The organism is Faecalibacterium sp. PGM34 (assembly GCF_054456555.1).
In genome coordinates this window covers 449,554-910,926 of record NZ_CM136898.1, presented here as the reverse complement: position 1 = coordinate 910,926, position 461,373 = coordinate 449,554, and the positions used below count along the sequence as shown (strand labels likewise).

General features: G+C 56.9%; 401 protein-coding genes, 10 tRNA genes, 6 rRNA genes and 5 pseudogenes (1 of these 422 only partly in view). 206 read left to right on the top strand and 216 right to left on the bottom strand.

Annotated elements, in window-relative coordinates; genetic code table 11:
* Positions 1 to 496: 496 nt before the first annotated feature.
* Positions 497 to 748, top strand: a complete 252-nt coding sequence (locus tag ACXPUX_RS04330) for an AbrB/MazE/SpoVT family DNA-binding domain-containing protein (protein ID WP_112090985.1) — start codon at positions 497 to 499, stop codon at positions 746 to 748.
* Positions 749 to 769: 21 nt separating this feature from the next.
* Positions 770 to 1,705 carry an alpha/beta fold hydrolase gene (locus tag ACXPUX_RS04325; RefSeq protein WP_458830297.1) on the top strand — a complete coding sequence of 312 codons (936 nt, stop codon included), beginning with the start codon at positions 770 to 772 and terminating at the stop codon, positions 1,703 to 1,705.
* Between the two features lie 79 nt (positions 1,706 to 1,784).
* Here the strand turns inward: ACXPUX_RS04325 and ACXPUX_RS04320 are convergent, their stop codons facing one another.
* The 8 genes from ACXPUX_RS04320 to ACXPUX_RS04285 all read right to left on the bottom strand — a co-directional run bounded on the left by ACXPUX_RS04320 (position 1,785) and on the right by ACXPUX_RS04285 (position 9,481).
* Positions 1,785 to 2,732, bottom strand: coding sequence for a histidine kinase dimerization/phospho-acceptor domain-containing protein (locus ACXPUX_RS04320; protein WP_458830295.1), 948 nt, complete (start codon positions 2,730 to 2,732; stop codon positions 1,785 to 1,787).
* A complete protein-coding gene (locus ACXPUX_RS04315) occupies positions 2,714 to 3,394 on the bottom strand; it encodes a response regulator transcription factor (protein WP_458830293.1) in 681 nt (226 codons plus the stop codon). Before ACXPUX_RS04315 ends, ACXPUX_RS04320 begins: the two co-directional genes overlap by 19 nt.
* A gap of 4 nt (positions 3,395 to 3,398) precedes the next feature.
* Positions 3,399 to 4,262 (bottom strand): TraX family protein, encoded by an 864-nt coding sequence (locus tag ACXPUX_RS04310; RefSeq protein ID WP_458830291.1) that lies wholly within the window; start codon positions 4,260 to 4,262, stop codon positions 3,399 to 3,401.
* Positions 4,263 to 4,401: 139 nt separating this feature from the next.
* A 5S ribosomal RNA gene (gene rrf / locus ACXPUX_RS04305) occupies positions 4,402 to 4,518 on the bottom strand.
* A 126-nt stretch (positions 4,519 to 4,644) separates the two neighbouring features.
* Positions 4,645 to 7,480 (bottom strand): 23S ribosomal RNA (locus ACXPUX_RS04300).
* A gap of 207 nt (positions 7,481 to 7,687) precedes the next feature.
* Positions 7,688 to 7,764: transfer RNA gene (locus tag ACXPUX_RS04295), tRNA-Ile, on the bottom strand.
* Between the two features lie 3 nt (positions 7,765 to 7,767).
* Positions 7,768 to 7,843: transfer RNA gene (locus ACXPUX_RS04290), tRNA-Ala, on the bottom strand.
* Positions 7,844 to 7,970: 127 nt separating this feature from the next.
* Positions 7,971 to 9,481, bottom strand: a 16S ribosomal RNA gene (locus ACXPUX_RS04285).
* The 16S, 23S and 5S rRNA genes sit together here with 2 tRNA genes alongside, the layout of an rRNA operon.
* Positions 9,482 to 10,158: 677 nt before the next feature.
* Here ACXPUX_RS04285 and aroD point away from each other — a divergent pair.
* Entirely contained in the window at positions 10,159 to 10,914 is a 756-nt protein-coding gene (gene aroD, locus ACXPUX_RS04280) for a type I 3-dehydroquinate dehydratase (RefSeq protein ID WP_458830289.1), read from the top strand.
* 47 nt (positions 10,915 to 10,961) lie between these two features.
* On the opposite strand, the gene ACXPUX_RS04275 is transcribed toward aroD, so the two are convergent.
* The 8 genes from ACXPUX_RS04275 to ACXPUX_RS04240 all read right to left on the bottom strand — a co-directional run bounded on the left by ACXPUX_RS04275 (position 10,962) and on the right by ACXPUX_RS04240 (position 19,559).
* Complete coding sequence (locus ACXPUX_RS04275; protein ID WP_005925517.1) at positions 10,962 to 12,173, bottom strand: NADP-dependent isocitrate dehydrogenase; 1,212 nt, start codon at positions 12,171 to 12,173, stop codon at positions 10,962 to 10,964.
* Positions 12,174 to 12,233: 60 nt separating this feature from the next.
* Complete coding sequence (locus tag ACXPUX_RS04270) at positions 12,234 to 13,421, bottom strand: pyridoxal phosphate-dependent aminotransferase (protein WP_097782295.1); 1,188 nt, start codon at positions 13,419 to 13,421, stop codon at positions 12,234 to 12,236.
* 55 nt (positions 13,422 to 13,476) lie between these two features.
* The gene (locus ACXPUX_RS04265) at positions 13,477 to 14,661 is read right to left on the bottom strand and encodes a cation diffusion facilitator family transporter (RefSeq protein ID WP_458830286.1); all 1,185 of its coding nucleotides are present in this window, start codon (positions 14,659 to 14,661) and stop codon (positions 13,477 to 13,479) included.
* Positions 14,662 to 15,228: 567 nt separating this feature from the next.
* Positions 15,229 to 16,125, bottom strand: coding sequence for an IS3 family transposase (locus ACXPUX_RS04260; protein ID WP_173016548.1), 897 nt, complete (start codon positions 16,123 to 16,125; stop codon positions 15,229 to 15,231).
* Complete coding sequence (locus tag ACXPUX_RS04255) at positions 16,074 to 16,430, bottom strand: helix-turn-helix domain-containing protein (RefSeq protein WP_173016547.1); 357 nt, start codon at positions 16,428 to 16,430, stop codon at positions 16,074 to 16,076. Before ACXPUX_RS04255 ends, ACXPUX_RS04260 begins: the two co-directional genes overlap by 52 nt.
* Positions 16,431 to 16,573: 143 nt before the next feature.
* The gene (locus tag ACXPUX_RS04250) at positions 16,574 to 17,770 is read right to left on the bottom strand and encodes a dicarboxylate/amino acid:cation symporter (RefSeq protein WP_458830284.1); all 1,197 of its coding nucleotides are present in this window, start codon (positions 17,768 to 17,770) and stop codon (positions 16,574 to 16,576) included.
* A 51-nt stretch (positions 17,771 to 17,821) separates the two neighbouring features.
* On the bottom strand, positions 17,822 to 19,147 hold the full coding sequence (locus ACXPUX_RS04245; RefSeq protein ID WP_458830282.1) for an L-cysteine desulfidase family protein: 1,326 nt from the start codon (positions 19,145 to 19,147) through the stop codon (positions 17,822 to 17,824).
* A 37-nt stretch (positions 19,148 to 19,184) separates the two neighbouring features.
* Complete coding sequence (locus ACXPUX_RS04240; RefSeq protein WP_458830280.1) at positions 19,185 to 19,559, bottom strand: RidA family protein; 375 nt, start codon at positions 19,557 to 19,559, stop codon at positions 19,185 to 19,187.
* Between the two features lie 277 nt (positions 19,560 to 19,836).
* On the opposite strand from ACXPUX_RS04240, the gene ACXPUX_RS04235 reads away from it, so the two are divergent.
* The 15 genes from ACXPUX_RS04235 to ACXPUX_RS04165 all read left to right on the top strand — a co-directional run bounded on the left by ACXPUX_RS04235 (position 19,837) and on the right by ACXPUX_RS04165 (position 42,162).
* Positions 19,837 to 20,472 (top strand): helix-turn-helix transcriptional regulator, encoded by a 636-nt coding sequence (locus ACXPUX_RS04235; RefSeq protein WP_458830278.1) that lies wholly within the window; start codon positions 19,837 to 19,839, stop codon positions 20,470 to 20,472.
* Positions 20,473 to 20,677: 205 nt separating this feature from the next.
* Positions 20,678 to 21,346 carry an alpha/beta hydrolase gene (locus ACXPUX_RS04230; protein ID WP_458831159.1) on the top strand — a complete coding sequence of 223 codons (669 nt, stop codon included), beginning with the start codon at positions 20,678 to 20,680 and terminating at the stop codon, positions 21,344 to 21,346.
* Positions 21,343 to 21,780 carry a YaiI/YqxD family protein gene (locus tag ACXPUX_RS04225; RefSeq protein WP_458830276.1) on the top strand — a complete coding sequence of 146 codons (438 nt, stop codon included), beginning with the start codon at positions 21,343 to 21,345 and terminating at the stop codon, positions 21,778 to 21,780. Before ACXPUX_RS04230 ends, ACXPUX_RS04225 begins: the two co-directional genes overlap by 4 nt.
* Positions 21,781 to 22,227: 447 nt before the next feature.
* Complete coding sequence (locus ACXPUX_RS04220) at positions 22,228 to 23,109, top strand: DUF6017 domain-containing protein (RefSeq protein WP_458830274.1); 882 nt, start codon at positions 22,228 to 22,230, stop codon at positions 23,107 to 23,109.
* A 55-nt stretch (positions 23,110 to 23,164) separates the two neighbouring features.
* Complete coding sequence (locus ACXPUX_RS04215; RefSeq protein ID WP_458830272.1) at positions 23,165 to 23,539, top strand: TnpV protein; 375 nt, start codon at positions 23,165 to 23,167, stop codon at positions 23,537 to 23,539.
* A 63-nt stretch (positions 23,540 to 23,602) separates the two neighbouring features.
* Positions 23,603 to 24,415, top strand: a complete 813-nt coding sequence (locus ACXPUX_RS04210) for a HipA domain-containing protein (protein WP_458830270.1) — start codon at positions 23,603 to 23,605, stop codon at positions 24,413 to 24,415.
* A 4-nt stretch (positions 24,416 to 24,419) separates the two neighbouring features.
* Positions 24,420 to 24,809, top strand: a complete 390-nt coding sequence (locus ACXPUX_RS04205; RefSeq protein ID WP_458830268.1) for a hypothetical protein — start codon at positions 24,420 to 24,422, stop codon at positions 24,807 to 24,809.
* A 270-nt stretch (positions 24,810 to 25,079) separates the two neighbouring features.
* Positions 25,080 to 26,249, top strand: coding sequence for a Fic family protein (locus tag ACXPUX_RS04200; RefSeq protein ID WP_458830266.1), 1,170 nt, complete (start codon positions 25,080 to 25,082; stop codon positions 26,247 to 26,249).
* A 226-nt stretch (positions 26,250 to 26,475) separates the two neighbouring features.
* A complete protein-coding gene (locus ACXPUX_RS04195) occupies positions 26,476 to 29,310 on the top strand; it encodes a hypothetical protein (RefSeq protein WP_458830264.1) in 2,835 nt (944 codons plus the stop codon).
* Between the two features lie 54 nt (positions 29,311 to 29,364).
* Positions 29,365 to 31,692: a phosphoadenosine phosphosulfate reductase domain-containing protein gene (locus ACXPUX_RS04190; protein ID WP_178685431.1), complete on the top strand. Its 2,328-nt coding sequence runs from the start codon at positions 29,365 to 29,367 to the stop codon at positions 31,690 to 31,692.
* Between the two features lie 23 nt (positions 31,693 to 31,715).
* Positions 31,716 to 35,912, top strand: a complete 4,197-nt coding sequence (locus ACXPUX_RS04185; RefSeq protein WP_458830262.1) for a hypothetical protein — start codon at positions 31,716 to 31,718, stop codon at positions 35,910 to 35,912.
* 16 nt (positions 35,913 to 35,928) lie between these two features.
* The gene (pglZ, locus tag ACXPUX_RS04180) at positions 35,929 to 38,301 is read left to right on the top strand and encodes a BREX-4 system phosphatase PglZ (RefSeq protein ID WP_458830260.1); all 2,373 of its coding nucleotides are present in this window, start codon (positions 35,929 to 35,931) and stop codon (positions 38,299 to 38,301) included.
* Between the two features lie 218 nt (positions 38,302 to 38,519).
* Positions 38,520 to 39,980: a BREX system Lon protease-like protein BrxL gene (gene brxL / locus ACXPUX_RS04175; RefSeq protein WP_178685420.1), complete on the top strand. Its 1,461-nt coding sequence runs from the start codon at positions 38,520 to 38,522 to the stop codon at positions 39,978 to 39,980.
* 15 nt (positions 39,981 to 39,995) lie between these two features.
* The gene (locus tag ACXPUX_RS04170; protein WP_458830258.1) at positions 39,996 to 41,111 is read left to right on the top strand and encodes a cysteine desulfurase family protein; all 1,116 of its coding nucleotides are present in this window, start codon (positions 39,996 to 39,998) and stop codon (positions 41,109 to 41,111) included.
* Positions 41,112 to 41,280: 169 nt separating this feature from the next.
* Positions 41,281 to 42,162 carry an alpha/beta hydrolase-fold protein gene (locus ACXPUX_RS04165; RefSeq protein ID WP_458830256.1) on the top strand — a complete coding sequence of 294 codons (882 nt, stop codon included), beginning with the start codon at positions 41,281 to 41,283 and terminating at the stop codon, positions 42,160 to 42,162.
* Positions 42,163 to 42,307: 145 nt separating this feature from the next.
* Here ACXPUX_RS04165 and ACXPUX_RS04160 read toward each other — a convergent pair whose 3' ends face one another.
* The 3 genes from ACXPUX_RS04160 to istA (ACXPUX_RS04150) are packed head-to-tail and all read right to left on the bottom strand — an operon-like array spanning position 42,308 to position 44,686.
* Positions 42,308 to 42,514, bottom strand: coding sequence for a hypothetical protein (locus tag ACXPUX_RS04160; RefSeq protein ID WP_458830254.1), 207 nt, complete (start codon positions 42,512 to 42,514; stop codon positions 42,308 to 42,310).
* Positions 42,507 to 43,280 carry an IS21-like element helper ATPase IstB gene (gene istB / locus ACXPUX_RS04155; RefSeq protein WP_458830252.1) on the bottom strand — a complete coding sequence of 258 codons (774 nt, stop codon included), beginning with the start codon at positions 43,278 to 43,280 and terminating at the stop codon, positions 42,507 to 42,509. Before istB (ACXPUX_RS04155) ends, ACXPUX_RS04160 begins: the two co-directional genes overlap by 8 nt.
* Positions 43,277 to 44,686 (bottom strand): IS21 family transposase, encoded by a 1,410-nt coding sequence (gene istA, locus ACXPUX_RS04150; RefSeq protein WP_458830250.1) that lies wholly within the window; start codon positions 44,684 to 44,686, stop codon positions 43,277 to 43,279. The genes istB (ACXPUX_RS04155) and istA (ACXPUX_RS04150) overlap by 4 nt, the downstream gene beginning before the upstream one ends.
* A gap of 208 nt (positions 44,687 to 44,894) precedes the next feature.
* Between istA (ACXPUX_RS04150) and ACXPUX_RS04145 the strand changes: the two genes are divergently transcribed.
* The 3 genes from ACXPUX_RS04145 to ACXPUX_RS04135 all read left to right on the top strand — a co-directional run bounded on the left by ACXPUX_RS04145 (position 44,895) and on the right by ACXPUX_RS04135 (position 48,181).
* Positions 44,895 to 45,332, top strand: a complete 438-nt coding sequence (locus tag ACXPUX_RS04145; RefSeq protein WP_458830249.1) for a YaiI/YqxD family protein — start codon at positions 44,895 to 44,897, stop codon at positions 45,330 to 45,332.
* Between the two features lie 1,308 nt (positions 45,333 to 46,640).
* The gene (locus tag ACXPUX_RS04140) at positions 46,641 to 46,916 is read left to right on the top strand and encodes a helix-turn-helix domain-containing protein (protein ID WP_458830247.1); all 276 of its coding nucleotides are present in this window, start codon (positions 46,641 to 46,643) and stop codon (positions 46,914 to 46,916) included.
* A 65-nt stretch (positions 46,917 to 46,981) separates the two neighbouring features.
* Entirely contained in the window at positions 46,982 to 48,181 is a 1,200-nt protein-coding gene (locus ACXPUX_RS04135; RefSeq protein ID WP_458830245.1) for a tyrosine-type recombinase/integrase, read from the top strand.
* Positions 48,182 to 48,289: 108 nt separating this feature from the next.
* Here ACXPUX_RS04135 and ACXPUX_RS04130 read toward each other — a convergent pair.
* The 5 genes from ACXPUX_RS04130 to ACXPUX_RS04110 form a co-directional block, all read right to left on the bottom strand.
* A tRNA-Ser gene (locus ACXPUX_RS04130) sits at positions 48,290 to 48,380 on the bottom strand.
* A 419-nt stretch (positions 48,381 to 48,799) separates the two neighbouring features.
* Positions 48,800 to 49,375, bottom strand: a complete 576-nt coding sequence (locus ACXPUX_RS04125) for a twin-arginine translocation signal domain-containing protein (RefSeq protein ID WP_458830243.1) — start codon at positions 49,373 to 49,375, stop codon at positions 48,800 to 48,802.
* 47 nt (positions 49,376 to 49,422) lie between these two features.
* Positions 49,423 to 49,950 (bottom strand): twin-arginine translocation signal domain-containing protein, encoded by a 528-nt coding sequence (locus ACXPUX_RS04120; RefSeq protein ID WP_458830241.1) that lies wholly within the window; start codon positions 49,948 to 49,950, stop codon positions 49,423 to 49,425.
* Between the two features lie 170 nt (positions 49,951 to 50,120).
* Positions 50,121 to 50,738, bottom strand: a complete 618-nt coding sequence (locus ACXPUX_RS04115) for a twin-arginine translocation signal domain-containing protein (RefSeq protein ID WP_458830239.1) — start codon at positions 50,736 to 50,738, stop codon at positions 50,121 to 50,123.
* 118 nt (positions 50,739 to 50,856) lie between these two features.
* Positions 50,857 to 51,552, bottom strand: coding sequence for a helix-turn-helix domain-containing protein (locus ACXPUX_RS04110; protein ID WP_055186477.1), 696 nt, complete (start codon positions 51,550 to 51,552; stop codon positions 50,857 to 50,859).
* A gap of 416 nt (positions 51,553 to 51,968) precedes the next feature.
* Here ACXPUX_RS04110 and ACXPUX_RS04105 point away from each other — a divergent pair, with 416 nt between their 5' ends.
* The 3 genes from ACXPUX_RS04105 to ACXPUX_RS04095 all read left to right on the top strand — a co-directional run bounded on the left by ACXPUX_RS04105 (position 51,969) and on the right by ACXPUX_RS04095 (position 53,952).
* Positions 51,969 to 52,535 (top strand): leucine-rich repeat domain-containing protein, encoded by a 567-nt coding sequence (locus ACXPUX_RS04105; RefSeq protein WP_097779428.1) that lies wholly within the window; start codon positions 51,969 to 51,971, stop codon positions 52,533 to 52,535.
* 38 nt (positions 52,536 to 52,573) lie between these two features.
* Positions 52,574 to 53,248 (top strand): histidine phosphatase family protein, encoded by a 675-nt coding sequence (locus ACXPUX_RS04100; RefSeq protein WP_112091398.1) that lies wholly within the window; start codon positions 52,574 to 52,576, stop codon positions 53,246 to 53,248.
* A gap of 98 nt (positions 53,249 to 53,346) precedes the next feature.
* Positions 53,347 to 53,952: a Tat pathway signal sequence gene (locus ACXPUX_RS04095; protein ID WP_458830236.1), complete on the top strand. Its 606-nt coding sequence runs from the start codon at positions 53,347 to 53,349 to the stop codon at positions 53,950 to 53,952.
* 577 nt (positions 53,953 to 54,529) lie between these two features.
* On the opposite strand, the gene ACXPUX_RS04090 is transcribed toward ACXPUX_RS04095, so the two are convergent.
* Positions 54,530 to 55,606, bottom strand: a complete 1,077-nt coding sequence (locus tag ACXPUX_RS04090) for a DUF3048 domain-containing protein (RefSeq protein ID WP_458830234.1) — start codon at positions 55,604 to 55,606, stop codon at positions 54,530 to 54,532.
* Between the two features lie 12 nt (positions 55,607 to 55,618).
* A complete protein-coding gene (locus tag ACXPUX_RS04085) occupies positions 55,619 to 56,842 on the bottom strand; it encodes a DUF3048 domain-containing protein (RefSeq protein WP_458830232.1) in 1,224 nt (407 codons plus the stop codon).
* Between the two features lie 452 nt (positions 56,843 to 57,294).
* On the opposite strand from ACXPUX_RS04085, the pseudogene ACXPUX_RS04080 reads away from it, so the two are divergent.
* The 4 genes and pseudogenes from ACXPUX_RS04080 to ACXPUX_RS04065 all read left to right on the top strand — a co-directional run.
* A pseudogene (locus ACXPUX_RS04080) lies at positions 57,295 to 57,441 on the top strand (transposase); the annotation flags it as partial.
* 42 nt (positions 57,442 to 57,483) lie between these two features.
* A complete protein-coding gene (locus tag ACXPUX_RS04075) occupies positions 57,484 to 57,807 on the top strand; it encodes a transposase (RefSeq protein ID WP_458831157.1) in 324 nt (107 codons plus the stop codon).
* Positions 57,808 to 57,948: 141 nt separating this feature from the next.
* Complete coding sequence (locus ACXPUX_RS04070) at positions 57,949 to 58,080, top strand: hypothetical protein (RefSeq protein WP_458830230.1); 132 nt, start codon at positions 57,949 to 57,951, stop codon at positions 58,078 to 58,080.
* A gap of 405 nt (positions 58,081 to 58,485) precedes the next feature.
* Positions 58,486 to 60,483 carry a metallophosphoesterase gene (locus ACXPUX_RS04065; protein WP_458830228.1) on the top strand — a complete coding sequence of 666 codons (1,998 nt, stop codon included), beginning with the start codon at positions 58,486 to 58,488 and terminating at the stop codon, positions 60,481 to 60,483.
* A 105-nt stretch (positions 60,484 to 60,588) separates the two neighbouring features.
* Here the strand turns inward: ACXPUX_RS04065 and ACXPUX_RS04060 are convergent, their stop codons facing one another.
* Positions 60,589 to 61,152, bottom strand: a complete 564-nt coding sequence (locus ACXPUX_RS04060) for a glycerol-3-phosphate responsive antiterminator (RefSeq protein WP_458830226.1) — start codon at positions 61,150 to 61,152, stop codon at positions 60,589 to 60,591.
* A gap of 84 nt (positions 61,153 to 61,236) precedes the next feature.
* Positions 61,237 to 63,294, bottom strand: coding sequence for an alpha/beta hydrolase family protein (locus ACXPUX_RS04055; RefSeq protein WP_458830224.1), 2,058 nt, complete (start codon positions 63,292 to 63,294; stop codon positions 61,237 to 61,239).
* A gap of 674 nt (positions 63,295 to 63,968) precedes the next feature.
* Between ACXPUX_RS04055 and ACXPUX_RS04050 the strand changes: the two genes are divergently transcribed.
* The gene (locus ACXPUX_RS04050; RefSeq protein ID WP_458830222.1) at positions 63,969 to 64,481 is read left to right on the top strand and encodes a PTS sugar transporter subunit IIA; all 513 of its coding nucleotides are present in this window, start codon (positions 63,969 to 63,971) and stop codon (positions 64,479 to 64,481) included.
* A 120-nt stretch (positions 64,482 to 64,601) separates the two neighbouring features.
* Here ACXPUX_RS04050 and nagA read toward each other — a convergent pair whose 3' ends face one another.
* From nagA to ACXPUX_RS04030, 4 genes are all read right to left on the bottom strand, one after another.
* Positions 64,602 to 65,729 carry an N-acetylglucosamine-6-phosphate deacetylase gene (gene nagA, locus ACXPUX_RS04045; RefSeq protein WP_458830220.1) on the bottom strand — a complete coding sequence of 376 codons (1,128 nt, stop codon included), beginning with the start codon at positions 65,727 to 65,729 and terminating at the stop codon, positions 64,602 to 64,604.
* 206 nt (positions 65,730 to 65,935) lie between these two features.
* Positions 65,936 to 67,402 carry a PTS transporter subunit EIIC gene (locus ACXPUX_RS04040; RefSeq protein WP_458830218.1) on the bottom strand — a complete coding sequence of 489 codons (1,467 nt, stop codon included), beginning with the start codon at positions 67,400 to 67,402 and terminating at the stop codon, positions 65,936 to 65,938.
* A 285-nt stretch (positions 67,403 to 67,687) separates the two neighbouring features.
* Positions 67,688 to 68,197 (bottom strand): NUDIX hydrolase, encoded by a 510-nt coding sequence (locus tag ACXPUX_RS04035; RefSeq protein ID WP_458830216.1) that lies wholly within the window; start codon positions 68,195 to 68,197, stop codon positions 67,688 to 67,690.
* Between the two features lie 363 nt (positions 68,198 to 68,560).
* The gene (locus ACXPUX_RS04030) at positions 68,561 to 69,151 is read right to left on the bottom strand and encodes an RICIN domain-containing protein (RefSeq protein ID WP_458830214.1); all 591 of its coding nucleotides are present in this window, start codon (positions 69,149 to 69,151) and stop codon (positions 68,561 to 68,563) included.
* A 225-nt stretch (positions 69,152 to 69,376) separates the two neighbouring features.
* Here ACXPUX_RS04030 and ACXPUX_RS04025 point away from each other — a divergent pair, with 225 nt between their 5' ends.
* From ACXPUX_RS04025 to ACXPUX_RS04000, 6 genes are all read left to right on the top strand, one after another.
* The gene (locus tag ACXPUX_RS04025; RefSeq protein ID WP_005925422.1) at positions 69,377 to 69,898 is read left to right on the top strand and encodes a nitroreductase family protein; all 522 of its coding nucleotides are present in this window, start codon (positions 69,377 to 69,379) and stop codon (positions 69,896 to 69,898) included.
* Between the two features lie 8 nt (positions 69,899 to 69,906).
* Entirely contained in the window at positions 69,907 to 70,401 is a 495-nt protein-coding gene (locus ACXPUX_RS04020; RefSeq protein WP_249240836.1) for a GNAT family N-acetyltransferase, read from the top strand.
* 163 nt (positions 70,402 to 70,564) lie between these two features.
* Positions 70,565 to 70,858 (top strand): YerC/YecD family TrpR-related protein, encoded by a 294-nt coding sequence (locus ACXPUX_RS04015; protein WP_112121429.1) that lies wholly within the window; start codon positions 70,565 to 70,567, stop codon positions 70,856 to 70,858.
* A gap of 74 nt (positions 70,859 to 70,932) precedes the next feature.
* On the top strand, positions 70,933 to 71,484 hold the full coding sequence (locus tag ACXPUX_RS04010; protein ID WP_458830211.1) for a DJ-1 family glyoxalase III: 552 nt from the start codon (positions 70,933 to 70,935) through the stop codon (positions 71,482 to 71,484).
* Between the two features lie 15 nt (positions 71,485 to 71,499).
* Positions 71,500 to 72,384, top strand: coding sequence for a fumarylacetoacetate hydrolase family protein (locus tag ACXPUX_RS04005; RefSeq protein WP_055186461.1), 885 nt, complete (start codon positions 71,500 to 71,502; stop codon positions 72,382 to 72,384).
* Positions 72,385 to 72,534: 150 nt separating this feature from the next.
* Positions 72,535 to 73,485 carry an ROK family glucokinase gene (locus tag ACXPUX_RS04000; RefSeq protein ID WP_242989756.1) on the top strand — a complete coding sequence of 317 codons (951 nt, stop codon included), beginning with the start codon at positions 72,535 to 72,537 and terminating at the stop codon, positions 73,483 to 73,485.
* 160 nt (positions 73,486 to 73,645) lie between these two features.
* Here the strand turns inward: ACXPUX_RS04000 and ACXPUX_RS03995 are convergent, their stop codons facing one another.
* Positions 73,646 to 74,299 carry an HAD family hydrolase gene (locus ACXPUX_RS03995; RefSeq protein WP_458830208.1) on the bottom strand — a complete coding sequence of 218 codons (654 nt, stop codon included), beginning with the start codon at positions 74,297 to 74,299 and terminating at the stop codon, positions 73,646 to 73,648.
* 250 nt (positions 74,300 to 74,549) lie between these two features.
* On the opposite strand from ACXPUX_RS03995, the gene ACXPUX_RS03990 reads away from it, so the two are divergent.
* The 4 genes from ACXPUX_RS03990 to ACXPUX_RS03975 all read left to right on the top strand — a co-directional run bounded on the left by ACXPUX_RS03990 (position 74,550) and on the right by ACXPUX_RS03975 (position 78,899).
* Positions 74,550 to 75,629 (top strand): branched-chain amino acid aminotransferase, encoded by a 1,080-nt coding sequence (locus ACXPUX_RS03990; protein WP_015537652.1) that lies wholly within the window; start codon positions 74,550 to 74,552, stop codon positions 75,627 to 75,629.
* A gap of 175 nt (positions 75,630 to 75,804) precedes the next feature.
* Positions 75,805 to 76,575 carry an alpha/beta hydrolase gene (locus ACXPUX_RS03985; RefSeq protein ID WP_458830206.1) on the top strand — a complete coding sequence of 257 codons (771 nt, stop codon included), beginning with the start codon at positions 75,805 to 75,807 and terminating at the stop codon, positions 76,573 to 76,575.
* Positions 76,576 to 76,705: 130 nt separating this feature from the next.
* On the top strand, positions 76,706 to 77,464 hold the full coding sequence (locus tag ACXPUX_RS03980) for an esterase family protein (protein ID WP_458830204.1): 759 nt from the start codon (positions 76,706 to 76,708) through the stop codon (positions 77,462 to 77,464).
* A gap of 163 nt (positions 77,465 to 77,627) precedes the next feature.
* Positions 77,628 to 78,899: an ATP-grasp domain-containing protein gene (locus tag ACXPUX_RS03975; protein WP_458830202.1), complete on the top strand. Its 1,272-nt coding sequence runs from the start codon at positions 77,628 to 77,630 to the stop codon at positions 78,897 to 78,899.
* 60 nt (positions 78,900 to 78,959) lie between these two features.
* On the opposite strand, the gene ACXPUX_RS03970 is transcribed toward ACXPUX_RS03975, so the two are convergent.
* Together ACXPUX_RS03970 and ACXPUX_RS03965 are read right to left on the bottom strand one after the other, a co-directional pair.
* The gene (locus ACXPUX_RS03970) at positions 78,960 to 80,327 is read right to left on the bottom strand and encodes an MATE family efflux transporter (protein ID WP_458830200.1); all 1,368 of its coding nucleotides are present in this window, start codon (positions 80,325 to 80,327) and stop codon (positions 78,960 to 78,962) included.
* 52 nt (positions 80,328 to 80,379) lie between these two features.
* Entirely contained in the window at positions 80,380 to 80,721 is a 342-nt protein-coding gene (locus tag ACXPUX_RS03965; RefSeq protein WP_458830198.1) for a hypothetical protein, read from the bottom strand.
* Here ACXPUX_RS03965 and ACXPUX_RS03960 point away from each other — a divergent pair.
* The 3 genes from ACXPUX_RS03960 (at position 80,711) to ACXPUX_RS03950 (ending at position 82,780) form a co-directional block, all read left to right on the top strand.
* Positions 80,711 to 81,346 carry a phosphoribosyltransferase gene (locus ACXPUX_RS03960; protein ID WP_458830196.1) on the top strand — a complete coding sequence of 212 codons (636 nt, stop codon included), beginning with the start codon at positions 80,711 to 80,713 and terminating at the stop codon, positions 81,344 to 81,346. The genes ACXPUX_RS03965 and ACXPUX_RS03960 overlap by 11 nt on opposite strands.
* A gap of 335 nt (positions 81,347 to 81,681) precedes the next feature.
* Positions 81,682 to 82,512, top strand: a complete 831-nt coding sequence (locus tag ACXPUX_RS03955; protein WP_005925370.1) for an MYG1 family protein — start codon at positions 81,682 to 81,684, stop codon at positions 82,510 to 82,512.
* Entirely contained in the window at positions 82,496 to 82,780 is a 285-nt protein-coding gene (locus ACXPUX_RS03950; protein WP_458830193.1) for a GIY-YIG nuclease family protein, read from the top strand. Before ACXPUX_RS03955 ends, ACXPUX_RS03950 begins: the two co-directional genes overlap by 17 nt.
* Positions 82,781 to 83,171: 391 nt before the next feature.
* On the opposite strand, the gene ACXPUX_RS03945 is transcribed toward ACXPUX_RS03950, so the two are convergent.
* The 9 genes from ACXPUX_RS03945 to ACXPUX_RS03905 all read right to left on the bottom strand — a co-directional run bounded on the left by ACXPUX_RS03945 (position 83,172) and on the right by ACXPUX_RS03905 (position 95,944).
* Positions 83,172 to 85,691, bottom strand: coding sequence for a hypothetical protein (locus tag ACXPUX_RS03945; RefSeq protein WP_458830191.1), 2,520 nt, complete (start codon positions 85,689 to 85,691; stop codon positions 83,172 to 83,174).
* A 509-nt stretch (positions 85,692 to 86,200) separates the two neighbouring features.
* Positions 86,201 to 87,115 carry an ornithine carbamoyltransferase gene (gene argF, locus ACXPUX_RS03940; protein WP_458830190.1) on the bottom strand — a complete coding sequence of 305 codons (915 nt, stop codon included), beginning with the start codon at positions 87,113 to 87,115 and terminating at the stop codon, positions 86,201 to 86,203.
* Entirely contained in the window at positions 87,112 to 88,314 is a 1,203-nt protein-coding gene (locus ACXPUX_RS03935; RefSeq protein WP_458830188.1) for an acetylornithine/succinylornithine family transaminase, read from the bottom strand. The genes argF and ACXPUX_RS03935 overlap by 4 nt, the downstream gene beginning before the upstream one ends.
* Before the next feature lie 99 nt (positions 88,315 to 88,413).
* Entirely contained in the window at positions 88,414 to 89,268 is an 855-nt protein-coding gene (gene argB / locus ACXPUX_RS03930) for an acetylglutamate kinase (protein ID WP_458830186.1), read from the bottom strand.
* 16 nt (positions 89,269 to 89,284) lie between these two features.
* Positions 89,285 to 90,514 carry a bifunctional glutamate N-acetyltransferase/amino-acid acetyltransferase ArgJ gene (gene argJ, locus ACXPUX_RS03925; RefSeq protein ID WP_097783320.1) on the bottom strand — a complete coding sequence of 410 codons (1,230 nt, stop codon included), beginning with the start codon at positions 90,512 to 90,514 and terminating at the stop codon, positions 89,285 to 89,287.
* Between the two features lie 33 nt (positions 90,515 to 90,547).
* Complete coding sequence (gene argC / locus ACXPUX_RS03920) at positions 90,548 to 91,489, bottom strand: N-acetyl-gamma-glutamyl-phosphate reductase (protein ID WP_458830184.1); 942 nt, start codon at positions 91,487 to 91,489, stop codon at positions 90,548 to 90,550.
* Positions 91,486 to 92,886, bottom strand: coding sequence for an argininosuccinate lyase (argH, locus tag ACXPUX_RS03915; protein WP_458830182.1), 1,401 nt, complete (start codon positions 92,884 to 92,886; stop codon positions 91,486 to 91,488). The genes argC and argH overlap by 4 nt, the downstream gene beginning before the upstream one ends.
* 134 nt (positions 92,887 to 93,020) lie before the next feature.
* A complete protein-coding gene (locus ACXPUX_RS03910; protein ID WP_458830180.1) occupies positions 93,021 to 94,253 on the bottom strand; it encodes an argininosuccinate synthase in 1,233 nt (410 codons plus the stop codon).
* 632 nt (positions 94,254 to 94,885) lie between these two features.
* The gene (locus ACXPUX_RS03905) at positions 94,886 to 95,944 is read right to left on the bottom strand and encodes a PTS transporter subunit IIC (RefSeq protein WP_316540086.1); all 1,059 of its coding nucleotides are present in this window, start codon (positions 95,942 to 95,944) and stop codon (positions 94,886 to 94,888) included.
* A gap of 391 nt (positions 95,945 to 96,335) precedes the next feature.
* Between ACXPUX_RS03905 and ACXPUX_RS03900 the strand changes: the two genes are divergently transcribed.
* The 4 genes and pseudogenes from ACXPUX_RS03900 (at position 96,336) to ptsP (ending at position 101,272) form a co-directional block, all read left to right on the top strand.
* Positions 96,336 to 97,757, top strand: coding sequence for a GH25 family lysozyme (locus ACXPUX_RS03900; RefSeq protein ID WP_458830177.1), 1,422 nt, complete (start codon positions 96,336 to 96,338; stop codon positions 97,755 to 97,757).
* A 554-nt stretch (positions 97,758 to 98,311) separates the two neighbouring features.
* Entirely contained in the window at positions 98,312 to 98,965 is a 654-nt protein-coding gene (locus ACXPUX_RS03895; RefSeq protein ID WP_458830175.1) for a DUF4830 domain-containing protein, read from the top strand.
* A 281-nt stretch (positions 98,966 to 99,246) separates the two neighbouring features.
* Entirely contained in the window at positions 99,247 to 99,510 is a 264-nt protein-coding gene (locus tag ACXPUX_RS03890; protein ID WP_112091379.1) for an HPr family phosphocarrier protein, read from the top strand.
* A gap of 102 nt (positions 99,511 to 99,612) precedes the next feature.
* Positions 99,613 to 101,272, top strand: a pseudogene (ptsP, locus tag ACXPUX_RS03885) (phosphoenolpyruvate--protein phosphotransferase).
* Between the two features lie 673 nt (positions 101,273 to 101,945).
* On the opposite strand, the gene ACXPUX_RS03880 reads toward ptsP, so the two are convergent.
* The 9 genes from ACXPUX_RS03880 to asnS form a co-directional block, all read right to left on the bottom strand.
* Entirely contained in the window at positions 101,946 to 102,431 is a 486-nt protein-coding gene (locus ACXPUX_RS03880; RefSeq protein WP_005925319.1) for an RNA polymerase sigma factor, read from the bottom strand.
* A gap of 2 nt (positions 102,432 to 102,433) precedes the next feature.
* On the bottom strand, positions 102,434 to 103,126 hold the full coding sequence (locus ACXPUX_RS03875) for a zf-HC2 domain-containing protein (protein WP_458830173.1): 693 nt from the start codon (positions 103,124 to 103,126) through the stop codon (positions 102,434 to 102,436).
* Between the two features lie 86 nt (positions 103,127 to 103,212).
* The gene (locus ACXPUX_RS03870; RefSeq protein ID WP_458830171.1) at positions 103,213 to 103,485 is read right to left on the bottom strand and encodes a hypothetical protein; all 273 of its coding nucleotides are present in this window, start codon (positions 103,483 to 103,485) and stop codon (positions 103,213 to 103,215) included.
* Complete coding sequence (locus tag ACXPUX_RS03865) at positions 103,476 to 104,132, bottom strand: hypothetical protein (protein ID WP_458830169.1); 657 nt, start codon at positions 104,130 to 104,132, stop codon at positions 103,476 to 103,478. The genes ACXPUX_RS03870 and ACXPUX_RS03865 overlap by 10 nt, the downstream gene beginning before the upstream one ends.
* A 25-nt stretch (positions 104,133 to 104,157) precedes the next feature.
* Positions 104,158 to 104,526 (bottom strand): murein hydrolase activator EnvC family protein, encoded by a 369-nt coding sequence (locus ACXPUX_RS03860; RefSeq protein ID WP_458831155.1) that lies wholly within the window; start codon positions 104,524 to 104,526, stop codon positions 104,158 to 104,160.
* Positions 104,527 to 104,752: 226 nt separating this feature from the next.
* On the bottom strand, positions 104,753 to 105,463 hold the full coding sequence (locus ACXPUX_RS03855; protein WP_458830167.1) for a hypothetical protein: 711 nt from the start codon (positions 105,461 to 105,463) through the stop codon (positions 104,753 to 104,755).
* Positions 105,464 to 105,574: 111 nt separating this feature from the next.
* Entirely contained in the window at positions 105,575 to 105,769 is a 195-nt protein-coding gene (locus ACXPUX_RS03850; RefSeq protein WP_249240862.1) for a phosphatase, read from the bottom strand.
* Positions 105,770 to 106,011: 242 nt separating this feature from the next.
* A complete protein-coding gene (gene mutY / locus ACXPUX_RS03845) occupies positions 106,012 to 107,055 on the bottom strand; it encodes an A/G-specific adenine glycosylase (protein ID WP_458830165.1) in 1,044 nt (347 codons plus the stop codon).
* Between the two features lie 86 nt (positions 107,056 to 107,141).
* Entirely contained in the window at positions 107,142 to 108,530 is a 1,389-nt protein-coding gene (gene asnS / locus ACXPUX_RS03840) for an asparagine--tRNA ligase (RefSeq protein WP_113992478.1), read from the bottom strand.
* A 453-nt stretch (positions 108,531 to 108,983) separates the two neighbouring features.
* On the opposite strand from asnS, the gene ACXPUX_RS03835 reads away from it, so the two are divergent.
* Positions 108,984 to 109,535 carry a hypothetical protein gene (locus ACXPUX_RS03835; RefSeq protein ID WP_458830163.1) on the top strand — a complete coding sequence of 184 codons (552 nt, stop codon included), beginning with the start codon at positions 108,984 to 108,986 and terminating at the stop codon, positions 109,533 to 109,535.
* A gap of 177 nt (positions 109,536 to 109,712) precedes the next feature.
* Here the strand turns inward: ACXPUX_RS03835 and spoIIP are convergent, their stop codons facing one another.
* Positions 109,713 to 110,840, bottom strand: coding sequence for a stage II sporulation protein P (gene spoIIP / locus ACXPUX_RS03830; protein ID WP_458830162.1), 1,128 nt, complete (start codon positions 110,838 to 110,840; stop codon positions 109,713 to 109,715).
* Between the two features lie 575 nt (positions 110,841 to 111,415).
* Entirely contained in the window at positions 111,416 to 112,201 is a 786-nt protein-coding gene (gene gpr, locus ACXPUX_RS03825; protein WP_458830160.1) for a GPR endopeptidase, read from the bottom strand.
* A 165-nt stretch (positions 112,202 to 112,366) separates the two neighbouring features.
* Here gpr and rpsT point away from each other — a divergent pair, with 165 nt between their 5' ends.
* Complete coding sequence (rpsT, locus tag ACXPUX_RS03820) at positions 112,367 to 112,627, top strand: 30S ribosomal protein S20 (protein WP_005943554.1); 261 nt, start codon at positions 112,367 to 112,369, stop codon at positions 112,625 to 112,627.
* A 72-nt stretch (positions 112,628 to 112,699) separates the two neighbouring features.
* Here the strand turns inward: rpsT and ACXPUX_RS03815 are convergent, their stop codons facing one another.
* The 4 genes from ACXPUX_RS03815 to ACXPUX_RS03800 form a co-directional block, all read right to left on the bottom strand.
* Entirely contained in the window at positions 112,700 to 112,951 is a 252-nt protein-coding gene (locus ACXPUX_RS03815; protein ID WP_458830157.1) for a peptidoglycan synthetase, read from the bottom strand.
* Positions 112,952 to 113,061: 110 nt separating this feature from the next.
* Complete coding sequence (spoVAE, locus tag ACXPUX_RS03810) at positions 113,062 to 113,418, bottom strand: stage V sporulation protein AE (protein WP_458830156.1); 357 nt, start codon at positions 113,416 to 113,418, stop codon at positions 113,062 to 113,064.
* Between the two features lies 1 nt (position 113,419).
* The gene (locus ACXPUX_RS03805; protein ID WP_458830154.1) at positions 113,420 to 114,436 is read right to left on the bottom strand and encodes a stage V sporulation protein AD; all 1,017 of its coding nucleotides are present in this window, start codon (positions 114,434 to 114,436) and stop codon (positions 113,420 to 113,422) included.
* An 88-nt stretch (positions 114,437 to 114,524) separates the two neighbouring features.
* Positions 114,525 to 114,974 carry a SpoVA/SpoVAEb family sporulation membrane protein gene (locus tag ACXPUX_RS03800; protein ID WP_112091520.1) on the bottom strand — a complete coding sequence of 150 codons (450 nt, stop codon included), beginning with the start codon at positions 114,972 to 114,974 and terminating at the stop codon, positions 114,525 to 114,527.
* A gap of 79 nt (positions 114,975 to 115,053) precedes the next feature.
* On the opposite strand from ACXPUX_RS03800, the gene ACXPUX_RS03795 reads away from it, so the two are divergent.
* The 6 genes from ACXPUX_RS03795 (at position 115,054) to ACXPUX_RS03770 (ending at position 120,343) form a co-directional block, all read left to right on the top strand.
* The gene (locus ACXPUX_RS03795; protein ID WP_458830153.1) at positions 115,054 to 115,920 is read left to right on the top strand and encodes a M15 family metallopeptidase; all 867 of its coding nucleotides are present in this window, start codon (positions 115,054 to 115,056) and stop codon (positions 115,918 to 115,920) included.
* 149 nt (positions 115,921 to 116,069) lie between these two features.
* Positions 116,070 to 116,639 (top strand): DUF4358 domain-containing protein, encoded by a 570-nt coding sequence (locus tag ACXPUX_RS03790; RefSeq protein ID WP_458830151.1) that lies wholly within the window; start codon positions 116,070 to 116,072, stop codon positions 116,637 to 116,639.
* 119 nt (positions 116,640 to 116,758) lie between these two features.
* Positions 116,759 to 118,177, top strand: coding sequence for an MBOAT family O-acyltransferase (locus tag ACXPUX_RS03785; RefSeq protein WP_458830150.1), 1,419 nt, complete (start codon positions 116,759 to 116,761; stop codon positions 118,175 to 118,177).
* 12 nt (positions 118,178 to 118,189) lie between these two features.
* The gene (locus tag ACXPUX_RS03780) at positions 118,190 to 119,362 is read left to right on the top strand and encodes a DHHW family protein (RefSeq protein ID WP_458830148.1); all 1,173 of its coding nucleotides are present in this window, start codon (positions 118,190 to 118,192) and stop codon (positions 119,360 to 119,362) included.
* A gap of 222 nt (positions 119,363 to 119,584) precedes the next feature.
* A complete protein-coding gene (locus tag ACXPUX_RS03775) occupies positions 119,585 to 119,938 on the top strand; it encodes a hypothetical protein (protein WP_458830146.1) in 354 nt (117 codons plus the stop codon).
* Between the two features lie 75 nt (positions 119,939 to 120,013).
* Positions 120,014 to 120,343, top strand: coding sequence for a hypothetical protein (locus tag ACXPUX_RS03770; RefSeq protein ID WP_458830144.1), 330 nt, complete (start codon positions 120,014 to 120,016; stop codon positions 120,341 to 120,343).
* Between the two features lie 189 nt (positions 120,344 to 120,532).
* On the opposite strand, the gene ACXPUX_RS03765 is transcribed toward ACXPUX_RS03770, so the two are convergent.
* The 7 genes from ACXPUX_RS03765 to ACXPUX_RS03735 all read right to left on the bottom strand — a co-directional run bounded on the left by ACXPUX_RS03765 (position 120,533) and on the right by ACXPUX_RS03735 (position 127,385).
* Positions 120,533 to 120,757 carry a hypothetical protein gene (locus ACXPUX_RS03765; RefSeq protein WP_147366428.1) on the bottom strand — a complete coding sequence of 75 codons (225 nt, stop codon included), beginning with the start codon at positions 120,755 to 120,757 and terminating at the stop codon, positions 120,533 to 120,535.
* A 10-nt stretch (positions 120,758 to 120,767) separates the two neighbouring features.
* Positions 120,768 to 121,286 (bottom strand): hypothetical protein, encoded by a 519-nt coding sequence (locus tag ACXPUX_RS03760; RefSeq protein ID WP_118658544.1) that lies wholly within the window; start codon positions 121,284 to 121,286, stop codon positions 120,768 to 120,770.
* A gap of 127 nt (positions 121,287 to 121,413) precedes the next feature.
* Positions 121,414 to 122,586 (bottom strand): molecular chaperone DnaJ, encoded by a 1,173-nt coding sequence (dnaJ, locus tag ACXPUX_RS03755; protein WP_458830142.1) that lies wholly within the window; start codon positions 122,584 to 122,586, stop codon positions 121,414 to 121,416.
* 159 nt (positions 122,587 to 122,745) lie between these two features.
* Positions 122,746 to 124,572 (bottom strand): molecular chaperone DnaK, encoded by a 1,827-nt coding sequence (gene dnaK, locus ACXPUX_RS03750; RefSeq protein WP_458830140.1) that lies wholly within the window; start codon positions 124,570 to 124,572, stop codon positions 122,746 to 122,748.
* Between the two features lie 101 nt (positions 124,573 to 124,673).
* Complete coding sequence (locus tag ACXPUX_RS03745) at positions 124,674 to 125,291, bottom strand: nucleotide exchange factor GrpE (protein WP_458830138.1); 618 nt, start codon at positions 125,289 to 125,291, stop codon at positions 124,674 to 124,676.
* Positions 125,288 to 126,361, bottom strand: a complete 1,074-nt coding sequence (gene hrcA / locus ACXPUX_RS03740) for a heat-inducible transcriptional repressor HrcA (protein WP_458830136.1) — start codon at positions 126,359 to 126,361, stop codon at positions 125,288 to 125,290. Before hrcA ends, ACXPUX_RS03745 begins: the two co-directional genes overlap by 4 nt.
* A 481-nt stretch (positions 126,362 to 126,842) precedes the next feature.
* On the bottom strand, positions 126,843 to 127,385 hold the full coding sequence (locus ACXPUX_RS03735) for a stage V sporulation T C-terminal domain-containing protein (protein ID WP_458830135.1): 543 nt from the start codon (positions 127,383 to 127,385) through the stop codon (positions 126,843 to 126,845).
* A 156-nt stretch (positions 127,386 to 127,541) separates the two neighbouring features.
* On the opposite strand from ACXPUX_RS03735, the gene ACXPUX_RS03730 reads away from it, so the two are divergent.
* Entirely contained in the window at positions 127,542 to 128,792 is a 1,251-nt protein-coding gene (locus ACXPUX_RS03730; RefSeq protein WP_458830133.1) for an aminoacetone oxidase family FAD-binding enzyme, read from the top strand.
* A 56-nt stretch (positions 128,793 to 128,848) separates the two neighbouring features.
* On the opposite strand, the gene ACXPUX_RS03725 is transcribed toward ACXPUX_RS03730, so the two are convergent.
* A complete protein-coding gene (locus ACXPUX_RS03725) occupies positions 128,849 to 129,508 on the bottom strand; it encodes an ECF transporter S component (RefSeq protein WP_458830131.1) in 660 nt (219 codons plus the stop codon).
* Positions 129,509 to 129,674: 166 nt separating this feature from the next.
* Here ACXPUX_RS03725 and pdxR point away from each other — a divergent pair, with 166 nt between their 5' ends.
* The gene (gene pdxR, locus ACXPUX_RS03720; protein WP_458830130.1) at positions 129,675 to 131,117 is read left to right on the top strand and encodes a MocR-like pyridoxine biosynthesis transcription factor PdxR; all 1,443 of its coding nucleotides are present in this window, start codon (positions 129,675 to 129,677) and stop codon (positions 131,115 to 131,117) included.
* Here the strand turns inward: pdxR and ACXPUX_RS03715 are convergent.
* Positions 131,024 to 131,947 (bottom strand): hypothetical protein, encoded by a 924-nt coding sequence (locus ACXPUX_RS03715; RefSeq protein ID WP_458830128.1) that lies wholly within the window; start codon positions 131,945 to 131,947, stop codon positions 131,024 to 131,026. The two genes, pdxR and ACXPUX_RS03715, sit on opposite strands and share 94 nt — an antisense overlap.
* 231 nt (positions 131,948 to 132,178) lie before the next feature.
* On the opposite strand from ACXPUX_RS03715, the gene ACXPUX_RS03710 reads away from it, so the two are divergent.
* Both ACXPUX_RS03710 and ACXPUX_RS03705 read left to right on the top strand, forming a co-directional pair.
* The gene (locus ACXPUX_RS03710; protein WP_458830126.1) at positions 132,179 to 133,618 is read left to right on the top strand and encodes an alanine/glycine:cation symporter family protein; all 1,440 of its coding nucleotides are present in this window, start codon (positions 132,179 to 132,181) and stop codon (positions 133,616 to 133,618) included.
* A gap of 579 nt (positions 133,619 to 134,197) precedes the next feature.
* Positions 134,198 to 135,553, top strand: a complete 1,356-nt coding sequence (locus tag ACXPUX_RS03705) for an MATE family efflux transporter (protein WP_458830124.1) — start codon at positions 134,198 to 134,200, stop codon at positions 135,551 to 135,553.
* Between the two features lie 80 nt (positions 135,554 to 135,633).
* On the opposite strand, the gene ACXPUX_RS03700 is transcribed toward ACXPUX_RS03705, so the two are convergent.
* From ACXPUX_RS03700 to ACXPUX_RS03650, 11 genes are all read right to left on the bottom strand, one after another.
* Positions 135,634 to 136,818 (bottom strand): alpha/beta hydrolase, encoded by a 1,185-nt coding sequence (locus tag ACXPUX_RS03700; RefSeq protein WP_458830122.1) that lies wholly within the window; start codon positions 136,816 to 136,818, stop codon positions 135,634 to 135,636.
* Between the two features lie 285 nt (positions 136,819 to 137,103).
* Positions 137,104 to 137,952 carry a putative RNA methyltransferase gene (locus ACXPUX_RS03695; protein ID WP_458830120.1) on the bottom strand — a complete coding sequence of 283 codons (849 nt, stop codon included), beginning with the start codon at positions 137,950 to 137,952 and terminating at the stop codon, positions 137,104 to 137,106.
* Complete coding sequence (locus ACXPUX_RS03690) at positions 137,949 to 139,874, bottom strand: DEAD/DEAH box helicase (protein WP_458830119.1); 1,926 nt, start codon at positions 139,872 to 139,874, stop codon at positions 137,949 to 137,951. Before ACXPUX_RS03690 ends, ACXPUX_RS03695 begins: the two co-directional genes overlap by 4 nt.
* A gap of 10 nt (positions 139,875 to 139,884) precedes the next feature.
* Positions 139,885 to 141,177, bottom strand: coding sequence for a DUF1015 domain-containing protein (locus ACXPUX_RS03685; RefSeq protein ID WP_458830118.1), 1,293 nt, complete (start codon positions 141,175 to 141,177; stop codon positions 139,885 to 139,887).
* A gap of 32 nt (positions 141,178 to 141,209) precedes the next feature.
* Positions 141,210 to 142,316, bottom strand: coding sequence for a putative glycoside hydrolase (locus tag ACXPUX_RS03680; RefSeq protein WP_458830117.1), 1,107 nt, complete (start codon positions 142,314 to 142,316; stop codon positions 141,210 to 141,212).
* Positions 142,317 to 142,340: 24 nt separating this feature from the next.
* Positions 142,341 to 142,955 carry an electron transport complex protein RnfA gene (locus ACXPUX_RS03675; protein ID WP_458830116.1) on the bottom strand — a complete coding sequence of 205 codons (615 nt, stop codon included), beginning with the start codon at positions 142,953 to 142,955 and terminating at the stop codon, positions 142,341 to 142,343.
* Entirely contained in the window at positions 142,952 to 143,677 is a 726-nt protein-coding gene (locus ACXPUX_RS03670) for an Rnf-Nqr domain containing protein (RefSeq protein ID WP_458830115.1), read from the bottom strand. Before ACXPUX_RS03670 ends, ACXPUX_RS03675 begins: the two co-directional genes overlap by 4 nt.
* Entirely contained in the window at positions 143,674 to 144,693 is a 1,020-nt protein-coding gene (locus ACXPUX_RS03665; RefSeq protein WP_458830114.1) for an RnfABCDGE type electron transport complex subunit D, read from the bottom strand. The genes ACXPUX_RS03670 and ACXPUX_RS03665 overlap by 4 nt, the downstream gene beginning before the upstream one ends.
* A 12-nt stretch (positions 144,694 to 144,705) precedes the next feature.
* Positions 144,706 to 145,356 carry a ribulose-phosphate 3-epimerase gene (gene rpe / locus ACXPUX_RS03660; protein WP_458830112.1) on the bottom strand — a complete coding sequence of 217 codons (651 nt, stop codon included), beginning with the start codon at positions 145,354 to 145,356 and terminating at the stop codon, positions 144,706 to 144,708.
* Between the two features lie 450 nt (positions 145,357 to 145,806).
* The gene (locus tag ACXPUX_RS03655) at positions 145,807 to 147,336 is read right to left on the bottom strand and encodes an ATP-binding protein (RefSeq protein ID WP_458830110.1); all 1,530 of its coding nucleotides are present in this window, start codon (positions 147,334 to 147,336) and stop codon (positions 145,807 to 145,809) included.
* Complete coding sequence (locus tag ACXPUX_RS03650) at positions 147,336 to 148,034, bottom strand: response regulator transcription factor (RefSeq protein ID WP_005921458.1); 699 nt, start codon at positions 148,032 to 148,034, stop codon at positions 147,336 to 147,338. Before ACXPUX_RS03650 ends, ACXPUX_RS03655 begins: the two co-directional genes overlap by 1 nt.
* A gap of 334 nt (positions 148,035 to 148,368) precedes the next feature.
* On the opposite strand from ACXPUX_RS03650, the gene ychF reads away from it, so the two are divergent.
* Both ychF and ACXPUX_RS03640 read left to right on the top strand, forming a co-directional pair.
* Positions 148,369 to 149,502, top strand: coding sequence for a redox-regulated ATPase YchF (gene ychF, locus ACXPUX_RS03645; RefSeq protein ID WP_458830108.1), 1,134 nt, complete (start codon positions 148,369 to 148,371; stop codon positions 149,500 to 149,502).
* 255 nt (positions 149,503 to 149,757) lie between these two features.
* Positions 149,758 to 150,441, top strand: coding sequence for a 5'-methylthioadenosine/adenosylhomocysteine nucleosidase (locus ACXPUX_RS03640; RefSeq protein WP_097779347.1), 684 nt, complete (start codon positions 149,758 to 149,760; stop codon positions 150,439 to 150,441).
* A 60-nt stretch (positions 150,442 to 150,501) separates the two neighbouring features.
* Here ACXPUX_RS03640 and ACXPUX_RS03635 read toward each other — a convergent pair whose 3' ends face one another.
* The 3 genes from ACXPUX_RS03635 to ACXPUX_RS03625 form a co-directional block, all read right to left on the bottom strand.
* Positions 150,502 to 152,385, bottom strand: coding sequence for a heavy metal translocating P-type ATPase (locus ACXPUX_RS03635; RefSeq protein WP_458830105.1), 1,884 nt, complete (start codon positions 152,383 to 152,385; stop codon positions 150,502 to 150,504).
* Between the two features lie 259 nt (positions 152,386 to 152,644).
* Complete coding sequence (locus ACXPUX_RS03630) at positions 152,645 to 152,866, bottom strand: cation transporter (protein ID WP_055186604.1); 222 nt, start codon at positions 152,864 to 152,866, stop codon at positions 152,645 to 152,647.
* A gap of 40 nt (positions 152,867 to 152,906) precedes the next feature.
* Positions 152,907 to 153,242: an ArsR/SmtB family transcription factor gene (locus ACXPUX_RS03625; RefSeq protein WP_055186601.1), complete on the bottom strand. Its 336-nt coding sequence runs from the start codon at positions 153,240 to 153,242 to the stop codon at positions 152,907 to 152,909.
* A 768-nt stretch (positions 153,243 to 154,010) separates the two neighbouring features.
* On the opposite strand from ACXPUX_RS03625, the gene ACXPUX_RS03620 reads away from it, so the two are divergent.
* Positions 154,011 to 154,400: a thioesterase family protein gene (locus tag ACXPUX_RS03620; protein ID WP_005922594.1), complete on the top strand. Its 390-nt coding sequence runs from the start codon at positions 154,011 to 154,013 to the stop codon at positions 154,398 to 154,400.
* On the opposite strand, the gene ACXPUX_RS03615 is transcribed toward ACXPUX_RS03620, so the two are convergent.
* A complete protein-coding gene (locus ACXPUX_RS03615; protein WP_458830102.1) occupies positions 154,397 to 154,552 on the bottom strand; it encodes a hypothetical protein in 156 nt (51 codons plus the stop codon). The two genes, ACXPUX_RS03620 and ACXPUX_RS03615, sit on opposite strands and share 4 nt — an antisense overlap.
* 107 nt (positions 154,553 to 154,659) lie before the next feature.
* Between ACXPUX_RS03615 and ACXPUX_RS03610 the strand changes: the two genes are divergently transcribed.
* A complete protein-coding gene (locus ACXPUX_RS03610; protein WP_458830100.1) occupies positions 154,660 to 156,333 on the top strand; it encodes a Na+/H+ antiporter NhaC family protein in 1,674 nt (557 codons plus the stop codon).
* 81 nt (positions 156,334 to 156,414) lie between these two features.
* Positions 156,415 to 156,870 (top strand): MarR family winged helix-turn-helix transcriptional regulator, encoded by a 456-nt coding sequence (locus ACXPUX_RS03605; RefSeq protein WP_458830098.1) that lies wholly within the window; start codon positions 156,415 to 156,417, stop codon positions 156,868 to 156,870.
* Positions 156,871 to 156,924: 54 nt separating this feature from the next.
* Here ACXPUX_RS03605 and ACXPUX_RS03600 read toward each other — a convergent pair whose 3' ends face one another.
* Entirely contained in the window at positions 156,925 to 157,338 is a 414-nt protein-coding gene (locus ACXPUX_RS03600) for an EamA family transporter (protein WP_458830096.1), read from the bottom strand.
* Between the two features lie 616 nt (positions 157,339 to 157,954).
* Here ACXPUX_RS03600 and hisG point away from each other — a divergent pair.
* From hisG to ACXPUX_RS03550, 10 genes are all read left to right on the top strand, one after another.
* Positions 157,955 to 159,550, top strand: coding sequence for an ATP phosphoribosyltransferase (hisG, locus tag ACXPUX_RS03595; protein ID WP_223452335.1), 1,596 nt, complete (start codon positions 157,955 to 157,957; stop codon positions 159,548 to 159,550).
* The gene (hisD, locus tag ACXPUX_RS03590) at positions 159,547 to 160,824 is read left to right on the top strand and encodes a histidinol dehydrogenase (RefSeq protein ID WP_129873104.1); all 1,278 of its coding nucleotides are present in this window, start codon (positions 159,547 to 159,549) and stop codon (positions 160,822 to 160,824) included. Before hisG ends, hisD begins: the two co-directional genes overlap by 4 nt.
* 12 nt (positions 160,825 to 160,836) lie before the next feature.
* Positions 160,837 to 161,898 carry a histidinol-phosphate transaminase gene (gene hisC, locus ACXPUX_RS03585; RefSeq protein ID WP_458830093.1) on the top strand — a complete coding sequence of 354 codons (1,062 nt, stop codon included), beginning with the start codon at positions 160,837 to 160,839 and terminating at the stop codon, positions 161,896 to 161,898.
* A gap of 2 nt (positions 161,899 to 161,900) precedes the next feature.
* Positions 161,901 to 162,497 carry an imidazoleglycerol-phosphate dehydratase HisB gene (gene hisB, locus ACXPUX_RS03580; protein WP_458830091.1) on the top strand — a complete coding sequence of 199 codons (597 nt, stop codon included), beginning with the start codon at positions 161,901 to 161,903 and terminating at the stop codon, positions 162,495 to 162,497.
* Complete coding sequence (hisH, locus tag ACXPUX_RS03575) at positions 162,494 to 163,102, top strand: imidazole glycerol phosphate synthase subunit HisH (RefSeq protein ID WP_458830090.1); 609 nt, start codon at positions 162,494 to 162,496, stop codon at positions 163,100 to 163,102. Before hisB ends, hisH begins: the two co-directional genes overlap by 4 nt.
* Positions 163,103 to 163,420: 318 nt before the next feature.
* Positions 163,421 to 164,140 (top strand): 1-(5-phosphoribosyl)-5-[(5-phosphoribosylamino)methylideneamino]imidazole-4-carboxamide isomerase, encoded by a 720-nt coding sequence (gene hisA / locus ACXPUX_RS03570; protein ID WP_458830088.1) that lies wholly within the window; start codon positions 163,421 to 163,423, stop codon positions 164,138 to 164,140.
* A gap of 15 nt (positions 164,141 to 164,155) precedes the next feature.
* On the top strand, positions 164,156 to 164,911 hold the full coding sequence (gene hisF / locus ACXPUX_RS03565) for an imidazole glycerol phosphate synthase subunit HisF (protein ID WP_458830086.1): 756 nt from the start codon (positions 164,156 to 164,158) through the stop codon (positions 164,909 to 164,911).
* Between the two features lie 78 nt (positions 164,912 to 164,989).
* On the top strand, positions 164,990 to 165,625 hold the full coding sequence (gene hisIE, locus ACXPUX_RS03560) for a bifunctional phosphoribosyl-AMP cyclohydrolase/phosphoribosyl-ATP diphosphatase HisIE (RefSeq protein WP_117553951.1): 636 nt from the start codon (positions 164,990 to 164,992) through the stop codon (positions 165,623 to 165,625).
* 7 nt (positions 165,626 to 165,632) lie between these two features.
* Positions 165,633 to 166,457 carry a histidinol-phosphatase HisJ family protein gene (locus ACXPUX_RS03555; protein WP_458830084.1) on the top strand — a complete coding sequence of 275 codons (825 nt, stop codon included), beginning with the start codon at positions 165,633 to 165,635 and terminating at the stop codon, positions 166,455 to 166,457.
* A 134-nt stretch (positions 166,458 to 166,591) separates the two neighbouring features.
* Positions 166,592 to 167,968: an MATE family efflux transporter gene (locus ACXPUX_RS03550; protein WP_458830082.1), complete on the top strand. Its 1,377-nt coding sequence runs from the start codon at positions 166,592 to 166,594 to the stop codon at positions 167,966 to 167,968.
* A 273-nt stretch (positions 167,969 to 168,241) separates the two neighbouring features.
* Here the strand turns inward: ACXPUX_RS03550 and ACXPUX_RS03545 are convergent, their stop codons facing one another.
* The 3 genes from ACXPUX_RS03545 to murQ form a co-directional block, all read right to left on the bottom strand.
* Positions 168,242 to 169,291 carry a MupG family TIM beta-alpha barrel fold protein gene (locus tag ACXPUX_RS03545; RefSeq protein WP_458830080.1) on the bottom strand — a complete coding sequence of 350 codons (1,050 nt, stop codon included), beginning with the start codon at positions 169,289 to 169,291 and terminating at the stop codon, positions 168,242 to 168,244.
* The gene (locus ACXPUX_RS03540) at positions 169,284 to 170,726 is read right to left on the bottom strand and encodes a PTS transporter subunit EIIC (protein ID WP_458830078.1); all 1,443 of its coding nucleotides are present in this window, start codon (positions 170,724 to 170,726) and stop codon (positions 169,284 to 169,286) included. The genes ACXPUX_RS03545 and ACXPUX_RS03540 overlap by 8 nt, the downstream gene beginning before the upstream one ends.
* 77 nt (positions 170,727 to 170,803) lie before the next feature.
* Positions 170,804 to 171,712, bottom strand: a complete 909-nt coding sequence (gene murQ, locus ACXPUX_RS03535; protein WP_458830076.1) for an N-acetylmuramic acid 6-phosphate etherase — start codon at positions 171,710 to 171,712, stop codon at positions 170,804 to 170,806.
* A 202-nt stretch (positions 171,713 to 171,914) separates the two neighbouring features.
* Between murQ and ACXPUX_RS03530 the strand changes: the two genes are divergently transcribed.
* The gene (locus ACXPUX_RS03530) at positions 171,915 to 172,781 is read left to right on the top strand and encodes a MurR/RpiR family transcriptional regulator (RefSeq protein ID WP_458830074.1); all 867 of its coding nucleotides are present in this window, start codon (positions 171,915 to 171,917) and stop codon (positions 172,779 to 172,781) included.
* Positions 172,782 to 172,959: 178 nt separating this feature from the next.
* Here ACXPUX_RS03530 and ACXPUX_RS03525 read toward each other — a convergent pair whose 3' ends face one another.
* The 5 genes from ACXPUX_RS03525 to ACXPUX_RS03505 all read right to left on the bottom strand — a co-directional run bounded on the left by ACXPUX_RS03525 (position 172,960) and on the right by ACXPUX_RS03505 (position 177,793).
* The gene (locus tag ACXPUX_RS03525) at positions 172,960 to 173,700 is read right to left on the bottom strand and encodes a sialate O-acetylesterase (protein ID WP_458830072.1); all 741 of its coding nucleotides are present in this window, start codon (positions 173,698 to 173,700) and stop codon (positions 172,960 to 172,962) included.
* A gap of 678 nt (positions 173,701 to 174,378) precedes the next feature.
* The gene (locus ACXPUX_RS03520; protein ID WP_458830070.1) at positions 174,379 to 175,632 is read right to left on the bottom strand and encodes a hypothetical protein; all 1,254 of its coding nucleotides are present in this window, start codon (positions 175,630 to 175,632) and stop codon (positions 174,379 to 174,381) included.
* Positions 175,629 to 176,510: an ABC transporter ATP-binding protein gene (locus tag ACXPUX_RS03515; RefSeq protein ID WP_458830068.1), complete on the bottom strand. Its 882-nt coding sequence runs from the start codon at positions 176,508 to 176,510 to the stop codon at positions 175,629 to 175,631. Before ACXPUX_RS03515 ends, ACXPUX_RS03520 begins: the two co-directional genes overlap by 4 nt.
* 12 nt (positions 176,511 to 176,522) lie before the next feature.
* Entirely contained in the window at positions 176,523 to 177,254 is a 732-nt protein-coding gene (locus ACXPUX_RS03510) for a hypothetical protein (protein ID WP_458830066.1), read from the bottom strand.
* Complete coding sequence (locus ACXPUX_RS03505) at positions 177,251 to 177,793, bottom strand: RNA polymerase sigma factor (protein ID WP_458830064.1); 543 nt, start codon at positions 177,791 to 177,793, stop codon at positions 177,251 to 177,253. Before ACXPUX_RS03505 ends, ACXPUX_RS03510 begins: the two co-directional genes overlap by 4 nt.
* Positions 177,794 to 178,023: 230 nt before the next feature.
* On the opposite strand from ACXPUX_RS03505, the gene ACXPUX_RS03500 reads away from it, so the two are divergent.
* Together ACXPUX_RS03500 and rhaD are read left to right on the top strand one after the other, a co-directional pair.
* Positions 178,024 to 179,535, top strand: a complete 1,512-nt coding sequence (locus ACXPUX_RS03500) for an arabinose isomerase (RefSeq protein WP_458830062.1) — start codon at positions 178,024 to 178,026, stop codon at positions 179,533 to 179,535.
* Positions 179,536 to 179,569: 34 nt separating this feature from the next.
* The gene (gene rhaD / locus ACXPUX_RS03495) at positions 179,570 to 180,397 is read left to right on the top strand and encodes a rhamnulose-1-phosphate aldolase (protein ID WP_458830060.1); all 828 of its coding nucleotides are present in this window, start codon (positions 179,570 to 179,572) and stop codon (positions 180,395 to 180,397) included.
* Positions 180,398 to 180,484: 87 nt separating this feature from the next.
* Here the strand turns inward: rhaD and ACXPUX_RS03490 are convergent, their stop codons facing one another.
* Positions 180,485 to 180,793, bottom strand: a complete 309-nt coding sequence (locus tag ACXPUX_RS03490) for a helix-turn-helix domain-containing protein (protein WP_458830058.1) — start codon at positions 180,791 to 180,793, stop codon at positions 180,485 to 180,487.
* A gap of 535 nt (positions 180,794 to 181,328) precedes the next feature.
* On the opposite strand from ACXPUX_RS03490, the gene ACXPUX_RS03485 reads away from it, so the two are divergent.
* From ACXPUX_RS03485 to ACXPUX_RS03465, 5 genes are all read left to right on the top strand, one after another.
* On the top strand, positions 181,329 to 181,499 hold the full coding sequence (locus tag ACXPUX_RS03485) for a hypothetical protein (RefSeq protein ID WP_458830056.1): 171 nt from the start codon (positions 181,329 to 181,331) through the stop codon (positions 181,497 to 181,499).
* 69 nt (positions 181,500 to 181,568) lie between these two features.
* On the top strand, positions 181,569 to 181,724 hold the full coding sequence (locus tag ACXPUX_RS03480) for a hypothetical protein (protein WP_458830054.1): 156 nt from the start codon (positions 181,569 to 181,571) through the stop codon (positions 181,722 to 181,724).
* 37 nt (positions 181,725 to 181,761) lie between these two features.
* Positions 181,762 to 181,932, top strand: coding sequence for a hypothetical protein (locus ACXPUX_RS03475; RefSeq protein WP_458830052.1), 171 nt, complete (start codon positions 181,762 to 181,764; stop codon positions 181,930 to 181,932).
* The gene (locus tag ACXPUX_RS03470; protein WP_458830050.1) at positions 181,929 to 183,182 is read left to right on the top strand and encodes a family 1 glycosylhydrolase; all 1,254 of its coding nucleotides are present in this window, start codon (positions 181,929 to 181,931) and stop codon (positions 183,180 to 183,182) included. The genes ACXPUX_RS03475 and ACXPUX_RS03470 overlap by 4 nt, the downstream gene beginning before the upstream one ends.
* Positions 183,183 to 183,226: 44 nt before the next feature.
* Positions 183,227 to 183,427 (top strand): hypothetical protein, encoded by a 201-nt coding sequence (locus ACXPUX_RS03465; protein WP_458830048.1) that lies wholly within the window; start codon positions 183,227 to 183,229, stop codon positions 183,425 to 183,427.
* A gap of 489 nt (positions 183,428 to 183,916) precedes the next feature.
* Here the strand turns inward: ACXPUX_RS03465 and ACXPUX_RS03460 are convergent, their stop codons facing one another.
* Positions 183,917 to 186,424, bottom strand: a complete 2,508-nt coding sequence (locus tag ACXPUX_RS03460) for an alpha-L-rhamnosidase (RefSeq protein WP_458830046.1) — start codon at positions 186,422 to 186,424, stop codon at positions 183,917 to 183,919.
* 50 nt (positions 186,425 to 186,474) lie between these two features.
* Between ACXPUX_RS03460 and ACXPUX_RS03455 the strand changes: the two genes are divergently transcribed.
* Positions 186,475 to 187,242 (top strand): hypothetical protein, encoded by a 768-nt coding sequence (locus ACXPUX_RS03455; RefSeq protein ID WP_458830044.1) that lies wholly within the window; start codon positions 186,475 to 186,477, stop codon positions 187,240 to 187,242.
* 137 nt (positions 187,243 to 187,379) lie between these two features.
* Entirely contained in the window at positions 187,380 to 187,676 is a 297-nt protein-coding gene (locus tag ACXPUX_RS03450; RefSeq protein WP_458830042.1) for a transposase, read from the top strand.
* A gap of 57 nt (positions 187,677 to 187,733) precedes the next feature.
* On the opposite strand, the gene ACXPUX_RS03445 is transcribed toward ACXPUX_RS03450, so the two are convergent.
* The 6 genes from ACXPUX_RS03445 to ACXPUX_RS03420 form a co-directional block, all read right to left on the bottom strand.
* The gene (locus tag ACXPUX_RS03445; protein ID WP_458831153.1) at positions 187,734 to 188,075 is read right to left on the bottom strand and encodes a carbohydrate kinase family protein; all 342 of its coding nucleotides are present in this window, start codon (positions 188,073 to 188,075) and stop codon (positions 187,734 to 187,736) included.
* Positions 188,076 to 188,087: 12 nt separating this feature from the next.
* Entirely contained in the window at positions 188,088 to 189,914 is a 1,827-nt protein-coding gene (locus tag ACXPUX_RS03440) for an amylosucrase (RefSeq protein ID WP_458830040.1), read from the bottom strand.
* A 6-nt stretch (positions 189,915 to 189,920) separates the two neighbouring features.
* Positions 189,921 to 192,179 carry an alpha-galactosidase gene (locus tag ACXPUX_RS03435; protein WP_458830038.1) on the bottom strand — a complete coding sequence of 753 codons (2,259 nt, stop codon included), beginning with the start codon at positions 192,177 to 192,179 and terminating at the stop codon, positions 189,921 to 189,923.
* Between the two features lie 110 nt (positions 192,180 to 192,289).
* Complete coding sequence (locus ACXPUX_RS03430) at positions 192,290 to 193,126, bottom strand: carbohydrate ABC transporter permease (protein ID WP_458830036.1); 837 nt, start codon at positions 193,124 to 193,126, stop codon at positions 192,290 to 192,292.
* Between the two features lie 3 nt (positions 193,127 to 193,129).
* Entirely contained in the window at positions 193,130 to 194,014 is an 885-nt protein-coding gene (locus tag ACXPUX_RS03425) for a carbohydrate ABC transporter permease (RefSeq protein ID WP_458830034.1), read from the bottom strand.
* Between the two features lie 23 nt (positions 194,015 to 194,037).
* Positions 194,038 to 195,312, bottom strand: a complete 1,275-nt coding sequence (locus tag ACXPUX_RS03420; protein ID WP_458830032.1) for an ABC transporter substrate-binding protein — start codon at positions 195,310 to 195,312, stop codon at positions 194,038 to 194,040.
* A 298-nt stretch (positions 195,313 to 195,610) separates the two neighbouring features.
* On the opposite strand from ACXPUX_RS03420, the gene ACXPUX_RS03415 reads away from it, so the two are divergent.
* Entirely contained in the window at positions 195,611 to 196,477 is an 867-nt protein-coding gene (locus ACXPUX_RS03415) for an AraC family transcriptional regulator (protein ID WP_458830030.1), read from the top strand.
* 132 nt (positions 196,478 to 196,609) lie between these two features.
* Here the strand turns inward: ACXPUX_RS03415 and ACXPUX_RS03410 are convergent, their stop codons facing one another.
* The 16 genes from ACXPUX_RS03410 to ACXPUX_RS03335 all read right to left on the bottom strand — a co-directional run bounded on the left by ACXPUX_RS03410 (position 196,610) and on the right by ACXPUX_RS03335 (position 213,034).
* Positions 196,610 to 196,861: a DUF6061 family protein gene (locus ACXPUX_RS03410; RefSeq protein WP_458830028.1), complete on the bottom strand. Its 252-nt coding sequence runs from the start codon at positions 196,859 to 196,861 to the stop codon at positions 196,610 to 196,612.
* 661 nt (positions 196,862 to 197,522) lie between these two features.
* Positions 197,523 to 198,962: a glycoside hydrolase family 1 protein gene (locus ACXPUX_RS03405; protein WP_249259379.1), complete on the bottom strand. Its 1,440-nt coding sequence runs from the start codon at positions 198,960 to 198,962 to the stop codon at positions 197,523 to 197,525.
* A gap of 32 nt (positions 198,963 to 198,994) precedes the next feature.
* Complete coding sequence (locus ACXPUX_RS03400) at positions 198,995 to 199,942, bottom strand: ROK family protein (RefSeq protein WP_458830025.1); 948 nt, start codon at positions 199,940 to 199,942, stop codon at positions 198,995 to 198,997.
* A 34-nt stretch (positions 199,943 to 199,976) separates the two neighbouring features.
* Positions 199,977 to 200,897 (bottom strand): AEC family transporter, encoded by a 921-nt coding sequence (locus tag ACXPUX_RS03395; protein ID WP_458830023.1) that lies wholly within the window; start codon positions 200,895 to 200,897, stop codon positions 199,977 to 199,979.
* The gene (locus ACXPUX_RS03390; RefSeq protein ID WP_458830021.1) at positions 200,894 to 201,601 is read right to left on the bottom strand and encodes a GDSL-type esterase/lipase family protein; all 708 of its coding nucleotides are present in this window, start codon (positions 201,599 to 201,601) and stop codon (positions 200,894 to 200,896) included. Before ACXPUX_RS03390 ends, ACXPUX_RS03395 begins: the two co-directional genes overlap by 4 nt.
* 18 nt (positions 201,602 to 201,619) lie before the next feature.
* Positions 201,620 to 203,320, bottom strand: coding sequence for a CocE/NonD family hydrolase (locus tag ACXPUX_RS03385; RefSeq protein ID WP_458830019.1), 1,701 nt, complete (start codon positions 203,318 to 203,320; stop codon positions 201,620 to 201,622).
* A 24-nt stretch (positions 203,321 to 203,344) separates the two neighbouring features.
* Positions 203,345 to 204,301, bottom strand: coding sequence for an ABC transporter ATP-binding protein (locus ACXPUX_RS03380; protein WP_349176352.1), 957 nt, complete (start codon positions 204,299 to 204,301; stop codon positions 203,345 to 203,347).
* Positions 204,302 to 204,318: 17 nt separating this feature from the next.
* Positions 204,319 to 205,302, bottom strand: coding sequence for an ABC transporter ATP-binding protein (locus ACXPUX_RS03375; protein ID WP_005931657.1), 984 nt, complete (start codon positions 205,300 to 205,302; stop codon positions 204,319 to 204,321).
* Position 205,303: 1 nt separating this feature from the next.
* Positions 205,304 to 206,242 (bottom strand): ABC transporter permease, encoded by a 939-nt coding sequence (locus ACXPUX_RS03370; RefSeq protein ID WP_227613186.1) that lies wholly within the window; start codon positions 206,240 to 206,242, stop codon positions 205,304 to 205,306.
* A gap of 15 nt (positions 206,243 to 206,257) precedes the next feature.
* Positions 206,258 to 207,211 carry an ABC transporter permease gene (locus tag ACXPUX_RS03365; protein ID WP_458830016.1) on the bottom strand — a complete coding sequence of 318 codons (954 nt, stop codon included), beginning with the start codon at positions 207,209 to 207,211 and terminating at the stop codon, positions 206,258 to 206,260.
* A 124-nt stretch (positions 207,212 to 207,335) separates the two neighbouring features.
* Complete coding sequence (locus tag ACXPUX_RS03360) at positions 207,336 to 208,949, bottom strand: ABC transporter substrate-binding protein (RefSeq protein ID WP_458830014.1); 1,614 nt, start codon at positions 208,947 to 208,949, stop codon at positions 207,336 to 207,338.
* A 256-nt stretch (positions 208,950 to 209,205) separates the two neighbouring features.
* Positions 209,206 to 210,570: a DUF3502 domain-containing protein gene (locus ACXPUX_RS03355; protein WP_458830012.1), complete on the bottom strand. Its 1,365-nt coding sequence runs from the start codon at positions 210,568 to 210,570 to the stop codon at positions 209,206 to 209,208.
* A gap of 11 nt (positions 210,571 to 210,581) precedes the next feature.
* Complete coding sequence (locus ACXPUX_RS03350) at positions 210,582 to 210,878, bottom strand: helix-turn-helix domain-containing protein (RefSeq protein ID WP_458830010.1); 297 nt, start codon at positions 210,876 to 210,878, stop codon at positions 210,582 to 210,584.
* Positions 210,809 to 211,354, bottom strand: a complete 546-nt coding sequence (locus ACXPUX_RS03345; protein ID WP_458830008.1) for a response regulator — start codon at positions 211,352 to 211,354, stop codon at positions 210,809 to 210,811. The genes ACXPUX_RS03350 and ACXPUX_RS03345 overlap by 70 nt, the downstream gene beginning before the upstream one ends.
* On the bottom strand, positions 211,351 to 212,619 hold the full coding sequence (locus ACXPUX_RS03340) for a sensor histidine kinase (RefSeq protein WP_458830006.1): 1,269 nt from the start codon (positions 212,617 to 212,619) through the stop codon (positions 211,351 to 211,353). Before ACXPUX_RS03340 ends, ACXPUX_RS03345 begins: the two co-directional genes overlap by 4 nt.
* 1 nt (position 212,620) lies before the next feature.
* On the bottom strand, positions 212,621 to 213,034 hold the full coding sequence (locus ACXPUX_RS03335) for a hypothetical protein (protein WP_458830004.1): 414 nt from the start codon (positions 213,032 to 213,034) through the stop codon (positions 212,621 to 212,623).
* A 144-nt stretch (positions 213,035 to 213,178) separates the two neighbouring features.
* On the opposite strand from ACXPUX_RS03335, the gene ACXPUX_RS03330 reads away from it, so the two are divergent.
* Positions 213,179 to 213,574, top strand: a complete 396-nt coding sequence (locus tag ACXPUX_RS03330) for a PaaI family thioesterase (protein WP_005931675.1) — start codon at positions 213,179 to 213,181, stop codon at positions 213,572 to 213,574.
* Positions 213,575 to 213,633: 59 nt separating this feature from the next.
* On the opposite strand, the gene ACXPUX_RS03325 is transcribed toward ACXPUX_RS03330, so the two are convergent.
* On the bottom strand, positions 213,634 to 214,674 hold the full coding sequence (locus ACXPUX_RS03325) for a LacI family DNA-binding transcriptional regulator (RefSeq protein ID WP_005931678.1): 1,041 nt from the start codon (positions 214,672 to 214,674) through the stop codon (positions 213,634 to 213,636).
* 293 nt (positions 214,675 to 214,967) lie between these two features.
* Between ACXPUX_RS03325 and ACXPUX_RS03320 the strand changes: the two genes are divergently transcribed.
* From ACXPUX_RS03320 to ACXPUX_RS03270, 11 genes are all read left to right on the top strand, one after another.
* On the top strand, positions 214,968 to 216,338 hold the full coding sequence (locus ACXPUX_RS03320; RefSeq protein WP_005931685.1) for an acyclic terpene utilization AtuA family protein: 1,371 nt from the start codon (positions 214,968 to 214,970) through the stop codon (positions 216,336 to 216,338).
* A gap of 1 nt (position 216,339) precedes the next feature.
* On the top strand, positions 216,340 to 216,669 hold the full coding sequence (locus ACXPUX_RS03315; RefSeq protein ID WP_005931688.1) for an AtuA-related protein: 330 nt from the start codon (positions 216,340 to 216,342) through the stop codon (positions 216,667 to 216,669).
* A 1-nt stretch (position 216,670) separates the two neighbouring features.
* A complete protein-coding gene (locus ACXPUX_RS03310) occupies positions 216,671 to 217,885 on the top strand; it encodes a CaiB/BaiF CoA transferase family protein (RefSeq protein WP_179859170.1) in 1,215 nt (404 codons plus the stop codon).
* A 40-nt stretch (positions 217,886 to 217,925) separates the two neighbouring features.
* Positions 217,926 to 219,359, top strand: a complete 1,434-nt coding sequence (locus ACXPUX_RS03305) for a CitMHS family transporter (RefSeq protein WP_097773474.1) — start codon at positions 217,926 to 217,928, stop codon at positions 219,357 to 219,359.
* 206 nt (positions 219,360 to 219,565) lie between these two features.
* A complete protein-coding gene (locus tag ACXPUX_RS03300; RefSeq protein ID WP_458830001.1) occupies positions 219,566 to 221,044 on the top strand; it encodes a vWA domain-containing protein in 1,479 nt (492 codons plus the stop codon).
* Entirely contained in the window at positions 221,035 to 222,510 is a 1,476-nt protein-coding gene (locus ACXPUX_RS03295) for an ATP-binding protein (RefSeq protein ID WP_458829999.1), read from the top strand. The genes ACXPUX_RS03300 and ACXPUX_RS03295 overlap by 10 nt, the downstream gene beginning before the upstream one ends.
* A gap of 1 nt (position 222,511) precedes the next feature.
* Complete coding sequence (locus tag ACXPUX_RS03290; protein ID WP_458829998.1) at positions 222,512 to 223,891, top strand: leucine-rich repeat domain-containing protein; 1,380 nt, start codon at positions 222,512 to 222,514, stop codon at positions 223,889 to 223,891.
* Positions 223,892 to 224,709: 818 nt separating this feature from the next.
* A complete protein-coding gene (locus ACXPUX_RS03285) occupies positions 224,710 to 224,886 on the top strand; it encodes a hypothetical protein (protein WP_458829996.1) in 177 nt (58 codons plus the stop codon).
* A 202-nt stretch (positions 224,887 to 225,088) separates the two neighbouring features.
* Positions 225,089 to 225,925, top strand: a complete 837-nt coding sequence (locus ACXPUX_RS03280; RefSeq protein ID WP_458831151.1) for an ATP-binding protein — start codon at positions 225,089 to 225,091, stop codon at positions 225,923 to 225,925.
* 72 nt (positions 225,926 to 225,997) lie between these two features.
* Complete coding sequence (locus ACXPUX_RS03275; protein ID WP_458829994.1) at positions 225,998 to 226,312, top strand: helix-turn-helix domain-containing protein; 315 nt, start codon at positions 225,998 to 226,000, stop codon at positions 226,310 to 226,312.
* Positions 226,313 to 226,327: 15 nt separating this feature from the next.
* Positions 226,328 to 227,716, top strand: coding sequence for a site-specific integrase (locus ACXPUX_RS03270; protein ID WP_458829992.1), 1,389 nt, complete (start codon positions 226,328 to 226,330; stop codon positions 227,714 to 227,716).
* A gap of 162 nt (positions 227,717 to 227,878) precedes the next feature.
* Here ACXPUX_RS03270 and ACXPUX_RS03265 read toward each other — a convergent pair.
* The 4 genes from ACXPUX_RS03265 to ACXPUX_RS03250 all read right to left on the bottom strand — a co-directional run bounded on the left by ACXPUX_RS03265 (position 227,879) and on the right by ACXPUX_RS03250 (position 232,852).
* Positions 227,879 to 227,954 (bottom strand) — tRNA-Lys (locus ACXPUX_RS03265).
* A gap of 39 nt (positions 227,955 to 227,993) precedes the next feature.
* Positions 227,994 to 228,110: ribosomal RNA gene (gene rrf / locus ACXPUX_RS03260) — 5S ribosomal RNA — on the bottom strand.
* Positions 228,111 to 228,235: 125 nt separating this feature from the next.
* Positions 228,236 to 231,071, bottom strand: a 23S ribosomal RNA gene (locus ACXPUX_RS03255).
* Between the two features lie 270 nt (positions 231,072 to 231,341).
* Positions 231,342 to 232,852: ribosomal RNA gene (locus ACXPUX_RS03250) — 16S ribosomal RNA — on the bottom strand.
* 623 nt (positions 232,853 to 233,475) lie between these two features.
* Between ACXPUX_RS03250 and ACXPUX_RS03245 the strand changes: the two genes are divergently transcribed.
* The 3 genes from ACXPUX_RS03245 to ACXPUX_RS03235 all read left to right on the top strand — a co-directional run bounded on the left by ACXPUX_RS03245 (position 233,476) and on the right by ACXPUX_RS03235 (position 235,911).
* Positions 233,476 to 234,252 (top strand): type III pantothenate kinase, encoded by a 777-nt coding sequence (locus tag ACXPUX_RS03245; protein WP_458829990.1) that lies wholly within the window; start codon positions 233,476 to 233,478, stop codon positions 234,250 to 234,252.
* Between the two features lie 70 nt (positions 234,253 to 234,322).
* Positions 234,323 to 234,399, top strand: a tRNA-Arg gene (locus ACXPUX_RS03240).
* Positions 234,400 to 234,549: 150 nt separating this feature from the next.
* Positions 234,550 to 235,911: an MATE family efflux transporter gene (locus tag ACXPUX_RS03235; RefSeq protein WP_458829988.1), complete on the top strand. Its 1,362-nt coding sequence runs from the start codon at positions 234,550 to 234,552 to the stop codon at positions 235,909 to 235,911.
* A gap of 200 nt (positions 235,912 to 236,111) precedes the next feature.
* Here the strand turns inward: ACXPUX_RS03235 and ACXPUX_RS03230 are convergent, their stop codons facing one another.
* From ACXPUX_RS03230 to ACXPUX_RS03215, 4 genes are all read right to left on the bottom strand, one after another.
* On the bottom strand, positions 236,112 to 237,479 hold the full coding sequence (locus tag ACXPUX_RS03230) for a prolyl oligopeptidase family serine peptidase (RefSeq protein ID WP_458829986.1): 1,368 nt from the start codon (positions 237,477 to 237,479) through the stop codon (positions 236,112 to 236,114).
* Positions 237,480 to 237,781: 302 nt separating this feature from the next.
* On the bottom strand, positions 237,782 to 238,798 hold the full coding sequence (locus ACXPUX_RS03225; RefSeq protein ID WP_458829984.1) for an ATPase P: 1,017 nt from the start codon (positions 238,796 to 238,798) through the stop codon (positions 237,782 to 237,784).
* Between the two features lie 155 nt (positions 238,799 to 238,953).
* Positions 238,954 to 240,456, bottom strand: coding sequence for a carbon starvation CstA family protein (locus tag ACXPUX_RS03220; protein WP_458829982.1), 1,503 nt, complete (start codon positions 240,454 to 240,456; stop codon positions 238,954 to 238,956).
* A 798-nt stretch (positions 240,457 to 241,254) separates the two neighbouring features.
* Positions 241,255 to 242,190 carry a LysR family transcriptional regulator gene (locus ACXPUX_RS03215; RefSeq protein ID WP_458829980.1) on the bottom strand — a complete coding sequence of 312 codons (936 nt, stop codon included), beginning with the start codon at positions 242,188 to 242,190 and terminating at the stop codon, positions 241,255 to 241,257.
* 560 nt (positions 242,191 to 242,750) lie between these two features.
* Here ACXPUX_RS03215 and ACXPUX_RS03210 point away from each other — a divergent pair.
* Positions 242,751 to 242,963, top strand: coding sequence for a hypothetical protein (locus tag ACXPUX_RS03210; RefSeq protein ID WP_458829978.1), 213 nt, complete (start codon positions 242,751 to 242,753; stop codon positions 242,961 to 242,963).
* Between the two features lie 11 nt (positions 242,964 to 242,974).
* Complete coding sequence (locus ACXPUX_RS03205; RefSeq protein WP_458829976.1) at positions 242,975 to 243,514, top strand: histidine phosphatase family protein; 540 nt, start codon at positions 242,975 to 242,977, stop codon at positions 243,512 to 243,514.
* A gap of 44 nt (positions 243,515 to 243,558) precedes the next feature.
* Here ACXPUX_RS03205 and ACXPUX_RS03200 read toward each other — a convergent pair whose 3' ends face one another.
* The 5 genes from ACXPUX_RS03200 to ACXPUX_RS03180 form a co-directional block, all read right to left on the bottom strand.
* Entirely contained in the window at positions 243,559 to 244,908 is a 1,350-nt protein-coding gene (locus tag ACXPUX_RS03200) for an MATE family efflux transporter (RefSeq protein ID WP_458829974.1), read from the bottom strand.
* Positions 244,909 to 245,125: 217 nt separating this feature from the next.
* Positions 245,126 to 248,425 carry an ATP-binding protein gene (locus ACXPUX_RS03195; protein ID WP_458829972.1) on the bottom strand — a complete coding sequence of 1,100 codons (3,300 nt, stop codon included), beginning with the start codon at positions 248,423 to 248,425 and terminating at the stop codon, positions 245,126 to 245,128.
* Positions 248,422 to 249,030, bottom strand: a complete 609-nt coding sequence (locus ACXPUX_RS03190) for a DUF4194 domain-containing protein (RefSeq protein WP_223452384.1) — start codon at positions 249,028 to 249,030, stop codon at positions 248,422 to 248,424. Before ACXPUX_RS03190 ends, ACXPUX_RS03195 begins: the two co-directional genes overlap by 4 nt.
* Complete coding sequence (locus ACXPUX_RS03185; protein WP_412312239.1) at positions 249,017 to 250,447, bottom strand: Wadjet anti-phage system protein JetA family protein; 1,431 nt, start codon at positions 250,445 to 250,447, stop codon at positions 249,017 to 249,019. The genes ACXPUX_RS03190 and ACXPUX_RS03185 overlap by 14 nt, the downstream gene beginning before the upstream one ends.
* Positions 250,448 to 250,576: 129 nt before the next feature.
* A complete protein-coding gene (locus ACXPUX_RS03180) occupies positions 250,577 to 251,092 on the bottom strand; it encodes a hypothetical protein (RefSeq protein ID WP_458829969.1) in 516 nt (171 codons plus the stop codon).
* Between the two features lie 652 nt (positions 251,093 to 251,744).
* Between ACXPUX_RS03180 and ACXPUX_RS03175 the strand changes: the two genes are divergently transcribed.
* Positions 251,745 to 252,416, top strand: coding sequence for a cysteine peptidase family C39 domain-containing protein (locus tag ACXPUX_RS03175; protein WP_458829967.1), 672 nt, complete (start codon positions 251,745 to 251,747; stop codon positions 252,414 to 252,416).
* Between the two features lie 357 nt (positions 252,417 to 252,773).
* On the opposite strand, the gene ACXPUX_RS03170 is transcribed toward ACXPUX_RS03175, so the two are convergent.
* Both ACXPUX_RS03170 and ACXPUX_RS03165 read right to left on the bottom strand, forming a co-directional pair.
* The gene (locus ACXPUX_RS03170; protein WP_458829965.1) at positions 252,774 to 253,100 is read right to left on the bottom strand and encodes an acylphosphatase; all 327 of its coding nucleotides are present in this window, start codon (positions 253,098 to 253,100) and stop codon (positions 252,774 to 252,776) included.
* A gap of 12 nt (positions 253,101 to 253,112) precedes the next feature.
* The gene (locus ACXPUX_RS03165; RefSeq protein WP_458829964.1) at positions 253,113 to 254,768 is read right to left on the bottom strand and encodes a putative manganese-dependent inorganic diphosphatase; all 1,656 of its coding nucleotides are present in this window, start codon (positions 254,766 to 254,768) and stop codon (positions 253,113 to 253,115) included.
* A gap of 239 nt (positions 254,769 to 255,007) precedes the next feature.
* Between ACXPUX_RS03165 and ACXPUX_RS03160 the strand changes: the two genes are divergently transcribed.
* Entirely contained in the window at positions 255,008 to 256,366 is a 1,359-nt protein-coding gene (locus tag ACXPUX_RS03160; RefSeq protein ID WP_458829962.1) for an MATE family efflux transporter, read from the top strand.
* 256 nt (positions 256,367 to 256,622) lie between these two features.
* On the top strand, positions 256,623 to 257,279 hold the full coding sequence (locus ACXPUX_RS03155; RefSeq protein ID WP_458829960.1) for a phosphatase PAP2 family protein: 657 nt from the start codon (positions 256,623 to 256,625) through the stop codon (positions 257,277 to 257,279).
* A 65-nt stretch (positions 257,280 to 257,344) separates the two neighbouring features.
* Here ACXPUX_RS03155 and gluQRS read toward each other — a convergent pair whose 3' ends face one another.
* The 4 genes from gluQRS to ACXPUX_RS03135 form a co-directional block, all read right to left on the bottom strand.
* A complete protein-coding gene (gluQRS, locus tag ACXPUX_RS03150; protein WP_458829958.1) occupies positions 257,345 to 258,316 on the bottom strand; it encodes a tRNA glutamyl-Q(34) synthetase GluQRS in 972 nt (323 codons plus the stop codon).
* Positions 258,317 to 258,439: 123 nt separating this feature from the next.
* The gene (locus ACXPUX_RS03145) at positions 258,440 to 259,798 is read right to left on the bottom strand and encodes a 6-phospho-alpha-glucosidase (protein WP_458829956.1); all 1,359 of its coding nucleotides are present in this window, start codon (positions 259,796 to 259,798) and stop codon (positions 258,440 to 258,442) included.
* Positions 259,799 to 259,868: 70 nt separating this feature from the next.
* Positions 259,869 to 261,428 (bottom strand): PTS transporter subunit EIIC, encoded by a 1,560-nt coding sequence (locus ACXPUX_RS03140; protein WP_458829954.1) that lies wholly within the window; start codon positions 261,426 to 261,428, stop codon positions 259,869 to 259,871.
* A 218-nt stretch (positions 261,429 to 261,646) separates the two neighbouring features.
* A complete protein-coding gene (locus ACXPUX_RS03135) occupies positions 261,647 to 261,895 on the bottom strand; it encodes a CAT RNA binding domain-containing protein (RefSeq protein WP_458829952.1) in 249 nt (82 codons plus the stop codon).
* Between the two features lie 348 nt (positions 261,896 to 262,243).
* Here ACXPUX_RS03135 and ACXPUX_RS03130 point away from each other — a divergent pair, with 348 nt between their 5' ends.
* Positions 262,244 to 262,861, top strand: a complete 618-nt coding sequence (locus ACXPUX_RS03130; RefSeq protein ID WP_458829950.1) for a hypothetical protein — start codon at positions 262,244 to 262,246, stop codon at positions 262,859 to 262,861.
* A 64-nt stretch (positions 262,862 to 262,925) separates the two neighbouring features.
* Here ACXPUX_RS03130 and ACXPUX_RS03125 read toward each other — a convergent pair whose 3' ends face one another.
* Positions 262,926 to 264,050, bottom strand: a complete 1,125-nt coding sequence (locus ACXPUX_RS03125) for a DUF362 domain-containing protein (RefSeq protein WP_458829948.1) — start codon at positions 264,048 to 264,050, stop codon at positions 262,926 to 262,928.
* Between the two features lie 208 nt (positions 264,051 to 264,258).
* On the opposite strand from ACXPUX_RS03125, the pseudogene ACXPUX_RS03120 reads away from it, so the two are divergent.
* A pseudogene (locus ACXPUX_RS03120) lies at positions 264,259 to 264,939 on the top strand (chloride channel protein); the annotation flags it as partial.
* A complete protein-coding gene (locus tag ACXPUX_RS03115; protein WP_458829946.1) occupies positions 264,905 to 265,420 on the top strand; it encodes a chloride channel protein in 516 nt (171 codons plus the stop codon). The pseudogene ACXPUX_RS03120 and the gene ACXPUX_RS03115, both read left to right, overlap by 35 nt.
* A gap of 253 nt (positions 265,421 to 265,673) precedes the next feature.
* Here the strand turns inward: ACXPUX_RS03115 and ACXPUX_RS03110 are convergent, their stop codons facing one another.
* On the bottom strand, positions 265,674 to 266,507 hold the full coding sequence (locus ACXPUX_RS03110; protein WP_458831149.1) for an undecaprenyl-diphosphate phosphatase: 834 nt from the start codon (positions 266,505 to 266,507) through the stop codon (positions 265,674 to 265,676).
* A 602-nt stretch (positions 266,508 to 267,109) separates the two neighbouring features.
* Between ACXPUX_RS03110 and ACXPUX_RS03105 the strand changes: the two genes are divergently transcribed.
* The 5 genes from ACXPUX_RS03105 to ACXPUX_RS03085 all read left to right on the top strand — a co-directional run bounded on the left by ACXPUX_RS03105 (position 267,110) and on the right by ACXPUX_RS03085 (position 270,757).
* Positions 267,110 to 267,523 (top strand): potassium channel family protein, encoded by a 414-nt coding sequence (locus ACXPUX_RS03105; RefSeq protein ID WP_005924324.1) that lies wholly within the window; start codon positions 267,110 to 267,112, stop codon positions 267,521 to 267,523.
* Positions 267,524 to 267,567: 44 nt separating this feature from the next.
* Positions 267,568 to 268,236 carry a potassium channel family protein gene (locus ACXPUX_RS03100; protein WP_458829944.1) on the top strand — a complete coding sequence of 223 codons (669 nt, stop codon included), beginning with the start codon at positions 267,568 to 267,570 and terminating at the stop codon, positions 268,234 to 268,236.
* Positions 268,233 to 268,664, top strand: a complete 432-nt coding sequence (locus ACXPUX_RS03095) for a hypothetical protein (protein WP_458829942.1) — start codon at positions 268,233 to 268,235, stop codon at positions 268,662 to 268,664. Before ACXPUX_RS03100 ends, ACXPUX_RS03095 begins: the two co-directional genes overlap by 4 nt.
* Positions 268,661 to 270,016, top strand: a complete 1,356-nt coding sequence (locus ACXPUX_RS03090; RefSeq protein WP_458829940.1) for a YdbT family protein — start codon at positions 268,661 to 268,663, stop codon at positions 270,014 to 270,016. Before ACXPUX_RS03095 ends, ACXPUX_RS03090 begins: the two co-directional genes overlap by 4 nt.
* Before the next feature lie 78 nt (positions 270,017 to 270,094).
* Positions 270,095 to 270,757, top strand: a complete 663-nt coding sequence (locus ACXPUX_RS03085; RefSeq protein ID WP_458829938.1) for an HAD family hydrolase — start codon at positions 270,095 to 270,097, stop codon at positions 270,755 to 270,757.
* A gap of 51 nt (positions 270,758 to 270,808) precedes the next feature.
* Here the strand turns inward: ACXPUX_RS03085 and ACXPUX_RS03080 are convergent, their stop codons facing one another.
* The 11 genes from ACXPUX_RS03080 to mnmE form a co-directional block, all read right to left on the bottom strand.
* On the bottom strand, positions 270,809 to 271,108 hold the full coding sequence (locus ACXPUX_RS03080; protein ID WP_458829936.1) for a DUF2442 domain-containing protein: 300 nt from the start codon (positions 271,106 to 271,108) through the stop codon (positions 270,809 to 270,811).
* Positions 271,109 to 271,124: 16 nt separating this feature from the next.
* Positions 271,125 to 271,385 carry a DUF4160 domain-containing protein gene (locus ACXPUX_RS03075; protein WP_055186396.1) on the bottom strand — a complete coding sequence of 87 codons (261 nt, stop codon included), beginning with the start codon at positions 271,383 to 271,385 and terminating at the stop codon, positions 271,125 to 271,127.
* Positions 271,386 to 271,516: 131 nt separating this feature from the next.
* Positions 271,517 to 271,588: transfer RNA gene (locus tag ACXPUX_RS03070), tRNA-Glu, on the bottom strand.
* A 91-nt stretch (positions 271,589 to 271,679) separates the two neighbouring features.
* Positions 271,680 to 271,756, bottom strand: a tRNA-Met gene (locus tag ACXPUX_RS03065).
* 505 nt (positions 271,757 to 272,261) lie between these two features.
* Positions 272,262 to 273,593: a serine--tRNA ligase gene (serS, locus tag ACXPUX_RS03060; protein ID WP_458829934.1), complete on the bottom strand. Its 1,332-nt coding sequence runs from the start codon at positions 273,591 to 273,593 to the stop codon at positions 272,262 to 272,264.
* A gap of 95 nt (positions 273,594 to 273,688) precedes the next feature.
* Positions 273,689 to 274,564: a ParB/RepB/Spo0J family partition protein gene (locus ACXPUX_RS03055; RefSeq protein ID WP_458829932.1), complete on the bottom strand. Its 876-nt coding sequence runs from the start codon at positions 274,562 to 274,564 to the stop codon at positions 273,689 to 273,691.
* A 22-nt stretch (positions 274,565 to 274,586) separates the two neighbouring features.
* Positions 274,587 to 275,420 (bottom strand): ParA family protein, encoded by an 834-nt coding sequence (locus tag ACXPUX_RS03050; protein ID WP_458829930.1) that lies wholly within the window; start codon positions 275,418 to 275,420, stop codon positions 274,587 to 274,589.
* Positions 275,421 to 276,295: 875 nt separating this feature from the next.
* Positions 276,296 to 277,090, bottom strand: coding sequence for a ParB/RepB/Spo0J family partition protein (locus ACXPUX_RS03045; RefSeq protein WP_097778935.1), 795 nt, complete (start codon positions 277,088 to 277,090; stop codon positions 276,296 to 276,298).
* Between the two features lie 154 nt (positions 277,091 to 277,244).
* Positions 277,245 to 277,952, bottom strand: a complete 708-nt coding sequence (gene rsmG / locus ACXPUX_RS03040) for a 16S rRNA (guanine(527)-N(7))-methyltransferase RsmG (protein WP_458829927.1) — start codon at positions 277,950 to 277,952, stop codon at positions 277,245 to 277,247.
* 63 nt (positions 277,953 to 278,015) lie between these two features.
* A complete protein-coding gene (mnmG, locus tag ACXPUX_RS03035) occupies positions 278,016 to 279,890 on the bottom strand; it encodes a tRNA uridine-5-carboxymethylaminomethyl(34) synthesis enzyme MnmG (RefSeq protein ID WP_458829925.1) in 1,875 nt (624 codons plus the stop codon).
* A gap of 437 nt (positions 279,891 to 280,327) precedes the next feature.
* Positions 280,328 to 281,698 carry a tRNA uridine-5-carboxymethylaminomethyl(34) synthesis GTPase MnmE gene (gene mnmE / locus ACXPUX_RS03030; RefSeq protein WP_458829923.1) on the bottom strand — a complete coding sequence of 457 codons (1,371 nt, stop codon included), beginning with the start codon at positions 281,696 to 281,698 and terminating at the stop codon, positions 280,328 to 280,330.
* Positions 281,699 to 282,437: 739 nt separating this feature from the next.
* Between mnmE and ACXPUX_RS03025 the strand changes: the two genes are divergently transcribed.
* On the top strand, positions 282,438 to 283,388 hold the full coding sequence (locus ACXPUX_RS03025) for a hypothetical protein (RefSeq protein WP_458829921.1): 951 nt from the start codon (positions 282,438 to 282,440) through the stop codon (positions 283,386 to 283,388).
* A gap of 345 nt (positions 283,389 to 283,733) precedes the next feature.
* Here ACXPUX_RS03025 and jag read toward each other — a convergent pair whose 3' ends face one another.
* From jag to rpmH, 5 genes are all read right to left on the bottom strand, one after another.
* Positions 283,734 to 284,876 carry an RNA-binding cell elongation regulator Jag/EloR gene (gene jag / locus ACXPUX_RS03020; RefSeq protein WP_458829919.1) on the bottom strand — a complete coding sequence of 381 codons (1,143 nt, stop codon included), beginning with the start codon at positions 284,874 to 284,876 and terminating at the stop codon, positions 283,734 to 283,736.
* An 18-nt stretch (positions 284,877 to 284,894) separates the two neighbouring features.
* On the bottom strand, positions 284,895 to 285,956 hold the full coding sequence (locus ACXPUX_RS03015) for a YidC/Oxa1 family membrane protein insertase (protein WP_458829917.1): 1,062 nt from the start codon (positions 285,954 to 285,956) through the stop codon (positions 284,895 to 284,897).
* Positions 285,957 to 286,055: 99 nt separating this feature from the next.
* Positions 286,056 to 286,358, bottom strand: a complete 303-nt coding sequence (gene yidD, locus ACXPUX_RS03010) for a membrane protein insertion efficiency factor YidD (RefSeq protein WP_242651874.1) — start codon at positions 286,356 to 286,358, stop codon at positions 286,056 to 286,058.
* On the bottom strand, positions 286,355 to 286,762 hold the full coding sequence (gene rnpA / locus ACXPUX_RS03005; protein WP_270565295.1) for a ribonuclease P protein component: 408 nt from the start codon (positions 286,760 to 286,762) through the stop codon (positions 286,355 to 286,357). The genes yidD and rnpA overlap by 4 nt, the downstream gene beginning before the upstream one ends.
* A gap of 206 nt (positions 286,763 to 286,968) precedes the next feature.
* Positions 286,969 to 287,103: a 50S ribosomal protein L34 gene (gene rpmH, locus ACXPUX_RS03000; RefSeq protein ID WP_005924258.1), complete on the bottom strand. Its 135-nt coding sequence runs from the start codon at positions 287,101 to 287,103 to the stop codon at positions 286,969 to 286,971.
* A 375-nt stretch (positions 287,104 to 287,478) separates the two neighbouring features.
* Here rpmH and dnaA point away from each other — a divergent pair, with 375 nt between their 5' ends.
* From dnaA to ACXPUX_RS02955, 9 genes are all read left to right on the top strand, one after another.
* Complete coding sequence (gene dnaA / locus ACXPUX_RS02995) at positions 287,479 to 288,801, top strand: chromosomal replication initiator protein DnaA (protein WP_005924255.1); 1,323 nt, start codon at positions 287,479 to 287,481, stop codon at positions 288,799 to 288,801.
* A gap of 397 nt (positions 288,802 to 289,198) precedes the next feature.
* Positions 289,199 to 290,305: a DNA polymerase III subunit beta gene (dnaN, locus tag ACXPUX_RS02990; RefSeq protein WP_458829913.1), complete on the top strand. Its 1,107-nt coding sequence runs from the start codon at positions 289,199 to 289,201 to the stop codon at positions 290,303 to 290,305.
* A 12-nt stretch (positions 290,306 to 290,317) separates the two neighbouring features.
* Complete coding sequence (locus ACXPUX_RS02985; RefSeq protein WP_005924246.1) at positions 290,318 to 290,533, top strand: RNA-binding S4 domain-containing protein; 216 nt, start codon at positions 290,318 to 290,320, stop codon at positions 290,531 to 290,533.
* A complete protein-coding gene (gene recF / locus ACXPUX_RS02980) occupies positions 290,534 to 291,655 on the top strand; it encodes a DNA replication/repair protein RecF (RefSeq protein ID WP_458829911.1) in 1,122 nt (373 codons plus the stop codon).
* A gap of 89 nt (positions 291,656 to 291,744) precedes the next feature.
* A complete protein-coding gene (gene remB / locus ACXPUX_RS02975) occupies positions 291,745 to 292,002 on the top strand; it encodes an extracellular matrix regulator RemB (protein WP_118658649.1) in 258 nt (85 codons plus the stop codon).
* A 219-nt stretch (positions 292,003 to 292,221) separates the two neighbouring features.
* The gene (gene gyrB, locus ACXPUX_RS02970; protein WP_458829908.1) at positions 292,222 to 294,216 is read left to right on the top strand and encodes a DNA topoisomerase (ATP-hydrolyzing) subunit B; all 1,995 of its coding nucleotides are present in this window, start codon (positions 292,222 to 292,224) and stop codon (positions 294,214 to 294,216) included.
* A 408-nt stretch (positions 294,217 to 294,624) separates the two neighbouring features.
* Positions 294,625 to 297,207, top strand: a complete 2,583-nt coding sequence (gene gyrA / locus ACXPUX_RS02965) for a DNA gyrase subunit A (protein ID WP_458829906.1) — start codon at positions 294,625 to 294,627, stop codon at positions 297,205 to 297,207.
* A 127-nt stretch (positions 297,208 to 297,334) separates the two neighbouring features.
* A complete protein-coding gene (locus tag ACXPUX_RS02960; RefSeq protein ID WP_458829904.1) occupies positions 297,335 to 298,297 on the top strand; it encodes a glycosyltransferase family 2 protein in 963 nt (320 codons plus the stop codon).
* Positions 298,298 to 298,753: 456 nt separating this feature from the next.
* The gene (locus ACXPUX_RS02955) at positions 298,754 to 299,335 is read left to right on the top strand and encodes a manganese efflux pump MntP (RefSeq protein WP_458829902.1); all 582 of its coding nucleotides are present in this window, start codon (positions 298,754 to 298,756) and stop codon (positions 299,333 to 299,335) included.
* A gap of 164 nt (positions 299,336 to 299,499) precedes the next feature.
* On the opposite strand, the gene ACXPUX_RS02950 is transcribed toward ACXPUX_RS02955, so the two are convergent.
* The 3 genes from ACXPUX_RS02950 to ACXPUX_RS02940 form a co-directional block, all read right to left on the bottom strand.
* Positions 299,500 to 300,186: a GntR family transcriptional regulator gene (locus ACXPUX_RS02950; protein ID WP_458829900.1), complete on the bottom strand. Its 687-nt coding sequence runs from the start codon at positions 300,184 to 300,186 to the stop codon at positions 299,500 to 299,502.
* A 439-nt stretch (positions 300,187 to 300,625) separates the two neighbouring features.
* The gene (locus ACXPUX_RS02945) at positions 300,626 to 301,312 is read right to left on the bottom strand and encodes an RluA family pseudouridine synthase (protein ID WP_458829898.1); all 687 of its coding nucleotides are present in this window, start codon (positions 301,310 to 301,312) and stop codon (positions 300,626 to 300,628) included.
* Positions 301,309 to 301,863, bottom strand: a complete 555-nt coding sequence (locus ACXPUX_RS02940; RefSeq protein WP_308563862.1) for an NUDIX hydrolase — start codon at positions 301,861 to 301,863, stop codon at positions 301,309 to 301,311. The genes ACXPUX_RS02945 and ACXPUX_RS02940 overlap by 4 nt, the downstream gene beginning before the upstream one ends.
* A 575-nt stretch (positions 301,864 to 302,438) precedes the next feature.
* Here ACXPUX_RS02940 and nifJ point away from each other — a divergent pair.
* The 4 genes from nifJ to ACXPUX_RS02920 all read left to right on the top strand — a co-directional run bounded on the left by nifJ (position 302,439) and on the right by ACXPUX_RS02920 (position 311,488).
* Positions 302,439 to 305,984 (top strand): pyruvate:ferredoxin (flavodoxin) oxidoreductase, encoded by a 3,546-nt coding sequence (nifJ, locus tag ACXPUX_RS02935; protein WP_458829896.1) that lies wholly within the window; start codon positions 302,439 to 302,441, stop codon positions 305,982 to 305,984.
* Positions 305,985 to 307,035: 1,051 nt separating this feature from the next.
* Positions 307,036 to 308,610 (top strand): magnesium transporter, encoded by a 1,575-nt coding sequence (mgtE, locus tag ACXPUX_RS02930; RefSeq protein WP_458829894.1) that lies wholly within the window; start codon positions 307,036 to 307,038, stop codon positions 308,608 to 308,610.
* A gap of 993 nt (positions 308,611 to 309,603) precedes the next feature.
* Positions 309,604 to 310,248, top strand: a complete 645-nt coding sequence (locus tag ACXPUX_RS02925; RefSeq protein WP_458829892.1) for a rhomboid family intramembrane serine protease — start codon at positions 309,604 to 309,606, stop codon at positions 310,246 to 310,248.
* 274 nt (positions 310,249 to 310,522) lie between these two features.
* Positions 310,523 to 311,488, top strand: coding sequence for a hypothetical protein (locus ACXPUX_RS02920; RefSeq protein ID WP_458829890.1), 966 nt, complete (start codon positions 310,523 to 310,525; stop codon positions 311,486 to 311,488).
* 598 nt (positions 311,489 to 312,086) lie between these two features.
* Here ACXPUX_RS02920 and ACXPUX_RS02915 read toward each other — a convergent pair.
* Complete coding sequence (locus tag ACXPUX_RS02915; RefSeq protein ID WP_458829888.1) at positions 312,087 to 312,605, bottom strand: gamma carbonic anhydrase family protein; 519 nt, start codon at positions 312,603 to 312,605, stop codon at positions 312,087 to 312,089.
* Positions 312,606 to 312,722: 117 nt separating this feature from the next.
* Between ACXPUX_RS02915 and ACXPUX_RS02910 the strand changes: the two genes are divergently transcribed.
* A complete protein-coding gene (locus tag ACXPUX_RS02910) occupies positions 312,723 to 313,622 on the top strand; it encodes a D-alanyl-D-alanine carboxypeptidase family protein (protein WP_458829886.1) in 900 nt (299 codons plus the stop codon).
* Positions 313,623 to 313,693: 71 nt separating this feature from the next.
* Positions 313,694 to 314,986 (top strand): D-alanyl-D-alanine carboxypeptidase family protein, encoded by a 1,293-nt coding sequence (locus ACXPUX_RS02905; RefSeq protein ID WP_458829884.1) that lies wholly within the window; start codon positions 313,694 to 313,696, stop codon positions 314,984 to 314,986.
* Between the two features lie 224 nt (positions 314,987 to 315,210).
* Here ACXPUX_RS02905 and ACXPUX_RS02900 read toward each other — a convergent pair whose 3' ends face one another.
* The 4 genes from ACXPUX_RS02900 to ACXPUX_RS02885 are packed head-to-tail and all read right to left on the bottom strand — an operon-like array spanning position 315,211 to position 318,027.
* On the bottom strand, positions 315,211 to 315,978 hold the full coding sequence (locus tag ACXPUX_RS02900) for a biotin--[acetyl-CoA-carboxylase] ligase (RefSeq protein WP_458829882.1): 768 nt from the start codon (positions 315,976 to 315,978) through the stop codon (positions 315,211 to 315,213).
* Positions 315,975 to 316,466, bottom strand: coding sequence for a metallophosphoesterase family protein (locus ACXPUX_RS02895; RefSeq protein WP_458829880.1), 492 nt, complete (start codon positions 316,464 to 316,466; stop codon positions 315,975 to 315,977). Before ACXPUX_RS02895 ends, ACXPUX_RS02900 begins: the two co-directional genes overlap by 4 nt.
* 22 nt (positions 316,467 to 316,488) lie before the next feature.
* Positions 316,489 to 317,337, bottom strand: a complete 849-nt coding sequence (gene rsmI, locus ACXPUX_RS02890; protein WP_458829878.1) for a 16S rRNA (cytidine(1402)-2'-O)-methyltransferase — start codon at positions 317,335 to 317,337, stop codon at positions 316,489 to 316,491.
* A 15-nt stretch (positions 317,338 to 317,352) separates the two neighbouring features.
* The gene (locus tag ACXPUX_RS02885; protein ID WP_458829876.1) at positions 317,353 to 318,027 is read right to left on the bottom strand and encodes a tRNA1(Val) (adenine(37)-N6)-methyltransferase; all 675 of its coding nucleotides are present in this window, start codon (positions 318,025 to 318,027) and stop codon (positions 317,353 to 317,355) included.
* A 58-nt stretch (positions 318,028 to 318,085) separates the two neighbouring features.
* Between ACXPUX_RS02885 and ACXPUX_RS02880 the strand changes: the two genes are divergently transcribed.
* Positions 318,086 to 318,265, top strand: a complete 180-nt coding sequence (locus ACXPUX_RS02880) for a hypothetical protein (protein ID WP_458829874.1) — start codon at positions 318,086 to 318,088, stop codon at positions 318,263 to 318,265.
* 71 nt (positions 318,266 to 318,336) lie between these two features.
* Here ACXPUX_RS02880 and ACXPUX_RS02875 read toward each other — a convergent pair whose 3' ends face one another.
* A complete protein-coding gene (locus tag ACXPUX_RS02875) occupies positions 318,337 to 318,507 on the bottom strand; it encodes a DUF362 domain-containing protein (protein ID WP_006735241.1) in 171 nt (56 codons plus the stop codon).
* A gap of 605 nt (positions 318,508 to 319,112) precedes the next feature.
* On the bottom strand, positions 319,113 to 320,054 hold the full coding sequence (locus ACXPUX_RS02870) for a PSP1 domain-containing protein (RefSeq protein WP_458829872.1): 942 nt from the start codon (positions 320,052 to 320,054) through the stop codon (positions 319,113 to 319,115).
* A gap of 625 nt (positions 320,055 to 320,679) precedes the next feature.
* Here ACXPUX_RS02870 and ACXPUX_RS02865 point away from each other — a divergent pair.
* The 5 genes from ACXPUX_RS02865 to ACXPUX_RS02845 all read left to right on the top strand — a co-directional run bounded on the left by ACXPUX_RS02865 (position 320,680) and on the right by ACXPUX_RS02845 (position 331,085).
* A complete protein-coding gene (locus ACXPUX_RS02865; RefSeq protein ID WP_458829870.1) occupies positions 320,680 to 324,624 on the top strand; it encodes an efflux RND transporter permease subunit in 3,945 nt (1,314 codons plus the stop codon).
* A 460-nt stretch (positions 324,625 to 325,084) separates the two neighbouring features.
* Complete coding sequence (locus ACXPUX_RS02860) at positions 325,085 to 326,158, top strand: aldose epimerase family protein (protein WP_249240997.1); 1,074 nt, start codon at positions 325,085 to 325,087, stop codon at positions 326,156 to 326,158.
* A gap of 323 nt (positions 326,159 to 326,481) precedes the next feature.
* Positions 326,482 to 327,507 carry a UDP-glucose 4-epimerase GalE gene (galE, locus tag ACXPUX_RS02855; RefSeq protein WP_458829868.1) on the top strand — a complete coding sequence of 342 codons (1,026 nt, stop codon included), beginning with the start codon at positions 326,482 to 326,484 and terminating at the stop codon, positions 327,505 to 327,507.
* Positions 327,508 to 327,665: 158 nt separating this feature from the next.
* A complete protein-coding gene (gene feoB / locus ACXPUX_RS02850) occupies positions 327,666 to 330,008 on the top strand; it encodes a ferrous iron transport protein B (RefSeq protein ID WP_458829867.1) in 2,343 nt (780 codons plus the stop codon).
* Between the two features lie 642 nt (positions 330,009 to 330,650).
* The gene (locus tag ACXPUX_RS02845) at positions 330,651 to 331,085 is read left to right on the top strand and encodes a MarR family winged helix-turn-helix transcriptional regulator (protein WP_458829866.1); all 435 of its coding nucleotides are present in this window, start codon (positions 330,651 to 330,653) and stop codon (positions 331,083 to 331,085) included.
* Positions 331,086 to 331,139: 54 nt separating this feature from the next.
* On the opposite strand, the gene tig is transcribed toward ACXPUX_RS02845, so the two are convergent.
* The gene (gene tig / locus ACXPUX_RS02840; RefSeq protein ID WP_458829865.1) at positions 331,140 to 332,444 is read right to left on the bottom strand and encodes a trigger factor; all 1,305 of its coding nucleotides are present in this window, start codon (positions 332,442 to 332,444) and stop codon (positions 331,140 to 331,142) included.
* Positions 332,445 to 332,699: 255 nt separating this feature from the next.
* Between tig and sdaAB the strand changes: the two genes are divergently transcribed.
* The 3 genes from sdaAB (at position 332,700) to ACXPUX_RS02825 (ending at position 334,544) form a co-directional block, all read left to right on the top strand.
* Complete coding sequence (sdaAB, locus tag ACXPUX_RS02835) at positions 332,700 to 333,380, top strand: L-serine ammonia-lyase, iron-sulfur-dependent subunit beta (RefSeq protein ID WP_112091433.1); 681 nt, start codon at positions 332,700 to 332,702, stop codon at positions 333,378 to 333,380.
* Between the two features lie 3 nt (positions 333,381 to 333,383).
* Positions 333,384 to 334,259 carry an L-serine ammonia-lyase, iron-sulfur-dependent, subunit alpha gene (gene sdaAA / locus ACXPUX_RS02830; RefSeq protein ID WP_249241005.1) on the top strand — a complete coding sequence of 292 codons (876 nt, stop codon included), beginning with the start codon at positions 333,384 to 333,386 and terminating at the stop codon, positions 334,257 to 334,259.
* A gap of 208 nt (positions 334,260 to 334,467) precedes the next feature.
* A tRNA-Arg gene (locus ACXPUX_RS02825) sits at positions 334,468 to 334,544 on the top strand.
* Positions 334,545 to 334,694: 150 nt separating this feature from the next.
* Here ACXPUX_RS02825 and ACXPUX_RS02820 read toward each other — a convergent pair.
* From ACXPUX_RS02820 to ACXPUX_RS02800, 5 genes are all read right to left on the bottom strand, one after another.
* Positions 334,695 to 336,083, bottom strand: coding sequence for a site-specific integrase (locus tag ACXPUX_RS02820; protein WP_458829863.1), 1,389 nt, complete (start codon positions 336,081 to 336,083; stop codon positions 334,695 to 334,697).
* 15 nt (positions 336,084 to 336,098) lie between these two features.
* Positions 336,099 to 336,392: a helix-turn-helix domain-containing protein gene (locus tag ACXPUX_RS02815; protein WP_458831143.1), complete on the bottom strand. Its 294-nt coding sequence runs from the start codon at positions 336,390 to 336,392 to the stop codon at positions 336,099 to 336,101.
* Between the two features lie 24 nt (positions 336,393 to 336,416).
* Positions 336,417 to 337,391, bottom strand: a complete 975-nt coding sequence (gene mobV / locus ACXPUX_RS02810) for a MobV family relaxase (RefSeq protein WP_458829861.1) — start codon at positions 337,389 to 337,391, stop codon at positions 336,417 to 336,419.
* 191 nt (positions 337,392 to 337,582) lie between these two features.
* Positions 337,583 to 338,842: a DNA primase family protein gene (locus ACXPUX_RS02805; RefSeq protein WP_458831147.1), complete on the bottom strand. Its 1,260-nt coding sequence runs from the start codon at positions 338,840 to 338,842 to the stop codon at positions 337,583 to 337,585.
* Positions 338,843 to 338,972: 130 nt separating this feature from the next.
* The gene (locus ACXPUX_RS02800; protein ID WP_458829859.1) at positions 338,973 to 339,575 is read right to left on the bottom strand and encodes a CHC2 zinc finger domain-containing protein; all 603 of its coding nucleotides are present in this window, start codon (positions 339,573 to 339,575) and stop codon (positions 338,973 to 338,975) included.
* A gap of 449 nt (positions 339,576 to 340,024) precedes the next feature.
* Here ACXPUX_RS02800 and ACXPUX_RS02795 point away from each other — a divergent pair, with 449 nt between their 5' ends.
* Complete coding sequence (locus tag ACXPUX_RS02795; RefSeq protein ID WP_117535565.1) at positions 340,025 to 340,840, top strand: helix-turn-helix domain-containing protein; 816 nt, start codon at positions 340,025 to 340,027, stop codon at positions 340,838 to 340,840.
* 273 nt (positions 340,841 to 341,113) lie between these two features.
* On the opposite strand, the pseudogene ACXPUX_RS02790 reads toward ACXPUX_RS02795, so the two are convergent.
* A pseudogene (locus ACXPUX_RS02790) lies at positions 341,114 to 341,365 on the bottom strand (DNA cytosine methyltransferase); the annotation flags it as partial.
* 163 nt (positions 341,366 to 341,528) lie between these two features.
* Between ACXPUX_RS02790 and ACXPUX_RS02785 the strand changes: the two are divergent.
* On the top strand, positions 341,529 to 342,311 hold the full coding sequence (locus ACXPUX_RS02785; RefSeq protein ID WP_458829857.1) for a FadR/GntR family transcriptional regulator: 783 nt from the start codon (positions 341,529 to 341,531) through the stop codon (positions 342,309 to 342,311).
* 101 nt (positions 342,312 to 342,412) lie between these two features.
* On the opposite strand, the gene dgoD is transcribed toward ACXPUX_RS02785, so the two are convergent.
* From dgoD to ACXPUX_RS02765, 4 genes are read right to left on the bottom strand one after another with little or no spacing between them, the layout of a single operon-like run.
* Entirely contained in the window at positions 342,413 to 343,561 is a 1,149-nt protein-coding gene (gene dgoD / locus ACXPUX_RS02780; RefSeq protein WP_458829855.1) for a galactonate dehydratase, read from the bottom strand.
* Positions 343,562 to 343,614: 53 nt separating this feature from the next.
* Complete coding sequence (locus tag ACXPUX_RS02775) at positions 343,615 to 344,241, bottom strand: bifunctional 4-hydroxy-2-oxoglutarate aldolase/2-dehydro-3-deoxy-phosphogluconate aldolase (protein ID WP_458829853.1); 627 nt, start codon at positions 344,239 to 344,241, stop codon at positions 343,615 to 343,617.
* Between the two features lie 48 nt (positions 344,242 to 344,289).
* Positions 344,290 to 345,237 (bottom strand): sugar kinase, encoded by a 948-nt coding sequence (locus tag ACXPUX_RS02770; protein WP_458829851.1) that lies wholly within the window; start codon positions 345,235 to 345,237, stop codon positions 344,290 to 344,292.
* Positions 345,238 to 345,266: 29 nt separating this feature from the next.
* A complete protein-coding gene (locus ACXPUX_RS02765) occupies positions 345,267 to 346,043 on the bottom strand; it encodes an IclR family transcriptional regulator (protein ID WP_458829849.1) in 777 nt (258 codons plus the stop codon).
* A 639-nt stretch (positions 346,044 to 346,682) separates the two neighbouring features.
* Between ACXPUX_RS02765 and ACXPUX_RS02760 the strand changes: the two genes are divergently transcribed.
* The 7 genes from ACXPUX_RS02760 to ACXPUX_RS02730 all read left to right on the top strand — a co-directional run bounded on the left by ACXPUX_RS02760 (position 346,683) and on the right by ACXPUX_RS02730 (position 354,608).
* The gene (locus tag ACXPUX_RS02760; protein WP_458829847.1) at positions 346,683 to 348,224 is read left to right on the top strand and encodes a sodium:solute symporter family protein; all 1,542 of its coding nucleotides are present in this window, start codon (positions 346,683 to 346,685) and stop codon (positions 348,222 to 348,224) included.
* A gap of 130 nt (positions 348,225 to 348,354) precedes the next feature.
* Complete coding sequence (locus ACXPUX_RS02755) at positions 348,355 to 349,956, top strand: N-acyl-D-amino-acid deacylase family protein (protein ID WP_458829845.1); 1,602 nt, start codon at positions 348,355 to 348,357, stop codon at positions 349,954 to 349,956.
* Between the two features lie 203 nt (positions 349,957 to 350,159).
* A complete protein-coding gene (locus ACXPUX_RS02750; RefSeq protein ID WP_458831145.1) occupies positions 350,160 to 350,894 on the top strand; it encodes an AEC family transporter in 735 nt (244 codons plus the stop codon).
* Positions 350,895 to 350,951: 57 nt separating this feature from the next.
* Positions 350,952 to 351,419, top strand: coding sequence for a RidA family protein (locus tag ACXPUX_RS02745; protein WP_158388994.1), 468 nt, complete (start codon positions 350,952 to 350,954; stop codon positions 351,417 to 351,419).
* Positions 351,412 to 352,521 (top strand): D-TA family PLP-dependent enzyme, encoded by a 1,110-nt coding sequence (locus tag ACXPUX_RS02740; protein WP_458829843.1) that lies wholly within the window; start codon positions 351,412 to 351,414, stop codon positions 352,519 to 352,521. Before ACXPUX_RS02745 ends, ACXPUX_RS02740 begins: the two co-directional genes overlap by 8 nt.
* 56 nt (positions 352,522 to 352,577) lie before the next feature.
* A complete protein-coding gene (locus ACXPUX_RS02735; protein ID WP_303926495.1) occupies positions 352,578 to 353,693 on the top strand; it encodes an iron-containing alcohol dehydrogenase family protein in 1,116 nt (371 codons plus the stop codon).
* A 93-nt stretch (positions 353,694 to 353,786) separates the two neighbouring features.
* A complete protein-coding gene (locus ACXPUX_RS02730; RefSeq protein ID WP_458829841.1) occupies positions 353,787 to 354,608 on the top strand; it encodes an ATP-binding protein in 822 nt (273 codons plus the stop codon).
* Between the two features lie 162 nt (positions 354,609 to 354,770).
* On the opposite strand, the gene ACXPUX_RS02725 is transcribed toward ACXPUX_RS02730, so the two are convergent.
* From ACXPUX_RS02725 to ACXPUX_RS02685, 9 genes are all read right to left on the bottom strand, one after another.
* Positions 354,771 to 355,019, bottom strand: a complete 249-nt coding sequence (locus tag ACXPUX_RS02725) for a DUF6061 family protein (RefSeq protein WP_458829839.1) — start codon at positions 355,017 to 355,019, stop codon at positions 354,771 to 354,773.
* A gap of 469 nt (positions 355,020 to 355,488) precedes the next feature.
* Positions 355,489 to 356,889 carry a site-specific integrase gene (locus ACXPUX_RS02720; RefSeq protein ID WP_227613108.1) on the bottom strand — a complete coding sequence of 467 codons (1,401 nt, stop codon included), beginning with the start codon at positions 356,887 to 356,889 and terminating at the stop codon, positions 355,489 to 355,491.
* A 14-nt stretch (positions 356,890 to 356,903) separates the two neighbouring features.
* Complete coding sequence (locus ACXPUX_RS02715; protein ID WP_308563581.1) at positions 356,904 to 357,275, bottom strand: helix-turn-helix domain-containing protein; 372 nt, start codon at positions 357,273 to 357,275, stop codon at positions 356,904 to 356,906.
* A 373-nt stretch (positions 357,276 to 357,648) separates the two neighbouring features.
* A complete protein-coding gene (locus ACXPUX_RS02710) occupies positions 357,649 to 358,545 on the bottom strand; it encodes an IS3 family transposase (RefSeq protein WP_173016548.1) in 897 nt (298 codons plus the stop codon).
* Positions 358,494 to 358,850: a helix-turn-helix domain-containing protein gene (locus ACXPUX_RS02705; protein WP_173016547.1), complete on the bottom strand. Its 357-nt coding sequence runs from the start codon at positions 358,848 to 358,850 to the stop codon at positions 358,494 to 358,496. Before ACXPUX_RS02705 ends, ACXPUX_RS02710 begins: the two co-directional genes overlap by 52 nt.
* A gap of 218 nt (positions 358,851 to 359,068) precedes the next feature.
* Positions 359,069 to 360,394, bottom strand: a complete 1,326-nt coding sequence (locus tag ACXPUX_RS02700; RefSeq protein ID WP_458829836.1) for a DNA primase family protein — start codon at positions 360,392 to 360,394, stop codon at positions 359,069 to 359,071.
* Positions 360,357 to 360,773: a CHC2 zinc finger domain-containing protein gene (locus ACXPUX_RS02695; protein ID WP_015537178.1), complete on the bottom strand. Its 417-nt coding sequence runs from the start codon at positions 360,771 to 360,773 to the stop codon at positions 360,357 to 360,359. Before ACXPUX_RS02695 ends, ACXPUX_RS02700 begins: the two co-directional genes overlap by 38 nt.
* Before the next feature lie 228 nt (positions 360,774 to 361,001).
* On the bottom strand, positions 361,002 to 362,633 hold the full coding sequence (locus ACXPUX_RS02690) for a relaxase/mobilization nuclease domain-containing protein (protein WP_458829835.1): 1,632 nt from the start codon (positions 362,631 to 362,633) through the stop codon (positions 361,002 to 361,004).
* Positions 362,596 to 363,042 carry a plasmid mobilization protein gene (locus tag ACXPUX_RS02685; RefSeq protein ID WP_458829833.1) on the bottom strand — a complete coding sequence of 149 codons (447 nt, stop codon included), beginning with the start codon at positions 363,040 to 363,042 and terminating at the stop codon, positions 362,596 to 362,598. The genes ACXPUX_RS02690 and ACXPUX_RS02685 overlap by 38 nt, the downstream gene beginning before the upstream one ends.
* Before the next feature lie 1,034 nt (positions 363,043 to 364,076).
* Between ACXPUX_RS02685 and ACXPUX_RS02680 the strand changes: the two genes are divergently transcribed.
* From ACXPUX_RS02680 to ACXPUX_RS02660, 5 genes are all read left to right on the top strand, one after another.
* Complete coding sequence (locus ACXPUX_RS02680) at positions 364,077 to 364,943, top strand: LysR family transcriptional regulator (protein WP_458829831.1); 867 nt, start codon at positions 364,077 to 364,079, stop codon at positions 364,941 to 364,943.
* Positions 364,944 to 365,130: 187 nt separating this feature from the next.
* Positions 365,131 to 366,336 carry an MFS transporter gene (locus ACXPUX_RS02675; protein ID WP_458829829.1) on the top strand — a complete coding sequence of 402 codons (1,206 nt, stop codon included), beginning with the start codon at positions 365,131 to 365,133 and terminating at the stop codon, positions 366,334 to 366,336.
* A gap of 22 nt (positions 366,337 to 366,358) precedes the next feature.
* Positions 366,359 to 367,261 carry an alpha/beta fold hydrolase gene (locus tag ACXPUX_RS02670; protein WP_458829827.1) on the top strand — a complete coding sequence of 301 codons (903 nt, stop codon included), beginning with the start codon at positions 366,359 to 366,361 and terminating at the stop codon, positions 367,259 to 367,261.
* Positions 367,262 to 367,279: 18 nt separating this feature from the next.
* Positions 367,280 to 368,614 carry an acetyl-CoA hydrolase/transferase family protein gene (locus ACXPUX_RS02665; RefSeq protein ID WP_458829825.1) on the top strand — a complete coding sequence of 445 codons (1,335 nt, stop codon included), beginning with the start codon at positions 367,280 to 367,282 and terminating at the stop codon, positions 368,612 to 368,614.
* 116 nt (positions 368,615 to 368,730) lie between these two features.
* The gene (locus ACXPUX_RS02660; RefSeq protein ID WP_458829823.1) at positions 368,731 to 369,132 is read left to right on the top strand and encodes a PaaI family thioesterase; all 402 of its coding nucleotides are present in this window, start codon (positions 368,731 to 368,733) and stop codon (positions 369,130 to 369,132) included.
* Between the two features lie 10 nt (positions 369,133 to 369,142).
* Here ACXPUX_RS02660 and ACXPUX_RS02655 read toward each other — a convergent pair whose 3' ends face one another.
* The 6 genes from ACXPUX_RS02655 to ACXPUX_RS02630 all read right to left on the bottom strand — a co-directional run bounded on the left by ACXPUX_RS02655 (position 369,143) and on the right by ACXPUX_RS02630 (position 374,817).
* Entirely contained in the window at positions 369,143 to 369,391 is a 249-nt protein-coding gene (locus tag ACXPUX_RS02655) for a DUF6061 family protein (protein ID WP_458829821.1), read from the bottom strand.
* Positions 369,392 to 369,938: 547 nt separating this feature from the next.
* Complete coding sequence (locus tag ACXPUX_RS02650; RefSeq protein WP_417949575.1) at positions 369,939 to 371,327, bottom strand: site-specific integrase; 1,389 nt, start codon at positions 371,325 to 371,327, stop codon at positions 369,939 to 369,941.
* A 15-nt stretch (positions 371,328 to 371,342) separates the two neighbouring features.
* On the bottom strand, positions 371,343 to 371,636 hold the full coding sequence (locus ACXPUX_RS02645; RefSeq protein WP_458831143.1) for a helix-turn-helix domain-containing protein: 294 nt from the start codon (positions 371,634 to 371,636) through the stop codon (positions 371,343 to 371,345).
* A 24-nt stretch (positions 371,637 to 371,660) separates the two neighbouring features.
* Positions 371,661 to 372,635, bottom strand: a complete 975-nt coding sequence (gene mobV / locus ACXPUX_RS02640; protein WP_458829819.1) for a MobV family relaxase — start codon at positions 372,633 to 372,635, stop codon at positions 371,661 to 371,663.
* A gap of 189 nt (positions 372,636 to 372,824) precedes the next feature.
* Complete coding sequence (locus tag ACXPUX_RS02635) at positions 372,825 to 374,141, bottom strand: DNA primase family protein (protein WP_458829817.1); 1,317 nt, start codon at positions 374,139 to 374,141, stop codon at positions 372,825 to 372,827.
* A 73-nt stretch (positions 374,142 to 374,214) separates the two neighbouring features.
* A complete protein-coding gene (locus ACXPUX_RS02630) occupies positions 374,215 to 374,817 on the bottom strand; it encodes a CHC2 zinc finger domain-containing protein (protein WP_458829815.1) in 603 nt (200 codons plus the stop codon).
* A gap of 416 nt (positions 374,818 to 375,233) precedes the next feature.
* Here ACXPUX_RS02630 and ACXPUX_RS02625 point away from each other — a divergent pair, with 416 nt between their 5' ends.
* Positions 375,234 to 376,049 carry a helix-turn-helix domain-containing protein gene (locus ACXPUX_RS02625; RefSeq protein ID WP_458829813.1) on the top strand — a complete coding sequence of 272 codons (816 nt, stop codon included), beginning with the start codon at positions 375,234 to 375,236 and terminating at the stop codon, positions 376,047 to 376,049.
* A gap of 343 nt (positions 376,050 to 376,392) precedes the next feature.
* Here the strand turns inward: ACXPUX_RS02625 and ACXPUX_RS02620 are convergent, their stop codons facing one another.
* The gene (locus ACXPUX_RS02620; RefSeq protein ID WP_458831141.1) at positions 376,393 to 376,626 is read right to left on the bottom strand and encodes a DNA cytosine methyltransferase; all 234 of its coding nucleotides are present in this window, start codon (positions 376,624 to 376,626) and stop codon (positions 376,393 to 376,395) included.
* A gap of 43 nt (positions 376,627 to 376,669) precedes the next feature.
* Here ACXPUX_RS02620 and ACXPUX_RS02615 point away from each other — a divergent pair, with 43 nt between their 5' ends.
* The 10 genes from ACXPUX_RS02615 to ACXPUX_RS02570 all read left to right on the top strand — a co-directional run bounded on the left by ACXPUX_RS02615 (position 376,670) and on the right by ACXPUX_RS02570 (position 388,863).
* Positions 376,670 to 377,743 carry a metallophosphoesterase family protein gene (locus ACXPUX_RS02615; protein WP_458829811.1) on the top strand — a complete coding sequence of 358 codons (1,074 nt, stop codon included), beginning with the start codon at positions 376,670 to 376,672 and terminating at the stop codon, positions 377,741 to 377,743.
* Positions 377,740 to 380,997, top strand: coding sequence for an ATP-binding protein (locus ACXPUX_RS02610; protein ID WP_458829809.1), 3,258 nt, complete (start codon positions 377,740 to 377,742; stop codon positions 380,995 to 380,997). Before ACXPUX_RS02615 ends, ACXPUX_RS02610 begins: the two co-directional genes overlap by 4 nt.
* A 316-nt stretch (positions 380,998 to 381,313) precedes the next feature.
* A complete protein-coding gene (locus ACXPUX_RS02605; protein WP_458829807.1) occupies positions 381,314 to 382,486 on the top strand; it encodes a DUF3800 domain-containing protein in 1,173 nt (390 codons plus the stop codon).
* A gap of 26 nt (positions 382,487 to 382,512) precedes the next feature.
* Complete coding sequence (locus tag ACXPUX_RS02600; protein WP_458829806.1) at positions 382,513 to 384,168, top strand: RNA-binding domain-containing protein; 1,656 nt, start codon at positions 382,513 to 382,515, stop codon at positions 384,166 to 384,168.
* A gap of 372 nt (positions 384,169 to 384,540) precedes the next feature.
* The gene (locus ACXPUX_RS02595; protein ID WP_458829804.1) at positions 384,541 to 385,110 is read left to right on the top strand and encodes an HNH endonuclease signature motif containing protein; all 570 of its coding nucleotides are present in this window, start codon (positions 384,541 to 384,543) and stop codon (positions 385,108 to 385,110) included.
* A 191-nt stretch (positions 385,111 to 385,301) separates the two neighbouring features.
* A complete protein-coding gene (gene tnpA / locus ACXPUX_RS02590) occupies positions 385,302 to 385,643 on the top strand; it encodes an IS66 family insertion sequence element accessory protein TnpA (protein ID WP_441915329.1) in 342 nt (113 codons plus the stop codon).
* Positions 385,643 to 385,999 carry an IS66 family insertion sequence element accessory protein TnpB gene (tnpB, locus tag ACXPUX_RS02585; RefSeq protein WP_441915331.1) on the top strand — a complete coding sequence of 119 codons (357 nt, stop codon included), beginning with the start codon at positions 385,643 to 385,645 and terminating at the stop codon, positions 385,997 to 385,999. Before tnpA ends, tnpB begins: the two co-directional genes overlap by 1 nt.
* A gap of 162 nt (positions 386,000 to 386,161) precedes the next feature.
* Positions 386,162 to 387,745, top strand: a complete 1,584-nt coding sequence (tnpC, locus tag ACXPUX_RS02580; RefSeq protein WP_458828701.1) for an IS66 family transposase — start codon at positions 386,162 to 386,164, stop codon at positions 387,743 to 387,745.
* 232 nt (positions 387,746 to 387,977) lie between these two features.
* Positions 387,978 to 388,580 (top strand): hypothetical protein, encoded by a 603-nt coding sequence (locus ACXPUX_RS02575; protein WP_458829802.1) that lies wholly within the window; start codon positions 387,978 to 387,980, stop codon positions 388,578 to 388,580.
* Positions 388,564 to 388,863, top strand: coding sequence for a nucleotidyltransferase domain-containing protein (locus ACXPUX_RS02570; protein WP_458829800.1), 300 nt, complete (start codon positions 388,564 to 388,566; stop codon positions 388,861 to 388,863). The genes ACXPUX_RS02575 and ACXPUX_RS02570 overlap by 17 nt, the downstream gene beginning before the upstream one ends.
* Positions 388,864 to 388,896: 33 nt before the next feature.
* Here ACXPUX_RS02570 and ACXPUX_RS02565 read toward each other — a convergent pair whose 3' ends face one another.
* From ACXPUX_RS02565 to ACXPUX_RS02520, 10 genes are all read right to left on the bottom strand, one after another.
* Positions 388,897 to 389,145, bottom strand: coding sequence for a DUF6061 family protein (locus ACXPUX_RS02565; RefSeq protein ID WP_458829799.1), 249 nt, complete (start codon positions 389,143 to 389,145; stop codon positions 388,897 to 388,899).
* A gap of 579 nt (positions 389,146 to 389,724) precedes the next feature.
* Complete coding sequence (locus tag ACXPUX_RS02560) at positions 389,725 to 389,931, bottom strand: hypothetical protein (protein WP_458827912.1); 207 nt, start codon at positions 389,929 to 389,931, stop codon at positions 389,725 to 389,727.
* Positions 389,924 to 390,697 (bottom strand): IS21-like element helper ATPase IstB, encoded by a 774-nt coding sequence (gene istB / locus ACXPUX_RS02555; protein ID WP_458827911.1) that lies wholly within the window; start codon positions 390,695 to 390,697, stop codon positions 389,924 to 389,926. Before istB (ACXPUX_RS02555) ends, ACXPUX_RS02560 begins: the two co-directional genes overlap by 8 nt.
* Positions 390,694 to 392,103 carry an IS21 family transposase gene (istA, locus tag ACXPUX_RS02550; protein ID WP_458829797.1) on the bottom strand — a complete coding sequence of 470 codons (1,410 nt, stop codon included), beginning with the start codon at positions 392,101 to 392,103 and terminating at the stop codon, positions 390,694 to 390,696. Before istA (ACXPUX_RS02550) ends, istB (ACXPUX_RS02555) begins: the two co-directional genes overlap by 4 nt.
* A 186-nt stretch (positions 392,104 to 392,289) precedes the next feature.
* On the bottom strand, positions 392,290 to 393,678 hold the full coding sequence (locus tag ACXPUX_RS02545) for a site-specific integrase (protein ID WP_458829795.1): 1,389 nt from the start codon (positions 393,676 to 393,678) through the stop codon (positions 392,290 to 392,292).
* Between the two features lie 94 nt (positions 393,679 to 393,772).
* Entirely contained in the window at positions 393,773 to 394,144 is a 372-nt protein-coding gene (locus ACXPUX_RS02540) for a helix-turn-helix domain-containing protein (protein WP_458829793.1), read from the bottom strand.
* 494 nt (positions 394,145 to 394,638) lie between these two features.
* Positions 394,639 to 395,964 carry a DNA primase family protein gene (locus ACXPUX_RS02535; protein WP_458829791.1) on the bottom strand — a complete coding sequence of 442 codons (1,326 nt, stop codon included), beginning with the start codon at positions 395,962 to 395,964 and terminating at the stop codon, positions 394,639 to 394,641.
* Complete coding sequence (locus ACXPUX_RS02530; RefSeq protein ID WP_015537178.1) at positions 395,927 to 396,343, bottom strand: CHC2 zinc finger domain-containing protein; 417 nt, start codon at positions 396,341 to 396,343, stop codon at positions 395,927 to 395,929. Before ACXPUX_RS02530 ends, ACXPUX_RS02535 begins: the two co-directional genes overlap by 38 nt.
* A 228-nt stretch (positions 396,344 to 396,571) precedes the next feature.
* Positions 396,572 to 398,134, bottom strand: a complete 1,563-nt coding sequence (locus tag ACXPUX_RS02525; RefSeq protein WP_458829789.1) for a relaxase/mobilization nuclease domain-containing protein — start codon at positions 398,132 to 398,134, stop codon at positions 396,572 to 396,574.
* Positions 398,097 to 398,543, bottom strand: a complete 447-nt coding sequence (locus tag ACXPUX_RS02520) for a plasmid mobilization protein (RefSeq protein WP_458829787.1) — start codon at positions 398,541 to 398,543, stop codon at positions 398,097 to 398,099. Before ACXPUX_RS02520 ends, ACXPUX_RS02525 begins: the two co-directional genes overlap by 38 nt.
* A gap of 136 nt (positions 398,544 to 398,679) precedes the next feature.
* Between ACXPUX_RS02520 and ACXPUX_RS02515 the strand changes: the two genes are divergently transcribed.
* From ACXPUX_RS02515 to ACXPUX_RS02495, 5 genes are all read left to right on the top strand, one after another.
* On the top strand, positions 398,680 to 399,078 hold the full coding sequence (locus ACXPUX_RS02515) for a hypothetical protein (RefSeq protein WP_458829785.1): 399 nt from the start codon (positions 398,680 to 398,682) through the stop codon (positions 399,076 to 399,078).
* A 503-nt stretch (positions 399,079 to 399,581) separates the two neighbouring features.
* Positions 399,582 to 400,412: a PRD domain-containing protein gene (locus ACXPUX_RS02510; protein WP_458829783.1), complete on the top strand. Its 831-nt coding sequence runs from the start codon at positions 399,582 to 399,584 to the stop codon at positions 400,410 to 400,412.
* Positions 400,413 to 400,604: 192 nt separating this feature from the next.
* Positions 400,605 to 402,215, top strand: a complete 1,611-nt coding sequence (locus ACXPUX_RS02505) for a PTS transporter subunit EIIC (protein ID WP_458829781.1) — start codon at positions 400,605 to 400,607, stop codon at positions 402,213 to 402,215.
* A gap of 63 nt (positions 402,216 to 402,278) precedes the next feature.
* On the top strand, positions 402,279 to 403,754 hold the full coding sequence (locus ACXPUX_RS02500; RefSeq protein WP_458829779.1) for a glycoside hydrolase family 1 protein: 1,476 nt from the start codon (positions 402,279 to 402,281) through the stop codon (positions 403,752 to 403,754).
* Between the two features lie 17 nt (positions 403,755 to 403,771).
* Positions 403,772 to 404,032 carry an HPr family phosphocarrier protein gene (locus ACXPUX_RS02495; RefSeq protein WP_371292359.1) on the top strand — a complete coding sequence of 87 codons (261 nt, stop codon included), beginning with the start codon at positions 403,772 to 403,774 and terminating at the stop codon, positions 404,030 to 404,032.
* 61 nt (positions 404,033 to 404,093) lie between these two features.
* Here the strand turns inward: ACXPUX_RS02495 and ACXPUX_RS02490 are convergent, their stop codons facing one another.
* Positions 404,094 to 404,342 (bottom strand): DUF6061 family protein, encoded by a 249-nt coding sequence (locus ACXPUX_RS02490; RefSeq protein WP_458829777.1) that lies wholly within the window; start codon positions 404,340 to 404,342, stop codon positions 404,094 to 404,096.
* A 548-nt stretch (positions 404,343 to 404,890) separates the two neighbouring features.
* The gene (locus ACXPUX_RS02485) at positions 404,891 to 405,064 is read right to left on the bottom strand and encodes a hypothetical protein (RefSeq protein WP_458829775.1); all 174 of its coding nucleotides are present in this window, start codon (positions 405,062 to 405,064) and stop codon (positions 404,891 to 404,893) included.
* A gap of 223 nt (positions 405,065 to 405,287) precedes the next feature.
* Here ACXPUX_RS02485 and ACXPUX_RS02480 point away from each other — a divergent pair, with 223 nt between their 5' ends.
* The 16 genes and pseudogenes from ACXPUX_RS02480 (at position 405,288) to ACXPUX_RS02405 (ending at position 418,827) form a co-directional block, all read left to right on the top strand.
* Positions 405,288 to 405,551 carry a hypothetical protein gene (locus ACXPUX_RS02480; protein WP_458829773.1) on the top strand — a complete coding sequence of 88 codons (264 nt, stop codon included), beginning with the start codon at positions 405,288 to 405,290 and terminating at the stop codon, positions 405,549 to 405,551.
* Between the two features lie 57 nt (positions 405,552 to 405,608).
* Positions 405,609 to 406,475: a MerR family transcriptional regulator gene (locus ACXPUX_RS02475; protein ID WP_458829771.1), complete on the top strand. Its 867-nt coding sequence runs from the start codon at positions 405,609 to 405,611 to the stop codon at positions 406,473 to 406,475.
* 406 nt (positions 406,476 to 406,881) lie between these two features.
* Positions 406,882 to 407,610, top strand: coding sequence for a GntR family transcriptional regulator (locus tag ACXPUX_RS02470; protein WP_458829769.1), 729 nt, complete (start codon positions 406,882 to 406,884; stop codon positions 407,608 to 407,610).
* A 232-nt stretch (positions 407,611 to 407,842) separates the two neighbouring features.
* Positions 407,843 to 408,298 carry a PTS sugar transporter subunit IIA gene (locus ACXPUX_RS02465; RefSeq protein ID WP_458829767.1) on the top strand — a complete coding sequence of 152 codons (456 nt, stop codon included), beginning with the start codon at positions 407,843 to 407,845 and terminating at the stop codon, positions 408,296 to 408,298.
* A gap of 65 nt (positions 408,299 to 408,363) precedes the next feature.
* Positions 408,364 to 408,762, top strand: a complete 399-nt coding sequence (locus ACXPUX_RS02460) for a PTS sugar transporter subunit IIB (protein WP_458829765.1) — start codon at positions 408,364 to 408,366, stop codon at positions 408,760 to 408,762.
* 31 nt (positions 408,763 to 408,793) lie between these two features.
* Entirely contained in the window at positions 408,794 to 409,603 is an 810-nt protein-coding gene (locus tag ACXPUX_RS02455; RefSeq protein ID WP_117476613.1) for a PTS mannose/fructose/sorbose/N-acetylgalactosamine transporter subunit IIC, read from the top strand.
* Positions 409,604 to 409,618: 15 nt separating this feature from the next.
* Positions 409,619 to 410,455: a PTS system mannose/fructose/sorbose family transporter subunit IID gene (locus tag ACXPUX_RS02450; protein WP_015565014.1), complete on the top strand. Its 837-nt coding sequence runs from the start codon at positions 409,619 to 409,621 to the stop codon at positions 410,453 to 410,455.
* 85 nt (positions 410,456 to 410,540) lie between these two features.
* Positions 410,541 to 411,524 (top strand): SIS domain-containing protein, encoded by a 984-nt coding sequence (locus ACXPUX_RS02445; RefSeq protein WP_015565013.1) that lies wholly within the window; start codon positions 410,541 to 410,543, stop codon positions 411,522 to 411,524.
* A gap of 80 nt (positions 411,525 to 411,604) precedes the next feature.
* Positions 411,605 to 412,231 carry an HAD family hydrolase gene (locus ACXPUX_RS02440; RefSeq protein WP_458829763.1) on the top strand — a complete coding sequence of 209 codons (627 nt, stop codon included), beginning with the start codon at positions 411,605 to 411,607 and terminating at the stop codon, positions 412,229 to 412,231.
* Between the two features lies 1 nt (position 412,232).
* Positions 412,233 to 413,126, top strand: coding sequence for a YitT family protein (locus tag ACXPUX_RS02435; RefSeq protein ID WP_015565011.1), 894 nt, complete (start codon positions 412,233 to 412,235; stop codon positions 413,124 to 413,126).
* A 117-nt stretch (positions 413,127 to 413,243) separates the two neighbouring features.
* Positions 413,244 to 413,464, top strand: a pseudogene (locus ACXPUX_RS02430) (DUF6061 family protein).
* Positions 413,465 to 413,632: 168 nt separating this feature from the next.
* Positions 413,633 to 414,970 (top strand): TrkH family potassium uptake protein, encoded by a 1,338-nt coding sequence (locus tag ACXPUX_RS02425; RefSeq protein WP_458829761.1) that lies wholly within the window; start codon positions 413,633 to 413,635, stop codon positions 414,968 to 414,970.
* 11 nt (positions 414,971 to 414,981) lie between these two features.
* On the top strand, positions 414,982 to 415,629 hold the full coding sequence (locus tag ACXPUX_RS02420) for a potassium channel family protein (RefSeq protein WP_458829759.1): 648 nt from the start codon (positions 414,982 to 414,984) through the stop codon (positions 415,627 to 415,629).
* Positions 415,630 to 415,909: 280 nt separating this feature from the next.
* A complete protein-coding gene (locus ACXPUX_RS02415; RefSeq protein ID WP_458831139.1) occupies positions 415,910 to 417,793 on the top strand; it encodes a DUF4118 domain-containing protein in 1,884 nt (627 codons plus the stop codon).
* Positions 417,786 to 418,496, top strand: coding sequence for a response regulator (locus ACXPUX_RS02410; protein ID WP_458829758.1), 711 nt, complete (start codon positions 417,786 to 417,788; stop codon positions 418,494 to 418,496). Before ACXPUX_RS02415 ends, ACXPUX_RS02410 begins: the two co-directional genes overlap by 8 nt.
* Complete coding sequence (locus ACXPUX_RS02405; protein ID WP_458829756.1) at positions 418,486 to 418,827, top strand: hypothetical protein; 342 nt, start codon at positions 418,486 to 418,488, stop codon at positions 418,825 to 418,827. The genes ACXPUX_RS02410 and ACXPUX_RS02405 overlap by 11 nt, the downstream gene beginning before the upstream one ends.
* Before the next feature lie 206 nt (positions 418,828 to 419,033).
* Here ACXPUX_RS02405 and ACXPUX_RS02400 read toward each other — a convergent pair whose 3' ends face one another.
* Positions 419,034 to 419,918 (bottom strand): helix-turn-helix domain-containing protein, encoded by an 885-nt coding sequence (locus ACXPUX_RS02400; RefSeq protein ID WP_458829754.1) that lies wholly within the window; start codon positions 419,916 to 419,918, stop codon positions 419,034 to 419,036.
* Between the two features lie 249 nt (positions 419,919 to 420,167).
* On the opposite strand from ACXPUX_RS02400, the gene ACXPUX_RS02395 reads away from it, so the two are divergent.
* From ACXPUX_RS02395 to ACXPUX_RS02370, 6 genes are all read left to right on the top strand, one after another.
* Entirely contained in the window at positions 420,168 to 420,743 is a 576-nt protein-coding gene (locus ACXPUX_RS02395; RefSeq protein ID WP_458829752.1) for a YcxB family protein, read from the top strand.
* A gap of 87 nt (positions 420,744 to 420,830) precedes the next feature.
* A complete protein-coding gene (dctP, locus tag ACXPUX_RS02390) occupies positions 420,831 to 421,865 on the top strand; it encodes a TRAP transporter substrate-binding protein DctP (RefSeq protein WP_458829750.1) in 1,035 nt (344 codons plus the stop codon).
* A 277-nt stretch (positions 421,866 to 422,142) separates the two neighbouring features.
* Complete coding sequence (locus tag ACXPUX_RS02385) at positions 422,143 to 422,631, top strand: TRAP transporter small permease (RefSeq protein ID WP_097771428.1); 489 nt, start codon at positions 422,143 to 422,145, stop codon at positions 422,629 to 422,631.
* A complete protein-coding gene (locus tag ACXPUX_RS02380) occupies positions 422,631 to 423,950 on the top strand; it encodes a TRAP transporter large permease (protein ID WP_458829748.1) in 1,320 nt (439 codons plus the stop codon). Before ACXPUX_RS02385 ends, ACXPUX_RS02380 begins: the two co-directional genes overlap by 1 nt.
* Positions 423,951 to 424,069: 119 nt before the next feature.
* Positions 424,070 to 426,565 (top strand): glycoside hydrolase family 31 protein, encoded by a 2,496-nt coding sequence (locus tag ACXPUX_RS02375; protein ID WP_458829746.1) that lies wholly within the window; start codon positions 424,070 to 424,072, stop codon positions 426,563 to 426,565.
* Positions 426,566 to 426,586: 21 nt separating this feature from the next.
* Complete coding sequence (locus ACXPUX_RS02370; RefSeq protein ID WP_458829744.1) at positions 426,587 to 429,103, top strand: glycoside hydrolase family 31 protein; 2,517 nt, start codon at positions 426,587 to 426,589, stop codon at positions 429,101 to 429,103.
* A gap of 89 nt (positions 429,104 to 429,192) precedes the next feature.
* Here the strand turns inward: ACXPUX_RS02370 and ACXPUX_RS02365 are convergent, their stop codons facing one another.
* Both ACXPUX_RS02365 and ACXPUX_RS02360 read right to left on the bottom strand, forming a co-directional pair.
* Entirely contained in the window at positions 429,193 to 430,569 is a 1,377-nt protein-coding gene (locus tag ACXPUX_RS02365; protein WP_458829742.1) for an MATE family efflux transporter, read from the bottom strand.
* A 167-nt stretch (positions 430,570 to 430,736) separates the two neighbouring features.
* The gene (locus tag ACXPUX_RS02360; protein ID WP_458829740.1) at positions 430,737 to 431,762 is read right to left on the bottom strand and encodes a LacI family DNA-binding transcriptional regulator; all 1,026 of its coding nucleotides are present in this window, start codon (positions 431,760 to 431,762) and stop codon (positions 430,737 to 430,739) included.
* A gap of 283 nt (positions 431,763 to 432,045) precedes the next feature.
* Between ACXPUX_RS02360 and ACXPUX_RS02355 the strand changes: the two genes are divergently transcribed.
* From ACXPUX_RS02355 to ACXPUX_RS02310, 10 genes are all read left to right on the top strand, one after another.
* Positions 432,046 to 433,728: a PTS transporter subunit IIBC gene (locus tag ACXPUX_RS02355; protein ID WP_458829738.1), complete on the top strand. Its 1,683-nt coding sequence runs from the start codon at positions 432,046 to 432,048 to the stop codon at positions 433,726 to 433,728.
* A 6-nt stretch (positions 433,729 to 433,734) separates the two neighbouring features.
* Positions 433,735 to 434,553, top strand: a complete 819-nt coding sequence (locus ACXPUX_RS02350) for an endonuclease/exonuclease/phosphatase family protein (protein WP_458829736.1) — start codon at positions 433,735 to 433,737, stop codon at positions 434,551 to 434,553.
* Between the two features lie 16 nt (positions 434,554 to 434,569).
* The gene (gene malQ, locus ACXPUX_RS02345; RefSeq protein WP_458829734.1) at positions 434,570 to 436,072 is read left to right on the top strand and encodes a 4-alpha-glucanotransferase; all 1,503 of its coding nucleotides are present in this window, start codon (positions 434,570 to 434,572) and stop codon (positions 436,070 to 436,072) included.
* Positions 436,073 to 436,217: 145 nt separating this feature from the next.
* Positions 436,218 to 436,928 carry a LytR/AlgR family response regulator transcription factor gene (locus ACXPUX_RS02340; RefSeq protein ID WP_458829732.1) on the top strand — a complete coding sequence of 237 codons (711 nt, stop codon included), beginning with the start codon at positions 436,218 to 436,220 and terminating at the stop codon, positions 436,926 to 436,928.
* The gene (locus ACXPUX_RS02335; protein ID WP_458829730.1) at positions 436,925 to 438,199 is read left to right on the top strand and encodes a GHKL domain-containing protein; all 1,275 of its coding nucleotides are present in this window, start codon (positions 436,925 to 436,927) and stop codon (positions 438,197 to 438,199) included. Before ACXPUX_RS02340 ends, ACXPUX_RS02335 begins: the two co-directional genes overlap by 4 nt.
* Positions 438,200 to 438,445: 246 nt before the next feature.
* Positions 438,446 to 441,304 (top strand): glycoside hydrolase family 3 N-terminal domain-containing protein, encoded by a 2,859-nt coding sequence (locus ACXPUX_RS02330; protein ID WP_458829728.1) that lies wholly within the window; start codon positions 438,446 to 438,448, stop codon positions 441,302 to 441,304.
* A 116-nt stretch (positions 441,305 to 441,420) separates the two neighbouring features.
* Complete coding sequence (locus tag ACXPUX_RS02325; protein ID WP_458829726.1) at positions 441,421 to 443,838, top strand: glycoside hydrolase family 3 C-terminal domain-containing protein; 2,418 nt, start codon at positions 441,421 to 441,423, stop codon at positions 443,836 to 443,838.
* A gap of 13 nt (positions 443,839 to 443,851) precedes the next feature.
* Entirely contained in the window at positions 443,852 to 444,406 is a 555-nt protein-coding gene (locus tag ACXPUX_RS02320) for a GtrA family protein (protein ID WP_316545240.1), read from the top strand.
* A 712-nt stretch (positions 444,407 to 445,118) separates the two neighbouring features.
* Positions 445,119 to 446,690 (top strand): ribonuclease Y, encoded by a 1,572-nt coding sequence (rny, locus tag ACXPUX_RS02315; RefSeq protein WP_458829724.1) that lies wholly within the window; start codon positions 445,119 to 445,121, stop codon positions 446,688 to 446,690.
* Positions 446,691 to 446,779: 89 nt separating this feature from the next.
* Positions 446,780 to 447,421, top strand: a complete 642-nt coding sequence (locus ACXPUX_RS02310) for a hypothetical protein (protein ID WP_458829722.1) — start codon at positions 446,780 to 446,782, stop codon at positions 447,419 to 447,421.
* Positions 447,422 to 447,492: 71 nt separating this feature from the next.
* Here ACXPUX_RS02310 and sstT read toward each other — a convergent pair whose 3' ends face one another.
* The 10 genes from sstT to ACXPUX_RS02260 form a co-directional block, all read right to left on the bottom strand.
* A complete protein-coding gene (gene sstT, locus ACXPUX_RS02305; protein ID WP_458831137.1) occupies positions 447,493 to 448,731 on the bottom strand; it encodes a serine/threonine transporter SstT in 1,239 nt (412 codons plus the stop codon).
* 329 nt (positions 448,732 to 449,060) lie between these two features.
* On the bottom strand, positions 449,061 to 449,567 hold the full coding sequence (locus ACXPUX_RS02300) for a GNAT family N-acetyltransferase (RefSeq protein WP_458829720.1): 507 nt from the start codon (positions 449,565 to 449,567) through the stop codon (positions 449,061 to 449,063).
* 167 nt (positions 449,568 to 449,734) lie between these two features.
* Entirely contained in the window at positions 449,735 to 450,133 is a 399-nt protein-coding gene (locus tag ACXPUX_RS02295) for a helix-turn-helix transcriptional regulator (RefSeq protein ID WP_458829718.1), read from the bottom strand.
* A 795-nt stretch (positions 450,134 to 450,928) separates the two neighbouring features.
* The gene (gene phoU / locus ACXPUX_RS02290; protein WP_458829716.1) at positions 450,929 to 451,597 is read right to left on the bottom strand and encodes a phosphate signaling complex protein PhoU; all 669 of its coding nucleotides are present in this window, start codon (positions 451,595 to 451,597) and stop codon (positions 450,929 to 450,931) included.
* A 19-nt stretch (positions 451,598 to 451,616) separates the two neighbouring features.
* Positions 451,617 to 452,384, bottom strand: coding sequence for a phosphate ABC transporter ATP-binding protein PstB (gene pstB / locus ACXPUX_RS02285; RefSeq protein WP_223473915.1), 768 nt, complete (start codon positions 452,382 to 452,384; stop codon positions 451,617 to 451,619).
* A gap of 17 nt (positions 452,385 to 452,401) precedes the next feature.
* Complete coding sequence (gene pstA / locus ACXPUX_RS02280) at positions 452,402 to 453,259, bottom strand: phosphate ABC transporter permease PstA (protein ID WP_458829714.1); 858 nt, start codon at positions 453,257 to 453,259, stop codon at positions 452,402 to 452,404.
* Positions 453,252 to 454,166, bottom strand: coding sequence for a phosphate ABC transporter permease subunit PstC (pstC, locus tag ACXPUX_RS02275; RefSeq protein ID WP_458829712.1), 915 nt, complete (start codon positions 454,164 to 454,166; stop codon positions 453,252 to 453,254). Before pstC ends, pstA begins: the two co-directional genes overlap by 8 nt.
* Positions 454,167 to 454,249: 83 nt before the next feature.
* Positions 454,250 to 455,140, bottom strand: coding sequence for a phosphate ABC transporter substrate-binding protein (locus ACXPUX_RS02270; protein WP_458829710.1), 891 nt, complete (start codon positions 455,138 to 455,140; stop codon positions 454,250 to 454,252).
* Positions 455,141 to 455,383: 243 nt separating this feature from the next.
* Positions 455,384 to 455,875, bottom strand: coding sequence for a twin-arginine translocation signal domain-containing protein (locus tag ACXPUX_RS02265; protein ID WP_458829708.1), 492 nt, complete (start codon positions 455,873 to 455,875; stop codon positions 455,384 to 455,386).
* Positions 455,876 to 455,912: 37 nt separating this feature from the next.
* A complete protein-coding gene (locus ACXPUX_RS02260; RefSeq protein ID WP_458829706.1) occupies positions 455,913 to 456,452 on the bottom strand; it encodes a hypothetical protein in 540 nt (179 codons plus the stop codon).
* A gap of 273 nt (positions 456,453 to 456,725) precedes the next feature.
* Here ACXPUX_RS02260 and ACXPUX_RS02255 point away from each other — a divergent pair.
* The 7 genes from ACXPUX_RS02255 to ACXPUX_RS02225 form a co-directional block, all read left to right on the top strand.
* Positions 456,726 to 456,800, top strand: a tRNA-Glu gene (locus ACXPUX_RS02255).
* Positions 456,801 to 456,841: 41 nt separating this feature from the next.
* Positions 456,842 to 456,918: transfer RNA gene (locus tag ACXPUX_RS02250), tRNA-Asn, on the top strand.
* A 221-nt stretch (positions 456,919 to 457,139) separates the two neighbouring features.
* The gene (gene trpS, locus ACXPUX_RS02245; protein ID WP_118658510.1) at positions 457,140 to 458,201 is read left to right on the top strand and encodes a tryptophan--tRNA ligase; all 1,062 of its coding nucleotides are present in this window, start codon (positions 457,140 to 457,142) and stop codon (positions 458,199 to 458,201) included.
* 453 nt (positions 458,202 to 458,654) lie between these two features.
* Positions 458,655 to 459,428, top strand: coding sequence for an SDR family NAD(P)-dependent oxidoreductase (locus tag ACXPUX_RS02240; RefSeq protein WP_458829704.1), 774 nt, complete (start codon positions 458,655 to 458,657; stop codon positions 459,426 to 459,428).
* A 324-nt stretch (positions 459,429 to 459,752) separates the two neighbouring features.
* Complete coding sequence (locus ACXPUX_RS02235; RefSeq protein WP_006735344.1) at positions 459,753 to 460,562, top strand: gluconate 5-dehydrogenase; 810 nt, start codon at positions 459,753 to 459,755, stop codon at positions 460,560 to 460,562.
* Between the two features lie 97 nt (positions 460,563 to 460,659).
* A complete protein-coding gene (locus tag ACXPUX_RS02230; protein WP_458829702.1) occupies positions 460,660 to 461,004 on the top strand; it encodes a cupin domain-containing protein in 345 nt (114 codons plus the stop codon).
* A 43-nt stretch (positions 461,005 to 461,047) separates the two neighbouring features.
* Positions 461,048 to 461,373 carry the 5' portion of an RpiB/LacA/LacB family sugar-phosphate isomerase gene (locus tag ACXPUX_RS02225; protein WP_458829700.1) on the top strand. Its footprint extends 310 nt past the window's final position, so the window shows 326 of its 636 coding nt (coding positions 1-326); the start codon lies at positions 461,048 to 461,050; its stop codon lies beyond the right edge, outside the window.

The window sequence follows — 461,373 nt, the reverse complement described above, 5'->3', positions numbered from 1 at the left end:
TGCCGCTCCCCCTTGGGGGAGCGGTCGCGCAGCGACTGAGGGGCTATAAATGGAGAAGCGAAAAAAGCGTTAAAGCGATAGCGCCGACTGGCGCAGCGCTAGCTTTTTTGTGCTTCGACTTCTTCTTTAGGATTGTTAAGGGCGTGCAGCCCTTGACCCGTTGCGGGGTGGGTGGAGTCCAGAGGTAGGGAGGGGGGGAATCGGAACACCCCTCCCTACCTCTGGCCCAGCGGAGCGTCCTTGCCCGCCGCTGGCAGGCAGAAACTTTCCCCGCGGAGCGCGCACTTTTCCGCTTTTCTTTTGCCACCAAAAGAGAATATCCACGGGCTACCACCTCCTGCCCCACCTTTATGTGCAAAAAGTTGTTTTTTGTCGAATCAGCACGCAATCATTGACGAAAGCTGTTATTTTTTGTATACTAAGCTTATCAGCGCTGGCACAATTTTCCTGTTGTGTCAGTGGTTGCTAAAAAGGATATGAAGGAGAATGACACATTATGAAAAGCACTGGCATCGTTCGCGGCATTGACTCGCTGGGACGGATCGTTCTGCCGAAGGAACTGCGCACCAGTATGCACCTGGACACCGACACCAAATTGGAGATCTTTGTGGATGGGGACGCCATCGTCCTGAAAAAGCACCGCCCCGCCGGCAGCTGCGATTTCTGCGGCGAGGTGGACGAGCAGGCCATCCAGTTCGGCGGCTACTGCATCTGCACCGCCTGCCGCCGCAAACTCAGCGCACTGTAACGCAGAAAGGAGGCTCCTTCCATGAGTCGGTTCATCGACTTTACCCTTCCCTCCACCGTGCCGGGGCGCACCCTGCACGGCTTTCGCTGCGTTCCGGAGGGACAGGTGCGGGCGGTGCTGCAGCTGTCCCACGGCATGGTAGAGTTCATCGACCGCTACCGCCCCTTGGCGGAATATCTGGCTGACCGGGGCATTCTGGTCACCGGCCACGACCATTTGGGGCACGGTGCGTCCATCCGCACCAAGGAGGACTACGGCTACTTTGCCGAGCCGGACGGCAACCGTGCCGTGCTGGCCGACCTGCACGCCGTGACCGTGCTGACCAAGGAGCTGTACCCGAACCTGCCCTACTTTTTGCTGGGGCACAGCATGGGCTCCTTCTACGCCCGGCAGTATCTGTGCGAGTATGGCCGGGAGCTGGACGGTGCCATCATCATGGGCACAGGTTTCCAGCCCAAGGCGCTGGTCAAGGTTGCCAAGACCCTTTGCCGGGTGCTGGCCGCCTTCCACGGCTGGCACTACCGCAGCAGCCTTGTGGCCAACCTTTCCTTTATGGGCTACAACAAGGGGCTGGAAGGCCGCACCACCCACGACTGGCTCAACCGTGACCAAGCCGAGGTGGACAAGTATCTGGCCGAGGAGCGCTGCACCTTTACCTTTACGCTGAACGCCTATTACAGTATGTTCAGCGGCATCCTGCGCCTGCACGACCCGGCTTTTCTGGCACGGATGCCCAAAGACCTGCCGCTGCTCTTTCTCTCCGGCGATGCCGACCCGGTGGGCGAGCAGGGCAAGGGCGTGCGCCGCGCCATCCAGAGCCTCAAGGACGCCGGTGTGCAGAACATTGAAAGCATCTTCTACCCCGGTGCCCGCCACGAGCTGCTGGTGGAGACCAACAAGCTGGAGGTTTTCGCGGATATCGCCGCATGGCTGGACAAACAGCTGGCAAAACAGTAAAACAAACAAAGGGCTGCTGCACAAAACGTGCAGCAGCCCTTTCGCGTTGGACGATTAGAAATATCCTCCGCTTTCGTCATCATTCCACATTCCGTTTATACCGCAGCGGGGTCTGCACCTCGGCGCGGATCTTGCCAAGATAGGTGCGGGTCTGCTCTGCGCCCTGCAAAATAGACTCCACCTGCGCTTTCTGCTCTGCGGTCAGGCCGTCATCCTCTGCCAGCAGTTCCGCGTTGCCCTCGATGATGGTCAGCGGCGTTTTGAGCTTGTGGGACAGCTGAATGATCTGCTCCCGCTGACGCTGTTCCATCGCCCACTGCTTCTGTAAGCTGCCGGTCAGTGCATCCCCCATGGTCTGCAATGCCTGCAAAGCGCTCTCGTACTCCCGCACCTTCGCACCGGAAAACACCGCGTTGTCCAGATCCTTCTGCGCCACCGCCTGCGCTGCGGCGGTCAGCTTTTCGGTTTCCCGGGTCAGAAAGCGCCCGGTTCTATGGGTGCTCCACACCACCGCCCCCACCAGCAGCAGAATGCCCAGAATGCAGTGCACGGTCTGGATATCCGGCAGCACACCCCGCAGTGCAGGGTCGGCGTAGGGCACGGCATAGTCAAATTGCAGCAGGCAAACCGTTCCGTCCTGCAATTTCGACGTCATATAATACTGCGTGTAGCCAAAATGCCAGCGGGTTTTCCCCCGCCGGTTCTCCATTGCCCGCTGCAAGTGCCCGGCACCCATGTTGGTGGCCAGCACCTCGCTGCTGTCCGGCGCGGCAAACAGGGCGTACCGGCACAAGGAGTCCAGCTGCGTCTCGTCAAAGGTGGCGGCGGTCATGCCCGGCAAAACGTCCTGTGCGGCTTTCTGGCAGGCCTGTGCAGCTTGATTCGCGGGCAGAAACAGCCCGCTGTTCTGGATCCACAGCAGCAGCACCAGCAGCCACCCCACCGCGACCAGCAGGCAGGCCAGCGCCGTGCGCACCAGATATTGCAGCAGCACGCTGCGCAGAGAAATCAGTCTTCGCTTTTCCATCGGTATCCCACGCCCCATACAGTATTGAGCAGCTTTTCCGGCTCCGGCACGCCCGCCGCCCGCAGCTTTGCCCGGATATTTTTGATGTGCTGGGTCACGGCGGTGTCGTCCGCAGTGCCGTCAATACCAAAAACCGCTTCGTAAATTTGCTCCTTGGTAAAGGTCTGCCCTGCGTGCAGCGCCAGATACTCGCAGATGGCATACTCCGAGCGGGTCAGCGGCAGCACCTTCCCCTCCACCGACGCGCTCCTGGCGGTCAGGTCAAAGGCTACGCCGCTGCGCACCATCCGGTGCGCCGGGGTGCGGCTCTGCCGCCGCAGATGTGCCGCCACCCGCGCCCGCAGCTCTGCCACCCGGAAGGGCTTGGACAAAAAGTCGTCCGCCCCGATGCCCAGCCCCTCCAACACAGCAGCCTCGTCGGTGCGGGCGCTCAGAAACAGGATGGGCACTTCGGTCAGGCTGCGGATGCGCCGGCAGACCGCAAAGCCGTCCTCTCCGGGCATCATCACATCCAGCAGGATGCAGTCTGCCCAGCGGCAGAGCGGTTCGGTCAGTGCCCCGCCTGTCTGCCGCATTTCTACCCGGTGGCCGTCTCGCTCCAAAGTGGTGCGGATCAGCTTGCAGAGCTCTAAATTGTCATCCACTGCCAGAATGTTTGCCAAAAGATCACCTCAACACGTTATAAACAAAGCAGGATGCCCCATACAGCAGATACACATGGGCGGGGTAGAACCAGTAGAACAGCCGCTTGTGTCCGCTGCCACGCTGCCCGTTGTACAGCAGCATCAGCAGCACTGCCGCTACGCCGAACCACTCGTAGTAGTCGGTGAACATCTGCGTCCACGCAAAATCCGCCTGTCTGCAAAGCATTCCAAAGATCAGCACAAAATCACACAGGAAAGTCACCAGTGCCCATACTGTCAGCTGCATTTTGCGCCGTCCGCGCAATGCATACAGCAGCACACCGCCCAGCAAAAAGCTCCATCCACCATCCGTGATGGCCGTCCACATGGGCAGCGGGCTGGTGATGACAAAGGCCACGACTGTCGAAGCAATGGGCATATCCTGCACCTGCGGGAAGAGCTGCAGAAATACTACCACCGCAAACGGCCAGCACAAGACGGCGGCAATGGCACCAATGCCCTTGGCAAATTTTTTCTCACGCAGCCAGTCAATGCCCTGCCAGACGATGCACAGCAGCACAAGATCCTGAAAAATGGCATTCAGCGGGTAGAAGCCATCCCCGCGCCGGAAAGCTTTTGCGTACATCATAAAGAATTCCAGCGCCGCCATGGCTGTACCGATAGCCCAGATGCGGATAAAATACCGCCTGCGGTCATGGGTGTGGGCAAAGCCCTCCACCGTGCAGAACAGAAACAGCGGCGCACTGAGCCGCCCCAGCATACTGAACAACGTCGGAATACAGCCGGTGAATTCAAAGAAATAATGAATGTGGTCCAGTACCATCAGCACCAGTGCGATGGTCTTGAGCTGAGTACCATCCAGCCCTTTTTTCGTCAGTTTATCCATACAGAATCTCCTTTCCTTGTGCATCCAGTGTAACAGGAAAATCTGTAGAAAGTATAAGGTTCTGCCTTTTATGATACTATTTTCTGCCCCGAAACGCAACAAAAAAGCCCTGAGACTTTCATCTCAGAGCTTTTTGTTAAGTCGGCGACTACCTATTTTCACAAGCCGTTTCCAGCTAACTATCTTCGGCACAAGTAAGCTTAACTTCTGTGTTCGGAATGGGAACAGGTGGAACCTTACCGTCATCGACACCGACCAATTTGACTGGTTTAGTATACCATAACTGGTCTACTTTGTCCAGTATTTCTTAGAAGGACGTGCCTTCAAAACTGAATAATCACTGCTAGCATTTTTTCGTTGACTTCAGAGTCTCAAGCGAATTGTGGTCAAGCCCTCGACCTATTAGTACACGCTTGCTGAATGGATCACTCCACTTACACATCGTGCCTATCAACCTTGTAGTCTTCAAGGGGTCTTACTTGTTTGAAACAATGGGATATCTTATCTTTGGGTCGGCTTCACGCTTAGATGCTTTCAGCGTTTATCCGATCCGTACATAGTTGCCCAGCTATGCCCTTGGCAGAACAACTGGTGCGCCAGAGGTACGTCCGCTCCGGTCCTCTCGTACTAGGAACAGCTCCCATCAAATATCCTGCGCCCACGACAGATAGGGACCGAACTGTCTCACGACGTTCTGAACCCAGCTCGCGTACCGCTTTAATTGGCGAACAGCCAAACCCTTGGGACCGAATACAGCCCCAGGATGCGATGAGCCGACATCGAGGTGCCAAACCTCCCCGTCGATGTGGACTCTTGGGGGAGATCAGCCTGTTATCCCCAGGGTAACTTTTATCCGTTGAGCGATGGCATTTCCACTCACATACCACCGGATCACTAACTCCAACTTTCGTTACTGCTCGACCCGTCAGTCTCGCAGTTAGGCTCGCTTCTGCGTTTGCACTCTTTTGCTTGATTTCCGTTCAAGCTGAGCGAACCTTTGAACGCCTCCGTTACTCTTTAGGAGGCGACCGCCCCAGTCAAACTGCCCACCTAACAATGTCCCCCGCCTTGATTCAAAGGCGCAGGTTAGAATTCCAATATCGCAAGGATGGTATCCCAACGGCCACTCCACAAAAGCCAAAGCTCTTGCTTCCCAGTGTCCCATCTATCCTGTGCATGCAACATCGAAACCCAATATTAGGCTACAGTAAAGCTCCATGGGGTCTTTCCGTCTTGTCGCGGGTAACCGGCATCTTCACCGGTACTACAATTTCGCCGGGCGGGCTGTTGAGACAGTGCCCAAATCATTACGCCTTTCATGCGGGTCAGAACTTACCTGACAAGGAATTTCGCTACCTTAGGACCGTTATAGTTACGGCCGCCGTTCACTGGGGCTTCGATTCAATGCTTGCACATCTCCTCTTAACCTTCCAGCACCGGGCAGGCGTCAGCTCGTATACGTCATCTTTCGATTTAGCACAAACCTGTGTTTTTGGTAAACAGTTGCTTGGGCCGATTCTCTGCGGCTCCATCTCTGGAGCACCCCTTCTCCCGAAGTTACGGGGTCAATTTGCCGAGTTCCTTAACAACCCTTCTCCCGTTGGCCTTAGAATCTTCTTCCTACCTACCTGTGTCGGTTTGCGGTACGGGCACCGCAGAAATTCACACAGCTTTTCTCGCCATCTTCCATCCCGGACTTCGGTACTAATTTCCCTCGATCGCTACCGGAACCAACACCCGGCTCCGAGACTTCAAATGTGTCCCTGTGTTTAACTCTTTTGGTGGTGACGGAATCTCTACCGTCTGTGCATCGGCTACGCCGTCAGGCCTCACCTTAGCTCCCGACTGACCTGGAGCGGACGAACCTTCCTCCAGAAACCTGAGGCTTTCGGCCATGCAGATTCTCACTGCATTCGCGCTACTCATTCCGGCATTCTCACTTCTATACACTCCACAGCCGCTTGCGCTACTGTTTCACCGCGTATACAACGCTCCCCTACCCAATGTACAAAGTACATTGCCTAAGCTTCGGTGTCAGGTTTAGCCCCGTTAAATTCTCCGCGCAAAGACGCTCGACCAGTGAGCTATTACGCACTCTTTGAATGTGTGGCTGCTTCTGAGCCAACATCCTGGTTGTCTACGTATCTTCACATCGTTTTCCACTTAACCTGACTTTGGGACCTTAGCTGTAGATCTGGGCTGTTTCCCTTTTGACAATGACATTTATCTGACACTGTCTGACTCCCAAGCATCAATACTCTGGCATTCTGAGTTTGATAAGCTTCGCTAACCTCTCGGCCGCTAGGCTATTCAGTGCTTTACCTCCAGGTATCTAACTTGAGGCTAGTCCTAAAACTATTTCGGGGAGAACCAGCTATCTCCGGGTTCGATTGGAATTTCTCCGCTACCCACAGTTCATCCGCCGCCTTTTCAACGGAGGTCGGTTCGGTCCTCCATGGAATTTTACTTCCACTTCAACCTGACCATGGGTAGGTCACCCGGTTTCGGGCCCATTATATGCAACTTAACGCCCTTTTCAAACTCGCTTTCGCTTCGGCTCCAGACCTTAAGTCCTTAACCTTGCTGCATACAATCGCTCGCCGGACCGTTCTACAAAAAGTACCCTATCACACTTTGACGTGCTCTAGGTGCTTGTAGGCACAGGGTTTCAGGTTCTCTTTCACTCCCCTCCCGGGGTGCTTTTCACCTTTCCTTCACAGTACTATACGCTATCGGTCACTGGGTAGTATTTAGGGTTGGAGGGTGGTCCCCCCGTATTCCGACCAGGTTTCACGTGTCTGGCCGTACTCTGGATCCTGCGCAGCTCTCTCCGTTTTCACCTACGTGGTTCTCACACTCTCTGACCGGCCTTCCCATGCCGTTCGGTTAACAGATTAAGTCCTAAAAGCAGTCCGTACCCCGGAAGTATTTCTACTCCCGGTTTGCCCTCTTCCGCGTTCGCTCGCCACTACTTACGGAATCTCGTTTGATGTCTCTTCCTCGCCCTACTTAGATGTTTCAGTTCAGGCGGTTCCCTCGATATACCTATTTTTAAGTTCAGTATAACGTACCTGAGTATGAACCCAGGTGAGTTTCCTCATTCAGAAATCTCCGGATCAATGCTTATTTGCAGCTCCCCGAAGCTTATCGCAGCTTATCACGTCTTTCATCGGCTCCCAGTGCCAAGGCATTCGCCCTGCGCCCTTGTTCGCTTGACCTTTCAAACGTTCTCTTGAGAACATTTGGTATCCTCTTGATTCTCTCTTGCCAACGAAGATTATTGTTACCCTTCCTTTTGAAATTGTAATATTTCTTAAAAAAGAACTTACTATAATCTTTGTTTCGCAGTTATTATTCAGTTTTCAAGGTACGTCTTGGTGATGTCCCTCAAAGCCCGGTCTCCCGGAACTTTGATTTTCATCACATGGTGGGCCAAAATGGACTCGAACCATCGACCTCACGATTATCAGTCGTGTGCTCTAGCCAGCTGAGCTATTGGCCCATGTGGTGGAGATTAAGGGAATCGAACCCTTGACCCCCTGCTTGCAAAGCAGGTGCTCTCCCAGCTGAGCTAAACCCCCACATAAGGTTTTGAGTAACCCCTTTTTCAGGGCCCTCAAAATCGAACAATATCTACTTAAACTTTAACTTGTCACCTGTTCCAATGACTGACCATCTTGGATGCTCTGTCATTGCCTGACTCCTTAGAAAGGAGGTGATCCAGCCGCAGGTTCTCCTACGGCTACCTTGTTACGACTTCACCCCAATCACCAGTTTTACCTTCGGCGGCGTCCTCCTTGCGGTTAGACTACCGACTTCGGGTCCCCCCGGCTCTCATGGTGTGACGGGCGGTGTGTACAAGGCCCGGGAACGTATTCACCGCAGCATGCTGATCTGCGATTACTAGCAATTCCGACTTCGTGCAGGCGAGTTGCAGCCTGCAGTCCGAACTGGGACGTTGTTTCTGAGTTTTGCTCCACCTCGCGGTCTTGCTTCTCTTTGTTTAACGCCATTGTAGTACGTGTGTAGCCCAAGTCATAAAGGGCATGATGATTTGACGTCATCCCCACCTTCCTCCGTTTTGTCAACGGCAGTCTGGCCAGAGTCCTCTTGCGTAGTAACTGACCATAAGGGTTGCGCTCGTTGCGGGACTTAACCCAACATCTCACGACACGAGCTGACGACAACCATGCACCACCTGTCTCTGCGTCCCGAAGGAAACACATATTTCTATGTGCGTCGCAGGATGTCAAGACTTGGTAAGGTTCTTCGCGTTGCGTCGAATTAAACCACATACTCCACTGCTTGTGCGGGCCCCCGTCAATTCCTTTGAGTTTCAACCTTGCGGTCGTACTCCCCAGGTGGATTACTTATTGTGTTAACTGCGGCACTGAAGGGGTCAATCCTCCAACACCTAGTAATCATCGTTTACAGTGTGGACTACCAGGGTATCTAATCCTGTTTGCTACCCACACTTTCGAGCCTCAGCGTCAGTTGGTGCCCAGTAGGCCGCCTTCGCCACTGGTGTTCCTCCCGATATCTACGCATTCCACCGCTACACCGGGAATTCCGCCTACCTCTGCACTACTCAAGAAAAACAGTTTTGAAAGCAGTTCATGGGTTGAGCCCATGGATTTCACTTCCAACTTGCCTTCCCGCCTGCGCTCCCTTTACACCCAGTAATTCCGGACAACGCTTGTGACCTACGTTTTACCGCGGCTGCTGGCACGTAGTTAGCCGTCACTTCCTTGTTGGGTACCGTCATTATCTTCCTCAACAACAGGAGTTTACAATCCGAAGACCTTCTTCCTCCACGCGGCGTCGCTGCATCAGGGTTTCCCCCATTGTGCAATATTCCCCACTGCTGCCTCCCGTAGGAGTCTGGGCCGTGTCTCAGTCCCAATGTGGCCGTTCAACCTCTCAGTCCGGCTACCGATCGTCGCCTTGGTGGGCCGTTACCTCACCAACTAGCTAATCGGACGCGAGGCCATCTCAAAGCGGATTGCTCCTTTTCCCTCTGCTCGATGCCGAGCTGTGGGCTTATGCGGTATTAGCAGTCGTTTCCAACTGTTGTCCCCCTCTTTGAGGCAGGTTCCTCACGCGTTACTCACCCGTTCGCCACTCGCTCGAGAAAGCAAGCTCTCTCTCGCTCGTTCGACTTGCATGTGTTAGGCGCGCCGCCAGCGTTCGTCCTGAGCCAGGATCAAACTCTTTATAAATGATATTTATCACTTAAAAGTGTTAAATCTTGTTTCGCTCAGCACGCAATCGCTTGCGTCCTGTGTGAATTACTTTTGCTTGGAATTGTTTACCGTGTTTTTCCAACACGAAAATAGGTTCCGTTACAAGTTCTTTCGATATTGTTCAATTTTCAAGGTCCTGTGCGCCTCAGCCTTGCGGCTGACGACTTTATTATTTTACCACAGAAGCGGTTTTTTGTCAAGCACTATTTTTGAGAAGCTTTTGAACTTTTTGAACTTGGAGCGCTTCGTACATCTCAGTGTCAACCGTGAGCTTGTCGGGGTGAGACCCCTCCATCTTGCTTTCGCAAGACCGCTCTGTTTGCTTGAACGCCCCACTGGGGCGATTCATTGCTTTCGCAACCGCAAAACTTTTGAACGTTCATTGGTTCTTTTCAAGGGCTTCCTGCTGAGCTTTCAGAAGTCATTCTTTTGTCTCAGCGCTTGGCGCTCAAGTATAATACCACACCCCGCTGCACTTGTCAACACTTTTTGACATCTTTTTTCCAATTTCTTTGCGGAGCAGAAAACGCCCCCGTTTTTCTCCTATTATAATAGCCGTCTTTTCTTGACAAGGCGGCGGGCAAAACGTATTATGAAGTCATCCCAGTATCCTGTATGATGTAGCTATACTTATTATATAAAGGAGAACCGCCATGTCCTGTGTCAACGTCCGCGGCTGCCGTATCGGGGAAGGCCGCCCCAAGGTCATTCTGCCCATTGTGGAGCGCACCGAAGCTGCTGTTCTGGAAAAGGCTGCGCAGTTTTCAACATTGCCAGCCGATTGTGTGGAATGGCGAGTAGACTGGTTCGAGGACTTTCAGTCCCCCGCTGCCATTGCCCGCTGCGTACAGAAGCTGCGGGTCACCCTGCGGGACAAGCTTCTGCTGGTGACCTTCCGCACCAAGGCAGAGGGCGGCGAGCAGCTGCTCTCCCATCCCGAATACCTTGCTTTTCTGCGCCTGATCCTCGACACCGACTGCGCCGACCTACTGGACATCGAATTCTTCACCGCCGGGGCAGACCTGCCCAGACTAGTGGAGCAGGCACATTCCGCCGGAGTCGCAGTGGTGTGTTCCAGCCACGATTTTACCAAGACCCCGCCCCGGGCAGAGCTCGTCTCCCGCATGGTACAGATGCAGCAGGCCGGAGCCGACCTGCCCAAGCTGGCCGTAATGCCCCGGTGCCGCACCGATGTACTGGAGCTGCTGGCCGCTACTGCCGAGATGGCAGACCTTCACCCGGAAACACCGGTCATCACCATGAGCATGGGCGCGCTGGGCGCGGTGAGCCGTCTGGCAGGTGAGGCCTTTGGCTCTGCCATGACCTTTGCAAACCCCGGGCAGGCCAGTGCACCGGGGCAGGTGTCGCTGGATGTGGTAAACGCCGTGTTGGATGCTTTGAAGATATAAAAATAAGGACCGGTCTCCCGGTCCTTATTTTTATAGTTTTTTCTCTGTTATGCCAGCTTAGCTTCCAGACGCTCACGGATGGCCTTGATAAAGCCCTCGCTGTCCACAGCGGTGGGGGTGATGCCCTCTGCCAGACCGCACAGGTCCTTGGTCATGATGCCCTCGTTCAGGGTCTGCAGGCTTGCGGCCTCCAGTGCCTCGCCAAAGTGCACCAGCTCCGGCAGGTTATCCAGTTCGCCACGCTTCTTGAAGGCGCCCGACCATGCAAAGATGGTGGCCATGGGGTTGGTGGAGGTCTTTTCGCCCTTCAGATACTTATAGTAATGGCGGGTGACGGTACCGTGGGCGGCCTCGTACTCGTACTTACCATCCGGGCTGACCAGCACACTGGTCATCATGGCCAGCGAGCCAAAGGCGGTAGAGACCATATCGCTCATCACATCTCCGTCGTAGTTCTTGCAGGCCCAGACAAAGCCGCCCTCGCTGCGGATGACGCGCGCCACGATATCGTCGATCAGGCTGTAGAAGTAGGTGATGCCGGCAGCTTCGAACTTTTCCTTGTACTCGGCGTCATAGGTCTCCTGGAAGATATCCTTGAAGGTGTGGTCGTACTTCTTGGAGATGGTATCCTTTGCGCCAAACCACAGATCCTGCTTCACGTCCAGTGCATAGTTGAAGCAGCTGCGGGCGAAGCTGCGGATGGAATCATCCTTGTTGTACTGCCCCTGCAGCACACCGGCACCCTCAAAGTCAAAGACGGTGGCGCGCTGCTGGCTGCCGTCTGCGCCGGTGAACACCAGCTCTGCCTTGCCCGCACCGGGAATACGGAACTCGGTGCACTTATACACATCGCCGTAGGCGTGGCGGGCGATGGTGATGGGCTTTTTCCAGTTCTTGACCACCGGCTGGATGCTGTCGATCATAATGGGCGCGCGGAACACGGTGCCGTCCAGCACAGCGCGGATGGTGCCGTTGGGGCTCTTCCACATCTCGTGCAGCTTGTACTCCTCCACGCGCTGTGCGTTGGGGGTAATGGTGGCGCACTTGACCGACACGCCGTACTTCTTGTTGGCGAGGGCGGCATCCATGGTCACCTGATCTGCGGTGGCATCGCGGTTGGGCAGACCCAAATCGTAGTACTCGGTCTTAAGATCCACAAAGGGGAGGATCAGCTCGTCCTTGATCATCTTCCACAAAATGCGGGTCATCTCGTCGCCGTCCATCTCCACCAGCGGGGTCGTCATCTTGATCTTTTCCATAGCAGGGTTCCCTTTCCTCTATCGGTTGTGTATTTTATGCCCCATGCAGGGGCGTTCCGGTTATTTGCGGTAGGCGGCTGCCAGCTTTTCAAAGGCGGGCAGGCTGCGCTTTACCTTTTCGGTGTCGATGCAGTAGGCAAGGCGCACATAGCCCTTTACCCCAAAGCTGTCGCTGGGCACCAGCAGCAGGTCGAATTCCCGGGCTTTCTGGCAGAAGGCGTTGGCGTCCTCCTCCAGTGCCTTGGGGAAGATATAGAAGGTGCCGCCCGGGCGCTCCACTTCAAAGCCCAGCGCGGTGAGCTTTTCGTACAGCAGCTCCATGTTGGTCTGGTAGACCGAAAGGTCACTGGTCACCTTCTGGCAGCGGCTGACCGCCCGCTGGATGATGCTGGGCGGGCAGTTGTGGCCAGTAAAGCGGGAGATCTGGCTCATCATGTCCACAAGGATGTCCTCACCCTCGCACCCCGGGCGCACCGCCACATAGCCCAGACGCTCGCCGGGCAGGCTCAGGCTCTTGGAGTAGGAGAAGCAGGTCAGGGTGTGGGGGTAGAACGCCGCCGGGTAGGGCACGGTCTTGCCGTCAAACACGATATCCCGGTAAGGCTCGTCACTGACCAGAAAAATATTGTGGCCGTACTGGGCGCTTTTTTCGGTCAGGATCGCCGCCATGCGGGTCAGGGTGTCGGCAGAGTAGACCACACCGGTGGGGTTGTTGGGGGTGTTGATGAGCACGCAGGTGACCTTTTCGGTCAGCATCTGTGCAAAGGCATCCAGATTGGGCTGGAAGGTGGGTGCCTGCGGGGGCACCACCCGCAGCACTGCGCCGGTGCCCGCCACATAGGGGCCGTACTCCGGGAAGTAGGGCGCAAAGGTCAGCACCTCGTCCCCGGGCTGGGTCACCGCCCGGATGGCATGGGCGATAGCACCCGCCGCGCCGGTGGTGGGGAAGATGTGCTTTTGCGCGTAGGGCAGACCAAAAGTCTCGGTCAGATGCGCCGCCACAGCGGTGCGGAAGCCCGGGTCGCCCTGACTGGGGCAATAGCCGTGCAGGCTTACCGGCTCTTCCTGTGCCAGCAGGGTCTGCATGGCTTCGGTGAACTCCGGCGGGCAGGGCACGCTGGGGTTGCCCAGCGAATAATCGAACACATTCTCGCTGCCGATCTGGGCAGCGCGCTGTCTGCCATACATGAAGGTCTCGCGGATGACGCTTTTGTTGTTCAGCATGGCGCGGTAGGTCTCGTTCAGCATACTACTTTCCCTCTGCTTTCCTTATATCGCAAAGCCTGTGCGGGGCGGTTCCCCCTCATTTATGAGCCGCAGCCGTATAGCTTTGTTCCAGCTTGATGATGCAGTTATAGGTGGGATCCTGCTCTTTGATGAACTGCTCCATCTGGGTCAGCAGCTCCACCTTGTCCCCGGCATAACCCGCCGGGAGTACCAGATCGAAAAGCACATTGGTGTGGGTCTTGCCCGGCACGATGCGCAGGTCGTGCAGCGAGAGCGCCGGGTTCAGCTGGCGCAGCTTTTCGGTCAGGCGGCTGCGCAGCACCCCCACGGCGGCGTCCGAGGTGACGATGGGGTCGTAGTGGATGGTCACCATCAGGTGGTCGTTTTTCATAAAGTCCCGCTCGATGTTGTCGATCAGGTCGTGCGCTTCCAGCGGGTCCTGCTCGGCGGGCAGCTCCACATGGATGGACGCAAACTGATGGCCGGGGCCGTAGTCGTGCACCATCAGGTCATGTACGCCCAGCACGCCGGGATAACCCATCACGGTCTGTTCGATATGCTCCACCAGATCCTCGCTGGGGCTTTCGCCCAGCAGCGGGCTCAGGGTATCCATCACCAGCCCCCAGCCGGAGATCAGGATGAACACCGCCACGCCCACGCCCATCAGGCCGTCCAGCACGTCCCAGCCGGTCACCCTGCAGAGGATGGCGGCCACCAGCACGGCGGCGGTGCTCAGCACGTCGTTGCGGCTGTCGGCGGCGGTGGCGATGAGGGTCTCAGAGGAAATGATACGGCCAATGGCGCGGTTGAAGCTGCTCATCCACAGCTTGACCAGAATGGACACCACCAGCACCGCCACGGTCAGCCAGCCGAACTGCACCGGGGTGGGGTGCAGCACCTTGGTGACCGACTCTTTCAGCAGAGAAAAGCCGATGCCCAGAATGGTCACGCTGACCACCAGCCCCGCCAGATACTCAAAGCGGGCGTGGCCGTAAGGGTGCTCGGCATCCGGTGCCTTGGCAGCCAGCTTGAAGCCCACCAGACTGACGATATTGGAGGAAGCATCCGAAAGGTTGTTCAGTGCATCGGCAGTGATGGCGATAGAGCCGAACAGGGTACCTACCACAAACTTGCCCAGACAGAGCAGGACGTTGCACACCATGCCCACCACACTGGCCAGATTGCCGTAGGCGGCACGGACACGGGGGTCCTGCGGAGAATTGGGACGGCGTATAAACAGACGAATCAAAAGCTGTGTCATAAAAGCTCCTTTCAGGCTGCGCATTTTCAGCGCACCCAATGTCCTTCTAGTATAGCATTTTACTTTATGGTTTTAAAGGCATTTCAGAAATTTCATCCCATTACGCCGGATATCAAACCGAGTTGCAGTGCCTGCGGCATGAGGTTCTGCTGCGTGGCAAGAGCCCCCCTTCCGTCATCGCCTGCGGCGATGCCACCTTCCCCAAGGGGACGGCTTCAGCGGTAGCGGCAAAGTTTCTCATTGCGCCTAATACTTTAGCACTGAGGGCAACGGCTTGCGCCCTCTCAGGCGCTCCCACGCCAGATTCCCCCTTTTGTCCCCTATGGTGACATCTTCCCCCGGAGCGGGGGAAGTCTTTCCTCAAAAGGAGAGCCAAGCTGTTATGTTCGTTGCTGAAGTTTTAAGTGCAATGAGGAACCTTCTGGGTGTGCTCTTGGCTCTCCCTTTGGGAGAGCTGGCAAAGCCGTCAGGCTTTGACTGAGAGGGCGCAGCCACCTTCCTTTTACCGTACAAAAAGCCCCGGCGGCCGTTGCTGAAATGAACCCCAAAAGTTAGACAAAAATTGAATTAAGCAGCTCCAACGGTCTGAATCCTGTACTGTACAGGGCTCAGACCGTTTAGTTTTAATTTGATTCGGCGATTGTTGTAATAGTCGATGTAATCGACAATAGCCTTTTCGAGCTGGTCAATGGAATCAAATTTTTCCAGATAGAACAGCTCCGTCTTGAGCAGTCCGAAGAAGTTCTCGGCAACAGCATTGTCCAGACAAGTGGCTTTCCGAGACATACTTTGCGTAATTCCTTTTGCTTTCAGTAGATTCTGGTAGGACTTCATCTGGTATTGCCAGCCCTGATCCGAATGCAGAATCAGATTGTCAACCTTGTCCGGCAGCTTTTGAAAAGCACCTTCCAGCATATCCGTGATTTGCTTAAAGTTCGGATGGCGGCTCAGATTGTAGCTAACAACTTCGCCATTGAACAAATCAAGAATTGGAGACAGGTAGAGTTTCTGGTCGTTCACTTTGAACTCGGTAACATCTGTGACCCATTTCCGATTCGGCTGGTTTGTCTTGAAATGCCGTTCCAGCAGGTTTGGAGCTACTTCTCCAACTTCGCCTTTGTAAGAACTGTACTTCCTTTTTGCACGAACCTGACAGACTAAACCAAGCTGCTTCATAAGTTTCCGAACCGTCTTGTGGTTCACACAAATATCGTTGTTATGCAGTTCTTTTGTGATTCTGCGGTATCCGTATCGTTTTTTGTTCTCGTTGAAGATTATAACAATCTGTTCCTTTACCATTTGGTATTTGGCAGGATTCTGAGACTGGTGCAGATAGTAGTAGAACGTGCTGCGAGGAAGTCCGGCAAGTTGCAGCAGTGCTTTCAGAGGGTATTTCTGCCTTAGTTCCTGAACTACTTGTGCTTTCTGTTTTGGCGTTCCTCTTCCAGCACCAAGGCATTCAATTTTTTTAAGTAGTCGATTTCCATCCGAAGTCGCTGATTTTCTGCAATAAGATCTTCTTCTACTTGCTTATCCAGCTTTGGCTTCCGACCTTTCTGCGTCCCACTGGCGGCACAGGCTCGTCCTCGACGCTCTAACAGAAGCGCTTCTTCTCCTTCCTCCCAATAAATGCGCTCCCAGTCCCTGAGTGTACGGTCCGAAATGCCATATTCTCTGGACGCTCCCTTAAAGCTCAGGTTTTCTCTGTGGATTCGTTTAATGATTTCTACCTTCTGCGTTCCGTTGTACTTTCGTTGTCCCTTTGGCATACAAAAACACCCCATTTCCTAAACAGTATACCATACTGTCTAACAAATGGGGTGCAGTTCATGCGGTCGCCGGGGCTTTTCGGAGATTTCGGGGCTGTCTGTTCACAGTCTCTTGTAATTAAGGAGGAGTGCGCAGGTTTTTATCACAGGATCGGGCTTTCGATGTCGCCGGTATCGGCGATGCCGTGCTTCTCGGCGTAGCCGGTCAGCATCAGGGTCAGTGCGCCGTCACCGGTCACGTTGCAGGCGGTGCCGAAGCTGTCCTGCAGGGCGAAGATAGCCAGCATCAGAGCCGTACCGGCGTTGTCGAACATCAGAACACCGGTGATCAGACCCAGAGAAGCCATAACAGTGCCGCCGGGCACGCCGGGTGCGCCGATAGCGAAGATGCCGAGCAGCAGGCAGAACAGGATCATGGTGCCGACGCTGGGCAGCTTGCCGTACAGGATCTTGGAAACGGTCATGCAGAAGAACACCTCGGTCAGCACAGAGCCGCACAGGTGGATGTTGGCAAACAGGGGGATGCCGAAGCTGACCATGTCCTTACGCAGGACCTTGCTCTTGCGGGCACTCTCCAGCGCCACACCCAGCGTAGCAGCACTGGACATGGTACCGACAGCGGTCAGGTAAGCAGGGCCGTAGTGGCGCAGCACTTCCCAGGGGTTCTTGCCGGAGTACGCACCGGCCAGCAGGTACAGCACAGCCAGCCAGATGTAGTGACCGGCCATGACGATGACAATGATCTGCAGGAATGCGGGCAGCTGATGGGTGATGGTGCCCTCGTAGCTCAGGCCGCAGAAGGTGGCGGCAATGTAGAAGGGCAGCACAGGGATGATGACCTTGCTCACGATGTCCAGCACGATGTTCTGGAACTCGCTCAGGAAGTCGCAGGTCAGCTTGCTGTTGGTCCAGGTGGCAGCCAGACCAACCAGAACGCTCAGCACCAGAGCGCTCATGACGCTCATGATCTGGGGAATGTTCAGCTCAAAGACAACGCCCGGCAGCTCGCGCAGACCGGCAACATTGTTGTCGATGGACAGGTGGGGGATCAGGCCGTAGCCTGCGCCCATGCTCATGAAGGCTGCGCAGACAGAGGACACATAGGCGATGACGATGGCCACTGCCAGCAGACGGGAGGCGTTTTTGCCCAGCTTCGTGATGGACGGGGCAATGAAGCCGATGATGATCAGCGGTACACAGAAGGTAATGAGCTGACCCATGATGTGCTGCAGGGTCACCACAACGCCCATGATGCTCTCGTTGAACAGCTGGCCAAGGATGATACCAACAAAAATGCCCAGCAGAAGCCGGAAGGGCAGACTATTGAATAGCTTTTTCATAACTTTAGTACCTCTTTCTTTTTGCCCCGGAAAGGGGCTGGGTGGGGAGACTTATTCCGTCTCCGGGAGGTGTTTGTTCAGCATCAGATCAAGGATCACGCTGTCGCTGGTGCCGTGGGTGCTCAAGGTGGCAAAGTTGTCCAGCGTATATTCCACATTGTGCTCCACGATGCCGTCGGTGCTCTGCACCCGCACGCCGCGCACGCCCATGGCAGCTGCCTGACAGGCGGCGTTGACGCAGGTGGAGATCTTCAGTGCACAGTCGGCCTTTGCGCCATCGCATACCATGCCGGTGATATTGCCCACCATGTTCTGGATGGTGCAGCAAACCTCGTGGTAGCCGCCGCCCAGCAGATAGGCAATGCCGCAGGCTGCACCGGTGGCGGCTACGGTTGCGCCGCAAAGGTTGCTCAGGCGGCCAAACTTGGCCTTGATGCGGATCGCGATCAGGTTAGAAAGGGTCACGGCGCGGAGCATCTTCTCCTCGTCGATGTCCAGCCAGCGGGCAGTTGCTACCACAGGCATGGTAGCCGTGATGCCCTGATTGCCACTGCCGGAGTTTGCCACCACCGAGACCGGCGCGCCTGCCATGCGGGCGTCCGCACCGGCAGAAGCGATGACCATGGCGTTGGTGGTCAGGTCGCGGGTCATCAGACCCTTGCGGCAGTTCAGCTCCAGATTGCGGCCAATGGCAAGGCCGTACTCTTTGGAAAGACCCTCGTTGCTGATAGTCGTGTTCACCTGTACGGCGCTGCGGATGATGTCGATGGGGTCGTGCAGGGGGTCCAGCTCCTCAGTGCAGTAATCCCAGATGGAGCGGACGGTCAGAAATTCTGCGATCTGCTCCGGGGTCACCACATCGCTGTCCCCGGCTGCTGCGGGGCCTGCGTGCTGCTTGTCCAGCGTAGCCACGCCGTCCTGCTCCACCAGCACCACGTTGGTGTGCAAATCGCGCACCACCGCGCGTCCGGTGTGGCCGTCAGAAGTTACAAGCACTTCAACGTAGAGCTTCTGCGGCACCTGTGCCACCTCTACCTTGACCTTGCCTGCCTTGACAAGGGCTGCGGCTTCTTCCATCTGCTCCCGGGGCACATAGTTCATGACCTCCAGCAGGTGGACAGGGTCGCCGCCTACGGCACCAATGGCGGCGGCGTAATCCATGCCCTGATACGAGGTGCCCGGAATGCCTGCCGACATAGCGTTTTTGATAATGTTGATGCTGGCACGGACGGTCACGGCTTCTACCCGTGTGCCGCCCGCCTTGCGGAGTGCTGCGCCCGCCTCTGCGGCGGTGAGAGCGACTGCGCCGGGCTCCGTACAGCCGGTGGCCAGCTCCATCTCACTGTTCAGGATGCGAACGAACATCTGTTTATCCATTTGGTTCACCGTTTCTTTTCTTCCCGTGCGGGGGAACTTACTTTACAGCAATGCACTCGATCTCCAGCGGAGCGTCCTTGGGCAGCCTGCCCACCTGCACCGCACTGCGTGCGGGGTAGGGCTGCGCAAAGTACTCGCCGTACACCTTGTTCATCTCTGCAAAATCGTTGATGTCCGCCAGAAACACCGTGGTCTTGACCACATTGGCCAGCGTCATCTCCTGCTGTGCCAGAATGGCCTGGATGTTCTTGAGGGACTGTGCAGTCTGGGCGGCGATGCCTTCCGGGATCAGGCCGGTGGCCGGATCAATGGGCAGCTGCCCGGATACATAGACGGTCTGCCCCGCAGCGATGCCCTGCGAATAGGGTCCGATGGCAGCGGGAGCATTGGGGGTAACGATCACCTGTTTCATCCGATTTTTCTCCTTTTCCATTTGTTGGGAAGGGCTGTCCTTCCCTTGCTGACACTATCCTAACGCAGTGAGAATATTTTGTCAATAATATTTTCTTATCATGAGAACAAATTGTCGCGCATGACAAAAACTTCAGAAAAATGGCATCACTTTGACGAAACAATGGATACAACGCACCTTCTTATTGTAAAAAACTGTCACTTCTGCTATGATAGCAATAGAACACGCGTGAGAATTTTTTCTCACGCGCTCCAGCAGTACAAAAGAGGTGAACGGGATGGATGCAAGACTTGAGCCTTATCGCGTAGTGGTATCTTTTCTGGGGGAGGCGCTGGCCCCGGACTACGAGGTAGTGCTGCACGACCTTACCAGTGAGGACGGCACCATTGTTGCCATCGTCAACAACCACATCAGCGGCCGCACCGAGGGTGCGCCCCTTTCCAACATGGCGCTGCGCTTCATTCAGGAGCGGATGTACGAAAAGCAGGATTATCTGGCGGGCTATCAGGGTGCTTCACAGGCCAAGGGGCGTCTGCGCTCCTCCACCATGTTCATCAAGGACAACGGCCAGCTCATCGGGATGCTCTGCATCAACTTTGATGCCGGCAAGTACAGCCGCATCGCGCAGGAGCTGCTCACCCTCTGCGGCGCGCACACCGAGCCCTCCTCCACCGGCATCGGGGTGGAAAATTTCGTCAGTTCCCTGCCGGACGCCGTGCACAGCGCCATTGCCGAGGTGACCGGCAGCGCCGGGCTGCCGCCCGACCGGCTGACCATGGAGGAAAAGATCCGCATCGTGGAGTCCTTGCACCACGCGGGCATCTTTTATATGAAAGGTGCCGTCAGCGAGGTCGCCGCTCAGCTGGGCTCCTCGGAAGCCACCATCTACCGCTACCTGAGCAAGCTGAAGTGAGCTGCGAACGAACTGTTTCCCGAAAAAGAAATCGCCCACTTAAGCGAAGAGGGGCAGTATCTTTGTGCCAACGAGGGGATTCCACAGTACGAAGACGCTGCTTGCCACGGCTATGAACGCCTTTTGAATTGCAAAATGATTTTTCAGTTGCTATACTGGGCTTATCGAAAATTTTCGGGAGGATGCCGCAGTGACTGCACAGACAATGCAAATCGGGAACCAACCTTGCCGCATTTACGGCGAGCCCCATGCAGAATACCTACTGCTCCAAATGACCGGCGAACACGAGCTGCAAAGCATGGAAAGCGAGGTTGCCGCTATTGCACAGAGTGCGCACCACTTTCTGTTTGCGGCCATCCCGGTGGAAAACTGGAACGATGCACTTTCTCCGTGGAAGTCTCCTGCCGTGTGGGGAAAGCAAGGTTTCGGCGGCAAGGCTGCGGACACTTTGCGCTTTCTGACGGAACAGGTCATGCCAACGCTGAAACAACAGTTCAATCTCCCGGAAAACGTCAAAATCATTCTGGGCGGCTATTCGCTGGCGGGATTGTTTGCATTGTGGGCATCCACCCAGACTGATCTGTTCTACGGTGTCGCTGCCGCCTCGCCCTCTGTTTGGTTTCCGGGCTGGATGGAGTTTGAACAGCGGCACCCGATACAGGCACAGCACATTTATCTGAGCCTTGGCGACAAGGAAGAGCACACGAAAAACACTGTCATGGCTGCGGTGGGGGATAGCATCCGCACCCTGCACAGCCAGCTTACAGCGCGTGGAGTAGACTGCACCCTTGAATGGAACAGCGGCGGGCATTTCAAAGACGCCGACCTGCGCACTGCGAAAGCCTTTCGGTGGACGATGGAGGAACACACATGACCATTTTGATTGATGCAGACGGCTGCCCGGTGGTGGATTTGACTTTGCAGATTGCAAAGCGGTTTTACGTTCCGGTCATCATCCTGTGCGACACCGCTCACCAAATCGAGCGGGAAGGTGCGAAGACGCTGGTGTTCGATAAAGGAGCAGACAGCGTGGACTTTGCTCTCGTCAACCGGGTAAAGCCGGGGGATATCGTCGTGACACAGGACTACGGTCTGGCGAGTATGTGCCTTGCCAAGTGCGCCCGGGTGCTGAATCAGAACGGTCTGGAATACACCGCCGACAACATAGACGCTCTCATGCTGCGGCGGTATGAAAACAAAAAGCTCCTCCGCGCAGGAAAGCACCCCAAGGGGAGCCCAAAGCGGACGAAGGAGCAGGATGTCAGGTTTACGGATACGCTTGAGAAGATCTTGAACTGCAACCATTGATACATCCTTTTGGAGGGATGGAAAAACAAAAAAGCACCAGCCTGAGCCGGTGCTTTTTATTGGCGGAGATGGTGGGATTCGAACCCACGTGCCCGGTTAAGGACAAAACGATTTCGAGTCTTTGAAATTGTTGGATGAAGCTGGTCCCTCGCGGCTGTCATTGGCAGCTGAGGGCATTTTTGTAATCTCCCAAAAGGCACGTCACACCGCAATTTGTAGGCAAAATTCGGCCACTTTTTGCGAAATGACGTTAGAAAAGCCTTTTTCACACGGGGCGTCAACGGCTGCATTTCAGGTGTAGTTGTGTTAGATGTCCGTTAGAAATATGCAGTGCTGCCGTTGCTGTGCCAGCTCACAGCAGGCTTCCCTGTCTGAACGCAGCGTTTCCCGAAAGCCGGGAAATGCTGCGTTTTCTCTTGCCCGCATTGGGCTGAAAGGGAAGCCGCCATGTCAACATTCCGCGTCAATAAAAACGTCAACTACACCGTTATGAGCAACCACCACCTGCAGGATAAGAGGCTGTCCCTGAAAGCCAAGGGACTGCTGTCCTATATGCTCTCCCTGCCGGACGATTGGGATTACAGCCTGAAGGGACTGACCGTTGGTTGCAAAGATGGTCTGGACAGTGTACGCACCGCTGTTCTGGAACTGGAAGAACGCGGCTATGTCCGCCGTCAGAAAGTCCGCAATGCCAAAGGACAGATCATCGACTACGATTATCAGGTCTACGAATCGCCTGTCGAGGACGCTCCTGCCGTTCCCGGCAAGGAAGGCGAGCCGTCGGACCCGTCCGCATCCAAAAGTCCGAAAAGCCGCATGAAGCCTTGTTCTTCACCATTTTTGGATTTTCCAAATTTGGCTGAGCCCAATTTGGAAAAGGCAACGCAACAAAATACTACTAAACAAAATACTAAAAGACAAAGTACTAATCTATCAGGGCCGACAGGCGAATCCGCGGATTTTGAGCAGATGGAAGCACAGGTGCGGGAGGAGTTTCGGGAACGGCTGGAGATCGACACCCTTGCCCAGCGGTATGACCCCGACAAGCTGGAGGAACTGCTGGACAACATTGTGGAGATGTACTGCTGTCCACAGCAGACCCAGTATGTCGGCAAGCAGCCGCAGACCACCAAAGCCATCCGGCTGCGGCTGGACAAGCTGACCAGCCAACACGTTGAGTACATCTTCGATGTGATGTCCAACACGACCCAGCCCATCAAGAACATCATGGCCTATCTGCGTACTACCATCCTGAACGCCCCCACCACGATGGAGCACTACTATCAGGCGCAGGGCAACTGGCTGACCGCACAGAGCCGGAAGAAGTGAGCGCCATTTTTCACAAAGACCACAACACACGTTGAAAATGCAAAGGAGATTCATAATGAAAGACATGAACACCGTCCGCAACGATATCCACTATGCACAGGTCGGAGATTATCAGCTGCCCCTGCTCACCCTGCCGCAGACCGACGATACCGAACCACTGGGCAAGTATGGCCGGATGCGTCTGGCCTATCTCAAAAATCAGCGTCCGGTGCTGTACAATCAGATGCTGCTGAACGGTACGCTCTGGCCGCATTTGCAGGATGTCCAGAAAACAGCCTGCGAGTGGCTGGAACGTACGATGACCACTCTGTTAGACAAGTACCCCGCGCCAGACAAAGAACGCTCACAGCTTCTCTGGGTGGCGCACATGAATGGGCTGAAAGCACAGACGGAAGAAGTGGTGGTGAGGGAAGTCCTGTATGCAGAATGAAACCACGATTCATCTTGTCTATCCATCCAAACATGGTATAATGGAACAAAGGAGCGTGATACCATGAGCCCAATCGAAGTCCCTGCAAAAATCCAGTTGGTCGAAAAGCGCGAAACACGCACAAGCCGTGGAATGCTCTCAAAGGGCTGGTATCGCGTGGATGACCAGCTTGTTATGGTCAAAGGCAACTCCATCACAGCGGCCGGAACGGCTGGATATGAGCCATATTCTGAGGTGATGGCATCGCTGATTGCGCAGGTTCTGGGTCTGCCTCATGTGGAATACGCCCTGATGCCTGCCAAACTCTTTCCCGACATTCAGACCTATTCCTGCGATGTGGTCAGCGTCTGCCCCAAGTTCACAACGGACGATGAACAGCTGTATCATTTTGCAGACTTGGCTGATGCCCATTTCCTTGCCAGCGGTCGAGCCGCTTCACCGGAAGCATTGTTCCAGTATGCGATAGAACTATATGGTAAGAAGTGGCTTTATCAAATGCTGGCATTTGACGCCTTTATCGGCAACGAAGACCGCCACGAAAACAATTTTGATGTGATCGTCCGGGATGGAAAAAATTATGCTCCGCCTATTTACGACAATGGCGGTAGTCTGCTTGCGTGGGCATCGGATGAAGAATTGACTGACACGAAGCTCCGTTATCAGTTCGACAAATCGAAGCCGTTCCGCAGCCGTCATGCCCAGCAGATCAAGCTGATCGACGAGCCGGTGTTGCCTGTGCGTGATCTGGATACGCTGTATACAGAAATCATTCAGGCTATTTCGCCTATTCTTGCATTATTGAGCGAAAAAAGAGCATCTGCGATCCGCCAGTATCTGAAATACCGTCTGCACTACCTGAAATCTGCCATGGGGTGATAAAATGGCCTACCTGAAATTGATGATGGATGAAAAGGAAATCGCTCATCTGAGCGAAGATGGGCAGTCTCTTTGCGCAAATGAGGGCGTGCCGCAGTATTATCTGCCCCTGAACCTTTTCATCGGTGACAAACGCAAAGTCCCATTGGTCGATGTGGTCGTTTGGGCAAAGAAGCGAATCTTCCCGAAAAATCGGATGGACTGTAAAGAGATTCTGAAAATGATGGGACTGCCGGACTACAATGCATGGGAAATCGTCAAGCGCACCAACGCCTGCCTGATGGAAGACCCCTATTGGCTGCAATTCAGCGAAGATGAGACCTTTGAGGACACCTCACGCGGCAGGGCAAGAAGGATCATGACCGAATGTCAGAAGCCTGCTGATACCAATTAGTATCATTTATAACAACGTTAGGGCAAAGCTCACATCCCCTTCACTTTAAGTCAGCGTTTGCCGCCGTACATACCTGCCCTTTGGGGACGTTCAAATTTTTTCAAAACAGAATCCCTTAATCGCCTTGCTTTTCTCTTAAAATGCGGCCAATTTTAAGGGAAAGCGCATTGAGTAAGGTCTGAATCAGCTTTACTTGCTTGACTTTTTTGTTGGTTGTCAGTATATTGATACCAATTGGTATCAATATGTATCAGTTATGAGGTGACAGGAATGGATGGAGCCAAATTTGCAAAAATGCTTTCAGACAAGCATCTGTTCGAGCTGGATCGGATGGAGTATAAATATTCTGTCTCTAGTGTCAAGGAGTTTATAGGGTTGCTCCGTCAGAATCTCGCTCAACCTTTGCCTTTGGCTGATTTTTCCAGTGATGAACTGTTCTATCTGCCCAATCTGGCTCAAATCTCCACCAACGGCATGAAGCAGCTTCTTTCTGTTCCCGCAAGCAATCAGTCCTTTGGGTTGCAGGCCATGACTGAGGAGATCCACGCAACCTTCCAAATCGAAAGCATTCGCTCCTCACGCAACAGCATCCGGCATATTCTGAATGGCTACGCCCCGCGTAATGAGGAAGAATCGCGTATTTATGGCATGAAGCGTGGTTTGGACTTCATTGCCGACCGCCAGAATGCGATTACGGAAGAAAACTTGCACCAACTTTACCAAATCAGCTCCGGCGACTATCTGCCGGATGAAGACCGCCTGTTGCCTGACCATTTTTACCGGAATGCTCCCGTTTATGTTATCGGCGGCGAAGAAAGTCGGGAGGGACTTCCGGTGCAGCAGCTCCCGGATGCCATGAAACGGCTGGTTGATTTCGCCAATGCCAAAGATGGCATCAACGAGTTGCACAAAGCCGCTATCCTGCATTTTGCTTTCGCCTACTATCACCCCTATTTTGATGGCAATGGCCGCACGGCTCGGCTGCTCCACCTTTGGTATCTTGTTCAGCAGGGCTATCCAGCAGCACTGTTCACGCCGTTTTCCCACTATATTGCTGAGAGCAAGTCAGCCTACTACAAAGCCTATGACCGTGTCGAAAAGAATGCTCTTATCTCCGGCTACACGGATGTAACGCCGTTCCTGTCCTACTTCTGCAACGAAGTCTATAACCGTCTGCAAGTCGATGTGATGCCGCCGCAGACAGAGCTTCAAGTATATCAGACAGCCCTTTCGGAAGGAAAAATCACCGAGAAAGAACGGCTGCTTTGGGAATATGTTCTGTCTGCCTACGGCACGGAGGAGTTCACCACCAAGCAGCTGGAAAAAGACTTCCGCAATGCTGCCTATGCCACGATCCGGACGTTCGTGATGAAGTTCCACGAGATGGGATTGCTGGCAGCAAGGAAAGCCGGAAACCGAGTATATTATAAAGTAAGATAAATTATTGATTTGAGCCGCAGGTGATATTATTTCATTCTGCGGCTTTTTTGTTGCAAATCTTCAGATTTGTGTCGAAATCACTTGTGTGTCGTCCTGCTCAATGCTATAATTACAATGTTGAAGTGTTTATATTTTGTGCATGTTGCACAATTTAAGATGTTTGTGTGATGACATTCTGTAAACACCATCTTTTTACGCCCGGATTTCCTGAAAGGCCAAAACAAAAATGATCTTTTCTGAAAAAAGCGAAACTCCAAACTTGACTGACTATCTCAAAGCAAAGCCAGACTCCGTAGTTTACTACGGCGACAAAAAATCCACCGCGAGCTGGCAGTTGCTTTACTTTATTGCGCTCAAACTGATTGCGGCAAAGCATCCGGATGAATTAATGCGCCTTGAAAGGAAAAGCATTTTAGGGGATAAGATTGAAATTGGAAGCGAAATTGAGATTCGGGAGTTTTCGCATCCACTCGGCATTATGCGGAAGCCGGATGGAAAATGGCTTTTTGCTGAAACAGACTTCAATGTGCAACAAATTCTGCTCCGCCTGAAAAAGCTGATGGAGATCTGTAAAGACCCATTGGACACAATGGTAATCTATTTCTCCGCAAATCAGTCACAAAATGCAACCTTGCGCACCGATAAATCAGATTCCCCTATGATTCGGAAATCGCTGTCTGAAATTTTCCGGCCGGAAGTTTCCAAAGTAGCACCTACTGTGACCTCGGCTGAACAGCAATATATGCAATGGCTGATTCAAAAAGGTGAGAAGCCTTCAGAAGCGCAAGCTGCTTTTTCCATGACGGAGAAAGTCATCAACCGGCTTCAGATATCTGCCAAGCGACTTTTCTCAGTGACAAGTGCCGTTGAACTCAAATACATTCTCTCTGCTCTGCGGCGTACACCGCAGTGGCACTATTTTTCGTCAAGACAGCAAAACCAAATCGTGCATACGATTGATCTGTATCGAGAATTTCGGGAAAGCTCAGCGAAAGCACTGGCAAATGCGCAAGCTGCATCAACAGTGCAGCCGCCCGATACAGCTTCGACCTCTCATCCCTCCGTGTTGCCTGCCCCTGCTTTGTCCGGTTCGCAGAAAATTTCTTCTCCGGAAAAATTCTCCTGCGCAGGAGCAAATCCTCTTGAAGTGCTGTTTGATGGCAAACACATCGAAGTGAAAACATGGAAAGATGTGTATGTCGCAGGTGTCAAGGAACTGTACAGCCGCTATCCTCAAAAGTTCATTTCGCTCATCGGCGACCCGGACAACAAAACTGGTGTCTATATTGAAACTGCCTATCGGGCCCATAAACTGAAAGGGCTGAAGGTCCTCACCAAAAACAGTGCAGGGCAGTGGCTTTATCTGGAAACCGAGAAAACCCCGGATGAAGCCATGACAAGCCTTTATAAGCTCCTGGATCATTGTGGAGTTGCGCATACTGCACTTTCGGTTCAGTGCAAAAAGGCTGAATCGGATGTACCGGTCACAGTGACCGACGTTTCGATTCCCCAAGTGGTTTCTTCTGCGCCAGCAAAACCGATTGCCAAGCCTGTTGCTGCGCCTGTTGAAAAAACAGCTGTACGGACACCGCCCAACGCAAACAGTTCCGCTTTTTATCAATGGATGCGGAACGAGATGCATCTGGCAGAATCCTCCTCACGGAGCTATGCCTCTGCGATCAACAACTGTGAACAGCTGGCTCGGCAAATCGGCTTGGACAGCACGGCTCTTTATGGCGTATCCCTTGACGTTGCAACACGCACGAAAGATCTGTTGACTGCCACAAAGGAATATACCGCAACCAACGCCAGACAGAACAATCGGCTGCGGGCCGCACTGGCAAAATACATACAGTATCTTTCTGTGCCGGAAAGCACTTCTACGAAAAAAGAGCCAATCGCTTCTAAGCCTGTTGCAACACCCATGCAAGCACCCGCAGTCATTTCTCCGGTCTCTCAGGAATTGATTCGGGATGTTGAAAAGGTCGTGCTGGATGCAGATTTGGACGGCATTGCACTGTCAGATCTCTATGGAAAAATCCATGCATCGGACTATGCCATTCGGGAGGCTGTTTCGGCATCTTCCAAAATCGTATCACTGGCAGGCAAACTCTACCACGAGGATGCCTTTGTAGATTGGGACGATGGTGCCAGTCAGATGGAGCAGCTTTTGGAAAAACTTATGGAGCGGAACAACGGCTATGTTTCGGATACGCAGCTCTATGAATATGTTCGTGCCGAAATGCAGATGTTCCTGAATGATAATGGCATCAGTAGTTCCGCAATGGTTTATGACCTCGCTCGCCACCTGTTCGAGAAGGTCGGATATCACGGAACGCATTACTCTTTTGGCAATAAGACGCATATCTCGCGTGGTGGCGACGAGCAGATTGGTTCGGTTCTCGATGTGATGCGCCGTTATGCACGGGAACAGGATGGAATGTTTGTGGAGGAGGATCTGATTCAATATCTGCAAAATGTCGGGCTGAAAACTGGCAATCTGCACGGCCAGATGAAGTTGAATGAAGAACCGATTTTCCTCTATTACCAGCCAGATGTGCTGATTACCGGGGAAAGTTTGCAACTGAATGAAGCATGGTTTGCCAAAGCGCAGCAGGCTCTGGATAAGCTGTTCTCCGATTTAGGGGATCACATTGTTCTGCGCGATATCCAGCCGTGGTGGTACAGTTTGCTCCCGGCTTTGCCCGGTGACCGACCGTGGACACCTTTACTGTTGCAAAGCATTCTGGGCTTTTACAGCAAAAAGCTGGGCAATGCTAAGACGATCTGCGGTATGGCCAGCCAATCCAAGGATACCCTGCACGCCATGCTGGTGAGCGGCTCCAGTGAAGTCCAGACTTTTTCGGATGCCGTTGCAGCGTGGTATGTCGATGACGGCATCACAGGAAAACGGTTCCAAGCAGAAGATCTGCGTGAACTTCTGGTCAAGCGTGGGCTTCTTGCTGGCAGTGAATTGTATGGCAGACTTCACAAGGCACTTGCCAACGATCCCCGTTTTGCATGGAGTGCAGACAATACCACCGTGACAATCAATTTGTAAATAGAAAACGAACGCCAGAAAATCTCTGGCGCAAGAGAGGAATGAAAAGCCGCCGTGTACGGTTATGAATGGACGGAAGAGAACGGCATCTTCCGGCTGACGATCAATGCAAAAATTCAAAAAGAAATTCGCCCGGTATTCCATGAAGAATTGGACTTCTTCGGGATGGATCAATACTGGGATTATCCCAAAGATACAACTGCCCCGCTGCTTTGGGCAGAGGGTGTTCGTCGATATGTTCTGAACGGTGTCTGCGTGGCTGAGGCGCAGGGAGGAGGTTTCTATACAAAACCGACGATCAAGCGTTTAACAGAGGAACGTCTGAAACTCGTTCCTATTGATACGGATCGGCTCTATGAAGTCAACCGGCAAATTATGCTGAGTCTGGAGCAAAAGGCAGTCCAATTTATCCAGACACAGTACGAGCACTATCTTCCGTTAGGGTTCTCATTTGTCTGTGCATTTTCGGGCGGCAAGGACTCTCTGGTTTTGCTTGACCTGATGACAAAAGCGCTTGCTCCAAAGGATTATTATGTTGTGTTCAGTAATACCGGCATGGAACTTTCCGATACGTTAAAAACTTTTGTCGATGCGCAAAAACACTGGCCTGGTGTTCGTTTCAAAGAAGCAAAGTGCCATATGGATATGGAAGAATCTTGGAATGAATTTGGACCGCCAGCCAGTAAATTGCGCTGGTGCTGTTCTGTCCGAAAGTCCGTTCCCACATTGATGCTACTGTCCGAACTAACAGGAAAAGATACAAAAGCTGTTGTATTTGATGGCGTTCGAGCAGAGGAAAGTTTACGAAGATCAAAATATACAGAGGTTGGTGAGGGCGTTAAAAATATTCAGCAAGTCAACTGTCATGCGATTTTAAAGTGGTCATCAGCCGAGATTTTTGTATATGCACTAAAGAAAAATGTATTGTTAAATAACGCCTATCGGCATGGTATCTATCGTGTCGGTTGCAAGGTATGCCCTATGTCTGCAAAATGGCAGGATTCTCTTATCTCTTTTAATTATCCTGATGAAGTCAAGAGCCAGTTGCGGATGCTCGAAGATATGACCCTTTTCGCAAAAGGAAAGATTGACAAAAAATACATTGAAGACGGCGGCTGGCAAGCGCGTGCTGGAGGAAAAATTCTCAAACAGGGCGAAAATAGAGTTTCGGAAGAAATAACAGCAACCTCCATCGTCTTCCGTATAAAGAACGCTCGTCAAAATTGGAATAGCGTTCTTCCCATTTGGGGTATTCCTGTTGATGATGACGGAAAGCGAATTACCGTTAAAACGAAACATGGTAATTTTGAAATGAACTATCGGGAAGAAAATGGGCAGCAAATTGTATCAATAAGCCCATTTTTTCAGCTGGATAGATTTGATATCTCGACATTACGCAGTATTGCCAATAAAACAGCTTACTGTGTAGGTTGCAAAGCGTGTACGCCACAGTGTCCTACTGGTGCATATCAGATTATTGATGGAAAGATTGTTATTCGCGCCAATCGCTGTGTTCACTGTTATAATTGCTGCACTTATACCGATAAAGGCTGTATGGTTGCAAAGTCGTTGTTTGTGAGAGGAGAAAACATGGAAAACCCGGATAAATACAGAAATTTTGGATTTCGACAGTCGTTTTATTCTCATTTTGTTGATACGGGAGTGGATTGCTTTGACTTGCCAGATCAAGATAAAGTTTTAGGCAAAGATCAGTATAAAGCATTAAAACAATGGGTTGCTGAATCTGGAATTTTGAAGATAGAGACGAAAGGTTCAAAGAAAGTTGTTTTGCCGGAACTGACGGTGCTTGGAAACAAGCTCATCAATATTGGCGTCTATAACCCATTTGGATGGGCGGTCATGTGGGCTAATCTTGCGTATAACTCTATTGTCGTCAATGCATTTTGTCTTAATATTGGTGTTGGAGAAACCTTCAATAAGGATGATATTGTCGGTATTTTGAAATATGATAACGCTACCGCCTGTGACCATGCAGCGAACTCTCTGCTTTCAACATTTAGAGATTCTCCTATTGGTTCTTCACTGATGCAGGGAATTCAGCTTGATAAAGACTATTACCGTGCCGGATGGGAATACCCCCATGCGGTTGCTTTGCTGTATGCACTTTATCTCTATGCTGAGCATACTGGCCGTAAGAGCTTTACTTTCTCTGAGCTGGTCAATGCACACAGCAATCCGGATGCAAAGGGAATCTCTCCTGCGGATATCTACGGCATTGATGTGAAGAAGTTCCGCGAAGATGTGCAGGGCTTGGCAATCAGTTTCCCGAAGCACATCCGGGTTTCCTTTGTGGCAAATCTGGACAACATCATTCTGGAAGATTATTCTTCCGACGATATTATTGATCTGGCCGAGGAATAAAAAATCGAGAGGAGTTTGCGGTCATGGCATATAACAAGCAGTACAAGGACTTCCTTGAAATCAGCCCCAACTTCGAGTCGGTTGTGGACATTGATGCGGATAAGCGAAATCAAAACCTGTGGCGGGAATATATTGTTGGCGACGACATGGAAAATCTGGTGGATGTTCTATGTCAGTCGCTTGGCAATGAGGCCCCGGATGCCCGGAGATCGTTTTGGGTGCATGGCTCTTACGGCACTGGTAAAAGCTATGCAGCTATTTTTGTAAAGCACCTGCTGGAAGAAAAGCCGGAAGTAATCGACGAGTTCCTGTCGAAGTCCTCTCGGCTATCCAAATATCGCAATCGCTTTATGAAGTGCCGCAACAAGGGCGATTATCTGATGATCTGGAAGACCGGCTGTACGGGCATTCGCACCGGCGACATGATGCTGGTAGAAGCAGAGCAGGCTGTCCGTGAAGCTCTGGTTGCCAAGTTTGGCGATAAGGCCGATTTGGGTGGCGCATCGTTGATCAGTGCTGTGACCGATAAGTTGAATGATGCGTCTATCAACTGGGATCATGTGATTGAGAATACGATCCTGAGTGATGATTACTCCTCGGTGGAAGAACTGCGTGCTGCAGTTTCCGCTGGCAAGTTGTCTGCCATCCAGACGACTGCTATGGTTCTGCGTGACATGAAGTTTGGCTTGATTTCCAATCTGGACACGTTTGAAAATTGGCTGACAGAAGTCATTGATGCCAACGGCCTTGCCAAGAGCGGTATCTTCTTTATCTGGGATGAGTTCACCGAGTATGTTGCACACAGCGATGACCATACCATCATGCAGCAGCTCTCTGAATTCTGCAAAGTCAAGCCGTTCTTTATGCTCTATGTTGTTCATCGTTCGGATGAGATGGTCGATAGCATGGGCAAAGACCGCTATCAGATGATCACCAACCGTTTCCACACGGTAGAATTCCACATCAGTGCATCCGCTGCGCTGGATTTGATCGCGGGGTCTATTGTTGTGCGCAACGGTATGCAAAACGCATGGGCTGATGAACGCAATCAGGTTGTCAACGATTTCAAGAAATTCCTGCCAGATCTGGTTGGTCTGGATGACAAGACCGGCGAAATGATCGACAAGCTGTGCCCCATCCACCCTATGACGATTCGGTTGCTTTCTCGTGTGGCGGAGAGCTTTGCTGCTGCGCAGCGTACCATGTTCCGCTTTATGAAGGATCAATCGAATTCTGACATTGGCTTTGTCGGATATATCAACCACTACGGCCCGGATGATGAAGCACGCTGGCTCACCCCGGAATGGCTGTGGGATTATTTCTTCACCCGCGAAAGCGACTTTAGCGATAAAGATACGAAAGTTGCACCTTATATCCAGCATTATGAGGAAAGCCTGCATCTTGTTGAAAGTGATGAGGATGCGCTGCGCCTGTTCAAAATCGTGATGCTGCTGCTTGCTGTTTCTTCCACTACTAAAGGCGCATATGGTGTGCGTCATATGCAGGGTGGCATTGCTGCAACGCTGGACTGTCTGGAAAACTGTGTAGCTGGTGTACTTAGCAAAGATAAAGTGCGTGACCTGCTTGCTACTTTGGAGGAAAGCAAGCTGGTACTTCAAGATCAGGCTGCTAATGGTACGATTCGGCTTCAACTCCCGTTCAAGGGTGGCTCTGGCGATGCATTCCGGGTCAAGTTTGAAAATAACGACCGGAAATATTCTCGGTATCAGATGTTTGCCAAGGATGGCCGCTTCTCCAACGAGCTGGAAAAGAAGGTCTGGGACGAAAACGATGCGACCTTCAAACGCATGAAGATTGCTGTTTGCTGTGCAGAAACCAATTCTATCAATAATCGTCTTGCCGAGGTAAAGGCAGAATTGGTAAAATCGCCTTACAAACTGGGTCTGCTGATTGTCACAGTAAAGGATGATCCGCAGTATAGCGCGATCCAGAATACGCTGGCTCACGCTGCCGCCGATGCAAATGAACCCCGGTTGACGATTGCTCTGCTCAAGACGCCTCTTAGTGACGAGAATCGTAAAGCATGGCTGACACAGCTTACCAAAATGGAGCTTGCTAATGAGAGTGGGCAAACTGCATCTGCAAATGGCTACAAGCTGGAAAGCGAAAAAGTGGTCAACACATGGACTGCGCAGGCTACTGGCGGCGGCAAACTCGTGGCATGGAATGGCACCAATATGTTCAATAATCTCTATGGCACGGCAAATTTGCGCCATACCATCATTACACAGGTTCTGAACAATGTTTTCCCCTACGCCCCGGAACAGATCGTCAAAATGGTTACCGCCTATAAACCTTGCAACGATGCTGCACCGGCAGCGGGTATTGCTCGTAAAGGCGCAACCACCCAGATGCAAAGCGTTTTGAACAGCATCTCTCCGGAAATTCTGCAATTTACGGAGATTGACGGAATAGCCAACGCTACGGGCGATAAAACCGTAACAGCTGTTTCTGCGCTCGCAAAGGTCATTCGTGATAAGATGGATTCCGGTCAGCGTGTGATTCTGAGCGACTTGTGGCGTGAACTGCAGGAGCCGCCATTTGGTTATTATAATACGATTGCCTGCGGCATCCTGCTTGGCCTGATCTTCTCCTGCTACAAAAACACAGCCTTCAGTTGGACGGATAGCGTCCAGAGTACGCACATTTTGAACGAACAAACTCTCAAGAGCATGATTCTGTCCATGTGCAAAGGTTCCCTCAACTCGGACTATCTATCTGCCGGCAGTATCACGTTCCAGCACTTCCGCGATTACGTTAAAGACATTATAAATTTGACCGATGCACAGGTTGCAACAGAAGCCGAATGTTGCCGTAATATGCGCGCCGCTATTACCCAGTCTGGCGCACCGTTCTGGGCATTAAAGTATCTCCCGGACGGAACGTATGGACCCAACACTGATAAAGCAAACACGATCATCAATGAAATGCAGCAGTTTATTTCGGCTGATATTGACCGTGAAGCTATTATGAACGATGTCCTTCTGAATTTCCAGAGTCGCGGAAAAGTCAAGGTTGCTATGCGAAAGGCATTTCAGGATAAGGCTGTCATGTCTACTGCATTCCGCAATTTCTTGTATTCTTCCTCCCCCGCACTGGCCGATGTTGCCACAACGCTTTCCATCCAGCCGGTGGATTTGAGCGACCGTCTGCATCTTAGCATGCAGGGTGAAATTTATACATGGACCGAGCAGCAAGTTGCGGATAAGCTGGCTGACATCGTGAATGAATATCAGTATCTGGTTGAGGTTGACCATGCATTAGGACAAAACTACCGCAATTTAGAAGATGCCCGCAAAGATTTGGCAAACCGTTTCAAGTATCAGCGTATTCCTTTCACCGCAGTTGAGGATATCCAGAAGCCCTGGTATCCTGCGTTAAAGGCTCTCCGTACACTATCTCTTGGAAAAGTCGCCCACCTGACCGCTGATGAGCGCAATGCGGATGCTGCCGCTCTGCGCAGCTATGGCAAGGCGGCAAACGACTTCCTGACCGACAGCAAACCCACACTTGCTGATATTCTGGATGCCCGTGATGTAAGTTGTACCGCTGAGGAACTGGACGCTATTTACTCCGGCCTGAAAAGCACGCCGTTTGATGCGACTCTCACCCAATTCAATCACCTGCTGGATCAGCAGGTTGCTCGTATCGGACAAGCTCGCAATCGCAGTAAGCTGAAGGCACTGTGGGAAAGCGTTACAGGGAAGGAGTCTGTCAAGGCATGGTGCGACTCTTTCTCGACACCTATTTTCTGGGTAATTCCAAAAGAACTACGCAAACCGATTCACACGGTCATTGACCTTCAGAGCGGTATAACTACTCCTCGTGATACAGAGGTCATTGCTGCAATTGATGCTTTGCAGAATGAGAAAGCTCGTGTTTTGACGGAGGCCCAAAAGGTATACGCCGCTCTTTATGAAACCGTTGGCTCTGAGTATGTTACCTATTTTAAGGTACATCGCCCAGAATTGCTTGCCAAGTTGAAGCTGTCTCACGGAAATGATATGAGTACTTGGGAAGCACCAGAACTCAGTCGGCTTCAATCTATGATGAAGTCGGCCATCCAACAGCAGGCTCGACAGGAAAAATTGCAGAATACTAAGAATGAAATTGCTGAAATGCCTGTAAGTCGTTTGCGTGAGAACATCGCCAGTTTTCTGGATAGCCACCCTGAATACTGCGATGAGTTTCTAAAATAAGGAAAGGAGCAAAACTATGACGGTAGATCAAGTCATTGATACGTTGAAATTGGAAAAGCAGCAACGTGTGCCCAGCCGTTTTCCTTGCCGTGCTATCATGGTCGGAAATATTGCTGAATATTGCGATCTTCTGGAAAAGCTGAAAACAATTCCCAATGTGGAAGTGGTTCCTTCAGACGTGCTGTTTTCCTCTGCTGATGTGCTACCTGCCTATGACAGTCTTATGGATTCCCAATATAAAGACAAATGGTTGATTCTCCCCGGCGTGAGCGAATACCTTCGGCTTTTTTCCAGAGGTGAGACTCAGCGTCAACGCTTTATAAAGCTCTGGCGTTATATGGGATATGGCTCTGATCTTGGTCGAATCATCATTCCTCTCTGGGGATGTAGGGCCCAATGGCATGATAAAGACCTTCACCTCGATGGTGATGAACGGCAGAAAGACTTTTTCTTTGACTGTACTACCGACATATCCGACCCACAAACCCTGAAAATTCTCGTTTTGTCAAAGCAATTTGACAAATATCAAAACACCCTTGTAAACGCAGCCAACAAAGTATTTTCTGGCATACGAAGCTGGTATGAATACTGGTTGAACCCGTCTGTACAGTATTCAGAGTATGTCCTAATCACCGGGAGATTGCGCGATATGCAATCTACGGCAGGAGATATCTCAGTTCATGTTTTACCAGATACATTGTCTTTTATCCGTGCTTATCTTCAGGGAGGAGAAGTATTAACTTCAGAAAACTGCCCGGATGAATCAGTCAATTTGTTATTTCCTTATGCGCTCCAAAAGAAAAGTCTTGACGAAGCTATCCTTAACTGCCTGAATCTTGTTTATTTTCAAAATACAGATGTCATGGGAAAATGGGCAACGATGAAGACCGGTCAAAAACAGCTTGTGATGCTTTGGATGCAGCTACATCAGCAAGACGACTATCTCTCTTATTGCGTCCGCAAGGCAAAAAACGAAAATGATCTAGTAGATAATATTTATCATGACATTTTCTCTCTTCGTCTCCGACATCCTGAATGGGAAAAAGAAAGTCAGGATTTGATGTCTGCACTGAATCTGTCTAAAGATCCCGCATTTTTCAAGGCATTGGATGAAATCCCTGATTACAAGCTCCGGCTTTGCTATCTGACAGGAAATACTCAGGCTGAACGCATTTATCTGATTCATATGATTGGAGAATGGCTGAGGATGGATGCTCAACAGGCTTTGTCCTGCTCGGAGGTTCAGTCTGCTTATCCTGAGCTTTATGCTTATCTACAACACACTGAACTGTTTAAGGATAGTGACTCTGAGCGGTACTTTGATTCCTACAAGTCTTATAAACTTTCAAATCGCTTGCCGCAGGATGAGGATATTTATTTTTCAAACTTTGATATAAATTCTTATCCCTATCGCTATACGTTGCTTAGCGATTCGATAACAACGGACAGCGTTATTTTATGGATTGATGCACTTGGCGCCGAATGGCTTTCCTTGCTTTGCTGGACATTGCAAAAAGACAATAATGGTCAGATAAAATCCGTTGCTCTGGCACAGAGCTGCTTGCCAACGGAAACGGAATACAATGACCAGTGGAATAAAATGGATACGCCGCATGACAAACTTGATAAGTTGGACAAGTTGGCGCACCATGGCGTAATTGATGATCCAAGTTATTATGCCTGCATTCAGGAACAGTTTGCGTTCTTTTCCAAAGTCGTCGATAAGGTTGAGGAGCTGTTTCAAAAATACCATCGGGTAATTATTACGGGAGATCACGGAAGCAGTCGCCTTGCTGCGAGGTTTTTCCATGCAAGGGAGGGCTACCCTGCGCCAGCATCTTCTCAGGTGTGCAGTCATGGTCGATTTTGTATTTTTAATGGAGCTAAAATCATTTCTAGCTCCAATCAAGTGATCGCTAAAGACTCAGATGGAAATCAATATCTGATTTTCAAAAATTACGATCATTTTAAGCAGTCTGGCTTTGCCGCCGGCGGCGATGATGAAAATGCACAATACGGCGAACTTCATGGCGGCGCTTCACCTGAAGAGTTGCTTGTTCCTGTGGTTGTATTTGACAGCATCCACGAGCTACCACTTACTGCGACATGGAAAAAAGATTCTATCAAGTTTTCTATGAAAAAAGCCAAACCAGTTATTCTGTTCAATAAACCCGTTCAAAATGTTCAAGCTAGTCTTGGAAGTGTCGATGGTATCTGCACTCCTATAGACACAGTTGGTAAGGAATGGATGATAGTTTTCTCTGAAAACAAGGCTGAAGCCACAAAGAATTTTAAATACGATCCGATTATTATAGCCGATGGAAAAGTTGTCCATGTTCCATCACTGGAAATAAATCCCGCTCTTGGGGGAGGAGATTTCGACCTTTAATGCGCGTAAAGAAAAAAGTATGTTGTGATTGTGGTAAGGTTCTAACAAAAGATGAGATTGCACTTTCTCAAAAATTGATTGACCTTGATACCGAAGTTTTTTATTGTTTGCCATGCATGGCAGAATATATCGGATGCTCCGAGGATGATCTACACATTAAAATTCGAGAATTCAAAGAACAGGGATGCACCTTGTTTCTGTGAGAGGACGGCGATTGTATGCTGGAGGATAAAGTCAGAGAAATTTTCGCTGACATGGTTGTATTAAAAGATCCCCAAAGAAGCGAATATTTTTCCAACCTGAGCATTCCTTCTTATATGCGTGATTGGCTGGTTATGAAGTTCTCAGATGACAATGGAACCATCGATTACGAAAGTGTTGGACGATATATCAAGCGTTATATTCCGAGTCGGGAAGATTTCGAGCAATACAAATTTCAAATGGTCAATGGTGACACCGTTCAATTTTTGGCTCGGGTTCGAGTCTCTGTTGATGTAAAAACAGGAAAAACAGTCTTTGAACTGCCTGATTTTGGTGGCTCTCGCGGTGGGGCAGGTGGTGTTGTAGCTTATGATGTCGCTGAGAAATGGCAAAACACCTTGCTGCGGGAAAGTGAAAATTGGGGCATCGTAACACTCTGCTGGATGATGGATGGAACTCCATCAAAACCGAAAGGTCTCATCACAATGATTGGCTACAAGCCATTCTGCCCTTACGATATAGATCTTGAGTTTTATCGTGATGCACGAAGCCAATTTTCTATTCATGAATGGATTGATGTCATTATCGAAGCGATTGACTACAATCCCGACGGGTACTTAGATGAGAATGGTGAGGTGAGCGAACGGAAAAAACTTTATTTTCTTCGTCGCCTTCTGCCATTCGTTGAAAAACGCGTTAATCTGATTGAACTTGCTCCAAAAGGCACCGGAAAAAGTTACGTGTTTGAAAAAATAAGCAAGCGTGGTTGGCTTATTAGTGGCGGTACTGTATCTCGCGCATCCTTGATTTACGACAATGCGAAAAAGACCGGTGGTCTTCTTACACGATTTGATTTTGTGGGGTTTGATGAAGTTCAGTCTATTACATTTGAACAACCCGGTCAAATTCAGCAGGCGCTCAAGCACTACATGGAATATGGCGAGATTAAAGGCTTTGATGCTTCGTTGTCTTCAGGTGCAGGTGTAATTGTTCTTGGAAATATTGATGCAGACCGATTTGACACAAATAAAAATATGGTTGCCAATATTAGTGAAGTGTTCGGGGAATCTGCAACATTGGATCGTTTCCATGGTTTTATTCCTGGATGGGAAATCCCTCGAATGACAACCGGTATGATTGCCAAGGGTTGGGCCATCAATACGGAATATTTTGCCGAAGTGATGCATGCCTTGCGAGATGATCTCACATATTCAGCTGTCGTTGATGCTATGATTGATTTTCCTTCAAATGCAGATAAACGCCATATGACCGCAATCAAGCGGTTATGTACCGCGTTTTTGAAACTTCTGTTTCCTCATGTACAAACTCCAAATGATATTGACCGTCAGGAATTTATTGACTATTGTCTAAATCCCGCTATTGAAATGCGCTCTGCGATCTATAAACAGCTCTGCATCATTGATGCCAAGGAATATGATGTTCCAAGCAAGCGCATCCCTGAGATTGTTTGCAAATAACAAAGGTGCTTACTCATGATTTATGCTGATAATGCAGCGACCACCCCGTTGGATCAGGATTCTTTTGAGGCAATGAAGCCATTTCTTCTTGAGCAGTATGGAAACGCCTCACAGCCATATTCTTTTGCCAGAGAACCACGAACTGCCTTGAAGTGGGCAAGAGAAACTATTGCTGACTGCATTGGGGCAAAACCCGAAGAAATCTATTTTACATCCGGCGGCACTGAAAGTGATAACTGGGCTATAAAAAGTAGCTCTTTAAAACGCCCTATCTTGACTAGCCAAATTGAACACCATGCCATCCTAAATGCTTGTGCGGCAATGGAGCATCTTGGTGTAAATGTTCGATATCTTCCTGTGAATTGTCATGGAACGGTTCCAACTGAAACCTTAGAGGCTGCCATGGATTGTAAGCCCCGGTTGGTTTCAATTATGCTTGTCAATAATGAAATCGGGAGCATTGAGCCCATAGCTTCTCTTGCAAACATTGCGCATAAATACGGTGCGCTGTTTCATACGGATGCAGTTCAGGCTGTTGGACACATTCCGATTGATGTAAATAGCCTAGGCATTGATATGCTGTCCGCATCTGCTCATAAATTTAATGGCCCTAAGGGAATAGGCTTTATTTTCATAAAATCCGGAACATCTCACCATCCATTTATGGATGGCGGTGCTCAAGAATCTGGGATGAGAGCCGGAACGGAAAATGTTGCCAGCATTGTTGGAATGGCTACTGCTCTAAAGAAAAACTGCCATGAAATGAAACAGAATCAAGAGAATTTGCTTCAAATTGAGCAAAAATTCTTGAATGTCCTTTCCAATTCCAAACTTGACTTTGTTCGTAACGGTGATGTTGATCATATTCCAGGAAATGTAAGTATATCATTTCGTAATGCCTCCGGCGAAATGCTGCTCCATCGACTGGATTTGATGGGAATCTGTATTTCAACTGGGTCAGCCTGCGACAGCAAGAGCATCCAGACCTCGCACGTCCTAAAGGCAATTCATCTTTCCGATGAATATGCACGTGGTACGATTCGAGTTTCCTTCGGCAAGCAAAATACACTTGATGAAGCAACAACTATTGCTAATGCCATCATCAAGATTTTGAATTCAAGAACAGTGTAATATTTTCTTTCAGCTTTTTCATTCAGTTTCTGCAAGCAGTGCCTTTGTGCGTACAAAGGCCAGAGAGCACGCACGGCATTGAAACCTTGCCGTGCGTGCTCTGCTTGTTGGGATACAATCCCAATCCCTGTGAACATCACGGCCCGTGATGGCTGCGCACTCCTGCGGAGTGCTGAAAGAGCGTTTTGAAAAAACGCGAAGCCTGCATCGGCACGATGCAGAACAACGGGTTTGGGCTGTGTCCAACAAGCTCTTGCAAGGCAAGGGTCTTTGTATATACAAAGACATTGCTTGCAAGAGAGCTTCGGCGTACCAGAAGAATGGTACCACGAAGCACTGCTTGCAGAAGCTATTGCATCCATCTGAATTGTCAATTCTGCTCGCAGCTGTTATACTGGACTCATCAAAAATTTTTCAGGAGGCAGTTGCCGTGACCGCAAAGCAAGTTCAAATCGGAGATAGACACTGCCGTATTTACGGCGCAGACTGCGCCGAATATCTTCTGCTTCAGATGACGGATGAACACGAATTGCAAAGCATGGACAGCGAGGTTGCCGCTATTGCACAGAGTGCGCACCACTTTCTGTTTGCGGCCATCCCGGTGGAAAGCTGGAACGATGCACTTTCTCCGTGGAAGTCTCCTGCCGTGTGGGGAAAACAAGGATTTGGCGGCAAGGCTGCGGACACCCTGCGCTTTCTAACGGAACAGGTCATGCCAACACTGAAACAACAGTTTGAACTCTCGGAAAACGTCAAAATCATTCTTGGCGGCTATTCGCTGGCCGGGCTGTTTGCTTTGTGGGCATCCACCCAGACTGATCTGTTCTACGGTGTCGCCGCTGCCTCGCCCTCTGTTTGGTTTCCGGATTGGAAGGAGTTTGAACAGCAGCACCCGATACAGGCACAGCGCGTTTATCTGAGCCTTGGCGACAAGGAAGAGCGCACGAAAAACATCGTCATGGCTGCAGTAGGTGATAATATCCGCACCCTGCACAGTCGGCTTACAGAGCGTAGCATAGACTGCACGCTTGAATGGTGTGAATGTCAATGAATATTTGAGCCACGTGACAGCCAATATTTGAGCCACTTTTGCTAACGAATACTTGAGCCATTTGTAGCATTTGTGACATCGAATATTTGAGCCACTGCTCGTCTGTTAATACCAGGGCCAGTAAATAGCCCTGGTGGATATGTCTTTATTCAAGTGGAGTGTCCAGTTGAATCCGTTCCTGAATGTGAACCGGAACCTCAATGGAATGCTTGCGCAAAATATCAATCAGTTCGTTTACATCGCTTTTTAGGACTCGAATCTGCTCAAGAGCGTCATCGTAATCAGCACGAAGGAAGCTAATCAGGGCTTCGTTTTCTTCCTCAACTGTAAAATTGGGCTGCATGTCAGTCATTTTCATTCTCCTTGTCAGTGTCAACTTTACTCTGAGAACTAAGCAGTCTGTAAGACGGACCATTCATATCCAGCACGGCAGATTTGTATGTCAATCGATCCACCAGAGCCGAAACCATTGTTGTGTTCTCGAATAATTCGGTCCATCTTGCAAAAGGAAGATTGGTTGTCACAATGGTGCTGGACTGCTCACTGCGGTCAGAAATGACCTTGAATAGCAAATCGGATTCGTAACGGTTAAAACTCAAATAACTGAGCTCGTCTAAAATCAGAAGATCAGCTTTTGCCAGCTGCCGTTCCAATTTGCCAAGCTGGTATGTATCTCGTGCCTCAGTAAGTTCAGTCGAGAGCGTAGATGCGTTTTTAAACAGAACATGGTACCCTTGCAAGCAAGCTTTAATTCCAAGTGCAATTGCAATATGTGTCTTTCCTCGTCCCGGATTTCCAATCATAACAATGTTTTTCTTCTGTTCAATGAACTGGCAGGATGCAAGTTCATTAAGGAACACCGGAGATACAGAGGGATTCAGCTGGCTGGTATCGAAATCGTCCAGTGATTTTTGTACAGGAAATCCGGCAGCTTTCAATCTTCTTCTGGTTTGGTTTTCCTGTCGGGCCGCTGTTTCAGATATCATAAGTGTCAGAAGCAAATCGCTGAAATCCATATCCGGCGCGCAATCGCTGAGAACATTTTTGTATTCAGCAAAAGTGGGAATCTTCAGCTGTTTTGCAAGAAGTCGAATCTGTTCTTCTTTTACGTCAATCATGAGGCCGCCCCTTTCCGCTCGTACAGCTTGTCATACTGGCTCAGATCAACGGACAAAACCGGAACATCGTTTTTTGCAATCGACATATCCGGGTTCGGCAGATCACGTTGCATAACAGCCAAGTAGCCATCTGTCAAACACTGCTCCAGCAATTCAACCATCTGCTTGGAGTTCAAATGCTGCTTTTCCATCCAATTCAGGAATTCAGCAGGCACTGCATTCAAAACCGGACGAGCGTAACGAATTGCACGCCCTTTCCTCTCTAAGATTGGCAAATAGTGCCGTAAATCCAGAGATTCTTGCTTTCGACCCATGCAGCGGTCATGGGTGGCCACCAGAAGGCCATTGATCCAAATCTCAACTCTATTGGGATAGGCCTTTACAGTGGTGCCTTTTCCCCTGTATTTGCAAGGAACAGAATAGTAATTGGTATCAAAGAGAACCGTTGAATAGCGATTGACTTTCGGGTAGGCTTTCTTTGAAATATCGAGAACATATTTGGGTAGCGGGTGGAGATGCGCCTGGTCTTCGGCCAGCATCTGTCCCACTTTCTGAGAACGTCCGTCGATTTTGTGGTTCATGTATTTGGCGCATTGCTCTAACAGCTTTGTATTGAGATCTTCCAAAGAATCCACTTGAGGCAGCGGCACACATACATTGCGCCGGATATATCCTACCAGATTCTCTACAAGACCCTTTTCATTTCCGGATGCCGGATTACAAAATACAGGCTGGAATCCGTAGTGTGCGGCCAGTTTGGAATAATCGTCCTGTGCTGCTGCATGGGCACCAAAATCACTCTTTACAGCCACACGAGCGTTGTCAAAAATCATGGATCGAGGAACGCCGCCAAAATAATTAAGCGTATGGATAATGGCATCGAGAAAGCTTTCCAAGTTTTGCCGCCAGTAAGCAATAACATAGGGCGCGCAGCTATAACTCATACGCGCACAAAACAGATTTACCTTTACTTTCTCGCCGGCCAGTTTTACCGTAGCTTCTCCCCAGTCGATTTGGAGTGCCTGACCAGGAGCAAACCTCAATGGAATAAAAACTTCATTTTCCTTGCGCTCTGCCTTGGCTTCATGAACTGCCGCTCGGATGGCAGACTCGCTGCCCGTGTAACCAAATTCTTCTACGAGCCGGTTGTAAATCCGCCGTGCTGTGTGACGCTGCTTCTTTACACCCTCCGCAGCATCTGTATCGAGGCAGTGCTCAATGAACTGCTTTACTTCTGGCGTTATGACAGAGGCTTCTCGCTGGTAGGCTTTCCGATCCCATGGAACTGCGTCGCCCATCCAATATTTCTTGACTGTGTTTCTGGAAATTCCCAGAATTTTAGCTGCTGCACGCTGACTGGTTACTCCTTCAAGTTGCAGCGCGCGGATTGATTTGTAGACATCCACCGATGTGACCACCTTTCTATCGCCTCCCGCATAGTAGTCTACATCTATTATACGGGAAGCCATTGGGTGGCTCAAATATTCGCTGTCATTTTGCTGGAAAGTGGCTCAAGTATATATTAGCATTCACAGAATGGAATAGCGGCGGACACTTTAAGGACGCTGATTTGCGTACCGCAAGAGCATTTCAGTGGGTGATGGAGGAAAGTCGATGAATATTTTGATCGATGCAGACGGCTGCCCGGTGGTCGACCTGACATTGCAGATTGCAAAACAGTTTGATGTTCCTGTTATCATCCTGTGCGACACCTCCCACCAAATCGAGCGTGAAAGTGCGCAGACGCTGGTGTTCGACAAAGGAGCGGACAGCGTGGATTTTGCTCTCGTCAACCTGGTAAAACCGGGAGATGTGGTTGTAACGCAGGACTACGGGCTGGCGAGTATGTGTCTTGCCAAGTGCGCACGAGTGCTGAACCAGAATGGTCTGGAATACACCACTGATAATATAGACGCTCTCATGCTACGGCGTTATGAAAACAAAAAGCTCCTCCGTGCCGGAAAGCACCCCAAGGGGAGCCCAAAGCGGACGAAGGAGCAGGATGCCAGGTTTGTGGACACGCTTGAGAAAATCTTGAACTACAACCATTGATACATACTTTTGGAAGGCTGGAAAAATCCGGCCTTCTTTTTTTATAAGCACCAATTGTGACTTTTTTGTTAACTTTCGGAGATGTGGTTGTATTTTGACCGTTCTCGATGGCTCGTAAGTAGAGGGACAATTTTTCGGAAGTCTTAAATTCCGAAGATTTTCTATAAAACTCCGTTCTTTGAAAACAAAATAGTTCAATCGTCCGGTACTTCACAAAAGGTACTTCTGTAATTCGCAGCCCGGTCATGACGAAGACGGGGTGGCTGAAATGCCAATGGTGCGGTGCAAGCCCGCCGCCGGACGATTCCCCACCCCTAGGGTGCCGAGGGCGAATATGGGAGACCTATATCATATTGACGCAGATGGGCTGCAAGTCTATCTGCGATGCGAGAGTTGAAACTACTGTCAGCTCTCTTTACATTGCCACCTATCCGCAGGTGACACACTTTTTGACGTTATGAAGGATTCTTCTGGCTAATATCAATTTGAATGATTACATCTTGGTTACAGATTGTAAGTTGTGGTGCAGAATAGCCCTTTTCGTGGGCTCGTATATAGAGGGGTATTTCTTCGGAGTATCTTCTTTCACGAAGGTTTGCTTGTACTCGTATGATTATTATGACAATTCCGTTTAATAGCAGACGCACGATTTGCAAATGCAAATTGTGACTTTTTTGTTAATTTTCAAAAACATTGCTACGTTTTGGCCTTTCCCGTCGGCTACCTATTGAGGGCATCTTTTTTCAAGACCACTTTCAACTTCAGGCACCGCCATTGTTGCAAAGTCTCGCCCTCCATCGGTCGCCCCGCAGACCGATGTTATTTTAAACGAATAGCCACATCAACTATATTTTCCAAGAACTTTTCAACAAATTTCTTTTTCAGGTTATATTTTGGCCTTTCTCGATGCCTACCAATTAGAGGGACAATTTTTCGGAAGCCTTAAATTCCAAAGATTTTCTATAAAACTCTGTTCTTTGAAAACAGAATAGTTCAATCGTCCGGTACTTCACAAAAGGTACTTCTGTAACTCGCAGCCCGGTCATAACGAAGACGGGGTGGCTGAAATGCCAATGAAGCGGTGCAAGCCCGCTGCTGGACGATTCCCCACTCCTAGGGTGCCGAGGGCGAATATGGGAGACCCATATCATATTGACGCAGATGGGCTGCAAGCCTATCTGCGATGCGAGAGCTGGAATTGCTGCCAGTTCTCTTTACATTGTCACCTGACCGCAGCCTTGCTGCAAAGGATATAACCGCAGGTAACACACTTTTCGACCTTAAACTACTTATGCAGAAGGAGTGCCTATGAAGTTTAACGATGCCTATTCCCAGATGTTTCCCGGTTACCCCGATGCCATCAGCCTTCAGCAGGCTGCGGAGATGCTTGGTCTGAACCGCCACACGGTCGGGGAACTGATCCGTTCCCGCCGCCTGTTTGCGCTTAAAATCGGCCGCACCTATCGTATCCCGAAGCTGAGTGTGATCGAGTTCCTGCTCACCGGACAGAGCACCTTCCCGGCTGGAAATCCGCCGCTGGATGTGGTATGCTGTGGGTGCAGCAACGGACAGCACGCCTGTTGACCCAAAGGAGGTTTATGATGAAAACTACAGGGTCTGTCCAAGATAAAAATGGACGTTTCTATTTCGTGATCAATCTTTATGATGCCAACGGCAAGCGGAAGATCAAGTGGATCTCCACAGGTCTGACCGTCCGGGGCAACAAGCGCAAGGCGGAATCCATGCTCCGGGAAGTATTGCTCCATTATGATGAGACTGGGGAGCTGCCCACGGGGCGGGGAGGCACCTACGAAAAAGTAGACGCTAAAACCGCCAAGCCCTTGCCGCAACCTCTCCAACCCCTCAACAAGTCGGAGATGCTGTTTCTGGATTATCTCAACGAGTGGGTACAAGTTCACAAGGCATCCATCCAGCCTGCAACCTTTATCAGCTATAATCAGATGATTCAAGGCCGTATCACGCAGTATTTTGAGCCGCTGGGTTTGAAGCTGTGCGAGGTCACGCCGCAGGTGCTGGATGAGTTTCAGGAGAAAATCTTGCTGGAGGGCTACACCACCAACACGGTCATTCACTACCATGCCATCTTCGGCAAGGCATTCAAGGATGCCGTCCGCAAGGACTATCTGGAAACCAACCCGATGCTGAAAGTTGACCGCCCGAAGAAGAACAGCTTCCGGCCCAACTTCTACTCCAAGGATGAAGTCCAGCAGCTGCTGGAAGTATCGCAGGATGACCCCCTGCACCTGTGCATCCTCATTACAGCCTACTACGGTCTGCGCCGCAGCGAGGTACTGGGGTTGAAGTGGTCGTCTATCGACTTTGAGCGCAAGTCCATCACCATCAATCACAAGGTAACGGAACAGTTGGTGAACGGCAAGTACGTTCCTGTGGTCAGCGATGTGATAAAGAACAAGACCAGCTGCCGTACTCTGCCGCTGATCCCGGCTGTGGAAGAAGAACTTCTGAAGCAGAAGGAAAAGCAGCAGCTTTACCGCAAGCTGTTCAAGAAGAGCTACAGCACTGAGTATCTGGATTTCGTCTGCACCGATCAGGAAGGCAAGCTGATCCGCCCGAACTTCGTGACGGAGCACTTTGATTGGCTGCTGACCAAGTACGGGCTGAAGCACATCCGTTTTCACGACCTGCGCCACAGCTGCGCCAGCCTGATGGTGATGAACGGCGTATCCATGAAGCAGGTTCAGGAATGGCTGGGGCACAGTACCTTTTCTACCACCGCTGACATCTACGCACATCTCGATTACAAAAGCAAACAGGGGTCTGCTGGGGTCATTGCGAACCTTTTGGGAGAATCCAAACTCCCCAAATAATCATGGATTTATCGTTCATGCATAAAGCATACTGTGATGAGGCAGAAGCGGTCTTTCTCTGCTTGATGTAAAAGAAAAAGTCGCAGATTCGTTTGAATCTGCGACTTCTGGCGGAGATGGTGGGATTCGAACCCACGTGCCCGATTAAGGACAAAACGATTTCGAGTCGTTCTCGTTACGACCGCTTCGATACATCTCCAAGTATATTTTCATGGCAAATTTACGATTTGTATATCGCAAATTTGCCTTGAAACTTGGAACAGTTGCTGTTAGAATATTGTTAGAAAACGCATCGTTCAGACAGGTTCTGAAGCCTATCAGGACATCGAAATTGACGTTTTCTCGTGTGATATGGAGACATTCGGCGAAGCATCCACTTGGATTTCGAGTCGTTCTCGTTACGACCACTTCGATACATCTCCATGATAAACCTTATATAGTATAGCAAAAAAGCCTGCTGCCGTCAACACTTTTCTCCATGTGCCGCGCAAAGCGCGCAGGGCAAAGGCCGGCTGCTGCGGCCTGAATCGGCAGCACGCTGTTTAAAGCAGTTTTACACACAAAAAACAGGCCGCCGCACAAAGCTTTGTGCGGCGGCCTGTTGTCGTGCTTCAAAGGTCAGGCGGTAGTGCTCGCATCGGGCTCCGGTGCCTCGCTGGAGCCGGAACCGGACGACGACTCGTTGTGCGCATCGTACACTTCCTTGGTGATCTCCCAAGTCATGGAATACTCGGCGTTTTCACGGATGGGGATGTACTTAAACACCACGGTGTCGCCATCCTGCAGCTTGGGGAAGTTGGCAGCTGCCAAGTGGATCGTGATGGGCTTCTTCTGATAGATCAGGGGGCCCTTGTCGTCCAGAATACGCACGCCGCCGTTGTTTCCGCTGAAGTAGACCGGCTCGCCCTTCACATCCTTTACGGCAACAGAGAAGCGGTAGGGGTCCAGCGGGATGGGGTTTGCACGGGCAGACTCAATGTCCACCTCCAGAGTGCAGACATCGCCCTCGATCTTCATGCTTCTCAGGCCGGCTCTCACCTGCAGATCGCTAGTGAGAGCACCGGGCAGCGTTTTGCAGACCGGGTTCTTGGGATCCTGATATTCACAGCCGCCCAGCAGACTGGCACCGGCCACAGCCACTGCGGTGGCTGCCGAATACTTCAGGAATGCGCGGCGGGAAAATGTATAAGACATGGCTTGTTCCTCCGTTTTTTACCAGTATGTTCTTCCGACCAAGGGGGTCAGGTCGTGGAGGTGCCGGGGCCCTCCGGCGCCAGAACGTCTGCGCTCAGCTCCCAGTTGGCGCTGAACTCGCTGTACTGCAAGTCGGGGTAGTAGGTAAGGGTCACCGGGCCATTCTCCCACGGGTTCAGGCCCTTTGCTTTCACATAATAGGTGAACGTCTCGCCCTGCTTGACCTGATGGCTCAGAGAATCCGGGTAAATCACCTGCAGCTTGTCGTTCTGATAGGCAAGGTAGCCCTCTGCCTTTACGGCAAAGTTTGCCTTAGTCACCTCCAGCGCGTTTTTACGGCCGTTGGTCACCACCAGCTTGAAGAGGGTGGTGGCGTTACTGCCATCGTCATCGGTATCGCATTCCACCCAGTCCAGCGTGGAGACGACCTTCAGCACCGTGTTGCTGGTGCCGGGGGCGTGCTGCACCGGATTGTAACCGTACTCACAGCCGCTCAGCAGGCTGCTGCCCGCTACGGCCACAGCGGTAAGTGCGGTATATTTCAGGAAAGAGCGGCGGGAAAATTCCCCAGTCATATTCGTTCCTCCTTTGGGACACATCAATACAGATTCTGCCATAGGGCAGTACCTATACAATAGGCGAAACAGAGAAAAATGTCAATGATTTTCCACAAAACAAATGTGAAGATTTTGTGGCAGCATCGTGCATTTTAGACGAAGCTTAAGCAGTTTTTCTGGCAATTCTGTCAGCTGCGGATCACGTCGGAAGCGTTCATCACAAAGGTCAGGCTCTTGCCCTCCAGGAAGGTGGGCACATAGGTGACTTTCAGCTGCTTCCAGTCCTTGGGCACCATGAGCATCAGCACGATATAGGCGCTGCCCTGCGGGGGCAGGCTCTCCACATCGGAAAAGCTCTGGGAATTGGCGTTGTACAGCGAGATATTGGCGCAGCAGGCTGCGGGCTGGCCATCGCAGACGGCGGTAAAATCCGGGGTAGCGGCGGCCATGGCCTGAAAGTTTGCGTCCACGTTCTCCAGCGGGGGCACGGGGTAGGCTTCGTTGATGGCATCAATGCCCTGTGCGCCGATGGCGTAGCTCTCGGTCTTGCTGCGGTTGACGGTGGTCACCCGCACGCCCAGATACTCGTAGCCTTCCGGCTGCACGGGGTCCTGCGTCAGGTGGAACACGCTGGTCAGCTGCACGCCCAAGCCGTTCCAGTTGCGGACGGTATCGCCCACCTTGACCTCCACCACGGTATCGCTGCCGTTGGACTTGCAGCCGCCCAGCAGGCTGGCTGCGCCCAGTGCAGCGGCAGATGCACCGGTGCACTTGAGGAAGCTGCGGCGAGAAATGACAGTAGACATAACGTTATATCCTCCTTGAAGGGTGATTTTCTTTTTTCTTTCTTATTTGGTTATACCGTTTCCTGCGCTCAGATGCAAGAGCCCGGGGCGATTCTTTACAACAATTTCACAAGCGAGGTTACTCCTGCGGCGAAAGCCCCTTGACGTGAGTCTCGCTGGTTTTGACCAGATTTAACAGGCTGGGCGTGTACAGCGGGAACTCCCGCGTCAGGCTCTCGGTGGTCATGGCAAGGCAGGCGGGATCCTTGACGCCCTCGCCGCCGTTCACATCCTGTCCGTCCAGCAGTGCCTCCACATTGGCTTCAGCCATCCGCATCACAGCATCGGAATAGCCGTGCCAACGGTGCGGCTCAATGCTGAACATACTGGAGGCATTGTGCGGCTCCGCGGAGTAGAGCAGCCGGAACATCTTGGCTACCGCCATCATCAGGTAAGCGCTCACCTCGGTGGTCAGTGCCTTGCTGTGGCACTGGCCGATCTTGGCGTAGAGCACGTTCAGGCTGTTAGAGATGAGTTTTTTATTCATGGTGGGCAGCACGCTGCCGTGGTAGACGTTGTCCTTCATCTTTTCGGGGTTGGGCAGATCCTCGGCAGAGAGCATCATGCCGTTGCGCTCGGCGCTGCGCCCCAGCAGGTAGTCGCAGGAAACATTATAATAGTCTGCCACCCGCACCACAAAGTCCAGGCCGCACTCGCGGATGCCTTTTTCGTAGTGGGACAGCAGCGCCTGAGAGACCCCCAGATCCTCTGCCGCCTGCTTTTGGGTGATGCCGCGCTCCTTGCGCAGCAGCTTGATGATACGATTGAACTCCATGGTGTGCTCTCCTCAATTTCCAAAGGATCTATTTTTTGGTAACATCCTTGTTTTTGGTTTACAACAGGTTGATTATACACATTGGAAAACGACTTGTAAAGCAAGAAAAATGCCGATATTTTTCGTCTTTTTTCGTCATTATTGTCAAAAGTCTTGCCGGGTGCCCCACATCTATGCTAAACTATGGGTATTAACACATAGATTTTGTGTTTCCGCTGCGGCAGAAAACCGACAGACGTTGTGAAAGCACGTCTTTTCCGAAACAAAAAATTTTCAAATGGGTGGTTCCATCTTTCCATAGTTTGTGCTATAATCTCTTCTTAGCGACTGTTCTTGACCGGCGCACAAATCTGCAAAGGACAAGCCAGACGCTATAAAAGGTAATATACCAAGAATAGGAAAGAGGAAACTTCACCATGAAACTCGAGCGCAAAGTCCGTCTGTGCAGCGCTGCCGCTGCTGTCCTGATCGCCGCCATCGCCCTGACCGGCTGCGGCGGTTCCAAGTCCACTGCTTCTTCCGCAGCCGCTTCTTCTGTGGCTGCTTCCACCGCTGCTGCCACCAACAACAGCTGCGGCGAGGGCGTGACTTGGGCACTGGCTGACGGCACCCTGACCATCAGCGGCACCGGCCGTATGACCAACTTCACCAAGGACGCTCCGGCTCCCTGGGCTGATCAGGCCGACCAGATCACCACCGTTGAGGTGGAGGGCACCGTTACCAGCGTGGGCGCTACCGCCTTCAAGGACTGCACTGCCCTGACCACCGTGAACATCGCCGACGGTGTGGAGTACATCGAGGCCGGTGCCTTCAACGGCTGCACCGCCCTGACCGAGGTCAACATCCCCCTGAGCGTGGGCTACATCAAGACCGGCGCTTTCAAGGGCTGCACCGCCCTGACCAGCGTGACCATCCGCGACAACTGCCGTCTGGACATGAATGTGTTCCCCGATACCGTGGAGGTCAACTACGCCGAGGGCTAAGCCCCATCCGTAATTTTAAACCAAAAGAGGTGTGATCCATGAAAACCTTCAAGCTTCATCTCATCCGCCACGGCATAACCGCGGGCAACCTGCAAGGCCTGTACATCGGCAGCGGCACTGACCTGCCCCTGTGCGACGAGGGACGCGCCCAGCTGGCTGACCTGAAGGAGCGGTTCGCCTACCCGCAGGTAGACACCGTTTTTTCCTCCCCCCTGCTGCGTGCGGTGGAGACCGCCAACATCCTGTTCCCCGGAGCTGCCCACCAGTTTACGGTGCATGATCTGCGGGAGGCCGGCTTTGGCAAGTTTGAGGGCAGACCTGTGAAGGAGCTCGTGCAGGACGAGGACTTCAAAAAATGGATCACCCCGGGCTCCGGCTATCTGCCGGAGGGCGCAGAGCCCACCGAGCAGTTCCACGCCCGCTGCGCCGACAGCCTGATGAAGCTGTTTGAGTACATGATCCGCATGGACGTTACCGAGGCTGCCTGTGTGACCCACGGCGGCGTGATCATGAGTATGCTCAGCCAGCGCGCCGTGCCCACCCGCCGTCCCGAGCAGTGGATGGCAGACCCGGGCTGCGGCTACACCGTGCAGACCGATGTGCAGCTGTGGATGCGGGACAAGCTGGTGGAGGCCATCGACATCGTACCCTTTGGCTACGCCGACACCCTGCAGGGGCAGGCCGAGGCCGAGGAGAACGAGGCCTACGAATAAGAAAGGGTTACAGTTTCCTGCTGCCCCTTGACAGAACGCGCAGAATCCTTTATTGTTAAAGGGTAGTGTATTGTATCGTATACAGGAGGAACGCTGTCATGTCCCAATCCATCTCCCGCCGGTCATTCCTGAAATGTGCCGGTTCCGGTGCGGTCAGCCTTGCGGCTGCGCTGCTTACCGGGGTCTGCGCTGCGGCGCAGCAGCCGTGTCTTGCGGGCGAGCCTGCCCTGCTGGACAGCAAAGCCGCTGTGGAGCTGCTGGGCTATGCCCCGGCACCGGAGCTGGGCGGTGTGCTGGTGTACCTCTCGGTGGAAAACCTTTCGGCAGCCAGCCTGCCGGTGGATACCAGCTATCTGCAAAGCCGGGGACTGCGCACCCGGGAGCAGCTGTATAGCATGGGCACCGGCGTGACCGCTGCCTGCAACGGTCAGAGCGTGCCCTGCGGCAGCTTTGCCGCCCCGCTGTACAGCGAGAACGCAGCGGACGCTTCGGTGTTCACCCTGAACCTTGCCGCCGGGCGCGGTGCGCTGCTGCACTGCTTCTGCGCCGTGCCGGAGGACTGGCAGACCCTTGCGCTGACCTGGCACCCGGACTTTGCCGCCGGGCGCAGCGCCATCTTTACGGTGCGCCGCGATGCCGATGAAGCTTCTCTGGGCCCCGTGCCTACCACCCCCGCCGAGGTCGGCAGCGTGGTGGACCTGTAACAGCATAGTAAAAGAGCCATTGCACAAGTTTGCGTGCAATGGCTCTTTTTTGCTTGGTAAGACCCCTTCCGTCCTCGCCTGCGGCGTGCCAGATTTCTCCGAGGTCGAGACGATTTGAAATGGCCTCCGCTGTGCTCTGGCCATAATCAGCGGAAGAATTATTTATAATTTCGCGTTTGTCGCGCTCTGCGGAGCGCTCCAAACGCATTTTCACGGGAGGAGTCATAGAGGGAAACGGCATTTGCAGCACCGCTTTCTGCGAAAGCGCGGCGCTGCGGGCGTGCCCGCTCCCCCTTGGGGGAGCTGTCAAGCGTAGCGAGACTGAGGGGCTTCAAATCGGCGGAGCCGGAAAAAACGGTTAAAAGATCTTCACGCCGAACAGGCGTGAATCTTCAGTTTTTTCCGGTGTAGCCCACCCCTTTGGGGTTAAAAGGGGCGAGCAGCCCCTTTTTCGTGGCTCCAGCGCGTCGAAATCGCTGGTGGTTTTCTGGTTCTCTTTTGCCACCAAAAGAGAACATCCCTCGGCAAGCAGAACCTTCCCCGCGGAGCGCATTCAAAATCGTCCCGTTGCCGGAGATCAGCCAGCGCCTACCAGCGCTTCGCCGGTGCTGCTTTGCACCAGCAGCTCCTGCCCCGTAAGGCTGGAAAGCAGGGCAATGTAGCTGCGCCCTGCCGGGAGGTTCAGCGGCTTGCCGTTGGAATCGTAGAGGGCAAGGGTGCTCTGGGTGCCCTGCGTCCATGTGATCTGCCACAGGTGCCCGCCGTTCAGCCAGACACCGCCGCCCATGGAAAGGTCGTAGTCCAGTGTGCGGCCGTCATCCCGCAGGGAGGAGCCGCTGTACAGGATGAGCAGGTTGTCAAAGGCCGCCTGTGTGCCGGTGTTGGCATCCAGCTGGGGGGTGCCGTCCGCGTGCAGCATCCCGTAGGTGGCAAGGGCGTCATCGTAGACAAAGCCGGTGGCACCGCCGGACTGGAAATTCACGGTCACTTTTACCGCATCTGCGGCGTTTGCGTCCGGCAGATGGCCGGTATCCCGCTGGGGCAGCAGGGCGGGCAGAACGCCCGGCGTTTCGCTCTCGCTGCCGGAGGCGCTCTGGTTCACGGCGGCAGAGATGCTCAAACTGTCCAGCACTGAAGCCACCGCCTTGCCGCTGGTGCGCCACAAGGGCGTGCTGTTCCAGCTGTAACCGGTGCTGACAAAAGCATTGCGCCCCACCTCCTGCGCGTCCACCGCGCGGAGGTTATAGTATTCCAGATACCGCTTGGCGTACGCACTGCTGCCGCACTGGATGGGCAGCACCTGCTGCCCGCTGAGCAGCCGCCAGTATAAGTCCTGCCCGCGCGTTACCGGCCCTACCACGGGCATAGCCTCAAGGGCGGGGTACACCAGACACAGCTCGGTAGAGCTGCCACTCTCGGTCAGGGCTTCCAGCACCACCGAGGCGCTGCCGATGCCCCATTGCGTGGTGCTGCCGGTGGTGTTCTCAACGACCACCGCCGCCGCCCGCTGCTCCGGGTACAGCAGCTGCTGCCCGGTAAGCGGTTCTGCCGGGGCGGTACTTTCTGCGGGGGCAGCGGCGGTGCTCCCGCAGCTGCCCAGCAGCACCGCGCACAGCACGGCTGCACCAAGGCGCAGGCTCCATTTGCGTTTCATGGGCTTCTCCCCTTACTGATAGTTGAAGTTTTGCCACTCGTCGTCATCCACAATGGCCAGATAGGTCTTGCCGCGGTTGAAGCAGATCTCGCTGCCATCGGCGGCATACACCTTGAGCGGGTGCTCCGGGGAAGCCTTCTGCCATGTACCGCGCTGCACTGCGCCCCGGGTGAAGAAATAAGCCTCGCCGCCGGACACATAGTCCACCTGCTGCACGCCACCGGAGTTGCCGGGGTAATCCGCGATGCCCGCAAAGCAGACCAGCAGGTTGGTAAAGCCAAGCTGCTTGCCGGTCAGCTCGTCCACAGTGTTCTCAAAAGCACCGGCGGCGCGGCTGTACATAGACATTTTATAAAGGCGTTCCCAGCGGTTGTAGCTGAAGGTGGTCTTGTAGCTGTCCGAGTGCACGATGTTGATGGTCTTGGCGGCGGCAGCGCCGGACATCTTGTTCTCTGCGCCGGTGCGGTAGTCCGCAAAGCGGAAGAAGGTGCTTTCGTAGGGGTATTGCAGCCCGATGCCCGCGTTGGCAGCGGCCTGCCGGATCTCGGCACCGGAGGTGAACTCGGTGTGCTCGTAGGCCACGTTGCGGCCGCGGCTGTCGCGGTGCGCCACATGGGGATGGGTGGGAGTGTCAAAGTAGCTCTTGCCGCCGATGTTCAGGCCGGAGTAGTTGTACACGTTGATGAACTTGGTGCAGGGGGCGCTTTCGCCGTCATGGTAGTACAGCGCCTGCCACGGCATGAGCAGCTGCAAAAACTGGTCGCGGCCGGAGCGCAGCGGCCCCACCTCCGGGATGGCATTGGCGTCATAATACACCGCGCAGAAGCGGGTAATGCCGCCCTCCACCTTGCTCTCGATGAGCAGGTCGGCAGAGCCAAGGCCGCGCTGCGGGCGGGCGTTCTGCCGCTGGGTGTTGCTGATGTTGTTCACCATCACGCCCACCATGCGGCCATTGCTGCGGCGGGGCTCGCCGGTAAGGGGGTCGGCGTTGTAGGCGGGCAGGCCGCTGTCGGCGCTCTCCGCCGGGGCTTCAGACGCCGCTCCGGCGTCCGGGGCAGCGGCTTCGGTGCTTTCTGAAGAAGCGGCGCTGCCGCTCTTCCCAAGGGTCTGCTGCAGCCAGTCGGAAAAACCGTTGCCCACACAGGCGCTGCCGGTGGATGCGCAGCCGGACAGAGCCAGCGAGGCGGCTGCCAGCCCCGAGGCGCGGAGAACGGTACGACGCGTGATCTTTTTCATGCAAAAAACCTCCTGACAAGAGCGTTTTGCGCAGCCCCGGCGCTGTCGGAACGGTTGCGCGCGGTGGATGAAAACGAACGGCCTTTCGGCATTGCTTTGATTGTAATTGTAACGGTTCTTGCGGCGTTTGTAAAGTAAAAATTATAGCAGTTTGCGTTTTTATCGCAGGTCAGAAAATCAGCGCAACCTTGAGACAGCCTATTTGCGATAACGGCCGCGCGGGAAGATCTCCGGCGGCTTTACCGACACCTCCCTGACTCCCCCCACGGCGACGGCAAGACCATCGGCTATCCCTACGTCCAGTCGCCGGTCACCGCCTTTATCTGCGATGCCTTCAACTACGCTGTCAGATCGTTCCTTGCCCAAAATAAGACCGCCCCGGGGCAACTGATATGCTACCCCTAGAGTAGACAGAGTAAAAACAAAACTCTGAATACTTTGGGGGTATTTTCATGTCAAGGAAGAATAAAAGCTATCCAGCAGAATTGAAATATCAGGCAGTAGGCGATTATCTGAGTGGAGGAGGTGCGCTACGGGAAATTTGCAGAAAATATGGAATCCGGTCAACTCGTCAGTTACGAAACTGGATAAAGTTGTATAATAGTCATAAGGAACTGAAATGTTACACAGGAGGCAGCCGTATGACCAAAGGAAGAGATACAACTTACGAGGAACGAATCGCGCTCGTTCATGAGTGCATTGAGAATGGCTACAACTACACCGGGATTGCACAGAAACACAAAGTCGGTTATCAGCAGATCTACACATGGGTGCAGAAGTACAAGAAGGATGGAGAAGAGGGGTTGAAAGACCGGCGAGGACGGCACAAGAAGGATTACAAGCCGCAGACGGAAGAAGAACGGTTACGATTGGAGAATGCAACCTTAAAGCGGCAGCTTTATCTCTCTCAGATGGAGATCGACGTGCTGAAAAAATTACAGGAGCTGGAGAGGGGGAATCGCTGAGCCTGACCAGACTGCTGCTTCGTTATCGGACGGTAAAGGAACTGCATGAGGAAAAAGGCTATACTGTCCGTGACCTCTGCCCACTGGTACATATTGCTCGTTCATCTTATTACAAATGGCTAAAGCATCCCAAAAGCAGCCATGAACTCGAAAACGAGAAGATTTCAACGGCAATTCAAAAGATTTATAAAGAGCATCCAGACAAAAGGCACCGCCGCACCGGAACAGATCGGTGCCTACGTCAAACGCATGAAGGACGCCGTGCGCGGCTAAAGCACCGGCACAAGGGAAACGTCTGTGGGCAGAAAGCTTCGTCTGTTGGAAATTGTGCCAAAGTTGTTTATGCATAGTGCAAAGAAAATATCAAAGTTGTTGACACAACCGGGAAAATTTGCTATTATATAGCATATAAGGGTTCCAGAACGGTTCTGCGCGAGATAACGAGAGACGCAAAACAGCCCCTGCGGGGGTTGCTGTGCGTCTTTTTTCTTTTGCAAAGAAAGCTGTGGGCACCAAAGCCCCGGCGGGAGAACGGCCGCTCCTGCCTTCTCGCAGGGATCGGGAAACGGTATCCATGATACGGATTTTACCCCCTGATGATCTCAGGTCTTACACGGCATCCTGTGTCCTGATATCGAATGGAACCAGAACATCACGCAGAAAAAGGAGAACCGGACCATGAAAAAGATTTCACGCAATCGCTTTCTGAAGCTGGCTGCCGCTACCACCGCAGGCATTGCCATGTCTCCTGCCCTGATGGGCTGTGCTTGGCCCGATGCGCAGGATCTGCCCCCCTATCAGGGTGACATCGTGCTCTTGCTGAGCAATGACATCCATTCCAATCTGAGCACCTCCAAGATCATGCGGGAGGACGGCTCTACTCAGATCATCGGCGGCATGGCACGAATGGCTGCAGCACAGGCCAAGGTGCGGCGCAAAGCCTTTGGCAAATCGCTGACGCTGGACGGCGGCGACTACTCGCAGGGCACCCCCTATCAGGACGGCTATCAGAAGGGCTGGGAAATCCTGGCGCTGGCAGAGCTGCAGGTGGATTTCTGCACGCTGGGCAACCACGAATTTGACGTGGGCGATCAGGCGATTGAAACCTCTTGGGTCAACGCCCGGAAAAACCGGCTGCACTATGGGGTCTACCACAAGCTGCCCCAGTTGCTTGTCTCCAATATGTTCATCAAATACGATGCCGACGGCAAGGAGATCGCTTACACCGAGGCGGACATTTGTCCCGATGACCTGAGCACCAACGCTTTTGGTGCCGGTGCATATGCTGAAACCGGTGCAAAAAACTACGCCATCCGCCGGGTGGGCGGCTACAAGGTGGGCCTGTTTGCGCTGGAAGGCGCTGAGTCCTATGGCTACTGCAAAAACTCGGATCTGACCCGGATGGACTGTGCGCAGGTGGCAAAGATATATTCCCGCTTCCTGAAGAAGGAAAAGGGCTGCGATCTGGTCATTGCGATCAGCCACTGCGGCATCGAAGAGGACCGCGCCACCGCCCGGGCACAGGAGGGCTATTTGGATGTGATCCAGAACGCCCACGATCACATTGCCTATGCAGAGCCGATGACGGAGAACGGCGTTATTATGACCTCTGCTGGCTGCTATGCGCAGAATCTTGGCGTGCTTAGCCTTCGCAAGACCTCTTCCGGCTGGACATGGCTGCCGGAAGAGACCCGCTGCTATGAGCTCACCGAGGAATACGACTATGCGGACCCGTGGGATCTGTCTGCCGAGGCGCTGGCATACCGGAATATGACGGACCTTCTGAGCCGCTACGATGCAGATCTGGTGGCACCGGGAGGCTACTTCTCCAAGCTGGGTCTGGAGGACGTGACCCCGGACAACGTCGTGATGACTGTCCCCACCGGTTATGATTACATCCAGTATGAGGACGGCAAGCCCATCGGCTATACCTACGTCCAGTCGCCGGTTACCGCCTTTATCTGCGACGCTTTCAACTACGCTGCCGGGTCGCAGGTGTCCTTTGTGTTTGGCGGCTATGTCCGCACCGCCCTGTATCAGGGAGATTTTACCGTTGCCGATGCCTTCAATGAGCAGTCTACGGGCGAATCTGCCATTGACCACAGCGCAGGCTCCAGTCTGGTGGTCTGTCCGCTGTCCGGTGCACAGCTTGCCGCCATCTGCTGCTTTGATGCCTCCTGCTCCGGCGTGACCGCCACAGGCCGCACCTACGGCGGTGCCGGCACCCTCCACACCGGCAATATGCGCTACCGTTACCGGATCTCTGATGGAACGATCCTCTGCGATGTTTCCAGCATCGAAGTCTACTTCCCGGAGACAGACAGCTGGCAGCCGCTGAACCATCACAAGGCATATTCCACCTCCTTCACCTTTGAGTCCTCACAGAATCTGGTGGGTCTGCTGCCATGGGCCAGCAAGATGGCTGTGGGGCAGAGCCTCCCCTTTGCCCCCTACGATGAAGCCACCGGAACCTATGCAGAGGTGCCTGCCGACAACAAGTCGGAGGAATACTACCGGTTCTGGGCACCCTACTGTCAAGGCAAGGGCGTGCTGGAAGGCACCAGCTATGAACTGAAATCGTGGACGGCACTGTATTACTATGCTGCCAGTATGAACGGTACCCTGTCGGATTCCTACCGTCCTGAAAATCTGGTGCAGACCCGTCTGCCGGGCTGATACGATCCGTTTCCCACCCATTGCATTTGTATCGTTCCTTTCCCAAAATAAGACCGCCCCGGGGACGGCGTGCTGTCCCCGGGGCGGTCTTATTCTTTTTTGTATTTAAGCATCCCATAGGCTTGGTGCCGAGGTGGAAACGGCGGCGGCGCCGGCTCGCATGGCGGCGATGACATCAGCCTTGTCCCGCAGCAGTCCCCCGGCGATGATGGGCACTGAGATCTGGGTGCTGATCTCGGTGATGATCCGGGGCAGGATACCCGGCAGGATCTCTACAAAGTCCGGCTTGCCCAGCTCCAGCTGGCCGGAAAGGGTGGTGAGGGAAAGGGAATCCAGAATAAACACCCGCTGGATGGTCAGCAGCCCCCGATGCCGGGCACGGCGGATAAGGGTGGGGTGGGTAGAGATGATGCCATCCGGATGGCACAAGGCGATCAGCGAATCCACAGCGATATCCCGGCCCGAAAGGCCATCCACCAGATCAATGTGCACCACGGCCAGCTTGCCAGCCTGCTGGATGCGCTGCACCATTCCTTCCACATTGACCAGCGTGCTGGCAAGCAGAAAAACGGTGCTGCATGGAGAGGCCAGAGCGGCAGTGAGGGCAGATTCGGTCTTTACGGCAGCGATCACCGGCTCACTGAGCAGAGTTTCGACATGAAAATGCATAGGCGGGGCTCCTTTTTCTGTCCGGCATCCGGCTGTGGAAAAGGGCCGCACAACGCTGTGCGGCCCTTGAGCGGAAACCGGGGGTTATGCCTGGAAATAGATGGCGGTGTTTGCCACGGTCATCATAGTCATAAGGATCGTGTTCAGGAAGGCTGCTACATACACACTGCCGGTCTTTTTGTACAGATATTTCGTAAGGCAGGAAGCAATGGCCAGAGAGGGCACCAGAGCAAACAGCAGGATGCCGCCGAGCGCCTGATTGGGGTAGAAGGCCACGCCGGTACGGAACAGAGTACCGTATTGCAGCACCAGCCAGATGAGGATGCCGCCCATGTTGGTAAGGGCTGCCAGCAGATAGCCCCAGCCGCCCTGCAGCTTTTCACTGCTGGTGTTGGAGACGGCAGCAGAACCGCTGACCAGATAGTATACAAAGAAGAAGGGCATATACTTCACGGCCGCGGAGATAGCACTGGTCTCAAAGGTCTTGAAGGCGAAGGTCCAGATACGGAAGTCGGTCTTGAAGATGGCATCCACTGCAAAGAGGCAGAGGTAACCGATGACGGTGACCAGCAGCGCCACGCAGAAGGCGGCAGCTACGGACACGGGCTTTGCAGCCAGACCGTAGTGCTCCAGCGTGATGCCCTGCTGCTTGCGGCCGCCAAAGAGATAGACGCAGACCATCGTCACTGCTGCGATGAATGCACAGATGAGAGCCCAAGTGACGATGCTGTTGACAGTGGGACACTGCCATGTGGCATTCGTAGAGAATACGCTCTTGCTTACCAGATGCCGCATCGCAAAGGAAGCCAGCAGGATGCAAACGGAACCGGAAAGCCAGGTTTTGCGGTTGCTTTCCGTACTGCGGGCGGCAAGGATGATGCCCACTGCCGACAGCACCAGAGCGATGTCGCAGCCGTAACGCAGCCAGCGCATCGGTTCTGCCGCTGTGTTGGCATCGTACACAGCAGGGAAGATGATGGCAGGGATCATCATACCCACAACGAACAGGCAGACAGTACCCAGCTTGCCGGACAGAGTGGCAGCGGCAGGGGTCGGGGAAGCCACAGCCTGCTTGGCGTTCTTCAAGAAGGGCAGCTTCATAAGCATCAGAGCCAAAGGAGCCAGCATCAGCAGAAAGCCCACAAGCGCCACGAGTTCAAAGATCTCTTTCCAATACCAGATCTGACTGGTGGAGGCAATGTCCTTTACGAGCCCGGACTGGTCTGAAAAGGCCGTGGCGTAAAACTCAATAGCGTCCTTGGTGGAAGCGGTGGAGAAGTGGTTCCACGGGTGGATCTCGTTGGGCTGGTAAATAATACGCTGACCGCCATCGGCACAGGTGTACCAGGTGTTAGCCTGCGGATTTTCCTGTTCCAGCAGCGTTTTGCCAGCAGTGGTGGCTACATAATTTTTGCGGTAGACGGTTCCGCTTTTCGTGGGCGGTTCATCGGCGGCAAAGAAAAATTCATCGTACTGGCCACAAATCTTGCCAACAGTACGACCGCCAAAGGTGGCCACAGCGGCTGCCTCGTCCAGACCCAGATAGGAGGTCCAGGAGTAATCGGCACCCATGCTCAGGCCTGCCCGGATGATCCGGTAGCCGGTGGTAGCGTAGTTCGTTTCGTCCAGATACAGAGCCATCTCAGAGGAAAAGCCGCCCATGGAGTGACCGCTGACGGCAATCTGACCGTTGCCCTGAGCATCCTTGGCTACGTAGTCTTGCTGATACATATACTGCGCTGCATCCCACAGAGAGGTAGGCCAGAAGTTAAAGAAACCACCGGTATTCTCGGCATTGCCGTGGGAGTGACCGTGATCGTACATATCCAGCGCCAGAACCACATAGCCCCGGCGGGACATTTCAATGGCAGTCTCGTCCTGCATTTCGGCACTGTTCAGGTAGCCGTGCGTGGTTACTATTGCGGGGTGCGGGGTGGAGGCATCTACATTCTTGGGCAGGTACAGCAAGCCGGACAGGGTGCCGGAGTCCGTCTCGAAAGAGATGCGGGAGACCTTGACGTTGTAGAACGAGGTGTTGAACGTCTGGGCAAGGATGCTGCCCAGCAGGATCAGCGCCACAGCGATGGCTAGCACCACCACGGTGCGGGAACGCTTTGCAGCGGCGTTCGCAGATTGTTTCATGGGAATCCTCCTTTTCTGTGATAGGTTTTTGAGCGGATGGGACGGGAAACCAAAATAAAAAAGATGAGGACGCACTAAGGGCTCTTACATAGTGCATCCCCATCTCAACACTCTTGGGGTGGTTTTAGTATAACAACTTCCGACAATTTGTCAAGATGTTTTTCGCCAAAAGATTTAATTTTTGCACAGATATTACAATTTTTCGTGCTGTAACGCATCTGCTTTCCCGAAAGAGGAGCTTCGGGAACCGCTTGCACGTGCCGTACAGCTTCGCCCTGCATCTCAACGCCAACGCGATCAGGTGGTACGAGATCGGCTAAGCAGAAATAGAGCTCCCCTTTCGGGACACTGCGGCGTTTGCAGACGCTCCGGTGCCTCATTTTTGCGTAAAACAAAATGAGCTCCACCCCAGCAACAGCGCCCTCATCAGTCACCTGCGGTGACAGCCGTTCCCCTCTTTGTCACCTACGGTGACATTTCTCCCCGGCGCGGGGAGAATCTGTCCCTTCCGGGGGAAGCCTTTATTCGGAGAACCAGCTTCTATGAAAAAGTTCCCGCTTTTCTTGCATTTTGGTGTGCGGTATGGTATCTTTTATACAGGTAAACACTTCAGGGTCGGTAAACATTTTGTTACCTTTGCCGCCCCTGTATGATGACAGGAAGGAATGATACTTATGGGTTTTTTTGACAAGCTTTTTGGCGGCAAGTCCAAGGACGAAAACACCGCTAAGTTCACCAACCAGAGCAAGACTGTACTGACCCCGCTGCAGGGCAAGGTGCTGGCACAGGCCGACATCCCGGACGAAACCTTTGCACAGGGCATTCTGGGTCCCGGCTGCGGCATCGAGCCCACCGGCGACACCGTGTACGCCCCCTTTGACGGCACTGTGACCCAGATCGCCACCACCCTGCACGCTGTGGGCATTACCAGCAACGACGGCATCGAGCTGCTGATCCACGTCGGCATGGACACCGTGGACATGAAGGGTCAGGGCTTTACCGCTCTGGTCAAGGAGAACCAGAAGGTCACCGCAGGCACTCCGCTGCTGAAGGTGGATCTGGACGCCGTCCGCGCCGCAGGTCACCCCACCGCCACCGCTATCATCGTCACCGATGGTGCCGGCGATGCAGTGGAGATGCTGGCAGAGGGCGATGTTGCCCCCGGCACTCCGCTGTTCAAGGTCTGATTTTTTGCATCACAAAAGAGGCCGCTGCAATCGCGCAGCGGCCTCTTTGTTGCGGAAAATATATTTTTACAGCGTGATGTCGGGCAGCCTGCGGCTGCCGGCATCTCTTTTTTACAGAGCTCAAACGATGCGGACGCCCTTCTGGATGACCGCCTTGATGTTCAGCTCCTTGTCCGCAAGGATCACGTTGCCGTAGCGTCCGGCAGCAAGGCTGCCGTAGTCGTTATCCACGCCGATGCTCTTGGCGGGGGTCTCGCTGGCGGCGCGGACGGCGCTTTCCAGCGGCACATTCATCTCCAGCACGGCGCGCTTCATGCAGTCGTACAGGCAGGTGTTGCTGCCCGCAATGGTGTCCGGGTGCTCGGTCAGGGTGGCGCGGGGTCCCTTGACTGTGATAGCCTGTCCGCCCAGACTGTACTGACCGTCCGGCAGGCCGCAGGACATGGCACTGTCTGCGATCAGGCAGACGCGGTCGTCCCCGAAGGTGTTGAAGGTGAACCGCACCATGGCGGGGTGGATGTGCACATTATCGGTGATGAGCTCCACCTCGGCATCGTGCTCCATGGCCGCAATGATGGGACCGGGCGCACGGTGGGTGATACCGGGCATGGCGTTGTACAGGTGGGTCATGTGGGTGGCACCGGCTTCAAAAGCCTTAACGGCGGTGTCGTAGTCGGTGCAGGTGTGGGCGATGGAGATGCGCACCTCGTTATGGCAGTCCCTGATAAAGTCCAGATTGCCCGGCTCCTCGGGGGCAACATCCACCAGCTTGATCAGGCCGCCCGCGCGCTTCTGCAGGCGGCGGAACATGGCAGCGTCTGCGCCCTGCACATACTCCGGGTTCTGCGCACCCACCTTTTTGGGGCTGATGAAGGGGCCTTCCATGTTGATGCCCACAAGGTCGGCGCCCTTGCCGTTTTTATGGGCGGCAGCGGCGTCCATCACCTTGTTCAGAAACTCCTCCGGGTAGGTCATGGTGGCGGGGCAGATGGCCAGCACGCCCTTGCTGGCCTCAAAATCCGCCAGCGTCTGGATAGCCTCCTCGGTGCCGTCGCAGAAATCCTTGCCCATAGCCCCGTGGAAGTGGATATCCACAAGACCCGGCAGGGCGTACAGACCCTCGGCGTCCAGCACCTCTTCGCCCTCTTCCGGGGCGGCAAAGGGCACGATACGGCCATCGCGGATGACGATGGTGCCGCGCTCAAAGGTGTGGCGCGGGGTATAGACCAGTGCATTCTGAAGGATCATACAAAACACCTCGTTCTTTTTTTCTTTTCACCCAGTATAGCACACCGGGTGTTTTTTCAAAAGTCCTTTTGCGTAAACATTGTACCGCCGTGCAAAAAGAACGGGCCGCCGGGAGGGGGGCGCTGTGCACCCCGCCCCCGGCGGCCCGGTTCATACTGCAAAATCAACCAGACTTTTGCAGTTCATTCTTTTTCAGAAGTGCAGGATCACAGCATCTTCTTCAGCTCGTCGTACACGAACTGCACCTTGGTACCGATGATGACCTGGCAAGCGTTCTTGCTGGGACGGATAACACCGGCAGCACCGGCAGCCTTGACAGCCTTCTCATCGACCTTAGCGTTATCCTTCACCTCAAAACGCAGACGGGTGGCGCAGTAACCAACGTCCTTCACGTTCTCCTTGCCGCCGACAGCAGCCAGAACAGCAGAAGCGACTTCGGTGTAGTTGTTGTTAGCCAGAACGACCTTCTTCTCAGCTTCCTCGTCGTCATCCTCACGGCCGGGGGTCTTCAGGTCGTACTTGGTGATGGCGAAGTAGAACACTGCGTAGAACACCACGAATGCTGCGATGCCCAGAGGAATGATCATCCAAGTCTTAGCAGCTGCGGGCAGAGAAGCGGAGAACACCAGGTCGGTAGCGCCTGCGGAGAAGCAGAAGCCAGCACGGAAACCGGAGTAGTAGGTGATGATGGTGAAGATGCCGTACAGAGCGGAGTACACAACGTACAGCGGGAAGCACAGGAACATGAAGCCGAACTCGAAGGGCTCGGTAACGCCGCAGACGAATGCGCAGATTGCAGCAGACAGAACCAGACCGATGGCGGCCTTCTTGTTCTTAGCGGTCTTGACCATAGCCAGAGCAGCGCCCATGATACCGAACATCATGCAGGGGAAGAAGCCGGACATGTACATACCAAGGCTCCAGCCCACATCAGCGGAAGTCTCGCCAGCCCAGAAGTGGCTCAGGTCGCCCAGGCCGATGGTATCAAACCAGAACACGTTGTTCAGAGCGTGGTGCAGACCGGTGGGGATGAGCAGACGGTTCAGGAAGGCGTAGATGCCAGCGCCGATGCCGCCCATGCCAGCGATGCCGTTGCCGATCGCGACCAGAGCGCCGAAGATGACGGGCCAGACGAACAGCAGAACAATGGACACCAGAATGGAGATCACGCCGGTAGCGATCGCAACAAAGCGCTTGCCGGAGAAGAATGCCAGCCAGTCAGGCAGCTGGGTATTCTTGAACTTGTTGTAGCAGGCAGCACCCACAATAGCGGCCAGAATGCCGATGAAGGAGTTGCCGGCGACCTTCTGGAAGGCGATGTAGGTAGCGGTGCCCTCTTCCAGAGTGCGCACCATGCTGACCACGCCGGGGTTCAGCAGCTGCTGCATCATCAGGAAGCTGACCAGACCGGCCAGACCTGCGGTACCATCGTTGTCAGCAAGGCCGACAGCGGCACCAATGGCAAACAGCCAAGCCATGTTATCGATCAGAGCGCCGCCTGCCTTGACCAGCAGGAAGCCGACGGTGTATGCTGCGCCGGAAGTCGGTGCACCGGGAACACCCATAACGCCCGGAGCAAGGGCATAACCAAGACCCATCAGGATGCCGCAGATCGGCAGCACAGCGACGGGAAGCATCAGAGCTTTGCCCAGTTTCTGGAGATACTTCATCATAAAGCACATTCCTCCTTAAGAAATGTTTGTGTTTACAGACAGTCTCTGGTTGCAGGCTGTCCATAGTTCCGTAACAGAATAGTAACATATTTTTGCAAAAAAAGAAAGTGGTTTTTTCTTTTTTCTATCAAAATGCACCAAAAGTCCTTGTTTAACGGTACGCTTGTCAGTATTTTTTGTTTTTTCTGCACGCGTCCTGATTTAAGTGCTGAAAAAAATTTTCTTTTTATGTCTATTTTATCCAAACAGTTGCATCCCACCATAGGTCTCTGTATCCGTACATTTTTAAACGATGCGTTTTCCGTCCAGCACGGCCTGTTTGAGGGTGTCGCCGTCATACACCAGCTTCAGGGAAAAATAGGGGTGCTCTTCCTCCAGCAGACGGAAAAAGAGCTTGTCTCCCTCCCAGATGGGCAGTTTTTGCACCTCGGTCTTTTGCACCCACTGCAATTCTCCCTCGGCGCAGGCATCGCCCCTTATCATCTCACCCTCCCATCGGTCGGCGGTGTACAGGTGGATGAACTCGGTCATATTGCCCCACACAAAGGTCAGCAGTCCCCGGGCGCGGTAGCGCGTCAGGGTCAGGCCGGTCTCTTCCCGCACCTCCCGCACAAGGCAGTCCTCCGGGCTTTCAAACCGCTCAAATTTGCCGCCCACGCCCACCCATTTGTCGTGGTTGTAGTCGTCCCGCTTTTTGATGCGGTGCAGCATCAGGTAAGCGTCCTCCCGCTCCAGATAGCACAAAGTGGTGCTGAAGATGGGAAATTCCGGGTTCATAAATGCGCCTAAGTTCATGGGTGGTTCTCCTTTTTTGTGTTTTTGTCAGCGTGCACGCCCTCTCAGGCGCTCCCGCGCCAGATTCCCCCTTTTGTCACCTACGGTGACATCTTCCCCCGGAGCGGGGGAAGTCTTTCCTCTCAGGGAGAGCCAAGGTCTAAGGCTCGTTGCTGAAGTTTTAGGAGCAATAAGAAAGCTTCCGGCAGAGCTCTTGCCTCTCCCTTTGGGAGAGGTGGCATCGCGTAGCGATGACGGAGAGGGCGAGGCCGCTGACCGTATCTCTTTTCATGAAAAGGGCTGCTGCATGAAACGCCGTGCAGCAGCCCTTTGGGAAGTGCCTCCGCTGCGGATGCCCACAAAGCAGCGGAAGCGTTTTTCGATTTATGCCTTGCGTCCGGCGCGGCCCTTGCCTGCGCTGTTCAGCTTGCGCACCAAATCGTTCTGGTGCTTGCGCTGGCTGGGCGTGGGCTGGGGGTCTTTGGCTTCTCCGGCGCGCTTGCCGGTCTGGACAACATCGGGGTCGATGCGTTCCAGCGTCCACTCCTGATTGCCGCCCGCCACATAGTTCCAGATCTGCGCCTGTGCGCCGTTGGCGGTGTTCATGCCCACAAGGTCGATGTATTTATCCGACAGCACATTGCGGATGCGGGTGCGTCCGCTGCGGGTAGGCTCCAGCGCCCAGCACTGGCTCAGCCCGCTGGTACGGCTCCACTGGTGCAGCCATGTGCCCTCCACAACGCCGCCAAGCGCCAGATCGATCATCTTGCCGGTAAAGCGGTTCTGGATGCGCCAGCGTCCCTCGCCTGCGTCCACAAACTGCCACTGCTGCCACGGATGGCCCGCATAGCTCCACAGCTGGATGCCGGCACCGTTCTCCGTGTTGAAATCCTTTACTTCCAGTACCTTCCCGTTGGGGGACTTGATAATGTAGTATTCTCCCTCCATAATGACGACCTGCGATGCCTTTGCCATAGAGCACAACTCCTTTCCGCTATGGTAGCCCTATTATACCCGATTTGCCCGCTGGCAACAAGAATGCTTTTCCATAATCTTTCTTTTGTTTTTTGTGCATTCTGCCGTGTTTTTGCAGCGCAAACGTTTTCGGAAGCCAGCAATGTTTTTTACCGGCAGGCACTTTGCACTCCGGCGCAGGTTGTGGTACAATAAAGCCATCCACTATTAAGGAGGGGATCTTTCATGACTAACGAGACTTTACAAACCATTCGCAGCCGCCGCAGCTGCCGCGCCTACGAGCCCCGGCAGATCACGGATGCCGAGCTGGACGCCGTACTGGAGGCCGGCACCTACGCCGCCAGCGCTATGGGACGCCAGAGCGCTAAGATCGTGGTCGTGCAGGATGCCGCTACCCGCGCCCAGCTGACCCGGATGAATGCCGCCGTTATGGGCACCGACAGCGACCCCATGTACGGCGCACCCACCATTCTGGTGGTGCTGGCCGATGCCCACGCAAACTGCGCCGTGCAGGACGGCAGCCTTGTCATGGGCAACCTGATGCTGGCTGCTGCATCGCTGGGGCTGGGCAGCTGCTGGATCAACCGTGCCCGGGAGGAGTTCGACTCCGCCGAGGGCAAGGCACTGCTGAAAAAGTGGGGCATTGAGGGCGACTGGATCGGCGTAGGCCACTGCATTCTGGGCTACCCCGCGGCTGAGCCCAAGCCCGCCGCGCCCCGCAAGCCGGATTACATTGTAAGAGTATAAGGAGTTTTATGAAGCCTGATTACAAGCTGGTCGCAAAGGCCAAATACATCCACAACACCGCCGACCTTGCCAGCGAGCTGTGGCACGAGGTCTACAAGCGCTACTACCCCGCCAAGCAGCTGGACACCCTTGTGGAGGAGCTGCAAAGCGCCGACGCCATTGAAGAGGATATCGACAATGACGTGAACTATTTTCTGGTGTTTCTGGGGGGCAAGCTCATCGGCTACTTTGCGTGGAAGATGGAGAACACCGCCCTGCACCTGATGCACCTGTACCTCAAGCCGGAATACCGCGGCAAGGCCATCGGCCGGGATATCGTGCAGACCTGCGAGCGGCTGGCCAAGGGCGAGGGCAAAGGCCGGGTGTGGTGCACCATCCACGCCAAGGCACTGCCGGTGCAGCAGTTCTTCAAGGCGCTGCGCTACCGCGAGCTGCGCCCCGCCGAGCAGGAAAACGGCACCGTGCCCCGCAACGAGCTGGTGTATGAGCATACCCTGAGCTGAACGCACATTCAAGGCTTCCCCCGTCCGGGGGAAGCCTCGAATGGCTCCGTGATTTCAAAGAAATCACAAAATAGCCATTGAAATTTTTCCGCGTTTGTACTACACTGATGTAGTGTAATAAAGCCGCTTTCTGCGGGTATTCTGTGCAAAAAAGGAGACTATCATGGCGAAAGATCATCCCACCGGCAACTCCGGCCTGTACCGGGCTTTTCTGCAGCTCAAGACCCCGGAGGAATGCTATCGTTTTCTGCAGGACGTGTGCAGCTATTCGGAGCTCAGCGCAATGGAGCAGCGCTACAACATTGCCGAGCTGCTGGCCGACAAGTGCATCTACACCGAGATCATGGACAAGACCGGTGCGTCCAGCGCCATCATCAGCCGGGTCAGCCGGGTGCTGAGCGCGGACGACAGTGTACTGCGCGCGCTGCTGGAAGCTGAAAAAAAGTCCGCTGACTGACACAAAAGCCGCGTACCGCCCAAAGCTGCGGCACGCGGCTTTTCTTTTTAAGATTTGAACAGGAGGTTTTTCTTATGGCAAAAGCTGTTGTATTTTTTGCGGAGGGCACCGAGGAGTGCGAGGCACTGCTGGTGGTGGATCTGCTCCGCCGCGCCAAGGTGGAGGTGCTGGTGGCAAGCGCTTCCGGCAGCCGGGAGATTTTGAGCAGCCATAAGGTGCACATCACCGCCGATGCGCTGGCGGAGGAGGTCGATTATTCCGACGTAGATCTGGTGGTGCTGCCCGGCGGCATTCCCGGCACGCCGAACCTTGCCGCCAACAAGACGGTGACCGATACCTGCGTCTCCTTTGCAAAGGCAGGCAAAAAGGTAGCCGCCATCTGCGCCGCGCCCAGCGTGCTGGCAGCGCTGGGTCTGCTGGAGGGCAAAAACGCCACCGCTCACGCTGCATTTCAGGACAAGCTGGCCGGCGCCCATGTGCTGGACACAGAGGTGGTCGTGGACGGCAACATCACCACCAGCTACGGTCTGGGCGGTGCCATCCCCTTCGCACTGGAGCTGGTGCGCCAGCTGGCGGGAGAAGCCGAAGCCGACCGCATCCGCAGCGCCATCGCCTACCGGCACTGAGAGGAGGGACACTGTATGCGTTTTGTCACCTGCCGCCTGCCGGACGGTGTGGAGGACCCTGCCATCCTCTCGCAGGACGGCACACAGGTCTGGCCGCTGAGCTGGCTGGGGCTCTCCTACGAGACCCTGTCCGACGCCATCCCCTTCCTCACCCCGCAGGTGCGGTTCGGCTTGCAGCTGGCCATCAGCGGCATCCCCGCGCTGCCGGTGGAGGCCGTCACCCTGCAAAGCCCCATCCCCTGCCCCGCGCAGGACGTGGTCTGTCTGGGCATCAACTATATGGCGCACTCGGACGAAGCCGAAAAGTACTCTGCGGACGCCTTTGCAACCCAGCATCAGGACGCCATCTACTTTTCCAAGCGGGTCAGCCGTGCAGTGCCGGATGGCGGCTTCATCGAGGCCCACACCGACCTTGTGCAGAAGCTGGACTACGAGTGTGAGCTGGCCGTGGTGCTGGGCAAGGACGCCAAGGACGTGCCCGCCGGGCAGACCAAAGACTATGTGTTCGGCTACACCATCCTGAACGATGTCTCCGCCCGGGACGTGCAGACCGCCCACAAGCAGTGGTACTTCGGCAAAAGTCTGGACGGCTTCACCCCCATGGGCCCCTGCATCGTCACCGCCGACGAATTTGACACCTACCCGCCCGCACTGCCCATCCGCAGCCGGGTGAACGGCGAACTGCGGCAGGATTCCAACACCAAGCTGCAAATTTTTGATATCGACCATGTCATCCACGAGCTTTCGCAGGGCATGACCCTGAAAGCCGGTACCATCATTGCCACCGGCACCCCTGCCGGGGTGGGCATGGGCATGGACCCGCCGCAGTTTTTGCACCCGGGCGACACCGTGCAGTGCGAGATCGAAGGAATCGGCACGCTGACCAACACCGTGCGCTGAATTCCCTTGTGGAACTGCCCAAAATTTTACATAGATTTCAGTCCGATTGCACGAAATGCCGCCGCAGCACTGCTCTTTTGCGGAAAAATATGGTATACTATAAAACACTGATAAAAAATGCGGCGTATCCGCATCAAAGGGGTAAATGACATGAAGGAATACGCATTTGGCATCGATCTGGGCGGCACTACTGCCAAGGTCGGCCTGTTCACCACCAGCGGCAAGCTGCTGGAAAAGTGGGAGGTAAGCACCGATACTTCCAATAACGGTGCTCATATTCTGGAAAATCTGGCTGCTGCCGTGCAGCAGAAAATGCAGGAAAAAGGTCTGTCCGCAGACGAAGTCGAGGGCGTCGGTCTGGGCGTGCCCGGCCCGGTGCTGGATTCCAGCATCGTGCCCATCGTGTGTGCAAACCTTGGCGGCTGGGGCAACCGCAACGTTTCCATTGAGCTCAGCGAGCTGCTGGGCGGCATCCGGGTGCTGGTGGGCAACGACGCCAACGTGGCTGCGCTGGGCGAGATCTGGATGGGCACGGCACAGGGCTGCCGCAGCGCTGTCATGGTCACGCTGGGCACCGGCGTGGGCGGCGGTGTCATCGTGAACGGCAAGGTCATCGACGGCGCTCACGGTGCCGGCGGCGAGATCGGCCACATCACCGTCAACCCCCACGAGACCGCCGTCTGCGGCTGCGGCAAGCGCGGCTGCCTGGAGCAGTATTCCAGCGCCACCGGCGTTGTGCGCTGCATGAAGAAGCTTCTGGACGCAAACCCGGACACCGCCTGCACCCTGCGTGGCAAGGACTTTGAAGCCAAGGACGTGTTTGACGCTGCCCGCGCCGGGGACGCACTGGCCGCCCGCGAGGTGGACGAGATGGCCTCCACGCTGGGCATGGCACTGGCCAATATTGCCGCCACCACCGACCCCGAAATGTTCATGATCGGCGGCGGCGTGGCTCGCGCCGGGGAGGTTCTGTTCAACCCGCTGGTGCGCCACTACAAGGAGTACGCCTTCCAGTCCTGCAAGGAGACTCCCATCAAGGCCGCCAGCCTTGGCAACGACGCCGGCATCTACGGTGCCGTGCGCCTGATCGTGGGTGCCTGATCAGGGAATATTGATTGCTTTCGAACCAGCCAAGCCTGCGGGCTTGGCTGGTTTTGTTTTTGCGGGGAAAGCTTCTGCTTGCCGTCAGCGGGCAGAAACTTTCCCCACGGAGCACGCATTTTTCTGGTTTTCTTTTGCCATCAAAAGAGAACAACCCCGCTCAGAACCTCCCCTTCTGTAAGCCTTCCAGCACCTCGTACAAATCGCGGCACTCGGCGGTGTACAGGCGGCGCATCTCGTCATTGGCGGGGGCCATGTCCGGCACCATCACGGTGATAAAACGCCCGTTGGCACCGGCGCGCACGCCGTTGTAGCTGTCCTCCAGCACAAGGGTGCGGCTGGGCACAGTGCCCAGTGCTTCCGCTGCCCGCAGAAAGATCTCCGGGTTGGGCTTGGAGGCCGAGAACTGCTCGCCGGAGACGATCACCTTGAAGTAGTGGGTCAGACCCCAGCCGTCCAAATGATGCCGGATCGACGCCATCCGGCTGGAGGAAGCCACTGCCATGGGGATGTGCTGCGCGTCCAGCCATGTCAGAATTTCGTCCAGCCCGGGCTTTTTGGGCGGCGGTGCCTGAAACGCCTTTTCCGCCTGTGCGTGCAGCGCCGCGATGATGGCGTCCGTGTCGCAGTTTTCCCCGTAGAAGCGGCGCAGCACCGCCCGCATGGAATCTCCCGCCGTGCCGCGGGCGGCAACGTCCAGCCCCTCCTTATAAGAAAGCCCAAGGGTAGCCAGCGCAGGCTCCCACAGGGTGGCCCACACCCGCTCGGTGTCGAACATCAGGCCGTCCATATCAAAAATAACGCCGTCGATCATGGCAGTATCTCCTTCCATAGAAAAGCGGGGCTGTGCCCCGCAAAGCGCTCTGTGCCCCTATTGTACCATAGATTTGGCAGTTTGCACACCACTGTGCTCACAATTTGGTGCAACTTACCGGGTGGTAAGATGAAACATTTTGCGATTCCTTGCAAAACCGGCAGGGAATATTATAATAGAAACCAACATTTGTGTCATAAAGCGCCGGAAATCGTGCGCACGCGCATAAAAGGAAAGAGGGAAACTCACTATGTTGGATATCAAGATCACCCGCACGGCTACGCCCAAGGCAAAGCCCACCGATGAGACGAAGCTCGGCTTCGGCAAAAAGTTCTCCGACCACATGTTCGTCATGGATTACACCGAGGGCGAAGGCTGGCACGATGCCCGCATCGTCCCCTACGGCCCCTTTGAGCTGGACCCCGCTACCGTGGTGTTCCACTACGCACAGGAGATCTTTGAGGGCATGAAGGCCTACCGTACCGCCGATGACACCGTGCAGCTGTTCCGCCCGGATTGCAACGCCAAGCGTTTCCAGGATTCTGCCGACCGTCTGTGCATCCCCAAGATCCCGGTAGAGGACTACATTCAGGCTGTTGAGGCTCTGGTGGATGTGGACCGCGACTGGGTGCCCCACACCGACGGCGCTTCCCTGTACATCCGTCCCTTCATCTTTGCCAATGATGTGGGTCTGGGCGTGCACGCTTCCAAGCACTATATCTTCTGCATCATCTGCGCTCCCTCCGGCGCTTACTACGCCGAGGGCATCAACCCGGTGCGCATCTATGTGGAGGACGAGTACATCCGCGCCGCTCCGGGTCTGACCGGCTTTACCAAGTGCGGCGGCAACTACGCCGCTTCCATCAAGGCCGGTGAGTTGGCCGAGGAGCAGGGCTACGCACAGGTGCTGTGGCTGGACGGCGTGGAGAAGAAGTACGTTGAAGAAGTTGGCAGCATGAACATCATGTTCAAGATCGACGGCAAGGTTTACACCGCCGCTACCGTGGGTACCGTGCTGCCCGGCGTCACCCGCCGCAGCTGCATCGAGCTGCTGAAGGACTGGGGCTACGAGGTCGTTGAGGGCAAGATCGCCATTGCCGACATCATGGCTGCTGCCCGCGAAGGCAAGCTGGAAGAGGTGTTCGGCACCGGTACTGCCGCTGTCGTCTCTCCCGTCAAGGAGCTGGTCTGGAAGGGCGAGCACGCCTTCATCGGCGACGGCAAGATCGGCCCTGTCACCCAGAAGCTGTACGACACCATGACCGGTATGCAGTGGGGCAAGATCCCCGATACCAAGGGCTGGATCGTGCCTGTGGAAAAGAAATACTAAGAAGCCGCCTGTCACCCTACGGCTTTTAAAAGGACTGCTGCATACCATTTGGGGCAGCAGTCCCTTTTGCTCTATAATCATTGCAATTCCCGCCGCATGGTGCTACACTACCTATAAAGGGCGTGGGCTTGCCGCCTGTGCCCTTTGCAGGAAGATTTGAGAGGAAACAAGCACCATGATCAAAAAATGGAGCATGAGTTACCCGGCGGTCAACGGCACCGAGCAGCGCCGGGCGTATGTCTACCTGCCCACCATGTACGAGGCACAGCCGGAGCGCCGGTTCCCCGTGCTGTATATGTTCGATGGGCAGAACGTGTTTTTCGACGAGGATGCCACCTACGGCAAAAGCTGGGGCGTAGCAGATTATCTGGACTATACCGACACCCCGCTGATCGTGGCGGCCATCGAGTGCAACGCCGGGGCTAACAACGAGCGTCTGGTGGAGTATTCCCCCTACCGCTTCGATGATCCCACCTACGGCCACTTTGACGGCAAGGGACAGGCCACCATGAGCTGGTTCATCCACCGGTTCAAGCCCCTGATCGACCAGAATTTCCGCACCCTGCCGGACAGGGCGCATACCTTTATCGGCGGCAGCAGCATGGGCGGGCTGATGAGCCTGTACGCCCTGTTGCAATACAACGATACTTACAGCCGCGCAGCGGCACTGTCGCCCTCCATCTGGGTGGCGCCGGATAAGCTTTCCGGCCTTGTGGGGCGTGCAAAGCTTGCCCCCGGCACGGTGCTGTACATGGATTACGGCTCCCGGGAGATGGGCAACCACGAGGGCATCCGCCGGGAATTTTCTGCCTTGAGCGGTAAGCTGATGACCCGGGGCATCCACCTGACCAGCCGCATCGTGCCCGGCGGCACCCACAGCGAAGCCAGCTGGGAAAAACAGCTGCCCTTCGTGTTCCACACCCTGCTGTATGAGGTGGAGGAGTAAAAGAAAAGTGTAATTGCCAGCTGTAAAAGGGGCACAAAAGCCTTCACCCCTTGGGGACAGATTTCCCCCGGCCGGGGGAAGCCTTTGTCTGCCGACACCATAGCCCAACAACACTAAAGGAGGAAACACCATGGAGATGCAGTATTTCAAGGAGTACAGCCCGGAACTGGGACGGGATATGGAGTGCAAGCTTTACGGCCACGCAGGCCGCCCGATGCTGTACATTCCCTGTCAGGACGGCCGATTCTTCGATTTTGAAAACTTCCACATGACCGACACCCTTGCCCCGTGGATCGAGTCCGGGCAGATCATGGTGCTTTCCATCGACACCATGGATCAGGAAACCTGGTCGGACGCGCAGGGCAACCCCTATTGGCGCATCCGCCGCTATGAGCAGTGGCTGCGCTACATCACCCGCGAGGTCGCCCCGATGCTTCAGCATCTGGCGCAGCAGCGCAACGGCTGGAACGATCTGCCCGGCATCATCGCCTTCGGGTGCAGTCTGGGCGCCACCCATGCGGTAAACCTGTATCTGCGCCGCCCGGATATCTTCTGCGGCTGTCTGGCACTCAGCGGCATCTACACTGCTCACTACGGCTTTGGCGACTATATGGACGAGCTGGTGTACATGAACTCCCCCGTGGACTACATGAAGAACTTCCCGGAGGATCACCCCTATATGCAGCTGTTCCGCAGCCAGAAAGCTGTCATCTGCTGCGGTCAGGGCGACTGGGAACAGCCGGACACCACATGGCTGCTCAAGCGCATCTTTGAGGCAAAACATATCCCCATCTGGGTAGACCTGTGGGGTCACGATGTCAACCACGACTGGAACTGGTGGTATAAGCAGGTGGCGTATTATATGCCCTACGTTCTGGGCCAGCAGTGACCCTTGCTCCGCCGGGCACAGCTTCTGGCAAAGCTGTGGCTCTCTCGTGAAAATGGCACAACGGCGCGTCCGCAGACGCGCCGTTGTGCCCCAATTTAAAGTCTGTCCTGCCCCGCCGGGGCTTTTGCAATAGAGGTAACGGAAAGAGGGATCAACAAATACTATGCAGAACTTTATTTTTATCTCCCCCAACTTCCCCACGAACTACTGGCAGTTCTGCCGGGAACTGAAAAACAACGGCCTGAACGTGCTGGGCATCGGCGACCAGCCCTACGAGGAGCTGAAGCCCGAACTGAAGGCGAGCCTGAACGAGTACTACAAGGTGAACAGTCTGGAAAACTACGACGAGGTATACCGCGCCGTGGCGTTTTTCACCTTCAAGTATGGCCGCATCGACTGGCTGGAGTCCAACAATGAATACTGGCTGGAGCGGGATGCCGCCCTGCGTACCGATTTCCACATCACCAGCGGCTTCCAGACCTCTGATATGCCCCGCATCAAGTACAAGAGCAAGATGAAGGAATACTACCAGAAGGCCGGTATCGCCACCGCCCGCTACCACATGGTGGATGACCTTGCAGGCTGCAAGGCCTTTGTGGAACAGGTGGGCTACCCGGTGGTAGTCAAGCCGGACAACGGCGTGGGTGCTTCGGATACCCACCGCCTTTCCACCGACAAGGAACTGGAAGCATTTCTGGCCTACAGGGAGAAAGAGCACCCGGATGTTGCCTACATCATGGAGGAGTTCGTCCGCGCCGAGGTGAACAGCTACGATGCCATCATCGACGCCCACGGCAACCCCATCTTTGAGGCGGGCAACGTGAGCCCGGTGTCCATCATGGACATCGTGAACAACGACGATAACTCCATCTACTACATCATCAAGGATCTGCCGGAGGACACCCGCGCCGCAGGCCGTGCCGCCGTCAAGAGCTTTGGGGTGAAGAGCCGCTTTGTCCACTTCGAGTTCTTCCGCATGACCGAGGATCAGGCCAGCATGGGCAAAAAGGGTCAGATCGTGGCGCTGGAAGTCAACATGCGCCCCTGCGGCGGCTTTACCCCGGACATGATCGACTTTGCCCGCTCCACCAACGTATACAAGATCTGGGCAGACATGATCGCCTTCGGCGGCACCGATATGCCGGTGGGCGAGCACTACTACTGCGCCTTTGCCGGTCGCCGGGATGGCAAGAGCTTCGTTTACAGCCAGGAGCAGCTGATGCAGAAGTATCAGGACAATATGCGCATGGTGGACCGCATCCCCGAGGCGCTGTCCGGTGCCATGGGCAACCAGATGTATGTGGCCACCTTCTCCACCCGTGACGAGATGGAAAAGTTCTACTCCGATGTGCTGGCCGTCACCGACGCCACCAACGCCAAGGTGCAGGCCGAGCTGACGAAGGTTCTGGCTCTGGGCGAGCCGGAGGCCGTCTAAAATCAATTACACAGCACAAAGGCTGCTGCGCATTCTGCGCAGCAGCCTTTGTTGTTATTATTATACCTTTGCAGCGCCCCGTTCCAGAATACCGTTGAAGCGGGAGAAGAAGGTGATGGTGGTGATGGTCGCCGCCAGAATATCGCTGACCGGCTCTGCCAGAAAAACGCCGAATACCGGGTCCGGCAGCAGATGCGGCAGAATGAAGATGAGCGGGATCAGCAAAATGATCTTGCGCAGGCAGGCCAGCAGCAGGCTGACTTTGGCCTGACCCAGCGCCATAAAGCTTTGCTGGCAGGCGATCTGGAAGCCCATGGCAAAAATACCTGCCATGTAGATGCGCATGGACCATGTGGTGTAGGAAATGAGCGCCGTATCCGAGGTGAAGATGCCCGCCACAGCCCCCGGTGCCAGCATCATGAGCAGCCAGAACAGACAGGTGTAGCAGCTGCACAGCAGCAGCTGGAAGCGGAACGCCTCCTTGACGCGGGACTTTTTGTCCGCGCCGAAGTTGAAGCTCATCACCGGCTGACCGCCCTGACAGATGCCCTGAATGGGCAGGGTACACAGCTGGGAAGCGCTGGTGATGACAGTCATGGCACCCACAGCCACGTCGCCGCCGTACCGCGCCAGACTGGAGCTGAAACTGATGGACAGCAGGCTCTCGGTGGACATCATCACAAAGGTGGAGATGCCCAGCGCCATCACCGGCAGGATGACCTGCTTTTCCGGGCGCATATAGTCCTTGCGCAGGCGCAGGATGGTCTTTTTGCCGGTGAGGAAACGCAGGATCCACACCGCGCCCACCGCCTGACTGAGCACGGTGGCAATGGCAGCGCCCCGCACGCCCAGACCCAGACCAAAGATCAGGATGGGGTCGAGAATAATGTTGATGACCGCACCGATGACGGTGGTAAGCATACTGGTCTTGGCAAAGCCCTGCGTGGTGATGAAGGGGTTCATGCCCAGCACCAGCAGCACAAACACCGAGCCCAGAATATAGATGCGGCTGTATGCCAGCGCATAGGGCAGGGTGGCGTCACTGGCGCCAAAGAGCCGCAGCAGGGTGGGTGCTCCGGCGTAGAACACCACGGTCAGCACCACCGAGAAAAGCAGCAGCATGGTAAAGCTGTTGGAGATGATCTTTTCCGCCTGCTCCTTGTCGCCCTGTCCCAGCGCAATGGCGGTGCGGGGCGCGCCGCCCGCGCCCACCAGCATGGCGAACGCGTTCAGCAGCATAAGGATGGGGGTGAACAAGCCCACGCCGGTCAGCGCTGCCGCGCCGATGCCGGCAATATGTCCGATGTAAATGCGGTCCACGATGTTATACAGCAGGTTGACCACCTGTGCAACGACCGCAGGGATCATGAGCTGCAGCATCAGCTTTTTTACGCTGCCAGAGCCCATATCCTGTTTTGCCTGTGCCATGAAAGTGATTCTCCTTTTACTTCAAATTTGAACTATCTCTTCTATATTATACTCAAAACCCGCAAAAATACCAGCCCCTTTTTGCAAAATTTTCCGTGCTGCGCAAAAAAGTGCGCTCCCCCCTGCCGCAGCGCCGGTGTTGCCGTTGCGCACCCTTTGCGGTGCGGTTTTCCGGGCGGCAGCAGCCTTTGCATCCAAGTTTTCGGCGATATGTCTGTAAAAAAACAAAGTTTTTCGTTAGGTTTATATCTTGTGCACAGCGGCATTTTTCAGTACAATAAAGGAACAGAGAAGAAAAATAAGCGCTGCAACCGGAATGCGTTGCCGCGCTGTTTTGTATTTTGCGGCGCAGCTGCGCCCGGTGAAAAAAGGAGTGCTGTACAATGATCAACATGGTCAAGCTTCCCACCAGCAAAAGCGAACTGTTCCTGCGGGTGGCCAAGGGACATTTTGCCACCAGCCACAGCCACATCAACTATTACATCGACGTGACCACCCAAAAGACCCGCCTTTCCGAGGCCAAGGCCGTGGCAAAGGAGCTGGTCAGCGCTTACCAGCACAGCACCATCGTGGATACCGTGCTCTGTCTGGACGGCACACAGGTCATCGGCACCTGCGTTGCCAACGAGCTGACCAAGGACGGCTTTACCAATATGAACGCCCACAAGACCATCTATATCGTCACGCCGGAATACACCTCCGGCAGCCAGATCATTCTGCGGGATAATCTTGCCCCCATGGTCAAGGGCAAGCACGTCCTTATTCTGGCGGCATCCATCACCACCGGCTACACCATTCAGGCAGCTGTGGAAGCCGTGAACTACTACGGCGGCATCGTGGCCGGACTTTCGGCGATTTTCGCCACCACCCACGAGTGCCTGGGCTACCCGGTCACCTCCATTTTCGACCCCACCAGTCTGCCGGATTACGCCAGCTTCGACTCCCGCGACTGCCCCCTGTGCAAGGCCGGGCAGCACATTGATGCGCTGGTGAACAGCTTCGGCTATTCGGCGCTGTAACGCAAAGCTTTTATAGGCTGCTGCACAAACCGCTGTGCAGCAGCCTTTTTGTTGCAGAACGATTGAAAATGGCTTCCGCTTTGCTCTAGCCATGTTTAGCGGAAATACGATTTAAAGATTCGCGTTTGTCGCGCTCTGCGGAGCGCTCCAAACGCATTTTCACAGAAGGGGTCGTAAAGGCAAACGGCATCTACAACGCCACTTCCGGTGGAAACGCATTCCAAATCATCCCGCGCAAAAGGAACGGCTGAGCTGTCGTTCCTTTTTGTTGTCCCACGGGCGGGATTGTGCTATACTGGTACAAGACGAAACTAGGAGAACGAGGTATCAAGTCCATGAAAATTCCCGCAAACGGTTTTACCCACGCCGGCAAGTTCCATGCCGATGACGTGTTTGCTACGGCGCTGCTGCAAATTCTGCGCCCGGATATCAAGATCACCCGCGGCTTTACCGTGCCTGACGATTTTGACGGCATCGTGTACGACATCGGCTTCGGGATGTTCGACCACCATCAGGAGCCACGGGAGTACCGCGCCAACGGCGTGCCCTACGCGGCCTTTGGTCTGCTGTGGCGGGTGCTGGGCCCGGGTCTTGTGGGCGAGCGGCAGGCGCGGCTCATTGACGAAAACTTCATCCAGCCGCTGGACCTGAACGACAATACCGGCGAGCAGAACAGCCTGTGCGATGCCATCGGCTTTTTCAACCCGGTGTGGGACTCCAAGGAAGATCAGGACAGCTGCTTTTTCAAGGCGGTGGCCGTGGCAAAGCAGATCCTGGAAAACCAGATCGACAGCGCCAACGCCGTGAACCGCGCGGACGAAAAGGTGCAGCAGGCCTACCGCAACTCCCGCGACGGCATCGTGGTGCTGCCCTGCTATCTGCCGTGGAAAAACGGCCTGTACAAGACCGACGCCCTGTTTGTGGTGTACCCCAGCCAGCGCGGCGGGTGGAGCGCCCAGTGTGTCACCGACCACAAGACCAAAAAGTCCAAACTGCCCTTCCCGCAATCGTGGGCAGGGCAGCCGCAGGAGGTCATCGAGCAGAAGAGCGGCATCCCGGGCATCAGCTTCTGTCATGCCAGCCGCTTCCTCATCACCGCCAAGGACAAGGAGACCGCCCTTGCCGCCTGCCGTCAGGTGCTGAAAAACAATGGACGTCTTGCCTGACGCCGCCTACGTCTACATGGTGCGCTGCACCGGCGGGCAGCTGTACACCGGTTGGACGAATCACCCCGCCGCCCGGCTGAAAGCGCACCAGAGCGGCAAAGGGGCCCGCTACACCCGCGCCCACGGGGCGGTTGGCTTTGCCTATATAGAGCGCTGCGCGGACAAACGCGCCGCTCTGCGCCGGGAAGCCGCCCTGAAAAAGCTCTCCAAACCGGAAAAAGAGGTGCTGTGCGCCGCATGGCGCGCCGCCGGGTGCCCCGGGGTGTAGACGATTGGAAACGCCCTCCGGGGGAAGGTGGCGCGTAGTGCCGGATGAGGGGCAACACCCGTTAGCCTTACACGCCCTCTCAGGCGCTCCCGCGACAGCTCTCCCAAGGGGAGAGCCAAGCCGTTAGCCTCGATGCTAAAGTGTTAGATGTAATGAGGAAGTTTCCGGCAGTGCTCTTGCCTCTCCCTTTGAGGAAAGACTTCCCCCGCTCCGGGGGAAGATGTCGCGCAGCGACAAAAGGGGGAGTGTGGATGCGAACGCAGTGAGCAGACGGAGAGGGCGCACGCCGTTAGCCCTATTTTAAAGTATCTAAAAGCAGCAAGGCCGCCCGGCATTCGCCGGGCGGCCTTGCTGCGCTTATTGGAAAGGATCGATCGGGAGATGGCAATTGTTATTTCGCCAGACCCAGCTTTTTCAGCTGGTTCCATGCGCGGATGACCTGTACCTTGGTCACACGCTTGCCGGGCGTAAAGACGCCCTCGCCCATGTCGGGCAGCAGCCCGGCCTCCACAGCCCAGCGGGCTGCCTTGGCGGTGTCGGGCTCAGCTACATCGCTGTAAACAGCGGGTGCAGCGGGTTCGGGTTTGCCTGCGGTGCTCCACAGCAGCACGGCCAGCTGTTCCCGGGTGCGTGGGATGGGCGTGCCCTTGGGCAGCAGGTCTGCAAGGATGCTGTAAGTAACAGCCTCATAGCCCATTACTGCGCTGCCTGCAAACCATGCCGTTGTACCGACTACGATGGCCACTGTTTGCAGCGTGCTGTACTCGGTGCTGTCCTCCTGCGGCGGCTGCTCCGGCGGCTCTGCCGCGCCCTCATCGGTGGCGCTCAGGTTAAGGATATGGGTCTGCGGGATACCATACTTGCTCAGGTCGATGGGACTGGAGTAGTGCGTTCCCTCAGGCACAGAGCCGCTATAAGCTACGCCGTTCACGCTCGTGATGCGGTCGCAGGTCAGGGCCGAAATGCTGTCATCGATCGTCGCAACGTAGAGGGTGGTAAGGTTGTCACGCCAAATGCCCGTAAGCGTCCCATTGAGTCCGCTGATGTATTTTGCATCGAAGCGGGCATTTTCCGGCGGGGTGTACTTCATGGTGTAGCAGGTGGCTCCGGGCAGGACATTTGCGTCCTTCTCTTCTTTTGCCGCCATCACATGGATGATGGGATCATTCAAGTATCTGCCGTTCTTGTTATAGACAAAGGTATACTCGCCGCCGTCAATGATGGGCTGGTTGTATTTTGCGTTACCGTCATAGCCATCCGTATTTTCCACTGCCAGCTTCAGGGTACTTCTGCCATCTTTGATCGTGCCGCCGTTGTCGATAGAGCCGTTGCCGGTATAATCATCGCTGTTATAGCAATCTTCCAGCACAGCTTGGTAGGTAGAGCTGTTAGCCACACTCCCGCTGACGTCCAGCGCAGAGCCGAGGATGATAACAGACTGTGCAGGGTCGCGCCAGCCGTTGCCGATGTAATAAAAGCGCAGCACCGAGTTCTCTACGCGGCCATCATTGTAAAAGCGATTATCCGGGCTGTACAGCGTGGCATCCTTGATCGTGCCGGTTTTCTTATTGTACACATACTGGGTGGAGTTCAGGGCGCCGGTAAGGGTGCCGTTGTTTTCAACCGCAAATTTTACTGTACCGGCGTTGTTTTTCACCTCATCAAAGTCCAGCACAGCGTCCTTCTCGATGATCAGGGTGGGGACAGTTTTTGAAAACAGTTCTGCGTGCTTGTGGTTCGGGTCAAAGGACCAGCCCTTGCCCTTGGCACCATAGACGCCGCCGTCTGTGCCCTCGGGGAAGCCGTCCGCTTCAATGACCAGTTCTTCCAAAATGACACTGTTGAGCTGGACAGCTTCGGTTCCCACAGTAAAGCTGACCGCGCCGTCCTTGGCAGTATAGTTCAGCTCGTCGTCGCCGCTGGAAACACTTTCCAGCTTGCGGGTGGGCTTCAGGGCGACCTTTGCTCCGGGAGCGACATAGAGGGTACTATAAGTGTCTGCCGACCACTCGGTCACCGTGCCGTCCGCTGTCACCGCGACAGGGGCGTACACCGGAGCATTGGTTGCATCGATGGCTACAAGGCCAGCGCGTTCTGCCACAAAGTAGCCGCCATTGACGGTTGCTTCCGGGGACAGAGGGGTGTCTTCAGCGGTGAACAGACCGCCGTTGACGGTGCAAAGCTCGGCTATCACGTTGATCTTGAACAGGCCGCTGTTGATGGTGATCGTTGCCGCAGTGTTATGATCCTCGATCACGCTTTCAAAGCTGCCGCCGTTGATGACGACCTTTGCAGTCGCATCGTTGATCTCCATGGAGCGGCCCGTACCGCCCGTAAAGGTACCGCCATTGATGGTAAAGGTATCCACCGCATTGGCGAACACGGTATATTCAAACGTACTGCCGTCAATGGTGACCTTGCCGCCCGCGGCGTCCACGGTAACGTCTTTCTTAAAGGTGCCGCCGCTGACGACAGCCCCGGCTGCACAGGTCACCGTAGCGTAGAAGGTGCCGCCGGAAATGGTGCCCGCGTTGGTCACGGTGTACTTGTCATCGTAATTCGAGCCGATTTGTGCCTCCTGCAGGGTGGCACCGGCTTCGATCTTCAGGTTCCATTTGATGTAATTATTGTAGCTGTCATAATTGTAGTTGTGGAGCTGGAAAGCGCCGTTTTTCAGGGTGAGCGTATTGCTGGCCTCATCGTAGGACCAGCTGTCTCCCTTATCGCCCAGATCGCCGATGGGCTTGCCGGAGGAATCGCTTGTATAGATATTGGTGATCTCGCCGTTTTCCTCTGCCAGTGCCGCGGCGCTGGCGGTGTCGGGCGGGTCGCTCTGGGCAAGGGCGGGCAGCGGCATTGCGGACAGTGCCATGCTCAGCGCCAGAACCATGCTGACGAGCCGTTTTTGCATAAGCTCCTCTCCTTTTCAAGCGCCCTTCCAAGCCGGGCGCTTTTTGTTGTACCCAGTGTACCACGTTTTGCCCTCTTTGGACGGTTTTGGGTACGAATCGCCCCGCAAATGCGCTGAAACGCCCCGGCGCGCCGGATGCACCTGCAAAAAACAGAAAACCGCCCGGTTTGCGGTTACCGGACGGTTTTCTGCTCTATAGGAATTATGGGAATGGCATATTAGACAGAGCACTGCTCTGTGCCCGTAGTATACCACAAACGGCGGCAAAAGTGGAGCATTTCTGCATGAATGACCCCTGAAATGCATCGAATCGCCCTGAAAAGCCCTAAAAAAGCCCTTGCGCACCCCTTTGGGGCACAAAAAAGGGACTGCTGCACAGTGCTGTGCAGCAGTCCCTGCGGGGTTATAAGGGGTTACGGGGCAGCGGCCAGCAAGACGCGAGTGCCGCCCAAGGCACGATGCGGATGCTGGGTGCCGCAACCCGATAGCGGCGGGCATTCCAAATCGTTTTACTTGTCCGCCAGCAGCACCGCCAGCACGGCTTTCTGGACGTGCAGACGGTTCTCCGCTTCGTCAAAGATCTCGTCCGCGTGCTGCTCGAACAGGGCGGTGGAGATCTCCTCGCCGCGGTGGGCGGGCAGACAGTGCAGCACCAGCGCGTCCGGCTTGGCGTTTTCCAGCAGACGGCCGGTCAGCTGGAAGCCCACAAAATCCCGCAGACGCTGCTCGCTTTCGGCCGTGCCGGGGGCGGTGGTGTTCCACGCGGCGGTAGCCACGATGTCTGCATCCCGCAAGCCCTCGGCGGGGTCGGTGGTCAGGTGGAAGGCATTGCCGTATTTGTGGGCAAACATCAGCACATCCGCTGCCGGGCGGTAGCCCGGGGGACAGACGCAGGATATCTGCATTCCCGCCAAAAGGCCGCCCACGATCAGGCTGTTGGCCATGTTGCTGCCATCGCCCACAAAGCAGAGCTTCAGCCCTGCCAGCGTGCCCCGGCGCTCCCGGATGGTCATCAGGTCTGCCAGCACCTGACAGGGGTGGGCGTAGTCGGTCAGGCCGTTGATCACCGGAATGCCGGAAAGCTCCGCCAGTTCCTCCAAGTCCCGCTGGCGGTAGGTGCGCCAGACGGCGCAGTCGTAGTAGCGCCCCAGCACCCGGGCGGTGTCCCGCAAAGGCTCGCCGCGCCCGGCCTGCAGCTCGGCGGTGTTCATGTAGTTGCCAAGACCGCCCATCTGGTACACGCCCACCTCAAAACTGGTGCGGGTGCGGGTGGACGCCTTGGAAAACAGCAGCGCCACGCTTTTGCCCGCCAGCAGCGGCTCGGTGCGGCCCGCCTTGCAGTCCGCTTTCAGCTGGTCTGCCACATCCAGAATGTGGGTCAGCTCAGCCGGGGAAAGGTCGCTCATTTTCAGCAGATTTTTCATACCTGCTCCTTCGAAGCCGTCGGCTCCATCGCGCCCAGCACATCGGCCAGCACATCCAGCGCCATGTCTACCTCGTGCTCGGAGACGGTCAGCGGCGGCAGCAGACGCAGCCGGGTCTTGGCGGTAAGCACCAGCAAGCCCTTTTCGCGGCAGGCGGCCAGCACATCCGCAGCCTGCACGTCAAAGAATTCGATGCCCACCATCAGGCCGATGCCGGAAATGTTCTTGACGTGGGGCAGCTTTGCCAGACCGGTGCGCAGCTGTACGGCGCGCTCGCTGACCTGTGCAAGGAAGCTCTGGTCCAGACGATCCACCACCACATTGGCACCGGCGCATACCACCGGGTTGCCGCCAAAGGTGGAGCCGTGGGTGCCGGGGGTCATACCCTCGGCTACCTTTTCATTCATCAGCACTGCGCCGATGGGCAGACCGCCGCCCAGCCCCTTGGCAAGGGTGACGATATCCGGCTTGAGGTTATAGTGCTCACAGCACAGGAAGGTGCCGGTACGGCCTACGCCGGTCTGCACCTCGTCCACGATGAGCACAAGGTCTTTTTCGTCGCACAGGGCACGCACGGCCTGCACATAGTCCGGGTCCAGCGCCATCACACCGCCCTCACCCTGAATGAGCTCCATCATCACGGCGCAGGTGTGGCGGTCTACCAGCTCCCGCAGGGCTTCGATATCCCCCGCTGGGACGTACTGGAAGCCCTCGTTGAAGGGGCCGAAGTAGTTGTGGAACACCCCCTGCCCGGTGGCGGTCAGGGTGGCAAGGGTGCGGCCATGGAAGCTGTTGACCAGCGTGATAACGTTGTAGCGGTCCTTACCGTAATGGTCTACGCTGTACTTGCGGGCGGCCTTGATGGCGCCCTCGTTGGCTTCGGCACCGGAATTGCCGAAGAAAACCTTGCTCATGCCGGTGCGCTTGCACAGCTTTTTTGCCAGCTTGCCGCAGGGTGCGGTATAGTAGAGGTTGGAGGTGTGCTGCAATTTGTGCGCCTGCTGGGACACAGCTTCTGCCCAAGCAAGGTCGCAGTAGCCAAGGCTGTTCACCCCGATGCCGCTGGTGAAGTCCAGATACTTCTGCCCCTCCGGGCCTTCGGCATACAGCCCGTGCCCCTTTTCCAGCACGATGGGGCTGCGGTTATAGGTGTGCAGGACGTACTCGTTGTCCCGCTTGATGACTTTTTCAGAATCCATAGGTGTACCTCCTGTGAATAGAAGTTCCGCGCATGCGCTGCTCCCCCGGAGGGAGCGTTTTTTCTATTATAATACTGCTTTTTCGCTTGCGCAATCTTTTTATTCGCGGTGGCTGCGGCGGTAAAAGCGGGTACCGGAGCCGCGGTCGGAGAACAGTTCCAGCAGGATGGAGTGCGGCACGCGGCCATCAATGATAACCGCCTCGTGCACGCCCTGATAGATGGCATCCGCCATGCCGCCGATCTTGGGGATCATGCCGCCCGCAATGATACCGGCAGACTTGTAGCCCTCGATCTCGGTCACCTCCACCTCGGGGATGAGGGTAGTCTCGTCCTCCTTATCCCGCAGCAGACCCGCGATATCGGTCATGGACACCAGCTTTTCCGCCTTGAGAGCAATGGCGATCTGTGCAGCGGCAGTATCCGCGTTGACGTTGTACGCCTGCCCAAGGTCGTCCATGCCCACGGTGGCGATGACCGGGATAAAGCCGCCGTCCAGCAGGCTTTCGATCAGGGTGGCGTCCACATGGACGATCTCGCCCACATGCCCCAGCTGGGGGTCCAGCTCGGTGCAGCGGAGCATCTGTCCGTCCATGCCGCACAGACCCACGCCGCGTCCGCGCAGCTTTGCCACAAGGTCTTTGTTCACCTTACCGGCCAGCACCTGCTGCACGATCTCCATGGTGGCATCGTCCGTCACCCGCAGACCATTGGCAAAGTGGCTCTCCACGCCCACCTTCTTGAGCATCTCGTTGATGGCGGTGCCGCCGCCGTGCACCAGCACCACCCGCACGCCCAGCAGCGTCAGGGTGACAAGGTCGTTCATCACGGCGTTTTTCAAGCTCTCGTTGATCATGGCGTTGCCGCCGTATTTGATGACCATGGTCCTGCCATGGTATTTCTGGATATAAGGGGTGGCCTCCGAAAAAAGCCGCGCCATTTCTTCGTTTTTCATCTGTTCTGCGCTCCTGTCAGGTTCTGTAATCGCCGTTGATCTTCACATAGTCGTAGGTCAGGTCACAGCCCCATGCCTTGGCGCTTGCCTCGCCGGTGCCCATATCCACCTTGACCAGAATATCGTGCTCTGCCAGCACCTTGGCGGCTTCGTCCTCGCTGTACGGATGATAAGCAGCGTTCTCGCATACATACACCTCGCCCGCCTTGCTGGAAAGCCAGACGCAGACCTTGTCAATGGAAAAGTCCCCGGGGGTGTAGCCGATGGCGCACAGGATGCGTCCCCAGTTGGCATCGCGGCCAAAGACCGCCGCTTTGAACAGGTTGGAGCAGACCACGCTGCGGCTGACGGCGCGGGCGGTTTTCAGGTCGGGCGCGTGGGTCACCTCGCAGGTAATGAGGTGGGTAGCGCCCTCGCCGTCTCCGGCGTGCTCGGCGCACATGTGCTCTGCAATGGCGGTCAGCGCTGCCACAAAGGCGGCGTAGTCCGCGTTCTCCTCGCAGATCTCCGGGTTGCCCGCAAGACCGGACGCCATAATGATAAGGGTATCGTTGGTGGAGGTATCCAGATCCACGCTCATCTGGTTATAGGTGCCGGGTACCACGGTCTTGAGCGCCTTTTCCAGCAGCGCGGGCGAGACGGCGGCATCGGTGGTGTAGAACGCCAGCATGGTAGCCATGTTGGGGGCGATCATGCCGCTGCCCTTGCCGATTGCACCCACGGTGCACACCTTGCCGCCCAGCTCGAACTGGATGGCGTACTCCTTTTTATGGGTGTCGGTGGTCATGATGGCGGTGGCAGCGTCCGTGCTGCCCTGCGCGGTGGCAGCCAGCTTTTCCGCTGCCGCCGGGATGCCCCGGGCAAAGGGGTCGATGACCATGGGCTGACCGATGACGCCGGTGGAGGCGGGCAGAACGTCCTTTTCGTCCATGTTCAGCGCCTTGCCCACCAGCGCGCAGCACTCCTCAGCCAGCGCCACGCCGTTGGCGGCGCAGGTGTTGGCGTTGCCGCTGTTGACCACAATGGCCTGTGCATAGCCATCGGCCAGATGGGCGCGGTCCACCTTGATGGGCGCACCGCAGACCTTGTTGGTGGTGTACACGCCCGCAGCAGCGCAGCGCACCTCGGCCTTGATGAGCGCCAGATCGTATTTTTCGCTGTGATTTGCCCGGATGCCGCAATGGACACCGGCGGCGGCAAAGCCCTTGGGCGCGCAGATGCCGCCCGCAACTTCCTTATACTGCATAACGATTTTCCTTTCCCACAAAGAAAAACAAGTTTATTCCAACCCTTTGGTCTCTTCCAGACCCAGCATCAGGTTCATGCACTGGACGGCGGCGCCGGAGGAGCCTTTGCCCAGATTATCAAACAACGAGACCAGCATCATCTGCTCTCCGGCGGCGTTCACGGTCAGGTACAGCTCCATGCGGTCGGTGCCCGCCATGGCATTGGAGTACAGGCCGTTTTCCGGCAGTGGCTCGTTCAGGCCGTGCACCTTGACGGTGGCGGCGTCCTTGTAGTAGTCCGCAAGGGCGGCAGCCACGGCCTCGGCAGTGGTGCCCGCAAGGCCAAGATCCAGCGGCACCAGCACCTGCATCCCGCAGTAGTAGTCGCACACCACCGGCACGAACATCGGCGTGTGCGCAAGACCGCTGATCTTCTGCATCTCCGGCAGGTGCTTGTGGCCAAGGCTCAGGCCGTAGCTTTTGGGCGCATCCAGCTTGCTGTGCGCCGGGCGGTCGGGGCTTTCGTAGTCCGCGATCATCTTTTTGCCGCCGCCGGAGTAGCCGGAGATACCGGTGCAGCTGAAGGGGTACTCCTTTGCCACCAGCCCCAGCTCCACCAGCGGGCGGGCAATGCTGATAAAGCCGCTGGCATAGCAGCCGGGCACTGCCACGCGGTAAGAGTTCTGAATTTTTGCCTTCTGTCCCTTCAGCTCCGGGAAACCGTAGTCCCATGCGGCATCGGTGCGGAAGGCGGTGGAGGTATCCAGCACCTTCACGTCCGGGCGCAGCAGGGGAATGACTTCTTTAGAAGCCGCATCCGGCAGGCAGAGGAAGGCAAGGTCGGCAGAATTGATGACCTTTGCCCGCTCGTGCACGTCCTTGCGCCCTTCGGCAGAGATGGACAGCAGCTCGATCTCCGGGCGCTCGGCCAGACGGTCGGCGATGCGCAGGCCGGTGGTGCCGGAAGAGCCATCAATAAACACCTTTACCTTCATGCGTTTTCCTCCTCCCATGCGTCCAGCCGCGCCGTTGCCAGCGCGATCTGCACGCTGGACACTGGCGGCGCTGCGCCGCCGTAGCTGGTGCGACCCTCGCAGCAGTGCACAAGGTCGATGGCATCATAGATATCGGCTTCAAACAGCGGGCTGTAGCTCTGGAACTGGGTCAGGGTCAGCTCCTCCAGCGTTTTGTCGGCGGCAATGCAGTCCGACACCATGCAGCCGGTCAGCTTGTAGGCATCCCGGAAGGGCATTCCCTTCTTGGTCAGGTAGTCGGCACAGTCGGTGGCGTTGATAAAGCCCTTTGCGGCGGCGCGGCGCATATTGGCGGGCAGGGTCTTCATGGTGTCCAGCATGGGGGTGATGGTCTTGAGACAGAGCTCCAAGGTGTCCACTGCATCAAAGATGGCTTCCTTGTCCTCCTGCATATCCTTGTTGTAGGCCAGCGGCAGACCCTTCATCATCACCAGCAGGGTGTTCAGGTCGCCGTACACCCGGCCGGTCTTGCCGCGGATGAGCTCGGTAACGTCGGGGTTCTTCTTCTGGGGCATGATGGACGAGCCGGTGGTAAAGGCATCGTCCAGCTCGATGAACTTGAACTCCCAGCTGCACCACAGGATGATCTCCTCGGAAAGCCGGGACAGGTGCATCATGCAGATGGAAATGGCGCTTGCAAGCTCGATGCAGAAATCACGGTCGGACACGCCGTCCAGACTGTTGGCGCAGGGGGCGGCGAAGCCCAGCTTTTCGGCGGTGAAATCCCGGTCCAGCGGGTAAGTAGTGCCTGCCAACGCACCCGAGCCCAGCGGGCACTGGCTGTCCATGCGGGCGGTGGCGTCCGCAAAGCGGTCGAGGTCGCGCAGCAGCATGGAAGCGTAGGCCATCAGCGCGTGGCCGAAGGTGATGGGCTGGGCACGCTGCAGATGGGTGTAGCCGGGCATGACGGAGGCGGTGTTCTCCGCCGCCTTTTTGCACAGCACCCGCACCAGCTCCACGATGTAGGCCTGCAAGGTCTTGCTGTAATCCCGCAAAGTCAGGCGGATATCCAGCGCCACCTGATCGTTGCGGCTGCGGCCGGTGTGCAGCCGCTTGCCCGCATCCCCGATACGGGCGGTCAGGGTCTGCTCCACAAAGGTGTGCACGTCCTCGGCGGCGGGGTCGATGGTCAGCGCACCGCTGGACAGGTCGTCCGCGATGGAAGCCAGACCGCTGAGGATATCCGCACAGTCCTGCTCCGAGATGATGCCCTGCCGTGCCAGCATGGCGGCATGGACGCCGCTGCCGCGCATATCCTGCGCGATCATCCGCTGGTCGAAGCGGATGGAGGAGTTGAAGTCGTTGACGCGGCTGTCCACCGCCTTGGAAAACCGACCTTTCCAGAGTTGTTCTGCCATAATATAAACTCCTTATAAAAACGGCAAAGCCGCCGCAGGGGAAAACGCTCCTGCGGCGGTGCCGCCGGCAACGATGCCGGTGTGAGAACCCGCGTGTGAAAGTGTGAAAACACACGCAGTCGAAAATGTTGCGGTTACTTGACCTCCGGCCAGTTCTTGGACAGCTTTGCACGCTCCTTGATGGACAGGCCGAACAGGTTGATGAAGCCTGCGGCATCGGCCTGATTGTAGTCCTCGTCCTCACCGAAGGAAGCGGTCTGCTCGTCGTACAGGGTGTACGGAGAGGTGACACCGGCGTTGATCATGTTGCCCTTGTAGAGCTTCAGCTTCACATCGCCGGTAACAGTCTTTTCCAGACTGTCGGCAAAGGCATCCAGTGCCTCGCGCAGCGGGGTGAACCACTGGCCGTTGTACACGATATCGGCGTACTTCTGTGCCAGCTGTGCCTTGAAGTGAGAGCTTTCCTTGTCCAGCGTGATGGTCTCCAGCACGTCAATGGCCTTGTACAGGATGGCGCCGCCGGGGGTCTCGTACACGCCGCGGCTCTTCATGCCCACCAGACGGTTCTCCACGATGTCCAGCAGACCGATGCCGTTTGCGCCGCCCAGCTTATTCAGGTACTCCACCAGCTCCACAGCGCCCATCTCCTTGCCGTCCACAGCGGTGGGAACACCCTTTTCAAAGTGGATGGTCACATAGGTGGGCACATCGGGTGCCTGCTCGGGGCTGACACCCAGCTCCAGAAAGCCGGGCTTATTGTACTGGGGCTCGTTGGCGGGGCACTCCAGATCCAGACCCTCGTGGCTCAGGTGCCACAGGTTCTTGTCCTTGGAGTAGTTGGTCTCGCGGTTGATCTTCAGGGGGATGTGGTGCGCCTCGGCGTAGTCGATCTCCTCGTCACGGCTCTTGATGTCCCACTCACGCCACGGAGCGATGATGGCCATATCCGGGCAAAGTGCCTTGAGGGTCAGCTCAAAACGCACCTGATCGTTGCCCTTGCCGGTGCAGCCGTGGCAGATGGCGTCTGCGCCTTCCTTGATGGCGATATCCGCCAGAGCCTTGGCGATGCAGGGACGTGCAAAGCTGGTGCCCAGCAGGTAGTCCTCGTACTTCGCGCCGAACTTCAGGGTGGGGAAGATGTAGTTCTCCACAAAGTCCTTCTTCAGGTCCAGCACGTACAGCTTGGAAGCGCCGGTAGCCTTGGCCTTTTCTTCCAGACCGTCCAGCTCCGTGCCCTGACCCACGTCACCGGAGACAGCGACGACCTCGCAGTTATTGTAGTTTTCCTTCAGCCAGGGAATGATGATGGAGGTATCCAGACCGCCGGAGTATGCCAGCACAACTTTTTTGATGTTTTCCTTTTTCATGATAAACGCGCTCCTTTAATAAAAATACACTTTTGTTCTCTGATGCGCATTTCCCTTCGCATCCTCTGTCTTTCGTTTGCGGTTGATGCTTTTATTATACGCAGCGCGGGTTTTCCGTCAATGCTAAAAACTGCCAAACATAGCACCCGTTTCGCTTTTCTTTTGGTTCAATCTGTATCTTTATACAGATATTATTAAATATATGCATATTTTATGCATTTTGAGTGTATTTTTTCATGGGATTTGGGGGAACTCCCTCAGTCAAAGCCTGACGGCTTTGACAGCTCCCTCGGGGAGGGAGCCTCTGGCGCAATGGCAAAGTTTCTTATTGCGTCCGAAACTTTAGCGATGATGTTAACGGCGTGCGCCCTCTCAGTCACCTGCGGTGACAGCTCTCCCAAGGGGAGAGCCAAGAACACTGCCGGAAACTTTCTCATTACTTCTAAAGCTTTAGCAACGAGCCTTAGACCTTGGCTCTCCCTTTGAGGAAAGACTTCCCCCGCTCCGGGGGAAGATGTCACCGTAGGTGACAAAAGGGGGAATCTGGCGCGGGAGCGCCTGAGAGGGCGTCCCCTTACAAACAAAACCACCGGAGCATCCGCAGACGCTCCGGTGGTTTCACTTATAACTATTTAGTTCAGCTTCAAATCGCCTTCCTTGATCCAGCCCAGCTTGCGCTCCACCTCGCAGAACACTACGCTGAGCACAGCGGGCAGCACAAAGCACAGCAGCACCATCGCAGCCCAATCCATGGGAGTGATGGCAGCCTTGGTACCGGCGGCAATATCGCTGACCCAGCCGGTGTAGACGCCGATCTGACCCACCAGACCGCAGGTGCCCATGCCGGAGGACACCGCCGCGCCGTTCATCTCAAAGTGGAACAGGCAGGTAGCCAGCGGGCCGGTGATGGCACTGGCCAGCGTAGGAGCGATCCAGATGCGGGGGTTCTTGATGATGTTGCCCATCTGCAGCATACTGGTGCCCAGACCCTGACTGACAAGGCCGCCTACACCGTTCTCCTTGTAGCTCATCACGGCAAAGCCCACCATCTGGGCGCAGCAGCCTGCCACGGCAGCGCCGCCGGCAAGGCCGGTCAGACCCAGTGCGGCGCAGATGGCGGCGGAGGAGATGGGCAGGGTCAGTGCCACGCCCACGATGACCGACACCAGAATGCCCATGACCAGCGGAGCCTGCTCGGTGGCCCACATGATCAGGGTGCCCACCTGACTTGCGGCTGCGCCGATAGGTGCGGCGATGAGCATGGAAAGCCCGACGCCCGCAAAGATGGTCACCAGCGGGGTGACAAGGATATCCACCTTGGTCTCCTTGCTCACTGCCTTGCCCAGCTCTGCTGCCACAATGGCAATGATGAGCACGGCCAGCGGGCCACCTGCACCGCCCAGCGCATTGGCCGAGTAACCCACGGTGATCAGGCTGAACAGCACCAGCGGCGGGCAGTGCAGTGCCCAACCGATGGCGCAGGCCATGGCGGGGCCGCTCATAGCAGTGGCGTAGCCGCCCAGATCCACCAGCAGTGCAAGACCGGTCTGCTGACCCACCGTCTTGATGATGGTGCCGATGAGCAGACTGGCAAACAGGCCCTGCGCCATTGCGCCCAGCGCGTCAATGAGGTAACGCTGCGGAGAGATGACGATATCCTTCCGCGCCAAAAATTCTTTCAGCTTCGACATAAAACTTGCCTCTCTATCCAAAACAGATCGTTAAGGTTACGAACGTATGCCCTGTATCATACCATACACCTGTCAAGACAGCAAGGGGTTGCTGGAAAAATTGTGAAATTTCGGCTTTGTGCAATGTTCTGCCCCGCCGGAACGTATTCCATTTGGAACATTTTCCGACACACTGCCCCGGTGGAGAATTTGTGTAGAAGCCCGCTGTGCCGTTGACTGCTCCCCGCGTGCGGGTGTATACTAGAGGAAAAGTAAAGTTATTATCCGCCGTCCTTTTTATCCTGAGCGCATGGGCGGCGTGGAATAAAAGCGGGCCCGCCCCGGGCAAGGGGCAAAGACCCGGTGCAGCGCAGCGCTGCACCACCGGGAGATTCGGAGGCAGAGACGACAGATGAAAAAACGATTTGACCGATCCGGCACAGCCCGCCGCAAGGCGGCGGCAGCCGTTGCAGCGCTGACCATGGCGCTGGTTCTGGCTGTGGGCGGCACAGGGGCAGCGACCCTGCTGTCTGCACAGCCGGAAACTTTGACCGTGGGTGCGGTCGTGCCCCATATTACCGCCGAAACGCCGCAGGCAAGCAGCCCGGCAGCGGCTGACCCTGCACCGGCCACCGAGAGCACAGCGGCCACCGCCCCGGAGCAGGAAGCGGAAAGCACCGCGCAGCCGCAGCAGACTGACCCCGCCCCGGTGCAGACAGAAAAACCGGAAACCGCCGAAGCCGAAACTACCGCACCGGAAGAGACCGTAGAAGCACCGGAAGCACCGGCACAGCCCGCCGAGGATGCCGCCCTGGAAGAGGAGAACTCCCCTGCCATACTGCTGGAGGAGACCCCGGAGCTGGCCGCACAGGACCCGCAGGCTCCCGCAGCGGACGGCACCGCCCAGAACGACACCGCCAGCCAGCACACCCCGGAGGACAGCGTACTGCTGACCCCGGAGCAGATCCAGCAGGCGCTGGATTCCGGCGCGCTGGAGGATGCCGAAGCGCAGTGCATCGACCTGACCGATGAAAACGGCTTTTTCCGTTGGCTGTTCAACTGGCTGTTCGGCATTAAGGAGGAGGAGCCCGCCTACTCCGGCTGGCGCACCGAGAACGGCAAGACCTACTACTACGCGCAGGACACCAACAAAAAGGTCACCGGTCTGCGCTCCATTGACGGCAAGCTGTATTATTTCGACGCTAACGGCGTTAAACAGGACAATGTAACTTTTGGCATCGACGTGTCCAAGTATCAGTCCGGGCTGGACTGGAACAAGATCAAAAAATCCGGCGTGAGCTTCGTCATCATCCGCATCGGCTACCGGGGCTACGGCGCTGCGGGAAACCTGGTCAAGGACCCCATGTTCGAGGAGCACTTCACCAACGCCCGCAATGCGGGGTTGAAGGTGGGCGTGTATTTCTTTACGCAGGCCGTGAACGAAGCCGAGGCGCAGGAGGAGGCCGAGGGCTGCAACTGGGCACTGAACGGCCGGATGCTGGACTACCCCATCTTCTACGACACCGAGGCTTCCACCGCCCCGGGCGGCACCGGCCGCGCCGACGGTCTGGGCGCTGAGGACCGCACCAAGTGCGCCATCGCCTTCTGTGAGCGGGTAAAGGAGCTGGGCTACAAGCCCGGCGTGTACGCCTCCACCACATGGTACCGCAAGCGGGTGGATTACAACACCCTGCGCAGCCGCTACACCATCTGGAACGCCCACTACGGCGTCTCCTCCAGCCCCATCGGCTGTGACCTGTGGCAGGGCACCGAGAAGGCCCGCATCAACGGTTACAGCGGTGAGCTGGACGCCAATATCAGCTATATCGGGTAACCTAAAAAGGCTGCTGCACACGCCCTGTGCAGCGGCCTTTTTCCTGCCGTGGGACGATTGGGAATGCGCTCCGCAGGGGATACCCTCTCAGTCATCGCTGCGCGATGCCAGCTCCCCCGAAGGGGGAGCTTTTTGAGGTGGCGGGAAAGTTTCTTGTTGCGCTTGACGATTTAGCACTGAGGGCAACGGCGTGCGCCCTCTCAGTCAAAGCCTACGGCTTTGCCAGCTCTCCCAAAGGGAGAGCCAAGAGCATTGCCGAAAGCTTCCTCATTATATCCTAATGCTTTAGCAACGAACGTAACGGCTTGGCTCTCCCTTTGAGGAAAGACTTCCCCCGCTCCGGGGGAAGATGTCACCGCAGGTGACAAAAGGGGGAATCTGGCGCGGGAGCGCCTGAGAGGGTTCAGCCCGCTGAAAGCCCGCAAAAGCCTTTCCCGCAGCGGAGCACATTTTAAATCATCCCCCCTGCCGCAAAAACAGGGCATACTTCCCTGTTTTTGTGCATAAGCTGGTGGCAGAGTATGCAAGCGCAAATGGCGGGGAGGCATGGGGATATGTTTGTGGTAACACTGAGCAAGACGAGCCTGAAAAAGCTGGGAGCAGGGGCAGCGTGCTGCGCGCTGGTGGTGTTCAGCGCCATGCTGGGGCGGTTCATCAGTACCCGGACGGTGGCGGTGGCTGCCCCGGTGAACCGTATCGAGAGCGCACAGGACATCCAGACATGGTTCACCGGCTACGGGCTGGAGGTGGATGGCGCATCCATCACGGCGGATAAGGTCAAGATCCCCCGCAAGTGGGACGACAGCTTTTCCGCTTTCAACGGGGTGGTGCAGCAAAGCGGCATGGATCTTGCCCGCTACAAGGGCAAAACGGTGGAAAAATGGTCGGCGCTGCTCCCGGCGGCAAGCAACGGCGAGACCAGCCGCTACGGCGTGCTGCTGGTGTACAAAAAGAAGGCCGTGGGCGCATATCTGCTGGAAAAGCCCTCCGGCACGGTGCTGGGGCTGCAGGACGCCCAGAACGAGCTGGCAAAGCAGACCTCCGGCGAGGATTACAGCGGCGACTGGGGCGAGCGGCACGATGAGCAGCTGACCGACGACACCGCGCAGCAGACCTCCGGTGAACCGGAGACAGAGCCCGAAGCCGCCCCGCAGGCAGCGCCCTACACCGAGCTGCCGCTGGACGCGGAGGGCTACCCTGTGGAATAGGGACAGCATTCGGGGAAAAACGACCTTTTTTAAGCTCTTGTCCGGCAGTTGCACAAACTGCCTAGTTTTTACAAACGATTCGACAAAAATTAGACAAAACACGGATTTTTGTCGCATCCGTATGTTTAAATGTAACAAAAAATTCTTGTAAAAATCGGCAATATGAAACGGTGCAAAAAAACCGGTACGGGTTTATAATAGTAGTATACCGATCCCCGTTGGCAAAGCCATGTTCCGGGGCTGAATGTGCAGCCCGGGCAGAGGGATCCAGTAAGGAGAAAATGATTATGAAGGAATTTCAGTACACTGTTAAGGATGCCTGCGGCATCCACGCCCGTCCCGCCGGTCTGCTGGTCAAGACCGTGAAGGGTTTTGCAAGCACCGCTACCCTCGAGAAGGACGGCAAGAGCTGCGATATGCGCAAGCTGATGGCCCTGATGGGCATGGGCGTCAAGCAGGGCGAGACCGTGACCATCAAGGTCGAAGGCGATGATGAAGAAGCAGCCGCAGAGGCCATCCAGAAGTTCCTGAGCGAGAACGTCTGAGCCGCGGCTTGAAAGCCGAGCCCTCGCGGGAAAACTGCGGGGGCTTTTTTGACAAAACGCCGGGCGCTGCACGTCCGGCTGTAAGTGGAAGGAGAACGTGCTATGCAGGTAGGCACCGGCAAAAGCGTGCTCAATGGCATCGCCATTGGCAAGCTGAAGATCTATAAGAAAGAAGATCTATAAGAAAAAAGATACCGCGATTTCCACCGCTCCTGTGGCAGATACCGCCGCAGAACTGGAGCGCTTTGAAGCTGCCCGCCAGAAGGCCATTGAGCAGCAGACCGCCCTGTACGAAAAGGCACTGGCAGAAGCCGGTGAGGACATCGCCGAGGTGTTCAACATCCACGCCATGATGCTGGATGATGACGACTTTGTGGATGCCATCAAGGAGATCATCAACGGGCAGAAGATGTGCGCCGAGTACGCCGTCAAGACCGCCGGCAACAATCAGGCTGCGGTGTTCTCTGCCATGGATGACCCGTATCTGCAGGCCCGCAGCGCCGATGTGCTGGACATTGCACAGGCCATGCTGGACATTCTGCAGGGGGTGGACAACGCTTCTCTGCAGGGCACCGAGCCCAGCATTCTGGTAGCCGAGGATCTGGCTCCCTCCGAGACCGTGCGCATGGACAAGAGCCTGCTGCTGGGTTTTATCACCCGCGAGGGCAGCTCCAACAGCCACACCGCCATTCTGGCACGCAGCATGAACATCCCCGCCCTGATCCAGTGCAAGGCCATTCAGGACGACTGGGACGGCAAGATGGCTGTGGTGGACGGCTACAACGCCTGTGTGTATGTGGACCCCACCCCCGACCTGCTCAAGAGCCTGAAAAAGCGCCAGCAGGAGGACCAGAAAAAGCAGGCCCTGCTGCAGGAGCTGAAGGGCAAGCCCAACACCACGCTGGACGGCAAGACCATCAACGTGTTTGCCAACATCGGCGGCATGGGCGATGTGGGTGCTGTGCAGCAGAACGACGCCGGCGGCGTGGGTCTGTTCCGCACCGAGTTCGTTTACCTGAACTGCAAGGACTTCCCCACCGAGGACTACCAGTTCGAGGCTTACAAGCAGGTGGTGGAAAGCCTTGCACCCCGCAAGGTGGTCGTGCGCACCTGTGATATCGGCGCAGATAAGACCGTGGATTATATGAAGCTGGATCACGAGGATAACCCCGCGCTGGGCTACCGCGCCATCCGCATCTGCCTGACCCGCAAGGACTTCTTCAAGACCCAGCTGCGCGCGCTGCTGCGGGCTTCTGCCTACGGCAACATGAGCATCATGTTCCCCATGATCACCAGCCTGCGGGAGCTGCAGGACGCCAAGGCTGTTCTGGAAGAGTGCCGCGCCGAGCTGACCGCCGAGGGCGTCAAGATGGGGCAGAACGTTGAAGTTGGCACCATGATCGAGACCCCCGCCGCCGTGCTCATCGCGGACGAGCTGGCCGCCGAGTGCGACTTCTTCTCCATCGGCACCAACGACCTGACCCAGTACACCTGCGCACTGGACCGTCAGAACGCAAAGCTGGAGCCCTTCTTCAACCCGCACCACCCCGCCGTGCTACGCGCCATCAAGATGACCATTGAAGCCGGTCACCGTCACGGCATCTGGGTAGGCATCTGCGGCGAGCTGGGCGCCGACACCGCCCTGACCGAGACCTTCCTGCGCATGGGCGTGGACGAGCTGTCCATGAACGCCAAGAGCATCCTGCCGGTGCGCAAGATCATCCGCAGCGTAGACCTGAGCAAGCCCTCTGAGAAGGCCTGACCCGGAGCAGGACGATTTAAAATGGCTTCCGCTTGCGCTCTAGCCATTTTCAGCGGAAAAATATTATTATAATTTGTGGCTCAGAAACGCCTGCGGGCGTTTCTGAGCCACTTTTTTACAGAGGGGGTCGTAACGGCAAACAGCATTTGCAGCGCCGCTTTCTGCGAAAGCGCGGCGCTGCGGGGACGAACCCTTTCAGGCGCTCCCGCGCCAGATTCCCCCTTTTGTCCCCTGCGGTGACATCTTCCCCCGGAGCGGGGGAAGTCTTTCCTCTCAGGGGGAGCCAAGCCGTAAAGTTCATCACTAAAGTTTTAGGTGCAATGAGAAAGCTTCCGGCGGTGTTCTTGCCTCTCCCTTTGGGAGAGGTGGATTTGCGAAGCAAAGACGGAGAGGGCGCACGCCGTCAGCCCTGTTTTAAAGTATCAAGCGCAATAAGAAACTTTCCCGCCATGCCAGAGGCTCCCTCCCTGAGGGAGCTGTCAAAACCGTCAGGTTTTGACTGAGGGAGTTAGGCGTCCCCTTGGGGGAGCTGGCTTTGCGTAGCAAAGACTGAGGGGGTAAACCCCACCTGTGAAAATGGAAACCCGGAGCGTCCGCAGACGCTCCGGGTTTCCGAAATTATAAATAATTTTTCCTTAGCTTATGCCCAGAGCGCAGCGGAGGGCATTCCCGATCATTTCCGCTGTTCCAGCATGGTCTGGATGCGGGTCTTGGCGCGGTAATAGGTCACCCGCGCCCATGCGGCATTATGACCAAAAATCGCCCCGATGCGGTCAAAGGGCAGCTCGCCGAACACCCGCAGGCTGAAAACCTCCTTGTAGGGTTCTTCCAGCGCGTGCAGACACTGGTGCACCGTAAAGGCGGCGTCCTTGTCCACCAAAAGCTGCGCAATGTCCGGGCTGTCGGCGGCTTTTGTTTCGGCATCTTCCAGCGGGGCGGCGTGCTTTGCGCGGCGGCAGTGGTCGTAGTAGGCGTTGCGCGCCACCGTAAACAGCCACGCCCGCACATCCTGCTTGCCGTCATAGTCCTTGAGGCCGTCCAGCGCCCGGAAAAAGGTCTCCTGCGTCAGCTCCTCGGCCAGCGCTTCGCTGCGGGTAAGCCCCTGCAAAAACAGGCAGACGTCCCGGAAATAGAGCCGGTAGATGGTTTCAATGTCCATAGTCAGCCCTTCTCAAACACGCCTTGTTCCTGTGTGACCACATCCTCAGATTCGTAAACATAGGTCTGCGTTCCATCCTCTTTTTTCAGGATGAACCGCTCCACCCGCTGACCGTCCCTGTAATAGCGGGTCTCGTCGGCGCATTGCACTGTCAGCAGCTGTGTGCCGGAGACTGTGATGCTGGTATCGGAAGCCGATGTGCCCAGCAGCCCTTCCAGCGCGGCATGGATGTGCGGGAAGGTATAGCGCACCGCCCGGACAGTAACGGATGGTTTGCCCCAGTTAAAGGAGCCTTCCAGTTCCAGCCAGACGTTTTCGCCCTGCACTTCCAGCACACAGAGGTTGGCCTCGTTTTCCTTTTTGTTGTAAGTCCAGATTTTCGCCTGTTCTGCCGTCACCGGCGTTTTTGCGCCGCCCATCCAGAACACCAGCCCAAAAGCGCACAGCACTGCCAGAACCGCTGCCGCCGCTATGCGGACGCTCTTTTTCTGCAAGGTCTTTCGGATGCTCCGCAGCGGTGCATCCGGCTGGGACTCCGGCTGCACCAGCACCGGCTTTTCCATCTGTTCCAGTTCCGCACGGCAGGCGGGGCACGCTGAAAGGTGCTGTTCCACCAGCGCACTGCTGGCGGGGCTGGCAAGCTTTTCGGCGTACAGGGGCAACAAATCGCGGATCACGTCACATTCCAGTTTCATGGTCATTTCCTCCTTTGCGGGCTTTCGTGTGCCCTTTCACCCCAATAACGCACAAGGAGGAAAAACGTTACAGAAAAACCGCAAATTCACCTGACCGCGGTCTTTTCCCGCAGTTTTTTCGTTCCTTTGAGGAAGAGCCACACCAGCACCCCCAAAAGCAGGCAGATGCCAACGTGCATGGCGGCCATCATGTAGTAGCCCTGAAAATCGAACCGCACCGTTCCGGCCATCAGGTAGGGCTGATGCCCTGCCTTATACAGGGTGACAAAGCAGGAGATGGCGTTGTACAGGCCGTACAGCCCCGCCGCTGCGCACACGATGACCCGCAGCAGCCTGCTTGTGATGAATCTTATGAACATAATTGCAGCTCCGTTCTCTCTCCGTCCTTGTAGCAGTAGATGCCCCCTGCGCGGGAGAAGTCCTTGTCCACCTCCACGCAGTCAAAGGCGCTGAAGGCCTGTTCAATTTTTTCGGGCGTGCAGACAAAGCCCCGGATCTTCAGGGCTGCCTCCTCGTCCACCACTGCGTTCCACAGATGGATCGACCAGTAGCTGCAATTCTTGTCCACCGTCCATTTATCGTGCTGTTCCATGTAGTCCTCGATGACCTTCAGCTGCTCCTCCCCGATATTGGTGCTCAGGGACAATCTGCCGGAGTAGCGTCCGTAATTGGCGATATAGCACGGTTCCAGATCGAACAGCAGCCCCGAAAGCCCCGACACCGCCCAGACCGAGAAGGTGACCATCTCGCCGTCCGGGATGGCGCGATCCTTCAGGTAGACCGTGTGCCCGGTGCGGTTGTCCAGCCCGATCCATGTATGCCCGAAACACTTGAGGAAGGGTTTGGATTCGCTCTTGCCGTCAAAGGTGGTGATGGAAAGGATAAGCCCCTCCTCTTCACAGGGCAGGGTGCGGGCAGTTTTGCCGGCGGCGGCACTGCACCACAGTCCAAGGGCTGCTGCGCATACCGAGAGCAGCACCGCCCATGCAATGATCCTCTTTTTCAATGCAATTCCTCCTATATGTTGCAGCTCAGCCATTTTCCTTCCAGAACAGCCCGCCGGAAGTCTGGAACAGCAGACGCGGGTTCACGCTCTTGCTGCCCAGCTTGAAGTCCATGGTCAGCTCTTCTCCCAGTGCACCCACAGCCTGTCCCTTTTCCACGGTCTGTCCCTTGCTGACCGAAAGCTCCTGCAAGCCGTACAGATAGCTGCGCAGCCCGCAGCCGTGGTCGATGACCACCGTGTTGCCGGTAAGTTCCAGATTTCCCGCAAACACCACCGTGCCGTTGGCTGCGGCGCGGCAGGGCGCACCGGGGATGGTGTACAGCTTTGTGGAATTGGAGCGGCTGCCCCGCTGGCCGTTCGTTACTTTAATTTGCCCGTAGTCCACCAAGGTCATGGAGTCCTCAGCAGGGGACACAAAGCCGCCCTGCCACTGCTTGGCGGTGGCGGCAGCTTCGTACAGCGGCCAGATGGCGCTGCGGAACTGGGCGTTGGCGCTCTCCGGGGCGGGCTCTTCGGCCTCTACCTCTGCCGTGCCAAAGTCCTTCGGCAGCACGGTCAGGGTGCGGGTGATGGTCTCGCCGTTCACCGTGATGTTTACCTCATGCCCGCCGGAGGAGGCGTTATACGCCGCCGGGATATAGGCGCGCCAGCCCTCGGCGGCGCGCACGCACTGCACGCTGCCAAGGTCGGTCTCGATGGTGGGCACGGCGTCCCCGGTCATGCCGGAGATGCGCACGCCCACCGTGCCGCCCTGCTCCACCCGCTCGGCGGAAAGCTCCACCTCCGCGCTGGCCTGCAAGGTAAAGCGAAAGCTGTACCGGTACCAGCCGGTGGGCTTTGCGGGCCGCTCCAGCCCCAGATTTTTGCGCAGCTGCCCGGTGCTGCCGCCCTCGAACTGGCCCGATGGTGCCGCCCTTGGACACGCGCCATGCGGTCAGCTCCGCCTTATACTCGCCGTTCGCGGGGAAAAGGAAGTTCTGGTACTCCCCCGCGCTGCCCGCAAACAGCACATCCCCCGCCGTATTCTGGATGGTCAGGGCGGTGTAGCCCGTCCAGTCCGGCAACGTCAGCTCCGGGTGGGCGGTGTACAGCACCCCCAGCTTCTGCACGCTCAGGGTGGCGGGGCTGGCAAACACCTTATCCAGCTTGCCGCCCAGCAGCGGCACCTGCCAGCAGGAGCCGTTGGCTTCCAGCGCCTGCCCGCCGAACTGCGCCGCGTCGTCCGGGCAGCCGCCCTCGGTGGTAAAGGCATAGCTTACCCCCATCACAGCCGCCAGCAGCACCACCACGCCCAGCGCCACACTGATGAGCCAAAGCAAAAAACGCTTCATGTTCCTTCTCCTTATGTACAAAAAGGGCGCACCGGGGCAAGTCCGTTCAGACAGACTGCTCCGTGCGCCCCGCTGCGCTTATCTTCCCGGCAGTTTCCGGTATTCAGGGGATTACTCTGCCTCGGTCTCGTCCTCAGCAGCGGCTTCCTCCGGCTCTACGGTGGTTGCGTCATCCTCGCCGAACAGCAGGCGCTCGTATTCGTCCAGCTCCTTCTCGCGGCGGTTCAGGTAAAGTGCCACAGCAGCCAGCGCACCAGCCACAGCAGCCAGAACAGCGATCACAGCGACCAAGCAAGATTTTTTCATAGATTCAGTACACTCCTTTTTGCAGTTGAAACGTTGTTTCAGCTTGATTTTTCCAGCGGGCGTCCCGCAAAAGGATCTTGATTCAAACGGCGATCACGCGCCGTCTTGTAGCTTTTATTATACCCGTTCGCGTCCAAAATTACAACCGTTGCGCCCCAATTTTCACGCCCCGAGGGTGCTGCGGGGCACACTTTGGGCAGTGTGCCGGTTTTGGCGCGGCGCATTACAGCAAATTGCCAAAATCACAGCAGCAGCGGCTTGTACGCCCGGAACGCCCCGGGCAGGGCGTAGGTGGTGCGCAGCTGCTCCCGGCTTGCCCAGACATATCCCGCCGGGGCACTCTGCGCCGGAACGTGCAGCTGCACGCCGGACATGAGCCATTCGATATGGGTAAAAATATGCTTTGCGGCGGGCAGGGCAGCGGGGGCTGCCGCGCCGATGTCCAGCCCCAGTGCCGCAAGCCGCGCCAGCACCTCGGCCTGCAAAAGATGTTCGCCCTCCCACAAAACCGGCTGCCACAGCCCGGCCAGCAGGCCTTTTTCCGGCCGCTGCTGCACCAGAAAGCCCGCCGGGCTTTCCACCAGCGCCAGCGTTACCGGCACCAGCTTGCGGGGCTTGGGCTTTGCCTTCTGGGGCAGCTGGGCGGTGGTGCCCGCCGCCCGGGCAAGGCAGAGCTCTGCCAGCGGGCACTGCCCGCACAAAGGCGCACCGTTGGGCACGCAGACCAGCGCCCCCAGCTCCATCAGCGCCTGATTGTAATCCCCGGCCTTTTCCGGCGGCTGATGCTCCATGACCCGGGCGGTAAAGGCCTTTTTTACCGCCGGTTCTGTAATCACGCCCGGGTCATTATACAGACGGGAAAACACCCGCAGCACATTGCCATCCACGGCGGGCACGGGAAGGCCGAAGCTGATGGACGCAATGGCTCCGGCGGTGTACTCCCCGATGCCGGGCAGCGCACGCAGGGCGGCGTAGTCGGCGGGCAGCTGCCCGCCGTACTGCGCACAGACGAGCTTTGCGGCCTTTTGCAGGTTGCGCACCCGGCTGTAATAGCCCAGCCCCTCCCACAGCTTATGCAGTTTTTCCTCCTCGCAGGCGGCAAGCGCAGGAATATCCGGCAGTTCCTCCAGAAAGCGGTAGTAATACGGCAGCACCGCCGACACCCGGGTCTGCTGCAGCATCACCTCGCTGAGCCACACATGGTAGGGGGTGGGGTCTTCCCGGAAGGGCAGGCTGCGGCGGTTCTTATAAAACCAGTCCAGCAGGGCAGGCGAAATGTTTTCCACTTGTTTTGTACTCCTTGTTGAAAAATGAGGAACAAGAAAGCCGCCGCAGAAGCGGCGGCTTTCTTGAGTTACAGTATTCGCGCTTCTCAGAAGCCGTATGCGGTGCGGGGGAAGGGCAGCACGTCACGGATATTCTGGATGCCGGTGAGGTACATGATCATGCGTTCAAAGCCCAAGCCATAGCCTGCGTGCTCCACGCCGCCGAACTTGCGCAGGTTCAGGTACCACTCGTAGTTGGTCTTGTCCATGCCCAGCTCGTCCATGCGGGCCACCAGCTTGCCGTAGTCCTCTTCACGCTGGCTGCCGCCGATCAGCTCGCCGATGCCGGGCACCAGCATATCTGCTGCCGCCACGGTCTTGCCGTCGGCGTTCTGCTTCATGTAGAAGCTCTTGATCTCCTTGGGGTAGTCGGTGACAAAGACCGGCTTCTTGAACACCACCTCGGTCAGGTAGCGCTCGTGCTCGGTCTGGATATCCACACCCCACTCCACGGGGTACTGGAACTTCTTGTTGTTCTTTTCCAGGATCTCAATGGCTTCGGTGTAGCTGATACGGCCGAACTCGCTGTTTGCCACCAGTTCCAGACGCTCGACAAGACCCTTATCAATGAACTGGTTGAAGAAGGCCATCTCGTCCGGGCAGTTGTCCAGCACATAGCGGATGACGTACTTGATCATAGCCTCGGCGTTGTCCATGTAGCCGTTCAGGTCGCAGAAGGCCATCTCCGGCTCGATCATCCAGAACTCCGCAGCGTGGCGGGTGGTAAAGCTCTTCTCGGCGCGGAAGGTGGGGCCAAAGGTGTACACCTTGCCGAATGCCATCGCCATGGCCTCGGCTTCCAGCTGACCGGAAACGGTCAGGTTGACCGGCTTTTCAAAGAAGTCCTTGCTGTAATCCACAGCGCCGTCCTCGGTCTTGGGCACATTGTCCAGATCCAGTGTGGTCACGCGGAACATCTCGCCTGCACCCTCGCAGTCGGAAGCGGTGATCAGCGGAGAGTGGGCGTAGACAAAGCCGTTCTCCTGAAAGAACTTGTGGATGGCGTAGGCTGCCACGCTGCGCACGCGGAAAGCGGCGTTGAAGGTGTTGGTGCGGGGACGCAGGGTGGGCATGGTGCGCAGATACTCCATGCTCATCTTCTTTTTCTGCAGGGGATACTCGTCGGCGGGGCAGTCGCCCAGAATCTCCACGCTCTCGGCGTTCAGCTCAAAGGGCTGCTTTGCCTGCGGGGTGAGCACCAGCTTGCCCTTGATGCGCAGGCTGCTGTACAGACCGGTGTGGATGACTTCATCGTAGTTTGCCAGCTTTCCGGCTTCCAGCACGACCTGCAAGGTCTTGAAGCAGCCGCCGTCCGACAGGGCGATGAAGCCGATGTTCTTGGAGTCGCGGATGTTCTTGGCCCAGCCGCAGACGGTGATCTCGGTGCCGTCCGCCGGGGTGTTCTTGAACAGCGAAAGGATCTCGGTACGTTCCATAGTAGTTCTCCTTTACAAAGAAAAAAGACAGCTTTTGCCCTGAAAGTTCAGGGCGAACAAGCTGTCTTGTAATGTCCGCGGTGCCACCTGAATTACCGGATGTGTCCGGTCGCTCACGCGCTCTTTGTTTAAGCGCTGTCCCTGTAACGCTGGACCTGCGGCGCACCTACTTTGCGGCAGACGCGCTGCCGTGTTCAGTTTGCTGCTCCCGGGTGTTCGTTCACGCGGCGCACGGGCGCGGCTCTCAGCTGTGCCGCACTCTCTGGGCCGGACGGCCCGCGCTACTTTTCCCGTTCCTTGCATTTGCTGTTTTAAAATAGCACGTTGGCGGCATTTTGTCAACCTTACTGCGCGGCATCGGGGAAAATTCTGTGTTTTTTCTTGTCAGGATGCGCATTCTTTGATAAAATGGAAAAAAGCGCTATTCCGCAAAAACAGATACTGGAGGAGATCATGAAACACGCACACCGCGCCATCCGTCTTTTGACCCTCGCCGTGGTCAGCTGCGCACTGGCAGCCCTGCTGAGCGGCTGCACCAAGGAGGAATTCATTGCCGGGTACAACGAGTTTCTGTTCGGCGACTGGTTCCCCTCTCCCCCAAGCGCCGGGGAAAGCACTTACGAAGGAGGTTCTGCATCAGTGGAGGACAGCGGTCATGTCTACGACCCGCCAAACCCGGAGTGCGACGCCAAGATCTCGTCGCTGATGAGCGAGCTGTACTCGCTGGAGTCCTCTGCACGGTCGGATGTCAGCAGTGCCATCCAGAGCGCAAAGGATGAATACCACGCTCTGCCCGCCGAAGAGCGGACCTTTGCCAATAAGGTCAGCATCGCCTACAAGCATCTTTCCTCTGTGGAGAGCACCTACGACAGTGCCGTCTCCTCGGTGGTCAGCGAGATGCGCAGCGTGCTGCGGCAGTATAACCAGCCCGAGACCGTAGCCGATCAGGCATGGAGCTACTATCAGTCTGCCAAGAGCAGCATGATCTCCAGCCTTGGCGGCTGATTCAGGGCAATACCGCATAATTCTAAGTGCCGATACGGCGAGTGAGGTGCGGCAGATGCTAAGCCAAAAGCGCAGATAATACTTTGTGTATTATCGAGCATTTTGGCACCGCAGATGCCGTGCCGCAGCCGCCGGAGTGGTGCTTAAGCCGTAAGGCGGGAATTGTGCGGTGTTGCCTCAGCTTAATAATGCATCCGCGAGGCCCTGTGCTGCCAGATATCCGGCGTACAGGGCCTCATTTAAGTTGTTGCCGTGCCCGCCGATCTCGATCAGCAAGCTGCCGGTGGTCAGGTCCTGATTATAGAACCGGTAGCTGAACAGCACCGGACGGGTAAAGCCGGGGTATTTTGCCTCCATGCTGCGCTCCCACGCGGCGGCAAAGCGCAGGTTCTGCCGCCATGCGGGCAGCTGCACGCTGGTGCCGTTGTCGCACCCGCAGATGATCATCACCTGCGCCGCCTGCCGCCCATCTATGCTGCACACCGGGGCGCAGCGGGTGCCGTTTTCCCGCTCGATGGCGTCGCGGTGGACGTCCAGCACCACCTTGATGCTGGGGTACTGCGCCAGATACTGCTGCACCACCGCCCGGCTGTTGGCATAGCTGCCGGTGTAGCTGGGGTAGTCGTTCAGGGTCTCGTCGTGCAGGGTGCAGATGCCCGCCGCGTTGAGGGTATCCGCCATCACCCGCCCCACCGCGCACATATTGATTCTGCGGTCGGTGCTGCGCGCCCCGTCCCCGGGGGTGAACCACAGCCCGGCAGAAAGGCGGTAGTCCTCGGTGGCGTGGGTGTGCATGATGAGCACCTGCGGTGCGGCGCTGTCCTTTTCGATGGCAAAGGGCAGGGGCTGCGCCGCCTCGGCGGCGATGTCTGCCGCCGATTGCCGGGTGTTATTTTTGATGCTGCCCGCGCCGCAGGGGATGTACTTTTCGCCGCTGCCCTGCCCGAACTGCTGCTCTGTCACCGTGCCCGCATCGGCAGGGCGGGCTTCGTCCGGCTGCAGCGCCACAAAATACTGCTCCACCCCGGTCTGCACCGGGGCGGCAGTCTCCTGCGCCGGAGAGGGGGCGGACACGGCTTCCGGCACGCTTTCCGCAGACGCCGCCGCAGCCCGGCTCTCCACCGCCTGCTGTCCCAGATGCAGCAAAGTCTGCGCGGCGGGCACCGGCGCTGCCAGAAAGGCCGCCAGCACCAGCGCGGCGCTGCGGGCAAAGATGCACAGGGCTGCAAACAGCACCGCAGCCTGCAAAAAGGGCACTGCCCTGCTCTGCCCCGCAGGCAGACGCCAAGGCTCTCTGCTGCGCATGGCAAGACCTCCTTTCCGGCGGTGGGACAATTTAAAATGCCCTCCGCTTCCGCTCTGGGCATAATTCAAGGAAAAATTATTTTATATTTCGCAATTCTGGAAAATCTGCGGATTTTCCAGAATTGCCTTTTCACGAGAGGGGTCGTGACCGGAAACAGCATTTGCAGCACCGCTGGTCTGCGCCCTCTCAGGCGCTCCCGCGCCAGATTCCCCTTTTTGTCACCTATGGTGACATCTTCCCCCGGAGCGGGGGAAGTCTTTCCTCTCAGGGAGAGCCAAGCCGTTAACCTCGATGCTAAAGCATTAGGTACAAAGAGGAGGTTTCCGGCAGTGCTCTTGCCTCTCCCTTTGGGAGAGGTGGATTTGCGAAGCAAAGACGGAGAGGGCGCAGATTAGCAGTGCTTTCCCGCAGCGCCGCGCTTGCACAGCAAGCGGCGCTGCAAATGCCGTTTTCCTCCACGACCCCTCTCGTGAAAATGCGTTTGGAGCGCTCCGCAGAGCGCGACAAACGCGAAATTATAAATATTCTTTCCGCTGAATATGTGCAGAGCGCAGCGGAGCACATTCTAAATCGTCTACCCCGTCAGCCAGCACAGCTGCTGCACGGTAAGGCGGGGCTGCAAGGCGCGGTTGACGCTGCCCGCCAGCAAAGCCGCACCGTGGGCAATGACGCTGTCCAGCGCGCGGGGCGTGACCACAAGGTCTGCGCCCTCCTGCGCCTGCATCAGGGTGGGGATGCCCGCCGCCACCACCGGCACGCCTAAGGTGTCCCGGGTCAGGTGGCGGGTGTGGTCGGCCTGCGCCGGGTAAAGCCCCGAGTCCGAAAACTGCACCGTGCGCCCCAGCCGCTGCCCCTCGGCGGAGCAGAGACTGTCCACACAGACCACCACCGCCGGGCGCAGCTGCCCCACCAGCGCCGCCGCCAGCTGCTGAAGCGAAAGCCCGGTGGCTGCCGCCACCCCGGGCGCAACGGCCGCTACCGGGCGCAAGCCCCGCACCGGCGGGGCAGCGCCCGCGCCCATGGTAACAAGGATGCGCTGCACCGTGCGCGGGCCAAGGGCGTCAGCGGTGATGCGGCGATTGCCCACCCCCAGCACCAGCACTGGGCCTTCCGGCGGCAAAAGGGCCCGCAGCTCCCGGGCGCATACCTCGATGACAGCGGCGTCCCGCTCGTCCAGCACGCTGACGCTGGGCATTTCCAGCGTGACATACCTGCCCCGGGGGCGGCTGAGCCCCTCGCGGGCAATTTCTACCCTTGTCACCGTCACCCCGCCATGGCGGGCGGTGGCCAGCCGCACCCCTGCGGGCAGGGGCTGCGCCGCGCCCGAAAACAGCTCGTCGGCCATATCCGTAGTACGCATTTTCCACACTCTCCGTTCCTTTTGGGGGCAAAGGCCCGCTTTCTTGCCAGAAAGTATGGGAAAAACAAAACTTTTCCAAACAAAAATCAAAAAAACGCTTGCGCTGGTACGCGAAATATGGTATCATAGGGTGCGCTGTTATAGGTAGCCAAGGAGGTGGAACGAATGCCTAACATCAAATCTCAGAAGGACCGCGTCGTGCAGGCTGCTGCAGAGCAGGCTCACAACAAGGCCATTAAGACCAACCTGAAAACAGTCGTCAAGAAGGCAGACGCTGCCATCGATGCGAATGCCGCTGACAAGGACGCAACCGTCCTGGCTGCTGTTTCCGCGATCGACAAGGCTCGCGCTAAGGGTGTCATCAAGAAGAACACCGCCAGCCGCAAGATCAGCCGTATGGCAAAGCGTGCTAACAAGAACGCTTGATCGCGCAGTTTGATTGACGAACAAAACCTCTGTACCGGGTACCCGGCACAGGGGTTTTTGTTTTTTCCGCCGTTATGTCCCGCACAGCGCGGCAAGGCTCTGCCGCTGCACCGGCTCCATCAGCTGCTCCGGCGGCAACGGCTGCGGCGGCACAGTCATCCACCACACCACCCACGCGGCGGGCACGACTGCCGCCAGCGAAAGCCCCGGGTACAAAAGCGCCGGCTCGTGCAGCCACGGGCTGCCGGGCGGCAGCACCAGCGCCGTGCACAGGCACAGCGCCGCCCACAGCTCCCACAATACGGTCTGTCCGCTGCGTTTCATGCGCCTCACCTCCGTTTTGCTCCCAGTTTACCAGCCGCCGGGCGCAAAATATAGCGAAGCAGCGCAGACAACGCAGCACTTTCCCGCAAGCCGCAAATGCATTCCATTATTCAGTTCTGGTCGTGGCTTTTACCCACAAGGCTGCACACCACGCCGCAGACAAGGCTTGCGGTGATGCCCGCAGAGGCTGCGGTCAGCCCGCCGGTCAGAATGCCGATGGCTCCCTTTTCCGCCACGGCGGTGCGCACTCCCTTTGCCAGCAGATGCCCAAAGCCCAGCAGGGGCACGCTCGCCCCCGCACCGGCAAACTCTGCCAGCGGCGCGTACAGCCCCACCGCCGAGAGCACCACCCCCGCCACCACATAGCCGGTCAGGATGCGTGCCGGGGTCAGCTTTGTCAGGTCGATGAGCAGCTGCCCCACCGCGCAGATGGCGCCGCCCACTAAAAACGCCCACAGATAGTTCATTTCAGCTCTCCTTTTCCGGTGCGGTCAGCTCTACCAAGTGCGCCACCGCCGGGATGCTCTCCTTCTGCAAAAAGGTAGTCTGGCTCATCAGCGCTCCGGTGGCGAGGAACAGCACCCGGCGGCTGCCGCGGCGCAGCAGCTTTGGCAGGATATGCCCGCAGAGCACAGCGGCGCAGCAGCCCGCGCCCGAGCCGCCGCTTTTCACCCGCTGCTCCCCGGCATCGTAGAGCAGACAGCCGCAGTCCACGTGGTTTTTCAGCAGCAGACCCTCTGCCGCCAACAGCTCCCGCAGCATCTGACTGCCCACCAGCCCAAGGTCGCCGGTATAGATGCAGTCAAAATCCCGCAGTTCGGCGCGGGTATCGGCAAGATACTGTAACAAGGTAGCGGCTGCTGCCGGTGCCATGGCTGCGCCCATGTTGTTGATATCTTTAATATTATAATCCTGCACCCTGCCAAGGGTTGCGGCGGCAATGCCCACCCCCTGCCCTGCCGGACGCAGCAGGCAGCACCCGGCGGCGGTAGCCGTCCACTGGGCGGTAGGGGTGCGCACCGCGCCGTAACTCAGCGGGGTGCGGAACTGACGTTCTGCCGCGCAGAAATGGCTGGAGGTCATAGCCAGCAGGTTCTGCGCCGCCCCGCTGCTGCACAGTGCCGCGCCCAGCGCCAGCGCCTCCGCCATGGTGCTGCACGCCCCGAACAGCCCCGCAAAGGGCACGCCCAGCTCCCGCAGCGCGTAGCCGGAGGCGGTGCACTGCGCCTGCAAGTCCCCCGCCAGCGCAAGGTCTATCCGCTCGGCGGGCAGAGACGCTTTTTGCAGGCAGAGCCGTGCCGCCCGCAGCTGCAACTGCTTTTCGGCGGCCTCCCAGCTGCACTGTCCCAGCCGGTTGTCGGTGGTCAGTTCGTCAAAGCCCGCTGCCAGCGGGCCTTCGCTCTCTTTTTTGCCGCCCACCGCCGCCTGTGCGGCGATGACCGGCGGGGTATGAAACAACAGGGTATCGCCCCGGCGCTCTGTCATAAAAAATTTCTCCCTTTCTGCAAAAAATGCCCCGGAACGTGCTATACTGGTGCTGTGGCACTGCAATATCCGGCGGGGCTGTTCCGTATTATAAGGCAGAAGCCCCCAGCAGCCACAGCACCACACCGTACACCACCGCCGCCAGCGTGCCGTACACGATGACCGGCCCGGCGATGAGGAACATCTTGGCTCCGGTGCCCGGCACACGCCCCTCGGCTTTGAACTCGATGGCCGCGCTGACCACCGCGTTGGCAAAGCCGGTAATGGGCACCAGCGACCCCGCCCCGGCCTTTGCCGCCAGCTTCTGGTACCAGCCCAGCGTGGTCAGCACCGCCGAGAGCAAAATCAAGGTGCAGCTGGTCAGGGTGCCCGCCGCTTCAGCGTCCGCGCCCTGCCGCAGAAACAACTGCCGCAGCCCTTCGCCCAGCAGGCAGATGCCGCCGCCCACACAGAACGCCCACAGGCAGTCTGCCAAAAGCGGCGAGTGCGGCCCGGCCTTCTGTACCCGGCGTGCATATTCCTGCGCTGTCATCTTCATCTTCCCGCGCCCCCTTTTGCGGATAGTCTGCCCGGGGCGGCGGGTGCTTATCCTTTTTTTGTGAAAGAAGGTATGATCTATGCAATCTTCCCATCACCGTAACCATCATGCCCGCCGTCTGCTCTGCCTGACGGCGCTGGCCTGCTTTGTGGCGGGCGGCACCGCCTACGCCTGTACCCGCAAGGCCGCTGTGCCGCAGCTGCCGGAGCTGCCCGCCGAGAGCCTTGAACAGCCCGCTGAAAGCCTTGTGCAGGCCGCAAGCACCCTGCCCGACGCCCCGGTGCAGCAGCCCGCCGATAACGGCGCGCAGCAGAGCACCCTTACCGCCGCACAGGCGCAGGCGCTGCTGGATGATCCCCGCATGATCCTTGTCAACCGCGCCCACCCGATAACGGAGGACTACCCCGTCGGGACCAAGGAGTGCGGCTCGGCCACCGCCATCAACAAGACCTTGCAGACCGAAGCCGCCGAGGCTTTTCTCTCCATGCAGGCCGCTGCCGCCAAGGACGGCGTAGATGTGCGGATGCAGAGCGGCTACCGCAGCGTCAGCTACCAGAAAAAGCTGTACAATGACAAGACCCAGTACTACCGCAATAAGGGCCTGAGCGAAGCCGCCGCCCGGGAAAAGGCCGCCGCCATCGTCAACCCGCCGGGCTGCTCCGAGCACAACTGCGGTCTTGCCGCCGACCTGAACAGCCCGGAGCACACCACCCTTGACACCGGCTTTGCCGACACCGCCGCCTTCCGCTGGCTGTGCGAGAACGCGGAGCAGTACGGCTTTATCCTGCGCTACCCCAAGGAGGCCGAAAGCGTGACCGGCATCACCTACGAGCCGTGGCACTGGCGCTATGTGGCCCGGAAAACGCCGCCCTGCTCAACCGGAGCGGCCTGTGTCTGGAGGACGCGGTCGCCGTTTTGCAGCGCATTGCCGCCGGGGAGACCGTGACCGGTTAAAATCCAATGAAAACTGCCGGAAAACCCTGCGGGGTGCGTTGCAATTTACCTGCTGTTATGGTAAGATAAATACAGTCTGCCCGTGTGCGCGGCACAGCCCCGCACCCCGACAAATGAATTCAACAAAAGAAGGAATATTTTATGATAAACCGCACAAAACTCTCTGTGATCGCCGTCAGCGCCGTGCTGGCTGTTGCCCTGACCGGCTGCGGCGGCAGCGCTTCTTCCGCGCCGTCCTCCGTGTCCAGCGCCTCCGCCTCTGCACCGGCTTCCAGCACTGCCGCCCCGGCAGCGGATGCCACCGAAAACGGCACCGCCGATCTGGACAGCGCCGTGGAGACCCTGCTGGCTGCCAACCCCATCTCCAACCAGTTCGAGATCGCCGCCATGAACATCGAGTACGACTTCGGCCTGAAGGCGGAGGACGTGGCCAGCTACAAGGGCGTGAAGAGCAACGACAACGGCGACGCCGGCCTTGTGCTGGTGGTGGAAGCCGCTTCCGGCAAGGCACAGGACGTGGTGACCGCGCTGGAAAGCTACAAGCAGGATCAGGTGGCTTTCTACGGTAACTACGCCGAGTTCGCGCAGGCACAGAGCAACGTAGAAAACGCCATCATCTCCTCCAAGGGCGACCGTGTGGTCATGGTGATCGCCTCCAACGCGTGCACCGCAGACCTGAACAGTGCTGTGGACAGCGCCCTGAACAGCTGAATCTGACCTTCTGAGCCGGTGCCATCTGCGGCATCGGCTTTTTTCAGTAGAGCCCTCCCGCACCCGGGATGGAAAAACCGTTATTGCCCGCAAAACTTGTAAAAAAGGAGGCTGACCCCTTGGTTTTCAGCACCATCATCTTCCTGTTTCGTTTTCTGCCCATCACGCTGGCGCTGTATTATCTTGCCCCCGCAAAACTGAAAAACACCGTGCTGTTTTTGTGCAGTCTGGTGTTCTACTGCTGGGGCGAGGTGCGCTTTTTTCCGGTCATGGTGGCGCTTATCCTCATCAACTACCTCAGCGGCCTTGCCATCGAGCATTTTGATGCAAAGCCTGCCCTGCGCCGTTTCTTTCTGCTGGTGGCGCTCGTTGGCAGTTTGGGGATGCTGTTCTACTTCAAGTACGCAAACTTTATGCTGCGCAGCGCAAACGCTCTGCTGGGCACCGCCTTTGCCGAGATACAGGGCATCGGTACCCTGCCGCTGGGCATCAGCTTCTACACCTTCCAGACCCTTTCCTACTCCATCGACGTCTACCGCCGGGATGTAAAGGCCGAGCGCAACATCATTGATTTCGGCGCTTATGTGGTCATGTTCCCGCAGCTCATCGCGGGGCCTATCGTCAAGTACCGGGACGTCTCCGACCAGCTGCACGTCTACAAGCACCGCTATAACCTCAAACAAATTGAAGAGGGCATGACCCTGTTCACCTTCGGTCTTGCCAAAAAGGTGCTGCTGGCGGACGCCGTGGGCGCGCTGTGGACGGATATCATCGGGGTGGCCGACAGCCCCTCCACCACCTTTGTGGGTCTGGCAAACGCTTCCACCCCGCTGGTGTGGCTGGGCATCATCGCATACAGCTTACAGCTGTACTTCGATTTTTCCGGCTACTCCCTGATGGGCATCGGCATGGGCAGGATGCTGGGCTTCGATTTCCCCGCAAACTTCAACTACCCCTATATCTCCGCTTCCATCACCGAGTTCTGGCGGCGCTGGCACATGACCCTGTCCGGCTGGTTTAGGGAGTATGTGTATATCCCGCTGGGCGGCAACCGCAAGGGGCTCAAGCGGCAGATTTTGAACCTGTTCATCGTGGAGCTGCTCACCGGCATCTGGCACGGCGCAAACTGGAACTTTATCTGCTGGGGTCTTTACTACTTTGTGCTGCTGGCGGCTGAAAAGCTGTTTTTGCTGCCCTACCTGAAAAAAGGCAGGGTGTGGCCGCATTTCTACACCCTGTTCCTTGTGGTGGTGGGCTGGGCGATGTTCGTGGGCAACGACACCGGCGTGTCCTTCGGGCTGCTGTTCCAGAAGCTCTTTATCCCCTCCGGCGGGGTGTCGCCGCTGTATTTCCTGCGGAATTACGGCGTGCTGCTGGCGGTAAGCGTGGTGTGCTGCACCCCGCTGATCGAAAAGCTGTGGGATGTGCTGCGCAAGAACGTGGTCACCCGCTGCGCCGCCATCCTGACGCTGCTGGTGGTCTCCACCGCCTATGTGGTGGGCAGCACCAACAGCCCGTTCCTGTACTTTAACTTTTAAGGAGGCGGGAAGATGTCTAAACACGAGAAAAAGACCTCCTCCCTTTTGCACTACCCGGTGCTGGTGGTGTTCAGCCTGTTTTTCATCGGGCTGTTCGCGCTGGATATGGTCACCCCGGACCGCAGTTACAGCGAGCTGGAGAACACCACCCTGAGCCAGCGCCCGGCGCTGACCCAGTTCACCGCCAAGGGGCTGAACAGCTACTTTACCGCCTACACCAAATACGTCAAGGATCAGGTGGCGGGGCGCGATGCGTGGATCAGCCTGCAGAGCGTGGTGGAGACCACCCTGCTGCAAAAGCAGCAGAACGGCGGCATCCTGCTGGGCAAGGAGCACATGATGTTCCCCCGCACCTACGGGCTGCTTTCCAGCGAGGAGCGCACCCTGCCCAAAAACACCGCAGCGCTCACCAGCCTGTGCCAGCGCTACCCGGGCAAGGTGAATGTGCTGCTGGCACCCGCTGCCAGCGATATCTACAAGGAGAACGTGCCCGCAAACGCTCCTTTGCTGGACGAGGACGGCTACCTTGACCAGCTTTCCGCTGCGGTGCAGGCAGCGGGCGGGAATTTTGTGGACGTGCGCCAGACCCTTACCGCCCACAAGAGCGAGTATATTTATTACCGCACCGACCACCACTGGACGAGCCTTGGCGCCTACTACGCGTACAGCCAGCTGTGCCAGACCCTTGGCCTTACCCCCTTTGACACCGCCGCACACACCGCGCTGACCGCCGATAACTTTTACGGCACCCACTACGCCAAGGCGCGCACATGGAACGCCGTGCCGGACGTGATCACCTACTACGACCTTGACAACGCCCTGACGGTATGGAACGTGACGGCGGCAGGCCAGCCCACCGAGGGGCAGACCACCGGCCTGTACGACACGGAGAAGCTTTCCGTCTACGACAAATACGCCATGTTCCTGCACGGCAACAATGGTTTAAGCCGGGTGCAGGGCAACGGCAGCGGGCGCATCCTTGTCATCAAGGACAGCTACGCCAACTGCTTTGTGCCCTACCTGACCGCCAACTACGCCGACATTGACGTGGTGGATTTCCGCAACTACAACTACGGCTTGGACAAGCTGATCGCCGATAACAGCTACGACCAGATCCTTGTGCTGTACAATTTTGACAGCTTCAAGAGCGACCCCTACCTCTACCGCGCCGGGGTAACAGGCTAAACAGCCAAAAGCCCAAATTATTGCAGTCTATTTTCACAAATTTATAGCTGCAATTTCATGCGTCCCGCCAGTTTTTGCACAGATGTACCAAAACCCCTTGATAAAACCCGACCACTGTTGTAGAATGGCCATATAGAGAACAATGCTCTATCGGCCTTGGGTATGGACGCCGGGGAATCGGGATGCAATGCGGCATTTCCCCTTGACAAAGGAGTATTGATGATGAAAAAGATGAATTATCCCGCAGATTATGCGGTACTTTCCAACGAAGAAATGACCTATACCACCGGCGGCGGCGCAGTGGATGATGCTGCCGGGATCGCCACCACTGCCGCAACGGTGGTAGGTGCTGTGGTGCTGGCTTCCAGCTATATCTGGGGCATCAAGCAGGCACGCACTTGGCTGCAGCAGGACGGCAACAAGGACGGCAACTTCTTTACCGTGCTGGGCCGCGCCACCGATGCCCTTGCCGCTGATATGGGCAAATCCGCCAGCAACTTTGTGCGGGATGCGGTCTCCACCACCATGGTGGTGGCACTGGCTCCCCTGAGCGCCGTTCTGCTGATCGTGCGCTGACCTTTTTAATCAGATAAAACGGTGCGTTTTTGGGTGCACCGTTTTGGATAGCTTTGTTTCAAAAGGAGTGTTATTATGGAAAAAATGATGATGCCCGCGTACTACAATGTCCTGTCCACTGAGGAAATGACCTACACCGAAGGCGGCGCCAATGCTACCATGTCTGAGGCTCTGCTGTGCTGGCTGATTCCCCCGTACGGCTGGTTCAAGGGTCTGACCGCTGTCCGCGATTACCGCCGTAAGAACCCCAACACCTGGATTGAGACCGGTCTGGACGCTCTGTCTGCCGATATGGAGAAGAGCACTGCCAACGCCATCCGTGACATCGCCTGCACCGCTTACATGATCAGCTCCACCGCTACCGGTGTCGGCCTGATCATCAATGCAGCAGTCATCCTGCTCTGATCCATCTTATCTCATAAGACCGGCTCGGAGTACACCAAAGAACAAAGCAGGCGGAGGCGCTGCCCGAAAGGGCAGCGCCTCCGCTGTTTTTGTAGGGTTCACACGCAAAAAACGGCGGCACGCTCCGATGGAACGTACCGCCGTTTGGCTTTTTTATAATACAATCAACCCGGATATCGTGCCTGTTTTTCAGCAAGCGGTGTCTCCAAAAAATGGTTTTACTGTATTGGGCGAAAGACCGCTGCGCTGTGCTTTCTCCTGTTCGTAGGTCACACGGGTCGCTTCCTCCACAAAGGCTCTGACCTCCGGCGTTGCCGTAGACCATGTAACATTGAAGCGGCGACAAATCTGATAAAACGTGCGATAAAACGCCTCCCGTTCCGGGTCACGCTGGAAATACTCTTTTGCATCCATCGAAAACACCTCACTTCAAATACGTCACAAAGATATTCATAGCCGCCTCGCCAGACAGTTCATAACGCGGCGCTCCGCCAAAACTCGGCAGTGGGCACGCGCCATAATCCCGGATATAGTGTTCTGCCAATTCCGGAACCTTTGCTTCAAATGTGACCGTCCCGCCACATCCATGATCGATCGACAGCTTGATGCCGTAGGCAATCAAGACCCGTCCGATTCCCTGATATCTTTTGGAATGACCAACAATTGTCGGGTTGCTTTCCGGCTGGCTTTCAATATAGGTGATGTGCACCATCACATCATTTTCCAGTATTTCATACGCTGCCAGTGCAACCAATTCGCCATCCGTTGTTTTTAACGCATACTTTTCAAAAGCATCCTTCTGGATATAGGCAGACATCCAACTCGTCTGCCATACAGGCTCTTTTTCCGTCTGTGCCGCATCTGCTTTTTTCATGCGTGTGATCCTCACACCTATTTTCTGTTCATCATCTGTTTTCAGAATAAACGGTATAAACCTTGCCATATAAACCTCTTTTCCAAATGCGACGTCCCGAATCATCAGTTATATTATACTCGATTCTGTGTTGATTTTCAACAAAAACAAAAATCCCCTGAACTGCTGTTCCCGGCAGCTCAGGGGATTTCATACCTTATGCGTTGAACATATCCTTCAGCTTTTTGAAGAAGCCCTTACGCTTTTCGTAGTTTTCTTCCTTCAAAGTGCCCTCGAATTTCTTCAGGGCATCGCGCTGCGCCTTGTTCAGCTTTTTGGGGATCTCCACCTCGCACTTGACGTACATATCGCCGCGGCCGCGGCCATTCAGGTACTGGATGCCCTTGCCGCGCAGGCGGAAGGTGGTGCCGCTCTGGGTGCCCTCGGGCACGGTGTACTCCACCTTGCCGTCAATGGAGGGTACAGTGACGCTGTCGCCCAGCACAGCCTGACTGTAAGTGATGGGCACAGTGACCCACACATCGTAGCCATCGCGCTGGAACACCTCGCTGGGACGCACAGTGACCATGACGATCACATCACCGGCGGGGCCGCCGTTGGTACCGGCATCGCCCATGCCGCGCAGTGCAAAGCTCTGGTCGTCGTCGATGCCCATGGGGATGGACACCTCCAGCGTCTTTTTGGTAGCCACCTTGCCGCTGCCGTGGCAGACCTTGCAGGGGTTCTTTACCAGCTTGCCCTTGCCGCCGCAGCGGGAGCAGGGCTGCTGGGTCTGCATCACGCCAAAGGGGGTGCGCTGCTGGCGGATGACAAAGCCGCGGCCGCCGCAGTCCGGGCAGGTCTCGGGGCTGCTGCCGGCGGCACAGCCGCTGCCGTGGCACTCGGTGCACTCCTGCTGGCGGGTGATGGTAATGTTCTTCTTGCAGCCGTGCACGGCCTCGTCAAAGCTCAGGGTGATGCGCACCCGGATGTCCTGACCCTTGCGGGGGGCGTTGGGGTTTGCCTGACGGGACGAGCCGCCGAAGCCGCCAAAGCCACCGCCGAAGATATCGCCAAAGATGTCGCCCAAGTCCACACCGTCGCCGCCAAAACCGCCAAAGCCGCCGGGGCCGCCGCCGTTCTGTGCTGCGTAGGTGGGGTCAACACCGGCAAAGCCGTACTGGTCGTACAGCTGGCGCTTTTTCGGGTCCGAAAGCACCTCGTTTGCCTCGTTGATCTCCTTGAACTTTGCCTCGGCGTCCTTATCGCCGGGGTTATAGTCCGGGTGGTACTTCATGGCAAGCTTGCGGTATGCCTTTTTGATCTCGGCATCGCTTGCGCCCTTGGATACCCCCAGCACTTCGTAATAATCACGCTTTTCCTGTGCCATATCCACTCACCTCTCCGGGAACGCCCTCCCCGGGTAACGCCCCGGTCGGTTCCTCACTCTATAAACCAGCAAGAGCCGCCCCGGCCTAAACCGGAGCGGCTTTTGCTCTATTGCGCGTGTGCCCGCCGGTTTGGCCGGACGCAGCGCTTTGTGTCAGACTTAGACTTCCTTGAAGTCGGCATCCACAACGCCGTCATCGTTGGGCTTTTCATTGGCTGCGCCTGCGTCAGCACCGGGCTGTGCACCGGCGGCCTGCTGTGCGGCAGCGGCTGCCTGATACATCTTCTCGAACACCTGGCTCAGGGCTTCCTGCTTTGCCTTGATGTCGTCCACGTTGCCGGACTGGACAGCGGTCTTGAGGTCAGCAAGCTTTGCCTCGGCATCGCTCTTCACGTCTGCGGGCAGCTTGTCGCCGTTCTCCTTCAGCATCTTCTCGGTCTGGAACACCATCTGGTCGGCACCGTTGCGGATATCGACCTCTTCACGCTTCTTCTTATCGTCGGCAGCAAACTGCTCAGCTTCCTTCACAGCCTTGTCGATGTCCTCCTTGGACATATTGGTAGAAGCAGTGATGGTGATGTTCTGCTCCTTGCCGGTGCCCAGATCCTTAGCGCTGACCTTCACGATGCCGTTGGCATCGATATCGAAGGTAACTTCGATCTGAGGCACGCCACGGGGAGCCGGAGCAATGCCGTCCAGATGGAACACACCCAGACTCTTGTTGTCGCGGGCAAACTCACGCTCGCCCTGCAGCACGTTGACCTCAACAGAGGGCTGGTTGTCGGCTGCGGTGGAGAACACCTGGCTCTTGTGGGTGGGGATGGTGGTGTTGCGGTCGATGATCTTGGTGCACACGCCGCCCAGCGTCTCAATGCCGAGGCTCAGCGGGGTGACATCCAGCAGCAGCAGACCCTTCTTCTCGCCGTTCAGAACGCCGCCCTGAATAGCAGCACCGACAGCCACGCACTCATCGGGGTTGATGCCCTTGAAGGGCTCGCAGTTCAGTTCCTTCTTCACTGCATCGTAGACAGCGGGGATACGGGTGGAACCACCGACCATCAGGACCTTCTTCAGGTCGGAAGCGCGCAGACCTGCATCCTGCAGAGCCTTGCGCACGGGGGTCATGGTACGATCCACCAGATCAGCGGTCAGCTCGTTGAACTTTGCGCGGGTCAGGGTCATATCCAGGTGCTTGGGGCCGGTAGCATCGGCGGTGATGAAGGGCAGGTTGATCTGGCTGCTCATTGCGCTGGACAGCTCGATCTTAGCCTTCTCGGCAGCTTCCTTCAAGCGCTGTGCAGCCATCTTGTCCTTGCGCAGGTCGATGCCGTTCTCGGTCTGGAAGGCGTCTGCCATCCAGTCGATGATGCGCTGGTCGAAGTCATCGCCGCCCAGATGGGTATCGCCGTTGGTGGCCAGAACCTCGGTAACGCCGTCGCCCATCTCAATGATGGACACATCGAAGGTGCCGCCGCCCAGATCGTAGACCATGACCTTCTGGTCGTCCTCTTTATCCACACCGTAAGCCAAAGCAGCTGCGGTGGGCTCGTTGATGATACGGCGGACGTTCAGGCCGGCAATGGTGCCTGCGTCCTTGGTGGCCTGACGCTGGCTGTCGTTGAAGTAGGCAGGCACAGTGATGACAGCCTCGGTGACGGTCTCGCCCAGATAAGCCTCGGCGTCAGCCTTCAGCTTCTGCAGGATCATAGCGCTGACCTGCTGGGGAGTGTACTCCTTGCCGTTCAGGGTCACCTTGTGGTCGGTGCCCATCTGACGCTTGATGGAAGAAACGGTGTTGTCGGGGTTGGTGATAGCCTGACGCTTTGCAACCTGACCTACCAGACGGTCGCCGGTCTTGGTGAAGCCGACAACGGACGGGGTGGTGCGGGCGCCCTCAGAGTTGGCGATAACAACAGGCTCGCCGCCCTCCATAACAGCTACGCAGCTGTTGGTAGTACCAAGGTCGATACCAATAATCTTACTCATAATGAAGTCTCCTCTCGAAAAAACAAATCTTGTTTATATGATGCTTATGATGATGTCAAGCGGATGTTATTGCAAACTCCCTTGCGGGAGGTTCGGCTTGTTTATTCGGCCACCACAACGGTTGCATGGCGGATGATCTTGTCACCCAGCTTGTAACCCTTCTGGAAAACGGTGACCACCGTGCCGCTCTCCTGCCCGTCCGGGGCGGGGATCTGCTGCACAGCACTCATAAGGTTGGGGTCAAAGGGCTTGCCCAGCACCTCGATCTCCTCCACATGGAGGGCTTCCAGTGCCTTTGCCGCCTTATCCAGCGTCATGACCACGCCCTTTTTGTAATTCTCATCGGTGGTGGGGGCGTTGGCTGCCATGTCCAGCGTATCCAGAATGGGGATGATCTTTTCCACTGCGTGGGAAACACCGTCGCCAAACTTCTGGTCGGCCTCGCGGGTGGAGCGCTTGCGGTAGTTGTCGTACTCGGCAGCCATGCGCAGCAGCTGATCCTTGGCCTGTGCGGCGTTCTTTTCCGCTGCATCCAGCTTTGCCTTAACGGCTTCCATCTCCCGGGCCTTCTTGTTGAACCAGCCGCCGTCCTTCTTCTTGTCCTCTTCGGTGTCAGCTTCGGCAGCAGCCTGTTCGGGCGCTGCGGCAGCGGTCTTTTCCTCGGGGGCAGTTTCCGGCTGCTCGGTCTCGGGCACCGTGTTCTTTGCTTCTTCGCTCATTCCAGATCCTCCTTATAGATCACAGTCCGCCGTGGTACGGCAGCCTGCGGGGTGTCTTTTCGTTTGCCGCTCATGCCCTCGCCCAGCTGGTCTGCAAACTCGTGCAGCAGGGGCATCAGCTTCTGGAAGGGCATCCGGGTGGGGCCGATCAGGGCAATGGAGCCCCACAGCCCGCCGCCTACCAGATACCGGTCGCTCACGATGCACAGCCCGGGGATCTGCGGTTCCAGATCCTCGCCCAGCAGCACGCTTTCGCTGCGGTTTTCCGGGGGTGCGATCAGGCTTGCGGCCTGTTCCTCGTCATTCAGCAGGGTAAGGATATCACCCACCCGGCCATCCAGCTGCGGCCAGTCCAGCAGGTGCTGCTCGCCGCCCAGAAATACATGGGGCTTTACGCTGTCCTGCAAAATTGCGGCTGCGGCGCTGACCACCGGCACAAGCTCCGGTGCGATCTGGCTGCACAGCTCGCTGAGCATCCGGGTGGAAAGATCCACCGGTGCCACAAAGGTAAGGTTGCGGTTGAGCAGCGCCGCAAGGGCAGCTGCATTTTCCCGGGAAAGCCCGGTGCGTACCCGCGCCACCCGGGTGCGGACGTAACCGGCGGTGGTCACAGCCAGCACAGCAGCTGCGCTGCGGCCCACCTGCACCACCTCGTAATGGGCGATGCACAGATCCTCGGCGCAGGGGGTGCTGACGGCGGCGGTGCAGCCGCTGATGGCGGCCAGCGCCTTGGCAGCGCCCTGTGCCAGCTTTTCCGGCTCGTGGTCAAGGCTGGCGAACACCGCATCCACCCGGGCGCGGGTAACGCGGTCCAGCGGCTGATCATCGGTCAGCAGATTATCCAGATAATACCGGTAGCCCTTGGCGCTGGGCACACGCCCTGCGCTGGTGTGGGGCTGCTCCAGCAGGCCCAGCTTTGTCAGCGCCGCCATCTCGTTGCGCAGCGTTGCGCTGGACACTGCCATATCAAAGTAGTTTGCCAGCACGCTGCTGCCCACCGGCTCGCCCTCAAGGCCATACAGCGCCACGATCGCCTGCAAGACCCGTTGCTTGCGTGCATCCATCGTCATAGCGCCTGCCTCCTTTTTGTATCGCTTTTGTTTGTTTAGCACTCCTTGTTCCTGAGTGCTAAGACCATTATAATCGTTTTTGCCCTGCTGTCAAGTGCTTTGCAAAAATGTTTATAAAGATTCATAATTCTGTCATAAAGGGGGGTGTGCGCCCTCTCAGGCGCTCCCGCGCCAGCTCTCCCAAAGGGAGAGCCAAGCCGTAAGGTTCGACACTAAAGTATTAGGCATAATGAAAAAGTTTCCGGCAGTGCTCTTGCCTCTCCCTTTGAGGAAAGTCTTCCCCCGCTCCGGGGGAAGATGTCGCGCAGCGACAAAAGGGGGAGTGTGGATGCGACCAGCGGGAGCAGACGGAGAGGGCGAGCCCCCTTCCGTGAAAAAGTAGTTCCGAAACGCCCGCAGGCGTTTCGGAACTACCAATAAAAATATTCTTTCCGCTTTTTATGCGCAAAGCAGCGCGGTGCGCATTCCAGATCGTCCCGCCTTATTCCTCCATCTGCTTTGCCAGAAAGGCCGCTGCCACCGCCACCGCCTTGCACTGGGCGTCCTCCGGGCAGGCGGTGCGGTCCTCGGTCAGTAAGCCCACCGCGCCGGTCACGTCCCCGCCCGTCAGCACCGGTGCGGCGCATAGCAGCACCCGGGGTGTACCCTCACAGGGCAGCAGGGTCTTTTCCGGTGCGCCGGGGCTCTGGTAGGGCTTGCGGGCTTCCATCAGCTTTTCCAGCGGCTGGCTGATGCTGCGGTCGGTCAGCTCCCGCCGCCCGCTGCCGCTGACCGCCAGAATGCGGTCCCTGTCGCACACAAAGGCGGTCAGCGCAAACTGGCGGCTGAGCACCTCGGCCAGCTGGGCGGCAAGGGCGTTCACCTCGCCCATGGGCGAATACTTTTTAAAGATCACCTCCCCGTCGCCGGTGGTAAAGATCTCCAGCGGGTCGCCCCGCCGGATGCGCTGGGTGCGGCGGATCTCCTTGGGGATCACCACCCTGCCAAGCTCGTCGATGCGGCGCACGATACCGGTTGCTTTCATTATTTTGCCCTCCTTGCAGTTTCCTTTGTATGTAGTATCTGTCAGCGGCGGCAAATTATACCGGCAGCGGATTTTTTGCTTTGCCCGCCGCATTGCGTTCCGGGCGGGGTTCTGCTACAATAAATAGGAATAAACCCAAAGAAAGCAGGTGTCCGCATGGCACACATCCTTATTCTGGGCGGCGGTGCCGCCGGACTGGCCGCTGCGCTGGCGGCTGCACAGGCCGCGCCCGCTGCCCGCGTCACAGTGCTGGAGCGCAACCCCAAGGCGGGCAAAAAGCTGCTGGCTACCGGCAACGGCCGCTGCAATCTGGACAACACCGCCATCGCGCCGGAAAAGTACTTCACCGCCGACCCCGCCGCGCTGCGGCCCTTGCTGGTGGCGGTGGATGCCGCCGCGCCGCTGGCGTGGTTTGAGCAGCTGGGGCTGTACACCCGCACCGATGAAGCCGGGCGGGTGTACCCCTATTCCAATCAGGCGGCAGACGTGCTGGCGCTGCTGGAGCTGCATTTGCAGCGGCATAACGTACAGCTGCGCACCGGCTGCACGGTATGCACCCTGCGGCAGAGCAAGGGCGGCTACGCCGTGCAGTTTACGAACGCCGAGGGCGGCACCGAAAGCCTGCGGGCAGATGCCGTTATCTGCGCCATGGGCGGCGCCGCCGGGCCGCAGTTCGGCACGGACGGCTTCGGCACCCGCTTTGCCGCCGACTGCGGCGGGCAGATGCGCCCGCTCTACCCCTGCCTGACCGCCCTGCAATGCGCAAAGCCGAACAAGAGCCTTGCGGGTATCCGCGCCAAGGCCGCTGCCCGGCTGCTGGACGGCGACCGGGTATTGGCTGAAGAAATGGGCGAAGTGCAGTTTACCGACTACGGGCTTTCCGGCATCTGCATCATGCAGCTGTCCGGCCTGCTTGCCCCCGGGCGCAGCCCGAAGCACCCGGCGGTGGAACTTGATTTGTTCCCCGCTGTGCCGGAGACAGAGCTTGCCGCCCTGTTTGCGGCGCGTGCGCCGCTGCTTGCCGAGGACACGGCGGCAGCGTTCTGGCTGGGGCTTTTGCACGGCAAGCTGGGCCGCGCCCTCTGGGCTGCCGCCGCCCTGCCGGACGCCGCCCCCCGCGCCCTGCCCGCAGGCAGCTGGCAGAAGCTTGCCCACACCGCCAAGCACTGGCGGTTCGAGGGGCTTACCCCCTGCGGCTGGCGGCAGGCGCAGACCACCGGCGGCGGGCTTGCCCTGACCGAGGTGGAACCGACCTTCCAGTTCAAGGGCTGTCCGGGGCTGTACTTTGTGGGCGAAACGCTGGACTGCGCCGGCAGCTGCGGCGGCTTCAACCTGCACTGGGCGTTCGGCAGCGGCCTTGCCGCCGGGCGGGACGCCGCAAAGCACCTTTGCAGCCGAAAACGGTAATAAAAAAGGGACGAGGAAAAGCCCGCGGGCTTTTCCTCGTCCCTTTTTTATCTAAATCAGGCGGCCTTATTCTCGCCCTTGGAAAGCAGCTTTGCACGCTCCAGTGCAGGGCGCAGTGCCAGATACAGCACCACGGCGCAGGCAGTGGAAGCCACACTATTCACAAAGGTCACGCCGCCGGCGATCTTGGTCAGCGCCTGTGCCACGGTGTAGTCCTGACCAAAGATGTACACGTTGCGGAAGTAGCCAAGGAAGGGGTCGGTGAACACGTTCAGCAACAGGCCGGAACCCGCAGAAACGATCACCTTGACCAGATACCCGGCGCTGTGACGATCCTGATCCCGCAGCTTGAACACCTTATGTGCCACGGCACCGCAGGTGATGCCGATGATGAACTTGAGCACGAAGGTGGTAATGGCGTAGCCCGGGTCACCGGCAAGGATATCTGCCAGTGCCAGACCGATGGCACCCGCCAGACCGCCGGACACGCCGTCCAGCAGCAGCGCCGTCAGGGCGGTAAAGGTGTTGCCCAGATGGAACGAGGAGCCGCCGTAGAACGGGATGCGGAAGAACAGGTAGGCCACTAAGCTCAGCGCAGCCATCACGCCGGTAAGCGCCAGCTCGTGCACCGTAAAGCGGCGCTTGTACAGCACACTGAAAAACAGGATCAGGATGACGACGACTGCCAGCAGCAGCCACATTGCAGTAGTAGACATGATACTTTCCCTCCAATCACGCCGATAACCCCACAAAACTACTTGACATTTGGGTGTCCGGCGGGTATGCTCCTATTATACGCAGAACTGACCCTATGAAAATACCCAGAATAAAGTTTTTTTATGGGGTCAGTTTGACAAAATGCCCAGATGGGAGGGACATTCTATGGTACATCTGACCACGGCACTGGACCCGGCCTCGGCGGTGCCGCTGTACGAGCAGCTCTACCGCAGCCTTGCCGCCGAGATGCGGGCAGGCACTCTGACGGCGGGCACCCGGATGCCCGGCAAGCGGCGGCTGGCGGCAGAGCTGTCGGTCTCGGTGAACACGGTGGACACCGCCTACCAGATGCTGGCGGCAGAGGGCTACCTGACCGCCCGGGAGCGCAGCGGCTTCACGGTGCAGGAGTATCTTGCCCTGCCGCAGGGGGTGCAGCCGCCCGCCGCGCCCTCTGCGCCGGCGGCAGCGCCCCCCGCCGCTGCTGCCCCGCCGGTGCAGTTCGACCTGTCCACCCGGGGCGTGGACCCGGGGCTGTTCCCCTTCCGCACATGGGCGCGGCTGCAAAAGGAACTGCTCTACTCCGCGCCGGAGCTGCTCACCCCCGGGGATGCCCGGGGCGATGCCGCCCTGCGGCAGGCGCTGGCAGGGTATCTGGCCGAGTACCGGGGCGTGCAGTGCGACCCGGAGCAGCTGGTGGTGGGTGCAGGGCTGGAATATCTGCTGGGGCTGCTGGCACCGCTGCTGCCCGGCCCTGCTGCCGTGGAGACCCCCGGCTACCCCCGCGCCCGGCAGGTACTGGAAAACAACGGCGTGCCCTGCCGCTGCCTGCCGGTGGACGCGGACGGGCTGTCGCTGACGGCTCTTTCTGCCAGCGATGCGGCGGTGTGCTACGTTACCCCCAGCCACCAGTTCCCCACCGGGGTCACCATGCCCGCCGGACGCCGGGCCGAGCTGCTGCACTGGGCAGCCCGCGCCCCGGGGCGGCGGTACATCATAGAGGACGACTACGACTCCGAGTTCCGCTTTGATACCCGCCCGCTGCCCAGTTTGCAGGGCATGGCGGGCGCAGACGGCCCGGTGGTGTACCTGTCCACCTGCTCCCGCAGCCTTGCCCCGGGCATCCGCATTGCCTATATGGTGCTGCCCCGGCAGCTGCTGGGCGCGTGGCAGGAAAAATACCGGCTCTATTCCGGCACGGTGGGGCGGTTTGAGCAGCAGACGCTGGCGCGCTTTATCACCGGGGGGTATTTTACCCGGCACTTAGCGCGGGAGCGCACCGCCTACAAAGCCCGCCGGGATGCACTGGCGGCGGCGCTGCGCGCCTCCTTTGCGCCGGAGGAGCTGACCCTTGCGGGGCTGCACACCGGCCTGCACCTGTTGGCACAGCTGAAAGACCCGCCGCCGGACGCTGCCCTGCGGGCAGCTGCCCGGCAGTACGGGGTGCGCTGTTCCCTGCTGAGCGACTACGACCTGACCGGCACGGCGCACTCTGCCGCCGGGACGCTGGTGCTGGGTTACGGCTCGCTGCCGGACGCGGACTGCCCCGCCGCCGGGGAGAGGTTGAAAAAGCTCTGCACCGCCGCCCGGGAGGCATCAGACACCGTATAATGCCCGCCCGACCAGTCCCCGGGCAGGGCGTCGGCGGTGATATCCACCGGCTCGGCGCTGGTGGCTAAAAATTCCAGCGTGCGCTCCAGTGTAGCAAGGTCCACGGCGGTCAGGCTGGTCAGCAGACTGCTGCTCACCTCCCGCAGACCCTGCGGCAGGGTGGTGGGCAGCAGCTCCAGTGCCTGCCGGAAAAAGGCATCCCACACCGCCGCCCGGGCGGCGGCGCTGCGCCGGGGCGAAAGAGCAGTGTCGGCATCCAGCGCCGCCAAAAAGCTGTGGGCGTCGGCGGCAGAGATGCCCTGCACCCCGGTGCCTTTGCCGTACCGCGCCAGCTGCTCCGGGGTGAGCGCCCCGGTAAAGCCCACCCGCACTGCGCCGTACCGCGCCGCCAGCTTTGTCAGCACTGCCGGGGCGATGGCAAGATAGTCGGTATCCTCCGGCAGGGCGAACACCTCGCCCAGTGCCTCCCGGCAGCGGGCGGGACCTGCGGCGGCGTAGCAGTCCGCAAGGGGGACAGTTTTGCCCCCAAAGGGCACTTCCAGCGCGGCGGGCACCGCCAGCAGATGAATGCAGTTCTGCCCGGCGTTCAGGTAGGCCAGCACAAAGCCCGGGGTCTCGTCTGCCACGCACAGCAGCACGGTGCACCGGTCGGCAGCCTTGGGCAGACGGATGGGCACCCCGCTCTGGCTTTTTGCAGCCTGCCGCAGGCTGCTGCGCAGCTGGGCGCGGCTGAGCAGCACTGTGCCGCCCACCAGCGGCAGCAGCACCAGCAGGGCGGCGCACAGCGCCGCCCAGAAGGGACGCCAGCCGCTGCGTTTTGCGTGTTTCATGGCTCTGCCTCCTTTTTGTGCATAAAGCATGACCCAACGGGCGACCCTTTATGCAGAAAGGCAGGGATGCTGCATGGATAAAACAAATACCCCCAACGAAAAAGACCACGAGGAGCAGGAGGATTTCTGGCTGACGCTGGAACCCCTTCCCGTCCCCGATCCCGAAAAGCCCTCCGCACCGCATGAGGAGTAATGGCGCTGCATAGGATACGGTAAAGGGGGGGGGATGAGATGCCAGAACGGTTCATGCGGGGAATCGAGGCTTTGAACGGCATCGTGTGGGGGCCGGTAGGGCTGGGGCTGCTCTTCGGCACCGGGCTGCTGCTGACGGTGCGCACCGGGGGCTTTCAGCTGCGGCGGTGGGGCTACTGGATGCGGCACACCCTTGGTGCGATCCTGACCGACCAGAGCGTCACCGCCCATACCGCCCGCGAGGAACAGGCCATCAGCCAGTTCCAAAGCCTGTGCACCGCGCTGGCTTCCACCATTGGCACCGGCAACCTTGTGGGGGTGGCCACCGCCATCCTTTCCGGCGGGGCGGGCGCGGTGTTCTGGATGTGGGTCATGGCGCTGCTGGGCATGATGACCAGCTACGCGGAGAACGTGCTGGGCATCTACTACCGCCGCAAAGACCCGGCGGGCGGCTGGCGCGGCGGGCCAATGTACTACCTGCGGGACGGCCTTGGCGGCAAGCCGGGGCGGGTGCTGGCGGTGCTGTTTGCTGCGTTTTGTGCGCTGGCAAGCTTTGGCATCGGCAACCTGAGCCAGCTCAATTCCATCGCGGGCAATCTGCGGGCGGCTTTCGATGTGCCGGAAGCTGCCACCGGCGCGGTGCTGGCGGCAGTGTCGGCGGTGATTTTGCTGGGCGGGCTCAAGCGGGTGGCTGCTGTGGCGGAAAGGCTTGTCCCGGCCATGGCGCTGCTGTACATCGTGGGTGCGCTCACCGTGGTGGGGGTGCACATCACCGCCGTCCCGGCGGCGCTTGCCGCTATCGTGAAGGGGGCATTCGGGCTGCGTGCCGCCGGTGGGGGCATCGTAGGCTATGGGCTGTCCCGGGCGGTCACTTGGGGCTTCAAGCGGGGCGCTTTTTCCAACGAAGCGGGGCTTGGCTCCTCAGTGATGGTGCACGCGGCTTCCAACGTAAAAGAGCCGGTACAGCAGGGCATGTGGGGCATTTTTGAAGTGTTTGCGGACACCATGGTGGTGTGCACCCTGACGGCGCTGGTGGTGCTGACCTCCGGCTTTGTGGATCTGGACACTGGGCGCATCGCCGCCGGGTCGGCGGGCAGTGCGCTGGTAGGGCAGGCCTTTGACGCCGTTTTCGGCACGCTGGGGTCAAAGCTCATTGCGGTGTGTGTGCTGCTGTTCGCCTACTCCACCACCCTTGGCTGGAGCTGCTACGGCTGCAAGGCCGTGGAATATCTCTTCGGCGCGGGAGCAGGGGCATTTTACCGGGTGCTGTTCGTGGCGCTGATGCCGGTGGGCGCGGTGATGCGGCTGGACCTTGCATGGATGCTTTCCGACACCTTCAACGGCCTGATGATGCTGCCGAACCTCATCGGCGTAATAGCGCTGTCCGGTACGGTGGTGCGCATCACCCAGAACTACCTTGCCCGCAAGCTGCACGGCATCCCCGCGCCGCCGCTGTTGTCGGCGAGTGAGACGATTTAGAATGGCTTCCGCTGCGCTCTAGCCATATTCAGCGGAAAAATTATTTATAATTTCGCAAATCTGGAAAATCTGCGGATTTTCCAGATTTGCCTTTTCACGGGCGGGGTTTGGAACGAACTCCCTCAGTCAAAACCTGACGGTTTTGACAGCTCCCTCTGGGAGGGAGCCTTTGGCATGACGGGAAAGTTTCCGGCTCAAGCACAAAGTTTGTGGGCGTGCCTGCTCCCCCTTGGGGGAGCTGTCGCGCAGCGACTGAGGGGCTTTGAATCGGCGGAGCCGGAAAAAACGGTTAAAAGATCTTCACGCCGAACAGGCGTGAATCTTCAGTTTTTTCCGGTGTAGCCCACCCCTTTGGGGTTAAAAGGGGCGAGCAGCCCCTTTTTCGTGGCTCCAGCGCGTCGAAATCGCTGGCACTTTTCTGGTTCTCTTTTGGTGTCAAAAGAGAACATCCCTCGGCTAGCAGAATCTTTCCCTGCGGAGCGCACACTCTCAATCGTCAGCCCCGCCCCTTGTCCCGGGGCAGGGTTTGTGCTATGCTAAGGGGCACAAGCGATTTTTTGCGCTGAGAGGAGGAACCCCATGGCCGCCGTAAAAACACGGAATACCGCTGCCCTTATGACCGAGGGCAGCATTGTAAAAAGCCTGCTGCTGTTTGCCCTGCCGCTGATCTTCGGCAATCTGCTGCAGCAGATGTACAACACCGCCGACAGTATCATCGTGGGCAATTTTGTGGGCAGCAACGCCCTTGCCGCCGTGGGCTCCAGCGGGTCACCCATCTACCTGCTCATCGGCTTCAGTCAGGGGCTTGCCGTGGGTGCGGGGGTGGTGGTGTCGCAGTATCTGGGCGCGGGCGACCACAAGGAGACCCGCGAGGCGGTGCATACCGCCCTTGCCATTGCGGTGGTCATGGGGCTTTTGCTGACGGTGGGCGGCGTTGCCTGCGGGCGCGCTTTGCTGGTGGCCATGAACACCCCCGCCGAGGTGCTGGCGGACGCTGTGACCTATATCCGCATCTACTTCGGCGGGGTGCTGTTCAGCGTGGTGTATAATATGACCGCCGGCATCCTGAACGCCGCCGGAAACTCCCGGCGCTCGCTGGTGTATCTGGCATGGGCGTCGGTGACCAACATCGTGCTGGACCTTGTGTTCATCGTAGGGCTGCGGATGGGGGTAGCGGGCGCTGCCATCGCCACCGATTTGAGCCAGCTGGTGTCCTGTGTGCTGAGCCTGCGCTTTCTGATGAAAAGCGAGGACGCCTGCCGGGTGGAACTTTCCGCCATCCGGCTGCACCGCAAAATGGCAGGCCGCATCATCCGGGTGGGTCTGCCCACCGGCATCCAGAACATGGTCATCTCCTTTTCCAACGTGCTGGTGCAGGCCAGCGTGAACAGCTACGGAGCCGCCGCCATGGCGGGCTTTGCGGCCTACATGAAGATCGACGGCTTCAACATTCTGCCCGTCAGCAGCATCAGCATGGCTGCCACCACCTTTGTGGGGCAGAACTACGGCGCAGGGCGTCTGGACCGGGTAAAGCGCTCGGTGTGGGTCACCCTTGCCATCGGGGTCCTCTACACCCTTTGCACCGGCGCGGCGCTATTGGCCGGACAGGACGCCATTCTGCACCTGTTCACCGCCGACGAGGCCGTGGTCACCTACGGCAAGCTGGCCATGCGGTGGTTCTGCCCGTTCTACTTCCTGCTCAGCATCCTGCACGGCCTTGCCGGTGCCGTGCGCGGCACGGGTGCCAGCATCCCGCCCATGGTGGTGCTGCTGGTCTCGCTGTGCCTGTTCCGGGTAGTGTGGATCCAGTTTCTGCTGCCCTTCTTCTCCGGCATCGAGGGCGTGTTCATCCTCTACCCCGTCAGCTGGGGGCTGGGCGCAGTGCTCATGATCCTGTATGCGTGGAAGGGTAAATGGATGGAGTATCATACATAACCATTTTTATAAACAACGACCCGCCGCACTGAAGGAGGTGCGGCGGGTCGTTGTTTTTCAGGTACTCCTGTCGGGGCAGCTTACCATGCAAAGCCCACGGAGTCCATGTCGATCTTCTTTTCCATCAGCCCCAGACGGCTCTCGATAAAGTTGACAGCCATATCCGGCCACTGGGCGATCTGGGTGTAGTAGTCCACATAGCCCTTGGTGCCAGTGCCCAAGCCCACACCGTGGGGCGCATCGGGTGCCAGATAGAAGCTGAAATCCTTGAAGGTATTCGCGCACTCCGGCAGAGAGGGCAGCATCATCGCACTCAGGCCATCTTTCTGACCCACAACACCAAAGACCGGGGGCAGGTTGGGGTTCTTCGTGAAGTCCAGACCAGTGACGAACAGGCCGTAGATGGGAATCGCCACGTTCAGGTCGGCACTCTCATAGTCCACAGCATCGCAGACGTAGCTGGGGTAGACCTTATCCGGGGTATTCGTAGTGCCGAACTGGTCGGCCACCACCTGCATCACATTCATGCCGCCGGCAGAGAAGCCCACAGCGATCATGATATCGGTCTTGCCGATGTGTTTTTCAGAGGCGTTGTGGCGGATGTAGCGGATAGCGCGTGCCAGATCCAGCCGCTGATCCACAGCGGCGTAGGGTTTGACGCGGCGCTGCAGCACAAAGGCGTTGTAGCCGTTCTTGTTGAAGAACTCGGCCACAGGGTAGCCTTCCACCACGTTGTTGCGGTGGGTGCTGCCGCCGCCTGCAATAATGATCACGTTGCCCTTCACCTTGCCCTGATCTCGCAGCAGGTACGGGTTCAGGAAGGGACGGAAGCCCTCGTTATCGTAGCAATTTTCCCAGTTAGTGGGCAGCGGAGATTCCACGGCCATCTGATCTCCCCAAATTTCCCAAACGGTGCTCTTGGGGTCCTTGATCTGGCGCAGCGCCTTGCGGGCATTGGTCAGAGCAACACACATCTCGTAGTGAGAAGCATTGATGCCGGGCGCAGGTGCACCGTCCACCTTCTCGTACTGAGCACGGGACAGCTTGTGGAACAGCACATAGAACTTGTCAAAATCACCCCGGAAAGCAGCCGGATAAAAGGCCACCTCGCGGGAGAGACGGAGTTCCTCTGCCACCATGGCCTGCACCTCAGCATCGGTGTGCACGCCAGCGTTTTCAGCAAAGGATGCGGGCGCCATGCCAGCCACTGCGCCCATGGTCACGGCAGAAGCGGCGGAAAGCTTCATAAAGTCTCTTCTGTTCATCATCATTTCTCCTTTTAAATGCAGACGGCACATTTGTGCAGAACAAAGCCGCCCGAAACTGTACAGCAAACGCCCTGCTGCCGGGTCCGATAGACATTCCAGTTGTATCATGCCATCGAAATCTGCACAAATCGTACCACAATATAACGAACTTGTAAATAGATTTTGTTGTTTTTGTGCGAAATTGATATATTAGTATGTCAGTTCTTGTGAAAATCAACAAGCATGAGAATGGGCACAAAAAAGGACTGCCATGCACCTGCACGGCAGTCCTTTTGTATCTTATTACAGCTTTTCAAACACCAGAAAGCGGAAGGCGATGGTGGTGGTCAGCTGCGGCAGAGCCGCAAGGCGGGCGGCACCGTCGCGGGGTGTTTTCCAGTAGTAGGGGGTCATGGCGAACAGCGCTTCCAGCTGGGCGGCGGGCACGGTGATGGTGCCCTGCACCTCACGCTCGTCGATGGCGCAAAAGCCCGGGTACTCCACCTGCTGCACCGGGTTTTTGTAGGGCTTTTCGTAGAGCACAGCCTTCATCTGGTACAGATGCTCTGCCCCCGGCACAACGTAGATCATGCGCCCGCCCGGGCGCAGCACCCGGCTGAACTCCTCCTGCGCAAAAGGTGAAAAGCAGTTCAGCAGCACATCTGCCCAGCCGGTGCGCACCGGCTGGCTGAAGCTGGACGCCACCGCGTACTGCGCAGTGGGCAGCGCCTTTGCGGCCAAGCGCACGGCGGGCTTTGCGATATCGAACCCGGCCAGCTGCAGCGGCTTTTCTGCCGCCGTGAACTGCTGCGCGATGCAGCGGTCATACCAGCCCTCGCCGCAGCCTGCGTCCAGCAGGTGCAGCGGGGCGTCCTTCGCGGCGGGCACACCGTGGGCAAGGCACAGCTCCCCCAGCGCCTGCCCGAAGATGCCGTAGTATCCGGCGTTCAGGAAGGCGCGGCGGGCGGCTACCATCTCCTTGCTGTCCCCGGGGGCTTTGGTGCGCATACTCTGCACCGGCAAAAGATGCCAGTAGCCCTCCCGGGCGCGGTCAAAGCAGTGGCCTTTTTCACATTTCAGGTCATTCTCCCCTTGCAGCGCACCGCCGCACAGGGGGCACTGCCACGGGGTAAAGGCTTCGTTCCGGCTCATACTTCTTCGCTGTGATCCTCAATGGGTGCAGTGGCACCGCCGTGGGCGTCCATATACTCCTCAAAGCTGGTGTACTTCTGCTGGGGCGGACGGCGGCTGATGAGCATCAGCCCCGGGTCCTCGTCCCGGGCAGCGGCATTGCGGCCGCGGCGGGCAGGCTCGGCCTTGGGAGCGCGGGGTGCGCTGCCGGTGCGGTTCTGGTTCCCGGCATTGCCGCGCTCGCTGTGGGCAGGGCGGGCGTTATTGCTCTGGGCAGCGAGGCGGGCATTGCGCTGTTCACCCCGGTCGCTGCGGTCGTTGCGGCGGCTGCCGCTGCGGTTTGCGTTCTGGTTGTTCTGGGGCTCCTGTGCGCTGCGGATGGCAGGTGCTGCCGGGGCGGCAGGGGTCTTGCGTGCCGGGCGCAGCGGGGTAGCCTCCGGGGCGCTGACAAAATGGGGGTCAAACTTGGGCTGGGCGTTGCTGCCCCGGACGGGGGCGGCATTTTCGCGGCGGGCGCGGGGCGCTGCCGCTTCCTTGGGGGCGCTTGCGCCCCGGTTGTTGGCGCGGCGGTCGTTGCGGGGGCCGCGCTTTGCGTTGCTGTCTTGCATCAGTGTTTCCTCTTTTTTCGGTTTTGCAGGCACCGCGTTCTTTGCAGCCTTCGGCTCCTGCTTCGGCGCGGGCGCAGCTGCCTTTGCAGCCTTTGCGGGCGCAGTTTCGGCCTGTTTTTTCGGCGCTTCGGCCGGTTTTTCTGCTTCGAGGCGGGGCTTTTTGCCGCGCACAGGCAGCACCGGGCGCACCGGGGCGGGCACGCCGTCCCACGGATGACCGGACACCACCGGGATCTTGCGGCGGTTCAGCTTTTCGATGCCTGCCAGATACTCCTGCTCCTCCGGGGCGCAGAAGCTGACGGCGGTGCCGTCCGCACCGGCGCGGGCGGTACGCCCGATGCGGTGCACGTAGGTCTCCGGCACCTCGGGCAGGTCGTAGTTGAACACATGGGAAAGCTCGCTGATATCAATGCCGCGGGCGGCGATATCGGTGGCCACCAGCACCCGGGTCTTGCCGGACTTGAAATCCTCCAGCGCGGTCACGCGGGCAGTCTGGCTCTTGTTGCCGTGGATGGCGGCGGCGGGGATGCCCTGCTTTGTCAGGTCCTTTGCGATCTTATCCGCGCCGTGCTTGGTGCGGCTGAACACCAGCGCGTTGACCACCGGCGGCTGCAAATTTTTGATGAGCCACGGCAGCAAAAGCTTTTTGTTGCCCTTTTCCACATAGTAAAGGCTCTGCTGGATGCGGTCCACGGTGCTGGACACCGGGTCCACCTTGACAAAGGCGGGGTCATGCAGGATGCCGGCAGCCAGCTGCTCGATCTCAGTGGGCATGGTGGCGCTGAACATCAGGTTCTGGCGCTGGGCGGGCAGCTTTGCAATGACCTTTTTCACGTCATGGACAAAGCCCATGTCCAGCATCCGGTCGGCCTCGTCCAGCACAAAAATCTCCAAAGCGGACAGGTCGATAAAGCCCTGCCCGATCAAATCGTTCAGCCGTCCCGGGCAGGCGATGAGGATGTCCACGCCCTTTTTCAGCGCTTCCACCTGCGGTGCCTGTCCCACGCCGCCAAAGATGACGGTGCTGCGCAGCTTCAGGTACTTGCCGTAGGCTTCAAAGCTTTCGCCGATCTGCAAAGCCAGCTCCCGGGTGGGGGTCAGGATCAGCGCACGGATGGTACCCTTGCGGCGGGGCGCATTGGCGGTGAGCCGGTCCAGCATGGGCAGCGCAAAAGCCGCCGTCTTGCCGGTGCCGGTCTGGGCGCAGCCCATCAGATCCCGGCCTGCCAGCACCGGCGGGATGGCCGCCGCCTGAATGGGCGAGGGAGTCTCGTAGCCCGCTTCCTGCACAGCACGCAGCAGCGGGGCGGACAGATTCAGTTCTTTAAATGTCATGGTTCTCCTATTATTCTGTGATCTTCCGGCACTCGATGTAATAGCGCTTTTCCTCCGCGTGTCCCATGCTGAAGGTCTTGCGGGGCAGCACGCCGCCCATCACAACGCCGCGGAACAGGTCGCTCTTGGCGAAGGGCGGCATCAAAAACGCCACTGCGCCCTGCTTGCACAGCGCACGCACAGCCGGCTCGTCATGCACATAGTCCACCTTTGCCTCCGGGTGGCGCTCGATATAATCCGAAATAAAATCATCGATGGTGCCCACGGTCAGCGGCTCGGTGGGGTCCTCAAAGCTGAGCACATTGGCCATGTGGGGGCCTGCCAGCGTAAAGGGCTGCTTTTTGCTGCCGCCAAAGCAGCAGCCTGCCATATTGGCATCGCTCCATGTGATCAGGCTCAGCAGCACGGTGGCGCAGTCCACGTTGAACAGTACCCGGTGGATGGGCTCGATCTCGATGGCCGGGGAGTGCACGTTGCACACCTCTGCCAGACACCAGCGGGCGGGGTGATTTTCTGCCTGCTCCGGGGTCAGGGTCTTTTTCAGCTCCTCCCAGCAGGCCTTTGCGGTAGCCAGCGAGTGGTTGCCGTCGCCCACCGCCAGCGTCAGCGGATCGCGGCGGGTGGCATCGGGGTATTTCTTGTCAAATTCTTCCTGACTGCCCAGCACGGTCAGTGCGTTTTCGATCTGCGCGATGAGGGCGGGGTCCTCCACCGCCCAGCCTGCCACATGACCGCCGCCCAGCATCAGCTCGCCCTCGTACACCTTGGGCAGGCTGTCCTTGTGGGCGGCAATGGGCTCGATGAGGGTGCAGTCCGGGTCATCCGCCAGCATCATGATGTGGGGCGTTTCCAGCGCAGCGCCGGTGCGCACCTTCATGCGGGGCGGGATGCGGCTTTCCACGGTGCACTCGCTGGGACGCACGGTGCATTTTTCGCCACGGCGGTAGCTGTAAGCCTCCAGGTCCACACGCCCCACAAGACCCTGCCGCACCCGGCCGCTCTGCTCGGTGCGTTCTACATAGATAAAGCCGTCCACCGCCCGGGTGAGCACGTTCTGGGCATAATCCTGCATGGTTTCGTGGATCTTTTCCACCCGTGCGTCGGCGTCTCCGTCCTCCAGATACACCTCCGGCAGGATCAGGTTCAGGGTGCTGGGCGCACCGGCAGCAGTCTCTTCTGCCCGCTGCCAGTAGCTGCGGTCGCTGGTAAACTGGTCACAGGCAATGCAGCCCCACTGTTCCAGCGGCACCTGCTCCGAAGGCAGCAGGATGTGTGCGGGTGCAAAACAGGTAGTCGGTTTCATAATGGTTTCCTCCCCTCTCTAAAAGCCGCTTTTCAGCGGAATGCTGCGGTGTCGTGCACCACAACGTGCTGCACACCGGCGTTGGCAGCGGCCTGCTCCAGCGCAGCGCGGCTGTCCGCATCCAGTGCGGTGCTGCTGGTGACCAGCAGATTTTCCATACCAAGGGACACGCCGGTGGTGCCAAGGGCATCGGTGGCGGCGGTGCAAAGTGCGTCCGGGTAGCTGACCCACAGGGTCACGCTGCCCGCAAAACGGGTCTGCCATGCGGCGATATCGGCCGTCAGCTGGGCGGCGCGTCCCTCCCGGCTCTTGCCGCCGGAAGCGCCGAAGTCCTGCTTGCGGGTGATGATGTTGGGGAACTGCACCCCGGTAAGCACCACCTGCTCGTAGCCCATGCCCTGCACCTCTTCAATGAGGTCGCCGACATACTGCACCGCGCTTGCGGCAAAGGGGTTCATCCACGCCTTGCCGCCCTTGGCTGCGCTGACATTGTCCAGCCAAAGGCTGTTGCCGTCGTAGTGCACGCCCATGCTGCGGTCGGTGTACACCGACACCGGGTCGGTAAAGGCGGCAAGCTGTGCCGCCGGGATGATGCCCTCCTCCCGCAGGATGGCGGCGATGCTTGCCGCATCCACCGGGCTTTCGGTGATGCTCTGGGCGGCATTTGCCACCCCGGAAGCGTAGTACACCGTGCCAGCGGCGTCCTTCAGGGTGACAAGGGCGTAGTCTGCGCCCTGCTGCTTCAGCTGCCGGGCGGCGGCGCGGATGGCGGCTTCATCGGTCAGGGCTGTCACGTCCAGCTCTGCCCAGCTGCCGCCGGTGATGTCCTTGCCGTCCAGCGGCTTTTCCTCTTCCGGCTCCGGCTCAGACGCTGCCTGCGAAGCGGCGGCGCTGCTTGCCGCCGCAGAGGAAGCGGCTGCCTCGGCGCGGGAAGCGCTTTCGGCCTCGAGGTCCCGGTCCTTGACCACGGTATACCATGTGTGGGTGGCCCAATCCAGCACATGGGGTGCGGCAAACCATGCTGCTGCCAGCACTGCCACTACCAGCACCGCAATGCCGATGCCGCGCTTGACGCGCATTTCCCGGCTGTAAAAGCTGCGGTGATAATGCTTGACCTTCTGACGTTTATACTTAGCCATGGTATCCTTTCCTCCCTGTCTGCATCACAGGATAACGGAATGTCCGGTAAAGCCATAGATCGCCAGCGCCAGCACGCCGATATACACCAGCGTGATGGGCAGGCCGCGGAATGCTTTGGGGATGGCTTTGCTGCGCAGGCGGTGGCGCGCCTCGGTGACCAGCAGCACCGCCAGCACATAGCCGATGCCGCTGCCAAGGCCAAAGCCAAGGCTCTGACCAAGGGTAAAGGTCTGGGTGCGCTCCACCAGCACCGTGCCCAGCACGCCGCTGTTCAGCGCGGCCAGCGGCACGATGCGCAGCAGCTGGCTGCGGCGGGGCAGGCTGCGCAGCAGCCACAGCACCAGATGCTCTGCCAGACACACCACGGCGATGCTGGCGATATACACCAGCGGGCGCAGCTGTGCGCGGTTATCCAGCGGGGCAATGAACCACCGCCCTGCAAAGAAAGCCGCCGGTGCCACCAGCACCTGCGTGATGCACAGCATCATGCCGAACAAAGCGCTGCTGGTGCGGTCGTCCCCCACCAGCTGCACCATGCGGGACACGCCCAGTGCACGGGTAAAGACAGCGTTCTGTGCAAAAATAGCCAGCAGTGCGTAGCTGAAAAACACTGCCGAGCTGCTTACAACTTCCTTCACGGTTCGCGGTTCGCCTCCTTCTGGTAGTGCACGGTCAGGGTATCCCGCGCTTCCTTTTTCAGATATTCCTTGCGCTTTGCAGCCGCAGCGCGCCAGATGGCGCACAGGATGCCCAGCACGATAAAGCCGCCCGCCGGCATCTTAGCCAGCGGCAGCAGCGCCCAGCGTCCCACCGGGGCACCGAACACGGTGCCAAGGCTGAGCCACTCGCGCACGATGCCCACCACGAGCAGCAGCAGCGCATAACCCACGGTGATGCGCACGCCCTTGGAAACGGCCTTGTGCACCGTCTCCTGCACGCGGCCGAAGCGGTAGGTCAGAAGCGGCTCCACCACCAGCATGGGCAGGTAGATGCCAAGGTTCAAAAGACCCGTGCCGAACACGAGGTTCAAAATGGGGTACGCCGCCAAGTACACCACAGCGGCGCTGGCTGCGTACAGAATCGCACGGGGCAGCAGCTTTTTTTGCAGCTGCTCCGGGGTAGGCTCCTCGTCCCGCAGGGGCACAAGGCGGCTGAGCAGGCAGGCCAGCACGCGGGAGGGCACCAGCAGCAGCGCCACCGCCGCCGCCAGCATCAGGCCGTTCTGGCCGGTGGTGGCCACGACCACCAGCGGTGCCAGACCCATGCCCTGCATGACCACCGGGTTATTCAGGAACACGCGGTCATGATGGGCAAACTTTTCGGGGTCCTGCAAAATCAGTTCCGCAGTACGCTTTTTCATTCCGCAGCCTCCTTTCGTTCGGATGGCAGACGGTGCAGCAGACGGTACAGCCGCTCCTCGGTGCGGTCAATAAGCGCAGACACGCTGTTGACCGCCAGCAGCGCAAAGCAGACGCCGGTCTCGTACACGCCGAAATAGCGGAAGCCCATGGTGGCTGCGCCCACCAGTGCGCCGTACAGGATGCGCCCGAGCCGGTGGTGGGCGCAGGTGTAGGGCTCGTTGAGCAGGAACACCGCACAGAACAGCACCGCACCAGTGTGCAGCTCGTCCCGGACGCCCTGCAGGCGGGGCAGCAGGCTGCTGAAGAGGGTGCTGTCTGCCAGACCTACCTGCCGCGGGAAGAAGAAGGCGATGAGCCCGCAGGTGACCAGAAAGCTTACGGATGCGGCGATATGCACGTCCTTTTGGGTCCACAGCACAAGGCCGCAGGCCAGAATGACCAGCGCTGCGCCGGTGCCCATGGGGGCGGCAAACTCGCCCAGCACAACGGCGAGGGCGTTCAGGTTCAGGATGCCGCCGCTGCGCAGGGTATCCTCGATGGTGCTGCTTACCGGCACGGCAGAGGCATTCCACAGGGGCAGCGGCGTGTAGGGCTGCGGATAGCGCACCACCTGCTCCGGCCACGATACCGCCGCCACGGCGTAGCCCACGGCAGCGGGGTTGAAGGGATAGCTGCCGTAGCCGCCAAAGACCTCCTTGCCGATGAGGACACCCGCCAGCACCGCCACCACCAGCACATAGATGTCCACGGTGGCGGGCATGAGCAGGGCGATGATCAGGCTGAAACTTTCGTTGGAGAGATCTTTGTTTGTGTACTCCCGATGGCGCAGCAGCGCCACCAGACGGTCGCACAGGTTGCCGGTAAGCAGGGCGACGCCGCACAGCAGCAGCGGGCGCGCGCCGTAGAAATAGCAGGCCATGCACAGCAGCGGCACACACAGCCAGAAAACATGCTTATAGTACCGGCCGGTCTTTTGCAGCTGCCGCTCCTGCTCCTGGATCAAAGCTTCATCCATATACAGGCCTCCTTACAGGCTGGCCAGCGCGCCCACAGCCGCAGCGGGGTCGGCAGCGCCAAACACGGCGCTGCCTGCCACCAGCACGTCGGCACCGGCTTCCACGCACAGGGGTGCGGTGGCGGCGTCCACGCCGCCGTCCACCTCCAGCAGGTAGGAAAGGCCGCGTGCTTCCCGCTCCGCCTTGAGCCAGCGCAGCTTGTCCAGCGCCGAGGGCATGAACTTCTGCCCGCCGAAGCCGGGCTCCACGCTCATCACCAGCACCAGATCCAGCTGCTCCAGCCACGGTGCCAGCGCATCGGCCGGGGTGCCGGGCTTGATGGTCAGACCCACCTTGCAGCCCAGCGCACGCACGGCATCAATGGTGGCCTGAATATCATCTTCGCACTCCAGATGGAAATTATACAGGGTCGCACCGGCCTTGATGAAAGGCTCGGCGTATTGCAGCGGGTGGCTGATCATCAGATGCACGTCATAAAAGGCATCCGGCAGCGCCTTGTGCAGGCTTTTGAGCACCGGCACGCCAAAGCTGATGTTGGGCACAAAATGCCCGTCCATCACGTCATAGTGCAGCATCTGCGCACCGGCGTCCAGCACCATGCGGCAGTCTGCACCCAGCTTGCCAAAATCAGCAGAAAGAATCGAAGGACTTACGATGGCCATAATATTTCATTACGCTCCGTTATTTTTAGCAATTTTTATCCCATGCGTTGCGCATTTTGCGGGCTTTTCCCGCCCGGAAAACACGCGGGCATGGTTATTTTTTAGTTTACATGAAAACGGCCAAAAAATCAAACCCGCAGCCGTTTTTTTCACTGAAAAGTCGTAAATGGCGCAAAAAGTCCATAAGGCGGGCTCGCCCTCTCAGTCACCTTCGGTGACAGCTCTCCCAAAGGGAGAGCCAAGAGCACACCCAGAAGCTTCCTCATTATGCCTAATACTTTAGCAACGAACGTAACGGCTTGGCTCTCCCTTTGAGGAAAGACTTCCCCCGCTCCGGGGGAAAATGTCACCGTAGGTGACAAAAGGGGGAATCTGGCGCGGGAGCGCCTGAGAGGGCGACAACGCCAAAGCAGCCAGACCGCCCGGGCGGGGCAGTCTGGCTGCGGGGTCTTATTCTACCGGCTTCATGCTGGCGGGGTCCTCTACTGCGCCGGGCTGACCGGCGGCGTCCGGCAGGCGCTTCATGCCGCCGGGATTAGGGGAACAGATGGGCAGGGTGAACACAAAGCGGCACCACTCGCCCTGCTGGCTCTCCACGCGGATCTGCCCGCCGGACAGATTGACCAGCACCTTGCAGATGTTCAGCCCAAGGCCGGAGCCGCGGGCGTGCAGGCCGCGGGAGCGGTCCTCCTTGTAGAACCGCTCGAACACATAGGGCAGCGCCTCCGGGCTGATGCCCTGCCCGGAGTTCCAGATGGAGATCTCGGCCTCGGGGCCAAGCTTTTCCACGCTGAAGCGGATGGTGCCGCCCGCCGGGGTGAACTTGATGGCGTTGTCCAGCAGATTATACGCCACCTGATGGATCAGGTCGGGGTCGGCGTAGACCAGCACTTTTTCGTCCATGGTCAGGCCTTCCAGCTCGATCATGCCGTCGTTGATGCGCTGCTCTGCGGCCAGCGCCACGCCGGTCAGGGTCTCCCAGATATTGAACATCCGGGCGTTCACCTGATACTCTCCGCTTTCCAGCTTGGAGAGATCCAGCATATTCTGGATGAGCCGTGCAAGACGGCCGGTCTCCTCGCTGACCAGCTGCAAATAGTGGTTCTGCATCTCGGGCGGGATGGTGCCATCCAGAATGCCGTCCACAAAGCCCTTGATGGTGGTCATGGGGGTGCGCAGCTCGTGGGCGATGTTGCCCATGAACTGACCCCGGGAGTTATCGTTGGACTGGATATTCTCCGCCATCTGGTTGAAGGTGCGGGCAAGGTCTGCCACCTCGCCGTCGCCCTCCACGCCCTCCACGCGGACGGAGAGGTCGCCGCCGCCAAAGCGCTGGGCGGCATCGGTCACTTTTTGCAGCGGGTCGGTGAGCTGACGCATCAACAGGCGGGTCAGCACACTGGCGCACAGCAGCATCACGCAGGCAGACAGGAGGAAGTTGGACCAGAACTGCTGCTTGAAATCGGTGAGCTGCGCACCGGAGGAGCACAAAAACAGCCAGCCGCTGAACAGGCTCTGGTCATCGATGGTCTCCACCGCCGCGATATAGCTTTTTTCGGTCAGGGCACCGCCCAAATCGCCGAAGGCGTGGTAGTGCCGGGCGTCCGGGTCTGCCACTGCGTTGGCGCGCTGGCAGATATCCAGCGGCACGGTGTCGGTGGTAAGCTTTGCCGGGTCGGAGGCAATGAGCACATTGCCCTGTCCGTCCGTGAAAAACAGATAGGCCTCGGCGCTCTCGCCGATGATCTCCAGCTTGGTGTTCAAAGCGTCCAGCTCTGCGCCCTGCGGCATGGTCTCGCTGTTTACCAGATATTCTGCGGTGCGCTTGGCAACGCTTACCACCTGATCCAGCGTTTCGTAGCGTTCCTTCGCAAAATAGCTTTTGAACAATACCCACTCCGAGCAGCCCATCAGCACGATGCCCAGCACCATCAGGGTGGACACCATGGAGAAAAAGGCTGTGGAGATACTTTTACGCATTACTGACGCACCTCGAACTTATAACCCACGCCCCAGACAGTTTTCAGCTCCCACTTATCGGAAGCACCGGCCAGCTTTTCGCGCAGGCGCTTGACGTGGACATCAATGGTGCGGCTGTCGCCGTAGTACTCAAAGCCCCACACCTCGTCCAGCAGCTGGTCGCGGGTGTACACGCGGTTGGGGTGGGAGGCCAGACAGTTCAGCAGCTCCAGCTCCTTGGGGGGAGCCTCCACCACCTTGCCCTTGACCCGCAGCTCGTAGCTGTTCATATCCAGACGCAGGTTGTCGAACTCAATGACGCCCTCGGTGCTCTCGGCGGCAGCGGAAGTAGTCTGGCAGCGGCGCAGCACCGCCTTGATGCGTGCCACCACCTCTTTTGCGTCAAAGGGCTTTACCATGTAATCGTCTGCGCCCAGCTCCAAGCCCAGCACCTTGTCAAAGGTCTCGCCCTTGGCGGTAAGCATCATCACGGGGGTGTTGCCCGCCTTGCGGATGCGGCGGCAGACCTCAAGGCCGTCCATGCGGGGCATCATCACGTCCAGCAGCACCATGTCCGGCTTGACCGCGTTGAACTTTTCCAGTCCTTCTTCGCCATCGTTTGCCACCGTGACCTGATAGCCCTCCTTGGTCAGGTACAGCCGCAGCAGCTCGCAGATGTTGGCGTCGTCGTCCACCACAAGGATCTTTTCGTTTGCCATAAGTGTTTTCCTCCCCTTTTATGCAGGTTTTTGCTGTATCTTCAGCCCTTCCGGGCGTTTTGACAGGCTCTTTCCTTTCTATTATACGGGACAGTTATGACAAAATAAAGAAGGAAGTGTAGTTTTTTTCACATTTCTGCCTGCGCAGCCGCTCTATCGGCAAGAAATGTTCACGCCGCAGTCCTTAAAATTCGATTTCTTGCCGATAAACCATCCTGGATTATTTCAGGATTCCTTATTCAAGATAGCCCCGCCCCCTTGCGCTGGCGGGGTTCATCGCGTATAATGATAGATGTATCGTTATGCCAAAAAACGTGTAAGGAGCGTATTTTATATGAAGTTAGGTATCGTCGGCCTGCCCAACGTGGGCAAGTCCACTCTGTTCAACGCCATCACCTCCACCAAAAACGCGGAGGCTGCAAACTATCCCTTCTGCACCATCGAGCCGAACTCCGGCATCGTGGCTGTGCCGGACAAGCGGCTGGATAAGCTGGCCGAGATCTGGCAGACCAACAAAAAGACCCCCGCCATCGTGGAGTTTGTGGACATTGCAGGTCTGGTAAAGGGTGCAAGTCAGGGCGCCGGCCTTGGCAACAAGTTCCTTGGCCATATCCGCGAGTGCGATGCCATCGTGCATGTGGTGCGCTGCTTTGACGATGACAACATCATCCATGTGGTGGAGGATGTGACCAAGGCTGAGGCTGTGGACCCCATTGCCGACATTGAGGCCATCGACTACGAGCTGATCCTCTCCGACCTTGAGGTGGTGCAGAACCGCGCAGGCCGCATGGCAAAGGCTGCCAAGAGCGGCAACAATAAGGGCGCTGCCGCCGAGGCCGCATGGCTGCAAAAGCTTGCCGACCACCTGAGCACCGGCAAGCCCGCCCGCAGCTTCGATTTTGACCCCGCCGACACCGAGCAGCAGACCGTGCTGCACGAGATGGGTCTGCTGAGCGCAAAGCCGGTGCTGTACGCCTGCAACGTGGGTGAGGACGACCTGATGGAGGGCATCGAGAACAACAAGTACGTCCCGCTGGTGGCTGCCCGCGCCAAGGAGGAGGGCGCCCGCTACATTCCCATCTGCGCCAAGACCGAGGAGGACATTGCGGATTACAGCCCCGAGGAGAAGAAGGCGTTTCTGGCTGAGATGGGCATCGAAGCCAGCGGTCTGGACAACCTCATCACCGCCAGCTACGATCTGCTGGGTCTGATTTCCTTCCTGACCGACGGCAAGAAGGAGTGCCGCGCATGGACCATCCGCAAGGGCACCAAGGCTCCGCAGGCTGCCGGTAAGATCCACAGTGACTTCGAGCGCGGCTTCATCCGTGCCAGCGTCATCGGCTACAACGATCTGGAAGCCAACAACTTCGACTACGCCGCCGTCAAGGCCAAGGGCCTGCAGCGCACCGAGGGCAAGGAGTATGTTGTGCACGATGGCGATGTCATCGAGTTCCTGTTTAATGTTTAAAGAAATTCGCCCTCTCAGGCGCTCCCGCGCCAGCTCTCCCAAAGGGAGAGCCAAGCCGTCAACCTCGATGCTAAAGCATTAGGTACAAAAAGGACGCTTTCGGCAGTGCTCTTGCCTCTCTCTTTGAGGAAAGACTTCCCCCGCTCCGGGGGAAGATGTCGCGCAGCGACAAAAGGGGGAGTGTGGCATCGCGCAGCGATGACGGAGAGGGCGAGGCCGCCGAAAAAAGCATACTCACTATAAAAGGAGTCCACCATGATCTTGGGTATTATGGGCGCTATGCCCGATGAAGTAGACCAGCTGTGTGCAAAGCTGGAAAATGTCACCGTTGAGCCCTACGGCGGCGTGGAGTACCACAAGGGTACGCTGGCCGGCAAGCAGGTGGTGGTGTGCTGCGCCGGTATGGGCAAGGCCAACGCCGCCGCTACCACGCAGGTGCTCATCACCAAGTTCGGCGCGGAGAAGATCATCTTCTCCGGCATTGCGGGCAACATGACCAGCAAGATCGGCATCGGCGATGTGGTCATCGGCAAAACGGTGCTGTACCACGACGCCCAGCTGGATATGATCTGCCAGAACCCGCCGTTCCTGAAGGAGTACACCGGCGACCCGGAACTGATCGCCGCCGCCGAAGCCGCCTGCGCCGAAGCCGGGGTAAAGGCACTGGTGGGCAAGATCGCCACCGGCGATTTGTTCGTGGGCGACAGCGAAACGAAAGCCGCCATTGAAGCCAAGTGCGCCCCGGACTGCGTGGAGATGGAGGGCGCCGCAGTAAGTCAGATCGCCGCCAAGAACGGCGTGCCCTGCGTCATCCTGCGCGCCATGAGCGACAACGCCGACGAGGACGGCCACGAGGTACTGGTGGTGAAGAAGTTCAGCATCAGCGAGTATGTCGCCACCGCCACCAAGATCGTGGCAGCGATGGTGGAAAAGCTGTAAGCTTCCTGAAACAACAACAGCCAGACCGGCAGTGCCGGTCTGGCTGTTTTGCGTTTATAGTCAGTTTTTGGTCAGGTCTTTGGTATACAGGGCGCGGGTGGCGTTGAGCACAGCAATGACCATCACGCCCACGTCCGCAAAGATGGCTGCCCACATTCCGGCAATACCCAGTGCACCCAGCAGCAGGCACAGCGCCTTGATGCCCAGCGCGAACACGATGTTCTGGTGCACGATGCGCAGGGTGCGGCGGGCGATGCGCATAGCCAGCGCAATTTTGGCGGGGTCATCATCCATCAGCACCACGTCTGCCGCCTCGATGGCGGCGTCCGATCCCAGCGCACCCATGGCGATGCCCACGTCTGCGCGGGACAGCACCGGCGCGTCGTTGATGCCGTCACCCACAAAGGCAAGGTTTTCTTTGGGCTGCTTTGCGGCAAGCAGCTTTTCGATCTGGTCTACCTTGTCGCCGGGCAAAAGACCGGCGTGGTACTCGTCCAGACCCAGCTGCTGCGCCACCGCCTGTGCCACCGGCTGTGCATCGCCGGTCAGCATGACTGTCTTGCGCACGCCGGAGGCCTTCAAAGCGCGGATGGCATCGGCGCTGTGGGGCTTTACCACGTCCGCGATGAGCAGATAGCCCGCGTAGCTGCCCTCTACGGCAACGTGCACGATAGTGCCCACGCCCTCCACGGCGGGCACGGCGATGCCCAGCTTTTCCATCAGGCGGGCGTTACCGGCGGCAACGGTCTTGCCGTCCACCTTCGCGGTCACGCCATGGCCGCCCAGCTCCTGCACGTCCGTGACCCGGGCGGCATCGATGGGCTTACCGTAGGCAGCTTTGATGCTCAGAGAGATGGGGTGCTTCGACCAGCTTTCCGCCAGCGCAGCGGCTTCCACCAGTGCGGCGTCGGTCACGCCCTCGGCGGGGTGGATGCCGGTCACTTTAAAGGTGCCCTGCGTCAGGGTGCCGGTCTTATCGAACACCACAACGCCGGTGCTTGCCAGCTCTTCCAGATAGGTAGAGCCCTTGATGAGGATGCCGCAGGAGGAAGCACCGCCGATGCCGCCGAAAAAGCTCAGCGGGATGGAGATGACCAGCGCACAGGGGCAGCTGATGACAAGGAAGGTCAAAGCGCGGTAGACCCAATCGCCAAAGCGGGCGGGCTGTCCCATAAGCAGCAGCACCACCGGCGGCAGGAAAGCCAGCGCCAGTGCGCCGTAACAGACAGCCGGGGTGTACACCCGGGCAAAGCGGGTGATAAAGTTTTCTGCCCGCGCCTTTTTCATGCTGGAATTTTCCACCAGATCGAGAATTTTAGAGACGGTGGATTCGCCAAATTCCTTGGTGGTGCGCACCTTCAGCAGGCCGGTCATGTTCACGCAGCCGCTGATAACCTCGTCCCCGGCGTTCACGTCCCGGGGCAGGCTTTCGCCGGTCAGGGCGGCGGTGTTCAGGGCAGAAGCGCCCTCCACGATGACGCCGTCAATGGGCACCCGCTCGCCGGGCTGCACCACGATGACGGTGCCCACCTCGACCTCATCCGGGTCCACCTGTTCCAGCTTGCCGTCCTCGCCCTCGATGTTGGCGTAGTCCGGGCGGATATCCATCAGGCTGGCAATGCTCTGGCGGCTCTTGCCCACGGCGACGCTCTGGAACAACTCGCCGATCTGGTAAAAGATGATAACGGCACAGCCCTCTACATAGTCGCCCAGCGCAAACGCACCCACGGTGGCTACCGCCATCAGGAAGCACTCGTCAAAGGGCTGGCGGTTCTTGATGCCCTTCAGCGCCTTGCGCAGCACGTCCCAGCCCACCACAAGGTAGGGGATGCAGTAGAGCGCCAGCTCCACCGGCATGGGCAAAGGGGGCAAAAGCTTGAGCACGATCACCAGCGCCACGGCGATCAGGATGCGCTCAAGGGTCTTTTTTTGTTTCTTGTTCATAAGCAACGCTCCTCAGTTTGCGGTGCAGCGGATGAAAAACGGGTGGTTTTCCACAAGTTTTTCGGCAAAAAAATGGTTATTCCACAGTTTTACCCGCGTTTTCCACACAGTTTTCCGGCAAAAAAGCGCTTTTCCACGCTTCTTTTTCGGTTTTTCCGCAAAGGCTGTTGAAAACCCGGTGGAAATTGTTGAAAAGTGGTGGATTTTTCCACAGAAAAACTCCCCCAGTCAGCACCGACCGGGAGAGCTTTGCCGTACATCAGATATCAAAGATCTCGCAGTCGTCCTCTACCTTCTTGCAGGCAGACAGCACATTCTCCATGGTGGCGTGGGGGTCGGCACCCTCGGCGAACTCCACCTTCATCTTCTGGGTCATAAAGCTGACGGTCGCCTTTTCCACACCAGAAACGGTGTTGGCGGCATCCTCCATCTTCTGGGCGCAGTTGGCGCAGTCCACTTCGATTTTGTAGGTCTTTTTCATAATAAGTACCAGCCTTTCTTTTCTGCGGGCGTGTGCCCGGTCATTCTTCGATATGATCCATCCCCATGGAGAGGATGCTGCGCACATGGTCATCGTCCAGTGCGTAGAAAACAGTTTTGCCCTCCCGCCGGAAGCGCACAAGCTTGGAGTCCTTGAGCACCCGCAGCTGGTGGCTGACGGCAGACTGGCTCAGCTGCACGGCGTCCGCGATATCCTGCACGCAAAGTTCGCTGTCGTGTAAGGCGTACAGAATTTTGATGCGGGTGGAATCGCCGAACACGCGGAACAGGTCTGCCAGTTCGTACAGCACCTCATCATCCGGCATCTCTACCGGCTGCTTTTCCTTTTCCGGCGCGGTCTGTTCAAGCCCGGTCATGCTGTCCTCCCCTTTCGTTTCGATATATGAGCATCTGTTCATGTGTTCATGATAACACGCAGACAGCCCCCTGTCAAGCAAAATCCGCAAAGTTTTTTACATTGCCGCAAAATTGCTGAAAATCGCCGTAAAACGCAAAAAAGATGCAAATTTAATTTGCAAGCAGGGTGCGGGGTTTACCTCCTCAGTCGCCTGCGGCGACAGCTCCCTCTGGGAGGGAGCCTTTGGCATGGCGGGAAGGTTTCTTGTTGCGTTTGATACTTTAAAACAGGGCTGACGGCGTGCGCCCTCTCCGTCTTTGCTTCGCAAATCCACCTCTCCCAAAGGGAGAGGCAAGAGCACTGCCGGAAGCGTCCTCATTATGCTTAAAGCTTTAGTAACGGGCTTTAAATCTTGGCTCTCCCCCTTTGAGGAAAGACTTCCCCCGCTCCGGGGGAAGATGTCACCGTAGGTGACAAAAGGGGGAATCTGGCGCGGGAGCGCCTGAGAGGGCGAACAAGGCTAACGGGTGCTGCCCCTCATCCGGCGCTGCGCGCCACCTTCCCCCGGCGGGTGAAGGCTTCAGCGGTGGCGGGAACGTCTCCGGTTTCGCCAGAGGCTCCCTCCCAGAGGGAGCTGGCGCGGCGCAAGCCGCGACTGAGGGAGTTTTCCCCCCTGAAAAATTATGCAAAAAATAGTGCATTCCGGCGCGTTTTGTGATATCTTATAAAGGCGTATGAGCACAAATCACACAACTGCGTCCAAAGGACGCATAAGGAGGAACTGTATATGAAGCTGGAAACCGGGATCTGCGGCGAGCAGAGCGTGCGCGTGAGCGCAGAGAACACCGCAAAGACCATGGGCAGCGGCACGCTGGACGTGTTTGCTACCCCTGCACTGGTGGCACTGGCCGAAAAGACCTGCTGGCAGAGCGTTGCCCCTGCGCTGGAAGCGGGCAGCGGCACAGTGGGCACCAAACTGGAGCTGGAGCACACCGCACCCACCCCTGTGGGCATGACCGTGACCTGCCACAGTGAGCTGGTGGCCGTAGAGGGCCGCAAGCTGACCTTTAAGGTGACGCTTGCGGACGAGAAGGGTCCTGTGGGCGGCGGCACCCACGAGCGCTTTATCATCTTTGAGGAAAAGTTTGCCGCTAAGGCAGAAGCCAAAAAGGGCTAAGAGTCGCTTTTGTCTGTTTCGTCCAGCCGCAGCGGCGGCAAGTCTGCAGCCAGCAGCTGCTGCTCGGCGCGGGCCTGCGCATCCTGCAAAAGCTGCACGGCCTGCACACTGGCGCGGAACAGCTCAAAGTACATGGCCTTGTAATCCGGCACGGTGCACACCCCCCTTGCGTTTCTGTGGGTAGTCTGCCCCGCAGCCTGCGCCCCGATACGCCGGAGCTTTTTCGCAGACAATGATTGACACCTGATATGAGGAGCTTATGAAAAACAAAAACTTATCCTGGGCGGGGGCGCTGTTCGTCTTTGCCCTGCTGCTGTGGTGCACGGCGGTGACCCCCGGCAAGGTCGCCGACCCCGCCACCTACACCTGTGCGGTGTACAGCACCTTCTTTTCCCTGCTGCCGCCGGTCATTGCCATCGTGCTGGCGCTGAACACCAAGGAGGTGTACACCTCGCTGCTGGTGGGCATTGCCTCCGGTGCGCTGCTGTACGCCAACGGCAACCTTGAACTGGCACTGAACACCCTGTTCTTCAACGAGGACGGCGGCATGATCACCAAGCTGTCGGACTCCGGCAACGTGGGCATTCTGGCCTTTCTGGTCATGCTGGGCATTCTGGTGGCGCTGATGAACAAGGCGGGCGGCTCGGCGGCCTTTGGCCGCTGGGCATCCACCCACATCCACAGCCGCGCGGGCGCACAGTTTGCCACCCTGCTGCTGGGCGTGATGATCTTTGTGGACGACTACTTCAACTGCCTGACCGTGGGCTCTGTGATGCGCCCGGTGACCGACCGGCAGAAGGTGTCCCGCGCAAAGCTGGCCTACCTGATCGATTCCACCGCCGCGCCCATCTGCATCATTGCGCCGGTGTCCAGCTGGGCGGCTGCCGTCACCTCCAGCGTCCCGGCGGGCTCCGGCATCAACGGCTTCACCATGTTCCTGCGCACCATTCCTTATAACTATTACGCCGTCATGACCGTGGTGATGAGCCTGTTCCTCATCTTTACCGGGGCGGAGTTCGGCCCCATGAAGCTGAACGAGGACAACGCCAAGAACGGCGACCTGTTCACCACCGCCGACCGTCCCTACGGCGACGACGTGGACGACGGCAATGATACCAACGGCCATGTCATCGACCTGATTGCGCCGGTGCTGGTGCTGATTGCGGCCTGCATCTTCGGCATGGTGTACACCGGCGGCTTCTTTGAGGGCGTGGACTTCATTACCGCCTTTGCGGACTGCAACGCCTCGGCGGGTCTGGTGCTGGGCAGCAGCATCGCCCTGCTGTTCACCTTCGTATTTTACCGGGTGCGCGGCATGATGACCTTTCAGGACTTTGCCGCCTGCATCCCCGAGGGCTTCAAGGCCATGGTCAGTCCCATGCTGATTTTGTCCCTTGCATGGACGCTGTCCGGCATGACCGGCCTGCTGGGCGCAAAGTATTATGTGGCAAACCTGCTGGGCAGCTCTGCGGCGGCGCTGCAGTATCTGCTGCCGTTCATCATCTTCCTTGTGGCAGTGTTCCTTGCCTTTGCCACCGGCACTTCCTGGGGCACCTTCTCCATCCTGATCCCCATCGTCTGTCAGGCCTTCCCGGACGGCGAGATGCTGGTGGTGTCCATTGCCGCCTGCCTGTCCGGCGCGGTGTGCGGCGACCACTGCTCCCCCATCTCGGATACCACCATCATGGCTTCGGCGGGCGCACATTGCAGCCATGTGAACCACGTTTCCACCCAGCTGCCCTACGCCATTACGGCGGCGGCCTGCTCGGCGGTGTGCTACATCATCACCGGCCTTGCACAGGCAGTGCTGGGCAGCCGCGCAAGCCTTGTCACCTCGCTGGTGCTGCTGGTGGTAGCCATCGTGCTGGAACTGGCGGTGCTCAGCGTCATCCGCGCCCGCACCCGGGCGAAAACTTCCGGGGATGCTGCGTAAAAATTCCGCTATGCAGCGGGGCATTTTCGTGGTATACTGAACGTATAGTAAAAAAGTTGAACCATTGGAGGCGCATGACCCATGCTGGAAAAAGCTTTTCAGGACGTCTACACCAAATTCAAGCTGCATTTTTACCAGAACGTATTCCAGCGTTTTGCCACCCGTGAGGCTACCCTGACCACGGTGGAGTCCTTCTGCATGGAGGGCATCATGGCGATGGGCGAGCCCACCATTGCGGAGTTTTCCCGCATGATGCAGATCTCCACCCCCAATGCGGCGTATAAGATCGGCAGTCTGGTGAAAAAGGGCTATGTGGAAAAGATCCAGTCCACCACCGACCGGCGGGAGTATCACCTGCGCCCCACCCAGAAGTATATCGACTACTACAACATCAGCTACTCTTACCTGCACACCGTAGTGGAGCGTGCCCGCCAGCGCTTTACCCCCGAGGAATGCGCCAAGCTGGAGCAGATGCTTACCATCGTGAGCACCGAGCTGATGCCGGAACTGGACCTGCTGAAAAAAGGCGAGGAATAAAAACGATAAAACGGCTGCTGCACAAAAAGTGCAGCAGCCGTTTTGCGTATCTCGTCACAGCACCATAAACAGCGTACCGGCGGTAATGAGGGCGCAGCCGATGAGGCTTTTGGCGGTAAAGGGCTCGTGCAGCACCAAAAAGGCCAGCGCAAGGGTGATGACCACGCTCAGCTTATCAATGGGCACTACCTTGGACGCTGCACCGATCTGCAAGGCGTGGTAGTAGCACAGCCAGCTTGCGCCGGTGGCAAGGCCGGACAGCACCAGAAACAGCCAGCTGCGGCGGGAGATGTCCGCAATGCCGGTCTGGGTGCCGGTGAGGAACACCATGCCCCAGCTCATCAGCAGCACCACCGCTGTGCGGATGGCGGTGGCAAGGGTGGAGTTGACCCCCTCGATGCCGATCTTCGCCAGAATCGAGGTAAGGGCGGCGAACACCGCAGACCCCAGCGCGTAAACGAACCACATGGCAAACGCCTCCTTTTTGCCCCAGTATACACCTTTATATGGCAGAATGCAAGGCTGCCGGAGGGAGGAAGAACCCTCTCAGGCGCTCCCGCGCCAGCTCTCCCGAAGGGAGAGCCAAGCCGTAAAGCTCATTGCTAAAGTATTAAGTGCCATGAGAAAGCTCCCGGCAGTGGACTTGGCTCTCCCTTTGGGAGAGCTGTCAAAGCCGCAAGGCTTTGACTGAGAGGGCGTACACCGTTACGCCTGTGCCAACGTATCAGGTGCAATAAGAAAGTGCCCGCCGCCGCGTAAACCTCCCCCCTTCGGGGGAGGTGGCATCGCGCAGCGATGACGGAGAGGGTTCATCCCCGCTCTGTTTTTTCCTTCCATCATCTGTGCGTATGGTGGGGTGAAAAAATTTCGTCTTTCTGTACAAACGCACTGAAAAATTGTAGGATAAGAATAGAAAAGACGTCGCTTTCATGCTTTACAACTTTACCTAGATAAAGTAAAATAAGAACAGAAGCCTTTCATTCTATGGTGCGGAGGATGCCGCGCCGGATGTTTTTGTGTATAGAGACGCCGGAATTGTGCCGGTGCAGGGAAAGAAACAAGGGAAAGGAAACGAGGGAGCGAAATGGAGTTCAGTCTGGAGCATTTGCAGCCAAAGGAGCGCGCCTCCTTTGCGCTGCGCAGCCTGTACGAGACGGCAGGCTGCCGCAAGTACCACATGGGGCGGTTCGAGGAGTACAGCCTGTATCAGGAGAACCGCAGCTTTCTGTCGTCGGAGCAGGTCATCACCTTTACCGACTTGGATGGCCGTCTGCTGGCGCTCAAGCCGGATGTGACCCTGTCCATCGCCAAGACGGCGCAGCCCGCGCCGGGCGAGACGCTGCGGTACTACTACCACGAGAACGTCTACCGTCCCTCCGCCGAAAGCCACACCTTTAAAGAGATCTCCCAGATGGGTCTGGAGCTGCTGGGCGCTGTGGGCGAGGCCGAGGTGCAGCAGGCGGTATGTCTGGCGGCGCAGTCGCTGGCGGCGCTGGGCGCAGAGTGGGTGCTGGAGGTCAGCCACATGGGCTACCTGTTCGGCCTGTTCGATGCGCTGGGCGTACCGGAAGCCGCCCGGGCGCAGCTGCTGGAAAAGCTGCGGCAGAAAAACGCCCACGAACTGCGCGCCGCCGCGCTGGCTGCGGGGCTTTCCGAAACGGCGGCAGACGCCTTGTGCGGGGTGCTGGAGCTTTCCGGCGGCTACGCCGCTACCCTTTCCAAGGCGGCAGCGCTCTGCCGCAACCCCGCCATGACCGCCGCTGTGGCAGAACTGACCGCCTTAGCCCCCACGCTGGGACAGGCGGGCGGCAGCATCCGGCTGGACTTGACCTTGGCCGGTGAGATGGAATACTACAACGGCCTTGTGTTTCAGGGCTATCTCAAGGCTTTGCCCCGCCCGCTGCTGAAGGGCGGACGGTACGACCTGCTGCTGCAAAAGTTCACCCCCGGGGCGGGTGCTATCGGCTTTGCGGTGTATCTGGACGAGCTGGACCGGCTGAACGCGATGCCGCCGGTGCAGCATCAGGACACCGGCAAGGTGATGCTGAACGTGGCGCTGCCCAAGGGGCGGCTGGGCGACAAGGTGTACAACTTACTGGCGGGCATCGGCTACGGCTGCCCGGAGGACTACAACGCCACCCGCAAGCTGGTGGTGGAGAACCCGGCGGCGGGCATCCGGTATTTTCTGGTCAAGCCCAGCGATGTGGCCATCTATGTGGAGCACGGCGCGGCCGATGTGGGCATCGTGGGCAAGGATATCCTGACCGAGGCCGCCGCCGATGTGTACGAGCTGCTGGATACCGGCCTTGGCCGCTGCCGGATGTGCGTAGCCGCCCCGGCGGGCTACCGGGACGACCCCAGCCGCCCGGTGCGGGTGGCCACCAAGTTCGTCAACATTGCAAAGCGCTACTACGCCTCCATGGGGCGGGATATCGATATCATCAAGCTGAACGGCTCCATTGAGCTGGCACCCATCCTTGGGCTTTCGGATGTCATTGTGGACATCGTGGAGACCGGCACCACCCTGCGGGAGAACGGCTTACAGGTGGTCACCGAGTTCATGCCCATCTCGGCGCGGTTCATCGCCAACAAGGCCAGCTACCAGTTCAAGCACCGGCAGATGGACACCATGCTGGAAAAGCTGCGCGACACCTTGCACAAGCAGGAGGAAGAAAAATGATCAAGCTGTATAATTTTGACGAGCTGAAGCCGGAAGAGATCCTGAACCGGGACATCCGCGCCGAAAAGAACGTAGAGGACGTGGTGGACGCCATCATTGCGGACGTGCGCGCCCGGGGCGACGACGCCCTGAAGGACTATGCCCTGAAATTTGACGGCGCAGCAATCGAAAATTTACAGGTGACGCAGGCCGAGATCGACGAAGCCTTTGCGGGCATGGACCCGTATTTCCTCGAGACGCTGCGGCAGGCGGCGGAGAACATCGAGCAGTTTCACCGCCAGCAGGTGCACAAGAATTTTGTGATGAACGACCGTCCCGGCATTGTACTGGGGCAGAAATATACCCCCATTGAAAAAGCGGGCGTCTATGTGCCCGGCGGCACGGCGGCGTACCCCTCCACCGTGCTCATGGACGTCATCCCCGCCAAGGTGGCAGGGGTGTCCGAGATCGTCATGACCACCCCCGCCGGGAAGGACGGCAAGGTGAACCCGGTCATTCTGGCCGCTGCCGCCACCGCCGGGGTGACTAAAATTTTCAAGACCGGCGGCGCACAGGCTGTGGCGGCGCTGGCCTACGGTACCCAGAGCATCCCGGCGGTGGATAAGATCGTGGGCCCCGGCAACATCTACGTTGCCACCGCTAAGCGCAAGGTGTTCGGCAAGGTGGGCATTGATATGATCGCAGGCCCCAGCGAAATTCTGGTGCTGGCAGACGGCAGCTGCAATCCCGCGTGGGTGGCGGCAGACCTGTTGAGTCAGGCCGAGCACGACAGGCTGGCAAGCCCGGTGCTTGTCACCGACAGCGCAGACCTTGCCAAGGCGGTACAGGCGGAGCTGGAGGTACAGATCCCGCAGCTGCCCCGCGCCGCCATTGCCCGCGCCAGCGTGGACGACAACGGCAAGATCATCCTCTGCACCGACCTACACAAGGCCATCGAGGCCTGCAACATCATCGCGCCGGAGCACTTGGAGGTCTGCGTGGAGGACCCCTTCGGCGTGCTGAACGAGATCCGCAACGCGGGCAGCATCTTCCTTGGCCGCAACGTGCCGGAGGCGCTGGGCGATTATTTTGCCGGCCCCAACCACACCCTGCCCACCAGCGGCACCGCACGCTTTTCCAGCCCGCTGGGCGTGGACGATTTCGTCAAGAAGTCCAGCTTCATCTACTACACCCGGGACGCGCTGGAAGCCGTTGCGCCCCGCATTGCAGACTTTGCCGAGCGCGAGGGTCTGCACGCCCACGCCCGCAGCGTGACCATCCGGTATGAGAAGTAAGAGGAAACCATTATGAGCCGTTTTCTTTCCCCTGCCCTGTCCGCTGTCACCCCCTACACACCCGGGGAGCAGCCGCAGGATCAGCAGTACATCAAACTGAACACCAACGAAAGCCCCTATCTGCCGTCGCCCCGGGTGGTGGCAGCCGTGAGCGAAACCGAGGTGGAAAAGCTGCGCCTTTACTCCGACCCCGCCTGTGCCCAGCTGCTGCGCACGGCGGCGGCGCATTTCGGCTTGCAGCCGTCACAGGTCATGCCCGGCAACGGCAGCGACGAGAACCTGTTCTTTGCGCTGCGGGCTTTCTGTGACGAGAGCCACCCGCTGGCTTTTGCGGATATCACCTACGGCTGCTACGGCGTGTGGTGCGGCCTGTTGCACATCCCCACCCATATCATTCCGTTAAAAGAGGACTTCACCCTTGACCCCGCCGATTACCACGGCCTGCACGAGACCATCGTCATCGCAAACCCCAACGCTCCCACCGGGCTGTGCCTGCCCCGGGAGGCCATCGAGGGCATTTTGCAATCGAACCCGGACAGCGTGGTCATTGTGGACGAGGCCTATGTGGACTTTGGCGGCGAGAGCTGCGTGCCCCTCATCGACCAATACGACAACCTGCTGGTGGTGCAGACCTTCTCCAAATCCCGGCAGCTGGCGGGTGCGCGGCTGGGGCTTGCCATGGGCAACGCGGCGCTGATCGCTGACCTGAACCGGGTCAAGTTCAGCCTGAACCCCTACAACATCAACCGCCTGACCCTGAAAGCCGGGCAGGCTGCGCTGGAGGATACCGCCTACTTTGAAAAGACCCGCGCCGCCATTATGGACACCCGCACATGGACGATGCAGCAGCTGACTGACCGGGGCTTTACCGTACTGGACAGCCGCGCAAACTTTGTGTTTGCAAGCACAGAACGGATAAACGGTGGAGAGCTATACAAAGAGTTAAAGAAAAACGGCATTCTGGTGCGGCATTTTGATGCGCCGCGCATTGAAAACTGGCTGCGCATCACCATCGGCACGCCGGAGCAGATGCAGGCGCTGATGGACGCCGTGGACAAAATACTGGAGGTGTGACAATGGCAGAGCGCATGGTAACGCTGGAACGCAACACCAACGAGACCCAGATCGAGCTGACCCTTGATCTGGACGGCACTGGCCGCTACGAGATCGACACCGGATGCGGCTTTCTGAACCACATGCTGGAGCTGTTTGCCCGGCACGGACGGTTTGATCTGGTGCTCACCTGCCACGGTGATGTGCAGGTGGACTACCACCACACCACCGAGGACGTGGGCATTGCGCTGGGACAGGCCTTTGCCCGGGCGCTGGGCGAGATGCGCGGCATCTGCCGCTACGGCAGCTTCCATCTGCCCATGGACGAAGCGCTGGTGCTGTGCGCGGTGGATCTTTCCGGCCGGTGCACCCTGAACTGGGACATCCGCTGCCAGACCGAAAAGGTGGGCGATTTTGACGTGGAGTGCGCCAAGGAGTTCTGGTACGGCTTTGCCCGCAGCGTGCCCGCCACCGTCCACTTTGTGCAGTTTGCGGGCGAGAACACTCACCACATTCTGGAAGCCTGCTTCAAGGGCGCAGGGCACGCGCTGGCCGAGGCCGTGCGCATCGACGCGGCACACCGGGACGAGATTCCCTCCACGAAAGGACTGCTGGTATGATCGCCATTCTTGATTACGGGGTGGGCAACCTGTTCAGCCTGCGTTCCAGCTTACAGCAGCTGGGGCTGCAGGCGGTGGTCACTGCCGACGCCGATGTCATCCGCGCCGCCGACCGGCTCATCCTGCCGGGGGTGGGCGCATTCGGGGATGCCATGGCAAAGCTTACTGCCACCGGCCTTGTGCCGGTGCTGAAGGAGCAGGCGGAAGAAAAGCCGTTGCTCGGCATCTGCCTTGGGATGCAGCTGCTGTTTGAAAAAAGCTACGAGTACGGCGCGCACGCCGGGCTGGGCTTTATCAAAGGCGAGGTCTGCCCGCTGGCGCCCGACCTCGCGGACAAAAGTCTGAAAGTACCGCAGATGGGCTGGAACGCCTTGCACATCGTAAAGGATGATGCGCTGTTCCGCTACATCCGCGAGGGCGAGTATGTGTACTACGTCCACAGCTACTACGGCAAAAACTGCGCCGAAAGCACCCTTGCCGTCAGCGATTATTCCATCCCGGTCACCGGCGCGGTGCGGGCGGGGCGGGTGTACGGCACCCAGTTCCACCCGGAAAAAAGCGGCGACACCGGGCTGCGGATCCTCAAGGCGTTCAGCGAATTGTGAGAGGGTACGCCCTCTCAGGCGCTCCCGCGCCAGATTCCCCCAAAGGGGGGGGAGCTTTCAGGACACTGCCGGAAACTTTTTCATTGCACTCGACACTATAACACTGAGGGTAACGGCGTGCGCCCTCTCAGTCAAACCCTGCGGGTTTGCCAGCTCTCCCAAAGGGAGAGCCAAGAGCACTCCCGATAGCTTTCTCATAGCGCTTAATACTTTAGTGCTGAGGCTAACGGCTTGGCTCTCCCTTCGGGAGAGCTGGCGCGGGAGCGCCTGAGAGGGTTCGTTTCTATGAGAGGGTTCGTTTCTAAAGGAGAAACAACTATGCAGCTATTTCCAGCCATTGACCTGCGCGGCGGGCAGGTGGTGCGCCTGACACAGGGCGACTACGACCGCATGACCGTTTACGGGCAGGACCCCTGCGCACAGGCACGCAGCTTTGTGGCCGCCGGGGCAAAAAATCTTCATGTAGTGGACTTGGACGGTGCCAAGGACGGCACTCTTTCCAACTACGACACCATTGCCGCGCTGGCAAAGCAGGGCGGCTTGTACATCGAGGTAGGCGGCGGCATCCGCACCGAGGAGCGCATTGAAAAATACCTCTCCCTCGGGGTGGGGCGCTGCATTCTGGGCAGCGTGGCGGTGACGGATTTTGCCTTTACCGCCCGGATGCTGCAAAAATACGGCGACAAAATTGCCGTGGGCGTGGACGCCAAGGACGGCTATGTGGCCATCCACGGCTGGAAGGAGGTCAGCACCGAGCCGGGCGTGGCCTTCTGCAAGCGGCTGGCAGAAGCCGGCTGCACCGCCATCATCTACACCGACATTGCCTGTGACGGCGCGATGCAGGGCACAAACCTGAGCCTTTACCGGCAATTAGCAGCAGAAGTGCCCGGGGTGGCCTTTACCGCCAGCGGCGGCATCTCCTCCGAGGCGGAGCTGCTGGAATTGCAGCAGATGGGCACGGCAGCGGCCATTCTGGGCAAAAGCCTGTACACCGGCGCGCTGGACCTTGCCCGCTGCGTGCAGCTGGTGCAGGACTGAGAAAGAGGGAGCTTTATGATAACCAAACGCATCATCCCCTGTCTGGACGTGCGCGACGGCCGGGTGGTCAAGGGCACGAACTTTGAGGGCATCCGGGACGTGGCCGACCCGGTGGAGATGGCACGGCTGTACAACGCCGCCGGGGCGGACGAACTGGTGTTTTACGATATCACCGCCAGCTTTGAGGGACGCGCCCTCTTTACCGACATCCTGACCCGGGTGGCGGGAGAAATTTTTATCCCCCTGACCGTGGGCGGCGGCATCAACACACTGGAAGATTTTGATCGGGTGCTGAAATGCGGCGCGGATAAGGTAAGCGTCAACTCCGGCGCGCTGAAGGACCCCGGGCTGATCCCCGCCGCCGCGCAGCGCTACGGCGACCAGTGCGTGGTGCTTTCCGCAGACGTGAAGCGGGTAAACGGACAGTTCCGGGTGTTCGCCAAGGGCGGGCGCGAGGATACCGGCCGGGATGCGCTGGACTGGATCCGCTGGTGCGCCGCCTACGGCGCGGGCGAAATATGCCTGAACAGCATCGACACCGACGGCGTGCGCAACGGCTTCGACCTTGAAATGCTGGACGCAGTGGCTGCCCGGGTGAACATTCCCATCATTGCCAGCGGCGGCGCGGGCAAAAAAGAGGATTTTCTGGAGCTGTTCCACCACAAGGGTATCGACGCCGGGCTGGCGGCGGGCATCTTCCACCAAAAGCTGCTGGGCATCCGGAAGCTAAAGGAATACCTGAACGCCAACGGCGTGGAGATGCGGCTGTAAAAACGCATAAAGCCCTTGCATTTTTATCTTGAATACGATAAAATACACAATATCCCCATCCGGGGAGGGAGAACCGTTATGGAGCTGAAATTTGATGAAAAAGGCCTGATCCCCGCCATCGTGCAGGATCACTACACAAAGCAGGTGCTCACCCTTGCCTACATGAACGCCGAAACGCTGGCGCTGACCATTGCCGAGGGGCGCACCGTGTTCTGGAGCCGCAGCCGTCAGGAGATCTGGCGCAAGGGCGAGACCAGCGGCAACGTGCAGCGGGTGGTGTCCATTACCGCCGACTGCGACGCCGATGCACTGGTGGTAGAGGTCGTAAAGGACGGCCCCGCCTGTCACACCGGGGCGGAAAGCTGCTTTTTCAATGAAGTATACGTCTCCCCGGAGCTGAAGCAGTTCAGCTGGCAGGGGCTGTATAACCTCATCAAGGGCCGCAAGGATACCCCCACCGCGGGCAGCTACACCACCTACCTGTTTGAAAAGGGCAAGGAGAAGATCCTGAAAAAGGTGGGCGAGGAGTGCACCGAGGTCATCATTGCGGGCGAAAAAGAGGACAAGGCCGAGACGGTCTACGAGATCAGCGACCTTGCCTATCATGTGCTGGTGCTGATGGTCAGCGCGGGCATCACCGTAGAGGATGTGACCCGGGAGCTGGAAAAGCGCCACGTCATCGACCACAAGGTCAAGCAGGAAAGGATGCAGTGAGAAGCCTATGGCAGATTACAGAAAATCCAGCGTACATTGCCACTCTACCCTGTGTGACGGCAAGAACACCCTGCAGCAGATGGCGGGTGCCGCCTGTGCGCAAGGGCTGACCACCCTTGGCTTCAGCGGCCACAGTTACACAAAGCCTGACCGCGAATACTGCATGACCCCCGGCCGCACCGCGCAGTACCGCGCCACCATTGCCAAGCTGAAAAACGAGTACCGGGGCAAGGTGGATATCCTGTGCGGCATCGAGTGGGACCTGCTGAGCGAGGGCACGCCCAAAGGCTTTGATTACTGGATCGGCAGCGCACACCACCTGTACGGCAAAAACACCGGCAAATACTACGAGATCGATTTCCGCCCCGAGGATCTGCGGGACTGCATCAACAACGATTTTGATGGCGACCCGCTGGCAGCGGTGGAAGCCTATTTTGCCGAGGTGGAGAAGATCGCCGCCAAAAAGCCGGACATTCTGGGGCACATCGACCTGATCAAAAAGCTGAACGCGGACGGCAGCTTCTTTGACGAGGAGTCTCCCCGCTACAAGGCCGCAGCGCTCAAGGCGCTGCAAGCCGCCCGGGAGAACGACTGCATTCTGGAAGTGAACACCGGCGGCGTATACCGGGGCTACCGCAAGGACTTCTACCCCGGCGCATGGCTGCTGGGCGAGTGGAACAAGCTGGGCGGCAGGGTGATCATCACCGCCGACGCCCACGACACCGCCGCGCTGACCTTCGGCTTTGACGAAGCCGCCGCCGCCATCAAGGCCGCAGGCTTTACCGCCGTGACTGTGCTGACCGTCAACGGGTTTGAGCAGCAGGAGTTATAAAAAAGCAGTTGCGAAACACCTACGGTGTTTCGCAACTGCACAAATAAAATTTTATAAATCGTTTAACCGCAAAAGAGGCCACTGCACACAAAAAATGTGCAACGGCCTCCTTTTTGCGCGAAGAAAGGAACCCTATGACCCAGACGCGACCCCTGAAAACAAACCTCTTTAACCGGAATGCAGACCTGCTGCACGGGCCTATTTTCAAGAACCTTTTGCTGTTCATGCTGCCCATTCTGGTTTCCAACCTGTTCCAGCAGCTGTATAATACCATGGATACCATGATCGTGGGCAACGTGCTGGGCGATACCGCACTTGCTGCCATCGGCTCCTGCGGGTCCATCTACGAGCTGCTGGTGGGCTTTGGCATCGGTATCGGCAACGGGCTTTCCATCGTGGCTGCGCGCTCCTACGGGGCACAGGACGAGGATCTGCTCAAAAGGACGGTGGCCGGTTCGCTGGTCATCGGGCTTTGCGCAAGCTTTGTCATTACCACGGCGGGCTTTTTCGGTCTGCGGCCGCTTTTGCAACTGCTGGACACCCCCGCAGAGATTTTAGAGGACGCCTACCGCTACATCATCGTCATCGACTTGGGCGTGCTGGTGATGTTCCTTTATAACCTGTGCGCCGGACTGCTGCGCGCCATCGGCAACAGCGTGATGCCGCTGGTATTTTTGCTTATCAGCTCCGGGCTGAACGTGGCGCTGGATCTGTGGTTCATTGCCGGGCTTGGCATGGGCGTACAGGGCGCGGCGGTGGCTACCGTCATCGCGCAGGGCATCTCGGTGGTGCTGTGCATCCTGTATGTGATGCGCCGCGTGCCGCTGCTGCTGCCCGCCCGCAAGCACTGGGCAGTGGGGCAGCACTTGTACTGGGAGCTGTTCAGCCAGAGCATCTCCATGGGGCTGATGAGCAGCATCGTGTCGGCGGGGTCGGTGGTGCTGCAATACGGCATCAACGGGCTGGGCACGCTGACCATTGCAGGGCACACCGCCGCGCGCAAGCTGTTCTCCTTTACCAGCATGCCGCTGATCTCCATGGCAAACGCCGGCTCTACCTTTGTCTCCCAGAACCGGGGCGCCGCCCAGCCGGAGCGGGTGCGCAAGGGAATGCGCACCATGTACCTGTGCTCGGTGGTCATCATGGCGGCAAATATGGTGCTGATGCAGCTTTTTGCCCGGCAGCTGGTGCAGCTGATCTCCGGTTCCACCGCACCGCTCGTGCTGGAAAACGGCGCACGGTATCTGATGTGGAACGCCCCGTTCTACGCGGTGCTGGGAGTGCTGCTGTGCACCCGGTACGCCTTGCAGAGCCTTGGGCAGAAGGTGCTGCCGCTGTTTTCCAGCGTCATCGAGCTGGTAGGCAAGGTGATCTTTGTGCTGGTGTTCATCCCGCGCTACGCCTACAACGCCGTCATCCTGTGCGAGCCCATCATCTGGTGCTTCATGGCGGCGTATCTTGTGGCGGTGTACCGCCGCGACGCCTTTGTGTATCCGAGGAAAGGGCAATAAAAAGAGCACTTTCGGGCAGCGGGCTCGCCCTCTCAGGCGCTTACGCGCCAGCTCTCCCAAAGGGAGAGCCCTTGGCATGGCGGCATAGTTTGCGGTTTCGCCAGAGCCTCTCCCTTTGAGGAAAGACTTCCCCCGCTCCGGGGGAAGATGTCGCACAGCGACAAAAAGGGGAGTGTGGATTTGCGGAGCAAAGACGGAGAGGGCGAGGACGCTTCCCCAAAAAGCACACCCCCGGACAGCACGCAGAGCTGTCCGGGGGTGTTGTGTTATGATTTATGATGTTTTTACCATGCGGAAGGTCTTTCCGCGGCGGATGCAGTCCAGCAGCAGGTCGTATTCTGCGGGCACCTCGCCGATGACGTTCACCTTTTCGTCTGCGGGCAGGTCGGCGCGCACAAGCTGGATCTCACCGGAGTAGCGCCCGTAGCCGATGTTATCCATGGTCACGCAGCGGCGGCGGCGCTCTGTGCAGTTATCCGGCTGCACGGTGCTGCCAAAGCAGGAGTAGAGCCGGGATTCCTGATACCGCACAAGCCCTTTGGGCGAGTCCGGGCGGCAGGTAAAGGTGCGGTCGTACAGCGTCTCGTAGCCGGGGCGCAGGGCGACCGGCAGGCAGAGCTCGCCGGTGGTGCAGAAGTGACGGATGTACTCCTGCTCCCGGGCGCTGACCTCCGGGTCGCCCGCAAAAATGCCGTCCAGCCCGTAGTTCAGCGCCAAGTCCGCAAAGGCTGCCGAGGGGGCGGCGGTGCGGTGGGCTTCCAGCGTGGGCAGACCCGCGTACAGCGGGCCGCGCAGCAGGGCGTCGCCGGGGATAAAGCCGTACACCTGCAAGCCCTCGGCCTGCAAAGCTGCGGTGCTCTCGCGCAAAAATTCCGGGTCAAGGCCGGTCTCCGGGCGGGGGTAGAAGTTGTGCATGGCGATGACCGTGCCGCCGCCTGCGGCCAGCTGCCGCGCCACCTCCGGGGTGGTGGTGGAAGCGTTGACCGCAACGGGCAGCTGCTGCGCAAGGGCGCACATCTCCTCCAGCGAGAAGCCGTAGTCCAGCCGCAGACCCCACAGGTGCAGCCGCTTTGCCAGCGCGGTCAGGTCGGCACAGCCGAACTGCCGGATGGTCTTTTCCGACACATCTGCCAGAATGCGCCAGCCCTGCGCGGAGAGAAAGTCGCACATTTCCTGCACGCGGGCGCAGTAAGCGGCATCAAATTCTTCGCTGATATGCAGTGAGATAAAAACAGGCGCGCCGCCTGCCGCAAAAGCGGAAAGCGACGCACGCTGTTCCTCAAACTGCGTCAGATACACTGACCGTCCGAGTGTTTTAAGCATTGGCAACGTCCTCAACAGAGACCATTGCGTTGGTCACGACAAAGCCCATGATGTAGCAGATGACCAGACCCACTGCGTAGCAGCCAACGGAAGCAGCCACACCGTGAGGGCCGGCGGTCATGACGAACAGAGCCAGCAGACCGGAGGGGCCCCATGCGGTAGCAGCCACCTGCATGGCCATGACGAAGGCACCGCCGAAGCCGGCGCCCAGACCGGCGCTGATGAAGGGCTTGCCCATGGGCAGGGTGACGCCGTAGATCAGCGGCTCGCCGATGCCCAGCAGACCTGCGGGCAGTGCGCCGGTGATCACGTTCTTCAGGCGGGTGTTGCCGCACTTCTTAGCCTTGAAGTAGATAGCGACAGCAGCGCCAACCTGACCTGCACCGGCCATAGCCAGAGCGGGGTACAGGGTAACGTAGCCAAAGCTCTCCAGCTGCACGGAGTACAGAGCGACCAGACCGTGGTGCATACCCATAGCGACCATGGGCAGGAACAGTGCGGTGGAAACATAACCGGCAATGATGCGCACGATCAGGATATCACTCATGCACAGCTTTTCAACCACCCAGCACAGCGCGGTGGAAACATAGCCGGTAGCGGGCATGATGACCAGGATATAGGGCACGAGGCACAGGATCATGGTGATCAGCGGGGTGAACACGATGTCCAGAGATTCGGGCATCCACTTACGCACCCAGCGCTCGATCTTGACAAGGCACCATGCGCCCAGCACAACGGCCAGCACGCCGCCGCGGCCTGCACGCAGGATGGAATCCAGCGGCACAGCCTCGTTGAAGAGACCCAGAATGGAAGAGATCTTGTTGATGCCCTCCAGACCGGTGATCATGCCCAGCATACCGCCCAGAATGGGGGTGCCGCCGAACTTTTCGGCTGCGCGGTAGCCGACCCATGCGGTCAGGTAGCCAAGGAAGCAGGTGTTCATCAGACCCAGCAGGGTGCTGATCAGAGCCAGTGCGGGGATGTCGGCGTAGTTCGGCACCACCTGACCGATCAGGGAGTTGATGCCGGCGCACAGACCGGAAGCCACAACGCCCGGGATCAGGGGAATAAAGATATCGCCAAAGGTCTTGAACAGCTCCTTGACCTTGCTCTGCTTCTGGCCGGCCTTGACTGCAGCCTTATTGGTCTGCCAGTCGTTGGCGGTGGAAGCGGCGGCGTCCGCCGGGATGCCCATATCGCGGCAGATGTCTGCGCACTTGCGGCACTTGCCGGGGCCGACCACGATCTCTACATAGCCGGTACGGTCGTGTACGATGCCCATCACGCCCTCGATGGCCTTCAGGCCCTCGTCGTCGACCTTGGCGTCATCTTTAACGCGCACCCGCAGGCGGGTCATGCAGTTGGTTGCGGTGAGAACGTTGCTCTTTCCGCCGACCTTCTCCAGCGCCGCGCGGACCAGTTCTTCATTCGTCATAAGTGGGTCCTCCTTTAAAACAGGTGTATATCCGATGCGGCCTGTGCCGCTAAGGAACTTGAGTAGAATAATGTGCCTTACAGCACTTCCAGCCGGATGGCCTCCCGCACATGGCCGCGTGCCCGTTCCAGCCGCCGGGCGGCTTCCTGTGCATCGCAGTCTGCCAGCAGCATGGTGATGGCGGTCTTTACGCTGCCGCCCGCTGCATCAATGGCGGCGCGGGCTTTCTCCCGCTCCACGCCGGTGGCGTCGATAACGATATTCTCGGCGCGGGTGTGCAGCTTTTCGTTGGTCTGCTGCACGTCCACCATCAGGTTCTGGTAGGCCTTGCCGGTGCGCACCATGGAGCCGGTGGAGATCATGTTCAGGATCAGCTTCTGTGCCGTGCCGGACTTGAGCCGGGTGGAGCCGGTCAATACCTCGGGGCCGCAATTTACCTCGATGGCAAGCTCTGCGGCCTTGCCGATGGCGCTGCCGATATTGCAGGCAATGGCGGCAGTGTGGCAACCCACGCTTTTGGCGTAGTCCAGACCGCCCAGCACATAGGGCGTGCGACCGGAAGCGGCAATGCCCACCACAAGATCGTCTGCGGTCAGGCCGTGGGCTTTCAGATCCTCAACAGCCAGCTCCCGGCTGTCCTCTGCGCCCTCCACAGCCTCGATGAAGGCCTTTTCGCCGCCGGCGATGAGCCCCACCACCATCTCCTTCGGCACACCGAAGGTGGGCGGACACTCGGCGGCGTCCAGCACGCCTAAGCGGCCGGAGGTACCGGCGCCCATATAGAACAGCCGTCCGCCCTTTTCAAAGGATTCTGCCGCCCATGTGACTGCCTGCGCGATCTGCGGCAGGCACTTGGCAATGGCCAGCGGTACCCGGGCGTCCTCCTCGTTCATGACAGTCACGATCTCCAGCGGGGACATCTGGTCCAGCTGCATCGTACGCGGGTTGCGGGTCTCGGTGGTCATCCCACTCAGATTCAAGCCCATTTCCTGCACCTCCACTTTCCGCCGCACCCCTTGCGGCATGATTGTGACCAAAGTATAAACTTTTTTAAACAAAATGTCCACAAAAAGACTATTTTGTGGTACAATGTTTTATGCAAGCATTGTTTTTGAAATTTTTGCGTTTAAATATGACTTTTTTGTGCAGCTTGTTCAATCCATCCTGAAATACAACAGAGGTATCTATATGCAGAACATTCTTTTACGCCTGCGGGAGGTGCAGCCCTCCCTCAGCAGCACCGAGCGGCAGATCGCGCAGTTCATTCTGGACAACCCGGACGAGACCACCACCCTCACCATCCGGGAGCTGGCGCGGCGCTCCTTCTCTTCCCCTTCCAGCGTGGTGCGCATCTGCCGGGTGATCGGCTTTCAGGGCTACAAGGAGCTGCGCCACGCCCTGACGCTGGAGCTTGCCACCCTTGGCGAGAACGGCAGCCACCGGGAAAAGGACATCACCCCGCAGGACAGTTTGCAGGAGATCGTGGACAAGGTGACTCACAAGAACATCCAGAGCCTGCTGGACACCCAGCGGCTGCTTTTGCTGGACGAGCTGGAGCAGTGCGTGGAGCTGATCGCCAACGCCCGCACGGTGCTGTTGTTCGGCATCGGCTCCTCGCTGTGCGTGGCAAAGGACACCTACCTGAAATTTTTGCGGCTGGACAAGCCCTGCGTGGTCAACGAGGACTCCCACTCCCAGCTTTTGCAGGCACGCAACGCCACTGCGCAGGATGTGGGCATCGTGTTCTCCTACTCCGGGCAGACCATGGAGATGATCCAGTGCATCAAGGAGATGAAGGCGGGCGGCGCACCGGTCATCGCGGTGACCCGCTACTACCCCTCCGAGGTGGCACAGCTGGCCGACCATGTGCTGTATGTAGCCGCAAACGAGAGCCTGTTCCGCAACGGTGCCATGTCCTCCCGGCTTTCCCAGCTGAACGTGGTGGATATCCTGTACACCGCCTACGCCAGCCGCAACCACGAGGACACTATGCGCCGCCTGACCAAGACCCATATCTATAAGCCCGGTGACCCGGAGGTACTGACCCAGCCGTAAACCAAAAGCCGCCCGCAGGGTACAAAAAAGGCACCTGGTGATCTTCTCACCAAGCGCCTTTGCTTCCGTTAGCGAAAGTATAACGTTTTTTACGGCTTTTTTCAATCTGAAAAGTGCAGCATAGAAAGCCCAAAAGCGGTTGCAGAAAAGCGACTGCTTTCCTGAAGAAATCCGGCATTTACACCAGACTCTTGTAGGCTTCCAGATAGCGCAGACCCAGTGTCCGCAGGCTTTCAGTCGTGAAATGCAGCCCATCCGGGCGGGCAGTAAGGTCAGCGGCGGAAACTACAGCACACTTCGGCAGCTGCGCGGCCAGTTCCGGCAGACGATGATTGAACTCCTTCAATCGTTCTGCAGGGGTTCCGTGGAAACCGTTTTCCGGGTAGCCCAGTTCCCCCACCACGATGGGCAAATCACCCAGTTCTTCCCGGAACGCCCGCATAGTGCGCAAGAACTGCTCCGGGTAGGCTTCCAGCTGCTCCGGGGCAAGACAGTCGCTCTCGCCCTGATGCCACAAGATCGCGGTCAGCGCGGAGGTGCGCATAGCCAGCTTTGCCTGAAAGACTGCATGGTCAAACAGCACCTCGCCCGGTTGCCACTGGCTGATGCGGGTACCGCCGTCTGCGCAGGGAATCAAGCCGATTTTAGCCCCGGTTTCTTTTTGCAGCTGCGCGGCAAAGCTTGCGGCAAGGTTTGCGCCGCTGCGTGGAACTGCCCCCTCTGCCACCGCGCGGTCCACATTGATGGGCTCACTCATGGGCTGCCAGCGCCCCATGCGCAGCATGAAGCAATCCGGGGCGGTAATGGTGTTCTCCGGAGTCAAATCGCCCCGTCCTGCCATGTTAGACTGTCCCACCAGTAAAAACGAGCGGATGCCCTGCGCTGCCTCGTGCAGACCATCGTTGATCCATAGTGCCATAACAAAACGCCTCCTGCGTGTTTTTTACCCCAGTATAGCACAAAAGCAGCCGACATTCACGAACGGCTGCTTCTATGCTGTGAAAATGATGAAGAAGGAGAGACCGTTTTACATACGCTGTTGATCGTGGACGATGAGGAGATCGAGCGCGAGGGTATAGCGCAGTTCATCCGCGACCGCGGCAGGTTGGAAGATCAATGACATAAAGAAAGAACGTCAAATCTTACGATTTGACGTTCAAAATTTGGTTCACCTCCAGGGACTCGAACCCTGGGCCCACTGATTAAGAGAAACCAACGTGCAACAATCGTCAGTTTTCAGAATTGCGTGAATTCGTTACTTTTATCGTTTCACCGTAAATTTGCGTTTTGCATCTGCTGCATCCTTTGCACCTGTTATTCCCTCTTGCATCCGTTATCCAGTTGTTCCGGTGTGCAAAAAGTGTGCAAAAATGTGCAGAGCCAAAATCAGCCTCTTAAAACAGGGATCGGATTTTTATGCAAAGCCGGGAAACCGGTCAGGTTCGAGCCCAAAACAGCAGCTGAAATCTTGCCTGTTTAGACCACGCATCAAATGTACATCAACAACTACGATTCATGGCAGGGAGCTTAGGACACAAAAGTTCATCCGATGCAGTTTTCTATGCATCCGATGAACTTTTTTCAGTAGCGTTTCCTTTTAAGCCGCCTTGGTCTTTCGCAGATACCCCCATGCTGCCAATCCAACGAGCAGAACGATCTTGATCGGTGCCGATGCCAGCAGTACATCTGCCTGAAAGAAGGTATGCCCGCCTGCATAGAGAAAATCAAAGCTGATCATTTTATACAGCAATGCATTGGAAAGCCCAATGCCCCCTGCCGGAATCAGGGTGGACAGCCATTCTCCAAAGGAGCCCGGCACGACCATATAAACAATCAGCGGTGCCACCACACTGATCAGCGCCACAGACAAAGCGGTCAGGTTGTTCTTGGCCCATACGGATGCCATCAGCACAAAGGCCACCTCCGCAAAGAAGATCAGGAAGTTTGCCACCAGCATGACCCACTCCATCTGGCCAACGGTATACGGCAGCAGGCTGGTCACAGAAAACAGCCATTGCACGGAAGTTTGGGTACTTTCCCAGCCAAATAGAGCATTCGTAACCAGGATCCACACCACGCCGCAGAGCAGATACGCCGCCCCTGTGATACTAAACGCCGCCGCTAGCTTTGCCGCTGCTAGCCGCAGACCGCCGTTTTTTGTGCACAGTTGGATGTCCTGCGCCCCGGTCTGTGCATCCGATGCAAACACCGGGGCCGCAATCACCGCGCACAGCAGGGTGAGCAGCAAGCTCAACAGGGTCTGGTAATCCATTGCGTCTGAACTGACCCCAAATGAATAGGTGAACGGTTTTTGTACAGCATCGAACTTTTTCTGTGCAATGGCCTGCGCCTGCTCATAGCCTGGCTTTCCGCTTTGTTCCAGCCAGATCACCGATTCCAGCCGTTTGGGAAGCTGGCTGTAAAAGTTCTGCATATCCTCTGTGGTCAGCCCCATCACGCCCGGTGCCATGCCGGTTTTCGAGTCGGCAAAGGCTTCCTTTGCGTTGTTCACAAGAGGCTGATACCGGGCAAGTTCTTTATAAAATACCTCGACCGGGATATCGTTGATGGAGCTTGCATCATACTGCCGGTACACCCGCTGATAGGCTTCCAGTGCTTCCTGCATGACATCCGGCGTGATGGTACCGGATACCTGCTGCTCCTGCCGTTTCCGGATTGCTTTCAGACCCGTGTAACGCACTTCGTTTCCGCTGGCATCCAGTTCCGTCCAGCCGATAAAGGTCACCGGCAGATATGCCATGACCACAGCCAGCACCAGCGCAATGGCCAGCAGAATAGCTGTCATACGGGTTTTGCACACACGTTTCAATTCCAAACGATACAGGTTCATTTTGCTTCCTCCATTTCCTCCGGGAACAGCCACAGATACAGATCTTCCAGCCGGGGCTGTGCCGGGACGCTGTCCGGCAGCTGCGGTGCATCCGCCAGATACCGCAATGTTACCGTTCCGTCCGGCTCGTTGCGCAGGTTCACCACCCGCAGTCGGTGTTCCCACCGGGCAAGCTGTTCCATCGGGATATTTCTCTGCCAGACTTTGGCTTCGATCTGCTTTACCAGCCCTTCGGTAGTGTCCTGTGCAATGATTTTGCCAGCCTTCATCACGGCATTTTCAGCTGCAATGTATTCCACATCCGAAACGATATGCGTTGAAATGAGAACGATCCGTTCCTGCGCAAACTCCGACAGCAGATTGCGGAAGCGCACCCGTTCTCCGGGGTCCAGCCCTGCCGTGGGCTCATCTAGAATTAAAATTTCCGGGTCGTTGAGCAGTGCCTGTGCGATGCCTACCCGGCGCTTCATACCGCCGGAAAGCTTTATGATCTTTTTGCGGCGCACCTCAGTGAGGCTTACCCGCTCCAGCAGCGCGTCGATCTGCCGGGCAGCCTCTGTGCGCGGCAGACCCTTGAGCGCCGCCATATATTCCAGATAGTCCTGCACCGTGAATTCCGGGTAAAACCCGAATTCCTGCGGCAGATACCCCAGCTTTTCCCGGTAGGCCGCACCAAGCGTCCCAATCTCCACCCCATCGCACAAAATCCGACCACTGCTGGGCCGCAGAATGCCCGCCAGCATCCGCATTAAGGTTGTTTTGCCCGCACCATTCGCCCCCAGCAGTCCCCACACACCCGGCGTGAGCGTGATGGACACATCATCCACCGCCGTTTTATCCCGGTATCGCTTTGTAATATTCTGGATTTTCAGTTCCATGACTTGTTCCTTTCAAGCTTCTGCAATATATTCTGACCGGGCGGCAAGCCGGATGCACTGCAACACCATACAGAGCACCAGCACGCCCGCCGCCAGTGGCAGACCTTTCGGCAGTTCCGATAATTGCACGAACCGCAGCAAACACAGCTGCCCTGCAAACAGTGGTACAGCCCCGGTCATCATCCATTCCGGGCGCACCCAGCGCAGCAGCAGAAGCAGCTCATTGTTTGCAGTCAGAAATGGCACGGTCAGCACCGCCAGCAGTTGCCCGATGCTCCATGGCACGGCTGCCCGCACATTGAGTACCAGCACTCCCAGCAGGATCGTTTCCCCCGCCAGCAGCAGCAAAAACCGCATCACCAGCGGACGACCGATTCCTGCATATGTGGCATGTTCCAGTTCAAGCATCTTATATTGACTTGCCCGATATAAAAACGGCAGACCGAGCATGGCTGTCAGCATGGCGAGTGTGCTCAGACCAAACAGCGCATTGCGTAATGTCCATGCCTTCTCCCACAGGGCAAGTTCCCGGCCCACACTGTACAACGCCAGTGCCGTCATTGCTTCCAGTGCCCACACCTTCCAGCCCAGCAATTTGAACTGGCAGTGCAGCAAATCACGCCAATCACTCCGTTGTTTTACGACATGTTCCGCCCGGCAGCGGCGCAGCAGCGTTTCCGGGACAGCTGTGTCCGGCTCTGCCGCAAGTGCTCTGGACAGTTCTTTTTCAAAGGCTCGATTCATCTCCAGTCCTCCTTTTCCAATTGCATTTTCAAGGTTTTCAATGCGGCACGCAGGCGGGACTGCACTGTGCGCAGGGGCAGACCTGTAATCTGCGCGATCTCCCGCAATTTAAGCTGTTGTGCGAACCGCAGCAATACCAGTTCCCGCTGTTCCGGCTCCAGCTGGGCCGTCAGCGCTCGCAGGTTTGCTTTCTCCTCTGCCGCAGCAAAGCCGCTTTCCTGATAGGCGGATTCGCCCGGCAAGCTCTCCAGCGATACCTCCGTCCGCTCCATAGTACGGTTCAGATCGATGCAAATGTTTTTTGCGATTTTGTACAGAAAGGGACGGAATGCCCCCTGAAATCCACCACAGGAATCCAGCCAGCGAACCGCTTTCAAAAAGGTTTCCTGTGCTGCATCCTGCGCCTGCTGCTCGTCCGCTGTATGCCAACGACAATAGTTCAGAATTTGTGGATAGTACGATGTAATCAGAGTGTCCAGCGCACCTGTATCTCCGCTCTGCGCTTTCCGCAGCAATAATTCTGTCTGGATACGGTTCACCCCCTTCCTGTCTATTAAAACGTTCCATATCATCAAAATGATTTCCGTTTTTTCAAAAATCTCAAATAATTGTCTTTATCCTGTTCTTATAGCTTTATTATAATAAGGACGCTCTGGAAAAGCTCGATCTCAATCAGGTCTACTACACCTTCCCGGACAGGCGTGAGGGCAGCAAGTCCTCTCTCATCCTGAAAAAGCCAAAGACCAAGAAGTCCAACCGCATCCTGTATATGACCAAACCTCTGAAAGAGGAACTTCAAGCATGGCTTGAAAAGCTCAAACAGGACGAGCAGAACGCCCCGGAAAAGTACATCAACTGCGGGCAGCTGTTCCGGCTCCCGGATGGTCTGCCCATCGCGCCGGAGCTGCTGACAAAGTGGTACCGCCTGTGGAGAGCCGAGCACCCGGAGTTTGAACAGCAGTACGCCGACTTTAAAAAGACCATCCCCAACACCGTGGAAGTCGTGGACGGCGGCATCGTCACCACCAAGGAGCTGTCTATGGCTGCTGGCAACAAGTTCCGCGCCGCAGATGTGGATCTGGTCATTTTGCAGCTGCTGACCTACGCTACCTCTTACAATATGCTGCCTGCTGTGCGCGACCTGAACGTGCCCGTTGTGCTGGTGAATGTCCAGAAGAAAAAAGCCCCAGACTACGCAAATACCGACACCCCCACTTGGCTGGGCGAGCTGTATGCCTGTGGTGCCGTGGGCGAAATGGTGGCCGACTTGGAGCGCGCCGGCAAGCGTCACGCGGTCATCACCGGTGTGGTCGAGGGCGGCGACCCGCAGGTACAGGCCGAGATCGAGGACTGGTGCCGTGCCGCACAGGTGCGCCGCCGCTTCCGCGACACCAATCTGGCACAGATCGGCCGTCCGTACCCCGGCATGATGGACTTGTACATTGACGAAACCAATCTGTACAACCGGATGTTCCTCTACACCAAACAGTTCGACTGGGAAAAGATGTGGGCGATCGCTGACAACATCACCGATGAAGCTGCCATCCGCGCCAAGGCACAGGATATTCTGGATACCTTCGACATCGAGGGCGGCGGCACCATCGAAAAGGTCTGGGACATGGCAAAGTATGTCGTGGCCTTTGAGCAGTGGGTCAAGGACGAGAAGATTGCATTCATCGCATCCCATTACGATGGTTTTGCACAGGGCAAGGCCGGTGTGCTGGACAGCATGCTGATTCCGGCTTTTTCCATGCTCATCAAGCAGGGCGTGGCCTGCGCCGTGGAAGGCGACATCAAGGTTTCCATGGCCATGAGCATCCTCAAGACCATTGCAGGCTGCGGCCAGCTGAGCGAGATGTACTCCATCGACTTCGATGAGGACATCTGCATCATCGGCCACTCCGGTTCTGGCGACGCTGACATTTCCGAGAAGAAGCCCACCATGAAGATCGTGCCTGTGTTCCACGGCAAGACCGGCGGCGGCTACCTGACCCAGTTCTACCCCCACCTTGGCCCTGTGACCTATCTGGGCATTACGCAGGACAAGGACGGTCACTTCAAGTTCGTGGTGGCCGAGGGTGTCAACGAGCCCGGCCCCATCTTCACCTTTGGTGACACCAATATGCGCACTCGCTTTACCTGCGGCGCACGGGAGTTCTGCAACCGCTGGAGTGAGGCCGGTCCCACCCACCACATGGCTGCAGCTACCGGCTGTCACATCGATACCATTCTGAAAGTGGCAAAAATCTTCGATGTTCCTGTGGACATCATTACGCGATAAAATTTGAAACAAGCGGAAAAGAGAGGTATTTATTATGGGAATTCTGGATATTAAGATTGTCAAAGGTTTTATGCGGATGTGCAACGATGGCTGGCTGCAGGGCTGGCACGAGCGCAACGGCGGTAACCTGACCTACCGCATGAAGGAAGAGGAAGTGGCACAGTGCCGCCCCTTCTTTGACCCGCAGCCCCGCGAATGGGTGAACATGGGCGTGCAGGCGGACAATCTGGCGGGCGAGTATTTCATTACCACCGGCTCCGGCAAGTTTTTCCGCAACGTGGAGCCGGACCCTGTCCACAGCATCGGCATTGTGGAGATCAACGGCAAGGGCGACAGCTGGCGCATCGTCTGGGGCTTGGAGGGCGGCGCAAAGCCCACATCCGAGTTCCCCAGCCACTTTATGAATCACAGCGTCCGCAAAGCCGCCACCAATGGCGCAAACCGTGTCATCTACCACTGCCACGCCACCAACGTCATTGCCTTGACCTACATTCTGCCCCTGACCGACCGGGACTTCACCCGTGCGCTGTGGCAGAGTGCTACCGAGTGCCCGGTGGTGTTCCCGGAGGGTGTGGGCGTCTGCCCGTGGATGGTGCCCGGCGGGGCGGACATTGCCATGGCCACCAGTGAGCTGATGAAGCACTATCAGGCAGCCATCTGGGCACAGCACGGTCTGTTTGCCTCCGGCCCGGACTTCGACATCACTTTTGGTCTTGCCCACACCATCGAAAAGAGTGCTGAGATCTACGTCAAGGTGCTCTCCATGGGCGGCGGCATCATCCGGCAGACCATCACCGACGATGACCTGCGCGCCATTGCCCGCGACTTTGGCGTGACCCTGAACGAGAAGTTCCTCAACTGAGCCATTCTCCTCCATTTTTCTTCATCATAGCAGAACAGGCATCCTGCCCGATACCGCCAAACGGTATCGCAGGATGCCTGTTCTGCTTTATGTTTCCCGGAATTCCATGGGCGTTTTTCCGGTGACCTGCTGAAAGACTGCGCTGAAATAATTGCGGGTGGCAAAGCCAAGCTGCTCGGAAATTTCCCGGACGCTGAACGGTGTACTTTTCAGCAGAACTTTCGCACGTTCGACCTTTGCAAACTTTACATAGTTCGTGACACTCAGACCCGTTTCTTCCTTGAATTTGTGGGTGAGGTAATATTCTGTGTAGCCCACCAGGGCAGCAAGGTCTTCCGCTACGATCTTTTTGTCCAGATTCATCTCGATATAATCCACACATTTCTGGATCTGCATCCTCGGCGGTGGCAATGCCGTTTTCGGTGACGATGAGGTCACCCTTGAACTCCTCTGCCACCTTGCGGATGACGTGTTCCAGTGCCTGCGGGTAGACCTCGTAATCCATCTGGGTCAGCTCTGCGCCCTCCGGTGCCGGCAGCTGCCCCTGCGGGCCATAAAGGGTGCGGGTGTAGTTCTGCACACCCAGGAAATCATCCTCTTTGATCGTCAGCAGGTTGACCGACATCTGCACATTACGGGTAACATTGAAGATAATGTATATACCACATTTTAATAATTGATGCAAGTATTTTCTGAAAATGAGTACAGAAAAAGTATCTGCTTGCAGGTTGTCTAATTATCGAGCTTTTTGTTTGGTTATATTGTTAATAGAATTTCAGAAAATGAAATTTTATTGTGTAAAGTGGAAGCATCCAAGTCTTTTCGCAATTAACCAAGCCTTTTTCTGTGTTATACTATAGACAGTCGAACAGTGGGATGCTGGCCAGCATGTTCTGTTCATATTGGAACGACAACACAGGAGGAAATTTTCATGAGCGAAAAACGCAACCCTGTAGGGGCTTTCATTGAAGAAAAGCTCGTACCACTATCTACTGGATTTGCACAGAATCCCTACATCCGCTGCATTGGCAGCGGTTCGCAGAGCCTGATGGCTATTATCATGCTGGGTGCTATCTTTAATCTGTTCAATAGCATTGCATAGGATCCCTATAAAAACCTGATTACTACCCTTGGCATCAGCGATTTTCTGACCATCGTGTACAATGCTTCCATGAACTTCATGGGTCTGTTCATGGTGTTCTGCATTGCTTATCAGGGTGCTAAAATTTGGGAGCACGAGGAGCTTTCTTTCAACAACGGTCTGCTGGCTCTGATGTGTTACCTGATTCTCATTCCTTACCACCGAAAACTTCCGCAGCATCATTGAGCCGACCGGCGCAGATTTTGTTCCGGTCAAGTCGTGGATGGCAGACAATGATAAACACAAAGAGGACAAGAAAGACGACAGCACAGAGGAGAATGTAGCTGCTGTTGTTCCGTTCCTGCTCCTGAATGAAGCAGGTGCGTATATTGATGATATTCTGGCGGTTCTTGAGAAGGATAGCCGCTTTTTTGAAACGAGGGTTATTAAATGAGTCGTAAATTTTTAATTGGCGCAGCCAGTGCCGGACATCAGGTAGAGGGTAATAATACCAACAGTGATACATGGGCACAGGAGTATATGGAAACCGGCGGTTATAAAGAAAAGTCTCTGAATGCCGCTGACCATTACCATACCTACCGGGAAGATATTTGTAAAATGGCCAAAGCCGGTCTGAACGCTTATCGTTTTTCCTTTGAGTGGGCGCGAATCGAGCCAGAAGAGGGGCGGTTTGATGAAACAGAGATGAATCATTATCTGGATATGGTTCATGCTTGTCAGGAAAGCAACATTGAGCCGGTTGTAACGCTGCTGCATTTCACCTGCCCCAAATGGCTTATCACGAAAGGCGGCTGGGAAGCAGATACTACTCCGGACTATTTTGAACGCTATGTTCGCTATGTGTGCAACCATCTGCAAGGCGAAGAACTGCACTATATCGTTACAATCAATGAAGCCAATATGGGTACATTGATTGCCGGTTATCTGGAAAAGATTCAGAAACATACAAATGGTGTTGGCTTGCAAATCGGCATGGATTTGGAAGAAATGGCTGTACAGCAGAAAAAAGCCGAGGGAGAAAATTTGAAAGTATTCGGCGTAAAGCAGGCTGCTGTGTTTACATCGCCGCGTAGCAAACACGGAGATGAGATCGTGCAGCAGGCACACAAACAGGCTGTGCAGGCAATTCACGAAATGCTGCCGGGAGTGAAAGCTGGTCTTTCCCTCAGCGTCCGCGACTTGCAGCCGCTGCCGGGTGGCGAAGAAAATGCTGCAAAAGACTGGGAAAAAGATTTCCTGCATTATCTGCCTACCATCCAGAATGACGATTTTTTTGGCGTACAGACTTACACACGCGCACTTTTTGATGCAAACGGAGAGTGTGATCCAGCACCAGATGCCGAATTGACCCAGATGGGATATGAATACTATCCAGAGTGCGTGGAGCACGTTGTCCGCAAAGTGCATGAGAGCTTCCCCGGTGAATTGCTCATCACCGAAAATGGCATTGCCACGGACGATGATGCTCGCCGATGTGATTATATTCGCACTGCTGTGGAAGGTGCTTTGCGTTGTCAGGCAGATGGTATCCCCGTTGCAGGTTATCTGTACTGGTCCATGATTGATAACTATGAATGGCAGTCCGGTTATGGTATGAAGTTCGGCCTGATGTCACTGAACCGTGAAACACAGGAACATAAGCCGAAAGAAAGTCTTCATGTTCTTGGAAAGTATGCAAAATAATTTGGAGCATCTTAGAAGCTGTTTTCGTAAGCAGGGTGCGCCGAATGACGAGGATTTTTACCGACAGACAAGGCAATTTTCCTTGCAATCCTGATGGATTGCAAGGAAAATCAACGCCGTATGCTGGCAAAAAGACCGTTCAGGCAGTGTGCAACGCTTATGAAAAAGGCTTCTTAAAAACAAAAGCCAATGATACGTCCTACTATCAACGCTTTAACACAATAAATTTTACAAAACCATCTTGACGTATCCTACATACCATGGTATTTTTCTTGTAAATCCTACTGATTTTGTAGATTGGTTTGAAACCATCCACAAGATGTGGTCGTGTTCATTTTGAACACAGCCTCGCCGTGGATTATCCCTAAAAGATCAACTGCCCCGCAACACACCCGATTCATTTTGCCGCCGATTCACCCGACAAAATCATCGCTGCGCTGCGTGGGCGGTATTTTTTTACAAATAGAACCTAAGGAAGGACCCGTTCGTTTGACGTTTCTGCCAGACGAGCGGGTCCTTTGTATATTTTGTTTATCTCAACTTTTCAATCAGCCAGATTCAAAACTCACGGTAAAAATCATTCTTGATCTCAGAAAGGAACAAATAGCATTCTTTTCCATATAAGAGATTTGCCGGAATTCGCCATGAAATACCACAATAGTATTCATCTAAAGGACGCGCCCTGATTGGAAAAGCGGTATGCCTGGCAAGGCTTGGATGCAGCTGGCAGACCGTCAAGCCATTTTCGATGGACGGTAGGTGTGGGTAAATGTGCCGGGGCCGAGCTCGCAGCTGCCGCCACAGGGCAGTGTCAGCCGGGCCGTGCAGCCAAAGGGAACGGTGCAGCGGTAGGTCACCTGGCCATCGGGCAGGATGCGCCAGGACACCTGCCAGTGCCCTGCAGCGGATTCGTAGCTTGCTTCGGCGTGGCCCAATGCCTTGCAGAAGTGAGGGGCGAGGAGCGCTCGGCGGAAACCAGGTTCTGCTGGTGCAAGGCCTGCCACGCTGGCAAACAACCAGGCCACCACTGCGCCATAAGAATAGTGGTTGAGGCTGTTCATCCCGTTTTTGGCAATGTGGCCGTCGGACTCTACGCTGTTCCAGCGCTCCCAGATGGTGGTGGCTCCGAGATTTACGGCGTACAGCCAGCCGGGATATGCCTCGTTCAGCAGCAGGCGGAAGGCTCTTTCCTCCTCGCCCAAGCTGGTCAGGGTGGGGCAGAGCAGCGGTGTTCCTACAAAGCCTGTTTGCAGCATACCGCCGCTTTCATCCAAAAGTTGCCGGAGCTGGCAGGCAACGGTGTCCCGATCAGGGGCCAGATCATCCTGCAGGGCCAGTAGCAGGGCGGTCTGGGTGTGTACCGTGCAGCGGTGGTCCGAGCCAAAGTAAAGGGCGCGCAGCTTTCTGCATAGGCGGTCAGCCTCGGCTTGCCAGCGGGCGGCATCCTGCTCTTTGTTGAGTACGGCGGCAGCTCTGGCTGTCAGTAGCAAACTGTGGCGGTAATACCACAGAGCCACAAGGCCGGTATCGGTCGCACCTACCATTCCGTTGGGGTCTTTGGAATCCAGGGCCAGCCAGTCGCCGAAGTGATGCTGGGCGGCCCAGTCGGGGGTTTCCTTCTCCTGAGCGGCTACATAGTCCAGCCAGGACGTCATGCAGGGGTAGGCGCGGGCCAGAGCCTCTTTGTCGCCGGTATACTGGTAGAGCGTCCAGGGCAGGATGCAGGCTACATCACCCCAGGCCGCTGAGGTTGCCTTGAGGCCAAAATCAGGTACGACCATGGGAACCATGCCGCCCAGAGCCTGCTGTTCGCTGCGGATATCCCACAGGTACTTGGAAAAAAAGGCGGCGCAGTCCCGCAGATAGCAGGCAGTAGGCGCAAAAACCTGGGCGTCGCCGGTCCAACCCATCCGCTCGTCCCGCTGGGGACAATCGGTGGGCAGGTCGATGAAATTGCTCTTTTGACCCCAGGAAGTGTTGGCTATCAATTGGTTGACTTTGGCGTTGCCGGTTGCAAGACGTCCAATGGCAGGCAGTTCGCTGTAGAGGGCCAGGGCGGTGAAATCACTGGGGTCGAGGTCAGGAATTCCTTCCACCTTGACATAGCGGTAGCCGTAGTAGGTAAAGTCCGGCTGCAGGACGTGGGGTTTGCCATCGGAGGTATAGCGGTATTCCGCTCTGGCGCTGCGCAGGTTGTCGCGGTAAAAGCAGCCATCCTGCAAAATTTCGCCAAATTGGAGCCGGACTCTGGCTCCCTCGGGCAGGTCTACTTTCAGGCGGAAGATGCCAGCCTGATTTTGACCGATATCCAGCACGGTTTCTCCCGCGGGCGTGTGCAGCAGGGCGGCCGACAACTCTTCCCGCACTCGGACCGGTGTGCTCAAGCGGGCGGTCAGCATTCCCTTTGGCGGCTCGACCAGGGCAGCTGGCACAGAAGGCAGAGCGGGCAGGGTGTCATCCAGCCATTCGCCATCGTAGATGTTGGAAAAAAGGATATTCGAGCCGGTTACCTGCCAGTTTTCGTCGGTGCCGATGATTTCGGCACTGCCGTCGGTGTAGTGCAGGTGCAGTTCGGCGATCAGCTTCCATTGGTGGCCGTAGTAAGGCTGGGATGTGCGCTGGTCAAAATGCAGACCAAAACGGCCTTTGTACCAGCCGTTTCCCAGCGTTACCGACAGGACGCCATCCTTTTGCACCTGCCGGGTAATGTCATAGGTTTGATACTGCACCCAGCCGTCGTAGTTTGTGCAGTAGGGGGCCAGCAGCTCATCGCCGATTTTCCTGCCGTTCCACGCAGCTTGATACAGACCAAGGCCACAGATGTACAGCCGAGCGGCGGCCACCGGCTTTGTGACCGATACTGCCCGGCAAAAAACCGGATGGCTGCCCGACTGATCCCAATCCGGACAGCCGATCCATTTACCCTGCCATGACTCGGCAAGTTTGCCTGTTTCGAACCAGTGCTCGGAGCTGACAGTTTCCTCGCCGGCGTCGGTGCGGACAGCCACTGTCCATGTATAGCGGGTACGAGGCGCAAGCGGCAGTTCCAGCGGCGTGCCAAGGCTGTCCAGCGGAGCCCACCCGGTATCCGCCACCGTCCCGCTGCCGCACCGAACCGCCAGCCGTGCCACAGTCTGCTTTGTACCTGCGGCCTCTTTCACCTTCCAGCTGAAAACAGGGGTGCCCAGCTGGTAGCCCAGAGGGGCATCCAAATGGTTTACTTTACAATCATAGATGATCATGGTATCGTTATGCCATCCTCCAGAAACACCCGGAGATTTATTTCTCCACCATGCCGCTCCGATTTGAGAACCGCGAAGAAGCCATTGCGTGGATTTGCCGGAATCAGTTGGGACGGCGAAACCTGAGTCCCGAACAGAAACGCTATCTGCTTGGGAAACAGTATGAAGCTGAAAAGAAAGCTGCAAAAATCTTTCGGGGCAATCAGTACACTTTAGCAAAGAAAAGTGGTGGTGATCACGGTGATAACCACCACTCCGGGAAGAAAACCTGCGACCGGATCGCAGAGGAAAACGGTGTCAGCCGTGCCTCCGTTCTTCGTGCCAGCCACTATACACGAGGCATCGACATCGCAGATAATCTCTCTCCCGGCATCAAGCAGAAAGTCTTTTTCGGCGAAGTGAAGTTCACCAATGAAGAAATGTCCAAGCTTGTGCAGGCAAGTGTCGAGCATCGTTCAGATGTCCTTGCTCAAATCCTGCATCCAGAGGCATTGGAAGTGTTGGAATCTGCCAGCGCAGAATTTGAACCTGAAAAAGCGGAACCCGTTCCCATGCCCACACCACAAACAGAAGAATTTCGGTGCTATCATGTACCGGACGAGTTTATGAAGGTTTACAAATCTTTGAGCCGTGCGACCGAAATGATGAAAAACTCATGGAAGAAAACGCTCAAAAACAATCCCAGCTATTTCACTGACCCGGAAAAGCAGAAGGTTCTCCGCTTCGCAATGCAGCGACCTGCTAACTACCTGACTGAAATCGAAACCTATCTGGAAAAGGATCTTGCAGAAGCCCTTGAAGAAGAAAAGACCGCATAACGACAGGCACTTGTAAGCCATCAATGAGCCACCAGCCGCAAGTGCAGGGCGGAAAACTTCCGCGCCCTTGCGCCTGATAAAAATTGGAACTTTGATTTTCTCGCCCGACTTTGCCACGGTGGGACGATCAAAGGAGCGTGCGTTTGAACAAAAAGAAAAAGTCCACAAATACTTCCCCTTATCCCGATGAAGTCATTGACCGTCTGGCGCGGGCATTCTACCCGGCCATCCTTGCCTGCTGGAACAGCGAGGAAGGCCAGAGGGAGTTTGCCGCGTGGCAGGCGGAACAGGCCCATCACACCCCCAGCAAAGAAAAACAGAGCGTTCCCGACGGGGAACGCCCTGTTGTACATATCGTTATCGTCTGTGGTCTTTGGCAGGGTGCGTCCTATTCAGAGGCGCACCCTGTTTTTGTTTTACCTTTAATCTTCTAACCCATGGTTCCCGGCCACCAGCCTGTGTCATTTGATACAGGTCGTTGGCCGGTTCTATTATTTTTCGATTTCTTCCAATGTAGGCATAGCAGGGATAGCACCGTGGCGGCTGGTGGTGATGCTGGCCGCTTCGTTGGCAAAGGCCAGAATGCTTTCCAGTTTGTCCACAGTCAGGGTGTCCAGCTCCTCCTTGCAGAGCTTGGACAGGGCAGCACCAAAGAAGGTGTCGCCTGCGCCGTTGGTGTCGCCCACCTTGCAGGGAACGCCAGCTACATGACCAGTCTTGTCCCCAAAGCGATAGAATACGCCGTTTGCACCCAAGGTGACAAAGATCAGCCGGATGCCGTTCTGTGCCAGCTGGGCTGTGCCCTCGGCACAGTCGGTGGTGCCGGTGAGCAGAGGCTGCTCCTTTCAGCGGTGCACCAGCAGCGCCTGATACGGCTCCAGCTCTACATCCGCCAGCCAGATGGAAGTGCCCTCCGGGGTGTGATACTCGCCGCCCAGAGCGTCCAGACCGGCTCCTACCGGGTACTCGGTAAAGTTGAACAGTCCCACCAGCGTTTCCTCACCGCGCTTGCGTACCAGTGCCAACACGCCGGGGTTGTGGCTATCCCATGTGGTCACCCACGCATCCGGGGCAAAGCAGGGGTCTGCCCGCATTTGGCGCAGCTGCTCCATGCCCTGCCACAGCTGGTTTTGCAGCGTGCCTTTTTGGGTGCGCTGCTTGGCATCTTCCCAGTTGAATTTACTGCGGTGCAGATTGCGGCTGTCCTCCACACGGTCGGGGTCGTTTTTGTAGTCCCAGCCGTTGCGCTGGGCAATTTCATCGCCGCAGTTCAGCATGGGGAAGCCCTGCAAGAACGCCATGGCAGTATGCAGCAGCAAGTCGCGCTTCACGGCATAATCCAGTGCGATCTTATCGTTCTTTTCCAGTGCCTGCTCCACGCCGCACAGGCTGGCGGTGGTGCCGCAGCTTCGGGCATCGCCGGTGGCAGGGTCGTAGTTGTACAGCTCGCCCTTTGCCCAGCTGCCGGGGAAGCTGCCCTCGTAGAAGTGGTACAGATATTCCTTGTGCTTCTGCGGGTCAATGCCCAGCCGGTTTTCCACTGCCTCATCCAGACCCCAGCCGATGTCATCATGGCAGCGCAGATAGTTCACGAACCAGCAGTTGTCCGGCAGGGCGTGCAGGGCATCCAGCTGTGCTTTCAGCAGCCGGGTGTCCCGGCTGGCAAGGGCACTCCACAGGTTGACCATGGTGGACACGTTGTAGAGCATGTGGCATTCCGGCTTTTCCGGGGTACCGAAATAAGCTGCCAGCTCCTTGGGAGCCATGACCACCTCGCCCTTGAGGATGACCGCCGGGCAGACGCATTCCAGCACCATGCGGAGCATCCGCACGATGGTGTGCACCTGCGGCAGATTGCGGCAGGTGGTGCCCAGCTGCTTCCAGATGTAGGGCACCGCATCAATGCGGAACACTTCCACACCGAGATTTGCAAGGTGCAGAATGCTCTTGGTCATGTCCACGAACACCGCCGGGTTTGCGTAGTTCAGGTCCCACTGGTAGTCGTGGAAGGTGGTCAGCACCCACTTGTGCATTTCCTCGCACCATGTAAAGTTGCCGGGTGCGGTGTTGGGGAACACCTGCGGCACGGTCTGCTCGTACTGGTCGGGGATGGTGCGGTCGTCATAGAGGTGGTAATACGCCTGAAACCACGGGTCGCCCGCCTTTGCCGCCATGGCCCAGCGGTGGGTGCTGGCGGTGTGGTTCATGACAAAATCCAGACACAGGCTGATGCCGGCTTTCCGCAGCTCCCGGGTCAGGTTTTCCAAATCCTTGTTGGTGCCAAGGGCAGGGTCTACAGTGTCGAAATCCTCCACCGCATAGCCGCCGTCGTTGTGGGGATGGGGCATCTGCAAAAGGGGCATCAGGTGCAGATAGGTCAGCTTCTGCTCCTTGAGGTAGGGCAGCTTCTTTGCCAGCTCTTTCAGATTTCCGGCAAAGAGGTCGGTGTACATGGTCATGCCGAACATATTGCCCCGCTTGTACCACTCCGGGTCGGCAGAGCGTGCCTTGTCCAGTGCTTTCAGCTCGGCGCTGCGGGCGTTGTAGGCTTCTGCCATCTCCCGCTCCAGAACTTCCAGCCCTTCCCGGTTGTGGTACAGTTCCATGAACAGCCATTCCAGCTCGTCCTTGTGCTTGGCAAACCGGACTGCAAAGTTATCTTGACTTGTCATCTTTCTTTATCCTTTTCGTGTAAGATGAAGCTGCACGCTGGGGTAATCGCCAAACAGCTGCGGCAGGACAAGCCCCGCATACAGCAGAGTGCTGCCGCTGAACCGCATCCCCTTGTGAATGCCGTCCTCTATGGCGTTGCCGCCGTCGTGGGCATACTGGGAGCCGAAATAGTCGATGCCATCCAGTTCATACACAGCATCTTCTTCCAGCCCACGGAAGCACAGGTGGATGGGCAAGGGATTCGCCTGCGGATGGGTCACCACCAGATTCAGCAGTGCCTCGCTGCCGTCCTCTGCGGCAAACTGCCATGCCGTGAAATATGCGTTTTCTGCCGGGTCGGTCAGTCGGTAATAATCGCCGGTACGGATCAGGTCGTTCAGCCGTTTGAACCGCTTGATCTGGTTTTTCACTGCGGTGCACTCGGCGCGCTTTAATTTGCCCAGATCCAGCTCATAGCCAAAGGTGCCGCTCATCGCCACCACAGCACGGGTGTCGATGGGCGTAGTGCGGCCGGTCTGGTGGTTGGGGCAGGCAGAAACATGAGCACCCATGGTGCAGACCGGATAGCCAAAGGAGGTGCCGTGCTGGATCGTCAACCGTTCAATGGCATCGGTATCATCACTGCACCAGATCTGGGGATAGTAGCACAGCATTCCGGCATCAAAGCGTCCGCCGCCGCCTGCGCAGCCCTCAAACAGCACCTCCGGGAAGCCCTGCGTCAGCCGCTCTGCCAGCGCATAAACGCCCAGCATATAGCGGTGCATGATCTCACCCTGCTGTTCGGCAGGGAAAGCACGGCTGTACACATCGCTCATGCTGCGGTTCATATCCCACTTGATATACTCAATGTGATGCTCCCGCAGCAGCTTGCCGATAACCCCTGCCAGATAGTCCACCACCTCCGGGCGGGAAAGATCCAGCACCAGCTGGTTACGCCCCATGGCAGGCTTGCGTCCGGGCAGGGTCAGCGCCCAGTCCGGATGGGTGCGGTACAGCTGGGAGTTCTCGTTGACCATTTCCGGCTCGATCCACAGGCCGAATTTCATGCCCAGTGCATTGATCTGCCCGATCAGCGGATCCAGTCCGCCGGGCAGCTTTTCGCAGTTCACGGTCCAGTCGCCCAGACCCTGATTGTCGTCATTCCGGGTGCCGAACCAGCCATCGTCCAGCACCATCATCTCCACGCCGAGAGAGGCCGCTTTTTCAGCGATCTTTACGATCTTTTCGGTGTTGAAATCAAAATAGGTGGCCTCCCAGTTGTTGATCAGCACCGGGCGGCGTTTGTCCTTCCACGGGCCGCGGCAGATGTTGCGCCGCAAAAAGCGGTGGTACTGCTGGGAAAGCGGGGTCAGACCCTCTGCCGCAAAGGAGAGGATCACCTCCGGGGTGTCAAAGGTCTCGCCTGGCTTCAGGTTCCACGCAAAGCGCTCCTCCTGAATGCCGCTCACTACCCGGACAAGCCCGGTCTGAGAGCGCTCCACGTCCATCTGGTAGCTGCCGGAATAGACCATCATCACCCCGTAGCAGGCACCGCTGGTCTCCGTTGCATCCTGCTGGCAGAGGATCAGGAAGGGATTATTGTGGTGGCTGGAGCTGCCCCGCACCGAAGAAATGGTCTGGATATTGGTGCCCACAGCTTCCCGCTCCAGCTGCCGTTCCATAGCGTGTCTGCCATGGAAATGCAGCAGATCCCATCTGCCAAAGGGCAGATCCAGACAGGCAGATGCCGCCTTGTCCAGCCGCAGCGGGGTATCTCCGTGGTTTGTCAGCCGCGCCGCACGGGTGATGACATCCTGCTGTGCAAACACGCCGTACAGCAGCTCCAGCGTCAGACCGGTGGCCTCGTCCTGCATTCGGACGATCAGGGTCTCGGCATCGTTTTCCTCTGCGTGGGCACAGGGCAGACCGGTCAGCTGATATTTGCCCGCCTCCACCGTGTGGCTCACATAGGTAAAGTCTGCGCCAAAGGCGCCACGGCTGTCGGCCACCGTCAGGCAGGAGAGACGGAAATCGCCCACATTGCAGCCGGTATACTCCTGCGGGAGCAGATCCGGGGAAATGCCCCGGTGGGTGCGGTAAGCGTAGTAATCCGGCGAGAATCCCCGGTCTGTGCGGGGATACAGCTGCATCAGGTCCCCGGTGCCGATGGTTTTGCCGTAGTACAGATGCAGCAGGTGCCCCAGCGCATCCACCTTCATGTGGTAGCTGGTATGGGCAGTCTCCAATACAAAAATGCGGGCCTCGGAATCAAATCGAATACTCATGGATCCTATACCTCAACGAGATTATTTTTAATAGAAATGCCGACAGACAGGCGGTCGTTTCGGAACGACTACCCGCCTGTCGGCTATGATGAAGGAGAAATGTGAATTGCTTATTTACCGCCGGTCATGGCAATGCCCTGAATAAACTGCTTCTGGAAGATCAGGTACAGGATCACCATGGGGATCATGGCCAGCAGGCTGCCTGCCATCAGCACCGGGAAGTTGGTGGTGTACTGACCGTTCAGGGTGGAAAGGCCGGCAGACAGGGTCATCATGTTCAGGTCGGTGTTGCAGATCAGCGGCCACATCAGGTCAGCATAAGCGAACACCGCCGTAAAGATGGCCAGTGCCGCCATGCTGGGGCCGGTCAGCGGCAGCATGACCTTGACGAAGGTCTGCCACTTGTTGCAGCCGTCCAGATACGCTGCCTCTGCGATCTCGTTGGGGATGCCCAGATACGCCTGCCGCAAAAAGAAGGTGCCGAAAGCGCTGACCAGACCGGGGAACACCAGCGCGAAGATGGAGTTGGTGGCCCCCATCTTTGCCAGCATCTGGTACTGCGGAATAATGAAGATCTGGCTCGGCAGCATCATCTGGACCAGCACCAGACTGAACAGCAGCTTTTTGCAGGGGAATTCCAGCTTGGCAAAGGCATAGCCCGCCATGGAGCTGAACACCACTGCAAAAATCACACGGAACAGGATCAATAGACCCGTATTGATGTAGAGGTTGGTAAAGGGCAGGCTCTGCAGTGCCTTGACAAAGCTGTCCAGATTCCAATGGGAGGGCAGGATCTGCGGCGGGATCGCCATAGACTCGGCCTGCGTCTTGAAGCTGGTGAGCACCATCCATACAAAGGGGAAGATCATGCTGATGCTGCCGAGGATCAAGACCAGATAGGTAAAGAACGTTACGACATTCTTTCTGGTTTTCAGACTGGCATTCATAGTTTACACCTCGTAATTGACCCACTTCTTCTGACCGATGAACTGCACCAGCGTGACCAGACCGATCAGCAGCACGGTCCACACCACAATGGCCGATGCGTAGCCCTTGTTGCCGGCAACAAAGCTCTCGCGGTAGAACAGATACATCAGGCTCTGTGCGCTGGTCAGCGCAGGGTTCGTCTGCTCCACCATCATGTAGATCAGATCGTAGACCTTCAGGGAAGCCATCAGGCGCATGATGAGCACCACAAACAGGGTGGGCGACACCATGGGCAGCGTAATGCTGAAGAACTGACGGATCTTGGATGCACCGTCCAGCTCGGCGGCTTCGTACAAGGACTGGGAAATGTTCTGGATGCCGGACAGCAGCAGCACGGCATCATAGCCGATGGAGCTCCAGATGGAAACGATGGCACAGGTGACCAGAACGATTTTGGGATCGGTCAGCCAGCGGATGTTCGCGCCAAGGACCTGATTCAGAATGCCGTACTCCGCATTGAAGATCCACTTCCAGACCATCGCAACGGCAGCAGGAGCCACCACCATGGGCAGGAAGAAGATGGCACGGAAGGCGGTCTTGCCCTTAATTTTTGCGTTCAGCAGTACCGCCACGATCAGCGCCAGAAAAACGCCCACCGGCACAGTGAGGATGCAGAAGTAGAGAGAGTTCCAGTTTGCCTTCCAGAATTCCACATTGCGGAACATTTCAAGGTAGTTTTCCAGACCGCAGAACTGATAGGCTCCAAAGGCTTTCGTCTTGGAAAAGCTCATGTAGATGGTCTGGAAGAACGGGATAATATTCAGGATCATCAGACCGATGATGGTGGGAGCTATCATGACCAGCCCCCAGAAACGCCCATCACGACCCAGTTTTGATGTGCTTTTCATTTGGTTCCTCCCAAGCTGCATTTTCAGCCCGCACTGGCCTGATCCACGATGTCCTGCATCTTCTGCAGGCCGGTTTCGATATCCTCGGTACCTGCGTAGATCTTCAGCAGCTCATCATTGACCTTGCTCTTCCACTCCGGGCGAGAGGCGTTGTTGACGCTCTGGACGCTGTACTCAAACATGTCGATGAAGCACTGGATATTGATGGGGTACTCTGCAAAGCAGCCTGCCCAGGTATCCTCCAGACCCTGATAGGCAGGGATGGCTGCACCGCTTTCGCCCTGAATGCGCTGGCCCTCCTCGCTGCCGAAGAACTTCAGGATGTCCTTCACGGTATCCAGATTCTTATTGCTGGCAGCAGTAGCGTAGCACAGACCGTTGGAGATGGTCGCACGTCCGTCTCCGCTTTCCGGGTCGGGGCACTTGGGCAGAACAGCCACATCCCACTTGCCCACCATTTCGGGGTAGTTCTGCAGCTCGGCAAGGATGTTCCAGTCGCCTTCCAGGAACATTGCGCCCTTCTCGGAGAAGAATGCAGTGCCGGGAGCGGTCTCGGCAAAGTAGGTCTGGTCCGGGCACCAGTCGTTCTGCTGGAGACCGATGTAGAACTTCATTGCCTTTTCGGTGGCAGGCTGGGTAAAGCCCGCCTTGGTCTTGTCCTCGTTCAGGATGTAGCCGCCAGCCTGATACACAAAGTTCCAGTAGCCAAGCTGGTCATCGGCGTATGCCATATAGCCGTACTTGCCGGTGGCAGCGTAGATCTTCTCGGATGCGCTGACCAGATCGTCCCAAGTCCAGTTCTCGTCCGGGTAAGCAACACCGGCAGCATCGAACATCTCCTTGTTATACACCAGCCCAACCGTGTCCTTGTCCTTGGGGACTGCATACAGGGTACCATTGGAGCCCATGGCGTTGGACAGCGAGACCTCCGAGAACTTGTCCTTCTCCACAATGTCGGTGCAATCTGCCAGCATCCCGTTGTCGGCATATTTCAGCAGCTCGTTGGTGTGCATCCAGAAAATATCCGGCATCTGGTTGCTGGTGGCTGCGGCCTCCAGCTTGGTCCAGTATTCGTTCCAGCTGGTGACCTGCACCTCAATGCTGACCTCCGGGTGCTGCTGGGTGTAGGCGGCACACATAGCCTCCATGCCTTCCTTCTGTGCAACGTCCCAGATCTGGAAGGTCAGTGCCTTCTTGCCGCCGGAAGAACCGTTGCTGCTGCCGCCGCAGGCTGCCAGCATGGATGCGGCGCTCATTGCTGCCATTGCCTTTACGAATTGTCTGCGAGAGATCTTCATTTTTGTTCTCCTCCAAAGTCCTTATTCCGTAGGGTTATCTTCGTACTGTTTCGCACCGGCCGGGTCGATTTTTCTTGCTTTTGTCAGCTCTTACAAAAGCAGCGAGAAAATTTTGTGCATCATCACATTGCACAGTTTCTTTTCTCTTGTTGTGCCATTATTATACTATCTGCCAGTAGTTTCGTAAATGCAAAAATGCGACTTGTTATATCTCAATTTGAAGGAATACTGCGAATTATGTTGAAGTCATAACGCATTTTGGTATATAATAAGAAAAAGCGGACAGGAGGTGTCTTGTATGCAAGAATGTACAAAAAGAAACGTATCAACGGAAACAAAATGCAGGTTCCATGTGTTTCAGGATGAGCGATTCGTCGATCTCAACTTATACCAATATGGCTGGGAGCAGACAGAGCCTCTACACTCCTATGGTCCCTATGCCCGCAACCACTATCTGTTCCACTATGTCATCTCCGGCAAAGGGCTTCTGCTTGCAAACGAACAGGAATACGCCATCGAGGGCGGGCATGGTTTTCTGATCACTCCGGGTGAGGTCACTACCTACCGTGCCGATGAACAGGATCCGTGGGAATACACATGGATCGAGTTTGACGGTCTGCGTGCCCACGAAGCCCTGAACCTTGCAGGCATCAGCGGACAGAACCCGGTGTACTCGCCTGCGAGCACCAAAGCCGGACAGCTGCTGCAAGAGCAGATGCTCTTCCTGGTAAATCACAGTCAGGACAGCCCCATGCGTCAGATCGGCTACGGCTTTCTGTTTCTGGATCAGCTTGTACAGTCCTCTGCCTCCCATCAGGCACAAAGTCCCCGCCGCCTGCGGGACTTCTATATGAAGGAGGCTCTGTCTTTCATAGAGCAGCATTACAGCGAAGATATTTCCATCGAGGACATCTCCTCCTTCTGCGGACTGAACCGCAGCTATTTCAGCAAGGTGTTCCGAGATACCATGGGCGAAAGCCCACAGGGGTTCCTGCTGCACTACCGCATGGCACGGGCGGCACAGCTGCTGGCTGAAAGCCGCCTTCCCATCAGCACCATCAGCACCATGGTCAGCTATCCTAATCAGCTTCACTTTTCCCGTGCGTTCAAAAATGTATATGGCATCAGCCCACGGGACTATCGTGCAAAGCATCTTGCACTATAAAAATTGGTCTCATTCTCCGCTATACGCCTTTCGTTTTTCCGACATATAAAAACACCCCATTTGTCAGACCGAATACTGTCGGACAAATGGGGTGCTGTTCATTCAGGGGCGCACCCTGTTTTTTGTTTGCGTTTAATCTTTTACCCCATGGCTCCCGGTTACGGTTTTCAAGTATTTCTCCGGATCGCCATTCAGAATCAAATCCGCATAGCCCAGCGGGTCATTATAGACGAGATAGCCTAACTCCGACCTCTGCGCTATGGTCACATCCAGTGCATCCTCGACCCCGGTGCAGTCAATGGAGATCATTCTCCCATCCCGGAGCAACAGCTCCACGCAGCCGGTGTCCATGTTGAATTTGCAAGCTCTTGCATCGTACTTCATGTTTGTGTCCTTTCTGCCTTACGGCACTCTTACCGTGGTCTGTCGTGCTTTTTTATGATAAGGTCTAGGACGTTTTTCGATGGAAGCAAGGGATTCGTTCTGTTTTCCAAAGAATACAAAAAATCCGAACCCTTCTCCTATTGGAAAAAAGTTCGGATTTTGTTGTTGTGGTGCACCTCCAGGGACTCGAACCCTGGGCCCACTGATTAAGAGAGCAAGCCGCCGGTTCGCCTCATTTCATGGAAGTTTCGAGTCATCGTTATTTTTAATCAAAGCAACGTGATTTTTCACCCGGCAATTTCTGCACCCTTTGTCGGATTTTGCAGCGAAAAGCACCCTCTGCACGTTTTGAAACCGTGCAAAATCCGTGCAGGAACCGTGCACTTACTCTCCGACAAATTAAAAATCGCCCTATCCTCACCGGCTTGACGGCATTGGTTTGAGTGGCCGCACACCAAAATCAAGTCTAGGAGAATACTACTATGATGAAACTGCTTTCCTGCCACTATAACATGGACACCAACCGGTGGAAGCCCGGTTCGCGAATTGCACTATGCTGCATAAAGCAATGGATGCCTAATGATTCAATTTTGTCCTAGTGTCCAATTTGTCCTAGTGTCCAAAAAAACGGGTACATATCACCACCGGAGGTCTGTTTTTGTTATCCTAAATCTTCGCCGTTGGTGGCAATGACCTTCTGATACCAGTAGAAGCTGTCCTTCTTTTCGCGGCTCAGGTCGCCGGTGCCGTCGTCAAACTTATTGACGTAGATGAAGCCGTAGCGCTTTGCCATCTCACCGGTGGAGGCACTCACCAGATCGATGCAGCCCCAGGGGGTGTAGCCCATCAGATCCACGCCGTCCTTTACAGCCTCAGCCATCTGCTCGATGTGTGCCCGCAGGTAGTCGATGCGGTAGCTGTCGTGGATCTTTCCGTCAGCATCTTTCTTGTCGTAAGCGCCCAGGCCGTTTTCCACCACCATCAGGGGAATGCGGTAGCGGTCGTAGATCTCGTTGAGGGTGTAGCGCAGACCAACGGGATCGATCTGCCAGCCCCAGTCGGAGGCTTTCAGGTAAGGATTCTTCTTACCAGCAATGATGTTGCCGCCCACATCATCGGCATCCTTGTGGGTGGTGATGCAGTTGGACATATAGTAGCTGAAGGTGTAGAAATCGACAGTACCGGCCTTCAGGATGGCAGCATCCTCCGGCTCCTGCCGGATGGTGATGTTATTCTCGGCAAAATAGCGCTTCATGTAAGAAGGATACTCGCCGCGGACATGCATATCAGAGCAGAACCAGTTGCTGATCTGCATGGCCTTCTGGTTGGCGATCTCGTCGGCCGGGTCGCAGGTCAGTGCGTAGCTGGTGATAAAGCAGATCATGCAGCCCATCTTGAACTGAGGGTAGTGGTCGTGGGCATACCGGACAGCCTCTGCACTGGCCACAAACTGGTGATGCAGCGCCTGAAAACGCTCCTGCTTGTTGTCCGGCACCTTGTCGGTAGGGCCTTCAAAGCCCCGGATGGTGCCTGTTTCCAAGATCGCGCCCATGGGCATGGTGCCGCAGTTGATCTCGTTGAAGGTCAGCCAGTACTTGACCTTATCCTTGTACCGCTCAAAAATAGCCTTGCAGTAGTTCATATAGAACTCGATGAGTTCCCGGCTGACCCAGCCGTTGTACTTTTCCACCAGCGCATAGGGCAGTTCATAGTGGCTGATGGTGACCAGCGGCTCGATGCCGTGCTTCTTGCAGCAGTCAAAGACCTTGTCATAGAATTCAAGGCCCTTCTCGTTCGGCTCGGTCTCCATGCCGGTGGGGAAAATGCGGGTCCAGTTGATGGAGGTGCGGAAGGTCTTGAAGCCCATCTCGGCGAAGAGAGCAATGTCCTCCTCGTAGTGGTGGTAGAAGTCGATGGCCTCATGGCTGGGATACAGCCGGTCGGAGCGGACAGCAGTTGTCACCCATTTCGGGCTGGTGTGAGAGCCATTGGTGCACAGGTCAGGGACACTGGGTCCTTTGCCATCCACGTCCCATGCGCCCTCGAACTGGTTGGCTGCACAGGCACCGCCCCACAGGAAATCATCACGGAAAACGCTCATAAGTTTCTACTCCTATCCTATTTTGTTCTGGTTCAGGCGGGGTTCTGTTCAAAGAACAGCTTCAGGGCACCGATCAGGTTGGCATCGTTGCCATAGCGGCAGCGCACCAGCTCCGGCTTGACCGTCGGCATGACTGTGCAGCGCTCAAACAGCCAATCCAACTCGGCCTGAATCGCAGGCAGCAGAGCCTCCGCTGCGCTGATACCGCCGCCGATGGCCACCTTTTCCACATCCAGCACATTCTGCAGGCTCAGGATGCCAACGGCCACCCGCCGGGCAAAGATCTTAAGAGCCTTCTGCGCTTCCGGCTCCCCGGCATTGTAAGCCGCAAAGATTTCTTCCCCGGTGGGCATGGGGCTGCCCGTCGGCAGATGCTTCTGCCGGGCATACTCGAAGATCAGGCCACTTGCCGAGGCCATTCCCGCCCAGAGGGGTGCTTCGGAATACCGCTCTACCGAGGTCAGTTTGAAATCATCGTCGGCCATCTTTGAAATATCCGAGACAAGGCCGCTAACCTCGCCTGCGGCAGCGTGAGCGCCCATCAGCACCTTCCCGTTCAGGATGATGCCGCCGCCGATGCCGGTGCCCAGCGCCAGCACAAGACCATTTTCCACACCGGCCAGCGCACCGGTCCAGCCCTCCGCTGCTGCGGCACACTTGCCATCGTTGGCGATGGTCACCGGCACGCCCAGCCGTGCCTCTACCTGCGCAGCAAAGGGCTGCTCCCACATAAAGGCACTGAGCATTCCACCGGTATGGGCGATGCCGTTTCTGGTATCGATGCGGCCCGGCATAGAGATGGCGCAGCCCACGAACTGTCCCTGAAGGGGAGCGGCAAAGCCCTCGATGACCGCCAGAAGGTCATCCATATTCGTCAGCGGTGTCGGAACCTTTCCACCAGAGATTTTCCGGGCCTGTTCATCGGCCAGGCTGTACTTGATGAAGGTTCCGCCGATGTCGATCAAAAGATACTGTTTCATCTTATCTCCTGCTTTCTGTTGGTTGTTTTCAGACTCATGCAAAGCCCAACGCGGCAGCCAGGCTGAGCATCACTGGCAACGTGATCAGTGACAGCAGAGTGCTCAGACAGACCATCTGCACAGCGTAGGAAGAATCCAGCCCCAGACGCTGGGCATATACCGCGATGTTGCTGCCGATGGGGGCCGCATTCACAATGATGAGCACCGTGCCGATCTGCCGCCATCCGGCTGGAAGAAGCATCAGACAGACGATCGTCAGCAGTGGGATCACCACCAGCCGTACTGCCGAAAGGGCGTAGAGCCGGGGGCGGGTAAAGATGGCTTTGAGGTCGGTCCTGGCCAGATAGACACCCAGCACGATCATGGCAAGCGGAGCGTTCATGCCTGCAATGGCCTCCATGGGGGTGCGGAGGAACTGCGGCACCGGGATACGGCAGAAGTAGATCATCACACCGCCCAGCAGGGAGAGCACCAGCGGATTTTTGAGCACTGCCCCCAGCTGGATGTACTTTTTGTCCCCGGAAAGCTTTGCCTGGCCGTAGGTCCACTGCAAAGCATTCAGCAGGGCCACAAAGCCTGCTGCGTAGAACACAGCTTCTCCACCCAGCACTGCTGTGACAAGCGGAAATCCCATGAACCCGGCGTTGGAAAAAGCCACACCGATCTGCGCCATGGGGTCTTTGCGGAAAAAGAGCCACGACACCGCCATGGAGAGCAGCAACACCCCGGCACCTGCCGCAATGCTGACAGCCAATTCCACAGCTCCCTTTGCCGAATACTCAATACAAAATGATTTTAGCACAACACAGGGCAGCACGCAACATAACAGCAGGTGAGCCAGTGCCTTGCTGCCTTCCTGGGTGATCAGTCCGGTACGATAAAGCACATAACCTATGATGAGATAGAGGAACATCAGAAGGATCTGACCCAGAACAACACCAAAGACTCCGGTCATTGCTTTCCTCCCTGTTCTTCTCCGATTTTGTGCAGCAGCGGCAGCAGAGCATCCATCACAGGGCGGTAGCCGTTGGCATACAGGTGCATTCCCTCAATGGTGTACTCCGCTTTCAGATTTCCGGCAGCATCGTACAGATCCTTGTTCAGGTCGAGGAATTCCGCCCCGTATTTCCGGGCCAGGGCCTGCACGCCCTCGCTTGCCTCCCGGATACGCTCATTGGTACGCCAGCGGAAGCATTCGATCAGGCCCGAATCTTCGGCCACGGTGGGGTTTACCGGATAATAGGCCAGCAGGTAGAGCTTTGTTTCGGGCAGTTTTTTCCGGATCTGCTGCACGATCTCCTCATACCGGCCCAGCATGGCGGCGCGGTCGTAGTCCGGGCCGTTCAGGTCATTGGTGCCGATGTTCAGGAACAGGTGCGCAGGCTGCAGTTCAAGAATGCACTCGTCCATGGCCTCCAGCAGCTCGGTGGTGGTAAAGCCGCCGATGCCCCGGTTGTACAAGGTGCAGCGCAGATCATCGTCCTGCAAAAACTCATACAGCGGAAACTGTTCCATCAGGCTGGAACCGGCAAACACCACCGCTCCTTTCTTTGCATAAGGATTCAGGCGGTGGAACCGCTCCCGCTTGATCTGCTTTTCCCGCTGGCTCTCCTGCTGCCGCAGTTCGTTCAGAAGGACATTTCGTTCCTGTTCCGTCATGGTCTTGGTTCCTTTCTCTCAGTTCTCGTGCAGGGGCAGTTCTACAAAGCTGCCCTCCCCCAGCAAGATCTTCTGGTGGGCGATGCGGGTCTTTCCCTGTTCAGACCAGACTCCTGCGTAATTGCTGTGAACGGCGTACTGCGGAAAGTCGGAAGAAGAGACATCCAGCCGCAGGCAGCTGCCGGGCTGCACTGTCCAGTTCATATCCCACATCTCCACACAGACCTTTGCTGTCTGACCGGGAGTATAGGTCTGCCCCTCCGGCAAATCTGCTGCAATGGTGGTGATGCCGCCCCGGATGTTATAGGCCCTGCCATCCGGGAACACTTCCATCAGCTTGGCAGTGAAAGCAGTATCATCCACATCGGTCGAGACATTCAGGTGCACCTTGATTTGCCCACAAATGGGCAGTGCTTTTTCCAGCGGAGCGCTGACGAAGCTGACCACATCGAGCCGATAGTCCGGCTCCGGCTGCAGCAGGCTGCCTGCCTCGGCAATAGTGGTCAGAACGCTTTCTGCACCATGGCTGGGCACGGGGGTCTCCGGGTCATATACAAAGGTGCGCTTCCCTTCTGCCGACTCGGCATTCAGAGTTGTTTCACCCAGATAAAGCTTTTCAGTCCGGCTCACAGGGGCAGGCCATGCCTCCAGCGTTTTCCAGCGGTCCTCCCGCATTACATAGGTGCGCACCCGCTTTTCCGGCTGTTTTTTCTGCTTCAGCAGCAGATCGAACCATTCCAGCATCCGGTGGATGTCACCGTTTTCCAGATTGTGCTGCTCGCCCCATGCAATGCAGGGTTGGGACATATGATTCCAGCAGCCGATATCCAGCCAGCTATGGGCCTTTGTTTCCTCGCTGAGGGAGGCATAGGTATTGATGGCACTGCCAAAATGGTGATCGTACCATGCATCGATGATATACACCGGAACCTTGGTATTCCCGGGCACATCGGCTAACAGCTTCCACCAGCCCTGCTGCCAGTAGGCATCTGTGCGGCGGGTGGCGTGGATCCAGTCCTGATACCAGTCCAGCGTTCCGCCCCACAGCGCTCCGTCCACCTTGTCGTGGGGACGGAAGCGGCAGCTTTCCAGATAGTCCGCTGTGACCGGATGGCCTGCATTCTGCATTGCCCAGCCAGTCAGCACGTCGTGACGGAACAGTCCCTTTTCATAAGCTGATTTGAAACGGTCGGTGCCATAGACCGTCAGCATCATTCCCTTGACCTTGGGTGGAACGATATCTGCAATGGCCCAGCCGGTCAGGGCCAGATAGCTGGCTCCGAAATAGCCGATGCTCTCTGCCCAGGGCTGGTCGTTGAGCCACTGCAGGGTATCGCGACCATCCGGGCGCTCATTGACGTTGGGTTCCCAATGTCCCTCGCTCTTGCCCGTACCGCGGCAGGTCTGGATCACATAGCCGTAGCCCCGGCGGGTCAGTTCTGCTCCGTTGATTTCATACAGCGGCTGCTGATTGGGATAGCAGCTGCGCTGGATCAGCACAGGGAACTGTGCAAGCCCCTCCGGTTTGAAGATCTCGGTATAGAGCTTCACTCCGTCCTGCATGGGCAGCATCAGTTCCTCCCGGCGGCAGCCATAGACCGGGCCGTCGTAGGGCATACTGGCATATTCCTGCCGGTAGCTCTCCTGCACCTGCCGCATCATCTCTTCCATCTCACGCTGCTTCTGCTCGGCAGCGGCCTTTTTTTCTTCCTCTGTCATCGATTTTCCCGCCTTTCCGTGTTCTCAAAAGCGTGTGCAGCTGACAAAGTGGCCGGGTTCCACTTCCTTCAAGGGGATATCCCTGCCGCGGCAGGCATCTGTTGCATAGGGACAGCGGGCCGCAAAACGGCAGCCGGGAGCCGGGTCCACAGGGCTTGTCAGTTCGCCGCGCATGACCTCAGTGGAAAGCTTTTTGGCCTTCAGGCTGGGGATGGGCACAGCATCCAGCAGACCCTTGGTATAGGGGTGGAGCGGATTCTTGAACAGATCCTCGGTCTTGGCATATTCCACACACTGGCCCAGATACATGACCATGATCTCGTGGCTGATGTGCTTGACCACGCTCAGATCGTGGGTGATAAAGACATAGGTCAGCTTTTTCTCATCCTGCAGATCCATCAGCAGATTCAGGATCTGTGCCTGAATGGAAACGTCCAGTGCAGAGACCGGCTCGTCGCAGATGATGAACTCCGGGTCCATGGCCAATGCGCGGCCGATGCCGATGCGCTGGCGGCGGCCGCCGTCCAGCTCGTGGCTGAAACTCTCTGCATAACGCTCATCCAGGCCGACGGTCTCCATGATCTCGGCGATGCGGGCATCGTATTCGTCACGGTTTTTGCAAGCTTTATAGATCTTCAGCGGTTCTCCGATCAGTTCCTTCACGCTCTTGCGGGGATCCAGCGAACCGGACGGATCCTGGAAGATCATCTGCATCCGGGCACGGATGGGCTTGAGTTCCTTGGCATTCAGTTTGGTGATGTCGGTGCCGTCGTAGATGATCTGACCATCGGTAACATCATAGAGCCGCAGCAGCAGGCGGCCCAGCGTGGACTTGCCGCAGCCGGACTCGCCCACCACGCCCAGTGTGGTACCGCGCTTGATCTTGAAGTTCACGCCGTCCACCGCATGGAGCTGGCTGTTTGCGCCGACTTTGAAGTATTTTTTGAGGTTCTTTGCCTCGATCAAAATCTTTTCTTCCATTGTCATTTCCTCCCGGCTCAGGTGTTGGACTGCGGCGGATCGAACCGGCAGCAGCGGATGAAGTGGCCCGGTGTGACCTCCCGCATCTTCTGGGCCTTTTTGCAGGCTGCAGTGGCATATTTGCAGCGGTCAGCAAAGCGGCAGCCCTCGATCTTCTGGGTGGGGTCAGCCATCATCCCCTCAATGGCCTCCAGACGCTTGGTGTTCTCATCCAGCTTGGGAATGGCGTTGAACAGCCCCTGGGTGTAAGGGTGGCGCTGCGTGGTCTCAAAGATATCCTCTGCTGTACCGTACTCGATGGCCTCACCGGCATACATGACCATGACCTTTTCGCAGGTCTGGGCCACAACACCCAGATCGTGGGTGATGAGGATCATGGCGGTGTTCAGCCGCTTCTGCAGCTCATTGATCAGGCCCAGCATCTGGGCCTGAATGGTCACATCCAGTGCAGTGGTGGGTTCGTCGGCAAGGATCAGCTTCGGCTCACAGGCCAGCGCAATGGCAATGACGATGCGCTGCTTCATGCCGCCGGAAAACTGATGGGGGTACTCCACCTTGCGCTTTGCAGGGATGCCCACCAACTCCATCATCTCGTCCACACGGGCTTCCAGTTGAGCAGTGCTCTGCTCCGGATGATGGATCTTCAGCACCTCCATGATCTGGGCTCCCACGGTCATCACCGGGTTCAGGGCAGACATGGGATCCTGGAAGATCATGGATACCACACTGCCGCGCATGGCACGGATCTTTTCCTCGGGAGCATTCAGCATATCCACACCGTCCAGCTTGATGGAGCCATCGGTCACAAAACCGATGCCTTCCGGCAGAAGCTGGATGACGCTCAGGGCTGTGGTGGTCTTACCGGCACCGGTCTCGCCCACCAGACCCAGCGTCTCGCCGTAGTTCAGATCCAAGTCCAGACCATTGACGGCGTAGACGGTGGAAATTTCGGTATCATATTCAACGCTCAGGTTTTTGACTTCCAGCAGCTTGTCGCTCATTTCAGGCCACCTCTTTCACATTCTTGGTGCGCTTTGCGCGCTTGGTTTTTTTGCCGCTGCCCAATGTGCCGCGCAGCTTCGGGTCGAGGGCATCGCGCAGAGCGTCGCCGCACATATTGAAGCAGAGCACCACGATGATGATCGCAATGCCGGGAGCAATGGCAATGATGGGCTGGGTGGACAGGTACTTATAGCCGCCGCTGACCATTGCGCCCCAGCTGGGAGTCGGGGGCGTGATGCCCATGCCCAGGAAGCTCAGGTTCGCTTCGGCCAGAATGGCACCGCCCAGGCTGGCGGTCATGCTGACGATGTTGACGGACAGGCAGTTGGGGAACACATGCACCAGCGTGTTGCGGATCCGGGATGCACCGCACAGGGTACCGGCGGTGACATAATCGGCATTGCGGACGCTCAGCACCTGACCGCGGGTGACACGGGCGTAGCCGGGCACCATCGAGATGCCGATGGCCAGGCAGACATTGCCCAGGCCCTGACCCAGGATCGCGCCCAGAAACATAGCCAGGATCAGCATGGGCACGGCCATCATGGCATCCATGACACGCATGATGAAGGCATCCACCACGCCACCTGCCATGCCGGCGATCAGACCCAGTGCCATGCCGATGACGCTGGAAATGACCACGGCCACGATACCGACCGTAAAGGAGATGCGGGCACCATAGATGATGCGGCTCAGAACATCACGGCCATTGGAGTCAGTGCCCAGCCAGTGCTCGGCAGAGCAGCCCTTCAGAACATTGTAAAGATCATCCTTGTTGGGATTATAGGGAGCAATCACCGGAGCAAAGATGGCGATGAGCACCATGATGAGAAGCAAAATTGCGCAGACCACGATGATCTTGCGGCTGAACATGACCCGGAACACGCGGGAGGATGTGATACGCTCCAGCAGACCCTTCTTTTTTGTCTTGTTTTCCACAGTTCATTCCTCCTTTTAGCGGGTGCGGGGATCGATGATGCCGTACAGGATATCGACCACGAGGTTGCAGATGGCAACAAAGATGGAGATGATAAGCACACCGTTCGCCACCAGCATGAAGTCACGGTTGCTGATGCCGTTCATCATCACGCTGCCAAGACCCGGGATGACGAACAGGCTCTCGATCAGGACGGTGGAGCCCACCATGGAACCCAGGCGCATTCCCATGGTGGTGACGATGGGGATCATGGAATTGCGCAACTGATGCCTGAAGGTAACATCCTTCTTGGAAACGCCTTTGGCACGGGCGGTGGTCACATAATCCTGCCGTATGACTTCCAGCATGGAGGAGCGGGTCAGACGGACAAAACCAGCGTTGACACCCAGACTCAGCACAATGATGGGCATGATCATGTGGCTGAGCCAGCCTCCAAAATCACGGGTGATGGGAACATAGCCGGAACTGGGCAGAACCCGCAGTTTGAGGGCAAACACCAGCATCCCCATCATACCCAGCCAGAACATGGGCATCGAGACACCGATGTTCGCAAAGAAGGAGATCACACTGTCAATGGCCTTGCCTCGGTTCTTGGCAGCAATGATGCCGAACAGGATACCGGTGATCGTACCAATGATAAAGGCGGGGATCACCATGGTCAGGGTTGTGCCCAGACGGGGCAGGATGATGTCAGCGATCTCAGACTGATAGCTGATGGACTGGCCCATGGTGCCCCGGAACAGGCCGCCGATCCAGCTGAGATACTGGACGATGACCGGACGATCGAAACCATAAAGGTGGCGGTAATAGGCGATCTGCTCTTCGGTGGCGGTTGCACCCAGATAGTTGGCTACGGGGTCGCCCGGAACCATCTGGATGAGGGCAAAGACGAACAGAGTGACAAGCAGGATGGTGATGCAGGATTGCACCACACGCTTGCCGATCATTTTGGCAAGGTTGTTCGATTTCATAGTTCGCTCCATTTCCTGCGGAACCTTTCTCCTTCTAAAACAAATTCCGGCGCAGTTGCCCGCGCCGGAATCTGCCGAAATAAGGAGAAACGTATTCCGGTCGTGATACACTAAGGTTGGTCTCTTACTTGTTCAGCCAGCAGGCGGACAGATCCCAGCAAGCAGTGAAGGCTTCGGTTGCGTGATCATCGATGACGTAATCGTACTTGTACATAGAGGACTTATTCACGTACAGCACGCGGCCAAACAGGCAGGAGCCATCCTCGGCATCGTAGATTGCTGCCTGTAGCTCCTTTTCCAGCTTGTGCTTCTCATCGGGATCCATGCAGCGGCGGATCTCCTCCAGCAGCTCCATTTCCTTGTCGGGATGCTGGATGCCCTTGGCGTAGTAAGCGCCGTTCTTGTCCAGATGACGACCCATGTACAGGCCCAGATCGGGAGCGATGGTTGCAAAGTGGAGCATCAGGCCCTCCCAGGTGCCATCCTTCATGTACTGGTTGTTGGTTGCGCTGTCCACCTGCTGGATGTTGCAGTGGATGCCCACCTCGTCCAGCATGTTGGCAATGGCCGTCAGCATATCGGACATGCCGCTGATGGTGATAATGTTGGTGGTAAAACCATCGGCATAACCAGCCTCTGCCAGCAGGGACTTTGCCTTCTCCGGATCATAGGTAAAATGATTCAGGCTGTCGTTGTAGGTGGCGGAACCGGGAACTGCCCACTGGTCGGTCATCTGTGCCATGCCCATCAGAAATGCTGCGTTGATGGCATCCACATCGATGGCGTAGCACAGGGCGCGGCGGACACGGGCATCGGCCCAGGGGCCGTCAACGGCACTGTTGGGGATCAGACCCAGACTCTCGACACCCATGCCGTTCTGGTTATCTTCCTTGACGTAGATGCCTGCACCGTCCAGCTGCTGCAGGATGGTGGGATTGGCCAGACCTACCCAGTACATATCATACTCGTTGGCCTGGAAAGCAGTGTTTGCGGTGCTGGACTCAGTGACAAGGGTCACCTCCACGGAATCCAGATAGGGCAGGCCCTCTTTCCAGTAATTCTCGTTCTTGGTGTAGATGGCGTAGGCGTTGTTCTCGAACTCGCTCAGCTGGAAGGGGCCGGTGCCGCAGGTGGCGGCATCCAGGCTGCTGGGGTTTTCCAGTGCCTTGGGGCTCATGTAGTAGACGAAGAAGCCCACAGATTCCAGCGTGGAGGAGTTGGGCTCTGCCATCATCATCTTGATGTGGGTGTCATCAATGACCTCACAGGAAGCGATGTTTGCGGTCTCGGTGCGGTTGTTGGCCTGATACTCCTCAATGTTGCGCTTGACGGCCTCTGCATTGAAAGGCTCACCGTCGGCGAAATTGACGCCCTCCCGCAGAGTCCAGGTAATGCTCAGCTCATCGGTGTTCACATCCCACTCTGTTGCCAGATTGGGGATCATATTGCCCTCGGCATCATAGCTGGTCAGGCTTTCATAAGAAAGCGTCAGGTAGTAAATGGCCGCATTGCCGGTGGCACGGGGGGGGGTGTAACCGGGGGTGGCAATGGGGCTGGAATAGCACAGGCGCAGGGTGCCGCCAGCCTTGGGCTCACCGGTTGCCACTGCACTGGCGGCTGTGGAGCCAGCCGTGCCGGCTGCGGTGGAACTGGAAGAGCCGCCGCACGCGGCCAGTGTCAGGGCCGTTGCAGAAATGCCCATAGCCTTGAGGAAGTTCCGACGAGAGATACGTTTCATAGTGGTTTCTCCTTCTTGTCCTTCTTATTCTTGCGTTCATCTGCACGGTTCTGTGTCTGCCGTGCTTTTGTTGTATTTAGTTTAACGCACCGGGAGCTTTTCCAACTACCAAAAAGCCGAAACTAATTTTTCATTTTCCGTGTTCCTGTTCCGAGAGCTGCAGCATTTTTTCAAGTTTCCGACCTCTGTTTTTCCTTTTCAGAGGTTTCTTTTGTCAAAAAATGAAAACAGGGCCGGTCTCCCAGCCCTGCCTGTTTCAATGCAATGCGTTCAGCCAATTATCCAATGCGCTTTGTTTTGCCTGAAGGATCTCCTGTATCCCGGCCTGTTCCAGTTTTTCCAAAAACTCCGGGAGCGCCTCCTCCGAATCCAGATAGCCGCACATCAGCCCGTTGTGATAGCTGTTCTTCAGTGCCCGGCAGGCATCCAGCTTTGCGGCAACTGCATTGTTGTTGAAGCTGAATCCATAGGCCGGAGAGACCCACTGCGGCTGCTCGTCTGTTTCCGGCATCAGTCCGCTGGCGTTGAGATACAGATTCTGCCACGGATGGAACTGTTCCTCTTTCCCATCTCCGTTCGCAAAGAGATCATAACAGGATGCATCCGTGTACAACAGTTCAAGAAGAGCCAGTGTCTCCCTGCGGTGGCTGTTGGTCACCGGCAGACACCAGCTCTCCACCGGGATGGAGCCGTTCTGAATGGTCGGCCCCAGCGGGATGGCAGTCAGCTCTGTGCCACAGGCCCGGGTGCAGCAGTCCAGCGAATCCCGGTTGAGCCGTGCAAAAAAGCCAAAGCTGTTGCCCAGCCGCATCCGATCGGTGGCCGGTTCGTCCCGCAGGCTGGCATTCCGCAGGATCAATCCTTCCTGATACCACTGATGCATAGTTCTGCAAAGCCTGCTGTAAGCATCCGCGGCATACCAGTTGACAACGGTGGTGCCGCTTTCTTCGGTCAGAACACCAAAGGTATCTCCCAGAGGATCCAGTTCCGGAAAAGGAAAAACCTGTCCATTATCCGGCAGGACCCCCTCTGCATTGGGCCGATGCTGCCTGACCTGCATCAGCAGGTCGTGCAGAGCATCCAGATCCGTGCTCTCCTCCGGCCTGGCCCCCAGCTCCCGCATCCAGTCGGCCCGGGCCAGAAAGCCGATCTGATACATCGAGACTGCCCGTGCCGGGACCGCATAGATACGGCGGTAATAGGTTCTACTCGCCCACTGCTGCTCTGAGAACAGAGCTTTCAGCCCGGGATGTTCTTCCAGAAGCGCACTCAGGGGCAGGATGCAGTTCTGATTTAGGTAAACATCCAGCGGCTGATTCTCTGTGAGGAAAAACAGATCCGGCATGGTCTGGCAGACCATCCGTTTCCACAGCTCTGCCGAGTAATTGGTGGGTGCCACCTGCTCAATGGAAACGCTGAAGCCCAGCTTCTGCTTTGTGACTTCGCTCAGCGCCGCCGAAATGCGGACACAGGCAGTTTCATCCGATTGGCCCGGCATCAGCACTGTAACCATGGGCTCTGTTCCACTTTCTGCCGCCGATTCCGCCCGCTCCCCGCAGCCAGCAAGCAGAGCTGCTCCGGCTGCAGCACCGGTCAGCTGTAAAAATGTCCTGCGAGCCATCCTTGTTTCTCTCATAATGCTGCGCTGCGCTTCTCCTGTGGGGTCTTGTGATAGAACTTCTTATAAGAAGTGGAGAAATGCCCGAAATTCGTATACCCGACCTTTGCCGCGATCAGGCTGATGGGCAGATTGGTGGTGCAGAGCAGGCTCTGTGCCTCCTGCATTTTCTGCTGAATGATATAATCCTTCAGGTTCATGCCGGTCTCTTTCTTAAAAAGCCGGGCCATGTAATCCGGATTCAGGTGGACAGCCTCGGCCAGTTCTTCCCGGCGCAGCTCATTTTCCAGATGCTCGGCAATGTAAGCCATGGGGCGTTGCCCAACAGAAAGCCCCGCAGCATAGTCTCCACGATCTCCTTTTTCTGGTCGTCAAAAACAGCGCCCCTGCTCTGCAGTTCCAGCGCCGCCCATTCCTCCTTTACATTATCCAGCGCACGGCTCACTGCATCCGCCACCTGTTCATAAGGGGCAGGCTGCATGATATAGTCAAAACCGCCCAGCCGCAGTGCCTCCTGTGCATATTTGAACTCAGCGTGGGCTGTCAGGAAGATGCAGCGGGTGGTCATCCCTCGCTGCCGGAGCCAGTCCAACAGATCCAGCCCGCTTTCCATGGGCATTTCAATATCGCAGAGCATGACCTCGGCCTCCTGCCGCAGCAGGCTGGCCTTGGCATCCACAGCGTTCAGAGCCGTATCCACCACAGTAAATCCCATTGCTGCCCAGTTGGTGCAGTGCAAAAGCCCCTGCACCACGGTGCTTTGATCGTCTACGATCAGCAGTTTCATGCTGTTTTTCCTTCCTTCTTCTGTAAGACCGGATCTATCGGCAGGAACAGCTCCACCCTGGCACCGCCGCCCCGGCGGTTATTGGTAAAGGCGATGGCTGCCTGCTCCCCATAGAGCAGCTGCAGCCGCCGTACCACGTTGAACAGCCCGACGTGCTGTCCATTTTCCTCCTGCGGGGCTGCACTGTTCAGCTGCTTCAGATCCCCTGCCGTAAAGCCTGTGCCATTGTCCGCCACCGAAAGATCCGCCATGCAGCCCTCTTCCGTTTCGAGGAGCTTTGCAGTGATCGTGATCTTCAGCGTTTTGCCGATCATCTTGCCGTGCTTGACGCTGTTCTCCACCAGCGTCAGCAGCGAGACCGGCGGCAAGGGCAATTCGCTGAGTTCCGGGTCGATCTCGCATACTACCTCCACGGGATCGTTCTGCCCCACGCTGGAAAGTTCCGCGTAATTGCAGCACTGCTCGATCTCAGTGTGCAGAGGCGTTGTGGTCGCTGTAAAAGAGAGGATATAGCGCAGATACCGGCTCAGCAGCAGGATCAGTTGCTGGGCATCCTCGCGGCTGCCAGTCTGAACCATGGCATAGACACTTTTCAGGCAGTTGAGCACAAAGTGGGGCCGGATCTGCAGCTTAAAGGCAGTCATCTCGTTGCGGCGGGCTTCCAGCTCCTTTTCGTAACCGTCGATCTTCAGCTGGGTGATCTGGTCGATCATCCGGTTGAAGGTCTCGTTCACCTGCGTAAACTCAGCGTTGCGATAATCCACACTGGAGCGCACCGAAAGTTCACCGCGGCCGATCCTGTCCATGGTGCTCACCAACGCCGTCATAGGGGCAAAGATCTCCTGCTTCATATAGAACAGGAGGAACGGGATCGCCAGCAGAACAAAAACAGCGCCCATCACCAGCAAGATCTGATACGGCGCAAAGTCCACCCCGAAATGCTGGTAGGGAACCAGATACAATACCGTCAGCGCTTTGACCTGTTTGCGCACCACCAGTCGGCTGTCCCTGCCCACCTTTGTCAGGCAATACCCTGCGCTGTTCCATTCCATCTTTGTGGGCAGAAGGTTGGCATCCCCTACCAACACATTGCCGCTGTCGTTCATCACAATGACCCGGCCGTCCAGCCCATAGTCTTTCACCAGTTCTTCAAACACCAGCCGCAGATCCACCGCAGCGGTCAGGCTGGCTTTCTGGTAGAAAACACTGCGCAGCAGGTAAAGCCGCTGGCCGATGGTGCGCAGATACCATCCCTTTGTCATCATTTTATTGGTCTGGCTGGCCGAGATAAGCTTCCAGATTCAGTTTCTGCTTGAGCTGCTGGGCAGTTGCACCGTAGCGCCCCACATATAGGTTGCCTGAGCCGCTGCGCAGCACCACACCCATCAGGGCATCGTTGGCAGCCAATACCGCCGGAAACCCCTGTGCGATCTCATAAGCATCCAGGTAGGCGCGGGTGCGGTCGGTCTGTTCGCTCAGGCTGCGAAAGGTCGCATCGTTCAGTGACAGATTGAGCAGGTAGTTTTCCACCGAACCCAGCTGATTCTCAAAATTTGTGGTAAACATATCAAGGCCGCCGGATGCCGCAGCTGCCAGCCGATTGCGGTTATAAAGCCCTGAAAAAAAGAGCAGCAGCCCCAGCAGAATACCAATGGGAATGGCGATTCCCAGAAAGATCATTACAAGCTGCCTGCGTAATGATGGCCGTTCCATTTATTTTCAAACCTCCTGCTGCTTGCATCCTGCGGAAAATGCGATTATAATAAAAACCGTCCAACTCGTTTCGTACAACGTTGTACCACAATCAAAAAGAAGAGGCTCCTTATGCAGGAACAGAACATTGCACAAATGCTTGAAAATCCATTCATGCAGTACAATCACATCGAGATCGTATCGGTAACGTCGGATAGCGCCGTCATGTCGCTGGACATCCGGCGGGACACCACCAACATCTACGGTTATGTGCACGGCGGCGCATTTTTCACCATGGCCGATTGCTGTGCCGGGCTGACTGCCCGTTCTGACGGGCGGCAGTATGTCACCCAGAATGCTTCGGTCAACTTCATCCACAACGTCAAAGCCGGTCACCTGACAGCCCGCGGCCGGACGGTCAGCCGCCGCCGGCACATCTGTGTGGTGGCTGTGGAGATCACAGACGAGACCGACACCCTGTTATTTTCCAGCACCTTTTCCATGTACTGTATCAGCGCCGAGGGCTGACTGCTCTTTCTTCCCCGCACTGCGCACGTTTTGCGTGCCGGTGCGGGGCTTTTTTATTTTTATTGTGCGGCGTATTCTGTCAGCGGTCCGCAGCTCTCCCTGGGAACATACTCGATCGGCAGCAGCCGGCTTTCCGGCGTGGCAATCCGACCGTCCAGCTGCCCCAGCACCAGCTGGATGCACTCCCGCGCCATATCCTCCATGGGCAGATAGACTACGCTCAGGCTCGGGATCGAAAACGCATCGGATTCCTCCGGGCCGTTGCCTACAGCGATCAGCCGGGGCAGCTTTTCGCCGATATATCCAGCCTCACAAAAAGCCCGCAGGGCACCATGCGCAATGGCCGAGGAACCGCAGAACACTGCGTCCGGCAGCTGCTGCTTCCACTCATGCCGCAGCCGATGCGAAACTGCCTCGTAACCGCCTCGTATGCTGTTATCACAATACCGGTTGGCCAGGATCGTCAACCCGTGTTGCTCCCCTTCCAGCCGGAACCCATGCATCCGGTTTTCCATCCCCTCAAAGACCGGGCTGCTCGTCAGAACTGCCGCCGTCTTGCATCCCTGATCGGCAAAAGCCCGCGCCGCCAGAGCCCCCATCTTCAAATCATCCACATTGACGCTGCAATACCCATTGCAAACACGGTTGTACAGCACCACCGGGATCGGCAGCTGCGTGTCCTCCAAAAACTGCAGATCCGCATAGGACGCATTGCAGATGATGGCCGCATGGCAGTTTGCGCCACTGGTCAGTGCCTCGCTTTCCTTCAGGTGGTCGTTGACATACGGATAGATGACCAGCCGCACCGGACGTGCCGTTTTTTCGATCTCGGCCCGCAGACCATCCCAGAAGCGGAGCATCATGCTGGCCCGGAAATCCTGTGCCCAGAACATAGCCACCACCAGCTCATTGGCGCCGCTGCCGCCCCGCAGACTCCGGGCAGCCATATTGGGCTGGTAGCCAAGCCGTGCCGCCGCCGCAAAAATTTTTTCCTGCGTGGCCGTGCTGATCTTCCGCTCTGCCGCCTTGCCGCCCAAAACAATGCTGACCGTACTGGACGAGATCCCGACCTCCTGCGCGATCTGCTTGATCGTAACCATGCTCTTCCCCACCTTTTTCTGATATCAGGTTTATTGTACCCGTTTCCCCGTATCTTGACAAGCCAAAAAAGCCTCTCTCATCTCAAACCAGCCGTTTATGTGCACTCTGTATATTTTTCTTTTTCCTTTTTAGCCGTTTCAACAAAGTTGTATTTCTTTTCCTCCAAACTTCGTTTTTTTCTTGACATTAGTAAATCGTCGTACTACACTCAGTATGACGATTAAGTCAAACGTTGTACTGATGTTTGGCGCTGATATCACCTTTTCATTTTCATTTATAAGGAGGCTATCGAATGAAGAAAGTTGCAATCGGCGGTGGCCAGGGCTTCTGGGGCGACAGCCCGGACGCGGCCATCCACATGATCCGCAATGCCGATATCCAGTATATGGGCTGTGATTATCTGGCAGAGCTGACCCTTTCCATCATGGCAAAGCAGCAGCTCAAGGATCCCACCAAGGGCTTTGCACCCGACTTCACCACCCGCATCCTGAAGGAAGCCGGCAAGGAAGCCTGGGACAAGCACATCAAGATCTGCACCAACGCAGGCGGCATGAACATCAATGGCTGCGTGGACGGCATCCGTCAGTGGGCAGAAGGCAACAGCATGAGCGGCTATAAGATCGGTTATGTGACCGGCGATAACATCAAGGATAAGATCCCGCAGCTGCTGAAGGATGGCTGGACCTTCCCCAACTTCGACTACGACGGCAATTTCAACGATATTCTGGACAAGATCTACAACTGCAATGTCTACATCGGCCATGAGGGCATTGAGGGATGCCTGGCAGAGGGTGCCGATGTGGTCATCACCGGCCGTGCGGCTGACAGCGCCCTGTTCCTGGCTCCGCTGAAGTACGAGTTTGGCTGGGCTGCTGACGATTGGGACAATCTGGCCCGCGGCATCATGGCAGGCCATCTGCTGGAGTGCGGCGGTCAGGGTGCCGGCGGCAACTATATGTACGACTGGCGCAATGTCCCCCGCATGGACGAACTGGGCTTCCCCATCGCAGAGCTGACCGATGATACCTTTGAAATCACCAAGGCTCCCGACTGCGGTGGCATCATCTGCGAACAGAGCTGCAAGGAGCAGTTCCTGTACGAGGTCCACGATCCTGCCAACTACCTGACCCCGGATGTCAACGTGGATATCAGCCATGCTACCATCACCCAGGTGGGTGACAACCGTGTCCGCATCGGCGGTGTCAAGGGCAAGCCCCGCCCCGACACGCTCAAGCTCTGCGTGGGTTACCACAAGGGCTGGAAGACTGTTTCCATGCTGAGCTTTGCATGGCCTGATGCCTACGAAAAGGCTCAGTACTGCGCCGAGGTCATCATGAAGAAGATGCAGCGCCGCGGCATGAAGGCCGATGACATCCACATCAGCTACATCGGCCTGAACAGCCTGCATCTGGGCGTGGCCGATATGAGCGAAGAGGCACTGAAGAACCTGAACGAGTGCGTGCTGCGCATTGCTGTGTTCAGCGAGGACAAGAGCGAGTGCGCCAAGATCATTCCCGAGATCAGCCCCCTGCAGCTGAACGGCCCTCCGGGTGCCTCCTTCTTCGGCGGCCGCGCCCGCGTGCAGGAAGTGATGGCACTGTGGCCCACCACCGTGCCCCGCGATGCCGTACAGGTCGAAAGTCACATTCTGGAGGTGAAGTAAGATGGCAGAGATCTATCTGAACGATATTGCTCACGGCCGCTCCGGCGACAAGGGCGATACCAGCAATGTCTGTGTGTATGCACGCAAACCGGAATACTATAAGATCATTGAGCGCGAGGTGACCCCCGAAAAACTCAAAGCCTACTTTGGCGACATGGTCAAGGGCGAGATTACCCGCTACGACGTGCCCAGCCTGAACGGCTTCAACTTTGTTATGAAGCACGCTCTGGGCGGCGGTGCCACCATGAGCCTGCGTCTGGACAGCCTGGGCAAATCCATGGGCAGTGCCGTGATGCGCATGAAGATCCACGTTGAGGATGGAGAGCTGTAACATGAGTGAACATATGGCATTGGAGAACCTGACGGTTCTCGACCTGACCCGTGTGCTTGCCGGCCCCTTCTGCACCATGATGCTGGCTGACATGGGCGCAAACGTCATCAAGATCGAGGTTCCCAAAGGCGGTGACGACACCCGCAGCTATCCCCCCTTCCGTGCCAAAAATCTGAATGGTGAGCGGGAAAGCGTCTATTTTGCCAACATCAACCGCAACAAAAAGGGGATCACCCTGAACCTGAAGGCCCCTGAGGGCAAGGAGATCTTCAAGGAGCTTGTCAAAAAAGCGGATATCGTGGTGGAAAACTACCGCCCCGGCGTGATGGACAAGCTGGGGCTGGGCTATGATGTTCTGAAGGAGATCAATCCCCGCATCATCTATGCGGCGGTCTCCGGCTTCGGCTGCTACGGTCCCTACCACCTGCGCCCGGGCTATGATATTCTGGCTCAGGCCATGGGCGGTATGATGTCCATCACCGGTTCCAAGGGCGGGGAGCCTACCCGTGCCGGTTCGGCGCTGGGTGATATTCTGGGCGGACTTCATGTAACCATCGGCATCCTTGCCGCAGTCAACGCCCGCACCATTACCGGCAAAGGGCAGCGGGTGGACGTGAGTCTGATGGACAGCATGATCGCTGCCACTGAGAACACTGCCCTGAAGTACATCGAGACCGGCAACATCCCGGCCCCCATGGGCAACCGTTATGCCGCTGTTTCCCCCTACGACAGCTTCACCTGCAAGGGCGGCAAGGTCATCATCGCGGCAGGCAACCAGAAGCTGTACGAAAAGCTCTGCAATGAGGTGCTGGAACGCCCGGACATGATCACCGATCCCCGGTTCGTGGATATGCCGGGCCGTCTGGCCAATCAGGATGCCATTGCCGAGGTCATTGAGGAGCGGATCAAAGATCTGACCCCCAACGAGGCCGCCGAGCTGGTACTGGCCCACGGCATCCCCGCAGGCCCCATTATGAACATCAAGGAGATCCTGGACGATCCCCATGTCAAGGAGCGCGAGATGTTCGTGGAAATGGATCATCCCACCCTGGGCAAGGTCACCGTGAACGGCTGTGCCATCAAACTGATGGACACCAAGCCCTCTGTGCGCACACCCGCTCCCCAGCTGGGGCAGAACAACCGGGACATCTTTGAGGGTGTTCTGGGCATGACCGAAGAGCAGTTCAACACTCTGCACGAGAAGCAGGTGTTCTGATCTCTGACCACCTTTACACACATTATCGAGGAGAAATCACATGCTGGCAGTATTAGGGTTCGTCACCATTCTGCTGGTGCTGGCACTGATCATGAGCAAGAAGGTCTCTACCCTTGTAGCTCTGATCTTTGTTCCCGCCATCACCGGTTTCATCGCAGCATTCATCAATGCCCCCAATGTCATCATCCAAGCCGCACAGGCTGCTGCCGAAAAGGCCGGAACTGCTTATGTTGAGCCGGTCATCACGTTCGGCACCCGCTTTACCAAGGCACTTTCCATCCTCAGCGCAGATTATATGGGCAAGGGCCTGAGCAGCATCGTTGCCACAGGTGTCATGTTCATCTTTGCCATCCTGTTTTTCAGTACCTGCTCGGATGCCGGTGTCTTTGATCCTATCATCAACCGCATCCTGAAGTTTACCGGCGAAGACCCCGTCAAGGTCTGTATCGGCACCTTCCTCATCGGCTGCATCTGCCATCTGGATGGCTCCGGTGCCACCACCTTCCTGATTGCCATCCCCGCCTGTATGCCCCTGTTCCAGAAGCTGAAAATGAACCTCTGGGTAGAGGCTACCATCGTGGCGCTGGCCGCCGGTATCATGAATGTTATGCCCTGGGGCGGCCCGACGGTCCGTGCAGCCGCAGCCATGTCCGGCCTGGGCTATGAAGTCACCGGCAGCGAGCTGTGGGTGGGCATCATGCCCGCCTGGATCGCAGGCTTGGTGACCTGTCTGCTCGTCGCGGCTTTCCTGGGCAAAAAGGAAGCCAAGCGCATTGCTGCAGGCATCCCCGCGCAGGAGGTCACCGGTCTGACCGAAGCAAAGACCACCAACACCTCCAACGAACTGGCCCGCTCCGGCTGGCGCTGGTACTTCAATGTGGCACTGATCCTGGTCATCCTGTACATCCTCGTTACCAACCGCCTCAGCCCGGCTGTCACCTTTATGATCGGCTACTGCGTCCTGCTCATCGTCAACTACCCCAGTGTGGATCTGCAGCACAAGATCATCAACAGTCATGCACAGGCCGCATTCCTGATGGTCTCCATCGTCTTTGCCGCAGGCGCATTCACCGGTGTGGTCAAAAATTCCGGTATGCTGGCTTCCATGACCGACGCTCTGGTCTCCATCATCCCCACCAGCATGGGTACCTTCATTGCCCCCATCGTCGGCCTGTTCAGCGTTCCGCTGAGCCTGCTGTTTGACCCGGACTCCTACTACTACGGTGTTATGCCGGTCATCGCCAACGCTGTTTCCGCTATGGGCGGCAACGCACTGGCTGTGGCAAAGGCTTCCATCATGGGCCAGATGACGCTGGGCTTCCCGCTCAGTCCCCTGACGGGTGCCACCTTCCTGCTGCTGGGCCTTTCCGGCCAGGACCTGGGCGACCACCAGAAGCACACCCTCCCCTACGCATGGGTTGCATCTGCCATTATGGTCGCTGTGGGCTGCGTAGCCTGTGGGCTGCTGTTCTGAGGTCTCACCAAAAGAAACACCTTCCTCCTTTTTCACCCATTTCTTCATTCTGATTCCGAAACGTATGCCGGGTGGAGTACCCGCAGCACGCCACGGAATGCGTGCAAACCAGCAGACTTCCACCCGGTGCTCCGGGTGGTGTCGGCTGGTTTTGCCGTTTTTGAAGGATACCGTCCTGCCCTTGGGGCAGAAAGGAGTTTTCTCTTATGCCCGAGCCCATCCAGACTCCTGTTCCTGCGGCGGACGAACTGGCCGCACAGGTGCTGCTGCTGGCACAGAGTCGGTTAACTGCCGACCTGCGTTTTTTATCCTCCGCCCTGGAACAGCTGAAGCCGATCCCCGTCCCTGCGCTGGACACCCTGTTTGCCGGGGATGGCCGCTGCTTATACTATTGCCCTGAAACGCTGCTCCGCACATTCCGGGCACAGCAGTCTGTGCCCACCCGTGCCCTGCTGCATGTCACCCTGCACTTTCTTCTGGGGCATCCCTTCCAACGGCAGGAAATGGATCACCGCCTATGGAGCCTTGCCTGCGACATTGCCGCAGAGGAAGTCATCCGGGAACTGGAGATCCCCTCCTGCGCCCTGCCGGATGATGCTGCACAGGACAGCTGGCGCAGCCGCCTGCGGGATGCCTGCCCTCACCTGACGGCAGAAGCCATCTATAATTTTCTGCTGGAACGGCAGTACCCCGCCGATGTTCTGGCGGAATTGACCCAGCTTTTTTCCCGGGACAGCCATGCGCTCTGGTATGCTGCGCCACGGCCCGGCTCTCGTACGACCCCCAACGGACAGCTGCTGCCCGCCGGGGAGGATGAGGATATCACCAACGAGACCGAACTGCGCAAAACCGACACCCGGGACGAAACGCTGCAGCAGATGCAGCAGCGGCAGAAGGAAGCCCTGCGCAGACAATGGAAGCAGCTGGCCCGCCAGGCCAAGACCGATCTGGAGACCTTCAGCCGCCGTCACGGCAAGCGTGCCGGAGCATTGATGGATGGGTTAGAACCTGTGACCTTTGAGGAATGCGACTATACCGACTTTCTTCGCCGGTTCGGGGCACAAAACGAGGTGCTGCAGCTTTCCGAGGACGAATTTGACCTCATCTATTACACTTACGGTCTGCGCACCTACGGCAACGTTCCCCTGGTCGAGCCGCTGGAATATCGGGACGACAAGCGCATCCGGGAATTTGTGATTGCCATCGACACCTCTGGCAGTGTTCAGGGCGATATCGTTCAGAGCTTTTTGCAGCGCACCTGCGACGTTCTGCGGCAGAGCGGTTCCTTCACCGAGCGGGTAGAGATCTATCTCATCCAATGCGATGCCGAGGTGCAGAGCGTGGAGCGGCTGACCAGTCTGGACCAGCTGCATGAGCTGATCCCCCGGCTGAAGCTCCGGGGCTTCGGCGGTACCGACTTCCGGCCGGTGTTCGCCTATGTAGACAAGCTGCTGGAAGAGAAAAAGCTGACGAACCTCAACGGCCTGCTCTATTTTACCGACGGCGTGGGCACCTACCCGGAAAAATCCCCTGCCTACAAGACTGCCTTCATCTTTAACCGTGACGACCACATCAGCCCCCACGTTCCCAGCTGGGCCATCCGAGCTGTACTTACCACTGACAACATCCACCTGCTTGAACCGCAGAAGACCCGAACCGAGGAGGACACCGAATCATGGATATAGCAAGTGCAAAGCAACAGATCAAAAATACCGTACAGATCTACCTGCAGAAGGACGCTCTGGGCCACTACCGACTTCCGCTGGTGCACCAGCGGCCCATCTTCCTGCTGGGTGCGCCAGGTCTGGGCAAGACTGCCATTATGCAGCAGGTCGCTGATGAGATGGGGCTTGGCCTTGTGAGCTATTCCATGACCCACCACACCCGCCAGAGCGCACTGGGTCTGCCTGTGATCGTAGAAAAGGAATACGACGGCAAGCACTATCAGGTCAGCGAATACACCATGAGCGAGATCATCGCCAGCGTCTACGACTGTATGCGCACCACCGGCAAAACGCAGGGCATCCTGTTTCTGGACGAGATCAACTGTGTCTCCGAGACCCTCTCCCCTGCCATGCTGCTGTTCCTGCAATACAAAGTCTTTGGTGGACATCAGATCCCCGAGGGCTGGGTGGTGGTCACCGCCGGCAACCCGCCCCGCTTCAACAAAAGCGTCCGGGAGTTCGACGCTGCCACCCGTGACCGCCTGAAGGTGATCGAAGTTGAGCCAAGTTATGAAGCATGGAAGGCCTATGCGCTGGAACACGGTGTCAGCCGCAGCGTCATCAGCTATCTGGATATCCGTCCCGAAGATTTTTACAAGGTCGAGACCACTGTGGACGGTCTGACCGTGGTAACGCCCCGCGCCTGGGAGGACCTTTCCGAGATCCTGCAGTATCACGAAGAGCTGGGCCTTGCAGTCAGCGAGGAGCTGACTACCCAGTATCTGCAAAACAAGCAGGTCGCCCGGGATTTTGCCATCTACTACGAACTCTATCAGAAATATCGTCAGGCCTACAATATTGATGCCATCCTGCAGGGTGTGTGGGATGAGGATGTCCTCACGCAGGCACGCAGCGCCAAAATGGACGAGCGGATGAGCCTGGTTAGCCTGTTGCTGGAAGCAGTGTTCCTGCAGATGGAACGCTGTACCCTGCGCCACGATGCGCTGCGTCTTATCGTGGCCGCCCTCAAAGCCCAGCGCGGGACACTGGATGTTCCCGGCGATGCCCTGACCGCCCTCGCCGGGCTGGAGGACAACTGGCGCGCCGAAGCCAACAAAGCCCCCTCTGCCCGGCAGAAGGTCTATCTCGATCTGCTGTCGCTGACTGCCCAATGGCACGGAGAGCTTTCCGGCTCTACCCCCTTTTCCGCCCTCAAGGCCTGCTATCAGCGCTCGGTCGCTGACCTGCAGGCTGAGGTCGCTGAAACGCAGAAGAAGCTTGGCAATCTTCTCCGTTTTTTGCAGGAAGCCTTCGGTAAGGGGACGGAGCTGAGCATGGCGGTAAACGATCTGACCGTAGCTCCCGTAGCCACCGCATTTCTGGGGCAGTTTCTCAGCACCGATTACTTTGCAGCCAGCTGGGATCTGCTGCTGCACCGGCAGTCGGAGCAGCTGCTGCACCAGATCGATCTGACAGGACTGGTGTAAAATGGAACTGCTGCAATTTGAAGTAACCAACGCCGGAACGCTGGGCAGCCGCTGGACACCGCCCGCCCCGGAAACAAAAAAGGCCTCCTCCCTGCCCGGAGCCGCACTGGCAGCTCTCTTGCAGGAGGACGACGAGGATGATTGGGGCGGCGATGCTCCCGATATGAGCGCAGAGTTTGCACGGCTCGGCCATCTGAACGAAGAGTCCGACACCGATGCCCTTCCCCTGACAGCCGATTTTGCCCCTCTGCCGGATGGCTCTCTGGCGCTGGTGCGCTGGCCCCGGCTGGCACGGCCCGCTGTGGTACCCGACACTGTAGAAGGCCGCACTGTCACCGCCATTGCCGCTACCGCCTTTGCTACCAGCCATCTGGATGAGAGCTGCTTTGCGCAGTTCGGGCAATCGCCTATCAGTTTCAGCATATTTTGTATGCGAATGGGCCGCGCAGTCACCACCGAAACGCTGGACGAGGGCGGGCCGACTTCCGTCACACTGCCAGACAGCATCACCCACATTGGTCCCTACGCGTTCTACCACTGCACAAACCTGACTTTCATCACCCTGCCGGATGCCATTTCCGCCCTGCCTGCCGGTGTATTCGGTGACTGCAGCCGCCTTACCAGCGTCCATCTGCCGGAGCAGCTGCAGGCTCTGGGCTATCTACCCCGCCCCACGGATCAGGTCATGCCGGATGTGGGCACGTTTGCCGGGTGTCATGCCCTGAAACAGCTGACGCTGCCTCCACAGCTTAAAATGCTGGGCGCTCACAGCTTCAACAGTTCCGGTCTGGCGACCCTGACCGCCCGGGATGCTGGGTGTGAAAATTGGAGCCGTACTGTCACTGTGGCTGTGTCTGCATTTGACCACACTGCCGCACTGCTCTGGCTGGAAAAGGCCGATGTTTCCGGCCATGTGGTGGCGCGGCTGGGTCTACCCGTGGCCCGGGATAAAATTCTGGCAGGCGATGCCAGATTCGGTGCCATCCTGCGGGTACCGGTACTGTTCTTCACCCAGCCGATTCCCTACTTTGACCAACTGGCCCGGGACGCGTTCCGGCTGGATTTCTCGGCCCGTATGGCGCTGGCTCGGCTGGAAGCCTCTGCAGGGCTTTCCCCCGCCGACCGCCAGTGGTTTTGTGCAGTTCTGGTGCAGTATTTCGACCGGGCTCCACAGTTCATGCCCTGCCCGTCTCAACAGGCTTACGCAGAGCTGTTCCGCTTCCTCTGCCGCACAGACCTGCTCACCGCATCTGATGTCAGCACTCTGCTTCGGATGGCCGGAGCACTCGCCCTTCCTGCCGAACTCATCAGCGAGATGATGGAGGTGCGCACCCGTCGGTTTGAAACAGTCACCGGCTTTGAGGATCTGGAGTTGGATTGAGCCGAATCATAAACACTGCGTAGCCTGCATCGGCACGATGCAGTTCAAGGGTTTGGGATTTCCCAACAAGTATTTTGCAACGCAAAAATGGTCTTTGTATATACGAAGACACTGCTTGCAGGTGCTATGAAGCCTCTCAACGTGCTTTCCAAATTTGAAAATCATTTTGCAAATCAGACCGTCCGTTTTCAAGTTCAACTTGAAGCGGACGGTTATTTTTCTGCTCGGAAAGTTTTTGCATTTGCAGTCGCAGCAAGCAGGGCGAGTTGGTACCAACTCACGATTTTTGAATCTGATTTTACAAATCCGACTTCAAAAACGATTGTTGGGCTTCGCCAAAACCCGATATTCAGCACAAGAATGCGCTAGTTTCGCCCCTTAACGACCGCTGAATAAGCAAATTTCTTGGAGAAAAATTTGTTTTATTAAAATCGTCGTTGATACATTTAATATCGCACAAAACCGGAACTATTACTTCCGGTTTTGAAGGCAAAAAGCGGAAGTATCACCTCCTAAAAATTTGAGTGTTATTATGATATGCTCTATCCAGAGCTGTTCACAAGAACCGGACCTCCCAAGTCCGGTTTTCTCCCTCAAAACCGGACCTGATACGTCCTAAAAACGCTTGTATAATTGTGATATGCTTTCTACAACTCTTCATCGAACCTTGAAAACCGCATGACCGTCTGCATGGGATACCCGGCGATGACCAGAAGGAGAGCCGGAAAACGCCGCCGGAAGGGGGCAGGAAATCCATGCAGAGAGAACGGCGTAAGAACAACGATATTCTATTTCATTTCAGAAAGGATGGTTTGCCTATGACAAAACTGAGCCAGCTTAAAATCGATCCGGAGTTCCAGAATCAAATCAACCCTCCGTCGTTTGAGGAAACCCACCAACTGGAAATGAACATCCTAAAAGAAGAACGTGTACTGAATCCGATCATCACGTGGAACGGCTATATTGTGGATGGACATATTAAAATGTCTTTTTAACAGCAAAGGAGTACAGGCGACTCAAAGCTGATTTCTCCGGGCTGGATGGTCTGATTGAGCAGCTTTCAGCTTATATCCAGTCCACCGGCAGAAAGTACGCCGACCATGCCGCCACTCTGCGCATCTGGGCAAAGCAGCAGAAAACAGAACAAAAATCGACACCGGGCATCCCGGACTACACATTCAAAGAAGGAGAAAGCCTATAAAGACGATTGAAAAAATTTTGGAACATTCCGTTTCCAGTATTCCCAAAAATACCGAGGATTATTATGGCAAGGACGGTCTGCTTTACTGCGGAAAATGTCATACGCCAAGGGAAGCGTTCTTCGCAAAAGGCGTCGCTCTGATGGGCAAGAACAAACACCCTGTCGAATGCAGCTGCCAGCGCACGGAAAGAAAAAAGCAGGAAGCCCTTATCAACCAGCAAAAGCACAGCGACCTTGTGCGGCGGCTGAAAGCCGAGGGATTTTCTGACCCGGCAATGCTGGACTGGAAGTTTGAAAACGACAATGGCCGCAGCCCGCAGATGTGTCATGCACACCGTTATGTAGAGCAATGGCAGACCATGCGTGCAGAGAACCTAGGACTGTTCCTCTGGGGCGGTGTGGGCACCGGCAAGAGTTTCCTTGCCGGGTGTATTGCAAACGCTCTGATGGAGCAGGAGGTGCCTGTGCGCATGACAAACTTTGCACGAATCCTGAACGAGTTGAACGGCAGCTTTTCCGGGCGAAATGATATTGTGGACAAGCTCTGTCGCTATCCCCTGCTTATCATTGACGACTTCGGCATGGAGCGTGGCACCAAATACGCACTGGAACAGATCTACAGCATCGTGGACAGCAGATACCGCAGCCGGAAGCCGCTGATCGTCACCACCAACCTGACGCTGGACGAGATACGGCACCCACAGGATACCACCCATGCCCGCATCTATGACCGCCTGTTGGAAATGTGCATTCCTGTTTCCTGCATCGGTGTGAGTTTCCGCAAAGAGAACGCGCAGGAGAAGCTGAAACGCATGAAACTTTTGATTGGATAAACCGAAAACATCGGAAAGCAAAAATTGCCGGGTGTAATAGTCACCCGACTACAAGGAATTGGAGGTTTGCCTATGAATTTGAATCGGCCTGACATGACCGAAACTGTGAAATCTGAAAATTATACGAATAATCCCTTGCAAAAGGACTCAAATCCCACTACAATAGAAGCGGTCACTCAAACCAATGCCGTCAAGTCTCCGACTGACAGCCCGGCAACCACGAAGCTGGTGTACACGGTGGAAGAGATCGCACGAATGCTGGCCATCAGCCTGCGCTCTGCTTACAACCTGTGCAACAGCACCACCGAATTCCGTGTCCTGCGGGTAGGCGGAAGCATCCGCATCCCGAAAGACGGTTTCGATGCGTGGCTCAACCGGGCAGCTTGATAAGGAGGCAACAGTATGGCATATATTACGAAGCGAGGCAACTCTTACAGCGTCCGCTACACTTACGAAGATGAACACGGCAAGATCTGCGACAAATGGGAGAGCTTTCCCACAAAAGAGGAGGCAACGAACCGAAAAAAGCAGATCGAACATGAACTGGCTGCCGGAACCTTCCTGATCCCGTCCTCGGTGACGGTGGCAGAGTTCCTCATGGATTGGCTGCCCAAGCAGTGCAGCAAGCACAAGTGGGCACCCAAAACCTACGAATCCAACCTTTCCACCATCCAGAACCTGATTATCCCCTATATCGGCGGCATGGAGATGCAGAAGCTCAAGCCCTACCACATGGAAAACCTCTACACGACCCTGAGCAAAACGCCCTGCGGTTCGTATATCGAGGGAAAGAAGCAGGAACTGACCGAAAAGCAGAAGCAACGGTTTCTTTCCGGCACCACCATCCATGAGGTGCATCGGCTGCTGGGTACTGCGTTCCAGTATGCCGTAGAGTGGGGCATCCTTGTCAAAAGCCCTGTTCCCGTGGACAGCCCCAAGAAGTCCACGCAGGAGCGTACCATCTGGACGGTAGAGGAGATGCGGGCGGCTCTGGACAGTATGGAGGATCCCATCCTGCATCTGGCAGTCCACCTAACGCTGGTGGGCGCACTGCGAGAGGGCGAGATCGTAGGTCTGACCCCGGAAGATCTTGATTTTGACGCAGCAGATGGCATCGGAACCTTCCGTATCAACAAATCCATGCAGCGGGTGCGAAAAGAAGCCCTGAACCAAGTGGACGATGGCTGCATCATCAAGGTATTCCCGGATAAGTTGGAACGCAGCACCACTTCCCTCATCCTGAAAAGCACTAAAACGGCATCCTCCTGCCGCACCATCTTCATGACCTCTGCACTGAAAGAGGAATTGAAGAAGTGGCTGAATCAGCTGGCAGCAGACGAGATGAAAAACCCGACACGCTACCATGACAGCGGAATGCTGTTCCGTCTGCCTAACGGTCTGGCGGTGGAGCCGGTGCTGATCCGCAAGAAGTTCCTCAAGTGGCAGGATGCCCACCCGGAATTCCCCCGCATCGTCTTTCACGGTCTGCGCCATTCCAGTGCCACCTATCAGCTGATGATCTCCGGCGGCGATGTGAAGGCCGTTCAGGGCACCACAGGACACGCTACGGCAGATATGCTGGTGAACACCTACGCCCACATCCAGCAGTCCTCCCGTGTGGAACTGGGCAAGAAGTTTGAAAGCGGCTTCTATGCTAAGTCCGAAAGCCCCAGCCCGCAGGCTGTACCCGCCGCAGGCGAACCGACCATTTCTATGACTGCTCTGCTGGAACTGCTGAAGAATGCAGACCCCGAAGTAAAGGCGCAGCTCCGTCTGGCTCTGTTGACTTGATGCAAAATTTACCACGCATTTCAAAGTAATTCCAGCCCCTGCAAAGGATTCCTACGAAAAAGCTGACCGTGCAAAAACCGTGCATTGACCGTGCAGACCCCGATTTTTCGGGGTTACATAACAAAAAAGAACGTCAAATCTTACGATTTGACGTTCAATATCTGGTGCACCTCCAGGGACTCGAACCCTGGGCCCACTGATTAAGAGTCAGTTGCTCTACCAACTGAGCTAGAGGTGCATATTATCAGAATGTGGTTTCTTCATTCTGATAATCTCAAGTCGGCGACTACCTATTTTCACAAGCCGTTTCCAGCTAACTATCTTCGGCACAAGTAAGCTTAACTTCTGTGTTCGGAATGGGAACAGGTGGAACCTTACCGTCATCGACACCGACCGATCTGACTGGATCAGTATATCACATTTCTGCTTTACTGTCCAGTATTTTTAGAAGGACGTGCCTTCAAAACTGAATAATCACTGCTGACATTTTTTCGTTGACTTAAAAGTCTCAAGCGAATTGTGGTCAAGCCCTCGACCTATTAGTACACGCTTGCTGAATGGATCGCTCCACTTACACATCGTGCCTATCAACCTTGTAGTCTTCAAGGGGTCTTACTTGTTTGAAACAATGGGATATCTTATCTTTGGGTCGGCTTCACGCTTAGATGCTTTCAGCGTTTATCCGATCCGTACATAGTTGCCCAGCTATGCCCTTGGCAGAACAACTGGTGCGCCAGAGGTACGTCCGCTCCGGTCCTCTCGTACTAGGAACAGCTCCCATCAAATATCCTGCGCCCACGACAGATAGGGACCGAACTGTCTCACGACGTTCTGAACCCAGCTCGCGTACCGCTTTAATTGGCGAACAGCCAAACCCTTGGGACCGAATACAGCCCCAGGATGCGATGAGCCGACATCGAGGTGCCAAACCTCCCCGTCGATGTGGACTCTTGGGGGAGATCAGCCTGTTATCCCCAGGGTAACTTTTATCCGTTGAGCGATGGCATTTCCACTCACATACCACCGGATCACTAACTCCAACTTTCGTTACTGCTCGACCCGTCAGTCTCGCAGTTAGGCTCGCTTCTGCGTTTGCACTCTTTTGCTTGATTTCCGTTCAAGCTGAGCGAACCTTTGAACGCCTCCGTTACTCTTTAGGAGGCGACCGCCCCAGTCAAACTGCCCACCTAACAATGTCCCCCGCCTTGATTCAAAGGCGCAGGTTAGAATTCCAATATCGCAAGGATGGTATCCCAACGGCCACTCCACAAAAGCCAAAGCTCTTGCTTCCCAGTGTCCCATCTATCCTGTGCATGCAACATCGAAACCCAATATTAGGCTACAGTAAAGCTCCATGGGGTCTTTCCGTCTTGTCGCGGGTAACCGGCATCTTCACCGGTACTACAATTTCGCCGGGCGGGCTGTTGAGACAGTGCCCAAATCATTACGCCTTTCATGCGGGTCAGAACTTACCTGACAAGGAATTTCGCTACCTTAGGACCGTTATAGTTACGGCCGCCGTTCACTGGGGCTTCGATTCAATGCTTGCACATCTCCTCTTAACCTTCCAGCACCGGGCAGGCGTCAGCTCGTATACGTCATCTTTCGATTTAGCACAAACCTGTGTTTTTGGTAAACAGTTGCTTGGGCCGATTCTCTGCGGCTCCATCTCTGGAGCACCCCTTCTCCCGAAGTTACGGGGTCAATTTGCCGAGTTCCTTAACAACCCTTCTCCCGTTGGCCTTAGAATCTTCTTCCTACCTACCTGTGTCGGTTTGCGGTACGGGCACCGCAGAAATACACACAGCTTTTCTCGCCATCTTCCATCCCGGACTTCGGTACTAACTTCCCTCGATCGCTACCGGAACCAACACCCGGCTCCGAGACTTCAAATGTGTCCCTGTGTTTAACTCTTTTGGTGGTGACGGAATCTCTACCGTCTGTGCATCGGCTACGCCGTTAGGCCTCACCTTAGCTCCCGACTAACCTGGAGCGGACAAACCTTCCTCCAGAAACCTGAGGCTTTCGGCCATGCAGATTCTCACTGCATTCGCGCTACTCATTCCGGCATTCTCACTTCTATACACTCCACAGCCGCTTGCGCTACTGTTTCACCGCGTATACAACGCTCCCCTACCCAATGTACAAAGTACATTGCCTAAGCTTCGGTGTCAGGTTTAGCCCCGTTAAATTCTCCGCGCAAAGACGCTCGACCAGTGAGCTATTACGCACTCTTTGAATGTGTGGCTGCTTCTGAGCCAACATCCTGGTTGTCTACGTATCTTCACATCGTTTTCCACTTAACCTGACTTTGGGACCTTAGCTGTAGATCTGGGCTGTTTCCCTTTTGACAATGACATTTATCTGACACTGTCTGACTCCCAAGCATCAATACTCTGGCATTCTGAGTTTGATAAGCTTCGCTAACCTCTCGGCCGCTAGGCTATTCAGTGCTTTACCTCCAGGTATCTAACTTGAGGCTAGTCCTAAAACTATTTCGGGGAGAACCAGCTATCTCCGGGTTCGATTGGAATTTCTCCGCTACCCACAGTTCATCCGCCGCCTTTTCAACGGAGGTCGGTTCGGTCCTCCATGGAATTTTACTTCCACTTCAACCTGACCATGGGTAGGTCACCCGGTTTCGGGCCCATTGTATGCAACTTAACGCCCTTTTCAAACTCGCTTTCGCTTCGGCTCCAGACCTTAAGTCCTTAACCTTGCTGCATACAATCGCTCGCCGGACCGTTCTACAAAAAGTACCCTATCACACTTTGACGTGCTCTAGGTGCTTGTAGGCACAGGGTTTCAGGTTCTTTTTCACTCCCCTCCCGGGGTGCTTTTCACCTTTCCTTCACAGTACTATACGCTATCGGTCACTGGGTAGTATTTAGGGTTGGAGGGTGGTCCCCCCGTATTCCGACCAGGTTTCACGTGTCTGGCCGTACTCTGGATCCTGCGCAGCTCTCTCCGTTTTCACCTACGTGGTTCTCACACTCTCTGACCGGCCTTCCCATGCCGTTCGGTTAACAGATTAAGTCCTAAAAGCAGTCCGTACCCCGGAAGTATTTCTACTTCCGGTTTGCCCTCTTCCGCGTTCGCTCGCCACTACTTACGGAATCTCGTTTGATGTCTCTTCCTCGCCCTACTTAGATGTTTCAGTTCAGGCGGTTCCCTCGATATACCTATTTTTAAGTTCAGTATAACGTACCTGAGTATGAACCCAGGTGAGTTTCCTCATTCAGAAATCTCCGGATCAATGCTTATTTGCAGCTCCCCGAAGCTTATCGCAGCTTATCACGTCTTTCATCGGCTCCCAGTGCCAAGGCATTCGCCCTGCGCCCTTGTTCGCTTGACCTTTCAAACGTTCTTTCAGAACATTTGGTATCCTCTTGATTCTCTCTTGCCAACGAAGATTATTGTTACCCTTCCTTTTGAAATTGTAATATTTCTTAAAAAAGAACTTACTATAATCTTTGTTTCGCAGTTATTATTCAGTTTTCAAGGTACGTCTTTGAGCGTCCTTTTCAGGGCCCTCAAAATCGAACAATATCTACTTAAACTCTTACGTATCACCTGTTCCAATGACCGGCCATCTTGGATGCTCTGTCATTGCCTGACTCCTTAGAAAGGAGGTGATCCAGCCGCAGGTTCTCCTACGGCTACCTTGTTACGACTTCACCCCAATCACCAGTTTTACCTTCGGCGGCGTCCTCCTTGCGGTTAGACTACCGACTTCGGGTCCCCCCGGCTCTCATGGTGTGACGGGCGGTGTGTACAAGGCCCGGGAACGTATTCACCGCAGCATGCTGATCTGCGATTACTAGCAATTCCGACTTCGTGCAGGCGAGTTGCAGCCTGCAGTCCGAACTGGGACGTTGTTTCTGAGTTTTGCTCCACCTCGCGGTCTTGCTTCTCTTTGTTTAACGCCATTGTAGTACGTGTGTAGCCCAAGTCATAAAGGGCATGATGATTTGACGTCATCCCCACCTTCCTCCGTTTTGTCAACGGCAGTCTGGCCAGAGTCCTCTTGCGTAGTAACTGACCATAAGGGTTGCGCTCGTTGCGGGACTTAACCCAACATCTCACGACACGAGCTGACGACAACCATGCACCACCTGTCTCTGCGTCCCGAAGGAAACACATATTTCTATGTGCGTCGCAGGATGTCAAGACTTGGTAAGGTTCTTCGCGTTGCGTCGAATTAAACCACATACTCCACTGCTTGTGCGGGCCCCCGTCAATTCCTTTGAGTTTCAACCTTGCGGTCGTACTCCCCAGGTGGATTACTTATTGTGTTAACTGCGGCACTGAAGGGGTCAATCCTCCAACACCTAGTAATCATCGTTTACAGTGTGGACTACCAGGGTATCTAATCCTGTTTGCTACCCACACTTTCGAGCCTCAGCGTCAGTTGGTGCCCAGTAGGCCGCCTTCGCCACTGGTGTTCCTCCCGATATCTACGCATTCCACCGCTACACCGGGAATTCCGCCTACCTCTGCACTACTCAAGAAAAACAGTTTTGAAAGCAGTTCATGGGTTGAGCCCATGGATTTCACTTCCAACTTGTCTTCCCGCCTGCGCTCCCTTTACACCCAGTAATTCCGGACAACGCTTGTGACCTACGTTTTACCGCGGCTGCTGGCACGTAGTTAGCCGTCACTTCCTTGTTGAGTACCGTCATTATCTTCCTCAACAACAGGAGTTTACAATCCGAAGACCTTCTTCCTCCACGCGGCGTCGCTGCATCAGGGTTTCCCCCATTGTGCAATATTCCCCACTGCTGCCTCCCGTAGGAGTCTGGGCCGTGTCTCAGTCCCAATGTGGCCGTTCAACCTCTCAGTCCGGCTACCGATCGTCGCCTTGGTGGGCCGTTACCTCACCAACTAGCTAATCGGACGCGAGGCCATCTCAAAGCGGATTGCTCCTTTTCCCTCTGCTCGATGCCGAGCTGTGGGCTTATGCGGTATTAGCAGTCGTTTCCAACTGTTGTCCCCCTCTTTGAGGCAGGTTCCTCACGCGTTACTCACCCGTTCGCCACTCGCTCGAGAAAGCAAGCTCTCTCTCGCTCGTTCGACTTGCATGTGTTAGGCGCGCCGCCAGCGTTCGTCCTGAGCCAGGATCAAACTCTTTATAAATGATATTTATCACTTAAAAGTGTTAAATCTTGTTTCGCTCAGCACGCAATCGCTTGCGTCCTGTGTGAATTACTTTTGTTTGGAATTGTTTACCGTGTTTTTCCAACACGAAAATAGGTTCCGTTACAAGTTCTTTCGATATTGTTCAATTTTCAAGGTCCTGTGCGCCGCAGCCTTGCGGCTGAAGACTTGATTATTTTACCACAGAAGCGGTTTTTTGTCAAGCACTTTTTTGAGAAGCTTTTGAACTTTTCTGAACTTGGAGCGCTTCGCACATCTCAGTGTCAACCGTGAGCTTGTCGGGGTGAGACCCCTCCATCTTGCTTTCGCAAGACCGCTCTGTTTGCTTGAACGCCCCACTGGGGCGATTCATTGCTTTCGCAACCGCAAAGCTTTTCAGCGTCTATTGGTTCTTTTCAAGGGCTTCCTGCTGGGACTTCAGAAGTCATTCTTTTGTCTCAGCGCTTGGCGCTCAAGTATAATACCACACCCCGCTGCGCTTGTCAACACTTTTTGACATCTTTTTTCCAATTTCTTTGCGGAGGCAAAAGCCTTGCGTATCGGCGGCGGGTGCGCTATTATATATTATATACATTATAGAGCGCTGCGAAAGGGCCCTGACCATGATCCTCACCGTCAATATCGGCAACACCCACATCACCGTGGGCGGCTACGAACAAGACACCCTTATCTTCTGCGGGCGGCTGCACTCCGACCCCGCTGCCACGGTGGAGGAATACGCCATCCGGCTGGTGAATCTGTTACAGCTGTACGGAGCATCTCCGGCGCAGATCGAGGGCGGCATTCTGGGCAGCGTGGTGCCCATGCTCAGCGGGCGGGTGCTGGCGGCCTTACAGCTCTTGTGCAAGGCACGCATCCTGACCGTGGGGCCGGGGCTGAAAAGCGGCATCAAGCTGCGGCTGGACAATCCCGCGCAGTTGGGCGCAGAGCTGCTGTGCGGCGCGGTGGCGGCGCTGGCAGAGTGTTCCGGGCCGCTGGTGGTCATCTCGGCAGACACGGCCATCTCCCTGATGGCGGTAAACACTAAACAAGAACTGGTGGGCGGCGTGATCCTGCCCGGGCCGCAGCTTTCCATGAATGCGCTGGTGCAAAAAACTGCCCAGCTGCCCCAGATCGACCCTGCCGCCCGCGCCTCGGACTCGGTGCTGGGCAAGAGCACCTCGGCCTGTTTGCAAAACGGCTTTGTGCTGGGCACTGCCAGCCTGCTGGACGGTCTGGCTGACCGCTTCTGCGCCGAACTGGGCGCACAGACCGCCTTTTACGCCACCGGCGACCTGCCCCGCTCCATCCGGGAGGCCTGCCGCACCCCCATCCACTACCGCGAGACCCTGATCACCGATGGCCTGCACCGCATCTGGCTGCGAAACCGGAAGGGTTGACGATTTTCGTTTGCATTTTGCATTCTGATGTGTTATACTGTGTTGTACCCACCAAAGGGGTACGGCATTTGCGATCGTAGCTCAGCTGGATAGAGCGTTCGGCTCCGACCCGGAAGGCCAGAGGTTCGAATCCTCCCGGTCGCACCAAGGACTGCTGCACAGGTTTTGTGCAGCAGTCCTTTTTATTTATTTTATCGAATCCATCTTGCAAAAGCGGCGCAGTGCCTTATAATAGAGGCTGTGCCCCGGTGTGCGCGGGCACGGTTTAGGATGTATAGGATAAAGGGAAAAAAGAGTATGGCTTCTCAAACGAATACGCTGACGGAAGGCCCTCTGGCCAAGCAGATCTTTCTGGTCAGTCTGCCGCTGGCGCTTTCCAACCTGCTGCAGGTGCTGTTCAATATGTCGGACGTGGCGGTGGTGGGGCGCTTTGCCGGGTCTACGGCGCTGGGCGCTGTGGGCTCCACAAGCACTCTGGTGACCCTGTTCACCGGCTTTCTCATTGGCCTGAGCAACGGCATCAACGTGCTGGTGGCGCGTTTTTACGGTGCACGCCACCCCAAGGACGTGGAAAAGACCGTCCACTCGGCGACCATTATCAGCGCCATTGCCGGTGTAGTGTTGCTGCTCATCGGCCTGCTGGGCTCCCCCGCCATGCTGCGGCTGCTGAACACCAAGGAGGATCTGCTGCCCGGCGCGATCTTGTATCTGCGGGTGTATTTTCTGGGTATGCCAGCGCTGGCGCTGTACAACTTCGGCAACGCAGTGTTCAGCTCCATCGGCGACACCAAAAAGCCGCTGATGTATCTGTCCATTGCCGGTGCGCTGAACATTCTGCTGAACCTGTTCTTTGTCATCGTGTGCGATTTAAGCGTGGTGGGCGTGGCGCTGGCCAGTGCCATCAGCCAGTGCGTTTCCGCGTTTCTGATCCTGCGGGCGCTGACCCGGGTGCAGGACTGCTACGCGCTGGACGTACATAAATTGCAGCTGGACCCGGTGCAGGCCAAGAGCATCCTTGCGTTGGGCGTGCCTGCTGGGTTACAGAACGCCATTTTTGCCATTGCCAACCTGTTCATTCAGGCAGGCGTCAACTCCTTTGACTCTTTGATGGTCAAGGGCAACAGCGCCGCCGCCAACGCGGATGGGCTGATCTACGACTGCATGGCGGCCTTCTACATGGCCTGTGCCAGCTTTATGAGCCAGAACTACGGCGCGGGTCGGCCTGACCGGGTGAAGAAGAGCTACTTCATCAGTCTGGGCTACTCCTTCGGCGTGGGGCTTGTGCTGGGCGCGGCGCTGTTCTTCTGCGGACCGGCCTTCCTTGCGCTGTTCACTACCGAAGCCGCCGTTATTGATGCCGGCATGAAGCGTGTGGCCGTGATGGCCTTTGCCTACTGCGTCTCCGCCTTTATGGACTGCACCATCGCCGCCTCCCGCGGGCTGGGCAAGACGGTGGTTCCCACCGTCATCGTGGTGCTGGGCTCCTGCGTGTTCCGGGTGATCTGGGTGTACACCATCTTTGCCCACTTCCACACCATCCCGGCACTGTACCTGCTGTATCCGTGCAGCTGGACGCTGACCGCGCTGGCAGAAATCGCCTATTTCGCCAGCTGCTACAAGCGCGCAATGGCCATCTTCCGCAAGCCCGCAGCGGCGTAATAAAAGGAAATATGATATAAAAATTATCCCCCGGGAAAATCTGCGGATCTTCCCGGGGGACTTTTTCACAGGAGGGGTCGTGAAGGCAAACTGCATTTGCAGCGCTTGTTTCCTACGGAAACAGCCACGCTGCGGGGAAGCTTATTCTCTCACGCAAGAGGGCTGCTGCACAAACCGTGCAGCAGCCCTCTTGTCTTTTATCACTTGCTCTGTTTGCCCAGCCAAGTCCACAGATCCTCACCGGTGATATCATCCTTGCATTCCCGGTTGAAGAAGTACAGCCAGCTCCAGTGACCCATATACTGGTAGGGTTCCCCCTCCGTACCCTTGTACAGACCGGTGGTATCATGAACATCGGCAAAAATGCTAGTGTGCACCTTGGCATCCACCGCTTTCAAACGTGCCAATGTGGGTGCCTCGTAGATCGTCGGGTCCACAGTCGTGTCGTTCTCTGCATAGACGAACCACATGGGCAGTTCCTTCAGAGTAGCCAGCTGCTCCTCGGTAATGCCGCTGTCCTTATAGGCCTCGCAGATGGGATAAGCTGCTGCAAAGTACCCGGGATACTGGATTGCCATATTCACGGTCATATAACCACCGTTGGAGCAGCCGCCAATGAGGATGCGGTTCGTGTCGATCTGGGGATGCTCTGCCACAAAGGCATCAATGAGCTCCTTCAGGGTCTGGGTGTACACCGAGGGCACGCCCGGGTTGTTGCCCCAGTCCCCGGCCTCGTTATATTGCAGCCAGAACGTGGGGGTCTGGGGCAGCAGCACATAGGCAGCCCCGCCCATGGCCTGCTGGAACTCGTCACTGAGGAGCGCAGAGGCTTTGTTGCCCAGAAAAGCAATAGAAGGATCCTTGCCGCCCTCTCCTGCACCATGGAGCCAGATGACCAGAGGCAGCTTTCGGCCCTTAGGTGCGTAGTAGCCATAAGTCAGCTCTTTGCCATCGGTGCCGCGGAACACTCCGTTGGTGACAAACTGCTTCATCTGAGGGATCAGGGCATCCTCGTGGTCCACTACCGGGTCCACAGCAGCGGTGACCTTCTGCCCCAAAATGGTAGCCAGAGCGGAGTTTTCCTTCATGTTGATCTCCAGCTCATAGGGCTTGCACCATGTATTCATGCCCACCAGAAAGTCGTAGCAGAAGGGACTGCCGGTGTTGGGGTCGCAGGACATCTCCAGACAGACATACTTGGAGGGGACCTCCAGCTTTTTACCGCTTTTAGAGCAGGTATAGGCCGCTGTTACCATGCGGGGCGCGCTGGCCACAATGTGGGGGCCGCCAACGTTGCCCCAATCCATGGACTCCTTGTGCTCCACCACCGAGTCGATATCCTCCACCCGGACGCTGCGAGGATCCAGTAAACGGTCAAAGGCAAGAATGGTCGCCTTGACGCCGGGGCCCCAATCGTAACCCTCCACCACAGCGGTCTGCGTGCAGGTAAGAGCCAACTCCGGCTTAAAACAAGCGCTGGCAGAGGTAGCGCCGCTTACCACCGCTGCACTCAGCATACCGGCAGCTGTGCCGGTGCGAAGAAACTGACGACGAGAAATTTTGTTCATGATAGTCTCCTTTTTTCGGTATTCTTCCTGCCGCGGAGCCCGAAGCTCCACATTCTGATGCTAGGATAACAGATTCCCGAGAAAAATATCATTTTTTTCACAATCTGTCGTTTTCACTGCACAATCTGCAAAAGTTTCAAAAAAGCGCAATCTTTTACTGTATATATTGCACAATATGGTTTCCCCTTTTATTGTGCAATATTCCATACCGCACTATCCGAAGGCAGGTGTGCATAACGTTCCTGTAAAAGCAGAAAGCCGGACGGCCCGCAGGCTGCCCGGCTTTGTGTTATCACAAGGTTTTACTGATAATCGTGGTTGAGGAACAGGGCCTTGATGGCTACCACCTCGTCATATTCCTCCTGCTCCACCTGCACGTCCGCGTTCAAGCTCTTCAGGCGTGCCTTGACTGCTTCCAGTGCCTCGGGCACGGTGACGGCGCGGCCCTCCTCCACGGCGTCCATCATCTGCTTGAGCACGATGGGGTGGGCGTACCAGCTTTTCACCGGGAAAGCGCCGTGGGGGTAGTGCTTGACATACTCTGCCATGGCAGCCTCGGCCTTGTCCGCACGCTTCATGATGGCGTTGTTGTTATTGTGGGCGGTGGGCAGCATATTGTAGCTGGAAAACAGGAAGATGGCGGCAAAGCCGAACAGCGCAAAGTACACGCCGTAGCTGCCGGTGTGGCTGAACACGGAATACAGACCGTAGGCCGCAGCCGCAACACCCAGCACAAAGATGGCCAGCGCCACATACCGGTACACCGGCTTACTTTGCAGCTGCGCACGCTTGCGGCGCTGGGCAGCGCTCAGCTCGGCGGAAAGCTCCGGCTTTGCGTCCAGATACTCCTTCGCCCGGCGCAGGGTGGTCATGCTGTGCTGTGCCTCGGCAGAAAGCTCCGGCAGCTTGCGGGCGGCCTTTTCGGCGGCCTTTTTCTCCAGCGCCTGCTCTCCGGCAGCGCTCAGCAGATGCAGCTGCGGCTGCTCTTTGGCAAGCACCTCCAGCAGGGCGTCCACGTCCCGCTCGTCCTTGAAGTTGCACTGCTTCTGCTTGCCGCCGTCGTACTCCACCACAAGATACGCCATGGAGACAAACACGCCCTTGCCGGAAAAGCCCCCGGAGCTCATAGCCACCCGCTTGAACACCCGGGTGATGCTGCCGTAGGGCAGATAATAGCGGCGGTCGATGTAAAAGCTGTTCAGGTACAGCGCCTTTTTGCCCACGCCGCAGGGGCCGATCTTCCGGCAGGCTTTTTTGTCTGCCTCCAGCTCCTGCGGGTCAAGCTTTGCCATGCCCAGCTGTGCGGGTTTGAAAATCATGGGTAGTTCCCTTCTTTGCTATAAATTCTACGCCCCTATTTTCCCACGGGGCGGGGGCAATTGCAAGCCTTGTTTTTAAAAAACAGCGCCCGCCGCTGTACGGTCAGGCAGCGGCGGGCGCAGGTCACTTACGGAAATATGGAGCCATCAGTTCCTTATGCCTTGGAAGCAGAGTGCTTCTTGGTAGCATGGAGGAACAGAGCCAGCATTGCGATGGCAAAGACGATGCCGATGGGGTAAGCAACGGCGGTGTTGTAAGCCACCAGCTTGCCGTCCGCATAGGTGTTGATCATCTTGCCCAGGCACTCGGGAGCCAGCACGAAGTAGGTGCAGGACACAGCGCTCATGAAGGTAGCAGGCACGGCGGTGATCCAGAAGTTCTTCTTCTCCTTGAACAGGTACATGGAAGCAGCCCACAGGACGATCATAGCCAGCGTCTGGTTGGTCCAGCTGAAGTAACGCCAGATGACAGTGTAGTTGATGAAGCCCAGTGCGTTGCCGATGCCAAGGAAAGCACCAACGCCCAGCACGGGGATGCACAGCTTCAGGCGGTTTACGTAGCTGTCCTGATCGATCTTGAGCCAGTCGGACAGGGTCAGACGAGCGGAACGGAATGCGGTATCACCAGAGGTGATGGGGCAGATAACGACACCGATCATAGCCAGTGCCACACCGACCTTACCCATGGTCTTGAGGCAGACGTCGTAGATAGCGGCAGACTGACCGGCAGCCAGAGCCTCGGCCAGACCGACCATCTTGCCGTCGGTGATGGTGTACAGTGCGCAGCCAGCAGCAGCCCAGATCAGAGCGATGATGCCCTCGCTGATCATTGCACCGTAGAATACGAAGTGACCCTGCTTCTCACTCTTCATGCAGCGGGCCATCAAAGGCGACTGGGTGGAGTGGAAACCGGAGATAGCACCACAGGCAACGGTGATGAACATGAAGCTCCAGATGGGAGTGTTGGAGGGATGCATATTGCTGAAGTTTGCCCAGATCTCGGGGATGGTGTAGGTGGGGTTGGTGAAGATACCAAAGATAACGCCCACAGCCATGATGATCAGGCAGATGCCGAACAGGGGGTAGATCTTACCGATGATGGCATCAATGGAGATAAAGGTTGCGATGAAGTAGTAAGCCAGAATGATGATCAGCCAGAACAGAGTGGTGGTCATCACACCGGACATACCGCCGTTCTTGCACAGGGTAACGATCAGACCTGCGGGACCCACTGCGAACACGGTACCGACCATGATCAGCAGCACCACAGAGAACACACGCATGATGTTCTGCATCACAGGGCCCAGATAGCGGCCGGTGACCTCAGCGATGGAAGCGCCGTCGTTGCGCTCGCTCATCATGCCGGAGAAGTAGTCATGTACGCCGCCGGCAAAGATGGTGCCGAAGGTGATCCACAGGAACACCACGGGACCCCACAGAGCACCCTGCAGTGCACCAAAGATGGGCCCCAGACCTGCAATGTTCAGCAGCTGGACGAGGAACAGCTTCCACTGGGGCATCACAACGTAGTCAACGCCATCGTTGATGCGCACAGCAGGAGTTTCACGGTCGTCCGGTCCGAACGTGTTGTCCACGATCTTACCATAGACAAAGTAGCCTACGATCAGAAGCGCCAGACACAGTAAGAAACTAATCATACCAGAAACCTCCTTTTGAATTTCAGCCGCCGGCAGCATATGCCATACTGCGGCTATGATCGATCTCTGGCTTCATGTTAACACCTTTTTCATAATTGTGTTAATATTTTTTAGGTATAGTTCCTATATCAAAAAGTATATGGCCGCTTATTTTATTTGTTTTCGCAAACTTTCATTTTGCAGCGATGATTCGTTTTAAATTATTTTACAGTTTCTAAAATTTTTTCTCCCGGGAACGGTCAAAGCCGTCCCCGCCAAACTTTGCACCGTCTTTTTGTGCACTTTGCTTAAAGGTTTGCAATTTTCTCTCCAAAACGTGGGATTTGGGACGAAAAGAAGGGAAATCCGCCCTCTCAGGCAGGGCACCCCTTCCGTCTGCTCCCGTTGGTCGCAGCCACCTTCCCCAAGGGGACGGCTTTCAGCGTTGCCGCAAGCTTTCTCTTTGTTCTTGATACTTTAAGTACCAAGGGCAACGGCGTGCGCCCTCTCAGTCACCTTCGGTGACAGCTCTCCCAAAGGGAGAGCCAAGCCGTTAGCCTCGTTGCTAAAGTTTTAGGTGCAACGAGAAAGCTTCCGGGTGCGCTCTTGCCTCTCCCTTTGAGGAAAGACTTCCCCCGCTCCGGGGGAAGATGTCGCGCAGCGACAAAAGGGGGAGTGTGGATGCGAACGCAGTGAGCAGACGGAGAGGGCGAGGACGCTCCCCGCCGCGCGACTGTTTCCGCAGGAAACCAGCGCGGCAGCTGCCGTTTGCCTTTACGACCCCTCCCGTGAAAACGCAAAGCGCACGCGGCGCGCATTTCAAATCTTCTTCCACCCGCTGTCCTTGATGGTGGCATCTGCCTGCTTGTGCAGCAGCTGCACAAACAGCTGCTCCTCCGGCTGCAAAGGCTCCCGCTCCGGGTACACCAGCACGTCCCGCATCTGCTGCTTCTGCGCCGGGCAGCCGTGCAGCGCCAGATGGTACTGCTCCAGCGCGCGCTGCGGCATGGGGGACGACCACATATAGGCCGTGGGCAGGTTCTGCAAAATGCAGAACTGACTGCACCGCTCGTACACATGGATGCGGCGGTTGGGGTTTGCCTGCCAGTGGGAGACGGTGCTCTCCTCCCCGGGCAGATGGGCGTCGCCGTGCAGCACCTCGATGTAATCGTTCAGCTCGTCAAGCTCGCGCACCTGCCGCCGCGCCAGCGGGCTGTCCTGACTGGTGAGCAGCAGATAGGAAAATTCCATGATGGGCTCCTGCCGCAGGCCGTGGCGCTGGCAGTAGCGCAGATAGTAGTCCTCGTCCTCGGCGGCGTAGCGCAGCAGCGCCATGTGGTAGCCCTGCCGCAGCACAAAGTCCAACGCTTCGATCGCGCCGCTCTCCCGGATATGCACCCGCAGCTGCTCGCTGCGCGCCGCCTGCTGCAAAAAGTCCACCGCCGCATAGGAGGCGTAGGTGGCATGGGTCAGCACCACCCGCAGCTCGGCGCAGCTGCGCTGCTGGTGCGCCTCCTGCTCCAGCTCGTCCACCTGCTGCAGCACCCGCTGCGCCTGCCGGATGAACCGCTTGCCCTGCTCGGTGGGGATCATGCCCGTGGAGGAGCGCTCAAAAATGCGCAACCCATATTCCTCTTCCAGATTCTTCAGTGCCTTGCTGACATTGGGCTGCGCCGCGTACAGCTGCTTTGCCGCCGCCGACACCGACCCCCATTTCATGATAGCTACCAGATATCGCAGTTCCGTAATATTCATGAACCCCTCCGCGTGGTTTGCAGTCGTAACCGTATTGTAACAATTTCTCCGCGCCGCTGTCAAGCGGGGGAGTAAACTCCCCCGGCAGCGTCCTCGCCCTCTCAGTCAAATCCTACGGATTTGACAGCTCTCCCAAAGGGAGAGCCCTTGGCATAGCGGCAAAGTTTCCGGCTAAAACGCAAAGTTGCTTGCCCGGAAGGGGCAACCTCACAGCGCGGATGTTTCCGTAGGAAACAAGCGCGGCAGCTGCCGTTCATTTTTACGACCTCTCTGGTGAAAGGGTGTTCCAGAAACGCCCGCAGGCGTTTCTGGAACACAAATATAAAATCCAATTCCGCTGATTATGCGCAGCAACGACGACGACCGCCGCCAGTGGCGGAAACAGGGAGGAGTTGTTGGGGCAGCGGCCAGCAAGACGCACGTGCCGCCCAAGGCACGATGCGGATGCTGGGTGCCGCAACCCGTAAGAAGCGGAGCGCATTCCAAATCGTCCCTCTTCCCTTGCATCAAAGCCCCCGGGTGCTATATAATAAGGAAAAACAAAAAGGAGGGGCTGTACCATGCCGGAATACCGCGTGCTGCGCATTGACGAGCAGCTGTACGGCTGCGAGGAGCTGCCCGCCGGGCAGCCGGTGCTGTGCGATGTGACCCTGACCGATGCCGCCGGGGCTGCCCGCATTCTGCCCTACCCGGACAAGGAGCTGACATATCTTGGCATCGAGGAGGGAGACACCATCTGTCTGCTGCCGGACGGCACCCTGCACAAGCTGTAAGGAGTATTTTTATGCACAATATCTATTTCACCCGCCACGGCGAGACGGTATGGAACGTGGAAAATAAGATCTGCGGCATGACCGACAGCCCGCTGACCGCCCGCGGGCAGCAGCAGGCGCGGCAGCTGGGCGAGCTTGTCCGGGACAGCGGCCTGCACATCGACGAGATCCTGTACTCTCCCCTTTCCCGCGCCGCCGACACCGCAAAGGCCATTGCAGCCGCTACCGGTCTGCCCGCCCGCTGCGAGCCCCGCCTGCGGGAGCAGTGCTTTGGCAAATACGAGGGCACGCCCCGGGACGGTGCGGAGTTCCGCATCTCCAAGACCCACTTTGCCGACCGCTATGTGGGCGGCGAAAGCATGATGCAGCTGGCGCAGCGCATCTACAACCTGCTGGACGAATTGAAAGCCGACACCGGCAAGACCTATCTGCTGGTGGCACACAACGGCATCGCCCGGGTGGTGCACTCCTATTTTTACGATATGACCAACGAGGAATACGCCGCAGCGGGCATCAAAAACTGCCAGCTGGTGGAGTATACCTTTGAATAACAGGAAAGCCGCCGGAGCCCCGGCGGCTTTCCTGTTATAGCGCATCAACCATGACGGTAATGGAATTTCTGGTCCTTTGTCACGAACATATACACGCTCACCGCCAGCGCGGCAAGCTCGGCGGCGGTGACAGCCAGCCACACGCCATCAATGCCCCACAGGGCGGGCAGCAGAAGCAGCGCGGCAAGCTGGAACAGCAGGGTGCGCAGAAAAGAGATGAGAGCACTCGTCACGCCGTCCCCCAGCGCTGTGAAGAAAGAGGACGCATACACGTTGAAGCCCATGATGAGGAAGCTCAGCGCATACAGCCGGAAGGCGCGGTTTGTCAGCGCCAGCAGCTGGGCATCGTAGCCCACAAAGATGCGTGCCACATAGGGGATGATGACCATGGACGCCGCCGTCATGGTCACAGCCACCACGGCGATGAGGCGCAGGCTCTTCTGGTAGAGGTTATGCACCTCGGCGTGGTTGCGCGCGCCGTAATGGAAGCTGACGATGGGTGCGCTGCCCACCGCATAGCCCACGAACACCGCCACAAACAGGAAGGCAGCATACATGATAACGCCGTAAGCCGCCACACCGTTTTCTCCGGCAAGCCGCAGCAGCTGGAAGTTATACAGGATATTGACCAGCGACATGGAAAGGCTGGTCATCAGCTCGGAAGAGCCGTTGATACAGGCATCCCACAGCACGCGGCCGTAAAGCTGCGTTCTGCACAGGTGCAGGCGGCTGGTATTGCCGCGGTCAATAAAGTAGAACACCGGCAGCACGCCGCCCACCAATTGGCTGATGAGGGTGGCAACGGCAGCGCCCTCCACGCCCCAGTGCAGCATACCCACCATTACCACGTCCAGCACCATGTTGGTGCAGCCTGCACCAACGGTGAACCAGAAGCCCAGAAGCGGCTTTTCGGCGGTGACGAAAAAGCTTTGGAACATATTTTGCAGCGCAAAGGGCGGCAGCGCCAGCATCAGGATGCGCCCGTAGCGCACGGCGTAGTCCAGCAGCTCGCCCTTTGCGCCCAGCAGCACGGCGACCGGCCGCAGGAACAGGATGCCCAGCACGGCCAGCACACTGACCGAGATGAGCGCTGCCAGCATCAGCATGGAAAAATAGCGGTCGGCTTTTTTCTGGTCGCCCTCGCCCAGCGTGATGCCTACGATGGCGCTGCCGCCGGTGCCCAGCATAAAGCCGACCGTGCCCAGCAGCTGCGGCAGCGGCATGATGAGGTTGACCGCTGCAAAAGCCGTTTTGCCCACAAAGTTGGAAACGCACAGTCCATCCACGATGCCGTAGATGGAGGTGAACAGCATGGTGCCGATGCAGGGCAGCACGAACCGCAGCAGGCGGGAATAGTTGAAATGATCGGACAATTGGATGGTTTTCTTTGGCATAACTCCTCCTTTTTGATCTCTGCACATGCAAAAAGGCCGGATAAGAACCACCGCTCCGGTGCGTTCCCTCTTCTGCTGCGGCACTACGGTGCCCACAGCCTCCGGGAAGCACGAACGGCGACATCTTATCCGGCCTTTCAATTACGTTGAAACAGCCCTCCGATGAGCGAAAAACAGTATAGCAAAGTTTATTTTTGATGTCAAGCCCTGCTTTGCATCATTCCGCCGCAAGGCGGACAAAGGGCGCGATGGCGTTGGCGTCGCCGTGGCGGACGATGGAGTAGGTGATATCGCAGTAGGGCTGGATGGCGGTGCTCTTTTCCACGGTGGAGATGAGCAGCACCTGCAATTGCAGGCGGCGGAACAGCTCCATCATGGGGCGGATACGGTCGCTGGTCATCTTGCTGAAGGCCTCGTCCAGCAGCACCAGCCGGATGCTGTTTTCGCTCTTCTGGTAGATTTGCAAAAGGCTTGCGCAGATGGCCACATAGAAGGGTGCCTGATTCTCGCCGCCGGAGGAATCGCGGCTGACGCGGGAAAGATACGCCTGCTGCCCGGTGACCTGATTGGTCACCTTGATATCGTAGTCCAGATAGGTGCGGTAGTCCACATAGTCCGAAAGGGTGGCACCGGCGGCGGTGCGTCCCTCCTGCCGGGCGCGGGTGTTCTCGTCCACGTCCGCCATGATCTTTTCCATCAGCTCGTCCACCTGACGCTCGTAGGCGGGGTCGGCGGTAGCGGCAAGGTTGTCCAGAGAATCACCCTCGGTCATCTGCTGGTTGCCCTTATCCACGATGACCTGATAGAACGCCGCAAGCTGCGGGTCGCGGCTGGGTTCCAGCTCAAAGCGGTAGACCTCCTCGCCGTAGGTCAGCTGCTCCATGACCTTGTTCAGCTCCCGGAACTGCCGCCGGGCGTTGAAGATATCGTCCTTCATGCGGAACAGGATATCCTTGCGGAAGCGGTCCTTGCAATCCCGCTGCGCCTGCTCCAGGCGGGCGGCGTAGCGCTCCAAATCAATGCGCACAAGGCTTTCGTGCTGGGCGCGGTACTGCTCCAGCCCGGCAAGCCCCAAGGGATAATCGCAGACATAGCGCTGGTTGTAGGCTTTCTGCGCCGGTTCCAGCGTGCTGTTCAGGTAGACAGTCAGGGCATCGTCCAGCTTGGCCTGTGCCTTTTCGGCGGCCTGCGCGGCGGCGCGGGGGGATTTGTCCGGCCCGGTCAGCGCCTGCTGACGGCTGCGGGAGAGCGGCTCCACCAGCGGGTGGGCGGCAAAGAAGCTCTCTGCGGCCTGTGCGCTCTTTTCGGCGGTGTCCACCGCCTTCTGCTGCTCCGCCTCACAGGAGGTGATCTGTTTTTCGCATACGCGCAGATCGCCGCCGGTCTGCTCCACGGCAGTGCGGGCGGCTTCCCATGCGGCTTCGCGCACCTCTTCCTCCTTGTACAGCTGCTGCAAAAGCGGATTCTCGCGGCACTCCGCCAGCTTTGCCGCCTGCTCGTCCACCGCCGCGCGGGCGGCGGTCAGGGCGGCGCGGGCGTCCCACAAAGCGGCAAGCTCTTCCAGCGTGGTGCCGCGCAAAAGGGTCTGGTACTGGCTGTATGCAGCTTTCAGGTTCTGCTCTGCCTGTGCGGCGGCGCGTACCTCCTCGGCAAGGGCGTTCATCTCCCCTGCCAGTGCCCCGGCGCGGGCGCGGCGGGCTTCCAAGCCGATATAGCGCTGCGGGGTGCGCAGACGCTCCAAGCGGAAGGGGTGGTGGCGCAGAAGATCCCGGGTGGCGCTGTCGGGGTAGTTTTCCAGCGTGTCGGGGGTGTCGCAGCAGACGATGCGGCGCAGGATGGTGTCGGCGTACTGCGCGGCCAGCGGGTTTTCGCTGGTGACCTGTGCCGCCAGACTGTCGGCGGGGGCGGTGTCGGCGCGGCGGTTAGCCTTGCGCAGACCCGGGGTGTCCAGCAGGCTGATGGGGCCTACCTTATCCTTCAGCGCCACAAAAGCGCTTTTTGCGGCGGCGTAGTGGGCGGGCGGCACAAGGATATCGAACCGGCGGTCGCCCAGACAGGCTTCCACGCAGTCCTGCCAGCTTTCGTCCTCCACGTTCAGCAGCTCGCAGAAGATGCGGGCGTCCGGCTCCATGCCACGGCTTTTCAGCTCGGCATTCACGGCGTCCCGCACCCGGGTGGCGGCGTCGCCGTGGGGGTACACCCACTTGCCGCCGGATACGGCGTCCAGCTCGGCGCACTTTTCGGTCTGCTGCCGCTGCAAGGCGGCGGTGTGCTGCCGGGCGGCAAAATAGGCTTCTTCCAGCGGCTTTTCCTGTGCGGTCAGCCAGTCGGTCAGGGCGGGCAGGGTGTCGGGGGTCAGGTCGTCCAGCTTCTGCCCGGCGGCAAAGCCGCTGCGGCGCAGCACAGCCAGCAGATTGCCGGTCTTTTCGGCGGCTTTTTCGGCGGTATCGGCGCGGCGGGCAGCGGCATCCAGTGCGGTCTGCCGGTGCGCCAGCTCCTCGCTGAGGGCATCCAGTGCGCGCCCCTCGCCGCTGGCACCGGCGGCGCTGTGGGCGGTCAGGTAGGCGCGGCGGGCTTCCGCTTCGGCGGTCTTGGCCTCGGCGTAGCGGGTGCGCAGCGTTTCCTGCTGGCGGCGTCCGGCGTCCACCCGCTCCTGCCAGACGGCCTTTTCCCCGGCATCGGCAGCAGCCCGCGCCAGCAGGGCGGCGCCCCGGTTCACAAGGGCTTCGGTCTGTTTTTCGGTGGCTTCGCGGCCATAGCGCACGATCTCGTCCAGCGCATCGGCGCGGGTCTGGGCTTCCGCCAGAACAGCGTGCAGGTTTTCCAGCTCCAAGCGGTCACCCTGCAAGGCTTCCAAGTCCAGCTCCGGCTGGGGCAGGATATACTGGTACAGAAACTCCCGGAAATTCGGGATCTCGTCCATGCTGGTGCCCATCTGGAACACCTCGTTGAACTTTTTGCCCAGCGGGCTGGCTGCGCGCCCGATGCCCAGTGCGCGGCAGATGCGGTCCCGCGCTTCGCTGGGGCTGCGGGTGTAGGAAAGCCGTCCCTCGGCGGGCTTGAAGTCCTCCTTGGCGCTGGGCGCACCGGTGCGCGGGTCGAGGAAGGGCAGCTGCTCCAGCGTGATGCCGTCCTCCGAGATATACCATGTCTGGTCGCCGGGGTGCAGCTCCTGCATGGGCCCTTCGGACTCCACCCGCACCGCGATGACAAAGCTGGTGTGCTTTACGCTGTCCCAGAACTCTGCCCCGATATACGCCACGGTATGCCCCGGGCGGCGGTAGGCGTTTTCGCCGCGCTGCTTGGCGTGGACAGAGCCTTGCAGGGTGCGGCCGCTTTTCTTATTGCCCAGCGCATTGAAGTTGCGGTTGGTGGTCAGGCAGTAGCGGATGGCGTCCAGAATGGTGGTCTTACCCACAGCGTTCACGCCGATCATATAGGTCAGGCGGGCGCAGTCGAAGGTGGTATTTTCAAAGTTGTGCCAGTTGATCAGTTTCAGGCGCTTGAGTTCGATCATACTTCACCCTCCCCTGCTTCCGTGTCTGCGCCCTCCGGGCGCTCGTACAGGCCAAGCTCGGTGCGGGTGCGGGCGCTCTCGGCGGCGGCATCCGCAAGGTCGGCGTCCGGCAGCGCCAGCAGCACCGTGGGGAATACCTCAATGCGGCTGTCCAGCCCGGAAAGCCGCCCCACCGGCCGCGCCAGATTGTACCGGCGCAGGGTGCGCATAAGCTTTTCCAGCGTTTGCTGATCCAGCTTGCGGGGCAGGTTCATCTTTTGCAGCTCTGCCTGCACCTCCTCTACGGTCACCAGCACCTCGTCCGCACTGGCGGCAAGGCTTTCCCGCTTTTGCAGGTACAAAAGCCGCAGCACCAGCAGCAAAATGCTTTCATACTTGAGCAGCCGCGCCTGACTGCCCTCGTGCTCGTTGACCAGCGCCGCCGCCTGCATGGGCGCGGGGTACAAAAGCACCGCGTAGCCCAAGGGCTTGAACACCGCCCGCACCTCGTTGAGGTGATCCTGAATATACAGATATTTTGCCCGCTGTTCCTCTACGCAGCCCAGCACGAAGCAGTGGTTGAGCAGATAGTTTGCGGTCTCTTCCAGCAGATCAATGGTTGCCATCCGTGTTTACCTCCTTGCGGCGGGTCAGGACAAAATCCTGAAACCGGAAGCCGCCGCGCTCCACCCAGTTTCCGGTCAGGGTGATATCATACTCCCGGTGCGGCGACTGGGAATAGGTGTGCAGGCCGATGATGCCTGTAAAGTCGTTCGGGTATTCCTCCACAAGGGTGGAGGCGTTCACCTGCCCGCGGGCGGCCAATGCCTGCCGCGCCAGCAGCGCCACGTTTTCCTCGGTGACGGCAAGGCGGGCGTAGTCCAGCAGCAGCTGCTGCTCCTGCCGCAGCCGGTCGGGGTCAAGAGGTTCGGTGCGCACCGGGGCAAGAGGTGCTTCGGTGCGGGGCGCGGCGGGGGGATACAGCGGTTTTGCGCCGAACACTGCCGCCGGGTACAGGTGCAGCCGCGCTGCCACCGGGCCATCGTCCGGCTCGAACAGCTGCTCCGGGCTGCGGATATCCTCCGCATAGCGGCGCAGCAGCGCGGTGACGCTGCCCTGCGCCGAGCGGTCGCTCAGCAGCAAAAACTGTGCCCGCTGCACCGCCCGCTTGCGGTAGCGGATGTGGCTGGCGTCGATCTCCTTCATCAGGGTGCTCATCTCTTCCAGCGCGTCCCGCTGCTGCTGGATGAGGGCACGCACCCGGGGTGCAGCCTCGCCGGGGGCGCAGCGCTCCACCCGGGCGTAATCCAGCGCCAGACGGGGCAGCTGGTTCTGCTCACAGTCGTCCAGCTCTTCTTCCAGATAGGCGCGATAATTAAACAGGTTATCGCTGGTTTTAAAGCGATGGTACGCCGCCGCCACCACCTTTTCCTCGTACTGGTCGAACAGCTCCAGCACCTCCTGCGGGGTGCGGTTATGGGTCAGGCGGTCGATATAATGCCCAATGGAGGCGTTGAGGGCGCGCAGGGACTTGTTCAACGTCTCAAGGTCTGCCGCCACCTCCCGCAGCACGTTCTCGTAGGGGCTTTTTTCCTGCCCGATGCTGCCCAGCAGCTGCCACGCCTTGTACAGCTTGCCGGTGTAGGTGACCACCCGGGGGTTCAATATCTCTTCCAGCGCATCCAGCAGCGGGGTGACCTCCGGCATAAAGGCAAGGGTGGGCTCGGTCTCGTAGCTGCCGGGCTGCTCTTCCAGCCAGCCGGTGCGGCGCAGACGCAGCAAAAAGCCCACCGCCAGCGTGTGGGGGTCGCGGGTGGGCTGCTCGTCCTCATCGCCCGCGCCGTCGGCATCCAGCGCCAGCGGCTTTGCCAGCGCGGCAAAATAATCCTCGGCGCGGGAGACGGCTTCGGCGCGGGAAATGCTGTAATCTGCCGTATGGCGGCACTCCTCCCAGAGCAGCAGCAAAAGCTCTGCATAAAACGCCCGGTTGGGCCCCGCCAGCGGGCGGAACAGCCGTGGGCTGACCAGTTCAAACAGCTGCATGGAAACGTCCTTTCTGTGTAAGTTCGATACCCTTTTATTGTACCACAGCAGGCGGGGTTTGTCACAAAAAGGCGAAAAAAAGCCCCGGGGAGCGGGTGCTCTCCGGGGAAGAAAGGACTGACGATTCTTTTATTTGTTGTAAGCAATGTTCACAATGCGGATGGTAACAGCCATGTAGGTACGCTTTTCGTTGCTCTTAACAACGACAGCAGCGCCTGCCCACTTGTTATCCAACTTCACATTTACGTTGCCGCCAACCTGACCAACTGCCTTGCTAATCTCAGTCATCAGATTCGTCAGAATGACACCATAGTGGTAGTCCATGGTTACAGTAAAGGTAACATACTCCTTTGCGGGGTCAATACCATCGGAATGAATCTTTCCCTTGAACACAGCAGAACCATGGCTGGCTTCAATATCTGCATCCAGAAAATCCTCTGCGATCTTGTAAAGCTCGCGGTCATTCTTGACCTTGCCGTCATCGTCACACAGCTCAGTAGCCTCGGTTCTCTTACCGAGCTGCTCCCGGATTGCTTCTTCCTTCTTCGTGTCCGCAGCAGTGCCGCCGCCGGAACAGGCGGTGAGCATCACCATAGCCATCACACCTGCCAGCAGCAGGGCTACGAATTTTTTCAGGTTCTTCATAAGGGTATCCCTCCAATCAGCGTTTTTGTGGATATGTTTCTTTTTTCCCGAAAGGCTTTCGCAACCATCGTTGCCTTTCTGCCCTGATTATATCCGACACCTGACGGTTTTGTCAATCGGGAATATCGCTAAACTTCCCGAAACAGTTTCGTGAAAAAGGATGAAAACAAGGGGATTTGTTGCAGTTCTGGTATATTCTGGAATCAATTCTGTCGACAATCCACGGAATCTTCTTTTCCCTGCCCCGGCGGCGCGGTTTTGCCGGGTGCGGGGGTACTTAAATTTGGACATATGTTGTGTTGGCGGTGTTAACTTTCTTGAAAAGGGTTCGCCCTCTCAGGCGCTCCCGCGCCAGCTCTCCCAAAGGGAGAGCCAAGCCGTAAAGTTCAGCGCTAAAGTATTAGGCGCAAAGAGAAACTTCCCGGCAGTGGACTTGGCTCTCCCTTTGGGAGAGCTGGCAAAGCCGCAGGCTTTGACTGAGAGGGCGTAGGACGCGAGAACCCCCCAGTCTGCGGCTTTGACTGAGGGAGTTCCCGACAGGCAAGACTGAGAGGGCGGGCCATTTCCCCATTATTTTGCCTTTTTACACATTTTCACCACGTTTTTGTGGTAAAATCATGTCCGAATTGAAACGAACTTGGAGGAAGTACCCATGCAACACTGTCCCGCCCGCGCGGCACAGCGGCTGGCGGCGGCAGTTCTGGCGCTGGTTTTGCTGCTGTGCGCCTTTTTGCCCCGTGCCCACGCCGCCGAGCTGAAAGAGAAAAACGGCATCCGGCTGCTCAGCTTCGACACCAGCCACATCCTTTCCATCGGCAACCAGACCTCCGGCAAGTGCAGCCTGTACGCGCTGCGCTACGCCCGCACCATTCTGGACGGCAAGGTGTGCTCCGGCAGCGGGATGTGGTCGAACGGGGCGGTGTGGTTCGCCGCGGGCTACACCGGGTACTCCGGCACCCGCGCCGAGTGCCTGAAAAAGCTGTACAGCGAGCTTTCTGCCGGGCATCCGGTGATCGTGCACCTGAAGAACACCACGGTCAGCGGAGTAAAGCGCCACACGAACCGCACCTCTACTTATGAATACCACCTGACCTCCTCCGGCTGGGACGAGGTGAACTACCCCCACATTGCCACCAGCAGCACCTACGGACACTGGGTCTGCGTGGCGGGCATCTCCCCCACCGCCGACCCGGAAAACCTGACCGAGAGCGACTTCTACGCCCTCGACCCCGCCCGGGTGACCGCCAACGGCCGTCTTGCCGTCACCCGCCTGCTGGACAATACCCTGTGGGTGGAAAACTCCCCCCTCAAGGTGCTGGGGTGAAAACGGAATTACTCTTTATATAGAACAAAATCGGGCAGTCTGCGGACTGCCCGATTTGTATTTTTACGGGGGAAAGCTTTTTATTGCATTTGATACTTTAAAACAGGACTGACAGCGTGCGCCCTCTCAGTCATCGCTGCTGCCAGATTCCCCCTTTTGTCGCTGCGCGACATCTTCCCCCGGAGCGGGGGAAGTCTTTCCTCAAAGGGAGAGCCAAGAGCACTGCCAGAAACTTTCTCATTGCACCTAATACTTTAGCATCGGGGCTAACGGCTTGGCTCCCCCTTGGGGGAGCTGGCGCGGGAGCGCCTGAGAGGGCGCACGCCGGTGTCAGGCGCTCTGTTTCTATTCAGTTCCTTAATATCCCTTTACCGAGAAGCCGCGCTCCCACGGGTCGGGCGGGATATTCTTGCTGCGGATGCCGGTGATCTGGATATAGTCGCTTTTCTGGATCATGGCGAACAGGGACATGAATTTGTCCGGGTCGCCCTGCACTTCCAGCGTCACGCTGCCGTCGTCCTCGTTCTGCGCCCAGCCGGTCAGACCAAGCGCTTGCGCGGCGTACCGCGCCCGGTAGCGGAAACCCACCCCCTGCACCTGCCCGGTGATGGTGTAGCGCCGCCGCTCCGTGCCCTCCGGCAGTGCGGGCGGGGTGCGGTCTTTTTTGGAAAGAAAATCAAACACGGCAGTGTCCCTTTACAGCTTCTGATATGCGGTCATCAGGGCGGGGATGAACTGCTTTTTGCGGCTCACCACGCCCGGCAGCGTCCAGCTGGCATCGGCGGCGGGCTGGATCTCGAAGCCCTCCGTCAGCACCCCGGCGGCGTAGCGCCCATTGCAGATGACCACGCTCTCCTCCTTGGGCACATCGGTCAGCAGCATATAGATATCTTCCACGTTCTGCTTGTTGCGTGCCTCTTCCAGATACGGCTTCAGCAGTGCCTCGGCAGCGGTCAGGTTCTTGCGGGTCATGTAGCTGCCCTGCGCCACGCCAAAGCGGATATCGCCGCACATGAACACCTTGAAGTCCTGCAAGAACACTTCCTCGGCGGTCTTGCCGTCCAGCTTTTCGCCGGCTTCGAACATTTCGTTGGCAAACTCGTTGATGTCCACCCCGGCGAGCTTTGCCAGACGGTTGGCGGCGTTTACGTCGATAGGGGTGCAGGTGGGGCTGCGGAACACCAGCGTATCCGAAAGGATGGCGGCCAGCAGCAGACCGGCGGTCTTTTGCGGGATGGTCACGCCGTTTTCATCGTACATCTGGGTGACGATGGTGGCGGTGCAGCCCACCGGCTGGTTGCGGAAGTACACCGGGCCGCTGGTCTCCAGACTGCCGATGCGGTGGTGGTCGATGATCTCCAGAATCTCGGCCTGATCAAAGCCCTCCACCGCCTGCGTGGCCTCGTTGTGGTCCACCAGAATGATGCGGCGCTTGCGCAGGTTGATGATGTTGCGGCGGCTGATCATGCCGCAGTACTTGCCGTCTGCGTCCAGAATGGGGAAATACCGGTGGCGCACCTTTGCCATCACGCGGGTGACGTCTGCCACCGGGGTGACGAGGGTGAATTTCATGATATCGTCCCGGGTCATGTAATAGGAGATGGGTGCGCACTGGCTGATAAGCTTGCCCGCCGCGTAGGTATCGCAGGGGGCGCTCATGATGGCTACGCCGGTCTCGGCGGCGATATGCTGGATGGTGCGGCCTACCTTTGCGCCGTTGCAGATGATGATGAGAGAAGCTTCCTTCTCAATGGCGCAGAGCTGGCTTTCGTAGCGGTTGGTCAGGATGACGATATCACCCTTTTCCATGCTGCTTTCCAGCATTTCCGGGGTGGCGGTGCCAATGCGGATGTGACCGGTGGTGCACTCCGCGTCCTCGCTGCCCACTACCATGGTAGCACCCAGCGTTTCCAGAATATTGCGGTAGCTGGTGCGGCTCTTGGCAAGGATGCCGGTGTCGAACAGGTCCATGTTGGCGGTGGCGATATCCTTCACCGTGATGACGCCCTGCAATTCGTCATCCTCGCTGGTCACAGGAAGGGTGTCGATCTTCTGGTCGCGCATGATCTCCCACGCCTTGCGCAGGCTGGTGGAGCCGGGGATGCCGGGCACCTGCCGGTAATCCACATCCCGAATTTTAGGGTTGACATCGGTGCACATCCGGGGCGGCGTGACCCCGAACTTTTTCAGCACAAATTTCGTTTCCTGATTCATCTTGCCCGCACGCCGGGCCTCGCAGACCAGATCGCTGGTCTTGTTTTTCAGCTCTGCATAGGCAATGGCAGAGCAGATGGAGTCGGTGTCCGGGTTGCGATGCCCGATGACCACGACCTTATGCGCAGTTTGCTGCATACTGTACCCCCTTATGGGTCTTTACCTTCTTATCATTTACCAAAGCAGCGCCCCTTTCCTGCACAGCGGGGCGGGCTGCAACCTTATTTTAACACAACTGTGCCCATGGGTAAAGGGCACTGCACACGGCAGACTGTTGCTTTTTGGCCTTTTCTTGTATACAACCCCTTGCATTTCGACAGCTTCCGCTGTATGATAGAAGCATTCGAGCTTTTTTGTCATTTGCAACGGAGGACAGCATGAAATCGCCCAAATTCACATCCACTCCCCTGTTTCCACGGCAGGCGCTGGTGGCGCTGCTGCTGCCGCTGATCGCGGAGCAGGCGTTAAGCGTGACCATCGGTCTGGCGGACACATTGATGGTATCCTCGGTGGGCGAAGCCGCCGTGTCCGGCGTGAGCCTTGTGGACAGCTTCAACACCCTGATGATCCAGATCATGAGCGCGCTGGCGACCGGCGGCGCGGTGGTCACCAGCCAGTACATCGGCCATCAGGAGCCGAAAAACGCCAAGGCGGCGGCGGCGCAAATTTTATTTGTGCTGTCCAGCTTCAGTGTGCTGGTGGCGGCGGTGGTCATCGGCGGGCGGCACGCCATCCTGCGGGGCATCTTCGGCTCCATTGATGCGGACGTGATGCACTACGCCGAGACCTATTTTCTGCTTTCGGCGCTGAGCTACCCCTTCATCGGCCTGTACAACGCCGGTGCGGCGCTGTTCCGGGCGCAGGGCAACAGCAAGATCAGTATGCTGTCCAGCTTGGTGATGAACGTGGTGAACATCGGCGGCAACGCGGTGCTGATCTACGGCTTCGGCATGGGGGTCATGGGTGCGGCGCTGGCCAGCCTTGTGTCCCGCGCCATTGCCTGCGCGGTGGTGCTGTACCTGCTGCAAAAGCCGGGCTGCACGCTGCGGGTGGACAGCCTGCGGGCGATGGCACCGAATGGCGGGCTGATCCGGCGCATCCTGCGGGTGGGCATCCCCGCCGGTATCGAGAACGGCATGTTCCAGATCGGCAAGCTGTCGGTCTCCAGCCTGACCTCCACCCTTGGCACGGCAGCCATTGCCGCCAACGCAGTGGCCAATACCACCACCACCTTCCTGAACATCCCCGCCAACGCCGTGGGCATGGCTGCCCTGACCGTGGTGGGCCAGTGTCTGGGTGCGGGCGAAAAGGAACAGGCGGTGTACTACTCCCGCCGCCTGATGCTGACCGCCTACTGCGGCGCGTGGGTGATGAACCTTTCGGCCTTCTTCTTCGCCAACCGGTTCGCGGTGTCCCTGTTCAACCTCTCGCCGGAGGCACAGGCCATGGCGCTGGACATCATGGTGTGGTTCAACATCGTTTCCCTGTTCGTGTGGCCGTCCAGCTTTACCCTTCCCAACATCCTGCGCGCCGCCGGTGATGCCCGCTTTACCATGACCGTGAGTATCGTGTCCATGTGGGCGTTCCGGGTGGGCTTCTGCTATCTGGCCGTGCTCTGCTTCGGCGGCGGGCTGCTGAGCATCTGGATGGGCATGTATCTGGACTGGGTGTTCCGCTCGCTGTGCTTCTACTTGCGCTTCCGCCGTGGCAGCTGGCTGGAGCAGAGTGTGATCTGAATATTTGGCATCCACCCCTTCACCGGTCTGTGAAAGACCGGTGAAAATGGGGCGGATGCCTTTTCTTTTTGCAGGAAAACGCCGCTCTGATTCGTATTATCAACAGAAGGTTGCCGGTGTTTTTTTACAGGTTCCACAAATTATTTTTTCAGCACTTGACAAAGTTTTCACCTTTCGTTCTTGCAATCTTCATCGTTCGGGCGTATAATTTCTCAATGCTATCAAGTTCTGCTCTTCCGCAAAAGGAGGCTATTCTATGAAACGCAGCTGGCTTGCGCGCCACCCGGTCGGGTTCATGGCGCTGTATTCTATATTTTATCTTTCCGTTTTTCACTATCTGGAGGCAAACGTCCCTCTGCGCAGCATTCTGGTGCACTGCCGGTTGGACGATCTGATCCCCTTCTGCAAATATGCGGTGATCCCCTACTTTGCATGGTTCGTATGGATCCCCTTTACCCTGTTCTATCTGCTGTGGAAAGCCCCGCGGGAGGACTTCTGGCGGCTGTGCCTGCCGCTGTTCTCCGGCATGACCATTGCACTGGCGTGCTACGCGGTGCTGCCCACGGCACTGGACCTGCGCCCCTACTGGGTGCCGGGCAGCGACATCTTTGCCCGGGTGGTGCGCTTTTTGTACCGCACCGACACCGCCACCAACGTCTGCCCCTCCATCCATGTGTTCAACTCGGTGACGCTGCTGCTGGCGTATTACCGCAGCCGCATCTTTGATACGCCCCGCCGCCGCTGGATGCGTCCCGCAGCCGCTGTGCTGTGCGTTTCCATCGTCTGCTCCACCGTGCTGCTCAAGCAGCACAGCTGCATTGATGTGGCGCTGGGTGCGCTGCTGGCTCTGGCGCTGGACAGTACCTTTACCGCCGCCGAGCGCAGCCAGCTGCCGCAGGTGCGGAGAGCATAAAAAAGAAAAAGCGACCTCTGTCAGCGCCATAGGCGCAGGCAGGGGTCGTTTTTTCATTTCCTTTTTCAGAACAGCCCCTCGGGCAGGCAGATATCCTGCTTGGGGACCTTTGTCCACGCAAAGTCCGGCACAAGGCTTTCCGGGGTGCGGGGGGCAGGCTCCGGCTGCAGGCCGTAGGCATACGCCAGCTTACCGATGATCTCCGGTGCGGTGTATTTTGCCCGCAGGTTTTCAAGGCTCTGGTCGCCGTCCCGCTTGGACAGCCGCCGCCCGTCCGCTGCCAGCAGCAGCGGGCAGTGGGCAAAACGGGGCGGCTGCAAGCCCAGCAGCCGGTACAGGTACAGCTGCCGCGCCGTGGAGGACAGCAGGTCTGCCCCGCGCACCACCTCGGTGACGCCCATGCGGGCATCGTCCACCACCACCGCCAGCTGATAGGCAAACACCCCGTCTGCCCGGCGCAGATAGAAGTCGCCGCAGTCCCGCAGCAGGTTTTCGGTATGGGTGCCCATGCAGCCGTCCGTAAAGGTGATGGCCTCGTCCGGCACCATCAGACGGTAGGCAGGGGCTTTCTTTTTGCGCTTTTCCGCGATCTCTTCCGGTGTCAGCCCCCGGCAGGTGCCCGGGTAGATGACGTTGCCGTCCGAGGTGTGGGGTGCGCTGGCGGCGTGCAGCTGGGAGCGGGAGCAAAAGCAGGGGTACACCAGCCCCCTCTGCTCCAGCTTGCGGTAGCTTTGGGTATAGATGTCCCCGCACTCGCTCTGGTAATAGGGCGCGTGTGCGCCGCCGGTGCTGCCGCCCTCGTCCCATGTAAGCCCCAGCCACGCAAGGTCCTGCTCCAGCAAGTCGGCGTAGACGCGGGGACAGCGCTCGGCATCCAGATCCTCGATGCGCAGCACGATGCGCCCGCCCTGACTTTTTGCGCTGAGCCATGCCAGCAGGCTGCACGCCAGATTGCCCAGATGCAGCCGTCCGCTGGGGCTGGGCGCAAAGCGCCCGGTGACCGGGCGGCTGGTGGATACAGGGACTTGGTTTTGCATGGGTGTGCTTCCTTTCGTTTTTACTGGTTTTTTCTCATTATAAGCCCTTGCTCTGCAAAGGTCAATGCGCACAAAAAAGCCGCCGCAGGCGGCAATGCCTGCGGCGGCTGTAAGGTCGGCTGCTCAGTGCAGCTCCGGCCAGTAGCCCTTGTTGGCTTCGATCATATCGTCCAGAATGGCCTTGGCAACGTTCATGCTGGGCACAGTCTTGTTCAGGGTAAAGGCCTGCAGCACCTTCTCGTAGCTGCCTTCCACGCAGCCCTCCACCAGCAGCTTTTCGCTGTTGAGCTGCTGCATCATCAGGCCCTGCTGGAACAGCGGGATGTTGTCCCGGGCAATGACCTCCGGGCCGTTTTTACCGATGTAGGCGGGCAGCTCCACCATTGCGTCATAGGGCATATTGGGGATAGCGCCGCGGTTCTCGGTGATGATGAGGAAGCGTGCCTTGGTGTCGTTCTTCAGCGCAGCGGAAAGATCTGCGATCCAGTCGCCGTGGCTGCCGGCATAGAAGGTGTTGGCGTCCACCTCGCCGGTCTTGAGGTAGTGGTCGATGCCGTCGAACAGGTTCTTTTCGCGGGTCTCCTCCACCTCGTTGGCACGGGTGTGGTTCGGGTCCGAGTGCTCCACGAACTCCTTGGCCTGCAGATAGTAGTTCAGGTAGGTGTTGGGCAGATACTCCGGGAAGTTTTCCATGATCTCGTATTCGCCCTTCCACACATAGTACCAGCTGCCCTTGGTGTGGCGGTTCTGGCCACTGGAGGAGGTCAGCGCGCCCATGCCCTTGAGGTAGCTTTCCGGCAGAAGGATCTGGTTCTCCTTGATGTAGGCGCGCAGCTTGGGCATCAGGTCCTCGCCGTGGTACTGGATGGAGGTGAACCAGCCGAAGTGGTTCAGGCCAAAGTAATCGTAGACGATCTCCTTCTTGTTCTGGATGCCCATGGCAGCTGCCACCACGTCAATGATGGCGATGGGCATATCGCAGATGTTGATGATCCGTGCCTTCGGGCGCAGCTTGCGGCAGGCCTCGGATACGATGGCGGCGGGGTTGGAGTAGTTCAGGATCCAGTAGTCCTTCTTGGCATACTTTTCCACATCGTCGATCAGCTTGATCATGGGGAAGATGGTGCGCATTCCGTAGGCCATGCCGCCGCAGCCGCAGGTCTCCTGTCCCACGCAGCCGTGGCGCAGGGGGATCTTTTCGTCCTGCTCCCGCATGGCGTAGCCGCCCACGCGCATCTGGGCAAACACAAAAGAGGTATCGGTGTAAGCCTGCTGCACATCGGTGGTGACCACCAGCTTGATGTCGGTATTCAGCTCCTTGTGCAGGACCCAGTCCACCAAAACGGCAACCTTGTCCTGCCGCTCCTTGTTGATGTCGAACAGACGGATCTCGTCCACTTCCAGTTCTTCCCGGCGCAGGGCGATGGATTTGACGATACCGGCGGTAAACGTGCTACCGCCGCCAGCAATGGTAATGACCATAGTATAAACGCTCCTTTTTTGTATTTTTCAGGTTAGCCCGGCGCAGTCCGCCGGGACACGGTAAAGCGGTTTACTGGTTTTCCAGCTGTGCTTCCACGGCACGCTTAATATCGGCTACCTGCAGACCGTAAACGATCTGGATATCGGTACCCTTTTTCACGATGCCGCTGTTCGGCAGCCGGTTGATGGCAGCTTCGTCCAGCTTTGCGGGGTCCTTGATGTTTACCCGCAGGCGGGTGAAGCAGTTGTCCACCGACAGGATGTTCTCCTTGCCGCCCAGACCGTCGATGACGCACTGCACCTCGGCAGCGTTCTTCACGCTTGCCTTCTTGGCGGGTGCATCGCTCCCCGCGGTCTCGGTGCTCACCTCTTCCCGGCCGGGGGTGTGCAGGTTGAAGGCCTTGATCAGCAGGGTGAACACCACAAAGTACACTGCGATCTGGCACAGCGCCAGCAGGTACAGGGTGGGATAGTTGGTCTTATCTGCACCGGCGGAAAGGTTCATCAGCACCGAGCCGAGGAGGTTGGTGGTAAAGCCGGTGACATGGAAGATGTGCAGCAGCACGATGAACAGGCCGGAGATGCAGGCGTGTGCCACCCACAGGATGGGGGCAGAGAAGCAGAACATGAAGTCCAGCGGCTCGGTGATGGAGGCCAGAGAAGCGGTAAAGGCCAGCGGCACCAGAACGGCAGCGGTCTTTTTGCGGTTCTCCTTGCGGGCGCAGAAGATGAAGGCCGCCACGATGCCAAAGTAGCCGAAGGTCTTGGTGAAGCCGGTGTACATCCACACGATGCCGTCCGAGAAGGGCAGACCCATGCTGTACTCCATCATCATGACGATGTAGGAGCCGGTGTAGGTGGCATCGCCCACGGTCAGGCTGTTGCCCAGCGCAGAGAACTGGAAGGGGGTGTAGATGAGGTGGTGCAGGCCGGTGGGGATGAGGAAGCGCTCCAAAAAGCCGTACAGGAACAGGCCGAAGTTGCCGGAGGTGGCGATCAGGTCGGTCAGTGCGCTGATGACGTTCTGCACCGGCGGCCAGAAGAAGCAGGAGCCAAAGCCGAACAGGATGGAAAAGACCACCATGCAGGTAAAGGACCAGCGGTTGCCGGAGTAGATCTGGGTGATAATGCCCTTGAACTGCTTTTCACAGGTGCGGTTGTACACCCAGCCGCAGACCAAGCCCAGCAGGATGCCGCCGAACACGCCCATATCCACCGTCTGGATGCCGAACACGGTGGACTGACCGGTGCCGTACAGGCCCACCATCGGGTCAGCCTCTGCCAGCATACCCAGCTGGGTCAGGGTGACGTTGCCGGCGGTCAGGTACATAAAGTAGCTCATCAGGCCGATGATGGCAGCCTGCTGCTTGTTCTTTTTGGCCAGCGCCGCCGCAATGCCCACGCAGAACATCAGGCTGAGGTTGTTGATGATGACCATGATGCAGTTGTAGATCAGCTGTCCCAGCAGCTTGATGGGGGTCCACTGCAGAACGGGGATCATCGCACTAAGGCTTGTGCTGGTAAGCAATGCGCCCAGCACAAGGATCAGGCCTGCTGCCGAGATATACGACAGCGGTGAGAGCATGGCTTTGGAGAACTTTTCCAAGTCATTCATGACTTTTTCTTTCATCGTGTAATACTCCTCACTTTTTGACTTGACTGTTTTGGGGGATGATTTCTATTCCGCAGGGCTTCCGGACGCCCTGTTGAAACATTTTAACCAACGATCTTGGTCAGGTGGATGAGCAGATAGACCTGCTCCTGATGATCCAGCTCGTAATCAAATTCCCGCCGCAGATAGGCATTGATGCGCTGTAAGCACACCTCGTTGCGGCTGAGCAGGATGCCCTACTCCTCTGCCGCCAGCGAGATGCGCTCGGCGGCCTGCATCACCTGCGGGGTGACGTTATCCAGCATCTTGAGGAACTTGGTCTGCAGTTCGTTCTGCACATAGTACACCTTGGAAACGCGGCTTTTGTCGATCACGTCCCCCGGGCGGCGGCCAAACCCAAGCCCGTTGCCCACGAGAATGGCTTCCCTGCCGTCCGGCATGACCACCGACACCGCATTGTTATTGAATACCTTTACAGCCTGCATCGCCGCCCTCCTCCGCTTCCATGCCGCAGCTTTTATGAAAAAGAAAAGGGCACAAGAACCAAAGGGATGCCGTTGCCGCCTTCCCTCTGATGCTCATGCCTGATCGAACAGTTACACGCACTGATAAATTCACTTGTTTGCTTTTGATTATACGAGCCAGCGCAGGAAATGTCAATGCGTTGAACTGCCCGAAATTTAAGCTGTATTTTTGTATATCCTGCACAGGTCTGCTTGAAATTCGTCCTGCGCAGAACGATTGACAACGCCGTGCGCAGAACGTATACTTAGGGTGTAGATCCCGTTTTGCTCCGGCGGCTTGCCGGAGCACCGTTTACGGAGGTTTTTCTTATGAGATCGAAATATATCCGTCCCCTTGCGCTGCTGCTGTGCGCCGCTTTGCTGGGCTGCCTGCTGGCAGCCTGCGGCGGGGCTGCCGACAGCAGCCCCGCATCCAGCGCTGCGCCCGCCTCGGACAGCGCATCCGCTTCCGGCAGCAGTGAGCTGCCCTCCTCCACCACAGAGGCCAACACCGGAGAGCTGAATCCCGGCAACTTCGACGAGAACTCGGTGTTCTCCATCACCGGCACGGAAAACGCCTTTGCGCCTTGTCTGGGCTGGGGGCCCGGGGTATCCGGCTGCTCCTTGAAATCGGTCATCGCGGCGGCATCGCTGCTGCACTGGGCCGAGGACGCGCGGATGTCCAGCCGCTCCCCGGAGGCCATTCAGGAGGCCTTTTACAGCTGGTACGACGGCCTGACCGACAACCAGCAGGAGGGCTTTGCCGAGGCTTGGCCGCTGGTCAAGGACGCCGCGCTGGATCTGCTCAGCGACAAGGACAGCATGACCGGCCGCATCGCGGACGCAGGGCTGGACGCTGACACCCTGCCCGGCTGCACCCTGAAAAACTGGCAGGCGCTGCAAGCTGTGCTGGACGATATCGTGCCGGAGACAAACGGCGAAGCTTAAACGCAACCTTAAACTTTAAAGCGCAATGGGGCGCTGACCGTGTGGTCAGCGCCCCATTTTGTCTTTATACCTTTTTCAGCACATACTGGCGGGTGCCCATGCCCACCTTCTCGGCCTGTTCAAGGGTGGCCTTCCACTCGATGTTGGGGTTGGAGTCCTTGAAGTTGTCGTGGTAGCAGTTCCAGCCCGGCTTTGCAAGGTTCGTGCTCAGCTGGCTGTTGGGCAGCGGGGCGGCGTTCAGGCAGGCGTCCACGCAGGCCTGGTCCAGCGCCACCGGGTCGAAGGACGCAAAGATACCGATATCCGGCAGGATGGGTGCATCGTTCTCGCCGTGGCAGTCGCAGTTGGGGCTGATGTCCTGCACCAGAGAAATATGGAAGCAGGGGCGGTCGTGGCAGACTGCGGCGGCATACTCTGCCATCTTGCGGTCCAGCAGCTCGTTGGCGCAGTCGTTTGGAGAATAGATGGCGTCAAAGCTGCATGCGCCGATGCAGCGGCCACAGCCCTTGCACTTGTCGTAGTCGATGACCGCCTTGTTTTCGGCATTGTAAGTAATGGCGTCCGAGCCGCACTCCTTGGCGCAGCGGTGGCAGCCGCGGCACAGCCCCTCCTGCACGGCGGGCTTGCCGGCAGCGTGCTGCTCCATCTTGCCCGCGCGGGAGCCGCAGCCCATGCCGATATTCTTGAGCGCACCGCCGAAGCCGGTGGACTCATGTCCCTTGAAGTGGGTCAGGCTGATGAACACGTCCGCATCCATGATGGCGCGGCCGATTTTGGCGGTCTTGCAGTATTCGCCGTTCGGCACCGGCACTTCCACCTCATCCGTGCCGCGCAGGCCGTCACCAATGATCACCTGACAGCCGGTGGTCATGGGCCAGAAGCCGTTCAGCTGGGCGCAGTTCAAATGCTCCAGCGCATTCTTGCGGCTGCCCGGGTACAGGGTGTTGCAGTCGGTCAGGAAGGGCATACCGCCCTGCTCCTTGCACAGGTCTGCCACCACCTTGGCGTAGTTGGGGCGCAGAAAGGCCAGATTGCCCAGCTCGCCGAAGTGCATCTTGATGGCCACGAACCGGCCGTCCATGTCGATGTCCTTGATGCCGGCGGCAATGCACACCCGGCGCAGCTTTTCCAGCAGGCTGGTGCCCACCGGACAGCGGAAATCCGTATAGTAAACTTTGGATGCTTCCATGGTGTTTTTCCTCCCATATCCTTCCGGCGGCGTCTGCCGCGCGGTCTCTCTTTTGTTCAGTATAGCACACCCGGGCGAGCGATGTAAACAGAAAATGAGCAGAGCCGTTTTTCTCTGCCCATTTTGGGGTTGACAGCCCTGCCCTGCGGTGCTATTTTATATCGGTTCCGAAAAATGGAACGGATGTCAAGATACAGGAGTACTTTCTATGAACGATTTTGATACATTCCGGCGCGAAGCCGAAGCCGCCCTGCGGGTGGCGCTGCAATGGTTCTTTCTGGCGGTTCCCATGGGTCTGCTCTGTGGATTTCTGGGCACCTTGTTCCACCTTGCCGTCAAGCACGCGACAGAACTGCGCGCCGCGCAGCCCTGGCTGCTGTTCCTTTTGCCTGTGGCGGGTCTGCTCATCACTGCCCTTTATAAGGTAACAAAGTGCGAGGGTGTGGGCACCAACAATGTTCTCCGCGCCGTGCAGAGCGGCGAGCCGGTCAGCATTCTGCTGGTGCCCGCTATTTTTCTGGGTACGGTGCTCACCCACCTGTGCGGCGGCTCTGCCGGCCGCGAGGGCGCTGCGTTGCAGATGGGCGGCAGCATCGGCTGGAACCTCGGCACCCTGCTGCGGCTCAAGGACCACGACCGCCGCACCGCCACCATCAGCGGCATGGCGGCATTCTTCTCTGCCCTGTTCGGCACCCGGCTGGCGGCGGCCTGCTTTGCCATGATGGTGGAGGATGTGGGCCTGACCTTCACCTCTGCCTTTGTCCCGGCCTTTACCTCTGCCCTCCTCGCCTACGGCTGCTCGCTGGTCTTTGGCATCGCACCCACCCACTTTGCCCTCACCGCGCCGGAGCTGAATGTCCGCACCGCCCTGCTGGTCATCCTGCTGGGTGTGGCCTGCGCTGCCGTGGGATTTTCTGTGCAAGATCTTCCTCACCGCGCTGACCCTTGCCTGCGGGTTCAAGGGCGGCGAGGTGGTGCCCAGCTTTTTTGTGGGCGCTACCTTTGGCTGCGTGGTCGGCCCGCTGCTGGGTCTGCCCGCCGGGTTTGCGGCGGCAGTGGGGCTGGTGTCCATCTTCTGCGGTGCCACCAACGCCCTGATCCCCTCCATCCTGCTGGCCTTTGAGCTGTTCAGCGGCGCAGGGCTGGAGCTCATCGCGCTGGGCTGCGGCATCTGCTATATGCTCTCCGGCCACCACGGCCTGTACAGCAGCCAGACCTTTGTCACCAACAAGCTGCGCTCAGAGTATATGTCTCACAAGTGGCGCGTAAAGGTGAAAAAAGAGGAAGAGCAAGAGTTTGCGTTCGCCCTCTCAGGCGCTCCCGCGCCAGCTCTCCCAAAGGGAGAGCCAAGCCATTACGTTCGTTGCTAAAGTATTAGGTATAATGAGAAAGTTTCCGGCAGTGCTCTTGCCTCTCCCTTTGGGAGAGGTGGCACGGCGTAAGCCGTGACGGAGAGGGCGCACGTCGTTGTCCTATGGAAAGTATCAAGAGCAACGAGAAACCTTGCCGCCACCGATGACGGAGAGGGTTCAGCCCGCCCAAAAAAGAAGCACACCATACAATAAGGGGCTGCTGCACGGCATTCAGTGCAGCAGCCCCTGTTATCATTATTAACCTTTTCTCTTATGCCAGCGCGGTGATGGCCGCCACAGCCAGCACGATGGCACCCAGCACGATGCGGTAGATGCCGAAGAACTTGAAGTCGTGGCGCTTGACGTAGTCCATCAGGAAGCGGATGGCTGCAAGGCTGACCACAAAGGCCACAACGCAGCCCACCAGCAGCACAGCGACCTCGGTGCCGGTGATGGATACACCGGAAACCGCGAACTTGACCACCTTGAGCAGGGATGCACCCGCCATGACCGGGATGGCAAGATAGAAGGTGAACTCTGCCACACAGGCGCGGGAGAGCCCCAGCAGCAGGCCGCCCACGATGGTAGCGCCGGAGCGGGAGGTGCCGGGGATGATGGCAAGGCACTGCCACACGCCGATGAGCAGCGCGTCCCGGTAGCTGATCTGTTCCAGCTTTGTGACCCGGGGCGTGGTGCGGCGGTTCTCCACCACAAGGAAGAGCACGCCGTACAAAATCAGCATGGCGGCTACGGTGATGTAGTTATAGAAGTGTGCCTCCATCCAGTCGTCCAGCGGGCTGATGACCAGCACCGGCAGGGTGGCGGCTACCACCTTGAACCACAGGTTCCACACACTGGGCTTGGAGATGACCTTGCCCTGCCGCAGCCCGAAGGGCCACAGCTTATTCCAGAACAGCACCACCACAGCCAGAATGGCACCCAGCTGGATGACTACCCGGAACATGGACATGAATTCTTCACTGGCATTGAACTTGACGACCTGCTCCACCAAAATCATGTGACCGGTGGAGGAGATAGGCAGCCACTCGGTAATGCCCTCCACGATACCCATCAGGATCGCCTTGATGATCTCGAAAAACGTAATAAATCCCTCCTGCAGCACCCGTTGGGTGCGTAGTTTTTTCAAAAGCAGTTCCAGTATACCATACTATGAGCCGCCGTGCATACAGATTATAGAAATTTTACCGGAGCGAGAGCAGTTTTCTGCAGGCGGGTACGCCCTCTCAGGCGCTCCCGGGCCAGATTCCCCCTTTTGTCACCTACGGTGACATCTTCCCCCGGAGCGGGGGAAGTCTTTCCTCAAAGGGAGAGCCAAGGTCTAAGGCTCGTTGCTAAAGCTTTAGGAGAAATGAGAAAGTTTCCGGCAGTGCTCTTGGCTCTCCCTTTGGGAGAGCTGTCACCGAAGGTGACTGAGAGGGCGCACGTCGTTGGCCTTGTCGCTAAGGTTTCAGTCGCAATAAGAAACTTTCCCTCCACCGCTAAAACCGTTCCCTTTGGGAAAGGTGGTACGGCGTAAGCCGTGACGGAGAGGGCGCGGGCGCAAGCAGCCTGCGCAATTTATTTCCGCATTTCCTCCGGGCGCTGTATTTATCTACCCCGGGAAATGTGCTATACTATAAAAATAAGAAGTCTGTCCGCTTTCTGCGCCCGGCGCAAAAAGCTCTGAGAACAACGAGGTGAACCTTCATGAACATACTGGTGATCGGCTGCGATCAGGTGGGTGCGGCGCTGATCCGCGATCTGGAGCGCATCGGCCATGATATCTCGGTGGTGGAAAAAGACCCCGAGCAGCTCAAGCGTCTGGATGCCTTTGACGATTATACCTTTCACGGCACTGCCCTTGTGGGCGACCCCACCGACCCGGACACCCTGCGCCGGGGCGGCGTAGAGAACTGCGACGCCGTGGCGGCGGTGACCGAGGAGGACTCGGTGAACCTGATGGCGGCGCAGCTGGCCAAGAACATCTTCCGCCGGGATAAAGTCATCTGCCGGGTGTCCGACCCGCATCTGCAAATTTTGTACCACAAGGCCTACGAGCTGGAGACCATCTGCCCCACCGTGCTGACCGAGCAGGCGGTGTTCCGGGCTCTTTCCAAGTAAAACAGCCTGTTTTTGCTTTACAGACCGTAGAATGAGGTAACGATATGAAAGTTTGTATTGCCGGCGGCGGCCGGGTGGGCATGTATCTTGCCCAAAGCCTGCTGTCCCACCACCATAAGGTGACCATCATTGAGCCGCAGGAGGCGCTGTGCCGCACCCTTGCGGATACGCTGGATATCCCGGTCATCTGCGGCGACTCCCTGAGCTTTGACACCCTGTGCACCGCCGATGTGGCCAGCTGCGACGCCTTTGTGGCGGTGACCAACACCGACGAGACCAATCTGGTGGCGTGCCAGATCGCCAAGCGGGAGTTCGGCGTGAACCGCACCGTGGCGCGCGCCTCCAACCCCAAAAACCGGGACATCCTGCACACGCTGGGCGTGGACACCGTGGTGTGCGGCACCGACAACCTGAGCCACATTCTGGAGCGGGAGATCGAGACCGACACCATCCGGCAGCTGCTGTCCCTGGGCGGCGGCACTGCCAGCCTGAACGAGATCCTGCTGCCGGAGGACTTCCAGTTCGCGGGCAAGGAGATCAAGGAGATCCCCATCCCCGGCGACGCCATTCTGGTCAGCATCACCCGGGATACCGAGTTCATCATCCCTCACGGCAACACGGTGCTGCTGCCGTGGGATAGGCTGCTCTGCCTGACACAGGACGACACCCTGCATCTGCTGATGGATGCGTGGGGTCTTTCCTCCCACAAATGAGCGAGCAGGAGCTGCTGCGCACCGCGCTGGTGCTGCCGTCCCGCGCCCGCCGGGTGCTCTGCGTCTGGGCAGCTGTGCCCGGGCTGGTCTGCGCGCCCTTTGCCTTCTGGCAAAGCGTGTGGGCGGGCGTGGTCTTTTGCATCGTATGGGTGGCGCTGGTGGCGCTGGTCCGGGCGCGCTGCTGCAGCTTTGTCGCCGCCCTGACGGCAGACAGCGTCACGGTGCAGGCCGGAATCGCCATTCCTGTGCTGCGCCGCATCCCGCGCCGGGCGGTCACCGGGGTGCAGCTGCTGCGCACCCCGCTGCTGTGGGCGGCAGGGTGCACCGTGCTCCTTGTGCGCAGCCCGGGGCTGCAATTGGTGCTGCCCGGCATCCCCGCCGCACAGGCTACCGCGCTGGCAGCGGTGCTGATGGAGGGCAACGTATGAACCGGGAAAAGCACTTTCACCCGCTGGCGGCGCTGCATCTGCTGCGCAAGACTTTGCTGGTGTACCTTCTGCCGCTGGTACAGGTGCTTTTTGCCCGCAACTGGGACGCTTTGCGGGCGGCGCTGCGGCAGGACCTTGTGCTGCTCTTCTTTATCAGCGCCGTTTGCTGGGCGGTGTACTATGGCGGCCGCTGGCAGGTGGATGCCGAGGGCACGGTACACGTCAGCTGGCGGCTGGGGGTGCGGCTGGACCGCGCCCTGCGCGCCGAAGGTCTGGCGGCGCTGGTGCTGGAGCAGCCGCTGGTCTACCGCCTGATCGGTGCCTGCCGGGTGGTGCTGTACCCTGTTGGGCAGACAAGGACCATTATCCTGTATCTTACCCGGCAGCAGGCTGAAACGCTTGCCGACCTGCTGCTGCCGGTGACAGACCCGCTGTGGCACGCGCCCAAGGGCGGCGAAAAGCTGGCCTTTACGGTGCTGGGCGCCAACGGTCTGTCTACCCTGTTTTTGTGGTGGCTGGCCATCCGCCAGACCCAGAGCTACGCCCCGGATGCCCAGACTGCTGCCCTTGCACAGCTGGGACAGCTGGCGGCGTTTGCCGCCCGCTGGCTGCCGCTGGGCATGGCGTGGCTGCTGGTGCTGGCGGGCACCCTGTTCTGTATCAGTCTGGTGCGCAGCGCTTTGCAGGCGGTGCATTACACCGTCTGGCGCACCGACACCCAGCTGGGCAGCCGGGGCGGATTGATCCGCCGGTACGAGATGCGGCTGCGGCTCAGCCAGCTGAACTACGCCGACCTGCGCCGCTCCCCGGCCACATGGGCGCTGCATTACTGCCCGGTATTTGTCTCGGCAGGGGCGTGCCGCCCGGAGCTGCCCCTGTTCGTCTGGCGGGAGGGCACCCCGCTGCTGCGGGAGCTGCTGCCGGAGATGGCGCAGCTGCCCCCGGACACCCGCACCGACACCACCGACCGCAGCATGGTGTTCTTTTTACCGGCGGGCATCCCGCTGGCGCTCTGCCTGCTGCTGACGGCGGTATCCCGCACCACCCTGCCTGCCCTTACCCTGCCGCTGCTCATCCCCACCGGGGTGTTTGCCGCCCTGCTGGGCGCTGCCGCTGTGGGCTGGCACCGGGAGGGCGTATGGCAGCAGCAGGGACAGCTGCTGCTCTGCCGACAGCACCGGTTCCATCTGCACCAGCTGTGCGTGTTCCACCCGGACACCGGCTTTACCGCGTTGCAGTCTCCTTGGGCGGTGACGGTGCAGCGCGCCAACCTGACCCTTGTATTCCCCGGCAAAGAAAAGGTCACGGTGCGCAGCGTGCCGCTGGCGGCTCTTGATTTTCTGGGAATATAGAAGTATACTTGCGATGCCCCGCTGAACCTACGGTCGGCGGGGCATTTTTTATATCACAGACCAACGGAGACTATTTTTATGATAAAGACTGTATTATTTGACCTTGACGGCACCCTGCTGAACACCATCGACGACCTTGCCGATGCCGGGAACTGGGTGTGTGCACAAAACGGCTGGCCCACCTTTACAGTGGCGCAGTTCAAGATGATGGTGGGCAACGGCATCCCCAAGCTGGTGGAGCGGTTCTCCCCCGCAGACGCCCGCACCCCGGCGCAGCTGGCGGCGACGCTGACGCAGTTCACCGCCCGGTACGATGCCCACAAGGAGGACAAGACCGCGCCCTACCCCGGCATTCCGGCGCTGCTGGACGCACTGAAAGCCGAGGGCATCCAGTGCGCGGTGTTCTCCAACAAGGCCGATGCCCTGTGCGGCGGCATCATTGCCCACTACTTTGGCACGGAGCGCTTTGACACCGTGCGGGGCAGCCGCCCGGGCGTGCCTACCAAGCCCGACCCCACCGGGCTGTACGCCCTGATGACCGAGCTGGGCGCAGACCCCGCCGCCACCCTTTTTGTGGGCGACAGCGACGTGGACATCCTCACCGGGCACAACGCGCAGCTGCCCGCCATGGGCGCGCTGTGGGGCTTCCGCGGCCGCGCCGAGCTGACCGCCGCCGGTGCGGATGCGCTGGCAGAAGTGCCGGAGGACATTCTGCACTATGTGCAGGAGAGGAATAAATAAAAACACGGGAAGGTCTGCGGATCTTCCCGTGTTTTTGCGTATTTTTGCGGATCAGGATGCCGATTCCAGCGGGTCTACCACCACAGGACAGGTCTCGTACAACTCGATGGGGTCCAAGTCCACACAGCTGCCCGGGTCCCGGTCACCGGTCACATCCCATGCTGCGGTATCGTTCAGGACGGTCAGGCGGCTTTTGAAAAAAGCTTCATTCTGCAAGGGTGCAAAGACCCCGCCCAGTGCAAGCAGCGGCTTTGCGTCATACAGACGCACAGAGCCATCGTTGAAATAGAGGTACACCGTAAAGTCCTCGCCCGCAACAGCCTGCAAGACCTTGGGGAACAACGTATCCATAGAGATGCCTCCTTTTTTAGATCAGCGGTGCAATGTGATTGAGCGGTGCAGCAGTTCTGGCCAGCTCCCAGTTCTGCATCAGCTCATCCTTATGCAGCTCACACCATGCAAGGATCAGCTTCAGCTGCCGCCCCGGCAATGCACCACGGATCACACAGGAATTTTGAATATCGATCAACGCCTTGAATCCGCCGTATTCGGCGTGAAAATGCGGCGGATTATGGTCACTGTAAAACATTGTGACCCGTATCCCGCAAAACAAACTGATCTCCGGCATAACACATCCCACCTTTTCAACGTAAGTATATCTTATTTTTTGAAAAAAGTCTATATCCTGTATTATGTAGCTAGGCTTCCCATCCGGGACAAAGCAAAAACGCCCTTGCGCAATGCGCAAAGGCGTTTTTATGACCCGTACGGGAATCGAACCCATGTTACAGCCGTGAAAGGGCCGTGTCTTAACCGCTTGACCAACGGGCCTTACAAATACAGAGCTTCGCTAAAACCTCCGACTTTCATCGTCCACTACTGCGGACGACCGTCCCCCTTATCTTAGCGAAACTCTGTAACGTGGTAGCGGTAACTGGATTTGAACCGGTGACACTTCGGGTATGAACCGAATGCTCTAGCCAACTGAGCTATACCGCCACATATTTAACTTGCACTCGAACGGTGCTTTATTATTATATCCATAGATGCCCCTTTTGTCAACACATATTTTCAAAAAATTTTGCAGTTTTTTGATATTCTTAATTTATTTACATAGGTGCGTTGAAACATAGGTTTTCTTGTCAGTTTTGCGGGTAAAAAAGCGCTCTCAGGCGCTCCCGCGCCAGATTCCCCCTTTTGTCACCTACGGTGACATCTTCCCCCGGAGCGGGGGAAGTCTTTCCTCAAAGGGAGAGCCAAGCCGTAAAGCCCGTTGCTAAAGCATTAGGCACAATGAGAAAGTTTCCGGCAGTGCTCTTGGCTGAGAGGGCGCACGCCGTTAGCACTGTCGCTAAAGTATCAGGTGCAATGAGAAAGCTTCCGGCAGTGCTCTTGGCTGAAAGAGCGCACCCGCTTCCCACGCAAAAAGCACCGCTTCCCTGTGCGGAAAGCGGTGCTTTTTTCAACCTTTTTCTGCCCGGTTGTGGAAAACCCGGTGCAGTTCTCAGTTCTTCTTATTGGTGGGGACCATGACCTTCAACCCGCCCATGTACGGCTGCAGCACTTCGGGGATGGTCACGCTGCCGTCGGCCTGCAGATGGTTCTCCAGGAAGGCGATCAGCATACGCGGGGGTGCCACGCAGGTGTTGTTCAGGGTGTGAGCCAGATAGGTCTTGCCGTCCTTGCCCTTGATGCGGATGTGCAGGCGGCGTGCCTGTGCGTCACCCAGATTGGAGCAGGAGCAGACCTCGAAGTACTTCTGCTGGCGGGGGCTCCATGCCTCGATATCGCAGCTCTTGACCTTCAGGTCAGCCAGATCGCCGGAGCAGCAGTTCAGCTGACGCACGGGGATCTCCATGCTGCGGAACAGCTCCACGGACATCTGCCACAGCTTCTCGTACCAGTCGGCGCTCTCCTCGGGGCGGCAGACCACGATCATCTCCTGCTTCTCGAACTGGTGGATGCGGTAGATGCCGCGCTCCTCGATGCCGTGTGCGCCCTTCTCCTTGCGGAAGCAGGGGCTGTAAGAGGTCAGGGTCAGGGGCATCTTGCTCTCGTCCAGCGTCTGGTCGATGAAGCGGCCGATCATGGTGTGCTCGCTGGTGCCGATGAGGTACAGGTCCTCACCCTCGATCTTGTACATCATGGCGTCCATCTCAGGGAAGGACATGACGCCCTGCACCACGTTGCCGTGCATCATGAAGGGCGGGATGACGTAGGTAAAGCCCTTGTTGATCATAAAGTCGCGGGCGTAGGCCAGCACAGCCTCGTGCAGGCGTGCGATATTGCCCAGCAGGTAGTAGAAGCCGTTACCGGCCACGCGGCCTGCGGCGTCCATATCGATGCCGTCAAAGCTCTCCATGATCTCGGTGTGGTACGGGATGGGGAAATCCGGCACCACTGGCTCGCCGAAGCGCTGAGCCTCCACGTTATAGGTATCGTCCGGGCCGATGGGCACGCTGGGGTCGATCATCTGGGGAATGGTGTACATGATCTCCTGAATGCGGGCAGACAGTGCCTCCTCTTCCTTCTCCAGCTCTGCCATCTTGTCGGCGTCGGCCTTGACGGCGGCATTGTTGGCGTCGATCTGTGCCTGAATCTCTGCCTTCTGTGCCTCGTCGGTGCACTTCTTCAGCTGGCCGAACAGCGGGCCGTTGGCCTTGCTCAGCTTGTTGCGGGCGGCCTTCAGAGCCTCCACTTCCTTCAGGGCTGCGCGGTACTGGGCATCCTTTTCGATGACCTCGTCCACCAGCGGCAGCTTTGCATCCTGAAACTTCTTTTTGATGTTTTCCTTAACGGCGTCCGGGTTCTCGCGGACAAATTTGATATCCAGCATGATTGACTCTCCTTAACTCTATTGGGCTTGCAGCGGTGCGCCTGGGGCTTTCCGCTGCCGTTCAAAGGCGGCTGTTCCCGCCTTGGATCGCATGATTATTCGGTTTCCATCTGGTACTGTCCCAGCAGGTTTGCAAAGGCGCGCAGCTGCTCATCGGAGTAAAAATGCACCGTCAGCTTGCCCTTGCCGCCGTGGTAGGCCACGTTCACCTCGCTGCCCAGCACCTGCTTCAGGCTCTCCTCCACCTCCACCGGCAAAGTGCCGCGGGGTGCGGGTTCGCGGGGCTCCTTGGCGGGCTTTGCCATCTTTTTGCAAAGCGCCTCAGCCTGACGGACGTTCAGCTGGTTGTCCGCGATGATCTGCGCGGCTTCGGCCTGCAATTCCGGCGTGGGCAGACCCAGCACCACCTTCGCGTGGCCGGTATTGATAAAGCCGCTCTTCAGCAGCTCCAGCACCGTTGCCGGCAGATTGAGCAGACGCAGACTGTTCGCCAGTGCGCTGCGGCTCTTGCCCAGCTTGCGGGCGGCCTGCTCCTGTGTCAGGTCGCAGCGGGTCATCAGCTCCCGGATCCCGGCAGCTTCTTCCACCGGGTCCAGATCCTCCCGCTGCAAGTTTTCCACCAGCGCCAGCTCCATGGCCTGCTCGTCGGACACATCCTTGATGACCACCGGCACCTCGGTTAGACCCGCCATGCGGGAGGCGCGCCAGCGGCGCTCGCCCGCCACGATGCTGTAACCGCCCATGGGTCTTGGCCGCACCGCGATGGGCTGCAGCAAGCCGTGCTCGGCGATGCTGGCAGCCAGCTCACTGAGGGTCTCCTGCTCAAAGGTCTTGCGGGGCTGGTCGGGGTCCGGCTCGATCTCGCGCAGCGGCAGCGTTTCCACCGCTGCGTGCTCTGACTCAAAGACCGGTGCTGCGTCCTCAAACAGACTGTCCAGCCCGCGCCCGAGCCCTCCTTTTCCTCTTGCCATTGTTTACCTTGTTCCCCCTATTTTAATCTTCCAGAGCGTTTTTCGCCTGCTCTGCGGCGGGTGCAGCCTTTGCGCGGGACTTTTTAGGTTCCTGCGGACGGTTGTGCTTGATGAATTCGATGGCCAAGTCCATGTAGGCTTCGCTGCCCTTGCCCTTTGGCTCGTAGAAGTTGATAGGCTGGCCGTAGCTGGGCGCCTCCGAAATGCGGATGGAGCGCGGGATGGTGGTCTTGTACACCTTGGAGCCGAAGTACTTCTGCACCTGCTCCACCACCTGCACGGTCAGGTTGTACCGCAGCGAGAACATGGTGAACACCACGCCCTCGATATCCAGATACGGATTATACTTTTTGCGGATGGTCTTGAGGGTGCTGATGAGCTCCGACAGACCTTCCAGCGCATAGTACTCGCACTGCACCGGGATGAGCACACTGTCGCAGGCGCTCAGGCCGTTGAGGGTGAGCAGATCCAGACTGGGCGGGCAGTCGATAAAGATGAAGTCGTAATCCTTCTGCACCCCAGCCAGCGCCTTGCGCAGACGCCCCTCGCGGCCGGGCAGGTCGATCATTTCCAGGCTGGCACCCGCCAGACGGGTGTTGGAGCCGATGACATCGGTGCGGTACTCGGTATGCCGGATAGCCTGCGCCGCCGTTGCCTTGCCGATAAGCACCTCATAAGTGCCCGCTTCTACGCTGCGCTTTGGGATGCCGTATCCGGTGGTGGTGTTGCCCTGCGGGTCTAAGTCCACGATGAGCACCTTTTTGCCCAGTGCCGCTACGCAGGACGAAAGGTTGACGGCGGTGGTGGTTTTGCCCACTCCGCCCTTCTGGTTTGCGATCGCTACAATTTTTGCCACGCGCTTTTCTTCCTCCCGGGGAAAGATTTGTTCCACATGGAACACGCAGTCGTGCCCGCCGGTTTCCCCGTCCGACAGGCACCTTGGCTTCTAGTATAACACATTCAAATTGGTTTTTGAACCATCTGGAGCGTTTTTCAGCTGGATTTTTAACTTTTGAGGGGTGAAAAGCGGAAATCATCCCTTCCATCTTGCCCAAGGGGACGGCTTTTGGTGGTGGCGGGAAAGTTTCTCGTTGCCTTTGATACATTAGTGACAGAGCTAACGGCGTGCGCCCTCTCAGTCAAAGCCTACGGCTTTGCCAGCTCTCCCAAAGGGAGAGCCAAGAGCACTGCCGGAAGCTTCCTCATTATGCCTAATACTTTAGCATCGGGGCTAACGGCTTGGCTCTCCCTTTGAGGAAAGACTTCCCCCGCTCCGGGGGAAGATGTCACCGTAGGTGACAAAAGGGGGAATCTGGCGCGGGAGCGCCTGAGAGGGCGTGTAAGGCTAACGCGTGCTGCCCCTCATCCGGCGCTGCGCGCCACCGTTCCCCGGTGGGTGAAGGTTTCAGCGATGACGGTAAGGTTCTGGCTGAAGCGCAAAGTTTCCGGGTGCGCTCGCTCCCCCCGGGGAGCTGTCGCGCAGCGACTGAGGGGCTTCAAATCGGCGGAGCCGGAAAAAACGGTTAAAAGATCTTCACGCCGAACAGGCGTGAATCTTCAGTTTTTTCCGGTGTAGCCCTCCTCCTTGGGGTTAAAAGGGGCGAGCAGCCCCTTTTTCGTGGCTCCAGCGCGTCGAAATCGCTGGCACTTTTCTGGTTCTCTTTTGGTGTCAAAAGAGAACATCTCTCGGCTACATCCTCTTCCCCTCTCCCCTGTTCCACATGGAACACTTCACTTCTCCGCGGCGGCGGTTGGGATACGGACGGTGTACTCGATGTAGCCGTCCTTCTCTTCCCGGTGGGCGGTGGCGGGCACGCCGTTGTCGGTCATCAGCCGGATGGCGTGGTCGATGGTGTTGACAAAGATGCGCACGTCCCGCACCATGGAGATGCGGTGCCCGGCCTTGGGCGGGCTGTTCAGCAGCTGCTCGATGTAGCTGTCGGTCTGGCGGGCGTTCAGGCGGCGCTTGGCGATGGTGATGAGCGCTTCGCTGCGGCGGTTCTCCGGCAGGCGCAGCACCGCGCGGGCGTGGCGCTCGGTGAGGTTATTGTCCAGCACGAACTGCCGCTGGTCTGCGGTCAGCTGCAACAGCCGCAGCTTGTTGGCAAAGGTGGGCTGCGCCATGCCCAGACGCTTGGCGGCTTCGGCTTGGGTGCAGTCCCACAGCACCATCACATCCCGCAGCCCCTGCGCCTGCTCAAAGGGGTTCAGGTCGGCGCGCTGGATGTTTTCCAGCAGACCCAGCGCGGCGGTGCGGTCGTCGGCGTAGCTGCACAGGATGGCGGGGATGGTGGTCATCTTTGCCAGCTGGCAGGCGCGCAGCCGCCGCTCCCCCGCCACCAGTTCGTAGCCCTCTGCCGCTCTGCGCACCGTGACCGGCTGGAGCAGACCGTTCTCCCGGATGCTCTGCGCCAGCGCCGTCAGCTCCTGCTCGTCAAAGCTTTTCCGCGCCTGAAAGGGCGACGGGTGGATCTGGTCGATGGGCAGAGAGAGTAATTTCCCGGACGGTTTCTTGCGTTCAAACATGATGCTGCCCCTTTCCTGTGAAATAAACCTTCGGTTTTTCCACATTTCTCCGGGAAATCGTGGAAAACCTGTTCAGCTTCAGTGTAGCACATAAAGAAAGACCCCGCCAGAAATTTCGTTCGGCAGGGTCTTACAGGTTGCGTCAAATCATGCGTTATTTCAGCGGACTTTTTGCAATTTTACCGCCGTTTCTGGGGTATGCTGTCGGAGTTTGCGAAATCTTTTTGCACAAAATCAAAGTGCGGGTATCGCCGCCGGGCAGGTGCAAAGTGCGGGTCTCGCGGTACTCGCCGCCCAGCTTTTTGATAGCACCCCGGGCGGCGGTCAGCTCCTCTTCCCCGGATGCGCCCTTCATGGCAAGGAAGTTGCCGCCCACTTTTACCAGCGGCAGGCAGTATTCTGCCAGCATGGGCAGGGCTGCCACGGCACGGGCAGAGGCAAGATCAAACTGCTCCCGCCAGATCTTGCGGGCGGCTTCCTCGGCGCGCTCCTTGGCAAACTCCACCCCGGTCAGCCCCAGCTGGGCGCAGGCGTACTTCAAAAACTCCACCCGCTTGCCGGTGGGCTCCATCAGGGTCAGCTCCAGCTCCGGTTTGAAAATTTTGGTCACGATGCCCGGAAAGCCTGCACCGGCGCCCACGTCCACCATACGCCCGGCTACCTCCGGCTGGCTGGCAAACAGCAGGCTGTCGAGGAAATGCTTGTCCTCGATGCCCTCCGGGTCGGTGATGGCGGTCAGGTTGACCTTTTGGTTGTAGTCTACAAGGATCTGGGCAAAGGCATCCAGCTGATCCAGCTGGGTGCCGGTGAGGGTGATGTTCCATGTGGAACATTTTTCCTCCAGCCGCTGTTTGTCGATCATAGTGTTTTCCTTTCTGTCGGGTGGTTGGGGGTGCGCAATCGTCTATTTTATCGCAACTTCGTATTATTTTTGTTGTTTCCCTGCCAGTGCAATGCTCAGCTGCGCCACATCGGAGGGCGAAACGCCGGGGATGCGCCCCGCCTGCCCCAGATTGCGGGGACGGATGCGGGCCAGCTTTTCCCGGGCTTCCAGCGTCAGGCCGGTCAGGGCGGCGTACTCGAAATCCTCCGGGATGAGGGTCTTTTCGTGGCGTGCCACCTCCCGGATCATCCGGTCCTGCCGGGCAATGTAGCCGGCGTACTTGATCTCGGTCTCCAGCCGCTCCGCCAGCATGGGGGTGATCTCCTCTCCCCAGCCGATGATGCCCGCCACCAGCGGGTAGCTGATCTCGGGGCGGCGCAGCAGCTCCTCGGCAATGCCGCCCTCGGCGGCAGGGGCAAGACCGGCGGCTTCCATGGCGGCGCGCAGGTCTGCGGTGCGCAGATGCGCTTCGTGCAGGCGGCGGCGCTCGGCTTCCAAGATCTGCTGGGTGTGCTGGTACTTTGCCCAGCGGTCCTCCTGCACAAGGCCGTATTCCCTGCCGATGGGGGTCAGGCGCTGGTCGGCGTTGTCCTGCCGCAGGGTCAGCCGGTACTCGCTGCGGCTGGTCATCATGCGGTAGGGGTCCATGACGCCCTTGGTGACAAGGTCGTCCACCAGCGTGCCCAGATAGCTGGTGTGCCGGGGCAGCACCAGCTGCTCCTTGCCCAGCGCGTTGCGGGCGGCGTTCAATCCCGCCAGCAGACCCTGCGCGGCGGCTTCCTCGTAGCCGGAGGTGCCGTTGAACTGCCCTGCCCCGTACAGACCCCGCACCACCTTGCTTTCCAGCGTGGCTTCCAGACTGGTGGGGTCTACGCAGTCGTACTCGATGGCGTAGGCAGGGCGCATGATCTCCAGATGCTCAAAGCCTTTGATGCTGTGGTAAAAGGCGTTCTGCACGTCCTCCGGCAGACTGCTGGACGCCCCCTGCAAATACATTTCCTCGGTGTTCTCGCCGCAGGGCTCTACGAACAGCGGGTGGCGGTCTTTCCCGGAGAAGCGCACCACCTTGTCCTCGATGGAGGGGCAGTAGCGCGGGCCGACGCCCTCGATCATGCCGCCGTACAGCGGGCTGCGCTGGATATTATCCAGAATGATCCTGTGGGTCTCGGGGTTCGTGTAGGCGATCCAGCATTCCACCTTGTTGTGCATGGGTGCATCGGTCAAAAAGCTGAAGGGCTGCAATTCGCTGTCCGGGTCGCCGGGCTGGCATTCCAGCTTAGAAAAATCAATGCTGCGGCGGTGCACCCGGGCGGGGGTGCCGGTCTTGAACCGGCGCAGCGGCAGACCGGCAGCTTTCAGGCTGTCGGTCAGGGCGTTGGCGGCGTGCATGCCGTCCGGGCCGGAGGCATACCACGCATCGCCCACAAAAATTTTGCCGCCGAGGTTCGTGCCGGTGGCAAGCACCACGCACTTGGCGGTGTATTCGCCGTGCAGTTGGGTAACAACGCCCTTTACATGGCCGTTTTCCACTTCCAGTGCCACCACCTCGGCCTGATGGATAGCCAGCCCCGGGGTCTGTTCCAGCGCGTGCTTCATGTATTCGTTGTAGCGGCGGCGGTCGGTCTGCACCCGCAGTGCGTGCACGGCGGGGCCTTTGCCCTTGTTCAGCATCCGGCTTTGCAGATAGGTGGCATCTGCCGCCAGACCCATCACGCCGCCCAGTGCGTCCACCTCCCGCACCAGCGTGCCCTTGGCGGTGCCGCCGATGCTGGGGTTGCAGGGCATATTGCCGATGGCGTCCAGACTCATGGTAAAGACGGCCGTTTTTGCGCCCAGCACAGCAGCTGCATGGGCGGCTTCGATGCCCGCATGGCCGGCGCCAATGACGATGACATCATAATCTCCTAAGTGGTTCATATACTTTCGGGTTTCCTCTAATCAATGATTTAAAATGCAAATTTTACCTTGGGCTGAACCCTCTCAGTCATCGCTACGCGATGCCAGCTCCCCCGAAGGGGGAGCTTTTTGAGGTAGAGGTAAAGTTTCTTATTGCGTTTGATACTTTAGCACTAGGGCTAACAGCGTGCGCCCTCTCAGGCGCTTCCGCGCCAGCTCCCCCAAAGGGGGAGCCAAGGTCTAAGGCTCGTTGCTAAAGTATTAGGCGAAATGAGAAAGTTTCCGGCAGTGCTCTTGGCTCTCCCTTTGGGAGAGCTGTCACCGCAGGTGACTGAGAGGGCGCACGGGACTAACGGGTACTGCTCCTCATCCAGCGCTGCGCGCCACCTTCCCCCGGCGGGTGAAGGCTTCAGCGGTAGGGATAAGGTTTCCGGTATAGTGCAAAGGCATCCCCGCCCTTATTTCCCCACACAGAACCGTTCGAACACCTGCTCGATGACGGCTTCCGAGGCGTTTTCGCCGGTCAGGTCGCAGAGGGCGTCCAGTGCGTCATCCACGCAGACCGAGACGGCGTCCAGCCCAAAGCCGCCGGCAGCGGCATCCAGTGCGCCGGCTACGGCGTCCCGGGCGCGGAGGGCGGCGGAAAGCTGCCGCTGCCCGGACAGGCTGGCGGCGTGGGGATCGATGCTGCCCGTGCCCAGCAGCCGTGCCACCGCAGCGGCGATGACCTTGCGGCTCCCCTCTTCCCGGCAGCAGACCGGCAGCACCATGGCAAAATAGGGGGCGATGAGCTCTGCATCAAACCGGGTGGGCTTGTCCTCCTTGTTGACAAGGGCAATGGCGGGGCGACCCGCGCAGCGCTGTGCCAGCGCCAAGTCCTCCCGGCTGGGCGGCTCGGAGCCGTCAAAGACGGCAAGGATCAGCCCGGCCTCTTCCAGTTTTTTCCAGCTGCGGCGGATGCCCTCAGCCTCGATGGCGTCCTCGGTCTCCCGCAGACCGGCGGTGTCAAAAAGGTTCAGCCGGATATCCCCCAGCTGCACCGCCTGCTCCACCACATCGCGGGTGGTGCCCGCCACCGGGGTGACGATGGCGCGGTCGAACCCGGCCAGCAGATTGAGCAAGGTAGACTTGCCCGCGTTGGGGCGTCCCACGATGGCGCAGTCCACGCCCTCGCGCAGCACCGCACCGGCATCGTAGCTGCGGATGAGGGCGTCCAGCTCCTCCCGCACTGCGCCCAGCACGGTGCGCAGGTGGGCGGGATCCAGCTCCGGCACATCCTCCTCCGGGAAGTCCACCCAAGCAGCCAGATGCGCCTGCAGGGCGGTCAGCTGGGCTTTCTGGGCGTTGATCTTTTTCGCCAGTGCGCCGCCCAGCGCGGCATTGGCCAGCGCTGCCCCCTGCCGCCCGTCCGCTGCGATCAAATCCATGACCGCTTCGGCCTGCGTCAGGCCCAGCTTGCCGTTCAGAAAGGCGCGGCGGGTGTACTCGCCGGGGGCGGCAGGCTGCGCACCCGCTGTAAGACAGGCTTCCACCAGCCGCCGCGCCACCGCGCTGCCGCCGTGGCAGGAAAGCTCCACCACGTCCTCGCCGGTGTAGCTGTGGGGTGCACGGAAAAACAGGGCGACGCCCTCGTCAAAGGCTTCTTCCTTATCCACGAAATGCCCGAACAGTGCGGTGTAGCCCTTGGCCTGTTCCACCTTTTTTGCCGGGTTTGCCGGGCGAAACACCCGGGCAGCCACGGCGTAGCTCTCTGCGCCGGACAGGCGCACCACGGCAATGCCGCCCGCCCCGGGGGGCGTTGCGATGGCGGCAATGGTCGATCCCTGCATACTGCATCCTTTCCGCGCACCGCCCTTTGCGGGTGCGCTGCTGGTGCGCCCGCTGCGGCAGAGCCGCCGCAGCGCACACTTTCTGATTTTACAGCTTATTTTACCACGTTTTTGCGCAAAAAGATACACCCGCCGCGCGGTTTTTCCACATCTTCCAAAATGTTTGTGGAAAAAGAGATCGAAAATGGCGGGTACTTTCTCTTTGTACTTAATACTTTAGTGCTAAACTTTACGGCTTGAACCCTCTCCGTCATCGCCTACGGCGATGCCACCTCCCCCGAAAGGGGGAGGTTTTGCTCTACTTACCGCCAGATGGCGAAAAGCTCCCCCTTCGGGGGAGCTGCTGAGCGCAGCGAAGCGGAGAGGGTTTACCCCGCGAGAAACTCCCCCAGTCATCTCGCTTTGCTCGATGCCAGATTCCCCTTTTTGTCGCTGCGCGACATCTTCCCCCGCTCCGGGGGAAGTCGTCTTCGGAGATGGGGCCTTTGGCATGGCGGCGAAGTTTTTGGCTAAAGTGCAAAACGTCCGGGCGCGCCAGAGGCTCCCTCCCAGAGGGAGCTGGCAAAACCGTCAGGTTTTGACTGAGGGAGTCAAGGGGCTGTTGCAAAAAGCAGCGTCCATATTTTTAACGGTAACATGCGATAATCTTTAAGAAATTTCACAAAAAACAAATTGAAAATTAGTTTAAACAGCGGTATACTGATGGCAAGAAAGGCTTTCCATAGAAGGAGGAATCAACATGAAAAGAAAACTTTCTGCCGCATTGTTTACAATAGTGCTGCTGTGTGTGTGCTTCTGTGGCAGTGCATTTGCGACTAAAAAGCCAAGCATCGAAGTGATAACATTGCAAGTTCAATGGGGAAATAATTGTGCATGGAATCCAACATTTTATTATCGCAATAATACAAACAAAGCAATGAAGTATATTGATTTCTATACGACTGCGTACAATCGTGTCGGAGATCCTGTTCCTGCTTTTGCAACAAAAAAGTTAACTGTAGTTGGGCCTGACCAGCCTTTTCGGGTTATAAAAAATGTTGACGCGCAGTTGAATATGAATCGTCAGCTTTCAGATGATAGTCCATTTAAATATTACACAAATACGGACTATTTCGTTTCAATCGGCGATGATGATATTCTGACACCGGTTTACTGTGATTTGCATGGAAACTTCTTTGTTGTGCCGGATACAGATGACAGCGACAGTTGCACATATCTGTCTGATGATGAAGTCCAGAATGCAATGTGCAACAGAGTGGCTAGTTTTAGCGATATTTGGTGGAAGAGCAATGTAATCGACCACATCAATGTGGATTATGCTGTTATCATCTATATGGATGGAAGCACAGAAACTGTCAGAAATGTTGATAATGGTTCACATCGGGGAATACAGCTGCAGAATCCTCCGTTTGCACAGCAGCTGGCACAGTACCAGGCAGTTTACAATTACAAGAATTATCTGAAACTGAATCCTGACCTTGTAGAGGCATTTGGAACAAATCAGAAAGCACTTTTTGAGCATTTTGTTACAAATGGCATGAAAGAGGGGCGGCAGGGAAATTATCAGTTCAACCTGGCTGCCTATAAGACAAATAACCCGGATCTTGTAGCAGCGTTTGGCAATAGTAATGTGAAATACTACGAACATTATATTTCTAACGGAAAGGCAGAAGGCAGAATTGCAAGCTAAGGCAATACCGCACAATGGCAATATAACCACAGAAGTGATATAATACAGATGTGAACAAATAAATGAGTCTGTCGGCGCTGAGCGATGAGTTGTCGCAGGTGCTGACAAAGAAACGCGAATTTCTAGCAGAGATAGACCGCATCGTACCGTGCTGAGCGCAGCGAAGCTGAGAGGGTTCAGCCCGCTGAAAACCTGTGCAGACTTTTCCCGCAGCGCTGCGCTTTCGCAGAAAGCGGCGCTGCAAATGCCGTTTTACTCCACGACCCCCTCCTGTGAAACCAAAAAAGCGCCCCGCATTTCCACCGGAAATGCGGGGCGCTTCATGGTTCTGTTTCGGGTTACAGCTTACAGCTCGATCTTGCCGAAGCTGAAATCTGCAAAGTCGTCCACGCGCTCGGTGCGCTTGGGTGCTACGGGTGCTGCGCTCTCGGCGTCGCGGGGGGCGTAGGTGCGCTCCGGCACGCTGGACGGACGTGAGCCGCGGGGTGCACCGCTGCGGCTGCCACGGTAGCCGCCGTTGCGGCCGCCGTTCTCGCTGCGGCGCTCGCCGCGATAACCGCCGTTGCGGCTGCCGCCGGGACGGCGGCCATTCCGGTTGCCGCCACGGCCACGGCGCTCGCCGTAGGTGTTCTCGGTCTGGGCATCCGGTGCGGTGGAGTAGATGACCACGCGGCGGTCACGGCCTTCGCCCTTGCTCTCGCTGCGCACACCCTCCATCTTGCTGATGGCAGAGTGGATGATGCGGCGCTCGTAGGGGTTCATGGGCTCCATGGCAAAGCTGCGGCCGGTCTTGCGCACCTTGGCGCCAATGCGCTGTGCCAGTGCAGTCAGGTCGCTCTCGCGCTTATCGCGGTAGCCTGCAACGTCCAGACCCAGCTTGATGTAATCGCCTTCCAGACGGTTAGCCACAAGGCTTGCCAGATAGGACAGGCTCTCCATGGTCTCGCCGCGGCGGCCGATGAGGGCACCCAGCTTTTCACCGTCCAGACGGATGATGGTGGCTTCGCCCTTCTGCACGGCGCTGAAGGTCACATTCTCCACGCCCATCAGGGTGATGACCTCCCGCAGATAGTCCACAGCGGCCTTCACCTTGGCGTTCTCCTCGATGACGATGGGCACCTCCACCTCTTCTGCCTCCTCGGCAGTCTCGGCGGGCTGCTCGGCAGCGGGGGTCTGCTCTGCGGCGGGAGCAGCGGGAACTTCCTCTGCCACGGGGGCAGTCTCCTGCACGGGGGCGGCAGTCTCAACCGGCTGCTCCGCCACAACCTCCACCGGCTTTGCGGGCGCAGCGGCGGGGGCATCCGGCTCTTCCACGCTCACGCGCACCTTGGCGGGGGTGGTCTTTAAGCCCAGAAAACCGGTCTTCTGGGGCATTTCCAGCACTTCATAGCTGACATTCAGATCGTCGGCCTGCACGCCCAGCAGGGCACAGGCTTTGGCGCGGGCTTCGTCCACCGTCTTGCCGGTGGATTCCTGTGTACGGATCATAACCGTTTACCTCCCTTGTTACTGTTTATCCTGCTTGTCAAGCTCGCTCAGCGGCACGGTGCGCTCGTCCTTGTAGCGCTCGGCGTCCAGCTGACGGGCATACTCCAGCCGGCGCTTGTTCATCTCGCTGGCGGAAAGGTTCTTTTCCACGGTCTTGCCGGTCTTGGGGTCGGTCACCGTGATGGTGGTGTTCTTCACACCGCGCTTTTCCTGCTTGCGCTTGGCGGCGATCTCCGCTTCCACTTCCTTGCGCATCTTCTCGGGGTCGTAGAACTTGCGCATGACCTGAGTCTGTGCGGTCATAACGATGTTGGAAATGACGTAGTACAGAGAGAATGCCAGCGGGTAGGTAAAGCAGAAGAACAGGTACAGCAGCGGCATCATGTACATGGTCAGCTTCATGCTGCCCTGCATCTGCTGGCCGGAGGCCTTCATGCTGATGTGGGTGGACAGGAACATGGTGAGGACCGACAGCAGCGGCAGGACGATGTCCAGAGAAAGCCCCAGCTTCGGGATGCGGGTCAGGTCGATGCCAAAGAAGTTCATGTGCTGGCTGAACTCGGTGATGGTAGCGATCTGCTGTGCGGTAAAGCAGCCCAGCACGCCGCTGTTGCCGGCAACCACCTCGGCGATGATGTTGGTATCGCGGGTGATGGCGGTAAAGGAGATGCCGGCGGCGGTCATCGCCTCGCCTGCGCTGGCAAGTGCAGCGGCGTTGATGTGGAAAATACGCTCCAGCGGGTTATACACCACGCCGATAACACCGAACATGACAAGGAAATTCAGCAGCATGGGCATGCAGCCGGCCGTGGGCTTATAGCCAAAGTCCTGCTGCAGCTTCATCAGTTCTTCCTGCTGCTTTTCGGGCTTATCCTTGTACTTGGTCTGGATCTCCGCGATCATGGGCTGGAAGGCAGACATTTTTGCCATGCTCTTCTGCTGGCTGGTCTGCAGGGGGATCTTGACAATGTTGATGAGCAGGGTGAAGAGGATGATGTCCCAGCCGTAGTTCGGCAGCAGCTTGTAGATCCACTCCATGACATAGCCGAGAGGACCGCTCAGGATGTAAAAGAAGTTCATACCTTTGTCCATTCTGCCCCGGCTGTGGCCCGGGACGCATTATTTTTTTATCGTAGGACACGCCGCCCACAGTGCAGCGCGTCACAAGAAGCGAAAACTTTATCCCCTGTGCCGCTTTTCGAACAGCTTTGCGGGCTGTAAATTGCGGGCGGGGCTTTGCCAGCGGCCGGGCGGCGGCACGGGGTCGTAGCCCCATTTACCCAAGGGATTACACCGCGCAATGCGCCATGCGCCCAGCAGAATTCCTTTTATACAGCCGTGGGTCAGGATGGCCTGCATGGTGTAGTTGCTGCAGCTGGGCGAAAACCGGCAACTGCGGCCGATCCATGGGCTGAGGGTGTACTGGTAGATGCGGATGGGCACGCACAATGCCCTGCGGCAGAGCATTTGCAGCCGGTTCACGCGCGGGGCTCCGGCTTTTGCTTGCGGGCAGGGGGCACGGTGGCGGGCGGCTTTGCGTCCGGGCGCTTTGCCTTATCCGGCAGACCGGCCTGGGCAAACAGCTTTGCCACAACACTGCTCAGCTGCCAGCTTTTCAGTTTGGGGGTCATGCCCCGGGCCACGAAGATCAGATCGTAGCCGCCGATATTATAATCCAGATGCTCGTCAATGGCGGCCTTCATCACGCGGCGGGCGCGGTTGCGCTGCACGGCGTGGCCGATCTTTTTGGTGGCGGTCAGGCCCACCCGGGTGTTGCGGCCCCGGGTCTTGAGCACATACAGCACCAGTGCCGGGTTCACATAGGACTTGCCGCGGGCGTACACACGGCCAAACTCGCTGTTGCGGCGGATCGGACGATAACGCATAACATCGGCACCTCCTTTCGTCCGGGTGCACATAGGTGCACTCTTTAGCCAGTATATCAAAAATTTTTGCAGTTTAAAAGCCCATCCGGGCATTTTTTACGAAAAAACTTTTGACGGGTAAAAAAAAATAAGACCGCCAATGGGATATCAGCGGTCTTTTGTGCGCATATTCATTTCTGCGCCGGATCTCACCTGCAAGGCAGAGATCAGACAGTCAGGCTCTTGCGGCCCTTTGCACGGCGAGCATTGATGACCTTACGGCCGTTCTTGGTGCTCATGCGGGTCAGAAAGCCATGAACTTCCTTGCGCTGACGCTTCTTGGGCTGAAAAGTTCTCTTCATGGTTGTATCCTCCGTAAAAACTTATCCCCGGTATGGGGTCTTGATCGGTCCCAGATTGGGGACAGGCTTGCAATTCAACAGTATATCGCATAGTATGACGTTCTGTCAAGCATTTTTTGCAGTTTTCTGCAAACTTTTTTCTGATTTTTCTGTTAAAAGCTTTTCAACTTTTTCACCATTTTGCTGTGGAAAACTTTTTTCTACCAGATATTGTGGTTTTTTTGGCGTGTTTCCACAAGGGCGCTGCGGGGGCTTATCTTATGTATTATAAATTACATTATAGTAATATAGACGCAGGGAGTTTTTTGTGGTATACTAACATGGTATCAGCAGCATTGTTGAAAACTTCGACCGATTCAATGGAGTGGATGTTTTATGGATTCTTTCAAGGACGTTTTAGAAGCGGCCCAGATGTACTGCAAGGCGCAGATGGCCGAGCCAACGTACAATCTCTATATCGACGGGTTGGAGCCCATCAGCTTTGAGGACTCCAGCCATATCACCCTGTCGGTGCGCAACGATTTTATCTGCAAGATCGTCACCGACCGGTACCTCGGCCTGCTCAAGGAGGCCTTCAAGTCCGTGCTGGGCTTTGATGTGGACATCACCCTTGTGGTGCCCAGCACCCCGCCCCACGAGGTAGTGCTGGCTCAGCAGTACGAGGCAAACCCCGCCTCCCCGCAGGGCAACTACGAGTTCACCTTTGAAAATTTCATCAAGGGGCCGTCCAACCAGTTTGCGTTTGCTGCTGCGCAGGCTGTGGCGGCAAACCCCTCCGGGGCCTATAACCCCCTGTTCATCTACGGCGGCTCCGGCCTTGGCAAGACCCATCTGCTGACCGCCATTCAGACCGAGATCAAGCGCACCCACCCCGATTTCGTCATCATGTATGTCACCTGCGAGCAGTTCACCAACGAGCTGATCGCCGCCATCCGCGCCGGCAGCACCGAGGACTTCCGCATGAAGTACCGCGTGGCAGACCTTTTGCTGGTGGACGATATCCAGTTCATCGCGGGCAAGGAGTCCACGCAGGAGGAGTTCTTCCACACCTTCAACTCCCTGCATGATGCCCACAAGCAGATCGTCATCGCCTCCGACCGCCCCGCCAAGGAGATCAAGAGCCTGGAAGAGCGTCTGCGCACCCGCTTTGAGTGGGGTCTGACCGCCGATGTGCAGCCGCCGGATTTTGAGACCCGCGTCGCCATCGTGAAGCGCAAGGCAGAGCTTTTGCATCTGGACCTGCCCGAGGACGTGGCAGAGTTCATTGCCAACCACCTGAAAAATAACATCCGCCAGCTGGAAGGCGCAGTGAAAAAGCTGAACGCCTATTATATGCTGGAGGGCATCCAGCCGGTGATCAGCGTAGCGCAGAACGCCATCAAGGATATCCTCAACGAGACCCAGCCGGTACCGGTGACCATTGAAAAGATCATCGGCGAGGTGTCCCGCACCTTCAACGTGTCCCCTGCCGACATCCGGGGCACCAAGCGCAACGCCAACGTGGCTTCCGCCCGGCGCGTGGCCATCTATATCCTGCGGGAGGTCACCGGCATGAGCATGGAGGAGATCGGGCGGGAATTTTCCGGCCGCGACCACTCCACCATCGTCTACTCCCTCAAGACCATGGAGCGGGACATGAAGAACGACCAGCACCTGCGGGAGACCGTGAGCGATATCATCAAGAACGTGAAGGCCTGAACCGGGGAAAACCGGGTAAAAGTCATACTCATTTTAGGGTGTGACCCCAAAATATGGGGAGAAAACGGAACAAAAGGGGGAAAATACGCCTATATCTTGTGGCAAAAAGGCGAAGCTTTCCACACTTTCCACTTAGTTTTCAACATTCAACATCAATTGTTCACATCAGCTGTGGAAAGAACCACCGTTCCCCACCTTTCAACATTTCCTTCACGAGCCTTCCACAATCCGGTGGAAAGCCAAAGCCCCGCATCCCGGCAAGACATTTCCGGGTTTTCAACATCTTCCCCACCCCCTACTACGGTTACTACAACAAGTTCAATATATTACTGCCTTCCGGCAGCAGCCCAAAGGGCAGGGATCAAGCCGGAAGTGTGAAAAAAGGAGAGATACTGTTTTGAACATCGTCTGCGATAAAACACTGCTCAGTGCAGCCATCGACGGCGTTTCCAAAGCTGTCACCATGCGCTCATCCATCCCGGTGCTGGAGGGCATTCTGCTGAAGGCCGAGGGCTTTCAGCTCACCCTGACCGGCTACGATCTGGAAATGAGCATCGTGACCACCATCGAAGCCAACATCAAAGAACCCGGCGAGATCGTGTTGAATGCAAAGCTGCTCAGCAGCATGATCAGCCGGATGCCGGCAGGTCAGATCAGCATCGTAGCTGCGGATAACGGCAAGACCACCATCCAGAGCGGCGTGGCACAGTTCGAGATCCAGTCCATGCCCGCCACCGATTTCCCGGATCTGCCCAACACCGGCGCGGAGCAGACCTTGACCATCAAGACCGGCGTGCTGCGGGATATGATCGACCGCACCCTGTACGCCGTCAGTCAGGACGAGAAAAAACCCGCCCACACCGGCGAGCTGTTCGAGATCGAGCTGGACAAGCTGACCATCGTAGCGCTGGACGGCTACCGCCTTGCCATCGTGGAGCGGCCTATCACCGCCGTGAAGGATATCCGCATCATCGTGCCCAGCAAGACCATGACCGAAGTGTCCCACCTGCTGGCCAATGATGACGAAGAGGACGTGCACATCAGTGCCAACCGCCGCTATGTGGTGTTCACCACCGCCGGTTACACCATCATGAGCCGCCTGATCGAGGGCGAGTTCCTGAATTACCGCAACGTCATCCCCGCCGGAAGCCGCACCCGGGTGACCATCGACACCAAGGACTTCATCTCCACCATCGAGCGTGCCTCTCTGATTATTACAGAGCGTTTAAAAAATCCCCTCCGCATCTCCTTTACAGAGGGTAAAGTCGTGGTGCGCTGCCAGACAAACCTTGGCCGCGTGGTGGACGAGTTCAGCGCCGCCTGCGAGGGCGATGAGGTAGAGATCGGCTTCAATAACCGCTATCTGCTGGATGCGCTGCGCAACGCCCGCACCGAGCAGGTGCGCATGGAGATCAGCGAACCTTTGAGCCCGGTGAAGGTGCTGCCGGTGGAAGGCAACGATTTCTTGTATCTGGTACTGCCGGTACGCTTTAAAAACGACTAAGGAGCGCGTTTTATGCAGAAGATTCTCATTCATACCGAGTTTATCAAGCTGGATGCCCTGCTCAAATTTGCCGGCCTGTGCGAGACCGGCGGCGAAGCCAAGGAGCTGGTGCAGGGCGGTGCTGTGAAGGTGAACGGCGAGGTGTGCACCATGCGGGGCAAAAAGTGCCGCGCCGGGGACGTCATCGAGCTGGACGGCCAGAGCGTAGAGATCGGGCAGGGTCAGTAAATGCGTCTGCTTTCGCTGGAAGTACAGAACTATCGCAATATTTGTGCGGCACGGCTGGAACCGGGGCGGGAGCTTACCGTCATCTGCGGCAACAACGGCCAAGGCAAGACGAACCTTCTGGAGGCCATCTGGCTGCTGACCGGCGGCAAAAGCTTCCGGGGCGGCAAGGATGCCGAGCTTGTGCGCCGGGGAGAAGCATTCGCGGTGCTGGAAGCCGACACCCAGCGGGACCGGCCGGAAGGCTGCGAGCCCGCCGAGCCTGCCCACATCCGCATGACCGTGGGCACCCCGGAAGCCGCAAAGCCCGGCCGCTATGCGGCGGTGAACGGTGCAGCGCCCAAGCGGGCGGCGGCGCTGGCAGGCAGCTTTCCGGCGGTGGTGTTCGACCCCGGCCACCTGAGCCTTGTTAAGGGCGCACCGGAGGGGCGGCGTAAATTTCTGGACGCTGCGCTGTGCCAGCTGTACCCCGGGTATCTGGCCAGTTACCGCCGCTATGTGCGGGTTTTGCAGCAAAAAAATGCGCTGCTGCGCCACTCTGCAACCGGGCAGGAGCGCCCCTATGCGGAAAAGCGCACCCTGCTGGAGGTGCTCAATACCGAACTTGCCGTGCAGGGCGAAGCCTTGCAGCAGCGGCGGCGGGAGTATCTGAAGCTGCTGGCTCCCCGCGCCTGTGCCAACTACGCGGAGCTTTCCCACGGGGCGGAGCGGATGAGCATCCGCTATGCCGCCCAGTTTGCGCCGGGCGGGCTTGCCGCGCTGCTGCGTCAGCGGCAGGAGGAGGAGCTGCGCGCCGGGCAGAGCCTGTGCGGCATCCACCGCGAGGACTTGGAGCTGCTGCTGGACGACCAGCCTGCCCGGGTGTATGCCAGTCAGGGACAGCAGCGCAGCGTGGTGCTGAGCCTGAAAATGGCCGAAGCCGCTGCGGCGGCGCAGATCACCGGGGAGCACCCGGTGCTGCTGCTGGATGATGTGCTGAGCGAGCTGGACGAAGGGCGCAAGCAGTATCTGCTCACCTGCATGAAGGAAAAGCAGACCTTTGTGACCAGCTGCGATGACACGGACTTTTTAAAGACAGACGGCGAGGTGTACCGCATGGACGGCGGGGTGCTGAATCGGGTCTGACAGCATGGAAAAATGTTGTAAAGAATATTGCATAAAAACTACATTTTCGTGGGTTTTATGCAAACAAAAGGCGCGGGAGAAAATACAGTATGTATATTCATCTGGGGCGGGACTATGTCCTGAACGACCGTGATATCATCGGCATCTTTGATCTGGAGACCACCACCACCTCCCCACGGGGGCGGGAGTTTCTGAACTACGCCCAGAAGAACGGGGCGGTGGTCAGCCTTTCGGACGAGCTGCCCCAGTGCTATGTGCTGGCAGACGGAGGGCTGGTGGATACGGTGTATCTTTCGGAGCTGTCCAGCGCCGCCATGCGCCGCAGAGCGCAAAAGATGGTGGAGTGAAATTTGCGGAAAACGGGCGGAAGATCCACAGAAAAAAGAGGGATGGGAAAGCCCCGGAACTGCCCGGAAAGCCGCACCGTGCCAGCCGGAACGCCCGCTGCGGGCAGCGCGTGAAAACACAACAAAACGGCGAGAAAAAAGTACACCATAGTGTACCGGTTCCCGCTTTGCTATAATTTGAAAAAACAAACGCAAAAATGAACAAAAGGGAGAAAGGATATGGCAGAAGAAATCATTACCAGTACAAATGCCGATACCGTGACCGACCACGAGTACAACGCCAGTGAGATCCAGGTGCTGAAGGGTCTGGAGGCGGTGCGCAAGCGCCCGGGTATGTATATCGGCTCCACCGGTGAGCGCGGTCTGCATCATCTGGTGTACGAGATCGTGGACAACGCCATTGACGAGGCGCTGGCCGGTTACTGCAACCACATCGAGGTCAAGATCCTGAAGGATAATATCATTCAGGTCACCGATAACGGACGCGGCATCCCCGTGGACATTCAGGCCGACACCGGTCTGCCCGCCGTCACCGTGGTGTACACCATCCTGCACGCCGGCGGCAAATTCGGCGGCGAAAATTCCGGCTACAAGGTGGCCGGTGGTCTGCACGGCGTGGGCGCTTCGGTGGTCAACGCCTGCTCCGAGTGGCTTACCGTCAACGTGCGCCGCGACGGCAAGGAGTACGAGCAGACCTTCCGGCGCGGCGACCCGGACGGCCCGCTCAAGTGCATCGGCACGGTAGCCGAGGGCGTCACCGGCACCCGGGTCACCTTCAAGCCCGACCCGGAAATGTTCAAGGACACCACCGTCTACGACTTCGACACGCTGGAAAAGCGCCTGCGGGAGGAAAGCTTCCTGAACGCCGGTGTCAAGATCACTCTGACCGATGAGCGCCAGCTGTATACCCCCGTATTGGAGGACGGTCAGGAGGGCGACCCCTGCTACCGCTCCGAGGTGATGCGCTACGAGGGCGGCATCAAGAGCTTTGTTACCTATCTGGGCGAAAAGCGCAAGCTGGAGGTGCTGCACCCCAACGTCATCTACCTCAAGGGTCAGACCGACCGCGGCGTGGCAGAGATCGCTTTGCAGTACAATTCCAGCTACAACGAGCTGCTGCTGAGCTTTGCCAACAACGTCAACACCCCGGACGGCGGCACCCATGAAGAGGGCTTCAAGGCCAGCCTGACCCGCGTGTTCAACGACTACGGCCGCAGCCACGGCCTGCTGAAGGACAAGGATGAGAACCTGTCCGGTGCAGACGTGCGCGAGGGTCTGATCTGCGTCATCTCGGTCAAGCTGCAGGAGGCCGAATTTGAAGGCCAGACCAAGGCAAAGCTGGGCAATACGGAAATTCGCACCCTCGTTTCGAACATGGTCTACTCCAAGCTGATGGAGTTCTTTGAGGAGAACCCCGGCGTGGCAAAGGCCATTTTTGAAAAAGCCACACAGGCCGCCCGCGCCCGCGCCGCTGCCAAAAAGGCCCGCGAGCTGGTGCGCCGCAAGAGCGCGCTGGAGACCAGCCGGATGCCCGGCAAGCTGGCCGACTGCCGCGAAAAAGACCCCAGCCGCACCGAAATCTTCATCGTCGAGGGCGACTCTGCAGGCGGCTCTGCCAAGATGGGACGCGACTCTGCCATTCAGGCCATCCTGCCGCTGTGGGGCAAGATGCTGAACGTGGAAAAGGCCCGCGCCGATAAAATTTACGGCAACGACAAGCTGATGCCGGTGGTGCTGGCGCTGGGCTGCGGCATCGGTGACGAGTTCGATATCTCCAAGCTGCGGTACGACAAGGTGTTCATCATGGCCGATGCGGACGTGGACGGCTCCCACATCTGCACCCTGATGCTGACCTTCTTCTTCCGCTATATGCGCCCCCTTATCGAGCAGGGTCATGTGTATGTGGCCCAGCCGCCTCTGTTCAAGGTGCAGAAGGGCAACACCATCAAGTACGCCTACAACGATGCCGAAATGGCCGTGCTTTCGCAGGAAATGCCCGGCGCAAAGGTGAACCGCTACAAGGGCCTTGGTGAGATGAACCCCGAGCAGCTGTGGGAGACCACCATGAACCCGGACAACCGGGTCATCGTGCAGATCACCATCGAGGATGCCGAAAAGGCCGATGAAGCCTTTACCATCCTGATGGGCGATCAGGTGGAGCCCCGCCGCCGCTTTATCGAGACCAACGCCCAGTACGCAAAGCTGGACGTGTAAGAAAACCCTCTCAGGCGCTGACGCGCAGAAGATGGGTAACGCCTCTTGAAACTTTCGCCTGCGCCCTCTCAGGCGCTCCCGCGCCAGATTCCCCCTTTTGTCACCTGCGGTGACATCTTCCCCCGGAGCGGGGGAAGTCTTTCCTCAAAGGGGGAGCCAAGCCGTAAAGTTCAGCACTAAAGTATTAGGCGCAATGAGAAAGTTTCCGGCAGTGCTCTTGCCTCTCCCTTTGGGAGAGGTGGCATCGCGCAGCGATGACGGAGAGGGCGCACGCTGTTAGCCCTGCCGCTGAAGCCTTCAGGCAAAAAGATAAACTTTTCCTTCTCACGAAAAAAAGCTCCCCCTTTCGGGGGAGCTGGCAATGCCGCAAGGCATTGACTGAGAGGGTCAAACCCTACGGAGGAACAAATGGAAGAAGATTATGTGATGATACCGGGCAGCGGAACCAAAAAGATCGTCCGCGACGTCAAAAAGGAGATCGAGACGGCCTTCCTGGATTATTCCATGTCGGTCATCGTGTCCCGCGCCCTGCCCGATGTGCGGGACGGCTTGAAACCCGTTCACCGCCGCATCCTGTACACCATGCACGAGCGCGGCAACGACCCCAGCCATGCATACCGCAAGTCTGCCGATACCGTCGGTGCGGTGCTGGGCTCTTACCACCCCCACGGCGATGCATCGGTCTACGACGCCATGGTACGTCTGGCACAGGACTTCTCGCTGCGCTATCCGCTGGTGGATGGTCAGGGTAACTTTGGTTCTGTGGACGGCGACCCCCCGGCTGCTTACCGTTACACCGAGGCCCGCATGAGCCGCATGGCGGTGGAGATGCTGACCGATATCGAGAAGGACACCATCGACTGGGACCCCAACTTTGACGAGACCAAAAAGGAGCCCAGCGTGCTGCCCTGCCGCTTCCCGAACCTGCTGGTCAACGGCAGTCAGGGCATCGCAGTCGGTATGGCCACCAACATCCCGCCCCACAACCTGAGCGAGGTCATTGACGGCTGCATCGCCTATATCGATGACCCGGACATCGACCTGCCCGGCCTGATGGAGCACATCAAGGGCCCGGACTTCCCCACTGCCGGCATCATCATGGGCCGCAGCGGCATCCGTGCCGCCTACGCCACCGGCCGCGGTAAGATCACCCTGCGCGGCCGCGCCACCATTGAGGAGACCAAGAACGGCCGCACCCAGATCGTCATTACCGAGATCCCCTATATGGTCAACAAGGCGCGCCTGATCGAGCACATGGCAGACCTTGTCAAGGAAAAGCGCATCGAGGGTATCACCGGCCTGAACGATGAGACCAACCGCAAGGGTATGCGCATCGTGGTGGATGTCCGCAAGGACGCCAATGCACAGGTCATCCTGAACCAGCTGTACCAGTACACCCAGCTGCAGGACACCGTGGGCGTTATCATGCTGGCCATCGACCACAAGGTGCCCAAGGTGCTCACCCTGAAGCAGATGCTGCAGAAGTATGTGGAGTTTCAGGATGAGGTGGTGCGCCGCCGCACCCAGTACGACCTGAAAAAGGCCAAGGAGCGCGCCCACATTCTGGAAGGTCTGAAAAAGGCCACCGATATCGTGGACGAGCTCATCGCCACCATCCGCGCCTGCAAGGGCGGCATGGCAGAAGCCAAGGCTGCCATCATGGAGCAGTTCGGCTTTGATGACCCGCAGGCAGACGCCATCGTCAAGCTGCAGCTGGGTCGTCTGGCCGGTCTGGAGATCCTGAAGATCGAGGAAGAGCTGGCCGGCCTGCAGGCCAAGATCGAGGACTGGGAAGCCATTCTGGCGGATGACGCCCGGGTGCTTGCCATCGTCAAGGATGAGCTGCTGGAAATGAAGAAGCGCTTCGGTGACGAGCGCCGCACCGAGATCCAGTCTGTGACCGGCGAGGTGGATATCGAGGATCTGATCGCCGAGGAGCAGTGCGTCTACACCCTGACCGAGGCCGGTTATATCAAGCGTCAGCTCAAGGCCACCTATCAGGCACAGCGCCGCGGCGGACGCGGTATCTCCGGCATGACCCGCAAGGAAGAGGATATCGTGCAGGAGATGTTCGTAGGCTCCACCCACGATTATGTGCTCTTTGTCACCGACCGGGGCCGCCTGTTCCGCATCAAGGGCTACACCATCGCCGAGGGCAGCCGCACCAGCAAGGGCATGAACATCGTCAACCTGCTGCAGCTGGCTGAGGGCGAAAAGGTCACCAATATGATCTGCCAGAGCAAGGACGCCGAGCAGTCGGGCGGCTATGTGACCATGGTCACCAAGCAGGGTCTGATCAAGCGCACCCCGCTGGAGCAGTACGCCAACATCCGCAAGAGCGGCCTGATCGGCATTGCCCTGAACGAGGGCGACGCCTTGGCATGGACCCGCCTGACCTCCGGCCACGATATGCTCATCGTTGCCACCCGCAACGGTCAGGCTATCCGCTTCAACGAGGAGGATGCCCGCCCGATGGGCCGTAACGGCCATGGCGTGCGCGCCATCCGTCTGGCAGAGGGCGACGAGGTCATCGGCGTGTGCATCTGCCGCGAGGGCGGCACGGTGCTGACCGTGACCGAGAACGGCAAGGGACGCCGCTCGGATATCGACACCTACCGCATCACTGCCCGCGGCGGCAAGGGCATCCGCAACTACGATGTGAGCCGCGACAAGGTTGCCGCCGTGAAGATCGTGGATGACGTGGACGATGTGCTGCTGAGCAGTCAGGAGGGCATCATCATCCGTCTGCACGCCAACGAGATCCCGCTGCAGAGCCGCTACGGCTCCGGCGTGCGGGTGATGCGTCTGGGTGAGAACGACAAGGTGATGGTGCTGGCACGCACCGACCACGACGACGAAGCACAGACCGAGAAGATCGACGCTTCTGAGGCCGAGGCCGAGCCCACCGCCGAGCAGCTGGCAGAGATGGAAGCCGCCGATGCAGCCGCCGCCACCGAAGCCCCGGAGGCAGACCCCGAAGAGAAAGAATAAGAAACAGCGCAAGCTGCAAGATCCTTTCCGCTGAATCGCTGCAAAGCCCACGCAGGCCGTATGCTTGCCCGCGTGGGCTTTTTTGCAGCACCGGCACAGCGGACGAAACGAAAAGTGAGGAAGGCAGATGGCAGAGAAAAAATGCCCGGAGATCAGTGTGATCGTGCCGGTGTACAAGGTGGAAAAATACCTGAACGAGTGCATAAACTCGATCCTTGCGCAGACGTTTGCACAGTTTGAGCTGATCCTTGTGGACGATGGCTCCCCGGACGGCTGCCCTGCCCTGTGCGATGCTGCCGCTTTGCGGGACGACCGTGTGCGGGTGATCCATCAGAAGAACAAGGGACTGAGCGCGGCGCGCAATGCCGGTATGAAGATTGCCCGGGGAAACTGGGTCGCATTTGTGGATTCAGACGACCGCGTGATGCCCGGCTATCTTGAAAGGATGTATGCCGCAGCCCAAAAGGCAGAGCCGGATCTTGTGGTCTGTGATTACCTGTGCATGGACGAAAACGGCGCAGTAAAGGCAAAGTCTGAAAAGCTGGTGCGTGCAGAGCAGTTGGGGCGGGAGGAACTGATCCGCAAGATGTGCCTTACCCCCTTTGTGGTGGCGTGGACAAAGCTGTACCGCCGCGAAATTCTGGAAAAAATGCAGTTCCCGGAGGGCAAGCTCTACGAGGATGCCATGTTTGCGGCAAAGCTGTACCCGACCCTCCGCAAGGCGGTCTGCATCCCGGAGGCACTGTACTGCTACCGGTGCAATGGCGCCAGCATCATGCACAGCAAGCGCACCGTGCGGAATCTGGAAGATCAGGTAGCAGCGAACTATGCCATGTTCACCTGTGCCCGGGAGCAGGGACTGACGGACGTGCTGTGCGTATATTATTGGCTGATCGTAAAGTATTTTGCGCAGAACTGGCGCGCCATCACCCCGGCAGAGCGCAAAAGCCCGCAGGCACAAAGGGCACTGGAATGCCGCCGCACCGCATGGCAGCAGCTGAAGCAGAGCGGCGCAGTGACCCCTGCACACGTCTTTCAGGCAGCGGTGCACCGTGTCGCACCGGCGCTGTACCTCAAGTTGAAGCACTGAGGGTGCACTGAGTGGAAATTCCTCCCGTGAAAATGGGAACCCGGAACGCCCGCAGGCGTTCCGGGTTCCCGAAATATCAAATGATTTTCCGCTAAAAATGCCCAAAGCACACGCGGCGGGCATTCTAAATCGTCTCGTCCGGTGGGAAGCGCATTTTTTACGCGTCCCTGCCGTCAGGTTTGTCTGGACTTCCCCTTAAAACTGTGCTAGAATAAACGAAATCACAATACCCGTGGGGGAGTAGCAGGCGCTTTGCAGAGCGCAGCAAGTCAACATAATGACTGTTTCGGTCTGGCTTGCTTTCATTTGCGAGACTCATGTGTTTTGGTGCGTGTTTGCTGCGCCCGTGCACATGGAGTGGATCTTAAAAAATCACCCGGTCCCGGACGTACAATGCGCCCGGGGCCGGGTTTTGTTTTTGCTTGGAATACGGTCAACAAACAGGAGGCGGACAGAATGGAATGGAGTTTTGTGTTTTTTCTCAACAGCGTTTTGCTGGGCGTGGGGCTTGCGATGGATGCGTTTTCGGTGTCCATGGCAAACGGTCTGCATGACCCTAAGATGACGAAAAGCACCATGGTGAAGATCGCGGGCACTTTTGGCATTTTTCAGGCCGCGATGCCCATGATCGGCTGGGTGTGCGTGCATACCATCGTGGAGCTGTTCTCGTCCTTTGAAAGCCTGATCCCGTGGATCGCGCTGGCGCTGCTGGGCTACATCGGCGGCAAGATGCTGACAGACGGCATCCATGGCGAAGAAGCCGAAGAGGCGGCAGAGCTCAGCGCCGGGGCACTGTTCATGCAGGGCGTGGCTACCAGCATTGATGCCCTCTCGGTGGGTTTTACCATCTCGGAATACGGCTGGCTGATGGCGCTCACCGCTGCCGTTATCATTGCGGTGGTCACCTTCTTCCTCTGTATGGCGGGTCTGCGCATCGGCAAAAAGTTCGGCACACAGCTTTCCGGCAAGGCCAATATTCTGGGCGGTGTCATCCTCATCGGCATCGGGCTTGAAATCTTTATCACCGGGGTGTTCTGAATATAAAAAGCCCGGAGCGTCTGCGGATGCTCCGGGCTTTTGCCTGTGATGAATACCCCTTTATAATTACTTTCGCAAATAAAAATAATTTTTCCGCTGAAGATGCCCAAAGCAGCGCGGAGGGCATTCTAAATCGTCTTTGTTCCCCGTGGAACAATTTTGCATTATTTTACGTTTTCCGGCTCAAAAAAGTCAGCGTATTCCTCGGTCAGCTTGCTGCCAAGGCGGCGGATGCCGCCGTACAGGTGCCGCTCCACCAGCGGCTCAAAGGCGGCAAGGTCGCACCGCTCGATGGCGTTCAGCAGGTTGCGGTGGTCGGCGATCACCTCGTCCAGCCCGCCGGTGGTCATGGTGTCCAGCATACGGAACCGGCTGTAATCGGCGTGGGCGTTCTGCAGGGTGCTCCACAGGTACATCTTGTCCATGGCGGCAAACCATGTTTCGTGCAGGCGGCAGTCCATCTCGTACAGCTTGTTGAAGTCCGGGGTCTCGGCGCGCGCCAGCGCCTCGTAGGCGTCTACCCGCGCACGGATCTGCGCCCGCTGCGCCGGGGTGGCGATGGGGGCGAAGTCCCGCAGAATGCGCCCCTCCACGGCGGTGCGCTCGTAGATCAGCTCGTCCACGATGCGCCGGTTCAGCCGGGTGACGGTGGTGCCCTTGTAGGGCACGATACGCACCAGCCCGTTTTCCTGCAGCTTTTGCAGCACCACCCGGATCAGGGAGCGCGGCGCACCGAACCGGGCGCACAGCGGGTTCTCGCTCAGCGAAGAGCCGGGACGGATGGTCAGGTCGATGATCTCCCGTTCCAGCACAGCGTAAATTTCGGCATCAGTCTTGTATTGCTGTTCCATATCACTCACCTAATTGAAATGATGATTCCTTTAGCGGGCTCGCCCTCTCCACCTGTTACCGGCTCCGTTGCAATCATGGAAAGGCTTCTCGTTACACTTGACGCTTTGATGCAAAGGTCAACGGCGTGCGCCCTCTCAGTCATCGCTGCGCGATGCCAGCTCCCCCAAAGGGGGAGCCAAGAGCACTGCCGGAAACTTTCTCATTGCGCCTAATACTTTAGTGCTGGACTTTACGGCTTGGCTCCCCCTTTGAGGAAAGACTTCCCCCGCTCCGGGGGAAGATGTCACCGTAGGTGACAAAAGGGGGAATCTGGCGCGGGAGCGCCTGAGAGGGCGTGCAAGGCTAACGTGTGCTGCCCCTCATCCGGCGCTGCGCGCCACCTTCCCCCGGCGGGTGAAGGCTTCAGAGGTGACTGAGAGGGCGAAATGTGCAACAGCCTTATTCCAAAAACTCCTTCCACGGTGCGGCGGCGGGCAGGGGCAGAGAAAAGGCCATGGGCTTGCCGGTGTCCGGGTGCACAAAGCGCAGGCCGCAGCTTTGCAGGGCAATGCTGCCCTTCTGGCGGCTGCCGTATTTGCCATCGCCGTACAGCGGGTGCCTGCGGCTGGCAAACTGTACCCGGATCTGATGGGTGCGCCCGGTGTGCAGGGTGATCTCGGCAAGGCTGTTTTCCCCTGCCGTGGCAAGGATGCGGTATTCCAGCACCGCTTCCCGCACCCCCTTGCGGGGACGGCTGACCGGGAATACCCTGCCCTTGCGGCTGTCCTTGAACAGGTAGTCCCGCAGCACCCCGGCGGCGGACAGCTGCGCGTCCGGCACACCGGCAATGACCGCGCGGTACTGCTTGACGAACTGCGGCGCGGCAGCTTTGCCCTCGGCGCGGCCGTCCTGCACGGCGTAGGCGTCCTGACTTTGGGTCACCTGACGGCTCAGTGCGGCGGCAGCTGCCGGGGTGCGGGCATAGACCATCAGCCCGGACACGCCGGTGTCCAGCCGGTGTACCACCCCCACAAAGGCATCAGGTGCGTTCCAGTGGGCGCGCAGCGCGGCGGGCACGCCCTCCTCGCTGGAAAGCCCGGCGGGCTTGTCCAGCACCACAAGGGCGGCGTCCTCGTATAAGATCACAGCTTGCCCTCGGCCAGCAGAGCCTTCAGCTTCAGGATGCCCGCAATGGTCTTGCCGTCCTTGATCTCGCCGCTCATGACCATCTGATACGCCTTTTCCAGCGGCACCCGGTCGGGGGTCAGAAACTCGTCCGCATCAAGGTGCATCTTGGTCTTGTGCAGACCAGTGGCCACCCAGGTATAGATGACCTCGGTATCGTAGCCCACGGTGGGGTAGAACTCGCCCAGCGAGATGTAGTTGTCGGCGGTCAGGCCGCACTCCTCTTCCAGCTCCCGCTTGGCAGCTTCAAAGGGGTCCTCGCCCTTTTCCAGCTTGCCGGCGGGCAGCTCCCACAGCTGCTGCTGCATGGCATAGCGGAACTGCCGCACCATGCAGATGGTGCCGTCCGCAAAATAAGGCAGGATGCAGGCACCGCCGTGGTGATGCACCACCTCGCGGGTAGCGGTCTTGCCGTTTTCCAGCAGTGCGGTGTCCTTGGTCAGGGTGATGACCCGACCCTCGAACAGGGTCTCGCTGGAAAGAGTTTTTTCAAAGTGTACAGTATCGTTCATTTGTTTTACGCCCCTTTTCCGGCGCTGCGCCGGTTTTATGCTCTCAGTTTACGGCAAAGTGCGGTTTGTTGTCAATAAAGATATGATAAATACAAGAGGAGAGGAAAAATCTTTGGCGGGCTCGCCCTCTCAGTCAAAGCCTGTCGGCTTTGCCAGATTCCCCCTTTTGTCGCTGCGCGACATCTTCCCCCGGAGCGGGGGAAGTCTTTCCTCAAAGGGAGAGCCAAGAGCACTGCCGGAAACTTTCTCATTACTCCTAAAGCTTTAGCAACGAGCCTTAGACCTTGGCTCCCCCCTTGGGGGAGCTGGCGCGGGAGCGCCTGAGAGGGCTTACCCGCCCCCCAAAAAACCGAAAATCAGCATCACTGCTTGCTTTAGCGCACTAAAGAAAGTACAAAACCGCTAAAAATTTTCTTTATTTTTGGTGCGTTTGTCGGGCGGTTTGCGTTTACTTTATTGCCGGAATCTGCTATTATAGTATACAAGCAATAGTGCCTTTTATGGGGTTCTCCGGGCCCAGCGGGCATATTGCCCCGCGCAAAAGGTACTAAATTCTGAATAATGGAGGAAGAAAAATGCCTAGAGCAAAGCAAACTATGGATGGCAATACCGCTGCCGCCCATGTAGCGTATGCCTACACGGACGTGGCTGCCATCTACCCCATTACCCCGTCTTCTCCGATGGCTGACTCTGTGGACCAGCTGTCCGCAGCCGGCCAGAAGAACATCTTCGGCAATCAGGTCAAGGTCGTTGAGATGGAGTCCGAGGCCGGCGCCGCTGGTGCTGTCCACGGCTCTCTGGGTGCAGGTGCTGTTACCACCACCTTCACCGCTTCTCAGGGCCTGCTGCTGATGATCCCCAATATGTACAAGATCGCTGCTGAGCAGCTGCCCTGCGTGTTCGATGTTTCTGCACGTACCGTTGCTACCCAGTCCCTGAACATCTTCGGTGATCACAGCGACGTTATGGCTTGCCGCCAGACCGGCTTTGCAATGCTGGTCGAGAGCAGCGTGCAGGAAGTCATGGATCTGTCCCCTGTCGCACATCTGTGCGCCATCGAGGGCAAGGTTCCCTTCCTGAACTTCTTCGATGGCTTCCGTACCTCTCACGAGTACCAGAAGATCGAGAAGTGGGACTACGCTGATCTGAAGGAAATGTGCAACATGGAGGCTGTTGAGGAGTTCCGCAAGAAGGCTCTGAACCCCGAAAGCCCCAAGATGCGCGGCTCCCACGAGAACGGCGACGTGTTCTTCCAGCACCGCGAGGCCTGCAACAGCGTTTACAACGCTCTGCCGGCTGTTGTTGAGAAGTACATGGCTAAGATCAACGCAAAGCTGGGCACCAACTACGATCTGTTCAACTACTACGGCGCAGCCGATGCTGACCGTGTGATCGTGGCTATGGGCTCCATCTGCGACGTTGCTGACGAGGTCATCGACTACCTGAACGCCAAGGGCGAGAAGGTCGGTATCATCAAGGTCCGCCTGTACCGTCCCTGGGTGTCCTCCTCTCTGCTGAAGGTCCTGCCCAAGACCGCCAAGAAGGTGGCTGTGCTGGACCGCACCAAGGAGCCCGGCTCTCTGGGCGAGCCCCTGTACCTGGATGTTGCCGCTACCCTGCGTGAGGCTGGCCTGAACGATGTCGTTCTGACCGGCGGCCGCTACGGTCTGGGCAGCAAGGACACTCCCCCGTCCTCCATCTTCGCTCTGTTCAAGGAGCTGGAGAAGGATCAGCCGAAGGAGCGTTTCACTCTGGGTATCACCGATGATGTCACCTTCCTGTCCCTGCCCGAGGTCAAGCCCGCTCCCATCACCGCAGCTGCTGGCACCAAGGAGTGCAAGTTCTGGGGTCTGGGCGGCGACGGCACCGTCGGCGCAAACAAGAACTCCGTCAAGATCATTGGCGACCATACCGACAAGTATGTTCAGGCATACTTCCAGTATGACTCCAAAAAGACCGGCGGCGTGACCATCAGCCACCTGCGTTTCGGCGACAAGCCCATCCGCAGCCCCTACTACATCAACCAGGCTGACTTCGTGGCCTGCCACAACCCCGCTTACATCCACATGGGCATGAAGATGGTTCAGGATGTCAAGCCCGGCGGCGTGTTCATGATCAACTGCCAGTGGTCCGATGAGGAGCTGGGTCACCACCTGAATGCCGAGGCAAAGAAGTATATCGCTGACAACAACATCCAGCTGTATACCATCAATGCGATCGATAAGGCTATCGAGATCGGCATGGGCAAACGCACCAACACCATCCTGCAGTCTGCATTCTTCAAGCTGGCTGACGTCATGCCTATCGATGACGCCATCAACTTCATGAAGCAGGCCGCTCAGAAGAGCTACGGCAAGAAGGGCCAGGACATCGTTGAGATGAACTGGAAGGCCATTGACGCAGGCGTTGACGCCATCCACAAGGTGGACGTGCCCGCATCCTGGTCCAACCCCGAGGCTGATCCCGCACCCAAGGCTCTCACCGGCCGTCCGGAACTGGTCAAGCAGATCCGCGAGGTCATGGAGCCCATTGCCCGTATGGACGGCGACAGCCTGCCTGTCTCTTCCTTCGTGGCAAATGCAAACGGCGAGTGGGAGCAGGGCGCTTCTGCATACGAGAAGCGCGGCACCGCTGTCAACGTCCCCGAGTGGGATGCTGCAAAGTGCGTTGGCTGCAACCAGTGCGCATTCGTGTGCTCTCATGCAACCATCCGTCCCTTCCTGCTGACCGCTGACGAGCTGGCAGCTGCTCCTGCCCAGACCAAGAGCCGCGATAACAAGCTGACCCCCGAGTACAAGTTTGTTATGGCTGTTTCTCCGCTGGACTGCATGGGCTGCGGCGAGTGCGTCACCGTCTGCCCCACCAAGGCTATCACCATGGTTCCTCAGGAGAGCCAGGCTGCAGAGCAGGAAGTCTTTGACTACTGCGTGGCCAACATCTCCAAGAAGGCTACCAAGATGGCCGATGACACCGTTATGGGCTCTCAGTTCAACCAGCCCCTGCTGGAGTTCTCCGGCTCCTGCGCAGGCTGTGCCGAGACCTCTTACGCTCGCCTGATCACTCAGCTGTTCGGCGAGAAGATGTACATCTCCAACGCTACCGGCTGCTCCTCTATCTGGGGCGGCACCGCTTCCATCTCTCCGTACACCGTCAACAAGGACAGCGGCCATGGTCCTGCATGGTGCAACTCCCTGTTCGAGGATAACGCAGAGCATGGTCTGGGTCTGTACATCGGCCAGAAGACCATCCGCGAGAACCTGATCAAGGAGATCGCAGAGGTTGCTGGTTCCGACAAGGCTTCTGCTGAGCTGAAGGCTGCTTACGAGCAGTTCATCGCAACCAAGAACAACACCAAGGCCAACGACGAGCCCGCAAAGGCCCTGATCGCTGAGCTGGAGAAGGCTGCTGCTGCCGGCTGCGAGAAGTCTGCAGAGATCCTGAAGAGCAAGCAGTACATCGCCAAGAAGTCCGTCTGGATCTTCGGCGGCGACGGCTGGGCATACGACATCGGCTTCGGCGGTCTGGATCACGTTCTGGCTTCCGGCGAGGATGTCAACGTGATGGTCTTCGATACTGAGATGTACTCCAACACCGGTGGACAGGCATCCAAGGCCTCCAACATCGGCGAGGTCTGCCAGTTCGCTGCTGCAGGTAAGGAGATCAGCAAGAAGAGCCTGTCCGAGATCGCAATGACCTACGGCTACATCTATGTTGCTCAGATCGCTCTGGGCGCTAACATGAACCAGGCTGTCAAGGCGATCGCCGAGGCTGAGGCTTACCCCGGCCCGTCTCTGATCATCGGCTACGCTCCCTGCGAGCTGCACGGTGTCAAGGGCGGCATGACCAACTGCCAGAACGAGATGAAGAAGGCAGTCGAGGCTGGCTACTGGAACCTGTTCACCTTCAACCCCGCCAACAAGGCTCAGGGCAAGAACCCCTTCACCCTGACCTCCAAGGCTGTGGACAACGAGAAGTATCAGGCTCTGCTGGCAAACGAGACCCGTTACAGCCGTCTGACCCGCGCCTTCCCCGAGCGTGCTAAGGAGCTGTTCGCTCGCAACCAGGAGGTTGCAAACGACCGCTACGAGCACCTGACCCGTCTGGTCGAGCTGTACAAGTAAGCTGTTTTTAAGCAGCGGCACAGACGCCAAATGAACCAGCGGCCCCTGCTCTTTCCCGTGTGAAGAGCGGCAGCCCCGCATCGGCGGTTACTGCGCAATGCAGCGGTGCGGAACTGTGGAATTTGCCTTTGCCGTGCCAGAACAGGCTGAACGTTTTGCCCTGTACCTGACAGAACGGTCGAAAAACCTGATTTCATTCCCCTCCTTTTGCGCAGGGGCTTGAGATACCAAAGCGCCCGCGAGGACCCTTGAGAGCACACCCCGCGTGTGTCAGGAGCATAAGGTCTGCGTGCAGATACCTTGCTCCGCCTGCGGCATAAGACCTGCTGTGCAGGGATCTTGCCCCAGTGAAAAACTGCATCAGTTTTTAGCGCCCCGCTCACCGCAAGGTGACCGGGGCGTATTTTTGTGCGCGTCAACCAAAAAGCTTATCACAAAATCTTCCAGAATTTTCCGCTTCCTTTTTACAGTTTCTTCATAGCTTCTTAACGAAATGAATTGTGAAAGCTGTTATACTTTTGCCATGGGAAGCGGGGCCGCAACCACTTCCCAAGTAACATGATTCCTCCTCACACCAAGGCAATATCCAAGCAAAACACCCTTCTCTGTGTGCCGCAACACGGAGAAGGGTGTTTTGTTTCTGTAAGACGCTGCAAAAATCTTTGCAAAAGTTCGCTTTAGGGTTGACCCCATTTTTTTGCGGCGCTATAATAAAAAAGGATATAGCCAATGCAGCGCCCGGCGCGGGTGCTGCGGCTGCGGAATTTACGAAAACTGGGAGGTGAACGCAGGACAATGGACCCTGATCATAGTCGAAGTAGCTCCACCGATGCGGTAGATCGGACAACAAAAAGTACTGCGCTCGCCTTTTTGCATCCGGCGGCTTGCTGAAAAGCCCCCGGTATAGGAAAGGCGCGGCTTTGCGTGCGCGGAAATGGCTGCATTTGCGGCATTCCGGCACCGGGCGGCGCGTTTTTTGTTTCCCGACCTGCTGCATCCTCCGGCGCGGAGAAAGCCCTCCGTGCCGTATAGTACCCAGAGGAGGTAGCCCATGGATATGGAAGAAAAGAAGCTGGAAACCAACACGGAACAGAACCTGCCGGTGCAGGAGCTGCCTACCGATATCCCCGCCGAGGTGCGTCAGAAGCTGGCGGAGGATCTGAACGAGGAAGCCACCGAGGATCTGAAGCAGGATATGCGGGAAGCAGAGCGGGAGGAAGCCAATGACGAAGAGGTCAAGGCCAACCCCGAGATGCTGACCAAGAGCCGTCTGCTGAAGCTGCTGATCAAAAAGCAGTACGTCAAGCTGCGCGAGGTGACCGAGGAAGAGCAGCCCGCCGACCTTGCCGAGCTGCTGGAGGAGCTGGACGAGAACAACCGTCTGGTGGTGTTCCGCCTGCTGAAAAAGGAAGTTGCCACCGAAGCCTTTGCCTATATGTCCGATGAAGCCCGGGACGATCTGGTGAACGCTTTCTCGGACGTGGAGCTGGTGAGCGCCATCGAGGAGATGAGCCTGGACGATGCCGCCGACCTGCTGGAAGATATGCCCGCAGGCGTGGTCAAGCGGGTGCTGGAAAAATCCTCCCGGGAGACCCGCGAGAGCCTGAACAAGCTGCTGAACTACCCGGAAAGCTCTGCCGGCAGCCTGATGACCCCGGAATATGTGCGTCTGCGCATGGATATGACGGTGGAACAGGCTTTTGCCGCCATCCGCAAGCAGGGCGAGAACGCCGAGACCGTCTACACCTGCTATGTGGTGGAGAGCAACCGGCTGCAGGGCGTTGTCTCGGCCCGCAATCTGCTGCTGGCCGACCCCAAGACCCCCATCACGGAGATCATGGAGGACAATCTGGTCACCGTGAAGGTCACCGACGATCAGGAGTTTGTGGCGCGTGAGATGCAGCGCTACGACTTTACCGCCATGCCTGTTCTGGACAACGAGGGGATGTTCGTGGGTATCATCACCATTGATGACGCTATCGACGTTCTGACCGATGAGAGCACCGAGGATATGCAGAAGATGGCTGCTATTCTCCCGGATGATGACGCCACCACCTACTTTGGCACCAGCGTGTGGACCCACGCCAAGCAGCGCATCCCGTGGCTGCTGATCCTGATGCTGTCCGCTACCTTTACCGGCATGGTCACCACCCACTACGAGGAAGCCTTTGTCAGCCTGCCGCTGCTGGTCTCCTTCATGCCCATGCTGATGGATACCGCCGGTAACTGCGGCAACCAGATCAGCACCCTGATGGTGCGCGGTCTGGCACTGGGTGAGGTAGAGCCTGCCGACTTTATGCGGGTGCTGGGCAAGGAGCTGCGGGTGTCTGCCATCGTGGGCGCAGTGCTGGGTATCGTGAACGGCCTGCGCATCTACCTGATGTACACCTTCCTCTTCCCCGGCCAGTACGCCAACGTGATGGGCTACGCCATCGTGGTCAGCGTGTCGCTGTTCTTCAGCGTCATTCTGGCAAAGATGGTGGGCGGTATGCTGCCGCTTGCCGCCAAAAAGCTGGGTGCCGACCCCGCCATTATGGCTACCCCCTTCATCACCACCATTGTGGACGCCTGCAGTCTGATCCTCTATTTCCAAATCGCACAGCTGGTGTTCCGCAATATGATGTAAAGAACAAAGCAATGCCGGACGGTCTGCAAACCGCCCGGCATTTTTTATGGAGAACTCCCTCAAGGGGACGGCTTTTGGTGGTGGCGGCAAAGTTTTTTATTGCTTTTGAAACATTAGTGACAAGGTTAGCGGCGTGCGCCCTCTCAGTCAAAGCCTACGGCTTTGCCAGCTCTCCCAAAGGGAGAGCCAAGAGCACTGCCGGAAGCGTCCTCGTTATACCTAACACTTTAGTGATGAACTTTACGGCTTGGCTCTCCCTGAGAGGAAAGACTTCCCCCGCTCCGGGGGAAGATGTCACCGTAGGTGACAAAAGGGGGAATTTGGCGCGGGAGCGCCTGAGAGGGCGAGGGTGGGGGTAACTTCCCCGCCGCGCCTGCGGGATAAAAACGGTGTGGAAAACCACAGTTTGTGTCCGTTTTCCACACCGGGTTTTTCTCCCCGGCGGTTTGTGGAAAACTGCCCGGGGCAAAATTCCAGTTTGGAGAAAAGCAAACCCGTAAGCCGGAGTAAACTGTAAAAACAAAAGAAAAACCTTCGACTTTCTTTTTTATAAAAGGCAGATTGCCCACATTTTAGCCCACAAATTTCCAGAATGCGGCGGCATCCATTACGGCTTGTATAGGGCTTTCCTCCATCGGATGTGGAAAACTATGTGGAAAAGGTGGAAAACACCGTTGGAAACTGCGTCTCTTTTTCACAAAAACGGTGGAAAACCCGGTGGAAAAAGTGAAAAGTTCATTCCAGAACGGATAGTCCATACAATTTTCGGTTGTCGTTTTGGGACTTGAAACCCGCATGAATGCTGTGCTTTTCCCGCCTTTTCCACACCCCGGCGGCTTCGGTGTGAAAAAACTGCGTTTGCCGCCTGTCTGCCGGGAAAGAAAGCGCAGTTTCAACGCCTTCCGCGTGGATTTTCTTGAATGCAGGGGCCGGTCATGGTAAAATAGGGGTAACATGAAACTGGCGGGGCATCCCGCAACGGAGGCGAAACACATGAACAACTGGCTGAACAGGCTGGAGCGCAAGTATGGCCGCTACGGCATCCCGAACCTGACCAATATTCTGGTGGCGGGGCAGATTCTGGTATTGGCCATCGAGCTGTTTGTTGACCGCACCTTTCCCTTCTGGCTGGGGCTCAGCCGCAGCCTGCTGCTGCAGGGGCAGGTCTGGCGGGTGATCAGCTTTATATTCATCCCATTTTCCGGCGGCAGCATCCTCAGCGTGGTGCTGGGCATCTACTTCACATGGTTCATCGGCACGGCGCTGGAACGAGAGTGGGGCGATTTCCGCTACACGGTGTATCTGCTGTCCGGTGTACTGGGCACGGTGCTGGGCTGCCTGCTCACCGGCGTGACCGCCAGCACCTACTGCCTGTCCCTCTCGCTGCTGCTGGCTTTTGCCATGCTGTACCCGGAGGTGCAGCTGCTGCTCTTCTTCATCATCCCCATCCGGGTGAAGTATTTCGGCGTTTTCGCAGCGGTGCTGTGGGTATTCAGCTTTCTGGGCGCTTCCCTGCCCGGCAAGCTGGACTACCTGCTGTCCATGCTTAACGTCTGGCTCTTCTTTGCCCCCATGGCCTACCGCTCCCTCCGCGCATGGGTGCGCCGGGAGCAGTGGAAGCGGAAGAACAGGAGGTAAGAACCCTCTCAGGCGCTCCCGCGCCAGATTCCCCCTTTTGTCACCTACGGTGACATCTTCCCCCGGAGCGGGGGAAGTCTTTCCTCTCAGGGGGAGCCAAGCCGTGAAGCTCGTTGCTAAAGCTTTAGGAGAAACAAGAAACTGTCTGGGAGCGCACTTGGCTCTCCCTTTGGGAGAGCTGGCAAAGCCGACAGGCTTTGACTGAGAGGGCGAAACCCGATAGCGGAAGCCATTTTAAATCGTTTTACTGTCTCACAAAAGGAGTACCCCCATCATGATGCTGGACCGCATGGAAGGCAACGCAGAACTGAAAACCAGCGTGCAGCAGATGCTGGCCACCCGGCGGCTGACCCACAGTGTGCTGCTGGTGGGCGAAGCCGGTCTTGGCACCGGCTTTGCCGCCCGCTGCATCGCCGCCGACTACCTCTACCCCGCCGGCGGTGCCGCCGCCGAAGCGCTGCTGCGGGGCGAGTGCTGCCGCGCCGTGGCAAAGGCCGGTAAGCGCGACAGCGGCACGGTGGAGACCGGCATCGTGCGGGAAGCTATCTCGGTGTCCGGCATGGGCAGCGGCGGGAAGTATCTGGTGGGTCAGGTCACCGCCATGCGCAGCGAAATTTTCAACACCAGCCTTTCCGCCGAGGGGCGCGCGGTGCTTTTGTACCATGTGGAGCGCATGAACGAGGAATCCGCTAACGCCCTGCTCAAGGTCATGGAGGAGCCCCCAGAAGGGGTGCTGTTCCTGCTCACGGCGGATTCGCTGGCCAGCGTGCTGCCCACCATCCGCAGCCGCTGCGTCAGCTTTGCGGTGGCGCCGGTGTCCCCCGCCGACTGCACCCGCTACTGCGCGGCGCAGGGAGTGGACAAAAAAACAGCCGCACTGTACAGCGAGCTGTTCGATGGCCATATCGGCACGGTGCTGACGGTCGCCCGGGACGAAGCCCGCGCCGCACAGGTGGAAAAAGCGCTGGAGCTTGCCCGCGCCGCTGCCGCCCGGGATAGCTACACCGCCGCTGTGCTGCTTGCCGCCTACGAAAAGGACAAGGCGGCGGCTTCTGCCCTGCTGACCGATTTCCGCGCTGTGGCAGCGGCGGGACTGCGCAGCAGCCCCCGCGCCCCGGTGCAGGGCACACAGGCGCGGCAGGCGGTGCGTCTGGCAGATGCCGCCTTGCAGCGGCTGGGCGCACAGGTGAACCCCAAGGTGGTGCTTTCGGTGTTCGCGGCAAAGCTGCGCACCCTTTAAAAAATAACAGAACAACAAGAAACCCCTCCGGCGCTTGCGGTACACCGGAGGGGTTTCTTGTTTGGGGTATTGCTTTGGTGTGAGGAGGAATCATGTGCGGGGAAGTGGTTGCGGCCCCACTGTCCCTGCAAGATACAGTATACCCGATTTTACGAAAAAAGTCATTACATTTTTGTGAAATATCAGGAAAGTTCCTGAAACTTTGTACCGCACTGCGAAAAAAATGCAAAATGAAACGTTTAAGAAGAAAAACGAACCCCCTCAGTCTCGCTGCGCTCGCCAGCTCCCCCAAGGGGGAGCTTTTTGAGGTGGAGGTAAAGTTTCTTATTGCGTTTGATACTTTAGCAACAAGGCTGACGGCGTGCGCCCTCTCAGTCAAAGCCTACGGCTTTGCCAGCTCTCCCAAAGGGAGAGCCAAGAGCTCTGCCGGAAGCTTTCTCGTTTCTCCTAACACTTTAGCAACGAGCTTAACGGCTTGGCTCTCCCTGAGAGGAAAGACTTCCCCCGCTCCGGGGGAAGATGTCACCATAGGGGACAAAAGGGGGAATCTGGCGCGGGAGCGCCTGAGAGGGCGAGGGTGACCCCGCAGAGCGCACTCTCACCCGTTTTTCATCTGCTCTGCGTGCAGTTTTCCGTGCTCCACATAGTGCACGGCGTTGTGCAGGTTTGCTTCTATCTGCGCGGCGCTCACCTGCTTGATGACCCGGGCGGGCACGCCCACCGCCACCGAGTTGTCCGGGATGACCATGCCTTCCGGCACAAGCGCCCCTGCCCCGATGATGCAGTTTTTGCCCACCACGCAGTGGTTCAGCAGGGTGGCGTGCATCCCGATCAGACTGCCGTCCCCTACGGTGCAGCCGTGCACCAGTGCGCAGTGCCCTACCGTGACGTTTTCGCCAAGGGTCACGCAGCCGCCGATGTCGCAGTGCAGCACCGCGTTGTCCTGTACATTGCTGTTTTTGCCGATGGTCAACGTGCCGTCATCGCCGCGCAGCACTGCGCCGTACCAGACGGTGGAGCCGGGCTTTAAAACCACATCTCCCTGCACGGTAGCGCTGGGGGCTACAAAGGCTGCGCCTTCATCGCGGGGCATTTTTCCACAAAAGGATAAGAACATTGTTAAAAACCACCTTTCACTCTTTTTCTTTTGGCTGGTTTATGGTATTCTTTATAAAGACGGGTCTCGCCGTTTCTATTCTAGCAAGCTGACGCTTTATCATCAAGGGAGAAGTTCATGGATCTTCATAAAAACTGCCGCCGACTGGCGGCATGGGTGCTTACGCTGGCACTGGCTGCGGCGCTGGCGCTGCCGGGCGGGGCGGTATATGCGATGCCCATTCAGACAGCCAATGCACAGGAAAGCATTTACCTGATCAACGCCGTCAACGGTGAGGTGCTGCTGGATCAAAATTCCGGGCAGCAGCGCTGCGTAGCCAGCCTGACCAAGATGATGACCGCGCTGCTGCTGCTGGAAAGCGGCAAGAACCTTGACGAGACCATTACCGTGCCCGCCAGCCTGACGGAGGAGTTCCAAAATATCCGCGGTCAGAACGGCTGCACCATTCTGCTGACGGCGGGCGAACAGCTGCGCCGCATCGACCTGCTGTATGCGCTGCTGGTGTGCAGCGCCAACGATGCCGCCAGCGTCATCGCGTGGGACGTGGCGGGCAGCATCCCTGACTTTGTGCAGCAGATGAACGCCCGGGCGGCGCAGCTGGGCTGCACCAGTACCCAGTTCTCCTGCCCGCATGGCCTGTACGACGATGGAAATGTTTCCACCGCACAGGATATGGGAAAGATCGCGATGGCCTGTGCCCAGTACGAACTTTACCGCCAGATCGCCGATACCCTGCAATACGAGATCCCGGCAACGAATCAGCACGCGGCGCGTAGCATCCATTCCACCAACAAGATGCTGGATCCGGAAAACAGCTGCTACCGCGCCTACATTCACGGCATGAAGACCGGGTTTACCACAAAAGCCGGGCGCTGCTATGTGACCGCCGCCCAGCAGGGCGACAGCATTTACGGGCTGGTCATTCTGGGCTCGGGCCGGGAAAACATCTATGCCGAGGCCGCGGCCATTCTGGACTGGGCCTTTGCGGGCTGTCCGCAGCAGCAGGCTGCTGCCTGAAAAAAGCCGGTTTTCTTTTATCGGCATCTGTGATATGCTTTTACTGAAGAAGTTGATTAGGGGGTACCTTCATGCTTCACAACACGTTCTGCCGCCGTCTGGCGGCACTGGTGCTCACGCTGGCGGTCGCCGTCAGCGCAGTGCTGCCGGTATTTGCAGTATACCCCATGCCCGTCCAGACTGCAACAGAGACTGAGGCGGTGTATCTGTTCAACGCGGACACCGGCAAGACCATCCTGAACCAGAACGCCGACCAGCAGAAATATGTGGCCAGCCTGACCAAGCTGATGACCGCCCTGCTGCTGGTGGAAAGTGGCAAGGACCTGAACGGTGAAGTGACCGTGCCCACCGACCTGACGCAGGAGTTCAAGGATATCCAGAACGCCAACGGCACCACCATGGGGCTGCGCATCGGCGAGACCGTGCGCCGCATCGACCTGCTGAACGCGATGCTCATCGTCAGCGCCAACGACGCCGCCAGCGTCATTGCGTGGGACGTGGGGGGCAGCGTGGTGGGCTTTGTGCAGCAGATGAACGCCAAGGCGGCAGAGCTGGGCTGCACCGGCACGAACTTTACCTGTGCCCACGGCCTGTTTGACTACGGCAACGTGTCCACTGCACAAGACTTGGCAAAGATCGCCGCAGCCTGCGCGGAGAACCAGACCTTTGCACAGGTGGCGGGCACTGCCAGCTATGTGCTCCCTGCCACCAATCTGCGCAAGGCCGAGCGCACCATCAGCAGCTCCAACAGCCTGATGAACAGCGAAAGCGCCAACTACCGGGAATATGTCAAGTGGGTCAAGGGCGGCTTTACCACGCTGGCAGGACGCTGCACCGTGGCTTTTGCCCAGCAGGACGGCCACAACTACGGGCTGGTGATTCTTGGCTGCGACACGCCGGAGCATCTGTTTACCGAATGTGACGACCTGTTCGACTGGGCCTTTGCCAGCTTTGCCGACCGGCCGCTGGTGGATACCAAGACCGTGCTGACCTCGGTAGACCTGAACAAGTGCCGCACCGAGCCGTCTGTGGAGCTGTACGCCGCCGCCCCGGTCAGCGGCTACGGCCACAGCGATGATAAGGTAAGCTATTCCTTCGACCTGCCCGAGAGCGTTTCCGCCACCGTCAAGGAGGGGCAGAAGCTGGGCACTGCCACCGTCTATCTGGACGGCTACGAGGTGGGACAGGTAGACCTTGTGACCCACCGGGAGTATGTGTCGGACTTCCGCACCGACCTCAAGGCCACCCTGCTGCTGCTCTGCGCCCTGATTTTCATTCTGTGCGCGCTGGGCTTTGTCACCCTGCGCTGCGGCGGCGGGCTGACCCTCAACCAGCGCCGCCGCCAGATGAAACGGAGAAGATAAAAAATAACTCTCTCAGTCAAAACCTGCCGGTTTTGCCAGCTCCCTCGGAGAGGGAGCCTCTGGCGCGGCGGGAAAGTTTCTCATTGCGCTTGAAACTTTAGTGACAGGCTTTAAATCTTGGCTCCCCCTTCGGGGGAGCTGGCGCGGGAGCGCCTGAGAGGGCGAGCTCACTAAAAATAAGTAAAAGGGGCTGGTGCACGGTTGTGCATCTGCCCCTTTTATAATTATACTGCCCCGTAGATGCCGTGCACCGACACTTCCCCGGTGAAAACGTGCTGCTCACCGGCATCGGTGCGCACCACTAAACGCCCCTCGGCGTCTACGTCCACGGCTTCGCCTGCGCCCTGACGGCCGTCCGGCAGGTCAAAGGTGACCCGGCGGCCCAGATTGACACAGGCGGCCTTGTATTCCTCCCGGAAGGGCGCAAAGCCGTCCCGGGCAAAGGTGTACAGATTGCGGTCAAAGCCAAAGTCGGTCAGCCCTTCCGCCAGCCATGCGGGGTCGGTGGCAAGATCCACCGCGGCGCCCTGCAGCGCCAGCGAGGTGCCGTGGGGCAGGTCGGCGGCGTCAAAATAGCTCTGAGGCTGGGCAAGGTTGATGCCGATGCCGCACAGGATGCCGCGCCCCTGCTGCTGGTAGCCGTAGCTTACGCTTTCGCACAGGATACCCACGATCTTTTTGCCGTTCAGCAAAAGGTCGTTGGGCCACTTGATCTGGCAGTCCACGCCGTAGCGCAGCTGCAACTGGCGGCGCACCGCAAGGCTCGCCAGCAGCGGCAGGGTGGCGGGCTGCGCCAGCGGCTCCTTGATGGCGACCGTGTAGTACAGTGCCTTGCCCTCGGCGTTTACCCAGCTGCGGCCAAGCCGCCCGCGCCCGGCAGTCTGGTTTTCGGTATACACCGCCGCCACCGGGCCGAACTCCTCGAAATGTTCTTTCACATAGGCGTTGGTGCTGCCGCATTCCGGCAGATAGCGCACCTCGTTGATGCTCATTGCTTGGGTACCTCTTTGTGCTCATAGGCGGTCACTGCGCCTTTTTCCAGCGTCAGCAGACCGTAGGTGTCCGGGCCGGTGTAGCAGCGCCCGCAGGAGCCGGGGTTGAACAAAAATACATTGCCCCGCTGCTCCGCGTGGGGAATATGGGAGTGGCCGAACAGTGCCACCTCGGCCCCCCGGGCGGCGGCAGCATCTGCCAGCGTATCCAGATCGTATTTTACGCCGTACATATGGCCGTGCGTATAGAAAACCACCGTCTGATCAAAGCCCGCCAAGCCGTCCAGCGGCTCCAGCGCACCGTAATCACAGTTGCCAGCCACGGAATACACCCGCAGATGCGGGAAAAAGGCCAGCGCCTGCTCCAGATCCCGCAGACCGTCCCCCAAAAAGATCACGGCATCCACGTTGTTCTGCTCTTTGTTCAAAATGCGCTCAATGGCACCACGCGCACCGTGGCTGTCGCTCAGGACCAGTAGTTTTGTCACGGAAAAATATCCTCCTCTATCCTCATTCGGCAGTCTGTTGCAACAGCAGCAGCTGCTTGTACACTTCGCTCTTGGAATAGGCCGTGCCCTGCGCAGCAGCCTTGGCGGCGGCAGAGGCGCTGAAGCCCTCGCTGGTCAGCGCAAAGGCGCGCTGCGCCGCCTGTTCCAGGGTCAGCTCCTCTTCCTCGGCGGTACCGGCGGGCGCACCCGCCATCACCAGTACATACTCGCCCCGGGGCTCGGCGGTGCGGTAGTGCTCCACGGCTTCGCCCAGAGTGGTTTTCCAGATCTCCTCGTGGAGCTTGGTCAGCTCCCGGCAAAGGGTGATGCTGCGGTCTGCGCCAAAGGCGGCGGTCAAGTCGTCCAGCGTGGTGCGCAGCTTGTGGGGCGCTTCGTAAAAGATGACGGTGCGTTTTTCCTGCAAAAGCTCGGCCAGGCGCTCCTTTTTCTGCTTGCGGTTCACCGGCAGAAAGCCCTCGAACACCCAGCGGGAGGTGTCCTGCCCGGAGACTGCCAGCGCCGTGACGCAGGCAGAAGCGGCCGGGATGGGCACCACCTTGATGCCCCGCGCCAGCGCGTCCCGCACGATGACCTCGCCCGGGTCGGACACGCAGGGCATTCCGGCGTCACTGCACAAGGCGCAGCTCTCCCCTGCCTCGATGCGCTGCAAAATGGCTTCGCCCTTCTGCAAGGCGTGCTCGTAGTAGCTAACCATGGGCTTTTTCAGCCCCAGATAATTCAGCAGCTTCATGGTCACGCGGGTGTCCTCGGCGGCAATAAAGTCAGCCGCGCCAAAGGTGGCAGCCACCCGGGGCGGCATATCCTCCAGATTGCCGATGGGGGTCGCCACAATGTAGAGAGTTCCTGCCATAATTACCTCCTGAATTTATCGTCCGTACAGCGCCGCCCCGGCGCGGATGAGCACGTCCGGCTCCACCCGCAGGCCGGTCCTGCGGTTTTTCTGGGCTTCCACAAGGAACAGCCACGGGGCATTTTCCGGGGCGTTCTTCACAAAGGCCAGCCGCTTGGGCTCCAGCCGGTGGGCGCGCAGCACAGCCAGCACCTCGGCAAGCCGTTCGGGGCGGTGGCACAGCGCCAGCCGCCCGCCGTCCTTCAACAGTCGGAAGCCGCAGGCACAGACATCCTCCAAGGTGCAGGTGTTTTCGTGCCGGGCAAGGGCGTGGGCGGCGTTCTGGCTCTGCGGCCCCTCGGTAAAATAAGGGGGATTGCACGCGCACACGTCAAATTGCCCTTCGTCCTGCCGCCATGTGCGCAGGTCGGCACAGACGGGGGTGATATGCCCCAGCTGCTGCTCTTCCACCGCTGCCGCCAGCAGGGCGCTGCCCTCGGGCTGCAACTCCAGCGCGGTGCAGGGGCCGCGATGCCCCCGGTCGTGCCATTCCAGCGCCACGATGCCGCAGCCGGAGCACAGGTCTGCGGCCTTCTGGCTGTGCTTCGGCTCACAGAAACGTGCCAGCAGCAGCGCATCCGAGCCGAACCGATGCTCCGGGGTGCAGTAGACCATAGTTCTATTATACAAAACTTCCGTAGAATGTTCCATAGACAGTGTGCTGTTTCCCTTCCAAAAAATGCAGGGTATTTTCCTGCGGAATTTGTGCATGAAACAAAAAGAAGGGCGGCTGCGCAGCGTTTTGCGCAGCGCCTCTTTTAAGATGGACGATCAGGATTGGCTGCCGCGTGTGCTTTGGCCATGTGCAGCGGAAAAATATTTTTTGATTCAGCAGTTCGGCGCGTCTGCGGACGCGCCGAACTGCGTTTTTCATGAGTTTACTTTATGATACCACAAAAAAGGACTGCTGCACAGATGTGCAGCAGTCCTTTTTGATGCGTTTTCAGCAAAAACTACTGATTATTCAGCAGCGATTGCACCAGTGGGGCAAGCACCCTCGCAAGCACCGCAATCGATGCAGGAATCAGCGTTCACAACTGCAGCGCCGTTCTCGATGGTGATAGCGCCAACCGGGCAAGCGCCCTCGCAAGCGCCGCAGCCAACACATGCGTCAGAAACCTTGTGTGCCATAATAAACTCTCCTTTTTTATCCCGTGCCGATGTAATGTATGAAGAAACGTACCTTGGCACGGCCACGCACGCCCCCCGGAATTTGTATCCTTGTCTGCATTCTAACAAAGCACGCCGGAAAAGGCAAGACTAACCGTGCTGCCACAACCACAAAATAAAATATTTTGTGGGGTTGCACAAAAGCGCGGCCTAACTTATAGCCAAAATTGCCGGAGATTTTTAGCGAAAATCACGAAGCTTGGTTAGTTTTATAATACTAACTGCAAGCAAACCCTCTCAGGCGCTCCCGCGCCAGATTCCCCCTTTTGTCACCTGCGGTGACATCTTCCCCCGGAGCGGGGGAAGTCTTTCCCCTCAGGGAGAGCCAAGCCGTAAAGCTCGTTGCTAAAGCTTTAGGAGAAACGAGAAACTGTCTGGGAGTGCACTTGGCTCTCCCTTTGGGAGAGCTGGCAAAGCCGACAGGCTTTGACTGAGAGGGCGCATGCCGCTGCCCTCGTTGCTAAAGTGTTAGGTGCAATGAGAAACTTTCCGGCAGAGCTCTTGCCTCTCCCTTTGGGAGAGGTGGCATCGCGCAGCGATGACGGAGAGGGCGCACGCCATTATGCTCATTCCTTTTCGCTTGCGCGGCGGCGGGGGCAGGCGGGGCGCTTTTCGTCGTCGGAGCTTGCCACTACCGGGGCGGGGTTGCGCACGCCGGAGTAATCATCGTCCGGGTCGGGACGGCGGGGCGGGCGCTTGCCGCCGCTCACATACTCGCATACGCCCACCTTGTAGTACCGGGGGGCAAGGCTCTCGGTGCCGCAGCGCACCCGCAGGTAGCCGGATACCGGGTTCACCTCCAGCACAGTGCCCAGACCGTCCGGGGTGCGCACCGTGCTGCCCACCATGGGCATGATGCTGTTCAGGTACTCGTAGGCGCTCTCCTCGTAGGCAAGGCAGCACATCAGGCGGCCGCAGGCACCGCTGATCTTGGTGGGGTTCAGCGAAAGTCCCTGCTCCTTGGCCATCTTGATGGAAACGGGCTGGAAATCCTTCAAAAAGCGGCTGCAGCAGAAGGGCTGGCCGCAGATGCCCAGACCGCCGATCATCTTGCTCTCGTCGCGCACGCCGATCTGGCGCAGCTCGATGCGGGTGTGGAAGATGCCGGCCAGATCCTTGACCAGTTCCCGGAAGTCCACCCGTCCGTCAGCGGTAAAGTAGAACATGATCTTGGAGCGGTCCAGCGTGTACTCGACCTCCACCAGCTTCATCTCCAGCCCGTGGCGGGCGATGCACTCCTGACAGGTGTGGTAGGCGCGCTTTTCGTCCTCGCGGTTCTGGCGCATCCGGCGGATATCCACGCTGTCGGCCATGCGGGTGATGGGTTTCAGCGCCTTGGGTACGGCTGCATCCGCCAGCTCCCGCACGCCCTGCACCACCTCGCCGCACTCCACGCCGCGGGCGGTCTCCACGATCACGAACTCCCCGGTGTGGATGACGGCATCACCGGGATCAAAATAATAGCTTTTGCCGTTTTCCTTGAAACGGACCGAAATAACTTTTTTCATAGTGTTCCTCGTTTTTGTATCGGATAAGCCCCGCAAGGGGCAGCTTTTTCAGTCTGCTGTTAGTATACCATAATCAAAAGCACATTTCTATGCAAAAAGAAAAGTCTTTGAGGGGATAGGCTCGCCCTCTCAGGCGCTCCCGCGCCAGATTCCCCCTTTTGTCACCTACGGTGCCACATCTTCCCCCGGAGCGGGGGAAGTCTTTCCTCAAAGGGGGAGCCAAGCCGTAAAGTTCATCACTAAAGTTTTAGGTGCAATGAGAAAGCTTCCGGGCGTGCTCTTGGCTCTCCCTTTGGGAGAGCTGGCAAAACCGTCAGGTTTTGACTGAGGGAGTAAAATTTTCCCCTCCCCTGCAATGATCCACCCCGCTCAACCGTATGCAGTACGGAAAAGGTGTCGGAATTCTGTCCGGCGGCAGATGGGAGGAACAAAGGCAGACTGCCGGTTTTGGGGCGGCAAAGTTGTGCGTTTCGCAGATTTTGACACAACTTTCGCAAAAGATTCGCCGCCCCGCTATTGAAAGCGTACGCCTTGCGTGTATAATAGGAATGTTAGGAACCCATTGCCCCACGAAGGTGGAGGAACTGTTGCGCCGGGCGGTGCGGCAGAGAAACGGTAGGAGAAGATGGAAAAATTCAGTGTCAAAAAACCATTTACGGTGCTGGTTGCAGTCATCATGGTGCTGATGCTCGGCTTTGTGTCGATCACCAAGATGAAAACAAACCTGCTGCCGAATGTCAGCACACCGTATCTGATGGTGGTCACCGTGTATCCCGGTGCCAGCCCGGAGCGTGTGGAGAGCGAAGTCTCGGACGTGCTGCAAAACGCGCTTACAGTGCCCGGCGTGGAAAAGATCACCGCCACCTCGGCTGAGAATTACAGCCTGCTGCTGATGAAGTTCGTGGACGATACGGACATGAACAGTGCAATGGTGCAGGTGTCCAACAAGCTGGATCAGGCCAAGAGCGACCTGCCGGATACCGCCCTGACCCCTTCTGTGATACAGTACAGCATGAACATGAACGCCTTTATGACCGTGGCTGTCAGCCGCGAGGGCAGTTCGGTGTATGAGCTTTCTGATTTTATCAAGAACACCATGACCCCCTATGTCCAGCGCAAGGGCGGTGTGTCCAGCGTATCCTCCAGCGGCCTTGTGGAGCAGCTGGTACAGGTGCAGCTGAATCAGGAAAAGGTGGATGCCATCAACGAAAAGCTGATGGAGCTCATCGACACCCAGCTGGAAGCGGCGCACACCCAGCTGGAAGAAGCCGAGGCCAAGATCAAGGCCGGCCGCGCAGAATACGATAAGCAGTTCAAAAATTTTGGCAATACCGTGTCCAACTCTGTCATGGGCACTTTGTCCTCTGAGGTCGGGGACGCCGTAGAGGTGGTGCGCAAGCAGGCTGAAGCACTGCTGCAAAGCGTCAACAACCTGATCGCCGTGGTCAAGGAGCCTGAGGTGCAGCAGGCACTTATTGAGGTGCAGGCAGGCTTGCAGCGGGTGCTGGACAAGTTCAACAACACCGGTATGCGGGATATCGACTCCCTGATCGAGATCGTCTCCGAGCTGCGCGATATCACCGATAAACTCTCCTCTGCCTTGCAGACCCTGCAGAACCGCATCAATACTGAGACGGGTACGCAGGGCGAAGGCGCTGCGGATCTGGCAGACGAACTGCAATTGCAGGACAGCCTGAATGTCATCTATAGTACGCTGGAGGACACCATCAAGGCCATGGACAATGTGCCCGGCATGATGAGCGAGTTCTCCAACGCACTGGGCAGCTTTACCCAGCAGCAGCTGGCTGCTTATATGCAGTTTACCGAAGCCCGCGAGATGCTGAACGAGTATGAAAAGCAGCTCAGCGAGGCCAAGATCCAGTACGAGGCCGCCAAGGAAAAGGCGCTTGCCAGCGCGGATGTGACCAAGCAGCTGGATATCAAGACCCTTGCCACCCTCATCTACGCCCAGAACTTCTCCATGCCCGCCGGTTACGTCAAGGACGAAAGCGGCGAGTCGTGGCTGCTGAAGGTCGGCGAGGAATACGACAGCGTGGAGGATATCCGTGGCGCGCTGCTGCTCCATGTGGAGGGCTACGGCGATGTGCGTCTTTCTGATGTGGCAGACGTGGAGATCATCGACAACGCCGCTGACAGCTACACCCGCCTGAATGGCGAGCAGGCCTCGGTGCTTAAAATCTACAAGGACGACAGCTCCAGCGCAGGTGACGTTTCCGCCAACTGTCTGGAGGCTTTCAAGGAGCTGGAAGCCCAGTACGATGGTCTGCACGTTGTGGTGCTGTCCAATCAGGGCAACTACATCAGCATCCTGATCAAGAGCATCCTCACCAGTATGCTGGTGGGTGCTGTACTGGCCATCATCGTGCTGGCCATCTTCCTGAAGGACGTCAAGCCCACGCTGGTGGTCGGCGTCAGTATCCCTCTGTCGGTGCTGTTTGCCGTGGTGCTGATGTACTTCACCGGTCTGGACCTGAACGTTATGACGCTGGCCGGTCTTTCGCTGGGCATCGGCATGCTGGTGGATAACTCGGTGGTCGTCATCGAGAACATCTACCGTCTGCGCGGCCGCGGCGTGCCCGCCGCCCGCGCGGCGGTGCAGGGCGCACGTCAGGTGGGCATGTCTGTTGTGGCGTCTACCCTTACCTCGGTCTGCGTGTTCCTGCCGGCGGTGTTCTCTGCCAGCCTCATCCGCAGCCTGATGGGGCCCATGTCCCTGTGCATCGGCTACTGCCTGATGGCTTCCCTTATCGTGGCACTGACCGTGGTGCCTGCTGCCTCGGCTACCGTGCTGAAGAACGCCCAGCCCAAAAAACTGGCATGGTTCGATAAAATTCAGAGCGCCTACGGCCGCAGTCTGGAAAAGGCGCTGGAAAAGCGCTTTGTACCGCTGGCAGCCGCAGTGCTGCTGCTGGTGTTCTGCTGCTGGCGGGTGGTCTCCATGGGCATCGTGCTGCTGCCCACCAGCACCAGCAACGAGGCCATGATCACCCTTTCTACCACCGACACCCTCTCGCAGCAGGAATCCTACGATGTGGCTGGTAAGGTGGTGCAGGCCGTGATGGCCGTGGACGGCGTGGAGGAGGTAGGCATTACCCCCGACAACACCGTGTCGGGCATGGATGTCTCCAACCTTGGCCTGCCCTCCACCATCACCGACCTGCTGAACGCCGCCAACGGCTACGGCAAGTATAAGATCAACGTCAAGCTCAACGAGGAGCTCTCCTCTTCCAAGATCGACGCCGCCTGCAAGGCCATGGAGGAAGCCGTGGCCGGGGTGGCGGACTGCACCGCCACCGTCCAGCAGTACGGTATGACCGATGACCTGACCAGCCAGCTGTCCACCGGTCTGACCATCAAGATCTACGGTACCGATGCCGAGACCCTGACCGCCCTGTCCGAGAAGGTCATTGATATCGTGAACAGCACCGATGGCTTCCAGAATGCCACCAACGGTCTGGGTGCGGGCGATTCCACCATCATTTTGCAGGTGGACCGCGACAAGGTGCGCGCCTACGGCCTGACCGTTGCACAGGTGTACCAGCAGATCGCGGCAAAGCTGACCACCACCACCACGGCACAGACCCCTGTTACCGTGGACGGCACCACTATGGACGTGCAGATCAGCAACAATCTGGACCCGCTGACCAAGGAAAACATGATGGACATAACCTTTGAGACCACCGTCATGTCCGCCGACGGCACCACCGCCACCGGTAGCTGCAAGCTGTCGGATATCGCCAGCTGGACCACCGGAACCGCGCCGGATTCCATCACCAGCGAGAACCAGAACCAGTTCGTCACCGTCACCGCCGAGACTGTGTCGGGCTACAACACCACGGTGCAGGCGCGTGCCGTGAAAAAGGCGCTGGACGCCTTTGCCCTCACCGATGAGATGCCGGAAGGCTGCTCCTTCTCCATGGGCGGCGAGAGCGACAGCGTCAACTATATGACCAATGAGATGATCCAGTGGATGGCATTGGCTCTGCCCTTTGTGTACCTTGTCATGGTGGCACAGTTCCAGAGCCTGCTGTCCCCCTTCATCGTGCTGTTCACCGTGCCGCTGGCCTTTACCGGCGGTCTGCTGGGTCTGCTGCTCACCGGCCAGCAGCTGACCATGATCTCCATGATGGGCTTCATCGTGCTGATGGGTACGGTCGTCAACAACGGCATCGTGTTCGTGGACTACGCCAACCAGCTGCGCATGGGCGGCATGGAGCGCCGCGCCGCGCTGGTTGCCACCGGCAAGACCCGTATGCGCCCCATCCTGATGACCACCCTGACCACCGTGCTGGCCATGCTGCAAATGGTGTTCAGCAATGATATGGCAAGCCAGCTGATGAGCGGCATGGCCATCGTCATCATCTGCGGCCTGAGCTACGCCACCCTGATGACCCTGTATATCGTGCCCATTTTGTACGATATCCTGTTCAAGAAGCCGCCGCTCAACGTGGACATCGGCAGCGACGAGGACCTGGACGACATCCCGGACGATGCCGCCGAGTTTATTGCCGCTCAGTCCTCTGCGGCACAGCCCCAGCCGGAGGCATAAGGCACACAGCCCGTATCACCAGAGCGCCCCGCATTTCCACCGGAAATGCGGGGCGCTTTTTGACTGAAGGTGGAAAGAGGTGGTCTCGCCCTCTCCGTCACGGCTTACGCCGTGCCACCTCTCCCAAAGGGAGAGGCAAGAGCACTGCCGGAAACTTTCTCGTTTTTCCTAGCACTTTAGTGATGAACTTTATGGCTTGGCTCCCCCTTTGGGGGAGCTGGCGCGGGAGCGCCTGAGAGGGCGGGCGCTTGCTGGGTGACTTCCCTGCCGCTGAAAGCCCCATTGTTGGCACTTTTGATGATTCTAACAAAAAATCGCCGTAAAAATTGGATGGTAATTCTAAAAGGATTTCAACACAAAACCGTAAAACTGTGATATAATCATAAATACAGACAAGATGCAAAGGGGGCAGTCTGCCCCCTTTTGCATTTCCGAAAAAATCTTTAGGAGGCGAGGCCCAATGGCACAGATCCGTTCCAAGCCCTTCGGTGTGACCAAAGAGGGCGCTAATGTTACCGAGTACATCCTCTCGAACCCCGGCGGTATGTCCGTCAGTGTGCTGGATTACGGCTGCGTGATCAAGAATATCATCGTCCCGGCCAAAAACGGCCCGGTGGATGTGGTGCTGGGTCACGACACCATGGCAGATTACGAAAACGACTTCACCTCGTCCGGCAGCACCTGCTGCGGTGCTTTTGTGGGGCGCTACGCAAACCGCATCGAGAACGCCGTCTTTACCTTGGGCGGCAAGACCTACCAGCTGGAAAAAAACTGCGGCGAGCACCATCTGCACGGCTGCTTTTCCCGGAAAATCTATGAGGTGAAATACTTCGGCGATACCCTGCTGATGGAAGCTGTAAGCCCCGACGGCGAGGATGGCTTTCCCGGCACGCTGAAGATCGCGGTGCGCTATACCCTCACCGATGACAACACCTTCCGCATGGACTACCGTGTGTCCTCGGACGCCGACACCCTTGTGAACCTGACCAACCACAGCTACTTCAATCTGGACGGCGGCGGCGATGTGCTGAACCAGAAGCTGCGCATCTACGCCTCCCGCTATCTGGAGGGCAACAATACCACCTGTCCCACCGGCAACATCCTGCCCGTGGCGAACACCCCCATGGACTTTACCGCCGGTAAGACCATCGGCAAGGAGATCGACACCGGCTTCTCCCAGACCACCATGGTGGGCGGCGGCTACGACCACTGCTACGTCATCGACCGCGCACGCGGTTCCAGCCAGAGCATCTGCGCATGGGCTACCAGCGATAAGACCGGCATCAGCATGAAGCTGTACACCACCCAGCCGGGCATCCAGCTGTACACCGGCAACTTTTTGCAGGACTGCCCCGCCCCGGGCAAGGGCGGCCAGCCCTTGCGCAAGTACGGCGGCTTTGCCTTGGAGACCCAGCACTATCCGTGCAGCCCCTCCCACCCGGAGTTCCCCTCCACGGTGCTGCGGGCAGGCAAGGTGTTCCGCGCCACCACCACCCTGCGGTTCTTCACCGGCAAACAGTGCGGAAAACTTTAAAAAGGATACATCACGCAAAAAAACGTCTGCCTCGGCAGACGTTTTTTGCGTGGCAGGAGGCTGCGCCTGAGAGGGCGCAGCCTGAGGGGGTTTCCCTCTCCATTTCTATGTTTTGCACAAACGGCGCATTCTCTCCATGTGAAAAGCGCGAAAAATCTCTGTCAATCAAAAGTGTAATGCGCAAAGATGCAACAAAAATATATCTGAATAAAGAAAGCGCCCCTTGCAGTCGGCGGCAAAAAGCGGTATTCTTTAAGCAGACCGGGCAGCGCCCGGCGCAAAGAGATAAAAGTGATAATACTATGTGAGAGAGGTACTCGGCTATGGCAATTTTGGTTTCCGGCGGCGCCGGCTACATCGGCAGCCACACCTGCATCGAACTGTTGAACGCTGGCTACGATATCGTGGTGGCAGATAACTATTATAACGCTTCCCCCGTGGTTCTGGACCGGGTCAAGCAGATCACCGGCAAGGATTTCCGCTTCTATAATGCAGACATGACCCGCCGCGAGGACGTGGAGAAGATCTTCTCCGAGTGCCCGGACATCACCGCCGTCATCCAGTTTGCAGCCTACAAGGCTGTGGGCGAGAGCGTGTCCAAGCCCATCGAGTACTACTACAATAACCTCAACTGCACGCTGGTCATTCTGGACGTGATGCGCCATCATGACTGCCACAACTTCGTGTTCAGCTCCTCTGCTACCGTCTACGGCGACCCCGCCAGTGTGCCCATCACCGAGGACTTCCCCGTGGGCGCTACCACCAACCCCTACGGCACCACCAAGGCCTTTACCGAGCGCATCCTGCAGGACGTGTGCAAGGCTGACCCCAGCCTGAATGTGGCGCTGCTGCGCTACTTCAACCCCATCGGTGCCCACAAGAGCGGCCTGATCGGCGAGGACCCCAACGGCATCCCCAATAACCTGATGCCCTACATTGCCAAGGTGGCTGTGGGCAAGCTGGAAAAGGTGCACGTCTTTGGCAACGACTACCCCACCCCGGACGGCACCGGTGTGCGTGACTACATCCACGTTGTGGATCTGGCCCGGGGCCATGTGTGCGCCATCCGCAAGCTGGAGACCGGCTGCGGCCTCTTCATCTGCAATCTGGGCACCGGCAAGGGGTACAGCGTGCTGGACGTCATCCATGCCTTCTCCAAGGCCTGCGGCAAGGAGATCCCCTATGTCATCGACCCGCGCCGTCCCGGCGATATCGCCGAGTGCTACGCCGACCCCACCAAGGCCAAGAACGAGCTGGGCTGGGTGGCTGAGTACGGCATCGAGGAGATGTGCGCCGACAGCTGGAACTGGCAGAAGAACAACCCCGATGGCTACCACACCGTGAAGTAACTTTATAAAGATGGAGCACCGCATATTCTCGCCCGAGAGTGTGCGGTGCTTTTTTGTGTCTGTTTTTTCTATTGACATCCGCTGCCAGTTAGCCTATACTACATTTGTTAACACAGACTAACACACAAGAACAGTACATATAAAAGAAGGCAACGGATATGACGTTAAAAGAGTTACAGATCGGCAAAAGCGCCATTGTGGATGCTGTGGGCGGTGCAGGCGCACTGCGGCAGCATTTTCTGGATATGGGTCTGATCCCCGGGGCAGAGGTCACGCTGGTAAAGCTGGCGCCCATGGGCGACCCCATGGAGCTGCGCATCCACGGTTATGAGCTGACCCTGCGTCTGGACGATGCGGCACAGATCACCGTGACCCCCACCGAAAAGACCCCGGCGGTGCACGCCCCGGTGGACGGAAAGATGGTGGAGCACCCGGGTCTTGGCGAGGGCGGCAAGTACCACACCAAGGAGGGGGAGCATCCCCTGCCGGAGGATAAGACCCTGACCTTTGCGCTGGCGGGCAACCAGAACTGCGGCAAGACCACCCTGTTCAACCAGCTTACCGGCTCCAACCAGCATGTCGGCAACTTCCCGGGTGTGACGGTAGACCGCAAGAGCGGTGCCATCAAGGGGCACCCGGAGACCGAAGTCACCGACCTGCCGGGCATCTACTCCATGTCCCCCTATTCCAGCGAGGAGATTGTCACCCGGCAGTTCATTATCGGCGAAAAGCCCACCGGCATCATCAACATCGTGGACGCCACCAACATCGAGCGCAACCTCTACCTGACCATGCAGCTGATGGAGCTGGATATCCCCATGGTGCTGGCGCTGAACATGATGGACGAAATGCGCGGCAACGGCGGCACGGTGCGCATCAACAAGATGGAGGCGATGCTGGGCATCCCGGTCATCCCCATCTCCGCCGCCAAGAACGAGGGCGTGGACGAGCTGGTAGACCACGCCGTCCATGTGGCAAAGTATCAGGAGCGCCCCGGACGCATGGATTTTTGCAGCGAGGAGGACCACGGCGGCGCAGTGCACCGCTGCATCCACGGCATCCTGCACCTCATCGAGGATCACGCCAAGGCGGCGGGCATCCCGGTGCGTTTTGCCGCCACCAAGCTGGTGGAGGGTGACCCCCGCATTGAGGAAGCGCTGAAGCTGGACCCCAACGAAAAAGAAATGATCGAGCATATCATCGTGCAGATGGAGCAGGAGCGCGGACTGGACCGCGCTGCCGCCATTGCGGATATGCGCTTCTCCTTCATTCAGAAGCTGGTGGCGCAGACGGTGGTCAAGCCCCACGAAAGCAAGGAGCAGCTGCGCTCCAACCGCATCGACAAGTTCCTCACCGGCAAGTACACCGCCATCCCGGCGTTTATCGCCATTATGGGTCTGGTGTTCTTCCTTACCTTCAATGTCATCGGCCTGTTCTTCCAGAACCTCATGGAGATGGGCATCGATGCCCTGACCGGCGTTGTGGACACCGCCCTGACCAACTGGAACGTCAACGCGGCGGTGCACTCGCTGGTCATCGACGGCATCTTTACCGGCGTGGGCAGCGTGCTGAGCTTTCTGCCCATCATCGTGGTGCTGTTCTTCTTCCTCTCCATGCTGGAGGATACCGGCTACATGGCGCGTGTCGCCTTTGTGATGGATAAGCTGCTGCGCCGCATCGGCCTGTCCGGCCGCAGCATCGTGCCCATGCTCATCGGCTTTGGCTGCACCGTGCCCGGCGTGATGGCAAGCCGCACCCTGCCCTCGGAGCGCGACCGCAAAATGACCATCCTGCTCACCCCGTTCATGAGCTGCTCGGCAAAGCTGCCCATTTACAGCCTGTTTGCGGCGGCGTTCTTCCCCAAGTACGCGGGACTTGTGATGGTTCTGCTGTACTTCACCGGCATTCTGGTGGGCGTGCTGGCGGCGCTGCTGCTCAAGAGCACCGTGTTCAAGGGCGAGGCCGTGCCCTTTGTCATGGAGCTGCCCAACTACCGCCTGCCCGGACTGAAGAACGTGACGCAGCTGCTGTGGGAAAAGGCGCGGGACTTCTTGCAGAAGGCCTTCACGGTCATTTTTGTCGCCACCATCGTCATCTGGTTCTTGCAGAACTTTGACCTGCAGCTGCGGCTGACCGCTGACCCGCAGGCCAGCATTCTGGCGCGCATTGCGGGCGATATCGCCCCGCTGTTTGCCCCGCTGGGCTTTGCGGACTGGCGCATCTCTACCGCCCTTATCACCGGCTTTATGGCTAAGGAGAGCGTGGTGTCCTCGCTGCTCATCCTCTTCGGCTCTACCGCTGCCCTGACCGCAGCCCTCACCCCGGCACAGGCCGCACCGCTGCTGGTGTTCTGTCTGCTGTACACCCCCTGCATTGCGGCGGTGGCCTCGGTCAAGCGGGAGCTTGGCGGCAAGTGGGCTACCATCATGGTGGTCAACCAGTGCGCCGTGGCATGGCTGTGTGCCCTGCTGGTGCGTCTGGTCGCCGTAGTGGTGTTCTGAAAAACGATTTGAATGCGCGCCGCGTTCGCTTTGCGCATCATCAGCGGAAAAATTATTTATAATAGAGCAATGCCGGAGCGTCTGCGGACGCTCCGGCATTGCATTTTCACAGGAAGGAGTTGGGAACGAACCCTCTCTGTCATCGCTGTGCGATGCCAGCTCCCCCGAAGGGGGAACTTTTTTGCGGCGGCGGGAAGGTTTCTTATTGCACCTAATACTTTAGCAACGAACGTAACGGCTTGGCTCTCCCTGAGAGGAAAGACTTCCCCCGCTCCGGGGGAAGATGTCGCGCAGCGACAAAAGGGGGAATCTGGCGCGGGAGCGCCTGAGAGGGCGAGCGAGGCTAACGGCGTGCGCCCTCTCCGTCATCGCTGCGCGATGCCACCTCTCCCAAAGGGAGAGGCAAGAGCACCCCCGGAAGCTTTCTCATTACTCCTAAAACTTCAGCAATGAGCCTTACGGCTTGGCTCTCCCTGAGAGGAAAGACTTCCCCCGCTCCGGGGGAAGATGTCGCGCAGCGACAAAAGGGGGAATCTGGCGCGGGAGCGCCTGAGAGGGCTCCCCTCCCCTTGACATCTCCCCGCATCTGCACTATAATACTTCAAAAATGAACTATCTACATAAGAACAAAAGGAGCGCCCCATGAACCCTACCATAGAGATCAGCTTCAAGACTGCGCAGGCCTACAACGCCATGTGCAAGCCGCTGTGTCAGGAGCTCAAGCTGCCCCAGACCGCCTTTGATATCCTGATGTTTTTAGCCAACAACCCGGACTGCACCACTGCCCGGGATATCGTGGAGATCCGCAAGATCAAGGCAAATCTTGTGTCGGTAAACGTGGACCGTCTGGTGCAGGAGGGGTATCTGGAGCGCCGCGCCGTGGCGGGCGACCGCCGCAAGACCCAGCTGCTGTGCACCGAAAAGGCGCAGCCGGTCATCGCACGGGGGCGCGCAGTGCAGGAGCGCTTTTTTGCCCGTCTGCTGCAAAACACCGATGCCGCCACCCGGGAGGCGTTTTTCCGCACCATGGAGGTCATCGGGAAAAATCTGGATGAGATCCTGCTGCAATTCTCATGAGCTATAACAAAAAACAGCCAAGCCCACAGGCTTGGCTGTTTTTATATCTTAAGCTTACTTGCTCTCTACCTTTTCCTCGATGGTGGAGTGGTCGATGACCCAATCGGCAGCCTTGCGGATGCCCTCGTTGCGGCGCAGGGCAGCGATGTCGGTGCCAGCCTTGATCTCCTCGACCGTCTTTTTGGTCTTTTCGGCGCGCTCTGCCAGCTGCTTGTCGATCTCCTCGTCGGTGGGCAGCAGGTTCTCCTGCTGTGCGATCTGCAGCAGTGCCATGCGGGCGCGGGTGTTCTTCTCTGCGGCGGCACGCACCTTGGCAGTAAAGCTCTCGCGGGTCTCATGGATCTGGCTCAGGTAGGTATTCAGGCTCATGCGCTGCATCTGCAGCTGCTGCTGGATGCCCTGCATCTGCTGCTGGTAGGCGTTCTCCACCAGAATGCTGGGGATCTCGCCCTCGGCGGCATCAGCCAGCTGACCAAGGATCTGATCCTTGGCGTGGTTCAGCGCACCGCCGTGGCGGCCGTCGAACAGCTGCTGCTTCACGAAGGCGCGGTACTCCTCCATGGTCTCCTTGCCCATCTTCTTGGCAAAGTCGCTGTTCAGGGCAGGCAGCTGACGCACGCACACGTCATGCAGCTTGATCTTGAACACGACAGGCTTGCCCGCCAGCTCCTTGTTGGGGTAGTTCTGGGGGAAGGTGACGTTGATCTCGAACTCGTCCCCTGCCTTGTGACCCAGAATGCCGTCCTCGAAGCCGGGGATCATGCGGCCGCTGCCCAGCTGCACCGACTGGTCCTTTGCCGTGCCGCCCTTAAAGGCCACACCGTCCAGAAGACCCTCAAAGTCCATGTGCACCACATTGCCCTTTACAGCGGGGCCCTTGTGGGGCACCAGCTCTGCGGCATAGTTGCGGCGGCGCTCCAGCACCGTGTCGATCTCCTTGTCGGTCACCTCCGGGGTGACGCACTGGGAGGTAAAGCCGGTGGTCTTGGTCAGCTTCAGTTCGGGCTGCAGCGCCACGGTGGCGGTAGCCACAAAGCCCTCGTCCTTCTTCACGCTTACCAGATCGTAGCTGGGATCATCTACCGGCGCAAAGCCGTGCTCCTTCAATGCAGCCTCGTACAAAGCAGGCACATCCTGATCCATCAGATCGTTGATGGCATCGTACCAGAAGGTGTGCTCGCCGCGGTCAGCCTCGATCTGTGCGCGGTCGGCCTCGCCCTTCTGGAAGCCCTTGATGGTATAAGTGGCGCGGGTGCGCTCATAGACCGCGTTGGAGGCGGTCTCCAGTTCCTCAGCCGTAGCGCTGAAGGTCATTTTGCAGACACTCTTTTCAGGAGTTTCCACGCTTACCAGTTTCATAGGATCTACCCTCCGTGTTGTTCCCTTGGCGGCGGGGCGGCGCTGCCAAGGCAGCAGCCGGAACGCCATTTTGGGGACATTTTCAAACATTAGTAAAGTTATTATAGCACAAGTGCAGCAAAAGCGGTATAATAAACTTGATAAAAATGTGCCGTTTTGGCAATTTTAGTCCATTCAAGCAGGAAAAAGCGCGTTTTGCGGCAGCAGCTGCCGCGCAAAAGCGGGAAACCCCTCAGGAAAGGAAGGCTGTCCCCTATGCGATTATTTGATGTTCTGGGCCCGGTGATGATCGGACCCTCTTCCAGCCACACCGCCGGTGCGGCAAAGATCGGCTATACCGCACAAAAGCTTCTGGGCGAGGTTCCGGCGCAGGCAGACATCGGCCTGTACGGCAGCTTTGCCACCACCGGCAAGGGCCACGGCACCGACCGTGCGCTGGTGGCGGGGCTGCTGGGTCTGCGCCCGGACGACCCCCGCCTGCCGGACAGCTTTGCGCTGGCTGCGCAGCAGGGGATGCAGTTCAGCATCCACCCGGTAGAGCTGCGCTCTGCCCACCCTAACACCGCCGTGCTCACCCTGACCAGCCGCACCGGGCGGCAGCTTTCGCTCAAGGCGGCGTCGGTGGGCGGCGGACGCATCCGCGTGACGGAAATTGACGGCGTCCCGGCGGATTTCGGCGGGGACAGTAACACCCTCATCATTCACAACGAGGACACCCCCGGCTGCATTGCCGAGGTGACCATGGCGCTGGCGCTGCGGCGCATCAATATCGCGTCCATGCAGGTGTTCCGCGCGGCCGCGGGCGGCTATGCGGTGATGGTGCTGGAGTGCGACTCCCACATCCCCCACGCGCTGGAGCGGCAGCTGGCGGTGATGCCGGGTCTGCTGAAGGTGACCTGCCTGAACGTAGACGAGCCGGAAGAAACGGAGGAATGAGCCATGGCATTTTTGTCCTGTGAAGAGATGCTGGCCGCTGCCCGCAGCCAGAAGATCACGCTGGCAGAGGCGGTGCTGCGCAGCGATCTGGAGGAGAGCCGCCTGACCGAGGCGCACAGCCGCGCCGCCATGCGGCACCTGTGGCAGGTGATGCAGGCCACCAGTCAGGAGTATGACCCCGCGCAGCGCAGCCGCAGCGGCCTTTCCGGCGGCGATGCCGCCAAAGTGGAGCAGGCGTGGCAGCAGGGACGCCTGCTGGGCGATGATTATCTGGCCGCCGTAACAGCGGAAGCCCTGAAGACCGCCGAGTGCAACGCCTGCATGAAGCGCATTGTAGCCGCGCCCACAGCGGGCAGCTGCGGGGTGCTGCCGGCAGTACTGCTGCCGCTGGCGCGCGCCGGGCAGGCAGACGAGGATGCCGTCTGCGATGCGCTGTATGTGGCGGCAGGCTTTGGGCAGGTCATCGCCGCCCGCGCCACGCTGGCGGGCGCAGAGGGCGGCTGTCAGGCCGAGGTAGGCGCTGCAAGCGCCATGGCCGCCGCCGCTCTGTGTAACCTGAAGGGTGGCACCCCGGAGCAGTGCGCCGCTGCCGCCGCCATGGCACTGGGCAACCTGCTGGGTCTGGTCTGCGACCCCGTGGCGGGTCTGGTAGAGGTGCCCTGCATCAAGCGCAACGTGGTGGGCGCGGTGAACGCGGTCTCCTGCGCCAACATGGCGCTGGCTGGGGTGGACTACGCCATCCCCTGCGATGAGGTTATCGATGCCATGGGGCGCGTGGGCAGTTTGCTCTCCCCCGACCTGCGCGAGACCGGTCAGGGCGGCCTTGCCGCCACCCCCACCGGCGTAAAAATCGCCCGTCAGCTGGCGCAGGAGGACTGAGCGCCACGCCCGCTCTCCCCCGCCCGGCGGGCAAAAAGCGGCCACAGAAGCCGCTTTTTGCGCCGGGACGGCAGAGGATTTACAGAAAAGCCGCAGTAAAATCAAAGAAAAGACGTTCTTTTTCGGAAAATATAAAATTATTTTAAAAAAGTTGTTGACAAACCCCGCCCTTCGTGATAAAATACATCATGTTCCGAACGGAACGTATGCGTTGGTAGCTCAGCTGGATAGAGTGACTGACTACGAATCAGTAGGCCGGGGGTTCGAGTCCCTTCCATCGCACCAGAAAATGCCGTGAAATCGAAAGATTTCATGGCTTTTTTGTTTTGTAAGCTATGGCTGCACGGTTTCTGCACGGTTTTTGCACGGTCGGTGTTATCCATGTCCGATTATGTAGGGCTCTGTATTGCATTGCAATCAGTGCCCTTTTTTGCATCAGGTGAGCAGTGCCAGGCGGAGTTTTGCCTTCATTTCCGGGTCGGCATCCTTGAGCAATTCCAAAAGAGCCGTCATGGAGATGGTGGGTTCGCCTGCGGCGGGTACAGCCTGCGGGCTGAGAGCGTCGGGCTTGGCATAGAAGCCGCTTTCAAACTTCTTGCCCAGTTCCACACGGGAGGATTGCTGGATATGGGCGTAGGTGTTCACCAGCATATCCGCACTGGCGTGACCGGTAGTCCCCTGCACCGCCTTGATGTCGCCGCCGGAGATCATCAACTGGTAGGTGGCACTGGAGTGGCGCAGACCGTGAAAGACGATACGCGGGAACTCCGGGTGGGCGTCCTGCCATTTCAGGAACTTTTTGCGGATGAGCACCGGCTCCACCGCCAGACCATTGGGCAGCCGCAGCAGCATCCCGCTGTTGCGGTACCGCTCCGGGTCGAGGGCTTCTTCCCGCTTCAGCCGTTCCAGCCACTGCTTTAGCTCCTCCCGCAGGGCAGCGGTCATAAAGATGGTACGGCAGGAGGCTTCGGTCTTGGTGTCTTTCAGGATGAGGGAAGTCTTGCTGCCCTCCAGCTTGTCCGGGAAGATGCGGAGGATGCAGCCCTTGTCCACCTGTGCCAGCGTGTCCTTCTGCACCCGCTGCATGGAACGGTTGACGGTGAAGGTGCCCATGCCGTTGGCGGCATCAAAGTCGATGTCCTCCGGGGTCAGACCTGCCACCTCCCCTTCCCGCAGCGCACCCACCAGCGTCAGGTGCACCGCCAGATGCAGGATGGGGTCCTCCATGCTGTCCAGCGCTGCCCGCATCTCCTCCACTTCCCAGATGCTACGCTCTTGGGTGGTCTTTTTGGGGGCTTCCACCGGGACGGGGCTTTTAATAAGGATGCCCCACTCCACCGCCAGCAGAAAGGAATTGTGCAGAAGCTGGTGAACCTCATGGAGGGTGGTGCCGGAGAGGGTGCGCTTCTGCTGCTTGGGCGAGAGGTCTCGCCGCTTGCCGCCCACATACTGTCCGCAGGGGGTCTTGCTCAGGGTGTCGTACAGGGCTTCGATGTGGTAGGGCCGCAGCTTCTGCATCTGCATCTCCCCGATATAGGGGATGATGAGGTTCTGGATGAGCGCCAGATTGGACTGGTAGGTCTTGGGTGCCCACTTGTGCTTGCTGCACTGCTTGGGCAGCCAGTCCATCAGGAACTCTGCCACCGTCACCGTGGACGGAATCAGGAAATTGCCTGTTGCCAGCTCGTGCTCGATCTGCTTCTGGCGTTTCACCGCCTCCTCTTTTGTGGGAAAGCTCTCCCATTTGTCGCAGCTCTTGCCGTGCTCGTCCTGATAGGTGTAGCGGACACTGTAAGAGCTGCCGCGTTTCGTGATATATGCCATAGATTTGCCTCCTTATCAAGCTGCCCGGTAGAGCCACGCATCGAAGCTGTCCTTCGGGATGCGGATGCTTCCGCCTGCCCGCAGGACACGGAACTCGGTGGTACTGTTGCACAGGTTGTAGGCGGCACGCTGGCTGATGGCCAGCATCTGTGCGACCTCCTTCACCGTATACACCAGCTTTGTGGTCTCAGGGCTGTTGGTCGGAGACTTGACGGCATTGATTCGAGTGACCACCTCCATTGTAGCCGGATCAGAGTCCGACTGCAAGAGCTTTTTCGTATAATCCAAAGATTTCACATTCTCGTACATTTTATTACACATAGGCATTGCTCCTTACTTATCGTGGCGCATCGCAGGTTCCTGCGTGCGGTCTTCATAAAATCGAATGACCTCCGGCGGGATGCTGTCCAGCGTTTTCAGGGCGGCTTCATAGTCCTGCCGCAGCTTGGCATCCTCCAGACGCTTCAAGACGCTCCCTTCCTTCGCTTTGTCCAGCGAGGCGGAGAGCGTCTTGTTCTTCTCTTTCAGTTTTTCGTTTTCGGCGGCGGTCTTGGTGAAGGCTACGTTGTACTTTCGCAGCTGGTCCTTCATCCGTGCTACGTTGGGGATATAGCTGTCCAGCAGCTTGCTGATCTCCGCCGCACGGCTCTTGCCGTTGAAGGGGTTGATACCCACCAGCAGAGCATCCAGTTGCTCCTTCTGCTTGGTCAGTTGGGTCATCTCCTTGAAGATGCGGGGCGGGATATGCTCCCGCCCGGTCTGGCTGGCGCTTTCACCCCGTTCCAGCTCCGGGTACTGCTTGACCATGTGCTGCCAGAACTCATCCTGCCACTTCACAAGGTTCTTGCGGTTGCCGATGATCTCCTTGGCGCTCAGCCGTCCGTCAGCAGTCAGGGGCACAAAGCAGAGGTGCAGGTGGGGCGTTTTCTCGTCCATGTGAATGACGGCGGAGAGGAAGGTATCCGGGCGCTGTCTGCTCTCCAAAAATTTCAGGGCGTACGCAAAGTACGCCCTGATCTCCCGGTTGGTCTTATCCTTGAAAAACTCCGGGCTGGCGGTGACAAGCGCCTCCACCACCCGCACGCTGTCCTTGCGGACACGGCAGTGGGCGGCGGCTATCATGCGGTCGGCTTCTTCCCGGTACCTGCCCTGCGGCTGCACCAGATGGAGGTTGTAGCGGCTCCGGCTCGTGTCGATGTCCGGGTTGCTGGCGTACTGCTCCTTGGTGCGCTCGTTGTGGGCTTCGATGGGGCTGATGGCAGGCCCCTTGTACTTTTTGAACCTTAAAATGCCGTATTGGGCTTTCATAGATCACGCTCCTTCTTGGGGTGTACAAAAAATCTGTACGGACTTCAAATAACCTGTACGGTCTGTACGGCGTACGGCGACCTGGAATATAAACGATAACACGTTTTAATTTGAACCAATTTGCCGTACAGGTGCGTACAAGTACAGACCGTACAGGTTGTACGAACTTCTTCCGTGAAAAAATGCACTTTTTACGGGCAGGGGTGGACAAGCGGCTCGATGCCTACAAAACCCCGCACCCTGCGGCCACCGGGCAGGTAGATGTTGTTGGTGGCTTCAAGGTTATAGCGGCGGTCGTTCTGTCGCAGTTCCGCGCTGAAACGGATGGCAGATACGCTGTGGTAGGCGTTGTCCTCGCACCACTGCTTGTAAATGTCGTAGAACTCCTTGGAGCTGATGGAGTAGTCCGCCTTGAAGCGGAAGTAGCCCTCGGACTCCATGAAGTCGATGACATTGTTGCTGCTGCGCTTGATGGTGTCCACGTTGGCGGCGGCTCGTTCGCTGACCGTGAAACGGAAGTTGTTCTGCACCAACCGGTGCAGTCCTTCCAGACACCACAGCAGGATGCCCTCCAACTCGGCGCACATCTTCTCCACAAGGAAAGGGTCGTCTGTGCGGTCGGCAGGCTTGTCCTTAGTGGTCAGGATAAGTTGGCGGCGAAAGAAACCGTCCGAATGGTCGTACAGCGAGGTCAGCGCACCGTTGCCGAAACAGAGGAACCGGGCGTAAATGTCCCGCTGGTAGCTCTGGACACCCTTGCGCTCCAAGTCCAGCTTGGCTTCGGCGGTCACGATGGTCTTGATATAATTTGTTTTAGGCAGGGCGTTCATGTCCATGTCATCGTCGATCATCAGCAGGCGGCGTTCCAGATCGGCACGGGCAAAGCGGTTGTTCTCCACTTTCTGGACGCTGCCGTTGCTGGCGGCATCTCCCATGAGCCGCTTGAGCACCAGCCCGATGCGGGACTTGCCCTCGCCGCCCTTGCCAACGATGAGCATCATCTTCTGGCCTTTGGTGCTGGGGATCAGGCAGTAGCCCAGATATTCCTGCAAGGTGGGGATGTCGGCATCGTCCAGCAGTTCGTGCAGAAAGGTCAGCCAGCGATCCGGGCTGGCTGCTTTGGGGTCGTACCTCACAGGTAAACGGTTCTGGCAGAACAGGCGGCTCTCCTGAAAAGAGCCGTCCGGCAGATGGTACACGCCGTTCTGGAGGTGGATGCAGTCCTGCTCGATAGGGAACGGGTCGGAAAAGGCCAGCAGCTTGATGGTCTCCAGAATGTTGATGACCTTTTTTGACAGGCCGGAGGTGACATATTCCTCGATGTTCTCCAAGATGCGCTGCTTGATCTCGCTTTCGTCCTCCACCGGGCCGTCCAGCGTGTACAGCGTTCCGTTGACGCATTTCAGCGGCCACTGTTCCAGAAAGGCACGGCCAAACTGGACTTCATCGATCTTCTTTCCGTTGTACCAGTCCGGTCATAAGGGGTTGCGGGAAATGTTTTTCTTCATGTGGTGGTTCTCCTTTAGAAAAGTGAAGTGGCGGGTCTCACGGTGAGACCTACCACTTCAGGTGAATAAATTATCAGGCGCACTTCGCCAGAGCAAGGCGGTCGGTGCGCTCCTCCAGCATCAGCAGGTACGACCCGGACAGCAGCTGTGCGGCGGCAGCGGCCTTCTGCTGGGGCGTTCCAAATGCAACGTAGTCCGTCAGGTGCTCGATGGTCTCGGTCGTGTGGAGGGCTTCTTCAAACCGTGGGTCATGCGGTTCCTCCGGGGTGGCGGGCTTGTAGCGCTCCTGCCAGTCGTGCAGCAGGTCGAGATAATCGGTCAGCACCCGCAGACAGTAGGCGATGTCTGCCCACTGCTCGTCCGTCAGGCCGCGCTTGGGCGGCGGCAGGGCGATGGCATTGGCGGGTGGCTTATCCGGGTCAAGCCCGAAGTCACTTGCGAGCTTCTCGGCGGCTTGCCGGGGGTTCAGGTCGAACAGCTTGGCGGTGAGGTCGATGGCATCGCCGTTGGCTCCGCAGCCAAAGCAGTAATAATAGGTGTCGTTCAGCTTCATGCTGGGGTCGCTGTCAGAATGGAACGGACAGCACACCATGCCATGGCGGTCGGGCTCCATGCCGTACATCTCTCCCACCTGCCGAACGGTGATGGCGGACTTGATCTTTTGATATAAACTCAAAATTTCTCCTTTGGTCAAAGGTTTTGGAACGGATCAATTTGATCCTTGCCACGTTCAAAGTCACCGAAGTCCCCAAGTGAGAATCTCGGTGAAGCCGGTCTCCCTTGCTGCCTCCCGACAGGAAATCTTTTTGGACTCTGTGTCGGCCCCATGCAGGGCGCTCGCTCCCCCGATGGGAGGTCTTGGCGGTCTGGGCAGTTCGGACGGTCATTCTGTTGTCAAGGTCCTGTTATGAAAGATATTTCAGAGGGCTTTCGCGGGAAGCCCTTAATATGTTCGCTGCTGGGGAGTTATATGTTTTCTTTCTGTCTATAGGATAGCACTGCAATGGCCGCTGTGCCGTATATCCATAATGTCGGAAAATAGATGCAGAAACTGCAAAATTCCACGCTTATGGACAGGAACTGCCGGAAGTGGTATACTGTGCAAAAAACATCGGAGGTGCGACCATGAACATCAAGCTGACACTGGGAGAACGGCTCAAAGACCTGCGTGTGGAGCGGAATCTGAAGCTGGAAACGCTGGCAGAGCAGACGGGTCTGTCCAAATCGGCACTGTCGAAGTATGAGAGCGACGATGTGACCGACCTCAGCATTTACGCCGTGACAACGCTGGCTGAGTTCTATGGTGTGACCACGGACTATCTGCTGGGTGTGACGGAAAACAAAAAACGCCCAGACGCAGTCCTTTCGGACTTGCATCTGAGCGATGGCGCAGTGGACGTATTAAGGAATGGAAAATTCAATCATCGGCTGCTGTGCGAGCTGATCGTGCATGAGAATTTCCAGCGGTTCATGACCGATCTGGAAATCTATGTGGATGGATATGTCAGCGCAAACATTCAAAACCTCAATGCCGGTCTGGAAGCGACTCGGCAAATGCTGAAAAAGAAGTATGCAGCAGATGAAAACGATCTGTACATGAGCACCTTGAAGTTGGGGCAGATTGATGAAGATGAGTACTTTGGCAGGGTTTTGTATGATGAGCTGGTGGCTATCCTGAAAAACATCAAGACGGAACACCGCAAGGACAAGACCACTTCGGATGGTGCGATGGTCGATAACCTGATGAAGGAACTGGAGGATGCACAGAAACTTGAAGGGTCTGCGGATGAAAAGAAGATCCGAACGGCATTGAAGGCAATCGGCATCAACTACGATAAGCTGACAGAAGATGAAAGAAAGCTGATAAAGAAGATTCTTTATAAAACGGCAATGCTGAAACCGGGGACACTTGCAGGCAACCGGGGCAAGCACAGACGCTGATCATTTGCCCTGCGCCTTATAGGGGGAGCGCTGCTGCGGCAGGAAGGAGAACGTACACCATTGGTTCCTCTGAAAGCCTGCGATGGGTGGGCGGAGATCGTCAACTGCCATGCCCATCCGCGCATCCTTCTGCCACAGAACAGGTGCTTGCCGGAGCCTCTCGCAGCCCCTTTTCCGCATCAGCCGGAACCAAGGTGTAACACACTAGACTTTGCGGGCAAAGTCGTGTGCCAAAGGGGTGCTGCCTCTCGCCTGTCGGCTCGGTCAGGTGCTTCAAAATGCGCTGCATTTTGAGGTCGCCACTGGCGACCCGCACCCCTTTGGAAACCCAAGAGAAACGCCCATCAACTGCGCTGCTCGTCCTCGGCCAGTGCGCTGATCCGGCTTGCCCATGGCCTTGATCAGCGGAACGACGAGCGCATTCCCCATGGTGAAATAGCGCAGTCGTTCCGGCATCCCGGCTGTCCAATCATCCGGGAAGCCATTGAGCCGTTCGCATTCGATGGGCGTTAGCGTACGCAGACGCATGGAACAAGATCATTGCCACCCGCAACATCACTTCCCACGGCTGCGATGAAAAGATTGTCGGAACAGACATTTCTGCGACCAGGATGCTTTACAGTCTCTGAAATTTTCGGTATAATGAAAAATAGAAAAAAGCTGAAAAGACCAAAGAGAGAGGAAACTTATGGAGAACGCGGAATATGATTCCAGCCGACCACTGGCAGAACAGGTGGCCCAAAAGATCAAGGATTACATCCTGGAAGAAAAACTGAAGGCTGGTGATAAGCTCCCTACAGAAACGGCTCTGGCCAAGGAAATGGGAGTGGCCCGCAGTACCGTGCGTGAGGCTATCAAGCGGCTGGAATCCCAGAACATCCTGACGGTGCGCCACGGGGCAGGCTCCTTTGTGACGGACCAGCCAGGCTTGGCTGATGACCCCCTGGGGCTGGATTTTATCGAGGACAAAGAGCGGCTGGCCTTTGACCTGCTGGAAGTACGCAATATCATCGAGCCTGCCATTGCCGCTCTGGCAGCCCACCACGCCACCCCGGAGCAGATCGCCGAGATGGAGCAGCTGTACAATCAGATGGAGTACCACATCCTCCACGGCCAGGACTACCTGGAGGAGGATATGAAGTTCCACCGGGCCATTGCCCAGGCCAGCGGCAACCTGGTGGCTCCCCAGCTGACCCCCATTATCACGGCGTCGGTGGAGGTGTTCACCGAGGGCACCCACCGCACCCTGCTGCAGGAGACCCTGAACACCCACAAGGCAGTGCTGGAGGCCATCAAGAGCGGCGACAGCACCTGGGCTCGGGACGCCATGACTCTACACATTACCTACAACCGGGATCTGTACCGGAAGATGCGCCGCCAGCGCAACGGCGAACCGCCCCTGACCCCCAAGGTGCCGGAATGGGTGCTGGCCCTGAAGGAACTCAGCAGCCCCCAGGAAGAGGACACCTGAGCCTTTTTTCAACAACAAGAACAGCCCACAGGCTGAGAGTGCAACGCTCCAGTCTGTGGGCTGATTTTTTATGGGATTTCAGGCGGCCAGGGCAGGGAGCATCACCACTCGGCTACGCTGCCGTCCTTGTGACGCCACACCGGGTTCTTCCACTGGTGGGGGGTCTTGTTCTCCTCCAGCACCAGCTCTTTGTTCACCTCTACACCCAGACCCGGGCGCACAGGCAGCTGCACACGGCCATCCACGAACTTAAAGTCCTCCTGGTTGGTCACATAGTCCAGCACGCTCTTGCCCACGTTGTAGTGGATGCCGATGCTCTGCTCCTGGATCACGGCGTTGTAGCAGGTGGCATCCACATTCAGGCAGCTGGCCAGAGCGATGGGGCCCAGGGGGCAGTGGGGGGCCAGGGCTACGTCATAGGCCTCGGCCATGGAGGCGATCTTTTTCACCTCCGTAAGGCCGCCGGCATGGCTCAGGTCCGGCTGGATGATGTCCACGCCGCCAGCCTGCAGCAGACGCTTGAAGTCGTACTTGGTGAACAGACGCTCGCCGGTGGCAATGGGCACATTGCAGGCAGCGGCGATCTCCTTGAACACCTCCATGTTCTCGCACAGCACCGGCTCCTCGATGAACATGGGGTCAAACTCCTCCAGCTTTTTGGCCAGCACCTTGGCCATGGGCTTGTGCACACGGCCGTGGAAGTCGATGGCAATGCCAAAGTACTTGCCGCAGCTTTCCCGGATGGCGGCCACGCGCTCCAGAACAGCGTCCACTTTGTCGTAGGTGTCGATCATCTGTAGCTCTTCGGTGGCGTTCATCTTGATGGCGGTAAAGCCGGCGTTCTTGCGTTCCAGAGCGGCAGCGCCCACATCGCTGGGGCGATCGCCACCGATCCAGCTGTACACACGCATGTTGTCACGGCAGGCACCGCCCATGAGCTGGTACACCGGGGCATTGAAAAACTTGCCCTTGATGTCCCACAGAGCCTGATCAATGCCGGCAATGGCGCTCATGAGCACGCCGCCGCCCCGGTAGAACCCGGCACGGTACAGCACGGCGGAAAAATCTTCGATCCTCATGGGGTCCTGGCCAATGAGGTAGGGCTTCATCTCCTGGACACAGGCCAGCACGGTGGAGCAGTGGCCCTCCAGCACGGGCTCGCCCCAGCCGGTAAAGCCCTCGTCAGTCACGATCTCAACAAAGCCCCAGCGGGGACGGACGGTATAGGTGTTGACTTCAACGATCTTCATGGGATAGATTCCTTTCTGTTTTATCTGTTATAATATGGACGTTCTGTAGAAACTCAGCGGCGGATCTGCTCCACCATGCTGCGGACGTAGGCGGCGCAGGCTTCCCAGTCGTTGGCAGCTACGGCTTCCTTGGGCATCAGGCTGGAAGCCAACCCTACGCTGATGCAGCCGGCGTCAAAGAACTCGCGGATATTGGCGGGGCTCACGCCGCCAATGGCCATGTAGTTGGTGCCGTCAAAGGGACCCTGCAGGTCCTTGACATAGTGCCGGGGCATACTGCCGGCAGGGAACAGCTTCATGGTCTTGTAGCCAAACTGCAGGCTGGTGGCCACGTCGGTGGGGGTCAGCACGCCGGGCAGCAGAGCAATGTCGTGGTCGGCGCAGTAGCCGAACACATCCAGAGGGGTGCCGGGGGTCAGCAGGAACTGTGCACCGGCGTCCAGAGCAGCCTTGCAGCGGTCCACGGTAATGGCGGTGCCGGCACCTACGGTGCAGCGATCGCCGAAATGGGTGCGCAGCATCGTAATCTGTTCCAGAGCGTGGGGGCTGTTCAGTGCCACCTCAAAGAAGGGAGCACCACCCTGCACGGCAGCTTCGGCGTAATCGATGGTCTTTTCCAACGGAACGTTCCGCAGGATGGCCAGCAAAGGGTGTTTGGAAACCAGATCATAAGTGTCCATACAGAAAAACTCCTTTCAGCAAACAATGAAACCGGCGGTTTCAGAGGATCAACGGTAAGTGATGGCAGCGCCGGTGAGGGCAGCTTCCATCTGGATGGCGTCGGGGTAGCCCTCCACGTCGCCGGGGGTCTGGGTGGCAAGGGCACCGCAGACGGCACCCATGCGCCCGGCGGTGATCACGTCCCGGCCCTGTAGGTACCCGGCCAGGAACCCGGCGTTGAAGCCGTCTCCGGCTCCGATGGGTTCCACAGGCTTGCAGGGGTAGGGCGGCAGCTTCTCACGGGTGGTCTTGTCTGCTACCCAGGCACCGTTGCCCCCGTCCTTGATGGCGGCCCACACAGCGCAGCCCTGCTGGAACAGCAGGTCGAAGATGGCGTCCGGGTCCCGGAGGCCAAACAGAGCCTCGGCCTCGTCCAGGCCCAGCAGCACGATCTGGCTCTGGAGGGTCAGGTCCCGGATCAGGGGGGCGTAGTCCTGGCCCTTCCACAGCTTGCGGCGGATGTTGGGGTCAAAGCTGATGGCCACCCCCTGCTCCTTGGCCAGGGCAAAGGCAGCCTTGGTCATGGCCAGGCAGCTTTCGCTGAGCACCGGGGTGATGCCGCTCATGTGCAGGATCTTGACCCCCTCCAGCAGGGCCGGGGTCACATCCTCCGGGCACAGGTGGCTGGCGGCACTGTTCTCCCGGTAATAGAATACCTTGGTCTCGCCTACGCCGGTCTCCTTGAACATGATGCCGGTGCGGTGGTCCGGGTCGTAGATGACCCGGGAGCAGTCCACGCCCTCGGCCCGGAGCTGGTTGCGGATAAAGCAGCCAAACTCGTCGGTGCCCAGGCGGCTGACCCAGGCGGCCTCCAGGCCCAGCTTGGCCAGGCCTACGGCCACATTGCTTTCGGCTCCGGCGGTGCGGATGCCAAAGTTCTGCACATAGCGCAGGGCACCTACGCTATCGGGGGTAAAGGCGGCCATGGTCTCGCCGATGGTGATCAACTGTGGCATAAAAACACTCCTTTTCTTATAAATAAGGCTCAGAATTGCAGCTCTACGCTGCAAAGCATTCGTTCGATCTGACGCCGGGCCTCGTCCAGGGCTTTTTCTGCCCGGGTAGCCGCCTGGGGGCTGTACCGCTCCAGAGGGAAGGCTACGCTGAGGGCGGCAACCACCCGGCCGTTCTTTCGCAGGGGCACGCCGATGCACCGGATGCCCCGGGTGCTCTCCTCGCACTCGTAGGCAAAGCCCTTGGCCCGGATCTCCACCAGCTGGTCGGCCAGTTGCCGAAAGTCGGTGATGGTGTGCTCCGTAAGAGGGTACAGGCCGTCGTAGTACAGGGCCTTCAGCTGGGGCAGCTGGTAGTCTGCCAGCAGGGCCTTGCCCACACCGGTGGCGTAGGCCGGCAGGCTGCGGCCCTCTACGGTGACGGTGTGGCTGTACAAGGGGCTCTCCACCTTTTTCAGGTAATATACATCCCCGTTTTTCAGGCAGCCCAGGTGGCAGGTCTCGTGACAGGCCGCCACGATATCCTTCATCAGGCGGTGGATCTCTCGCAGGGCACTGGCCTCGTCCAGGTAGGTGTTCCCAATGCGGAACGCCATGCGGCCGATGCGGTAGTGGTGGTCCTGCTCGTCCAAGGTCAGATACCCCCGGTCCTGCAGGGTGTGCAGCAGGGGAGAGATGCTGCCCTTGGCAATGCCCAGCTGCTGGGACAGCTGGGTCAGGGTGTAACCGCCGCCGTTCTGGCTGCACAGCTCCAGGATATCCAGGGGCCAGGGAACGGTGGGCATCTCCGGAAGGCATAGAAGGATCACTTCCTTTCCTTATAAAGGGCCGGGCCGGAGCCGGAGGCTCGGGCCAGCTCTGGGGCTCGGAAGAATGATTTCTGTTCGGATATGGGGATGTAATGAGCTGTGCGTTCTTATATCCGAACAAACTGAGCGTGTTATGTTGGCTCCAGCCCCTGGCATCCGGGGGCTCAGCCGCTTTTTTTGACGGTGGAACCGGGCTGCCAGCCCCCAGGAGAGGGGATTTGGTGGGGTCTGGGGTGGCTTTGCGATATTGTCAGACAACTTTTTCTTGCGGAAGCAAATTAAAATTGACGGAATACCGCATGATTTTTACAAATCGGAGGATCGGCTGCCTGATGAGCTCCTCTAAATTTAGTATACGACGCTGTTTTTAGGACTGCAAGAGGCGGTTTTATTTTCGTGAAAATGACAAAAGAAGGGACAAAAAATTATAACATGCGCCGAAAATCCATATTTGTGCAAAAAATGTTAAAAAACTATTGACGGATGGAAAGAAAATTGGTAGATTTAGGACAGCGAAGTTGTTGTCGGACAACGACCCCACGGTGCCGGCCCGCAGCGGGGAAATGTTTGACAGCCACATCGGCCCGAGCGGACCCTGCGCCGGGCTGAGGAAAATGTTTCTAAGGAGGAAATGAAACTATGTTGGACCCCAAATACATCCCATTGTTTATTGGCGGCTTTATCGCATGGATCTGCTTCATGATCTTTGTGGGCTGGATCACCAGCCGTGGCAAAAATGAGGGCAGCAGCTTCCTGACCGGCGGCGGCAACCTCGGCTTCTTCCTGATCTTCTGCACCGTGGGTGCAACCATGATCGGCACCGGTTCTTCCATGGGTGCCATCGGCAACGGCTTCAACCACGGTTGGGGCGGCGCCATCTACGGCCTGGGCGCATCGGCAGGTATCCTTTCCATGCTGCTGTTCACCAAGGCAAAGAACAAGGGCTTCCTGACCATGTCTGAGGAAGCACAGTATTACTACGGCGGCAAAAAGATCATCCGCCAGGTCATGGGCTTCATGATGTTTGTCATCGAGATCATCTGGCTGGGCAACCACCTGAACGGCGGTGCCAAGTACTTGGCTTACGTCACCCAGATGCCGGACGTTACCTGTAAGATCATCACCGTTCTGGGCTTCGGCATCTACGTGTTCATCGGCGGCTACATGGCCGTTGTTACCACCGACGCTGTCCAGTTCATCGCCATCCTCATCGGCTTCCTGACCATCGCTTTCCGTGCCATCCCCCTGGCAGGCGGCTACCAGAACGTGGTGGATACCTTCACCGCCGTTGGCAAGCCTGGCGCAATGACCTTCTACGGCCTGGGCTCCTACGGTGTCATGGCTGCCATAGCACTGGTCTTGTCCACAGCCATGGGCGTTATCGGCACCCCCACCCACCGTACCCGTATCTACACCTCCAAGGACGAAAAGACCGCTCGCAAGGCCTTCCTGGGCCAGGGCATCCTGCTGTTCGGCTGGAGCTTTGTTACCGCCATCATCGGCATGAGCTGCTTTACCATCGCCACCATGAATGGTGACACCTTGGCCAGCGGCGACTACGCCTTTGCTTACATGGCTACCCACGCACTGTCCCCGGTCATCGGCATGCTGTTCATGATCTGCGGCCTGTCCGCTACCATGTCCTCCGGTGACTCCGACGCTATCTCCGGCGTTACCATCCTGCTGACTGACGTGTACCCCAGCATCACCGGCAAGACCATCAAGGAAAAGGATTACGCCAAGGTCAGCCGTATCGCTCTGATCTGCACCCTGGGCGCTGCCTTCTTCATCACCCTGTTCGTCAACGACGTTATCGGCTACATCTCCACCATCGTGGGCGCCTTCCTGCCCGGCGTGGCTGTGGCTATGCTGCTGGGCCGCTTCTGGAAGCGTGTCAACTGGCAGGGCGGTCTGGCCTGCATCGGCTCCGGCACTCTGCTGGGCGTGCTGATCCTGGTGCTGCCTTCCTTCAAGAACTGGATCAACGCCACCATGGGTGGTCCGGCTGTGCCTGCTACCATCGTTTCTCTGGTGTTCGGCATCGTGGTCTCTCTCGTGTTCCCTGCTGACACCACTCCCGACGACGTGCGCCTGAAGCACGTTATGGATGACCGCCGCGGCACTGTCGTGGAAAAGGTCGCTGCTGCTGAGGCTGCTGCTGACGCAGAAGAAGATCTGTAAACTTTATCTGGCCGGCAAACTGTAAATCTGTTTCTCCGAAAGGGGCGAGGGCGTGCGCCCTTGCCCCTTTCATCGTTTACGGCAGGGCTGCCTTGCCGCAGGGCAAATTCATAGCAAGAGGGAACCTATCATGAAACGTATTTTGATCCAGAACGGTACTATATATGATGGCCTGGGGGGTCAGCCCTACCAGGCAGACCTGCTGGTGCAGGACGACCGCATTGTCCAGATCGCTCCGGGCATCACGGAGCCGACAGACCAGGTCATCGACGCCACCGGCAAGGTGGTGACCCCGGGGTTTGTGGATATCCACCGTCACCATGATGCAAAACCCCTCAATGACCCTCACTTTGGAGAGGTGGAGCTGGCCCAGGGCATCACCACGGCAGTGGCAGGCAACTGCGGCATCAGCATGACCCCCCGGCCGGAAAAGGACGCCGACGCCCAGGCCTATTATTCCTTTGAGGAGGCCGTTATGGGCCCCATCGGTCTGGACGGCCCCCACACCTATCCCCAGTATCTGGAGGCTCTGGGCAAGACACCGCTGCCCATGAATGTTTCGGCCATGATCGGCACCGGAACCGTCAAGATCTGCGTCAAGGGCTTTTCTGACACCCCCTACACCCAGCAGGAGCTGGATGCCGCCCGGGCCCTGATCGAGGAGGCCATGGCCGCCGGAGCCCCGGGCGTGTCCCTGGGCATCATGTACCTGCCGGAGTGCTATTCCTCCACCGATGAATTTGCCTACATCCTGGAGCCGGTGGGCCGGTACCACCGGGTCATCACCACCCATATCCGCGGCGAGGGGGACAGCATGGTGCAAAGCGTCCGGGAGGTCATCGAGATCGCACGCCGCGTGGGCTGCGCCCTGGAGATCAGCCACTTCAAGAGCTGCGGCATGAAGAACTGGGGTAAGGACATCCACACAGCCATTGCGGACATTGAGGCTGCCCGGGCTCAGGGCATGGACGTGACGGTGGATTTTTACCCCTACGAGGGGGGCAGCACCGCCCTGACGACTATGCTGCCTCCGGTGTTCGTGGCCGGCAACATGACCCGCGCGCTGGAAAAGCTGGGCACCCCCGAAGGCGTGGAGGAGTTCCGCCGCACTAGCAGTGAGTTGTATGATGACTGGGACAACTTCTGCATCACGCTGGGCTGGGATCGCATCATCATCAGCGGCGTTGTCCGCCCCGAAAATGAGAAGTTTCTGGGTATGCGGGTCACCGATGCCGCCGAGAAGTTCGGCTTTGAGGATGCCACCGCCTTGGCTGCCTACCTGATGCACAGCGAGGACGGAAAGACCGCCATCATCAACATGTCCATGAGTCAGGATGATATTGATACGGTGGCACGTCTGCCCTGGTCCAACATCATCTCGGATGCCATCTATGCCAAGACCGACACGCCCCACCCCCGCATGTTCGGCGCATTCCCAAAGGTGCTGCGGGAGTATGTGGCCGAGCGTGGCATCTACACTCTGCAGGAAGCCATCCGCCGTATGACCAGCCAGCCGGCCGCCAGAATGGGATTGGTCGGACGAGGGAGCTTGCAGAAAGGCAATTATGCTGATATACTGGTATTCGATCCGGCCAAGTTCACGGATCATGCCACCTTCACCAACCCCGCCCAGAAGGCGACCGGTCTGGACTGGTGCCTTGTCAATGGAGAGGTGGCCATCGACCACGACCGCCGCACCAACTATAACGGCGGCATGGTGCTGACAGTATAAGGAGCAGCCCATGTCCATTGCCATCCTTTTGCAGCAGATCCTCATCATCTTTTTGGAGATCGGCACCGGAGCCGCCATTACCCGGCTGGGCATCCTGGACGACAGCAACAGCAAGTTCCTCTCCAACCTGGTCATGACCGTGTCCCTGCCCTGCACCCTGCTGGCCAGTGCCAGCATCGACGGTGTGGGCCGCTGTGGTCGGGATGCTGAAGGGCTATGTGGTGCTGGAGCTCTTTTACCTGGTCACCACCGCATTCTGCCTGTGCCTCAGCAAGGCCCTGGGCCTGACCCCCGGCCAGAAGGCGGTGCTCATCGGCACGGCGGTGCTGCCCAACAGTGCCTTTATCGGCATCCCTCTGGCCTCTGCCCTGCTGGGCAGCGATGCCGGCGCCCTGTACGGTGCCGCCGGCATCATGGCCTACAACATCCTGTTCTTTACCTATGTGCAGCACCTGTTCGTCCCCAAGGCCAAGGTGAGCCTGAAAACCTTTTTGACCCCGGCCAACGTGACTACCGCTCTGATGGTGGTGATGCTGGTGTCCGGTCTGCGGCTGCCCGGCATCCTGGAAAGCTTCTGCAAGGCTATGGGCAACACCACCACCCCTCTGGCGCTGATGATCGCTGGCGGCATGCTGGCTCGCAGTGACCTGAAAAAGCTGGTGGCCAACCCTCTGGTGTGGCTCATCACCGGTCTGCGGTGCCTGGTGTTCCCCCTGGGCTTTTTGGCTGTGCTGTGTCTGCTGCCCCTGGACCCCACCCTGCGGATGGCAGTGCTGATCCTGGCTTCCTGCCCGGCAGGCAGCCTGACGGCGGTGCTGGCCAAGCAGTACGACACCGAAGGGGAGCTGGCCAGCCAGGCCGTGGCCCATTCTACCCTGTGTATCCTGATCAGCGTGCCCCTGGTGCTGAGCCTGGGCAGCACGCTGTTGGGTCTATAAAACAGCAGCCCATCTCGGCTGCACCATCATAAAAACAAACGAAAAGAGGTATTTTTTATGGCAAACGTCTACGAGAAGCTGAAGGAAATGAACATCACCCTGCCTGCCCCTCCCCCCAAGGGCGGCGTCTACACCCCGGTCATGGAGTTTGGGGACCACCTGCTGTACTGCAGCGGCTGCGGCCCCGACATCGGTGACGGTCACAACATCGTGGGCAAAGTAGGTGGCGACCTGACCCTGGAGCAGGGCCAGAAGGCTGCTTACAACTGCATGCTGAACCTGCTGGCCAACCTGGATGCCAAGCTGGGGGACCTGAACCGCATCAAGCGGTGCGTCAAGGTGCTGGGTTTTGTGAACTGCACCGACGACTTTACCCAGCAGCCCCAGGTCATCAACGGCGGCTCCAACCTGCTGTTTGAGCTGTTTGGCGAGGAGAAGGGTCTGCCTGCCCGTACTGCCATGGGCACCAATTCCTGCCCGGGCAACATTGCTGTAGAGATCGAGATGTTGGTGGAGTATGAATAAGAGCAGCGCAAGCCTTTACGCCTTTGAGGGCCAGCAGGACCTGGCAAGCCCCCAGCTGGTGTACTACCCGGCACTGATCCGCCAGAACATCCAGAAGATGATCGCCATTGCCGGGGGTGCAGACCGTCTGTGGCCCCACATCAAGACCCACAAGATGGCCCAGGTGGTGCAGATGCAGCTGGAGGCTGGCATCGACCGCTTCAAGTGCGCCACCATCGCAGAGGCAGAGATGGCCGCCCAGGCCGGGGCCAAGCGCATTACCTTGGCCTACCCCCTGGTGGCGCCGAACATCCGGCGGTTTGCCGCTTTGCAGCAGGCCTTCCCCCAGGTGGAGTTCTTTGCCATTGGGGATGACACCCAGCAGATCCGTCTGCTGGGCCAGGCCTGCCAGGCCAACGTGTTGATGGACGTGGACATGGGCCAGCACCGCACCGGTGTGGCCCTGGATAAGGTGGAAGCCATGTACCGGGAGTGGAACACCCTGCCCGGCATTACCATGCGAGGGATGCACTGCTACGACGGCCACCGCCACGAGAGCAGTGTGAAAGAACGCGAAACTGCCACTGCCCCGGTGAACCAGCAGATCGAGGCCATCAAGGGCCGCCTCCAGGCGGACGGCCTGGATTGCAGCATCCTGATCATGGGCGGCACCCCCTCCTTCCCGGCCCACGCAGAGATGACCGGAGAGTTTTTGAGCCCCGGCACTTGCGTGATCCAGGACGCTGGCTACCGCAACGCCTACCCGGATCTGAAGTTCACTCCGGCTGCCGCTCTGCTCACCCGCGTGGTGAGTCGCCCCAGCCGCGATACATTTACCATGGATCTGGGCTGCAAGGCCGTGGCCACAGACCCCACCCCGGAGCGGGCGGAGATCGTGGGCATGGAGTACGCCCGCACGGTGATCCAGAACGAGGAGCACTGGGTGGTGCGTGTGCCGGAAGAGCACATTGCCGACATCCCGCCCATCGGGACGGAACTGTTTGCCCTGCCCATTCACGTCTGCCCTACTAGCGCCCTGTATCCGGCGGTACCTGTGGTGGAGGACGGTAAGGTCACGGACTGGTGGAAGGTTGCTGCGCGTGATCGCCGCCTGACCTTGTGAGTGAAGACTGCAAAGGAGTTAAATACGAGACTGTATGGACTAAGGAGTGTATTATTATGGCAGAAGCAAGAAGTCTGGCAGATATCAAACTGGACAACGCTTATAAGTTTGGCGCAGGCCGTTACCTGCAGGAAGCAGGCGCTCTGAACCTAGTGGGCAACGAAGTGGCACGCTTTGGCAAAAAGGCCCTGGTCATTGCAGGCCCCCGTGCCTGGGCTGCCACCGAAGGCAAGGTGGAAAAGAGCCTGCGGGATGCCGATGTGGCATTTGAGCTCTCCATCTACCCCGATCAGAACACTTACGAGCGCGCGAAGGAGCACGCCCTGCAGGCTTTGACTAGCGGCTGTGAGGTCATCGTGGGTGTCGGCGGCGGTCGCATTATGGATCAGGCCAAGGCCACGGCTCACTTTGCCGGCGACTTGCCCGTTGTGGAAGTGCCTACCTCTATTGCTACCTGTGCGGCCTTTGCCCCGCTGAGCGTTATGTACACCGCTGAGGGGGCTTCTCTGGGTAGCCTGCGCTACGACCATGAGGTCAACGCCATCGTTATGGACATGGATGTAATCTGCAAGGAGCCGCCCCGTTACGCCGCCAGCGGCATCATGGACGGTATGGCCAAGATGATCGAGATCCAGAACGGCCGCAGCGAGATCCTGCTGGACGACGTGAGCATCGGCCTGTTCACCGCCTACACCATTGCCGAGATGGCCTACCACGTTTACGAGAAAGAAGCCCATCAGGCCTGCCGCGACATTGCCGAGGGCAAGCTGACCAAGGCTGTGGAGGACATTGCATACCTGAATGTTGCCGTGGCCGGCATCGTCAGCGGCGTAAGCAAGGGCTTTGGCCAAACCGCTCTGGGTCACGAGACCTACGAGCTGGTGCGGACCTACTTTACCCAGGAGGCAAAGCCCTACCTCCACGGCGAGATCGTGGCCATTGGCGACTGCCTGCAGATGGCCTTCAATGGTCATCCTGAGCAGGTGACACCTTTCCGTGACTTCATGCGCAGCATGGACATGCCTCTGACCCTGGAGGACATCGGCATTGACCCGAACTCTCCCAAGATGGAGAATTTGTTCCAGGACCTGTTCCACAGCCCCTTCATGGAGCCTACGGCAGAAAATGAGGGACGTCTGCGCGAAGCCATGTGCTACTTGTCTGCAGACTGAGAAAATACCAAAAGTCGAATAGATTTACTCGAATTGAATGAAAACGCTTAACAGAAGCCCTGCCTTTCGGCAGGGCTTCTGTTCCGGCTGGAGGTGTATGATTTCTCCGAAGCGGTTTTTCAGGAGGCGCTGCTGAATGCGCTGGCGCACCGCTCCTATGAGGACATGGCACCGGTTTACGTCAAGCACTACCCCACAAAGATCGTGATTGAGAACCCCGGCGGCTTTCCGGGGGACATCAACGAAAGCAACATCATCACCCACCAGTCCATTCCCTGGAACAAGCTGATCGCCATGACCCTTCAGCACCTGAAGTATGTGCAGCGTTCCGGGCAGGGTGTGGACATTATGTTCCAGAGTATGCTCACCGAGGGCAAATCCTACCCGGAGTACGCCAGCACGCCCAACTCTGTCCGGCTGACCATTTGCAGCACGATGGAAAACCAGAACTTCGTGCGTTTCATCGCAGAGACACAGGATAAGCGGTCCAAGATGTTCACGCTGTCGGAGCTGATGATTCTGCACTATCTGCGGGAGCACCAGAAAATCACCCTGAAGCAGGCGGCAAAGACGATTCAGGAAACCGATGACAACGCCCACAAGGTTCTGAACGCTCTCCGGGACGAGGGGCTTCTGGAACTCAACGGAAAGATTTATATGCTGTCCCTCAAGGTCTACGAAACGGTGAAAACCGATGTGGCCTATGTGCAGGATAAGACGGTCAGCCAGATTCAAGCAAAGGATCGGATTCTTGAATATCTGAAGCATAAGCCGTCGATTACGAATCAGAAAGCTCAAAAGCTGTGTGGATTTAATAAGAATCAAACCTATTATATCCTGCACCAGATGTGCAAGGACGGAATCTTGCAGCCTGATGGCGTAGGCCGAGGAACGAAGTACAAAAGCGTGAAGTGAAAATTTACGCTGACTTTTACGCTGAAAGTTTGATTTGCGCTGAATTTACGCTGACTTTCCGGGATTTACGCTGAAAATACGCTGACTTGGCATGGTTTGCGCTGAATTTACGCTGAAAACGCGCGCCGCGCGATTAGCATTTTGCCGCGCGTTTTCTAAGATTCAATCCTCCAGCCTGCCGTGGTCGCAGCCGAGGGAAAGGTAATGCTCCATCTCCCCTCTCAGCACCATCTGTGCGTACTCCAAGGGCTTGTTCCATAGCAGCCAGTCCAGCTCTGCCCGCTGCGCCGGGGTGTTGCCGTACTCGTCCTCCACGGCAATGCAGTCGATGGCAACAGCAGAGCCATCTGCGAACTGGGCTTCCACCCGGTTGGTGTCCATATTGTAGCGGCAGGAAAGCAATTTCGTCATAATAGTATCCTCCAAGACTTGATTTTTGGTGTGCGGTCACTCGAACCAATGCCGTCAAGTCGTTGTCGGATGAAGTGGTTTTTAGTTTGTCCGGGAGTAAGTGCACGGTTTCTGCACGGTTTTTGCACGGTTTCAAAACGTGCAAAGGGTGCAAATCGTTGCAAAATCGGACAAAGGATGCAGAAACTCGAAGTTCAAAACCTGCGATGCATCGCAGAAAAACGACATTGAAACGTAACTTCCAAAAATTGAGGGAATCGCCCGGCGTGCGCTACGAATCAGTAGGCCGGGGGTTCGAGTCCCTTCCATCGCACCAAAAAATGCCGTGAAATCGAAAGATTTCATGGCTTTTTTGTTTTTTTGGCAGGGGCTGCACACTTTTGCACATCTCCTGCACACTTTACAAAAAAGCCATGAACTCTTTGCATCGCTTGCACAGCGTGTATTTCGCTGCACAAAAAAGAATCTTTTACGCGAAGAGCACCCGCGTCAGCTCGCGGCGTTCCTCTGCGTCCATCTGCCGGATGGCTTCAAGGATCATTTTACCCGTGATTTTTGTTGCCACCGGCGTTTTGTTTTCCGGGGGTTCCTGCGGCTTTGCACCGGCCACATCCTGCGTGTAGAAGTCGGCTTCGATCTTCTCGGTCAACTCCAACCGGGGTTTGTCCTGCGTGTGGGCGTAGGTGTCCATCAGGACGGTGGCGGTTGCATGGCCGGTGTTGCCCTGCACCGACTTGAAGTCACCGCCAGACTGCAGCAGCTGGTAGGTGGCACTGGAATGGCGCAGACCGTGGAACACGATCTTCTCAAACTCCGGGTGCTCTGCCCGCCACATACGATACCACTTGGTCAGAACGTCCGGGGCAATGGGTAAGCCGTCTGGTAAGCGGAACAGCTGACCGCAGTTGCTGTACTTTTCCGGGGCGCTCTGCTCGTCCTGCTTCATCTTTTCCAGCCATGCCAGAAGCTCCTCTTTCAAGGGCTTGGTCATGTACAGGATGCGGTTGGACTTTTTGGTCTTAGTCCGCTTGAGGATCAGCGAGGACTTACTCCCCTCCCGTCTGTCCGGGAAGGTGTGGTAGATCTGGGTGGGGTCGATCTTGGACAAGGCGACCTTGTCGGCACGCTGCAGGGCTTTGTTCACCGAGATGGTTCCCCGTCCGTCTGCTGCATCAAAGTCGAGGTCTCCCGGCTGCAAGCCGAGGATCTCGCCCTCTCGCAAGGAAAGGATCATACTCATGTGCACAGCCAGATGCAGAGCGGGATTCTCGATGGTCTGCAGCGCCGCCAACATGGTGCGCTCATCCCAGATGGTGCGTTCTTCGGTGTTGATCTTGGGGGCTTCACGGGGAGTAGGCGACTTGTGAATCAGGTCCCAGTCAACGGCATACGAAAAGGCGGTTTTCAGGAGCGTGTGGACTTCGTGAATGGACGTGCTGGATAACAGCCGCTTCTTCTGATTTTCCGTCAGCTCCTGCTTCACACCGTGCACATACTGCCCGCAGGGGGTCTGGCTCAGGGTGGCGTAGAACTGCTCAATGTCGTAGGTGCGGAGGTCTTGCACCTTCCGCTTTCCGATATACGGCACGATGAGGTTCTGCACCATCGCCACAGATTGGGTGTAGGTCTTGGGAGACCACTTGTGTTTGCTGGACTGAATGGGAATCCACTTGTACAGCATCTCCTCGACCGTCATGGTGTCGGGCACGAGGAAGGTGCCGTCCAGCAGCTCCTTCTCCACCGTGATCTTGCGCTCCTGCGCTTCGGCCTTGGTCTTGAAGGTTTCCCAGCCCTTGCAGGGCTTGCCAGCATGATCTTTGTAGTTGTATCGGACGGAATACGTGTTGCCACGTTTCATAATAGATGCCATAGATGTTCCCTCCCTCAGACCGCTGCAAACCAATCGTCAAAGCTCTGCTTGCTTACCCGGATGCTGGTACCGAGGCGGATCACCTTGAAATCTTTCGTGGTGTTGCACAGATTGTACGCAGCACGGTTGGAGATCGCCAAAAGCTGGGCAATCTCCTCCACCCGGTAAACGAGCGGGGCGTGTCGGACGGTTTTGCTGGTCTGGTCAGAAGGTTCTACGGCAGGGGTTTGGTCTGAAGTTTCGTCAGAAATTACCATGGAATTTCTGACAGAAAATTCGCATGGAACTGCAAGTTCCTGACGTTCCATTGTAGGAGATTCGGGTGCGATTTTCAAGTCCTCACGGGTCAGTTTGGCGGAATTTTTGCGGACATTCGTCATAGGCATGTCTCCTTTGCACTTCTCCAGACCCGGTGCAGCTCCGGTTGAGCTGCACCCTTGTGGGCCGGTAAATATGTAAGGGCCTGCCGCTCCTGACCCGAAGCAGCAGCCCAAAAAAGTGCGAGAACTTGAATTTACGCGCCCTACGCGCCCCAAACCACACAAAAGTACCTTCCTATGTTGATTTTACAGGGCGCATGGCTGAATTGTATGCGCCCTTTGGGGGCGCATCTTGCATTCTCTCCCGCCCCGAAGGGCGTGTTGCCGCCCTGCATCCGCCCGGAAGGGGTGGACATGCGCCCGGAGAAAACAGCGATAACAAGTGAAAACCACTGCTTTGGGCGCTGAAATGAACCCCAAAAGTTAGACAAAAATTGAATTAAGCAGCTCCAACGGTCTGAATCCTGTACTGTACAGGGCTCAGACCGTTTAGTTTTAATTTGATTCGGCGATTGTTGTAATAGTCGATGTAATCGACAATAGCCTTTTCGAGCTGGTCAATGGAATCAAATTTTTCCAGATAGAACAGCTCCGTCTTGAGCAGTCCGAAGAAGTTCTCGGCAACAGCATTGTCCAGACAAGTGGCTTTCCGAGACATACTTTGCGTAATTCCTTTTGCTTTCAGTAGATTCTGGTAGGACTTCATCTGGTATTGCCAGCCCTGATCCGAATGCAGAATCAGATTGTCAACCTTGTCCGGCAGCTTTTGAAAAGCACCTTCCAGCATATCCGTGATTTGCTTAAAGTTCGGATGGCGGCTCAGATTGTAGCTAACAACTTCGCCATTGAACAAATCAAGAATTGGAGACAGGTAGAGTTTCTGGTCGTTCACTTTGAACTCGGTAACATCTGTGACCCATTTCCGATTCGGCTGGTTTGTCTTGAAATGCCGTTCCAGCAGGTTTGGAGCTACTTCTCCAACTTCGCCTTTGTAAGAACTGTACTTCCTTTTTGCACGAACCTGACAGACTAAACCAAGCTGCTTCATAAGTTTCCGAACCGTCTTGTGGTTCACACAAATATCGTTGTTATGCAGTTCTTTTGTGATTCTGCGGTATCCGTATCGTTTTTTGTTCTCGTTGAAGATTATAACAATCTGTTCCTTTACCATTTGGTATTTGGCAGGATTCTGAGACTGGTGCAGATAGTAGTAGAACGTGCTGCGAGGAAGTCCGGCAAGTTGCAGCAGTGCTTTCAGAGGGTATTTCTGCCTTAGTTCCTGAACTACTTGTGCTTTCTGTTTTGGCGTTCCTCTTCCAGCACCAAGGCATTCAATTTTTTTAAGTAGTCGATTTCCATCCGAAGTCGCTGATTTTCTGCAATAAGATCTTCTTCTACTTGCTTATCCAGCTTTGGCTTCCGACCTTTCTGCGTCCCACTGGCGGCACAGGCTCGTCCTCGACGCTCTAACAGAAGCGCTTCTTCTCCTTCCTCCCAATAAATGCGCTCCCAGTCCCTGAGTGTACGGTCCGAAATGCCATATTCTCTGGACGCTCCCTTAAAGCTCAGGTTTTCTCTGTGGATTCGTTTAATGATTTCTACCTTCTGCGTTCCGTTGTACTTTCGTTGTCCCTTTGGCATACAAAAACACCCCATTTCCTAAACAGTATACCATACTGTCTAACAAATGGGGTGCAGTTCACGCGTGGGGCGGGAGTTTTTTACTTTTCGTGTGTTTTATGCCGCAGCAAAGGCGGGGTGGACGCATACGCCCCGGAAGCCACAGAACTTGTCGGGGCAAAGCCCCTCCATCTTGCTGCGCAAGACCGTTCTGTCGCTTAAAAGCCCCACTGGGGCTTTCATTGCTGCGCTGCGCTCGCAAACGCGAACTTTCCCTCGATGTGTTTGGAAAAGGTCAGGCCATACTTCCCGGCGTTTTTCAGCAGGAACTGGCTGAACTTCTTCTGTGTGGCGGGCGATTCCAGATTATCCTCGCACCACTTGGTGTAGGCGCGATAGAGGTATGTGGAACGCTCTTCACTGTCAGGACGGAAGCGGACGTAAGCCTGTGCCTGCATGAACTGGCTCAGGTTGTCGCCGTCTTCCATGGCTGCTTCGAGGTTCCGGCGGGAGCGTTCGCTGATGGTGAACTGATAGCGGTTCGCCAGCAGACGGTGTAGACCTTCCAGCATCCACAGCAGGATGCCGGGACGCTCCTCGGACAGCTCTTCGATAAGGAACGGGTTATCCACCCGGGCAGGGTCACGGTCTTTCACCGTGATGAGGATCTGTCTACGCCAGAAGCCGTCGCTGTCATCGTGAGCGGCCACAAGGTTGCCATTGCCGAAGCAGATGAAACGAACGTACAGCAGGCCTTGGACAGCCTGCTTGTTTTTCCGCTCGATGCACAAACGGTCTTCAGCGGTGACGATGGACTTGATGTTCCGTGTTTCGGGCAAAGCCACCATGTTCAGGTCGTCATCGACCATGACCAGCTTGTACTCCAGATTTGCACTGGCAAAGCGGTTCGTTTCGATGCGGAGGATGGATTCGGAGTGAGAGGCTTCCCCGAACAGCTTCTTCAGCAGCAAGCCGATGCGGGACTTCCCCTCGCCGCCCTTGCCGGTCATGACTAGCATCTTCTGCGCCTTGGTAGACGGGATCAGGAGATAGCCGAGATATTCCTGCAAGGTCAGAATGTCCTCCGGGATCAGTAGACCGTCCAGAAATTCCAGCCACTTGGTCGGTGCGGGGGCATCGGGCTGGTATTCCACGGGGAGCCGGTTCAGGCAGAGTTCCTTTTCCGGCACAAATCCCCGCTCGTCCAGAAAGTAGGTTCCGTTCTGGAGATGGATGCGGTCAAGCTGGGGTTTCCATTCGGGGATATAGGTTTCGATACGGAGTGCGTCCAGAACCTGCTTTTCCTTCTTGGCAAGGTTGTCGAGCACAAAGTCGCGGAGGTCGCTGTGGACTTCGTAGAGCAGTGCGTCCTCGTCCACCTCGCCGTTCTGGTCGAACAGCTTGTGTTTCAGGCACATCATGGGGTGTTTCTCTAAAAGGTACTGGCAGTAAGCGGTTTCACGCACTTTGCCCTTGCTGTCTACCCAAGGGCATTCGCATTCTTCCTCTTCTTCCAGTTCGTCCTCATCACGCCAATCTTCGTTCCTCTTTTTCCAGTCGCTCATGCAATCCCTCCCAATACTTCCGTAGCTCGTTTTCGGTCTGCGGGTCCGGGAGCACCGAACAGTCCAGATAATATTCAACGATGTCAAGGTTCTTTATCGCTTCAAGGAAGCAGGGGTGAAGTTCTTCTGTGGGTGACTGCGGTGCGTATCGGACCCGCCAACGCTGCAGACAGCGGTAATAGTCCAACAGCTGCTGCCGGACGGTGGGCGGTCTGCGGGGAGCAAGACGCACCTTGCCGTCAGCAAGTGCCATGCCGAAGTCCTCCTTCAACTTTTCCACGGCCTTGTAGGGAGAAAGTTGAAAAAGTCTGCCGACAAAATCGATCACATCGCCATCCGCCTGACAGGCGAAACAGTGGAAACGGCTGTCCACCTTCATGCTGGGGTGTTTATCCCCGTGGAAGGGGCAGCACATCATACCATTCCGGTTTACGGCGAAGCCGTACAGCTCCGCCGCCTGCCGGGTCGAGACGGCGTTCTTTACGTCCGAAAAGACAGAGGTGCTACCCTCCGTCCCAATGGGTGGGGTACAGGCGAAAGGACGAAGCCCGGTGAGGGGCGTGGGTGAGGTTGGGTTTATTCACACATCGATCCGTCAGAGTGTTGTTCATTTGACCTCCTGCTGCGGTACGGCGTGGCTGCGCTCTTCCTTGCGGAAGAAGGCTTCCACGTTCTGTTGTGCGGTGCGGAGTTCACGCAGTTCGATCTGCGCTTTCTTGTAGCGGGTGTAGAACCCGTTTTTCTCCGAGGAAAGGGTCTGATATTCGGTATCCAGCTTTTTGAGGTCCGGTAGTGTCCTGAGCCCGTTGGCCTTGAAATAGGCGCAAGCGGCCTCGTACACAGCAAACTCTGCACGGTGCTGCTCCTTGAACTTGGCGGGGTTCCGCACAGTCTGGAGCTTCTGTGCAAGAGGCTTGTACTGCCGATAGACCACAAGATGCCCGCGCAGCTCCTTGAGGGAGACCATGCGGGCATCCAAGTCTTTGACCACCGCCAGTGCATCGTCGTGCTGGGTTTTCAGTTCGACAATGCGCTGGTTCAGGGCATCTTCGCTGAGCAGCTTCTTCTCCTGCAGGAGACACAAGGTCTGCGACCAGCGTTTGAGGTTGAACTTTTTCGCCCAACGCTCATAGCCGATGCCCTTGCCCGCAGCAACTTTCGCCTGAATGTCAACCAGTTTCCTGATCTTATCCGGCTTCTTCTCGCTGTTGGGCTGGATGGTGACGGCAAGCTGGATGTTCTGGGAGAGGGCGGTCAGCACCTGCTCTTTTTCCAGCTTCTTGCTCAGTTTTTTGGCGGTGATGAACTTTGTCCGACCGGGCGGGCAGTAGCTCAACCGGCCTCGGCTCTCTTTCACGGCGATGCCGTGTTCCTGCATGAGCAATGCAGAAAATTCCTCGAAGGTGGTGGTCTTGTTCAGCACAGCGTAGATCTGCTTTCGCAGCTTGTCCAGCTCGGTCTGGTAGACGGTCTGGGTGGGCTGCTGCCCTTCGGCGGCAAGTTTGGCGTTGGCATGGTCGAGGCGGCGTTGTCCGCGCCGCTGCGCCCAATACTCGCGCTCCGAAACATGGTCGCCTTGGGCTTCCAGCAGATTGATCTGGTTCAGGTCGGCTTGCTCGCACATCTCCATGACTGCGACACGGAGGTGCCGGAGCATGGCAGAGGTGCAGCGGTGCTTCTTGCCCGCTTCCCAGTCGCACGGCTTGTCCATGAAGGGCTGCCGTTCCACGGTGCGGACGCGCAAGCTGCCGATGACGATGTGGACGTGGATGTTCCCGGCACTGTTGTGACCGTCCGGGTGGGTGCAGACGATGGCGGGATGACCGGGGAAGTTGTCCTTGCAGAACTGCAAGCCGAGGGCTTGCGCTCGCTCCATGGTCAGGCCGTTCTCCACTGCGTCCTTCGGGTCGAAGCTGATGATATACTTCGTATGGCCAGCGGTGCGTGCTGCGCACAAATATATTAGCATCCGCTTTGGCGGATGTCGCCATATATGGTGGGTCTTCACGTCCTCTCGCCTGCCATTCTTGCCGTACTTGCGATTGGCGATCAGGCAGGCCATAGCGAACGAGGATTCGCCGCACTCAAGGGTGTCGAGCAGGTACGAATCCCGCAGCTTAGGTCTGCCCTTCTCGTCCAGAATGGGCAGGCCGGTGTACTCGTTGTGCTGAAAAGAGAGATAGCTCTCAGCGGCGGCATAGTTAGAGTTTTTCGAGGTCAAATGCTTGATGGTTGCCATACAGTTCACCAACCGTTTCTTCGGCTTTCAGCCGAAAGTTCGTGAGTGCGGACAGTTCCTCCAGAATCTGCGCCCGGAGCTGCTCGGTGTCTTTGCCGCCGGAGTTGAAGTGCCGTGCAAGCTGGTTGAGGTTGCTGCCCACCTTGCTGCACTGGGCAGACAAGGTGGCAAGCGCCGCCAGTGCATCCTCGCCGCCCTGCGCCACCACAACGGTGTGCTTGACGTTCACGCCGTACAGGACGCGGCGGACGAGTTCGGATTGGGTGAGGTGGAGTTCTTTGCAGGCGTATGCGATCCGCAGTTTTTCTTCTGCGGTCACCCTGACCTTGATGATGTGTGTCTTTCGTTTTCGCGGCGTGTCATTGCGGTTCTCTCGTGCGTGTACGTTCGGACTTTTCATTTCAGTCATATTCGACCTCCTGTGAAAATGATAAATGCCCGCTCCGGGATGGAGAGGGCTATGTAATGCGACACGCCGCATTCGCACCAACGGTGCGAAGCTAGAGCAGGGTTTGGGGAAGGCACTCCCCAACAAGGATGACTGAGTGGACAGCAATTTTTCAAGCATTGAAAATTTGTGGCCACAGGTCGATACTTGCTTTCGCCCTTTCCGTGCAACACTGAAAATTTCAGAAGTCGAACCGCAATGCACGTTGAAAATTTTGCAGAGCAAAACGTGTGAAAAGGCAAAGCCCCTGCTCATGGTCACCGTTCACACCGAACGCAGTTCCTACCCCTGTTTTGCAGCGGCGTTGTCCGGCTCGCCCACAGAAAGTGTGAGGTCATGGCGCAGTATCTCGTTCAGACGGCTTATGTAAGATTCAAGGTACAGTATGAAGAAAGCCGGGCGCAGTGCGGACACTACAACCCGCTTCTTTCAAGCACAAGAATAACACTTTGCGGTTGTGCAGTCAACAACCAAAAACAAATTTTGGAAGATCGAACAACTACATAAGATTTTATTTGTGAAAAAGAAAAATACCGCCCACGCAGCGCAGCGATGATTTTGTCGGGTGAAACGGCGGCAAAATAGATCGGGTATGTTGCGGGGCGGTAAAAATCTTCATGGGGAATAAATCCTCGCCGTTCTGTACTTTTCTACAAAATTGGTGGGATTTGCGATAAAGGGTATCATGGATTGCGGAGCGCGTCAAGATGGTTTTGCAAATTTTATTGCAGTAAAGCGGGAATAGTACGACTTAGTAAGACGACTGTGAATAAAGATAATTGATGGTCGACTTGTTTTTTGCGTTAAGTTAACCTGCTTTCCCGACAATAAACGCTGTCAAAATAACGAAAAAGTAGATAATGAAATGGTTGGTCATTTTAAGCAAAAATTCCGATGTTCTCTGCTTCATCTTGTTTTAGTATGTCGACTGCGTTAAAATGGCATTGTAAAGATAAGGAGTTCGTCCATTATGCAAGGACAGAGAGAAGGCCAATATGATATCCAATCATCTTCGATATTTCATTGAGGTTGCAGATCAGAAGAGCTTTACAAAAGCGGCAGAAAAACTGTACATCAGCCAGTCTACCATCAGCAAGGCGGTGGCATCTTTGGAAACGGAGTTACAGACGAGTCTGTTTGAACATGGAAAACGGAACTTTGCTCTGACTCCTTCCGGAAAACTTTTGTATGCCTTTGCAACCGATGTTTTGAACTATTATGACAGTCAGGAGAAGGCCCTTCTTTCCAAAATCGAAAAGACAGACAACAAACTGAGCCTTGGATTACCTCCTACGGCAGGCAGTATCTATTTCTTTGCACTCGTCCACGACTTTCAAAAGCAAAATCCTGACGTTCGGCTCAAAATTAACGATGCGACTTCTCGTTATATTCCGGATTTACTACTGAATGGGGAGATTGATCTTGGTGTTGTAATCGAACCGTTTGAAGATGACCGCTTTGAGAAAAAAGTGGCATACCAGACGGAAGCGGTTCTTGTTGTTCCAAGTAGCCATCCTTTGGCAGAGCATGAGAAAGTTGAGTTTTCCACCCTGAGAAGAGAGCATTTCCTGCAAGTGACCAGAGATTTTCAATATCGGAAGGTTTTTGAGCAGTACTGCCAGACTGCAGGCTTTGACCCGGATGTCTGTTTTGAAAGCAACCAGTGGGATATGCTGTTGGAGATGGTGGCAGACGACCAAGGGGTGACGATTCTTCCCCTGCCCCTTGTTGAAAAATATAAACCGCGGAATGTGGTGTCTCTTCATCTCATGGAACCGGAATTTCCGTGGGCGTTGACCGTGATCCGCCCTAAAAAGTACCCCGTTACACGCTCCATGCAAAAGTTCATAGACCTGCTCTGAATCCTGAGAGGCTGTTCGATTCTGATGAATCTGAGCAGCCTCATTTATTATGAACTAAATTCATAATAAATGAAAAAGGTGTATTGGACAGTTTTTGTTCAACAGGCTACAATATAGATAACATAAGCGCTTATTACCGTGAAAATAGAACAAAACACAGGACGTGTTTCATGGAAAGGAGTAGACCATGGAAAACAATCAGAACAAATCTCCTAGTTCGTTTCGTGCCTACATGATCGAAGCAATCTTGTTCTTCACCTACGCATTCTTTGCAGTGAACTGGATCGCCGGAAGTACGCTGACCGCACAAATTGCTGCATTTTTCGGTGTGGACAGCGGTGCTTCATCGTCTTTTGTTTCCAATGCGGTGACGATCGCCAAGATCATCGGAAACTTTATGGCCGCCTATATTCTCAGCAAGCTGTTGCCCAAAAAATCTATCGGCCTCGGTTCTGCCCTTATTTTTGTGGGCAGTCTGATCGCAGTGTTTGCACAGTCTTATCCGATGTTCATCATCGGACGATTCCTGATGGGTTTTGGCGGTGCAGTCTTTGTAATCTATTTCGCCCCGGTCGTCATCTACTACTTTACTCCGGCACAGCGCCCCACCGTCAATGCGCTGAATAGTTGTGCATATAACTTTGGTGCCGTGCTGGCACTGTTGATCGTCGGTCCCATTATCGCAATGTTCCAGACATGGCAGAAAAGCATGGGCTTCTTCGCTGTTATCAGCGGTATCCTGTTCGTCCTCTGGCTCGTCTTCGGCGAAGATTTTGAACTGAACAAGGCAACTGCACAGAGTCAGGAAACGAAGTACTCCATGGCGGATGCGCTGAAGGAAAAGATCACATGGCTTCTGCCGTTAACCTATTCCGGCGTTCTGATCCTTTACCTGACCCTGTTGCAGCTGTTCCCTCGCACTGAGGAGGCAGTTATCAGCGCATCGTCTCTGAGTGCACTCAGTGGTATCGGTGGCATTATCGGCACACTGCTTGCAATTGCGCTCTCCAAAAAGTACACGAAGAGAAAACCTGTCATCATTGTTTCCGGTCTGATCATGACAGCCAGCGCATTCCTGATGGTCAAAACCACAACTCCTGCGGTAGCAGTCGCTGCGGCACTGGTGCTTGGCACATTTATGTTCCTGCCGATGACCTCGCTTGTTATGATCCCTCAGGAGCTTCCTAACATGACCCCCAGCCGCCTGACCGCCATAATGGGTGTTTTCTGGGCAATGGCTTATATCATTGAGACGATCGTATTCTTCCTGTTTGGCGTGTTGTTCGATAAGACCGGAAGCTATTCTTCCAGCATTCTGATTGCTGTGATTTTGAGCCTGTCCTTTACCGTCGGAGGCATTTTCCTGCCGGAGACAGGAAAGAGTAGCAAATAAAGATGGGAAAGGAGTGCTATCCATGATGTATGAAGTGAAAAGGCAGCAGCTTCCAAACGGTGAAGTGATGGCATACCGGGAAGAAAATACCGCAGTTGATGCACCTGTGCTGCTCCTGATCCATGGAAATCAAAGCTCTTCTCTGTACTATGAGCATTTAATGCAGCAGTTCAGGAAGGAAGCCCACATTTATGCAATTGATATGATGGGCTTTGGAGATTCCAGCTATAAAAACCCGCATACCTGTATGAAGGACTGGGCAGACGATGTGGCACAGTTCATGGATGCGCAGAAGATCCGGAAAGCAGTCGCGCTCGGCTGGAGCGCAGGCGGCGGCACGGCTCTGGAACTGGCGGCGTGCTATCCCGAAAAGGTACAGCATCTGGTGCTACTGGCATCTGTAGGTGTTCAGGGATTCCGCCTTCCCCGGCGGAATGCAGACCTGACCCCGGTGCCCGGCGAGTATCTTGTAAAGCTTGAGGATGTCGTAAAAGACCCGGTCACCATGATCCCGATTACAGGGGCAATTGAACGCAAAGACACGGCGTTTCTGCATATGGTCTGGGCGAAAACGATCTTCAATCGGTATCCGCCTGCGGAAAGCGACTTTGATGCATATATGAATGCAATCCTGAAAGAACGCTGCTTCGTTGATATCAGTGTGGCACTCTGCCAGTTCAATATTACGAAAGAGCGTGCATTGGTGGAAGGAACTGGAAGAATCTCACAGATTCAGTGTCCAGTGACATGGATTCATGGCAGAGAGGATATGATCGTTCCATATGTAGTTGGAGAAGAGAGCATTCGTTTCTTTGAATCTTCTGCTCAACTGATTCCTATCGAAGATGCTGGTCATGCCAGTTTTATGGATCAGCCCGAAGTATTTCGCACCATCCTCATCAACATTTTGAAGTCTATCGGATGATAGAGAAAGGAAAATCTCATGAAAACCATTCAGGAAATCTATCAGAGCAAAGTCATGTCTGCTGACCGTGCACTGGAACTGATTCAGGACGGTGATTATATCTTCTCTGCACAGGCCGCAGGCGAACCGATTGAGATCATGTCCCATCTGCAGCACCTTAAAGAGACGGGTGTAAAGGGGTGCCATCTGAATACCTGCCTTCCCCTGAAGGATTACCCTGTATTCCATGATCCAGAGATGAAAGGCGTTCTTGATCACAATGCGTGGTTTATGTCTGCGGGACTTCGTAAAGCGTACAAGGAGCACATGGTCAGTCCTGTACCCCAGAGTTCTACCTCCATTCTACGTAAAACGCTCCAGCGGTGCGAATACGAGCACTGGCGTCCGGTCGTGATCTGCACGGTCTCCCCCATGGACGATCATGGCTATATGAGTCTTTCGGTAAGCGCAATCTATGAGATGGATTTAATTCGGTACGGCGCATTGGTCTTGGTGGAGGTAAACCCCAATTTCCCACGCACCTTTGGTGATACGCTGGTTCACGTTTCTCAGGTGGATGCAATCGTGGAAGCAAATCATCCCATTCCGCTGTCCAAAATTGCTCCGTATACGGAAACGGATGCTACCATTGGTCGGTACATCGCTGATTTGATTGAGGATGGTTCCACCATCCAGCTTGGCATCGGCAATATTCCGAATGCAGTGGCAAATGAACTGAAGAAGAAAAAGCACCTCGGCATTCACACGGAGATGTTTACGGAGACCATGGTGGATCTGATCGAGTGCGGCGCAGTGGATAACTCGCAGAAGGGGCTGAACAACGGCTACTCGGTCTGTTCGTTCACTATGGGCAGTCAGCGGCTGTATGACTATATCAACAACAACCCGGCTGTTCTGTTCAAATCCTGCACCTACACTAATGACCCCTACACGATCGGTCTGAACAACAAGTTCGTTTCCATCAATGCAACGCTGGAAGTCGATCTCTACGGTCAGGCTTCTTCCGAGACGGTAAAGGGTCTGCCTTGGTCCGGTACTGGCGGACAGTCCGAGACGGTACAGGGTGCACAGATGTCCAAGGGCGGCAAGTCAATCCTTGCTATGCACTCTACCTACACCACGAAGGATGAAAACGGCAATGAAGTGCTTCATTCCAAGATTGTTTCCTGCCTGCATCCGAATTCTGCGGTCACCACGAGCCGGAATGACACGGATTATGTCGTTACAGAGTATGGCGTTGCATGGCTGCGCGGTCTGAACATTGGCGACCGTGCAAAGGCACTCATTAAGATTGCTCATCCGGCATTCCGGGAGCAGCTTGCAAAAGAAGCAGAAGAACTCTGCATCTGGTAAACTCGTCCGGAAGACCTATTACAGAATTGCAGCCCCTGTACAGCGAAAGTCTTGTACAGGGGCTGCTTGCATGAAAGTGTGTACTGCAATATAATAAATGGCATGGGGTGAGAAAAATGCAGGAACAACAAGAAAATATCTCAAAGATGAGAGAAAATCCGTTTATGTCATTTAACCACATTAAAATCGGAGTTGTTGAGTCAGATCATGCAGAGGTATGGCTTGATATTCAGCCAGAGTCCACCAATATTTATGGTGTTGTTCATGGTGGCGCTCTTTTTACAATGGCGGACTGTTGCGCAGGATTAACAGCCCGTTCAGATGGACGGGAGTATGTTACCCAGAACGCTTCGGTCAGTTTTGTTTCCAACACGCCAAAGGGAAAGATAACTGCTTATGGAAAGGTCATCAGCCGTGGGCATCGTGTCTGTATTGTGGATGTGGAAATCCGCACAGGCGAGAATACATTGATTTTTCATAGTACGTTTTCCATGTATTGTGTCTCAGCGGAGCATTAAAGACCAAAATTTAATCTTCCAGTTTGCCGTGGTCACAGCCGAGTGACAGATAATGCTCTATCTCACCATCCAGCACAAGCTGGGCATACTCCAAAGGCTTGTTGTAGAGAAGCCAGTCCAGTTCTGCCCGCTGTGCCGGAGTGTTGCCGTACTCGTCCTCGATGGCGATACAGTCGATGGCGAGAGTAGTGCCATCCTCGAACCGGGCTTCCACCCGGTTGGTGTCCATGTTGTAGCGACAGGAAAGCAGTTTATTCATGGCGAACCTCATTTCTATATCAAACGGTGTCTGTTCGGATGTCCTAAACCCTGTCATAGAACCGGTGTGTCATGTAAGATTGTTGTTTGGATAAAACTGGAAGATTTTGCACAATAAATACCGTTGAAATCCAGCTTTTGGGGCTGCGCGAAACAGCCTGTTTTGCCGGGCTGATTTTAGCTCTGCACACTTTTGCACATTTTCTGCACATCGCAAGGATGGATAACAGGTGCAAAGACGTGCAAGCAATGCAAAGGATGCAACAGAATAACAACGGAAAAATAACGGTGATTCAATTAAAATTACGTTTTATCGTCAAATGATGAAATGGACAAAATGTGCCATTCGGTTCCTACGAATCAGTAGGCCGGGGGTTCGAGTCCCTTCCATCGCACCAGAAAATGCCGTGAAATCGAAAGATTTCATGGCTTTTTTGTTTTGTAAGCTATGGCTGCACGGTTTCTGCACGGTTTTTGCACGGTCGGTGTTATCCATGTCCGATTATGTAGGGCTCTGTATTGCATTGCAATCAGTGCCCTTTTTTGCATCAGGTGAGCAGTGCCAGGCGGAGTTTTGCCTTCATTTCCGGGTCGGCATCCTTGAGCAATTCCAAAAGAGCCGTCATGGAGATGGTGGGTTCGCCTGCGGCGGGTACAGCCTGCGGGCTGGAGGTGTCGGGCTTGGCATAGAAGCCGCTTTCAAACTTCTTGCCCAGTTCCACACGGGAGGACTGCTGGATATGGGCGTAGGTGTTCACCAGCATATCCGCACTGGCGTGTCCTGTGGTCCCCTGCACCGCCTTGATGTCACCGCCGGAGATCATCAACTGGTAGGTGGCACTGGAATGCCGCAGACCGTGAAAGACGATGCGGGGGAACTCCGGGTGTGCATCCTGCCATTTCAGGAACTTTTTGCGGATGAGCACCGGCTCCACCGCCAGACCGTTGGGGAGCCGCAGCAGCATCCCGCTGTTGCGGTATCGCTCCGGGTCGAGGGCTTCTTCCCGCTTCAGCCGTTCCAGCCACTGCTTCAGTTCCTCCCGCAAGGCAGCGGTCATAAAGATGGTGCGGCAGGAGGCTTCGGTCTTGGTGTCTTTCAGGATGAGGGAGGTCTTGCTGCCCTCCAGCTTGTCCGGGAAGATGCGGAGAATGCAGCCCTTGTCCACCTGCGCCAGGGTGTCCTTCTGCACCCGCTGCATGGAACGGTTGACAGTGAAGGTGCCCATGCCGTTGGCGGCATCAAAGTCGATGTCCTCCGGGGTCAGACCTGCCACCTCCCCTTCCCGCAGCGCACCCACCAGCGTCAGGTGCACCGCCAGATGGAGGATGGGGTCCTCCATGCTGTCCAGCGCTGCCCGCATCTCGTCCACCTCCCAGATGCTGCGCTCTTGGGTGGTCTTTTTGGGGGCTTCCACCGGGACAGGGCTTTTGATGAGGATGCCCCACTCCACCGCCAGCAGAAAGGAATTGTGCAGAAGCTGGTGGACCTCATGGAGGGTGGTGCCGGAGAGGGTGCGCTTCTGCTGCTTGGGCGAGAGATCTCGCCGCTTGCCGCCCACATACTGTCCGCAGGGGGTCTTGCTCAGGGTGTCGTACAGGGCTTCGATGTGGTAGGGCCGCAGCTTCTGCATCTGCATCTCCCCGATATAGGGGATGATGAGGTTCTGGATGAGCGCCAGATTGGACTGGTAGGTCTTGGGTGCCCACTTGTGCTTGCTGCACTGCTTGGGCAGCCAGTCCATCAGGAACTCTGCCACCGTCACCGTGGACGGAATCAGGAAATTGCCTGTTGCCAGCTCGTGCTCGATCTGCTTCTGGCGTTTGACCGCCTCCTCTTTGGTGGGAAAGCTCTCCCATTTGTCGCAGCTCTTGCCGTGCTCGTCCTGATAGGTGTAGCGGACACTGTAAGAGCTGCCGCGTTTCGTGATATATGCCATAGATTTGCCTCCTTATCAAGCTGCCCGGTAGAGCCACGCATCGAAGCTGTCCTTCGGGATGCGGATGCTTCCGCCTGCCCGCAGGACACGGAACTCGGTGGTACTGTTGCACAGGTTGTAGGCGGCACGCTGGCTGATGGCCAGCATCTGTGCGACCTCCTTCACCGTATACACCAGCTTTGTGGTCTCAGGGCTGTTGGTCGGAGACTTGACGGCATTGATTCGAGTGACCACCTCCATTGTAGCCGGATCAGAGTCCGACTGCAAGAGCTTTTTCGTATAATCCAAAGATTTCACATTCTCGTACATTTTATTACACATAGGCATTGCTCCTTACTTATCGTGGCGCATCGCAGGTTCCTGCGTGCGGTCTTCATAAAATCGAATGACCTCCGGCGGGATGCTGTCCAGCGTTTTCAGGGCGGCTTCATAGTCCTGCCGCAGCTTGGCATCCTCCAGACGCTTCAAGACGCTCCCTTCCTTCGCTTTGTCCAGCGAGGCAGAGAGCGTCTTGTTCTTCTCTTTCAGCTTTTCGTTTTCGGCGGCAGTCTTGGTGAAGGCTACGTTGTACTTTCGCAGCTGGTCCCTCATCCGTGCTACGTTGGGGATATAGCTGTCCAGCACTTTGCTGATCTCCGCCGCACGGCTCTTGCCGTTGAAGGGGTTGATGCCCACCAACAGGGCATCCAACTGCTCCTTCTGCTTGGTCAGTTGGGTCATCTCCTTGAAGATGCGGGGCGGGATGTGCTCCCGCCCGGTCTGGCTGGCGCTTTCGCCCCGTTCCAACTCCGGGTACTGCTTGACCATGTGCTGCCAGAACTCGTCCTGCCACTTCACAAGGTTCTTGCGGTTGCCAATGATCTCCTTGGCGCTCAGCCGTCCGTCAGCGGTCAGTGGCACAAAACAGAGGTGCAGGTGGGGTGTTTTCTCGTCCATGTGGACAACAGCAGAGAGAAAGGTATCCGGGCGCTGTCTGCCCTCCAAAAATTTCAGGGCGTACGCAAAGTACGCCCTGATCTCCCGGTTGCTTTTATCCTTGAAGAACTCCGGGCTGGCGGTGACAAGCGCCTCCACCACCCGCACGCTGTCCTTGCGGACACGGCAGTGGGCGGCAGCTATCATGCGGTCAGCTTCTTCCCGGTACCTGCCCTGCGGCTGCACCAAATGGAGGTTGTAGCGGCTCCGGCTCGTGTCGATGTCCGGGTTGCTGGCGTACTGTTCCTTGGTGCGCTCGTTGTGGGCTTCGATGGGGCTGATGGCAGGCCCCTTGTACTTTTTGAACCTTAAAATGCCGTATTGGGCTTTCATAGATCACGCTCCTTTTTTTGTGTACAAAAAATCTGTACGGAGTTCAAATAACCTGTACGGTTCGTACGGTGTACGGAAACCCGAAACATAAACGATAGCACGTTTTAATTTACTTCAATTTGCCGTACAGGTGCGTACAAGTACAGACCGTACAGGTTGTACGAACTTCTTCCGTAAAAAATGCACTTTTTACGGACAGGGGTGGACAAGCGGTTCGATGCCTACAAAACCCCGCACCCTGCGGCCACCGGGCAGATAGATGTTGTTGGTGGCTTCAAGGTTATAGCGGCGGTCATTCTGGCGCAGTTCTGCGCTGAAACGGATGGCAGACACGCTGTGACAGGCATTGTCCTCGCACCACTGCTTGTAAATGTCGTAGAACTCCTTGGAGCTGATGGAGTAGTCCGCCTTGAAACGGAAGTAGCCCTCGGACTCCATGAAGTCGATGACATTGTTGCTGCTGCGTTTGATGGTGTCCACGTTGGCAGCGGCTCGTTCGCTGACCGTGAAGCGGAAATCGTTCTGCACCAGCCGGTGCAGCCCTTCCAGACACCAGAGCAGGATGCCTTCCAACTCGGCGCACATCTTCTCCACAAGGAAAGGGTCATCCGTGCGGTCAGCAGGCTTGTCCTTGGTGGTCAGGATGAGCTGACGGCGGAAGAAGCCGTCCGAATGGTCGTACAGCGAGGTCAGCGCACCGTTGCCGAAGCAGAGAAACCGGGCGTAGATGTCCCGCTGGTAGCTCTGGACACCCTTGCGCTCCAAGTCCAGCTTGGCTTCGGCGGTCACGATGGTCTTGATATAGTTGGTCTTGGGCAGGGCGTTCATGTCCATGTCGTCGTCGATCATCAGCAGGCGGCGTTCCAGATCGGCACGGGCAAAGCGGTTGTTCTCCACTTTCTGGACGCTGCCGTTGCTGGCGGCATCTCCCATGAGCCGCTTGAGCACCAGCCCGATGCGGGACTTGCCCTCGCCGCCCTTGCCAACGATGAGCATCATCTTCTGGCCTTTGGTGCTGGGGATCAGGCAGTAGCCCAGATATTCCTGCAAGGTGGGGATGTCGGCATCGTCCAGCAGTTCGTGCAGAAAGGTCAGCCAGCGATCCGGGCTGGCTGCTTTGGGGTCGTACCTCACAGGTAAACGGTTCTGGCAGAACAGGCGGCTCTCCTGAAAAGAGCCGTCCGGCAGATGGTACACGCCGTTCTGGAGGTGGATGCAGTCCTGCTCGATAGGGAACGGGTCGGAAAAGGCCAGCAGCTTGATGGTCTCCAGAATGTTGATGACCTTTTTTGACAGGCCGGAGGTGACATATTCCTCGATGTTCTCCAAAATGCGCTGCTTGATCTCGCTTTCGTCCTCCACCGGGCCGTCCAGCGTGTACAGCGTTCCGTTGACGCATTTCAGCGGCCACTGTTCCAGAAAGGCACGGCCAAACTGGACTTCGTCAATTTTCTTGCCGTTGTACCAGTCCGGCCATAAGGGATTGCGGGAAATGTTTTTCTTCATAGGGGGGTTCTCCTTTAGAAAAGTGAAGTGGTGGGTCTCACGGTAAGACCCACCACTTCGGGTGAATAAATTATTAGGCGCACTTTGCCAGAGCAAGGCGGTCGGTGCGCTCCTCCAGCATCAGCAGGTACGACCCGGACAGCAGTCGTGCAGCGGCATCGGCCTTCTGCTGGGGCGTCCCAAATGCAACGCAGTCCGTCAGGTGCTCGATGGTCTCGGTCGTGTGGAGGGCTTCTTCAAACCGTGGGTCATGCGGTTCTTCCGGGCAGGTAGGCTTGTAACGCTCTCGCCAGTCGTGCAGCAGGTCGAGATAATCGGTCAGCACCCGCAGACAGTAGGCGATGTCTGCCCACTGCTCGTCCGTCAGGCCACGCTTGGGCGGCGGCAGAGCGATGGCATTGGCGGGTGGCTTGTCCGGGTCGAGCCCGAAGTCGTGTATCAGCTTCTCGGCGGCTTGCCGGGGGTTCAGGTCGAACAGCTTGGCGGTGAGGTCGATGGCATCTCCGTTGGCTCCACAGCCAAAGCAATAATAATAGGTGTCGTTCAGCTTCATGCTGGGGTCGCTGTCGGAGTGGAAGGGACAGCACACCATGCCATGGCGGTCGGGCTCCATGCCGTACATCTCTCCCACCTGCCGAACGGTGATGGCGGACTTGATCTTTTGATATAAACTCAAAATTTCTCCTTTGCTCAAAAGTTTTGGCACGGATCAATTTGATCCCTGCCACGTTCAAAGCCGGTCTCCCTTGCTGCCTCCCGACAGGAAATCTTTTTGGACTCTGTGTCGGCCCCATGCAGGGCGCTCGCTCCCCCGATGGGAGGTCTTGGCGGTCTGGGCAGTTCGGACGGTCATTCTGTTCTCAAGGTCCTGTTATGAAAGATATTTCAGAGGGCTTTCGCGGGAAGCCCTTAATATGTTCGCTGCTGGGGAGTTAATATGTTTTCTTTCTGTCTATAGGATAGCACTGCAATGGCCGCTGTGCCGTATATCCATAATGTCGGAAAACAGGTGCAGAAACTGCAAAATTCCACGCTTATGGACAGGAACCGCCGGGAGTGGTATACTGTGCAAAAAACATCGGAGGTGCGACCATGAACATCAAGCTGACACTGGGAGAACGGCTCAAAGACCTGCGTGTGGAGCGGAATCTGAAGTTGGAAACGCTGGCAGAGCAGACGGGTCTGTCCAAATCGGCGCTGTCGAAATACGAGAGCGACGATGTGACCGACCTCAGCATTTATGCGGTGACAACGCTGGCTGAGTTTTATGGTGTGACCACGGATTACCTGCTGGGTGTGACGGAAAACAAAAAACGCCCAGATGCAGTCCTTTCGGACTTGCATCTGAGCGATGGCGCAGTGGACGTATTAAGGAATGGAAAATTCAATCATCGGCTGCTGTGCGAGCTTCTGGAACATTCCGATTTTGCCCGGTGGATGACCGACCTTGAGATCTGTGTGGATGGTCTGGTCAGTGACCGCATCCGGGACATGAATGCCATGGTAGAAGCTACCCGGCAGGAGCTGGAAAAGCGATACCATGCCGATACAGAGGACCTGACCATGCGGACGCTGAAGGCAGCACAGATCAACGAGGACGAGTATTTCGGGCGGATCCTCTATGATGAGCTGGCGGCGATCCTGAAGCAGATCAAAGCGGCACATGGAAACGATAAGACCACATCGGACGGTGCAGCGATCGAGCAAGCAAAAAAGCAGCTTGAAAATGCGCAGAAATTTGAAGGTTCTCCGTTGGAAAAGAAGATGAATGTCCTGATGGGACAGATCGGCATCGACTATTCCAAGCTGACAAAAGAAGAGCAGATGACCCTGCTGCGGGTGTTCAACAAATCCTTCATGCTGAAGCACCGCACAAAGGCAGGGATGCGGGGAAAGCACAGACGTTGATCATTTGCCTTGCGGCTTATAGGAGAAACGCTGCTGCGGCAGGAAGGAGAACGTACACCATTGGTTCCTCTGAAAGCCTGCGCTGGGTGGCAAAGACCGTCAACTGCCATGCCCATCCGCGCATCCTTCTGCCACAGAACAGGTGCTTGCCGGAACCTCTCGCAGCCCCTTTTCCGCGTCAGCCGGAACCAAGGTGTAACACACTAGACTTTGCAAGCAAAGTCGTGTGCCAAAGGGGTGCTGCCTCTCGCCTGTCGGCTCGGTCAGGTGCTTCAAAATGTGCTACATTTTGAGGTCGCCACTGGCGACCCGCACCCCTTTGGAAACCCAAGAGAAACGCCCATCAACTGCGCCGCTCGTCCTCGGCCAGTGCGCTGATCCGCTTGCCCATGGCCTTGACCAGCGGAACGACGAGCGCATTTCCCATCGTGAAATCGCGCGTCCGTTCCGGCAGCCCGGCTGTCCAATCATCCGGGAAGCCGTTGAGCCGTTCGCACTCGATGGGCGTTAAGGTGTGCGGAAATATTGACCGTCTACATTGAAGTTTGTCACAAGTTTGGTATAATGGTTGTAACAACTGAAAAATTTGTGGATTTTGCTTGGAAGTGGGTTGATGCAATATGAAAATTTTACACTGCGCAGACTTACATATGGATTCGCCGATGGAGACACATATGACGTCGGAACAGGCACGGATCCGAAATGCTGAAATCCTGAAGTCTTTCAGGAGAATGACAGAGTATGCTGAACAGCAGAAGATTCGGCTGGTGTTGATTGCGGGTGACCTTTTTGACAGGGAGCGCATTACCAAGCGCACGGTAGAAGGCGTTTTGGATGCTGTTCGCAGTACGCCGCAGATCGATTATCTTTATGTCAGCGGAAACCATGATGATAAGACCCATGCCTTTGTGGATCAGGACGTTCCGCAGAATTTCAAGTCCTTTACGGATCAATGGTCGACATTTGTTTATGGTGATGTAGCGGTATCCGGAATTGAAATTACCAAGGCGAGTGCAGCAAGACTTTATGAACAGCTGCCTGCACAGAAGAGTAAAGTGAATATTGTCATGCTTCATGGACAAATTTCGACGGCCTGTGAAGTGGATCAGGTGAATCTGAATTTGCTCAAAGGAAAAAACATCCAGTATCTTGCGCTGGGCCATATCCATACATACATCTGTGAGCAGCTAGATCGGGATGGAATCTATTGCTACCCGGGTTGTCTGGAAGGACGCGGATTCGATGAGTGCGGAGAGAAGGGCTTTGTCGTTCTGGATACGGCTGCACGGAAACTGGAACCGGAATTCGTTCCTTTTTCGACGCGGCAACTGCACCGTGTGAAGGTCGATATCACGGGGGCATCGACAAACAGTGCGGTATATCAGGAGATGAAGAAAGCCACACAGCAGATCTCGGAAAGAGATATGGTAGAATTTATCCTTACCGGTGCGGCAGACCCTTCCGCGCGCATTGCGAAGAAATATCTGTACAATCTTGCGAAGGACGATTTCTTCTTTATCAAAATAAAGGACGAAACGAAGCTTGTGCTGGACCCGAAAGATTATGAAAAGGATGTGTCGCTGAAAGGCGAGTTTGTCCGGTTGGTCATGGCAAGCGATGCAAGCGAAGAGGACAAGGTCAAGATCATTCGCACAGGGCTTGAAGCACTGACCGGGGAGGAAGTGACGGTATGAAACTTTTGGAATGCCATGTTGATAATTTTGGCAAGCTATCGAATTATGATTATCGTTTTTCAGAGGGTCTGACGGTAATACAAGAACCGAATGGCTTTGGAAAAAGTACGCTGGCTGCGTTTATCAAGGCGATGTTGTATGGATTTCCCAGAACCGCTGGACGAAGCGTTGCAGGTAATGAACGGAAGAAATATCTTCCGTGGCAGGGCGGAACCTATGGCGGAAGCTTGGACTTTGAATTTGATGGAACCGCTTACCGGGTGTGGCGGACGTTTGGAAAAACCGCAGCGAAAGACACCTTTAAGCTTTGGGATCTGACTAACCGCAGGGAGAGTAAGCATTTCAGCGAAAAGTTAGGTGAAGAACTGTTTCAATTGGATGCAGAATCTTTCATGAGGAGCGTCTATATGTCACAGTCGCAGAATACGGATACAACGGCAACTACGTCCATTCAGGCAAAACTGGGCAATCTGGTCGATAACACAGATGATCTGAATAACTACGATTCGGCGATGGAACGTTTGCGGACAGCGCGGTCGAATTATCGGAAATTCCGTGGGAATGGCGGCCTCATTGACGGAATTCAAGAACAAATTGAGCAGACGGAACGTGACTTGGCACAGGCTGAGACCCAAAAAGATCCGCTGGAACGAAAAACAGAAATAGTTGAAAAACTGTGCCAAGAAAAAGAACAGCGGGATGATATCCTTTCTGCGATCCGTGAAAAGATCACAAAGGCTTCTGCACAGCAGGCGACCCAGACGCTGCGCGATCAATTCACGGAATTGGAGAAAGATCTGCACGATGCGGAAAGCGCTGCGCAGGCACTGGACCAATCTTATCCGAAGGGGTATCCGACAAAAACGGAAATCGCGGAGCAAAGTAAAAATATATTGACGATTGGAAATTCGCAGAAAGATCTGATTCAGTTGAAATTGCGGCCGGAAGATGTTCAATACGAAACCCAAAACCGGGAACTTTTTGTAGACGAAACCGAAACGGATGCGGCAATCCGGGAATGCCAGAAAGATTGCGAGGAATTTGTAAAGGCAACCGAACGGGCAAATGTGCAGGTGCGAAAAGAAGAACTGGAACGGAGGGAAAAGCTGTCGCGGCTTTTTCAAGCGGGTGAACCATCCGATCAGGAGCTTCGGGAATGCAAAGACAAGGTGCGCGATTTGTCCCAGAAGCAGGGAGAATTAACCGCTCACCAGTTGACCGCGGCAGAAGCAAACAGCCTGTCGGAACTCTTGCAGTTCTTTGACGGAAAGAGCGTCAATGAACAGGAACTGGATCAGTGCAAGAAAGCAGAGGAGAAGATTCGGGACTGTCAGAGTAAGCTTCAGAACAGCGGTCTGTCAGAAAAGGATCAGGGCGAATGGAAACGGCTGAGCCGTATCTTCTCCATTGCTGTGCCGGAAGAAGAGAAAATTCGTCAGAAGCAGTATGACTGCCGACGGATCGATGCACTGAACAACAAAAAAGAGACAAAAACAGTGGTGCTTCAACCTGTCCAGGAACCGAAAGCTGAAAAGAAAACAAATGCAACGGGACTGATGGCGGGGAGCGTTTTGCTGATTGCAATTGGCGTTGTATGTTTTGTTTTGTCCAAAATTGCTGTGGGCGCGATTCTGGCAGTTGCTGGCTTTGCAGGAATTTTGCTGGTTCTTTGGGGACGCACAAAACAGATGCCGAATCATGGTGCGACACAAGTTGCTGTGGAAAGCAGCGCCATCAGCGAAGCGGAGATTCAGGAACTGTATACACTGCAAAAAGACGTGGCAGAGTTTATTCTGAAATTTTATGGAGATGCGTCTGAACCCAATGCAAAACTGGTAAATCTTCTGCTGGATCGAAAAGCGTATCTTCAGCTGCAGGAGCAGAAGCATCAGCAGGAAAAAGAAGCGGATGCTCTTTGTGCGGAGATCGAAGAACAGCAGAAGCTTTTGCAGGGCATTTTCCAGCGGTTTTATTCAAATCAGCCGTATCAGGACGGTTTTGCTGCGGAGTTGCAGGAACGTTGGAAGGAATATAATCGACTGCTGGAACGCCAGAAGAGCATTCTGAGCGAAAGAGAAAAGCGGAAAGCGGAAATCAACCGCATTGAAAATGAGCTGCGGGAGGAGTTCGGAAAATATTACCCGACTGACGAAGCGGAAGACTTTTCCGAACAGCTGACCAGATTGGAAAATGACCGGAACGAACTGCACAAACTGAATTCTGAATGGGACGATGCGAAGAAAACACGGGAAGAGGCTGAAATCAAAACACGTGAATTAGAAGGAAAAATCCAAGAAGTTCTGAAAAAATATAAGGTATATTCTGAAGAAATTCCTTATGGCGAAGCGCTTGAAACACTTAGAACAAAATTCACGGCATATCAAAACGCAGCAAAAAACGTGAAGGGTTACTACGCAGAAAAAGAGAAACTCGACGAACGAATTGCATCCGCAGAGGAAAGATTGAAGCAGTTCGCACAGACATACGGGTTTGCTCTGCCGCTGAAGGAAGAAGTGCTGGATCGGATTTCGGACGATGTCAATACCCATGCCTCACAACAGAAACGATATGAGGAAGCTCAGGCCAAACGGACTAAATTTCAAACGGAGCATCCAGAATTCAAAAACGGTCTGTCTGAAGAGCAGAAAAAGCAGGAGAAACTCCCGGCAGTTGATGCGTTGATTGAAGCTGAAAAAGTGGAAAAGGAAAAATTGGAGAAGTTGGCGGAGAATCTTCAGACAGCACGGGGAGAACGGGCAAAACTCCTGCAGGTCGTTGAGCAGATTCCTGAAATGGAAGATCAAATCGGCCGCCTGACAGAACAGCGCAAGGAAGCGGAATCAAGCTGTGCTGTTTTGGACAAGACCCTGGAATTGATGGAAACAGCCAAAAACAACCTTTCCAATCAGTATGTTGGTGGAGTGGAGCGGAATTTTGCTGCTTATATGCAGGAACTGCTTGGCAGTGACTTCGGCAGTACGCTGGTCGACCATGATTTGACGATCCATGTAGATGAAAAGGGCGAAGCGCGGGAAATCGACTATTTCAGTGCGGGCACCATTGACAGCATTCTGCTTTGTATGCGGCTGGCACTGGTGGATGCCCTCTTCAAGCAGGAAAAGCCGTTTATTCTTCTGGATGACCCCTTTGTGAATCTGGACGATGAACACACGAAGAGCGCATTACAGATGCTACAGGAAATTGCACAAAACCGGCAAGTCATTTATATGGTCTGCAATAGCAGTCGCTGCTGAAAAGTAAAAATAAGGTCTGGACTTAAAAACCTATTTAGAATTTCAAGGAAGTTTGGACGGATGAAGAACTGTACAAGAAGTACGAGCTGACGGAAGATGAGATTGCGTTTATTGAGAGTACGATTAGAGTGATGGAATAAGAAAAAACCAGAAGATTAAAGATGAACGAAATATCGGTTAAAAATATTGATTGAGAGATAAAATTACATTATATCACGATTGGATGTAAAAAATCGACAACCGTTTTCTTATGAAATATGTAGTGGATTTCAAACATCGTATTGTGGTATGATGAAATCGGAAAGGGGTGAGATTCGTGGAGAAAATTTACGCTTTCACGGACGAATCTGGTTCTTTTGGCTGGGAATTGGACAATGAAAACACTTCTACTCATTTTATCATTACAGCTATCATTGTAAGAGAGTCGGATGTTGATGCTGTTAGAACAGCCGTGGCGGATATTCGTGATAGATATTTTCCGAATGGAGAAATAAAATCATCAAGAATTAAAAGAAGCTATCAAGAGCGTCGAAAAAAGATTATAGAAGAAACGTTACCGATTCCATATAAAATCTTCTCTGTTGTTGTGGAGAAAAAACTCCTAGAAGATTCTCGTGGCTTGCGGTTCAAGCAATCATTCTACAAGTTTATGAACAATATTGTTCATAAGGAGCTTCGCGCAGCATTCAAAAACTTGGTAGTGGTTGCAGATGAAATCGGTGGAAGTGACTATATGCAGAGCTTCTGCAAATATGTGGAAGAACGTTCTGAAATTCCAAATTTATACGGAGAGAGTGAATTCTCTTTTGAAAATAGCAAGTCAGAAGTTATTGTTCAATTAGCAGATTTGATTAGCGGAACATTGTCTTTTCTATATGATGAACATAAAAAAGATGCGAGTGTTCCCAACTATCAAGAAATCCTTAAAGATAAGATTATCAGAATAGAACAGTATCCTAAAACATATGTAAATTACAATTTGGAAAGGTGCGCAATTGCATCGGAATACGATAAAGATATTGCGGAAATTTGTTTACATCAAGCAGTCGATTTCATCAATAAATACAAAGATGATACAGATGAACTAAGACAGGCACAATTGATTGTTCTGAAATATCTTTTGTTTAGATTTATGAATAATGACACAAGAGCCTATATCCCTACAAGTGAATTGCTCAATCAGCTTGAATGGACAAAATACGGAAAAATTAGCGTTCAAACATTTAGAAAAGAAATGATAGGCGGAATGCGAGATGCTAGAGTTATTATTTCCGGTTCACACCATAAAAAGGGATATAAAATTCCATCAAAAAAATCTGAGATTGAGGATTTCTTAAATCACGACATCTCAATTATTTTGCCAATGTTAGGACGCTTGAAAAAGTGTCGTGATACAGTGAAACTAGGTACTTGCGGTGCAGTAGACTTGTATCAAGCAGATGCGTATAAAGAACTGAAAGCGTTTATTGAAAAAGATATGGCTGAATGAGTTTTAGAGGAAAGGAGGCCCCCACCATGACTGAACAAGCACTCCGCAAAATGATTGCTGCTGGGGAAAGCACTCGGCAGGAGTTTAAGTCGTGGGTGAAGTGCAAGGACTACCGGCAGCGGAAAGAGCTTGCGGTGAAAAGTGCGGTTGCGCTGGCAAACACAAAGGGCGGCGTTTTGCTGTTTGGCGTGGAAGATGACGGCACCATTACAGGCTGCCCAAAGAGCGACCCGCAGGCACTGATGGAAGCCATCTACGATATGACCCGGCCCAGCCTGTTTACCGAAATCGAGCCGGTGGAAACCTCCGACGGTGTGGTGCTGGTGGTATCGGTGGAGAAATCCAATTCTCATGTTGCCACCACCGGCGGCATCTATTACAGACGGCTGGGGAATGTGACAAAGCCCGACTACCCTGCAAACGATGTGTACTCCCCTGCTGACAACCCGGATTTTTCGGCAAAGATCGTGGCGGGCGCAACCGAAAACGACATTGACCTGCTGGAAGTGTACCGCCTGAAAGAGAAACTGCGGATTCGGGATGCAGGCTCTGCCCTGCCGGATTTGGCAGATACCACTTTTCTGGACAACCTGAACCTGATCCGCATGGACAAGGATGAAGTGCGTGTGACGGTGGCGGGGCTGCTGTTTGTGGGCAAGGCAGCGTCTATTGCACGGCTGCTGCCGCAGGCGGAGGTGATCTACCTCCATTACAGCGACGAAGCGCAGACGGAATACGACAACCGCATGGATATGCAGGAGCCGGTGATCTCGATTCTGGATAAGCTGACCGAGCGCATCCGCACCTATAACCGCCTGACCAATGTGCAGGTGGGGCTGTTCCGGCTGGAAGTGTACGATTTCTCCGAAGCGGTTTTTCAGGAGGCTTTGCTGAATGCGCTGGCGCACCGCTCCTATGAGGATATGGCGCCGATCTACGTCAAGCACTACCCCACAAAGATCGTGATTGAGAACCCCGGCGGCTTTCCGGGGGACATCAACGAAAGTAACATCATCACCCACCAGTCCATTCCCCGGAATAAGCTGATTGCCATGACCCTTCAACACCTGAAATATGTGCAACGTTCCGGGCAGGGCGTAGACATTATGTTCCAGAGTATGCTCACCGAGGGCAAACCCTACCCGGAGTACGCCAGCACGCCCAACTCCGTCCGGCTGACCCTTCGCAGCACGATGGAGAATCAGAGCTTCGTGCGGTTTATCGCAGAGACGCAGGATATGCGGTCCAAGATGTTCACGCTGTCGGAGCTGATGATTCTGCACTATCTGCGGGAGCACCAGAAAATCACCCTGAAACAGGCGGCAAAGACGATTCAGGAAACCGATGACAACGCCCACAAGGTTCTGAACGCTCTCCGGGACGAGGGGCTTCTGGAACTCAACGGCAAGACCTATATGCTGTCCCTCAAGGTCTACGAAACGGTGAAAACCGATGTGGCCTATGTGCAGGATAAGACGGTCAGCCAGATTCAGGCAAAGGATCGGATTCTTGAATATCTGAAGCATAAGCCGTCGATTACGAATCAGAAAGCTCAAGAGCTGTGTGGATACACAAAAGATCAGGCATACCGTATTCTTCGAAAGCTTGTAGAAGAAGGGAAGATTGAAGTAAAAGGAGCAGGGCGCGGAAGGAGATACTGCTTAAAAGAAAATCAGCGATAAAAACGCGCGCCGCGCGATTATTACGCGCAAAGAAACGCGCGATTTTCTTGGGAAAGGACAGAAAATGACTACAATTCGATAAAAACAGAAATCGTTAATCGCGCGCTGAAACGCGCGCCGCGCGATTAGCGATTTTGCCGCGCGTTTTCTAAGGCTCAATCCTCCAGCCTGCCGTGGTCGCAGCCCAGCGATAGGCAGTGCTCTATCGCTCCTTTCAGCACCAGCTGCATGTGTTCCAAGAATTTATTATAGTGAATTGCTCCAGTGCAGTAGAACTATAGATGGAAGGGAAGCTAAAAGATATAGAGGAAGTGTAAACATAATCCTAGAGTTTGGTTGATAAGGGAATGATGAAACCAAGGAGAATATGCTATGAGTAGTAGATATATAGCCGAAGATGTAAGAAAGAGATTATATGCAGAATCACTGGGAAGATGTATGAATCCAGCATGCCAGAAGAAGCTATTTAGCGGAAATGGAGATATTATTGAAAAGGCTCATATTGACCCGTACTGTGAAAGTGCGAATAACGCATTTGAAAATTTAGTCCTATTATGTCCCAATTGCCATACTGATTTTGACAAAAACCATGCTTTTACGGCTGAAGAAGTTTTAAGCTGGAAGAAAATCAGAAGAGAAGAGGTGGAACGTTTATTCAGTAAAAAATTTTCAAATTTTGATGAACTGAAAGACGCAGTCTCGCCATTGCTAGAAGAGAACAAGTCCATATATGAAAATTATTATTTAAATGGAAACAAAACTCTTTGGAATAAATTCGAGGCTAAAATTTTGCAGAATAATAAAAAATTAAAGCTTTTGCTTTCTGCGAATTTGGGATTGCTTCAGCACAACAAAGAAGAAGATTACTCGAATCTAGAATGCGCTCGACAATTTATTGCACATGTGGAAGAGTTTGAGGTGACTCGTACTGATGCAGAGTAAGCGGTCAATCTTCATCCGTATTATAATCAACTCCACTTTATGAGATAATAGACTCTAAGAAGTCTCAGAAATCCAAAAAGTCCAAGGCAAATAGCAAGGAACTATTAAAAGACGCAAAAGTCTCGGAAGTTTCAGATATCGAACGAGACGTATCAGAAGTCTAAAAAGTCTCAAAGGATGGAGCGTGAACTATGGCCGGTGAATATCATAGCCTGAAAAAGCAGCAGTATCTGAATCTGATCAAAGAGTGTGCGCACAGCGGAAAGAACAAGCGCGAGTGGTGTTCCGAAAAAGGAATCAAGTATTCCACATTCATGCGTTGGCAGGCTTTGCTACGGGATGAGGTGGCAGAGCAGGTCATGGAACAGCAGGCGATCGTACCAGTGAAAATTGCTCCACCGGCATCTGGCACTCGTATTCCAGATCGTTCATCCCGGCAGGAGGTCGAGATCCGGAAAGGAGAACTGTCGATCTCTTTGCCGAATTCAGTGTCTGCCGCATACATCCTGGAAATCATAAAAGGTCTTTCCTGATGCTGGGGGATATCCGACAGGCGAAGAATGTGTACATCGTTACAGGCTACACAGATATGCGAAAAGGAATACGAAGCCTGGTGCCCTATGTGATGCAGAATTTCAAAATGGATCCATATGAAAGCGGCCTGTTTCTGTTCTGTGGCAAGAAGTGTGACCGCATAAAGGCACTGCTTTGGGAACCGGATGGATTTGTTCTTCTGTATAAGGTACTGGACAACGGCAGATACCAGTGGCCCCGGAATGAAAAAGAAGTCAAAGAGCTGACATGGGAACAGTTCACTTGGCTCATGCAGGGCCTGAGCATCGAGCAGCCCAAAGCGATCCGTCCAGGCAAGCCAAAATTCTATGTGTAGTTTTCAACAGTGCTTGCGTTTTTCGCGTAATATTCTGACCAAACGAACCGCCTTTTTGACCGTAATTTTCTCCGTGGCAATCTCCCTCATTTTGCTGGAAATCTGCTCTTTTCTCCTGTATAATCTTCTTGTGAAGAATGCAGAAGAAAGGCGGCAAAGAATATGACGGAGATTGATTTGAGCACTCTGACCCCGGAGATTGCCGCCTACATTCGCGCTCTTGAAGCGAAGAACCAGAAGCTGGAAGAAGAAAACCGCGCCCAGAAGGATGCGCTTGTCCGGCTGCAGTCTCTGAACGAGCAGCTCGTTTGCCTGCGCAAGCGTATGTTCGGGCAATCCAGCGAGAAGATCGAATACGTCGACTGCAAGCAGTTGGATTTTTTCAATGAAGCGGAAGTCTGCTGTGATGCCGCAGCTCCCGAGCCGGGGAAAACTGTTCCGGTAGCAGCCCATTCACGCAAAGCAAAGCGTACCAAGGCTGAGCTCACCGAGGGCCTGGAACACCAGAAGGTCTTATGCGAGCTGCCAGAGAATGAGCGGATCTGCGCCCGGTGCGGCACTGAGATGGTTCGGATCGGTGAAAAATACATTCGCTCTGAGCTTACCATTATCCCCGCAAAACTCTCTGTGATTGATTATTATACAGCAACCTACAAGTGTGCTCACTGTGAGCAGGAAACGGGTGAATGCTACATTGAGCAGGCGAAAGCCCCGGTTCCGGTCATGAAGAAAAGCATGGCTGCTGCTTCCACAGTCGCTTATGTTATGCAGGAAAAGTTCCAGAAAGGCGTACCTCTCTACCGACAGGAAGAATATTGGAAGAGCCAGGGTGTTGACCTGCGACGGAACACAATGGCAAACTGGGTCATTCGAAGTTCCCGGTGGTTTGCCCCTTTATGGGATGCCTTCCGGGATGAACTTCTCCAGAGTGGCATTGTCAATGCAGACGAGACGGACTGCCACGTTCTGAAAGAGGATGGCCGCGAATCGAAACAGATGTCGAAGATGTGGGTGTTCTGCTCACCGGAAAAGAACATTGCGCTTTACCAGTACAAACCCAGCCGTAAGGGCCAGGTAGCAAAAGAGATGCTCAAGGGCTTCTCAGGCTATCTGCAGACCGACGGCTACTCGGGTTACAATGCGGTAGAAAATGTAACTCATATTGGCTGCTGGGCGCATGCGCGGCGTAAATGGGTGGACTGCTTCGTGGATAACAAGCCTGTGGAGGGCAGCAAATCTCAAAAAGCGTTTGAGTACGTTGAGAAAATCTTTGCGCTGGATTCGTCGTGGAAGGATCTGCCGCCGGATGACCGAAAGTCACATCGCCTGGCAGAACTGAAACCTGTTATGGATGAGTATTGGGAGTTTCTGAACAGCTTTGAATCTGACAAAAATTCAAATCTTGGCAAGGCACAGACTTATTCATTGAACCAGAGGGAAGCCCTGGAAAGTGTTCTGCTGGATGGCCGTCTGACGCTTACCAACAATCTTGCAGAGCGGACCGTGAAGCCTTTCGTTATGTCCCGAAGGAACTTCCTGTTTTGTGACACCTCGAAGGGTGCAGATGCAAGTGCGCTGTGCTTCAGTATGATCGAAACGGCAAGGCGAAATGGTCTTGATCCTTTTGGGTATCTGCTGTTTCTGCTGCAGGAGCTTCCTAAACTTGGTGAAATGCCTGCAATGGAACAGCTCAAACCTCTTTTTCCGTGGTCTGAGTCCATCCCGCAGTATTGCCATCTTACCTGATTTTCTGCACCTCCTGTCCGAGGTGCTTTTTCTTTTGCCCTTGATGGGTGATTATTGACCGCTTACGCTGTTTCTGCTGCAGGAGCTTCCTAAACTTGGTGAAATGCCTGCAATGGAACAGCTCAAACCTCTTTTTCCGTGGTCTGAGTCCATCCCGCAGTATTGCCATCTTACCTGATTTTCTGCACCTCCTGTCCGAGGTGCTTTTTCTTTTGCCCTTGATGGGTGATTATTGACCGCTTACGATGCAGAAAAGACTAGAGCAGTTCTCTTTCCTATTAAGATTGATTCAATGTTTGGTATAGAACCTGTCAAGGAATCTATCATTCCATCTACAGAATCTTTGGAACTTTTAATAGAAAAATTGGAGAGCGAAGGAAAATTTGAAGGGATAACCTTAGGTGTGGAACGTCCATTTATCCTGGTTAATGACGGTAAAATGGTGAATTCTGTATTTTTAGATGATGCGCCTAGGTTAAGGCAAATGTACTATAACTATAAATGTTTTAGAAGAGCAAAAGTACGTTTGGATAGTTTGAACTTTGCATTAAAATATATTCGGTCAAGAAAATGTGACTTTGAATTTTTTGCACATGCTAATTTGAGAGAAATCAGGGTGCAAGGTCAAAAGATGACTTTTGTTTATGAATACTGTTTAAGTGAAGCGTTCTTAAAACAGCTAACGCCAGAAGAAAACAGTATCATTGTAAATTTGCATAATTGGAATGGAAAAAACTGCATTTCACCTCAAGCACATTCTTTAGCAGAAAAAATGAGAGTGAGATTATTAACGATGGACGACTTTTATGAGTGTATTCGTGAAATCAAAAAATAACATTTTAGAGATTATAAAGACACACGAGGCACTTTTTGGACCTTTTGAACGCGTTTACTTGTTTGGATCTGCAATGAGATTAGGTTGTATTCCCCATGATATAGATATTTTAATTATTTATGCAAGTTACTCACAAGAAATAGAAAATGCATCACTAGAAGCTTCGACTGTGTTGCAAAAGGAAACAGGGTTGCCTATTGATTTGACTATGTTAAGTGTCGAGGAAGAGAAAGATACAGAATTTCTGAAAAAAATCGCACCGCACTATTTAAAAATAAAGTGACGCTAGATGTGGTTAAATTTACTGGTGGGTTCGTTAGTCCTCCAGCCTGCCATGGTCACACCCCAGCGACAGGTAGTGCTCCATCTCCCCTCTCGGCACCATCTGTGCATACTCCAAGGGCTTATTGTAGAGCAGCCAGTCCAGTTCTGCCCGCTGTGCCGGGGTGTTGCCGTACTCGTCCTCCACGGCAATGCAGTCGATGGCAAGGGCGGTGCCATCTGCGAACCGGGCTTCCACCCGGTTGGTGTCCATGTTGTAGCGGCAGGTAAGCAATTTCGTCATAGTCGTATCCTCCAAGACTTGATTTTTGGTGTGCGGTCACTCGAACCAATGCCGTCAAGTCGTTGTCGGATAAGTTGCTTTTTCATTTGTCTGAGAGTAAGTGCACGGTTTCTGCACGGTTTTTGCACGGTTTCAAAACGTGCAAAGGGTGCAAATCGTTGCAAAATCGGACAAAGGATGCAGAAATTCGAAACTCAAAACCTGCGATGTATCGCTTGGAAATGACGTTGAAACGTAACTTCCCAAAATTGAGGGAATCGACCGGTGTGCGCTACGAATCAGTAGGCCGGGGGTTCGAGTCCCTTCCATCGCACCAAAAAATGCCGTGAAATCGAAAGATTTCATGGCTTTTTTGTTTTTCTGGCAGAGTCTGCACACTTTTGCACATCTCCTGCACACTTTACAAAAAAGCCATGAACTGTGAATGTCAATGAATATTTGAGCCACGTGACAGCCAATATTTGAGCCACTTTTGCTAACGAATACTTGAGCCATTTGTAGCATTTGTGACATCGAATATTTGAGCCACTGCTCGTCTGTTAATACCAGGGCCAGTAAATAGCCCTGGTGGATATGTCTTTATTCAAGTGGAGTGTCCAGTTGAATCCGTTCCTGAATGTGAACCGGAACCTCAATGGAATGCTTGCGCAAAATATCAATCAGTTCGTTTACATCGCTTTTTAGGACTCGAATCTGCTCAAGAGCGTCATCGTAATCAGCACGAAGGAAGCTAATCAGGGCTTTGTTTTCTTCCTCAACTGTAAAATTGGGCTGCATGTTAGTCATTTTCATTCTCCTTGTCAGTGTCAACTTTACTCTGAGAACTAAGCAGTCTGTAAGACGGACCATTCATATCCAGCACGGCAGATTTGTATGTCAATCGATCCACCAGAGCCGAAACCATTGTTGTGTTCTCGAATAATTCGGTCCATCTTGCAAAAGGAAGATTGGTTGTCACAATAGTGCTGGACTGCTCACTGCGGTCAGAAATGACCTTGAATAGCAAATCGGATTCGTAACGGTTAAAACTCAAATAACTGAGCTCGTCTAAAATCAGAAGATCAGCTTTTGCCAGCTGCCGTTCCAATTTGCCAAGCTGGTATGTATCTCGTGCCTCAGTAAGTTCAGTCGAGAGAGTAGATGCATTTTTAAATAGAACATGGTAGCCTTGCAGGCAGGCTTTAATTCCAAGAGCAATTGCAATATGCGTCTTTCCGCGTCCCGGGTTTCCAATCATAACAATGTTTTTCTTCTGTTCAATGAACTGGCAGGATGCAAGTTCATTAAGGAACACCGGAGATACAGAGGGATTCAGCTGGCTGGTATCGAAATCGTCCAGTGATTTTTGTACAGGAAATCCGGCAGCTTTCAATCTTCTTCTGGTTTGGTTTTCCTGTCTGGCCGCTGTTTCAGATGCCATAAGCGTCAGAAGTAAATCACTAAAATCCATATCCGGCGCGCAATTGTTAAGAACATTTTTGTATTCAGCAAAAGTGGGGATCTTCAGCTGTTTTGCAAGAAGTCGAATCTGTTCTTCTTTTACGTCAATCATGAGGCCGCCCCTTTCCGCTCGTACAGCTTGTCATACTGGCTCAGATCAACGGACAAAACCGGAACATCGTTTTTTGCAATCGACGTATCCGGGTTCGGCAGATCACGTTGCATAACAGCCAAGTAGCCATCTGTCAAACACTGCTCCAGCAATTCAACCATCTGCTTGGAGTTCAAATGCTGCTTTTCCATCCAATTCAGGAATTCAGCAGGCACTGCATTCAAAACCGGACGAGCGTAACGAATTGCACGCCCTTTCCTCTCTAAGATTGGCAAATAGTGCCGTAAATCCAGAGATTCTTGCTTTCGACCCATGCAGCGGTCATGGGTGGCCACCAGAAGGCCATTGATCCAAATCTCAACTCTATTGGGATAGGCCTTTACAGTGGTGCCTTTTCCCCTGTATTTGCAAGGAACAGAATAGTAATTGGTATCAAAGAGAACCGTTGAATAGCGATTGACTTTCGGGTAGGCTTTCTTTGAAATATCGAGAACATATTTGGGAAGCGGGTGGAGATGCGCCTGGTCTTCGGCCAGCATCTGTCCCACTTTCTGAGAACGTCCGTCGATTTTGTGGTTCATGTATTTGGCGCATTGCTCTAACAGCTTTGTATTGAGATCTTCCAAAGAATCCACTTGAGGCAGCGGCACACATACATTGCGCCGGATATATCCTACCAGATTCTCTACAAGACCCTTTTCATTTCCGGATGCCGGATTACAAAATACAGGCTGGAATCCGTAGTGTGCGGCCAGTTTGGAATAATCGTCCTGTGCTGCTGCATGGACACCAAAACCACTCTTTACAGCCACACGAGCGTTGTCAAAAATCATGGATCGAGGAACGCCGCCAAAATAATTAAGCGTATGGATAATGGCATCGAGAAAGCTTTCCAAGTTTTGCCGCCAGTAAGCAATAACATAGGGCGCGCAGCTATAACTCATACGCGCACAAAACAGATTTACCTTTACTTTCTTGCCGGCCAGTTTTACCGTAGCTTCTCCCCAGTCGATTTGGAGTGCCTGACCAGGAGCAAACCTCAATGGAATAAAAACTTCATTTTCCTTGCGCTCTGCCTTGACTTCATGAACTGCCGCTCGGATGGCAGACTCGCTGCCCGTGTAACCAAATTCTTCTACGAGCCGGTTGTAAATCCGCCGTGCTGTGTGACGCTGCTTCTTTACACCCTCCGCAGCATCTGTATCGAGGCAGTGCTCAATGAACTGCTTTACTTCTGGCGTTATGACAGAGGCTTCTCGCTGGTAGGCTTTCCGATCCCATGGAACTGCGTCGCCCATCCAATATTTCTTGACTGTGTTTCTGGAAATTCCCAGAATTTTAGCTGCTGCACGCTGACTGGTTACTCCTTCAAGTTGCAGCGCGCGGATTGATTTGTAGACATCCACCGATGTGACCACCTTTCTATCGCCTCCCGCATAGTAGTCTACATCTATTATACGGGAAGCCATTGGGTGGCTCAAATATTCGCTGTCATTTTGCTGGAAAGTGGCTCAAGTATATATTAGCATTCACACCATGAACTCTTTGCATCGCTTGCACAGCGTGTATTTCGCTGCACAAAAAAGAATCTTTTACGCGAAGAGCACCCGTGTCAGCTCGCGGCGCTCCTCTGCGTCCATCTGCCGGATGGCTTCAAGGATCATTTTACCCGTGATTTTTGTTGCCACCGGCGTTTTGTTTTCCGGGGGTTCCTGCGGCTTTGCACCGGCCACATCCTGCGTGTAGAAGTCGGCTTCGATCTTCTCGGTCAACTCCAACCGGGGTTTGTCCTGCATGTGGGCGTAGGTGTCCATCAGGACGGTGGCGGTTGCATGGCCGGTGTTGCCCTGCACCGACTTGAAGTCACCGCCAGACTGCAGCAGCTGGTAGGTGGCACTGGAGTGGCGCAGACCATGGAACACGATCTTCTCAAACTCCGGGTGCTCCGCACGCCAAGTGCGGTACCATTTAGAAAGGGCTTCCGGGGCAACAGGCATACCGTTGGGCAAGCGAAAAAGCTGACCGCAGTTGCGATACCTGCCATCCATGGCAAGCTCGTCCTGCCGGAGCTTTTCCAGCCATGCCAGAAGCTCCTCTTTCAAGGGCTTGGTCATGTACAGGATGCGGTTGGACTTTTTGGTCTTAGTCCGCTTGAGGATCAGCGAGGACTTGCTCCCCTCCCGTCTGTCCGGGAAGGTGTGGTAGATCTGGGTGGGGTCGATCTTGGACAAGGCGACCTTGTCGGCACGCTGCAGGGCTTTGTTCACCGAGATGGTTCCCCGTCCGTCTGCTGCATCAAAGTCCAGATCACTCGGCTGTAAGCCGAGGATCTCACCCTCTCGCAAGGAGAGGATCATGCTCATGTGCACAGCCAGATGCAGGGCAGGGTTCTCGATGATCTGCAGCGCCGCCAACATGGTGCGCTCATCCCAGATGGTGCGTTCTTCGGTATTGATCTTGGGGGCTTCACGGGGAGTAGGTGACTTGTGGATCAGATCCCAGTCAACGGCATACGAAAAGGCGGTCTTCAGGAGCGTGTGGACTTCGTGAATGGACGTGCTGGATAACAGCCGTTTCTTCTGATTTTCCGTCAGCTCCTGCTTTTTGCCGTGAACGTACTGGCCGCAAGGGGTCTGGCTCAGGGTGGCGTAGAACTGCTCAATGTCATAGGTGCGGAGGTCTTGCACCTTCCGCTTTCCGATATACGGCACGATGAGGTTCTGCACCATCGCCACAGATTGGGTGTAGGTCTTGGGAGACCACTTGTGTTTGCTGGACTGAATGGGGATCCACTTGTACAGCATCTCCTCGACCGTCATGGTGTCGGGCACGAGGAAGGTGCCGTCCAGCAGTTCCTTCTCCACCGTGATCTTGCGCTCCTGCGCTTCGGCCTTGGTCTTGAAGGTTTCCCAGCCCTTGCAGGGCTTGCCAGCATGATCTTTGTAGTTGTATCGGACGGAATACGTGTTGCCACGTTTCATACTTCGTATGCCTAGCAGTGTGCGCTGCGCGCGGATATATTTTTGCCTGCCTTGGCAGGCATCGGCATAATAGATGCCATAGATGTTCCCTCCCTCAGACCGCTGCAAACCAATCGTCAAAGCTCTGCTTGCTTACCCGGATGCTGGTACCGAGGCGGATCACCTTGAAATCTTTCGTGGTGTTGCACAGATTGTACGCAGCACGGTTGGAGATCGCCAACAGTTGGGCAATCTCCTCCACCCGGTAAACGAGCGGGGCGTGTCGGACGGTTTTGCTGGTCTGGTCAGAAGGTTCTACGGCAGGGGTTTCGTCCGAAGTTTCGTCAGAAATTACCATGGAATTTCTGACAGAAAATTCGCATGGAACTGCAAGTTCCTGACGTTCCATTGTAGGGGATTCGGGCGCGATTTTCAAGTCCTCACGGGTCAGTTTGGCGGAATTTTTGCGGACATTCGTCATAGGCATGTCTCCTTTGCACTTCTCCAGACCCGGCGCAGCTCCGGTTGAGCTGCACCCTTGTGGGCCGGTAAATATGTAAGGGCCTGCCGCTCCTGACCCGAAGCAGCAGCCCAAAAAAGTGCGAGAACTTGAATTTACGCGCCCCACGCGCCCCAAACCACACAAAAGTACCTTTCTGTGTTGATTTTATGGGGCGCATGGCTGGGATGCACGCGCCCTCTTGGGGCGCATCTTGGCTTCTCTCCCGCCCCGAAGGGCGTGTTGCCGCCCTGCATCCGCCCGGAAGGGGTGGACATGCGCCCGGAGAAAACAGCGATAACAAGTCGAAACCACTGATTTGGGGCGCGTAGGGCGGGAGTTTTTTACTTTTCGTGTGTTTTATGCCGCAGCAAAGGCGGGGTGGACGCATACGCCCCGGAAGCCACAGAACTTGTCGGGGCAAAGCCCCTCCATCTTGCTGCGCAAGACCGTTCTGTCGCTTAAAAGCCCCACTGGGGCTTTCATTGCTGCGCTGCGCTCGCAAACGCGAACTTTCCCTCGATGTGCTTGGAAAAGGTCAGGCCATACTTCCCTGCATTTTTCAGCAGGAACTGGCTGAACTTCTTTTGCGGAACAGGCGATTCCAGATTATCCTCGCACCACTTGGTGTAGGCGCGGTAGAGGTAGGTGGAGCGTTCCTCGGTGTCGGGCTTGAAGCGGACATACGCTGTTGCCTGCATGAACTGGGTCAGGTTATCGCTGTCCGCCATGGCTGCTTCGAGGTTCTGGATGGAGCGCTCGCTGATGGTAAACTGATAGCGGTTCGCCAGCAAACGGTGCAGACCTTCCAGCATCCACAGCAGAATGCCGGGACGCTCCTCGGACAGCTCTTCGATGAGGAAGGGGTTATCCACCCGGGCAGGGTCACGGTCTTTCACCGTGATGAGGATCTGTCTACGCCAGAAGCCGTCGCTGTCATCGTGAGCGGCCACAAGGTTGCCATTGCCGAAGCAGATGAAACGAACGTACAGCAGGCCTTGGACAGCCTGCTTGTTTTTCCGCTCGATGCACAAACGGTCTTCAGCGGTGACGATGGACTTGATGTTCCGTGTTTCGGGCAAAGCCACCATGTTCAGGTCGTCATCGACCATGACCAGCTTGTACTCCAGATTTGCACTGGCAAAGCGGTTCGTTTCGATGCGGAGGATGGATTCGGAGTGAGAGGCTTCCCCGAACAGCTTCTTCAGCAGCAAGCCGATGCGGGACTTCCCCTCGCCGCCCTTGCCGGTCATGACTAGCATCTTCTGCGCCTTGGTAGACGGGATCAGGAGATAGCCGAGATATTCCTGCAAGGTCAGAATGTCCTCCGGGATCAGTAGACCGTCCAGAAATTCCAGCCACTTGGTCGGTGCGGGGGCATCGGGCTGGTATTCCACGGGGAGCCGGTTCAGGCAGAGTTCCTTTTCCGGCACAAATCCCCGCTCGTCCAGAAAGTAGGTTCCGTTCTGGAGATGGATGCGGTCAAGCTGGGGTTTCCATTCGGGGATATAGGTTTCGATACGGAGTGCGTCCAGAACCTGCTTTTCCTTCTTGGCAAGGTTGTCGAGCACAAAGTCGCGGAGGTCGCTGTGGACTTCGTAGAGCAGTGCGTCCTCGTCCACCTCGCCGTTCTGGTCGAACAGCTTGTGTTTCAGGCACATCATGGGGTGTTTCTCTAAAAGGTACTGGCAGTAAGCGGTTTCACGCACTTTGCCCTTGCTGTCTACCCAAGGGCATTCGCATTCTTCCTCTTCTTCCAGTTCGTCCTCATCACGCCAATCTTCGTTCCTCTTTTTCCAGTCGCTCATGCAATCCCTCCCAATACTTCCGTAGCTCGTTTTCGGTCTGCGGGTCCGGGAGCACCGAACAGTCCAGATAATATTCAACGATGTCAAGGTTCTTTATCGCTTCAAGGAAGCAGGGGTGAAGTTCTTCTGTGGGTGACTGCGGTGCGTATCGGACCCGCCAACGCTGCAGACAGCGGTAATAGTCCAACAGCTGCTGCCGGACGGTGGGCGGTCTGCGGGGAGCAAGACGCACCTTGCCGTCAGCAAGTGCCATGCCGAAGTCCTCCTTCAACTTTTCCACGGCCTTGTAGGGAGAAAGTTGAAAAAGTCTGCCGACAAAATCGATCACATCGCCATCCGCCTGACAGGCGAAACAGTGGAAACGGCTGTCCACCTTCATGCTGGGGTGTTTATCCCCGTGGAAGGGGCAGCACATCATACCATTCCGGTTTACGGCGAAGCCGTACAGCTCCGCCGCCTGCCGGGTCGAGACGGCGTTCTTTACGTCCGAAAAGACAGAGGTGCTACCCTCCGTCCCAATGGGTGGGGTACAGGCGAAAGGACGAAGCCCGGTGAGGGGCGTGGGTGAGGTTGGGTTTATTCACACATCGATCCGTCAGAGTGTTGTTCATTTGACCTCCTGCTGCGGTACGGCGTGGCTGCGCTCTTCCTTGCGGAAGAAGGCTTCCACGTTCTGTTGTGCGGTGCGGAGTTCACGCAGTTCGATCTGCGCTTTCTTGTAGCGGGTGTAGAACCCGTTTTTCTCCGAGGAAAGGGTCTGATATTCGGTATCCAGCTTTTTGAGGTCCGGTAGTGTCCTGAGCCCGTTGGCCTTGAAATAGGCGCAAGCGGCCTCGTACACAGCAAACTCTGCACGGTGCTGCTCCTTGAACTTGGCGGGGTTCCGCACAGTCTGGAGCTTCTGTGCAAGAGGCTTGTACTGCCGATAGACCACAAGATGCCCGCGCAGCTCCTTGAGGGAGACCATGCGGGCATCCAAGTCTTTGACCACCGCCAGTGCATCGTCGTGCTGGGTTTTCAGTTCGACAATGCGCTGGTTCAGGGCATCTTCGCTGAGCAGCTTCTTCTCCTGCAGGAGACACAAGGTCTGCGACCAGCGTTTGAGGTTGAACTTTTTCGCCCAACGCTCATAGCCGATGCCCTTGCCCGCAGCAACTTTCGCCTGAATGTCAACCAGTTTCCTGATCTTATCCGGCTTCTTCTCGCTGTTGGGCTGGATGGTGACGGCAAGCTGGATGTTCTGGGAGAGGGCGGTCAGCACCTGCTCTTTTTCCAGCTTCTTGCTCAGTTTTTTGGCGGTGATGAACTTTGTCCGACCGGGCGGGCAGTAGCTCAACCGGCCTCGGCTCTCTTTCACGGCGATGCCGTGTTCCTGCATGAGCAATGCAGAAAATTCCTCGAAGGTGGTGGTCTTGTTCAGCACAGCGTAGATCTGCTTTCGCAGCTTGTCCAGCTCGGTCTGGTAGACGGTCTGGGTGGGCTGCTGCCCTTCGGCGGCAAGTTTGGCGTTGGCATGGTCGAGGCGGCGTTGTCCGCGCCGCTGCGCCCAATACTCGCGCTCCGAAACATGGTCGCCTTGGGCTTCCAGCAGATTGATCTGGTTCAGGTCGGCTTGCTCGCACATCTCCATGACTGCGACACGGAGGTGCCGGAGCATGGCAGAGGTGCAGCGGTGCTTCTTGCCCGCTTCCCAGTCGCACGGCTTGTCCATGAAGGGCTGCCGTTCCACGGTGCGGACACGCAAGCTGCCGATGACGATGTGGACGTGGATGTTCCCTGCACTGTTGTGACCGTCCGGGTGGGTGCAGACGATGGCGGGATGACCGGGGAAGTTGTCCTTGCAGAACTGCAAGCCAAGGGCTTGCGCCCGCTCCATGGTCAGGTCGTTCTCTACTGCGTCCTTCGGGTCGAAGCTGATGATATAATGGTGGGTCTTCACGTCCTCTCGCCTGCCGTTCTTGCCGTATTTGCGATTGGCAATCAGGCAGGCCATAGCAAACGAGGATTCGCCGCACTCAAGGGCGTCGAGCAGGTACGAATCCCGCAGCTTGGGTCTGCCCTTCTCGTCCAGAATGGGCAGGCCGGTGTACTCGTTGTGCTGAAAGGTGAGATAGCTTTCGGCGGCGGCATAGTTAGAGTTCTTCGAGGTCAAATGCTTGATGGTTGCCATACAGTTCACCAACCGTTTCTTCGGCTTTCAGCCGAAAGTTCGTGAGTGCGGACAGTTCCTCCAGAATTTGCGCCCGGAGCTGCTCGGTGTCTTTGCCGCCGGAGTTGAAGTGCCGTGCAAGCTGGTTGAGGTTGCTGCCCACCTTGCTGCACTGGGCAGACAAGGCGGCAAGCGCCGCCAGTGCATCCTCGCCGCCCTGCGCCACCACAACGGTGTGCTTGACGTTCACGCCGTACAGGACGCGGCGGACGAGTTCGGACTGGGTGAGGTGGAGTTCTTTGCAGGCGTATGCGATCCGCATTTTTTCTTCTGCGGTCACCCTGACTTTGATGATGTGTGTCTTTCGTTTTCGCGGCGTGTCATTGCGGTTCTCTCGTGCGTGTGCGTTCGTACTTTTCATTTCAGCCATATTCGACCTCCTGTGAAAATGATAAATGCCCGCTCCGGGATGGAGAGGGCTATGTAATGCGACACGCCGCATTCGCACCAACGGTGCGAAGCTAGAGCAGGGTTTGGGGAAGGCACTCCCCAACAAGGATGACTGAGTGGACAGCAATTTTTCAAGCATTGAAAATTTGTGGCCACAGGTCGATACTTGCTTTCGCCCTTTCCGTGCAACACTGAAAATTTCAGAAGTCGAACCGCAATGCACGTTGAAAATTTTGCAGAGCAAAACGTGTGAAAAGGCAAAGCCCCTGCTCATGGTCACCGTTCACACCGAACGCAGTTCCTGCCCCTGTTTGTGCAGCGGCGTTGTCCGGCTCGCCCACAGAAAGTGTGAGGTCATGGCGCAGTATCTCGTTCAGACGGCTTATGTAAGATTCAAGGTACAGTATGAAGAAAGCCGGGCGCAGTGCGGGCACTACAACCTGCTTCTTTCAAGCACAAGAATAACACTTTACAGTTGTGCAGTCAACAACCAAAAACAAATTTTGGAAGATTGAACAACTACATAAGATTTTATTTGTGAAAAAGAAAAATACCGCCCACGCAGCGCAGCGATGATTTTGTCGGATGAAGTAAGCGGCAAAATAGATCGGGTGTGTTGCGGGGCGGTAAAAATCTTCATGGGGAATAAATCCTCGCCGCTCTGTACTTTTCTACAAAATTGGTGGGATTTGCGATAAAGGGTATCATGGATTGCAGGGCACGTCAAGATGGTTTTGCAAATTTTATTGCAGTAAAGCGGTGATAGTAGGACTTCTAGTCAGACATAGTCGGTTGAGTTTTGATTCCGAGAATGCAATCTGCATGAAAATTCGAGAAATATTTTGGCAGTCTTGCTGATTGACGAAAGTCTGTTTCTTGTGATAGACTTTTTGTCAGAAACAAGACGATACTCTCAGGAGGCGCTACTTGGTTCCACTTTTTCTAACCAAAGAATAAGGTGGAAGTGTAGGCGTGTCCTGTTTTTTTATGCCCAAAATCAACTAGGGAGGTACTGGAAATGCAGATCATCAAAAAAATCAATACCAGTGCCGCCCTTGCATTGGATAAAACCGGCCACGAGATCGTGGTAATGGGCAAAGGCATCGGGTTTCCGCCGGTTCCTTACGAACTGAATGACCTTTCCAAAATCGAACGCACCTTTTATGATGTTGACCCGAAGTATCTAAGCATGATCGCGGAACTGTCACAGCCCATCGTAATGGCCTGTGCGGACATCGCCGATCAGGCAGGCATTGAACTGGAATGTCCACTTAACCCGAATCTGCCGTTCACGTTGGCCGACCATGTGCAGTTTGCAGTAGAGCGGCTGAAAAAGGGCGTAAATCTGACCACACCCATTGCCTACGATATCCGGCATCTTTACCCGAAAGAAACCGCTATGGCAGATACCGCACTGCAAATGCTGCGAGAGCAGGCTGGGCTGAACCTGCCGGACAATGAAGCCATCAACATTGCAATGCATTTCATCAATGCAGAAGCCGAGAGCGGCGACATGCACAGCCTGATGCTGAGTATGCAGGTGATCGCCAAGGTCAATGAGATCGTGGAGAGCAGTCTGCATATCCAATTGGACAAAGACAGCTATAATTACAGCCGCTTTGCAACGCATCTGCGTTATCTTATTCAGCGGTTACAAAATGGCGTACAGACGGACAATGTGTCCAAGAGCCTGCGCCATACCCTGATGCGGGAATATCCCGACATCTACGCCTGCACCCAGAAAGTGGTGCAGTACCTGAAAGATACCTTCAACTGGGAGTGCAACGATGATGAAGTAGTTTACCTCATCATGCACATACAGCGCGTATACGAGCGCGAACAGGAATAACAAAATCAACGGCTCGTTTTCTGGAGCGACAGCCCGCAAAGGGCGCGATATCCGGGGCGGACTTCACGGCAGCAGACGGGACAGAACCCGCTGTGGTTTTGCTGCGGTGAAGTGCGCCTCGGATTTTTACTTTGATGTATTCTGTGCACAGGAATTACATACATAACCGAATATTCACAGGAGGACACTGCAATGGCAGACAAAGACATCTTACAAAGCGTTTATCCGCACATCGGAGGGCAGGAAAATATCAGCCGGACGATCCCGCGCGAGAACATCTTGTATGTGATGCTGAAAGATGCCGGTGCAGTAGACCTTGATTCAGTCCGGCAGACAGAGGGCATTGAAGCCGCAGAATTGGAGCGCGGCCGTTTGGCGCTGCATCTGGCTGGACAGGAAGAAAAGGAGAACACCATGGCACAGGATTATCAAAAGATGGGCGAAGCCATTCTTGAAGCCGTAGGCGGCAAAGAGAATATTACGGCTCTGACCCATTGCGCGACCCGTCTGCGTTTCAATCTGGCAGATGACAGCAAAGCAGACGAAGCTAAAGTAAAGGCTGTCAAGGGCGTGATGGGCGTCCGCAATCAGGGCGGCCAGTTCCAGGTCATCATTGGGCAGGATGTCAGCCTTCCCTATGATGTTATTATGAAAATCTGCAAGTTGGATGCAAACAAAAACGATGCGTCGGCAGCGAATGACGGCAAAAAGAAGAAACCGCTGGATGTTGTAATGGATACACTGGCAGGTATCTTTACTCCGGTGCTGCCTGCCGTTATCGGCGGCGGTATGATCACGGTCGTGTATACCCTGCTGACCCTCTCCGGCCTTGTTTCGGCAGAAAGTAATTTGGGTGTGTTCCTGAATTTCCTCGGCAATGCACCCATGTATTTTATGCCAATTATGGTTGCGTATACAGCTGCCCAGAAGTTTGGCAGCAATCCTTTCCTTGCAATGGCGCTGGCTGCGGCAATGATGCACCCGACTTTCCAGAGCATTGTAGCTTCGGGGGAATCTTTCCACATTCTTGGCCTGCCGGTTATGCTGGTGACCTACAGCAGCAATCCATTGCCGATTATCCTCAGTGTGTGGGCAATGTCTTACTTTGACAAGTTCTTTAATAAGCATATTTCCAAAGTGGTTCGTATTTTTGTGGCTCCGCTGCTTACCCTGCTGTGCGGCTCTATACTGGCCCTTGTGGTGATTGGACCTCTGGGCACGATTGTTGCAAATGGACTGACGGTCGTGTTCAGCGCTATGATTGATCATGCAGGCTGGCTGGTCACTGCAATTTGGGGTGCATTCTCTCCGATTCTGATTATGACCGGTATGCATTACACGCTGGGCAGTCTGTTCAGCACCATGTATTACATGGTGGGCTATGAAGGTGCCATGATGCCCGGTATGCTGGTCTCCAATGTGGCACAGGGCGCAGCGGCACTGGCTGTTCGTTTTGCAAGCAAGGATGAAGATACCAAAGCTCTGGCTCTTTCGGCTGGTGTGACTGGCCTGATGGGCATTACCGAGCCGGCTCTGTACGGCGTAAACCTGCGGTACAAGAAGCCCCTGTATGCGGCCATGATCGGCGGCGGGGTCGGCGGCCTGATCTGCGGCCTCTTTGGCGTGAAGGCCTATGTTATGGCATCTCCCGGCCTGATCTCTCTGCCTATTTTCATCGGCGGCGGCAGCATGACCGGCTTTATCTGGGCCTGCATCGGTGCAGCCGTTTCTATCGTGGTGGCATTCGTGGCAAGCTATGTTATGATGAAAGCAGAGTTCAAGAAGAACCCCGAAAACGCATAAAAAGCGCGGGCAGAGTGGAAAACCGCTCTGCCCGATTTATGATAAGAAGAAATGGAGAACAAGATGGCTGGACTTGCAAAGGATTTCCTCTGGGGTGGTGCCACTGCCGCCAATCAGTTTGAGGGCGGCTGGGATGCCGAGGGTAAGGGCGTGAGCAGTGCCGATTGCTGCACTTGCGGTTCCCGTACCAAAATGCGCAATGTTACTTACCAGATGCCGGATGGCAGTGTGAACGAACAAATGATGTTTACGCTCAATGAACCGGAACAGGCACAGTTTGGATGTTTTGAAGATCATGATTACCCCTCCCACCGTGCCAGCGACTTTTACCACCATTACAAAGAGGATATTGCGCTTATGGGGGAAATGGGCTTCAAGTGCTTTCGTATGAGCATCAACTGGAGCCGCATCTTCCCGCTGGGCTATGAAGAAGCACCCAACGAAGCAGGTCTGGCATTTTATGATTCTGTGTTCGATGAACTGCACGCGCAGGGCATCGAGCCGCTCGTCACCATTTCCCACTACGAAACACCGGTGGGCCTTGCCAATCGCTGGGGCTCATGGGCAGACGCACGCACCATTGACTGTTATCTGCGTTATGTGAAGACCATCGGCGAACGGTACAAGGGCAAGGTGAAATACTGGCTCACCTTCAACGAAATTAACGTGCTGGAAGTAGCTCCGTGGATGGAAGGTGCTGTGGCTACTCGTGACCCGCAGACCCTTGCCGATGCGGGCAAGCATCAGCTGCTGGCCAGTGCGCGGGCAGTACAGCTGCTGCACAGCATTGACCCGGAAAACAAAGTGGGCAATATGATCGCCTACAACTGCGTCTACCCGGCCACCTGCAACCCGGCGGACGTGTTGAGCGCATGGATGAGATCCAACGGCTGCTATTTCTACTGTGATGTGCAGGCACGCGGCTATTACCCGGCTTATCAGCTGAAAAAATACGAGCGCGAGGGTGTGACATTGACTCTGACCGCGCTGGAGCAGGCTGACCTGAAAGCGGGCACAGTGGACTTTATCAGCTTTTCCTACTATATGTCGGCCTGTGCTGCTGCTGACCCCACCACTGGTCAGGCGCAGGCAGGTAATATGATGTCTGGTGTGAAGAACCCTTATCTGGAAACCAGCGAATGGGGCTGGCAGATCGACCCAACCGGCCTGCGGATGTCGCTGGACTGGCTGTATGACCGCTACCAGAAGCCGCTGTTTATCGTAGAAAATGGTCTGGGCGCAAAGGATGTTGTGGAAGCCGATGGTTCCATCCACGACAGTTACCGTATCGATTATCTGCGCAGTCATATTAAGGCCATGAAAGCGGCTGTGGAAGAAGATGGTGTTGACCTGATGGGCTACACCATGTGGGGCTGCATTGACCTTGTGTCGGCTTCCACCGGTGAAATGGCAAAGCGCTATGGCTTTGTATATGTGGACTATCAGGATGATGGTTCCGGCGATGGCAAACGTTTGAAAAAAGATAGTGCTGACTGGTACAAAAAGGTCATTACCACCAACGGCGAAGATTTGACCTGAAGGAGAAAAGAAGGAAAATGAAGAAGTTTGAATACACTGTCAAGGATGCGAATGGCATCCATGCGCGTCCGGCTGGGTTGCTGGTGAAAGCAGCAAAGGCACTGGACAGCACCATCACGCTGGAAAATGCAGCTGGCAAGTCCGCAGTTGCTACCAAGCTGATGGCGGTCATGGGGCTGGGTATCAAGCAGGGAGATACCATTACTGTGACCGTTGAGGGCGGCGATGAAAAAGCAAACGCCTCTGCCATGGAGAAGTTCTTCAGCGAGAATCTGTAAATGAGAAACGGCCACCTATTGCACGATTTGTGTAGTAGGTGGCCGTTTCTATATCTATATGTTAATCTTCCAGTCTGCCGTGGTCGCAGCCGAGGGAAAGATAATGCTCAATCTCTTCGCCCAGAACAAGCTGGGCGTATTCCAAGGGCTTGTTGTAGAGCAGCCAGTCCAGCTCCGCCCGCTGTGCCGGGGTGTTGCCGTACTCGTCCTCGATGGCGATACAGTCGATGGCGAGAGTAGTGCCATCCTCGAACCGGGCTTCCACCCGGTTGGTGTCCATGTTGTAGCGACAGGAAAGCAGTTTATTCATGGCGAACCTCATTTCTATATCAAACGGTGTCTGTTCGGATGTCCTAAACCCTGCCATAGAACCGGTGTGTCATGTAAGATTGTTGTTTGGATAAAACTGGAAGATTTTGCACAATAAATACCGTTGAAATCCAGCTTTTGAGGCTGTGCGAAACAGCCTGTTTTGCCGGGCTGATTTTGGCTCTGCACACTTTTGCACATTTTCTGCACATCGCAAGGATGGATAACAGGTGCAAAGGCGTGCAAGCAATGCAAAGGATGCAACAGAATAACAACGGCAAAATAACGGTGATTCGATTAAAATGACGTTTTAGCGTCAAATGATGAAATGGACAAAATGTACCATTCGGTTCCTACGAATCAGTAGGCCGGGGGTTCGAGTCCCTTCCATCGCACCAAAAAAATGCCGTGAAATCGAAAGATTTCATGGCTTTTTTGTTTTGTAAGCCATGGGTGCACGGTTTCTGCACGGTTTCTGCACGGTCGGTGTTTTCCATGTCCGATGATGTAGGGCACTGTATTGCATTGCAATCAGTGCCCTTTTTTGCATCAGGTGAGCAGTGCCAGGCGCAGCTTTGCCTTCATTTCCGGGTCGGCATCCTTCAGCAATTCCAAAAGAGCCGTCATGGAGATGGTGGGTTCGCCTGCGGCGGGTACAGCCTGCGGGCTGAGAGCGTCGGGCTTGGCATAGAAGCCGCTTTCAAACTTCTTGCCCAGCTCCACACGGGAGGACTGCTGGATATAAGCGGCGTACAAAGTGGTTATAGCGATTTATCCGAATGGAAAATGTTGTGATTGTGCTGCAAATTTTCAGAAGATTTATATACAGACACACAAACTTTTGGAAATTTATGGACGAACGAAATAAATTGAGATTAAATTACGTTATTCCAATAAAGACATCTGAAATTGTGTCCTTTTCAAACGACCGGTAGGAGGTGTACTTATGTTAGAGCGTTTTTTCAAATCACAAATTGCAACAGTTTCCGATCCTTACCAATGCAACTGCATCACGGATGCGTTGGCGGCTGCGGGAATCAAGTTCTATTGTAAAACGAAAGATGTCAATCGGCGTAATGCGTTCGATCAGGCAAGAATCGGAACGCTGGGTATAAAACCGAAGTATATCACGGAGGTATTTGTGGACAAAGAAAATGCAGAAATGGCATTACATATCGTACACACCTTGCCCAATCAAGAGAATTTTTGAAAAAGCTATTGACTGTCCCCTTGGGGGTGGGCTTATCATACCAGTGGAGGCGATGATATGCTTATCAATGAAGTCTGCAAGAGATGTGGCCTTACAAAAAAGGCGATTGAGTATTATGAGGAACAAGGCTTAACTCGCCCTCAAATCATGGAAAATGGTTACAGGGTGTTTTCAGAGGATGATGTCATCCAATTAAACAAAATCGCAGTTTTACGCGGGCTTGGAATATCAGTATCGGACATTAAAACGGTTTTGGCAGAGAATGACCGTTTATCTTTTCAAACTATATGCGACAAGAAAGAACTGGAAATTTCGGATATACAAGCGAAACAACAATTACTCCACACGCTTGCGAGAAACCAGAATTGGGAGGATGCCCGGGCGCAATTGAGCCAGCTCGAAACGAAGCGCTCTATTCTTTCAAGATTGCTTGACCGTTTTCCGGGATATTTCGGGAAATTTATCAGTCTCCATTTTGCACCGTACCTGAATGAGAGGGTTGCAACAGACGAACAGCAAGATGCATTTGAAACGATAATTGATTTTTTAGACGGTGTGAATATTGTTATCCCGGATGATTTGAAAGAATATCTCGACGATGCTGCGAAAACCATTAATCTTGTTGACGTGTCAAAAAAAGCTGCTGCAAGTGTTGCTGCTGCTATACAAGACCCTGAGCAATATCTGAAAGATAATAGGGAGATGTTCGAGCGGTATAAGGAAGTCAAAGCATCTGACGCGTACAAAAACACTCCGGGTTACAGACTTCAAGAACTATTCGCACAGTTAAATCGAGAAAACGGGTACAATGATGTCTTTATCCCTGCTATGCGGCGATTGAGCAGTTCTTATCGTGAATACTATGAAAAGCTATTGAAAGCAAACGAAGTTTTCTTAAAAAGTTATCGCGGAGTTCGTTTTTAATGCAAGCGTAGATCTGCTTTCGCAGCTTGTCCAGCTCGGTCTGGTAGACGGTCTGGGTGGGCAAAGACCGTCAACTGCCACGCCCATCCGCACATCCTTCTGCCACAGAACAGGTGCTTGCCGGAGCCTCTCGCAGCCCCTTTTCCGCGTCAGCCGGAACCAAGGTGTAACACACTAGACTTTGCAGGCAAAGTCGTGTGCCAACGAGCGTTCCGCCGCTCTTTGGATTCTTCCCGGCAGGGCACTGGAAAATGGGGTGCCCTGTGCAGCACGGGGCGCATCCGTCACCTCGCACAAAGAACGGCCCGCAGGTTTTACTTGACAATTCGCAAAATAAGGGCTATCATAACCATAAGATGAATATAATGTTTATGACGATATGCTCAATTTGAGGGTGAGGTATTCCATGGCAATCAATGATAGTGCTGTCGTCCCGCTTTACCAGCAGGTAAAGGATGACATTCGTGCCGCGATCGAGAGCGGCAAATACAAAACCAATGAGAAGATCCCCCCGGAGCCGGAGCTGAGTGCAGAGTACTCGGTCAGCCGCATCACGGTACGCCGTGCGGTGGAAGAACTGTGCGCCGAAGGGTATCTGGTCAAAATGCAGGGGCGGGGCACCTTTGTCAGCAAGCCCCGCATCCATCGCAAGTTTACCAGCGGCAGAAATGCTGCCAGCTTTACGGAGACCTGCAAAGAAAACGGTATGGTGCCGGGTGCCCGGCTGTTGAACCGTCAGATCGTGCCGGTGCGTAAGGATGAGGAAGCCTTCTTCCATGTAGGCCCGGAAGCCTTGCTCATCTATATCCAGCGTCTGCGCACCGCCGATGGTCAGCCGGTATTTCTGGAAAACCTGTTCCTGCCCTACGAGCCTTATAAAAATCTGATGAGCGAGAACCTCAATGATGTTTCCATGTTTGACACCATTGAGCGCATCTCCGGGCTGCGCCCTGCGACGACCGGCCGTCAGCGTATAGAGGCAGTGCGCGCCACAGCAGAACAGGCACAGCTGCTCAACCTTTCGCTGGGCGAGCCGCTGCTGTATCTGAACGCCTACTTCCATGACCAATATGACCACCCGCTGTGCATCGGGCGGCAGTATTACATTGGAAGCCGGTATATGTTTGAGTTTTAAGGGCAGAATTCTGTCCCCCAAGAGCGTCTTTTCCACCCGGAAAAGACGCTCTTTTTGTCGTTCCAAGGAGAATTGTTAGTGAAACTGCTAAAATATAGGGGAAGTGCTTTGTGCACGTTACCAAAGTAAAGATTTTTTTAGAAAAACCTCTTGACGTCTGTGCAAAATGTGGTACTATGTACATGACGATTATGACGTCTATAACGAATAAGACGATACAGACGCCGAAGAGATGAAGGAACCACAAGAAAGGTCGTGGATGCGTATGAACCGAATCATTCTTGCTTCGCACGGAGGGCTGTCTGCCGGAATGAAGGACACCGTGCAGATGATCCTTGGCGAGTTGCCGAACCTTTATGCCCTTGCTACCCTGCGGGATGAGACCGAGCCTATCACGGTGGCGGCACGCCGGCTGCTGGAGGGCTTTGCAGCAGAGGATGCTGTGTACATCGTGACCGATGTGATGGGCGGCAGCGTGAACAACGAGATGCTGACCCTGCTGCCGGAGTATCCGGCTGTGCACCTGATCTGCGGCATGAACGCTTCTCTGGTGCTGACCCTTGCTTCCAACGACGAAGCCCTGACACAGGACGAACTGGCCGAGTGCATTGCAGATGCCAAGGCGCAGATCATTGATTGCAACCTGCTGCTGAAAAACGCAGCCCAAGATGAGGAGGATGACCTATGATCAAATTAGTACGTCTGGACTACCGCCTGCTGCACGGTCAGGTGGTATTCTCGTGAACCGGCCATGTGGGCGCACAGCGCATCATCGTGGTGGACGATGACGCCGCCAACGACGAGATGAAAAAGTCCGCCCTGCTGCTGAGCAAGCCTGCCGGTGTCCGGGTGAACATCTTCACGGTGGACAAAGCCATCGCCAAGATGCCCAAGGTGGAGCAGCTGGACGAGAAGATCATGATGATCTTCGGCAACACCGCTGCCCTGCTCAAGTTCTGCCAGGCATACCCCAAGATCAAAGAGATCAACTACGGCGCTGTGGCAAACAAGCCCGGCTCCGTGGCCTTTGACCAGTCGGTGTTCCTGACCCCGGAGGAGCAGGCAGACACCCAGAAGCTGCTGGATATGGGCATTAAGATCTACAGCCAGCAGACCCCCACCTTTAAGGTAGTACCCATCGATCACATCTGATCGTAAGGAGATAAAAAGGAGGAATTGACCCATGTTTGTTACCGCACTGCTTCTGGGTCTGGTTGGCGTGTTCTGTATTCTGGACTCGCGCATTCTGGGCCGCATGAACTTCGAGCGTCCGCTCATCACCTGCACCATCGTCGGTGCGCTGCTGGGTGATCTGCAGACCGGCCTGACCCTTGGCGCATCCATCGAGCTGATGAGCCTTGGCATCGTGAACATCGGCGCAGCCGCACCCCCGGACATGAACATGGCTGCCATCATCTGTGCAGCCTTTGCTATCCTGACCGATGCTTCTGCCGAGACTGCACTGGCGCTGGCCATCCCCATCGCTGTTCTGGGCCAGATGCTGGGCGTGCTGATGCGCACCATCCTGTCCAACCTGACCCACGTTGCCGACCACGCCATTGCAGAAGGCAAGTTCCGCAAGGCATGGAGTATGCACATCGTCTGGGGCACGCTGCTGTATAGCCTGATGTACTTCATCCCCATTTTCCTGTCCGTCTACTTCGGCACGGATCTGGTGCAGAAGATCGTGGCTTTCATCCCCGCATGGCTGACCGATGGCCTGAACCTCGGCAGTAAGTTCCTTACCGCTTACGGTATTGCCCTGCTGCTGTCCACCATGCTCAACCGCGACCTGACCGTTTACTTCCTGCTGGGCTTCTTCTTTGTGGGCTATCTGGGTCTGGATGTTACCGCTGTGGCAATCTTCGCCGCAATTCTGGCTGTGATCCTGACCGGCCTGAAGTATGGCAAGGGCGCACCCGCCGCAGCCGCTGCCGGTGCAGCTGCTGCCAACCCGGATTACGACCCGCTGGAAGATGACGACGATCTTTGATAGGAGGAAGCTGAAATGAGCAACGCAACCAAGACTGCAAAGCGCAGCGACTTCAAGAAATACTTCCAGTTTATGTGGCGTTCCCTGAACATTCAGGCCTCCTGGAACTACGAACGTCAGATGAACATGGGCTTTTTGTACGGCATCGCTCCCACGCTGGACGAGCTGTACCCCGACGAGAACGACCCCGAGCAGCTGGCGCACAAAAAGGAAGCCTACGAGCGCGAGATGGCGTTCTACAACTGCACCCCGCAGACCAGTGCCTTTACGCTGGGTCTGGCTGCCTCCATGGAGGAGCAGTACGCCGCCGACCGTGAAAATTTCAACCCGGAGACTATCAACGCCGTCAAGACCTCGCTGATGGGCCCCCTGTCCGGTGTGGGCGACTCCTTCTTCCAGGGCACTGTCCGCCTGATCGCTTTTGGTCTGGGCATCTCTCTGGCACAGCAGGGCAGCGTTCTGGGCCCCATTCTGGCTATGATCATCTCCATCGTCCCCTCTGTGCTGGTCACATGGTTTGCCGGTAAGCTGGGCTACACCATGGGCAGCAAGTACCTGACCAAGCTCAACGGCGGCATGATGGACAAGCTGATGTACGTCTGCGGCATCGTGGGTCTGATGGTCATTGGTGCCATGGTGGCAAGCATGGTGGGTCTGACCACCCCCATCACCTTCGCAAGCACCGGTCTGGTGCTGCAGGATGTGCTGAACAGCATTCTGCCGAACCTTCTGAACCTTGGCATCGTGATGTTGATGTACACCCTGATCCGCAAAAAGGTCAAGACCGGCTGGCTGCTGGGCATCTGCATCGTGGGCGGTGTTGCCATCAACGCCCTTGGTCTGTTGGTGTAACCGGGTTTCCGGCTTACATAGATATCCGTACGCCTGTAATTTGTGATTCATCGAACAATAGGAAAATAATTTGGAGGATTGCATTATGTATAACATCGATCTGGCAAACGTCAAGTCCATCGTGGCAGACATCGTGGCAAAGCACAACGTGGAGAACGTGGCCTTTGTTGGCTGCGGTGCTTCCAAGGCAGAGCTGTATCCCGCAAAGTACTTCCTGGCAAACTGCAGCAAGAAGCTGCGTGTGGCACACTACACCGCCAACGAGTTCAACTACGATACCCCCGATTGGCTGGGCGACACCACCGTGGTCATCACCGCTTCTCTGGGCGGCAGCACCCCTGAGACCGTCAAGGCCAACAGCGTGGCAAAGGCTGCCGGTGCAACCGTTGTCAGCGTTACCCACGCTGCCGGTTCTGCCCTGACCAAGGAAGCTGACTACACCATCGTTCACGGCTTTGAGGCAAACTACGCCGCCAAGCTGGAAAAGATGGGCTACGTTCTGGCACTGGCTGTGGAGATCCTGCAGCAGGTGGAAGGCTTCGACAAGTACGACAAGATGATCGAGGGCCTGACCAACGTGTTCGAGGCTGCCGAGAACGCTGCCAACTCTGCCCGCAAGTCTGCCAAGGAGTTCGCTGAGAAGTACAAGGACGCTCCCGTCGTCTACGTCATGTCCAGCGGCGCTTCCATGGAGGTCGCTTACTCCACCTCCATCTGCCTGATGATGGAGATGCAGTGGGTCAACTCCGGCTCCTTCCACAGCGGCGAGTTCTTCCACGGCCCCTTCGAGATCGTGGACAAGGACGTGCCCTTCATCCTGCTGATGAACGACGGCAAGACCCGTCCCGTGGATGCCCGCGCACTGACCTTCCTGCACCGCTTCGATGCTCTGACCACCGTTGTGGATGCAAAGGATTACGGTCTGGGCAATGCAGTGGACAGCAGCGTCATCACCTACTTCAACCCGCTGATGCACACCGCCGTGTTCCGCGTCTATGCTGAGGAGCTGTCCTACGTCCGTCAGCATCCGCTGACCCTGCGCCGCTATATGTGGAAGCTGGAGTACTAAGCGTTCAACCGGGATCAATAGACCCATGCTTGGGGGAGGGGCTTGCCCCTCCCCTTTTTTGATGAAGAGGGAAATGAAGAATGATTGAAGCAGTGATTTTTGATATGGATGGGGTGCTGGCAGATACGGAATATTACTACGAGAACCGCCGCAAGAACTTTCTGCTGGAAAACGGCATCCCCATCCCGGAGGGCAACTTCATCGGCTCTAACGAAAAAGCCATCTGGGAAGCTATCGTTCCCAACGACCCTGTGCGCCGTCAGGAGATGCTGATGGCTTACCGGGAGTACCGCAAAGCTCGCCCCACCCCCTACGGCGAGCTTACCGATCCGCAGGCAGAGCCGCTGATGAATGCGCTGCGCAGCCGTGGACTGAAGGTGGCGGTGGCGTCCTCCAGCGCAGCGCCGGATATCATGAAGATGCTCACGGAGGGCGGCTTGAAAGCCATGGTGGATTTTGCTTTCAGCGGCGAGGACTGCGCCGCCCATAAGCCTGCGCCGGACATCTATCTCAAGGCGCTGAAGGCACTGGGGCTGACGGCAGATAAGGCCATTGCGGTGGAGGATTCTCCCACGGGCATCGCCTCCGCAAAGGCGGCAGGGCTGAAGGTACTGGCACTGAAGCCCCGCCACGGCGAGCCGCTGGACCAGTCCGCCGCAGACTGCATCATCACCCAGCTGATGGATGTAAAGGAGCATCTGGACTGAGATGGAAGCAATCAAGAACGGTCTGCGCAAAAACCTGACCCCAGCACAGCTGTGGAGCGGCGCACGCTTTTTTCTGCTGCTGAATCTGGGACTTATCATCTATGCAGTAGCACTGAACTTCTACTGTGCGCCCAACCACTTTGTATTTGGCGGCACCACCGGTCTTTCCATCGTGCTGGCCACCTGCTTTCCGGCTCTGAGCGTCAGCACCTTTATGTGGATCACCAATGCGGTGCTGGATGTGCTGGGCTGCGTCTTTCTGGGCATAAAGACCATGGGTTGGACACTGTACTCCTCCTTCATGCTCAGCTTTTATTCCAGTATGTGCGAAAAGATGTTTCCCGTGTCGCAGCCTTTGACGGATGACACTCTTCTGGAGCTGTGCTTTGCGGTGGCGCTGCCTGCCATTGCCAGCGGCATCGTATTCAACATCGGGGCATCCACCGGCGGCACCGAGATCGTGGCGATGATCCTGCACAAGTACATCAAGGTGGAGATCGGCAGGGCTCTGCTGCTCAGCGATATCGGCACGGTGCTGTTTGCGGCTTACCTCTACGGCCCGCAGACCGGGATGTACTGCGTACTGGGACTCATCGGGCGCAGCACCATCGTGGATACAGCCATCGAGAGCCTGAATCTCCGCAAGGTGTGTACGGTCATCACCTCAAGGCCGGAGCCCATCCGGCATTTCGTTACGGAAACACTGGGACGCACAGCGACCCAGCAGAACGCCACCGGCGTGTACACCGGCGAGCCCCGCACCATGATCATGGTGGCGCTGACCCGGCGGCAGGCAGGGCTGTTGCGGGATTTCCTGCGCCGGGAGGACCCGGAGGCCTTTCTGACCATTGTCAACTCCAGCGAGATTATCGGCAAGGGATTCCAGTCCATCTGAAAACGCAGAATGCCCGCCCACTGTGGCTTTTCCACAGCTGGGCGGGCATCATTTATATGGTAAATGGTCATTAACGCTGACTTTCCGGGATTTACGCTGAAAATACGCTGACTTGGTATGGTTTGCGCTGAATTTACGCTGAGAAACGTGCGTCGCGCGATTAGCATTTTTGCCGCGCGGTTTCTAAGGTTCAATCCTCCAGCCTGCCGTGGCCGCAGCGGGCGGAGTTAGACTACCTCATCTACAATGACCCGCTGGGCTATGCGGATTTGATTCTGAACGGTGACCCGGAGGAATATTTGAAGAATGCGGCTGGAAGCCATGGATTAGAAATCTGAATGAATGCTGGACATTACCGCTTTTTTGCGCTGGTGATGTCCAGCATTTGTTATTTGGTGTTGCCCGATTAATTTTAATGAAATCTTTATACTTCTACAATTTTCTTTACGGCTCTTTTATTTATTCCATGCTAATCTTTATGCACATGGATAGATAAAGGAGCTTTTATGATTCGATATCCTCGTTACAGGCGGCACCGTTTTTCTTCTTTTCAAGTCATTATTGCAGGTTTTGCAGCAGTTGATCTGGTGGGCGCGTTGCTTCTGATGCTTCCGATCGCTGCACAGCAACGATGCGTTACACCGTTCCATGAGGCACTGTTTACCTCCACCTCTGCTCTTTGTGTGACCGGACTTGTGGTACAGGATACCGGCAGCTATTGGTCGGTTTTTGGGCAAAGCGTAATTCTTCTTCTGATCCAGATCGGAGGATTGGGCGTCATTACAGTGGGCGCTGCCTTTGCGCTGCTTTCCGGGCGAAAGATCTCCCTCAAGCAGCGCAGCACGATGCAGGAAGCTACGGCTGCCCCACAGATGGGCGGCATCGTGCGGCTGACAGGCTTTATTCTGCGGATCACCGCCCTGTTTGAATTGGCCGGTGCTGCACTGCTGCTGCCGACGTTCTGCGCCGATTATGGACTGCGCGGGATCTGGTATGCACTGTTTCATTCCATTTCGGCGTTCTGCAATGCCGGCTTTGACCTGCTGGGAACAGAGGGGGCAAAATTTGTTTCGCTGACACAGTATGCAGGAAACCCATTGCTTACCACAGTGATCGCGGCTCTGATCGTCTTTGGCGGCCTTGGTTTTCTGACATGGGAGGACATTTATACATATCGCCTTGATTTTCACCGTTACCGGATGCAGAGCAAGGTGATCCTTGTCACAACGGCATTTCTTCTGGTATTGCCGGCGCTGTACTTTTATTGTTTCGAGTTCACGGCAGGCTCTGCCCGGCAGCGCATTTTATTGTCGATGTTCCAATCCGTTACCCCCCGTACTGCCGGTTTTAACACTGCTGATCTTGCTGCGATGGGCAGCACTTCACAGGCATTGATGGTGGTTCTGATGCTGTTGGGCGGTTCGCCCGGCTCTACGGCAGGCGGCATGAAAACCACAACGTTTGCCGTTCTGCTGGCCAATATGTGGGCGACCTTCCGCCGCAGAGAAGATGCCGAATTTTTCGGGCGGCGCATAGATGGTTCTGCGGTCAAGAATGCTGCCACCATCGCAGGGATGTATTTGACGCTGTTCTTCCTCGGAGCCTTTGTCATTGCTGCGGCAGAGCAGCTGCCGATGTCGGTCTGTCTGTATGAGACCGCATCGGCTGTGGCAACGGTGGGTCTGACATTGGGCATCACGCCGCAGCTGGGGGCTCTTTCGCAGGGGGTGCTGATCGCACTGATGTTTTTGGGACGTGTTGGCGGATTGACGTTGATCTATGCGGCATTTGGCAGCAGCCCTGCCCACTCTCGTCTGCCGCAGGAGAAGATCGCAATCGGATAAAGGAGACAGGTATGAAATCGATTCTTTTGATTGGGCTTGGCCGTTTTGGCCGCCATATTGCGCAGGAACTGAATGAGCTGGGTCATCAGGTCATGGCGATCGACAGCAATGAGGACCGTGTGAACGCCGTGCTTTCCTATGTGACGAATGCACAGATCGGTGACAGCACCAGCGAATACTTTCTGCGCTCCCTTGGTGTCGGCAATTTTGATGTGTGTATCGTAACCATCGGCGGCAATTTTCAGAGTTCGTTGGAAACAACATCGCTGCTCAAGGAGCTGGGCGCAAAGCTTGTGGTCTCGCGTGCAGAGCGGGATGTACAAGCCAAGTTCCTGCTGCGCAACGGTGCGGATGAAGTGGTCTACCCGGAAAAGCAGCTGGCAAAGTGGGCGGCGATCCGATACAGCTCCGAACACATTCTGGATTACATCGAGCTGCAGGACGACCACGCCATCATGGAAGTGACCATTCCGCCGGAATGGACGGATCGCACGATCGGCGAGATCAATATCCGAAAAAAGTATAACATCAATATTCTTGCGCTGAAAAAAGACGGAAAGCTCGATATGAGCATTACGCCGGATACGCAGCTGTGCCGGGATGAAAGTATGCTGGTTTTGGGAAAATACGCATCGATCCAGAAGTGTTTCCGGCTCTAAAAAGATAGGACGGATTGGTATGGATGTCGTTTTGTTGCTGATGGTTCTTGGAGTCATGTTGAGTGGCTTCTGGGCAGCAGATGCGCTGGATCACATACGGAGGGAGATCCTTCGACAGGAAGGAAAAAGACGCGGCTGGTGGTCGTGACCATCAAATTGTGCTATACTGTGGGCAAGGCAGGTGATTTTTATGAATCAGAACGACCCACCCACTGAACATATTCTGGCGTGTCTGTCGTCCTCTCCCTCCAATGCAAAGATCGTGCGGACGGCGGCAACGATGGCAAAGGCGTTTGGTGGGACCTTTACAGCTCTGTATGTACGGACTCCTGATTCGAATCAGATGGGAAAAGAAGATCGTCGGCGTTTGCAGCAGCATATTCGTATGGCAGAGCAGGCAGGTGCCGACATTTCTACGATCTACGGGAATGACATCCCGCAGCAGATCGCAGAGTTTGCCCGGATCTCCGGCATTACAAAAATCGTACTGGGGCGCTCCAGCATACATCGCCGCCATTTCTGGAGCGGGCCGTCACTGACCGAAAAATTGACGCTGACTGCGCCCAATCTGGATATTTATATCATCCCGGATGCTTCTGCAGAGAACGGCTACGGTTCAGGACGGCGGCTGTTCGCCCGTCCGCTTCTGCCGTCTGTCCGTGATCTGCTGATCACCGCAGGCATCCTGAGCTGCATCACGCTCATCGGCTTCTTTTTCTTGCAACTGGACTTTGCGCGTTATAACATTATTATGCTCTATATGCTGGGCGTGTTGTTTACGGCGCTGTTCACCAGCGGCTACACCTGCGGTGTGCTGGGGTCCGTTGCCAGTGTTACGCTGTACAATTTCTTCATGACCGAGCCATACCTGACATTCCATGCGTATGACCCCGGTTATCAGGTTACATTTGCCCTGATGCTGACCTCTGCAATCATTACCTGTACGTTGACGACACGGTTGAAAGACCATGCAAAAATGTCTGCGCAGGCAGCATTCCGGACAAAAGTACTGTTTGATACAAATCAGCTTTTACAGAGAGCAAAAAGCGAGGAAGAAATCCTCTCTCAGACAGCGTCCCAGCTGATGAAGCTGCTGAACCGGAGCCTGATCGTCTACCCGGAACAAAACGGAGATCTTGGTTCAGAACAGCTTTTTTCGGTTGACGGGGAAGTGCCGTGTAACATCTTTTCTGCACCGGAAGAACGGGATGCGGCAAACTGGACGTTTTCCAACAAAAAGCGTTCCGGTGCAGGCACGGATAGCTACCCGGATGCAAAGGGGCTTTATCTTGCGCTTCGGACCGGAGGCGGTGTGTTTGGAGTGATCGGGATCGATCTGTCCGAAAAACCGCTGGATGCCTTTGAAAACAGTGTGCTGCTTTCCATTCTGGGCGAAGGTGCGCTGGCCATCGAAAACCGCAGAAATGCGCTGGAAAAAGAGCAAGCTGCATTGCAGGCAAGGAATGAAGAGCTGCGGGCAAACCTGCTGCGCACGATCTCCCATGACCTGCGCACCCCGCTGACCTCCATTTCCGGCAATGCCAGCAATCTGCTTTCCAACGGAGAAACATTGGATACAGAGACCCGGAACAAGATCTGCACCGATATTTTTGACGATGCACAATGGCTGATCGGTCTGGTGGAAAATCTGCTTTCCATCACCCGCATTGAGGATGGGCGGATGAATCTGCAGATCTCGCCGCAGCTGATGGATGAAATGATCGAAGAAGCACTGCATCATGTCAACCGGAAAAGCTGCGAACACACCATCACAACACAGTATGGGGACGAGATCCTCTTGGTCAATGTGGATGCACGGCTGATCATGCAGGTCGTTGTCAATCTGGTGGATAACGCCATCAAATACACCCCCGTGGGCTCGGTCATTCAGATTTCGGCTTACCGGAAAGACCATCAGGTCATAGTGGAAGTTGCAGATAACGGCCCCGGTATTCCAGATCGCGCAAAAGCACAGGTGTTCGAGATGTTTTATACCGGGCAGAGCCGCATCGCAGACAGCCACCGCAGCCTTGGCTTGGGCTTGCCCCTCTGCCGTGCGATCCTGACGGCTCACGGCGGAACATTGACCCTGCGGGACAACATTCCCAATGGCAGTGTCTTTTCCTTTGCATTGCCGCAAAGCGAGGTGAACATTCATGAATAAGCCGTCCATTCTGGTCGTAGAGGATGATGTCCCTGTACGGTGTCTGATCACAACGACCCTGAAGACCCACGGCTATAAATATCTGACTGCTTCCAATGGGGAAACGGCGATCATGATGGCCACCAGCCACAACCCGGACATCATGCTGCTGGATCTTGGACTGCCCGATATAGACGGCATTGAGGTCATCCGCAGCGTCCGCACATGGTCGAACCTGCCCATCATCGTCCTGAGTGCCCGGAGCGAAGATTCCGATAAGATCGAAGCCCTTGACAACGGCGCAGATGATTATCTGACGAAGCCGTTTTCCGTGGATGAGCTGCTGGCAAGACTGCGTGTAACGCAGCGCAGATTGAATCTGCTGGCTTCTGACGGCATCAATAGCCCGGTTTTTGTCAATGGTCCTTTGAAAATCGACTTCTCGGCAGGCTGCGTCTGGTTGAGCGAGAATGAATTGCATCTGACCCCCATCGAGTACAAACTGCTGTGTGTGCTGGCGCATAATGTGGGCAAAGTGCTGACGCATACCTCCCTCACGCAGAAAGTATGGGGCAGTACGCAGGAAAATGACATTGCTTCCTTGCGTGTTTATATGGCATCCCTGCGCAAAAAACTGGAACGATGCCCGAATGCGCCGCATCTGATCCAGACCCATGTTGGTGTCGGATACCGGATGCTGCGCGCAGAAAACGATGAAGCGTAGTAGTGCCTTCAATGCAAAGCTGGTAGAAGAACTGGTGAAGAATGCCGACTCGCTTGACCATGTGACGCTTATGGATGCGGACGGAACGGACCCGCTGTCCGGGCATTATACCAGCAATTACACGCGGGAGTACACGCGCACGGCAAGCTTGGCGCTCAACGATCTGCTGAGTATTTTCGAGCAAGCAGGTCTGAAGGGCATCGGCCGGGTCTATCTGGCGCGCATGATGGATCGCCTGATCGTAGCAACGATGCTTTATGCAAGCACGCGCAATGACATTTCCAAGAACATGGATCTGGTGGAAGCACTGCTTCATCCTGAGACCTGCTGATATCGAGCTCCCGGTCTGCCGCGGTCACACCCCGGCGAAAGATACTGTTCCATCTCCCCTCTCGGCACCTTCTGGGCACCGATGGGACTGAAGATCTACCGTAACTTTGCACAAGATACAACCAAGGCACGGAAAAGGCCGGACCCGTTCAAAGGGGTCCGGCCTTTTCTGCATACACGCGAAGAAAAACAGGCGCAGCGGTAAGCCTACTGCATCCGGTGCTGTGTGCGGTATTCGGCGGGGGTGATGCCGTACAGACGGCGGAAGGTTTTCAGAAAGCTGCTGTAATCCGGGAAGCCACTCTCGGTGCAGGCGTTCAGGACGGAAACGCCCTCTTCCAGCGCCTTGCGGCAGTGCTGCATCCGCAGATAGGTCAGGTAATTGTGGATGCTCTCCATGGTGCATTCCTTGAATGCGCGGGAAAGGTGCTCCCGGCTGGCGTAAAGTTCCTGCGCCAGCTGCGCGGTGGTCAGGGTCGGGTCCTGATAATGGGCCTGCAGGTAGGCCACCGCGCGCGCGACCAGCACACTGGTGCTGCTGGGTGCAGTGGTCTGTCCGCTGCCGGTGGCCTGCGTGATAAGCAGCATCATCTCAGCGACCTGCGCCTCAAAAACGATATCCCGGATAGAGCCCGGCAGCTCCTGACTTTGCGCCATGCGGATGAAAAGCCCCTTGAAATCCCACTTGCGGCAGGCCTCGCTGTCCAGCACGGTGAGCTCGTGCATCCAGTCTGCATTTTTCAGGTTCACGCGGCGGCGGGTGGCCTGCCAGAGAGCATCGTCGATCTGGATGACCAGACGATCCGACTGGGCATCGTCAATATTGAAGTTGCCGGAGTGGTAGACCTGAGAGGGGAAGTAGACCAGCTCCCCCACATGGACCAGATACACGCTGCCGTCCACCGAGTAGCGCACCGTGCTGCCGCCGATGGGAAGCACCAGCTCGTGATACGGGTGGGAGTGCACCACGGACTGCTTGTTTTCCCGGTTCGTGTACCATGTGACCAGAAGCCGGGTGTTGCTCAGCCCCATCCGCGCCTGCGCTTCCGTAAGGACATTATCGATATAATGTGTGACCCGTTCGATGCCCATAGCCGCTCCTGCTCCTTGTTAAAAAAATCAGAATCGTGCCTTTACGTCGTTTTTTGCCCTAGTATATCAGTATATATCACATTTTGCAACATTTAAATCACAAAATCTGCGGAAAATCCATGTGTTTTTTAGTATGATAAGGGTGCAAGGAGACGAGATTGACCAAATACACAAAAATGTTTCAACACTTTTGTGCTTATCGACGAATGCGCCGGTCGCATTTCGTGACCGTCTGAAAGGAGTCCGTCCATGCAGACCTCAAAGAATCATTTTGAAGCCAAGGTGGTCTTTAACGATGAGACCATCCGCCGGATGTTCCGCACGGAGTTCTACACCTACGAGGGGCTGCGGCACCTGCTGTGGCTTGCAGCGGCCTTTGTGCTGGTGATGGCGGCGCTGTTCACCGCCATCCCCGCCTTCATCAAGGTGCTCTGCCTGCTGGTGGGCTGTGCCATGTTCGCCATGCCGGACTTTTTGAGCCGGGTGGCGGCAGAGGGGGTCATCATGCAGCGGGGCGGGGCGGAGACCACCGTGAGCTGCCGGGTCAACGATGGCGGCGTGGACGTGGAAAACGGTGCCCACATCCCCTTTGCAAAGATCGACCGGCTGGTGGAGGATGACCAGTATTTCTACATCTTCCAGAGCCGTCAGATGGCCGTGATGATCCCCAAGGGCAGCCTGCTGCCGGCAAACCCGGAGCGGTTCGCAAAGGTGCTTGCCAAGGAGACCGGCAAGGACTGGAAGCGCTCCAAGAGCCTGTGGGGGCTCAACCTGAAAGACCTGATCCAGATGGGAAAGGATCGCTTTCAGCGCAGCGCGTCCTGAGCGCTGCACCGCAATTTTTGTTGTTTCACAGCCGACCGGCTGTGATCGTTGGATACGATAAAAACAAGATAAGGAAGGAAAAACACTATGAAAATCACTCGCAGACAGTTCGTACAGGTCATGGCAGTTGCTGGTGCATCTGCCCTGCTCACCGCTTGCGGCGGTTCTTCCAACAGCACTGCCGGTTCCGGCGCAGCTGCTGCCACCGGCGGCAGCTTCAACCTGAAGCTGGGCCACAATCTGGCCGAGGATCACGCTGTGCACATCCAGCTGACCAGCTTTGCAGAGCAGGTCAAGGAAAAGACCGGCGGCAGCATCAACATCCAGATCATCCCCAACGGCACCCTGGGCAGCGAGGCTGACATGATCTCCCAGATCCAGGCAGGCGCACTGGATATGGCAAAGGTCTCCGCTTCCACCCTGGGCAACTTCAGCGAGAAGTACAACGCCTTCTCCGTGCCTTATGTGTTCAACGATCAGGCACACTACTACAGCTACATGGACAGCGACTCTGCAAAGGCAGTCTTTGAGTCCACCGATGATCAGGGCTTCCGCGGCCTGACCTGGCTGGATTCCGGCGCACGTTCCTTCTACACCAAGGCTACCGCCATCCGCACCCCGGCTGACCTGAAGGGTCTGAAGATCCGCACCATGGACAGCCAGATGGCTATCGACATGATGAACTGCCTGGGCGGCTCCGCTACCGTTATGGGTTACAGCGATATCTACACCGGTATGCAGCAGGGCGTCATCGACGGTGCCGAGAACAACGTCACCGCACTGCGCGACCACGGCGACGTGACCAAGTACTACTGCTTCGACGAGCACACCCGCATCCCCGATATGGTGGTCATCGCTTCCAGCGTGTGGAACAAGTTCTCTGACGAGCAGAAGTCCATCGTGTCCGAGTGCGCCAAGGCCGCTACCGAGGAGTATAAGGACGCTTGGAAGAAGTTCGAGGACGAGGTGCTGGACAAGGCTGTGAACCAGAACGGCGTCGAGCTGGTCAAGGATGTGGATATCGCCGCATTCCAGGCCGCTGTGCAGCCCATCTACGAGAACCTCAAGACCTCCAACCCCACCACCTACGCGGTCGTGGAAGAGATCCGCGCAATGGCCTAAACGCCGACTCATTGCTTTCCATTCTTCCGGCAACACCGCACAATTCCCGCCTGACGGCTTAAGCACCGTTCCGGCGGCTGCGACACGGCATCTGCGTTGCCAAAATGCTCGATAATACACAAAGTATTATCTGCACTTTTGGCTTAGCATCTGCCGCACCTCGCTCGCCGTATCGGCACTTAGAATTATGCGGTATTGCCTTACCTCCCATGCTGCGGGCAGCGCACGGCGCAGCCCGCAGCTGCGCGGGAGGGAATGAGTTCAAGGAGATGATCTTGTGAAAAAACTGGATAAAATTCTGGATAATGTCATGCGCTTCCTCATGGCAGTGGCAATGTTCGCCCTGCTGGCAGGCGGCACTTGGCAGATCTTTACCCGCTGGATCCTGCGCAACCCCTCCACTGTGACGGACGAGTTTCTGCGCTATGTCCTGATCTGGGCTTCCATGATCGGTTCCGCCTACTGCTTCTACAAGGATAAGCATCTGGCACTGGATCTGGTCAAGGGCCGCGCAAAGGGTGCGTTCAACGTTGTGCTCAGCGTGTTCATCGAGGCCGCCATCGTGTTCTTTGTGGGCTACGTCTTTGTTTACGGCGGCTGGAAGCTGACTGCAAACGCCACCAACGTTTCCTCGGTCATGCGCATCCCCTTCAAGTTCCTGTATTCCATCCTGCCGATCTCCGGCGTGTTCATCATTCTGGCTCGCGTGCTGAAGTATGTACAGCTCTTCGCGGAGCGTAAGGAAAAGAAAGGAGAAAACGCATAATGGTTGCACAGGCTACGTTACTGCTGTTCGGTTCCTTCTTTGTCATGCTGCTGGCCGGTGTGCCCATCTCGGCAGGCATCGGCATTGCATCCATCTTCACGGCACTGTTCAGCATGGACCCCGCAATTTTTGCCCTGACCGCCGCACAGCGCTGCTTCTCGGGTATTGACTCCTTCTCTCTGCTGGCACTGCCCTTCTTCTCTCTGGGCGGCAACATCATGAACAAGGGCGGCATTGCAAAGCGCCTTGTCCGTCTGGCACGTCTGGCTGTGGGCAAGATGCCCGGCTATCTGGCTGCCACCAACGTTCTGGCCAATATGTTCTTCGGTGCCGTTTCCGGCTCCTCCGTGGCAGCTACCTCTGCCATGGGCTCCATCATGGCACCGCTGGAGCTGGATGAGGGCTACGACCCCAACTACTCCGCAGCCGTCAACATCTGCTCTGCCCCCACCGGCATCCTGATCCCCCCGTCCGGCCCGCTGATCCTTTACTCCATCACCGCCGGCGGCGTTTCTGTGGCTGCTCTGTTCATGGGCGGCTACCTGCCCGGCATCCTGATGGGTCTGTGCGTGGCTGGTCTGGCTGTGTTCATCGCCGTCAAGAAGGGCTATAAGTCCTCCGACGTCAAGGACCCCGACCCTGCCATCAAGATCATCATTGATGCAGTGCCCTCTCTGCTGGCCGTCATCATCGTCATGGGCGGCATTCTGGCAGGCATCTTCACCGCTACTGAGGCTGGTGTGGTGCTTTGCCTGTACTGCGGCCTGCTGTCCATCCTGTACAAGGAGATGACCTTCAAGAGCTTCTATAATCTGCTGGCAGACACCATGGAGAGCAGCGCCACCATCCTGTTCCTGATCGCCGCTTCCTCCATCATGTCCTACGTCATGAGCTACTCCGGCATCCCTGCCGCTATCAGCAACGCGCTGATGAGCATTTCCAGCAACCGCTACGTCATCCTGCTGGTCATGAACGTGTTCCTGCTGGTCATGGGTATGTTCCTGGATCTGACCCCCGCAGTTCTGATCTTCACTCCCATCTTCCTGCCCATCACCCGCAGCATCGGCATGAGCGATGTGCAGTTCGGTATCATGCTCATCATGAACCTGGGCATCGGCTCGGTCACCCCGCCGGTCGGTTCCTGCCTGTTCGTGGGCTGCGGTGTCGGCAAGGTCAAGATCGAAGGCGTTACCAAGTACATTGTGCCGCTGTTCACCGCCATGGTCGTGGCACTGTTCCTTGTCACCTTCATCCCTGCCATTGCGCTGTGCATCCCGTACCTGTGCGGTCTGGTGCCCAGCCTTGGCTGGACGTTCTAAGCCCTGACTGTTCCGGGTAAAGCAACGAATACGTTGCCCCCATTTCTCTGAAGATATCCTGCATCTGAGGGGGAATGGGGGCATTTTTTATCAAAAATCAACTGAGAGGAGTAAAAACAATGGAGATCTGCTCCCGTTTTACCGGCATGGAGCGCAAAGACGGCGCTTTTCTGCTGCATACTGATAACGCTGATATCAAGGTCTGCTTTGTGACCGATGAGATCGTCCGCGTCCGCGCAAGCTTTGACCACGAGCTGGCAGAGGAGTCCTATGTCCTGATGACCACCGCATGGGAGGATCGGATGGACGAGCTGTTCAAGGGTGAGCGCACCCGTGTGGAGCCTTTCGCCGCCGAGCTCACCGAGGATGACAGCACCCTCACCTTTGCCACCGGCAAGGTGACGCTGGTGGTGGACAAAGACCCCATCAACTTCAAGCTGATGGCTGCCGACGGCTCCGAGCTGTACAGCACCCTGCCCGGCAACCCCTTCGTCAAGGATTCCAACAACCGCGTGGTGGCTTACAGCCGGATGAAGGAGGACGACTGCTTCTACGGCTTTGGCGAAAAGACCGGCCTGCTGGATAAGAACAAGACCTTCCAGCGGGAGCGCGCCACCGACGCCATGGGCTACGATGCCGAGAAGATGGATACCCTCTACAAGCACATCCCCTTCTACATCCGTCTGGACCGCGACACCCACAAGGCTGTGGGCGTGTTCTACCACAACTTCTACGAGTCCGTGTTCAACATGGGCTGCGAAAAGAGCAACTACTGGCCCCGCTACACCTATTTTCAGGCAGACGGCGGCGATCTGGACTGCTTCCTGATCGGCGGCGACACCATTGCCCGCATCGTGGACAACTACACCCTGCTGACCGGCCGTCCGGCCCTGCTGCCCAAGCGTGCACTGGGCTATCAGGGCTCCAGTATGTACTACCCCGAGCTGGAGAAGGACAGCGATGACGCTGTGCTGGGCTTCATCGACACCATCAAGGAAGAGGGCTTCCCCATCGATGGCTTCCACCTGTCCAGCGGCTATACCAGCCAGAACAACAAGCGCTGCGTCTTTACATGGAACACCGAACGCTTCAAGGACCCCAGCGCCTACTTCCATGCCATGAACGAAAAGCACGCCCAGAACGTGCCCAACGTCAAGCCGGGTGTCCTGCTGTGCAACCCCCGTTTCGACGAGTTCAACGCAGATGACGTATTCGTGAAGGACAGCAAGAATCCCGAGACCTACGGCGTCGGCAAATGGTGGGGCGGCGACGGCGCATTCTGGGACTTCACCAAGCCCGAAGGCCGTGCAGCCTGGAAAAAGTACCTCACCGAGTCCATCATCGCCGTGGGCACCGATTCCGTCTGGAATGACAACTGCGAGTACGACAGCCTGATGGACAAGGACTGCACCTGCGATTTTGACGGCAAGGGCGGCACCATCGGCCAGCTCAAGCCCATCATGAGCACCCTGATGTGCAAGGTGGGTGCCGATGCCGTGGTGGAGCACAACGCCAAGGCACGCCCCTACATGGTCTGCCGCAGTGGCAGCGCCGGTATCCAGCGCTACGCCCAGACCTGGTGCGGCGACAACTACACCAGCTGGAAGAGCCTGAAGTACAATATCCCCATCATCACCGGCATGGGTCTGTCCGGCCAGCCCAACGAGGGCGCGGACATCGGCGGCTTTGCCGGTCCCGCACCCACCGAGGAGCTGTTCGTGCGCTGGGTGCAGAACGGCATCTTCCAGGCCCGCTTCTCCATCCACTCTGCCTCCAACGATAACACCGTCACCGAGCCGTGGATGTTCCGGGAGTCTGCGGATATCATCCGGGACGCCATTCTGCTGCGCTACCGCTTTACCCCCTATCTTTACAGCGCCGAGTACGAGGCCAGCCAGACCGGTGCGCCCATCATGCGCGCTCTGGTCTACGACTTCCAGAACGACCCCAAGGTCTGGGAGGAAAGCTTCGAGTTCCTGTTCGGCCGGGATATTCTGGTGGCCAACGTTCTGGAAGAGGGTGCCAAGACCCGCACCGTCTACCTGCCCGCAGGCTGCAAGTGGTACGACTGGAACGATAAGTTCCGCTGCTACGAGGGCGGCCAGACCATCGAAGTGCCGGTCACCATGGCTACCATCCCCATGTTCGTCCGCGAGGGCGCAGTGATCGCCATGGCAGACAACCAGCTGATGACCATGGAGGGCGACCACACCACCGCCCTGCACCTCATCGTGGCACCCAAGGGCACCACCACCACGACCCTGTACGATGACGACGGCATCACCAACGATTTCAAGAGCGGTGTGTACCGCAAGACCACCATCACCACCACCGCAGGCGAGCGGGTAACCATGAACTTTGCCTCCGAGGGCAGCTACAAGGACACCGTGGAGACCATCAAGGTGGAGATGATCGCCAAGGAAAAGAGCCCCTTCTGGGTCACGCTGGATGGCCGCAAGATCGAGCACTTCCTCAACCGCCGCAAGTTCGACGCCGCTGCCGAGGGCTGGTATTACAGCCAGAGCAAAAAGGCTGTCGAGGTCAAGTACGCAAATCCCGCCAAGGATCACGAATTGACTGTCTCGTTTGAACAGTTCGACCTGATCGGTATGTAACACTGCACGGAGGAACCTCTTATGCTGCTGCGTAGTTTTGAATCCTTTGAAAAGACCGAAAACGGCTATCTCATCCACGGCGATGCTGCCGATGTGAAGCTGGTTTTCATGACAGACGATATCATCCGCATCCGGGTGCACTTCGACAAGGGCACTCCCATGGAGGAGGAGTCCTACACGCTGGTGACCACCGCGTGGGAGGACCGGATGGACACCCTGCTCAAGGACGAGCGCACCCGCATCACCGCGCTGGATGTCCCCTGCGCTGAGGACGATAAGACCCTGACCTTTGAGACCGCACACCTGACTTTGAAGCTGTTCAAAAAGCCCTTCCATTTTGAGCTGTTCGATAAGTCCGGCAAGCTGATCTATCAGGATCTGCGGGAGCGCGCCTTTGAGAAGGATCAGATCGGCCGTCTGAGCCACTTCTCCAAGGTGAACCGGGAATTTGACCACTTCTACGGCTTTGGCGAAAAGACCGGCCATCTGGACAAAAAGGGACGCCGCCTGCGGATGTCCCCCAAGGATGCCATCGGCCACGACCCCGAGACCGGCGACCCGATGTACAAGCACATCCCCTTCTACATCCGGGTAAATGAGCACGACCTGCGCCCTGTCGGCCTGTTCTACCACAACTCCTACGACTGCGTGTTCGACCTTGGCGAGGAGCTGTCCGGCTACTGGGAGCGCTACTGCTACTACCAGACCGACGGCGGCGACATCGACCTGTTCCTGCTGGCTGGTGAGACCCTGCCGGAGATCCTGAACGAGTACACCCTGCTGACCGGCCGCAGCGCCCTGCCCACCAAGCAGTCTCTGGGCTACTGCGCCTCCACCATGTACTACGCCGAGCTGGAAAAGAACTGCGACGAGGAGATCTACAAGGTCATCGACAAGCACGAAAAAGAGGGCATCCTCATCGACAACTTCTGGCTGGCCTCCGGCTATTCCAGCGGCGAAAAGGACAACCTGCGCTATGTGTTCAACTGGAACTACAAGCGCTTCCCGGAGCCGGAGAAGTTCTTTGAGAACATGAACGCCCGGGGCATCAACGTCATCCCCAACCTGAAGCCCGGCATCCTGAAGCACCACCCCTACATCGACCTGTTTGAAAAGAACGATGTCTTTATCAAGACCCCGGACGGCAAGGCTCCGTACTACGGCCGCTGGTGGGGCGGCGAGGGACGCTTCTTCGACTTCACCGGCCCCAATGGCCGCAACACCTGGAAGCAGCTGCTGGAGGAGAACATCCTCAAAAAGGGCACCAAGACCGTCTGGAACGACAACTGCGAGATGGACGGCGTGGAGGACCGCGACGCCCAGTGCGACTTTGAGGGCAAAAAGGGCACCATGGCAGAGCTGAAGATCCTGCACTCCAACCTGATGGCCTACACCGCCAAGCAGGCGCTGGCAGATGTGTACCCCGGCGAGCGCCCCTACATCATCAACCGCGCAGGCTACGCCGGTATCCAGCGCTACGCACAGGTGTGGGGCGGTGATAACCTGACCGACTGGCGCACTGTCAAGTTCAACATTGCCACCATTCTGGGCATGGGCCTGTCCGGCTGCTCCAACATGGGCTGCGATATCGGCGGCTTTGCGGGCCCTGCACCCGAAGCAGAGCTGCTGCTCCGCTGGCTGCAGAACGGCATCTTCCAGCCGCGCTTCTGCCTGAACTCCGCCAACAACGACAACACCGTCACCCAGCCGTGGATGTACGAGGAGAACCTGCCCTACATCCGTGCAGCCTACCAGCTGCGCTACCGTCTGCTGCCCACGTTGTACTCCCTGATGTACGAGTCCAACCAGAACGGTATGCCGGCATGGCGTCCGCTGTTCCTTGAGTTCCCGGACGACCCCAAGTGCTACACCGATAAGAACCTGACCTTTATGTTCGGCAAGAGCATTCTGGTGGCAAACGTGGTGGAAAAGGGTGCCACTACCCGCACCGTCTACCTGCCCGCAGGCTGCACCTGGTACGATATGAACGATAATCTGCGCGCCTACGAGGGCGGCCAGACCATCGAGGTCCCGGTCACGCTGGCAAGCATCCCCATGTTCCTGCGCGGCTCTGCCGTTGTGGTGACCACCGAGGACGTCAAGCACATCCTCAAGGACACCATGCGCCAGATCGACCTGCTGGTCGCTGCCGAGACCGACACCAGCTTTGTGCTGTACGATGACGACGGCCACACCGAGGATTACAAAAACGGCGTTTACGCCAAGACTACCATCACCGTCAAGGCCGGCGACCGCACCGATATCCGCTTTGCCACCGAGGGCAGCTACGCTTCCCCTGTGGAGCGCATGACCCTGAAGCTGGTCAGCAAGAAAAAGGGCGCACTCTGGGCCAGCGTGGATGGGCAGCAGCTTCCTCAGTTCATCGTCCGCGACGGCTGGGAGACCGCAGAGTCCGGCTGGTACTACAACCTGCCTGACCGCACCATCTGGGTCAAGTTCGCAAAGCCTGCCAAGAAGGACTTTACGGTGACTGTCTCCACCGAAAAGTTTGACCTGATCGGTATGGCAGAGGACTAAAAAGCCATTTCCAATCTTCTTTGATTCTTCTTCAGAAACACAAAGGCCCGTGGGGAGTTCCCCACGGGCCTTCGTGTTTTTTATGGGTTTCAGGCTTCGGTCTGCGTCTCCCGCCGGAGGATGCGGCAGACCATGAACAGGCAGTAGAACATCGCCAAGCCCCAAGCAAAGGGGTTGGAAAGGCAGATGCCCAGATAGCCAAGGCCGGTCTTTACCGCCAGCACGCCGCCAAGACTGCGGCCGATGAGCTCGCCCACGCCGGAAACGATGGCCAGCACGCTGTAGCCAAGCCCCTGCAAAGTGTTGCGGAAGATCATCAGCAGGCCGTGGAAACAGAACAGCATGCTCATGACGCTGAGGTACTGGATAGCACCCGCCGTGACGGCGGGGTCGGCATCGCCCAGCACCAGCCCCACCGCGTAGGGCTTGATGAAAAAGATCACGCCCCACGCCACGGCGCAGTAGAGCAGCTGCACCATGCAGCCGTCCTTGATGCCCTGCCGGATGCGGTCGGTGCGGCGGGCACCGTGGTTCTGCCCTACATAGGTAGCCATGGCCATGCCTACGCTCTCCATGGGCAGGGTGAACATCTGACGGATCTTTTCGCCTGCGGTCTGGGCTGCCACAGCGGTGCTGCCCAGCAGGTTGATGGCGTCCTGCATGATGACTGCGCCGATGGCAGAGACGGAGTATTCAAACCCCATGGGAAGGCCGATGTAGGCCAGCCGCTTGCAGTGCCCTGCCGAAAGCAGGGTGCGCGGCTGCCGGAAGGAAAGCCCCTCCAGCTTTGCCGTGCGGGCAAAGAACCAGTAGGCGCACAGCCCGCCGCTGAGCAGCTGGCTGAGCACGGTGGCAATGGCGGCGCCGTCCACCCCCATGCCCAGCGGCACGATGAAGAGGTAGTCCAGCAGAATGTTCACCACGCTGGCGACCAGCAGGAAATAAAACGGGTGTTGGGAATCCCCCAGTGCCCGCAGCACGCTGGAGGCGTAGTTATACAGCACCGTAGCCGGGATGCCCAGAAAAATGATTCGGATGTAGAGCACTGCATCGGCGTATAGCTCCTCCGGCGTATGGATGAGCCGGAGCAGCGGCCCTGCCATCAGGGTGGTGAGCACGGTGAACACTACGCTCAGCACCAGACAGAGCAGTGCGCCGTTCAGCAGGTATTTTTGCAGTCCGTCCTTATCCTTTGCGCCAAAGGTCTCTGCCGCCGGGATGCCAAAGCCCACGCAGGCACCCTGCACAAAGCCCAGAATGAGAAAGTTGAGGGAGTAGGTGGTGCCCACCGCGCCCAGTGCATCGGTGCCCAGACACCGCCCGACGATGACGGTGTCCGCAAAGCTGTACAGCTGCTGGAACAAGGTGCCCAGCACCAGCGGCAAGGCGAACCGCAAGATCTGGAACAGCGGCTTGCCCACGGTAAGGTCGGTGGTGCCGGAGCGCTTTTGAGAAGTAGCTGCCATAAAGAAAACTCCTTATTATGGTATTTTCTTTATTCTACCATGGACAGCTGCTTTTCCCAAAGTGGTTTTGTGACAGGAAGTTGTCTTTTTGTGACGGAAGAGCCGAGCCTTTCCCCAATCGGGAAAAGGTTCGGCTCTTTGGTTTCTCTGAAAAAGAGGATGTTTGATCAGACCTCCGGCGGCGGGCAGCAGCTCTCCCGCGGGATGAGCTTGTGCGGCACGATGATCTTGGTTGCCAGAAGATTCGGGTTTTCGATATGGTTGATGGTCTGGCTGGCCGCTTCCATGCCCAGCTGGTAGGGGTTCACGTCCACGGTGGTCAGCTGCGGGCTGGTGATGCGGGAGAACAGCGAGTTGTTGAAGGACACGATGGACAGGTCTTTCGGGACGCGCAGTCCCAGCTTGCCGCAGAACTGCTCCAGCACCACAGCAAGGATGTCATCGCTGACCAGCATGGCGGTGGGGTGATTCGGGGCGGTGAGCAGAGCTTTCAGCGCCCCCTCATAGGCGTCGTTCAGGGCGTTGACCTCCACACAGTCCTCTTCCCGGGGGGTGATGCCGTGCTTGAGGAGGGACATCTGGTAGCCCCGCTTGCGCTCTGCGGAAAACAGCATAGCATTGCTGACCCCGAAATACGCAATACGGCGGTGCCCCATTTCATAAAGGTAATCGGTGGCTTCCTCTCCGGCAAGGGCGTTGTCGTTGTCGATGTAGATGGTCTGGTTCGCGGACTGCGCCGCCTTGCCCACAATGACATGGAGCAGTCCCTCGTTGCGCAGATACGCCGCCACCGGGCAGTCCTTTTTGGAATAGAGCAGGATAAAGCCGTCCGCCTGTGCGTTGGCCACCATGCTCTGGATGGCGTCCAGCACCTCGGCGTCGTCCTGCCCGGTGATGACTGTGTTCACATACCGCCGCTGGTTGCAGAACTGCCCGATGCCGCGGATGATCTCCAGATGAAAGGCGTTTTCGTAGACATCCCGCTGGGAGGAGGGCAGAATGATGCCGATGGTCTTGGAAAAAGCCTCCACCGGCTCGGCCTCAAAATTCGGCTCGTAGCCCAGCTGTGCCATGATGCGGCGCACCCGCTCCTTGGTCTCCCGGCTGATGGAAGGGCTGTCCTTGCAGGTGCGGGACACCGTGGAGGGCGAGACCCCCGCTGCCGCTGCGACATCCTTGATGGTAACTGCCATTGTCTGTTCCTCCCTGATATAGTGGTTCTATTGTAAAGCTGTTTGCACGCAATGTCAATGTTTGCGCACGGAATTGCGTAAACTGTGCAACACTGAGCTTGCGTGCCTTCGACAATTTCCACAAATAAGCGTGTATCTACTTGTATAAAACATAGAAAAATTATTTTCACTCCAAAAAACTCTTGTAAAAATTGCGGAGTTGGATTATTCTTGTTGCGTAAAGTAGTGCAAACGCAACGCAACGCTTGCACAAAACGATGCAAAAGAAATAAGGAGGAACATCATGGCAACAACAAAAGCGGCCCCGGGCAAAAAGGGGCTCATCAACTTCGACTTCTTACAGAAGCTGGGCAAGGTGCTGATGACGGTCATCGCCGTTATGCCGGCTGCCGGTCTGATGATCAGTCTGGGCAAGCTGGTGCAGATGGGCGGCGGCGACATCGCAGCGGTCATGACCGTCGGAACCACCATGGAGAACATCGGCTGGGCGGTCATCAATAACCTGCACATCCTGTTCGCTGTCGCCATCGGCGGCAGCTGGGCAAAGGAGCGGGCAGGCGGTGCCTTTGCCGCCGTGCTGGCGTTCGCCCTCATCAACGTCATCACCGGCAACATCTTCGGCGTGACCAGCGCCATGCTGGCAGACCCCGACGCCGTGACCCACACCCTGTTCGGGCAGGAGATCGCCGTCAACGGCTACTTCACCTCCGTGCTGGGCGCACCGGCGCTGAACATGGGCGTGTTCGTGGGCATCATTGCCGGTTTTGTGGGCGGCGTAGCTTACAATAAGTACTACAACTTCCGCAAGCTGCCGGATGCGCTGGCCTTCTTCAACGGCAAGCGCTTCGTGCCCATGGTGGTCATTGCCTACTCGGTGGTCATTTCCATCGTGCTGTCGCTGTTCTGGCCTGTGGTGCAGACCGGCATCAACAACTTCGGCATCTGGATCGCCAACTCTTCCGAGACCTCTCCCGTGCTGGCTCCGTTCATCTATGGTACGCTGGAGCGTCTGCTGCTGCCCTTCGGTCTGCATCACATGCTGACCATCCCCATGAACTACACCTCCTTCGGCGGCACCTACACCATCGCTACCGGCGTCAACGCGGGCAGTCAGGTGTTTGGTCAGGACCCGCTGTGGCTGGCATGGGCAAACGACCTCATCAACTTCAAAAAGGCCGGTGATGTGGCCGCTTACAACAACCTGCTGGCTACCGTCACCCCCGCCCGCTTCAAGGTGGGTCAGATGATCGGTGCCACCGGTCTGCTGCTGGGCGTTGCACTGGCCATGTTCCGCCGTGTGGATGCCGACAAGCGCGCAAACTATAAGTCCATGTTCATTTCCACCGCACTGGCCGTGTTCCTGACCGGCGTCACCGAGCCGCTGGAATTCATGTTCATGTTCTGCGCCATGCCGCTGTACATCGTGTACGCACTGCTACAGGGCTGCGCCTTCGCCATGGCAGGCATCATCCATCTGCGCCTGCACTCCTTCGGCAATCTGGAGTTCATCACCCGCATCCCCATGTCCCTGCAGGCAGGTCTGGGCGGCGATATCATCAACTTTGTGATCTGCGTGGTGGCGTTCTTTGTTATCGGCTACTTCGTGGCCTACTTCATGATCGGCAAGCTGCAGCTGGCAACACCGGGTCGTCTGGGCAACTACACCGATGACAACGCAGACGATTCTGCCGCTGCCGCAAAGACCGAGAAGAAGGCCGACAAAAAGGCTGACAACGGTCAGGCCGAGCGCATCATCGCCCTGCTGGGCGGCCGGGAGAACATCGTGCTGGTGGACGCCTGCATGACCCGCTTGCGCGTTACCGTGAAGGATCCCGCCAAGGTGGCCGACCTTGCCGCATGGAAGGCCGAGGGCGCGCTGAGCCTGCTGGTGAAGGGCGACGGCATTCAGGCCGTGTACGGCCCCAAGGCAGACGTTCTGAAATCTGACATCAACGATATTCTGTAAAAAACCATGAAACTGCTGACATTGAATACCCACAGCCTTATCATCCCGGAGCATGAGGCAAAGCGGGAGATATTTGTAGACTTCATCGCAAAGGAGCAGCCGGAGGTGTTCGCCCTGCAGGAGGTGAACCAGACCGCCGCTGCGCCGCTGCTGGCAGAGGCTCCGGCGGGGTACTACCCCTGCCCCGGCAATACCGTGCTGCTGAAAGCGGACAACCACGCCGCAGCCGTGGCAAAAATGCTGGAAGCGCGGGGTGTGCACTATTATTGGAGCTGGCTTCCGGCAAAGGTGGGCTACGACATTTACGATGAGGGCGCGGCGGTGTTCAGCCGTGCACCCATCACCGCCGCCGAAAACCTGCTGCTGAGCCAGATCAATGATTACAGCAACTGGAAGACCCGCCGCACGCTGGGCGTCTGTGCAGGAGATGTCTGGTACTATACGGTGCATCTGGGCTGGTGGAAGGACGAAGTAGAACCTTTCGCTCCCCAGTGGGAAAAGCTTTCAAAGGCAGCGGGCGCAAAGCAGACTGCCTTTCTGCTGGGCGACTTCAACAGTGAAGCCGATGTGCGGGGCGAGGGCTACGACCTTGTCCGGCGCAGCGGCTGGCAGGATACCTACTGCTTGGCACAGCAGCGGGACGCGGGCTACACGGTGGTGGAAGCCATTGACGGCTGGCGGGATGCCCCGGATGCAGCGGCAAAAAAGCGCATCGACCAGATCTGGTGCTCCAAGGCGGTGGCTGTCAAGAGCAGCCGGGTGGTGTTTGGCGGCCTGCAGGAGCCGCAGGTGTCTGACCATGCCGGTGTTATGATCGAGTTATAAAGGAAGGTAAAAGAAGATGCAGAGAAGTGCAGGCATTTTGCTGCCCATCAGCAGTCTGCCGTCCCCTTATGGCATCGGCTGCTTTTCGCAGGAGGCATACGACTTTGTGGACTGGCTCAAGGAAGCCGGGCAGACCTACTGGCAGATTTTACCGCTGGGTGTGACCAGCTACGGCGACAGCCCCTACCAGAGCTTTTCCGCCTTTGCGGGCAACCCTTATTTCATCAGTCTGGATGCACTGGTGGAGGAAGGAGTGCTGACCGCCGCCGAGTGCAAAAAGGCGAACTTCGGCCGCAAGGCAGACGACATTGATTACAGCCGCCTGTATACCGAGCGCGGCCGTCTGCTGCGGCTGGCGTACTCCCGCAGCGACATCGGCCACAACGAAGCGTTTACGGCATTCTGCGAGAAAAACAAGTGGTGGCTGGACGATTTTGCCCTGTTCATGGCGGTGAAGGGCCGCTTTGAGGGCAAGCCGTGGATCGAGTGGGCAGAGGATATCCGTCTGCGCTGGCAGCCTGCTATGGACTACTACCGCCGGGAGCTGTACTTTGAGGTGGAGTACCACAAGTATCTTCAGTTCAAGTTCGACGAGCAGTGGCGCAAGCTGAAAGCCTACGCCAACAGCAAGGGCATCCAGATCATCGGCGATATCCCTATTTATGTGGCGCTGGATTCTGCGGACGCATGGGCAAACCCGGGGCTGTTCCAGCTGGACAAGGACAACATCCCCACGGCGGTGGCGGGCGTTCCCCCGGATGGTTTCTCCCCCACCGGTCAGCTCTGGGGCAACCCGCTCTACCGCTGGGAAGCCCACCGTGCGACCGGCTATCAGTGGTGGATCACCCGGCTGTGGTACTGCTTCGAGCTGTATGATGTGGTGCGCATCGACCACTTCCGCGGCTTCGATGAGTATTTCTCCATCCCCTACGGCAGCGAGACCGCCGTGGATGGCCACTGGGAAAAAGGCCCCGGCATCGAGCTGTTCCGCGCGGTGGAGCAGGCACTGGGCAAGCGGGAGATCATTGCCGAGGATCTCGGCTATATGAGCGACACCGTGCGGCAGCTGGTGCGGGACAGCGGCTTCCCCGGTATGAAGGTGCTGGAATTTGCCTTTGACTCCCGCGATACCGGCAGTGCCAGCGACTATCTGCCACACAACTACCCGGTGAACAGCGTGGCGTATACCGGCACCCACGACAACGAGACGCTGGTCTCCTGGTACCAGACCATCTCCGCCGCCGAGCGCGCCATGGTGCGGGATTACCTGTACGACTACGCCACCCCGGACGAGCAGCTTTATAAAAGCATGATCGCACTGATCCTGCGCAGCGCAGCGGCAAGGTGCATCATCCCCATGCAGGACTGGCTGGGGCTGGACAACGCCGCCCGCATCAATAAGCCCTCCACCGTAGGCCAGAACTGGCGCTGGCGGCTGAAAAAGACCCAGCTGACCAAGAAGCTCCAAAAGGAGATCTGCCAGTTGACCACCCGCTACGGCCGGATGAACTGGGCATGAGCGTAAGAGAACTCAATACAAAGGGCAGGGCGGCCTGTGGGCTGCCCTGCCCTTTGTTGCGGAGTGCCCCTTGGCAAACCCGGCGTGATTGCGCTATAATAGAGCCGTAACAGTTCCACAAAGGTGTGGTAAGGGAGGTGCGGTCATGATCCGGGTGGCGATCGTAGAGGACGACGCGGAGGTGCAGGGGGTATTGCAGGAGTATGTCCGGCGGTATACCCGGCAGTACGGGACAGAATTTGAAGTAACGGTCTTTGCGGACGGCGTGGACATTCTGGACAACTACCGCGCGGTCTACGACATTATTTTTCTGGATGTGGAGATGAAGCATCTGGACGGCATGACCACGGCAGAGCGCATCCGGCAGATGGATGCAGACGTCATCCTGATCTTCATCACCAACATGGCGCAGTATGCCATCCAGGGCTACTCGGTGGGGGCGCTGGACTATGTGCTGAAGCCGGTGCCCTACTTTGCCTTTTCGCAGCAGCTGCTCAAGGCCGTTTCCCGGCTGAAAAAGCGGGCAAAGCGCTACCTGACCGTGCCGGTGGAGGGCGGGCTGCGGCGGCTGGACACCGCAAGCATCTATTACTTGGAAAGCGAGGGGCATCGGGTGCACTTTTACACCGACGAGGGCGATTTTTCTGCCCCCGGCGCCCTCAAGACCTTTGAGGAAAAGCTGGCGGGCTGCCCCTTTGCCCGGTGCAACAGCGGCTATCTTGTCAATCTGGCACAGGTGCGGGAGCTGCGGCAGAGCACCGTACAGGTGCGCCCCTGCGAGCTACAGGTCAGCCGTCCCAAGCGCAAGGCCTTTCTTGCCGCCCTGACCGATTACATCGGAGGTGAGGGCTCATGACAGCGCTGCCGGATATCCCCCGGCTGTACACCGCCCTTGCCGAGTGTCTGGCGGTGCTGCTGGTCACACCGGCACTGATGCCCCGCTTTTCCAAGGCAGTTACCGTGGGTGTCACCCTGCTGTGGGCGGCGGTGCTGTCGGCCTTTCTGGCGCTGACGGGCGATGTGCCCGGCGGGCTTTGGATCCCCTGCATGGCGGCGGCCATTGGGTTTTCCTACCTATATCTATGGGGCGTGTGGAGCATCACCCTGCTGGAAGCCGGGTATCACTGCGCCCGGGCGTTTATTCTGGCAGAACTTGCAGCCAGCGTGGAGTGGCAGTTGCACTGCGCCCTCTGGCCCGCCCGCGGCCCATGGGAGCCGCTGTCTTTGCTGCTGCTGGCGCTGGTGTACGGGGCGCTGTTCGGGGGAATGTGCTATTGGCTGCACATCAGCCCCCAGCCTGCCGGGCATCTGGAGATCAGCGGCAGCGCCGCCCTGACGGCGGTCATGCTGGCGCTGACCGCCTTTGCGGTGAGCAATCTGGGCTTTCTGCCGGGCAGCGATATCAACATGAGTATCTTTTCCATCCGCACACTGGTGGATTTTTCCGGCGTGCTGATCCTGACCGTGCAGCACGAGCAGCTGCGGGAGAACGCTTTGCACAGCGAGCTTGCCGCCATGGACGAGGTGCTGCACCGCCAGTACGAGCAGTACAAGCGCAGCAAAGAGGGGATCAACCTCATCAACCGGCGCTACCATGAACTGAAAGTCCAGCTTGCCCGCATCCGGGAGGAGCAGGATCAGACCAAGCAGAACGCCGCCATTGCCGCCATGGAGCAGAACATCCGCCAGTACGAGGCCGAGAACAAGACCGGCAACCCGGTGCTGGATACCCTGCTCACCGCCAAGACCATGGCGTGCCAGCAGGAGAATATCACCATCACCAGCGTGGCGGACGGCAGGATGCTGGGTTTTCTCACCATCCGGGAGCTGTGCACCATCGTGGGCGTGGCGCTGGACAACGCCATTGCCGCCGTCCGTGCCGAGCCCGACCCCGAAAAGCGGCTCATCAAGGTGGCGGTGTACAGTCAGGGCGGCTTTGCCATGCTGCGGTTCGAGCACTATACAGAAACTTCCCCCGTGCTGGATGCGGACGGTCTGCCAAAGCAGGGGTCGGACCTGAAAAGCGTCCGCACCACCGCCCAGCAGCACGGCGGCAGCATGACGCTGCACTGGGAAAACAACTGGTGCACCCTGCGGATCTTATTTCCGCTGCCCAAAAACAAATAATTTTTACGGCAGGTATCCCCTGCCGTTTTTTGCTGTCTGGCAGGGTGCACAAATGTAATGCGGTGATATTTGTGTATTAGCACAATAAAATTTGAAACATTATTGTAACTTTTGCAAATTGTGCGTTCAAAACGACAGATTGTGAACAAAATGAAAATTCCCTGTCAGCTTCTGGTATCATAAAGCCAAGCTGGCAGGGGCGTCCCCTGCCGTTATCCGATTCGACAAAACAAGGAGGAGAAAACTATGTTGTCCATCAATATGGATGACGTCATCAAGGTTCTCAACTCGATCAAATCGCAGTTGATCGGCTTTGGTGTCGTAGCAGTTCTGCTGATCGCAGTCATGATCGCCTGCCGTAAGCAGAGCAAGTCCAAAAAGTATCTGATCCGCTGGCAGGCGGGTCTGGGCATGGTGCTGGCGCTGGCCATTACCGTGAACCTGATCCTGACCGGCCCCATGTACTCCATGGTCACCCTTGCCACCGGCGGCGGCAAGGTCAGCGAGGAGAACGTGGCATCCGCTACCCAGCTGTGCGAGGACATTGCCGATGAGGGCATCGTCCTGCTGGATAACGACGGCACCCTGCCCATGGCAAAGAACAGCAAGCTGAACGTCTTTGGCTGGGCTTCCACCAACCCCTGCTACGGCGGCACCGGTTCCGGTGCACTGTCCGATGCTTATCCCACCGTCACCCTGCTGGAGGGCCTGAAGAATGCCGGCTTTGAGCTGAACACCGAGCTCTCCGACTTCTACACCGCCTACCGTGCAGACCGCCCGGTGGTGGGCATGTTTTCTCAGGACTGGACCCTGCCGGAGCCGGAGGCTGCACAGTACACCGACGAGCTGATGAACAACGCCAAGGCTTTCTCTGATACCGCCATGGTAGTCATCACCCGCGTGGGCGGCGAGGGCGCTGACCTGCCCACCGATGTGTCTCAGGTCACCTACGACGCAGGCCACAGCTACAACGACTTTGAGCCCGGCGACCACTACCTGCAGCTATCCAAGACCGAGAAGGACATGATCGATCTGGTCTGCAAGAACTTTGATAAGGTCGTTGTGGTCTACAACGGCGCCAACGCCATGGAGCTGGGCTGGGTCAAGGATTACAGCCAGATCAAGAGCGTTGTCTGGTGCGCAGGCACCGGTCAGAGCGGCTTCAACGCACTGGGCTCCATCCTCTGCGGTGATGTGAACCCCTCCGGCCGTACCATCGATACCTTTGTGTACGACCTGACCCAGACCCCCACTGCGAACAACTTTGGCAACTTCACCTACACCAACATGGATGAGTTCAAGGCCAACGCCTTTGGCACCGACACCATCCCTGCTTTCGTGAACTATGTGGAAGGCATCTATGTCGGCTACAAGTTCTACGAAACTGCTGCCGCAGAGGGCCTCATTGACTACGACAAGACTGTGGTGTATCCCTTCGGCCGCGGCCTGAGCTACACCACCTTCACCCAGACCCTGAACAGCGTTACCGAGGCTGACGGCACCATCACTGTGGATGTCACCGTCACCAACACCGGTTCTGCCTCCGGTAAGGAGGTCGTGGAGGTCTACTATAATCCTCCGTACACCAACGGCGGCATTGAGAAGGCTTCTGCAAACCTGATCGGCTTTGCAAAGACTTCCGAGCTGGCTCCCGGCGCTTCCGAGAACGTCACCGTTACCTTCAAGGCCGAGGATATGGCCTCCTACGACACCTACGGCAAGGGCTGCTATGTGCTGGAAAAGGGCGATTACGTCATCAGCATCAACGCCGACTCCCACACCGTTCTGGATTCCAAGGTCTACAATGTGGCTTCCGACATCGTCTACGACGCTTCCAACAAGCGTGAGAGCGATGTGGAGGTGGCCGACAACAAGTTTGACTTTGCCGAGGGCAATGTGACCTACCTGTCCCGCGCCGACGGCTTTGCCAACTACGCCGAGGCTACCGCTGCTCCCGCAGACTTTGAGCTGCCGGCAGAGGCTAAGGCAACCTTCTACAACAACTCCAACTGGAACCCCGAGGACTTCAACAACGCCGACGACGTGGCTCCCACCACCGGTGCCAAGAACGGCCTGAAGCTGAAGGACATGGTGGGCGTGGATTACAACGATGCCCAGTGGGATACCTTCCTCGATCAGCTGACCGTTGCCGATATGGACAAGCTCATTGCTCTGGGCGGCTATCAGTCCGTGGCAGTGGATTCCATCGGCAAGGTGCAGGCCATCGACTGCGACGGCCCTGCCTCCATCAACAACAACTTCACCCAGCAGGGCTCCATCGGCTTCCCCTCCGCTGTGATGATCGCAGCGACCTGGAACACCGATCTGGCACACGACTTCGGCACCTCCATCGGCAAGATGGCGGACGACATGGACGTTTCCGGCTGGTACGCACCGGCTATGAACATCCACCGCTCCGCTTTCGCAGGCCGTAACTTCGAGTACTACTCCGAGGACGGCGTGCTGTCCGGCGCAATGGCTGCCAATGCCATCCTGGGCTCTCAGGAGCAGGGCGTCTACGCCTTCATGAAGCACTTCGCCCTGAACGATCAGGAGACCAACCGCTGCGGCATGCTCTGCACCTGGTCCAGCGAGCAGGCCATCCGCGAGATCTACCTCAAGCCCTTTGAGCAGTGCGTCAAGGCAGCTGACTGCCATGCCGTCATGTCCTCCTTCAACTATATCGGCAACACCTACGCCGGCAACTGCTCTGCCCTGCTGAACGACGTTCTGCGCGGCGAGTGGGGCTTCGTGGGCATGGTGCTGACCGACTACTACGGTGTGTACGGCTATCAGGATGCTGACCGCCTGATCCGCAACGGCGGCGACTTCTGCCTGGTCAACTACGACACCGAGACCAACCACCTGACCGATACCACCAGCGCCACCGCTCTGGTGTCCGCACGTCAGGCCTGCAAGAACATCCTGTACACTGTGGCAAACTCCCGTGCTTACTACCCTGAGAACCTGAACCCCGGTATGCCCGGTTGGGAAAAGGTGATGATCGGTGTGGATGTTGTGCTGGCAGCTGCTCTGATCGCACTGGAAGTTCTGGTGGTCAAAAAGGGCTATGCAAAGCGCAAGGAAGAGGAAGTCAACGCCTGATTCCGGGCAAGACGCTCTGAACGTTTGCAGCACCTGAACTGAAACCAGACCAAAGGCCCGCTGCGTAAAAAACAGCGGGCCTTTTCTGGATTTGAAAAGGCAAAGAGGAAAATGCCATGAAACATACAGATATCATCAACAGCCTGAGTCTGGAACAAAAATGCGCCCTGCTGAGCGGCGGCACGGTGTTCACCACCCGGGCGCTGCCGGGCAAGGGCATCCCGGCCATTACCCTGTCGGACGGCCCCAACGGCGTGCGTAAGCAGGCGGGTGCGGCTGACCATCTGGGGCTGAACCCCAGTGTGCCCGCCACCTGCTTCCCCACCTCGGCCACCGTTGCCAACAGCTGGGACCCGGCACTGGGCGAGGCTGTGGGCGCAGCCATGGGCGAAGAGGCAGCAGCACAGGGCGTATCGGTGCTGCTGGGCCCCGGCCTGAACATCAAGCGCAGCCCCCTGTGCGGCCGCAACTTCGAGTATTTCTCGGAGGACCCCTACCTTGCCGGTAAGATGGCAGCGGCCTACGTCCGCGGCATCCAGAAAAACGGCATTGCCGCCTGTCCCAAGCACTTTGCCGTGAACAGTCAGGAGCTGCGCCGCATGGCCTCGGATTCCATTGTGGACGAGCGCACCCTGCGGGAAATTTACCTGACCGGCTTCGAGATGGTGGTCAAGGAGGCGCAGCCCAAGACCATCATGTCCGCCTATAACCTTATCAACGGCACCTACGCCAACGAGAACGCCCACCTGCTCATGGATATCCTGCGCAGGGACTGGGGCTTTGACGGCGCAGTGGTCACCGACTGGGGCGGCAGCAACGACCACGCTTTGGGTGTAAAGAACGGCTCTACGCTGGAAATGCCCGCCCCCGGCGGGGACGCCGTCCGGGAGCTGATGAAGGCGGTGCAGACCGGCAAGATCACCGAAGCGGACGTGGACGCCCGGCTGGACGAGCTGCTGGAGCTGGTGTTCACCACCAAGGCGGCGGTGGACGCCGCACCCGGCAAGTTCGATGCCGACGCCCACCACGCACTGGCACGCCGGGCTGCTGCCCAGAGCATCGTGCTGCTGAAGAACGAAACCGGCCTGCTGCCCCTTGCAAAGGGGGAAAAGGTGGCGGTCATCGGCGACTTTGCCCAGACCCCCCGCTATCAGGGTGCAGGCTCCAGCGCCGTCAACTCCATCAAGGTGGATTCCTTCTTGGATTGCCTTGCCGAGAGCGGCCTGAACAGCATCGGCTACGCCAAGGGCTTTGACCGGCAGGGCAAGCCCGACGAGGCGCTGAAAGCCGAAGCGGTGCTGCTGGCAAAGAATGCCAACGTGGTGTTGCTGTGCATGGGTCTGGACGAGATCAAGGAGAGCGAGGGCATCGACCGCGCCGACATGAAGCTGGCAGAGAACCAGCTGGAGCTGCTGGCTGCTGTGGCGGCGGCAAACCCCAACGTGGTGGTGCTGCTGAGTGCAGGCTCCTCGCTGGAAAGCGATTGGGTCAAGGACTGCAAGGCGCTGGTCTACGGCTGTCTGGGCGGTCAGGCCGGTGCGGGCGCACTGGTCGAGGTGCTCACCGGCGCGCAGAACCCCTGCGGCAAGCTGGCTGAGACTTGGGCGCGCAGCTACGCCGACACCCCCGCAAAAGCGCATTTCGGCGGCGACGGCCCCACCGTGGAGTACCGCGAGGGTCTGTATGTGGGCTACCGCTACTACGACACCGCCGGTGTGCCCACCGCCTTCCCCTTCGGCTACGGCCTGAGCTATACCAGCTTTGCGTACAGTGACCTGAAAGCAGACGAAACCGGCGTGACCCTGACTGTCACCAACACCGGCAGCTGTGCCGGTGCCGAGGTGGTGCAGCTGTATGTGGCAAAGCCGGATGCAAAGGTTTTCCGCCCCGTCAAGGAGCTGAAGGGCTTTACCAAGGTGCAGCTGGAAGCCGGAGAGAGCAAGACCGTCACCATCCCGCTGGATGACAAGGCGTTCCGCTACTGGAACGTCAAGACCGACCGCTGGGAGGTGGAGGGCGGCAGCTATCAGCTGCTGGTGGGCGCTTCCAGCGCCGACATCCGTCTGACTGCCGCCGTCACGGTGGCGGGCACCGGCGCACCCGACCCCTACGCGGGCAAAAATCTGGAGCATTACCGCACTGCGCAGGTGCAGAACGTGCCGGACGCGGAATTTGAAGCGCTGCTGGGGCACGCCATCCCGGAGAACAAGGTGCGCATCGACCGCAACATGACGCTGGGCGAGATGGGACACGGACGCAGCCCCATCGGCTGGCTGGCGGCTGCCGTGCTGGGCACCCTGCTGCGCCGCAGCATCAAAAAGGGCAAGCCCGACCTGAACATCCTGTTCCAGTACAATATGCCCCTGCGTGCGCTGGCAAAAATGACCAACGGCGCTATCAGCATGGGCATGGTGGACGGCATCGTGATGGAGCTGCAGGGCTTCTGGATCATCGGTCTTGTGCGGGTGATCGTGGAGGCCGTGAAGAACCTCGTGCTGAACAGCCGCATGGAAGAGCGCTTGAAAAACAGCTGAAAGGAAGCAGGCTATGAATTTCTGGAATAACTTCGCGGCAAAGCACCCCGCCGCTGCCAAGTGGGTGCGCGAGGGCGGCTTGTTCGTCATCGTGTCCAACCTCATCACCGTGTTCAAGTACCTGCTGCTGCAATTTCTGCCCAAGGCCTTTGCAAGCCTGCCGGTGGTGGATTTCGGCTGGCCGGGCATCGACATCACCCTGTTCGGCGAGACCTTCAAGTGGAACATTTTGGGCTACGATGCCGCCCACGGCGGTCTGCCCTACTTCTGCGCCTACATGATCGCCATGGTCATCGGCGAGTGCATCAACTTCCCCATCCAGCGCAATTTTGTGTTCCGCAGCAAGGGCAATCTGGCAAAACAGATCGGCTGGTATGTGCTGGCGTTCTGCGTCATCACCTGCATCGTCAACTCCATCAACTGCATCTGGGTAGCGGTGGCAGGGCTGCTGGTACCGGACTTCATCTACAACATCGGCACCACCGTGCTCAACGGCGGCATCTCCATGGTCATCTTCTTCTTTGTGAATAAGATCATCTTCCCGGAGGGCGAAAAAGCCGCCCAATAATAAGCTATTCTCCTTCATTTTCTTCTTTTCATGATAAGCCAGAAGGGCTGCTCCGTTCTCCGGGGCAGCCCTTTTGGTTTGGGGAGAGCTTTTGGCATGGTGGGAAGGTTCCTTATTGCGTCTGAAACTTTAGCGACAGAGCTAACGGCGTGCGCCCTCTCCGTCATCGCTGCGCGATGCCACCTCTCCCAAAGGGAGAGGCAAGAGCACTGCCGGAAACTTCATCATAGAACCAGACACTTTAGCAACGGGCTTTAAATCTTGGCTCTCCCTGAGAGGAAAGACTTCCCCCGCTCTGGGGGAAGATGTCACCGTAGGTGACAAAAGGGGGAATCTGGCGCGGGAGCGCCTGAGAGGGTTCGTTCTTATTTTTGTTTTTCTGCACAAAATGTTCTGCGGGCAGGGTTTTCCTCTTGACAAGCGGGCAAATGTTTCGTACTATATTTAGTAGTATGGAATCAAAGACGCTGTATGCAGGTTTCTGTGTCACCCTGTACCCGTTTCAGGCAAAGCGTGCCTGTTTGATATAAAATGGAACCGTAAAGAGAAAAGCCGTATGCTTTTGCCCGTGCCGCCGGTTTTGGGCGGTGCGTATGGTTTTGGTGTCACTTTTTGGATTGAAAGCTCTTTCTATATCATTGCCCGTGTCCTGCTGCGCAGCGTCTCCTGCTTTTAATTTTGCATTGAATTGAAACAAAGGAGAGTGAACGCAATGACCGCGATCGGAGTGATCGTGGCCTTGATCGTTGCTGTTGTCGGCGTGGCTGCGGGCTATTTTATTGGTTACAACAACCGTAAAAAGACTGCCGAAGCCCAGATCGGCAGCGCCGAAGCCGAGGCTACCCGGCTGGTGAACGAGGCGATCAAGACCGCCGACCAGAAGCGCAAGGAAGCGGTTCTGGAAGCAAAGGACGAGGCTTTCCGTCTGAAAGCCGAGGTCGATGCCCAGAAGGCAGAGGCCGACAAGGAAATCAAGCAGCGCCGTGCGGAGATCAGCCGTCAGGAGAACCGCATCGACCAGAAGGAAACGGCGCTGAACCGCAAGACCGAGGCTCTGGAAAAGAAGGAAGACGAGCTGAAAAAGCGCGCCGCCGAGGCCGAGGAGCGTCTGGCAGAGATCGATGCTCTGCGCGCCAAGGAGATGGAGCGTCTGGAAACGCTGGCTGGCCTGAGCCAGGAGGACGCCCGCGAGGTGCTGCTGCATAAGGTGGACGAGGAGCTGATCCACGAAAAGGCCGTGCGCGTTGCCGCCTACGAGACCGACCTGAAGGAAAACTGCGATAACATCGCCCGCAACCTCATCGGACAGGCCGTCAGCCGCTGCGCTGCCGACCATTGCAGCGAGACCACCGTCAGCGTGGTGCCGCTGCCCAGCGATGAGATGAAGGGCCGCATCATCGGCCGCGAGGGCCGCAACATCCGCGCACTGGAGACCGCTACCGGCGTGGATCTCATCATCGACGATACCCCGGAGGCCATTACCCTGTCCTCCTTTGACCAGACCCGCCGCGAGGTGGCCCGCATGACGCTGGAGCGCCTGATCGGCGATGGCCGTATCCACCCCGCCCGCATCGAGGAGACGGTGGAAAAGTGCCGCCACGATCTGGAACTGCAGATGAAGCGCGAGGGCGAGCGCGCGGTGATGGAGCTGGGCATCCACGGCCTGCACCCCGACCTGATCAAGCTGATCGGGCGGCTGAAGTACCGCACCAGCTTTGGCCAGAACGCCCTGGCCCACAGCATGGAAGTGGCCTGGGTGGCCGGTCTGCTGGCGGGCGAGATGGGCGTGAACATCACCATGGCACGCCGCGCCGGTCTGCTGCATGATATCGGCAAGGCACTGGATCACGAGATCGAGGGCAGCCACGTCCAGATCGGCGTGGACATCTGCCGCAAGTACAAGGAGAACACCCAGATCATCCACGCCATTGAGGCACACCACGGCGACGTGGAGCCCAAGACCCCGCTGGCCTTCATCATTCAGGCTGCCGACGCCATCAGCGCCGCCCGCCCGGGTGCCCGCCGCGAGAACGTGGAAAGCTACGTCAAGCGCCTTGAAAATCTGGAGGAGATCTCCTCCGGCTTCGAGGGCGTGGAGCAGGCCTTTGCCGTACAGGCAGGCCGCGAGGTACGCATTCTGGTCAAGCCCGACGTCATCAGCGACGATCAGGTCATCCTGCTGGCACGCGCTATCGCCAAAAAGATCGAGGATACGCTGGATTATCCCGGCCAGATCAAGGTCAACGTCATCCGCGAGAGCCGCGCTGTGGAGTACGCAAAATAAAGCCTTTTCCGCAGGCTGCCGTGTTTTTGCACGGCAGCCTGTTTTTTACGCCAAAACGATTGCATTTCCTGTTAAAAAGGGTATCATGGATGCAGAAGAAAGCAAAAAGCTGCGTCCGTGCGGACGCAGACCCGCAACGACCCCGGAACGGAAAGGAGCATCGTTTTATAAAAAACTGGAAGAAACTACTGGCCTGCCTGCTGGTCGGCCTGATGGCACTGACCATATTCACCGCCTGTGATGCCAGTGTGGGCGCACCGATGGGCCCTAAGCGCTCGAACGCCGAAAGCGCAAAGGCACTGTGCGAGAGCTTTAAAGGCGTGACCTACGATGAAGAGCTGAGCGAAAAGGCTTACTATATTGCCTACTGGGTCGCCAAATCCTCAGTGTCCTGCAAGGTCAATACGGAAAAAGCGGAGCTTTCCCGGAAGGACAATATCGGCAATGATGCAAAAGCGCTACTACAGATGGAGAATCCGCGTTATGCAGATGCATTTGATCTCATGGGAATCGGCAGCATCGGCGGCGGTATGAGCGACAACGACTTTACCCCGGGCTTTGTAATCGACTGTGATTTGGAGAGCAACGGCACATCGGTCATCACCTTTGTTCTGCCGAAGGACGGCACTTACCCCGAAGCTATGACCAAGGCCGCAAAGGGCAAGACCAAGCTGGGCGTTGCCTACGTGGTAAAGGACGGCGTAAGCTACGCTGTGGTGCTGTTTGGGTAAATTTCATTACAACAAACAAAGCAGCCGCCGCACCAAAAGTGCAGCGGCTGCTTTGCTTATGTTATAGGTTATCAGCCCTTCAGGAAAGCCGGCAGGGGCTTGCCTTCCTTGAGCCACTGGTGATACTCGGCGGTGGCGGCAAATTCCACGTCACCGGCAGAGTTCAGCGCAGTTTCCACCGAGTCCTGCACCACGCCGATGATGAAGCCCACACCCACCATCTGCATGGCGATGTCGTTGGAGATGCCGAACAGCGAGCAGGCCATGGGGATCAGCAGCAGAGAGCCGCCGGCCACGCCGGAAGCGCCGCAGGCACCCAGAGCGCTCATGGCGCTCAGCACGATGGCGGCGGGCAGGGACACCTGAATGCCCAGCGTATTGGCCGCTGCCAGCGTCATGATGGTGATGGTGATGGCGGCACCGTCCATGTTGATGGTAGCGCCCAGCGGGATGGACACAGAGTACATATCCTTGTCCAGACCCAGCTTTTCACACAGGGACATATTCACGGGGATGTTGGCGGCAGAGCTGCGGGTGAAGAAGGCGGTCAGACCGGACTCCTTCAGGCAGCGGAATACCAGCGGGTACGGGTTGCAGTGCAGGTAGATGAACATGATAAAAGGGGAAACGATCAGCGCCATGAACAGCATGGTGCCCACCAGCAGCGCCAGCAGCTTGCCGTACTGGGTAAAGATGGCCAGACCGTTGCCGGAAACGTTGGTGTACACCAGACCCATGATGCCGAAGGGTGCCAGATTGATGATCCAGCGCACGATCTGGGAGACGGCATCGGCGGTGTTTGCCAGAAAGACCTTGGTGCTCTCTGCACCGATCTTCTTCATGGCAATGCCGAACATACAGGCCCAGAACAGGATGCCGATGTAGTTGCCGCTCATCAGGGCGCTGACGGGGTTGGCCACAAAGTTGGTCAGCAGGGTGCTCAGCACCTCGCCCAAGCCCTGCGGGATCACGTCAGACTGTGCCGCATCGGCCAGCACCACCGTGACCGGGAACATAAAGCTGGTGATGGCCGCGATGGCTGCCGCCAGAAAGGTGGTGAGCATATACAGCCAGATCACGGTGCCGAAGCGGCGGTCCAGCTTGGACGAGCCCTGTGCCAGCGCGCTTGCCACAATGACGAACACCAGCACCGGGGCAATGCCCTTCAGCGCACCGACGAATAGGCTGCCCAGCTCGCCTACCCAACCCGCGCCCGGCACTACCAGTGCCAGCACCGAACCGACTGCCAGGCCGATCAGGATGCGCAGGATCAGGCTGGTCTGGTTGTATTTTGCTACAACCGCTTTCAAGGTTTTCATATTGTAACACTCCTCTTACACTGTACGCCTATTGCGTACATTTTCCTGTTTCTTGCACGAGAACAGTTGTCATTATATCATATACGACCCAAAAGAGGAAGTGCTTTCAGGCATTTTGACGCCTCAAATCACGTTTTTTGTAACCTTTTGCAAAATTGTCTCGAAAACTGTACTTGTATAAAATACAGTTTTGCGGTTTTGACGAGGAACAGAACCCTCTCAGTCATCGCTGCGCGATGCCAGATTCCCTCACCCATGAAAAAAGGTTCTGAAAAGCCCGCAGACTTTTCAGAACCACAAAATTAAAATTATTTTCCCGCTTACCCCAGCTGGCTCTGGGTCAGGGACATTCGCTGATAGGCAATGCGCGGGGTGCCGTCCTTTACATGGATGATGCCGCAGCGGGTAAAGCCCTCGCTTTCCAGCAGATGCTGCATCACCTTGTTGTCGGCGTGGGTGTCGGCGCGCAGGCTCTCGCAGTGCTCCAGACACCACTCCACTACCGCCTTGCCTACACCCTTGCTCTCCTCCGCCGAAGCCAGCCGGTGCAGGGTGCCGTAGGGCAACGTGTCGTTGAGCCACTGCCCATCCTCGATGACCTTGTAGGTGGGGTCCTCGCCAAGGATAAAGGCAAACACCGCCTGCATCCGGCCGTTGATCATGTATACGAACAGCCGGTTGGTGTCGATGTCCTCCTCCAGCAGCTCCGGGCTGGGGTAATTGTCGCCCCACTGGGTGGGGTTGCCGTTTTTCGCCATAAATTCCCGCGCACGGGAATAGATATCCAAAATCCGTGGCAGATCTGCTCTTACCGCTCCGCGAAACATATCCACTCATCCTCTCTTGCCCGCGCCCTGCTGCGCGGGGTGCATTTGTTTCAGTATAACACAATTTTCCATAAAGTACCAGATTTTTCTCCATTTTGCGGCAAAAACAGACCGCCGTGCGCGGGGCGGCAGCACGGCGGTCGGGGGCAGCAAATCAAAAAAAGGCTTCATGCGGTAGGGCGGCGAGGAGCGGCGCCGGTGCGCACCAGCCGGTACTCCCGGGGGCTCAGGCCGTAGCGCTCGTGGAACAGGCGGTAGAAGTAGCTGGTGTTCTCGTATCCCACCTGCGCAATGATCTGCTGGATGTTCAGATCGCTGCGGCGCAGCAGCCGCGCGGCAGTCTCCATGCGGTGCTTTTGCAGCAGCTCCTTGTAAGTGCGCCCGGTCTGGGCGCGCACGCACTCGCTGACATACGCCAGCGAAACACCATAAGCCCTTGCCACGTTGGAAAGGCTGGCCTCACGATAATTTTGGGTGATCTCCTGCAGCGCCGCCTGCACCAGTGCATCGCGGCTCACGGCCTCCATGCGGGCTTGCTGCGTGGAACATTCAAGCTTTGCCATCATTGTATCTGTCCTCCGTAACGGTGCGGCGGGCGGGGGACTGGGGGAAGCCGGACCACCCGCCGCACGATAACTGCGGAGCCCCTTCAGGGCTCTTATACCCTGAATACGAATCACCTGCCGCAAACATTGCAGAAAAGATAAAAATTTTTTAGTCAATTTTCGTTGTAGCGGGAAAGAGGACGATTTGGAATGCGCTCCGCGTTCGCTTTGCGCATCATCAGCGGAAAAATTATTTTAAATTTCGCGTTTGTCGCGCTCTGCGGAGCGCTCCAAACGCATTTTCACGGGAGGGGTCGTAAAGGCAAGCGGCATTTGCAGCGCCGCTTTCTTCGAAAGCGCGGCGCTGCGGGAAAGTTTTTTGCAAGCTTTCAACGGGCTGAACCCTCTCAGTCACGCCTGACGGCGTGCCAGCTCCCCCGAAAGGGGAGCTTTTGGCGATGACGGAAAAGTTTCTTGTTGCGTTTGATACTTTAGTGACAGGGATGACGGCGTGCGCCCTCTCAGTCATCGCTACGCGATGCCAGATTCCCCCTTTTGTCGCTGCGCGACATCTTCCCCCGGAGCGGGGGAAGTCTTTCCTCAAAGGGAGAGCCAAGAGCACGCCCGGAAGCTTCCTCATTGCACTTAAAACCTCAGCAACGAGCCTTAGACCTTGGCTCCCCCTTCGGGGGAGCTGGCGCGGGAGCGCCTGAGAGGGCGGATATTCTCCACAGAAAAAGGCTGCCCGCCAATTGGCAGACAGCCTTTTCCAGAAGAAAATAAGGAAAACACGCGCCCAAAGGGGCAGAGTGAGTATCAGAACATGCTTTCGTCCTTGTAGCGCCCGGTGCGCACGAACTGCACCCACTCGGCTACGTTCACGGCGTGGTCGCCGATGCGCTCCAGATACTTGATGACCATGAGCAGATCCAGCGCGGCGTCCACCTTGGCGGGGTCGGCGGCGATCTCCTGTGCCAGTGTGTGCTTGATGGCGTTGAAGTCGTAGTCCACGGCGTCGTCTGCGGCGATGACGCGGCGGGCAGCTACCTCGTCCTCGGCGGTCAGGGCGGCCATGGCGTCAAGGATCATCTGGTAGGCCTTGCGTCCCATGGCGATGGCCTGACTGACGGCGGGGTCGCCCTCCCTGCGCACGGTGACAAGATGCGGGATGATCTCGGCGATATCCGAGGCGTGGTCGCCCATGCGCTCGATATCGGTGACCACCTTCATGGCGGTGGAAATGTGGCGCAGGTCGCCCGCTACCGGCTGCTGGCGCAGCAGCAAGGCCATGCAGCGGTGCTCAATGTCCCGCTCCATGTTGTTGATGCGGTCATCCCCCTGCACGATCTTCTGGGCGGCTGCGGTGTCGGCGGTGCACAGCGCTTCCAGCGCGTTCTCCACCGCCTCGGCGGCGTTCTGCCCCATCTCCACCAAGGCGGTTTTAAGGGCCTCCAGATCGCTGTCGTATTGTTTGCGAATGCTCATTGCTTTGTTCCTCCCTGCATTAACCGAACCGGCCGGAGATGTAGTCCTCGGTGCGCTTGTCCCGGGGCGTGCTGAAGATCTGGTTCGTGGGGCCAACTTCCACCAGTTCACCCAGCAGGAAGAAGGCGGTGCGGTCGCTGATGCGGGCCGCCTGCTGCATATTGTGGGTAACGATGACCACGGTATAGTTCTTTTTCAGCTCGCTCATCAGCTCCTCCACCTTCATGGTAGAGCCGGGGTCCAGTGCGCTGGTGGGCTCGTCCATCAGCAGCACCTCGGGCTTGACCGCCAGCGCCCGGGCGATGCAAAGACGCTGCTGCTGACCGCCGGAAAGGCCAAGGGCGCTCTTTTTCAGGCGATCCTTCACCTCGTCCCACAGGGCGGCACCCCGCAGCGAGCTTTCCACCAGCTCGTCCAGCTCGGCCTTATTGCGCACGCCGTGCAGCTTGGGGCCGTAGGTAATGTTGTCGTAGATGCTCATGGGGAAGGGGTTTGCCTTCTGGAACACCATACCCACGCGGCGGCGCAGGTCGGTCAGCTCCATCTCGCGGGCAAAGATATCCTCGCCCTTCAGCCGTACATCGCCCTCGATGCGCACGCCCGGCACAAGGTCGTTCATGCGGTTCAGGGTCTTTAAAAAGGTGGACTTGCCGCAGCCGGAGGGGCCGATCAGTGCGGTGATCTCCCGCTCACCCACATCCAGCGAAATGCTCTTCAGCGCCTTGAAGTCGCCGTACCAGAGGTTCAGATCCTTTGCCGATATCACCGGCACATTCGTGTTTTCCATAGAGTACCTCTTTATTTTTACTGCTTCTGTTTCAGTTTCGTTTTTGCCAGCCGTGCTGCCAGATTGATCAGCAGCACCAGCACCAGCAGCACTGCGCCGATGCCCCATGCGGAGGCGAAATCGCCGTCCTCAAAGGCGCGCAGATACAGCAGCACAGACAGGGTGGCACCATTGGCGGTGTAGGCTTTGAACACGCTCTTGGCAATCACCTCTGCCGCACCGGCGGTGAACAGCAGCGCGGCGCTTTCGCCCACGATGCGTCCTACCGCCAGAATGCAGCCGGTGACGATGCCGTCGATGCTGCAAGGCAGCACGATGGTGCGGATGATGTGCCACTTGCCTGCACCCAAGCCCATGGCACCCTCGCGGTAGCCCTGCGGCACGGTTTTCAGGGATTCCTGCGTGGTGCGGATGATGGTGGGCAGGTTCATCACCACCAGTGTCAGGCTGCCGGACAGCAGACAGGTCTGGAAGCCCAGCGCCTGACTGAACACCAGCATACCTACCAAGCCGTAGAGGATGCTGGGAATACCCGCCAGCGTTTCGTTGGTGAACTCGATGACCTCGATAAGCCGCCGGTTGGAGGCGTATTCGGTCAGGTAGACCGCCGCGCCCACGCCCAGCGGCAATACGATGAGTAATGTCAGCAGGATGACATACAAGGTGTTGAGGATGGCGGGCAGGATGCCGTCCGTCTTTTTCAGTACACTGGCGGTGGTGGAAAGGAACTTCCAGCTGATATGGGGGATGCCCCGCACCAGCACCATGCCGATGATCCCGGCAACCAGCACCATCACCAGCACTGCGCTGGCCCAGACCAGCACGGTCATTACCCGGTTCCATGCCCGGCGGGAGGGCGAAAAGCCGTCATTCATCGCGGTTTCCTCCCTTCAGTACCACGTTCAGCACTACGTTGATGAGCATGATGAACACGAACAGCACCAGCGCGATGCTGAACAGTGCCTGCCGCTGCAAGCCGCCGGCGTAGCTCATCTCCTTGGCGATGGCGGTGGTCAGCAGGGTGACGCTGCGGAACAGGCTGTCCGGCATATTGGGGCTGTTGCCCGCCACCATCATCACAGCCATGGCCTCGCCAATGGCGCGGCCGATGCCCAGCACAACGCCTGCAGCAATGCCGCTTTTGGCCGCCGGGATGCTGATCTTGAACCATGTTTCGGTGTCGGTAGCACCCAGCGCCAGACTGCCCTGTTCATACTCCGGCGGCACGGCGTTGAGCGCCGTCACCGACACGGATACGATGCTGGGCAGGATCATGATGGAAAGCACCACGATGGCGCTGAGCAGGCAGGCACCGGAGGCCTTGCCGAAGGTCTTGGCCACGGCGGGCACCAGCACCTGCATACCCAAAAGGCCGAACACCACGCTGGGGATGCCGGACAGCAGCTCAATGGCGGTGACCACCACGGTGCGCAGCTTGGGGTCTGCGGCCTTGGAGAGGAACACTGCCGTCAACAGGCCGATGGGCACGCCGAGGATGGCAGCGCCCAGCGTGCCGTAGACACTGGACAGGATGAAGGGCAGGATGCCGAACAGCGGCTCTGCCGCGGTGGACGCCCATCTTGTGCCGAACAGGAACTTGAAAATGCCGATCTTATGGATGGCCGGCACGCCGGAGACCACCATGTACACCGAGATGAGCACCACACAGCACACCGCCAGCATTCCGCACAGGAAGAAGATGAAATTCATCACCGCTTCCAGCCAGTCGGCGGGGGTGCGGGGCAGCCGTACCCGGCGCAGAGAAGAGGTTGTATTTTTCATAACGCGATCCTATAAAAAGCCGCACCAGCCCAGCCTTTTAGGGCAGGCCGACGCGGCAGTTCTCTTGTTCAGATGCGGGGTGATTACTCGTTCACGGGCACAGCGCCTGCGGTGCGGATGAGGTCGGCAGCGCCCTTGCTGGTGGCAAAGTCTACAAAAGCCTGTGCCTGCTCAGACAGGGCAGCGCTCTTGTTGGTGACGAACACGAAGGGACGCTGAATTTTATAGCTGCCGTCCTTGACGGTGTCCTCGCTGCACTCCACACCCTCCACGGTGACCATGGCTACGGTGTCGCCCACAGCGGACAGGGAAGCGTAGCCGATGGCCAGCGGGTTTGCCTCCACGGCGCTGATGACAGCGCCGGTGGCGGTCAGCTCCTGTGCGTACTTGCAGCTGTCCTTCACGTCCACGATGCTCTCAAAGCCATCGCGGGTGCCGGAACCGGCCTCACGACCCACCAGAACGATCTCGCCGTCATCGCCGCCGACCTCCTTCCAGTTGGTGATCTCGCCGGTGAACATCTTCTTGAGCTGCTCCACAGTCAGGTCAGCGACCTTGCTGTCCTTGTTCACGATGATGGCAATACCGTCCAGCGCCACGATGGTGCCGTCCACATCGTTCTTCTCATCGTCCTTCAGGGCGCGGGAGGACAGACCGATGTCCAAGGTCTTATCGGTAGCGCCGGTGATACCTGCGCCGGAACCGGTGGGGTCGTAGCTGACGGTGACGCCCGGCTCGACCTCGGCAAAGCCCTCGGTCAGGGCCGCGATGACGTTCTTCATGGAAGTGGAACCGCCGGTAGCAACGTTGCCGCTCAGGGTACCGGCTGCCTGCCCGGCAGCGGAAGAAGCGGTGCTGGAAGCAGAAGCAGCGGTGGATGCAGAAGAAGCAGAGCCGCCGCAGGCAGTCAGAGCAGTAGCCGCAGCAGCTGCACCGCAAACGGTCAGGAACGAACGACGAGAGATCTTTTTCATGATAGAATTTCCTCCATTAAAAACCCGGGTGCCCGCCCGGCACTGTCTTTTTGTGTTTTCCTTGGGAACGGCCTTATTCTACCGCTTTGCCGCCCTTGCCGCGACCATGGACGTGCAAAAAGTGCGTAAAACTTTGTGCACAATGTCAGCTCCAATGTAAAGAACAGGTAATGCGGGCCAAAACAAAAAAGCCGCCGGGCACTCCTGTTTCCAAGAGTGCCCGGCGGCGGGGTGTATTGGGTTTTATTCTACGCGGCCCGTTACGTTTTTGCCGTTGTTCCCGTAGAGGAACACAGCGGTCTTGCCATTGTAGCGCACGCGCAGTTCGTAGGTGCCGGGACTGTTTTTTTCCGGGATGCGCTCCTTAGTTTCCAGATAGAACCTCTGCGAACCATTGTAGACAGCCGTCTGACCCGGCGCTGCGACCAGTTCATTCCGCTTGAAATACAATGTTTCCTCTGTATCTGCCTCGCGGAAGATGCAGGTGATATCCTCCGGTACGATCTTCACCGTTTCGCCGCTGTTGTTCTGGATGGTAAACTCTGTGCAATAGGTCAATGCAAAATTATCGCCGCCGCCCAGAAACGGTGTTGCACAGATAAAGGTGACATCACCGATCTTGGCTACACCGCTGGTCTTGTCGATCACGGTATCACCGCAGCCGGTCAAAGCCCCTGCGGCGGTCAGCACCAGTGCCCCGGCGCTGAGCTTGAGAAATGTTCTGCGGTCGATCATAGCGATGCACCTCCTGTATCGGGCAGTCTGCGTTCAATTACACAAGGGCGTTATCCTTTTTAAGGGGAAGTCCCTCGCTATAAAGAGCAGTATAGGTATCGGTAGCCTTTTTCGTGCCGATGCTGAACTTTACGACAGCTTCCTTATTGGCGATCGCGTCGTACAGTTTCTTCTGCTCATAGTTCATTTTAAAGTTGACCAAGCCCTCATTTGCCTTGTGCTTGCGGCTGAATGCGAGGACTTTGTCATTCTTCAGCAGACCACCACCCTGCATTTCAATGGGAGTTCCGTTAACGGTAAGCTCCATAATGCTTTCACCAGAAATGTTCCAGTCAGAATTCGTAAGGTTGGTGGTACGCACCAACACCATGATATCGGCATTCCATTTCGTCTGATCTTCGCTCAGCTTCGGCTTATTTTCTTGTACATCCCACTTTACGGCAGATGCAGTAAAACCACCCAGATCAGTGCCATCGACACCGCCACTGCAGCCGCCCAGCAGTCCGGTCATGGATGCCGCCACTGCCACCGCAGCAGAGGTCTTTAAAAACGCACGACGATCCATTTTCATAGCCATACTATAAGCCCTCCTCAAATGCTTTTTGCACCCTAAGAGTACCACATTTTACCACATTGTCAACTATCGGAACTTAGGCTTCACCATTTTATCGTTCCTTTATAATCTGTTATAACTGTGCGGCGGCGGGCGCAGTGTCTGCTGCCGTTCCGGGGCGGCGGCGGAAATTTTTGCTTTTTTTCAAATAAAATCGAAATTTGCTGTTGACAAAGGCCTTTTCCTGTGCTAAAATAACCAAGTCGGGTGCGAACACCTGATGCAAAATGGACGTATGGCCCGTTGGTCAAGCGGTTAAGACAGAGGCCTCTCACGCCTTTAACATCGGTTCGATTCCGGTACGGGTCACCATTTTATAGTAGTAAAACGGCTGCATGCCGTTTTATATAGATGCCTCTTTAGCTCAGTCGGTTAGAGCACCTGACTGTTAATCAGGGTGTCGCCTGTTCGAGTCAGGCAAGAGGCGCCAGCAAAGCGATGGAAAATTTCCATCGCTTTTTCTTTTTCCCGGCGGCCTTGTTGACAGCACCGCCCCGGGGGGCTATACTTAACACACTATAAAGTATAAAAGGAACCTCCTGCCGTGCGGCTTTACGGTGCAGTAAGGCCGAAAAGGCGCCCCCTTGGGGGAGCTGGCAATGCCGTAAGGCATTGACGGAGGGGGTCAAACCCTTGACAAAGGAGAACATCATGAAAAAAGTTATTCTGACCGGCGACCGTCCCACTGGTCGCCTGCACGTTGGCCACTATGTCGGCTCTCTGAAGGAGCGGGTGCGGCTGCAGAATACCGGCGAGTACGACGAGATCTTTATCATGATCGCCGATGCGCAGGCGCTGACCGACAACGCCGACAACCCGGAGAAGGTGCGCCAGAACATTCTGCAGGTGGCACTGGACTATCTGGCCTGCGGTCTGGACCCCAACAAGGTGCACATCTTCATCCAGTCCATGGTGCCCCAGCTGACCGAGCTGAGCTTCTACTACCAGAATCTGGTCACCGTCAGCCGTTTGCAGCGCAACCCCACCGTGAAGAGCGAGATCCAGATGCGCAACTTCGAAGCCAGCATCCCGGTGGGCTTCTTCTGCTACCCCATCAGTCAGGCAGCCGATATCACCGCCTTCAAGGCCACCACCGTGCCCGCCGGTGAGGACCAGAAGCCCATGATCGAGCAGTGCTGCGAGATCGTGCACAAGTTCAACTCCGTCTACGGCGAAACGCTGGTAGAGCCCCAGATCGTGCTGCCCCAGAACGCCGCCTGCCTGCGTCTGCCCGGCATTGACGGCAAGGCCAAGATGAGCAAGAGTCTTGGTAACTGCATCTACCTGTCCGAGGAGCCGGAGGAGATCGAGAAGAAGGTCAAGTCCATGTTTACCGACCCCAACCACCTGCGGGTGCAGGACCCCGGCAAGGTGGAGGGCAACCCGGTGTTCATCTATCTGGACGCTTTCTGCCGCCCGGAGCACTTTGCCGAGTTCTGGCCGGAGTACCAGAATCTGGACGAGGTCAAGGCACACTATCAGCGCGGCGGTCTTGGCGATATGAAGGTGAAGAAGTTCCTGAACAGCGTCATGCAGGCTGAGCTGGAGCCCATCCGCACCCGCCGCAAGGAGTGGGAGCAGCGCCTGCCCGAGGTGGTGGAGATCCTCAAAGAGGGCAGCGCCTACGCCGAAAAGACCGCTGCCGCCACGCTGGACGAGGTGCGCAAGGCCATGCGCATCGACTACTTTGACAACGATAACCTGCTGAAGTAAGATCTATGAGAGAGCCCGAAACGCCGCAGGCGTTTCGGGTTCTTTTTTATATGGGCAACGTCCTCGCCCTCTCCGTCTTTGCTTCGCAAATCCACCTCTCCCAAAGGGAGAGGCAAGAGCACTGCCGGAAACCTCCTCTTTGTACCTAATGCTTTAGCATCGAGGTTAACGGCTTGGCTCTCCCTTTGAGGAAAGACTTCCCCCGCTCCGGGGGAAGATGTCACCGTAGGTGACAAAAGGGGGAATCTGGCGCGGGAGCGCCTGAGAGGGCGAGAACGCTAACGTTTGTAAATGCAGTTTTCTGCCATGCGATAAACGAAAAGCGTTTCGGGCTCTCTTTTGCATCGTTTACGAAAATTGCATAGAAAGCACGGTCAAACTATGCTAAAATAAGGGCAACAAGTACAGAAAGCCCCGTTTTTGGGGGGGCGAGAAGAAAAAAGGAGAACCACCATGCAAAAGACCATCTGGATCACCGGAGCAAGCTCCGGCATCGGCCGGGAGTTCGCCCGCCGGTACGCCGCCATGGGCTGTCGGCTCATCCTGACCGCCCGCCGCGCCGACCGCTTGCAGGCGCTTGCCAAGGAGCTGCACGCAGCCCACGGCACCGACTGCCGCATCGAGGCTGCCGACCTCTCCCGCGCCGAGGAGTGCAGCCGCCTGTGCGAAGTACTGGCCGATGCGCACATCGACATCTTCATCAACAACGCCGGTTTCGGCGTCTGCGGCAGCATTCTGGAAACGGAGGAAGCCCGCGAGGAAGAGATGATCCAAGTGAACGTAGCCGCCATGGCGCGGCTGTTCCGCGCCGTGGTGCGCAAGATGGACGCGCAGGGCGGCGGCACCATCCTGAATGTGGCGTCCTCTGCGGGGCTTCTGCCCGGCGGACCCTATATGGCGGGCTACTACGCCAGCAAGGCCTATGTGGTCAGCATGACCCGCGGCGTGGCCGAGGAGCTGCGGGAGATGCACAGCCCGGTCTACGTCTGCGCCCTCTGCCCCGGCCCGGTGGACACCGAGTTCAACGACCACGCCGGGGTGGTGTTTGCCCTGCGGGGCATCACCCCCGAGCTGTGTGTGGAGGAGGCTCTGCTGGGCATGATGCACCGCAAGACCATCATTGTGCCCTCTGCCTTTATGCGGCTGTGCACCAGCGCCCAGCGCCTTGTGCCCATCCCGCTGCTGATGCCCATCGTGGCGCGCCAGCAGAAGAAAAAGCTGGGGTAAAAGACAAAAGCCGCCCAAACTTGTCAACAAGCCCAAAGATAGTCGGAATATCTTGTGCACCGTGACAAGGTGCGGCGGTTTGCACAAGCTGTTGCACTGAAAAACGACGGTTTTACGTGCTGTTTTTTGAAAGAAAAGCGAAAATCTAAAGAAAGTACAATAAAACTTCACAAGAATGTGCCTTGACACTTCCTGCAAAGGATGCTAGACTGGTATACAAGTAAGAGCGCACTCCGGCACGGCCGGATACGACGCGCTTTGCAAAGCAGCACGGAGCAGTTTTGCCCCGTGTAAAATATGGTTTTTTGACAGGAGGACTTTATTATGGCACAGTGCACGCCCAAATCCTTTGACCTGACCGGCAAGGTGGCGCTGATCACCGGCGCATCCTACGGCATAGGCATGGCAATTGCAAAGGCTATGGCAGCCAACGGCGCTACCATCGTGTTCAATGATATCAAGCAGGAGCTGGTGGACAAGGGTCTGGCTTCCTATGCAGAGGCCGGCATCAAGGCACACGGCTACGTCTGCGACGTCACCGATGAGGACGCCGTCAATGCTATGGTGGCAAAGATCACCGAGGAAGTCGGCCACATCAACATTCTGGTCAACAACGCCGGTATCATCAAGCGCATCCCCATGACCGAGATGAGCGCTGCCCAGTTCCGTCAGGTCATCGACGTGGATCTGAACGCTCCCTTCATCGTGGCAAAGGCCATCATCCCCGACATGATCGCACAGGGCGGCGGCAAGATCATCAACATCTGCTCCATGATGAGCGAGCTGGGCCGTGAGACCGTTTCTGCTTATGCAGCAGCAAAGGGCGGCCTGAAGATGCTGACCAAGAACATCGCTTCCGAGTACGGCGCCTACAACATCCAGTGCAACGGCATCGGACCCGGCTACATCGCTACCCCGCAGACCGCACCTCTGCGCGAGATCCAGCCCGACGGCAGCCGTCACCCCTTCGACCAGTTCATCGTTGCCAAGACCCCCGCAGGCCGCTGGGGCGAGGCCGAGGATCTGGGCGGACCCGCTGTGTTCCTGGCATCTGAGGCCTCTGACTTTGTCAACGGCCTGATCCTGTATGTGGACGGCGGCATTCTGGCCTACATCGGCAAGCAGCCCCAGTAAGCGCTGAGGGCACTCCGCAGTTCTTGACCCGGGGACTGCCGCACAGCGTTGTGTGGCAGTCCCCTTTTGTTTGTACGGGAAAGGATGTTATGCTATAATGGAAAAAGCACATCAGGATATCCCTTGGGTGCCCCATGCCGAAATTGCCCCGGAACCCTGCGGCTCCGGGGTGCAGCGCCGCGTGCTGGCGTACAGCAAGGACGCCATGTGCGTGGAAAACACCTTTGAGACCGGCGGCGTGGGTGCCATGCACTGCCACCCCCACACCCAGATCACCTATATCGTCTCCGGGCGGTACCGCTTTACCATCGGGGACGAGACCCGGGAGGTGGGCCCCGGCGACACCCTGCTCAAGCAGAACGGCGTGATGCACGGCTGCGTCTGTCTGGAGGGCGGCGTGATGCTGGATTTCTTTACCCCCATGCGGGAGGACTTTGTATAATACCTGCGTACCGCAGGGAAAAATAAGAAGGAGAACCATTGTTATGAAGATCGCACTTATCAACGAGAACAGTCAGGCCGCCAAGAACGGCATCATTGAAGCCGCCCTGAAAAAGGTGGTGGAGCCCATGGGTCATGAGGTGGTCAACTACGGCATGTACGCCGCCGACGATGCTGCACAGCTGACCTATGTGCAGTGCGGCATTCTGGCCGCTATCCTGCTGAACAGCGGCGCTGCGGACTACGTTATTACCGGCTGCGGCACCGGCGAGGGCGCCATGCTGGCACTGAACAGCTTCCCCGGCGTCATCTGCGGCCATGTGGAGGACCCTGTGGACGCCTACACCTTTGCCCACGTCAACGACGGCAA

Coding starts and splice junctions, on each gene's coding strand:
- ACXPUX_RS02905 (WP_458829884.1), top strand. CDS start 313,694: ATGCTTCACAACACGTTCTGCCGCCGTCTGGCGGCACTGGTGCTCACG.
- ACXPUX_RS04025 (WP_005925422.1), top strand. CDS start 69,377: ATGACTAACGAGACTTTACAAACCATTCGCAGCCGCCGCAGCTGCCGC.
- ACXPUX_RS02815 (WP_458831143.1), bottom strand. CDS start 336,392: ATGTACGAGAATGTGAAATCTTTGGATTATACGAAAAAGCTCTTGCAG.
- ACXPUX_RS02600 (WP_458829806.1), top strand. CDS start 382,513: ATGACTGAACAAGCACTCCGCAAAATGATTGCTGCTGGGGAAAGCACT.
- ACXPUX_RS04050 (WP_458830222.1), top strand. CDS start 63,969: ATGGGTTTTTTTGACAAGCTTTTTGGCGGCAAGTCCAAGGACGAAAAC.
- ACXPUX_RS04140 (WP_458830247.1), top strand. CDS start 46,641: ATGAAGTTTAACGATGCCTATTCCCAGATGTTTCCCGGTTACCCCGAT.
- ACXPUX_RS03465 (WP_458830048.1), top strand. CDS start 183,227: ATGACGAGGATTTTTACCGACAGACAAGGCAATTTTCCTTGCAATCCT.
- dnaJ (WP_458830142.1), bottom strand. CDS start 122,586: ATGGCACAGGAAAAGCGTGATTATTACGAAGTGCTGGGGGTATCCAAG.
- nifJ (WP_458829896.1), top strand. CDS start 302,439: ATGCCTAGAGCAAAGCAAACTATGGATGGCAATACCGCTGCCGCCCAT.
- ACXPUX_RS03470 (WP_458830050.1), top strand. CDS start 181,929: ATGAGTCGTAAATTTTTAATTGGCGCAGCCAGTGCCGGACATCAGGTA.
- ACXPUX_RS04060 (WP_458830226.1), bottom strand. CDS start 61,152: ATGCATTTTCATGTCGAAACTCTGCTCAGTGAGCCGGTGATCGCTGCC.
- ACXPUX_RS04095 (WP_458830236.1), top strand. CDS start 53,347: ATGTCCCAATCCATCTCCCGCCGGTCATTCCTGAAATGTGCCGGTTCC.
- ACXPUX_RS03770 (WP_458830144.1), top strand. CDS start 120,014: ATGGAAAAAATGATGATGCCCGCGTACTACAATGTCCTGTCCACTGAG.
- ACXPUX_RS02760 (WP_458829847.1), top strand. CDS start 346,683: ATGTTGGACCCCAAATACATCCCATTGTTTATTGGCGGCTTTATCGCA.
- ACXPUX_RS02540 (WP_458829793.1), bottom strand. CDS start 394,144: ATGCCTATGACGAATGTCCGCAAAAATTCCGCCAAACTGACCCGTGAG.
- istB (WP_458827911.1), bottom strand. CDS start 390,697: ATGATTGACGTAAAAGAAGAACAGATTCGACTTCTTGCAAAACAGCTG.
- ACXPUX_RS02330 (WP_458829728.1), top strand. CDS start 438,446: ATGTTGTCCATCAATATGGATGACGTCATCAAGGTTCTCAACTCGATC.
- ACXPUX_RS03795 (WP_458830153.1), top strand. CDS start 115,054: ATGCAATCTTCCCATCACCGTAACCATCATGCCCGCCGTCTGCTCTGC.
- ACXPUX_RS02475 (WP_458829771.1), top strand. CDS start 405,609: ATGCTTATCAATGAAGTCTGCAAGAGATGTGGCCTTACAAAAAAGGCG.
- nagA (WP_458830220.1), bottom strand. CDS start 65,729: ATGATCCTTCAGAATGCACTGGTCTATACCCCGCGCCACACCTTTGAG.
- ACXPUX_RS02925 (WP_458829892.1), top strand. CDS start 309,604: ATGAACAACTGGCTGAACAGGCTGGAGCGCAAGTATGGCCGCTACGGC.
- ACXPUX_RS02405 (WP_458829756.1), top strand. CDS start 418,486: ATGAAGCGTAGTAGTGCCTTCAATGCAAAGCTGGTAGAAGAACTGGTG.
- ACXPUX_RS02265 (WP_458829708.1), bottom strand. CDS start 455,875: ATGATCGACCGCAGAACATTTCTCAAGCTCAGCGCCGGGGCACTGGTG.
- ACXPUX_RS02795 (WP_117535565.1), top strand. CDS start 340,025: ATGAACATCAAGCTGACACTGGGAGAACGGCTCAAAGACCTGCGTGTG.
- ACXPUX_RS04005 (WP_055186461.1), top strand. CDS start 71,500: ATGCGTTTTGTCACCTGCCGCCTGCCGGACGGTGTGGAGGACCCTGCC.
- ACXPUX_RS02445 (WP_015565013.1), top strand. CDS start 410,541: ATGTATAACATCGATCTGGCAAACGTCAAGTCCATCGTGGCAGACATC.
- ACXPUX_RS02510 (WP_458829783.1), top strand. CDS start 399,582: ATGCAGATCATCAAAAAAATCAATACCAGTGCCGCCCTTGCATTGGAT.
- ACXPUX_RS04240 (WP_458830280.1), bottom strand. CDS start 19,559: ATGAAACAGGTGATCGTTACCCCCAATGCTCCCGCTGCCATCGGACCC.
- ACXPUX_RS04055 (WP_458830224.1), bottom strand. CDS start 63,294: ATGAAACAATCTGCGAACGCCGCTGCAAAGCGTTCCCGCACCGTGGTG.
- dgoD (WP_458829855.1), bottom strand. CDS start 343,561: ATGAAGATCGTTGAAGTCAACACCTATACCGTCCGTCCCCGCTGGGGC.
- ACXPUX_RS03455 (WP_458830044.1), top strand. CDS start 186,475: ATGCCGCTCCGATTTGAGAACCGCGAAGAAGCCATTGCGTGGATTTGC.
- ACXPUX_RS04145 (WP_458830249.1), top strand. CDS start 44,895: ATGAATATTTTGATCGATGCAGACGGCTGCCCGGTGGTCGACCTGACA.
- ACXPUX_RS02820 (WP_458829863.1), bottom strand. CDS start 336,083: ATGGCATATATCACGAAACGCGGCAGCTCTTACAGTGTCCGCTACACC.
- ACXPUX_RS03055 (WP_458829932.1), bottom strand. CDS start 274,564: ATGGCAAGAGGAAAAGGAGGGCTCGGGCGCGGGCTGGACAGTCTGTTT.
- ACXPUX_RS02240 (WP_458829704.1), top strand. CDS start 458,655: ATGCAAAAGACCATCTGGATCACCGGAGCAAGCTCCGGCATCGGCCGG.
- ACXPUX_RS03690 (WP_458830119.1), bottom strand. CDS start 139,874: ATGACATTTAAAGAACTGAATCTGTCCGCCCCGCTGCTGCGTGCTGTG.
- ACXPUX_RS03880 (WP_005925319.1), bottom strand. CDS start 102,431: ATGGACATTGAAACCATCTACCGGCTCTATTTCCGGGACGTCTGCCTG.
- hisIE (WP_117553951.1), top strand. CDS start 164,990: ATGGAGCTGAAATTTGATGAAAAAGGCCTGATCCCCGCCATCGTGCAG.
- ACXPUX_RS02560 (WP_458827912.1), bottom strand. CDS start 389,931: ATGACTAACATGCAGCCCAATTTTACAGTTGAGGAAGAAAACAAAGCC.
- ACXPUX_RS03670 (WP_458830115.1), bottom strand. CDS start 143,677: ATGAAAAAGCGTACTGCGGAACTGATTTTGCAGGACCCCGAAAAGTTT.
- ACXPUX_RS03600 (WP_458830096.1), bottom strand. CDS start 157,338: ATGTGGTTCGTTTACGCGCTGGGGTCTGCGGTGTTCGCCGCCCTTACC.
- ACXPUX_RS04085 (WP_458830232.1), bottom strand. CDS start 56,842: ATGAAAAAGATCACGCGTCGTACCGTTCTCCGCGCCTCGGGGCTGGCA.
- spoVAE (WP_458830156.1), bottom strand. CDS start 113,418: ATGAACTATCTGTGGGCGTTTTTAGTGGGCGGCGCCATCTGCGCGGTG.
- ACXPUX_RS04075 (WP_458831157.1), top strand. CDS start 57,484: ATGACCAAAGGAAGAGATACAACTTACGAGGAACGAATCGCGCTCGTT.
- mobV (WP_458829819.1), bottom strand. CDS start 372,635: ATGAAAGCCCAATACGGCATTTTAAGGTTCAAAAAGTACAAGGGGCCT.
- ACXPUX_RS03175 (WP_458829967.1), top strand. CDS start 251,745: ATGCAACACTGTCCCGCCCGCGCGGCACAGCGGCTGGCGGCGGCAGTT.
- tnpC (WP_458828701.1), top strand. CDS start 386,162: ATGACGGAGATTGATTTGAGCACTCTGACCCCGGAGATTGCCGCCTAC.
- ACXPUX_RS04110 (WP_055186477.1), bottom strand. CDS start 51,552: ATGGAGTTCAATCGTATCATCAAGCTGCTGCGCAAGGAGCGCGGCATC.
- spoIIP (WP_458830162.1), bottom strand. CDS start 110,840: ATGCGCAGCAGAGAGCCTTGGCGTCTGCCTGCGGGGCAGAGCAGGGCA.
- ACXPUX_RS04225 (WP_458830276.1), top strand. CDS start 21,343: ATGACCATTTTGATTGATGCAGACGGCTGCCCGGTGGTGGATTTGACT.
- ACXPUX_RS03705 (WP_458830124.1), top strand. CDS start 134,198: ATGGCCGCCGTAAAAACACGGAATACCGCTGCCCTTATGACCGAGGGC.
- pstC (WP_458829712.1), bottom strand. CDS start 454,166: ATGAAAAATACAACCTCTTCTCTGCGCCGGGTACGGCTGCCCCGCACC.
- ACXPUX_RS02415 (WP_458831139.1), top strand. CDS start 415,910: ATGGCAAAGGCGTTTGGTGGGACCTTTACAGCTCTGTATGTACGGACT.
- ACXPUX_RS03490 (WP_458830058.1), bottom strand. CDS start 180,793: ATGCAGATCCAGAAATGTGTGGATTATATCGAGATGAATCTGGACAAA.
- ACXPUX_RS02535 (WP_458829791.1), bottom strand. CDS start 395,964: ATGAGCGACTGGAAAAAGAGGAACGAAGATTGGCGTGATGAGGACGAA.
- tnpA (WP_441915329.1), top strand. CDS start 385,302: ATGGCCGGTGAATATCATAGCCTGAAAAAGCAGCAGTATCTGAATCTG.
- ACXPUX_RS02660 (WP_458829823.1), top strand. CDS start 368,731: ATGCAGGAACAACAAGAAAATATCTCAAAGATGAGAGAAAATCCGTTT.
- hisD (WP_129873104.1), top strand. CDS start 159,547: ATGATCAAGCTGTATAATTTTGACGAGCTGAAGCCGGAAGAGATCCTG.
- ACXPUX_RS03870 (WP_458830171.1), bottom strand. CDS start 103,485: ATGTTCATAAGATTCATCACAAGCAGGCTGCTGCGGGTCATCGTGTGC.
- ACXPUX_RS02880 (WP_458829874.1), top strand. CDS start 318,086: ATGAAACAAAAAGAAGGGCGGCTGCGCAGCGTTTTGCGCAGCGCCTCT.
- ACXPUX_RS03685 (WP_458830118.1), bottom strand. CDS start 141,177: ATGAAACCGACTACCTGTTTTGCACCCGCACACATCCTGCTGCCTTCG.
- ACXPUX_RS04040 (WP_458830218.1), bottom strand. CDS start 67,402: ATGATGAAGTATCTCCAGAAACTGGGCAAAGCTCTGATGCTTCCCGTC.
- argC (WP_458830184.1), bottom strand. CDS start 91,489: ATGAAGGTAAAGGTGTTTATTGATGGCTCTTCCGGCACCACCGGCCTG.
- ACXPUX_RS04065 (WP_458830228.1), top strand. CDS start 58,486: ATGAAAAAGATTTCACGCAATCGCTTTCTGAAGCTGGCTGCCGCTACC.
- ACXPUX_RS03775 (WP_458830146.1), top strand. CDS start 119,585: ATGAAAAAGATGAATTATCCCGCAGATTATGCGGTACTTTCCAACGAA.
- rnpA (WP_270565295.1), bottom strand. CDS start 286,762: ATGCGTTATCGTCCGATCCGCCGCAACAGCGAGTTTGGCCGTGTGTAC.
- ACXPUX_RS02650 (WP_417949575.1), bottom strand. CDS start 371,327: ATGGCATATATCACGAAACGCGGCAGCTCTTACAGTGTCCGCTACACC.
- ACXPUX_RS03090 (WP_458829940.1), top strand. CDS start 268,661: ATGAACCGGGAAAAGCACTTTCACCCGCTGGCGGCGCTGCATCTGCTG.
- ACXPUX_RS02885 (WP_458829876.1), bottom strand. CDS start 318,027: ATGGAACATTCTACGGAAGTTTTGTATAATAGAACTATGGTCTACTGC.
- ACXPUX_RS03285 (WP_458829996.1), top strand. CDS start 224,710: ATGACAAAACTGAGCCAGCTTAAAATCGATCCGGAGTTCCAGAATCAA.
- ACXPUX_RS04115 (WP_458830239.1), bottom strand. CDS start 50,738: ATGTCTACTGTCATTTCTCGCCGCAGCTTCCTCAAGTGCACCGGTGCA.
- ACXPUX_RS03290 (WP_458829998.1), top strand. CDS start 222,512: ATGGAACTGCTGCAATTTGAAGTAACCAACGCCGGAACGCTGGGCAGC.
- mobV (WP_458829861.1), bottom strand. CDS start 337,391: ATGAAAGCCCAATACGGCATTTTAAGGTTCAAAAAGTACAAGGGGCCT.
- ACXPUX_RS02505 (WP_458829781.1), top strand. CDS start 400,605: ATGGCAGACAAAGACATCTTACAAAGCGTTTATCCGCACATCGGAGGG.
- ACXPUX_RS03480 (WP_458830054.1), top strand. CDS start 181,569: ATGAACTTCATGGGTCTGTTCATGGTGTTCTGCATTGCTTATCAGGGT.
- ACXPUX_RS03015 (WP_458829917.1), bottom strand. CDS start 285,956: ATGAACTTCTTTTACATCCTGAGCGGTCCTCTCGGCTATGTCATGGAG.
- ACXPUX_RS02360 (WP_458829740.1), bottom strand. CDS start 431,762: ATGGCAGTTACCATCAAGGATGTCGCAGCGGCAGCGGGGGTCTCGCCC.
- ACXPUX_RS03130 (WP_458829950.1), top strand. CDS start 262,244: ATGAGATCGAAATATATCCGTCCCCTTGCGCTGCTGCTGTGCGCCGCT.
- ACXPUX_RS02750 (WP_458831145.1), top strand. CDS start 350,160: ATGCTGAAGGGCTATGTGGTGCTGGAGCTCTTTTACCTGGTCACCACC.
- ACXPUX_RS03210 (WP_458829978.1), top strand. CDS start 242,751: ATGCCGGAATACCGCGTGCTGCGCATTGACGAGCAGCTGTACGGCTGC.
- ACXPUX_RS03430 (WP_458830036.1), bottom strand. CDS start 193,126: ATGAATGCCAGTCTGAAAACCAGAAAGAATGTCGTAACGTTCTTTACC.
- ACXPUX_RS03440 (WP_458830040.1), bottom strand. CDS start 189,914: ATGACAAGTCAAGATAACTTTGCAGTCCGGTTTGCCAAGCACAAGGAC.
- ACXPUX_RS04200 (WP_458830266.1), top strand. CDS start 25,080: ATGGATGGAGCCAAATTTGCAAAAATGCTTTCAGACAAGCATCTGTTC.
- ACXPUX_RS03140 (WP_458829954.1), bottom strand. CDS start 261,428: ATGAAAGAAAAAGTCATGAATGACTTGGAAAAGTTCTCCAAAGCCATG.
- ACXPUX_RS03910 (WP_458830180.1), bottom strand. CDS start 94,253: ATGAAAAAGGAAAACATCAAAAAAGTTGTGCTGGCATACTCCGGCGGT.
- ACXPUX_RS02455 (WP_117476613.1), top strand. CDS start 408,794: ATGTTTGTTACCGCACTGCTTCTGGGTCTGGTTGGCGTGTTCTGTATT.
- ACXPUX_RS03335 (WP_458830004.1), bottom strand. CDS start 213,034: ATGATCTTTCTGGGAATCGCCATTCCCATTGGTATTCTGCTGGGGCTG.
- tig (WP_458829865.1), bottom strand. CDS start 332,444: ATGAAACTGGTAAGCGTGGAAACTCCTGAAAAGAGTGTCTGCAAAATG.
- ACXPUX_RS03395 (WP_458830023.1), bottom strand. CDS start 200,897: ATGACCGGAGTCTTTGGTGTTGTTCTGGGTCAGATCCTTCTGATGTTC.
- ACXPUX_RS03540 (WP_458830078.1), bottom strand. CDS start 170,726: ATGACGAATGAAGAACTGGTCCGCGCGGCGCTGGAGAAGGTCGGCGGA.
- ACXPUX_RS02655 (WP_458829821.1), bottom strand. CDS start 369,391: ATGAATAAACTGCTTTCCTGTCGCTACAACATGGACACCAACCGGGTG.
- ACXPUX_RS02915 (WP_458829888.1), bottom strand. CDS start 312,605: ATGTTCTTATCCTTTTGTGGAAAAATGCCCCGCGATGAAGGCGCAGCC.
- ACXPUX_RS04255 (WP_173016547.1), bottom strand. CDS start 16,430: ATGCCAAAGGGACAACGAAAGTACAACGGAACGCAGAAGGTAGAAATC.
- ACXPUX_RS03525 (WP_458830072.1), bottom strand. CDS start 173,700: ATGGCACTATGGATCAACGATGGTCTGCACGAGGCAGCGCAGGGCATC.
- ACXPUX_RS03390 (WP_458830021.1), bottom strand. CDS start 201,601: ATGACGGAACAGGAACGAAATGTCCTTCTGAACGAACTGCGGCAGCAG.
- ACXPUX_RS02340 (WP_458829732.1), top strand. CDS start 436,218: ATGATCCGGGTGGCGATCGTAGAGGACGACGCGGAGGTGCAGGGGGTA.
- ACXPUX_RS02480 (WP_458829773.1), top strand. CDS start 405,288: ATGTTAGAGCGTTTTTTCAAATCACAAATTGCAACAGTTTCCGATCCT.
- ACXPUX_RS03360 (WP_458830014.1), bottom strand. CDS start 208,949: ATGAAACGTATCTCTCGTCGGAACTTCCTCAAGGCTATGGGCATTTCT.
- ACXPUX_RS02625 (WP_458829813.1), top strand. CDS start 375,234: ATGAACATCAAGCTGACACTGGGAGAACGGCTCAAAGACCTGCGTGTG.
- sdaAB (WP_112091433.1), top strand. CDS start 332,700: ATGCGATTATTTGATGTTCTGGGCCCGGTGATGATCGGACCCTCTTCC.
- ACXPUX_RS03860 (WP_458831155.1), bottom strand. CDS start 104,526: ATGACCTTGGTGGACTACGGGCAAATTAAAGTAACGAACGGCCAGCGG.
- ACXPUX_RS03520 (WP_458830070.1), bottom strand. CDS start 175,632: ATGAACCTGTATCGTTTGGAATTGAAACGTGTGTGCAAAACCCGTATG.
- ACXPUX_RS03300 (WP_458830001.1), top strand. CDS start 219,566: ATGCCCGAGCCCATCCAGACTCCTGTTCCTGCGGCGGACGAACTGGCC.
- gyrB (WP_458829908.1), top strand. CDS start 292,222: ATGGCAGAAGAAATCATTACCAGTACAAATGCCGATACCGTGACCGAC.
- ACXPUX_RS03760 (WP_118658544.1), bottom strand. CDS start 121,286: ATGGCAAGGTTTATACCGTTTATTCTGAAAACAGATGATGAACAGAAA.
- ACXPUX_RS02950 (WP_458829900.1), bottom strand. CDS start 300,186: ATGGAACAGCAATACAAGACTGATGCCGAAATTTACGCTGTGCTGGAA.
- ACXPUX_RS04000 (WP_242989756.1), top strand. CDS start 72,535: ATGAAGGAATACGCATTTGGCATCGATCTGGGCGGCACTACTGCCAAG.
- ACXPUX_RS03985 (WP_458830206.1), top strand. CDS start 75,805: ATGATCAAAAAATGGAGCATGAGTTACCCGGCGGTCAACGGCACCGAG.
- ACXPUX_RS03125 (WP_458829948.1), bottom strand. CDS start 264,050: ATGGAAGCATCCAAAGTTTACTATACGGATTTCCGCTGTCCGGTGGGC.
- ACXPUX_RS03980 (WP_458830204.1), top strand. CDS start 76,706: ATGGAGATGCAGTATTTCAAGGAGTACAGCCCGGAACTGGGACGGGAT.
- ACXPUX_RS03405 (WP_249259379.1), bottom strand. CDS start 198,962: ATGAGCGTTTTCCGTGATGATTTCCTGTGGGGCGGTGCCTGTGCAGCC.
- ACXPUX_RS03805 (WP_458830154.1), bottom strand. CDS start 114,436: ATGACAGAGCGCCGGGGCGATACCCTGTTGTTTCATACCCCGCCGGTC.
- ACXPUX_RS02520 (WP_458829787.1), bottom strand. CDS start 398,543: ATGGCTGAAATGAAAAGTACGAACGCACACGCACGAGAGAACCGCAAT.
- ACXPUX_RS03315 (WP_005931688.1), top strand. CDS start 216,340: ATGGCAGAGATCTATCTGAACGATATTGCTCACGGCCGCTCCGGCGAC.
- ACXPUX_RS04265 (WP_458830286.1), bottom strand. CDS start 14,661: ATGACACAGCTTTTGATTCGTCTGTTTATACGCCGTCCCAATTCTCCG.
- ACXPUX_RS03850 (WP_249240862.1), bottom strand. CDS start 105,769: ATGAAAAAATCTTGCTTGGTCGCTGTGATCGCTGTTCTGGCTGCTGTG.
- ACXPUX_RS03295 (WP_458829999.1), top strand. CDS start 221,035: ATGGATATAGCAAGTGCAAAGCAACAGATCAAAAATACCGTACAGATC.
- ACXPUX_RS02310 (WP_458829722.1), top strand. CDS start 446,780: ATGCAGAAGAAAGCAAAAAGCTGCGTCCGTGCGGACGCAGACCCGCAA.
- gyrA (WP_458829906.1), top strand. CDS start 294,625: ATGGAAGAAGATTATGTGATGATACCGGGCAGCGGAACCAAAAAGATC.
- ACXPUX_RS04020 (WP_249240836.1), top strand. CDS start 69,907: ATGAAGCCTGATTACAAGCTGGTCGCAAAGGCCAAATACATCCACAAC.
- dnaA (WP_005924255.1), top strand. CDS start 287,479: ATGGATTCTTTCAAGGACGTTTTAGAAGCGGCCCAGATGTACTGCAAG.
- ACXPUX_RS03235 (WP_458829988.1), top strand. CDS start 234,550: ATGGCTTCTCAAACGAATACGCTGACGGAAGGCCCTCTGGCCAAGCAG.
- ACXPUX_RS03195 (WP_458829972.1), bottom strand. CDS start 248,425: ATGATCGAACTCAAGCGCCTGAAACTGATCAACTGGCACAACTTTGAA.
- ACXPUX_RS02400 (WP_458829754.1), bottom strand. CDS start 419,918: ATGGGCATCGAACGGGTCACACATTATATCGATAATGTCCTTACGGAA.
- ACXPUX_RS02610 (WP_458829809.1), top strand. CDS start 377,740: ATGAAACTTTTGGAATGCCATGTTGATAATTTTGGCAAGCTATCGAAT.
- ACXPUX_RS02365 (WP_458829742.1), bottom strand. CDS start 430,569: ATGGCAGCTACTTCTCAAAAGCGCTCCGGCACCACCGACCTTACCGTG.
- ACXPUX_RS03990 (WP_015537652.1), top strand. CDS start 74,550: ATGTTGGATATCAAGATCACCCGCACGGCTACGCCCAAGGCAAAGCCC.
- ACXPUX_RS03650 (WP_005921458.1), bottom strand. CDS start 148,034: ATGGCAAACGAAAAGATCCTTGTGGTGGACGACGACGCCAACATCTGC.
- argB (WP_458830186.1), bottom strand. CDS start 89,268: ATGAAAAACGAAGAAATGGCGCGGCTTTTTTCGGAGGCCACCCCTTAT.
- ACXPUX_RS03105 (WP_005924324.1), top strand. CDS start 267,110: ATGAACATACTGGTGATCGGCTGCGATCAGGTGGGTGCGGCGCTGATC.
- ACXPUX_RS03680 (WP_458830117.1), bottom strand. CDS start 142,316: ATGGCTAAGTATAAACGTCAGAAGGTCAAGCATTATCACCGCAGCTTT.
- ACXPUX_RS03545 (WP_458830080.1), bottom strand. CDS start 169,291: ATGCTTAAAACACTCGGACGGTCAGTGTATCTGACGCAGTTTGAGGAA.
- ACXPUX_RS04125 (WP_458830243.1), bottom strand. CDS start 49,375: ATGTCTTATACATTTTCCCGCCGCGCATTCCTGAAGTATTCGGCAGCC.
- ACXPUX_RS04210 (WP_458830270.1), top strand. CDS start 23,603: ATGAGCCCAATCGAAGTCCCTGCAAAAATCCAGTTGGTCGAAAAGCGC.
- brxL (WP_178685420.1), top strand. CDS start 38,520: ATGCTGGAGGATAAAGTCAGAGAAATTTTCGCTGACATGGTTGTATTA.
- ACXPUX_RS02690 (WP_458829835.1), bottom strand. CDS start 362,633: ATGGCAACCATCAAGCATTTGACCTCGAAAAACTCTAACTATGCCGCC.
- ACXPUX_RS02350 (WP_458829736.1), top strand. CDS start 433,735: ATGAAACTGCTGACATTGAATACCCACAGCCTTATCATCCCGGAGCAT.
- ACXPUX_RS03550 (WP_458830082.1), top strand. CDS start 166,592: ATGACCCAGACGCGACCCCTGAAAACAAACCTCTTTAACCGGAATGCA.
- rpsT (WP_005943554.1), top strand. CDS start 112,367: ATGCCTAACATCAAATCTCAGAAGGACCGCGTCGTGCAGGCTGCTGCA.
- hisG (WP_223452335.1), top strand. CDS start 157,955: ATGGAGTTCAGTCTGGAGCATTTGCAGCCAAAGGAGCGCGCCTCCTTT.
- hisC (WP_458830093.1), top strand. CDS start 160,837: ATGAGCCGTTTTCTTTCCCCTGCCCTGTCCGCTGTCACCCCCTACACA.
- ACXPUX_RS03730 (WP_458830133.1), top strand. CDS start 127,542: ATGGCACACATCCTTATTCTGGGCGGCGGTGCCGCCGGACTGGCCGCT.
- ACXPUX_RS02670 (WP_458829827.1), top strand. CDS start 366,359: ATGATGTATGAAGTGAAAAGGCAGCAGCTTCCAAACGGTGAAGTGATG.
- ACXPUX_RS03270 (WP_458829992.1), top strand. CDS start 226,328: ATGGCATATATTACGAAGCGAGGCAACTCTTACAGCGTCCGCTACACT.
- ACXPUX_RS02740 (WP_458829843.1), top strand. CDS start 351,412: ATGAATAAGAGCAGCGCAAGCCTTTACGCCTTTGAGGGCCAGCAGGAC.
- ACXPUX_RS04170 (WP_458830258.1), top strand. CDS start 39,996: ATGATTTATGCTGATAATGCAGCGACCACCCCGTTGGATCAGGATTCT.
- ACXPUX_RS03245 (WP_458829990.1), top strand. CDS start 233,476: ATGATCCTCACCGTCAATATCGGCAACACCCACATCACCGTGGGCGGC.
- ACXPUX_RS04035 (WP_458830216.1), bottom strand. CDS start 68,197: ATGAACTTAGGCGCATTTATGAACCCGGAATTTCCCATCTTCAGCACC.
- dnaK (WP_458830140.1), bottom strand. CDS start 124,572: ATGAGTAAGATTATTGGTATCGACCTTGGTACTACCAACAGCTGCGTA.
- ACXPUX_RS02495 (WP_371292359.1), top strand. CDS start 403,772: ATGAAGAAGTTTGAATACACTGTCAAGGATGCGAATGGCATCCATGCG.
- ACXPUX_RS03220 (WP_458829982.1), bottom strand. CDS start 240,456: ATGATTAGTTTCTTACTGTGTCTGGCGCTTCTGATCGTAGGCTACTTT.
- ACXPUX_RS02875 (WP_006735241.1), bottom strand. CDS start 318,507: ATGGCACACAAGGTTTCTGACGCATGTGTTGGCTGCGGCGCTTGCGAG.
- dctP (WP_458829750.1), top strand. CDS start 420,831: ATGAAAATCACTCGCAGACAGTTCGTACAGGTCATGGCAGTTGCTGGT.
- ACXPUX_RS04185 (WP_458830262.1), top strand. CDS start 31,716: ATGGCATATAACAAGCAGTACAAGGACTTCCTTGAAATCAGCCCCAAC.
- ACXPUX_RS02435 (WP_015565011.1), top strand. CDS start 412,233: ATGGAAGCAATCAAGAACGGTCTGCGCAAAAACCTGACCCCAGCACAG.
- ACXPUX_RS04015 (WP_112121429.1), top strand. CDS start 70,565: ATGGCGAAAGATCATCCCACCGGCAACTCCGGCCTGTACCGGGCTTTT.
- gluQRS (WP_458829958.1), bottom strand. CDS start 258,316: ATGCAAAACCAAGTCCCTGTATCCACCAGCCGCCCGGTCACCGGGCGC.
- ACXPUX_RS03135 (WP_458829952.1), bottom strand. CDS start 261,895: ATGCAGGCTGTAAAGGTATTCAATAACAATGCGGTGTCGGTGGTCATG.
- jag (WP_458829919.1), bottom strand. CDS start 284,876: ATGATCCGTACACAGGAATCCACCGGCAAGACGGTGGACGAAGCCCGC.
- ACXPUX_RS03945 (WP_458830191.1), bottom strand. CDS start 85,691: ATGCAAAAACGGCTCGTCAGCATGGTTCTGGCGCTGAGCATGGCACTG.
- asnS (WP_113992478.1), bottom strand. CDS start 108,530: ATGGAACGTACCGAGATCCTTTCGCTGTTCAAGAACACCCCGGCGGAC.
- ACXPUX_RS03325 (WP_005931678.1), bottom strand. CDS start 214,674: ATGGTTACGATCAAGCAGATCGCGCAGGAGGTCGGGATCTCGTCCAGT.
- ACXPUX_RS03485 (WP_458830056.1), top strand. CDS start 181,329: ATGAGCGAAAAACGCAACCCTGTAGGGGCTTTCATTGAAGAAAAGCTC.
- ACXPUX_RS02375 (WP_458829746.1), top strand. CDS start 424,070: ATGGAGATCTGCTCCCGTTTTACCGGCATGGAGCGCAAAGACGGCGCT.
- ACXPUX_RS02595 (WP_458829804.1), top strand. CDS start 384,541: ATGAGTAGTAGATATATAGCCGAAGATGTAAGAAAGAGATTATATGCA.
- ACXPUX_RS03965 (WP_458830198.1), bottom strand. CDS start 80,721: ATGTTGATCATTGTACAGCACTCCTTTTTTCACCGGGCGCAGCTGCGC.
- ACXPUX_RS03205 (WP_458829976.1), top strand. CDS start 242,975: ATGCACAATATCTATTTCACCCGCCACGGCGAGACGGTATGGAACGTG.
- argJ (WP_097783320.1), bottom strand. CDS start 90,514: ATGCAGTATAAGGAAGTTGCGGGCGGCATCTGCGCGCCCAAGGGCTTT.
- ACXPUX_RS03435 (WP_458830038.1), bottom strand. CDS start 192,179: ATGAGTATTCGATTTGATTCCGAGGCCCGCATTTTTGTATTGGAGACT.
- ACXPUX_RS02425 (WP_458829761.1), top strand. CDS start 413,633: ATGATTCGATATCCTCGTTACAGGCGGCACCGTTTTTCTTCTTTTCAA.
- ACXPUX_RS03695 (WP_458830120.1), bottom strand. CDS start 137,952: ATGAGCCGGAACGAAGCCTTTACCCCGTGGCAGTGCCCCCTGTGCGGC.
- rpmH (WP_005924258.1), bottom strand. CDS start 287,103: ATGAAGAGAACTTTTCAGCCCAAGAAGCGTCAGCGCAAGGAAGTTCAT.
- ACXPUX_RS03995 (WP_458830208.1), bottom strand. CDS start 74,299: ATGATCGACGGCGTTATTTTTGATATGGACGGCCTGATGTTCGACACC.
- ACXPUX_RS03515 (WP_458830068.1), bottom strand. CDS start 176,510: ATGGAACTGAAAATCCAGAATATTACAAAGCGATACCGGGATAAAACG.
- ACXPUX_RS03855 (WP_458830167.1), bottom strand. CDS start 105,463: ATGAAGCGTTTTTTGCTTTGGCTCATCAGTGTGGCGCTGGGCGTGGTG.
- ACXPUX_RS02910 (WP_458829886.1), top strand. CDS start 312,723: ATGGATCTTCATAAAAACTGCCGCCGACTGGCGGCATGGGTGCTTACG.
- sdaAA (WP_249241005.1), top strand. CDS start 333,384: ATGGCATTTTTGTCCTGTGAAGAGATGCTGGCCGCTGCCCGCAGCCAG.
- murQ (WP_458830076.1), bottom strand. CDS start 171,712: ATGGGCTTGAATCTGAGTGGGATGACCACCGAGACCCGCAACCCGCGT.
- ACXPUX_RS03155 (WP_458829960.1), top strand. CDS start 256,623: ATGAAACGCAGCTGGCTTGCGCGCCACCCGGTCGGGTTCATGGCGCTG.
- ACXPUX_RS03955 (WP_005925370.1), top strand. CDS start 81,682: ATGAAAATTCCCGCAAACGGTTTTACCCACGCCGGCAAGTTCCATGCC.
- ACXPUX_RS03605 (WP_458830098.1), top strand. CDS start 156,415: ATGCTGGAAAAAGCTTTTCAGGACGTCTACACCAAATTCAAGCTGCAT.
- ACXPUX_RS02565 (WP_458829799.1), bottom strand. CDS start 389,145: ATGACGAAATTGCTTACCTGCCGCTACAACATGGACACCAACCGGGTG.
- ACXPUX_RS02420 (WP_458829759.1), top strand. CDS start 414,982: ATGAAATCGATTCTTTTGATTGGGCTTGGCCGTTTTGGCCGCCATATT.
- ACXPUX_RS04120 (WP_458830241.1), bottom strand. CDS start 49,950: ATGACTGGGGAATTTTCCCGCCGCTCTTTCCTGAAATATACCGCACTT.
- ACXPUX_RS03185 (WP_412312239.1), bottom strand. CDS start 250,447: ATGCAGCTGTTTGAACTGGTCAGCCCACGGCTGTTCCGCCCGCTGGCG.
- ACXPUX_RS04275 (WP_005925517.1), bottom strand. CDS start 12,173: ATGGAAAAGATCAAGATGACGACCCCGCTGGTGGAGATGGACGGCGAC.
- ACXPUX_RS04100 (WP_112091398.1), top strand. CDS start 52,574: ATGAAAACCTTCAAGCTTCATCTCATCCGCCACGGCATAACCGCGGGC.
- ACXPUX_RS02680 (WP_458829831.1), top strand. CDS start 364,077: ATGATATCCAATCATCTTCGATATTTCATTGAGGTTGCAGATCAGAAG.
- ACXPUX_RS02325 (WP_458829726.1), top strand. CDS start 441,421: ATGAAACATACAGATATCATCAACAGCCTGAGTCTGGAACAAAAATGC.
- hisF (WP_458830086.1), top strand. CDS start 164,156: ATGATAACCAAACGCATCATCCCCTGTCTGGACGTGCGCGACGGCCGG.
- ACXPUX_RS02635 (WP_458829817.1), bottom strand. CDS start 374,141: ATGAAGAAAAACATTTCCCGCAATCCCTTATGGCCGGACTGGTACAAC.
- ACXPUX_RS02525 (WP_458829789.1), bottom strand. CDS start 398,134: ATGGCAACCATCAAGCATTTGACCTCGAAGAACTCTAACTATGCCGCC.
- ACXPUX_RS03655 (WP_458830110.1), bottom strand. CDS start 147,336: ATGCGTAAAAGTATCTCCACAGCCTTTTTCTCCATGGTGTCCACCCTG.
- ACXPUX_RS03180 (WP_458829969.1), bottom strand. CDS start 251,092: ATGAAGAACCTGAAAAAATTCGTAGCCCTGCTGCTGGCAGGTGTGATG.
- ACXPUX_RS02295 (WP_458829718.1), bottom strand. CDS start 450,133: ATGATGGCAAAGCTTGAATGTTCCACGCAGCAAGCCCGCATGGAGGCC.
- ACXPUX_RS03410 (WP_458830028.1), bottom strand. CDS start 196,861: ATGAAGTACGATGCAAGAGCTTGCAAATTCAACATGGACACCGGCTGC.
- ACXPUX_RS02500 (WP_458829779.1), top strand. CDS start 402,279: ATGGCTGGACTTGCAAAGGATTTCCTCTGGGGTGGTGCCACTGCCGCC.
- ACXPUX_RS02395 (WP_458829752.1), top strand. CDS start 420,168: ATGCAGACCTCAAAGAATCATTTTGAAGCCAAGGTGGTCTTTAACGAT.
- pstB (WP_223473915.1), bottom strand. CDS start 452,384: ATGGAAAACACGAATGTGCCGGTGATATCGGCAAAGGATCTGAACCTC.
- malQ (WP_458829734.1), top strand. CDS start 434,570: ATGCAGAGAAGTGCAGGCATTTTGCTGCCCATCAGCAGTCTGCCGTCC.
- ACXPUX_RS03305 (WP_097773474.1), top strand. CDS start 217,926: ATGCTGGCAGTATTAGGGTTCGTCACCATTCTGCTGGTGCTGGCACTG.
- argH (WP_458830182.1), bottom strand. CDS start 92,886: ATGGCAGAACAACTCTGGAAAGGTCGGTTTTCCAAGGCGGTGGACAGC.
- ACXPUX_RS04230 (WP_458831159.1), top strand. CDS start 20,678: ATGCAAATCGGGAACCAACCTTGCCGCATTTACGGCGAGCCCCATGCA.
- ACXPUX_RS03970 (WP_458830200.1), bottom strand. CDS start 80,327: ATGGCACAGGCAAAACAGGATATGGGCTCTGGCAGCGTAAAAAAGCTG.
- ACXPUX_RS02235 (WP_006735344.1), top strand. CDS start 459,753: ATGGCACAGTGCACGCCCAAATCCTTTGACCTGACCGGCAAGGTGGCG.
- ACXPUX_RS02440 (WP_458829763.1), top strand. CDS start 411,605: ATGATTGAAGCAGTGATTTTTGATATGGATGGGGTGCTGGCAGATACG.
- ACXPUX_RS03625 (WP_055186601.1), bottom strand. CDS start 153,242: ATGACCGGGCTTGAACAGACCGCGCCGGAAAAGGAAAAGCAGCCGGTA.
- ACXPUX_RS02845 (WP_458829866.1), top strand. CDS start 330,651: ATGAACCCTACCATAGAGATCAGCTTCAAGACTGCGCAGGCCTACAAC.
- ACXPUX_RS03400 (WP_458830025.1), bottom strand. CDS start 199,942: ATGAAACAGTATCTTTTGATCGACATCGGCGGAACCTTCATCAAGTAC.
- ACXPUX_RS03225 (WP_458829984.1), bottom strand. CDS start 238,798: ATGATTTTCAAACCCGCACAGCTGGGCATGGCAAAGCTTGACCCGCAG.
- ACXPUX_RS03835 (WP_458830163.1), top strand. CDS start 108,984: ATGAAACACGCACACCGCGCCATCCGTCTTTTGACCCTCGCCGTGGTC.
- phoU (WP_458829716.1), bottom strand. CDS start 451,597: ATGAGCATTCGCAAACAATACGACAGCGATCTGGAGGCCCTTAAAACC.
- ACXPUX_RS02675 (WP_458829829.1), top strand. CDS start 365,131: ATGGAAAACAATCAGAACAAATCTCCTAGTTCGTTTCGTGCCTACATG.
- argF (WP_458830190.1), bottom strand. CDS start 87,115: ATGAAAAATCTGCTGAAAATGAGCGACCTTTCCCCGGCTGAGCTGACC.
- ACXPUX_RS03475 (WP_458830052.1), top strand. CDS start 181,762: ATGGCAGACAATGATAAACACAAAGAGGACAAGAAAGACGACAGCACA.
- ACXPUX_RS02695 (WP_015537178.1), bottom strand. CDS start 360,773: ATGAAGGTGGACAGCCGTTTCCACTGTTTCGCCTGTCAGGCGGATGGC.
- rsmG (WP_458829927.1), bottom strand. CDS start 277,952: ATGATCGACAAACAGCGGCTGGAGGAAAAATGTTCCACATGGAACATC.
- ACXPUX_RS03275 (WP_458829994.1), top strand. CDS start 225,998: ATGAATTTGAATCGGCCTGACATGACCGAAACTGTGAAATCTGAAAAT.
- ACXPUX_RS03700 (WP_458830122.1), bottom strand. CDS start 136,818: ATGAACAGAAGAGACTTTATGAAGCTTTCCGCCGCTTCTGCCGTGACC.
- ACXPUX_RS02355 (WP_458829738.1), top strand. CDS start 432,046: ATGGCAACAACAAAAGCGGCCCCGGGCAAAAAGGGGCTCATCAACTTC.
- ACXPUX_RS02755 (WP_458829845.1), top strand. CDS start 348,355: ATGAAACGTATTTTGATCCAGAACGGTACTATATATGATGGCCTGGGG.
- ACXPUX_RS02705 (WP_173016547.1), bottom strand. CDS start 358,850: ATGCCAAAGGGACAACGAAAGTACAACGGAACGCAGAAGGTAGAAATC.
- ACXPUX_RS04245 (WP_458830282.1), bottom strand. CDS start 19,147: ATGGATAAACAGATGTTCGTTCGCATCCTGAACAGTGAGATGGAGCTG.
- ACXPUX_RS04235 (WP_458830278.1), top strand. CDS start 19,837: ATGGATGCAAGACTTGAGCCTTATCGCGTAGTGGTATCTTTTCTGGGG.
- ACXPUX_RS03765 (WP_147366428.1), bottom strand. CDS start 120,757: ATGGATGCAAAAGAGTATTTCCAGCGTGACCCGGAACGGGAGGCGTTT.
- ACXPUX_RS03215 (WP_458829980.1), bottom strand. CDS start 242,190: ATGAATATTACGGAACTGCGATATCTGGTAGCTATCATGAAATGGGGG.
- ACXPUX_RS04105 (WP_097779428.1), top strand. CDS start 51,969: ATGAAACTCGAGCGCAAAGTCCGTCTGTGCAGCGCTGCCGCTGCTGTC.
- ACXPUX_RS02920 (WP_458829890.1), top strand. CDS start 310,523: ATGATGCTGGACCGCATGGAAGGCAACGCAGAACTGAAAACCAGCGTG.
- trpS (WP_118658510.1), top strand. CDS start 457,140: ATGAAAAAAGTTATTCTGACCGGCGACCGTCCCACTGGTCGCCTGCAC.
- ACXPUX_RS02450 (WP_015565014.1), top strand. CDS start 409,619: ATGAGCAACGCAACCAAGACTGCAAAGCGCAGCGACTTCAAGAAATAC.
- ACXPUX_RS03665 (WP_458830114.1), bottom strand. CDS start 144,693: ATGGATGAAGCTTTGATCCAGGAGCAGGAGCGGCAGCTGCAAAAGACC.
- ACXPUX_RS03900 (WP_458830177.1), top strand. CDS start 96,336: ATGAAAAAACGATTTGACCGATCCGGCACAGCCCGCCGCAAGGCGGCG.
- mnmE (WP_458829923.1), bottom strand. CDS start 281,698: ATGCAGGGATCGACCATTGCCGCCATCGCAACGCCCCCCGGGGCGGGC.
- ACXPUX_RS03895 (WP_458830175.1), top strand. CDS start 98,312: ATGTTTGTGGTAACACTGAGCAAGACGAGCCTGAAAAAGCTGGGAGCA.
- ACXPUX_RS02465 (WP_458829767.1), top strand. CDS start 407,843: ATGAAGGAACCACAAGAAAGGTCGTGGATGCGTATGAACCGAATCATT.
- serS (WP_458829934.1), bottom strand. CDS start 273,593: ATGCTGGATATCAAATTTGTCCGCGAGAACCCGGACGCCGTTAAGGAA.
- ACXPUX_RS02370 (WP_458829744.1), top strand. CDS start 426,587: ATGCTGCTGCGTAGTTTTGAATCCTTTGAAAAGACCGAAAACGGCTAT.
- ACXPUX_RS04030 (WP_458830214.1), bottom strand. CDS start 69,151: ATGGCAAAGGCATCGCAGGTCGTCATTATGGAGGGAGAATACTACATT.
- ACXPUX_RS03085 (WP_458829938.1), top strand. CDS start 270,095: ATGATAAAGACTGTATTATTTGACCTTGACGGCACCCTGCTGAACACC.
- ACXPUX_RS03500 (WP_458830062.1), top strand. CDS start 178,024: ATGACCAAACCTCTGAAAGAGGAACTTCAAGCATGGCTTGAAAAGCTC.
- ACXPUX_RS03080 (WP_458829936.1), bottom strand. CDS start 271,108: ATGGATACGTTGTTCCCCAAGGTCTTGCAGGCTGTTGCGGGCGAGGAC.
- hisA (WP_458830088.1), top strand. CDS start 163,421: ATGCAGCTATTTCCAGCCATTGACCTGCGCGGCGGGCAGGTGGTGCGC.
- ACXPUX_RS02735 (WP_303926495.1), top strand. CDS start 352,578: ATGGCAGAAGCAAGAAGTCTGGCAGATATCAAACTGGACAACGCTTAT.
- ACXPUX_RS03950 (WP_458830193.1), top strand. CDS start 82,496: ATGGACGTCTTGCCTGACGCCGCCTACGTCTACATGGTGCGCTGCACC.
- pstA (WP_458829714.1), bottom strand. CDS start 453,259: ATGAATGACGGCTTTTCGCCCTCCCGCCGGGCATGGAACCGGGTAATG.
- ACXPUX_RS02960 (WP_458829904.1), top strand. CDS start 297,335: ATGGCAGAGAAAAAATGCCCGGAGATCAGTGTGATCGTGCCGGTGTAC.
- remB (WP_118658649.1), top strand. CDS start 291,745: ATGTATATTCATCTGGGGCGGGACTATGTCCTGAACGACCGTGATATC.
- ACXPUX_RS02320 (WP_316545240.1), top strand. CDS start 443,852: ATGAATTTCTGGAATAACTTCGCGGCAAAGCACCCCGCCGCTGCCAAG.
- ACXPUX_RS02770 (WP_458829851.1), bottom strand. CDS start 345,237: ATGCCACAGTTGATCACCATCGGCGAGACCATGGCCGCCTTTACCCCC.
- ACXPUX_RS02230 (WP_458829702.1), top strand. CDS start 460,660: ATGGAAAAAGCACATCAGGATATCCCTTGGGTGCCCCATGCCGAAATT.
- tnpB (WP_441915331.1), top strand. CDS start 385,643: ATGCTGGGGGATATCCGACAGGCGAAGAATGTGTACATCGTTACAGGC.
- ACXPUX_RS03555 (WP_458830084.1), top strand. CDS start 165,633: ATGGCAGATTACAGAAAATCCAGCGTACATTGCCACTCTACCCTGTGT.
- aroD (WP_458830289.1), top strand. CDS start 10,159: ATGTCCTGTGTCAACGTCCGCGGCTGCCGTATCGGGGAAGGCCGCCCC.
- ACXPUX_RS02900 (WP_458829882.1), bottom strand. CDS start 315,978: ATGAGCATCAACGAGGTGCGCTATCTGCCGGAATGCGGCAGCACCAAC.
- ACXPUX_RS03745 (WP_458830138.1), bottom strand. CDS start 125,291: ATGAGCGAAGAAGCAAAGAACACGGTGCCCGAGACCGAGCAGCCGGAA.
- ACXPUX_RS03200 (WP_458829974.1), bottom strand. CDS start 244,908: ATGCCAAAGAAAACCATCCAATTGTCCGATCATTTCAACTATTCCCGC.
- ACXPUX_RS02720 (WP_227613108.1), bottom strand. CDS start 356,889: ATGGCATCTATTATGAAACGTGGCAACACGTATTCCGTCCGATACAAC.
- ACXPUX_RS03095 (WP_458829942.1), top strand. CDS start 268,233: ATGAGCGAGCAGGAGCTGCTGCGCACCGCGCTGGTGCTGCCGTCCCGC.
- ACXPUX_RS03800 (WP_112091520.1), bottom strand. CDS start 114,974: ATGAAGATGACAGCGCAGGAATATGCACGCCGGGTACAGAAGGCCGGG.
- ACXPUX_RS03115 (WP_458829946.1), top strand. CDS start 264,905: ATGTCCGCACCGCCCTGCTGGTCATCCTGCTGGGTGTGGCCTGCGCTG.
- ACXPUX_RS03460 (WP_458830046.1), bottom strand. CDS start 186,424: ATGATCATCTATGATTGTAAAGTAAACCATTTGGATGCCCCTCTGGGC.
- ACXPUX_RS03365 (WP_458830016.1), bottom strand. CDS start 207,211: ATGAAATCGAACAACCTTGCCAAAATGATCGGCAAGCGTGTGGTGCAA.
- galE (WP_458829868.1), top strand. CDS start 326,482: ATGGCAATTTTGGTTTCCGGCGGCGCCGGCTACATCGGCAGCCACACC.
- ACXPUX_RS03725 (WP_458830131.1), bottom strand. CDS start 129,508: ATGTCTACTACTGCAATGTGGCTGCTGCTGGCAGTCGTCGTCATCCTG.
- istB (WP_458830252.1), bottom strand. CDS start 43,280: ATGATTGACGTAAAAGAAGAACAGATTCGACTTCTTGCAAAACAGCTG.
- pdxR (WP_458830130.1), top strand. CDS start 129,675: ATGGTACATCTGACCACGGCACTGGACCCGGCCTCGGCGGTGCCGCTG.
- ACXPUX_RS03375 (WP_005931657.1), bottom strand. CDS start 205,302: ATGAGCGACAAGCTGCTGGAAGTCAAAAACCTGAGCGTTGAATATGAT.
- ACXPUX_RS03160 (WP_458829962.1), top strand. CDS start 255,008: ATGAAATCGCCCAAATTCACATCCACTCCCCTGTTTCCACGGCAGGCG.
- ACXPUX_RS04220 (WP_458830274.1), top strand. CDS start 22,228: ATGTCAACATTCCGCGTCAATAAAAACGTCAACTACACCGTTATGAGC.
- ACXPUX_RS03420 (WP_458830032.1), bottom strand. CDS start 195,312: ATGAAGATCTCTCGCAGACAATTCGTAAAGGCAATGGCAGCAATGAGC.
- ACXPUX_RS03320 (WP_005931685.1), top strand. CDS start 214,968: ATGAAGAAAGTTGCAATCGGCGGTGGCCAGGGCTTCTGGGGCGACAGC.
- ACXPUX_RS02335 (WP_458829730.1), top strand. CDS start 436,925: ATGACAGCGCTGCCGGATATCCCCCGGCTGTACACCGCCCTTGCCGAG.
- ACXPUX_RS02615 (WP_458829811.1), top strand. CDS start 376,670: ATGAAAATTTTACACTGCGCAGACTTACATATGGATTCGCCGATGGAG.
- rhaD (WP_458830060.1), top strand. CDS start 179,570: ATGGGAATTCTGGATATTAAGATTGTCAAAGGTTTTATGCGGATGTGC.
- ACXPUX_RS03620 (WP_005922594.1), top strand. CDS start 154,011: ATGAAGCTGGAAACCGGGATCTGCGGCGAGCAGAGCGTGCGCGTGAGC.
- ACXPUX_RS04310 (WP_458830291.1), bottom strand. CDS start 4,262: ATGGATAAACTGACGAAAAAAGGGCTGGATGGTACTCAGCTCAAGACC.
- ACXPUX_RS02665 (WP_458829825.1), top strand. CDS start 367,280: ATGAAAACCATTCAGGAAATCTATCAGAGCAAAGTCATGTCTGCTGAC.
- ACXPUX_RS03905 (WP_316540086.1), bottom strand. CDS start 95,944: ATGTCGAAGCTGAAAGAATTTTTGGCGCGGAAGGATATCGTCATCTCT.
- ACXPUX_RS03380 (WP_349176352.1), bottom strand. CDS start 204,301: ATGGAAGAAAAGATTTTGATCGAGGCAAAGAACCTCAAAAAATACTTC.
- ACXPUX_RS03190 (WP_223452384.1), bottom strand. CDS start 249,030: ATGGCAACCATTGATCTGCTGGAAGAGACCGCAAACTATCTGCTCAAC.
- ACXPUX_RS03330 (WP_005931675.1), top strand. CDS start 213,179: ATGCAGGAACAGAACATTGCACAAATGCTTGAAAATCCATTCATGCAG.
- ACXPUX_RS02490 (WP_458829777.1), bottom strand. CDS start 404,342: ATGAATAAACTGCTTTCCTGTCGCTACAACATGGACACCAACCGGGTG.
- ACXPUX_RS03045 (WP_097778935.1), bottom strand. CDS start 277,090: ATGTTTGAACGCAAGAAACCGTCCGGGAAATTACTCTCTCTGCCCATC.
- rsmI (WP_458829878.1), bottom strand. CDS start 317,337: ATGGCAGGAACTCTCTACATTGTGGCGACCCCCATCGGCAATCTGGAG.
- ACXPUX_RS03630 (WP_055186604.1), bottom strand. CDS start 152,866: ATGAAAAAGACCTACAAAATCGAAGTGGACTGCGCCAACTGCGCCCAG.
- ACXPUX_RS03710 (WP_458830126.1), top strand. CDS start 132,179: ATGCCAGAACGGTTCATGCGGGGAATCGAGGCTTTGAACGGCATCGTG.
- ACXPUX_RS03350 (WP_458830010.1), bottom strand. CDS start 210,878: ATGGCTTACATTGCCGAGCATCTGGAAAATGAGCTGCGCCGGGAAGAA.
- ACXPUX_RS02685 (WP_458829833.1), bottom strand. CDS start 363,042: ATGACTGAAATGAAAAGTCCGAACGTACACGCACGAGAGAACCGCAAT.
- ACXPUX_RS04010 (WP_458830211.1), top strand. CDS start 70,933: ATGGCAAAAGCTGTTGTATTTTTTGCGGAGGGCACCGAGGAGTGCGAG.
- ACXPUX_RS02865 (WP_458829870.1), top strand. CDS start 320,680: ATGGAAAAATTCAGTGTCAAAAAACCATTTACGGTGCTGGTTGCAGTC.
- recF (WP_458829911.1), top strand. CDS start 290,534: ATGCGTCTGCTTTCGCTGGAAGTACAGAACTATCGCAATATTTGTGCG.
- ACXPUX_RS02955 (WP_458829902.1), top strand. CDS start 298,754: ATGGAATGGAGTTTTGTGTTTTTTCTCAACAGCGTTTTGCTGGGCGTG.
- ACXPUX_RS03790 (WP_458830151.1), top strand. CDS start 116,070: ATGATAAACCGCACAAAACTCTCTGTGATCGCCGTCAGCGCCGTGCTG.
- ACXPUX_RS04205 (WP_458830268.1), top strand. CDS start 24,420: ATGGCCTACCTGAAATTGATGATGGATGAAAAGGAAATCGCTCATCTG.
- ACXPUX_RS02985 (WP_005924246.1), top strand. CDS start 290,318: ATGCAGAAGATTCTCATTCATACCGAGTTTATCAAGCTGGATGCCCTG.
- mnmG (WP_458829925.1), bottom strand. CDS start 279,890: ATGAACCACTTAGGAGATTATGATGTCATCGTCATTGGCGCCGGCCAT.
- ACXPUX_RS03510 (WP_458830066.1), bottom strand. CDS start 177,254: ATGAATCGAGCCTTTGAAAAAGAACTGTCCAGAGCACTTGCGGCAGAG.
- ACXPUX_RS04195 (WP_458830264.1), top strand. CDS start 26,476: ATGATCTTTTCTGAAAAAAGCGAAACTCCAAACTTGACTGACTATCTC.
- ACXPUX_RS02700 (WP_458829836.1), bottom strand. CDS start 360,394: ATGAGCGACTGGAAAAAGAGGAACGAAGATTGGCGTGATGAGGACGAA.
- ACXPUX_RS03640 (WP_097779347.1), top strand. CDS start 149,758: ATGATCTTGGGTATTATGGGCGCTATGCCCGATGAAGTAGACCAGCTG.
- ACXPUX_RS03780 (WP_458830148.1), top strand. CDS start 118,190: ATGTCTAAACACGAGAAAAAGACCTCCTCCCTTTTGCACTACCCGGTG.
- ACXPUX_RS02270 (WP_458829710.1), bottom strand. CDS start 455,140: ATGAAAAAGATCTCTCGTCGTTCGTTCCTGACCGTTTGCGGTGCAGCT.
- ACXPUX_RS02715 (WP_308563581.1), bottom strand. CDS start 357,275: ATGCCTATGACGAATGTCCGCAAAAATTCCGCCAAACTGACCCGTGAG.
- gpr (WP_458830160.1), bottom strand. CDS start 112,201: ATGCGTACTACGGATATGGCCGACGAGCTGTTTTCGGGCGCGGCGCAG.
- ACXPUX_RS03735 (WP_458830135.1), bottom strand. CDS start 127,385: ATGAAAGCAACCGGTATCGTGCGCCGCATCGACGAGCTTGGCAGGGTG.
- ACXPUX_RS03415 (WP_458830030.1), top strand. CDS start 195,611: ATGCAAGAATGTACAAAAAGAAACGTATCAACGGAAACAAAATGCAGG.
- ACXPUX_RS04070 (WP_458830230.1), top strand. CDS start 57,949: ATGAACTCGAAAACGAGAAGATTTCAACGGCAATTCAAAAGATTTATA.
- ACXPUX_RS04330 (WP_112090985.1), top strand. CDS start 497: ATGAAAAGCACTGGCATCGTTCGCGGCATTGACTCGCTGGGACGGATC.
- ACXPUX_RS03715 (WP_458830128.1), bottom strand. CDS start 131,947: ATGAAACACGCAAAACGCAGCGGCTGGCGTCCCTTCTGGGCGGCGCTG.
- ACXPUX_RS03935 (WP_458830188.1), bottom strand. CDS start 88,314: ATGGATTCTGAAAAAGTCATCAAGCGGGACAACGAGTACGTCCTGCAC.
- ACXPUX_RS03610 (WP_458830100.1), top strand. CDS start 154,660: ATGAAAAACAAAAACTTATCCTGGGCGGGGGCGCTGTTCGTCTTTGCC.
- ACXPUX_RS03635 (WP_458830105.1), bottom strand. CDS start 152,385: ATGAACAAGAAACAAAAAAAGACCCTTGAGCGCATCCTGATCGCCGTG.
- ACXPUX_RS03815 (WP_458830157.1), bottom strand. CDS start 112,951: ATGAAACGCAGCGGACAGACCGTATTGTGGGAGCTGTGGGCGGCGCTG.
- ACXPUX_RS03385 (WP_458830019.1), bottom strand. CDS start 203,320: ATGACAGAGGAAGAAAAAAAGGCCGCTGCCGAGCAGAAGCAGCGTGAG.
- ACXPUX_RS03340 (WP_458830006.1), bottom strand. CDS start 212,619: ATGATGACAAAGGGATGGTATCTGCGCACCATCGGCCAGCGGCTTTAC.
- ACXPUX_RS02860 (WP_249240997.1), top strand. CDS start 325,085: ATGGCACAGATCCGTTCCAAGCCCTTCGGTGTGACCAAAGAGGGCGCT.
- ACXPUX_RS04160 (WP_458830254.1), bottom strand. CDS start 42,514: ATGACTGACATGCAGCCCAATTTTACAGTTGAGGAAGAAAACGAAGCC.
- ACXPUX_RS03875 (WP_458830173.1), bottom strand. CDS start 103,126: ATGAAACTGGAATGTGACGTGATCCGCGATTTGTTGCCCCTGTACGCC.
- ACXPUX_RS03165 (WP_458829964.1), bottom strand. CDS start 254,768: ATGCAGCAAACTGCGCATAAGGTCGTGGTCATCGGGCATCGCAACCCG.
- ychF (WP_458830108.1), top strand. CDS start 148,369: ATGAAGTTAGGTATCGTCGGCCTGCCCAACGTGGGCAAGTCCACTCTG.
- ACXPUX_RS04270 (WP_097782295.1), bottom strand. CDS start 13,421: ATGCTGAACGAGACCTACCGCGCCATGCTGAACAACAAAAGCGTCATC.
- ACXPUX_RS02545 (WP_458829795.1), bottom strand. CDS start 393,678: ATGAAACGTGGCAACACGTATTCCGTCCGATACAACTACAAAGATCAT.
- ACXPUX_RS03310 (WP_179859170.1), top strand. CDS start 216,671: ATGAGTGAACATATGGCATTGGAGAACCTGACGGTTCTCGACCTGACC.
- feoB (WP_458829867.1), top strand. CDS start 327,666: ATGACGTTAAAAGAGTTACAGATCGGCAAAAGCGCCATTGTGGATGCT.
- ACXPUX_RS02940 (WP_308563862.1), bottom strand. CDS start 301,863: ATGAACGATACTGTACACTTTGAAAAAACTCTTTCCAGCGAGACCCTG.
- rny (WP_458829724.1), top strand. CDS start 445,119: ATGACCGCGATCGGAGTGATCGTGGCCTTGATCGTTGCTGTTGTCGGC.
- ACXPUX_RS02410 (WP_458829758.1), top strand. CDS start 417,786: ATGAATAAGCCGTCCATTCTGGTCGTAGAGGATGATGTCCCTGTACGG.
- ACXPUX_RS03075 (WP_055186396.1), bottom strand. CDS start 271,385: ATGCCGGAGATCAGTTTGTTTTGCGGGATACGGGTCACAATGTTTTAC.
- ACXPUX_RS04250 (WP_458830284.1), bottom strand. CDS start 17,770: ATGAAAAAGCTATTCAATAGTCTGCCCTTCCGGCTTCTGCTGGGCATT.
- ACXPUX_RS03975 (WP_458830202.1), top strand. CDS start 77,628: ATGCAGAACTTTATTTTTATCTCCCCCAACTTCCCCACGAACTACTGG.
- ACXPUX_RS02785 (WP_458829857.1), top strand. CDS start 341,529: ATGGAGAACGCGGAATATGATTCCAGCCGACCACTGGCAGAACAGGTG.
- hrcA (WP_458830136.1), bottom strand. CDS start 126,361: ATGACGATGGATGCACGCAAGCAACGGGTCTTGCAGGCGATCGTGGCG.
- hisH (WP_458830090.1), top strand. CDS start 162,494: ATGATCGCCATTCTTGATTACGGGGTGGGCAACCTGTTCAGCCTGCGT.
- ACXPUX_RS02530 (WP_015537178.1), bottom strand. CDS start 396,343: ATGAAGGTGGACAGCCGTTTCCACTGTTTCGCCTGTCAGGCGGATGGC.
- ACXPUX_RS03960 (WP_458830196.1), top strand. CDS start 80,711: ATGATCAACATGGTCAAGCTTCCCACCAGCAAAAGCGAACTGTTCCTG.
- ACXPUX_RS02380 (WP_458829748.1), top strand. CDS start 422,631: ATGGTTGCACAGGCTACGTTACTGCTGTTCGGTTCCTTCTTTGTCATG.
- ACXPUX_RS03345 (WP_458830008.1), bottom strand. CDS start 211,354: ATGAAACTGCTGATCGTAGACGATCAAAGCACCGTGGTGCAGGGGCTT.
- ACXPUX_RS04320 (WP_458830295.1), bottom strand. CDS start 2,732: ATGGAAAAGCGAAGACTGATTTCTCTGCGCAGCGTGCTGCTGCAATAT.
- ACXPUX_RS03425 (WP_458830034.1), bottom strand. CDS start 194,014: ATGAAAAGCACATCAAAACTGGGTCGTGATGGGCGTTTCTGGGGGCTG.
- rpe (WP_458830112.1), bottom strand. CDS start 145,356: ATGGCCATCGTAAGTCCTTCGATTCTTTCTGCTGATTTTGGCAAGCTG.
- ACXPUX_RS04325 (WP_458830297.1), top strand. CDS start 770: ATGAGTCGGTTCATCGACTTTACCCTTCCCTCCACCGTGCCGGGGCGC.
- ACXPUX_RS04090 (WP_458830234.1), bottom strand. CDS start 55,606: ATGAAACGCAAATGGAGCCTGCGCCTTGGTGCAGCCGTGCTGTGCGCG.
- ACXPUX_RS02645 (WP_458831143.1), bottom strand. CDS start 371,636: ATGTACGAGAATGTGAAATCTTTGGATTATACGAAAAAGCTCTTGCAG.
- ACXPUX_RS03100 (WP_458829944.1), top strand. CDS start 267,568: ATGAAAGTTTGTATTGCCGGCGGCGGCCGGGTGGGCATGTATCTTGCC.
- ACXPUX_RS03355 (WP_458830012.1), bottom strand. CDS start 210,570: ATGGCTCGCAGGACATTTTTACAGCTGACCGGTGCTGCAGCCGGAGCA.
- ACXPUX_RS02870 (WP_458829872.1), bottom strand. CDS start 320,054: ATGAAAAAAGTTATTTCGGTCCGTTTCAAGGAAAACGGCAAAAGCTAT.
- ACXPUX_RS02725 (WP_458829839.1), bottom strand. CDS start 355,019: ATGACGAAATTGCTTTCCTGCCGCTACAATATGGACACCAACCGGGTG.
- mgtE (WP_458829894.1), top strand. CDS start 307,036: ATGGATATGGAAGAAAAGAAGCTGGAAACCAACACGGAACAGAACCTG.
- pglZ (WP_458830260.1), top strand. CDS start 35,929: ATGACGGTAGATCAAGTCATTGATACGTTGAAATTGGAAAAGCAGCAA.
- ACXPUX_RS02300 (WP_458829720.1), bottom strand. CDS start 449,567: ATGTTTCGCGGAGCGGTAAGAGCAGATCTGCCACGGATTTTGGATATC.
- ACXPUX_RS02470 (WP_458829769.1), top strand. CDS start 406,882: ATGGCAATCAATGATAGTGCTGTCGTCCCGCTTTACCAGCAGGTAAAG.
- ACXPUX_RS03890 (WP_112091379.1), top strand. CDS start 99,247: ATGATTATGAAGGAATTTCAGTACACTGTTAAGGATGCCTGCGGCATC.
- ACXPUX_RS03230 (WP_458829986.1), bottom strand. CDS start 237,479: ATGAACAAAATTTCTCGTCGTCAGTTTCTTCGCACCGGCACAGCTGCC.
- ACXPUX_RS03145 (WP_458829956.1), bottom strand. CDS start 259,798: ATGGTCATTACCATTGCTGGCGGCGGTAGCACGTTTACCGCCGGTATC.
- ACXPUX_RS02775 (WP_458829853.1), bottom strand. CDS start 344,241: ATGGACACTTATGATCTGGTTTCCAAACACCCTTTGCTGGCCATCCTG.
- ACXPUX_RS04215 (WP_458830272.1), top strand. CDS start 23,165: ATGAAAGACATGAACACCGTCCGCAACGATATCCACTATGCACAGGTC.
- ACXPUX_RS03530 (WP_458830074.1), top strand. CDS start 171,915: ATGCAGAACATTCTTTTACGCCTGCGGGAGGTGCAGCCCTCCCTCAGC.
- hisB (WP_458830091.1), top strand. CDS start 161,901: ATGGCAGAGCGCATGGTAACGCTGGAACGCAACACCAACGAGACCCAG.
- ACXPUX_RS03025 (WP_458829921.1), top strand. CDS start 282,438: ATGAAAAGAAAACTTTCTGCCGCATTGTTTACAATAGTGCTGCTGTGT.
- ACXPUX_RS02745 (WP_158388994.1), top strand. CDS start 350,952: ATGGCAAACGTCTACGAGAAGCTGAAGGAAATGAACATCACCCTGCCT.
- ACXPUX_RS02260 (WP_458829706.1), bottom strand. CDS start 456,452: ATGGCTATGAAAATGGATCGTCGTGCGTTTTTAAAGACCTCTGCTGCG.